This window comes from Vibrio sp. 2-1-2a (assembly GCF_032648565.1).
Lineage (GTDB): Bacteria > Pseudomonadota > Gammaproteobacteria > Enterobacterales > Vibrionaceae > Vibrio > Vibrio diabolicus.
Map to the genome: position 1 here is coordinate 286,561 of NZ_WBOH01000001.1, position 461,373 is coordinate 747,933.

At 44.6% G+C, this 461,373-nt stretch carries 404 protein-coding genes, 4 tRNA genes, 1 other RNA gene, 2 pseudogenes, 2 riboswitches and 1 other annotated feature (2 of these 414 cut by a window edge); of the genes and pseudogenes, 175 read left to right on the forward strand and 236 right to left on the reverse strand.

The features are described 5' to 3' along the window. Together F7Y48_RS01425 and F7Y48_RS01430 are read right to left on the reverse strand one after the other, a co-directional pair. Positions 1-964 carry the 5' portion of a cysteine desulfurase-like protein gene (locus F7Y48_RS01425; RefSeq protein WP_316679908.1) on the reverse strand. Its footprint begins 272 nt before the window's first position, so the window shows 964 of its 1,236 coding nt (coding positions 1-964); the start codon lies at positions 962-964; its stop codon lies beyond the left edge, outside the window. Next, the gene (locus tag F7Y48_RS01430; RefSeq protein WP_005393193.1) at positions 948-1,604 is read right to left on the reverse strand and encodes a 2OG-Fe dioxygenase family protein; all 657 of its coding nucleotides are present in this window, start codon (positions 1,602-1,604) and stop codon (positions 948-950) included. The genes F7Y48_RS01425 and F7Y48_RS01430 overlap by 17 nt, the downstream gene beginning before the upstream one ends. A gap of 359 nt (positions 1,605-1,963) precedes the next feature. Between F7Y48_RS01430 and trxB the strand changes: the two genes are divergently transcribed. From trxB to cydC, 3 genes are all read left to right on the forward strand, one after another. Then, on the forward strand, positions 1,964-2,923 hold the full coding sequence (trxB, locus tag F7Y48_RS01435; protein WP_005393195.1) for a thioredoxin-disulfide reductase: 960 nt from the start codon (positions 1,964-1,966) through the stop codon (positions 2,921-2,923). A 103-nt stretch (positions 2,924-3,026) separates the two neighbouring features. Then, positions 3,027-4,814, forward strand: a complete 1,788-nt coding sequence (cydD, locus tag F7Y48_RS01440; RefSeq protein ID WP_316679911.1) for a heme ABC transporter permease/ATP-binding protein CydD — start codon at positions 3,027-3,029, stop codon at positions 4,812-4,814. Beyond that, positions 4,807-6,528: a heme ABC transporter ATP-binding protein/permease CydC gene (gene cydC / locus F7Y48_RS01445; RefSeq protein WP_316679913.1), complete on the forward strand. Its 1,722-nt coding sequence runs from the start codon at positions 4,807-4,809 to the stop codon at positions 6,526-6,528. Before cydD ends, cydC begins: the two co-directional genes overlap by 8 nt. 97 nt (positions 6,529-6,625) lie before the next feature. Here cydC and F7Y48_RS01450 read toward each other — a convergent pair whose 3' ends face one another. The 3 genes from F7Y48_RS01450 to F7Y48_RS01460 form a co-directional block, all read right to left on the reverse strand. Continuing rightward, entirely contained in the window at positions 6,626-7,957 is a 1,332-nt protein-coding gene (locus F7Y48_RS01450; protein WP_316679915.1) for a D-serine ammonia-lyase, read from the reverse strand. Between the two features lie 83 nt (positions 7,958-8,040). After that, the gene (gene serC / locus F7Y48_RS01455) at positions 8,041-9,135 is read right to left on the reverse strand and encodes a 3-phosphoserine/phosphohydroxythreonine transaminase (RefSeq protein ID WP_316679917.1); all 1,095 of its coding nucleotides are present in this window, start codon (positions 9,133-9,135) and stop codon (positions 8,041-8,043) included. Positions 9,136-9,273: 138 nt separating this feature from the next. Next, the gene (locus F7Y48_RS01460; RefSeq protein WP_005393205.1) at positions 9,274-10,542 is read right to left on the reverse strand and encodes a DUF945 family protein; all 1,269 of its coding nucleotides are present in this window, start codon (positions 10,540-10,542) and stop codon (positions 9,274-9,276) included. A gap of 186 nt (positions 10,543-10,728) precedes the next feature. On the opposite strand from F7Y48_RS01460, the gene F7Y48_RS01465 reads away from it, so the two are divergent. From F7Y48_RS01465 to F7Y48_RS01475, 3 genes are all read left to right on the forward strand, one after another. Beyond that, positions 10,729-12,669 carry an ATP-binding protein gene (locus tag F7Y48_RS01465; protein WP_256964811.1) on the forward strand — a complete coding sequence of 647 codons (1,941 nt, stop codon included), beginning with the start codon at positions 10,729-10,731 and terminating at the stop codon, positions 12,667-12,669. Beyond that, complete coding sequence (locus tag F7Y48_RS01470; protein WP_145532238.1) at positions 12,666-13,163, forward strand: response regulator; 498 nt, start codon at positions 12,666-12,668, stop codon at positions 13,161-13,163. Before F7Y48_RS01465 ends, F7Y48_RS01470 begins: the two co-directional genes overlap by 4 nt. 289 nt (positions 13,164-13,452) lie before the next feature. After that, on the forward strand, positions 13,453-14,001 hold the full coding sequence (locus F7Y48_RS01475; RefSeq protein ID WP_005393208.1) for a hypothetical protein: 549 nt from the start codon (positions 13,453-13,455) through the stop codon (positions 13,999-14,001). 191 nt (positions 14,002-14,192) lie between these two features. Here the strand turns inward: F7Y48_RS01475 and F7Y48_RS01480 are convergent, their stop codons facing one another. Continuing rightward, the gene (locus F7Y48_RS01480; RefSeq protein WP_005393210.1) at positions 14,193-14,780 is read right to left on the reverse strand and encodes a TfoX/Sxy family DNA transformation protein; all 588 of its coding nucleotides are present in this window, start codon (positions 14,778-14,780) and stop codon (positions 14,193-14,195) included. 369 nt (positions 14,781-15,149) lie between these two features. Here F7Y48_RS01480 and F7Y48_RS01485 point away from each other — a divergent pair, with 369 nt between their 5' ends. The 5 genes from F7Y48_RS01485 to F7Y48_RS01505 all read left to right on the forward strand — a co-directional run bounded on the left by F7Y48_RS01485 (position 15,150) and on the right by F7Y48_RS01505 (position 20,859). Then, positions 15,150-16,070, forward strand: coding sequence for an HDOD domain-containing protein (locus tag F7Y48_RS01485; RefSeq protein WP_048626253.1), 921 nt, complete (start codon positions 15,150-15,152; stop codon positions 16,068-16,070). Between the two features lie 152 nt (positions 16,071-16,222). Continuing rightward, on the forward strand, positions 16,223-17,128 hold the full coding sequence (locus F7Y48_RS01490) for a lysine exporter LysO family protein (protein WP_316679926.1): 906 nt from the start codon (positions 16,223-16,225) through the stop codon (positions 17,126-17,128). Between the two features lie 206 nt (positions 17,129-17,334). Further along, positions 17,335-17,847 carry a hypothetical protein gene (locus tag F7Y48_RS01495; protein ID WP_012841922.1) on the forward strand — a complete coding sequence of 171 codons (513 nt, stop codon included), beginning with the start codon at positions 17,335-17,337 and terminating at the stop codon, positions 17,845-17,847. A gap of 199 nt (positions 17,848-18,046) precedes the next feature. Next, a complete protein-coding gene (gene panP, locus F7Y48_RS01500) occupies positions 18,047-19,693 on the forward strand; it encodes a pyridoxal-dependent aspartate 1-decarboxylase PanP (protein WP_237311810.1) in 1,647 nt (548 codons plus the stop codon). A gap of 311 nt (positions 19,694-20,004) precedes the next feature. Continuing rightward, positions 20,005-20,859: a MurR/RpiR family transcriptional regulator gene (locus F7Y48_RS01505; protein ID WP_316679930.1), complete on the forward strand. Its 855-nt coding sequence runs from the start codon at positions 20,005-20,007 to the stop codon at positions 20,857-20,859. Positions 20,860-20,936: 77 nt separating this feature from the next. On the opposite strand, the gene F7Y48_RS01510 is transcribed toward F7Y48_RS01505, so the two are convergent. Further along, positions 20,937-22,181, reverse strand: coding sequence for an iron-containing alcohol dehydrogenase (locus F7Y48_RS01510; protein ID WP_065645318.1), 1,245 nt, complete (start codon positions 22,179-22,181; stop codon positions 20,937-20,939). 377 nt (positions 22,182-22,558) lie between these two features. Between F7Y48_RS01510 and F7Y48_RS01515 the strand changes: the two genes are divergently transcribed. Together F7Y48_RS01515 and F7Y48_RS01520 are read left to right on the forward strand one after the other, a co-directional pair. Further along, positions 22,559-22,825: a GrxA family glutaredoxin gene (locus F7Y48_RS01515; RefSeq protein ID WP_005378026.1), complete on the forward strand. Its 267-nt coding sequence runs from the start codon at positions 22,559-22,561 to the stop codon at positions 22,823-22,825. 174 nt (positions 22,826-22,999) lie between these two features. Beyond that, the gene (locus F7Y48_RS01520; protein ID WP_006742623.1) at positions 23,000-24,682 is read left to right on the forward strand and encodes an aspartate:alanine antiporter; all 1,683 of its coding nucleotides are present in this window, start codon (positions 23,000-23,002) and stop codon (positions 24,680-24,682) included. Positions 24,683-24,758: 76 nt separating this feature from the next. On the opposite strand, the gene fabV is transcribed toward F7Y48_RS01520, so the two are convergent. The 8 genes from fabV to F7Y48_RS01560 form a co-directional block, all read right to left on the reverse strand. Beyond that, positions 24,759-25,961 (reverse strand): enoyl-ACP reductase FabV, encoded by a 1,203-nt coding sequence (fabV, locus tag F7Y48_RS01525; RefSeq protein WP_006742624.1) that lies wholly within the window; start codon positions 25,959-25,961, stop codon positions 24,759-24,761. Between the two features lie 174 nt (positions 25,962-26,135). Then, positions 26,136-28,418 carry an acyl-CoA dehydrogenase gene (locus F7Y48_RS01530; RefSeq protein WP_006742625.1) on the reverse strand — a complete coding sequence of 761 codons (2,283 nt, stop codon included), beginning with the start codon at positions 28,416-28,418 and terminating at the stop codon, positions 26,136-26,138. Positions 28,419-28,480: 62 nt separating this feature from the next. Beyond that, positions 28,481-29,125: a TetR/AcrR family transcriptional regulator gene (locus tag F7Y48_RS01535; protein ID WP_005393225.1), complete on the reverse strand. Its 645-nt coding sequence runs from the start codon at positions 29,123-29,125 to the stop codon at positions 28,481-28,483. Between the two features lie 724 nt (positions 29,126-29,849). After that, the gene (gene nhaA / locus F7Y48_RS01540) at positions 29,850-31,001 is read right to left on the reverse strand and encodes a Na+/H+ antiporter NhaA (RefSeq protein WP_006742626.1); all 1,152 of its coding nucleotides are present in this window, start codon (positions 30,999-31,001) and stop codon (positions 29,850-29,852) included. 329 nt (positions 31,002-31,330) lie between these two features. After that, positions 31,331-32,455, reverse strand: coding sequence for a lipocalin-like domain-containing protein (locus tag F7Y48_RS01545; RefSeq protein ID WP_046874817.1), 1,125 nt, complete (start codon positions 32,453-32,455; stop codon positions 31,331-31,333). Then, positions 32,455-34,908, reverse strand: coding sequence for an ABC transporter permease (locus F7Y48_RS01550; RefSeq protein ID WP_005393229.1), 2,454 nt, complete (start codon positions 34,906-34,908; stop codon positions 32,455-32,457). The genes F7Y48_RS01545 and F7Y48_RS01550 overlap by 1 nt, the downstream gene beginning before the upstream one ends. Next, positions 34,889-35,560: an ABC transporter ATP-binding protein gene (locus F7Y48_RS01555; protein ID WP_005393230.1), complete on the reverse strand. Its 672-nt coding sequence runs from the start codon at positions 35,558-35,560 to the stop codon at positions 34,889-34,891. The genes F7Y48_RS01550 and F7Y48_RS01555 overlap by 20 nt, the downstream gene beginning before the upstream one ends. 187 nt (positions 35,561-35,747) lie before the next feature. Next, positions 35,748-37,124 (reverse strand): MATE family efflux transporter, encoded by a 1,377-nt coding sequence (locus F7Y48_RS01560; protein WP_109168465.1) that lies wholly within the window; start codon positions 37,122-37,124, stop codon positions 35,748-35,750. 95 nt (positions 37,125-37,219) lie between these two features. Between F7Y48_RS01560 and F7Y48_RS01565 the strand changes: the two genes are divergently transcribed. Next, positions 37,220-38,698: a DUF2867 domain-containing protein gene (locus F7Y48_RS01565; protein ID WP_237283792.1), complete on the forward strand. Its 1,479-nt coding sequence runs from the start codon at positions 37,220-37,222 to the stop codon at positions 38,696-38,698. On the opposite strand, the gene F7Y48_RS01570 is transcribed toward F7Y48_RS01565, so the two are convergent. Both F7Y48_RS01570 and F7Y48_RS01575 read right to left on the reverse strand, forming a co-directional pair. Continuing rightward, positions 38,655-39,239, reverse strand: coding sequence for a NapC/NirT family cytochrome c (locus tag F7Y48_RS01570; protein WP_134646837.1), 585 nt, complete (start codon positions 39,237-39,239; stop codon positions 38,655-38,657). The genes F7Y48_RS01565 and F7Y48_RS01570 overlap by 44 nt on opposite strands. 22 nt (positions 39,240-39,261) lie before the next feature. Further along, positions 39,262-39,885 (reverse strand): c-type cytochrome, encoded by a 624-nt coding sequence (locus F7Y48_RS01575; RefSeq protein ID WP_237283791.1) that lies wholly within the window; start codon positions 39,883-39,885, stop codon positions 39,262-39,264. Between the two features lie 451 nt (positions 39,886-40,336). On the opposite strand from F7Y48_RS01575, the gene F7Y48_RS01580 reads away from it, so the two are divergent. The 3 genes from F7Y48_RS01580 to F7Y48_RS01590 are packed head-to-tail and all read left to right on the forward strand — an operon-like array spanning position 40,337 to position 45,627. Beyond that, entirely contained in the window at positions 40,337-42,601 is a 2,265-nt protein-coding gene (locus F7Y48_RS01580; protein ID WP_316679946.1) for an OmcA/MtrC family decaheme c-type cytochrome, read from the forward strand. 53 nt (positions 42,602-42,654) lie between these two features. Then, positions 42,655-43,635: a DmsE family decaheme c-type cytochrome gene (locus tag F7Y48_RS01585; protein WP_025520777.1), complete on the forward strand. Its 981-nt coding sequence runs from the start codon at positions 42,655-42,657 to the stop codon at positions 43,633-43,635. A gap of 9 nt (positions 43,636-43,644) precedes the next feature. Further along, on the forward strand, positions 43,645-45,627 hold the full coding sequence (locus F7Y48_RS01590; protein ID WP_316679952.1) for an MtrB/PioB family decaheme-associated outer membrane protein: 1,983 nt from the start codon (positions 43,645-43,647) through the stop codon (positions 45,625-45,627). An 86-nt stretch (positions 45,628-45,713) separates the two neighbouring features. Here F7Y48_RS01590 and F7Y48_RS01595 read toward each other — a convergent pair whose 3' ends face one another. From F7Y48_RS01595 to rsuA, 3 genes are all read right to left on the reverse strand, one after another. After that, positions 45,714-46,373 carry a DUF2913 family protein gene (locus F7Y48_RS01595; protein WP_046874809.1) on the reverse strand — a complete coding sequence of 220 codons (660 nt, stop codon included), beginning with the start codon at positions 46,371-46,373 and terminating at the stop codon, positions 45,714-45,716. Further along, positions 46,373-47,575, reverse strand: coding sequence for a Bcr/CflA family multidrug efflux MFS transporter (locus F7Y48_RS01600; RefSeq protein ID WP_074191136.1), 1,203 nt, complete (start codon positions 47,573-47,575; stop codon positions 46,373-46,375). The genes F7Y48_RS01595 and F7Y48_RS01600 overlap by 1 nt, the downstream gene beginning before the upstream one ends. A gap of 435 nt (positions 47,576-48,010) precedes the next feature. Further along, positions 48,011-48,712: a 16S rRNA pseudouridine(516) synthase RsuA gene (gene rsuA, locus F7Y48_RS01605; RefSeq protein ID WP_033905117.1), complete on the reverse strand. Its 702-nt coding sequence runs from the start codon at positions 48,710-48,712 to the stop codon at positions 48,011-48,013. Between the two features lie 121 nt (positions 48,713-48,833). On the opposite strand from rsuA, the gene F7Y48_RS01610 reads away from it, so the two are divergent. From F7Y48_RS01610 to rplY, 5 genes are all read left to right on the forward strand, one after another. Then, positions 48,834-50,585, forward strand: coding sequence for a DEAD/DEAH box helicase (locus F7Y48_RS01610; RefSeq protein WP_012841929.1), 1,752 nt, complete (start codon positions 48,834-48,836; stop codon positions 50,583-50,585). 95 nt (positions 50,586-50,680) lie between these two features. Further along, a complete protein-coding gene (locus tag F7Y48_RS01615; RefSeq protein WP_012841930.1) occupies positions 50,681-51,106 on the forward strand; it encodes a PepSY domain-containing protein in 426 nt (141 codons plus the stop codon). Between the two features lie 76 nt (positions 51,107-51,182). Then, positions 51,183-51,842: a response regulator transcription factor gene (locus F7Y48_RS01620; protein ID WP_005378073.1), complete on the forward strand. Its 660-nt coding sequence runs from the start codon at positions 51,183-51,185 to the stop codon at positions 51,840-51,842. Next, complete coding sequence (locus F7Y48_RS01625; RefSeq protein ID WP_031780334.1) at positions 51,832-53,181, forward strand: ATP-binding protein; 1,350 nt, start codon at positions 51,832-51,834, stop codon at positions 53,179-53,181. Before F7Y48_RS01620 ends, F7Y48_RS01625 begins: the two co-directional genes overlap by 11 nt. Before the next feature lie 284 nt (positions 53,182-53,465). Then, a complete protein-coding gene (gene rplY / locus F7Y48_RS01630) occupies positions 53,466-53,744 on the forward strand; it encodes a 50S ribosomal protein L25 (RefSeq protein ID WP_005393245.1) in 279 nt (92 codons plus the stop codon). Between the two features lie 147 nt (positions 53,745-53,891). Here the strand turns inward: rplY and F7Y48_RS01635 are convergent, their stop codons facing one another. Further along, complete coding sequence (locus F7Y48_RS01635) at positions 53,892-54,407, reverse strand: GNAT family N-acetyltransferase (RefSeq protein WP_031780335.1); 516 nt, start codon at positions 54,405-54,407, stop codon at positions 53,892-53,894. A 748-nt stretch (positions 54,408-55,155) separates the two neighbouring features. Here F7Y48_RS01635 and ushA point away from each other — a divergent pair. Both ushA and F7Y48_RS01645 read left to right on the forward strand, forming a co-directional pair. Then, the gene (gene ushA, locus F7Y48_RS01640; protein WP_041852973.1) at positions 55,156-56,844 is read left to right on the forward strand and encodes a bifunctional UDP-sugar hydrolase/5'-nucleotidase UshA; all 1,689 of its coding nucleotides are present in this window, start codon (positions 55,156-55,158) and stop codon (positions 56,842-56,844) included. A 414-nt stretch (positions 56,845-57,258) separates the two neighbouring features. After that, on the forward strand, positions 57,259-57,480 hold the full coding sequence (locus F7Y48_RS01645; RefSeq protein ID WP_005393249.1) for a hypothetical protein: 222 nt from the start codon (positions 57,259-57,261) through the stop codon (positions 57,478-57,480). Between the two features lie 98 nt (positions 57,481-57,578). Here F7Y48_RS01645 and F7Y48_RS01650 read toward each other — a convergent pair whose 3' ends face one another. Continuing rightward, positions 57,579-57,827 (reverse strand): DUF1289 domain-containing protein, encoded by a 249-nt coding sequence (locus tag F7Y48_RS01650; RefSeq protein ID WP_258508012.1) that lies wholly within the window; start codon positions 57,825-57,827, stop codon positions 57,579-57,581. Positions 57,828-58,037: 210 nt separating this feature from the next. Here F7Y48_RS01650 and F7Y48_RS01655 point away from each other — a divergent pair, with 210 nt between their 5' ends. The 9 genes from F7Y48_RS01655 to F7Y48_RS01695 all read left to right on the forward strand — a co-directional run bounded on the left by F7Y48_RS01655 (position 58,038) and on the right by F7Y48_RS01695 (position 68,365). Further along, a complete protein-coding gene (locus F7Y48_RS01655) occupies positions 58,038-58,484 on the forward strand; it encodes an META domain-containing protein (RefSeq protein ID WP_005393252.1) in 447 nt (148 codons plus the stop codon). A 465-nt stretch (positions 58,485-58,949) separates the two neighbouring features. Then, on the forward strand, positions 58,950-60,110 hold the full coding sequence (locus F7Y48_RS01660) for an ABC transporter substrate-binding protein (RefSeq protein WP_316679971.1): 1,161 nt from the start codon (positions 58,950-58,952) through the stop codon (positions 60,108-60,110). Positions 60,111-60,119: 9 nt separating this feature from the next. After that, the gene (locus F7Y48_RS01665) at positions 60,120-61,829 is read left to right on the forward strand and encodes an ABC transporter permease (RefSeq protein WP_316679972.1); all 1,710 of its coding nucleotides are present in this window, start codon (positions 60,120-60,122) and stop codon (positions 61,827-61,829) included. After that, on the forward strand, positions 61,795-62,442 hold the full coding sequence (locus tag F7Y48_RS01670; protein ID WP_243327166.1) for an ATP-binding cassette domain-containing protein: 648 nt from the start codon (positions 61,795-61,797) through the stop codon (positions 62,440-62,442). The genes F7Y48_RS01665 and F7Y48_RS01670 overlap by 35 nt, the downstream gene beginning before the upstream one ends. Further along, complete coding sequence (locus F7Y48_RS01675) at positions 62,435-63,046, forward strand: CDP-alcohol phosphatidyltransferase family protein (protein ID WP_226421800.1); 612 nt, start codon at positions 62,435-62,437, stop codon at positions 63,044-63,046. The genes F7Y48_RS01670 and F7Y48_RS01675 overlap by 8 nt, the downstream gene beginning before the upstream one ends. A gap of 124 nt (positions 63,047-63,170) precedes the next feature. Next, positions 63,171-63,650, forward strand: coding sequence for a glycine zipper 2TM domain-containing protein (locus F7Y48_RS01680; RefSeq protein ID WP_316679975.1), 480 nt, complete (start codon positions 63,171-63,173; stop codon positions 63,648-63,650). Between the two features lie 212 nt (positions 63,651-63,862). Continuing rightward, entirely contained in the window at positions 63,863-65,392 is a 1,530-nt protein-coding gene (gene norR, locus F7Y48_RS01685) for a nitric oxide reductase transcriptional regulator NorR (RefSeq protein WP_256936175.1), read from the forward strand. 174 nt (positions 65,393-65,566) lie between these two features. Continuing rightward, the gene (hcp, locus tag F7Y48_RS01690; protein ID WP_316679978.1) at positions 65,567-67,228 is read left to right on the forward strand and encodes a hydroxylamine reductase; all 1,662 of its coding nucleotides are present in this window, start codon (positions 65,567-65,569) and stop codon (positions 67,226-67,228) included. 81 nt (positions 67,229-67,309) lie between these two features. After that, a complete protein-coding gene (locus tag F7Y48_RS01695; RefSeq protein ID WP_025613148.1) occupies positions 67,310-68,365 on the forward strand; it encodes a hybrid-cluster NAD(P)-dependent oxidoreductase in 1,056 nt (351 codons plus the stop codon). Positions 68,366-68,578: 213 nt separating this feature from the next. On the opposite strand, the gene F7Y48_RS01700 is transcribed toward F7Y48_RS01695, so the two are convergent. The 3 genes from F7Y48_RS01700 to F7Y48_RS01710 form a co-directional block, all read right to left on the reverse strand. After that, positions 68,579-69,520 carry a class I SAM-dependent methyltransferase gene (locus F7Y48_RS01700; protein ID WP_182036712.1) on the reverse strand — a complete coding sequence of 314 codons (942 nt, stop codon included), beginning with the start codon at positions 69,518-69,520 and terminating at the stop codon, positions 68,579-68,581. Positions 69,521-69,551: 31 nt separating this feature from the next. Beyond that, positions 69,552-70,244, reverse strand: coding sequence for a TIGR01621 family pseudouridine synthase (locus tag F7Y48_RS01705; RefSeq protein ID WP_316679986.1), 693 nt, complete (start codon positions 70,242-70,244; stop codon positions 69,552-69,554). Between the two features lie 81 nt (positions 70,245-70,325). After that, positions 70,326-71,696 carry a sodium-dependent transporter gene (locus F7Y48_RS01710; RefSeq protein ID WP_043884644.1) on the reverse strand — a complete coding sequence of 457 codons (1,371 nt, stop codon included), beginning with the start codon at positions 71,694-71,696 and terminating at the stop codon, positions 70,326-70,328. A gap of 430 nt (positions 71,697-72,126) precedes the next feature. On the opposite strand from F7Y48_RS01710, the gene cls reads away from it, so the two are divergent. The 4 genes from cls (at position 72,127) to F7Y48_RS01730 (ending at position 77,055) form a co-directional block, all read left to right on the forward strand. Next, positions 72,127-73,581, forward strand: coding sequence for a cardiolipin synthase (cls, locus tag F7Y48_RS01715; protein WP_316679988.1), 1,455 nt, complete (start codon positions 72,127-72,129; stop codon positions 73,579-73,581). Between the two features lie 241 nt (positions 73,582-73,822). Further along, positions 73,823-75,031, forward strand: coding sequence for a cystathionine beta-lyase (locus tag F7Y48_RS01720; protein WP_085343097.1), 1,209 nt, complete (start codon positions 73,823-73,825; stop codon positions 75,029-75,031). Positions 75,032-75,276: 245 nt separating this feature from the next. Next, positions 75,277-76,182 carry an esterase/lipase family protein gene (locus F7Y48_RS01725; protein ID WP_017634669.1) on the forward strand — a complete coding sequence of 302 codons (906 nt, stop codon included), beginning with the start codon at positions 75,277-75,279 and terminating at the stop codon, positions 76,180-76,182. Positions 76,183-76,194: 12 nt separating this feature from the next. Next, a complete protein-coding gene (locus tag F7Y48_RS01730; RefSeq protein WP_316679990.1) occupies positions 76,195-77,055 on the forward strand; it encodes a lipase secretion chaperone in 861 nt (286 codons plus the stop codon). 25 nt (positions 77,056-77,080) lie between these two features. On the opposite strand, the gene F7Y48_RS01735 is transcribed toward F7Y48_RS01730, so the two are convergent. The 7 genes from F7Y48_RS01735 to pspA all read right to left on the reverse strand — a co-directional run bounded on the left by F7Y48_RS01735 (position 77,081) and on the right by pspA (position 84,421). Continuing rightward, a complete protein-coding gene (locus F7Y48_RS01735; protein ID WP_104971518.1) occupies positions 77,081-77,647 on the reverse strand; it encodes a DNA-3-methyladenine glycosylase I in 567 nt (188 codons plus the stop codon). Positions 77,648-77,719: 72 nt separating this feature from the next. After that, positions 77,720-80,830 (reverse strand): efflux RND transporter permease subunit VmeI, encoded by a 3,111-nt coding sequence (vmeI, locus tag F7Y48_RS01740; RefSeq protein ID WP_316679991.1) that lies wholly within the window; start codon positions 80,828-80,830, stop codon positions 77,720-77,722. Then, positions 80,827-81,924: an efflux RND transporter periplasmic adaptor subunit gene (locus F7Y48_RS01745; RefSeq protein WP_074191125.1), complete on the reverse strand. Its 1,098-nt coding sequence runs from the start codon at positions 81,922-81,924 to the stop codon at positions 80,827-80,829. The genes vmeI and F7Y48_RS01745 overlap by 4 nt, the downstream gene beginning before the upstream one ends. Position 81,925: 1 nt before the next feature. After that, complete coding sequence (locus F7Y48_RS01750; protein WP_253651497.1) at positions 81,926-82,957, reverse strand: efflux RND transporter periplasmic adaptor subunit; 1,032 nt, start codon at positions 82,955-82,957, stop codon at positions 81,926-81,928. Positions 82,958-83,119: 162 nt separating this feature from the next. Then, positions 83,120-83,509, reverse strand: a complete 390-nt coding sequence (gene pspC / locus F7Y48_RS01755; RefSeq protein WP_012841944.1) for an envelope stress response membrane protein PspC — start codon at positions 83,507-83,509, stop codon at positions 83,120-83,122. Next, positions 83,502-83,735 (reverse strand): envelope stress response membrane protein PspB, encoded by a 234-nt coding sequence (gene pspB, locus F7Y48_RS01760; RefSeq protein WP_005393293.1) that lies wholly within the window; start codon positions 83,733-83,735, stop codon positions 83,502-83,504. Before pspB ends, pspC begins: the two co-directional genes overlap by 8 nt. A 14-nt stretch (positions 83,736-83,749) precedes the next feature. Next, positions 83,750-84,421: a phage shock protein PspA gene (gene pspA / locus F7Y48_RS01765; protein WP_005393294.1), complete on the reverse strand. Its 672-nt coding sequence runs from the start codon at positions 84,419-84,421 to the stop codon at positions 83,750-83,752. 232 nt (positions 84,422-84,653) lie between these two features. Here pspA and pspF point away from each other — a divergent pair, with 232 nt between their 5' ends. From pspF to F7Y48_RS01795, 6 genes are all read left to right on the forward strand, one after another. Next, positions 84,654-85,664, forward strand: a complete 1,011-nt coding sequence (pspF, locus tag F7Y48_RS01770) for a phage shock protein operon transcriptional activator (protein ID WP_268979499.1) — start codon at positions 84,654-84,656, stop codon at positions 85,662-85,664. 205 nt (positions 85,665-85,869) lie between these two features. Continuing rightward, positions 85,870-87,489, forward strand: a complete 1,620-nt coding sequence (sapA, locus tag F7Y48_RS01775) for an ABC transporter substrate-binding protein SapA (RefSeq protein ID WP_104974258.1) — start codon at positions 85,870-85,872, stop codon at positions 87,487-87,489. Beyond that, positions 87,489-88,451 (forward strand): ABC transporter permease, encoded by a 963-nt coding sequence (locus F7Y48_RS01780; protein WP_046874787.1) that lies wholly within the window; start codon positions 87,489-87,491, stop codon positions 88,449-88,451. The genes sapA and F7Y48_RS01780 overlap by 1 nt, the downstream gene beginning before the upstream one ends. Next, positions 88,438-89,325 (forward strand): ABC transporter permease subunit, encoded by an 888-nt coding sequence (locus F7Y48_RS01785; protein WP_316680005.1) that lies wholly within the window; start codon positions 88,438-88,440, stop codon positions 89,323-89,325. The genes F7Y48_RS01780 and F7Y48_RS01785 overlap by 14 nt, the downstream gene beginning before the upstream one ends. Then, a complete protein-coding gene (locus tag F7Y48_RS01790; protein ID WP_316680008.1) occupies positions 89,325-90,320 on the forward strand; it encodes an oligopeptide/dipeptide ABC transporter ATP-binding protein in 996 nt (331 codons plus the stop codon). Before F7Y48_RS01785 ends, F7Y48_RS01790 begins: the two co-directional genes overlap by 1 nt. Further along, positions 90,317-91,108 carry an ATP-binding cassette domain-containing protein gene (locus F7Y48_RS01795; protein ID WP_005393308.1) on the forward strand — a complete coding sequence of 264 codons (792 nt, stop codon included), beginning with the start codon at positions 90,317-90,319 and terminating at the stop codon, positions 91,106-91,108. The genes F7Y48_RS01790 and F7Y48_RS01795 overlap by 4 nt, the downstream gene beginning before the upstream one ends. An 82-nt stretch (positions 91,109-91,190) precedes the next feature. On the opposite strand, the gene F7Y48_RS01800 is transcribed toward F7Y48_RS01795, so the two are convergent. Then, a complete protein-coding gene (locus F7Y48_RS01800) occupies positions 91,191-91,580 on the reverse strand; it encodes a DUF2750 domain-containing protein (protein ID WP_012841946.1) in 390 nt (129 codons plus the stop codon). A gap of 68 nt (positions 91,581-91,648) precedes the next feature. Beyond that, on the reverse strand, positions 91,649-92,554 hold the full coding sequence (locus F7Y48_RS01805; protein ID WP_005393312.1) for a manganese-dependent inorganic pyrophosphatase: 906 nt from the start codon (positions 92,552-92,554) through the stop codon (positions 91,649-91,651). A 186-nt stretch (positions 92,555-92,740) separates the two neighbouring features. Here F7Y48_RS01805 and F7Y48_RS01810 point away from each other — a divergent pair, with 186 nt between their 5' ends. Further along, positions 92,741-93,955, forward strand: a complete 1,215-nt coding sequence (locus F7Y48_RS01810; protein ID WP_316680018.1) for a putative manganese transporter — start codon at positions 92,741-92,743, stop codon at positions 93,953-93,955. Positions 93,956-94,032: 77 nt separating this feature from the next. On the opposite strand, the gene F7Y48_RS01815 is transcribed toward F7Y48_RS01810, so the two are convergent. The 4 genes from F7Y48_RS01815 to torE all read right to left on the reverse strand — a co-directional run bounded on the left by F7Y48_RS01815 (position 94,033) and on the right by torE (position 99,874). Continuing rightward, entirely contained in the window at positions 94,033-95,772 is a 1,740-nt protein-coding gene (locus tag F7Y48_RS01815; RefSeq protein ID WP_316680019.1) for a glycoside hydrolase family 36 protein, read from the reverse strand. A gap of 199 nt (positions 95,773-95,971) precedes the next feature. After that, on the reverse strand, positions 95,972-98,434 hold the full coding sequence (gene torA, locus F7Y48_RS01820; protein WP_041156583.1) for a trimethylamine-N-oxide reductase TorA: 2,463 nt from the start codon (positions 98,432-98,434) through the stop codon (positions 95,972-95,974). A 25-nt stretch (positions 98,435-98,459) separates the two neighbouring features. After that, a complete protein-coding gene (gene torC, locus F7Y48_RS01825; RefSeq protein WP_031780338.1) occupies positions 98,460-99,644 on the reverse strand; it encodes a pentaheme c-type cytochrome TorC in 1,185 nt (394 codons plus the stop codon). Positions 99,645-99,694: 50 nt separating this feature from the next. Beyond that, positions 99,695-99,874 (reverse strand): trimethylamine N-oxide reductase system protein TorE, encoded by a 180-nt coding sequence (torE, locus tag F7Y48_RS01830; RefSeq protein ID WP_005378141.1) that lies wholly within the window; start codon positions 99,872-99,874, stop codon positions 99,695-99,697. 462 nt (positions 99,875-100,336) lie between these two features. On the opposite strand from torE, the gene F7Y48_RS01835 reads away from it, so the two are divergent. Together F7Y48_RS01835 and F7Y48_RS01840 are read left to right on the forward strand one after the other, a co-directional pair. Further along, on the forward strand, positions 100,337-101,149 hold the full coding sequence (locus F7Y48_RS01835) for an ABC transporter permease (protein ID WP_316680024.1): 813 nt from the start codon (positions 100,337-100,339) through the stop codon (positions 101,147-101,149). Positions 101,150-101,515: 366 nt separating this feature from the next. Continuing rightward, positions 101,516-101,641: a hypothetical protein gene (locus F7Y48_RS01840; protein ID WP_254903806.1), complete on the forward strand. Its 126-nt coding sequence runs from the start codon at positions 101,516-101,518 to the stop codon at positions 101,639-101,641. Positions 101,642-101,724: 83 nt separating this feature from the next. Here F7Y48_RS01840 and focA read toward each other — a convergent pair whose 3' ends face one another. Next, positions 101,725-102,585: a formate transporter FocA gene (focA, locus tag F7Y48_RS01845; RefSeq protein ID WP_005393324.1), complete on the reverse strand. Its 861-nt coding sequence runs from the start codon at positions 102,583-102,585 to the stop codon at positions 101,725-101,727. Between the two features lie 299 nt (positions 102,586-102,884). Between focA and F7Y48_RS01850 the strand changes: the two genes are divergently transcribed. Next, positions 102,885-103,118 carry a TIGR02647 family protein gene (locus F7Y48_RS01850; RefSeq protein WP_316680027.1) on the forward strand — a complete coding sequence of 78 codons (234 nt, stop codon included), beginning with the start codon at positions 102,885-102,887 and terminating at the stop codon, positions 103,116-103,118. Positions 103,119-103,154: 36 nt separating this feature from the next. On the opposite strand, the gene F7Y48_RS01855 is transcribed toward F7Y48_RS01850, so the two are convergent. After that, on the reverse strand, positions 103,155-103,613 hold the full coding sequence (locus F7Y48_RS01855) for a PACE efflux transporter (protein ID WP_005390910.1): 459 nt from the start codon (positions 103,611-103,613) through the stop codon (positions 103,155-103,157). A gap of 89 nt (positions 103,614-103,702) precedes the next feature. On the opposite strand from F7Y48_RS01855, the gene F7Y48_RS01860 reads away from it, so the two are divergent. Genes F7Y48_RS01860 through F7Y48_RS01870 form a run of 3 tightly spaced genes read left to right on the forward strand, consistent with a single transcriptional unit; the run spans position 103,703 to position 106,066 of the window. Next, complete coding sequence (locus F7Y48_RS01860; protein WP_005390908.1) at positions 103,703-104,581, forward strand: LysR family transcriptional regulator; 879 nt, start codon at positions 103,703-103,705, stop codon at positions 104,579-104,581. A gap of 22 nt (positions 104,582-104,603) precedes the next feature. After that, on the forward strand, positions 104,604-105,431 hold the full coding sequence (locus F7Y48_RS01865; RefSeq protein ID WP_109168487.1) for an NAD-dependent epimerase/dehydratase family protein: 828 nt from the start codon (positions 104,604-104,606) through the stop codon (positions 105,429-105,431). After that, positions 105,428-106,066 carry a YdcF family protein gene (locus tag F7Y48_RS01870; protein ID WP_170902174.1) on the forward strand — a complete coding sequence of 213 codons (639 nt, stop codon included), beginning with the start codon at positions 105,428-105,430 and terminating at the stop codon, positions 106,064-106,066. Before F7Y48_RS01865 ends, F7Y48_RS01870 begins: the two co-directional genes overlap by 4 nt. A gap of 61 nt (positions 106,067-106,127) precedes the next feature. Here the strand turns inward: F7Y48_RS01870 and F7Y48_RS01875 are convergent, their stop codons facing one another. Then, positions 106,128-106,706 (reverse strand): thymidine kinase, encoded by a 579-nt coding sequence (locus F7Y48_RS01875; protein ID WP_005378154.1) that lies wholly within the window; start codon positions 106,704-106,706, stop codon positions 106,128-106,130. An 87-nt stretch (positions 106,707-106,793) separates the two neighbouring features. After that, a complete protein-coding gene (gene cysS / locus F7Y48_RS01880) occupies positions 106,794-108,176 on the reverse strand; it encodes a cysteine--tRNA ligase (protein WP_316680033.1) in 1,383 nt (460 codons plus the stop codon). A gap of 203 nt (positions 108,177-108,379) precedes the next feature. Between cysS and F7Y48_RS01885 the strand changes: the two genes are divergently transcribed. The 4 genes from F7Y48_RS01885 to F7Y48_RS01900 all read left to right on the forward strand — a co-directional run bounded on the left by F7Y48_RS01885 (position 108,380) and on the right by F7Y48_RS01900 (position 111,582). Next, positions 108,380-108,874, forward strand: coding sequence for a peptidylprolyl isomerase (locus F7Y48_RS01885; protein ID WP_005390900.1), 495 nt, complete (start codon positions 108,380-108,382; stop codon positions 108,872-108,874). A 60-nt stretch (positions 108,875-108,934) separates the two neighbouring features. After that, positions 108,935-109,672 carry a UDP-2,3-diacylglucosamine diphosphatase gene (gene lpxH, locus F7Y48_RS01890; protein ID WP_006743038.1) on the forward strand — a complete coding sequence of 246 codons (738 nt, stop codon included), beginning with the start codon at positions 108,935-108,937 and terminating at the stop codon, positions 109,670-109,672. Positions 109,673-109,770: 98 nt separating this feature from the next. Beyond that, complete coding sequence (locus F7Y48_RS01895; protein WP_005378158.1) at positions 109,771-110,985, forward strand: EAL and HDOD domain-containing protein; 1,215 nt, start codon at positions 109,771-109,773, stop codon at positions 110,983-110,985. An 81-nt stretch (positions 110,986-111,066) separates the two neighbouring features. After that, on the forward strand, positions 111,067-111,582 hold the full coding sequence (locus tag F7Y48_RS01900) for a YchJ family protein (RefSeq protein WP_316680038.1): 516 nt from the start codon (positions 111,067-111,069) through the stop codon (positions 111,580-111,582). 283 nt (positions 111,583-111,865) lie between these two features. On the opposite strand, the gene hisIE is transcribed toward F7Y48_RS01900, so the two are convergent. The 8 genes from hisIE to hisG all read right to left on the reverse strand — a co-directional run bounded on the left by hisIE (position 111,866) and on the right by hisG (position 119,036). Then, positions 111,866-112,501 (reverse strand): bifunctional phosphoribosyl-AMP cyclohydrolase/phosphoribosyl-ATP diphosphatase HisIE, encoded by a 636-nt coding sequence (gene hisIE / locus F7Y48_RS01905; RefSeq protein WP_005390893.1) that lies wholly within the window; start codon positions 112,499-112,501, stop codon positions 111,866-111,868. Further along, a complete protein-coding gene (hisF, locus tag F7Y48_RS01910; protein ID WP_004749837.1) occupies positions 112,498-113,271 on the reverse strand; it encodes an imidazole glycerol phosphate synthase subunit HisF in 774 nt (257 codons plus the stop codon). The genes hisIE and hisF overlap by 4 nt, the downstream gene beginning before the upstream one ends. Continuing rightward, complete coding sequence (gene hisA, locus F7Y48_RS01915) at positions 113,253-113,990, reverse strand: 1-(5-phosphoribosyl)-5-[(5-phosphoribosylamino)methylideneamino]imidazole-4-carboxamide isomerase (protein ID WP_256949819.1); 738 nt, start codon at positions 113,988-113,990, stop codon at positions 113,253-113,255. Before hisA ends, hisF begins: the two co-directional genes overlap by 19 nt. 12 nt (positions 113,991-114,002) lie before the next feature. Beyond that, a complete protein-coding gene (hisH, locus tag F7Y48_RS01920; protein WP_047008596.1) occupies positions 114,003-114,617 on the reverse strand; it encodes an imidazole glycerol phosphate synthase subunit HisH in 615 nt (204 codons plus the stop codon). Between the two features lie 26 nt (positions 114,618-114,643). Then, the gene (gene hisB, locus F7Y48_RS01925; protein WP_170966379.1) at positions 114,644-115,717 is read right to left on the reverse strand and encodes a bifunctional histidinol-phosphatase/imidazoleglycerol-phosphate dehydratase HisB; all 1,074 of its coding nucleotides are present in this window, start codon (positions 115,715-115,717) and stop codon (positions 114,644-114,646) included. A gap of 65 nt (positions 115,718-115,782) precedes the next feature. Beyond that, positions 115,783-116,823 (reverse strand): histidinol-phosphate transaminase, encoded by a 1,041-nt coding sequence (hisC, locus tag F7Y48_RS01930; RefSeq protein ID WP_316680057.1) that lies wholly within the window; start codon positions 116,821-116,823, stop codon positions 115,783-115,785. 18 nt (positions 116,824-116,841) lie between these two features. Beyond that, on the reverse strand, positions 116,842-118,134 hold the full coding sequence (hisD, locus tag F7Y48_RS01935; protein ID WP_005390871.1) for a histidinol dehydrogenase: 1,293 nt from the start codon (positions 118,132-118,134) through the stop codon (positions 116,842-116,844). 5 nt (positions 118,135-118,139) lie between these two features. Continuing rightward, entirely contained in the window at positions 118,140-119,036 is an 897-nt protein-coding gene (gene hisG, locus F7Y48_RS01940; RefSeq protein ID WP_005390869.1) for an ATP phosphoribosyltransferase, read from the reverse strand. Positions 119,037-119,089: 53 nt separating this feature from the next. Beyond that, positions 119,090-119,227 (reverse strand) — a sequence feature (His leader region). Between the two features lie 366 nt (positions 119,228-119,593). Between hisG and F7Y48_RS01945 the strand changes: the two genes are divergently transcribed. Then, positions 119,594-120,547, forward strand: a complete 954-nt coding sequence (locus F7Y48_RS01945) for a sigma-54 interaction domain-containing protein (RefSeq protein WP_005390867.1) — start codon at positions 119,594-119,596, stop codon at positions 120,545-120,547. A gap of 326 nt (positions 120,548-120,873) precedes the next feature. On the opposite strand, the gene tet(35) is transcribed toward F7Y48_RS01945, so the two are convergent. After that, positions 120,874-122,475, reverse strand: coding sequence for a tetracycline efflux Na+/H+ antiporter family transporter Tet(35) (tet(35), locus tag F7Y48_RS01950; RefSeq protein WP_005390865.1), 1,602 nt, complete (start codon positions 122,473-122,475; stop codon positions 120,874-120,876). 109 nt (positions 122,476-122,584) lie between these two features. Beyond that, positions 122,585-122,767, reverse strand: a riboswitch (Lysine riboswitch). A gap of 582 nt (positions 122,768-123,349) precedes the next feature. Here tet(35) and F7Y48_RS01955 point away from each other — a divergent pair. Then, positions 123,350-123,757 carry an H-NS family nucleoid-associated regulatory protein gene (locus F7Y48_RS01955; protein ID WP_005390863.1) on the forward strand — a complete coding sequence of 136 codons (408 nt, stop codon included), beginning with the start codon at positions 123,350-123,352 and terminating at the stop codon, positions 123,755-123,757. A 128-nt stretch (positions 123,758-123,885) separates the two neighbouring features. On the opposite strand, the gene F7Y48_RS01960 is transcribed toward F7Y48_RS01955, so the two are convergent. Together F7Y48_RS01960 and F7Y48_RS01965 are read right to left on the reverse strand one after the other, a co-directional pair. Further along, positions 123,886-125,190, reverse strand: coding sequence for an inosine/guanosine kinase (locus F7Y48_RS01960; RefSeq protein ID WP_005390861.1), 1,305 nt, complete (start codon positions 125,188-125,190; stop codon positions 123,886-123,888). Positions 125,191-125,307: 117 nt separating this feature from the next. Beyond that, complete coding sequence (locus F7Y48_RS01965; protein ID WP_005390859.1) at positions 125,308-125,577, reverse strand: hypothetical protein; 270 nt, start codon at positions 125,575-125,577, stop codon at positions 125,308-125,310. Between the two features lie 188 nt (positions 125,578-125,765). On the opposite strand from F7Y48_RS01965, the gene mnmA reads away from it, so the two are divergent. The 3 genes from mnmA (at position 125,766) to purB (ending at position 129,036) form a co-directional block, all read left to right on the forward strand. Next, complete coding sequence (mnmA, locus tag F7Y48_RS01970) at positions 125,766-126,890, forward strand: tRNA 2-thiouridine(34) synthase MnmA (protein WP_005390857.1); 1,125 nt, start codon at positions 125,766-125,768, stop codon at positions 126,888-126,890. A gap of 10 nt (positions 126,891-126,900) precedes the next feature. Beyond that, positions 126,901-127,518 (forward strand): high frequency lysogenization protein HflD, encoded by a 618-nt coding sequence (gene hflD, locus F7Y48_RS01975; protein ID WP_046874772.1) that lies wholly within the window; start codon positions 126,901-126,903, stop codon positions 127,516-127,518. 147 nt (positions 127,519-127,665) lie between these two features. Next, a complete protein-coding gene (purB, locus tag F7Y48_RS01980) occupies positions 127,666-129,036 on the forward strand; it encodes an adenylosuccinate lyase (protein WP_005390853.1) in 1,371 nt (456 codons plus the stop codon). A 116-nt stretch (positions 129,037-129,152) separates the two neighbouring features. Here purB and F7Y48_RS01985 read toward each other — a convergent pair whose 3' ends face one another. From F7Y48_RS01985 to htpX, 9 genes are all read right to left on the reverse strand, one after another. Then, positions 129,153-129,686: a DUF3833 domain-containing protein gene (locus tag F7Y48_RS01985; RefSeq protein WP_374043052.1), complete on the reverse strand. Its 534-nt coding sequence runs from the start codon at positions 129,684-129,686 to the stop codon at positions 129,153-129,155. Continuing rightward, entirely contained in the window at positions 129,686-130,279 is a 594-nt protein-coding gene (locus F7Y48_RS01990; RefSeq protein ID WP_182018974.1) for a hypothetical protein, read from the reverse strand. Before F7Y48_RS01990 ends, F7Y48_RS01985 begins: the two co-directional genes overlap by 1 nt. Continuing rightward, positions 130,239-130,751 (reverse strand): DUF2878 domain-containing protein, encoded by a 513-nt coding sequence (locus F7Y48_RS01995; protein ID WP_139060888.1) that lies wholly within the window; start codon positions 130,749-130,751, stop codon positions 130,239-130,241. The genes F7Y48_RS01990 and F7Y48_RS01995 overlap by 41 nt, the downstream gene beginning before the upstream one ends. Before the next feature lie 6 nt (positions 130,752-130,757). Beyond that, the gene (locus tag F7Y48_RS02000; RefSeq protein ID WP_104969268.1) at positions 130,758-132,014 is read right to left on the reverse strand and encodes an SAM-dependent methyltransferase; all 1,257 of its coding nucleotides are present in this window, start codon (positions 132,012-132,014) and stop codon (positions 130,758-130,760) included. After that, complete coding sequence (locus F7Y48_RS02005) at positions 132,008-132,826, reverse strand: DUF1365 domain-containing protein (RefSeq protein WP_074191109.1); 819 nt, start codon at positions 132,824-132,826, stop codon at positions 132,008-132,010. Before F7Y48_RS02005 ends, F7Y48_RS02000 begins: the two co-directional genes overlap by 7 nt. A 1-nt stretch (position 132,827) precedes the next feature. After that, a complete protein-coding gene (locus F7Y48_RS02010; protein WP_316680066.1) occupies positions 132,828-134,138 on the reverse strand; it encodes an NAD(P)/FAD-dependent oxidoreductase in 1,311 nt (436 codons plus the stop codon). Positions 134,139-134,150: 12 nt separating this feature from the next. Continuing rightward, complete coding sequence (locus F7Y48_RS02015) at positions 134,151-134,876, reverse strand: SDR family oxidoreductase (protein WP_006743053.1); 726 nt, start codon at positions 134,874-134,876, stop codon at positions 134,151-134,153. Further along, positions 134,873-135,292 carry a nuclear transport factor 2 family protein gene (locus tag F7Y48_RS02020; protein ID WP_005390833.1) on the reverse strand — a complete coding sequence of 140 codons (420 nt, stop codon included), beginning with the start codon at positions 135,290-135,292 and terminating at the stop codon, positions 134,873-134,875. The genes F7Y48_RS02015 and F7Y48_RS02020 overlap by 4 nt, the downstream gene beginning before the upstream one ends. A gap of 224 nt (positions 135,293-135,516) precedes the next feature. Further along, entirely contained in the window at positions 135,517-136,386 is an 870-nt protein-coding gene (gene htpX, locus F7Y48_RS02025; protein WP_005390832.1) for a protease HtpX, read from the reverse strand. 472 nt (positions 136,387-136,858) lie between these two features. Here htpX and F7Y48_RS02030 point away from each other — a divergent pair, with 472 nt between their 5' ends. Then, the gene (locus F7Y48_RS02030) at positions 136,859-137,062 is read left to right on the forward strand and encodes a hypothetical protein (RefSeq protein ID WP_162860661.1); all 204 of its coding nucleotides are present in this window, start codon (positions 136,859-136,861) and stop codon (positions 137,060-137,062) included. Positions 137,063-137,137: 75 nt separating this feature from the next. On the opposite strand, the gene bioD is transcribed toward F7Y48_RS02030, so the two are convergent. Genes bioD through bioB form a run of 4 tightly spaced genes read right to left on the reverse strand, consistent with a single transcriptional unit; the run spans position 137,138 to position 140,817 of the window. Next, positions 137,138-137,824, reverse strand: a complete 687-nt coding sequence (bioD, locus tag F7Y48_RS02035) for a dethiobiotin synthase (protein WP_005390831.1) — start codon at positions 137,822-137,824, stop codon at positions 137,138-137,140. Continuing rightward, positions 137,821-138,627 carry a malonyl-ACP O-methyltransferase BioC gene (gene bioC / locus F7Y48_RS02040; RefSeq protein ID WP_316680071.1) on the reverse strand — a complete coding sequence of 269 codons (807 nt, stop codon included), beginning with the start codon at positions 138,625-138,627 and terminating at the stop codon, positions 137,821-137,823. The genes bioD and bioC overlap by 4 nt, the downstream gene beginning before the upstream one ends. Continuing rightward, positions 138,627-139,778, reverse strand: a complete 1,152-nt coding sequence (gene bioF / locus F7Y48_RS02045) for an 8-amino-7-oxononanoate synthase (protein WP_316680073.1) — start codon at positions 139,776-139,778, stop codon at positions 138,627-138,629. Before bioF ends, bioC begins: the two co-directional genes overlap by 1 nt. Further along, positions 139,765-140,817, reverse strand: a complete 1,053-nt coding sequence (gene bioB, locus F7Y48_RS02050; protein ID WP_012841957.1) for a biotin synthase BioB — start codon at positions 140,815-140,817, stop codon at positions 139,765-139,767. The genes bioF and bioB overlap by 14 nt, the downstream gene beginning before the upstream one ends. A gap of 130 nt (positions 140,818-140,947) precedes the next feature. Between bioB and bioA the strand changes: the two genes are divergently transcribed. After that, positions 140,948-142,228, forward strand: a complete 1,281-nt coding sequence (bioA, locus tag F7Y48_RS02055) for an adenosylmethionine--8-amino-7-oxononanoate transaminase (protein ID WP_301567587.1) — start codon at positions 140,948-140,950, stop codon at positions 142,226-142,228. Positions 142,229-142,296: 68 nt separating this feature from the next. Here bioA and F7Y48_RS02060 read toward each other — a convergent pair. The 8 genes and pseudogenes from F7Y48_RS02060 to lrp all read right to left on the reverse strand — a co-directional run bounded on the left by F7Y48_RS02060 (position 142,297) and on the right by lrp (position 151,228). After that, a pseudogene (locus F7Y48_RS02060) lies at positions 142,297-142,563 on the reverse strand (DksA/TraR family C4-type zinc finger protein). A gap of 137 nt (positions 142,564-142,700) precedes the next feature. Beyond that, positions 142,701-143,141: a hypothetical protein gene (locus tag F7Y48_RS02065; protein ID WP_124008701.1), complete on the reverse strand. Its 441-nt coding sequence runs from the start codon at positions 143,139-143,141 to the stop codon at positions 142,701-142,703. Further along, positions 143,135-143,866 (reverse strand): hypothetical protein, encoded by a 732-nt coding sequence (locus F7Y48_RS02070; protein WP_006743059.1) that lies wholly within the window; start codon positions 143,864-143,866, stop codon positions 143,135-143,137. Before F7Y48_RS02070 ends, F7Y48_RS02065 begins: the two co-directional genes overlap by 7 nt. Positions 143,867-144,071: 205 nt before the next feature. Then, complete coding sequence (serS, locus tag F7Y48_RS02075; RefSeq protein ID WP_053807197.1) at positions 144,072-145,379, reverse strand: serine--tRNA ligase; 1,308 nt, start codon at positions 145,377-145,379, stop codon at positions 144,072-144,074. A gap of 91 nt (positions 145,380-145,470) precedes the next feature. Continuing rightward, positions 145,471-146,826, reverse strand: coding sequence for a replication-associated recombination protein A (locus F7Y48_RS02080; RefSeq protein ID WP_316680076.1), 1,356 nt, complete (start codon positions 146,824-146,826; stop codon positions 145,471-145,473). Continuing rightward, a complete protein-coding gene (gene lolA, locus F7Y48_RS02085) occupies positions 146,827-147,453 on the reverse strand; it encodes an outer membrane lipoprotein chaperone LolA (RefSeq protein WP_316680077.1) in 627 nt (208 codons plus the stop codon). It abuts the gene before it with no gap. Between the two features lie 74 nt (positions 147,454-147,527). Further along, on the reverse strand, positions 147,528-150,581 hold the full coding sequence (locus tag F7Y48_RS02090) for a DNA translocase FtsK 4TM domain-containing protein (protein WP_316680078.1): 3,054 nt from the start codon (positions 150,579-150,581) through the stop codon (positions 147,528-147,530). Positions 150,582-150,733: 152 nt separating this feature from the next. After that, the gene (lrp, locus tag F7Y48_RS02095; protein WP_005378234.1) at positions 150,734-151,228 is read right to left on the reverse strand and encodes a leucine-responsive transcriptional regulator Lrp; all 495 of its coding nucleotides are present in this window, start codon (positions 151,226-151,228) and stop codon (positions 150,734-150,736) included. A 156-nt stretch (positions 151,229-151,384) separates the two neighbouring features. Between lrp and ald the strand changes: the two genes are divergently transcribed. After that, positions 151,385-152,509, forward strand: coding sequence for an alanine dehydrogenase (gene ald, locus F7Y48_RS02100; protein ID WP_316680275.1), 1,125 nt, complete (start codon positions 151,385-151,387; stop codon positions 152,507-152,509). 93 nt (positions 152,510-152,602) lie between these two features. Here the strand turns inward: ald and F7Y48_RS02105 are convergent, their stop codons facing one another. Then, positions 152,603-153,799, reverse strand: a complete 1,197-nt coding sequence (locus F7Y48_RS02105) for a methyltransferase (RefSeq protein ID WP_006742884.1) — start codon at positions 153,797-153,799, stop codon at positions 152,603-152,605. Between the two features lie 53 nt (positions 153,800-153,852). After that, the gene (gene cysB / locus F7Y48_RS02110; RefSeq protein ID WP_006742885.1) at positions 153,853-154,827 is read right to left on the reverse strand and encodes an HTH-type transcriptional regulator CysB; all 975 of its coding nucleotides are present in this window, start codon (positions 154,825-154,827) and stop codon (positions 153,853-153,855) included. Positions 154,828-155,140: 313 nt separating this feature from the next. Between cysB and F7Y48_RS02115 the strand changes: the two genes are divergently transcribed. Then, complete coding sequence (locus F7Y48_RS02115) at positions 155,141-155,905, forward strand: hypothetical protein (protein WP_006742886.1); 765 nt, start codon at positions 155,141-155,143, stop codon at positions 155,903-155,905. A gap of 97 nt (positions 155,906-156,002) precedes the next feature. Next, complete coding sequence (miaE, locus tag F7Y48_RS02120; protein WP_316680281.1) at positions 156,003-156,773, forward strand: tRNA isopentenyl-2-thiomethyl-A-37 hydroxylase MiaE; 771 nt, start codon at positions 156,003-156,005, stop codon at positions 156,771-156,773. A 129-nt stretch (positions 156,774-156,902) separates the two neighbouring features. Here miaE and F7Y48_RS02125 read toward each other — a convergent pair whose 3' ends face one another. Together F7Y48_RS02125 and F7Y48_RS02130 are read right to left on the reverse strand one after the other, a co-directional pair. Beyond that, entirely contained in the window at positions 156,903-158,531 is a 1,629-nt protein-coding gene (locus tag F7Y48_RS02125) for a methyl-accepting chemotaxis protein (RefSeq protein WP_316680283.1), read from the reverse strand. A 155-nt stretch (positions 158,532-158,686) separates the two neighbouring features. Continuing rightward, on the reverse strand, positions 158,687-158,953 hold the full coding sequence (locus tag F7Y48_RS02130) for a hypothetical protein (RefSeq protein ID WP_012841963.1): 267 nt from the start codon (positions 158,951-158,953) through the stop codon (positions 158,687-158,689). Between the two features lie 292 nt (positions 158,954-159,245). Between F7Y48_RS02130 and F7Y48_RS02135 the strand changes: the two genes are divergently transcribed. Together F7Y48_RS02135 and F7Y48_RS02140 are read left to right on the forward strand one after the other, a co-directional pair. Then, positions 159,246-160,574, forward strand: coding sequence for a sphingomyelin phosphodiesterase (locus F7Y48_RS02135; RefSeq protein WP_316680285.1), 1,329 nt, complete (start codon positions 159,246-159,248; stop codon positions 160,572-160,574). Then, positions 160,571-161,527: an ATP-dependent dsDNA exonuclease gene (locus F7Y48_RS02140; protein ID WP_316680286.1), complete on the forward strand. Its 957-nt coding sequence runs from the start codon at positions 160,571-160,573 to the stop codon at positions 161,525-161,527. Before F7Y48_RS02135 ends, F7Y48_RS02140 begins: the two co-directional genes overlap by 4 nt. A 90-nt stretch (positions 161,528-161,617) precedes the next feature. Here F7Y48_RS02140 and trpS read toward each other — a convergent pair whose 3' ends face one another. Beyond that, the gene (gene trpS, locus F7Y48_RS02145) at positions 161,618-162,640 is read right to left on the reverse strand and encodes a tryptophan--tRNA ligase (protein WP_316680287.1); all 1,023 of its coding nucleotides are present in this window, start codon (positions 162,638-162,640) and stop codon (positions 161,618-161,620) included. Positions 162,641-163,239: 599 nt separating this feature from the next. Here trpS and F7Y48_RS02150 point away from each other — a divergent pair. Beyond that, positions 163,240-164,196, forward strand: coding sequence for an AEC family transporter (locus tag F7Y48_RS02150; RefSeq protein ID WP_316680289.1), 957 nt, complete (start codon positions 163,240-163,242; stop codon positions 164,194-164,196). Between the two features lie 46 nt (positions 164,197-164,242). On the opposite strand, the gene F7Y48_RS02155 is transcribed toward F7Y48_RS02150, so the two are convergent. From F7Y48_RS02155 to F7Y48_RS02175, 5 genes are all read right to left on the reverse strand, one after another. Next, complete coding sequence (locus tag F7Y48_RS02155) at positions 164,243-164,698, reverse strand: MarR family winged helix-turn-helix transcriptional regulator (RefSeq protein WP_012841967.1); 456 nt, start codon at positions 164,696-164,698, stop codon at positions 164,243-164,245. A 191-nt stretch (positions 164,699-164,889) separates the two neighbouring features. After that, the gene (locus F7Y48_RS02160; protein WP_046874752.1) at positions 164,890-168,051 is read right to left on the reverse strand and encodes an efflux RND transporter permease subunit; all 3,162 of its coding nucleotides are present in this window, start codon (positions 168,049-168,051) and stop codon (positions 164,890-164,892) included. 2 nt (positions 168,052-168,053) lie between these two features. Next, on the reverse strand, positions 168,054-169,193 hold the full coding sequence (locus F7Y48_RS02165) for an efflux RND transporter periplasmic adaptor subunit (RefSeq protein WP_258687430.1): 1,140 nt from the start codon (positions 169,191-169,193) through the stop codon (positions 168,054-168,056). Positions 169,194-169,656: 463 nt separating this feature from the next. Continuing rightward, a complete protein-coding gene (locus F7Y48_RS02170; protein ID WP_253643755.1) occupies positions 169,657-171,294 on the reverse strand; it encodes a methyl-accepting chemotaxis protein in 1,638 nt (545 codons plus the stop codon). Positions 171,295-171,814: 520 nt separating this feature from the next. Beyond that, entirely contained in the window at positions 171,815-173,242 is a 1,428-nt protein-coding gene (locus F7Y48_RS02175; protein ID WP_145532286.1) for a hypothetical protein, read from the reverse strand. A gap of 203 nt (positions 173,243-173,445) precedes the next feature. On the opposite strand from F7Y48_RS02175, the gene F7Y48_RS02180 reads away from it, so the two are divergent. Together F7Y48_RS02180 and F7Y48_RS02185 are read left to right on the forward strand one after the other, a co-directional pair. Further along, the gene (locus F7Y48_RS02180) at positions 173,446-174,006 is read left to right on the forward strand and encodes a recombinase family protein (RefSeq protein ID WP_020840356.1); all 561 of its coding nucleotides are present in this window, start codon (positions 173,446-173,448) and stop codon (positions 174,004-174,006) included. A 178-nt stretch (positions 174,007-174,184) separates the two neighbouring features. Beyond that, positions 174,185-175,099: a hypothetical protein gene (locus tag F7Y48_RS02185; protein WP_029847542.1), complete on the forward strand. Its 915-nt coding sequence runs from the start codon at positions 174,185-174,187 to the stop codon at positions 175,097-175,099. A 256-nt stretch (positions 175,100-175,355) separates the two neighbouring features. Here the strand turns inward: F7Y48_RS02185 and F7Y48_RS02190 are convergent, their stop codons facing one another. From F7Y48_RS02190 to F7Y48_RS02205, 4 genes are all read right to left on the reverse strand, one after another. After that, on the reverse strand, positions 175,356-177,053 hold the full coding sequence (locus F7Y48_RS02190) for a site-specific integrase (protein ID WP_316680306.1): 1,698 nt from the start codon (positions 177,051-177,053) through the stop codon (positions 175,356-175,358). A gap of 93 nt (positions 177,054-177,146) precedes the next feature. Next, positions 177,147-177,234: transfer RNA gene (locus F7Y48_RS02195), tRNA-Ser, on the reverse strand. A 143-nt stretch (positions 177,235-177,377) separates the two neighbouring features. Then, on the reverse strand, positions 177,378-177,827 hold the full coding sequence (locus F7Y48_RS02200) for an L-alanine exporter AlaE (RefSeq protein WP_005390779.1): 450 nt from the start codon (positions 177,825-177,827) through the stop codon (positions 177,378-177,380). 518 nt (positions 177,828-178,345) lie between these two features. Continuing rightward, positions 178,346-180,766, reverse strand: coding sequence for an ATP-binding protein (locus tag F7Y48_RS02205; protein ID WP_316680309.1), 2,421 nt, complete (start codon positions 180,764-180,766; stop codon positions 178,346-178,348). A gap of 53 nt (positions 180,767-180,819) precedes the next feature. Between F7Y48_RS02205 and F7Y48_RS02210 the strand changes: the two genes are divergently transcribed. Continuing rightward, complete coding sequence (locus tag F7Y48_RS02210; RefSeq protein WP_005390772.1) at positions 180,820-181,431, forward strand: YecA family protein; 612 nt, start codon at positions 180,820-180,822, stop codon at positions 181,429-181,431. A gap of 73 nt (positions 181,432-181,504) precedes the next feature. Here the strand turns inward: F7Y48_RS02210 and F7Y48_RS02215 are convergent, their stop codons facing one another. The 21 genes from F7Y48_RS02215 to aspS all read right to left on the reverse strand — a co-directional run bounded on the left by F7Y48_RS02215 (position 181,505) and on the right by aspS (position 200,515). Then, complete coding sequence (locus tag F7Y48_RS02215; RefSeq protein WP_316680312.1) at positions 181,505-182,671, reverse strand: glutathionylspermidine synthase family protein; 1,167 nt, start codon at positions 182,669-182,671, stop codon at positions 181,505-181,507. An 8-nt stretch (positions 182,672-182,679) separates the two neighbouring features. Next, positions 182,680-183,249: a DUF1190 domain-containing protein gene (locus F7Y48_RS02220; RefSeq protein WP_005390768.1), complete on the reverse strand. Its 570-nt coding sequence runs from the start codon at positions 183,247-183,249 to the stop codon at positions 182,680-182,682. An 8-nt stretch (positions 183,250-183,257) separates the two neighbouring features. After that, positions 183,258-183,674 carry a DUF350 domain-containing protein gene (locus F7Y48_RS02225; RefSeq protein WP_152812465.1) on the reverse strand — a complete coding sequence of 139 codons (417 nt, stop codon included), beginning with the start codon at positions 183,672-183,674 and terminating at the stop codon, positions 183,258-183,260. Further along, on the reverse strand, positions 183,674-184,717 hold the full coding sequence (locus F7Y48_RS02230) for a potassium channel protein (RefSeq protein WP_243327128.1): 1,044 nt from the start codon (positions 184,715-184,717) through the stop codon (positions 183,674-183,676). Before F7Y48_RS02230 ends, F7Y48_RS02225 begins: the two co-directional genes overlap by 1 nt. Positions 184,718-184,835: 118 nt before the next feature. Further along, entirely contained in the window at positions 184,836-185,897 is a 1,062-nt protein-coding gene (nadA, locus tag F7Y48_RS02235; RefSeq protein WP_005390762.1) for a quinolinate synthase NadA, read from the reverse strand. A 253-nt stretch (positions 185,898-186,150) separates the two neighbouring features. Continuing rightward, a complete protein-coding gene (gene ybgF, locus F7Y48_RS02240; protein ID WP_006742904.1) occupies positions 186,151-186,903 on the reverse strand; it encodes a tol-pal system protein YbgF in 753 nt (250 codons plus the stop codon). Between the two features lie 15 nt (positions 186,904-186,918). Continuing rightward, positions 186,919-187,443, reverse strand: a complete 525-nt coding sequence (gene pal / locus F7Y48_RS02245) for a peptidoglycan-associated lipoprotein Pal (RefSeq protein ID WP_005378293.1) — start codon at positions 187,441-187,443, stop codon at positions 186,919-186,921. 30 nt (positions 187,444-187,473) lie between these two features. Continuing rightward, positions 187,474-188,826, reverse strand: a complete 1,353-nt coding sequence (tolB, locus tag F7Y48_RS02250) for a Tol-Pal system beta propeller repeat protein TolB (protein WP_005390758.1) — start codon at positions 188,824-188,826, stop codon at positions 187,474-187,476. A 12-nt stretch (positions 188,827-188,838) separates the two neighbouring features. Then, on the reverse strand, positions 188,839-189,906 hold the full coding sequence (tolA, locus tag F7Y48_RS02255) for a cell envelope integrity protein TolA (RefSeq protein ID WP_316680322.1): 1,068 nt from the start codon (positions 189,904-189,906) through the stop codon (positions 188,839-188,841). Positions 189,907-189,919: 13 nt separating this feature from the next. Beyond that, the gene (locus F7Y48_RS02260; protein WP_005378298.1) at positions 189,920-190,363 is read right to left on the reverse strand and encodes an ExbD/TolR family protein; all 444 of its coding nucleotides are present in this window, start codon (positions 190,361-190,363) and stop codon (positions 189,920-189,922) included. A 3-nt stretch (positions 190,364-190,366) separates the two neighbouring features. Continuing rightward, entirely contained in the window at positions 190,367-191,065 is a 699-nt protein-coding gene (tolQ, locus tag F7Y48_RS02265; protein WP_005378301.1) for a protein TolQ, read from the reverse strand. Further along, positions 191,055-191,474, reverse strand: coding sequence for a tol-pal system-associated acyl-CoA thioesterase (gene ybgC, locus F7Y48_RS02270; RefSeq protein WP_012841975.1), 420 nt, complete (start codon positions 191,472-191,474; stop codon positions 191,055-191,057). The genes tolQ and ybgC overlap by 11 nt, the downstream gene beginning before the upstream one ends. 172 nt (positions 191,475-191,646) lie before the next feature. Continuing rightward, on the reverse strand, positions 191,647-191,949 hold the full coding sequence (gene ybgE / locus F7Y48_RS02275) for a cyd operon protein YbgE (RefSeq protein WP_041852976.1): 303 nt from the start codon (positions 191,947-191,949) through the stop codon (positions 191,647-191,649). Then, on the reverse strand, positions 191,942-192,049 hold the full coding sequence (cydX, locus tag F7Y48_RS02280; RefSeq protein ID WP_000270284.1) for a cytochrome bd-I oxidase subunit CydX: 108 nt from the start codon (positions 192,047-192,049) through the stop codon (positions 191,942-191,944). The genes ybgE and cydX overlap by 8 nt, the downstream gene beginning before the upstream one ends. Positions 192,050-192,061: 12 nt before the next feature. Next, the gene (cydB, locus tag F7Y48_RS02285; RefSeq protein WP_006742909.1) at positions 192,062-193,198 is read right to left on the reverse strand and encodes a cytochrome d ubiquinol oxidase subunit II; all 1,137 of its coding nucleotides are present in this window, start codon (positions 193,196-193,198) and stop codon (positions 192,062-192,064) included. A gap of 17 nt (positions 193,199-193,215) precedes the next feature. Continuing rightward, complete coding sequence (gene cydA / locus F7Y48_RS02290) at positions 193,216-194,802, reverse strand: cytochrome ubiquinol oxidase subunit I (protein WP_012841977.1); 1,587 nt, start codon at positions 194,800-194,802, stop codon at positions 193,216-193,218. Between the two features lie 461 nt (positions 194,803-195,263). Then, the gene (gene ruvB / locus F7Y48_RS02295) at positions 195,264-196,268 is read right to left on the reverse strand and encodes a Holliday junction branch migration DNA helicase RuvB (protein ID WP_031780162.1); all 1,005 of its coding nucleotides are present in this window, start codon (positions 196,266-196,268) and stop codon (positions 195,264-195,266) included. Positions 196,269-196,555: 287 nt separating this feature from the next. Then, positions 196,556-197,167, reverse strand: a complete 612-nt coding sequence (ruvA, locus tag F7Y48_RS02300) for a Holliday junction branch migration protein RuvA (RefSeq protein WP_012841979.1) — start codon at positions 197,165-197,167, stop codon at positions 196,556-196,558. A 67-nt stretch (positions 197,168-197,234) separates the two neighbouring features. Continuing rightward, positions 197,235-197,756, reverse strand: coding sequence for a crossover junction endodeoxyribonuclease RuvC (ruvC, locus tag F7Y48_RS02305; RefSeq protein WP_012841980.1), 522 nt, complete (start codon positions 197,754-197,756; stop codon positions 197,235-197,237). Positions 197,757-197,847: 91 nt separating this feature from the next. Further along, entirely contained in the window at positions 197,848-198,594 is a 747-nt protein-coding gene (locus tag F7Y48_RS02310; RefSeq protein ID WP_316680629.1) for a YebC/PmpR family DNA-binding transcriptional regulator, read from the reverse strand. 142 nt (positions 198,595-198,736) lie between these two features. After that, positions 198,737-200,515: an aspartate--tRNA ligase gene (aspS, locus tag F7Y48_RS02315; RefSeq protein WP_316680631.1), complete on the reverse strand. Its 1,779-nt coding sequence runs from the start codon at positions 200,513-200,515 to the stop codon at positions 198,737-198,739. 273 nt (positions 200,516-200,788) lie between these two features. On the opposite strand from aspS, the gene F7Y48_RS02320 reads away from it, so the two are divergent. The 7 genes from F7Y48_RS02320 (at position 200,789) to F7Y48_RS02350 (ending at position 207,428) form a co-directional block, all read left to right on the forward strand. Beyond that, positions 200,789-201,655 carry a DUF72 domain-containing protein gene (locus F7Y48_RS02320; RefSeq protein WP_203342251.1) on the forward strand — a complete coding sequence of 289 codons (867 nt, stop codon included), beginning with the start codon at positions 200,789-200,791 and terminating at the stop codon, positions 201,653-201,655. Between the two features lie 93 nt (positions 201,656-201,748). Then, a complete protein-coding gene (gene cmoA, locus F7Y48_RS02325) occupies positions 201,749-202,486 on the forward strand; it encodes a carboxy-S-adenosyl-L-methionine synthase CmoA (protein ID WP_012841984.1) in 738 nt (245 codons plus the stop codon). Positions 202,487-202,571: 85 nt separating this feature from the next. Continuing rightward, a complete protein-coding gene (gene cmoB, locus F7Y48_RS02330; RefSeq protein WP_109168520.1) occupies positions 202,572-203,543 on the forward strand; it encodes a tRNA 5-methoxyuridine(34)/uridine 5-oxyacetic acid(34) synthase CmoB in 972 nt (323 codons plus the stop codon). Positions 203,544-203,819: 276 nt separating this feature from the next. Further along, entirely contained in the window at positions 203,820-204,566 is a 747-nt protein-coding gene (locus F7Y48_RS02335) for an ATP-dependent zinc protease (protein ID WP_012841986.1), read from the forward strand. 11 nt (positions 204,567-204,577) lie between these two features. Beyond that, complete coding sequence (locus F7Y48_RS02340) at positions 204,578-206,083, forward strand: inactive transglutaminase family protein (protein ID WP_316680637.1); 1,506 nt, start codon at positions 204,578-204,580, stop codon at positions 206,081-206,083. Positions 206,084-206,086: 3 nt separating this feature from the next. Next, complete coding sequence (locus tag F7Y48_RS02345; RefSeq protein ID WP_006742116.1) at positions 206,087-207,055, forward strand: alpha-L-glutamate ligase-like protein; 969 nt, start codon at positions 206,087-206,089, stop codon at positions 207,053-207,055. A 220-nt stretch (positions 207,056-207,275) separates the two neighbouring features. Further along, positions 207,276-207,428, forward strand: coding sequence for a hypothetical protein (locus F7Y48_RS02350; protein WP_005390736.1), 153 nt, complete (start codon positions 207,276-207,278; stop codon positions 207,426-207,428). Positions 207,429-207,570: 142 nt separating this feature from the next. Here F7Y48_RS02350 and mukB read toward each other — a convergent pair whose 3' ends face one another. From mukB to cmoM, 4 genes are read right to left on the reverse strand one after another with little or no spacing between them, the layout of a single operon-like run. Then, positions 207,571-212,034 (reverse strand): chromosome partition protein MukB, encoded by a 4,464-nt coding sequence (gene mukB, locus F7Y48_RS02355; protein WP_316681812.1) that lies wholly within the window; start codon positions 212,032-212,034, stop codon positions 207,571-207,573. 2 nt (positions 212,035-212,036) lie between these two features. Continuing rightward, positions 212,037-212,762 carry a chromosome partition protein MukE gene (mukE, locus tag F7Y48_RS02360; protein WP_316680640.1) on the reverse strand — a complete coding sequence of 242 codons (726 nt, stop codon included), beginning with the start codon at positions 212,760-212,762 and terminating at the stop codon, positions 212,037-212,039. Next, on the reverse strand, positions 212,743-214,080 hold the full coding sequence (gene mukF, locus F7Y48_RS02365) for a chromosome partition protein MukF (protein WP_182032611.1): 1,338 nt from the start codon (positions 214,078-214,080) through the stop codon (positions 212,743-212,745). The genes mukE and mukF overlap by 20 nt, the downstream gene beginning before the upstream one ends. Before the next feature lie 2 nt (positions 214,081-214,082). Further along, positions 214,083-214,874, reverse strand: a complete 792-nt coding sequence (cmoM, locus tag F7Y48_RS02370; RefSeq protein ID WP_031780158.1) for a tRNA uridine 5-oxyacetic acid(34) methyltransferase CmoM — start codon at positions 214,872-214,874, stop codon at positions 214,083-214,085. A gap of 114 nt (positions 214,875-214,988) precedes the next feature. Between cmoM and elyC the strand changes: the two genes are divergently transcribed. Then, positions 214,989-215,774, forward strand: coding sequence for an envelope biogenesis factor ElyC (gene elyC / locus F7Y48_RS02375; RefSeq protein ID WP_006742121.1), 786 nt, complete (start codon positions 214,989-214,991; stop codon positions 215,772-215,774). Between the two features lie 73 nt (positions 215,775-215,847). On the opposite strand, the gene torR is transcribed toward elyC, so the two are convergent. Further along, complete coding sequence (gene torR / locus F7Y48_RS02380) at positions 215,848-216,558, reverse strand: two-component system response regulator TorR (protein WP_005390726.1); 711 nt, start codon at positions 216,556-216,558, stop codon at positions 215,848-215,850. Between the two features lie 266 nt (positions 216,559-216,824). Between torR and torD the strand changes: the two genes are divergently transcribed. The 5 genes from torD (at position 216,825) to F7Y48_RS02405 (ending at position 221,170) form a co-directional block, all read left to right on the forward strand. Then, on the forward strand, positions 216,825-217,472 hold the full coding sequence (torD, locus tag F7Y48_RS02385) for a molecular chaperone TorD (protein ID WP_316680648.1): 648 nt from the start codon (positions 216,825-216,827) through the stop codon (positions 217,470-217,472). Between the two features lie 467 nt (positions 217,473-217,939). Next, the gene (gene purR, locus F7Y48_RS02390; protein ID WP_053807169.1) at positions 217,940-218,944 is read left to right on the forward strand and encodes an HTH-type transcriptional repressor PurR; all 1,005 of its coding nucleotides are present in this window, start codon (positions 217,940-217,942) and stop codon (positions 218,942-218,944) included. A 286-nt stretch (positions 218,945-219,230) separates the two neighbouring features. Next, positions 219,231-219,320: riboswitch (cyclic di-GMP riboswitch) on the forward strand. Positions 219,321-219,436: 116 nt separating this feature from the next. Next, positions 219,437-220,027, forward strand: a complete 591-nt coding sequence (locus F7Y48_RS02395; RefSeq protein ID WP_005390721.1) for a TfoX/Sxy family DNA transformation protein — start codon at positions 219,437-219,439, stop codon at positions 220,025-220,027. A gap of 115 nt (positions 220,028-220,142) precedes the next feature. After that, a complete protein-coding gene (locus F7Y48_RS02400) occupies positions 220,143-220,829 on the forward strand; it encodes a TVP38/TMEM64 family protein (RefSeq protein WP_104971470.1) in 687 nt (228 codons plus the stop codon). A gap of 20 nt (positions 220,830-220,849) precedes the next feature. Then, positions 220,850-221,170 carry a hypothetical protein gene (locus F7Y48_RS02405; protein WP_005390719.1) on the forward strand — a complete coding sequence of 107 codons (321 nt, stop codon included), beginning with the start codon at positions 220,850-220,852 and terminating at the stop codon, positions 221,168-221,170. Positions 221,171-221,206: 36 nt separating this feature from the next. On the opposite strand, the gene F7Y48_RS02410 is transcribed toward F7Y48_RS02405, so the two are convergent. The 4 genes from F7Y48_RS02410 to topA form a co-directional block, all read right to left on the reverse strand. Beyond that, entirely contained in the window at positions 221,207-222,010 is an 804-nt protein-coding gene (locus tag F7Y48_RS02410; protein ID WP_006742124.1) for an alpha/beta fold hydrolase, read from the reverse strand. 110 nt (positions 222,011-222,120) lie between these two features. Then, complete coding sequence (gene glgA, locus F7Y48_RS02415) at positions 222,121-223,578, reverse strand: glycogen synthase GlgA (RefSeq protein WP_074191078.1); 1,458 nt, start codon at positions 223,576-223,578, stop codon at positions 222,121-222,123. Further along, positions 223,568-224,785: a glucose-1-phosphate adenylyltransferase gene (gene glgC, locus F7Y48_RS02420; RefSeq protein ID WP_005390714.1), complete on the reverse strand. Its 1,218-nt coding sequence runs from the start codon at positions 224,783-224,785 to the stop codon at positions 223,568-223,570. The genes glgA and glgC overlap by 11 nt, the downstream gene beginning before the upstream one ends. A 609-nt stretch (positions 224,786-225,394) precedes the next feature. After that, positions 225,395-228,025 carry a type I DNA topoisomerase gene (topA, locus tag F7Y48_RS02425; protein ID WP_316680655.1) on the reverse strand — a complete coding sequence of 877 codons (2,631 nt, stop codon included), beginning with the start codon at positions 228,023-228,025 and terminating at the stop codon, positions 225,395-225,397. 437 nt (positions 228,026-228,462) lie between these two features. On the opposite strand from topA, the gene F7Y48_RS02430 reads away from it, so the two are divergent. Beyond that, positions 228,463-228,711 carry a YciN family protein gene (locus F7Y48_RS02430; RefSeq protein ID WP_005387884.1) on the forward strand — a complete coding sequence of 83 codons (249 nt, stop codon included), beginning with the start codon at positions 228,463-228,465 and terminating at the stop codon, positions 228,709-228,711. Between the two features lie 63 nt (positions 228,712-228,774). Here the strand turns inward: F7Y48_RS02430 and aroA are convergent, their stop codons facing one another. Together aroA and F7Y48_RS02440 are read right to left on the reverse strand one after the other, a co-directional pair. Then, positions 228,775-230,055, reverse strand: coding sequence for a 3-phosphoshikimate 1-carboxyvinyltransferase (gene aroA / locus F7Y48_RS02435; RefSeq protein ID WP_046874732.1), 1,281 nt, complete (start codon positions 230,053-230,055; stop codon positions 228,775-228,777). 290 nt (positions 230,056-230,345) lie between these two features. After that, positions 230,346-230,822 (reverse strand): glycine zipper 2TM domain-containing protein, encoded by a 477-nt coding sequence (locus F7Y48_RS02440; protein WP_046874731.1) that lies wholly within the window; start codon positions 230,820-230,822, stop codon positions 230,346-230,348. A gap of 39 nt (positions 230,823-230,861) precedes the next feature. Here F7Y48_RS02440 and aat point away from each other — a divergent pair, with 39 nt between their 5' ends. The 3 genes from aat (at position 230,862) to infA (ending at position 232,567) form a co-directional block, all read left to right on the forward strand. Next, on the forward strand, positions 230,862-231,569 hold the full coding sequence (aat, locus tag F7Y48_RS02445; protein WP_065645395.1) for a leucyl/phenylalanyl-tRNA--protein transferase: 708 nt from the start codon (positions 230,862-230,864) through the stop codon (positions 231,567-231,569). Further along, complete coding sequence (locus tag F7Y48_RS02450) at positions 231,566-232,267, forward strand: arginyltransferase (protein ID WP_047008548.1); 702 nt, start codon at positions 231,566-231,568, stop codon at positions 232,265-232,267. Before aat ends, F7Y48_RS02450 begins: the two co-directional genes overlap by 4 nt. Before the next feature lie 81 nt (positions 232,268-232,348). After that, positions 232,349-232,567 (forward strand): translation initiation factor IF-1, encoded by a 219-nt coding sequence (gene infA, locus F7Y48_RS02455; RefSeq protein ID WP_001040192.1) that lies wholly within the window; start codon positions 232,349-232,351, stop codon positions 232,565-232,567. A gap of 139 nt (positions 232,568-232,706) precedes the next feature. On the opposite strand, the gene clpA is transcribed toward infA, so the two are convergent. Further along, positions 232,707-234,974, reverse strand: a complete 2,268-nt coding sequence (clpA, locus tag F7Y48_RS02460; protein WP_005390700.1) for an ATP-dependent Clp protease ATP-binding subunit ClpA — start codon at positions 234,972-234,974, stop codon at positions 232,707-232,709. 50 nt (positions 234,975-235,024) lie between these two features. After that, positions 235,025-235,345: an ATP-dependent Clp protease adapter ClpS gene (gene clpS / locus F7Y48_RS02465; protein WP_031780157.1), complete on the reverse strand. Its 321-nt coding sequence runs from the start codon at positions 235,343-235,345 to the stop codon at positions 235,025-235,027. 704 nt (positions 235,346-236,049) lie between these two features. Here clpS and cspD point away from each other — a divergent pair. Next, positions 236,050-236,268, forward strand: coding sequence for a cold shock domain-containing protein CspD (gene cspD, locus F7Y48_RS02470; protein WP_005378407.1), 219 nt, complete (start codon positions 236,050-236,052; stop codon positions 236,266-236,268). Between the two features lie 187 nt (positions 236,269-236,455). Here the strand turns inward: cspD and F7Y48_RS02475 are convergent, their stop codons facing one another. Beyond that, positions 236,456-238,681, reverse strand: a complete 2,226-nt coding sequence (locus F7Y48_RS02475; RefSeq protein ID WP_258693128.1) for an NADP-dependent isocitrate dehydrogenase — start codon at positions 238,679-238,681, stop codon at positions 236,456-236,458. 311 nt (positions 238,682-238,992) lie between these two features. Between F7Y48_RS02475 and F7Y48_RS02480 the strand changes: the two genes are divergently transcribed. Continuing rightward, positions 238,993-239,694 carry a pseudouridine synthase gene (locus F7Y48_RS02480; RefSeq protein WP_053807161.1) on the forward strand — a complete coding sequence of 234 codons (702 nt, stop codon included), beginning with the start codon at positions 238,993-238,995 and terminating at the stop codon, positions 239,692-239,694. Between the two features lie 85 nt (positions 239,695-239,779). Here F7Y48_RS02480 and F7Y48_RS02485 read toward each other — a convergent pair whose 3' ends face one another. After that, positions 239,780-240,457 carry a DUF2057 family protein gene (locus F7Y48_RS02485; protein ID WP_316680664.1) on the reverse strand — a complete coding sequence of 226 codons (678 nt, stop codon included), beginning with the start codon at positions 240,455-240,457 and terminating at the stop codon, positions 239,780-239,782. A 76-nt stretch (positions 240,458-240,533) separates the two neighbouring features. Further along, positions 240,534-241,565: a porin gene (locus F7Y48_RS02490; protein ID WP_006742133.1), complete on the reverse strand. Its 1,032-nt coding sequence runs from the start codon at positions 241,563-241,565 to the stop codon at positions 240,534-240,536. 515 nt (positions 241,566-242,080) lie between these two features. Between F7Y48_RS02490 and dinG the strand changes: the two genes are divergently transcribed. The 5 genes from dinG to xthA all read left to right on the forward strand — a co-directional run bounded on the left by dinG (position 242,081) and on the right by xthA (position 246,563). Next, positions 242,081-244,156, forward strand: a complete 2,076-nt coding sequence (gene dinG, locus F7Y48_RS02495; RefSeq protein ID WP_316680666.1) for an ATP-dependent DNA helicase DinG — start codon at positions 242,081-242,083, stop codon at positions 244,154-244,156. Positions 244,157-244,170: 14 nt separating this feature from the next. Beyond that, the gene (locus F7Y48_RS02500; RefSeq protein WP_316680668.1) at positions 244,171-244,956 is read left to right on the forward strand and encodes a sulfite exporter TauE/SafE family protein; all 786 of its coding nucleotides are present in this window, start codon (positions 244,171-244,173) and stop codon (positions 244,954-244,956) included. Then, complete coding sequence (locus tag F7Y48_RS02505; RefSeq protein ID WP_048626180.1) at positions 244,953-245,498, forward strand: primosomal replication protein; 546 nt, start codon at positions 244,953-244,955, stop codon at positions 245,496-245,498. The genes F7Y48_RS02500 and F7Y48_RS02505 overlap by 4 nt, the downstream gene beginning before the upstream one ends. Next, complete coding sequence (gene rsmS / locus F7Y48_RS02510; protein ID WP_085343556.1) at positions 245,498-245,662, forward strand: pleiotropic regulatory protein RsmS; 165 nt, start codon at positions 245,498-245,500, stop codon at positions 245,660-245,662. Before F7Y48_RS02505 ends, rsmS begins: the two co-directional genes overlap by 1 nt. 94 nt (positions 245,663-245,756) lie before the next feature. After that, entirely contained in the window at positions 245,757-246,563 is an 807-nt protein-coding gene (xthA, locus tag F7Y48_RS02515) for an exodeoxyribonuclease III (protein WP_048626179.1), read from the forward strand. 97 nt (positions 246,564-246,660) lie between these two features. On the opposite strand, the gene F7Y48_RS02520 is transcribed toward xthA, so the two are convergent. From F7Y48_RS02520 to F7Y48_RS02545, 6 genes are all read right to left on the reverse strand, one after another. Continuing rightward, on the reverse strand, positions 246,661-249,381 hold the full coding sequence (locus F7Y48_RS02520) for an ImpA family metalloprotease (protein ID WP_316680670.1): 2,721 nt from the start codon (positions 249,379-249,381) through the stop codon (positions 246,661-246,663). 155 nt (positions 249,382-249,536) lie between these two features. Next, a complete protein-coding gene (locus F7Y48_RS02525) occupies positions 249,537-250,214 on the reverse strand; it encodes an ABC transporter permease (RefSeq protein ID WP_005390676.1) in 678 nt (225 codons plus the stop codon). Between the two features lie 3 nt (positions 250,215-250,217). Further along, a complete protein-coding gene (locus tag F7Y48_RS02530) occupies positions 250,218-250,958 on the reverse strand; it encodes an ABC transporter permease (RefSeq protein WP_006742137.1) in 741 nt (246 codons plus the stop codon). Between the two features lie 81 nt (positions 250,959-251,039). Further along, positions 251,040-251,810 carry an ABC transporter substrate-binding protein gene (locus F7Y48_RS02535; protein WP_012841998.1) on the reverse strand — a complete coding sequence of 257 codons (771 nt, stop codon included), beginning with the start codon at positions 251,808-251,810 and terminating at the stop codon, positions 251,040-251,042. An 82-nt stretch (positions 251,811-251,892) separates the two neighbouring features. After that, positions 251,893-252,663 carry an ABC transporter ATP-binding protein gene (locus tag F7Y48_RS02540; RefSeq protein WP_005378438.1) on the reverse strand — a complete coding sequence of 257 codons (771 nt, stop codon included), beginning with the start codon at positions 252,661-252,663 and terminating at the stop codon, positions 251,893-251,895. Between the two features lie 242 nt (positions 252,664-252,905). Further along, complete coding sequence (locus tag F7Y48_RS02545) at positions 252,906-254,369, reverse strand: 54K polar flagellar sheath protein A (RefSeq protein WP_316680676.1); 1,464 nt, start codon at positions 254,367-254,369, stop codon at positions 252,906-252,908. Between the two features lie 455 nt (positions 254,370-254,824). Here F7Y48_RS02545 and F7Y48_RS02550 point away from each other — a divergent pair, with 455 nt between their 5' ends. From F7Y48_RS02550 to F7Y48_RS02590, 9 genes are all read left to right on the forward strand, one after another. Continuing rightward, a complete protein-coding gene (locus tag F7Y48_RS02550; RefSeq protein WP_258508136.1) occupies positions 254,825-256,372 on the forward strand; it encodes a DUF3360 domain-containing protein in 1,548 nt (515 codons plus the stop codon). A 305-nt stretch (positions 256,373-256,677) separates the two neighbouring features. Further along, complete coding sequence (pflB, locus tag F7Y48_RS02555; RefSeq protein ID WP_005390666.1) at positions 256,678-258,954, forward strand: formate C-acetyltransferase; 2,277 nt, start codon at positions 256,678-256,680, stop codon at positions 258,952-258,954. A 152-nt stretch (positions 258,955-259,106) separates the two neighbouring features. Next, the gene (locus F7Y48_RS02560) at positions 259,107-260,084 is read left to right on the forward strand and encodes a lipid A deacylase LpxR family protein (RefSeq protein WP_182019013.1); all 978 of its coding nucleotides are present in this window, start codon (positions 259,107-259,109) and stop codon (positions 260,082-260,084) included. 210 nt (positions 260,085-260,294) lie between these two features. Then, entirely contained in the window at positions 260,295-261,035 is a 741-nt protein-coding gene (gene pflA / locus F7Y48_RS02565; protein WP_005390663.1) for a pyruvate formate lyase 1-activating protein, read from the forward strand. A gap of 154 nt (positions 261,036-261,189) precedes the next feature. Next, positions 261,190-261,855 carry an energy-coupling factor ABC transporter permease gene (locus F7Y48_RS02570; protein WP_006742143.1) on the forward strand — a complete coding sequence of 222 codons (666 nt, stop codon included), beginning with the start codon at positions 261,190-261,192 and terminating at the stop codon, positions 261,853-261,855. Between the two features lie 136 nt (positions 261,856-261,991). After that, positions 261,992-262,492, forward strand: coding sequence for a YfbU family protein (locus F7Y48_RS02575; protein ID WP_316680678.1), 501 nt, complete (start codon positions 261,992-261,994; stop codon positions 262,490-262,492). 486 nt (positions 262,493-262,978) lie between these two features. Further along, a complete protein-coding gene (locus F7Y48_RS02580; protein WP_005390658.1) occupies positions 262,979-264,913 on the forward strand; it encodes a PrkA family serine protein kinase in 1,935 nt (644 codons plus the stop codon). A 47-nt stretch (positions 264,914-264,960) separates the two neighbouring features. After that, positions 264,961-266,232, forward strand: coding sequence for a YeaH/YhbH family protein (locus F7Y48_RS02585; protein WP_005390656.1), 1,272 nt, complete (start codon positions 264,961-264,963; stop codon positions 266,230-266,232). An 11-nt stretch (positions 266,233-266,243) separates the two neighbouring features. Next, a complete protein-coding gene (locus F7Y48_RS02590; protein ID WP_006742146.1) occupies positions 266,244-267,803 on the forward strand; it encodes a SpoVR family protein in 1,560 nt (519 codons plus the stop codon). 77 nt (positions 267,804-267,880) lie between these two features. Here the strand turns inward: F7Y48_RS02590 and kdsB are convergent, their stop codons facing one another. From kdsB to F7Y48_RS02615, 5 genes are read right to left on the reverse strand one after another with little or no spacing between them, the layout of a single operon-like run. Continuing rightward, a complete protein-coding gene (gene kdsB / locus F7Y48_RS02595; RefSeq protein WP_258508141.1) occupies positions 267,881-268,636 on the reverse strand; it encodes a 3-deoxy-manno-octulosonate cytidylyltransferase in 756 nt (251 codons plus the stop codon). Next, positions 268,636-268,815, reverse strand: coding sequence for a Trm112 family protein (locus F7Y48_RS02600; protein ID WP_005390649.1), 180 nt, complete (start codon positions 268,813-268,815; stop codon positions 268,636-268,638). Before F7Y48_RS02600 ends, kdsB begins: the two co-directional genes overlap by 1 nt. Beyond that, a complete protein-coding gene (gene lpxK, locus F7Y48_RS02605) occupies positions 268,796-269,803 on the reverse strand; it encodes a tetraacyldisaccharide 4'-kinase (RefSeq protein WP_258508143.1) in 1,008 nt (335 codons plus the stop codon). The genes F7Y48_RS02600 and lpxK overlap by 20 nt, the downstream gene beginning before the upstream one ends. Positions 269,804-269,808: 5 nt before the next feature. Further along, entirely contained in the window at positions 269,809-271,557 is a 1,749-nt protein-coding gene (gene msbA, locus F7Y48_RS02610) for a lipid A ABC transporter ATP-binding protein/permease MsbA (protein WP_006742148.1), read from the reverse strand. Positions 271,558-271,588: 31 nt separating this feature from the next. Continuing rightward, a complete protein-coding gene (locus F7Y48_RS02615) occupies positions 271,589-273,847 on the reverse strand; it encodes a DNA internalization-related competence protein ComEC/Rec2 (RefSeq protein WP_237283739.1) in 2,259 nt (752 codons plus the stop codon). Between the two features lie 8 nt (positions 273,848-273,855). Here F7Y48_RS02615 and F7Y48_RS02620 point away from each other — a divergent pair, with 8 nt between their 5' ends. Further along, positions 273,856-274,365: a DUF2062 domain-containing protein gene (locus F7Y48_RS02620; RefSeq protein ID WP_005390643.1), complete on the forward strand. Its 510-nt coding sequence runs from the start codon at positions 273,856-273,858 to the stop codon at positions 274,363-274,365. A 149-nt stretch (positions 274,366-274,514) separates the two neighbouring features. Here the strand turns inward: F7Y48_RS02620 and lolE are convergent, their stop codons facing one another. The 3 genes from lolE to lolC are packed head-to-tail and all read right to left on the reverse strand — an operon-like array spanning position 274,515 to position 277,670. After that, a complete protein-coding gene (gene lolE, locus F7Y48_RS02625) occupies positions 274,515-275,759 on the reverse strand; it encodes a lipoprotein-releasing ABC transporter permease subunit LolE (protein ID WP_258508144.1) in 1,245 nt (414 codons plus the stop codon). 2 nt (positions 275,760-275,761) lie between these two features. Further along, positions 275,762-276,469 carry a lipoprotein-releasing ABC transporter ATP-binding protein LolD gene (lolD, locus tag F7Y48_RS02630; protein WP_046874713.1) on the reverse strand — a complete coding sequence of 236 codons (708 nt, stop codon included), beginning with the start codon at positions 276,467-276,469 and terminating at the stop codon, positions 275,762-275,764. Then, the gene (gene lolC, locus F7Y48_RS02635) at positions 276,462-277,670 is read right to left on the reverse strand and encodes a lipoprotein-releasing ABC transporter permease subunit LolC (RefSeq protein ID WP_316680687.1); all 1,209 of its coding nucleotides are present in this window, start codon (positions 277,668-277,670) and stop codon (positions 276,462-276,464) included. Before lolC ends, lolD begins: the two co-directional genes overlap by 8 nt. A 249-nt stretch (positions 277,671-277,919) precedes the next feature. On the opposite strand from lolC, the gene F7Y48_RS02640 reads away from it, so the two are divergent. The 4 genes from F7Y48_RS02640 to F7Y48_RS02655 all read left to right on the forward strand — a co-directional run bounded on the left by F7Y48_RS02640 (position 277,920) and on the right by F7Y48_RS02655 (position 283,446). Then, on the forward strand, positions 277,920-278,489 hold the full coding sequence (locus F7Y48_RS02640; protein WP_006742154.1) for a hypothetical protein: 570 nt from the start codon (positions 277,920-277,922) through the stop codon (positions 278,487-278,489). A 5-nt stretch (positions 278,490-278,494) separates the two neighbouring features. Then, positions 278,495-281,956 carry a transcription-repair coupling factor gene (mfd, locus tag F7Y48_RS02645; protein ID WP_316680689.1) on the forward strand — a complete coding sequence of 1,154 codons (3,462 nt, stop codon included), beginning with the start codon at positions 278,495-278,497 and terminating at the stop codon, positions 281,954-281,956. 7 nt (positions 281,957-281,963) lie between these two features. Beyond that, positions 281,964-282,734 (forward strand): peptidoglycan binding protein CsiV, encoded by a 771-nt coding sequence (locus tag F7Y48_RS02650; protein ID WP_074191059.1) that lies wholly within the window; start codon positions 281,964-281,966, stop codon positions 282,732-282,734. Positions 282,735-282,897: 163 nt separating this feature from the next. Beyond that, positions 282,898-283,446 (forward strand): GNAT family N-acetyltransferase, encoded by a 549-nt coding sequence (locus tag F7Y48_RS02655; RefSeq protein WP_005390628.1) that lies wholly within the window; start codon positions 282,898-282,900, stop codon positions 283,444-283,446. Positions 283,447-283,530: 84 nt separating this feature from the next. Here the strand turns inward: F7Y48_RS02655 and F7Y48_RS02660 are convergent, their stop codons facing one another. The 7 genes from F7Y48_RS02660 to hinT all read right to left on the reverse strand — a co-directional run bounded on the left by F7Y48_RS02660 (position 283,531) and on the right by hinT (position 289,749). Then, complete coding sequence (locus F7Y48_RS02660; protein WP_006742157.1) at positions 283,531-284,820, reverse strand: NAD(P)/FAD-dependent oxidoreductase; 1,290 nt, start codon at positions 284,818-284,820, stop codon at positions 283,531-283,533. Positions 284,821-285,359: 539 nt separating this feature from the next. After that, the gene (ycfP, locus tag F7Y48_RS02665) at positions 285,360-285,899 is read right to left on the reverse strand and encodes an alpha/beta hydrolase YcfP (RefSeq protein ID WP_012842003.1); all 540 of its coding nucleotides are present in this window, start codon (positions 285,897-285,899) and stop codon (positions 285,360-285,362) included. Between the two features lie 75 nt (positions 285,900-285,974). Then, positions 285,975-286,856 carry a thiamine kinase gene (gene thiK, locus F7Y48_RS02670; RefSeq protein WP_316680692.1) on the reverse strand — a complete coding sequence of 294 codons (882 nt, stop codon included), beginning with the start codon at positions 286,854-286,856 and terminating at the stop codon, positions 285,975-285,977. Positions 286,857-286,880: 24 nt separating this feature from the next. Continuing rightward, positions 286,881-287,471: a penicillin-binding protein activator LpoB gene (lpoB, locus tag F7Y48_RS02675; protein WP_005378467.1), complete on the reverse strand. Its 591-nt coding sequence runs from the start codon at positions 287,469-287,471 to the stop codon at positions 286,881-286,883. Between the two features lie 66 nt (positions 287,472-287,537). Then, positions 287,538-287,930, reverse strand: coding sequence for a YcfL family protein (locus F7Y48_RS02680; RefSeq protein WP_005390620.1), 393 nt, complete (start codon positions 287,928-287,930; stop codon positions 287,538-287,540). Further along, entirely contained in the window at positions 287,930-289,327 is a 1,398-nt protein-coding gene (locus F7Y48_RS02685) for a COG3014 family protein (protein WP_104974316.1), read from the reverse strand. The genes F7Y48_RS02680 and F7Y48_RS02685 overlap by 1 nt, the downstream gene beginning before the upstream one ends. Positions 289,328-289,398: 71 nt before the next feature. Beyond that, positions 289,399-289,749 carry a purine nucleoside phosphoramidase gene (gene hinT, locus F7Y48_RS02690; protein WP_005390611.1) on the reverse strand — a complete coding sequence of 117 codons (351 nt, stop codon included), beginning with the start codon at positions 289,747-289,749 and terminating at the stop codon, positions 289,399-289,401. 268 nt (positions 289,750-290,017) lie between these two features. Here hinT and F7Y48_RS02695 point away from each other — a divergent pair, with 268 nt between their 5' ends. Together F7Y48_RS02695 and F7Y48_RS02700 are read left to right on the forward strand one after the other, a co-directional pair. Further along, positions 290,018-292,009 carry a methyl-accepting chemotaxis protein gene (locus tag F7Y48_RS02695; protein WP_316680698.1) on the forward strand — a complete coding sequence of 664 codons (1,992 nt, stop codon included), beginning with the start codon at positions 290,018-290,020 and terminating at the stop codon, positions 292,007-292,009. A 163-nt stretch (positions 292,010-292,172) separates the two neighbouring features. Continuing rightward, positions 292,173-293,333, forward strand: a complete 1,161-nt coding sequence (locus F7Y48_RS02700; protein ID WP_005390608.1) for a DUF1887 family protein — start codon at positions 292,173-292,175, stop codon at positions 293,331-293,333. Between the two features lie 156 nt (positions 293,334-293,489). Here the strand turns inward: F7Y48_RS02700 and udp are convergent, their stop codons facing one another. From udp to F7Y48_RS02735, 7 genes are all read right to left on the reverse strand, one after another. After that, on the reverse strand, positions 293,490-294,248 hold the full coding sequence (gene udp, locus F7Y48_RS02705) for a uridine phosphorylase (protein ID WP_012842006.1): 759 nt from the start codon (positions 294,246-294,248) through the stop codon (positions 293,490-293,492). 306 nt (positions 294,249-294,554) lie between these two features. Further along, entirely contained in the window at positions 294,555-296,861 is a 2,307-nt protein-coding gene (locus F7Y48_RS02710; RefSeq protein ID WP_316680701.1) for a zinc/cadmium/mercury/lead-transporting ATPase, read from the reverse strand. A 178-nt stretch (positions 296,862-297,039) separates the two neighbouring features. Further along, positions 297,040-297,459, reverse strand: a complete 420-nt coding sequence (locus F7Y48_RS02715) for a CBS domain-containing protein (protein ID WP_005390603.1) — start codon at positions 297,457-297,459, stop codon at positions 297,040-297,042. A gap of 248 nt (positions 297,460-297,707) precedes the next feature. Further along, on the reverse strand, positions 297,708-298,442 hold the full coding sequence (locus F7Y48_RS02720; protein ID WP_258508154.1) for an RNA methyltransferase: 735 nt from the start codon (positions 298,440-298,442) through the stop codon (positions 297,708-297,710). 208 nt (positions 298,443-298,650) lie between these two features. Further along, positions 298,651-298,747: signal recognition particle sRNA small type (ffs, locus tag F7Y48_RS02725), an RNA gene on the reverse strand. A gap of 137 nt (positions 298,748-298,884) precedes the next feature. Next, complete coding sequence (locus tag F7Y48_RS02730) at positions 298,885-300,888, reverse strand: GGDEF domain-containing protein (protein WP_258508155.1); 2,004 nt, start codon at positions 300,886-300,888, stop codon at positions 298,885-298,887. A gap of 152 nt (positions 300,889-301,040) precedes the next feature. Continuing rightward, positions 301,041-301,784 carry a hypothetical protein gene (locus F7Y48_RS02735; RefSeq protein WP_046874702.1) on the reverse strand — a complete coding sequence of 248 codons (744 nt, stop codon included), beginning with the start codon at positions 301,782-301,784 and terminating at the stop codon, positions 301,041-301,043. A gap of 257 nt (positions 301,785-302,041) precedes the next feature. Between F7Y48_RS02735 and F7Y48_RS02740 the strand changes: the two genes are divergently transcribed. After that, positions 302,042-302,344 carry a DNA base-flipping protein gene (locus F7Y48_RS02740; protein WP_046874701.1) on the forward strand — a complete coding sequence of 101 codons (303 nt, stop codon included), beginning with the start codon at positions 302,042-302,044 and terminating at the stop codon, positions 302,342-302,344. 30 nt (positions 302,345-302,374) lie between these two features. Here the strand turns inward: F7Y48_RS02740 and F7Y48_RS02745 are convergent, their stop codons facing one another. Then, a complete protein-coding gene (locus tag F7Y48_RS02745) occupies positions 302,375-302,809 on the reverse strand; it encodes a YbaY family lipoprotein (RefSeq protein WP_012842007.1) in 435 nt (144 codons plus the stop codon). 240 nt (positions 302,810-303,049) lie between these two features. Here F7Y48_RS02745 and tesB point away from each other — a divergent pair, with 240 nt between their 5' ends. Further along, a complete protein-coding gene (tesB, locus tag F7Y48_RS02750) occupies positions 303,050-303,910 on the forward strand; it encodes an acyl-CoA thioesterase II (protein WP_316680706.1) in 861 nt (286 codons plus the stop codon). 64 nt (positions 303,911-303,974) lie between these two features. On the opposite strand, the gene F7Y48_RS02755 is transcribed toward tesB, so the two are convergent. Both F7Y48_RS02755 and F7Y48_RS02760 read right to left on the reverse strand, forming a co-directional pair. Beyond that, positions 303,975-307,055, reverse strand: coding sequence for a cadherin repeat domain-containing protein (locus tag F7Y48_RS02755; RefSeq protein ID WP_258508157.1), 3,081 nt, complete (start codon positions 307,053-307,055; stop codon positions 303,975-303,977). A 460-nt stretch (positions 307,056-307,515) separates the two neighbouring features. Next, positions 307,516-307,980 carry an Lrp/AsnC family transcriptional regulator gene (locus tag F7Y48_RS02760; protein ID WP_005390577.1) on the reverse strand — a complete coding sequence of 155 codons (465 nt, stop codon included), beginning with the start codon at positions 307,978-307,980 and terminating at the stop codon, positions 307,516-307,518. A gap of 138 nt (positions 307,981-308,118) precedes the next feature. On the opposite strand from F7Y48_RS02760, the gene F7Y48_RS02765 reads away from it, so the two are divergent. After that, the gene (locus tag F7Y48_RS02765) at positions 308,119-309,213 is read left to right on the forward strand and encodes a PLP-dependent cysteine synthase family protein (protein WP_258508158.1); all 1,095 of its coding nucleotides are present in this window, start codon (positions 308,119-308,121) and stop codon (positions 309,211-309,213) included. Positions 309,214-309,277: 64 nt separating this feature from the next. Here F7Y48_RS02765 and F7Y48_RS02770 read toward each other — a convergent pair whose 3' ends face one another. Beyond that, positions 309,278-309,595, reverse strand: coding sequence for a DUF1244 domain-containing protein (locus F7Y48_RS02770; protein WP_258508159.1), 318 nt, complete (start codon positions 309,593-309,595; stop codon positions 309,278-309,280). Between the two features lie 213 nt (positions 309,596-309,808). Here F7Y48_RS02770 and F7Y48_RS02775 point away from each other — a divergent pair, with 213 nt between their 5' ends. Continuing rightward, a complete protein-coding gene (locus F7Y48_RS02775; protein ID WP_152815172.1) occupies positions 309,809-310,384 on the forward strand; it encodes a porin family protein in 576 nt (191 codons plus the stop codon). Positions 310,385-310,474: 90 nt separating this feature from the next. Here F7Y48_RS02775 and F7Y48_RS02780 read toward each other — a convergent pair whose 3' ends face one another. From F7Y48_RS02780 to F7Y48_RS02790, 3 genes are all read right to left on the reverse strand, one after another. Then, complete coding sequence (locus tag F7Y48_RS02780) at positions 310,475-310,672, reverse strand: type II secretion system protein (protein WP_005390570.1); 198 nt, start codon at positions 310,670-310,672, stop codon at positions 310,475-310,477. A 222-nt stretch (positions 310,673-310,894) separates the two neighbouring features. Next, positions 310,895-314,008, reverse strand: coding sequence for a multidrug efflux RND transporter permease subunit VmeF (gene vmeF / locus F7Y48_RS02785; protein ID WP_046874696.1), 3,114 nt, complete (start codon positions 314,006-314,008; stop codon positions 310,895-310,897). Continuing rightward, complete coding sequence (locus F7Y48_RS02790; protein WP_258508161.1) at positions 314,008-315,117, reverse strand: efflux RND transporter periplasmic adaptor subunit; 1,110 nt, start codon at positions 315,115-315,117, stop codon at positions 314,008-314,010. Before F7Y48_RS02790 ends, vmeF begins: the two co-directional genes overlap by 1 nt. A gap of 284 nt (positions 315,118-315,401) precedes the next feature. On the opposite strand from F7Y48_RS02790, the gene F7Y48_RS02795 reads away from it, so the two are divergent. Both F7Y48_RS02795 and F7Y48_RS02800 read left to right on the forward strand, forming a co-directional pair. Continuing rightward, positions 315,402-315,486, forward strand: a tRNA-Tyr gene (locus tag F7Y48_RS02795). An 84-nt stretch (positions 315,487-315,570) separates the two neighbouring features. Beyond that, positions 315,571-315,655, forward strand: a tRNA-Tyr gene (locus F7Y48_RS02800). Positions 315,656-316,086: 431 nt separating this feature from the next. Here the strand turns inward: F7Y48_RS02800 and F7Y48_RS02805 are convergent. Then, positions 316,087-316,959 carry a Tim44 domain-containing protein gene (locus F7Y48_RS02805; protein ID WP_316680714.1) on the reverse strand — a complete coding sequence of 291 codons (873 nt, stop codon included), beginning with the start codon at positions 316,957-316,959 and terminating at the stop codon, positions 316,087-316,089. Between the two features lie 378 nt (positions 316,960-317,337). Here F7Y48_RS02805 and F7Y48_RS02810 point away from each other — a divergent pair, with 378 nt between their 5' ends. From F7Y48_RS02810 to F7Y48_RS02820, 3 genes are all read left to right on the forward strand, one after another. Further along, positions 317,338-317,928: a TetR/AcrR family transcriptional regulator gene (locus F7Y48_RS02810; protein ID WP_006743255.1), complete on the forward strand. Its 591-nt coding sequence runs from the start codon at positions 317,338-317,340 to the stop codon at positions 317,926-317,928. Between the two features lie 13 nt (positions 317,929-317,941). Beyond that, the gene (locus F7Y48_RS02815) at positions 317,942-319,816 is read left to right on the forward strand and encodes an MFS transporter (RefSeq protein ID WP_316680720.1); all 1,875 of its coding nucleotides are present in this window, start codon (positions 317,942-317,944) and stop codon (positions 319,814-319,816) included. Between the two features lie 116 nt (positions 319,817-319,932). After that, positions 319,933-320,868 (forward strand): YeiH family protein, encoded by a 936-nt coding sequence (locus F7Y48_RS02820; protein WP_104974325.1) that lies wholly within the window; start codon positions 319,933-319,935, stop codon positions 320,866-320,868. On the opposite strand, the gene F7Y48_RS02825 is transcribed toward F7Y48_RS02820, so the two are convergent. The 7 genes from F7Y48_RS02825 to F7Y48_RS02855 form a co-directional block, all read right to left on the reverse strand. Further along, the gene (locus F7Y48_RS02825) at positions 320,858-321,046 is read right to left on the reverse strand and encodes a hypothetical protein (RefSeq protein ID WP_005390556.1); all 189 of its coding nucleotides are present in this window, start codon (positions 321,044-321,046) and stop codon (positions 320,858-320,860) included. The two genes, F7Y48_RS02820 and F7Y48_RS02825, sit on opposite strands and share 11 nt — an antisense overlap. A 100-nt stretch (positions 321,047-321,146) precedes the next feature. Further along, positions 321,147-322,574, reverse strand: coding sequence for an o-succinylbenzoate--CoA ligase (gene menE, locus F7Y48_RS02830; RefSeq protein WP_258508166.1), 1,428 nt, complete (start codon positions 322,572-322,574; stop codon positions 321,147-321,149). Beyond that, entirely contained in the window at positions 322,559-323,548 is a 990-nt protein-coding gene (gene menC, locus F7Y48_RS02835; RefSeq protein ID WP_258508167.1) for an o-succinylbenzoate synthase, read from the reverse strand. Before menC ends, menE begins: the two co-directional genes overlap by 16 nt. Positions 323,549-323,674: 126 nt before the next feature. Continuing rightward, positions 323,675-324,541, reverse strand: coding sequence for a 1,4-dihydroxy-2-naphthoyl-CoA synthase (gene menB, locus F7Y48_RS02840; protein WP_139059564.1), 867 nt, complete (start codon positions 324,539-324,541; stop codon positions 323,675-323,677). Next, the gene (menH, locus tag F7Y48_RS02845) at positions 324,534-325,361 is read right to left on the reverse strand and encodes a 2-succinyl-6-hydroxy-2,4-cyclohexadiene-1-carboxylate synthase (protein WP_316680727.1); all 828 of its coding nucleotides are present in this window, start codon (positions 325,359-325,361) and stop codon (positions 324,534-324,536) included. Before menH ends, menB begins: the two co-directional genes overlap by 8 nt. Further along, on the reverse strand, positions 325,348-327,066 hold the full coding sequence (gene menD, locus F7Y48_RS02850) for a 2-succinyl-5-enolpyruvyl-6-hydroxy-3-cyclohexene-1-carboxylic-acid synthase (RefSeq protein ID WP_258508172.1): 1,719 nt from the start codon (positions 327,064-327,066) through the stop codon (positions 325,348-325,350). Before menD ends, menH begins: the two co-directional genes overlap by 14 nt. Beyond that, on the reverse strand, positions 327,063-328,370 hold the full coding sequence (locus F7Y48_RS02855) for an isochorismate synthase MenF (RefSeq protein ID WP_006743248.1): 1,308 nt from the start codon (positions 328,368-328,370) through the stop codon (positions 327,063-327,065). The genes menD and F7Y48_RS02855 overlap by 4 nt, the downstream gene beginning before the upstream one ends. A gap of 217 nt (positions 328,371-328,587) precedes the next feature. Here F7Y48_RS02855 and F7Y48_RS02860 point away from each other — a divergent pair, with 217 nt between their 5' ends. The 3 genes from F7Y48_RS02860 to F7Y48_RS02870 all read left to right on the forward strand — a co-directional run bounded on the left by F7Y48_RS02860 (position 328,588) and on the right by F7Y48_RS02870 (position 331,815). After that, the gene (locus F7Y48_RS02860; protein ID WP_005390543.1) at positions 328,588-329,802 is read left to right on the forward strand and encodes a pyridoxal phosphate-dependent aminotransferase; all 1,215 of its coding nucleotides are present in this window, start codon (positions 328,588-328,590) and stop codon (positions 329,800-329,802) included. Between the two features lie 90 nt (positions 329,803-329,892). After that, the gene (gene yfbR / locus F7Y48_RS02865) at positions 329,893-330,477 is read left to right on the forward strand and encodes a 5'-deoxynucleotidase (RefSeq protein WP_062730721.1); all 585 of its coding nucleotides are present in this window, start codon (positions 329,893-329,895) and stop codon (positions 330,475-330,477) included. A gap of 15 nt (positions 330,478-330,492) precedes the next feature. Then, positions 330,493-331,815, forward strand: a complete 1,323-nt coding sequence (locus F7Y48_RS02870) for an anti-phage deoxyguanosine triphosphatase (RefSeq protein ID WP_145474304.1) — start codon at positions 330,493-330,495, stop codon at positions 331,813-331,815. A 6-nt stretch (positions 331,816-331,821) separates the two neighbouring features. Here F7Y48_RS02870 and F7Y48_RS02875 read toward each other — a convergent pair whose 3' ends face one another. Next, positions 331,822-332,436: a tRNA-uridine aminocarboxypropyltransferase gene (locus tag F7Y48_RS02875; RefSeq protein WP_047009479.1), complete on the reverse strand. Its 615-nt coding sequence runs from the start codon at positions 332,434-332,436 to the stop codon at positions 331,822-331,824. Positions 332,437-332,439: 3 nt separating this feature from the next. Here F7Y48_RS02875 and rrtA point away from each other — a divergent pair, with 3 nt between their 5' ends. Then, positions 332,440-332,991, forward strand: a complete 552-nt coding sequence (gene rrtA / locus F7Y48_RS02880; RefSeq protein WP_005390532.1) for a rhombosortase — start codon at positions 332,440-332,442, stop codon at positions 332,989-332,991. A 98-nt stretch (positions 332,992-333,089) separates the two neighbouring features. On the opposite strand, the gene F7Y48_RS02885 is transcribed toward rrtA, so the two are convergent. The 8 genes and pseudogenes from F7Y48_RS02885 to F7Y48_RS02920 form a co-directional block, all read right to left on the reverse strand. Beyond that, positions 333,090-333,374 carry a ComEA family DNA-binding protein gene (locus F7Y48_RS02885; RefSeq protein ID WP_031780151.1) on the reverse strand — a complete coding sequence of 95 codons (285 nt, stop codon included), beginning with the start codon at positions 333,372-333,374 and terminating at the stop codon, positions 333,090-333,092. Between the two features lie 225 nt (positions 333,375-333,599). Further along, on the reverse strand, positions 333,600-335,459 hold the full coding sequence (gene ppiD, locus F7Y48_RS02890) for a peptidylprolyl isomerase (RefSeq protein ID WP_012842021.1): 1,860 nt from the start codon (positions 335,457-335,459) through the stop codon (positions 333,600-333,602). A 201-nt stretch (positions 335,460-335,660) separates the two neighbouring features. Continuing rightward, positions 335,661-335,933 carry an HU family DNA-binding protein gene (locus F7Y48_RS02895; RefSeq protein ID WP_005382341.1) on the reverse strand — a complete coding sequence of 91 codons (273 nt, stop codon included), beginning with the start codon at positions 335,931-335,933 and terminating at the stop codon, positions 335,661-335,663. Positions 335,934-336,124: 191 nt separating this feature from the next. After that, the gene (gene lon, locus F7Y48_RS02900; RefSeq protein WP_005390529.1) at positions 336,125-338,476 is read right to left on the reverse strand and encodes an endopeptidase La; all 2,352 of its coding nucleotides are present in this window, start codon (positions 338,474-338,476) and stop codon (positions 336,125-336,127) included. Between the two features lie 129 nt (positions 338,477-338,605). Next, a complete protein-coding gene (gene clpX / locus F7Y48_RS02905; protein WP_005390528.1) occupies positions 338,606-339,886 on the reverse strand; it encodes an ATP-dependent protease ATP-binding subunit ClpX in 1,281 nt (426 codons plus the stop codon). Positions 339,887-339,956: 70 nt separating this feature from the next. Next, positions 339,957-340,583, reverse strand: a complete 627-nt coding sequence (clpP, locus tag F7Y48_RS02910) for an ATP-dependent Clp endopeptidase proteolytic subunit ClpP (protein WP_005382347.1) — start codon at positions 340,581-340,583, stop codon at positions 339,957-339,959. Positions 340,584-340,688: 105 nt separating this feature from the next. After that, the gene (gene tig / locus F7Y48_RS02915; RefSeq protein ID WP_005390526.1) at positions 340,689-341,996 is read right to left on the reverse strand and encodes a trigger factor; all 1,308 of its coding nucleotides are present in this window, start codon (positions 341,994-341,996) and stop codon (positions 340,689-340,691) included. A 274-nt stretch (positions 341,997-342,270) separates the two neighbouring features. Further along, a pseudogene (locus F7Y48_RS02920) lies at positions 342,271-342,483 on the reverse strand (hypothetical protein). A gap of 40 nt (positions 342,484-342,523) precedes the next feature. Here F7Y48_RS02920 and F7Y48_RS02925 point away from each other — a divergent pair. The 3 genes from F7Y48_RS02925 (at position 342,524) to F7Y48_RS02935 (ending at position 345,932) form a co-directional block, all read left to right on the forward strand. Further along, positions 342,524-344,329 (forward strand): ATP-binding protein, encoded by a 1,806-nt coding sequence (locus F7Y48_RS02925; protein ID WP_316680919.1) that lies wholly within the window; start codon positions 342,524-342,526, stop codon positions 344,327-344,329. 4 nt (positions 344,330-344,333) lie between these two features. Further along, positions 344,334-345,671 carry a sigma-54-dependent transcriptional regulator gene (locus F7Y48_RS02930; RefSeq protein ID WP_005390512.1) on the forward strand — a complete coding sequence of 446 codons (1,338 nt, stop codon included), beginning with the start codon at positions 344,334-344,336 and terminating at the stop codon, positions 345,669-345,671. A gap of 78 nt (positions 345,672-345,749) precedes the next feature. Continuing rightward, positions 345,750-345,932: a hypothetical protein gene (locus F7Y48_RS02935; protein ID WP_041853050.1), complete on the forward strand. Its 183-nt coding sequence runs from the start codon at positions 345,750-345,752 to the stop codon at positions 345,930-345,932. 42 nt (positions 345,933-345,974) lie between these two features. Here F7Y48_RS02935 and F7Y48_RS02940 read toward each other — a convergent pair whose 3' ends face one another. From F7Y48_RS02940 to F7Y48_RS02980, 9 genes are all read right to left on the reverse strand, one after another. Then, positions 345,975-347,336: a TRAP transporter large permease gene (locus F7Y48_RS02940; RefSeq protein WP_005390510.1), complete on the reverse strand. Its 1,362-nt coding sequence runs from the start codon at positions 347,334-347,336 to the stop codon at positions 345,975-345,977. A 3-nt stretch (positions 347,337-347,339) separates the two neighbouring features. Next, a complete protein-coding gene (locus F7Y48_RS02945; protein ID WP_005390505.1) occupies positions 347,340-348,014 on the reverse strand; it encodes a TRAP transporter small permease in 675 nt (224 codons plus the stop codon). 70 nt (positions 348,015-348,084) lie between these two features. Beyond that, positions 348,085-349,083, reverse strand: coding sequence for a TRAP transporter substrate-binding protein (locus F7Y48_RS02950; protein WP_005390503.1), 999 nt, complete (start codon positions 349,081-349,083; stop codon positions 348,085-348,087). Positions 349,084-349,295: 212 nt separating this feature from the next. After that, positions 349,296-350,765 (reverse strand): protein adenylyltransferase SelO, encoded by a 1,470-nt coding sequence (locus F7Y48_RS02955; RefSeq protein ID WP_316680922.1) that lies wholly within the window; start codon positions 350,763-350,765, stop codon positions 349,296-349,298. Positions 350,766-350,941: 176 nt separating this feature from the next. After that, on the reverse strand, positions 350,942-351,754 hold the full coding sequence (locus F7Y48_RS02960) for a sugar transporter (RefSeq protein ID WP_316680923.1): 813 nt from the start codon (positions 351,752-351,754) through the stop codon (positions 350,942-350,944). A gap of 173 nt (positions 351,755-351,927) precedes the next feature. Next, entirely contained in the window at positions 351,928-354,912 is a 2,985-nt protein-coding gene (locus tag F7Y48_RS02965; RefSeq protein ID WP_316680925.1) for a M6 family metalloprotease domain-containing protein, read from the reverse strand. 356 nt (positions 354,913-355,268) lie between these two features. Further along, positions 355,269-356,636, reverse strand: coding sequence for a TrkH family potassium uptake protein (locus tag F7Y48_RS02970; protein ID WP_316680927.1), 1,368 nt, complete (start codon positions 356,634-356,636; stop codon positions 355,269-355,271). After that, positions 356,633-357,295, reverse strand: coding sequence for a potassium channel family protein (locus tag F7Y48_RS02975; protein ID WP_074191034.1), 663 nt, complete (start codon positions 357,293-357,295; stop codon positions 356,633-356,635). The genes F7Y48_RS02970 and F7Y48_RS02975 overlap by 4 nt, the downstream gene beginning before the upstream one ends. Positions 357,296-357,548: 253 nt before the next feature. Further along, positions 357,549-358,757, reverse strand: a complete 1,209-nt coding sequence (locus F7Y48_RS02980) for a DEAD/DEAH box helicase (protein ID WP_316680929.1) — start codon at positions 358,755-358,757, stop codon at positions 357,549-357,551. A gap of 176 nt (positions 358,758-358,933) precedes the next feature. On the opposite strand from F7Y48_RS02980, the gene F7Y48_RS02985 reads away from it, so the two are divergent. Next, positions 358,934-360,238, forward strand: a complete 1,305-nt coding sequence (locus F7Y48_RS02985) for a hemolysin family protein (RefSeq protein ID WP_316680931.1) — start codon at positions 358,934-358,936, stop codon at positions 360,236-360,238. A gap of 9 nt (positions 360,239-360,247) precedes the next feature. On the opposite strand, the gene F7Y48_RS02990 is transcribed toward F7Y48_RS02985, so the two are convergent. The 4 genes from F7Y48_RS02990 to F7Y48_RS03005 form a co-directional block, all read right to left on the reverse strand. Continuing rightward, complete coding sequence (locus F7Y48_RS02990; protein WP_316680933.1) at positions 360,248-360,988, reverse strand: transglycosylase SLT domain-containing protein; 741 nt, start codon at positions 360,986-360,988, stop codon at positions 360,248-360,250. A gap of 220 nt (positions 360,989-361,208) precedes the next feature. Then, a complete protein-coding gene (locus F7Y48_RS02995) occupies positions 361,209-362,453 on the reverse strand; it encodes an NAD(P)/FAD-dependent oxidoreductase (protein ID WP_253643804.1) in 1,245 nt (414 codons plus the stop codon). A 7-nt stretch (positions 362,454-362,460) separates the two neighbouring features. Next, positions 362,461-363,528, reverse strand: coding sequence for a methyltransferase (locus F7Y48_RS03000; RefSeq protein WP_243327091.1), 1,068 nt, complete (start codon positions 363,526-363,528; stop codon positions 362,461-362,463). Between the two features lie 27 nt (positions 363,529-363,555). Continuing rightward, positions 363,556-363,954 (reverse strand): hypothetical protein, encoded by a 399-nt coding sequence (locus tag F7Y48_RS03005; protein ID WP_005390458.1) that lies wholly within the window; start codon positions 363,952-363,954, stop codon positions 363,556-363,558. A gap of 77 nt (positions 363,955-364,031) precedes the next feature. On the opposite strand from F7Y48_RS03005, the gene F7Y48_RS03010 reads away from it, so the two are divergent. Genes F7Y48_RS03010 through F7Y48_RS03090 form a run of 17 tightly spaced genes read left to right on the forward strand, consistent with a single transcriptional unit; the run spans position 364,032 to position 379,246 of the window. Beyond that, a complete protein-coding gene (locus F7Y48_RS03010) occupies positions 364,032-364,760 on the forward strand; it encodes a beta-ketoacyl synthase chain length factor (RefSeq protein WP_182019047.1) in 729 nt (242 codons plus the stop codon). After that, entirely contained in the window at positions 364,757-365,524 is a 768-nt protein-coding gene (locus F7Y48_RS03015; protein ID WP_085343439.1) for a lysophospholipid acyltransferase family protein, read from the forward strand. Before F7Y48_RS03010 ends, F7Y48_RS03015 begins: the two co-directional genes overlap by 4 nt. Positions 365,525-365,537: 13 nt before the next feature. After that, on the forward strand, positions 365,538-365,798 hold the full coding sequence (locus F7Y48_RS03020) for a phosphopantetheine-binding protein (protein ID WP_005382278.1): 261 nt from the start codon (positions 365,538-365,540) through the stop codon (positions 365,796-365,798). Between the two features lie 15 nt (positions 365,799-365,813). After that, the gene (locus tag F7Y48_RS03025) at positions 365,814-366,071 is read left to right on the forward strand and encodes an acyl carrier protein (protein ID WP_005382279.1); all 258 of its coding nucleotides are present in this window, start codon (positions 365,814-365,816) and stop codon (positions 366,069-366,071) included. Beyond that, complete coding sequence (locus F7Y48_RS03030; protein WP_161443470.1) at positions 366,071-366,631, forward strand: hypothetical protein; 561 nt, start codon at positions 366,071-366,073, stop codon at positions 366,629-366,631. The genes F7Y48_RS03025 and F7Y48_RS03030 overlap by 1 nt, the downstream gene beginning before the upstream one ends. Before the next feature lie 4 nt (positions 366,632-366,635). Continuing rightward, entirely contained in the window at positions 366,636-368,036 is a 1,401-nt protein-coding gene (locus F7Y48_RS03035; protein ID WP_316680941.1) for an AMP-binding protein, read from the forward strand. Positions 368,037-368,046: 10 nt separating this feature from the next. Then, entirely contained in the window at positions 368,047-368,415 is a 369-nt protein-coding gene (locus F7Y48_RS03040) for a 3-hydroxyacyl-ACP dehydratase (protein ID WP_316680943.1), read from the forward strand. Continuing rightward, positions 368,408-370,114: a glycosyltransferase family 2 protein gene (locus tag F7Y48_RS03045; RefSeq protein WP_316680945.1), complete on the forward strand. Its 1,707-nt coding sequence runs from the start codon at positions 368,408-368,410 to the stop codon at positions 370,112-370,114. Before F7Y48_RS03040 ends, F7Y48_RS03045 begins: the two co-directional genes overlap by 8 nt. Further along, positions 370,098-371,651, forward strand: a complete 1,554-nt coding sequence (locus tag F7Y48_RS03050; protein WP_316680947.1) for an aromatic amino acid ammonia-lyase — start codon at positions 370,098-370,100, stop codon at positions 371,649-371,651. Before F7Y48_RS03045 ends, F7Y48_RS03050 begins: the two co-directional genes overlap by 17 nt. Next, complete coding sequence (locus F7Y48_RS03055; protein WP_256949286.1) at positions 371,651-372,097, forward strand: acyl-CoA thioesterase; 447 nt, start codon at positions 371,651-371,653, stop codon at positions 372,095-372,097. Before F7Y48_RS03050 ends, F7Y48_RS03055 begins: the two co-directional genes overlap by 1 nt. Next, positions 372,097-372,717, forward strand: a complete 621-nt coding sequence (locus tag F7Y48_RS03060; RefSeq protein ID WP_316680951.1) for an outer membrane lipoprotein carrier protein LolA — start codon at positions 372,097-372,099, stop codon at positions 372,715-372,717. Before F7Y48_RS03055 ends, F7Y48_RS03060 begins: the two co-directional genes overlap by 1 nt. Then, complete coding sequence (locus F7Y48_RS03065; protein ID WP_316680953.1) at positions 372,689-375,031, forward strand: MMPL family transporter; 2,343 nt, start codon at positions 372,689-372,691, stop codon at positions 375,029-375,031. The genes F7Y48_RS03060 and F7Y48_RS03065 overlap by 29 nt, the downstream gene beginning before the upstream one ends. Continuing rightward, the gene (locus F7Y48_RS03070; RefSeq protein WP_316680955.1) at positions 375,028-375,639 is read left to right on the forward strand and encodes a DUF3261 domain-containing protein; all 612 of its coding nucleotides are present in this window, start codon (positions 375,028-375,030) and stop codon (positions 375,637-375,639) included. Before F7Y48_RS03065 ends, F7Y48_RS03070 begins: the two co-directional genes overlap by 4 nt. 20 nt (positions 375,640-375,659) lie before the next feature. Beyond that, a complete protein-coding gene (locus F7Y48_RS03075; RefSeq protein ID WP_316680957.1) occupies positions 375,660-376,847 on the forward strand; it encodes a beta-ketoacyl-[acyl-carrier-protein] synthase family protein in 1,188 nt (395 codons plus the stop codon). Beyond that, on the forward strand, positions 376,840-377,304 hold the full coding sequence (locus F7Y48_RS03080; RefSeq protein WP_316680958.1) for a hotdog family protein: 465 nt from the start codon (positions 376,840-376,842) through the stop codon (positions 377,302-377,304). The genes F7Y48_RS03075 and F7Y48_RS03080 overlap by 8 nt, the downstream gene beginning before the upstream one ends. Further along, complete coding sequence (gene fabG / locus F7Y48_RS03085; RefSeq protein WP_029837311.1) at positions 377,301-378,026, forward strand: 3-oxoacyl-ACP reductase FabG; 726 nt, start codon at positions 377,301-377,303, stop codon at positions 378,024-378,026. The genes F7Y48_RS03080 and fabG overlap by 4 nt, the downstream gene beginning before the upstream one ends. Next, complete coding sequence (locus F7Y48_RS03090; protein WP_316680962.1) at positions 378,023-379,246, forward strand: beta-ketoacyl-ACP synthase; 1,224 nt, start codon at positions 378,023-378,025, stop codon at positions 379,244-379,246. The genes fabG and F7Y48_RS03090 overlap by 4 nt, the downstream gene beginning before the upstream one ends. Positions 379,247-379,291: 45 nt before the next feature. On the opposite strand, the gene F7Y48_RS03095 is transcribed toward F7Y48_RS03090, so the two are convergent. Together F7Y48_RS03095 and F7Y48_RS03100 are read right to left on the reverse strand one after the other, a co-directional pair. Next, entirely contained in the window at positions 379,292-379,882 is a 591-nt protein-coding gene (locus F7Y48_RS03095) for a DUF1471 domain-containing protein (RefSeq protein ID WP_316681818.1), read from the reverse strand. Positions 379,883-379,991: 109 nt separating this feature from the next. Further along, a tRNA-Arg gene (locus tag F7Y48_RS03100) sits at positions 379,992-380,068 on the reverse strand. A 203-nt stretch (positions 380,069-380,271) separates the two neighbouring features. Here F7Y48_RS03100 and folD point away from each other — a divergent pair. After that, complete coding sequence (folD, locus tag F7Y48_RS03105) at positions 380,272-381,132, forward strand: bifunctional methylenetetrahydrofolate dehydrogenase/methenyltetrahydrofolate cyclohydrolase FolD (RefSeq protein WP_005396027.1); 861 nt, start codon at positions 380,272-380,274, stop codon at positions 381,130-381,132. A 67-nt stretch (positions 381,133-381,199) separates the two neighbouring features. On the opposite strand, the gene F7Y48_RS03110 is transcribed toward folD, so the two are convergent. From F7Y48_RS03110 to F7Y48_RS03125, 4 genes are all read right to left on the reverse strand, one after another. After that, positions 381,200-382,399, reverse strand: coding sequence for a NupC/NupG family nucleoside CNT transporter (locus tag F7Y48_RS03110; protein WP_031780514.1), 1,200 nt, complete (start codon positions 382,397-382,399; stop codon positions 381,200-381,202). A 257-nt stretch (positions 382,400-382,656) separates the two neighbouring features. Continuing rightward, on the reverse strand, positions 382,657-383,601 hold the full coding sequence (locus F7Y48_RS03115) for a LysR family transcriptional regulator (RefSeq protein ID WP_170903048.1): 945 nt from the start codon (positions 383,599-383,601) through the stop codon (positions 382,657-382,659). 91 nt (positions 383,602-383,692) lie between these two features. Continuing rightward, positions 383,693-384,664 (reverse strand): lytic transglycosylase domain-containing protein, encoded by a 972-nt coding sequence (locus tag F7Y48_RS03120; RefSeq protein ID WP_047009509.1) that lies wholly within the window; start codon positions 384,662-384,664, stop codon positions 383,693-383,695. A 48-nt stretch (positions 384,665-384,712) separates the two neighbouring features. Next, positions 384,713-384,994 (reverse strand): YcgL domain-containing protein, encoded by a 282-nt coding sequence (locus F7Y48_RS03125; RefSeq protein WP_005382303.1) that lies wholly within the window; start codon positions 384,992-384,994, stop codon positions 384,713-384,715. Positions 384,995-385,191: 197 nt separating this feature from the next. On the opposite strand from F7Y48_RS03125, the gene minC reads away from it, so the two are divergent. Genes minC through minE form a run of 3 tightly spaced genes read left to right on the forward strand, consistent with a single transcriptional unit; the run spans position 385,192 to position 386,950 of the window. After that, entirely contained in the window at positions 385,192-385,854 is a 663-nt protein-coding gene (gene minC, locus F7Y48_RS03130; RefSeq protein ID WP_005382304.1) for a septum site-determining protein MinC, read from the forward strand. A gap of 17 nt (positions 385,855-385,871) precedes the next feature. Continuing rightward, positions 385,872-386,684 (forward strand): septum site-determining protein MinD, encoded by an 813-nt coding sequence (gene minD, locus F7Y48_RS03135; RefSeq protein WP_005388331.1) that lies wholly within the window; start codon positions 385,872-385,874, stop codon positions 386,682-386,684. 2 nt (positions 386,685-386,686) lie between these two features. Continuing rightward, positions 386,687-386,950 carry a cell division topological specificity factor MinE gene (gene minE, locus F7Y48_RS03140; protein ID WP_005396037.1) on the forward strand — a complete coding sequence of 88 codons (264 nt, stop codon included), beginning with the start codon at positions 386,687-386,689 and terminating at the stop codon, positions 386,948-386,950. A gap of 78 nt (positions 386,951-387,028) precedes the next feature. Here the strand turns inward: minE and rnd are convergent, their stop codons facing one another. The 7 genes from rnd to F7Y48_RS03175 all read right to left on the reverse strand — a co-directional run bounded on the left by rnd (position 387,029) and on the right by F7Y48_RS03175 (position 394,522). Next, entirely contained in the window at positions 387,029-388,147 is a 1,119-nt protein-coding gene (gene rnd / locus F7Y48_RS03145) for a ribonuclease D (RefSeq protein ID WP_054867852.1), read from the reverse strand. Positions 388,148-388,226: 79 nt separating this feature from the next. After that, entirely contained in the window at positions 388,227-389,918 is a 1,692-nt protein-coding gene (gene fadD, locus F7Y48_RS03150; protein WP_005396044.1) for a long-chain-fatty-acid--CoA ligase FadD, read from the reverse strand. A gap of 106 nt (positions 389,919-390,024) precedes the next feature. Further along, positions 390,025-390,879: an alpha/beta fold hydrolase gene (locus F7Y48_RS03155; RefSeq protein WP_006743344.1), complete on the reverse strand. Its 855-nt coding sequence runs from the start codon at positions 390,877-390,879 to the stop codon at positions 390,025-390,027. A 6-nt stretch (positions 390,880-390,885) separates the two neighbouring features. Further along, a complete protein-coding gene (locus tag F7Y48_RS03160; RefSeq protein ID WP_048626136.1) occupies positions 390,886-391,443 on the reverse strand; it encodes a Slp family lipoprotein in 558 nt (185 codons plus the stop codon). Between the two features lie 41 nt (positions 391,444-391,484). Further along, positions 391,485-391,790: a hypothetical protein gene (locus F7Y48_RS03165; RefSeq protein ID WP_005396047.1), complete on the reverse strand. Its 306-nt coding sequence runs from the start codon at positions 391,788-391,790 to the stop codon at positions 391,485-391,487. Between the two features lie 60 nt (positions 391,791-391,850). After that, complete coding sequence (tsaB, locus tag F7Y48_RS03170; protein WP_005396049.1) at positions 391,851-392,552, reverse strand: tRNA (adenosine(37)-N6)-threonylcarbamoyltransferase complex dimerization subunit type 1 TsaB; 702 nt, start codon at positions 392,550-392,552, stop codon at positions 391,851-391,853. Positions 392,553-392,581: 29 nt separating this feature from the next. Next, complete coding sequence (locus F7Y48_RS03175; protein ID WP_316680977.1) at positions 392,582-394,522, reverse strand: ATP-dependent DNA helicase; 1,941 nt, start codon at positions 394,520-394,522, stop codon at positions 392,582-392,584. Between the two features lie 218 nt (positions 394,523-394,740). On the opposite strand from F7Y48_RS03175, the gene purU reads away from it, so the two are divergent. Continuing rightward, entirely contained in the window at positions 394,741-395,574 is an 834-nt protein-coding gene (gene purU / locus F7Y48_RS03180; protein WP_005382206.1) for a formyltetrahydrofolate deformylase, read from the forward strand. Positions 395,575-395,648: 74 nt separating this feature from the next. On the opposite strand, the gene F7Y48_RS03185 is transcribed toward purU, so the two are convergent. After that, positions 395,649-396,248 (reverse strand): VOC family protein, encoded by a 600-nt coding sequence (locus F7Y48_RS03185; RefSeq protein ID WP_316680980.1) that lies wholly within the window; start codon positions 396,246-396,248, stop codon positions 395,649-395,651. 220 nt (positions 396,249-396,468) lie between these two features. Here F7Y48_RS03185 and argS point away from each other — a divergent pair, with 220 nt between their 5' ends. Both argS and F7Y48_RS03195 read left to right on the forward strand, forming a co-directional pair. Next, a complete protein-coding gene (argS, locus tag F7Y48_RS03190; RefSeq protein WP_012842044.1) occupies positions 396,469-398,202 on the forward strand; it encodes an arginine--tRNA ligase in 1,734 nt (577 codons plus the stop codon). A 126-nt stretch (positions 398,203-398,328) separates the two neighbouring features. Then, positions 398,329-398,757: an HIT domain-containing protein gene (locus tag F7Y48_RS03195; protein ID WP_316680983.1), complete on the forward strand. Its 429-nt coding sequence runs from the start codon at positions 398,329-398,331 to the stop codon at positions 398,755-398,757. Positions 398,758-398,850: 93 nt separating this feature from the next. Here F7Y48_RS03195 and F7Y48_RS03200 read toward each other — a convergent pair whose 3' ends face one another. The 5 genes from F7Y48_RS03200 to znuA all read right to left on the reverse strand — a co-directional run bounded on the left by F7Y48_RS03200 (position 398,851) and on the right by znuA (position 406,876). Then, complete coding sequence (locus tag F7Y48_RS03200; RefSeq protein ID WP_005396058.1) at positions 398,851-399,081, reverse strand: FeoC-like transcriptional regulator; 231 nt, start codon at positions 399,079-399,081, stop codon at positions 398,851-398,853. Next, positions 399,078-401,354 carry a Fe(2+) transporter permease subunit FeoB gene (gene feoB / locus F7Y48_RS03205; RefSeq protein ID WP_316680987.1) on the reverse strand — a complete coding sequence of 759 codons (2,277 nt, stop codon included), beginning with the start codon at positions 401,352-401,354 and terminating at the stop codon, positions 399,078-399,080. Before feoB ends, F7Y48_RS03200 begins: the two co-directional genes overlap by 4 nt. Continuing rightward, the gene (locus F7Y48_RS03210) at positions 401,354-401,581 is read right to left on the reverse strand and encodes a ferrous iron transport protein A (protein WP_005382190.1); all 228 of its coding nucleotides are present in this window, start codon (positions 401,579-401,581) and stop codon (positions 401,354-401,356) included. Before F7Y48_RS03210 ends, feoB begins: the two co-directional genes overlap by 1 nt. Positions 401,582-402,409: 828 nt before the next feature. After that, a complete protein-coding gene (locus F7Y48_RS03215; RefSeq protein WP_316680994.1) occupies positions 402,410-405,787 on the reverse strand; it encodes an AraC family transcriptional regulator in 3,378 nt (1,125 codons plus the stop codon). A gap of 201 nt (positions 405,788-405,988) precedes the next feature. Next, positions 405,989-406,876, reverse strand: a complete 888-nt coding sequence (znuA, locus tag F7Y48_RS03220) for a zinc ABC transporter substrate-binding protein ZnuA (RefSeq protein WP_006742703.1) — start codon at positions 406,874-406,876, stop codon at positions 405,989-405,991. Positions 406,877-406,954: 78 nt separating this feature from the next. Between znuA and znuC the strand changes: the two genes are divergently transcribed. Then, positions 406,955-407,743, forward strand: a complete 789-nt coding sequence (gene znuC / locus F7Y48_RS03225; protein ID WP_006742704.1) for a zinc ABC transporter ATP-binding protein ZnuC — start codon at positions 406,955-406,957, stop codon at positions 407,741-407,743. Next, positions 407,736-408,521, forward strand: coding sequence for a zinc ABC transporter permease subunit ZnuB (znuB, locus tag F7Y48_RS03230; protein ID WP_046874250.1), 786 nt, complete (start codon positions 407,736-407,738; stop codon positions 408,519-408,521). The genes znuC and znuB overlap by 8 nt, the downstream gene beginning before the upstream one ends. A 71-nt stretch (positions 408,522-408,592) precedes the next feature. On the opposite strand, the gene sucD is transcribed toward znuB, so the two are convergent. The 8 genes from sucD to sdhC all read right to left on the reverse strand — a co-directional run bounded on the left by sucD (position 408,593) and on the right by sdhC (position 418,301). After that, complete coding sequence (gene sucD, locus F7Y48_RS03235) at positions 408,593-409,465, reverse strand: succinate--CoA ligase subunit alpha (protein ID WP_005382181.1); 873 nt, start codon at positions 409,463-409,465, stop codon at positions 408,593-408,595. Continuing rightward, positions 409,465-410,631, reverse strand: coding sequence for an ADP-forming succinate--CoA ligase subunit beta (gene sucC / locus F7Y48_RS03240; RefSeq protein WP_005393009.1), 1,167 nt, complete (start codon positions 410,629-410,631; stop codon positions 409,465-409,467). Before sucC ends, sucD begins: the two co-directional genes overlap by 1 nt. A gap of 213 nt (positions 410,632-410,844) precedes the next feature. Beyond that, positions 410,845-412,053 (reverse strand): 2-oxoglutarate dehydrogenase complex dihydrolipoyllysine-residue succinyltransferase, encoded by a 1,209-nt coding sequence (gene odhB / locus F7Y48_RS03245; protein ID WP_005393012.1) that lies wholly within the window; start codon positions 412,051-412,053, stop codon positions 410,845-410,847. A gap of 28 nt (positions 412,054-412,081) precedes the next feature. After that, entirely contained in the window at positions 412,082-414,907 is a 2,826-nt protein-coding gene (gene sucA / locus F7Y48_RS03250; RefSeq protein ID WP_005393014.1) for a 2-oxoglutarate dehydrogenase E1 component, read from the reverse strand. Between the two features lie 170 nt (positions 414,908-415,077). After that, positions 415,078-415,788 (reverse strand): succinate dehydrogenase iron-sulfur subunit, encoded by a 711-nt coding sequence (locus F7Y48_RS03255; protein ID WP_316680999.1) that lies wholly within the window; start codon positions 415,786-415,788, stop codon positions 415,078-415,080. 15 nt (positions 415,789-415,803) lie between these two features. After that, the gene (gene sdhA, locus F7Y48_RS03260) at positions 415,804-417,570 is read right to left on the reverse strand and encodes a succinate dehydrogenase flavoprotein subunit (protein WP_005393016.1); all 1,767 of its coding nucleotides are present in this window, start codon (positions 417,568-417,570) and stop codon (positions 415,804-415,806) included. Next, positions 417,571-417,915, reverse strand: a complete 345-nt coding sequence (gene sdhD / locus F7Y48_RS03265; protein ID WP_005382169.1) for a succinate dehydrogenase, hydrophobic membrane anchor protein — start codon at positions 417,913-417,915, stop codon at positions 417,571-417,573. It lies immediately after the preceding gene. After that, positions 417,909-418,301, reverse strand: a complete 393-nt coding sequence (sdhC, locus tag F7Y48_RS03270) for a succinate dehydrogenase cytochrome b556 subunit (RefSeq protein ID WP_017634811.1) — start codon at positions 418,299-418,301, stop codon at positions 417,909-417,911. Before sdhC ends, sdhD begins: the two co-directional genes overlap by 7 nt. 396 nt (positions 418,302-418,697) lie before the next feature. Here sdhC and F7Y48_RS03275 point away from each other — a divergent pair, with 396 nt between their 5' ends. Next, positions 418,698-419,987 (forward strand): citrate synthase, encoded by a 1,290-nt coding sequence (locus F7Y48_RS03275; RefSeq protein ID WP_005382163.1) that lies wholly within the window; start codon positions 418,698-418,700, stop codon positions 419,985-419,987. Positions 419,988-420,075: 88 nt separating this feature from the next. On the opposite strand, the gene F7Y48_RS03280 is transcribed toward F7Y48_RS03275, so the two are convergent. Continuing rightward, entirely contained in the window at positions 420,076-420,834 is a 759-nt protein-coding gene (locus F7Y48_RS03280; protein ID WP_006742708.1) for a Nif3-like dinuclear metal center hexameric protein, read from the reverse strand. 232 nt (positions 420,835-421,066) lie between these two features. Here F7Y48_RS03280 and F7Y48_RS03285 point away from each other — a divergent pair, with 232 nt between their 5' ends. Beyond that, entirely contained in the window at positions 421,067-421,840 is a 774-nt protein-coding gene (locus tag F7Y48_RS03285) for a DUF1853 family protein (RefSeq protein WP_316681006.1), read from the forward strand. Between the two features lie 62 nt (positions 421,841-421,902). On the opposite strand, the gene pgm is transcribed toward F7Y48_RS03285, so the two are convergent. Both pgm and seqA read right to left on the reverse strand, forming a co-directional pair. After that, a complete protein-coding gene (gene pgm / locus F7Y48_RS03290; RefSeq protein ID WP_012842047.1) occupies positions 421,903-423,549 on the reverse strand; it encodes a phosphoglucomutase (alpha-D-glucose-1,6-bisphosphate-dependent) in 1,647 nt (548 codons plus the stop codon). A gap of 92 nt (positions 423,550-423,641) precedes the next feature. Continuing rightward, complete coding sequence (gene seqA / locus F7Y48_RS03295) at positions 423,642-424,184, reverse strand: replication initiation negative regulator SeqA (protein WP_005393026.1); 543 nt, start codon at positions 424,182-424,184, stop codon at positions 423,642-423,644. A 92-nt stretch (positions 424,185-424,276) separates the two neighbouring features. Between seqA and F7Y48_RS03300 the strand changes: the two genes are divergently transcribed. From F7Y48_RS03300 to fldA, 3 genes are all read left to right on the forward strand, one after another. Then, on the forward strand, positions 424,277-425,044 hold the full coding sequence (locus F7Y48_RS03300) for an alpha/beta fold hydrolase (protein WP_316681009.1): 768 nt from the start codon (positions 424,277-424,279) through the stop codon (positions 425,042-425,044). 112 nt (positions 425,045-425,156) lie between these two features. Beyond that, positions 425,157-425,378 (forward strand): DUF2788 domain-containing protein, encoded by a 222-nt coding sequence (locus F7Y48_RS03305; protein ID WP_005393038.1) that lies wholly within the window; start codon positions 425,157-425,159, stop codon positions 425,376-425,378. 48 nt (positions 425,379-425,426) lie between these two features. Continuing rightward, positions 425,427-425,960, forward strand: coding sequence for a flavodoxin FldA (gene fldA, locus F7Y48_RS03310; RefSeq protein WP_005393040.1), 534 nt, complete (start codon positions 425,427-425,429; stop codon positions 425,958-425,960). Positions 425,961-426,010: 50 nt separating this feature from the next. On the opposite strand, the gene F7Y48_RS03315 is transcribed toward fldA, so the two are convergent. Beyond that, positions 426,011-426,514 (reverse strand): DUF4442 domain-containing protein, encoded by a 504-nt coding sequence (locus F7Y48_RS03315; protein WP_047009532.1) that lies wholly within the window; start codon positions 426,512-426,514, stop codon positions 426,011-426,013. Between the two features lie 200 nt (positions 426,515-426,714). Here F7Y48_RS03315 and fcrX point away from each other — a divergent pair, with 200 nt between their 5' ends. Continuing rightward, complete coding sequence (gene fcrX, locus F7Y48_RS03320) at positions 426,715-427,164, forward strand: ferric iron uptake transcriptional regulator FcrX (RefSeq protein ID WP_005382141.1); 450 nt, start codon at positions 426,715-426,717, stop codon at positions 427,162-427,164. 289 nt (positions 427,165-427,453) lie between these two features. On the opposite strand, the gene glnS is transcribed toward fcrX, so the two are convergent. Beyond that, the gene (glnS, locus tag F7Y48_RS03325; RefSeq protein WP_005393044.1) at positions 427,454-429,124 is read right to left on the reverse strand and encodes a glutamine--tRNA ligase; all 1,671 of its coding nucleotides are present in this window, start codon (positions 429,122-429,124) and stop codon (positions 427,454-427,456) included. 236 nt (positions 429,125-429,360) lie between these two features. Then, positions 429,361-430,932 carry an N-acetylglucosamine-specific PTS transporter subunit IIBC gene (nagE, locus tag F7Y48_RS03330; RefSeq protein WP_006742711.1) on the reverse strand — a complete coding sequence of 524 codons (1,572 nt, stop codon included), beginning with the start codon at positions 430,930-430,932 and terminating at the stop codon, positions 429,361-429,363. Between the two features lie 489 nt (positions 430,933-431,421). Between nagE and nagA the strand changes: the two genes are divergently transcribed. From nagA to asnB, 4 genes are all read left to right on the forward strand, one after another. Continuing rightward, positions 431,422-432,558: an N-acetylglucosamine-6-phosphate deacetylase gene (nagA, locus tag F7Y48_RS03335; RefSeq protein WP_316681016.1), complete on the forward strand. Its 1,137-nt coding sequence runs from the start codon at positions 431,422-431,424 to the stop codon at positions 432,556-432,558. A 2-nt stretch (positions 432,559-432,560) separates the two neighbouring features. Beyond that, positions 432,561-433,775 (forward strand): ROK family protein, encoded by a 1,215-nt coding sequence (locus F7Y48_RS03340; RefSeq protein ID WP_006742713.1) that lies wholly within the window; start codon positions 432,561-432,563, stop codon positions 433,773-433,775. A gap of 81 nt (positions 433,776-433,856) precedes the next feature. Then, complete coding sequence (locus tag F7Y48_RS03345) at positions 433,857-435,446, forward strand: cation:proton antiporter family protein (RefSeq protein WP_316681018.1); 1,590 nt, start codon at positions 433,857-433,859, stop codon at positions 435,444-435,446. A gap of 230 nt (positions 435,447-435,676) precedes the next feature. Then, positions 435,677-437,341: an asparagine synthase B gene (gene asnB / locus F7Y48_RS03350; RefSeq protein WP_005393054.1), complete on the forward strand. Its 1,665-nt coding sequence runs from the start codon at positions 435,677-435,679 to the stop codon at positions 437,339-437,341. 148 nt (positions 437,342-437,489) lie between these two features. Here the strand turns inward: asnB and rfaH are convergent, their stop codons facing one another. Beyond that, entirely contained in the window at positions 437,490-437,990 is a 501-nt protein-coding gene (gene rfaH, locus F7Y48_RS03355) for a transcription/translation regulatory transformer protein RfaH (RefSeq protein WP_005393056.1), read from the reverse strand. A 334-nt stretch (positions 437,991-438,324) separates the two neighbouring features. Here rfaH and F7Y48_RS03360 point away from each other — a divergent pair, with 334 nt between their 5' ends. Beyond that, positions 438,325-439,713, forward strand: coding sequence for a peptide MFS transporter (locus F7Y48_RS03360; protein WP_005393058.1), 1,389 nt, complete (start codon positions 438,325-438,327; stop codon positions 439,711-439,713). Positions 439,714-439,756: 43 nt separating this feature from the next. Here the strand turns inward: F7Y48_RS03360 and hemH are convergent, their stop codons facing one another. The 3 genes from hemH to htpG all read right to left on the reverse strand — a co-directional run bounded on the left by hemH (position 439,757) and on the right by htpG (position 443,759). Further along, positions 439,757-440,719: a ferrochelatase gene (gene hemH, locus F7Y48_RS03365; RefSeq protein WP_104974378.1), complete on the reverse strand. Its 963-nt coding sequence runs from the start codon at positions 440,717-440,719 to the stop codon at positions 439,757-439,759. A 169-nt stretch (positions 440,720-440,888) separates the two neighbouring features. Continuing rightward, positions 440,889-441,533 (reverse strand): adenylate kinase, encoded by a 645-nt coding sequence (gene adk / locus F7Y48_RS03370; protein ID WP_005393061.1) that lies wholly within the window; start codon positions 441,531-441,533, stop codon positions 440,889-440,891. Positions 441,534-441,854: 321 nt separating this feature from the next. Further along, on the reverse strand, positions 441,855-443,759 hold the full coding sequence (gene htpG / locus F7Y48_RS03375) for a molecular chaperone HtpG (protein WP_005393063.1): 1,905 nt from the start codon (positions 443,757-443,759) through the stop codon (positions 441,855-441,857). 271 nt (positions 443,760-444,030) lie between these two features. Here htpG and F7Y48_RS03380 point away from each other — a divergent pair, with 271 nt between their 5' ends. From F7Y48_RS03380 to F7Y48_RS03395, 4 genes are read left to right on the forward strand one after another with little or no spacing between them, the layout of a single operon-like run. Next, on the forward strand, positions 444,031-444,909 hold the full coding sequence (locus tag F7Y48_RS03380; RefSeq protein WP_005393065.1) for a transcriptional regulator: 879 nt from the start codon (positions 444,031-444,033) through the stop codon (positions 444,907-444,909). Positions 444,910-444,919: 10 nt separating this feature from the next. After that, positions 444,920-445,435 carry a transmembrane regulator ToxS gene (gene toxS, locus F7Y48_RS03385; RefSeq protein ID WP_005393067.1) on the forward strand — a complete coding sequence of 172 codons (516 nt, stop codon included), beginning with the start codon at positions 444,920-444,922 and terminating at the stop codon, positions 445,433-445,435. 46 nt (positions 445,436-445,481) lie between these two features. Beyond that, positions 445,482-446,237 carry a sulfite exporter TauE/SafE family protein gene (locus F7Y48_RS03390; protein WP_005393069.1) on the forward strand — a complete coding sequence of 252 codons (756 nt, stop codon included), beginning with the start codon at positions 445,482-445,484 and terminating at the stop codon, positions 446,235-446,237. Positions 446,238-446,258: 21 nt separating this feature from the next. Next, positions 446,259-446,537 (forward strand): SelT/SelW/SelH family protein, encoded by a 279-nt coding sequence (locus F7Y48_RS03395; RefSeq protein WP_005382088.1) that lies wholly within the window; start codon positions 446,259-446,261, stop codon positions 446,535-446,537. 39 nt (positions 446,538-446,576) lie between these two features. Here F7Y48_RS03395 and yfcE read toward each other — a convergent pair whose 3' ends face one another. From yfcE to F7Y48_RS03425, 6 genes are all read right to left on the reverse strand, one after another. After that, complete coding sequence (gene yfcE / locus F7Y48_RS03400; RefSeq protein WP_301576937.1) at positions 446,577-447,122, reverse strand: phosphodiesterase; 546 nt, start codon at positions 447,120-447,122, stop codon at positions 446,577-446,579. Positions 447,123-447,186: 64 nt separating this feature from the next. After that, entirely contained in the window at positions 447,187-447,396 is a 210-nt protein-coding gene (locus F7Y48_RS03405; RefSeq protein ID WP_005393073.1) for a hypothetical protein, read from the reverse strand. 149 nt (positions 447,397-447,545) lie between these two features. Next, positions 447,546-447,953 carry a CBS domain-containing protein gene (locus F7Y48_RS03410; protein WP_005393075.1) on the reverse strand — a complete coding sequence of 136 codons (408 nt, stop codon included), beginning with the start codon at positions 447,951-447,953 and terminating at the stop codon, positions 447,546-447,548. Further along, the gene (locus tag F7Y48_RS03415) at positions 447,950-448,300 is read right to left on the reverse strand and encodes a P-II family nitrogen regulator (protein ID WP_167426810.1); all 351 of its coding nucleotides are present in this window, start codon (positions 448,298-448,300) and stop codon (positions 447,950-447,952) included. Before F7Y48_RS03415 ends, F7Y48_RS03410 begins: the two co-directional genes overlap by 4 nt. Next, complete coding sequence (locus tag F7Y48_RS03420) at positions 448,290-449,081, reverse strand: DUF1538 domain-containing protein (protein ID WP_047009540.1); 792 nt, start codon at positions 449,079-449,081, stop codon at positions 448,290-448,292. Before F7Y48_RS03420 ends, F7Y48_RS03415 begins: the two co-directional genes overlap by 11 nt. After that, positions 449,078-449,812 (reverse strand): DUF1538 domain-containing protein, encoded by a 735-nt coding sequence (locus tag F7Y48_RS03425; protein ID WP_046874270.1) that lies wholly within the window; start codon positions 449,810-449,812, stop codon positions 449,078-449,080. Before F7Y48_RS03425 ends, F7Y48_RS03420 begins: the two co-directional genes overlap by 4 nt. A 252-nt stretch (positions 449,813-450,064) precedes the next feature. Between F7Y48_RS03425 and F7Y48_RS03430 the strand changes: the two genes are divergently transcribed. The 6 genes from F7Y48_RS03430 (at position 450,065) to F7Y48_RS03455 (ending at position 455,223) form a co-directional block, all read left to right on the forward strand. Continuing rightward, positions 450,065-450,979, forward strand: coding sequence for a TIGR01777 family oxidoreductase (locus F7Y48_RS03430; protein ID WP_258508222.1), 915 nt, complete (start codon positions 450,065-450,067; stop codon positions 450,977-450,979). A gap of 40 nt (positions 450,980-451,019) precedes the next feature. Next, positions 451,020-451,847 carry an SDR family oxidoreductase gene (locus F7Y48_RS03435; RefSeq protein ID WP_182036760.1) on the forward strand — a complete coding sequence of 276 codons (828 nt, stop codon included), beginning with the start codon at positions 451,020-451,022 and terminating at the stop codon, positions 451,845-451,847. Between the two features lie 479 nt (positions 451,848-452,326). Continuing rightward, positions 452,327-453,181, forward strand: a complete 855-nt coding sequence (locus F7Y48_RS03440; protein WP_048626123.1) for a co-chaperone YbbN — start codon at positions 452,327-452,329, stop codon at positions 453,179-453,181. Positions 453,182-453,336: 155 nt separating this feature from the next. Continuing rightward, positions 453,337-454,254: an SPFH domain-containing protein gene (locus tag F7Y48_RS03445; RefSeq protein ID WP_005393087.1), complete on the forward strand. Its 918-nt coding sequence runs from the start codon at positions 453,337-453,339 to the stop codon at positions 454,252-454,254. 3 nt (positions 454,255-454,257) lie between these two features. Beyond that, positions 454,258-454,719 carry an NfeD family protein gene (locus tag F7Y48_RS03450; protein WP_012842052.1) on the forward strand — a complete coding sequence of 154 codons (462 nt, stop codon included), beginning with the start codon at positions 454,258-454,260 and terminating at the stop codon, positions 454,717-454,719. Between the two features lie 324 nt (positions 454,720-455,043). Next, positions 455,044-455,223 (forward strand): hypothetical protein, encoded by a 180-nt coding sequence (locus tag F7Y48_RS03455; protein ID WP_074191004.1) that lies wholly within the window; start codon positions 455,044-455,046, stop codon positions 455,221-455,223. A gap of 338 nt (positions 455,224-455,561) precedes the next feature. Here the strand turns inward: F7Y48_RS03455 and F7Y48_RS03460 are convergent, their stop codons facing one another. From F7Y48_RS03460 to zipA, 3 genes are all read right to left on the reverse strand, one after another. Next, positions 455,562-456,971, reverse strand: coding sequence for a hypothetical protein (locus F7Y48_RS03460; protein WP_006742721.1), 1,410 nt, complete (start codon positions 456,969-456,971; stop codon positions 455,562-455,564). 510 nt (positions 456,972-457,481) lie between these two features. Continuing rightward, positions 457,482-459,494: an NAD-dependent DNA ligase LigA gene (gene ligA, locus F7Y48_RS03465; protein WP_316681034.1), complete on the reverse strand. Its 2,013-nt coding sequence runs from the start codon at positions 459,492-459,494 to the stop codon at positions 457,482-457,484. Positions 459,495-459,584: 90 nt separating this feature from the next. Then, entirely contained in the window at positions 459,585-460,541 is a 957-nt protein-coding gene (gene zipA / locus F7Y48_RS03470; RefSeq protein WP_074191002.1) for a cell division protein ZipA, read from the reverse strand. 251 nt (positions 460,542-460,792) lie between these two features. Here zipA and cysZ point away from each other — a divergent pair, with 251 nt between their 5' ends. Beyond that, positions 460,793-461,373 carry the 5' portion of a sulfate transporter CysZ gene (gene cysZ, locus F7Y48_RS03475; protein ID WP_025998633.1) on the forward strand. 163 nt of this gene lie beyond the right edge of the window, so the window shows 581 of its 744 coding nt (coding positions 1-581); the start codon lies at positions 460,793-460,795; its stop codon lies off the right edge, out of view.

The window sequence follows — 461,373 nt, forward strand, 5'->3', positions numbered from 1 at the left end:
CACCATCTAGTGCACTCAGACGCTGTAAGAAACGCTCACTCAAGCGTTGCTCATGTTGTTCATACAACTGGTAACTTTGTTCCAATCGTTGACGAAGAGGTAAACCGGCTTCACCAAATTGAGCCAGATACTCAACCGCAGCAACGACACCTGCAAGACCTTCAAAACTTTGCGTCCCCGTTTCAAATCGGCCTGGCCCAATATTGGTTGCAGGCTCGACTTTGTACGGACGAATACTGTGCAGCCACTGATCGGCTATGTAAGCAATACCAACGTGCGGGCCGAAAAACTTGTAAGCTGAGCAAGCTAAAAAGTCACAGCCTAACGCTTGAACATCAACCAAATGATGCGGCGCATAATGAACGGCATCCACATAAACTTGTGCCCCAACGTTGTGCGCCATGCTTACTACTCGCTGCACATCCACGATAGAACCTGTCGTATTCGATGCATAGGTCACCGCTACAAGGCGCGTTTTATCAGAAAGAAGGCTGCTTAAATGCTCCAAGTCCAACGTACAATCATCTTCGTTGATACGAACCTGATGAACCGTAACGCCTTTATCTTCTGCCGCTTGCTGCCAGCTGGACACATTCGAATAGTGGTCCAAAGCAGAAACAATGATCTCATCTCCCTCTTGCCAATCTCGGCTAATCGCACGACTAAGCTGAAAGGTTAACGATGTCATGTTCGCACCGAAGACGATATTGCCAGATGACGGCGCGTTAAGCAGAGCTTGCGCTGACTCGCGTGCATTTTGCATCACGTCAACCGTCTTTTGGCTAGAAAAATAATGCCCGCCTAAGTTGGCGTTGAAACGACCTAAATATCCCACCATGCTATCTAGCACTGATTGAGGTACCTGTGACCCGCCTGGACCATCAAAAAACGTCACAGGCTTGTCGTTATGGTATTGAGCGAGTGCCGGAAACTGCTCTCTGATCAGATTAAGATTGAAGTTCATTGCGCTTATCCGTAGCCGTGAGTACAAACACATCCATATGACCCGCTTCATCATCAATGACAGAACGGATTGGGCACGCGTTGTGCCACAGTTTACTGTCTGCCAATATTGCAACCTCACCCGTTTCTAACACCTTACGGAAAAATGGGGCTTGGTTATGACTGCTGTACAGCATGATATCGCCACCAATGATGTTATGGCGTCCTACGCCAACCATTGCAATGTGATCAAAACCGTCTTGGTGCACACCTTCAGGTGCCACTTGAGTTTCTTCTTCTAGCGCTGTGATTCGGATTTGGTGAATTTCTATTTCCTGGCCGTTAGGCAAATGATTCGCATTGACAAACAATTCGCACATTTCTCGGAAACCATCACTGGTGAGAATATCCTTCTCAATCGGCTCAAATTGTCTTACAACATCACCTTGGAATCGGTTGATATCAGACGATTGAACAAAGCTGTTTTTGTTTAAGTCAATGACTTTGCCGTTATCAAAACCAACCACAGAATAACGTCTTAGTCGATACTGACCATCTGCATGCTCGGTACGAGGCAGTTCTTCAAACGATGGGGAAAGCTGCTCAATTGCTGCCATGCTGAGCTGTGTTAAATGCAGAGTATTCTCACGTGAATGTAACATCATTGTCTCCTTTAATGAGGCACATTAATTAACATTTAATTTACACACTAGGTTACGCAAATATTCTGTAATTGCCAGCTTTTAACGTTGATAGCTTCAACAAAATAACAAAAACAACATAACAAACCAATCCAAAGCAAAAATACAGAGCCATGTTTCAGTTTTGCGCTTTGGCGATATTTGAAACTAGACTTCTCTACTACGAATAGAATTTTATGCTAGAAGTCAACGTTCTTTATCAATCTTTAGTGGGTTCTAATCTATAACCAATTATTCGATCACAATCGTTGTTTATGCTTTTAAAGCACTAAGAATTTCCATACAATCGAGGGAAATGTTCAGCCCTTTTTGGAGCCATAATGAGCGACGTAAAACATTGTAAACTATTAATTCTTGGTTCTGGTCCAGCAGGATACACAGCTGCCGTCTACGCAGCGCGTGCCAACCTAAACCCTGTGCTTGTGACGGGAATGCAACAAGGTGGTCAGCTAACCACCACTACTGAAGTTGAAAACTGGCCCGGCGACGCTGAAGGTCTGACAGGTCCTGCATTGATGGATCGCATGAAAGAGCACGCCGAGCGTTTCGAAACTGAGATCGTGTTTGATCACATCAACGAAGTAGAACTATCACAACGCCCATTTCGTTTAAAAGGTGATTCTGGCGAGTACACATGTGACGCATTGATTATTTCTACCGGTGCATCAGCAAAATACCTTGGCCTTGAGTCTGAAGAAGCATTTAAAGGTCGCGGCGTTTCTGCTTGTGCAACCTGTGACGGTTTCTTCTACCGTAATCAGAAAGTTGCAGTGGTGGGCGGTGGTAACACTGCTGTTGAGGAAGCACTTTACCTATCTAACATTGCGTCAGAAGTTCACCTGATCCACCGCCGCGATTCATTCCGTGCAGAGAAGATCCTTGTGAAACGTCTGATGGATAAAGTTGAAAGCGGTAATATCGTTCTTCATACCGATCGAACTCTCGATGAAGTACTTGGCGACGACATGGGCGTAACTGGCGTTCGTATTAAAGACGTCAACACAGGTGCGACTGAAGACCTTGAAGTGATGGGCGCGTTTATTGCGATCGGCCACCAGCCAAACACACAAATCTTTGAAGGCCAAGTAGACATGAAAGATGGCTACATCATCGTTAAGTCTGGCCTAGAAGGCAACGCGACACAAACTAGCATTGAAGGTGTATTTGCAGCAGGCGACGTTATGGACCATAACTACCGTCAAGCTATCACATCAGCAGGTACAGGTTGTATGGCGGCATTAGATGCTGAGCGTTTCTTAGACTCACTTGGTGACAAATAACTTTTCACATTTGTGTCATATCCTTAAAGCCCAGCGGTATTCCCGCTGGGTTTTCTTTTGTATACTACCGCCTCATTAAAACAATTATCATTAAGCCTTCACGATGGATAAGAAAAAGCAAAGCAGCTTGAATAAGTGGCTTAAGCAACAAAGTAAGTTAGCCAAGCGCTGGCTTATGATTGCGATAGGTCTAGGCGTACTTTCAAGCGTGTTTTTATTGGCTCAAGCAGCCCTGCTCGCCTCCATTCTGCACCAGTTAATCATTGACCAAGTCGACAAAGCCGACCTCATTTGGCATTTTGTTGGGCTTGGTGGCACGGTTATCGGTCGAGCTGCTTGTACCTGGGGTCGAGAGCTTGCCGGTTACCGTTGCGGTGAGCAAATTCGAGTTTATATTCGCCAACTCATTTTAGATAAAGTTCATAAACTTGGGCCAGCTTACATCAAAGGCAAACCTGCCGGCAGCTGGGCGACGCTCATCTTAGAGCAGGTAGAAGATATGCAAGATTTCTTCTCTCGCTACTTGCCTCAGATGTCATTATCGGTATTAGTGCCTTTCATTATTTTGGTTGTCGTATTCCCAGTAAACTGGGCGGCAGGCTTGATCTTCCTCGTCACCGCACCACTAGTGCCTATTTTCATGGCACTGGTTGGGATGAAAGCCGCAGAAGCAAACCGTAAAAACTTTAAAGCGATGCAGCGTTTGTCCGGTCACTTTTATGACCGCTTGCAAGCAATGACGACCATTCGCTTATTCGATAGAACAAAATCTGAAACTGAAACTCTGAAAGGTGCTTCGGAAGTCTTTCGTACTCGCACCATGGACGTTCTGAAGATCGCGTTTCTATCTTCTGCGGTTTTAGAGTTTTTCACTTCCATTTCTATCGCAATTACCGCCGTCTACTTTGGCTTTAGTTATATCGGAGAGCTCGATTTCGGCTACTACGGCACAGGTGTTACGCTGTTTGCTGGCTTGTTCATTCTGATTATTGCGCCAGAGTTTTATCAGCCATTACGTGATTTGGGCACGTTCTACCATGCGAAACAGCAAGCGGTTGGCGCAGCAGAAAGTATTGTCGAGTTTCTAGATTTGGAAGTCGATCAAATCAAAGATGGTACCCAAGCGTTAGATAAAAACAGCCCTATCTATATTGAAGCGGACCAGTTAACCATTTTTAGTCCGGAAGGTCAGCAGCTCGCAGGTCCCCTATCCTTCTCTCTTGAAGCCAACAAAAGTACGGCTTTAGTTGGACCAAGTGGCGCAGGTAAAACAAGCTTGGTAAACACCATCCTCGGTTTCATGCCTTATCAAGGTAGCTTGAAGATTAATGGTTGTGAATTGTCACAACTGGATCTAGCCACATGGCGAGAGGCCGTAAGCTGGATTGGTCAAAACCCAATGCTATTACATGGCAGCATTCGAGATAACGTCACGTTAGGCAAACACAACATTCAAGATGCAGACGTTCATTCTGTTTTGAATGACTCTCATGCTGCTGAATTTGTTGAAATGCATGGGTTGGATTACCCGATATCTGACCGCTCTGGTGGTTTATCTGTCGGCCAAGCCCAGCGTTTAGCGTTGGCTCGCGCTATGCTACAAAATGGTCGTTTTTGGTTATTAGATGAACCGACCGCAAGCTTAGATGCTCGTAGTGAAAAACTCGTCATGGAAGGCATTAACAAGTACGCACATGCCACAACGAATTTGATAATTACTCACCAGTTGGCACCTTTACAAAGCGTATCGCAAATTCTTGTTATGCAGGACGGCCAGATTGTTCAATGTGGTGATTACGACACACTGTCGACAGAAGATGGCTTATTTAAAGACATGTTGGAAGCGAACCTCGCACAACGTGAAACAGACAAGGGGAACTTAGATGCGTGATTTACTCCCTTATCTAAAACTCTATAAAAAACACTGGTTTGGTCTTTCTCTAGGTATGCTATTGGCATTTCTGACCTTAGCTGCATCTATTGGCTTATTAACGCTATCGGGTTGGTTTATTTCAGCCGCAGCGGTGGCAGGCTTGACGGTTGCTCGTGAGACCTTCAACTACATGTTACCAGGTGCCGGGGTACGCGGCGCTGCAATGGCTCGAACCGCAGGTCGATGGGGAGAACGTGTCGTCAGCCACAATGCAACGTTCAAGCTGCTTACCGATTTACGTATCTTCTTCTTTAAGAAACTTGCACCACTGATTCCGGGTCGTGTTTCTACGATGCGTGATGCCGATCTGCTCAACCGCCTAGTGGCGGACGTAGATGCGATGGATCACGTTTACCTTCGACTTATCAGCCCTGTCGTGATTGGTATTTTTGGCATATTGAGTTTAACGGCTGTCCTGGCATTCTTTGATTGGCATCTCGCCCTACTGCTTGGCTCGATTCTTACCGTCATGTTGTTTGTATGGCCGGTACTGTTCTATAAACTGGGTAAAAACAATGGCGAGAATCTCACTCATCATAAAGCGCAATTACGAGTGGCGACACTGGACTGGCTTCAAGGCTACAGCGAACTGAGTATCTTTGGAGCAGAAGAGCGTTATCGCAATCTCATTCTAGAGAAGCAAAAGCAGCTGTTGTCTAATCAGTTTGTGAACGCGAATTTAACGGGCATGGCTTCAGGCCTGCTTATGCTTGTGAACGGTCTTACACTGGTTGTGATGCTTTGGTTTGCTGCAGACGGCGTAGGAGGTCGTACTCCTGATCCTTGGATTGCGTTGTTTGCATTTGCAACGATGGCAAGTTTTGAAATTTTGATGCCTATTGCGGGCGCGTTCCAGTACCTGGGTCAAACGTTGACTTCTGCTCGTCGTTTAAATGAAGTAATTTTGGCTGAACCGGACGTTGTCTTCCCTGAGCAATCGAAACATAAAGGCACAACGTTAGACATTGAATTCGACAACATTGACTTCACTTACCCTGACGGTCAACAAAAGGTGCTGAAAGACTTGTCACTCTCACTACCGTTGGGCACTAAAACAGCGATTGTAGGTCAAACAGGTTCAGGTAAATCAACACTGATTCAGCTTCTTTGTCGCTACTGGGATGTAAACCAAGGTGAAGTTCGAGTCGGTGGTACAAAGCTGCAAGATTGGAGCGAGTCTGACCTGCGAGAAGCAATGACAGTGGTAAGTCAACGCGTTGATGTACTGAATGGAACACTGCGTGACAACTTACTTATGGCCGCTCCAGAAGCAAGTGATGAGCGACTGTCTGAGATTCTTCAAAAAGTCGAACTTGGTGGCCTTCTTGAGGCTCCAGGGTTAGATGCTTGGTTAGGCGACGGTGGTCGTCAGTTATCTGGTGGTGAGAAACGCCGAATCGGTATCGCTCGCGCATTGCTACGTGATGCCCCAATCCTACTCTTAGATGAACCGACTGAAGGCCTCGATAAGCGTACGGAACAAAAAGTGATGGCGCTTTTCAATGAACACTTTGCTAATAAGACAGTGGTATTCATTACACACCGACTTATAGAATTAGAAAACATGGATAGTATCTGTTTGATGGAACAAGGTGAGATCATCGAGCAAGGCGATCATCCAACGCTACTCGCTCAGAAAGGTCGTTACTACCAGCTATTACAGTCTCTATAATTCGATATTCTGTGACGAGAAGGGCTCATCAAACGATGGGCCCTTTTGTTATTCCTGTATTGTTAATTGCCTAGTTAAGTACGTATACAGGGCTGATTTACCGACCTGATTTTTTGAGATAAGCCGCCATTTCTTCTTCCGGAACCATGCCTCCACCTGTTGCCCAAACAAGATGCGTTGCGTTTCTGAGTTTTTCTTCGTCAAATTGCATTTGAGACTGATAAGCATGGTTATTCGAGACGTGCACTGCCCCAACCATACCAGCTAATGCAGAAGGCTCTAGGTTAATGCCTTCGAGTTCACTTAACTCACCCAAGTGGTGATACATACGAGCATCATCAATGGTGTAAAAGCCATCAATTAGCCTTTCCATCGCTCTACCGACAAATCCCGACGCACGCCCTACTGCTAATCCATCAGCAGCGGTCATGTTGTCGATACCCAAATCTTGTACCGCAATCTCGTCATGCAAGCCGGTATGCACGCCCAACAACATGCACGGAGAGTGCGTTGGCTCTGCGAAAATACAATGAACATGATCACCAAACGCGACTTTCAAACCAAATGCCACGCCACCAGGCCCACCGCCAACACCACAGGGTAGATAAACAAAGAGCGGATGATGCTCATCAACCACGATTCCCAAGTCATCAAACTGCTGCTTTAGACGCTCACCCGCAACAGAGTAACCTAGAAACAACGTCTGCGAGTTTTCATCATCAATAAAGAAGCAGTTAGGGTCTTGCTCAGCTTCTTTACGACCTTGCTCAACGGCAACACCATAGTCTTGCTGGTACTCCACCACTTTGACGCCATGTGACCGGAGCTTATTTTTCTTCCACTCCCGCGCATCAGAAGACATGTGAACCGAGACTGAAAAACCAAGCTTTGCACTCATGATGCCAATGGACATACCGAGGTTACCCGTTGACCCAACCGCAATACTGTACTGCTTAAAAAACTGCCGAAACTCATTGCTGAACAATTTGCTGTAATCATCGGTTTCGCAGAGTAAGCCAGCTTCAAACGCCAACTTTTCTGCATGGGTGAGCACTTCATAAATGCCACCTCTCGCTTTGATAGAACCAGAAATTGGCAGATGACTGTCTTTTTTGAGCATTAAACGGCCCAATATTGGCGTGTCGTATTGCTGCTCCAAACGCACTTTCATCTTGGGAACATCCACCACAGAAGACTCAATGATGCCATGCGAAGCTTCCGTTTCGGGAAACGCTTTCATCAAATAAGGCGCAAATCGTGCAAGCCGTTCACTCGCAGCTTGAATATCTTTTTCATCTAGCCCCACATAAGGCAAACCTTCTGCTAAAGAGGTTATGTTTGGGTTAAACCAGCAGACCTCCTTAAGATCAATAAGTGGCGCCAAGAGTGGGAACTGCTTGATCAGCGCTTCAATATTCGCCTTGGTCATTTTACCTTCCTGGAGTGATGTGAGTTGAGATAAACAAAAGCGCCGCAATAGCGACGCTTTGGAGAACAACTATCAGTTTGAGTTTACGCGTAGTTTTTCTCAAACTCTTGCATAAAATCGATTAACGCTTGTACACCTTCTAGCGGCATGGCGTTATAAATGGATGCTCGCATACCACCAACGGCTCGGTGACCTTTTAGCGCTTTCAACCCTTTAGAGTCTGCTAGCTCAAGGAAGGTTGCATCCAGTTCAGGTTTCGCAAGTTGGAATGGCACATTCATCAAAGAACGGTTTGCTGAGTGCACGCCATTACGGTAGAAATCAGACTGATCGATATAATCATACAGTAGTGCGGCTTTAGCGCGGTTCACTTGCTCGATCGCTTTTACCCCACCCTGCGCCTTCAACCATTTGAAAACAAGACCAGACAGGTACCATGCAAAGGTTGGTGGCGTGTTGAACATTGATTCTTTCTCAGCCAAAACAGTGTAATCCAAAATACTTGGTAGTACCTGCTTCGCCATACCTAATAAATCATCGCGCACGATAGCAATAGCAATGCCGGAAGGACCAATATTTTTCTGAGCGCCCGCGTAAATCACACCGTATTTCGACACATCAATTTCACGAGAAAGAATTGTCGAAGACATGTCAGCAACGATTGGTTTGTCGGTGACTGGAAGATCGTTAATCTCGATACCGTCAATGGTTTCATTTGGACAGAAATGCACGTAAGCCGCTTCTGGAGCAATTTTCCATTCGTTTGCAGGTAGAACGGCTACTTTTCCGTCGATTTCTGTTTTTGCATCAAATACGTCTGGCTCGCAGTATTTCTTCGCTTCAGCTACCGCACTTTCAGCCCAATAACCGCCGTCGATGTAAGTTGCCGTCTCGGCATCACCAAGTAAGTTTAGAGGAACAGCAGCAAACTGAGCACGAGCACCACCTTGGCAGAACAGCACTTTATAGTTGTCCGGAATATTCAGAAGATCACGTAAATCCTGCTCGGCTTCTTCTGCAACTTTGATGAACTCTTTGCTTCGATGGCTGATTTCCATGACCGAAGTACCAAGGCCTTGCCAATCGATTAGTTCCTGTTGTGCTTGCTGCATAACTGCTTTAGGCAGACCTGCTGGCCCTGCACTGAAGTTAAATACGTTGTCCGTATTTTGTTCCATGATGCTCATTGCTCCTGCTATGTAAATATTACGAAATTAATATCACGTTTTCGCAGCGATAAAAACAAGAAAAGAGGTCTTACGACCTCTTTTTAAAGACTAAGCGTTAAATTGGATTAATTCCGCAACAATACTTGGCTACTGTTGTTGCATCAAGGCGGGCATAAGTAGCGCCACTAATGGGAACTCATGTCCATTTTCGAACTTCAATTTACCTTCACCGATTTCTGCTTTGAGTTGATAACCGCCCTCGACTTTCTCGATCAACTCCATGATGAGCAGCTCATCGATTCCTTCTTGAATAAATGGGTAGTGCGTCACTAATTCGTCAGAGAAGTAAGTACTGAGCTCACCAGTAGTCGCCGTCATCAACTTCATTGGGTCTTGAGTAATGTGGTCAGTACCTTCAGGAATGGATAATTGCCACTCGTTATGGAACTTACCGTCACCAAACGCAAGTGAAAGCTCATTCACGGATAAATCAAAACCTTTGCTAAACAGCGTGTCAACATGCGGCAATAAGCTCGCAATTTCCTGCTCGTCTAACATTGGAGAGCTTTGATAGATAGACATAATTTGGTCAAATGACTGGCTATCCACATCTGCAATTGAGAAATCCAACTTAAAGTTATCGACATCCGTACCATCAGTTAAACGCAGTTTCTTAGCATCTAGGTTCAGCTGACTGTTCAGCTTATCACCAGACTCATTCATCGTAGTGTTGCCACGGTAACTCGCATTCTCAATCAAAAAGACAGGCGTTAAGTTCGAATCAACCACATCCAGCTTCTCTAGAGAAAAAGATTGCTCACCCAGCCAATAGCCTTTTGCTTGCTTACCTTTACCCTGACCTGTCAATGCATTCAGATGAAGCTCTTCACCGTTTTCAAAATCCACTTGAACAGAGGGAACAGAAACTTGGTAATTGAGATCACCCAATACCGTCACATCCCCTGTCACTTTTGCAGGGCTTGTAGAAACAGAAACACCTTGCGCTTCGTTACGATAATGCCAACTGTCTAGGTCAAGGGTGAATGCCGTATTGCCATTTAGTTGAGTCTGACTATGCATCGTGAGAGGCAAAAAGTCATTGTCCACCAATTTTGAATCTGCTGTTAGGCTTGTTAGACCGTGGCTAACATCACTGGTTACGTCAAACGTCGTTGGCATACCATCACGCTCTAGCTGCGTTTTAAGCTCAGGGTCAACAACTGAATAACGAGTCAGCACGACTGAAGACAAATAGCCACGCTGATACTCGACCACTTCGCCTTTAATCATTTCATCATTCATATTGGTAATACCATCTTCAATGATGGACTGACCAATTTGTCCGACAGCCAATGGCCAACACAGCGCTAATGAGATAGCACCACCAATGGCGCCGATTTTTTTAAGATTTTGCATAACGTCACTTATTAGGTATTTTCGGTCAGTCTACCCCAAACCACCTGCGGAGAAAACATTGAGACAAATCAGACTATTGATGCTTATTCTAGTCCATTAATCAGGAATCATACTTGGCTCCCACTCATCATGTCCTTTTATTGTTAAAGTTTGCGTGGCGAAGTTTTAACCGGAGCTAAAACATCTGTGAATCGTTATGCTGTGTTGTGTCTCGACAACAACCCAATCAGTGCTGAACAGTTTCGATTGGAGCTGTCTGCCTTCTCAAGTAAGTTTGATATTTTTTCTGTCGAATCGATAGAAGAGGCTCAAAGCGCTTTAGAGTATCTGGAAGAAAGAGAACAGACTGTTGCTTTAGTCATAGCGAGCCATCACGCTCATTTTAATGGCGTGGATTTTCTTATTGGTTTAGACCGGATGCCGCATACCGAGCAAGCAAGAAAAATTCTTATTAGCTGCTCGTCTGATATAGAGGCAATTCTCACTGCCGTTAATGAGGGCAGGCTCGACCACTGCCTCACTAAACCTTTGCCAGATCACGTCTTATTTAACACAGTGCAAAAAGAGCTGACCCAATTTATATTGCGAAACGGTAAAGAAGACCTGCTAAGTTACAGTCAGATATTGGATCATCACAGCTTGTTGCGAGCACACATCAATAATCAGATGAGCCATTATCAAGCGGGCTTTTTACACGACTACCACTCGATGTCTGATGCTGAGTTAGCCGAGCAAGTGATCTCCGCTCTCCAGCAATTTTTCAAAGATAATGACGAAACAAGAGCGTGCCGCACCTATTCAACTGAACACTTATTAACCGTAGAAGGCGAGCCAAATAGCTTCTTGTGGTTTATCACCGATGGTGAAGTGGCTCTGTACAAGCGCGATGAGCAAGGCATGCAGCGAGAGGTTGTACGCCATAACAAAGGTAATATTGTCGGAGGCATGTCGTTTGTTACTGGAGAATGTTCTTTCTCGACAGCCCTAACGCTGACAAAGACAGAGGTCATCAAACTCGATCGCAACGTATTCAATAAAGTGATGCAAAGCGACTCAAACTTGCTGCCTCTTTTTACAAACTTGCTCTTACGCCACTTCAACCGCCGGTTACAAAGAAGCATCAACACCAAGCTGCAACTTCAAAAAACGCTCGAATCGCTGGAGTCTGCCCACCAGCAACTCATTGAAAGAGAAAAAATGGCGATGCTCGGCCAGTTGGTTGCGGGCGTGGCGCATGAACTAAATAATCCGATAGCAGCGATATTGAGGGGCGTAGAGAATTTAACGCATACGCTAGAAAGATTACTTAACGAAGTACCCAGTTCCGATATACAAACCAAAGGCATTGAGTTGTTGAGCAAAGCTCAAACCGCAAAACCCGCTTCAACCGCTGAGCTCAGATCACGCGTTAAAGCACTTAATCATGCCCTTCCAGACCGAACACTGGCAAAGAAAGTGGTGAACCTTGGGCTAGAGTCAGATCACGAGTTACTCACTCAACTAACGAAAAAACAGCAAGTGTCTTCTCATGTTCTCGATACTCTTGAGCAATACCACAAAGCAGGTTCCACTCTTCGCTCGATTAACGTCTGTGCTGCGCGAATTGCAGATATGGTGAAAAGCCTTAAAGGTTACGCACGCTCAGATGATGAGACCCAGCACTATGCTGATATTCATGAAGGTATTGAAGACACCTTGGTGATCTTCGAAAACAAACTAAAAATGCATCAGGTTTCCACTGATTATGCGGATTTACCTCCTATCCTTTGTCAACCAATCGCACTCCAACAGGTATGGACGAATTTGGTCTCTAACGCCATTGATGCATTTCCGGAAAAAGGCGTTTTAAAAATACAAACACGTCTTGCAGAAAAAGATCATACACATTACGCCGTTATCTCGTTTGAAGATAATGGGTGTGGCATTCCTGAATCGCAAAGAGAAGCCATTTTCGAGCTCAACTTCACGACGAAAAAAGAAGGCAACTTTGGTTTAGGCATTGGGCTGTCCATCTGCCAGCAAATCGTGACAGCACATAAAGGATGGATTGACGTCGAATCAGAGCTCGACAAGTTCACACGAATGACAGTCTGGTTACCAGTCATCGAAAAAGGAGATGAAATATGACCAAGTATTTAATTTTATGTGTCGATGACGAACGAGAAGTCTTGGATAGCGTGCTCCAGGATCTCGCTCCCTTTGAGGAACATTTTATTGTCGAGGGAGCGGAATCAGTCACTGAAGCAAGGCAAGTGATCGAGGAGATGGCGGAAGAGGAAGTTCAGCTTGCGCTCGTTTTATGCGACCACATTATGCCGGAGCAAACTGGGATTAGCTTCTTAATCGAACTCAGTCAAAATGGTGACACAAAAGCAGCCCGCAAAGTCTTACTTACAGGACAAGCCGGCTTAGAAGACACCGTTGAGGCCGTCAATAACGCAAGTCTGGACTATTACATTGCCAAACCATGGAGAGGTGAAGAATTGAGAAAAGCAATCGTGTCTCAGCTTACTGCTTTTATGATTGCAAATGATGATAACTTACTATCTTGGACTCAAGTCCTTGATTCTGAGGCGATCCTCAATGCCATGGCTGAACGCAGAGCAAGCTTCGGGGAGTAATATGCGTGGCTCTAGCGTGAATGTCACCAAAACCAGCTGATCCACGTTATTTCGCGCAATAGCGCGAGTATGGAAAAGCATCACTATTTATCCGATTGATGCTCTTAGACGTTATGTATATGGCGTAGTTTTTGCTTAAACCAACTAACTATTAAGTTAATTGACAAAACATCGACACATTTTTGTTGGTCGTGGACCTTCCTTTTTATTATGATGTCGGACAAATCAGATTACGGTTCAAGTGGTTGCTTGAATCCATGGAAATAATGAACAAGGTTTATCGTTAGTTATGCGTAAAACACTATTAGCCGCTGCCTTACTAGTGGCATCAAGCCATGCCCTAGCCGCAAACGACCGCAATGCGCCAGCAACTATGAGCAACTTTAGCTACGACTATTTCGAAGCACGTATTGGCGCAAGTCCTGTGACATTTGGTGCTGGATTCAGCAAATCAATTCACCCTAACGCACATGTTATTGCTCGTATCGACTCTGAGTTTGAAAGTGATTTTGACTCAGCCGCTGGTTTTGGCTTTCATTCGCCACTAAACAACTGGGCTGACCTTACAGGTGAAATGCTAATGCGCGTTGTACAACCTTCAAGCGATAGCAGCACTGACGTAGGTATGGAACTGAACTTAGGTGTTCGTCAATGGTTAGGTCCTCAATTAGAAGTAGGCGGCAAAGTCGGCTACGTTTCTATTGATAACGATGACGACTGGACCGGTGCAGCATACGCTCGTTTCCACTCAACTGAGCTTTTCTCTCTAGGCGCTGAAGCGCGTATCAACGACTTTTATGGTGATCAGGTAATGTTCACCACGCGTTTTAAGTTTTAAGATTTGTGCTTTAAGAAAAGAGCAAATTAAAAAACAAAAACCGAGGCCCATGCCTCGGTTTTTTTGTCTAATCTAATGACTAACTCAATGAAGTGGTCAAAAACTTCAATGTCCTTTTTCCGCTTTCAACACTTGCCTTTACGACCCGCTAACTCCATCAAAACGAGTCAATCATCGTGCGTTCAGCTTGCTTACTCACACAGCGCCAATAACTGCTTTTTACGCGGCTCTTGAATCAGTTTCCAATGAACACCGTCAGTGGCACCAGCGAATTTCCAAAGCAACTTAACATCAACGTCATTGCCATAAGCCACTTTAACTTTGTTGAAGACTTTTACAGGTCCAAGTTCTAAAAAGGTTTCTACGTCATCAACACCTGCTTTCTTGACCATTCGCTCAAGAGTTAACTGCATATTTGGCAGATCTCTCAAACGTCTACTGGCAGAAGACTTTTGATATTTTCGTTCCTTAATTGAGTATTCAATTGATTTTTGTACCAGTTCATCGAGTCCTGCATATCCGGATTCAAACAAATCTGTTACATCATAATAATTTACGGTTGCCGTCGTCTGTTTTTTGACGTGCTTATATTTTTCGCAATTCAGTTGAGTAAACACTTCGTCCAATCCATTACCACCACGTAAGTAGCAGCAATCATTGCTAACAAGCGCAAACATAGCGTCATCGGTGAATAAACCGATACCACCGAACATAGAACGTTTTTGATACTCACTAAAGTTGCGTACATATTTAAAAAAAGCTTGGTCTGTCATGTCCATTGACCTCTTTAATCTGAATAAATTACCCCGATTAGCGATGTCACCAGATAAACAGCAGCTTATAGCGAATTATAAATGTCGATTTGTTGGCGATATTTTTGTGAGTTGTGCTCACCAACTTGCTTAATCATACTTAACGTTGAAAAATAAGTTAGGACATAGGTCACATATAAAAAAGTATATATTCAGCATACGTGATTAGTTTCACACTTATTATTCATGTGGTGATATTTTTTTGACGCACGACATGCCCAAAACACGCCATCATTATGATCTCGCTGGCAATTACGAGCACGTGATACGCATTTAATTGATAAAGAATACGCTGTAAGGGTACACTGTACGAAAGATCTCAAGTACAGCGTCACAATGGAACATTTATCATTTTTTTGGCTGCCAAATAATAAAGATAAGCTTATAAACGCACTGGAATCCGAGTTTGCTCAGTTGGTAGAACAGTCCATCTCAACGGGTAAGATTTCATTACCCCCTATTCCTGATGTCGTGCTTAAAATTCAGCAGTTATGTGTCGAAGAACACACCACTATTTCAGATGTTGCTAACTGTTTGTTAGAAGATCCCGGCTTGGCGGCGGTCGTTCTGCGAGTAGCAAACTCTGTAATTTTCAATCGCAGAAACATTACCTGCAACGACTTAACCACCGCGGTATCTCGCCTTGGTATACTGCGCGTGCGTGATATTGTTACCGCACAAGCGATTGAACAACTTAAACATTCAGTAAATTTAACCAAAGAATGTAATGCTATCTTGGTGAAAAGTGCAGCGGTATCCCGAGAACTCGGTGCCGTCATGGTGATATTGGTTCAATCGTTTCGTAAACACGAGCCAGGTACTTATGGGCACTTGGAGCAAGAAAAAGCATTGCTGGTTGGTCTGCTAGCCGATATCGGTTTGTTTTGTCTAATTAACGAGTACCACCTGTACTTAGATAGAGGCAATTACCTAGATCCTGAAATTGCGTTGCAAATCTTCCAAACTCGTTGTTCAGCAACAAGCAAACTGGTGCTCGAGCGCTGGGGATTTGACAATGACTTTAGAGAGGTCTCCTCAAACGAGAAGTACGAGCAAACGCGACCGGAAGTAAGTTATTTAGACATTGCAAGAATCGCGCATCACTTATTGATGTTCCGCAATCATGATGAGCGCATTGATGAACACGAAGTTGAATTCAACTTAACAGGTGCAGAGGTCTTGTATGAACTCAGCAATATGAGTGATACTGACTTCAATGACCAAATACGTGCAGTGCTAAGTGCTAGCGGCTTGTAATTTATCGTTTTCTCACACCTAATTCGCGATAAACGATTCGCTCAAGGCTGAGCAGCGTTTGGTATTTGGTGAAATATCTCTCTAATTTCAACCGATAAATAATTTGATTTATGTGTGTTGGTATTATCTCAAAAAAGGAATCATAGAGCTTTATGTTCTCAGGGATGCTATTTATTTTCGCTCCACTTGTTGTGGGGTATCTAATTCCTATATCTCGAGCCTCGTTACTGGAGAAGATCAATCAATCAACGTCCTACCTTATTTACGTCATTTTGTCGTTGATGGGACTTAGCCTAGCAGCGCTCGATAACTTAAGTAGCAACTTACAGAGTATTCTCCTCTATGCGAGTACTTTCTTTTTATGTTTAAGTACCTGTAACCTGTTAGCGCTGCCTATTATCGATAGGATTATTCCTCTCCAGACCAATCAGAATCAAAAGAAGCTGCCACTATCCTCGATGGCTTTAGAATCAGTAAAGCTGATTGTTGTCGTTGGTGGCGGGCTAGTAGTTGGTCTGCTGTTACCCATCGATTTAAGTTGGGTGGATACAGCGAGCGAATGGATACTCTTCCTGCTCCTATTTTTTATTGGTATTCAGCTTCGCAATAGTGGTCTTACTCTTCGCCAAATTTTATTAAATAAACAGGGTATGGCCATTGCGGCAGTTGTGATCGCAACATGTATGCTTGGTGGCGTTATTGCAACGATACTTTTGGACCTTCCTCTCTATCAAGCCCTCGCGATGGCTTCAGGCTTTGGCTGGTATTCACTCGCAGGAATTTTGATGGGAGACGCTTTTGGCCCCGTGTTTGGGGGAGCATCTTTCCTGATCGAATTGATGAGAGAGCTGGTCGCGCTGGTAGCCATTCCTCTCTTTATTCGCAGCTATCCGTGCACAGCAATTGGTTATGCAGGTGCAACAGCAATGGACTTTACCCTACCTGTTATTCAGACTACAGGTGGTGTGCGTTGTGTCCCAGTCGCCATCGTTAGTGGGTTTATTTTGAGTTTACTGGTACCAGTTATGATGCTTTTCTTTGTATCACTTGCTAGCTAGATCTCAGGTTTTCGCTTTAACATCCATTACAATACGGCAAAAATTCAAACACCCAGTTAACGTCAAAGTGATCAAGATTTTGGCAATAATCCGCTTTCTTTTTATCAATTAGCCCAATGATTTATCACGACTAAAGAGAAAGAAGGGTGAAACATCAACTTATGTGCCTTGCGTTAATAAAGGGATAACAACCAGAAGGAAGAAGAATGAAACGCTTTGTCGTTGCAGCGCTCCTCGCTACAAGCTCAACTTTTACGTTTGCCGCAGATCAACAATGTCTTGCAAGCAAATACGACGGCTATGTTGATGCCTCACTACAGTGGTATCAAGATCTTGTTGATTTGACGGTTACCCAGTATCCAGATCTAAAAGAAGTTAGCCAGTGGTTCTTGGACGGCCGTAAACATCACTTTGAATTAAACCGTGAAGCGGTTCACTATTTTCTAGAGAACGATCCTAGCCGTGTTGCAACAGAACAGCCAATCGAAGCATGGCTAAAATTGGAACAACACGACGTTAAGCAGCTAGCAAGCCGAAGTGATAAGTTAGGTGAAGTCGCAAAACAAACGTTTAGTGACCGTCAATCGACTAACCATCCAAAAAACTACGAACTCCGTTCAGCATTCGCCGACCTGCTTAGCCATCCACAACAAATTGATACCGCGCTTAATAAGTACAATCAGTCAATAGAGAAGATTGAAAAGCAGAAGTGTGATTAATTAATCGTTGAGGATGCTCGAAAACGCCGAGTGTTTTAACACATTAAAATCAACGATTTTTTAATGCGAAGATTGTAGCCCTCACCTAAAATTTTCATTTCAGCAACATGGGGTTCAACAATTAAAACGGGACTTTGCGCCCGTTTTAGTTTAGATTGTGCCGCTCGCATTACCAAAATAACTACAAAGATTCTTTGCTATGGTTAAGGAACAAAAAACCGCTGACGTTAGCTTTGAGAGCTTGCTAAAGATCTTCACTGTCCCAGAAGGTCCTGACTCAACGTTAACCAAAATTGACGAGAGCCTCTCGCGAAATCTAAATCAATTTCTTCGTGAACACATCGTGGCAGAAGAAAAGCCTTTACGCGAAATCGAAAAAGACTTTTCTTCTGCTCAGATTCCTGAGCAGCCAGAGTTCGTGTCAGATCATACAGAACACTTACTCGACACTTTGGTGTCGCACTCCGTTCACACTTCTTCACCAAGCTTCATTGGTCATATGACATCGGCGCTGCCTTATTTCTTGATGCCACTGTCAAAGATCATGATCGCCTTAAACCAAAACCTGGTAAAGATAGAGACTTCTAAAGCCTTTACCCCGCTTGAACGTCAAGTTTTGGGCATGCTACATCGCTTGATCTATGGCCAGAGCGATACGTTTTACGATCAGTGGATGCATAGCGCAAACCACTCATTGGGCGCATTTTGCTCCGGCGGTACCATTGCCAATATCACTGCACTTTGGGTAGCACGTAACAAGGCGTTAAGAGCCAATGGTTCATTTAAAGGCGTTGAGAAAGAAGGCCTATTTAAAGCCATGAAGCATTATGGCTACGATGGCTTAGCGGTATTGGTGTCTGAGCGTGGTCACTACTCCCTTAAGAAAGCAGCCGATGTACTAGGTATAGGTCAAGATGGCTTGGTTGCGGTTAAAACAGATGCCAACAACCGTATTATTGTCGACGACCTTAAAGCGAAAATTGTTGAACTAGAGAAACAAAACATCAAGCCTATTGCTGTTATTGGTGTAGCTGGTACAACAGAGACTGGTAATGTCGACCCGCTACCTGAAATCGCAGAAGTCTGCCAAGCTCACGGTTGTCATTTCCATGTGGATGCCGCATGGGGTGGCGCAACACTTATGTCTAATCACCACCGTCACCTTCTTAACGGTGTGGAAATGGCAGACTCAGTAACCATTGATGCGCACAAGCAACTCTACATCCCGATGGGCGCTGGTATGGTTCTGTTCAAAGACCCTGACGCAATGAAATCCATAGAGCATCACGCTCAATATATCTTGCGTAAAGGCTCAAAAGACCTAGGCAGTCATACATTAGAAGGCTCTCGTTCAGGCATGGCAATGTTAGTCTATGCCGCAATGCACATCATCAGCCGCCCTGGCTATGAGCTGCTGATAGACCAAAGCATTGAAAAAGCTCGCTACTTTGCAGATTTAATCAAGCAGCAAGATGATTTCGAATTGGTTTCTGAACCAGAGCTTTGTCTCCTCACGTACCGCTACTTGCCGCCATTCATCCGTGAGGCATTAGCAAAAGCGGAAGGTTCACAAAAAGAACAACTGAATGAACTGATTAATGAATTAACACAGTTTATTCAAAAGCGTCAGCGCGAAACGGGCAAATCGTTTGTTTCACGTACAAGACTGAACCCAGACCAATGGCAGCGCATGAACACGATTGTGTTCCGAGTGGTTTTGGCTAATCCGCTGACGACCAAAGAGATTTTGAGTTCTGTGCTTGATGAACAGCGTGAAATCGCCAAGCAAGCACCAAATTTGATGGAAAGAATTCAGCAGGTGGTCACTGATATCCAATCGTCTTAATGGCCCGAAAGAGTTACATCAATTTGAAATTTTTTTTCGTTTTGATGTAACTCAAACATCATTCTCGTGCGACTGGCGCAACAAAACATCGATTACACATCCAATTCTGTAGTTTTTACAACATTTTGTTTGAGGCCTGTCAAATTCTCACTAAATAGTATCCGTTATTGGTTTAGACTGATTGAAGATCAGGTTTATACTGATTCTATGGCGCTGGTTGTTTTCGTTAACGCCCCACTCTACTCTGGAATCTTCGTGTTTCCTTTCGTTAACAGAGCCAGCGAGTTGTTCTCTATACCCTCGTGAACACTATGAATACATTAGAAAAAATTCAAAAAAACCTGGAGAATTTCAGTAAGTCAGAGCGCAAAGTTGCGGAAGTAATTATGGCGTCTCCACAAACTGCAATTCATTCAAGCATTGCAACGTTGGCTAAAATGGCTGATGTTAGTGAGCCCACTGTAAACCGCTTCTGTCGTCGTCTGGACACCAAGGGCTTTCCAGATTTTAAGCTTCACTTGGCACAGAGCCTAGCCAATGGTACCCCTTACGTTAACCGTAACGTGGAAGAAGACGATGGCCCAGACGCGTACACCCATAAGATTTTCGAATCGACCATGGCGTGTTTAGATGTCGCGAAAAACAGCCTAGATCCAATGCAAGTGAACCGTGCGGTCGATTTGCTAACGCAAGCGAAGCGCATTTCATTCTTTGGCCTTGGTGCATCATCTTCTGTAGCCCGAGACGCACAAAACAAGTTTATTCGCTTTAACATTCCAATTACTTGTTTTGAAGACATTGTCATGCAGCGCATGAGTTGTATTAACTGCAGTGATAATGATGTTGTGGTTCTTATTTCTCACACAGGTCGAACGAAGAGTCAGGTCGAAATAGCAAACCTTGCTCGTGAAAACGGCGCGACGGTCATTGCGATTACAGCAAAGGACTCACCGCTAGAAAAGGTAAGTTCACTCGCTATTACGCTTGATATTCCTGAAGATACCGACGTCTATATGCCAATGGCGAGTCGAGTTGTACAGATGACGGTGATTGATGTACTTGCAACTGGCTTCACACTTCGCCGTGGTACAGGTTTCCGTGAGAACCTAAAACGCGTAAAAGATGCGTTGAAAGACAGTCGCTATGACAAGCTAAGTCAGTACTAAGTCCTGCTGTTTAGTGAAAGATTTAATAAAGGGGAGCTCTACGCTCCCCTTTTTTCAATGTGCTTTAGATCAATACATCAACCCAAGTCGTTCACACTCGATAAGTCCGTTCTTGATTCAAGCACTTCTACAGAGCTCACGTGTTGTGTGCTCTCTGCCACACACTCTCCACTGCAATCACAGACTTGCTGCAATATGTATATCAAACGTTCCTGATTAAGGGGGAGCGGGTTTCCTTTGATCGCCATCGACTTAAGCGCATCGTTCGCCACTTGTTCAAAAGAAGTTTGGCATACTCCGAATTGGCCAAGTAACGGCAACGCTAACTTATCTAACACCATATTTACCCAAAGAACCCCATCGTGCTCATTCGCGTTCGCACGATCGGTAACCAGTTGGGCAAGTTTACGATAACGATTTATCACATCATTCCTACCAGCGAGCTTCGCGGCGTTAATATTTTCCTGCATCACGTGCGGTGCAAGACGCGCCGTGATCACGCTGTGGGGAGCATCTAACTTACCTCCTAACGCCGACGCAAGCCCATGCGCAGCACCTAATTTGGCATTAGTAATGGCCATGCCACCGAGCAACGCAGCGAATGATAAATCCGAGCGAGCCTTATGATTATCTTGCTTACAAGCAGCAATCACTGAACGGCTTAAACGACGAAGTCCCTCTTCGCACACCATATCTGTAAGAGGGTTTGGCTCACCACACACATACGCTTCCATCAAATGAGTGAACGCATCCATCGCGCCACGCCCGGATGTGTATTGATCGGTTCCATAAGTGAGCGTCGGATCCACAATGGCAACGTCTGCCAGCATATCAGGGCTTCGAAGACTCACTTTCACTTTATCTTGTCCAGACTTCAACACCGCATTTCGAGTCACCTCTGAGCCCGTGCTTGCTGTCGTAGGAATTGCAATAAAATGAAGAGGTTTTGCCTTTAATGGTACGTTTCTTCCTACCACTTCGACGTAATCGTAAACATTGCCTTGATTAGGAATAATAGCGGCTAGGGCTTTACCCATATCGATGACACTGCCACCGCCAATAGCAATCACCATATCAGGCTGGAATTTTCTACCGAGTACCGCGGTCTCTTCTACCATTGTGATATAAGGTTCGCCATTGATTGCTACGTGTTGGTAACGCATATTTTGAGCTTTAAGGTAGTTAATGATGGGCGTGGCTCGTTGGGTGTCCTTCCCAGTTACCAGCAAAACACTGTAGCCAAATTGGTTGATAACGGATAATGAAGACTGAAGTGCACCTTCACCAAATATAATCCTTGTTGCAGTCATAAACTGAAACATACACATCCTCCCAAAATAATATACCCAAATAACCTCTTGCCCTTTGATTTAACACTTATGTAAGAGTTGAAGTCATTTGCGTATAGCCAGATTAGATTGCTATGTTTTTGAATAAAAAAAATTGACCAATTCCACCTTGCCATCATTAACCCCTTAAAATGTATGTTTTTTATGCGTCACTTCACATACTTTAGAGCCATAGAATAAGGGAGCGCGTTTAGTTTTTATTCGATAGATTTCACCTATAGAACCAAGAGGTAATTGCCGCTTTATTTCCGTATCTGGATCGGGCATAGTTACTGCAACAAAAGAGAGCGCACTCAGCCGCTATGTTTTGTACGCTTTCAAAAAAGAATAGATTTAGGAGAAATAAGATTATGTTCGTTGTTATCTTTGGTCGCCCTGCATGTCCTTTCTGTGTTCGTGCAAAAGAACACGCAGAAACGCTAAAAGCGAAGCGTGACGACTTCAACTACCGTTACGTTGATATCCATGCTGAAGGCATTTCTAAAGCAGATCTTGAGAAAACAGTTGGTAAACCAGTTGAAACTGTTCCTCAAATCTTTATCGACCAAGAGCACATCGGTGGCTGCGACGAGTTCGAAGCATACGCGAAAGAGCACCTAGGTCTATTTGACGAATAATAAAGACAGTTTTTAAGAAAGCCGCTTCATGCGGCTTTTTTATTATTTTTCAGTTGGTTATTACCTTACGTCAACTAATGGTAAAACCTAAAAAAATTCACTTATCTTTTTGCTATATTTAGTTACAATTCGCAATTCTTAATCTTTTTGGCACACACTTTACCGAGCCACACAGTGAACATAGACGTCGTATACCTTCTTGAGCAAAACCCTATCCTTCTAATCTTCGTCGTATTAGCCATTGGCCTTGCCATCGGAAAAATCCGATTTGGCAAATTACAACTAGGCAACTCCATAGGCGTTCTAATTACCTCGTTGGTAATGGGTCACCTTGGCTTCTCATTCAATGCAGAAGCATTAACCATTGGCTTCATGCTGTTTATCTATTGCGTTGGCATTGAAGCTGGACCAAACTTTTTTGGCATATTCTTCAGAGATGGTAAGCATTACTTTATTTTAAGTATGACCGTTCTCGTGTCCGCAGTCAGCTTAACGTATGGCTTGAGCCACTATTTCGGCCTCGATTTTGGCTTGTCAGCCGGTATGATGGCTGGCGCGTTGACAGCAACACCAGTACTGGTTGGTGCACAAGACGCTCTAAACTCCGGCCTTGCTACTATACCGCGCAATATGGATTTTTCTTTGGTATTAGAAAATCTATCTGTAGGTTACGCGATGGCTTATCTGGTGGGCTTAATTAGCATGATCATGTTCGCGAAGCTATTGCCAAAACTACAGAAGCAGAACCTGTCTGATTCTGCGCAGCAAATTGCTCAGGAACGTGGCCTTGGAAATTCAAGCCAAAGAAAAGTGTACTTACCGATTATTCGTGCTTACCGAGTCGGTCCAGAATTGATTGACTGGACTGACGGCAAGAACTTGCGTGAACTAGGCATTTATCGTCAAACTGGCTGTTACATTGAGCGAATCCGCCGTAACGGTATTCTCGCCCATCCAGATGGTGATGCCATTTTGCAAGAGGGTGATGAAATTGCACTGGTTGGCTTCCCTGATAGCCATGCTCGCTTGGATCCTAGCTTCCGCAACGGAAAAGAAGTATTTGATCGTAACTTGCTTGATTTGCGCATCGTTGAAGAAGAAATTGTCGTAAAAAGTGACGCTATCGCAGGCAAGCGCTTATCGGATTTAAACTTATCTGAGTTTGGCTGTTTCTTAAACCGCGTGGTACGTGCGCAAATAGAAATGCCGATGGACTTAGACATTGTGCTCGCTAAAGGTGACGTCCTTCAGGTGAGCGGCGAGAAAAGCCGAGTACATGGACTCGCGGAAAAAATCGGTTTCATCTCGATCCACAGTCAAATGGCCGATTTACTCGCTTTTTGCAGCTTCTTTATTTTGGGTATTCTGTTTGGCCTCATCACCATGACATTCGGCCAGGTTTCGTTCAGCTTGGGTAACGCGGTAGGTCTTTTGTTATCTGGTATTACACTTGGTTTCTTACGAGCAAATCACCCTACTTTCGGCTATGTCCCGCAGGGGGCGCTGAATATGGTCAAAGATTTGGGTTTGATGTTCTTTATGGTGGGAATAGGTCTAAGTGCAGGCGGAAAGATGTTCGAACACTTGACTCAAGTTGGTCCAAAAGTGATTGGTCTAGCATTCATTGTTAGTGTTGTGCCTGTGGTACTGGCCTATTTAGTGGGCGCACACATACTCAAGATGAACCGTGCCCTGCTCTTCGGTGCCATTATTGGTGCCCGAACTTGTGCCCCAGCTATGGATGTCGTCAACGACTACGCTAAATCCACCATCCCAGCTCTTGGCTATGCGGGTACCTATGCGATTGCCAATATTCTGATGACGTTGGCCGGTACGATCCTGATAATATTAAGTTAATAACTTTGACTGATGAAAGCAAAAAAGGCGCTCAATGAGCGCCTTTTGTATATCAGTTGTCTAATCAGTCATTCGATTAGATTTGGATAAAATCAGCTTCAACCGCTGGATTTACATCCGCTTCGTAATCTACGCCTTCAACACCGAAACCAAATAGTTTCAAGAACTCTTCTTTGTACTCTACGTAGTCAGTCAGTTCTTTTAGGTTCTCAGTCGTAATTTGAGGCCATAGCTCACGGCAGTGCTGCTGAATGTCGTCACGAAGTTCCCAGTCATCCAGACGTAGGCGGTTCATCTCATCCACTTCTGCTGCGCTACCATCTTCTTTGTACAGACGTTGGCTGAACATACGGTAGATTTGTTCCATACAGCCTTCGTGTACGCCTTCTTCGCGCATTTTCTTGAATACCATTGCAATGTACAGTGGCATAACAGGAATTGCGGAACTTGCCTGAGTTACAACAGATTTAAGTACAGCAACATTTGCACTGCCGCCTGTCGCTGCTAACTTGTCGTTTAGCGCTTTCGCAGCACGATCTAGGTCCATTTTCGCTTTACCTAGTGCGCCATCCCAGTAGATTGGCCAAGTTAGCTCAGTACCAATGTAGCTGTACGCGACTGTCTTACAGCCTTCAGCAAGAACACCAGCATCAGACAGTGCATTAATCCAAAGTTCCCAGTCTTCACCGCCCATAACGGTTACTGTGTCTTTGATTTCTTCTTCTGTTGCAGGCTCGACACTTGCTTCGATGATCACATCTTTGTTGGTATCAACAGCAGTTGATGTGTAAGTTTCACCGATAGGCTTAAGCGCTGAACGAACTAGCTCGCCAGTTTCTGGCATTTTACGTACTGGGGAAGCCAGTGAGTAAACCACCATATCGATCTGACCTAAATCTTCTTTGATCAGTTCGATAGTTTTCTGTTTCGCTTCATTTGAGAAAGCGTCGCCGTTTAGGCTTTTTGCGTACAGGCCTTCTTCACGCGCTAGCTTTTCAAAAGCAGCTGCATTGTAGAAACCTGCCGTACCTGGTTTCTTCTCAGTGCCTTCTTTTTCGAAGAAAACACCGATAGTTGATGCACCGCCACCAAATGCCGCAGCGATACGAGAAGATAGACCGTAGCCACTTGATGCACCGACAACAAGAACGCGCTTAGGTGCGTTTTTGATTGGGCCTTGCGCTTTAGTGTACGCAATTTGTTCTTTTACGTTAGCTTCACAACCAACAGGGTGCGTTGTAGTACAGATAAATCCACGAATTCTAGGTTTGATGATCATATTCAACTTCCTTTAAAAAACCTTGTTAGGATAAAAGTTTCGTCGGGATTTCGCATCTAATTTCTGTAAAAATGCTCTGAAAAGGCAAGTGGTTGGAGCACTATCCCAACATCCACTCTGCAAGAACACAAAAAAGCACCTCATTGAGGTGCTTTTCTTAGTATTAACGGTTTACTATGCCGCCGGGTTCAAATGCGACTTTTTTGGGCAATCGGTTCGTACTTCAGAAAAGTCATGACTAAAGTGGTCAACTTGAATCGCCTTGTAACGCAATTTGTCTGCCGCCATGATTTGGTCAATTTCTTGCTCAGTTAACACGCCTGCTTCAAATGCTTGCTGCAGACGGTCGTGTAGCAGACCTTTACGAGCCACTTTCCCATCCTTCGCCGCCTTCATAAGCTTACGCTCTAATGGTTTGATTTCGTACATTGCGAGGAAGGCATTCTCCATTAAGCCTACGCTGTCGTCGTCGGATTTTCCGATGTAGCAAAGATGCGTGAGTCGATCACGTTGTGCTCCTGGCGTCATCATCGCTTCCGCCAGATTCACACACAGTTCATCGCTTGGCTTATTAAAATGATTACCAAGTGGGAACAATAACCCTTTCAGCACACCGCCAACGTATTTCACAGGGAAGTTGGTATAAGCCTCATTTAATGACTTAGATGCGTTATACAAACAATGTTGCACGGCGTAGTGGACAAAATCTAGATCGCCTTGTTGACGTCCTTCATCTTCATACTTTTTCAGTGCGGCAGACGCCATATATAGATAACTTAAGCCATCACCCAGACGTGCGGAAATCATTTCTTTACGCTTCAAATCACCGCCTAGTGTTAACATCGCGAAGTCAGCACTAACGGCAAGCGCTCGGCTTAATCTTGTGATTTCTTTATAGTACTGCTGTGTTGGGCCACTCATGTGCGCTTTTACAAACCGAGAACCAGTTAGCGCCGCGCCAAATGCACCAAATGTATTGCCTACCGCATGTTTGATGTGTTTAAAGAGCAAGTTGTCAAATTCTTTCGCCCCTTGTTCAGAATCTGGATTCGCCGCGGCTTCCATTTCTTTCAGTACATATGGGTGACAACGAGTCGCACCTTGACCAAATATCATCAGGTTACGAGTCAGAATATTCGCGCCTTCAACAGTGATCGCAACTGGGATACCGAGATAGTGTTTAGCAAGATAGTTCATTGGGCCATCTTGAATCGCACGACCTGCATGAATATCAAACGAATCATTTAGAATAGTACGCGCAATTTCCGTCATGTGGTACTTGGCAATCGCGGTTACAATCCCAGGTTTTTCTTTCATATCGAGAGAAGTCGTCGTCAGCGTACGTGTTGCTTCTAGTAGATAAGTAAGGCCACCAATACGCCCCATAGCTTCTGCGACACCCTCAAACTTACCGATCGACATACCAAACTGTTTACGTACGTAAGCATAAGCACCGGTTGTACGTGTAGTAAGGTGGCCAATCGCTGTACCAAGCGCTGGGAGAGAGATACCACGACCAGCAGAAAGACACTCAACCAGCATACGCCAACCTTTGCCTGCGTAATCAGCGCCACCGATCAACCAGTCCATAGGGATGAAGACATCTTCACCACGAGTCGGACCATTCATAAATGCAGAACCCAGAGGATCATGGCGCTCGCCTATCTCGACACCTTCATGGTCAGCGGGGATCAGCGCACATGTGATTCCAACCTCTTTCTTATCACCAAGTAGCCCTTCTGGATCCTGTAGCTTAAATGCTAATCCGAGCACTGTCGCCACTGGCGCAAGTGTGATGTAGCGTTTATTCCAGCTAACTCGCACGCCAAGCACTTCTTTGCCTTCGTGAGTGCCATAACAAACTACGCCTTGATCTGGTATACCACCGGCGTCAGATCCCGCTTCGGGCCCTGTTAATGCAAAACAAGGAATGTCGGTACCATCAGCTAAACGAGGCAACCAGTAATCTTTTTGCTCCTGTGTACCGTAGTGCGATAAAAGCTCACCTGGACCAAGAGAGTTCGGTACCATTACCGATACCGCGGTACTGATACTTCGAGTCGCAATACGAGAAACAATGGTTGAGTTCGCTAAAGCGGAAAATTCACGACCACCATACGCTTTTGAAATGATCAGTGAGAAAAATCGCTCTTTACGTAAGTACTCCCATACTTCAGGCGGTAAATCCCTATCTTCTTTGACAATTTTCTGGTCATCAAGCATTTCTAGCAGGGTTTCAAGCTCATTATCCATAAATGACTGCTCTTCTGCTGTCAGTGTAGGCGTTGGATAATGATGCAATGTTGTGAAGTTTGGCTTGCCTGAAAATAGTTCGGCATCCCACCACACACTACCCGCTTCCATCGCCTCTTTCTCAGTACTAGAGAGAGGTGGCAATACTTTTTTGAACACTTTAAAAGCTGGGTCACTAATCCATTTTCTTCGTAGAGAGCTCATAGTTCAGATCCTTTTGTTCACGTAACCGCTCTGGGCATAATTTTATTATTGGTTTAACTTTCTTATTTGTCTTGTGCCAACTGCTTCGCTGACATTCCTGCTGACAAATAAGGAATCAGCAAGTCGACGACAGATTTCACATCCACTTCCTTTTCAAATTTACTTTCAGCAAGCTCCGAAAGAGCCTGGCTTGAAGCCATCGTAAATACGCAGGTACCTAGCGTGAAGTGCAGTCGCCAAAACAGCTGCTCCTCACATAGTTCCGGGTTTGCCTTCATTATCGAGAAGGTGAAGAGGTTAAGTACCTCTTCATATCGAGTGGTGATGAACCAACGCAGATGACCTTGTACGTCTGTGTAACCACGGCCAATTAACAACATGAATAATGCAGTACCATTGGGACGCACATCATTTAATGTACGCAAAGGTAAACGCAATGACTCAAAGACGTCGTCCATGTCGTAGCTATCACGCGTATTTAACTCAATTAGTGAGGTTTTAATGCTCGGCATGAGCGCTTCTAGGTATCTATCTAAAACCGCTCTAACTAGCGTTTTTTTATCGCCAAAGTGATAATTTACCGATGCTAAGTTGACGTTCGCTTTACCTGTTATCGTTCTTAGCGAAGTATCATTAAAACCATGTTCAGCAAAGAGTCCTTCTGCGACATCGAGTATTTTTTCTTTTGTTGATGTTCTCGGGGCCATTTTAATCACTCGTATTAAACAACTGTTTGAAAATATACTCCTGAAACTTTAGATTAACAAATGATTAACATCACACTTTCACCAATTGGTCTGACCAGAACTTAGAAGGTGTGATCTAATCTTTTGAATTTAAGTCTAATAAGCAAATGATGCTCGCCTGAAGAAAATGACCAAGTTTCGCAAACCATCGTATTTGAAACGCTAGCAATGTCGTTAGGCGGTCGGAGCAGGAGGTGCGGGTTTGAAATGCAATTTAAGTTTATAGCTACTATAGAAAAGAGGGCTATCGAGTTTCAAACCGCCATTAAGTTGGTTACGCTGTTCGCCTCTTCTCTTACTTCTTTACGATACAAGCGGGCAGAAAGAATTAAATCGAATTTTTTTTGAAAAAAAAATGGAACTGTTTGGAAAAGGCTCGGTCTGAATAAATGTAACAACTAGGGCATTTTAAGTTTCACTGGCCGTCAAACTTGTTTCCATCTAATTGTTACGTTGCTGCTTTTTTCTTATTAACTCCTATGTTTGTATCCGCCCAGTCAAATTTTCGGCTGGGCTTTTTTTCGCCCGCAGATCTACCACCTAACTTTTCGATGATTCCGTTCATCTCCATGGTCTAGACATCCGCTCAATACGAAAGTGTCGCTATTAAGTCGCTGATGTACTGAACTATGGGTATAAAAAAGCCTCCCGATTGGGAGGCTTTACAAAATAGCGCATTTTTATCTTACGCTTGCGCTTTCTTAGGCAAAGAAAAGTGCAGTAAGGCATAGCCAAGTAATGCTGCTGTCGTCGAACCCATTAAGATACCGAGTCGAGCATAGGTATCAAATTCAGGACTTACATTTCCGAACGCTAAAGAGGAAATGAAGATAGACATTGTAAAGCCAATACCACACAACACAGATACCGCAAAGATATGCTTGAAGTTAACGCCTTCAGGTAACTTAGCAACGCCCATTTTTACCGCTGCCCAGCTAAAGGTAAAGATACCTAGAGGCTTACCAACCAGTAGACCCAAAGCAATACCGAGTGGCAGCATTGAAGTTAGACCTGACATCGATACGCCTTCTAACGAAATCCCCGCATTGGCAAATGCGAATAGAGGCAGAATACCAAATGCCACGTATGGGTGAAGCGCGTGCTCCATATGTTTAAGTGGAGAATGTTCGCCCTGCTTTCCCTTTAGTGGGATAGCAAAACCAATCACTACACCTGCCAATGTTGCGTGAACACCAGATTTAAGCACCGCGAACCATAAGATCGCACCGACGATCATATATGGCGTAAGTTTTGTTACTTCCTTCGCATTCAACATGAATAGGACACCAGTCATGATGAAGCCAACAAGCAACGCCATGGTCGACAGGTCACCGGTGTAAAATAGCGCGATAATAACAACCACACCTAAATCATCAATGATAGCAAGCGCCAGCAAGAACACTTTTAGGCTTACTGGTACACGCTTACCTAATAACGCCATGATACCTAAAGCAAAAGCGATATCTGTCGCCGCTGGAATTGCCCAACCAGAAATCGCCTCAGGATCGTTGGCATTAAAAGCTACGTAAATAAGAGCAGGAGCTAACATACCGCCAACCGCTGCAATCGCAGGGAAAATTGCGGTTTCTTTTGATTTTAACGCACCTTCAAGCAGCTCTCGCTTAACTTCAAGGCCAATGAGTAAGAAGAAAACAGCCATTAGGCCGTCATTAATCCAGTGAGAAACTGACATACCAAATACATAAGTATGCAGTACAGATTGATAAGTTTCGCCCAGCGGTGAGTTAGCAATGGTCATCGCAATTGCCGCGGCAATCACGAGAAGAATACCACCAGCTGATTCCATTTTGAAAAAGTCACGAATGACATCGTTCATGGTTTCGTCCTTATATTTATTATCTTAATAAACGATTAACAAAGAATGATAAGAGTGTATAGCGGTCGAAAACTTTAGAATAATCGCTTCTTCAGAGTATAAACTTCGATTTTTCCGATATGAAGTTTACTATACATCGTATTTTCCAACATAACACTCAATTTTGATCACAGCGTGTACTTGTTGCTATCGCGCCAAATGTTTATCAAGATTATGAGAAAATCAGCATAACATGGCATGTACTGTCATGATAACCCCATACTTTTGAGAAAAATTCAGGAAGTTTCATCCACTAAAAAACCACCCATTGGGGTGGTTTTTATCAGAATTTAATAACCAGTGAGCTGCATAAAGCCCCAAGCCTCGTTGGAGCCAGAAGCTAAGGTAGGGCCTTCCCAATACGGTATAACAAAAGGAAGCCACATATCTGATTTGATAATACGAGTGGTCAAGTTAATTTGATGCTTTGGAATATTAATAATCCACTGCAAAGGCAGCCTTCTTCCATTTGATAAACTGGTCACTTGCATTGGTTTAATACTGATATCATCATCTGAGAGATTAATGACTTTACCTGAGCGTGTGGACAAGGTGCCAAATACATGCGGTGTTTGTCCATGGTGGCGATAGCGGCTGACAGTCAGTGCTCGACCATCATCTAAATTGAATACAAACCAATCCCAACCCTGTTGCCCTTCACCAATTAAGCCACTGCCCCACTCTTTCTGAGCCCAAGCAGAGCCAGCAACAGAGAAGCGTTTGCCATTAATGTTCAAACTCCCTTTCACCTTTAAAAATGGCGCACTAAAACTGAAAGAGGCAACAGATTGCAACGCATGTTTAACCTGAAAACCTTTGTCTCCATTCACGACAAAGGGGCCATTTGTCATAGTATTGAGATCTAAACCAAACGTATCGGTAGTCACATTCAAGTTACCAGGGAAAGGCGTTGCACCAAGTGAACGCCACGTCCAATTATCAATCCATAACCTGAAAGGACGATTAGTCATGCCAGCTTGGCCTATCCCGCCTCTCGCTACACGTTGCTCTTTCCAGACGTGCGAACCATGGCTAACGACAACATGTGAAATGTACAGTTGAGGGTTTTGCCATCCGCTGGTTTCTCGCTCGTCTGTCGCGACCCTGAAGTAACTCCATTGAACATTGTATATTTTCCCTTGTTCATCTTTCAGTTTCGCAAAGTAGTGCCACCATTCATGTTGGTACTCAGGATGAAAACGAAAGTCTGACGGTAAAGAGACATGCTCGTCAGGTAATACAGGTTCGAAAATCGTTTGATTTTCACGCGTTAGAATAGAATTAAGCTCGCTTTCTTGTGTCGCTGTCGCTTCCAACCAAAAAGTTGAGTAAAAAGCAGCCCCAGTCAAAAAGGCAAACGTAATAACAATGATCGTTGAAACTAACAAGCGTTTTTTAGAGCCCACTTTTTTCATTACAACGCGTCCCTTAATGACTTCATTGGCGTACTCTTAATCATTCTAATAACTGGCAATGCGCCGGCAATCATGATGGCAAGCATCGCCCAAGCAATAGTTTGAGCGTATTCCCAAGGGATCGTTTGAAGCTCCAGAGACCAACCGAATGATTGCTTAATGATAATATCAACGATCAAGTGTGCAAGTGCCAGACCAAGTGGCACCGCAATAATCGCGGAAATGGCCCCGAAGACAAACAACTGCAAACCACCCAATGCGACAAGTTCCTTTCCGGATACACCCATACATCTCAGCAAAGAGAAGTGCCGCTGCCGCGACAGTTCGCCCGCCAATGTCGCGAAGAATAAACCAAACACAGCAATAATCAGCGTGATGTTGCCCAAGGTTCCTGCAATAGCGAAGGTATGATCAAATACCCTCATTGCCTGACTATAGATATTACCATTATCAAACACACGGTCTTGCGGGAGGCGGAATACATTTTCTAAGCGATTTTTCAGCCCCTCCCCATTAACGCTATCTTTTAACACCACACCAAGGCCAACATTGCCCGTCCCTGCAAATGCATACAGCCAATTCCGGTGCGACATCATCACCTGGTTATACGGGTTTCCATAATCGTAATAAACACCAACGACTTGCCAGTCTCCACCTAGTGGTTCCTGCAAGTTAATGAAGTCTCCTGGACGAATATCCAACTTCAAGGCCATCGATTCACTCACCATCAAGCTCTTGGTCGCGTGCAGTTGATACCAGTAATTCGGGACACCTAGCTTTACCGTCAGTGCATCTAGCTCACCTTCAGAAGAGCCTGTGCTCACCACTTGCAAAGCACCATGCTCGGTTGGCATATCTTTTTCCCAACGCCACCAAACCGAGTTGACTTCTGGTTGGTTTTGCAGCCATGCACTCATCCGAGCTGCTGAGTTATTTGTCGGATAGATATAAATATCCGCTGCTAATCGCTGGCTCAGCCATTTATCGGTCGTATCCCTAAAGCTGCCTACCATCGTTTCTACGCCGATATTTGCCGCCAGTGCCAACATAAACGCCATTGTTGCCACACCGCGATAACTCATGCTCGCAGCCGCATCGGCAAAAAACCAACGTACACGTACCCAACGCATGGTGTAAGAAAAGCTCTGGAACATATGCCACATAATAAATGGCATGAACAAGGCCACACTAACCAACATCAGCGCAATAATGGCAAAGCCAGTTTCTTGTGTTTTCGGTGCTTGATACACTGCGATTGCCGCGACACAAAACGCACACGCAGCAAGAGCCTGCCAAGAGAACTCTCGCCCTGCAAATCGCATTAATGACAGTCGAGAAGATAGACGAATTGGCTGTGACTTCAACAAACGAATCAATGGCCACAAACACGATATTAATGCGCCCATCGCTGCCATGATCAGACTATATAAGCTGGACTGCCAAGACCATCCTATCGTTAAGCCTACGTTGGCATCGTACAAATCGCTCAGGCTCGATGAGACTGCAGGGATCAGTTCATTTGCCAAGATCAAACCAAAAAAGTTACCACACGCCCACGCAATAAAGACGAGCAACGACAACTCTAACAACAATGCTTGAGCCAACTGCGTTCCGTTGACCCCCGTCTGTCTCAAAATACCCACCAAACGTTGTCGCTGAATGAATGACAAAGACATCGCTTGATAAAAAATAAACAACCCGACCAAAAATGACAGCATCCCCATCGCGGTGAGGTTCATGTGGAATGCATTAGTTAACGACTCAAGCTCCGTGCGCGTATTCCTAACGAGCGTCATGCCATTGGGAAGCATGTTTTTCAGTGCTATTAGTTTTTCCTCTGGCATTTCACCACAAGAAATCGCAGACAAACCTGAGCTCCGCTTGAGCATACGCAGTAATGAGATGTCGGTAACCAGCCGAGTCCCAGAGAGCATTTTGTTTTTATCGACTTGAATCGGTCCGAGACGACTTCCGTCATTCATCTCAATAAAGTCCCCATCCTGCCAACTCATGTAAGCGGCCAAATCTTGACTGACTAGAATGGGATAAGGAGGTTTCATTAATGATAGAACAGGCATCTCACCCAAAGATTTGCCTTGCTGCAATGGAATCATCGCGACAGGATCAATCCCCACCAGCATCAAGCTCATGTCGGTTTTAGCATCTAGATGCAGCACGTCAAACGGCGCACATTGGTTAAACCCAGCTCGGCGCAACTGGATATAGAAACCTTGAGGAATTTTATTGGCAGAGTGTTTAGTTCGGATTCGGTATGGCAAAGGATTGGAGAAAAGCTTTTCTCCTGTCGCATAACTTTGTTTTGCATGCTGATTGATAGAAGTAACACCAACAAGAAGGGACACGCCTAAGGTTAACCCTAGCCAGACAAGAATAATTTGTAGTGGGTAACGACGGTAATGACCGAGTAGTGCCTTAACTACGGGCCATAACATGCAGTTGCCCTCCTTGAAGTCGAATCTTACCTTCCATATGGGCCGCCACTTTTTCACTGTGCGTCACTAACAGCAAAGTACACTCCAGTTGGCGAGCGAGACTCGTCAATAAGCGCATTACCGCTTCTGCGTTTCGCTCGTCTAGGCTACCAGTTGGCTCATCAGCGAGTAGGATTTTAGGTTCCATATAGAGTGCGCGAGCAATAGCAGCACGTTGTTGCTGACCACCAGATGCTTCTTCCGGGTAACGGCCTAGCAGAGGCATTAAATCCAGAGCAGAAAGAATTTGACGCCACAACTCTTTATCTTCTGGCAAACCTTTTAACTGACGACAAAAACGAATATTGTCGGCAATATTGAGCGTAGGAAGCAGGTTGAACTGTTGGAAGATATTACCAATATTGTTGCGGCGGTAAAGGGTTCTCAAATGCTCTGGCGCATCATGCATGGCAAAATTTGGAAACTGAACTTCACCAGAGTCTGCAGTATCCAGTCCGGCAATTAAGTTCAGCAAAGTACTTTTACCCGAACCACTTTCTCCCATCAGAGCGACTTGGTCACCTTGCTGTAATGTTAATTCTGCCCCTTGTAATACAGGGTGAAATTCTCCCCCGTCTACATAGCCTTTACATAGGTCTGACAGTTTTAACATTGATTATGCCGCTCGGATGGTATTTAAAAATTGGGATCAGAATCTACACTAAAATCCTGTTAGTAGAAAGTATTTTGAATGCTTGATCACACTATGAGAGTACAAATGCAACTCGATTCACTTTCTGTTCCTAATTTTGTTGACGTATTGAGCAGATTTTTGCAGCTGCAGAAAGCTCTGTTTACCTCTATTGACCGATAAGGTTTTTCATCCATTTTCGGCTCACCATTCTTGGCAGACAAATCGTCCACTTCACAACTTCCTCGGTCAAAAAGAGTAAGTAAACCCATTGCGGCTCCCAACCGAGCTGAATCGCTGCAAATGCCGCGAGTGGAATCCCAATCACCCACTGCGCAAGAATGTCTTGATACAAACAAAACTTAACGTCGCCACCCGCACGTAATACCCCAACAATGACCATCATCGGCACCGAGCGTAATACGACACCTAAAGCAAGAATCACCATAAATTGTTCAGCTAACTGGCGAGTATCCGCTGTCAGTGCACTAAACGCATTAAGGATCCATTGATTGGACACTATCAATACAACTGCGACCACAAATGCGATAAACACATTCAAAATGACCGTAGCCCAAGCTTGGTAATACACAGGTTCAAAGTTTTTCGCGCCGAGTTGGTTACCCACTAAAACCGCAGCTGCATTCGATAGGCCAATCATCATAGCGAGAGAGATTGACTCAACGGGCGTCATCACCGACAACGCTGCCAAACCTTGCACACCCGCTTGTCCCATGATGGCATGGTAAGCGAACAATCCACCAGCCCATGCCAAAAAGTTAAATGTAGTCGGTAAGGAAAGGCTCAAGAAACGCGTTATTTTGTCTAAAACCAAACCTGCGCGTATATCATCCCAACCAAATGCAATTATGTGTTTCTTCAGCCATAAATAGCCAAATAGACAACCGACTTCAATAGCGCCACTGATAACCGTTGCAATGGCTGCCCCTGTAATCCCTAAAGCAGGAAAACCTAAGTGACCAAAAATTAACACCCAGTTGAGGAAAACATTAGACAGAATGCCTATGCCACTAAAAAATGTGCTCAGCCCCGGTTGGTGCATCGCTCTCAAGCCCACCGACATACTAGCGACACACGCAACAGCAAACATGCTAACGGATGAAATAATTAGATAGCTGGCCCCTAACTCAATCACTTCTTGTGAGTCTGTCGTCAGTTTCATGACTGGCTGTGGGAAAATAACAAACAAAGCAACGGCAATGGCGGCAAACACCATGGCTATCATCCATGTTAAAGCGGTACTGCGACGTACCCCGACTTTATCGCCTGCCCCCCAATATTGTGCGGTCAGTAATGCACCACCCGTCGTCACCCCAACTAACATGATGGTAGTAACAAACGTCGCGCGCGCCGCTACCCCAACAGCGGCTATTTCAGCCTCACCAAGTTGGCCGAGCATAAGCACATCGACGAGGCTTCGGCTAGAAAACATCATGCTTTGCAGTGTAATTGGTAGCGCGATCGCAAATAAGCGACGTAAGAATGCTTTATCTGCATGTATTGAGAGTTGAGAGAGAAAAGTCACAAGCGCTCCAACGACAACTTATTGATAGAATGGGGAAAGTGTCTCATGATTATACTCTGTGGTGTTTATTCCACCAACGATTAAAAGGACAGATAATGAAAAAGGTGTTGGTGCTAGGCGCCTCGGGTTACATTGGTTCTCAACTTCTTCCGTTACTCTTAGAACAAGGTTACGCCGTCACGGCCGCAGCGCGACATATCGATTATTTGGAGTCAAGGACTCGGCCCCATCCTAATTTAACGTTGCGGTATTTAGACCTAGCCGACGCAGAAGCCACGCTCGCTGTGGTGAACGATTTTGACTTGGTATTTTTCCTAGTGCACGGAATGGCACAAGGCGATGACTTTGTTGAGTACGAGCTAAACCTTGCTTTGAACTTTAAATACGCATTGGAGCAAAGCCGTGTCAAACATGTCATTTATTTAAGTGCCATCCAACCGCAAACCGGAAACTCGCGCCATTTAGCCGCACGCAAAGCAACGGGCAAAATTATCCGACAGTCTGGCGTTCCAGTAACTGAATTGCGTGCAGGCGTCATCATTGGCCCCGGCTCCGCGGCTTTCGAGATCATGCGAGATTTTGTCTACAACTTACCTATTTTGATCGCGCCTAAATGGGTCGACTCAAAAGCCAACCCTATTGCCCTACCCAACCTCAATCACTATTTATTGCAGCTGGCCGAAGCATCACCCCCAGAAGAAAACCAAATTTATGAAGTTGGTGGGCCAGATACACTCAGCTACCGCGAGCAGTTTAAAGTCATATGCCGAATCACCAACAAGCCTTATCGGCTGTGGTCGACACCGTTGCTTACCCCAAAAATGGCATCTTACTGGCTCGGCTTGGTCACCTCTGTACCAGCAAACATCGGCAAAGCATTACTCGCGGGGTTAGAGCATGACTACATTGCCGATTCCAAAGCGATTGAAGCACGATTTCCGCAAACGCTGATCAGCTACGAGCAAGCGGTATCCGATACCATTCAAGATGAAGGCACGTTTGTGCGCAGCAATGTTTGGGGCTTTGAGCCTGCGGCACTTCGTCGATGGCAACCGGGGTATGGCTACTACCCTAAACAAGCCGGTGCGAGCATAAAAACTCAAGCCTCCGCTGCGGCATTATGGAAAGTGGCTCAAAAAATCGGGAGTCGTGAAAAAGGCTATTACTTTGCCAACATTTTGTGGCGCACACGTGAATGGCTCGACATCTTTTTTGGTGGCGGGAAACCGATTCGCGTTTCTCCTCCGGGGCCGGAGCTCAAAGTCGGCGATTATATTGACTCTTGGAAAGTGATTCGCTGCGAGGAAGATCAGTTCCTCTCCCTGTTTTTTGGGATGAAAGGCCCAGGGCTTGGACGTTTAGAAATTACCATCAAAGACCATGGTGATGAACGAGAACTGGATATCACCGCTTGGTGGCACCCACAGGGGTTTCTCGGGCTGCTTTACTGGTTTGCCATGATGCCAGCCCATCTATTCATATTCAAAGGCATGGTCAAAGCCATCGCGAAAGAAGCCGAAAGTATCAGTATTACTCCTCAGGTGGGACAGTCTCTGGAGAATCTAGAGAAATAGGCAGGTGATGAGCAATCCCCGCATGGCAATCAATGCACGATTGCTCTCGACTTTCCATCATTTGATGTCGACGCGCAACGGTTCGTCCTTGCGCTTCGAAATCCATCTTGTCAACGGAATGGCAATATCGACACTGTTTTGATTTATTCTCGATAAACTGCTGTGTGACTTCAGCAGCCAACCTCGGACGATGCTCCGCCTCGAAGTTCTCTAACGTAATTTCTCCAGTCAGTTTGTGATAGATGTCGGCTGTAGCGCCGATTTTCAATGCGATTTTAGCAAAAAACTCCCTAGGGACATGGCAATCACTGCACGTAGCGGCAACCACACCCTGAGCATTTTTGAAGTGTGGGGATGCTTGGTACTCCTCAACTATCGTATCCATCCCAATATGGCAACTGTAACAAAACTCGTTGCGATTGGTGTAATCCATACCAAAGTGAAAAACACTGAATACCGCCCCACCAAGGATAAACGCCAATAAGCCACCAATTGGTATACCGAGCATCCATTTTCTGTTTGGTTTACGCCATAAACTCATTGGTGTTCATCCCAAAGCAGCGCTAGCGATAACTCGCATAGTATTCTACGAGCGCGTTTAAATCATCGGCACTAAGCCCTTTGAACGCCTCATCCATTTTTTTATCAACGGAGCGTTTGCCTTGCTTAAACTGTTGCAACGTAGTGGCAAGATAGCCCTTCTGCTGACCAGCTAAAATCGAAGCTTCATCCAGAGCGTTACTGCCACCATCCGAATGACAGTTCTCGCAACTTTTCGCGTGGATAGCCTTACCTTTCATCGCTAACGCTTGATCAAAAGACTGCTTAGCTGGCACAAACTCGAGCCCAGCATAATGTTTTGCTAACTCTTCAATCTGCGCCTCAGATAAAGATTTAACTATCGACACCATGTCGCCTTTTTTGCTCGTGTCTCCGTATACGTGATTAACCGAAGCTGAGGGTCTGCCTTCAAGGTAACGCAACATCTGGTCAAAAAAGTTGAACTCGGGAATCCCTGCGATGGTAGGAATATTCGTGTCGGAACTAACACCGTCTGGCCCATGACAGGCTTCACATTCGTATTGTGAAATTAGCTCACTTGGTGATGCTAAACTGTGGGAAACCAAAGCAGAACTGATGGCTAACACTGAGGAAATTTTTAGTGAGAATTTAATTATCTGGTGCATATTAGACTGACTCCGTAGTAATTATCTTTATTAATCAAAACCAGACAGCGAATAAACGATAAGAAAATCAATTTATAAACGCGACTTAAAACCAACGATATCCAAGATAAAAATATTAAGCCGTCAACTATTTAAAGTAGCGTAGTTCAATACCCTTACTTTTTCTGCGCCGACCTCTTAAATCGCAGAAAATCCAACCCAAACAATTGATTTAAAATCATAATAAATTCAACCCCAAAATTCACACACAAAAATAGCGGTTTATTTTAATAATATTTCATATTGCGTCTATACTCTTACAAGCCATGTATTTCGATTTATTCAAGCGATGTAAATATGGATATTTTTCTTTTGTCTTGAATATAAAATTAATATTTCAATCAATCGTTTATTGGAATATTCAACCATTCCCATGCATTCCCACTTACTTTAGGACGAATCGAGAGGGACTATGAACGGTTTAAAGTCGATCGCTACATTAATATTGTTTATTTTACTGCTCACCGGATGTGGTCCAGACAGCAAAAACGATCAGAATACACCACCACCTGCACTTGGTGATTTCGAGATCAGTGTTTCCAAGCCATCATTGGTCACTCAAGAAACCGGAGAAACCAAACTGGTGGTCAATTTTACCGTCAAAGACGGCAGTGGCAGACCTCATGAGCTAGACGAAACGAGAGATTTTCGCATCGCACTTCTCAAAGCAATGCCCTCTCGTGTCGATACACAAAACTCGAACGATCCAGCCTTTGCCTTCAATGGGCGCCATGGCAACACTTATTGGAAGAGTTTCCATCACTCAAGTAATACCGCAAATAACCGTGCCAGCATGGAGAGTGTTTGGGATGGAACACTAGTAAAAACAGACGAGGGATATCGCTACACGTTTGCCATTCCTGACGTTTTGAAAGTGTCCGATCCTTATACTGCCGACTCTTCTAGCAACAATGGTTTTATCGCTTGGGATACGGATAAACTCCACCGAATCGTCATGGCGTATGGCGAGCAAGGCAACGGTTTTACCTACGTGTTTGAATGGGTGCCGCAAGAAAGTTCAGATGCGGCTGTCTCTCGCAATGTAATAGAAAAAGGCACCTGCGAAAACTGTCATATGGGCGAACCGCTTCATCATGGACCGGGCTATCGCTCAATTGATAACAACATTGCCGTTTGTACCGCTTGCCACAATGACAGTAACCCTGGCGCTGCGCCAGCCAGACGCCCTCTCGCTGCCGTTGTTCATCAATACCACGGTAATGTTTTCAAATTAGGTAGCGACAGAAATAATACCGACACTTACAAACAGCCTGTCGACGAGAATGACGTGCTCGTTACCGACATCAATGGTTTAGTCATTGAAGGCAACCTTTTCCCCCAAGATGCCCGCAACTGTACAACCTGCCATTCAACCGATGTCGCGAAAGCATCAGACGCCAACAATTGGTTTGAACACCCAAGCCAAGTTGCCTGTGAGACCTGTCACTTGTACCGAGACAGAGGTGCGCATGATAACCAAATCGGTACGGCTTGGATAAGAAACGGCGAGCCACAAAACTCCTGCTCTGGCTGTCACCGACCTTATGACCGAGACGACAATGGCGATCCAATCATCGGCCAAGACGCGAGCCGAAGTGCTAAAACTGTTCACGTAATGCGTTTAGATAATCTTGCAAAAGCGCGTGATTCGCTTGAAATCAACGTTGAAAGCGCGCGATTTATTGATGACCAGTTTGAGGTTGAACTAAGAGTGTCGAAAGCGGGCACAGGTATTGGATCCATCAACGAACTGACCCCTTTCATTAATGAACATGGGCACCTCAATTTGTTGCTGAACTGGGATAGCGGCCAAGGCCCGATAGTCGCAAACAACAGTCTCAACGTCGCCGATGATGGCGCACTTGGTGACGGCTGTGAGGCTCAAGGAGAAGGCCTATTCTTGTGTCATAAAGACTTCACTGACGCTGCGATTAAGCCAATCTCCAACTCTACGTTGACGGTTAACATCGCCGACATGCCACTTTGCGCCAACCGTAGAGATGGCGAGCTCGCCGAATGCGTCACGTTTGAAGGCATCGATCTTATCAAATCGCCTTTCGTCATTGCCGCCAATAACGCATCTGGCTCGTTTGATGTGTCTGGTATCAACAAGCAACACAAACTGCCAGTGGGCGCGGACATTTCATCGTGTAACGATTGTCACAAAGAGCTGACTATCCATAAGCTCGGTGAGCATCCACATGCTGCCACCGACTTCCAACAATGTAAAAATTGCCATAACTCCGAACGTTCTGCGTTTTATCCTGGAATGGCGGCTGATCTAAAGTACCACGTGCACTCATTCCACGCCTTTGGCTCCGCTCATAGCGGTGAAGCGTCTTTCCCTGGCGTAGTCAACAACTGTGAGTCCTGCCATACCAATGCTCAATACAACTTACCTAGCCAACAAAATACGCGCCCTTCTCTGGCGAGTGGTAAATATTTTAGTCCTGCATTAGTCACCTGTGGCGCGTGTCACTTAGAGTCATCTTTAGCTAATGCTGACCCGGATACCGTGGCAGGAGATGCGCCTCTGAACCATATGCTGAATCACGGCGCGGTATTTGGAGCAGACACAGCAGCACAAGCAACGGGCTCCGAACAATGTGCGACTTGCCATGCTATTGGTCAGTCACAAGGGGTGGATAAGGTTCACAAGGTATACGACTACCGTTGAATTCGTCATTGAACACAATGCTTTGACAACTAAGGATAAGAAAAGGAAGAGCTATGAAAGCAATGTTTCTGCGGTGGTTGGTAGCTGGGATACTTGGGTTAGGCGTCATCTTCACCGTCAGTTCGGAAGATGTCGCCAAGCCAGAACCCGAAGCGGCGACGTTAACTCAAGAAGAAATGGAAACCATATTAGACACCAAGTTTTCCGAGGGAAAATATTCACGCCGCGGACCAGATGGCTGCCTTCGTTGCCATGACGATACATCAGACAAACCTGCTACGGGTATTTTCGACAACATTCATGGCAAGTCCGCAAACCTGCATGGGCCAATGAATGATAAACAGTGTGAAGCATGCCATGGCCCAGCGAACAATCACGAACGCAATCCACGAAAAGGACAAGTTCGTGAACCGATGATCACTTTTGGGCCAAACTCCCCTGTTCCGGCCGAAAAGCAAAACAGCGTGTGTTTATCTTGTCACCAAGATGCGAAACGCTCGACTTGGCATAGTAGCGAGCACGCTTTTGAAGGGCTGTCTTGTGCAAGCTGTCACCAACTGCATCAAAAAGACGATCCGATGATGGTTGACGAAATGCAAGCAGACAAATGCACCGATTGTCACTCCCGCACCAAATCAGATATCCACAAACGCAGTCGTCACCCTATTATCGACGGCGTCATGACTTGTTCTAGCTGCCACAATCCACATCAGACATTAAATGAAGCGAGCCTGAACTGGTCAACCGTCAATAACGCTTGTTACGAGTGTCATGCGGAAAAACGCGGCCCATTTTTATGGGAGCATGAGCCAGTAACTGAAGATTGCACATCCTGCCACACACCTCATGGTTCAGTGAACAAAGCCTTGCTCAATAAACGGCTGCCAATGCTATGTCAGGAATGTCACCGTGTGCCACATGCAAACGTAGCCATTCCTGAAAACGACTTGAGAGTGCGCGGCGGAAGTTGTTTAAACTGCCACAATCAAGTGCATGGCTCTAACCACCCACGTGGTCAAACATTAAGTTATTAGGAGGGAGGCATGAAACTATCTCAACTGTGCATCGCTATTTCCCTTGCTTTTGCTGTGCAAGCGCACGCCAACGATTATTCGTTACAACGTTCTCAACCAGCCGACACTAGCCGCTGGCAGTGCAGTGAATGCAGCAGCGACAGCACGTGGAGTGGAGAAGTCAGCGCCGGCGTCGGTTACCTTAACAACGATGGTTCCTCGCGATTCTATAATTGGAATCCACCCGTTTACGGTACAAACTCCGACAACAAGCACTTTAACGTAAGTCTGAACACTGACATTGAACAATATGAAGACGACGGATTCTACAATCGCTTTGTAGTCGAAGATCTTGGTTTGCAACGCTTCTTACTGCAGTGGGAAATGGGCCAGTACGACGGATTACGTGTCCTCGGCAGTTATAGTGAAACGCCGTATTTCTGGAATCAGTCCTCACTCAGTGCGTATCATCCAAGAGAGGATGCACTCGTCAGTGGTGACCTATCGAAATATGAAAACTCAGTGACGCGAGAGACGTTTAAGTTAGAACTCAAGTACACACCACATACGCCATGGAAGCCATATGCATCCATGAAGCACGAACGTAAAGAAGGCACAACTTCGCTTTATTCATCGACCATTCCGGGTTACGCCAACGCGCCGGGATCCATACCCAAAAACGTCGACCATGAAACCTTAAATACTCAAGTAGGAGTAAGCTACATGGAAGATTTGTGGCTGGTGGATATTGCGTATCGCGGCTCGTTTTTTAGAAATGACAAGTCCGCACTTTATTACGGCAGCACTACGAATCCTTACGCTAACCACCTCGCGTATGAGCCTGACAACGACTTTCACCAGTTTGCTGTCACGGGGAATTATCGGTTGAATCAACAAACGTTCAGTGGCCGCTTACTTTGGTCACAGACGTCTTCTGAAGGCGGGTTAAATCCATTCCCGCAGTCCCCCGTTAACTCCAATACATTCCATGGCGAAACTAACACTTGGCAAATGAGCGCGGATTACCACAACAAACTTTCGCGAGACACGGCTTTCGCCATTTCTGCGGACTATTCAGATAAAGACGATAACTCCGATAGAAACACCATCATCGGATCGACGAGAGAAAAATACGACCACACCAAAACCAAACTGGAAGCAACACTCAAGCATCGTGTTACTTCTAATGTAAAAGTGAATACGGGTTACCATTTTAGACAAGATGAGCGAAGTTATGCTGATAGGAAACATACCGATGAACAACGCGTTTTTGTTGGAGCCCAGTACCGACCAAGTAGACCGTGGCAATTAGGCGGTAAAGTCTCCTACTCTTTTCGCGATGGCTCTGATTGGCAGGACGACAGCAGCGACTCGCCTAATTTGCGCCAATACTATTTAGCCGACAAAGAGAGGATTGAGCTCCGTGGCCACGGCAGTTATGACATGACCGACGATGTCCAATTGCTTGCAGAGCTTTGGTACGGCAACGACGACTATGTTAAACCCGATATAGGTTTAAGCGAAGGAGAAGATTACGGCTACGATATCAGCGTCAACTTCAATTTACTCGACGGACTAAACGGGCATGTTTTTTACAATCAACAGGTCATCCGCTCCGAGCAACAACAAGCAAACTCTGACGTTGTCGGTTGGAATCGCTACACCACCAAACTCAAAGATGACATCACAACCATTGGCTTTGGTGTGAGTAAAGAGCAGCTACTAGACGACAAACTTTCTATCTCGTTTGATTACAGCTACAGCCAAGCTGATGGAAAATCTTCAACCACATCTGGTGGCTACCAATATCCTGATAACGAGGCGAACTCGTACCGATTTGAAGTCATCGCTGACTATGAAGTATCTGAAAATCAAAACGTGCAGCTCAACCTCCGTTATGAAGACTACTCAGAAGAGGATTACTTGTTTAATAACGAAACCGAAACGATGGGCGACGTTTTGCAAAGCTATGAAGGTTTATATGGTGGCGTCTATTGGAAATATCGCTTTTAAATACAGAGTGACGTGACAAAAAAAGCATCAGACGTTTCAAACGCCTGATGCTTTCGTATTTCAACTCTACTGCTGTGAGAAGTTGATTAAGCTTGGAAGCTCAACGGAATCTCAGCCAATTGGTTACCTTCGTTTGCAGGAAAGATAAGGTACTCGCCGTGGTATTTCACCATCGATTTGTAATCCGTCACTTTATGCACCATAAAGCCCGCTTGCGCTGCTTTCTCAACAAACTCAGCATGGTTGCCACGCACAAACCAGCTCATTGGTTTGACGAGCAGCTCGCCGTCGAAGCAGCTTTCGCATTGATCTGCGCATAGCGCCAAAGAGTTTTGACCTTCCGTGAAGATTTGGATTTTGCCACAACCAACAAGTTGCTCAGACGTTGATACTTCCCAGCCAGCTTGCTCCATCAAATCAAGAAATGATTCAATATCGGAGTCTTTTATCACTTTGGACTCTTCACCTTCAGGAAAAAACTGAGCGTAAAAAGCGGAAATACGCTTGAAGATAAACAACAAACCAGCGTCATTACCCTTTGAACGACCCGCTTTTTGCCAACGTGTTAAGTCATCGCCTACGGCTCGACCGAAACGCTGAGATTTAAGTGCTTTGGTAACCCAGCGCACTAAATAATGGTTATTCGCAACAGGGGCATTGGCTAACTTACCTGAGCGATGCTCTTGATCTAACTCTTCAAGTGCTGAGTTAACTAAGTTTTGAATTTCTTTGGTGTAATTCGACATTACGCCTTTCTTCCTAAAGTCCAATAAAACAGTGCTGAAAGCACAGAACAAGCAAACATCACAATGATCATCGGCCAAGCAACATTACCGGGTAGTGATGCCACCAGCGCGCCAACCAATGAGCCGATACCGAATCTTAACGTCCCCGCCAGAGACGAAGCTGTACCCGCCATTGATGGGTAGCCACTTAAAAGCAGCGCCATCGCGTTACTACCTATCGTCGACAATGTACCGATAAACAGCACAACAAAAGGTACGATGCCCCATAATCCGAAGTCCATTAACCAACTTACGAATAAACCAATCCCCGCCAAAAGTTGCACTAACAACCCAAAACGAAGCATGGCATGAGAGCCAACTTTCTTCACCAAGCGACCATTAATACTGGTCATGATGATCATCGCAACAATGTTCAAACCAAATAAATAACCAAAGTGGTCTGGTCGAACACCATATAAATCAATGTAAACAAACGAACCCGCGGTCAGAAATGCAAACATTCCGGAAAATGAAAACGCTCCAGAAAGCATCAAACCTATCGCTTCAGGGTTGGAGCATAATTTGGCGTAGTTTCTCATCGTAGTGCGAAAACGAAGTGGCTGACGATTTTCTGGTTTCAGCGTCTCTGGAATTTTCCAAAGTACCAGTAGAATTACCACCACAGCGAAAATAGCTAACACCCAAAAGATCGAACGCCAGCCAAACCAGATCGCTAGGTGACCACCTATCATAGGCGCGACCAAGGGTGCCATGGTGATCACTAAGGTGACGAAAGACATTGCACGGGCAAAGTCTTCACGGTCAAACATATCACGCACGACAGCTTGGATAATGACCGCCGCTGCCGCGCCAGCAAAACCTTGTGCTGTTCGCACATAAGTCAATGCATCGATGCCGTTTGTGGTCGCACTCACTACCGCCGCTAATCCAAAGAAAAGCACACCCAAAATCAGTACAGGTCTACGGCCAAAACTATCGGCAAGCGGCCCATGAATTAACTGGCCAATCGCAAAACCTGCCGTATAAGCCGTCAACGTAATCTGAACCGCGCCAGGCGCAACACCCAAATCTTTCGCGATGGTTGGCATTGCAGGCAGATACATGTCGATCGCCAAAGGCGTCAAAGCACCAATCGCTCCTAATACAAGAAACAATAGAAAACTGATTTGGGATTGCGGAGCGCTTTGAGCTTTTTCTGTCATTCTTTTACCTCTTGTTGGAGCCCTTTCGTCAATACTTTCAGAGCAAAGTGAACGTAACGGACGGTTCTCATATCGCTGAATCTAGAAGCCAAAGGCCTGTTCTATCAACGTTCGAGAATCATAAGGGCAAATATGTACCAAGGTGTGACCTTGACGAACTCGACATAGAAAAGCGTGTGAAAGCGAAGTGTGTTTATGGGAAATAAACACAATGCAGTAAAAATGATGGAATTGATTCCACCATTTACTCACCACTGCCGAAGGCTTTGCAATAAGAGTATGCATGGCTCAGCTAAATGCAAAGGCATATCACTGAGATGAGTAAGCACACCGGAATTGTCTAGGCACTAATTTTGGTAGGAAAATTAATTTTGAGCCAATTCCTACCAAAAAACTAGTTCCAATTGGGAACTAAAGAATTTCCCATGCCGATAATTAATTCCAAATAGAATCAATTTCTTCCTGCGTGAGGTAGCGATAATCACCAGGTTCTAGTGCCTCATCGAGTTCAATCGAACCAATACGCTCACGATGTAAGTACTCAACTTTATTTCCTAACGCCGCAAACATGCGTTTCACTTGGTGATACTTACCTTCCACAATAGTTAACAATACTTCATTCTCTGCCTCGTTCACGATCTCCAAACGAGCAGGCAATGTTGCTTCTGATTCATTGCGTAAAATGATGCCTTGTTCGAGCTTTTCCGCGTAATCTGGCTGAATCGCATCGACAAGCCAAACACGGTACGTTTTCTCACACTTATGCTTCGGTGAGGTAATACGGTGAGACCACTTACCATCATCCGTAATCAACACCAAGCCAGTTGTGTCGACATCTAATCGGCCCGCAAAGTGAAGGTTTTCAATTTTAGGCTCATCAAGCAATGCGAATGCAGTTTGGTTGTAGCCATCTTCATGTGAACAAACAAAGTCAGCAGGCTTATACAACATAATGTAACGAGGACCAGGAGCACCAATAACACGGTCTTCCCACATTACTTCTGCACCTTCAGGTACTTTAAATGCACCACTTTTTTGAACCTCACCGTCAACGGTGATGTCTCCACTTTTGATGATCTTTGTTGCCTGTTTGCGTGTTGCACCCAGAGCGTCACACAAATATTTATCTAAACGCATGAATACCTCATTGAATTATACCCAAGTAACCTCCAAATCTTGGTTTAAAGGTCACTTGGGTATAAAAGTCAGGTATTATAGCGTTCCTCGTTCGAATAGTTGAGCAATTTCACATATTTTCATGTACACACTTCGCCCTTATCAAGCCGACTCGGTTAAAGCAGTCATTCACTACTTTCGTAAACACTCGACACCAGCAGTGATCGTACTGCCTACTGGTGCCGGAAAAAGCTTGGTGATCGCAGAGCTTGCTCGCCTTGCGAAAGGACGAGTGTTAGTCCTTGCCCACGTTAAAGAGCTGGTCGAGCAAAACCACGCGAAGTATGAAGGTTATGGTTTAAAAGGTTCCATCTTCTCAGCGGGATTAGGACGAAAAGAAACTGATCAGCAAGTCGTGTTTGCTTCAGTTCAATCGGTCGTACGTAACTTAGATTCGTTCAAAAACCAGTTTTCTCTGCTCGTTATTGATGAGTGCCATCGTGTGCCGGATGACAAAAACAGCAGCTACCAAAAAGTTATTACTCACTTACGAGAACTGAACCCAGGCATTAAGGTGCTGGGACTAACTGCAACGCCTTATCGTTTAGGAATGGGCTGGATTTATCAGTATCACACCCGAGGTCAAGTACGCACCGAAGAGCCGCGATTCTTCCGCGATTGTATTTTCGAACTGCCGATCCGTTACTTGCTCGACGAAAACTTCCTCACTCCGGCCCGCATGATGGACGCGCCCGTTTTGTCTTACGACTTCTCGCAACTGAAACCCGCAAACACCGGACGCTACAAAGAAGCAGAAATGGACATGGTGATCGATAAAGCCAAGCGCGCCACTCCGCAAATTGTTGAGCAAATCATGCAATATGCGAGAGAACGTCAAGGTGTCATGATCTTCGCCGCGACTGTCCGACACGCACAAGAGATCCACAGTTTACTGCCAGAAGGCGAAACTGAAATCGTCATTGGTGATACACCTACGCCGGAACGTGACGCGATCATCCAAGCGTTCAAGAATCGTCAAATAAAATATTTGGTCAATGTTTCGGTACTGACTACCGGGTTTGATGCGCCGCATGTCGATTTAATCGCGATTTTGCGACCAACAGAGTCAGTCAGTCTATACCAGCAGATTGTAGGGCGAGGATTACGCTTATCAGACGGAAAATCAGAATGTTTAGTGCTTGATTACGCAGGCAACAGCTACGATTTATACCAACCTGAAGTCGGTGATCCCAAACCAGACTCTGATAGTGAAATTATCACGATTCCCTGCCCGGCTTGCGGATTCAATAACAACTTCTGGGGTAAGTTGGATAGTAACGGTTTCTTGGTTGAACACTTTGGCAGACGTTGCCAGGGTTACTTTGAAGATGAAGACACAGGCGAGCGTGAACACTGTGGCTACCGTTTTCGTGCCAAATACTGTGGTGAATGTGGTGCCGACAACGATATTGCTGCGCGCATTTGTCATGAGTGTGACGCAACGCTTGTTGATCCAGATAAAAAATTAAAAGAAGCCCTTAATCTGAAGGATGCATTAATCTTTGAATGCACAGAAATGGACCTGTCAGTATTCAAGTCCAGTGATGGTAAATCTCAACTCAAGGTGACATATTCTGGCGAACCATACCAAGGCGAAGGCAATGCGTTAGTTCATGAGTTTTGGTCATTGAGTACCAAAAAACAAAAACAAACGTTTAAAGACCAATTTGTGCGCCCTCACTTGGCAGACAAGCATCGCCCTTTTGAAGAGGCTTCACCGACACGTGTTGTTGCCAATCAACATCGTTTCCGTTTACCTCAGTTTGTTATTGCAAGGAAATCCGGTCGCTTTTGGAAATTGCGAGACAAAATTTTTGAAGACGAGTTGAAATAACGTCTGCAACATATAGTAAAACTGAACTCGATGATTCACTCTCTGTTCATCTATATCCGATATACTGCGGCTAACGTTCTAGAAAAGGTTTGACTATGTATAAAGCAACGACTTCTCAACATTCTGCGTTACTTTTCGGCCTTATCACGACATTGATGTGTGCACCAAGTTTCGCCAAGCATGACGACTACTATGCATCACAAAATGGTCACGCCATCGTGCAAGATGTCGAAAAGCCTGGAACACGTATTGAATTCGATGAAGATCAAGATGAGGTCTATCGCGCGGTTCAACAAGGATATATACGACCATTTTCGGACCTTTACGCCGCAGTAGAAAACGACCTATACGGCCGCATCATCAAGGTCGAGCTTGAAGAAGATGATGATGCTTGGGTGTATGAATTGAAAATCCTGTACAACAATAGCGTCCTGAAAGTTGAGTATGACGCCGCCACGCTGGAAATGCTTGAGATCAAAGGTCGCAGCTTTAACAAAGCGTTAAAGCCACAAAACAACTAAACTGGTCTAATGCGTAATCCCGACTCAATGCGTAGCTTACGTCGATAACACTCCAAACATAATAAGAATCACCAATATGAAAATACTTGTCGTTGAAGATGACCCTCGTTTAGGCGAGCAAATCATCGAAACATTAGAAAGTACCGGCTGGGTACCAGAATTATCTCAAGATGGCATAGACGCTCTGTATCGCGCGACATCGGAAGAATGGGACGCTATTGTTCTTGATCTAGGACTGCCGAAATTGGATGGCCTCACCGTGCTAAAAGGCATTCGTGATGAAAACATCAATACCCCTGTCGTTATCCTGAGTGCTCGCGATACCCTAACGCAGAGAGTTGAAGGTCTAAACGCAGGTGCAGACGATTACCTAACTAAGCCGTTTGAAATGGTTGAGCTTATCGCTCGTATTCGCGCACAACTACGAAGAGCATCAGGTAACGCCTCTCCTGTGATGCAAATTGGCGACTTGAGCTTGGATACGCGCACTTCTAAAGTAATGTGGCAAGGGCAAGCAGTAAGCTTAACGGCACTGGAGTATAAAGTGGTCGCTTACTTTATGCATAACCCAGAAAAAGTAATTTCTCGCACCGAACTCGTCGAGCACATTTACAAACAAGACTTTGATCGTGACTCCAACACAATCGAAGTTTTTATCGGCCGAATTCGCAAAAAAATCGCGCCAAAGATCATCAAAACTGTCCGAGGGTTGGGATACCAATTAAATGCCGAATAAGAACAGGCTACCGTTGAACGCAATAAAACGACTGAGTATCAAAAGTCGCCTCGTTTTAGCGGCGATCGTTTGGTTGACGGCAATGATCCTCGCAGCTGGTGTGACGATACCGACCCAAGTGTACAACTATATGGTTGACGACACTCGCTCACAGCTGAGCATTTTTATGGATGAAATCGCCGCTCAGTTAGAAGTCGATGAGACTGGGCACCTCTCACTCGCTGCTCTGCTCTCAGATCCTCGATTTAACCGACCTTACAGTGGTTTATATTGGAGTGCCTCCACTGAGACGAGTCTCGAGCGTTCTCGTTCTTTGTGGGACAAAAAAATCGAATACAAAGGTCTGGATAACGATGCTTACGGCGCGAGAGGCGAAAGGCTGATTACCATCGAAAAAGCTCTGTACTTACCAGATTACGATGGGCCTATCCATATCATTATTGGTATTGACGAAGAGCCTATCAAAAGCACCCTGCAAACGCTAATCGGGCAACTCTGGCTTATTTTAGGCTTATTATTCGCAGGGGTTCTTGCCGTCATTTTGCTGCAAATTGCATGGTCATTGAGTCCGCTTACGAAGTTACAAAAAGAGTTGGCCGAGCTGAAGTCTGGTAACAAAAAGAGTCTAGAAGAAACCTATCCGAAAGAGATTTCTCCTCTTATCTTCGACCTCAACGCTCTGCTTTTCCATTATCAGGAGTTGTTAGAACGAGCTAGGAATCATGCAGGCAATCTCTCACATGCGCTAAAAACCCCACTTTCTGTCCTAAAAAATGAAGTACAGACGTTAGAACCTGATACGCAATCCCGTCTGCGTACTCCGATCAATCAAATACAAGATCATATCGATTACCATCTGGGCCGTGCCCGCATGGCGGGGTCTATGAATATTTTATCAGTGAAATCGAACCCAGCAGAGCGTGTGGATGCTATCTCAATGGCGTTTGATAAAGTGTATGCGAGCCGAGATATCTCCTTAATTAATGAACTTGATTCAGAGCTGAATGTAGCGGTAGAGCAGACCGATCTCGACGAAATGCTGGGCAACTTGCTTGAAAATGCCTATAAGTGGGCCAACAACATGATTCGTGTGCACTCCTCTCAGGATAAAGACAACATACACATCATCATTGAAGATGACGGACCAGGCATCCCTAAAGAGAAACTGAGTCAAGTAATCAAGAGAGGCGTTAGATTGGATGAAGCAACCCCTGGTTCAGGTCTTGGTCTAAATATAGTCAGTGAAATGGCACACAGTTACCGAGGTCAATTAACACTGGAAGCGAGCGCTTTAGGTGGCTTAAAAGCATCTTTAGTCTTACATCTCAGCCGAACATAAAGCATATAACGCATAAACTTTGTTCTTCGGACCATGATTAGTAAACCGATGAAAATGAAGCCGATGTGAACAAAATCCAAGCAAAGCGTTAAAAGGGATAGCCTTACACCTAGCCAAATCATACCTTTTTGTTGATTTGGATACGATTTGGGTTGCCCATTTATAAGTGGAATGATAGTATCCGCGCTCGCTTGAACAGTTCCTGTTTCAAGCTTTACCACGAACAACAAGGTCGCATTGTTGATTGTGAACATTTGATTTTTACTAATTTGAGAGTAAATACTATGAAATTCGAAGCAGTAGTACGTACTGAACTAGGTAAAGGTGCGAGCCGCCGCCTACGTCACGCTGGCAAATTCCCTGCAGTTGTATACGGCGGTGAAGAAGCAGCAGTAGCTATCGTTCTTAACCACGACGACATCGTAAACCAAATGGACAAGCCTGAATTCTACGAAGGCCTAGTTCTAGTTATCGATGGCAAAGAAGTTAAAGTTAAGCCACAAGACGTTCAACGTCACGCGTTCAAGCCAAAAGTTGAACACATGGACTTCATCCGTATCTAATTCCCTACCAAGGAATTAATCGGATTAAATCCAAACCTTTTGCATTAAAGATAATCGGACTTACCAACCGAGACATCTAAAAAATTTCAAAACCCCGGAGTCTTACCACCTCCGGGGTTTTACTATATGTGGCATATAACAATTGATTTACGAACGGGCAATGTACTTCACTAAAGTGAGATCCGTCAGCGTCATACGGTCAATGATTTCCGCCTCCTCCTCTCCAGTACGCACAAAACCACACTTCTTGTAAAAGTTAAGCCCCTGTTTATTGGTATCCAGTGCTTTCAAGCTTATCTGCATAACGGGCGTAGAGAGTAGACGCGTTTCTAGTTCATCTAACAATGCACTCCCTGCCCCTTGCCCATAATGCAAAGGAGAGACATAGCAACATGTTACCCACGCCGTTTTATCTTCACAGGTGTGGTTAGGTAGTTCGTAACTTAAAAAGCCGACGATTTCCCCTTGTCTCTCAACGACGATCAATTGGGCCAGTTGCTCAGTCATGACTCGCGTCCACATCCTTTCTCGGCGCTCAATCGTAAACTGATCGATGTAGCTCTGTGGCATTAACCCTTTGTATGCTACCTGCCACGAATCAACATGTATCTTGGCGATTTGAGTTGCTTCCTCTCTGACTGCGTTCCTTACTGTGTATCTCATTACTATCCTTTCTTAAAATTCGCCACTTACAAATTCTTTCAACCTTACTCTTTGAATCGAAGCTCAAAGCGAGCAGCCACAGATGCAACGCTTTACATTACTCCATTTCATTTTCATTAATTCAATGATAGTGCACATCGTAATATTCGAGAAAACGCCACGTTATTTACGTTTCACTTTCGCTCATTAGATTGAATCTATTTGTTTTAACATCCGGGTATCGAAAGCGGGATAAACACGGTAAGGTATCGAATAAGAATAAATAAACGATATCTAAGGCATAAGATTTCTAAACGGTCGCAATTATAGTAAAGAGAGAAATACCATTTCTGGTTGTATTAAACAGAGTAAGCCAAGATCAAACGAGTTTGGGTTTTACAGTGATCATTTTATATACAAAACATTTCCCTCATCATCAGAGCGAAAATTTATAACGATTTGTGTCATAGCTGCTAAGAAAAACATGAACTTGGCAAAATAATCACCAAAATCAGCGCTATACTTCGCAAAAATGCGCATTGATTCACACAAACCACATTCATTCAATTGTCCACTTCACAAAATAACCTCCTCCCTCTAATTTCAATATACTAAAAACTATTTCTGTTTAATTGGAGACGTAGTTTGCAGGCTTATTAATTCATGTCTCCGATAGAAGTATAAATAAGAGATAGATCACTAAAGTTTCACATTAATTCCGTATATTTCACGCCGTAACAATAACAAAATCACAAAGAAAGGATCCCTTATGAAGTTTTCCAAATCTCTTTTGGTAATGGCAGTGGGCGCTGCGCTAGCAGGATGCGGCTCAGACAGCGATAATTCTCCAGTAACCTGCGAGACAGCAGATTCTTGTACTAAGTTCACCGTTCTCCACACTAACGATAACCACGGTCGCTTTTGGCATAACAGCGACGGCGAATATGGCATGGCTGCGCGTCACACTTTAATCGAATCTATTCGCGCAGAAGTCGAAGCAAAAGGCGGTGAAACCATTCTGCTATCTGGCGGTGATATTAATACCGGCGTACCAGAATCAGACATGCAAGATGCGGTTCCAGACTTCGTAGGGATGAACCTACTTGGTTACGATGCAATGGCTGTCGGTAACCACGAGTTTGATAACTCACTAGATATTCTCGACATGCAAGCTGAGCTAGCTGACTTCCCTATGCTGGCTGCGAATATCTATAAGAAAGATACCAATGAGCGTTACTTCGACCCTTACAAAGTATTTACTATCAACGGCCTTAAGATCGCTGTCATTGGTCTAACCACCCAGGACACGGCGAAGCTAGTCAATCCAGACAACGTATCAAACATCCACTTCGAAGACCCTCAAGTTGAAATCAAAAAAGTACTTAAGGAAATCGAAGAAAACGAAAAAGTAGACCTAGTATTTGCAACGACGCACATGGGTCACTACCAAGATGGTAATAATGGTAGTGAAGCACCAGGGGACGTGAAGCTCGCTCGCTCTCTTGAAGAGGGACAACTAGACGCTATCATCGGTGGTCACTCACAAAACCCAGTATGTATGGAGCCAGGTACCAATGAGTATGCTGATTTCAAACCTGGTGATGATTGCGCGCCAGACCAACAAAAGGGCACTTGGATTATGCAAGCGCATGAGTGGGGTAAATATGTGGGTCGTGCGGACTTCGAATATTACGACGGCAAGCTTCACTTAGCGAACTACGCACTGATTCCTGTAAACCTTTTGGACGACAACGATGAAGTGATCGGTGAACGCATTCAACAAGATGCGACGGTAAAAGCGTTACTACTGCCATACCAACAGCAAGGTCAAGAGTTATTAGATGAGAAGATTTCTAATACAACGGGTAAGTTAGAAGGTGATCGTAACGTAGTTCGCTCTCAACAAACTAACCTAGGTCATCTACTGGGCGAGGCATACCGTACTTACAAAACGGTAGGTGCTGACTTTGGTGTGATGAACTCTGGCGGTGTGCGTGATTCAATCCAAGATGGTGATATCACTTACCGTGATGTACTAACCGTTCAGCCATTTGGTAACTTCGTGACTAAAGCAACTATGACAGGTAAAGAAGTTAAAGAATACCTAGATGTGGTTGCGACGAAATCTGCAGGCTCTGGTGCTTACGCTCAACTAGATAACATCACTTTAGATGTAAATTGTGATGCTGGCTCAGTAACCATTACCGACATTAACAATAAAGGCTTCGATCTAGACGCAACGTACACATTCTCTGTAATCAGCTTCAGTGCTGCTGGTGGCGATAACTATCCAATCATAGATGTTCAATCTACCCAGCTAACCGATGCATACGTTTTACGTGAGTTCTTCGTAAATAACCCACAGATCTCTGCGGATAGCTACAACAAGAACTTAGAAAACATCAAGTACTTCAGTAACGGTCAAGCTGTGAAAGGTTGCCCGGCAACTAATAGCTAAAAACACCTTACACTCTGACGTGAAGAGCTTTTAGAAGTTGTTCCGTCAGAGCCTCCCTAAAAACCGAAGCGTGACGCTTCGGTTTTTTTATTTTCGTTAAAGTGCTGAAAATTATCGCCCTTCATAAAGTGTTCAAATATTATTCATTTGTGTTGTTGACGCCCATGTGCTGGGCTTCTATGTTTGATAAGGTCTTTCGAAAATACAGATTCATCAACTAACTTTTCGCTATGAAGTTTCGTAGCTTAGTGGATGATTCTAGGAAAGATGTGAATGGCGTTACAAACACTGCTCTCAAACAATTTGTCTTTTTGACCTAAAACGAAGGTGATTCGCCGCCAAGCGTTCACCAATGAGCAGCGATCTGGACGTCAATATGTTCAAACTGCTGCCATCGAGTTCTGGAGGTCAAAAATGAAACGAGCCAGCAATAGCTACAGACTTCAAATGATCAAAGAAGTGGTTACCCGTAGAGAGCGCGAAGCTTGCACGGACCCTATGGCGAGATACATTCATCAACTGATGGATGAACGCCCTACTAGTAAATTAGATGTTGAATTCAATCATCGATTTTCAGGAAGCCACTTTGACGAACATGCTGGGGGATGGGTCAGTGACCGTTGGTCAATGAAGTAGCGCTAACTTAACGAGTTTGCCTTACACGCACCGCATAGTAAGAGCTAATAAAGTCCCGGCTCATCATTGATTATTGCCGAGCCGGGATAATTCGAAATTTAAAAGAGATCTTGCTGTGGTGATAATTCTTCTTGAGACTCTTCTGCCTTTCCCTTCCCTGCAAATACCTTTCTTCTATAGCGCTGACGGCATAGCTTAATTACATGCAACTGTTGAGCAGGGGTATAAGTGAGCCAGTTAAATCGCTCTTCTCTTTTACGCATACATCCTTTGCAATACCCTTTCTCGTCAACACTACAAATACCAACGCAAGGGTTTGGGACGGTAAAAAACTCTAGTTGCTCCATGCTCTAACCGTTTTTTGCTCGCTGTGCTGTAATGATATTATAACGACTTCAATATACGCTCCCAACAGTGCTATACATCTTGCACCTTGAAGCCGTTTGAGTATATAAACTGGACTCTGTCACAGTAATACGAAACTATTACCTTATGCTGACAAAAACAGTGTTTTATTACCTATACTTACCACGTTTTCTAAAAACGGAGTCTATAAAATGAAGCTTAGCCTAAAAACGTTAGTTACAGCAATCTCTCTTCCTGTTCTTATGACTGCATGTGCTAGCAACGGTGACAATGTGAAAGAAATTACGGCTCAAGATTTACAGCACCATAATTGGGAGCTGGTTCAGATTGATGGTAAAAACATCGAACTAAAAGAACGTCAGCAAGCGCCTCGCTTAGAAATCGGAGAAAATCTGACTGCAAATGGTAACGCGGGGTGTAACAACTTCTTTGGTCAAGCTGAACTAAAAAACAATCAACTACGCATCGAAAAAATGGGAATGACCATGAAGATGTGTATGGATGACCAAATGAAAATTGAGCAAGCGATGTCTGAAACTCTTACTGAATGGAGTGATATAACGCTAACCAAAGAAGGGCTAATGCTTAAAAATGACGATCACGAACTAACGTTTCAGTTGCGTGATTGGGTAAACTAAGTCCCATTTCATATTCTAAGAGCAGCCATAAAATGGCTGCTTTTTTATGCCTCCTAATCCATATCAAAGCAGGCAGAATGTCTGTTTCGCACGCTTCGGTTAGCAAAATCGTTTAAAACGACAAACTCTTTCCCTCTTTACGCCCTCAACGCGACGTCTACGACGCGGGTTCAGTCTTCCAAATCAACATATCGAAGTTGCTTGAGGACAATAATTTTCAATTACTTGAAAGAATATCGTCAAACAAGCGGTCCGCTCTTGTATACCTAAAACGACACCAGAATTGTCCTTTCTTCGTTTTGCTTCACATTGAGAATAATTCTTTGAATCAATGAGTGATTCCGTTTGGGATTGGCATTGATAATAGAGAGAGATGGATTACTATCCTTGTAACAAAGCGGAGCGACTTGTTTAGACGTCAATAACGCCGGAAACGAGAATAAAAAGACATAACACGGAATAGATATGAAAAAGCTACTCAGTACCGTCGGCATTTTAGCCACCACTTTCGCGACATCTTCTTTTGCCAACTCATCGGTTGCTAGTGAATGGCAAAAAATCGAACAACAAGCCGACGGACAATCCGTCTACTTTCATGCTTGGGGCGGAAGCCAAGAAATTAATCGCTACATCCAGTGGGCGAGTAGAGAGCTAAAATCGCGTTATAACGTGATGCTAAACCACGTTAAAGTCACCGATATTTCTGAGACCACCACTCGACTTATCGCAGAAAAAGCCGCAGGTAAAAACAGCGGTGGCAGTGTTGATATGGTTTGGATCAATGGCGAAAACTTCAAATCAATGAAGGATAACCAATTGCTGTTTGGTCCTTTTGTTGAAGGTTTGCCAAGCTGGCAATACGTCGATAAATCATTGCCAATTGATGTGGATTTTTCAGAGCCGACTGAAGGTCTGGAAGCACCTTGGGGTGTGGGGCAATTAGTGTTTATCCATGATGAGCAAACCCTGCATAACCCTCCTCGATCATTTGCTGAAATGCTGAGTTACGCAAAGGCGTTTCCAAATCGCCTAACTTACCCTCGCCCACCAGAGTTTCATGGCACAAGCTTTATTAAAGCATTACTCATTGAACTGTCTAACAACGCCCCTGCTCTGCAACAACCAGTTACCGATGACACGTTTGAACAAGTTACTCAACCGCTATGGGCTTATCTAGATGAGTTCCATAAAGTCGCTTGGCGCGGTGGTAAACAGTTTCCAGGCGGTACAGCAGAAACCCTTCAACTACTGGATGATGGTCAGACTGACCTGGCAATTACCTTTAACCCGAACGCGGTTTTCTCTGCGCAGTCGAGCGGTAATCTTGCAGACAGCACCAAAGCGTATGCGATGGACGCAGGTGCACTCTCAAACATTCACTTCTTAGCGATTCCTTGGAACGCAAATGCCAGTGCCGGTGCGCAAGTTGCGATAAACTTTTTATTGAGCCCTGAAGCACAATCTCGCAAAGGTAACCTTAACATCTGGGGCGATCCTTCAGTGCTAAGCAGCCAATACCTAACAGGTTCGGCTAAAAATACTCAACAATTCAAATCTATCGCTGAGCCGCATCCAAGCTGGCAATCTGCCTTAGAAAAAGAATGGTTGAAACGCTACGGAAATTAGTAAGAGCCCATGTTAAGAGCGCTATATTTAGTCATTATCGCAGTTTGTATTTTGCCTACCATTCCGGGACTACTCGGAGTGGTGGTCTCTGCGCTCGGCTATGTGCCTCCTATCGGCTTGCACCACTTTTCTTTAGATGGCTTTAACGCTGTTTTTGATTGGGAGGGTGTTTGGACATCCATCGGGCTTACTTTCTACTCCGCCATTTTCAGTAGCTACTTGGCTTGCTTGATCACATTTGCGATTTTGCAAGCATCGTGGGGCAGCAAGTTTTGGCGAAAAATTGAAGTAAGCCTCTCGCCACTTCTTGCCATGCCGCACGTAGCGTTTGCGATTGGCTTTGCGTTCTTGTTTGCCCCAACTGGTATGGGCGTTCGTGTTCTCAACCAACTGTTTGGTTACGATCCCAATGCGCAAACGGTGAATGACTTAGCATTGCTGATTAAAGATCCGCATGCACTCGGTTTGATCATCATGCTTGCGATTAAAGAAGTGCCGTTTTTATTGTTGATGAGTATTCCAATTCTTCAGCAATTGAAAGTCGATAAGATTGAAAAAGTCAGTCACTCAATGGGCTACAGTTCGGCGCAAGCGTGGTGGAAATGCGTGTTCCCACAGTGGATAGCAAAACTGCGCTTTCCAATGCTGGCGGTATTGGCTTACAGCTTGTCGGTTGTCGATGTTGCATTGATTATTGGCCCTACCAACCCACCAACGTTTGCGGTTTTGGTATGGCAGTGGTTTAACGACCCAGATTTATCACTTCTACCAAGAGCTGCCGCAGGCGCGGTAGTGTTGTTTGCGATCGCTAGCCTTTTGATTGGATTTGCACGCTTGATGGAATGGTGTATTACCAAAGGCTTCAAACGCTGGCAGTACTCTGGTCGAAACGGGTTTCGTTTACCCGGTAAGACCCTGTTTTCACTGATTGCGCTACTCGCACTTCTAATGATTCCACTCATGGTGGTATGGAGCTTTGCTCAACGATGGCGCTTTCCAGATTTAATACCGAGCCGCTATAGCCTGCGTTTTTGGGAATACGAATGGCACAGCATTCTTGGCACGCTGGAGCAGAGCATGCTGATTGCCGTTATCAGCGCGACCGTCGCTCTAGCTCTTGCCTTGTTCGCACATGAGTATCGCCTTCGTTATCGCTGGCAGGTGCCAGGTTACATCATCGCCATCCCAATGCTGATTCCTCAGCTATCGGTGCTATTCGGTATGCAAGTAGTGACGCTGTACTTAAACAGTAACGCGTATTTCTTTTGGGTATGCTGGGCGCATGTATTCTTCGCATTCCCATTTATTTACCTCTCGCTAGACGGACCGTGGCGCAGCTTCGATAACGGCTTAACTCGCGTCGCACTCAGCTTGGGTAAAACACCGATGCAAGCTTGGTTAAAAGTGAAACTGCCAATCCTCCTACCTGCGATTGCATTCGCATGGGCGGTTGGGATTAGCGTAAGTCTGGCGCAATACCTGCCGACATTGGTGCTAGGGGCGGGGCGCATTAGCACCATCACAACCGAAGCCGTTGCGCTATCCAGTGGTTTTGACCGACGTGTCACCGCGATTTACGCCATTTGGCAAGCTCTGCTGCCATTCTTGTTCTTCTCTTTTGCGATACTACTAAGCCGCTTACACGTGAAGTATCGCCGCTTGTCTATAAAAGGTTTACTACTGAATGAGTCTTTGTCTCGAAAACCTCGCCATCCGTAAAACCAATGGCGACACGCTTTTCTCAGCGTTCAACATGACCGTAGAGAAAGGTGAAATTGTTACTCTGATGGGACCAAGCGGTTGTGGTAAATCCACTTTGTTGGATGCCATTGCTGGACACCTCTCCGCCGAGTTCAACTACTCTGGCTCCATTACGCTTGATAACGAACAGTTGGATGCCCTCCCTGCACATAAGCGTCAGGTTGGTATTCTGTTCCAAGAAGATTTGCTCTTCCCTCACTTAACGGTGTGGGAGAATCTTGCATTCGCGCTACCAAACTCAATCAAAGGTGAGGAGCGTAAAGCACACGCCATGCAAGCACTGAAGAACATTGCATTGACCAAACTTGCCGAATCCTTCCCAGATCAAATCTCCGGAGGACAACGCGCCCGTATCTCATTGACTCGTATGCTGCTGGCAAAGCCGAAAGTTGCGCTACTTGATGAACCCTATAGCAAGTTGGATAAAGACCTGCGTGTACAATTTCGCAATTGGGTGGTCGAACAATTACAGCAAGCGAACATCCCTACTTTGATGGTAACGCACGATGAAGACGATATTCCCAATGGCAGCCGTTGTCTAAACTGGCCGTGGGAGACAAATCATGCTTGATAGCCTAAGTATAAAGCTCATCCGCAAACCGCTGGCACTCAGTGCGACATACCTCGACAAATGTGGTATCACCGCAAATCAAACGACAGTATTTGGCTTTGTGCTTGGCTGTTTTACCCTGCCGGCTTTGATCGCCGAACAATACTTGTTGGCGTTGCTGTTTATTTTGCTGAATAGAATCTGTGATGGATTAGACGGTGCACTGGCGAGGATTCAAGGCATTACTGATGCGGGCGGTTTTCTCGATATCAGCTTAGATTTTCTGTTCTATTCCCTGATTCCTTTTGGTTTTGTGTTAGCAAACCCAGAACAAAATGCCATTGCAGGGGCATTTTTGATTTTTTCCTTTGTCGGAACGGGAAGCAGCTTTTTGGCTTTTGCCATCATGGCAGGCAAACAAGGCATCGATAATCCAGTGTATAAACACAAATCTCTCTACTACATGAGCGGTTTAACCGAAGGTACTGAAACCATTGGTTGTTTGGTGCTATTTTGTTTGTTACCGCAACACTTTGCCGTCATTGCTTATATCTTTGGTGCAGCATGTTGGTTTACCACATTCACACGTATTTACTCTGGGTTTCATACGCTTAAAGGCCATTAAACCACTTAGAAGTTCACGTTTTCTTGAGAGAACAGCCGCTAAGTACCTGTTTTATATAACACTAAAGCATATATTAAATTGGGGTATATACTCTTTGGATGGAGAGAAATCATTCGGAGGCTATATGAAAAAATACGTCAAGCTAGGTATGCTGCTCATCATGTCTTGTATTGTTATGCTTAGCGGCTGTACATCACCTAACCCGTACGGAGATGCATACGGCTCTTCAGACACACGCAAAGTTCAGCAGGTTTACTACGGAACGATTGAAAAAGTTGAACCAGTAACCATTGATGCCTCTACCCAATCCAACGCCATAGGTACAATCGCTGGTGCCGCCGTGGGTGGTATATTAGGCTCAAAAGTCGGGGGCGGCTCTGGCTCGGATATCGCAGCTATTGGTGGTGGTCTGCTGGGTGGTTATGCCGGCAGTAAAGCCGCTGAAGCAACCGCGAAACGAAATGGTGTGAATCTGACTATTCGCTTAGAGGATGGACAAATAATCTCTGTCGTTCAAGAAGCAAACCCCAACATGATTTTTCAGCCAGGCCAAGCCGTTCAAATCAACATGTCTGGCAATGACGCAAGGGTTGTTCCTCGCTAATTTGAACGCGGTAACTCCTTTCCATTGGTCTGCTGTTTTAGTTCAAAGAGTTTAATCCGCGCAAGCGTACGTTGCTTACTCATCGGCTTGCGCGATTCTATTTGTGTCAAGTTTGATCGTCGTCAATGGAACATCAATCTCCCACACCTTTCGATGTTCAAATGACATCAAGTTGCTAGCATGAGCCCATTCCAGATAACTTTGGGCTTGTTATGACTCCGACTGTTGACCACGTACTCCTTAATATCGCGCTAAACCTCAGCTCTAATCGCTCTCACGAGCAGCAATATCAAAACCTCATTGATGGGGTCGCGCAAGTATTCCCATGTGATGCTAGTTGCCTGTTTATCTTCGATGAGGATGGGTTTCTGACTCCTGTCGCGGTAAAAGGCTTATCCAGCTCGGTCTTAGGTCGTCGCTATTTCCCCAAAGCACATCCACGCTTAGATGCCATTATTCATAGCCGCGCACCTGTGCGTTTCGATGCCGATTGTTCACTGCCGGATCCTTTTGACGGCACACTATTAACCGAAGACCAGTGCATTGATGTTCACGATTGCATGGGCTTTAGCTTGCATGTGGAAGGCCAACTTGTTGGCGCACTAACTATGGATGCCCTAACGGTGGGCGCGTTTGATGACATTGACCCTGTCGCTATCGAAACCTTGGCGGCTTTGACCGCTGCGACATTGCGTAACATTGCTCAATTAAAAGCGCTCAAAGCACAAAACCAAAAGCAGAAAAGCGTCACTCAAACCCTTATCCAACAAGCCCGTTCCCAACATGGCGAAATGGTAGGCTTGAGCCCGCAGATCAACCAGTTACGAAACAACATTGCGACCGTTGCTCAATCGGATTACGCGGTACTTATCACAGGAGAGACCGGTACTGGTAAAGAACTGGTCGCGCACTCGGTGCACGCGCAATCTCATCGTAGCGATAAGCCGATGATTTACGTCAACTGTGCGGCTTTACCAGAAGGTCTGGCAGAGAGTGAACTGTTTGGCCATGTCAAAGGCGCATTCACTGGAGCCAATAGCCACCGCGCCGGTAAGTTTGAACTGGCAGACGGCGGAACTATCTTCCTTGATGAAGTGGGCGAACTGCCTTTGATTTTACAGGCAAAATTACTGCGTGTGATTCAACAAGGCGAGCTGCAACGAGTAGGTAGCGATCAGCATTTGATGGTCAATGTGCGCATCATCGCCGCGACCAATCGACAGCTGGAAAAAGAAGTCGAAGCTGGCGCATTTCGAGCAGACCTTTTCCACCGTTTAAACGTATTCCCAATCCAAGTTCCCCCACTTCGTGCCCGTGACGGTGATATTCCCGTTTTAGCCGGATATCTGTTAGAAAAGGTACGCCAACAATTTAATGCGCCCAATCTGCACGTTCACCCTAAAGTGTTGACTCAACTGGAGTCTTTACCTTGGTACGGAAACGTACGCGAGCTCGAACACACTTTAACTCGCGCGGCTTTACACGCCATTCAACAAGGTGCGAGCACAATCATGCTTAACCATTTCGACACCTCACTGGCTCTCGACGATGTAAAAAACACATCGCATTATCTGCCTAAAGAAAGCCAGCCAATGCGAGAGCTAATAGAAAGCTATCAGCGTGATTTAATTGAACATGCTTTGAGCCAAACTGGTGGCGTTTGGGCAAAAGCAGCGGAGTTTTTACAAATGGATCGCGGGAACTTATATCGGATGGGTAAAAAGCTCGGGATCAATAAATAACCAACCACAAGAAGCCGATGTAATTAAGACATCAACTGCGTTGTCTTAATTACATCAACCACTCATTTAAAAACGATAAAATTAAATATAAATCAATAAGATAACAATTGGCACGCATTCTGCTCTCTAGTAGTCAACATCACGACTATTAAAACAATCACTGGAGAACCCAATATGTTCTGTATTCAATGTGAACAGACAATTCAAACCCCTGCTGTTAAAGGTTGTTCTTTTGCACAAGGCATGTGTGGCAAAACTTCTGAAGTATCAGACCTACAAGACGTGTTGGTTTACACACTGCAAGGGGTTTCTTTTTGGGCATCAAAAGCACTTGAATTCAATATCATTAACGATGAAATCAACCAATGGGCACCAAAAGCATTTTTCTCTACATTGACGAACGTAAACTTCGACCCTGAACGTGTCCTAGAGCTGACTTCTCAAGCTGCAACGTATAAAGCATTGCTAAAAGAGCAAGTGATGTCTGCAGCCACGCTCGCCGATACCGAAGTCGCTGACATTCCTGCTGTTGCTCACTTTGAGCTACCAAACAGCGCAGAAGCAATGTTAGCTTTTGCTCCTCAAGTTGCCGTTAACCGTGGTAAAGACCAAGTACATGAAGATGTTATTGGCCTGCGCCTACTTTGCCTATACGGCCTTAAAGGTGCAGCCGCGTACATGGAGCACGCACGTGTTCTTGAGCAAACCAACAACGATATCTATGCCGAATATCATGAAATCATGGCGTGGTTGGGCACAGACCCTGAAGATCTCGGCGAACTACTTGATTGCTCAATGCGCATTGGCCTGATGAACTATAGAGTGATGGAAATGCTCGACCAAGGTGAAACAACGACCTTCGGTCATCCAGAGCCAACAACGGTGAACGTCAAACCAGTAAAAGGCAAATGCATTCTTGTTTCTGGCCATGACTTGCATGACCTAGAAAAAATCCTGCAACAGACTGAAGGCAAAGGCATCAACGTTTACACCAACGGTGAAATGCTGCCTGCACACGGCTACCCTGAGCTGAAGAAATACCCTCATCTCGTCGGTAACTACGGCAGCGCATGGCAAAACCAGCAGAAAGAATTCGCAAACTTCCCTGGCGCAATCGTAATGACGTCAAACTGCTTGTTGAATCCAAATGTAGGCCAATACGCAGACCGTTTATTCACCCGTAGTATTGTTGGCTGGCCTGGTGTGGCTCACATCGAAGGCGATGATTTTAGCCAAGTGATTGAATGTGCTCTAGCGCAAAACGGTTTCCAACACGATGAAATCGAACACCACATCACGGTTGGTTTTGGTCGCAATGCACTGATGAACGCCGCCCCTGCGGTTATCGATCAAGTGAAGCAAGGCAACATCAAACACTTCTTCCTAGTCGGCGGTTGTGATGGTGATAAAGCGGAACGCAGCTACTACACCGATTTTACGGCTGAAGCGCCAGAAGATACGCTAATCCTGACCTTGGCGTGTGGTAAGTTCCGTTTCAACAAGAATACGTTCGGCGATATCAACGGCATTCCTCGCCTATTGGATGTGGGCCAATGTAACGATGCTTACTCTGCAATCCAGCTTGCACTTGCACTAGCGAAAGAGTTTGACTGTGACATCAATGAACTGCCACTCACGCTTGTGCTTTCTTGGTTCGAGCAAAAAGCGATCGTTATCTTGCTAACGCTATTTGCATTGGGCGTGAAAGGCATTTACACAGGCCCTACTGCACCAGCATTCCTAACGCCAAACCTAATCGCCATCATACAAGAGAAGTTCGATATGCGCAGTATTGGCAATGTTCAGGATGATCTAAAAGCCATCCTAGCAGCCTAATAAACTTGCTTGTTACGCGCCTCCTTACGCGGAGGCGCTATCTATTTCGAACCAAAAATAGCCACAACCAAAGAGATTGTTATGTTTTTTGAATGGCAAGGTAACCAACCCGTCACACTCCGTTGCATCGACAAATACTTCGAAACACACGACACCGTCAGCATAAAATTGGCCGAACTAACCGAATCACTTCTGTTTCAGTTTAAGCCTGGCCAGTTTATTAACTTGGGCGTCGAAATTGATGGAAAAATGGAGTTTCGTGCCTATTCAATCAGCTCTATCAATGAAGACGATCACCTTCAACTCACCATCAAACGAGTATCTGGCGGTAAAGTATCGAACTACATCGTTGACTCGCTGCTGCTCGGTGATACCGTTCAAGCATTACCACCAGCGGGCGAATTTAACTGCATTGACCACCCACCCGTTTTACGTGATGGCGAAACAAAAGCCTTGCTTATCAGTGCAGGTTGCGGCGTCACGCCCGTATTTTCGATGGCAAAACACTGGTTGAGTAATCAAGATGAAAACGACAACGATGTGGACATCGCATTTCTTCATATCGCACGCAGCCCAGAAGAGACGATTTACTACGATCAGCTAGAAACGTTCGACGCTGTGTATCCTAACTTCCATTTAAAGCTGTTGCTGAAAAACCGCGAAGGAACGTCACACCCACAAGGTCGTTTGAATGCCGACTGGCTTAAAGAGCTTGTTCCTGATTTCAAGCAACGCACCGTTTACCTGTGTGGTCCAAGCCAGTTTATGCAAGATGTTCACGGCTATTTGAATGACCTTGGTTTTGACATGACGAACTTCTACCAAGAGAGTTTTACGCCTGCGACTGGCGCAGAAACATCGGTCTCCGATGAAGTTGTTCGTGTTTCTGTTCCCGACTTTGCTCAAACCATCGATGCGCAAAAAGGTCAGGTACTGGCCGATGTGCTTGAAGGCGCAGGTTTACCATTAATCGTCGCTTGTCGTAGCGGCATTTGTGGCTCGTGCAAATGCAAGGTTCGTCAAGGCAACGTCTCTTCTACCAGCCTAGAAACACTAACGCCAGAAGAAATTGAACAAGGCTATGTGCTCGCCTGCTCATCAACCATCGAAGCGGATCTTGAAGTGCAGATCGGTTAATGCTGCTGGTATCGATCTTTTATTGTTTCCCGTCATTCCGACGAGCCTAGGCGAGATCAGGAATCTAATATCAGTTTGTTGGGAATAACTCACTCTGAGAATAGACTCTGAATCACACTCGTGTCTCGCTATTCAGATTGACGGGGTATCGCGGAAATGCCAGCCGTACTCAAACGGCTGGTATTATAGATAGGTACAACTTTCGTTTCGTCGTCATTGCTTCTCGCTAAATAACAACACTTTCAATGCAGCTTCGCTGTCTACGTCCATAAACTCTGGTGGGTTATCCAGACGCTCACGGAATGTCAACTCTGGCGCTTCTTCTTTCATGCTTTCAATCAAGAAGTCGCTTGTCACAGATGGCGAGTTCACACATGCCATCACTTGACCGCCGTCTGCCAACAAATCCGGCAATCGACGTAGAATCTTTTTGTAATCTTTCGTCAGCGCAAAGCTGCCTTTCTGGAATGAAGGCGGATCGATGATAATCAAGTCATACAGACCAGATTTCTTAATCTTACCCCACGATTTAAAGATATCGTGCCCCATAAAGCTTACCTGGTTGATGTTATGACCATTTAGCTTGTGGTTCTCACGACCTTTAGACAGCGACGCTTTTGCCATGTCGACGTTAACCACTTTATCTGCGCCACCCGCAATGGCAGCGACAGAAAAGCCACACGTGTAAGCAAACAAGTTGAGCACGTTTTTATGCTTCGCATTTTCCCGTACCCAATCACGACCGTAGCGCATGTCCAAAAACAGACCGAAGTTTTGGTTGCGGCCAATATCCAATTGGTATTTCAAACCGCTTTCTTCAACGACAGGGCGAGCGTCTAATTCACCGACAAGCACTTCTGAAGGCGCACCATCGGCATAACGATGCTGAAGAACCATAGTGCGACCTTGCTTATCTGCCCACAGTTGTGATTGTGCCACCGCATTGAGGCCGCTTTTCAGCTCAGCGAGAAACACGTCATCAACTTCTTTAAACAAGTTGATAATCAACTGACCTTGTAACCAATCACAGGTGATTTGCTCTAAACCCTCAAAACGACGGCCACGACCATGAAACAGTCGACGAATTTCATTCGGAGCTTGCGCGAGCTCGGTTTCTAGATGCTGAAAAAACAGCGGAAGTTGTGATGCTTGCATCGAGTTCTCTTATTAGTTTTCTTTGTGACGGTTATTTGATCGTAGGCCAGTTCAGTTCCCAAGGGGAAAGCCAAGTATCCAAACCCTGGGAGACGGTCTCACTGTGCCATTTTTTACCAAGCATTTTGTGTTCTCGTGGGTCGCAAACAAAGCGGTATTGCTCATCTCGGTATTGGAAGCAAAGTGAAAATGCATGCAGATAACCGCGATCAGCCTCATTGCCTGCATTGTAAATCGGGTCACCAACAATACCTGAGCCAACCGATTTTAATGCCACACGGATTTGATGCGTTTTACCAGTGTGCGGCTTACATAAAAATAGGCGTTCTCCGGGCTCTGCCGCAAGAGAGAAAAACTGGGTAACGGCTGGGTTATTTTTGTTGTTGACCAGCTTCCATGATGAACGGCGCGAACGCTCCATGTCACCAACGACCAAACCTTGTTTCTTTTTCGGCTTTTTAGAGCCAATCGCCAGATAGAACTTTTCCACTTGGCGGTCAGCGAAGGCTTGCGATAACGCACTGGCCGCTTTGGCATTGCGTCCGAGGAGCAGAATACCCGATGTCATTTTATCCAAGCGATGGATAAGATAAAGCTGCTCATCACCACTCTGCTTAGCCACTTCTTGCAGCAGCATTGTGTCGCCATCGTCTTTATGAACAGAGACGTTGGGATGCTTATTGATGATCAGAAAATCGGGATGGGTGTGTAGAATATCGAACATAAAAAACTGGCTCCACGTTTGGAGCCAGCAGTATACATAAGTTATCGGACAAAGCTATCGAGGCTTGCCCCAAGGCCTGAGCTAGAGCTTTCTAGAGAAAATACCAGCAAGACCAATGATTGCGATACCCAGCAGCATGATTTCACCTTTGCCACTGTCAAAGCCAGACTTAATCCCCATGAAGGCAACAATAGCGATCGCAACAGGAATCAAGTATTTAACTAGGTTGTACCACAATCCAAATAGCGGGAAGGATACTTCGCCGTCATTAGTGATCTCTTTTTCTAGCTCAGCACGGCTTAGGCGCCATCCAGCAAAGATACAAACCAACATACCACCAACCGCTAGGAAGATTTTGTCCGTTAGCAAGTCGAAGATATCAAAGGCACCTGTACCAAACAGCGTTGGCCCCATTCCACCTAACGATAGTGACGCAAAAATACATAATGCCGCCATAACTGCACTTGCAGACAGAACCGCGTTAGAGCGCTTCATGCCTTTCTCATCGATTAGGTAAGACACGACAACTTCCAATAGTGATACTGAAGAAGTTAATGCCGCCACCGTCAAGCCGATGAAAAATAGCAACGCGAATAGCAACCCAATCACACCGCCCATTTCAGCAAATAGTTGAGGAACGACAACGAATACAAGACCTGGGCCTGCCGCAGGCTCCATGCCAAAGGCAAACATAGCAGGGAACATAGCAACACCAGCAAGAATCGCGACACCTGTATCCATCGCAGTAACCATACCGGTTGTTTGAACTAGGTTCTCTTTCTTCTTCAGGTAAGAACCGTACGTCATCATACAGCCCATACCTAAGCTAAGTGAGAAGAACGCCTGCCCTAGTGCAGCAAGAACCACATTGCTATCGACTTTAGAAAAGTCCGGCATGAATAAGAACTCAAGGCCAGCCATTGCACCTGGCAGCATCAAGCCTTTAACAGAAACAACGATTAGGATTAAGAACAGAAGCGGCATCAGAACCTTACCGGCTTTCTCAATACCACCCGAAATCCCTTTCATCACAATCATGACGTTAAGGAACAGGTAAACACCCATCCACATTAAAGGTTGAATCGGATCTGAGATGAAACCGCCAAAGCTGTCGCCAATTGCTTCTGGCGCGCTGAGTAGACCACCGCCCACTTTAAAGATGTAGGCCAATGCCCAACCACCAACCACTGGGTAGAAGCCCATGATCAAAAGACCACTGAAGACTCCCATAACGCCAGTGAACGTCCAGCGTCGGTCAGTTGTTTTGAATGCACCTACGGCAGAAAGACCTGTCTTACGACCAATAGCGAACTCTGTCAGCATCACGCTAAAGCCGATAAAAATAACAAAGATAAGGTAGATAGCAACGAATGCACCGCCGCCACTCTCACCCGCTGTGTAAGGGAATTTCCATATATTGCCTAAACCGACAGCGGAACCCGCTGCTGCCATTACGAAGCCTAGTTTAGACCCCCACGTATCACGTGGTGCTGCTGTATTAGTTGTAGCCACGCTTTTTCTCCAAAATTAGTTTGTTGTGTATGCATAGAGATAGGCGCCTAAAAAGTTTATGTAAAAATTATTGTACACTTATAAAATAAGCGTTCGACGCACTATGTCTAGAAAGTAAAGCAGCTCCCCTTTAAAATTGGAACCCCAAAAAAGTACATTTATCGCACAAGTGTCGAGTTACGCAGGTTAAATGCTGCTTTTTTGTTCAAAAGTTAAAGAATGGCCTTATTTTTCACATTAAGATAACAGAATCAGCTGTTATGAAATTCGTTCCTCATATAAGGTCAATCCCACGTCTAAATGGGAAATCTATTCCCCCAACCCACTTTTATGCTTAATATCCTAGAAGGGCATATTACTCTGAGCGTATATGGACAAGTTTTATCACTTTCTTACTTTAGCTGGCATCGGGCTATATTGGTTACTGGTCGCAGGTGTGACCATTCGTGTCGTTTTAAAGCGCCGTGCAGTGAGCGTGTCTTTAGCTTGGCTAATGATCATTTATATCCTTCCCGTTCTGGGTGTCGCGTGTTATTTCCTCTTCGGTGAACTGAACTTAGGCAGAAAACGGGCCGAACGCGCAAAAGAGATGTTTACACCATTCGAGAAGTGGTTCAGTCAGTTGAACGACTGTAACGCGCACAACCCAGAAACGATGGGAAGGCACATCTACCGAATTGATGAACTTTGTAACAACCGCCTCGGGTTACCAGCACTCAGCGGTAACACGCTCTCATTACAGCAAAAGCCTGACGAAATTTTGCACTCGATTATCGAAGATATCGAAAATGCGCAAACCAGTATTCGAATGGTATTCTACATTTGGCATCCAGGTGGTTTGGCTGACTCTGTCGCTTCTGCACTTATCCAAGCGGCTAAACGCGGCGTAGATGTCAAACTATTGCTCGATTCAGCAGGTAGTCCACGTTTTTTCAGAAGTCCTTGGTATCGAATGATGCAGGATGCTGGAATTGAAGTTATTCAAGCGCTAGAAGTGAAGATGTGGCGTATTTTCTTACGTCGTCTTGATCTTCGCCAACATCGCAAGATCATCGTAATTGATGATGAAATTGCTTATACAGGTTCAATGAACTTGGTTGACCCGGCTTACTTCAAGCAAAACAGTGGCGTCGGGCATTGGGTGGACATCATGGTTCGCATTACGGGACCAACGGTAAACGTATTGAGTGCTATCCACTGTTGGGATTGGGAAGTCGAAACTGGCGAACGTCATTTACCGAGACTACCTGAATGTAAGATCGATGAGAGTGAGTTCCAACATCCTATTCAGGTTGTGCCTTCTGGCCCTGGTATGCCGGAATATCTGATCTATCAAGTATTAACATTGGCAATCAACCAAGCCAATCGCTCAGTACGAATCACAACGCCATATTTCGTGCCCAATGCTGATTTACTTGAAACGTTAAAGATGACAGCACAACGAGGCATTGATGTTGAACTGATCATTCCACATAAAAATGACTCAATGATGGTGCAATGGGCATCACGCGCTTTTTATAGTGAGCTTTTGTGTGCAGGAGTCAAAATCTATGAGTTTTATGGTGGTTTGCTGCATACGAAATCCGTCGTAATTGACGACCAATTCTGTTTAGTTGGCACCGTAAACATGGATATGCGCAGCTTGTGGCTGAACTTCGAAGTTACCCTCGCCGTTGACGACGAAGAATTCACGAAGCAAATGTCTTGGTTACAAGATAGCTATATTAAGCAATCTCACACTGTTGTATTGGAAGAATGGGAGAAAAGAAGCCTATTTTCTCGATTCTTAGAGCGAGTGTTCTATCTCTTCAATCCACTCCTCTAATACCTCAAATACACCGACTAAAAAAACCTCCAGCGCTTCAAACATCTTGCTGGAGGTTTGTTCTACTTACGTTTTCCACCTTAGCGATACACTCTAAGACTACAACTCAACCTTTCAGCTTTGACGCCTTCACTCGATAATCTCGGCTATTATTGGGTGATAGTTGACTTTTCCCTTGCAAACGTTATGTCGTCCATGTTTTAAATAATCAAAATCGTAATATTTAAGACAGGGAACTTTTATGTCAGAGGGCAAAAAAACCAAGCTCATTACCGCTGGCCGCGATAAAAAGTGGACAAACGGTGTTGTAAACCCACCCGTTCAACGCGCTTCAACCGTGGTATTCAACACGGTTGCAGAGAAGAACCAAGCCACCATGAACCGCACCAATAAAACATTATTTTATGGTCGCCGTGGCACCAACACGCACTTCGCTTTTCAAGATGCAATGGTTGAGATTGAAGGTGGCTCAGGTTGTGCTCTCTACCCTTGTGGCACGGCAGCAATTTCAAATGCGATTCTTTCTTTCGTCGAAACTGGCGATCACATTCTGATGGTGGACACTTGTTACGAACCAACTCGTGATTTTTGTAATACCATCATGAAGAAAATGGGCATCGAAACTACCTATTATGATCCGATGATCGGCGAAGGTATTCGTGATTTGATTCAACCAAATACCAAAGTCCTTTTCCTAGAATCTCCGGGGTCAGTCACAATGGAGGTGCAGGACGTACCAACATTGGCGCGCATTGCTCACGAGCACGATATTATTGTGATGCTTGATAACACATGGGGAGCTGGCGTGAACTTCTCACCATTTGAACATGGTGTCGATATTTCCATTCAAGCCGCCACCAAATACATAGTTGGTCACTCTGATGTAATGTTAGGTACAGCCGTAGCTTCCGAAAAATACTGGCCCCAACTGCGCGAACAAAGCTACTTGATGGGTCAGTGCGTTTCTCCTGACGACGCATACCTAGGCCTTCGTGGTATTCGCACGCTGGATGTTCGCCTAAGACAACACGCAGAAAGTAGCTTGAAAGTCGCGAAGTGGCTAGCTTCTCGTCCGGAAGTTGATCATGTCCGCCACCCAGCATTGGAATCGTGCCCTGGCCATGAGTTTTTCAAACGTGACTTCACTGGTGGAAACGGCTTGTTTTCATTTGTTCTCAAAACGTCTTATCCAAAAGCGACGACGGCTCTGCTTGACGGTATGAAACACTTCAGTATGGGTTATTCTTGGGGCGGGTATGAAAGCCTCATTCTTGCTAACGAACCAAAGAGCTTTAACAGCTTGAGAACCGTAGCGCACCCACACTTTGAGGGCACTTTAGTTCGAATTCATATTGGCTTAGAAGACGTGGATGACTTGATCGCCGATCTAGAGGCTGGTTTTGCGCGCTATAACGCGTTAATTTTAGAAAAAGAAGTCTCTCTAAAATAGTAATTGAATCGCCCCGCTTCGCGGGGCGTCTCTATAACTCGCTGACTTAATTAGAATTACCTAACATTCCCACCACCCATTCGTTAATGTTAATCATTTGTGTTGTTTTTCAATTGAGCAGTCACAGAATGAAATAATGTGCCACAAATAGGCTTTCCAAATTTAGAGTTTCTCTCCTACTTTTTATCATTCATAAGAGGTCATACCACAAGGAGATAGTTTTGAAACTTAAACTCATAACGCTAATGCTTTTTACCTTAATTACCGTCCCAATAACCTCCGTACACGCCGCAACGGGTTATACCCAAACCAAGTATCCGATTGTTCTGGTTCATGGATTATTTGGTTTTGATACCCTCGCAGGCGTAGATTACTTTTTCGGAATACCACATTCCTTAACGAAAGACGGCGCTAAAGTTTATGTAGCGCAGGTATCCGCGACCAACAGCAGCGAAGTTCGAGGGGAGCAGCTGCTTGCTCAAGTAGAAACCTTACTAGCAGCAACAGGCGCAGAGAAAGTCAATCTCATTGGTCACAGTCATGGTGGTCCCACAACGCGCTATGTTGCCTCTGTCCGTCCTGACCTAGTCGCATCAGTTACGAGTATCGGTGGCGTTAATAAAGGGTCTAAAGTGGCAGATTTAGTTCGTGGCACCGTATCTGAGGGTTCTGGTAGTGAGCAGCTCGCGGTAAAACTGGCGCAAGGCTTAACCACTCTTATTAATCTTCTATCAGGCGGTTCTGATCTCGACCAAGACCCTTTAGCCTCATTAGCAGCCTTGACCACGGAAGGCTCATTGGCGTTTAACCAGCACTACCCAGAGGGAGTGCCTACTAGCGAATGTGGTAATGGCGACTTGCTAGCTTCAAATGGCGTTTATTACTACTCATGGACCGGATCATCCACTTTTACAAACGTTTTCGATCCGACTGACGCTGCCATGATGGTACTTGGCTTAGCCTTTGATGGGCCGAATGATGGCTTAGTTGGTGCGTGCAGCACACATTTAGGCAAAGTCATACGTGATGATTATCAAATGAACCATTTGGATGAAATTAACGGTCTACTCGGTATTCATCATCTTTTTGAAACCGATCCAGTCACGCTTTATCGCCAACATGCAAATCGTCTCAAACTTCAAGGTTTATAAGAGGTCATCACAATGAAGAAAGTCGCTCTCACCACTTTTATCCTGCTCTCAATATTTGGCGTGGGAGCGCTTTCTCTATTGCAAAGCGACAAACAACAAGAGATAACCTCTAGCCATTCGCAATCTCAGCAAGACATAGCCGCCGATGTCTCTTCCCCAAAAGACTTCTTCGAATATTCTCTTAGCCGGCTGGGCGAAGAAGATCTCGATACGATCAAAGCGGAAGTCAATGATGACACTTTAGCAAAACAAACACTGAATATTGATGCCAAACTCTTCCAGACCTACCTTTCCTACAAGCAAGCGCTCTCTGCATTAGAGCCTTTTGAGCATAACCAACTAACGATTGAACAGCTAACCATGCTGAATGAAGCGATACTGAATTTACAACTTCAATACTTTAGCGAGGTCCAGATAGCTCAATTGTTTGACGAAGAAAACCGACTTCGCCAACTTGCATTGGAAAAGCTGACGATTAAAAAACAGGCATCGGATATCGAGAGTCAAACACACCTTCTCAATCAAGCGTTATCAGAACAACCAGATTATATCCGAGAAAGTGAACGCAATAACGCATTAGCGGAGCAACTCGAGCAAGCTTCTCAGCTTGATTCACAAGATAAGTACATCGCCCGTGTTGCACTGGTGGGAGACGCTGGAGCGCAAAGGCTACAAAAGCTTGATGAGCAAAGAGCATCATTTGAGACTCAACTCGCCACTTACTTAAAACAGCGTCAAGAGATTCTGAATAGGGATTTTCTAGGGCAAGACGAAAAACAGGCAGAAATCATTGCTTTAAGAAAGCAAAGCTTCGATGCCACTCAATGGCGTCGAATCGAAGCTTTGGAACGTATTCATGATAGCCAGAACTAACAACATAAACTTAATAAGCCAAACGTTACTTATTCTGCTTTTTAGGACATCCAACGATATGGTCATCCACCATGCCGACGGCTTGCATGAAAGCATAACAGATGGTTTCACCGACAAACTTGAAGCCTTTCTTTTTAAGGAATTTACTCATGGCTTTGGATTGCTCTGTCGAAGCTGGTACGTCACTCATATGCTGCCATTGATTGACGATTGGTTCGCCGTCCACGAACTGCCACAACGCGTCTGATAAACTCCCGTATTCAGCAATTAACGCTTTGGCCGCTTTGGCATTACTGAAAACCGAGTTAATCTTTCCGCGATGCCTTACAACATCGAAGTTTTCCACGATGTATTCAGCGCGTTCTTCATTTCTTTGTTCCAACGCATCTAGGTCGTAGTTCTCGAACGCTTCTCTATACCCTTCGCGCTTTTTAAGAATGGTAATCCAACTAAGCCCAGCTTGCGCACCTTCCAACGTAATAAATTCAAACAGGGTTTGGTCGTCATATACTGGCACGCCCCATTCGGAATCATGATATTCGCGCTCTAATGGGTGATTCATCGCCCACGCACACGTTTTTTGTTCTGTCATTATTCTTCCTTAAAAAGCGCCTCTAACTGATGAGCTAGAGGCGCGATACTTTTCATCGTTATATCAGTAGCACTAAGCCTGTTTCGGTACTGCCACTTTATGGAATAAACGATACAACACTGGCACGACAATCAGTGTCAGGACTGTCGCAAAGCCCAAACCAAACATAATCGTAACCGCCATTGGTTTGAAGAAAATATCTGGTAATAGTGGGATCATACCAAGGATCGTCGTGATAGCTGCCATACACACAGGACGAACACGGCTTACCGCAGCATCAACGACCGCATCATAAGCCTCTTTACCCGATTTCATTTCTATTTCAATTTGGTCCAGTAATACGATGCCATTTTTGAGCACCATTCCCGATAAGCTTAAGAAGCCGAGCAAAGCCATAAAACCAAACGGCGTGTTGAGTGCCAACAAACCGGTGGTGACACCAATTAACGCCAGCGGCACGGTAAGCCAAACAATGAGTGGCTCTTTGATAGAGTTAAATAGGAATACAGTGATCAAGAACATGAACAAGTACCCCATTGGCATAGTAGTAAACAGCGACTCTTGAGCATCACCAGAAGATTCGTATTCACCACCCCACTCTAGTGAATAGCCAGGGGGCATTTGAATCGCTTCGATTTGGGGCTGTAAACGTTTTTGCAACGTCGATGCGGTTTCTTCACCTAGAATATCAGGGTCTGCCATCACAGTGAGCATGCGCTTACGGTTCTTACGCACGATGATAGGATCCTCCCAGCGCATGTCGTAACCCATTGTAACTTGTTGAAGTGGGATAAACTCACTCTGTGCTGGACTCCATATTTTCATGCCTTCGATGTTACGAATATCAATGCGTTCATCTTCAGGTAAGCGAGCCACGATAGGCATGAGCGTCGTGCCGTCTCGGTATAAACCTATCGTCATTCCAGAGAATGACATGGACAAGAAGTCATCGACGTCCGATTTGGTAATGCCATAGCGACGTGCCTGACTCTCGTTAAACTGAGGTTCAAGAACTTGGGTTCGTTCACGCCAATCATGCCTGATATTTGTTGCCTGAGGATCGGCGTACATGATGTCCTTGACCTGAGCGGCTATCGTACGAAGGACGGTTGGATCAGAGCCAATAATGCGCGCTTCAATTTTTGCACCACCACCAGGGCCTAACTCAATCTGTTTGAGCTTGTAATTGATTTCTGGGTAGTTGGCTTTTAAATACTCTCGAAACTTCGCCATTAATGGTTTTAACGCTTCGTAATTTTCCATACGAGTGGTTATCTCACCATAAGCCGCATAACTTTTCTCTGGCGCGTACGTTAACATGAAGCGCTGTAAGCCTTTACCCGCGGTCGTCGTGATATGGTCGACATGCTCTTGCTTGGCTAACCAACTTTCTAGCTCTTTAAGCGTTGTGTTGGTGGCACGAATATCAGTTCCTTCCGGCATCCATACATCTAACTGAAAAATAGGCGTTGTCGACGATGGGAAAAACGCTTGCTTCACAAAGGTGAACCCATAAATACTTGCCGCTAATCCCGCAATCAGCACCACAACGGTAAACCAAGCACGGCGCATACAGAACTGGAGAAACTTTTTATAAATAACGAAAATAACCCCGTTATATGGATCATTTTCTTCCCCTTCACCTTGTTTAATCTTCTGGCCTTTAAAGAAGATGTCAGCGAAGAACGGTGTCAACGAGATGGCGGTAAACCAACTCAACATCAATGAGATAAGAAGAACCGTAAACAAAGTGCCACAGTATTCACCCGTCGAATCCTCAGACAGTCCAATGGGAGCAAATGCGGTTACCGCAATCACAGTTGCTCCAAGTAATGGCCACTTGGTTTGGGTAACGATATCAGTCGCCGCTTGGAGTCGAGTTCGTCCTTTTTGGGTACCAATCAAAATCCCTTCAACCACGACAATCGCATTATCCACCAACATACCTAACGCGATAACCAAGGCACCTAATGAAATCCGCTGCAAATCTATCGCGAGATACTTCATGAAAATGAACGTACCCAACACCGTCAGCAGTAAAATCAAACCGATAAGCAGACCTGAACGTAGCCCCATAAAGAACAGAAGTACGATAATGACGATACCGACGGCTTGAGCCAAGCTGACAACAAAACCGCTAACCGATTTATCCACCTCTTTAGGCTGACTGTAAATTTCGGAAATTTCGATACCGACAGGTTGTTGGTACTTTAGCTCGGCAAGGCGATGATCAAATGCTTTTCCGACTTCAACGACGTTGACACCTTCAGCAAAAGAAACACCCACGTTCAGTGCGAGGCTGCCGTTAAAATTAATAATATTACTCGGTACTTCTACATACCCACGTTTTATTTCCGCCACATCTTTCAAGAAGATGAGCCCCTGAGCTCCCGACTCAGTAATCAACAAATCGCCTAGCTCATCCACACTCTGGAATTCGCCAGTCGGCTGAATTCTGATGTACTCGTCACCAATTCTGATCGCCCCTGCGTCAGAAACCACGTTTTGCGTCGAGAGAAGATTAAAGACCGTATCGGGAGAAAGTCCTATACTGCTCAGCTTTTTCATCGATACTTCGATGAAAACTTGCTCTTGCTGCTGCCCGGATACCGAAACTTTGCTCACTCCATCAACCAGTTCGAGCTCTCGGCGTAAGTAATCGACGTAATCCAGTAGCTCCTTATAGCTATAACCGTCGCCAGTCACCGCTAACAAAATCCCGTAAACATCACCAAAATCATCGATCACTTGAGGTTCATTCACACCCGGAGGCAACGTCCCTTTAAGGTCATTCACTTTACGGCGTAACTCATCCCAGATTTGTGGCAGATCATCAGGGCCATAATTGTTCTTCATCGTGACCGTGATTTGCGATAATCCTCGGCTAGAAATCGAATTCACTTCATCAACATAAGTAAGCTGCTGAATCGCTTTTTCGATCGGATAAGTCACTTCTTCTTCGACTTGTTGCGGCGTCGCACCAGGATAAGAGGTCACCACCATGGCATCTTTGATGGTAAAAGCAGGGTCTTCAAGACGCCCTAACCCAAAGAATGCAGCGATACCACCAATCAAAAAGATCAGTGCGACCATCCAACTGATGACACGATTTCGGATGAAGTACGCAGCAATACCGGTCACATCATCATCACTTTGAGGCACTGATTTATTAAGATCGCTCATAGACCGGCCTCCTGCGTAGCCATTTCCTGTATCACTTCCACTTTCATGCCATCCCTTAACCGAGAAACACCGGCAATCACAACTTTGTCTTTGAGCATGAGACCATCAAGGATTTGAATGGACGTTTTAGATGCTTTACCTGCTCGCACCTGCCTGCGCGATACCGTGTTGTCATCATTCAGTACCCAAACAAATTTATTTTCGCGCCCCAGCTCGTCACCGTCCGCATTAAAAATGGCTTCAATGGGAACATTAATTCCTAAATTGAGATCCAAGCCAACGTTCTTATCTTTGGAGGTCACCTCAACGGCCATCCCATCTAGGATGTATTCTTCTTCCGGCATAGGAAGCGATAATGTGACGGTAAACGTACCTGTTGTTGGGTCTGGCTCAGTCGTAAATTCTTTCACGGTCGCGTTGTACTCGTTACCACTAGGCACGCGCACCAATGCCTTTATCGCGGTAAGCCTTTCTTCCGTTGGCGGTTGGTTAACATAGAGCCGGTCTGGAAGTTGAATCAGCACCTCTACTCGCTCCAAACTATGAATATTGACGATATGCTGTCCGACTTGGACATTTTCGAATTGCTCGATATTAACTCGCGAAATGATCCCATCCACAGGCGCTTTTAAGGTAGTAAATGATAAACGGAGTTTCGCTAACTTAAGCTCAGCCAGAGCGATTTGTCGTTGTGCTGCAATTTCATCAAACTGAGACTTAGCTAATAGACCTTTGTCAACTAAAGGACGTGAACGGCGATACTGACTGTCAACAACAGAAAAACGCGCACTCGCATTATCTACATCCAACTCATAGTCAGTAGGATCCAACGTTGCGATAACATCACCCTTCGTGACTTTATCGCCCTCTTTTACCATGATGCGGCTGACTTCTCCTGCCACTCGGAAACTCAAATGAGAGCGATCCGCTGCATTCGCAACCGCAGGGAAATATAAGTTGTCATCCACCCGATTTCCCGCTAATGAGGTAACTCTTACACGCGGTGTCTCAAGAGCTTTTTCTGGTGCCTTATCGCCACAACCAACAAGAAGAAACGTTGAAAATAATGCCGCTAGAGAGATGATTCCTTTCATATTACAACCCTCTTTCCTTAATCCAGGCTCTTACCTTAATTCCGGGTTCAATTACACTAACACCAGAGATAATGATTTGATCGCCATCGTTAAGCCCAGCTAACACTTGGTTTTTGTCATTCATTTCAATAGCGGCTTTGGACACAATACCTTGCTCATCGACACGCCAAACGTATGTTTTGCCGTTCTCTTCTAGCAGCGCGGAATTAGGAATTTTTGTTGCACCAGCATTTTTAGATAGGAGGTAAGCATTACCAGACATGCCCGGTAAAAGGCCTATTTCTGCTGGTCGCTCCATCACCATAGTGACTTTGTAACTACCGGTTTTAGGATCGGCTTCTGTATCGATTTCTTGAAAGGTCAAGTCAAATGACTGCTCGGGGAAAGCGTCAAAGACCATTCTGGCAGAGACATCGCTACCCTGAGTGTAACGATTTAGCAGATAGTCAGGGACTTGGAATATCACCTTAAGCAGTTGGTTGGATTGAATATTCATCACGCCTTCTTTTGCGGCAACATACTCATGGTTTTCTGCTGGAATATATGAAATCGTACCATCATATGGCGCGACAAGTTTGGTATACCTTAAATTTGCCTTTGCTTGATTCCACTGAGCTTTGGCTGAGTTGTGATTCGCTTTTGCCTCATCAAAGTCTTGTTCGGACACCACTTGGTCTTTACGTAACTTTTGGTATCGCTTGTACTGCACGTCTGCGAGCGCGAAATTTGCCCGAGCTTGCTGTTCAAGCAGAGCATATTCATCAGGGTTTAATGAAGCCAATACATCGCCTTTGCTGACGACTTGACCTTCATTCACCTCAATCGTTTGAAGAAGTCCAGGAACTCGAAACGTCAGTACCGCTTTATCACCAGCTTCCGTCGTGGCAGGAAAGTGTCGTTCAAATTGGGCATTGCCAACAGATACTGTAAATAGCTTTGCGGGGCGGGATTCAGGTTCTGGAACAGGGGGAAGTTCTTTACCACACCCCGACAACACAGCCGAGATGGCGACAGGAATGAGCAATCTTCTCATTACATTCATCCATAAAAAATTAAGGGATTATTTTTAAAGTAGATGAATTCTGGGCGAACTTCCAGAGTTGAAAAGATTAATAGTGCTTTAAAATTAGTAATTTGTGACAAAAAAGCAGGCTTTGCGCCTGCTTCGTTTAAATCTTCTTTGGATACGGAGTGTTTAGAGCTTGCTGAACTCCCGATTCACCCTATATGTATCAGACGTAACATACGCTTCCATGTTACGGATTTTGCCATCAAGACGGTCAAAATCGCGTTCCAACACACTGAGCAATTGGTCCGGACTTTGTCCTTTCTGCCAAGGCTTACTTTTAAGTGTGTGTTCTTGTTGCGCTCGGATATTTTCAGAATACGTCACTGGTTGCTTTTCTAACATAAACGCCATCGCGACGTATGCTAACAACACCAAAAACGTACCGCCCAACAGCGCTGCAGAAATCACTACAATACGAATCAACCAAACCTCTGCACCAAAGTAGTTGGCAATTCCGGCGCAAACACCGGAGATTTTGCCATTTACTGGGTCACGATACAGCTCTCGATTAGTCATACTTGCGTCTCCATGTTGGTGACTCAGCATCCAAGATGCGCTCCAATGTATCAACTCGGGACTGCATCGCTTCCGCTTTTTCAGATAGTACCTGAAGGCGCTCTAAATCTTGGCTCGACAGTGCACTATCTGTTTTGCGTTTGCTGCGATAGTGTAAGAAGAGCCATAGTGGAGCGACAAAGATTAAAAAGACAATCACTGGTCCTGCTATAAAAAATGCCGACATAAATGGCTCCTTTGTTATTTATCTTTCGATGACATCTGTTCTTTCAGTTTTGCCAACTCTTTTTCGATTTCGTCTTGAGCTTGAAGCTCTGCAAACTCTTGCTCTAGCGATTTTGCATTACCAGTTTGTGCGTACAAATCTGCTTCCGCTTCCATTTCATCCACTTTACGCGAGTACTGCTCAAACTTTGCCATCGCTTCATTAGTACGGCTAGTGTGCAGGTGTTTTTGCACATCACGACGGTTAGAGGCTGTTTGGTTACGAATTGCTAGTGCTTGCTGTTTTGCACGCGTTTCTGCAATTTTGCTTTCTAACTTACCGATCTCGCCTGTAAGCTTGTCGATCGTTTCTTCTACTAACGTCTGCTCAGTGTGAAGACCTTTTATCACTTGCTCAAGCTTTTGCTTTTCAATTAACGCTGCACGAGCCAAATCTTCACGCTGTTTTACCAACGCTAGGCTCGCTTTTTGGCTCCATTCGCCAATTTGCTCTTCTAACGTTTCAACTTTACGAGCCAACTCTTTTTTGTCTGCAATCGCTTTAGCCGAGTTAGTACGCACTTCAACAAGTGTGTCTTCCATTTCTTGAATGATAAGACGGATCATTTTTTCAGGATCTTCCGCCTTGTCCAGCAATGCACTGATGTTTGAGTTAACGATATCTGCAAATCGAGAAAAAATACCCATAACGGAACTCCTCTTTTTTCCTATTAAAACTCGACAAGGTGGTGATTGACCTTGCGTCTCCCTGAATACATTACAAGTAGCATGCCAACTTAAAATTACATTTAAAATCAGCAGTTTATGCATTTTGTTGTCGTTATGCACTATTATGCTATGATGTTTTTCACCAACTGTTGGTGAAATTCACCAACTCCATATGTAAATCATGGCTCGGCTGTTAAATAAGAAGGACTTTATGAAGCAAAACCTGATTGGTGAATCACCTGCTTTTCTCGCCGTACTAGATAAAGTATCACAACTTGCGCCTATTGAGCGTCCAGTCCTCATTATCGGTGAACGAGGAACGGGTAAAGAACTCATCGCTCAGCGTTTGCATTATTTATCAAGACGTTGGGATAAGCCACTACTATCACTCAACTGTGCGACCTTAAGCGAAGGACTAATAGATTCAGAGCTATTTGGTCATGAATCCGGTTCTTTTACAGGTTCTAAGGGCAAGCATAAAGGACGTTTCGAACGCGCCGAAGGCGGCACTTTGTTTCTTGACGAACTGGCCACCGCACCACTTTTAGTTCAAGAAAAGCTGTTGCGTGTCATCGAATATGGTGAATATGAACGAGTTGGCGGTCATACCGCTCTCAATGCGGATGTTCGACTTGTTTGTGCAACCAATGCGGACTTACCAAAATTGGCGGAACAAGGCGATTTCCGTGCCGACTTACTCGATCGTTTAGCGTTTGATGTCATCATGCTGCCTCCTCTTCGTGAACGAAAAGAAGACATCCTGTCTTTAGCAGAGCACTACGCGATGAAGATGTGTCGCGAACTTCAACTGGAATATTTTGTCGGTTTTACCTCAAAAGCACAGCATTCGCTTCTTGAATATGAATGGCCAGGTAATGTCCGTGAACTAAAAAACGTGATTGAACGTGCTATTTACCAACATGGTCTCAATGCCGATCCAATTGATGAACTGATTTTCAATCCTTTTGAAACAGTTTGGAATAACACGCTTGGTCATAATGCCGAGCAAGGCGAACAGCAGCAAGAAGAGGAAGCACCAAGCAGCGCAGTTCAATTCCCTCTAGACTATAAACAGTGGCAAGAAGAGCAAGACATCCACTTACTCAATCGCGCATTGGAAGAAGCCAAGTTTAATCAACGACAAGCAGCCGAGCTACTTGGTTTGAGCTACCACCAATTACGAGGGATGGTTAGAAAATATGGTTTAGTCGGGCAAAGCTAGCTAGGTCGAAGGTGCTTGATCGGTTAGCGAGCGAGTGACAGCGCTCTAATTTGTATGTCTTTCAAGCATAACACCTTACAGTGTATGGATTTTATGTTTGGAGCGAGTTCACAAAGGTGATAAATTAGCGAGATCATTTTCGCTTGTTAGCTCTGAAAGAGTAAGATCAAATGAAACAAGCAAGATCCAATGAACATTTCATATTATGAATGCTTTTATAAGATTATCGCTGAGCCTTATTGGGATTAGCCTACTGACCGCTTGTGGTGATGAAATTGACCACAATGACATTCGCAAAGCTGGCTTTGTGTTTTGCGGACAAGGTAAGCCAACTACGTTTAACCCTCAGCTTATTGATAGCGGTATTACCGCAGAGGCACTGAGCCCGCAGTTGTACGATACGCTGCTCACGCTCGATCCTAAATCACATCAGCCAGTAGCAAATATCGCTGAGAGTTGGTCTGTGAATGAGTCAGGAACGGAATACACGTTTAAGCTTAAACGTAATGTTCAATTCCAAACCACGTCCTGGTTCACTCCCACTCGCCCATTGAATGCAAAGGATGTGGTATTTAGCTTCAAGCGAATCATTGATGTAGACCATCCTTTTCACCAAGTAGGTGGTGGTTTTTATCCATGGTTTGCAGGGTTAGATTTTCAAAACCTGCTGCAAAACGTGACTGCGATTGACGAGCATACGGTAAGGTTTACCTTATCTCAGCCAAATTTTTCCTTCTTGGCAAATATTGCCACCAGCCATGCTGTCATATTGTCTGCGGAGTACGGACAGCAACTGGCAGCAAAAGATCATAAAGAAGAAATCGACCAACTTCCTATCGGTACCGGCCCATATCAGCTAAAAGAATACCAAGTGAACGACTTGATTCGTTTGGAACGTCACTCTAACTACTGGAAGTCACCCGCGAAAATGGAACAAGTGGTGTTCGATATCTCTCATCGAGGCACTGGTACCTTGGCGAAACTTTTAAGAAACGAGTGCGATGTGCTCTCTTCGCCTATTTCGAGCCAAATACCCGTTATTCAAGAAAATGACAATCTTGAGCTAACTGCTACGCCAGCCAACAACGTTTCCTTTATTGCGATCAACACTGAAACGACCGCACTGAGTGATGCTCGCGTCCGCCAAGCACTTAACTTAGCGATTAACCGTCAGAACATTTTAGATTCGGTTTACTACGGAACTGGCTCGCAAGCTTATACATTGCTACCGCCTAATTCATGGGCCTATCAAAAGGACAGCGTAAAAATTCGTTATGACCGTAACTATGCATTAGCACTACTCCGTGATGCTGGCTATGAAGACGGTCTAGAGCTGACCATGTGGGTACCACTTGAACCACGCGCCTTTAACCCAAGTCCTCGCAAGACCGCGGAGCTAATCCAAGCGAATTTTGCCGATATTGGGGTTGAGTTAACGTTGCTAACCGATGATAGATTCGAACGTGTGGATTTAGAGAACATCAATGACATCGATTTACTTTTAACTGGTTGGATTGGTGATACCGGGGACCCTGACAACTTTTTCCGCCCGTTATTATCTTGTGAGTCTGATCGCGTTGGCCTCAACGTATCGATGTGGTGTAACGATGATTTCGATTTCTTGCTCGATTTGGCATTGGAAACCCAAGAACCGCGTTACCGTCTGAACTTATATCGCCAAGCGCAGAACATTTTAAATCAAGAATTCCCGGTAATTCCTCTGGCGCATGGTGTGCAATTCCGTGTTCACGACAAATCACTGACAGGCTTCAAATCAAGCCCTTTCAATGCCCAACCGTTTGATAGAGTTGAGAGAATTCACTGATGTTTTGGTATACCGTTCGACGCTTTAACCTATTTTTCATCACTTTGATGATCCTCACATTAGTGGGCTTTTCTCTGCTGCGCCTTGACCCTCTCTCGCACTGGGCAAACGTTGATTTTTGGTCTGGTTGGCAAACTTACTTAATCAACCTTTCTCAGCTTGATTTTGGCATAAGTAAAAACGGCAACGCGATTTATGACGAGCTCGCCGTCGTATTCCCGGCCACTTTGGAACTGTGCTTTTTTGCCTTTTTGGTGTCCCTTTTGATCGGTATTCCGCTTGGAACCGTTGCTGGGATGAAGCAAGGTAAATGGCTCGACACCAGCATTTCATTCATGTCGATGTCTGGTTATTCCGCTCCAATTTTTTGGGTGGCTCTGCTACTTATCATGGTTTTTTCATTGGAATACCAACTCTTTCCCGTGGCAGGACGATATGACCTGCTTTACGAAATTGATCATGTAACCGGATTTGCCATTATCGACGCATTCATGGCGAAAGGTGAATACCGCGCTCACGCACTGCAAAGCGTCATTGAGCATATGGTGCTGCCATGTTTGGTGCTCGCTTTGGCTCCAACCACGCAGGTTGTCGGACTAATGCGTTCTTCGGTGGCGGAAGTGATGAGCCAAAACTACATTCGTGCAGCGAGAATCAAAGGTCTCTCTAACCGCGAGATCGTTACTCAACATGTCTTGCGTAATGCGATACCGCCTATCATCCCCAAAGTCGGTGTTCAACTTTCCAGTATGATTACCTTGGCTATCATCACTGAATCTATTTTTAACTGGCCAGGTATTGGTCGTTGGTTGTTAGATGCATTGGCAAACCAAGATTATGCATCAATCCAAGCTGGCGTGATGGTACTTGCGACTTTGGTTCTCACCGCTAATATTCTCTCTGACTTAATTGGCGCGATGATTAACCCTCTAGTTCGAAAGGAATGGTATGCTAACAAATAACGTTTATCAGGAAGAGCGCATTCCAACTCAGTTTGAGCGATTTTGGCGAAGCTACCGCGCCAACGGGCTAGCCATGTTTGGCCTATGGTGCTTGGTATTTATCGTCCTAATTACCATTTTTGCGCCACTGCTTGCGCCGTTTGATGCCCAAGCACAGTCAGGCGAATTGCTTGTGCCGCCATCATGGGCCCCAGCTGGAACGGTTGATTACTTTTTGGGAACCGATGACTTAGGCCGAGACATTCTGTCACGCTTGATCATGGGCTCTCAACTTACATTTGGTGCAGCCGTTGCCATCACTGCGATTGCCGTGGTCGTAGGTTGTTTGATTGGCGTATTAGCAGGCATGACGAAAGGCTTACTGTCGAGTACTCTCAATCACTTGCTCGATACCGTCATGTCGATCCCGTCGCTCTTATTAGCAATCATTTTTGTGGCATTTCTCGGCTTTGGTGGGTTCAATATTTTACTCGCAATCTGCTTGGCTTTGATTCCGCGTTTTATTCGTTCTGTTTATATCGCAGTCCACACCGAAGTTGAAAAAGACTACATTATGGCGGCACGTCTTGATGGCGCGAACGATTTCTACTTGTTGTGGAGTTCAATTCTTCCCAACATATTGACGGTCATTGCTGCTGAAATCACGCTCGCGCTCTCTGCTGCGATTTTAGATATTACTGCGCTGGGTTTTCTTGGCTTAGGCGCACAAGCACCAAGTACTGAGTGGGGAGCGATATTAGGTGACTCTGTCGAGTTGATTTATATTGCACCTTGGACCGTAACCCTACCCGGCCTAACCATCATGTTTACCGTTATTACCCTAAACTTAGTAGGTGAAGGTGTACGTCAAGCGCTTAATGCGGGGATCGAATAATGCCGTTGTTAGATATTCGACATTTGACTATTGAGATTGAAACCCCTCAAGGGTTAGTCAAAGCCGTGGACCGAATGAGCCTAACTTTGAATGAAGGCGAAATTCGTGGTCTTGTAGGTGAGTCTGGTTCAGGAAAAAGCTTAGTTGCAAAAGCGATTGTCGGGGTAAGTAAAGATAACTGGCGCATTACCGCGGACCGTATGCGTCTTGGCAATATTGACTTGCTTCAGCTTACGCCAAAAGAGCGTCGACGCGTCATTGCCCGTGATATTGCGATGATTTTCCAAGAGCCTTCAACTTGTCTTGACCCTTCAGAAGAAGTAGGACGTCAATTGATCGAGTCCATCCCATCTCACGCATTTGAAGGAAAATGGTGGGAGCGATTTAAATGGCGTAAAAAACAGGCCATTGCGCTTTTGCACAAAGTGGGGATTAAAGACCATAAACGCTTAATGGGTAGCTATCCTTATGAACTGACCGATGGTGAGTGTCAAAAAGTCATGATTGCCATGGCGATTGCGACCAAACCTAGATTGCTGATCGCAGATGAACCAACTAACGACTTAGACCCGATTACCCAGTCGCAAATATTGCGTTTATTGAGCCGTATGAACCAGCTCAATAACACGACCATTCTGCTTATCGGTCACGACTTAGCGACCATCACACAATGGGCGGGCCGCATTACGGTAATGTATTGTGGTCAGTCGGTAGAGTCTGCCGATACCAGTAAAATCATTGCGGCACCCAAGCACCCGTATACAGATGCCTTGCTTAAAGCGATGCCAGACTTTAATGATTGGGTACCACACAAGCAAAAACTCCAATCCCTACCGGGATCGATTCCGCCATTGCAGCATCTGCCCATCGGTTGTCGACTCGGTCCACGTTGCCCGTATGCGCAGAAACAATGTGTTGAAATTCCACACACCAGACGAATTAAGAATCATAAATTTAACTGCCACTTTCCATTGAACACGGAGAAAAAGTCATGAGTGCGTTACTTGAAGTCGATAATTTATCGAAGCAGTTTGTTACGCGCTCCCGACTATTCAAACGTCAGGTTAATGAGGCTGTCAAACCGGTGAGCTTTACGTTGGAGCCGGGGCAAACTATCGGTTTTATTGGCCAAAACGGTTCAGGAAAATCCACTCTTGCCCGTATGCTTGCAGGCGTTGTAGAGCCAAGCTCCGGAGAGATCCGTGTGAATGGCGAACGGTTGGAGCACAAAGATTACGCGACACGCTGTAAGCTCATTCGCATGATTTTCCAAGATCCAAACACATCGCTCAACCCGCGTATCCAGATTGGCCGTATTTTGGAAGGCCCATTAAAGCGAAACACCAACATGCCGCCAGATGCACGCATGCAGCGTGTGAAGAACACCCTACTCCGCGTCGGATTGTTGCCTGAACACGCCTATTTTTACCCACAAATGCTAGCGGCAGGTCAAAAACAGCGTGTGTGTTTAGCTCGTGCGCTTATTCTTCAACCTTCCATCATTGTCGCTGACGAGGCGTTAAACGGTTTGGATATGGCTATGCGCTCACAGATCATTAACTTATTCCTCGAGTTACAAGAAGAGATGGGATTGTCATTTGTGTATGTATCTCAACACATTGGCATTGTTAAGCACATTACTGACAAAGTGATGGTGATGCATGAAGGTGAGGTGGTCGAGTTTGGCGAAACCAACCAGGTATTGACTCATCCCGAGCATCCCATTACTCAACGCCTAGTCGAAAGCCACTTCTATAAGGCGCCAAGCCACCAAACAAAATAGCCTATTAAAGATGTCATCGTTCAAATGTAAAGAAGCCTGCGTTAAAGCAGGCTTCTTTATTAAATGGACACGAATCGAAAAATTAGCGGCGGCTCGCTTGTTTGCGCAGTTCAAAATCAAACTCGTCAGGAAACAATACGACCCCTTCTTCATTTTGATTTGGGAATACAACAACAGATAATTCGTCATCTTCCAGACCAGATGTCCAACGACTGTGCCACTTGTTTAGAGAGATCGCTTCTGGCTCGCAATCTTCCCAATCACCATTCGCCCATTGCAAAGCAAACTCTTCGTTTGGCCATACTGGTACACAATCATCATCTTCTGTATTTAACATGACACAGCCATGTTCATCTTTCAGAATCCAAACTTTACGATTCGCCACAATCTCTTTTACGCAGTACTTTAAACGTTGCTCTTCGTTGTAGCGATTAATGGTATCCATCTGCTCTTGGGTCAGTTGCTCAGACATATTCGTCTCCTATTTCCCATAGAAAAATGCCCGCAGCTAGGCGGGCATTTAAAGTATATGCTAGAAAATTAAGCTAGCTCAGTTTGAAGCCAAGGCCAACCTTGCTTCTTACGGCTTAGCGTGTTTTCCATCATTAGCATGCCGTCTTTTTCGTGCTTAACAAGCTTCTCAGCCCACTCACCTTTGTATAGAAGACGAGTTTGAGCAGTCGTGATGTCTGTTAGCATTACAGCAGCAAATGCAAGGTTGTCTTTTTCGCAACGCGCTTCTAGATCCGCTTCTAGTGCTTCGATCATACCGTCAACTTGCTCTAGTGTTGCAAGCTCAACCTGACCTACTACTACGTCACGACCGTTGAATGGGTAACCTTTAAGGTCTTTCTCAACAAGCTCAGCAGCAGATAGACCTTCGATGTTTGTCTTAGCAATTAGAAGATCTTTAGTGAATGCGTCAACATCTTGTACGTCTGCGATTACCGCTAGCTCAGCAACGGCATCTTTGTCTTTTTGTGTACAAGTTGGAGAAGCGAAGCCTACTGTGTCAGATAGAATTGCTGACATCATTAGCTTAGCGATTTGTGGAGTAATCGCGTGACCTTCAATCTTGAACATGTTGAATAGAACAGTGTTGGTACAACCAACAGGCCAGATCCATGCTTCCATTGGGTTTACTGTCATCACGTCACCTAGGCGGTGGTGGTCAACAATACCCGCAATTTCAGCTTCTGCGATATCGTCTGGTGCTTGTGCTAGATCTGAGTAATCTACTAGCCAAACGGTCTCACCCGCAACTGATGTGCGAAGCTCAGGAACTTCAGCGCCAGCAACTTCTAGGATATGCTGAGTTTCACGGTTGATTTCGCCTTGGCGAATTGGCATAGCTTCAACGCCACGCGCTTTTAGAAGTTCAGTTGCAACGAGTGCACTACAAATACTGTCACTGTCTGGGTTCTTATGACCTACAACTAGAATCATGTTTCTTCCTATTCAAGTCAATTTTATACGCCGCCTAATACAGTTAATTAGGGCGTGTTTGCTCACAAAGGCCGATACTTTACCTGATTTAAGAGAGTTTGACACGAAGAAAAGTTCACAATGCTATTGCGAATAAATCTCATTTACATATAATGATAATTATTCCTATTTGCATTTGAGTAAACGATGAACGCGACCCAATTTTTACACTCTGCACAACAGTTGTTTCAGCCTACTCAGTTTCGTTTAGCTTATAAGCGATTGCTGATCCCTATCGTCATGCTCATTTTGCTAGGCAATGAAAATACACGTGACGTTGCCGTACAGACGCTATCCGACTCATTCTGGGCGGTGTCATGCTATGTTGCCGCCACCTTGGCAATTTATCATTATCTTTCAAACTTTATGTCGAAAACCAATCGAATTACCGAGCTCTACCATCGCTCGCGTAATCATCAGGTTTTCTTTGCTTCTTTATTGGGTGCTTTGCCTGGCTGTGGTGGCGCTATTGTTGTGACAACGCAATTTATTAGTGGCCGAGTGGGATTTGGTGCGATTGTCGCGGTACTTACTTCAACAATGGGTGACGCTGCCTTTTTACTTCTTGCCGCCAAACCAAGTGTTGGATTAGGCGTGGTTGGATTAGGCATAATCGTGGGTACTCTTTCAGGGCTGGTCGTTAATGCTTTTCATGCTGATAACTTTCTGCGCCCAGAGCCAAAAGAAGCACTTCAGACACATGCTTGTTGCCAACACCAGACAGACCGACACACGCCTCTTGAACAACGTGCAATCAATCTACAAGGCGCGTTTTGGAAATGGCTTATTGTGCCTGCCAGCGTCGTTGCTGTGTTAATGTCTTTCCAAATCGATATTAATCAGCTGTTGTCTTTGCAGGCCAATACCATTGAATGGCTGGGCGCTATCTTCGCGGTGATCACAATGTCGTTGTGGGCGATGACAAAAGAGCTCGGCGATTATCAGTCAACGGTCTCTGAAGATGAAAAAATTGTGGACTCGCACCCAATTCAAAAAGCGGCTCAAGACACAAACTTCGTCAGTGCTTGGGTGATCGTCGCTTTTCTGGCTTTTGAACTGACGACCTATTTTTCTGGAATCGACCTCGTAGAAACCTTTTCTCACTGGGGGGTATGGATGCCATTAGCTGGCTTAGCCATTGGTATGCTACCTGGTTGTGGTCCGCAAATTTTAGTCACTAGCCTGTACATCTCTGGTGCAGCGCCACTTTCGGCGCAGCTGGCAAATGCCATTTCCAATGATGGTGACGCCCTATTCCCCGCCATTGCTATGGCACCGAAAGCCGCTTTGGTCGCGACTATTTATTCGTCCATTCCTGCTTTTATCGTTGGATACGGGTATTACTTTTTATTCGAGTTCTAACGCTCAGGACGTCAAAACGAAAAAGGAGCCACAGTAGGCTCCTTTCTTGTTTTTATAATCGAACGATTTGCTTCACGTTATGCCGTGACGATCGCTTTCGCATTTAGCCCTTTATCCACGCCCACCATTAATAACTGACAAGGTTCTTGGTTTAGCTTTTCTCCTGTCCAGTAATCATACCAATCCATCGGTTGATCAGACGTCAGCGTAAATTCCATCGCCCCGTAGCTGGCATAGTTAAACAAGCAATGAAGGTCATTCTTCGTCGTTAGTTTTAAAAACGCATGATTTAAACTCAAAGCCGTGAACTTTGCTGACTCTTGGTTACGTTGTTGACGTAGCATGAGCTTAGCCAATGTCTTCTTTGCAAATGGCGTAATCTCAGGGAGCGGATCGCCAGACAGCAGCAAACCACCACACGCCAATAACACCGTGCGATGAAATTCATACTCTTCTCTGGATGCGGCTTGATTAGCTAATGACGTGAATGTCGCGCAATCCGGATCAATTTGCCACAGTTTTCGATGCTGCCAACTACGATAAAAGGTTTCTTTGGCTATCTGCTCGAAACGACGACTATGGCGTTCTACGTCATCAGAAACACGCATTGCATCCACAAGCCCTAGAGATGGCCACATTGGCGCGTTGCAACCTAAAAGCCACGCATCACCAGCGCCTTTAGCAATCGCTTCCATTCCTAAGCGATACGCCTCAACGCCTGTAATACCAGATTGTTTACGCACACCTTTCAAGGTGCCCCAATAGTTCGCGTCTAGCTTGAACAATTCAACGCCCCACTCTTGTCTCATGACAGAGACTACATTCGTCAGATGGTCTTGCACTTCTGGGTTTGAGGTATCGAGTATGTACCAAGGCGTGCAGCGCCAACCACCGTATGTGACATCTTCTGCTTTAAGTAAGCTTCCATCTTTGTGACGAACAAACCACTCTGGGTGTTGTTTGAAGATCTCCGACTCAGGTTGAGCAATAAAGGGTGCCATCCAAATCGCCGGCTTTTTGCCTTTTGCACGGATACTATGAATGAGCTCTTTCACACCACCAGAAAACTTATCCGATGGGATTAACCAATCGCCCATAAAGGCTTGATAGCCATCATCCAGAAGTACCCACTCTAGGTCTTCAAGCTTATCTTGCATGCAATCAACGTTCTGCATGATGTTTTGCTCTGTCACGTCTGCGTAGTAGGCATACCACGAACACCAACCGACAGGCGCATCTTGTGTCACACCTTGGCGAACAGGATGATGCTCTGCAATCATCTCGCCATAGATTTGATATAGCTCAGACAGAGATTGGCCACAGAGTACCGCCACGGACTCAAGTTGATTACTTTCCCAATCCGCCACTTGAGTAAGCTCACCATCAATCGCGGCAGATAAAACCCAATGTCCATCACGCAGTACAACATCAAAATAGCCCGCAAAACGGTGACATGAAGTAAAGCCAAACAAGGTATAGCCAGCCGAGCCTTCCACCACTAAATAGTTGTAGTAACGCTTAGGGGCATCTTTGGGATAGATTCGATAAGAAGGGTTGTTGTCTGGACAGCGACCAATATCAAAGGGATGGCTAACCGTTCCCGCTGTTTGCGCTAGCATTTGGAAGCCATCACCAATCACGTTGGCCTCGTGCTCGTATAAAAACGGCATCTCGAACAACACTTCACGGTCGGTAAACGTTTTATTGTGAAGCCCAGCAAAAGAAAAGTGTAATTGATTACCCTCAACTTCAACTTGGAGGTCGTTGTTATTCACAGTGATCTCAATGTGATTTGCCAATTGAATGCTCTGAGCCATAAAGAGTCTACTCACTTAATTATTATTGTTTAGCTTGGTTCATTATCCCCTGCTTGTCCCACCCAATTCGTTATCGACGTCACGAATCCTACTGTCGTTTAGCATCACAAATTTATTATTGAGATAACGCTCACTGAAATTTTGGTTAAAAAAATACCAGCCCGAAGGCTGGTATTTCGATTGATGTGAATTGCATTAATTAAGCAACTTCGATTGGACCACCGAATGAAGTCACTGGCGGTACTTTGCCGGTGAACTTCTCGAAGTCTACGATACATGTGTTCGCAGAAGTCGCCTGCGCAAGTTCAGAAGAGCCAATGTCTTGCGTTAGCGTGTTAGGGTCACCGTAAGTACAGATTGCGCCCTCTTTCTCGTTTAGAGGACCGTACCATGCACCTTCTTCGATACGAATAACGCCACGTGGGTAGCTGTCAGTAAGAACAGCACCAGCTAATAGCTGACCACGACCGTTGAATACGCGCACTAAGTCACCGTCTTTGATGCCTTTCGCTTTCGCATCCGCTGGGTTGATGTAAACAGGCTCACGACCTTGCACCGCGTAAGTTGCACGGAACTCTTCAGATTCACACATTTGAGAGTGCAGACGCTTGTCTGGGTGACAAGACTGCAACCAGAATGGGTATTTATCTGAACCAGGGCCACCGTGTGAACGCTCTGATTTTTCGAACCACATTGGGTGTTCTTGACAGTGTTCGTAGCCGTAACGGCCGATCTTACGAGACGTGATCTCGATGAAACCAGACGGCGTACCTAGTGGGTTAAGCTCAGGGTCTTTACGGAAGTCCGCATGACGAACCCAAGGTTTACCTTCACCGAAGTCTAGTACGCTCTTCTCCCAGAACTCGTTGAATTCTGGCATTTCAAACTTACCTTCGTTCGCTTTTTTACAATCGTTGTAAAGGCTTTCGATCCATTCCATCTCGCTCATACCACGAGTGTATTCTTCGCGGCGACCAAAACGCTGAGTTAGTTCACTCATGATTTGGAAGTCAGGCTTAGATTGGAACAATGGATCGACGAGACGATGCATTGCAATCAGACCTTTGTTCGAGTATGAACCGTATACGTCGATGTCGTTACGTTCCCATTGCGTACACGCAGGTAGAACGATATCCGAGAAACGACATGTTGCAGTCCAAGCAAACTCGATCGTTACAACCGTTTGAAGTTTGCGGAACGCTTTCTTCATGCGGTTACGATCTTGATGGTGGTGCCATGGGTTACAACCCGAGATAACCATCATCTTGAAGTCTGGTAGTTTCACTTTACCGCCGTTGTAGTTGATCTCTTTGCCTGGCTCAAGCAGACAGTCGATCCAACGTGCAACTGGGATAGTACGGCTGTAACCGTTAAAGTCGTTGTTGTCCCACTTCGGCTTCATACCTTGGTCAAGGTTACGAGGGAAACCACCAGGGCCCGCGAAACCAGTAGAAGGCACACCGATACTTGAGTAGTGGTGACCGTAAGAGATGCCACCGCCAGGTAGACCGATTTGACCAACCATTGCAGCAACCACAGCCGCCGCCCAGTATGGTTGCTCACCGTGCTCTTGACGCTGGATACACCAACCCATCAGGATCTGTGTACGGCCACTTACTAGCATACGCGCGAATTCGCGAATCTTGTCCGCTTTCACGCCACAGATAGCCGCAGCCCACTCTGGTGTTTTCTCTACTTTGTCTTTTGTCTTACCTTGAACGTATTGAATAAACTCTTCAAAGCCTAGACAGTAAGTATCAATGAACTTCTTATCGTACAAGTCTTCGTTGTACAGCACGTGCGCCACAGCAAGCATGAACGCTACGTCTGTCAGCGGGTTAATGTACAAGTGATCGTTCTCTAAGTAGCGCTGAGTCTTGTTCTTCACTGGATCTACAGATAGAACGTTGATCTCACCTTTCGCTACTTTTTCTTTTAGTTGTGCTAGGTACTTGAACGACTCATGCGTTTCACAGTTCCAACCTACTTGAAGGTTTTTCACTGGGTCGTTAGCCCAAAGAACGATGTTGTCAGAGTTCTCTAGGATTTCAGACCAAGACGTACCTTGTGCGTAAACTTCGGTTGAACCAAGTACGTAAGGCATGATGGTTTGACCTGCACCCGTCGAGTAGTCACCTACTTTCGTGATGAAGTTGCCGTGCATACCCACTGCACGTTGCATGTGCGCGGTACAGTTGTTGAATGAACCTGTTTGGTTCCAACCCGTTTGACCTGCGTGTAGCGCCCATGGACCGTAGTCTTTTTGAATACGTTCTAGTTCACGGTAGAACAAATCTAGCGCTTCATCCCAAGTCACGCGGATGAAACGGTTGTTACCGCGAGTATCCGCGCTATATTTGTGTTTCTTCAACCAATCTAGACGAACCATTGGGTAACGCACACGTGAAGGGCTGTAAATAATGCCCTTGATGCCGTTTAGCATTTCAGTTGGGTTTTTGTCTAGCTCTAGCGGTTTGATCTCTTGAACTTTACCCGCGTAGATGTGGGCGCGGAACGCGCCCCAGTGAGAACCTGTTACTTTCCAAGTACCTGTCGTCTCAACAGCATTGGCAGAGGCTGACGCCAATAAGCTAGGACCAATAACTGACGCTGCACTTGTGGTTGCTACACCTTTAAGAAAACTTCTTCGTGTAATAGCCATTTAAATTACTCCAATCCGACGCTTATTAGTGGTGACCTTCAGCATAATCTGAAGAGTGTTTCTGTAGATACTTCAAGATCAGGGCTTCACTGTCTGTATCTAGGTTAACGAACGCCAACATACCGTCGAACATACCTGGCCAGGTGTTCGCGTCGAAGTGCGCTTCCGCAGGTTGCGTGTGACATACTGAACAGTTGGTTTTGTACGCTTCACGAGATTTTTCCCAAACAGGATTGATGTCGTTCAGCATAGACTCTTTCTTAAGCCATACTTTCGCTGCCACTTTTTCCCATGGAAGACCCGTTAGCTCATCCACTTTTTTCTCACCAGTCGTCACAATGTTGCTATCTGTCGCTGCTTCTTTCATCAGAGACGCAGTCGCAATGTTCTTACCGAAGTCTTCTTGAATTACGCGACCAAAACCTTTCGCTTTACGCCAGCCATCGATTTCGATTTCAACAAACTCGCCTTTGTCTTCAAGAACTTTAACGGTCGATGCTGGGTTAAGAAGACCGGCTTCTTTAGTGCCTTGTGCATCAAAGTAAATAGGTAGGTGACGAACACTCACTAGTTGCTGACCTACAGAGTAATCTGTATTTGAAGTCATACCTTCTAGGTCACCCACGATACCGCCGATGCTGTCCATACCTGCTGGCAGGTTATGCGCGATACCTTTATGACAGTCAACACAGCTTTGATCTTTCTCTGCTGCTTGCTTCATTTGGATACGAGCGGTTGGAGACATTTGCTCGAAATCCATCGATTCGTAGTTGTGACAGTTCTTACACTCTAAAGATTTGTTTGCCGAGAAACGATCCCATTCGTGTTTCGCAAGTTCGATACGACGCTCTTCGAACACACCAGGTTCATCGTAGTTGCCAAATACCTGTGCAAATACCTCTTTAGATGCCTGCATTTTACGAGCAATTTTGTCTGTCCAGTTATGAGGAACGTGACAGTCAGGGCAAGTAGCACGAACGCCTGAATGGTTTTTCCAGTGAACCGTTTCTTGCAGCTCAACGTACACGTTGTCACGCATTGTGTGACAACTAATACAGAATTCTTCTGTGTTGGTTGCTTCTAGAGCGGTGTTAAAGCCACCCCAAAAGATAACACCAGCAATGAAGCCGCCCATAGTCAGCACACCTAGGCTGATATGTACAGCTGGGCGCGTCATGGTACGCCACAGTTTAATGATTAATGATTTCATTATTTGCTCTCTTAAAATCTTTTCAAAAGTGTGGTTATGAGCTCACAGGCTTACATGCCGTGCGCGCCTGGAGGTCCAAAGAAGAACACTTGCAACATCCAAACGATGAACCCGTAACCGCCGACAAAAGCCACACTCAGAATTGGGAAGAGAACAACTGCAATGAAGAGGAACGACTTCCACTCCAGGGAGCGTTTTTCACCACTCTCAATTTTATTAACATCACTCATACATTTGCCTATTTTGTATCTAGTGTTATTGAAAAGCCCGCGTAACCAAGCTTAAGTTTTTTACAATCTCTAATGGAAAATGTTAGACCATACTAATAGTAAGGTTCAATCAAATAAGAGCTCTCAGGCCTTGTAATTCAACACTTTTTTGAGCTCATCCAGAGATGTGATTGATTGATGTTATTTATTAAAAAACATGAACAGATGTGACAAAATAAGTCTTTTAACTAATTGTTAAAAAGACAACATTTACCAAACATAAGTTACATTTGGATAGTAATTAACGGGTCATAAATTGGCTTAAAAACCCGTCAAAAGATAATCAATTGTGAATAAAATGATGCGAAATAATGACAAGAATAGCGCTAAAGGTTTACGTTGAGAACATCAAAAAATGCACATTGATGTTCATATAAAGGAGGAGCTTAGTTACAATTATTCGCGGATTTTCGAGGAGCGATTATGGATAGCGTGGTGGATATAAGTTGGACCAAACTGGCATTGTTTGGTCTGATTTTGTTGGTTCCCTCCTTTATTAATGCCCGCTACAAATTAGGGATTGCGAAAGACACGATAATCAGTGTTATTCGTATGACACTTCAGCTCATATTGATTGGCGTGTATTTAGAATATCTTTTTCAATTAAACAGCTTACTTATCAATATACTTTGGCTTGCCATCATGCTACTGATTGGTGCAAGCTCAATTGCAGGAAAAGCTCGTCTACCTAAAAAGCCACTCATGCTTCCTCTGCTTACAGGCTTAACCTGTGGTCTAATTCCACTTCTTATAGCGATTACCGCAGGCCTAGTACAGCCATCCCCTATTTACAACGCCCAGTACATGATCCCACTTGCGGGCATGCTATTGGGTAACAGCTTAAGTAGTAACATCATCGCACTGCAGAATTTATTTACGGCTTTTGAACAGAGACAATCAGAATACGAGGCTGCTATCTCACTTGGTGCCTCTCCTCGTTATGCATCATTCCCCTTCATTCAAGAGGCCCTTAGAAAGTCACTTGCTCCAACTTTAGCCTCTATGGCCACTACAGGGCTGGTTACCTTGCCAGGCATGATGACTGGTCAAATTCTAGGTGGCGCAAGCCCGATGGTCGCAATTAAATATCAGTTGGTGATTATGCTGGCTATTTTCGTCATGTTGAGTACCTCCGTCGCTATTACGCTGGAGATGACACTGAGCTGGGTACAAACGAAAGAAGGCCGGATCAAAATAAAAATCCAACAATCAGAACCTACCAAAACTCATAGATAGTTTAAGCGTGTGAACAAAGCCAGTGAAAGGGCTTGTATTATCAAGTCAAACGCACTTTTAACTGAATCACTCATCCATTCTTTAAACATTCATCAAGATGCTTTCTGGAGAAAAGTCAGACAGAATTCTCTCGAGTATAAGCCTCTAATTTTATGAAATTTTCTTTGCAAGTTTAGATACGCACGGCCTTTGAGACAGGTTATCCACAGAAAATGTGGATAAACACCCTAAACCCATACGCAACCAGAAACATAGCTGCATAAGTGATCAATCTAATCGTCATGCTTTGATCACTTGTCTGACATATTCTAATTTTAGAGTAAAGATAGTGACCACAAACTTGGAGAGACGTACATGGATGTCTTAATGATCAAAGAAAATTACGATGAACTCCTATCCGATGCACCTCTGGACTGGCTCGTTCAAGAACCAAAGGAAGTGACTTCTCATTGGCTCCCAACCGATTTTGGCATCAATGAAGAGCTGATTTAACTCGCTCGATTTGTGTGAAACTTATCGACATGAATAAAAGAAAGGCGAACCATTTGGCTCGCCTTTCTTTTATTCTTTTAGATTTATCGTAAATGCTTGTCTTCATCACGTAGATAAATCATCCAATACCACATACCAACGAATACACCGCCACCAATGATGTTCCCTATCGTTACAGGGATAAGGTTATTTACGATGAACCCCATCATGTTTAAGTCCGCATAGTTTGCAATATCCGCCCCTGTCATTTGCCAAAATGCTTCCGGTGCAAAATATTTGATTCCAATCGCCATGGGTACTTGGAACATGTTCGCAATACAGTGCTCGAAACCTGCCGACACGAACATAGCTACTGGCAGAATCATGACCGCTATTTTGTCAGTTAATGTACGTCCACTAAACGTCATCCAAACAGCAATACACACCAGCACGTTACACATGATACCAAGCGCAACTGCAGCAAAGAAACCATGGTGCAATTTATGTTGAGAGATAGCCATCGCGTTGAGGCCAACTTGGCCGTGATCAAACATATACTGCTTGGTGACCAACATGCATGCTACCAACAAAAGAGCGCCAACCATGTTGCCGAAATAAACCACAAACCAGTTTTTGATTAGCGCTTGCCACGAGATCTTTCCACTCGCTCGCGCTACCAATGTTAATACTGAGCTAGTGAAAAGCTCACCACCTGTAACGACAACAAGAATCAAACCAAGACTGAAGGCTAGGCCACCGATTAGCCTGGTAATACCCCATGGAAGGTCGCCTGCACCTGTGGTCACCGTGGTGTAAAAGATGAACGCAATACCAATATGAAGTCCGGCAGAAATTGCCAATAAAAAAGATTTGATCGGTGCTTTAGTTGCTTTACCTACCCCCACTTCAGCCGCGCGTTCCGCAGCCTGAGGCGGTAATAGTGAGTCAAACTGATTGAAGTTCATTGTGGTGTAACATTTAGAAACAATTAAAGAGGCGCGGATAATCGCTCCATTTCCCTACTTTTTCAAGCGCTATTTAACATGTTTACTAAAAATGTTGTTATCGAGAGATCAACCAATAAAGGTCAACTATCATTCGCAATCGTAACTATCATTGATACTTAACAAGTATTCTGCCTTTCGAACAAAGATCCTGCGTTATATCAGCCTGATAGCGCCATACTTAACACTTCTTATCGTTTAATGTTGCTCAACTCTTCTTTTCAGACTAGCTTGGTAAAAAAAGCGTAAAGGAATCATTTATGAAATATTCAGCTGAACATATCGCCGAATTGAACCTACTTCTTCAGTTCGACTTAAGTAGTGCTGCAACTGGTATTAAAGTTCATACAGACGCGTCAGAAGAAATGCAGGCAGCCGTTGCTCGTCTATACGAGATGCAACTTTGTACACAGCCTGATGGTGGTTATTTAACAGATGAAGGTATTGAAGTCGCAGAGCATGCGGATAAGATTTTAAGAGTCCTTTCTGTGTAATTTGAACAAAAACGCCACCGAATTCGGTGGCGTTTTTTATTGGTCCCTGCATTTTGTTCCTGCCGAAACCTGCGGTGCTAATCGTTTTTTCATTTTACTAAATGGCTGAACCTTGTCGTACAACCAATTAAAGCCTGTGGCATAAAATAGGAAGAACACTAGGAAGCCAGCTTCCAACACCAGAGCTTGGAGAAGCGTAATTTCTAAGAACCAAGCAATGACGGGTATAGAGATAAAGATCAACCCTCCCTCGAATCCAATTGTATGCCCAAAACGCATCGCTAAACTTCGCTCAGTTCGATTGCTGCCAAACCACTTATCAAAGTACAAATTGTAGATGTAATTCCACACGACGGTATACATGCTCAACCCAATCCCAACTAACGCGAGATCACTCGATCCCTTTCCGGTGATCAATGAAGCCGCTGGCACAATGATCGCGAGTGCAATTAACTCAAAAAGTACTGCATGAAAAATTCGTTCGTTACGAGTCATATTTCTCTGTCCAAATAGTTCTACTCAATGCTTAGAATTTTATCTATTATTCAGATAACAAAAAGTTAGATACCATCGGCAAAAGCGATATGTTTACCATCGAACAACTGCAAGCTTTCATTGCTACATCAGAAACCGGGTCATTTTCAGGCGCGGCAAGAAAACTGGGGCGAGCTCAATCCGTAGTCAGCCAACACATCATAAATATGGAGGTCGACTGTGGTGTTGATCTATTTGATCGCTCTGGTCGATATCCGAAATTAACCGAGAGTGGCCTCGCGCTCATACCTTATGCACAAGCGGCAATCAGCCAACTCGACCGATTGAACAACAGAGCATCACAGCTTTTTTCAACACCAACTAATAAATTGGTTTTAGCCATTGATGAAGGGATTCCTCTGACTCGCTTGCCCGACGTGCTAAAAAATTTAGAGCAACGCTTTCCACATTTGCAAGTTGAATGCTTGACTGCTTCAAGTCCGGATATTATTGAATTGGTCAAATCGGAGCGCGCCACTACTGGGATTATTTTGAGTGACTTACAAATGCCGAGACATATCGATTTCACTAATCTTGGTAACATTGCGTTCGATGTCTATGTCTCTTCAACGCACGCTCTAGCACAGCAACGCGTCACTCACATTGATCAACTCAAACAACATCGTCAACTGGTCATACGCTCCAAAAACGCAGAGCCATGTGGTCTCAATCAAGCATTCAGCCCGGATATCTGGTACGCTGATAACTACTATATTTTGTTGGAATTAGCGAATAAAGGGTTTGGTTGGTGCTTTCTTCCAGAGCATTTAGTCGCGTATTCACCGAACACACTGAAAAGAGTTGGGGATGATTTCACAAAGCTGGCTTGGCAAGTCAATGTTGACCTTATTCAACATCAGAAATGGCATTCAGATCCCCTCCATCAACAAGCCAAAGCAGAGCTGCTCAATCTATTCGAGCAGACATAAATAAGTAAGTAGGAAGACCCAAATGGCAAATACATTGATCGTAGGTGCAGGCTGGCTCGGAACTCCGCTAGCAGAAACTTTGATGAAAGACGGACACCACGTTGTCGTTACTCGTCGTAACCAAGCTCGGTTAAACGAGTTACCCGCTTCATTAACTCACTCCGCATTATTCGATTTTAATCAACTTAACGCGGCGAAACGGCTAGATGAGTTGCTTAAGCAACATCAAATTACTCACGTTGTCGGTGCTTTTCCCCCTGGTTTTCGTAAAGGACGCGGACAAGAATACGCCCAACAATGGCAAATGCTCGCAAACGCAGCAAAGCAAAACAACGTTGAAAAGCTCGTTATGATTAGCTCTACAACGGTGTATCCCAACCTAGCTTCTGATATGGAAGAAGCAGATGCGTCACTCTCTTTAGCAGCCGACAGCCCTTATTTCTCTGACAATGCACGTATTATGCTGCAAGCCGAGCAGCATGTTATCGACTCTAATATTAGCTTCGTCATTATGCGTTGTAGCGGGCTAATGGGGCCAGACAGGCACCCTTCTCGCTTTGCAATGAGACTAAAACAAGTCAGTCGTAAAGCGCCTGCTAATATGCTTCATCAAGACGATGCAGTATCGGCGGTCAAATTTGCTTTAGATAATTTAAGCAACCAAGTTATTAACGTGACCACACCGCATACCGTCAGCAAGGCGGAGTTCTACCAAGCCGCTATAAATAAGAGCGAAAGTGAGATACCTCTTCCACCAGTCACAGAACAAACAGATAAACGCATTCTCGCAGACAAACTACTCTCACTTGGCTATCAATTTCATTTCAACTCAACTTTGGACGCGCTATGAAACTCTATCGACACATAGAAACACTTTGGGATTACATGCAACTCAAACATGAGCTGAAACCCGCAGACTGTTTATTTGTGATGTGCAGTAACGATGTGCGTGTAGCAGAGCATGCAGCAAATCTGTACCACCAAAAGTTAGCGCCTTTGATTGTATTTTCAGGGGGAGAAGGTCGTTTTACCGATGGACTGTTTGAAAAAAGCGAAGCGGAAACTTTTGCCGAGATTGCCAAGATGTCAGGTGTGCCAAGTGAAGCAATTTTGCTCGAAACTGAATCCACCAACAGTGGCGAAAACGTTCGCTTTACTGAGCAACGATTGAAAGAAGAAGGAAAACATTGCTCATCGTTTATTCTGGTACAAAAACCATTTATGGAACGCAGAGCTATAGCGACATTTGAAAAACAGTGGCAGTCACCCTACTCCCAGATCCAAGTAAGCTCTACGGCTCATCCGTTTTTTGAATATATTAATGAAGACATGCCATTAATGATGGTGCTAGAAGCACTAATGGAAGATTTCTCTCGCGTAAAAAGCTATCCAGAGAAAGGATTTCAAACCGAGCAGAACATCCCTCCGCAGGTAGAATCATCTTATCAGGTTTTGCTAGAGAAATTTGGTTTTGACTTAGTCTAAGCCCTTTCTAGCAGACAACAAAAAGCCACCGATTACGGTGGCTTTTCTGTATTAATACGGATTATTTACCGAGTGCTTCTTTGTAATGCTGACGGCACACGGAGACATATTTGTCGTTACCGCCGATCGCAACTTGATCGCCCTCTTTAATCGCCACGCCATGTTCATCGGTACGAATAACCATATTCGCTTTGCGACCGCAGTGGCAGATCGTTTTGAGCTCAACCAACTTGTCTGCCCAAGATAACAGGTACTTACTGCCTTCAAAAAGTTCGCCTAGAAAATCGGTGCGAAGGCCGTAACACAATACTGGAATATGCAGTTTATCAACAACTTCAGTAAGTTGGTAAACCTGCTCTTTCGACAAGAACTGACACTCATCAACAAGAATACAGTGACGTTTCTCAACCTCATTCAGAGCTGCGATCTCTTGATATAAATTGGTATCCTGACGAAACAAATGTGCGTCAGATTGAAGACCAATACGAGAGCTCACTTTACCGACACCAAAGCGATCATCTAGTGCAGCCGTAAAAATAACTGGCGTCATGCCGCGTTCTTGATAGTTGAAAGAGGATTGAAGAAGCGTTGTTGATTTACCCGCATTCATTGCTGAGTAATAGAAATACATCTGAGCCACAGAGCATTACCTAAAGTTAAAGTTTTAATTTATGGAAATGGAAAATAAAAGGGCTGAATTATCAGCCCTTTAAAATTGAAAATTCAATTACTTACGACGCCACGTTGTGCCTTCTGGACCATCTTCCAGAACAATGCCCATTTCGGTTAGCTTGTCACGAGCCATATCTGCATTCGCCCAATCTTTCGCAGCGCGAGAGTCGTTACGCAGCTTGATAAGAGCTTCGATTTCAGCCACTTCATCATCGTTACCTGCATCACCTTTTAGGAAGGCTTCTGGATCTTGGTGAAGAATACCGATCACATCTGCTAGTTCACGTATTAGCGCACCTAGCTCGCTCGCTTTCTCTAGGTTTTCTGTTTTCAGACGGTTAACTTCGCGCGCCATGTCGAACAGAACTGAGTACGCTTCTGGCGTATTGAAGTCATCGTTCATCGCTGCTGTAAAGCGAGATACATACTCTTCACCACCAGCAGGAGCAGCATTTAGATCCAAACCACGTAGAGAAGTGTATAGACGCTCAAGCGAAGCGCGTGCTTGGTTTAGGTTCTCTTCGCTGTAGTTTAACTGGCTACGGTAGTGACCTGACATAAGGAAGTAACGAACCGTTTCTGCATCGTAGTGACCAAGTACGTCACGGATAGTAAAGAAGTTGCCTAGAGACTTAGACATCTTCTCGCGATCTACCATCACCATGCCACTGTGCATCCAAGTATTTACGTACTTAGTGTCGTGTGCACAGCATGATTGCGCGATTTCGTTTTCGTGGTGTGGGAACTGAAGATCAGAGCCGCCACCGTGAATATCAAAGTGATCGCCTAGGATTGAAGAGTTCATAGCAGAACATTCAATGTGCCAGCCTGGACGACCAGGGCCCCATGGTGATTCCCACGTAGGTTCACCTGGTTTAGACATCTTCCAAAGAACGAAGTCTAGTGGGCTGCGTTTGGCTGTTTCGACATCAACGCGCGCGCCCGCTTGCAGCTGATCCAAATCTTGTTTAGACAGTTTGCCGTATTCGTCAAACTTGCGAACCTCAAACATTACATCGCCATTATCCGCAACGTAAGCAAAACCACGTTCAATCAGTTTTTGAACAAGTTCGATGATTTCTGGAATAAACTGGGTTGCACGAGGCTCAATATCTGGGCGCTTCATGTTTAATGCGTCGAAGTCTGCGTGCATTTCACCGATCAAGCGCTCGGTCAATGAGTCACAAGACTCGCCATTTTCAGCCGCACGTTTAATGATCTTATCATCGATGTCTGTGATGTTGCGTACAAACGTTAGATCGTAACCTAGGTAACGAAGGTAACGTGATACCACATCAAAGGAGACAAAAGTGCGACCGTGACCGATGTGACAGAGATCGTAGATGGTAACTCCACAGACATACATGCCGACTTTGCCAGCTGTAATTGGTTTGAATTCCTCTTTCTGTCTTGTGAGTGTGTTATATATCTTTAACATGATCTCTATCTATGATTGTGAATGAATAAAAGAAGGTCGAGTATATCAACTCCGACCTGGTTAGGTAATAGCAATTAACCGATAAAACGATAATCGGCTAAACTTCAAGCACAAAACGAAGAATTTCCTCTTCCTGAGTTTTTAAAGCACTAGAACTTAGGCTAGAATCTCGGGCTCAACACAACACAGTAAAGGAAAGTAGCATGATCACCCTTCACACTAATTTTGGTGACATCAAGATTCAACTAAACGAAGAGAAAGCGCCAGAGACTAGCGCAAACTTCCTTCAGTACTGCCGCGATGGCTTTTACGACAACACTCTTTTCCACCGTGTTATTGACGGTTTCATGATCCAAGGTGGTGGCATGGAACCTGGTCTACGTGAAAAAGCATCACGTGCACCTATCAAGAACGAAGCAAACAACGGCCTAAGTAACAAAGTGGGTACACTTGCTATGGCGCGTACTATGGAGCCGCATTCAGCAAGCTCTCAGTTCTTTATCAACGTAAACAACAACACATTCCTAGATTTCCGTAGCGAAAGCCTAGATGGTTGGGGTTACTGTGTATTCGGTGAAGTTGTAGAAGGCATGGACATCGTAAATAAGATCAAAGGCGTTAGCACTGGTTCTTACGGCATGCACCAAGACGTACCTCTAGAGGACGTAGTAATCACTGGTACAACAATTGAAGAATAATTCGTAAGAATTATTTCTAAGAGATAAGTTAATGGGGAGGCATCGCTTCCCCTTATTTCTATGACAACATTATTTATTTCCGATCTTCACCTCACCCCATCGCGTCCGGATATTACGGAATGTTTTGTGACGTTCATGCGAACAGAAGCAACGAAAGCCGATGCACTTTATGTATTAGGCGATCTGTTCGAGTTTTGGGTTGGAGACGATGACAAAACTCCTTTTGCCAATCAAATCCGTACAGAGTTCCAGCAACTAACAAAGACTGGCGTTCCTGTTTATTTCATTCAGGGCAATCGCGACTTCCTATTGGGAAAACGCTTCTGTAAAGAGACAGGCATTACATTATTGGATGAAGTTAGCCTCATAGACCTTTATGGTACTAAAGCAGTTATTCTCCACGGTGACACCCTGTGTACTGACGACATTGATTATCAAAAATTCCGTAAGACTGTTCATCAACCTTGGTTGCAATGGCTGTTTAATCACATTCCTTGGTTTATTAAGAAGAAAATTGTCTCAAAAGTTCAATCCGATATTCGTGATGATAAAATGAGCAAGCCTTTAGACATCATGGACGTCAATCAAAATGAAGTCGAGAAAGTGATGTCTCAGAATTGCGTCAACTTAATGATTCATGGTCACACTCATCGCCCGAATACACATTTTTTTGACGTCGATGGCGTTAAAAAGACCCGGATAGTTTTAGGGGATTGGTATACGCAAGGCTCAGTTTTACAAGTAAATTCTGATGGCTTTGACCTACAAACGAGACCATTCATACAGAATTTGCGTTAAGCATGTAGAGCGTGTAGAAGATTCACGCTCAAGTCGTAGATATTTTGTAAAAAATCGCTATTATCATAATACTAAGTTAAACAGAACGAAGTACCTAATTGAAGTATTCTTACGTAGCTCGCCAACCGATTCTGGATAGAGAAAAACGAACCATAGGTTACGAACTTCTCTTTCGAGACGGTCCTAAAAATACCTTCCCTGAAGTAGAACCAGAGCTGGCTACTAGTCGACTGCTATCCGATCATTTTTTGTCGACGCATTACAACACATTAGGGAACAAACTTGGCTTTGTTAACTTTCCGCATCAAAGCTTGGTGAATCTAGTCCCAACTCTGTTTCCCAAAGAGTCTCTCGTCATTGAAGTCCTTGAAGATTGTGAACCGACAGAAGAGCTGCTAGAAGCCATCAAGCACCTTCATGAGTGCGGATACAAAATTGCTTTAGATGATTTTGTGCCGACGAAGGCTTGGAAACGTTTTCTTCCATACGTTTCCATGATCAAGTTTGACATTCGACTCGTACCGATCAAGAAAGCCGCTATTTTTATTCAGGCATTAAGCCCATTTAAAATCGACTTTCTTGCTGAAAAAGTTGAGACCTATGAAGAATTTGAGCAAGCTTTAGAAGCCGGCTTTAACTATTTTCAAGGATATTTTTTCAGCAAGCCTGAGATGATCCAGAAAAAACGGTTGAACCCCGCATTTCTGACAGTCATCCAGCTGTGTAAAGAGATTGCAGATAAGCCCATCGACTTCAATGAGGTTGAACGTCTGTTTTCGATTGATGTGACGCTGTCATACAAGCTGCTTACTTACGTAAATTCAGGATATACATTAACGACTAAGATTAAGTCGTTCAGACAAGCGCTTATTTATCTGGGTGAAGAGCGACTACGACGCTTTATTTCCTTAGTTGCCATTGCGTCCGTTCAAGAAGATAAACCAGATTCTCTTTACTCCTTGGCGATTCAGCGTGCAAGAATGTGTGAACTGTTACTTAGTCAAATGAACACTAGGTATGACCCTGGGCAGGCTTTTTTGACAGGCATGTTTTCTTTACTCGGATCTTTGCTCGATCAACCGCTCTCGGATGTCATTGAAGATATCCCCGTTGACGAAGATATAAAACTCGCATTAACCAGTCGAAAAGGCGTACTTGGCCACTTACTTTCAATGACGATCGCCTACGAACAAGCAGACTGGGAATTAGCTGAGCGGTATTGCACCGTTCTTAAATTAACCGAGCCTCAATTAGCAGACGCTTTTAATCAATCTACCGAGTGGGCTCAAGAACTGCTGTCTCAAACGCCCTAAATCGCTATAATGCCTCACCTCCAGCCTCGCAATTGTGAGGGTTGTTTGTTTTTACCGCTTAATTAATCGAGATTTCATTTTATGGCTTCTTCTTGTCCTTGCGGCTCTAACCGCACCTACCAACAGTGTTGTGAAATTTCCCACAATAACCATGCTGACGTTACCACTCCGGAGCAGTTAATGCGCTCTCGTTACAGTGCGCATGTGTTAGGTCTAGTAGATTACGTTGTGAACACCTACCACCCAAGCTGTAATGCAGAAGAACAACGAGAAGGCATTGCCCAATCTATCGACAGTGATTGGTGCAAACTTGAAATATTAAAAACAGAAGCTGGCAGTAATGACAATGAAGGCTTTGTCGAGTTTAGCGCTTATTTTGATGAAGACGGCAAACGCTACTGTATGACAGAGCGTTCTCGCTTCGTAAAAGAAAATGGGCTTTGGTACTACATTGACGGCACATTTCCTGAAGAAGAGCCAGAAGAAGAACCAGAACAGGATCCACGATTAAGCCAGCCAGTTAGTAGCCTAAAGCTAGGTCGTAACGATCCATGTATCTGCGGAAGCGGTAAGAAGTTTAAGAAGTGTTGTGGGTAAAGGCATCCACGCTTAGCTTATTGAGCTCGCTTTAATGAGATTCCTGATCTCACCTAAGCTCGTCGGAATAACTTGAATATGTACTTTCGTTTGAAATAGATAACGCGACTTCAAATACCGTTAGAAAATATATCGTCATTCTCAACAACGAAGAACAAGCGTGATTCAGAATATAATCACCGTAGGCTCTGCTTTCAGATTTCCCCACCGAATCAACAATATTACATTAAAAAAAAGCCCCTAGACTCACGGAAATAGAGGCTTTCATTTATCTATGACAGGCTTATTTATGACGCTCTTTCAACTTGTTCACTACGTCATTCATCGATAAGCCTTGGTCTTGAAGCAATACCATTAAGTGGTAAATCAAGTCTGCTGATTCACACACTAACTCCGCCTTATCGCCCGACGTCGCCGCAAGCGCGACTTCAACGCCTTCTTCGCCAACTTTTTGCGAAATACGCTTGGTGCCACGGGCATAAAGACTGGCAGTATAAGAGGAATCTGGGTCGGCACTCTTGCGGGCAGCCAGTAGCTGCTCAAGTTGATGAAGCCACACCATTTGTGACTCCTCTTGAGGGTCCACATCCCAGCAAGTTGTATTACCCAAGTGGCACGTAGGACCAATGGGATTCACCTTAACCAGTAGCGTATCGTTGTCGCAATCGAGCTGCATGTTCACTAGTTGCAATACGTTGCCAGAGGTTTCACCTTTCGTCCAAAGACGCTGCTTGGTACGAGAGAAAAACGTCACTTGACCTGTTTCGCCCGTTTTTGCCAACGCATCTTGGTTCATGTAACCCATCATCAGCACTTGGCTTGATTGGAAATCTTGTACTATGGCAGGTACCAGACCATCCACCTTTTCCCAGTTGATTCGCTCAGCTAGCGAACTTACTTCGGCGGTTTTTACACTCATAGTCGTACCTCAATGCCTTGTTGTTTCAAATACTGCTTTAGTTCACCAATGTTGATGACTTGTTTGTGGAATACCGATGCAGCAAGCGCTCCATCCACATTGGCTTTTTGGTAGGCTTCAGCGAAGTGCTCCATAGCACCCGCGCCACCCGATGCAATCAGCGGTACATTACATACTTCGCGCACCATATTCAGTTGTTCGATGTCGTAGCCATTACGCACACCATCTTGGTTCATCATGTTAAGTACGATTTCACCGGCGCCGCGTTTTTGTACTTCTTGCACCCAATCACGGGTTTCCCATTGGGTCGCTTTGGTGCGTTCTTCATCACCAGTAAACTGGTAAACCTGATACTTACCTGTCTCTTTGTCGTAGTATGAATCGATACCAACGACGATACATTGCACACCAAACTTATCAGCAAGGTCAGTAATCAGTTGCGGGTTCGCCAATGCAGGTGAGTTGATAGACACCTTATCTGCACCAAACTCAAGAATGCGCGCTGCGTCTTCTGCTGATTTAATACCACCAGCCACACAGAAAGGAATATCAATCACTTCAGCAACGCGAGCGACCCAACTTTTATCAACGACACGCCCATCACTTGAAGCGGTAATATCGTAGAACACAAGCTCGTCAGCGCCTTCTTCAGCATAACGCTGCGCCAGAGGAACGATGTCACCAATGATTTCGTGGTTGCGGAACTGGACGCCCTTCACCACTTGTCCATCACGAACATCAAGACATGGAATTATTCGCTTTGCCAGCATGCAAACGCCTCCTCTGCTGTGAACTTACCATCTAACAATGCGCGACCAACAATCACACCAGCAACACCGCTGCCTTTTAGTGCTTCGATATCCGCTAATGAGCCAATGCCGCCTGAAGATTGGAACTGCACTTGTGGGTACTGTTTACATAAGTCGACGTAAAGCTCAACGTTTGAGCCTTCTAGCGTACCGTCACGAGAAATGTCCGTACAAAGCACGTGCTGTAGACCTACCGTTAAGTAATCGTTGATAAGCGATTCGATGGTCACGCCTGAATCTTCTTGCCAACCAGAGATCGCCACTTTACGTGTGCCGTCTTGGTCGATGTTAATGTCTAGCGCGAGAACGATTTTCTCTGCGCCGTATTTTTCCATCCAACCTTTTACAAGCTCTGGTTGTTTTACTGCTGTAGAACCAACCACAACACGTTGAGCACCGGCTTCTAACAGATCAATCACGTCTTGCTCTGTACGCACACCACCACCGATTTGGATGTTCGCTGGCGTGCTTGCGAGTAGCTTTGCAATCAAATCAAGTTGGCGCGCTGTTGTGTCTTTCGCACCTGTTAAATCCACCAAATGCAGCCAGTTAGCGCCCGCTTGGTGGTACAAGTTAAACTGCTCTGCTGGGTCAACTTTATATTCGGTTACTTGGCCGTAATCACCTTGATAAAGGCGAACCACCTGTCCTTCAATTAAATCAAGAGCTGGAATAATCACACTAAATCCCTTTTATAATTCTAAGAAGTTTTGAATAAGCTTCGCGCCCGCTTTTGAAGAACGCTCTGGGTGGAATTGCACACCATAATAGTTACCGCTTTGAACCGCAGCAGTGAATGGATTTCCGTAATCACATTCGGCAATGGTGTAGTCTCCAACTGGCATCGCAAAGCTGTGCACAAAATAGAAGTACTCACCCTCTTCAATACCTTTGAATAACGGATTGCCTGCTTTTGCAGAAACGGTATTCCACCCCATGTGCGGCAGTGGCAAATCGCCGGTTTGAAGCAGCTTCACTTCGCCATCACAAAGTCCAAGACACTCAACTAACTCGTCTGCTTTCTGGCCTTTTTCTTGAGACACTTTGCCCAACAATTGCATGCCTAAACAGATACCTAGTAGCGGCTTCTCTACCTGTTTCACCAAGCTGATAAGATCGCGCTCTTCTAGGTTCTTCATCGCTTCACTGGCAGTTCCCACGCCCGGTAGAAAGAGCTTGTCAGCCGCCAATACAACTTGTGGATCTTTTGAAATCGTTACGTCATAGCCTAGGCGTTCAATGGCAAACTTCACCGAAGAAACGTTGGCACAGCCAGTATCGATAATGACAACTTTCTGTTCTGTCACTGTTTTTCTCCTTGCTAACGTTAGCCTTAAAGTACGCCTTTACTACTCGGTAGCTCAGTGCCTTCTACTTTGATTGCTTGGCGCAGAGTACGACCAAACGCTTTAAATAGGCTCTCAATGATGTGGTGATCATTGTTGCCCGCAGAAGAAAGGTGCAGTGTACACGCTAGTGTGTCAGTTAAAGAACGGAAGAAGTGAACCACCATCTCTGTTGAAAGGTCCCCCACTTGCTCACGACTAAACTGCGCGTCGAACTTAAGGTAAGGACGACCAGATAGATCTAGTGCACATTGTGCCAAGCACTCATCCATTGGCAGGCTAAAGCCAAAGCGACCAATACCACGTTTGTCACCCAGTGCTTCTTTCAATGCTTGACCCAACGCAAGAGCGGTATCTTCGACCGTGTGGTGATCATCAATGTGTAGATCACCTTCTACTTTGCACACCATCTGGAATCCACCGTGCGTCGCAATTTGATCCAACATGTGGTCAAAGAAACCAAGACCTGTTGAGATGTCATTGCCGCCTTGCTCATCAAGATTAACCGCAACTTTGATGTCCGTTTCTTTCGTGGTGCGAACCACTTCAGCTACGCGCGCCTTCACCGTCAGATCTTTTAGGATCTGTTTCCAACCCATGGTTTCTGGGTTGTATTGAATGCCACGAATTGCCATGTTTTCTGCAAGTTGAAGATCGGTTTGACGATCGCCAATCACGACAGAGTTTTGGAAATCAACTTTGCCACCTTGAAGGTACTCTTTCACCATGCCTAGCTTAGGCTTACGGCAAGAGCAGTTATCTTCTTCAAAGTGAGGACAAATCAACACGTCATCGAACTTCACACCTTGAGACTCGAAGATCTCCATCATCATGTTGTGCGGTGCATCAAAATCAGCTTGTGGGTAGCTGTCAGTACCCAAACCATCTTGGTTAGTGACCATCACTAGACGGTATCCAGCATCCTGCAACGACAACAGGCTTGGGATAACAAATGGCTCTAGTTTTAACTTATCCAAGCGGTCAACTTGGAAATCAATCGGTGGCTCAACAATCAGCGTGCCATCTCGGTCGATAAATAGGATTTTTTGTTGCTTGCTCACTCGAACTTCCTTATTACTAATCTTGTTTCGTTCTCGGCATAAACCGAGAACGTTGAGAATTCTATTTATGAATAGTAGTTTCTAATGAAACCCAGTGTCTTTTCACACTCGTCGCGGTTACCAACACTGATACGCACGCAGTTCTCAATTGGTGAGTTACGTAGAATGATTCCGGTATCCCACGCCGCTTTAAACAGCGCATCACCATCTGGGAATTTAACCAATAGGTAATTGCCCCACCCTTCGAAAACTTGCAATCCTGGAATCATCGACAAACCAACTTGTAAGTAAGCTCGGTTCGCGTTCAAATCGAGAACTTGGAACTTCGCTCGCGCTAATCCTGCTTCTGAGAGCGCTTGAGTAGCAATTTCTGCCACTGGAACTGGGACTGGGTAAGGTGCGATAACTTTAAGAAGTACATTAATCAGCTCTTCGTTCGCAAGCGTAAATCCACAACGCAGACCTGCAAGCGCGAAAGCTTTCGACAGAGTACGCAGAATCGCTAGATTTGGATATTCTGCCAGTAAATCTACTGTTGACGCTTCTGGACAAAAATCAATGTACGCTTCGTCCATGACCACGATTGCGCGGTCTTTTGTCATCTCAAGCAGAGAGACAATATCGTCACGCTTAACTAAGTTACCCGTTGGGTTGTTTGGCGAGCATACGAAAACCAGTTTCACGTTATCTAGATTCGCTTCGATGCCTGCAAGGTCTAGTTGCCAATCTGACGTTAGCGGCACCGTTTTGCGCTCTACACCGATGGTTTCTGCACTGATGGCGTACATACCGTAAGTCGGTGGGCAGTATAAAATCGCGTCTTCACCCGGTTCACAGAAAGCACGAATCAATAACTCAATACCTTCATCTGCACCGCGAGAAGTCAGCGTTTGTTCTGGCTTCACTCCAGCATACGCGGCGTAAGCAGAAATCAGTTCTTTCGGCTGGCATTCGCTGTAACGATTAAGACGAGCAAAGTCTGTTTTGTATTCATTGTTGAATGGCGATTCGTTGGCGTTCAGCCATACGTCACCTGTTCCACCAATTCGGCGAGCCGAAAGATAAGGTGTTAGTTGTTGGACTTGTTTACGCGCTAGCTTTTCCATCTCTTTACTCTCTTATTCTTACTTACTTGCTAATTTTTCTACACGGATAGTAACAGCACGTTTGTGGGCGTCCAGACCTTCTGCTTCAGCCATGGTGACAACCGTTGGCGCAAGATTTTTAAGACCGTCAGCTGAAAGCTCTTGAACCGTCATTCGTTTAGAAAAATCAGCCAAACCTAAGCTTGAATATGTCCGTGTGTAACCATAAGTAGGAAGAACGTGGTTAGTGCCCGATGCGTAATCACCTGCAGATTCAGGCGACCAATCACCAAGGAAGATCGAACCTGCGTTGTCTAATAGAGGCAGAAGCTCGCGTGGGTTCTTAGTCTGAACAATTAAGTGTTCAGGGCCATAATAATTAGAAATAGAGATCGCTTGGGTGATCGATTCAGCAATAATGATTAAACTCGATGCGAGCGCTTTTTCTGCAATCTCTGAACGAGACAACTCTTTCAATTGACGACGAACGGCATCTGTCACCTGATCTGCAATAATGGCTGATGGCGTCACAAGTACAACTTGAGAGTCAGGTCCATGCTCTGCCTGACTTAGAAGGTCCGCCGCAATAAAATCTGGGTCCGCTGTTTCATCCGCAATCACAAGAACTTCCGAAGGACCCGCTGGCATATCAATCGCTGCGCCACGGAAATCATTGCTCACCTGACGCTTTGCTTCCGTCACGTAAGCGTTACCCGGGCCAAAAATCTTATCAACTTTTGATACGGTCTCTGTACCATATGCCATTGCAGCAACAGCTTGACCACCACCGACGTTGTACACTTCATCAATGCCACACAATTTTGCTACGTAAAGGATCTCGTCAGCGATTGGAGGCGGAGAGCAAAGCACAACTTTACGACAGCCAGCAATTTTCGCAGGCACGCCCAGCATCAAAACCGTCGATGGCAATGGCGCGCTACCACCAGGAATGTACAAACCCACTTTTTGAATTGGACGTGTTACCTGTTCACAAAGCACACCCGGTTGAGTTTCGACTTTAATTGGCTGTGGCTTTTGCGCTTTGTGGAATTTAGAAATATTGGCATAAGCTTGCTCTAATGCGTTTTTCATTGATTCAGACAAGCGCTCTGAAGCGGCTTTAATTTCCTGAGAAGAAACACGAATGGACTCAGGTTTAACGCGATCAAACTTTTCTGTCAGCTCGTTGAGAGCAGAGTCGCCTTCATTTCTAACTTTAGCGATAACCTCAGACACTGCTGCAGTGATATTTGCACCTTCTGCAATAGCAGGACGTTCTAAGATCGAATCTTGCTGCTCTTCACTTAAAGATTGCCAAACGACTGTTCTCATGATGTTTACTCCATCATTTTTTCAATTGGTAGCACTAGGATTGAGCTAGCACCTAACTCTTTTAGCTGTTCCATGGTTTCCCAGAACAGGTTTTCAGAACTCACTAAGTGAACAGCCATTTTCTGCTTATCTGCAGAAAGAGGAAGAACCGTAGGATCCTCAGCACCAGGAAGTAGTGCTTTGATTTGATCGAGCTTTTCAGCTGGCGCGTGAAGCATGATGTACTTAGACTCTTTCGCTTGTTGTACGCCTTGCATGCGAGTCAGTAGTTTTTCAATCAGTGCTGTTTTGTCTGCATCAAACTCACCGATACGTTGAATCAGCGTCGCTTTAGATTTAAAGATCACTTCCGCTTCTTTTAAGCCATTCGCTTCTAACGTTGCGCCAGTCGATACCAAATCAGCAATAGCGTCAGCTAGACCTGCGCGAGGTGCAACTTCTACAGAGCCAGTTAGCATACATGTGGAGAATGGAACGCCTGCTTCATCCATGTAAGCTTTTAGGAGTTGAGGGTAAGTTGTGGCAATACGCTTACCAGCTAAGTCTTGTGGACCGTTGTACTCTTCATCCTTGTCGATAGCGATAGACAAACGACAACCGCCAAAGTCAAGTCGACGAAGTTGTACAAACTCACATGGTTCACCCAGAGCTTTACGATCTAGACGAACTTCTTCCAATTCATTTTCACCAATGAAACCTAAGTCAACAACACCATCCATAATCAGACCAGGGATGTCATCGTCACGAACCAAAAGCAAATCAATTGGCATGTTCTCCGAGTGAACCACTAAACGCTCACCCATTACATTAAATTTTACGCCGCACTGTTTTAGCAGAGCTTGGCTCTCTTTGCTAAGGCGACCTTTTTTCTGAATTGCGATTCTTAAGCGTTGTGTTTGCATTGCTTTTTCCCTGTGCAAGATTTTGATATCTAAGTAATTTTTGAATTAATAAAACTAAAAAACCCTCGAGAGATTGGAGTCTCCCGAGGGTTTAAAATCTGCTTTTACTTTGATTTCACCTCCGGGAGTTTCCTGCCTCCCGGGTATGCGTACATCGCCCGAAAGACTAGATTGGGTGATGATGGTGATGAATGTTCATTACAAAATTACGCATACTTATTTAAGGCTCTATTGAGTTGCTTCGTTAGTAACCACACTAACCAAGGATTCTATATTTTTCAATACTGAATTTAACATTTTCTGGCTGTTTTTTATAAAACCTTGATTTTAAAGGATTTAAATTTAATTTCAGTTGAGTATCTTGGGTAGAAATTAGGTTTCTATTCAACCCTATTCTTAAAGAAAAAGAAGAATAGTATGAATTTTCATCAAAACAACTATTTAGATCTCAACGCCCTTAGTAATTGACATCATTCTCAATAAAGAGACATCCACTCACGTTTGAGACGACTCATTCAAAACTATTATTTTAGTGGGGCAAAAAATAGTGATTAACCATGAAACTGCGTAACGGTAGTAACAAACAAGCTGTGGATTTCAGCGATACAACACTATACCCATTAATCGGCAATAGTGCATGTATCCAAGAACTTCGTACGGCAATCCAAAAGTACGCTCAATGTGATGCTGAAGTACTCATTCAGGGTGAAACAGGGGTGGGCAAAGGTCTCTGTGCTCGTCTTATTCATCAGTTGTCGAACAGACACTCGGCACCTTTTGTTGAAGTTAACTGCGGCGCAATTCCAAGTGGTCTTATTGCGTCCGAACTTTTCGGTCACGAAAAAGGAGCATTTACAGGAGCGATTTCAGATCGTATCGGTTTTATTCAAAAAGCGCATAAAGGTACCCTATTCCTAGATGAGATTGGTGATATGCCGCCGGATCTACAAATCCACCTTCTGCACTTTTTAGAGAGTAAGCAAATCCATAAAGTCGGCGCTGATAAATTCATTGACGTCGACTGTAGAGTCATTGCTGCGAGCCACGTGGATTTGAAAAATGAGGTTGTACAAGGTGGATTCCGTGAAGATTTATTCTATCGGCTTAATATCTTGCCATTAACTATTCCTCCACTGAGAAAGCGTGGGAAAGATATCCTTATGTTATCAGAACACTTCTTAACAGATTTGTCTCATGGTCAGGTACAAAAAATGTCGGATAAAGTGAAAGCCAAGCTCCTCAAGCATCGTTGGCCAGGTAACGTAAGAGAACTGCGAAATGTAATTCAACGAGCGATTGTCATGTGTGAAGATCACACGCTTCTCGTCGCTGACTTGGGCCTTGATAATAATGAAAGGCAATTACTCCCTTCAGTGGACCAAATTGATCTCGACTACCTACTGCAAGCTATCGAAGAAAATAAGCACAATATGAGTGCGGCTGCACGTCATCTTGGTATTTCAAGAACAACGCTTTATCGTCTAATAAAGAAATACAACTTAAATGTTTAGTTGCTGTACAGGTGTAACGTGACACTGTGTAACAGACAACTCATCATATATCATTTACTTAGCCCCTCATCATAAACCTCTTGATATTACCGCCTTTAAAATCAACAACTTAAACTAGGCATAGTCTTTGCTTAGAGCTAAGAAGAAGTCGGTTGATAGATTTTCTATCACAGCACAGAAAGGAGTGCTCAGAACACAAATAGCTCGCTTTTAACACGAAACGATTATCCCCAAAAACGCGATTGCCCCCCTCACCTAAATCGCGTTAAAAAAAAGCTCCGCTAAATTTAGCGGAGCTTCCTCTTTATTAAAAATACTGAGCTGTACTAGACATTTTGGCACGATGCCATTTTAGACTTCGACAACCAAGAAAGTGCTCCACATACAATAATAAATGTGATTGATGCAGCGATGAATGAGAATGCAATTGACGCAGTCATCCCCAAAGTAATGAAGCCAACACAGGAAACTAGCGCCACGGACAATGCATAAGGCAACTGGGTCGATACATGATCAATATGATTACAACGTGCACCAGTCGACGACAGAATAGTGGTATCGGAGATAGGTGAACAATGGTCACCAAAAACGGCACCGGCTAAAACTGCACTTAGCATTGGGAGCATTAGCGCAAGATCGGTTGCACCAGCCATATCACCCGCGATTGGAAGCATAATGCCGAACGTACCCCAAGAAGTACCTGTTGAAAATGCCATTAGACCAGACAACAAGAATAGGATAACCGGTAGCCAATGTGGATTGATATTGCCCTGAGCCATTGTAGAAAGGTAAGAACCCGTCTTCATATCACCGATAACCGAACCGATAGTCCAGGCAAATACTAGGATTAGAATCGCGCCAAACATAGACTTAGCACCAATCCATAGTGTGCGTGCAATTTCACCCATTGGAAGACCTTGCTTCACAACAGTAAATAATGCGACAGCTAAGCCAAGCAAGCTACCGTAGATTAGTGATGTGCCTACATCTGTATTTTCAAACGCACCTAGAAGCGCAAACTCTTTGCCGTCAGCAGCCAATGCTTGGCCACCCGTGTAAAGCATAGAAGCGATAGTCGCAATAATCAGCGTCACGATAGGAAGTACCAAGTCTGACACTTTACCCTTTTCGCTTTCACGGATATCTAGCTCTTCGTTTAGATCATGCGCTTCTTGCGAGTCGTTTTCTTTGTCTTTATCAAAGCCGCGGCCTTGAGATGCAGAGATTTCATGCTCACGCATCTTACCGATATCGAGGCCAAACCACGCCACAGCAAACACCATAAGCAGTGCAAAAACTGCGTAGAAGTTCATTGGAATAAGACGAACGTACGCGCCAAGAGCCGAATACTCAGTGATCCCATGTGAGACTAAGATACCGCCGATAATCGTAATAATGTAAGCACCCCAGCTAGAAGCAGGCATGATCACACACATTGGTGCAGCAGTTGAGTCTAGAATGTATGCAAGCTTCGCGCGAGACACATAAAAACGATCGGTTACTGGACGAGAAATGGCACCAACAGCAAGACTGTTAAAGTAATCGTCGACAAAAATGAATACGCCTAAAAAGGCAGCAAGAAGTTTGGAGCCGCGTTTACTCTTCACTCGAGATTGTGCCCATTCGGCAAATGCACGAGTACCACCAGATAGCGTTAATAATGCAGTTGTCATACCTAATAAGATTAGGAAACCAACAATGCTCATGTTCCAAGTGTTAATTCCGCCATCTTCAATAAAGACAGAAGAAACTTGAGAACTCACGTAACTAACGGTATCACCGATAGACCAGCTATTAAGTAGAACCGCACCCAGCACGATACCTACACCTAAGGAAACTAATACACGTCGAGTCAGAATCGCCAAAGTCAAAGCGACAATAGGTGGCAATAATGAAACAGGAGAACTAGAAAAATCTATTAAATTCATGATCTTCAAAAACCAAAGTTTGGCTAGAGATCTACTGCAGACAAGTCACGTAGCATACGATACGTGCTCATGTTGAACTTAGCGACAGGGAAGCGAACACTCCACCCAACCCTACAGTAGCGCTCCATAGTTTAATGTGAATATATACTATGGCAGTGTTGTTCCTTTCAGATACAACCCCAGCAAGTAACTTTGATGAGTTACTTACTTCGGCAATCTTCGCCTTCCACTATTATTCATTGGCATCACCCCAATAATAGCTACTCTTCGAGACCGCGCCTCTACGGCAACAACAAACAATTAACCACTAACTGTACAAATTAACAACAAATTGTCTGCAATATTGCATCAGGTAGCAGCCATTGTACTTATGATGAGAGTCAATGCAACACATCAAACTAAATTAAACAAATAAATAATGACTGAGATAATTTATAAACCTTGTCTACTTCAAGTTAGTTTTGTGCAACTGAAATCACATCAATTTTGTTATTTATGAAACATTATTACTACCTTAAAAATATCATGGTTTATCTTGTATCAATAAATTAAGGATATATGACACTCCATCAAAGATGGACGCTTCATATTTTTAAGTAATAACTCAACTTTTTTTATAAAAACCAAGCTGGCTCTATCTCTATACAATAACGAGTGTTGATTTCAATTCTCATCTAATAAGATTTATTTCGAGTGTAATAATATTTATTGCTTTAAAAAAATAGCTAAATTTAAACAAAATCTTGATTTAGTATTTGCACATAAGGAAAAGATAAAGTTAAATATAAGGACTCTTTGTTTATTTATAGATTGGCATTATTTAATCGTAACGATAAAAAGTGCCCAACACATTAACCTTTTAATAGGAATCGTTATGTCAGAGCTGACTAAAACCCTTCTAAATATCCGTAGCCTTCGTGCATTTTCTCGTGAGCTGACTCTAGAACAATTGGAAGAAGCTCTAGATAAACTAACTACTGTCGTAGAAGAGCGTCGTGAAGCAGAAGAAGCAGAACGTGCAGCACAAGCTGAGCAAGAAGCTAAGCTAGCAGAGATCGCAGAGAAAATTGCTCAAGATGGTATTGACGTAGAAGCGCTTATTACTGCGCTATCTGGCGAAACTAAGACTAAAGGCAAAGCGAAGCGTGCACCTCGTCCAGCTAAATACAAATACACAGACTCAAACGGTAATGAGAAGACTTGGACAGGCCAAGGTCGTACACCTTCTGCAATTCAAGAGCAACTTGATGCAGGTAAATCTCTGGATGATTTCCTGATCTAAATTCGCGCTATTTTTTAAAAGGCTCCTATTGGGAGCCTTTTTTATTTGTAATGATCCAAATAAAAAAGGCGCATTTTTTAATGCGCCTTTTACTTTAGTTATAGAATGGTTAATTAAACTACTGTGTATTAACGTTCCCAGTATGCTTCTTCTAGGCTATCTTCTCGCTCAGGAAGCCCACGTGACAAACGTGGAGAATGTTGCACGAGAACTTCGTAGCTCGCACGGTTTGCGTATTTACATACTTGAGAAAAAGAAGAGTAAGTTAAATATTCGTTACTGTGCTTGCTTGAATTAGGCACATTTTCTTTATGGTATTTGTTTGCCGCCATATCATGAAGAACAGCAGATAACGCAGCATCACCTGCACCATTGGTATTCTTGATTTTTTCTGGACCACCCATATATGGCGAGATATGTGAGTACACTTTTATTGGTGTTTCACATGTATCTTTTTTCGCCGGACGACTAAATTCATAGCGATTAAATTCAGCGATTGACCCCGGAAGTAATGGCAAAGAAGTTTCGCGCTTCGCGCTATCTTCCGTATAACCCGCCATAAATAGGCCTACAGGCCCCGCGGTGCACAATACTAGATCTGCCCACTCCAGTGTTTTATCAGATGCAGCAAGTGGGTCTGACTCACCCGTCAGAGCTTCTGCTTCATCTTCATTCATCGCAACGACTGAAACGTTATCTCGAATGAATTCTTGCCAATATTTCGGGTCATCTTGAATAACGAACTTCGTCCCAAGAGTCAGAACAACAGGTACATCATTCTTTTTCGCGTACTCAATCGCTTTCATTGTTGCTTCAGGCATTGGGTCGCCTTCTTTACAACGTACTAAATATGACGTTAGTACAAGCGCCGATGCATTTTTAAAGATTTTTTCTGGAATGCTATCAGGATGCAGTTGGTTCATTTGCCCTTCACTGATCGCAAAAGTACGTTCACCATCTTCTGTAATAAGAGCGAAACAACGACCGATAGCGCCATCAACACCTTGTAGGTAGTTCAAGTCCATGCGGCTTGATGTATTACAAAGGTAACGGTAGCCATAGCTGCCAATTTTGATATCCTGGCTCATCACTCCAAGCAGCGTAGAGCGATCATCTGCTAGCACAGAGTAGTTGTGTAGCGTGTTACCAATTGTGCCACCCGCATACTCATTGGTAATTAAGTTCTCTTCTTTAAGTTGCTGGTACAACTCTTCTGCTCTTTCGTCATCAATAACCAAAGAGTGACCTTTACTCAGACCGTACTTTTCAATCACATCCGTTGTAACTTTAGCTTCAATATCAACCAAAGTTTGGTCAATACCAATGATGTGAGTGCGCGTCATCTTCTTGCTTTCTTGTGCTTGGCTCACCAGCGGGTCACGAGCATGAACAGGAAAATAGTGCTTCGATTTGCGTTGTCCAGGAAATTTCATATTGTCAGTCTGAGTAAGGGGATGAAAAGGAGAACGGATTCTATACCGCTAATAATAAAGCGGCAATAAAAGCAATTATAGCAAACGTTTGCTAGCCACTTTTTTCTTCTAGACTCCTTATTCACCTTCCATAAAACTTAGATCTGGCAGTTGCTCAAGGTGCTCGCAGTAACGCTTTAGGTTGAACTCACCTTCATTTTTCATCACATCGAAAATTTCAATCGACATGGCACATGCCATCATTGCAACCGCTTCTTCTCTAGGTGTCCCTGTCATCATTAAGCGCATTAGCGTCTCTTTAACTTTTAATGGATTGCCGTCCTCAAGTTGGTTTTCAACAATTTCAATCAACTCGGCTTCTTGCATAAACTGGTTTTCTTCGGTCATTTGGACTTTCCTCTTGGATTTTTGCCAACTATGCCATATATACCTCTTCTATACTTGCGAAATTGCCCGTTCGAATTTCTGTTGAAGAAAAATGCAGCGAAACGAATTGTGATTTCGATCTCGGATCTGTCACCGGTCTGTGGATTCTGATAGAATCTGCATCCCGTTTATTTAAGTGGTGTTTAGTAATGTCTGATAACAGCCAAAAGAAAGTCATCGTCGGTATGTCCGGCGGCGTTGATTCATCTGTTTCTGCGTATCTTCTCAAGCAACAAGGCTACCAAGTAGAAGGCCTGTTCATGAAGAACTGGGAAGAAGATGACAACGAAGAATATTGTACAGCAGCAGAAGATCTTGCTGATGCTCAGGCAGTATGTGACAAGCTAGGCATTCATCTACACACCATCAACTTTGCTGCCGAATACTGGGATAACGTATTTGAGTACTTCCTTGCTGAATACAAAGCGGGTCGTACACCGAACCCTGACATTCTTTGTAACAAAGAAATCAAGTTCAAAGCATTCCTAGAATTCGCTGATGAAGTGCTTGATGCTGACTACATTGCAATGGGTCACTACGTACGTCGCTCTTTCCCGGATAACGGTGAGAAACCAGCGATGTTGCGTGGCCTAGATGGCAACAAAGACCAGAGCTACTTTCTATATACACTAAGCCACGAACAAATTGGCCGTAGCCTCTTCCCTGTTGGTGATTTAGAGAAACCTGAAGTACGCCGTATTGCGGAAGAGCAAGGTTTAGTAACAGCGAAGAAGAAAGACTCGACAGGTATTTGTTTCATCGGTGAGCGTAAATTTACCGACTTTCTAGGTCGTTACCTTCCTGCTCAGCCTGGTAATATCGAAACGCCAGAAGGCGAAGTGATCGGTCAACACCAAGGTTTGATGTACCACACACTAGGTCAGCGTAAAGGTCTACACATCGGTGGCCGTAAAGGCGGCGGTGGTAATGAAGAGCCGTGGTTTGTTGGTGAAAAAGACCTAGAGCGTAACGTGCTAATCGCAGTCCAAGGTAAAGACCACCCGATGCTAAAATCAGAAGGTCTACTTGCGTCACAACTTCACTGGGTAGATCGTGAGCCAATTCGCGATGTTATGAAGTGCACAGTGAAAACTCGTTACCGTCAGGAAGATATTCCTTGTACAATCATCCCGATCGATGATGAAAACATTAAAGTGATCTTTGATGAACCACAAATTGCAGTGACGCCTGGTCAATCAGCAGTGTTTTATAAAGATGACGTATGTCTAGGTGGCGGCATCATCGAGCAACGCATTAAATATTCTCAAGCTTAGGAGTCGTTACGTGGCGAATACACTTTATGACCGTACTATCGCTTTCGCTGGTATTTGCCAAGCTGTCGCTTTGGTTCAACAAGTTGCGAGAAACGGGCATTGTGATCAAGATGCTTTTGAAACATCAATCAACGCTATTTTGAACACAAACCCTGCTAACACCGTTGGCGTATTCGGTCGCGAAGCCGATCTAAAGCTCGGTCTGGAGTGTCTGGTTAAAGGGATTGATAGCACCCCATCAGGCAGTGAGATCACTCGTTACATCATTAGCTTAATGGCGCTAGAGCGTAAGTTAAGCGCTCGCAACGATGCCATGTCCCAGCTTGGTGACCGTATCCAGATGGCCAAGCGCCAGTCAGAGCATTTTGAACTGCTAGATGATCAAATGATCAGCAATTTAGCAAGCATCTACTTGGATGTTGTTAGCCCTATAGGACCACGCATTCAAGTAACAGGCACGCCTTCTGTACTGCAACAAACGGCCAGCCAACACAAAGTCCGTGCTCTACTGCTATCTGGCATTCGTAGTGCTGTTCTGTGGCGCCAAGTAGGCGGTAAACGTCGTCATCTAATTTTTGGCCGAAAGAAAATGGTCGAACAGGCTCAAATCCTGTTAGCCAGAATGTAGAATACTCTGCTAGCTCGCGTTTATCGCGAGCTACTTTTTTTCGAATAAAACAAATCCCGCGCAAACGTTTGCGCAATATTCGTGACAATTGCCACAGTTATTGGTATAACGCTCACGAAATTTAGAAACCCAATTCAGGAGAACATCATGGAACTGTCAGCATTGACTGCTGTTTCACCAGTAGACGGCCGTTACGGAAGTAAGACGATTGCGTTACGCGAAATTTTCAGCGAGTACGGTCTACTAAAATACCGTACTATCGTAGAAATTCGTTGGCTACAGAAGCTAGCTGCTACTGCTGAAATTGCAGAAGTGCCAGCATTCAGCGCAGAAGCTAACCAATTCCTAGACGACCTTGCTGCTAACTTCTCTGAAGAAGATGCACGCCGTATTAAAGAAATCGAGCGTACAACTAACCACGACGTTAAAGCGGTTGAGTACTTCTTAAAAGAGAAAGTAGCAGACGTTCCTGAACTGCACGCTGTTAATGAGTTCTTCCACTTTGCATGTACTTCTGAAGACATCAATAACACCTCTCATGCGTTAATGCTAAAAGAAGCACGTGAGCAAGTGATTCTTCCAGAAATCCGTAACCTAATTGACGCTATCAAAGCACTCGCAGTTGAATACCGCGACATTCCTCTTCTATCTCGTACACACGGCCAGCCTGCTTCTCCATCTACAATGGGTAAAGAAATGGCAAACGTGGCGTACCGTATGGAGCGTCAATTCAAGCAAATCGAAAACGTTGAGATCCTAGCGAAAATCAACGGTGCAGTAGGTAACTACAACGCACACCTTTCTGCTTACCCTGAGCTAGATTGGCACAAGTTCTCTGAAGAATTCATTACAGAGTCTCTAGGCGTAACTTGGAACCCTTACACAACACAAATCGAGCCGCATGATTACATCGCTGAGCTGTTCGACGCTATCGCTCGTTTCAACACTATCCTGATTGACTTCGATCGTGACGTTTGGGGTTACATTGCATTAGGCCACTTTAAGCAAAAAACCATTGCTGGTGAGATCGGTTCTTCAACAATGCCGCACAAAGTTAACCCAATCGACTTTGAAAACTCTGAAGGTAACCTAGGTCTTGCGAACGCAGTATTCGGCCACCTAGCACAAAAACTGCCTATCTCTCGTTGGCAACGTGACCTAACTGATTCAACGGTTCTACGTAACCTTGGTGTTGGTGTTGGCTACGCAATCATCGCTTACACTTCTACGCTAAAAGGTATCAGCAAGCTAGAAGTAAACCGTGAAGCGCTTCTTGCTGAACTAGATAAAAACTGGGAAGTACTCGCTGAGCCAGTACAAACAGTAATGCGTCGCTACGGTATCGAAAAGCCATACGAGAAGCTAAAAGAGCTAACTCGTGGTAAGCGTGTAGACGGCGAAGCAATGCGCAACTTCATTGACGGTCTTGAGCTCCCTGAGCACGAGAAAGCACGTCTGAAAGAGATGACGCCAGCGAACTACATTGGTCAAGCGGTTGAGCTGACAGATAAGCTGTAATCACACCTTGATTATCTGCAATTGAAAAGGTTGACGTGAAAGCGTCAACCTTTTTAGTTAGGAAGAAATAATTTCGGTTATTTGGTAGTAATGCAAGAGGATAAATCCCTCAACTATTATGGCTGTTTTTGGAAGAATAAGGTTATTGTCCCGACCTCTATACCAAACTTTTTAATTTTGGTGAGGTTGAAAACATGCTTCTCGTCCTGACGATAAAGCCAATCATCAAAAGCGACCGTTACTGTTGAGTCATCCATTTGCAACTCAAAGTCATACCGCCACTGCAACGCATTGCCTTGCTCAGCCCCTGTTGCTACACCAATAATATCCTCTGCTTTACCTTCATAGCGTCCATCTTCTAATTTGGTAATAACCCAAATTCGCTGGTCAACCTCTCCATCATCAAACACAAAGTCTTCCACCAGCGTCAACGTGTTACCTTCCACAGTACCCACTATGTCGACTTCAAAACGACGAGTTTGTTGTTCAGTGTAATCTTGGACCATCCCCCACGCCTTTGTATCGCCCTCAAAATAGCCGAATAAATCAAAAGTCGGTGTAGAAGATTGATAATTATCGATATCTGCTGAGCATGCTGAAAGTAAGGCCGCAGCGGCCAAGGCGACTGATTTTAAAATTAGTTTAAGCACTATCTAACCTGCCCTATTAATTGTTTTCGAAGTTTCGGGAACTCTGTATTAGGTGACAACCATATAGACAAAAACGCATCGTTCATTCGCTCATCTTGAACGAAGCCGACTGTCTTGATTTGTGCAATGCCAGCTTGTCGGTAAAGAAGCTGACCAGTTTTACCATCGGTTAAGTAAGTAAGCTCATCGCCTTTTTTTATATCAGGGAACATACGGTTTAGTTCACTGATCCAACTTTTTCGATATGGTTCAGTAAAACCAAGTTTTGCCCATTGCTCATCAGTTACATCAAGCAACTGCTGCTTGCTGATGTCTCTTTGATAGTTAATCTCCAATGCCAGAGGGTGTGGTGAAACATCGCCATTTACAATGAACTTTCCATCAGGTGCGCTTAGTCGAGACTGATATATATCGAAGATGAACCATGTGAGTTGTGCCTCACCGACGGTTTTCCACCCCTTCCAACTCGACATCTTATCTGCGTTTTCACTGTTTCCAACTGGCTGAGCTTGTAGAGCAAAGGAGCCCATAACTACTAGAGAAGCAACTACCTTAATCAGCCTCTGGGTTAAATCTCTCTTCAAGCTTTTCATATCCGTATACCTTGAGTATCAAAAGTGTCATGGCAAACCATTCAGCAAATAGAATGATCAACGTAACGCTGGTATTAAATCCATATTCAACGACTTGGAGCTTGTAACCGGCGTAGTAACTGACGGTTCCTCCAACGCCACCTACAATTGATACGTAGATTTTTGGGAAACGGTACAAAACAGGCTTGAGCTGATAGGCATACCAAGAGAACAAAATCCAAAGGCACAACAACCAAATGGGTAGCCATTGTGTTGGAAAGACAAAAACAGAAAACTGTTGATTGAGCGTATCGAGCACTACACCCGCCAAAACGATACTCGCGATGTGCTTCAAGGCAGAAGCGTCCGTCCTCCAACAATAGACAAGAGTAAGAAATGTTAAGATCAGTGTTAGCCACTGCCATTGATAGGTCCCAAGCACTGCAGAGAACCAACAGAGCTGGAACCATGTAGAGGCAATCAGCAACTTCATAACGGTTTAAGGTCGCTGGAATGTCATGTGAACGGCACTGATACTTCGAGCTAAAAAGCCACCTTCACAATAGCTCAGGTAATAGCGCCACATGCGGACAAAGCGGTCGTCATAACCGAGAGAGCGTACGTGCTCTTCAGCTTGATTAAATCTAGAGTGCCACTCGCTCAAGGTTTTCGCATAGTCCAGACCAATATCAAATAAGTCTCTCACCACCAAGTCACTGTGTTTGGTCGCAGCTTGAGTTAAAGATGTAACCGAAGGTAAAAAACCACCTGGAAAGATGTATTTCTGGATAAAGTCAACGTTGTTACTGTAGTAATCATAACGCTGGTCAGCTATGGTGATGGCTTGAATTGCCATTAAACCACCCGGCTTGAGTAATGATTGGCATTGCTTGATGTAGGAAGGCAAAAATTGTTTTCCAACCGCTTCGATCATTTCTATCGAGACTAACTTATCGTAGTGACCCGAAAGGTCTCGATAGTCTTGTTTTAATAGAGTGATCTTGTCACCCAAATTTCGCTCTCTAATTTTTTGTTCAGCGTAGGCATGCTGCTCTTCAGAAATCGTCGTTGTCGTTACATGACAACCATATTGCTCTGCCATGTAAATGGCCATAGCCCCCCACCCTGTACCTATCTCAATCACTCGATCGGATGGTTGAAGCTCAAGTTGCTGGCACAAACGATCCATCTTGTTGATTTGCGCTTGTTCCAAAGTATCGTTGTCTTGCACATATAATGCCGATGAGTACAGCATGTTGTCGTCTAAAAATGACTCGTACAAATTGTTGCCCAAGTCGTAATGCGCATGAATGTTTTTACGAGAGTTCTCTTGAGAATTGCGGTTGGTCCAATGACTGAACTTGTACAGTATTTTAGTCAGCCAACTTCCTTTCTCTTCAAGTTTATCTAGCGCGCGCATATTGAGAGCCATAAGTTTCATTAACGAGGTTAGATCTGGGCTGTCCCACCAACCATCCATATAAGCCTCACCCGCTGCAATGCTGCCACCTTGCAAGATTCGCGAGTAAAAGCCAGGATGCTTTACCTCAATCGTCGCCACAACAGGCTGACCGCTGTATTCACCGTTGGGCGCATTAAAGCGCTCGCTTCTTTCTGTCGTTTCCGTCTTAAAGCTTTCAATAACAGTTAAGCAGCCGATTTCCATTTTTTGCAGACATTGAAAAATAACTCCGCGAGCCGCCTTTTGTGTTGTCGTCAATTTGCGCGGCAATGTCATAGAACTGGTATTTAACATGCAGAATTCTCCTTGTGCTTTTTATTTTTTTTGTCTGTTTTTTTAGTGTCGGCTTCTATTTCGTCGTGTGTTGAATATTTAGGATGAGAATAAAAAGGCGCGCCTTTCACCCAAAGTTTTAATGCGTGCCAATAAATACCAACCATTACTTTTACCGTCTGTATTGGCGTAACGATCAAACACTTCAATAAGCTTTTGCTCGAAAACACTTGAGCTTTCATTGTCATCGTCGCATCAAAGTGCTTTTCGCTTTTGTGGCATTCAAGATGAATCCTTAACTTGTCCGTCAGTGGTTTAATCTTCCAGTGATACTGTTGGTCAATTGGATTAAACGGAGAAACATGAAAGGCTTTCTCTTGTTCCCATCCAAAGTTTTCATCGTTTTGCTCAGCAGCGACTGCGTAGTAATGACGCTCGTTCCAAGGTGTATTGCTGACTTCAGCTAAGAGGTATTTCCATTCCCCTTCTTTGTTATAAACGTAGTAGAAATTCACCGGACTAAAATAAAGTCCTAAATAGCGCAAATGACAAACAGCGATGACTTTGCCGGTACAACGAACACCTGTTAACTCTTCAATTTTGTCGTGTACGGCCACCTTTAAACAGCCCTCACCAACATAGTCACTGCGTTTAAAGCGTGCCCAATGCCACCAACGAGAGCCAAATCCCCAAACTTTTTCCTCTAGTTTTTTTAGCTCATCGACGTCAATAGCTGGCATAAACAATGAGTAGTTCAATTCATGTTTTATCGGCGTGAACCTGCGATGTCGAACGTTGCCAACAAACAACTGGCTGTTCATTTGGCTATCCATATCACGCTGCACCTTTTTCTAAGTTGGCAGCAGTTTGAACGCGATATTTCTCTTCAAGCCCTTTCACTACGTCCAATGCGCTGCGAACGCCATCCTCGTGGAAACCGTTGTACCAGTAAGCGCCGCAGAACCAAGTATTGTTCAGCCCTTGCACCTCTTCTTTACGTTGCTGTGCAGCGATAGAATCGGAGGAAAATACTGGATGGTGATAGGTAAACGTCCGTAATACTTTGCTCGGTTCGATCTGCTCAGTGCTATTTAGCGTGACACAGAATGTGTGCTCAGATTGAACATGTTGGAGAATATTCATGTTGTAAGTGAGCGAAGGGAGATGTTGCTGTTCGTCTTCACTGCCCTCCAGTAGGTAGTTCCACGAAGCCCACGCCGCTTTACGCTTTGGAAGTAAACTCGTATCAGTGTGAAGCACCACTTCATTCGCTTGATAAGCTATATTACCCAGCACCTCTTGCTCGACTGGGCTAATGTCACCTAACATGTTCATCGCTTGATCACTGTGACAAGCAAAGATGACATCATCAAACCAGTGCATTTCACCGTTAACTTTTAAACCCACACCATTCTCACTACGGAGCACTTTTTCTACCGGACTATTGAGTCGAATTTTATCGATAAAACCTTGAGTCAAAGGTGGAATGTACTCACGAGAGCCACCTTTAATTACATACCATTGCGGCCTGTTAGTGACATCAAGCAATCCGTGATTTAAGAAAAAGCGAAGGAAAAACATCAGCGGAAATGCGCGCATGTCCGCTAAAGTCGAAGACCAAATTGCAGCGCCCATCGGCAAAATGTAGTTATCTGAAAAGAAAGTACTGAAGTTGTGCTCATCAAGAAACTCACCTAGCGTCTGAGAATGACTCGATTGTTTGCTAGCGACGCTTTTGGCAAGTTTGTTGAAACGAAGGATCTCGAAGATAAAACGATAGAACTTAGGATTTACCCAATTGCGCTTTTGAGCAAATAATGTCGACACGGTATGACCATTATATTCCAAGCCATTGCCGTCGTTTCTTACGCTAAAGCTCATCTGGGTTGGCAATCCTTCTACACCAATCTCGTTCATCATTTTGATGAAATTAGGGTAAGTGCGATCGTTGTAAACGATAAAGCCCGTATCAATCGCATATTCTTTACCATCGAGTTTTACATCCACCGTCGCGGTGTGCCCGCCAATGTAATCGTTAGCTTCAAATACGGTGACATCGTGCTCTTTATATAGATAGTAACCACACGTAAGGCCAGAAATTCCGGTCCCCACAATCGCTATCTTCTTTCTTCCTGCTGTTTTCATTTTTATTCCTTCTTATGACACGAGTTTAGCAGTTAGGCGAGCTTGCCAACTGTATGGAAGTAACGAGATAAAACGTAAAATACTGGTAAACCTCGCGGGGAAATAGATGTGAGTCTTGTTGGCAGCCAACTGTTTTCTGATAGAGTTCGAGGCTTGCCGCGTAGAAATAATCATCGGCATTTCGAAGTCATTTTTGTCAGTTAACGGGGTTTCCACAAAGCCTGGGAACACGGTCACCACTTGAATGCCCTTCTTCTTCAAATCAACAGCTAATGTGCGAGCAAAGTAGCTCACAGCGGCCTTAGAAGCGCCGTAGGCTTCAGCCCTTGGTAACGCGACTTCTGAAGCAATAGAACCCACGATAACGATGCGATGCCCTTTATCTAAGTGTGGTTGGCAACCTTCTACGCAGTTGGCAACACCAACGACGTTTACATTCATCACACGCGCCATGAGTTTCGCGTCAACCACACCGTTGTCCATATACTCACAATCCCCTGCATTAAAAACCCAGGTACTCGGCGTGAAAGGCAAACTGGACAGCGCCTGCTGAGTTTGTTCATGGTTTGTCACGTCAAACTGCAATGTATGGATATTAGAAGAAGCAGCCCCCAATTCAGCAAGAACGTCTTTGTTTCGCCCACAAGCAATAACGCTCCAATCAGAGTTCGCGTAATCTAAAGCCAATTGCTTTCCTATTCCGGAGGTAGCGCCAGTGATTAAGATAGTATTGTTCATTGTCCTAACCTCTGCTTGATGGTTTTTACGACTGAGCCAAGTAAAGGTAAGTTTTCGTAAAGCATTTCTCCGAGATCAAAGTAATCTCGGTGATAAATAACTTGGCCTTCGCTGAACTTAAGATGCGACACACCATTAACGAGAATAGGTGCACCTTTTTGAAGTTTGGGATGCTGAAGATCCATAGTCCACGTTAGGAAGCCAGTATCTCCGACTTGTTGATGTTCGTGGATAACAAAGTCACAGCTTATGACGTTGGCATATAATGATGTGAAGTAATCTGAAAGTGCAGGCCACCCCTCTAAACGATGAGCAGCATCTTCAAAGACGACATCTTGGTGATATACGTCTTTAAGCAGATGTAAGTTCGCTTTATTCAGCTTTTGATAGATATTGCCAACAGACTGTATGTCCATGTGTTTACTCCTACATGCCCATCAAGTTGTACAAAATTATTATATGTACAAGATAGTTCATTCTTTAAAAGTTGTACAAAAATAATTTTGTATAACTTTGTTTCTGTAGGTAGATACGTGATGGATCTCGCAAGCGATCAATCGATCCAAAAAAAGGCTTGGTCAAAACCAAGCCTTTTCAGGAAATTAACGATTACTTTCGCGTGCGCTGTCAGTTTTTACAACTAGTATTGCTGACTACGTAACGCTGCAATACGTTTATCTAGCGGAGGGTGGCTCATCAGTAGCTCAGTCAATGACTGCTTGCCATTAATACCGAATGCCATCATTGTGCCATCAAGTTGAGATTCGTGACTCATCTTCAAACGTTCCAATGCCGCGATCATTTTCTCTTTACCAACTAAGTGAGCAGCACCTGCGTCGGCATGGAATTCGCGATGACGGCTGTACCACATGGTAATAAAGCTTGCTAAGAAACCAAACACTAGCTCAAGCACCATAGATACACCGAAGTAAACCATCATGTTTGTACCTTGACCTTCTTCATCATCGTTCGATGCCACAATATTGGCGATAAAACGGGATAGGAAGATAACAAACGTGTTCACAACGCCTTGCATCAATGTCATCGTGACCATGTCACCATTTGCAATATGGCTCACTTCGTGGGCCAGTACCGCTTCTGCTTCATCACGAGTCATATTGTGTAAAAGGCCAGTGGAAACCGCGACAAGAGAGTCATCTCGCTTTGCACCCGTCGCGAATGCATTGATATCTGGTGAGTCATAAATAGCCACCGTTGGCATACCAATACCCGCTTGCTGAGCTTGACGACCCACAGTTTCGACTAACCAATGCTCAGTTTCGTTACGCGGACTTTCAATGACCATACCGCCAACCGAGCGCAGTGCCATGCCCTTTGACATCATCAACGAAATAAGTGCACCACCAAAACCAAATATGGCGGCCATAACTAGCAAACCAGAAAGACTGCCAGGTTGCATTCCAGTGGTAGCGTAAACAATATTCAGAACAACACTAAGCACTAGCACGACAGCTAGGTTAGTTGCTAGGAATAACATAATTCGCTTCATTACTTTTCTCCGAGGAAGCTTATCGTTTTTTTAAAACGGATTGTTATAAGGAACAGGTGGTAATCGCTGTAAAAGCCAATTCCGCTAAGTTTCATGCTCCGTGCGTTATAGATATAGTCTATCCGCGATAAAAACAAGGTTAAGCAATAAATTGCAACATTTGTTTTCGAGACTGAAAGATTATGTTCAAGCGATTTCTAGGCACGTGCTGATAAAAGCCATTACCTCCATTCATATTCATTCATTTCCGTAATGAAAAGTACTTTGAATCGCACCTCATCTATCAATGGATGACCTTGATGTTAAATCTATCACCTCTAGGCAGCTTAGCTAGAAATATTTTACTAGACCAAAAACAGTATGTTAGCCCCGCTATAGACTTTGGTCTTATTGTGCGGCGACATGGACATGCTAGATTCAAGTGAGATGAACAAAACAGAGCCACTCTAAGTACATTAAAAAGGTACATTAGGTGAGTTCAAAACTTCCATGTATTGAGGGAAAAACCATGGTAGAAACTAACGACTATCAAATGGCTATTGATTTACTACGTTGTCATCTAGGCATCTCAGAGGATGAGGCGAAGCAACAACTTGGTATTTCAACCGATCATCATATGTCTCAGCGTGTTGCAGAAACACAGCAAGCATTGATGGGGCTTAGCCAAGATAAGTAATCTGATGTTATAGATTACACCAATAAAAAAGGGCTGCATTACGCAGCCCTTTGGTTTTTAGTATTTTAAACACAATCAGTCAGTATTTAGCAAAGGCTCGACATTAATGTACTTGCCTAGCTCTTTGCGCTTAGCACTTGGAATGTATGGGATTTCGCCAAGCTTAGGCGCACCGATACGCGCTTCAAGCATCTCGATAATATCAGCATAGTGCTCGGTGCCAGGGTTAACTCGGTTTGCCACCCAACCAACAAGATTCAAGCCATCCGCTTTAATACTCTCAGCCGTGAGTAAAGCATGGCTCAAACAACCTAATTTAATACCAACCACCAAGACTACGGGTAACTGCTCTGCTTGTACCCAAGTAGATAAACAGTCGGTATCTGACACAGGCACACGCCAACCACCAGCGCCCTCAACGAGAACGACATCAGCTTGCTGCTTGTGTTGAGCCAGCTTTTCACTGAGGAGTTCGTATTTTATTTCGACATGTTCATGTTTTGCCGCGATGTGAGGAGAAGCAGGCAATTCTAAAGCGTATGGATTCACATCATCATAAGCGACATCGAGTGTCGCGGCCGCTTGTAAATGTAAGGCGTCAGAATTACGCCATCCAGCTTCAGTCTTATCACTCCCTGCTGCCACTGGTTTATAACCAATAGTGTTTAGTCCTTTTGCTGCCAACGCTTGCAAAATGGCTTTAGACGCTACCGTTTTTCCTACATCAGTATCCGTACCAGCAATAAAAAAAGCATCAATCATAGATGTATTACTCCAAAACAAACCTGATAACTTGCAGGTAGAAGACCTTGATCATTTTTAAACGCTTGGTACTCATGCTCAACTTGCAACAAAGTCTCTCGACTGGTTAAACCATGTGAGCGCCCGCTTACGTGATTTGCACCTATACCTTTGAGGTCACGCATAACTGAAAATGCTGAGTCGTACCAAACTGTGATGGTGGTCAAGTCTAGTTGATGGTTGTCACATCGAGATTGCGCTAACGCAATTTTTACCTGATTGAGCGATAGAAAGTTATTGACGTGTTGATATGCATCAATTTTTTTCCATGATGCACGCAACTCGCACAGTGACCCTTCAGCTAGGGTAGAAAAAGCCGCCTTCCCATTAGCTTTTAGTACACGACGAACTTCTCTCAGGGGGTAACTTAAATCGGCACACCATTGCAAAGCCAAGCTAGAGAATACGTAGTCGAAGATTGTATCTTCGAAAGGCAAGTTTTCTGCGTCGGCTAGCACATAATTCATTCGTTCATGGCCACAGCGCACCATAGCTTTGCTTAACATCTCTTGAGAGATGTCCACACAAAACACTTCAGCGCCAAGCTCTTGAAGACGTTGAGAAAAATAGCCAGTACCACATCCTAAGTCCAAAACACGTTTATGAGTTAAGTCATTCGGAAGTTTGTCTAGTAAGCGATGGCCGACATCACGCTGGAAAGCGGCATGTTTGTCGTACGTGTTAGCTGCTTTACTAAAGGAAGCGGCGATCGCTTGTTTATTAGGCAGTAAGCAATCCAACTTCATTTGCTCTGCATTATCCATTACTGCGTTCCTAATGCTTGCTTCAATGCCATTGAAAGCGTTTTAACTTGTTCGTTAGTGTGATTAGCAGTGAGTGTGATTCGCAGACGAGACGTCCCTTTCGGAACTGTTGGAGGACGAATAGCAGTAACCCAAATACCGTTTTGGCGACAAGCACCTGCTACTCGCAAAGCCAAATCAGATTCACCAATCACAAACGGCTTAATCGAAGTTTGAGTCTCAACAAAGCCCTCAACGTCGCTGAGGCTATCTCGATACACTTCACTTAACTCTGTGAGCTTTTCACGTCGCCAAGACTGTTCTTGAATCATCGAGACAGCATGCGTGAGCGCATAGGCTTGTGCCGGAGGCATCGCCGTGGAATACACATGGTGACGAGCAAACTGAGTTAAAAAGTCCCCCGTTGCGTGGTCACATAAAATAGCCGCGCCAGACATACCAAACGCTTTGCCGAAAGTAACGATCAGTATCTCAGGCTTAACCGCCGCTAATTCACATGAGCCACCGCCAGATTCCCCTAGAACACCGATACCATGAGCGTCGTCTAAAGCAAGCCATGCATCATGATTACCGGTGACGTCAGCGATATCAGCAAGTGGGGCACAATCCCCGTCCATGCTGAATACCCCTTCAGTCACAACTAGATGGTTGTCTTCGCTATTAATCAGCGACTTTAGGTGTTCGATGTCATTGTGCTTGAAGCGCTTCATCTTAGCTGGTGACAACGCCCCCGCTTCCATCAAAGAGGCATGGTTCAAACGGTCTTGGATGAGTACGTCTGATTTTTCTAGCAAGGTGAATAACAAAGCTTGGTTAGCGCTGAATCCAGAGCCAAACAGGACTGCCCTTTCGTAACCCAGCCATTCGGTTAGTGCCGCTTCTAAATTGCTGTGCGCGGCACTAAAACCAGTCACCATCGGTGATGCTCCACTGCCACTACCGTATACGCTTAAACCTTGCAGCCAAGCCCGAACAAGCGCTTGGTCATTGGCCAAGCCTAAATAATCATTACTTGAGAAGTTGATGTAGCGTCTGCCTTCGTATTCCAAAATCGATTGGTTGCCGGAAAACACCACATTCATCGAACGATTCAGCCCCTGCGCTTTACGATCGGCAAGGGCGGACTCGATACGAGATTTAAACGCTGGCATCGTAGAAAAGGTCGTCTTTTGTTGGACGAGCAGCCACGCGCTCTACAACGCGGTCCAGCAACTCGTTTTCTTCAATTTCATCAGGTTTTTGAGACACCTCTTGACTGTTAATGCCGAGCTTGTCGAACAGCATCATGTCTTTGTCTTCAGAAGGGTTTGGCGTGGTCAGAAGTTTGCAACCATAGAAGACGGAGTTTGCACCCGCCATAAAACACAGCGCTTGCATTTGTTCGTTCATGTTTTCACGGCCAGCGGATAAACGAACGGCTGATTGAGGCATCATGATTCGTGCTATTGCAATCAGACGAATAAAGTCGAACGGCTCAACATCATCCACTTCTTCCAATGGTGTGCCCTTTACCTTCACGAGCATGTTGATTGGCACACTTTCAGGATGTACTGGCAAATTAGCCAGTTCAACCAACAAACCAGCTCGGTCATTGGCACTTTCCCCCATGCCGATGATGCCTCCGGAACAAATCTTCATACCAGCATCACGAACGTGAGAAAGCGTATCTAAACGGTCTTGGTAAGTACGAGTGGTAATGATGTTGCCGTAGAACTCAGGTGAGGTATCGAGGTTATGGTTGTAGTAGTCCAGACCTGCTGTTGCCAATTGCTTTGCTTGATCTGGCGTCAACATGCCCAATGTCATACACGTTTCTAAACCCATGCCCTTCACGCCTTTGATCATGTCGGTCAAATGCGGCATGTCACGCTCTTTCGGGTTTTTCCATGCTGCACCCATACAGAATCGAGTAGAACCAGCATTTTTGGCTTTTTGCGCAGCATCGAGTACGCGTTCTACTTCCATCAGACGCTCTTTCTCGATGTCTGTGGTGTAACGAGCACTCTGAGGACAGTACTTACAATCTTCTGGACAAGCACCTGTCTTAATCGACAGAAGCGTGCTTACTTGAACATGGTTGGTTTGTTGATATTGACGATGTACAAGTTGCGCTTCGAATAGGAGATCCATGAATGGTTTTTCCATGAGATCGCGCACTTCAGCATGCGTCCAGTTATGACGAACTTCCACGTGTATTCCTTTAGTCACTTTTGTTGTTGTGTTGACAGTCTACTGAGTCTCGATAAACTGTCAACACAACACAAAAGAACAAAGTTTACATCTGTTTATTTTTTAATCTCAATTATTATTGGAATCGCACATGGATCTCGCCTTCGACCGCCAGCATATCTGGCATCCTTACACTTCAACATTGACACCTCTGACCTGCTACCCAGTGGCATCGGCAAATGGTGTTCACATTAAACTGGAAGACGGTACTGAGCTTGTCGATGGCATGTCTTCTTGGTGGTCGACGATCCACGGCTATAACCATCCGCACTTAAATCAAGCGGCTCACCAGCAAATCGATCAAGTCTCTCACGTGATGTTTGGCGGGATTACCCACCAGCCAGCAATCAGTTTGTGTAAGAAGTTGCTATCCCTAGCGCCAAGTAATCTTGAACATGTATTCCTTGCCGATTCAGGCTCCGTTGCCGTAGAAGTCAGCTTAAAAATGGCACTGCAATATTGGCATGCAAAAGGTGAACGCCGACCGAAGTTTCTTACTTTACGACACGGTTATCACGGTGACACCTTTGCGGCCATGTCGGTAACCGATCCTGATAACTCCATGCACTCTCTCTACAAAGGCTTTCTGCCTGAGCATATCTTTGCGGAGTCGCCAACTTGTGGCTTTTGGGATGAGTGGAAATCTGAAGATCTTGCTGACTTTGAGCACAAGATTGAAACACATCATCAAGAACTCGCTGCGGTGATCCTAGAGCCTATCGTTCAAGGCGCAGGCGGCATGCGCATCTACCATCCAGAGTTTCTCAAAGGTGTGCGTAGGCTTTGTGATAAACACGGTTTGTTATTGATTGCAGATGAAATCGCAACCGGTTTTGGACGCACAGGCAAATTGTTTGCCTGCGAACATGCAGATATTCAACCAGACATTCTGTGTGTCGGGAAAGCACTCACTGGCGGCTACATGACCCTCTCTGCGACCCTCGCGAGCAAACACGTAGCAGACACTGTTTGTGGTGGTGATGCTGGTTGTTTTATGCACGGTCCAACCTTTATGGGGAATCCACTCGCTTGTGCTGTAGCTACTGCAAGTTTGGAATTGATCGAGCAAGGTGATTGGAAGCAACAAACCCAACAAATTGAAACGCTGTTTTCTGAGTTACTACCAAAACTTGAAGAATACGACTTGGTGAAAAACACCCGTTGGTTGGGTGCTATTGGCGTAGTGGAGACGCATCGCCCTGTGAATATGGAAACCATCCAAGCCTTGTTTGTTGAACACGGAGTTTGGATTCGCCCATTTGGCAAACTGATTTATATGATGCCGCCGTTCATCAGCAAGCCGGAAGATATTGAAAAGTTAGTGAATGCGATTGATGCTGCGTTACAACGCAAAGACTGCTTCGCTTCATAGTTCAATTCAAAATGAAAACGGTTGAGTATGAGACTCAAACCGTTTCGTTATTTATTAGAGCAGTAAAGCTATCGAAGTTGACTGTCTTTACTCGCTCGTCGATTAAATAATACTTGGCGTTGAGAGACCAATTCGATAGTTGACTGACATGCGATACACAAACGAACGCCTTTCATTGCAAGACGACGCGCTTCCGGAATCTCATCACCACATTCATCGCAGTAATGGGCGCTCTAACCCTTTGTGATACTGCCACGAACACGGGAAATTTCGTCGTCTATTGTGTTTTGAATTTGTTGGCTGACGCTATCGTCGTTTGCCCACCCTACGGCCATAAGCCCTCCTCGTTACTTGAATGAGAAAATCTACTTACCGTGATAAGGTGGATAATTATATCGATTACAAATAACAAGATACTTAGGGTAAATTCGAAAACACTATTACGCTTTGGTAATAATTACTCTGCAATCGATTATTCGGCACTCTCATGGAAAAGCAATGCAAGGTTACTCATACTCCCTTCCTCACATTCAAAGTACTGCGTTTGCTCAGGCTCTCTCAAAGTAACACTGAGTATCTTCTCTACCTCACCTAACTCCTCGCTAAAGTACTCACTGACTAATATGACGCGCTCACCAATACTAAATTCCAGTGACTTCTCATCTACCAACGCTCGATGATAATGTTCAACACGATAATCTTGAGGTTTTATCCGCTGTAAAACAGAGCTTTGATTCTCAATGGACTCATTAAAGATAATCCCACCTTTGCCTTGCTCTATAAAAATACTAAAGTTCATAGTTTGGTTCACTGAGCATTCAAAGACTTTTCTGGGCGAGGTGTTAGCAACAGCAAACGTGCTCATCATCGCAACACTTAAACCCAAAGTGACCGCCAATCGTTTCATTACCATTCAGCCAACACTGTAAATAGCGCTTGTTCAGACATACGGGTTAATACATATCCGTGTGAAGATGAATACGAGCCACTGAGTACACTATTCTCTTTCTCAATAACGATATCCTCGATGCCGTCAGCGTTGTAATCACCTTTTGCGGTAACGGTAATAACCTGAAAGCCATCAGTCGAATCGTAATACTCTGCTCTGACTTCACTGATGACCTGAGTTCTTTGGATATGGTCTGCTTCATCCCACGTTGAGAGTGTCTTTGCTTTCTCTGCACTTTCGTCAGAAATAACAAAAGCAAGTGCACTTGGAGCGAAATTAGGAAAGGTATCGTCTAACTTAAAGTCTGATATAAATGAGCGCTTAGAGGCAGCTAACTTTGCCATCTCACTCCATGTTTGGCACTGAGTTAAATATGCTTTAAACGCGCCGTATTCATAGGCTTTTGCCGCAGTAAAGCCCGTAGAGTTTGCCGTAGCTAAGTCTTGGCAATTAGATACTAGTTTTTCTTCATCAGATGCACGTTTCAATTCAAGTTCATAGCCCCAATCGAGTGAGTTACGAAGTTGCATATTTTCTTTGGAAGGTTGCGCTATTTCGCGCGCGAAAAAGCGATCGGTTCGCTCACTATCTAAGTATTGAGGCTGAATAAGTTCACTTGCGATAACACACTTACTAACGAGCAAAGTAAGCGCAAAAATAACAAGCAATGAAAGATGATTTACTGGCATAACGTTTAACAACAAGGGCAAATGATGCCATTAGCTTGTCACGTGAAAAACCGTTTAGAAAAATATCATTTGTCTCGTACTGCCAGATTCTGGGCGAGCTCTTCACTATTGCGTGTGCTAATTACATAACAACGTATTTTCACTCGACGCAAATAACAAAAAACCCAGCACTACGGCTGGGTTTGGTGTTCTAGTGGCTAATGCGTTAACCGATGTGCGTTGCGCCGCCCATGTACTTCTGAAGTACTGCAGGGATTGCAATGCGACCGTCTGCTTCTTGGTTGTTTTCTAGGATAGCAACCATTGTACGACCTACTGCTAGACCAGAACCGTTTAGCGTGTGTACAAGCTCAGGTTTCTTCTCGCCTTTACGACGGAAACGCGCTTGCATACGACGAGCTTGGAAGTCCCACATGTTAGAACATGAAGAGATTTCACGGTAAGTTTCTTGAGCTGGAACCCAAACTTCTAGGTCGTAAGTTTTACGAGCGCCGAAGCCCATATCACCTGTACAAAGAACCACTTTACGGTAAGGAAGCTCTAGAAGTTGTAGAACTTTCTCAGCGTGACCTGTTAGCTCTTCTAGCGCATTCATTGAATCTTCTGGCTTAGTGATTTGTACTAGCTCAACTTTGTCGAACTGGTGCATACGAATCAGACCACGAGTATCACGACCATATGAACCCGCTTCTGAACGGAAACACGGCGTGTGAGCTGTCATCTTGATTGGTAGATCCGCTTCGTCAGAAATCGTGTCACGAACTAGGTTCGTTACAGGTACTTCTGCCGTAGGGATTAGAGACAGTTTACGTGGCTCTTCGTCGTTTACTTTTTCCGCTAGAGGCTCTGTGTGGAAAAGGTCTTTACCGAACTTAGGAAGCTGGCCAGTACCGAATAGGCTGTCAGAGTTTACTAGGTAAGGTACGTACATTTCTGTGTAGCCGTGTTCTTCTGTGTGAAGATCTAGCATGAACTGAGCGATTGCACGGTGTAGACGAGCAAATTGGCCTTTCATCACGATGAAACGTGCGCCAGTGATCTTAACTGCACTTGCGAAGTCTAGACCGCCACCCATTTCACCTAGGTCAACATGGTCTTTTAGTTCGAAGTCGTAAGTCTTAGGCTCACCCCAACGAGAGATTTCGACGTTGTCGTTTTCATCTTTACCATCTGGCACTTCATCAGCAGGGATGTTTGGTACAGAAAGCGTGAATTCGTCTAGTTGAGCCATTACTTGCTCAAGTTCAACTTTCTTCGCATCAAGATCGCTACCTAGAGTACCGATTTGTTTTTTGATCTCTTCTGCGCCTTCTTTGTCGCCAGCCGCCATTTTTTGGCCGATTTGCTTGGAGATGGAGTTACGCGTGGATTGTAAATTTTCTACTTCTACTTGAATGGACTTACGTTGTTCTTCAAGTTTACGAATAGTCTCTACGTCTAGCTTAAAGCCACGACGCGCCAGTTTAGCAGCTGTTTCATCCAGCTCTGTACGAAGTAATTTAGAATCCAGCATTGTTAATCCTATGCTTTTTGTTGTGAAATCACGCGCACTTTCCAAGCGTACGCGTTAAAAAAATTTACTGAACAAATGTATCCAAAAATGCCTACTTTTCATAGCGCTTTTGTTGGCTATTTGCGTCTAATTTAGCCAAGTAATCTAACTTTTCGCCGATTTTGGTTTCTAGACCGCGATTTGTCGGCTGATAGTACTTACGATCTGCCATTTCTGGTGGCAAATATTGCTCACCCGCTGCATAAGCACCCGGCTCGTCGTGAGCATAACGATACTCTGCTCCATAGCCCATGTCTTTCATCAGACTGGTGGGTGCATTACGCAAGTGATGCGGCACTTCATATTCAGGCAAGTTATGTGCGTCAGTGAGCGCTTGTTTCCAAGCAACATAAACGGCATTACTCTTTGGAGCGCACGCGAGATAAACAATTGCTTGAGCAATCGCACGCTCACCTTCTGCTGGACCAACGCGTGTAAAACAGTCCCACGCGGAGAGTGCAACTTGCATGGCTCTAGGGTCCGCATTGCCGACATCTTCCGATGCTATCGCAAGTAATCGACGGGCAATGTAAAGTGGATCACAACCTGCAGCTATCATACGAGCAGCCCAATACAAAGCGGCATCTGGGTTTGATCCACGAATAGATTTGTGAACCGCAGAGATTAAGTCGTACCAGATATCACCTTTGTTATCAAAGCGAGAGACCTTTTCTCCCGCCACTTCCGCAAGCAACTTAAGCGTGATTTCTTTTTCACCTTGCGCATTGTCTTCTGCCATATCGTATAGCAGCTCAAGGTAGTTAAGAGACATGCGAGCATCACCGTTCACTAGCTCTGCTAGGCGATCTAGTACGTTGTCGGCGAAATTTGCTGGTGTATTACCCAAGCCGCGCTCTTTGTCGTTAATCGCTTGATCAAGCGCCAGCGATATTTCGCTCTGGTCAAGAGAAGTCAACTTGTAAACGCGAGCACGCGAGAGTAATGCGTTGTTTAACTCAAACGAAGGGTTCTCTGTGGTCGCACCGATAAACGTAACCGTACCGTCTTCAATATGCGGTAAAAACGCATCTTGCTGCGATTTGTTAAAGCGATGCACCTCATCCACGAATAAGATAGTGCGGCGACCTGCCATTTTGTTCTCACGCGCTTTGTCGATCGCAGCCCGGATCTCTTTAACGCCAGACGTCACCGCAGATACACGCTCAACTTCGGCGTTGGCATAGTTTGCTGCCACTTCCGCTAATGTCGTTTTACCTGTGCCAGGTGGTCCCCACAAAATCATCGAGTGAATGTGTCCAGCCTCTAGCGCTCGGCGTAGGGGTTTACCCGGACCTAAAATATGCTGCTGTCCAATATACTGTTCGATAGTTTGTGGTCTCATACGAGCAGCAAGGGGACGAAAATCTTCGTCCCCTAAGAAATCTAACGTGTAATTACTCACTACCAATTAATTCCTTTGGTCATCCACTTCCACGCCATCTGGAATTGTGAATGTAAATCTGTCTACCTTTGGTTTACCAAGCTTAACATTACTAAAAGTAAACAGCCCTTTCTGACCATCTTGCTCAATGACGTTAAAGCCTTTCACTACGCCTTTTGCATCAATATTAATTTGGAATTGGCCTTGAGTAGAGTCAATTGCCGTAGGAATGAGCGTAAACTCATTACCTTTCTGAGAAATCTTATAGTTATCCCAGTCGCTTGCTCTATTGCGAGTTAACAGCACAAATGGTGTTTGCTCGGTCGCTTGCTCTTGCCAGTAAATGCTTACTTGTTCAATGAATGGGCTGTAATACCACAACGTCTTACCGTCAGATACTAAAAGGTTTTCATCAGGAAAAGTCGTACTCCAACGGAACAAGCTTGGACGAGCGATTTCAACCGAGCCCTCACCTTCCATTACCGTTTCACCTTCAGGGCTGATCACTTGCTGGGAGAAATCGGCACTGAAACCCTCGTTCATTGCGAGACGTTTATTGAGTTCATCTTTTGGAGATGCTGCATTCGCAGCTGAGAAGAAAGAAACGCTTAAAACTAGCGCTGAGAAAAGTTTCGCTGAAAATCGTTTTTTCATTCAGATACCTATCAGAGGGTCAAAGACCTAAAGTTACTCACCTCAGTTGGACTGAAGTGAGTAAAACAAGTTCATTAATCTTTTGGCGGCGCAGGAGCTAAAACTTCGCGGTTACCGTTGTGACCCGGTGCACTCACGATACCTTGCGCTTCGAGTTGCTCAACAATACGGGCGGCACGGTTGTAACCGATCTTAAATCGACGCTGTACGCCAGAAACAGAGCCTCGACGTGACTGAACTACGTGCTCAACGACTTGATCGAAGAGTGGATCCACATCTTCATCCGCTTCCATTTGCTCACCTGGCAATAAGCTTTCTGGACTTTGATCTCCGCTGATGATCTCTTCAATGTAGTTCGGTTTACCACGCGCTTTCCAGTTGTTTACAACCGCATGAACATCGTCATCTGATGCAAACGCACCATGAACACGGGTCGTATGGCTAGAGCCTGGTGGTAAGTACAACATGTCACCCATACCAAGCAGTGATTCTGCACCGCCTTGATCTAGGATTGTACGAGAGTCCGTTTTAGTCGATACCGTAAACGCAACACGAGTTGGAATATTCGCTTTAATCAGACCCGTGATAACATCCACCGATGGACGTTGAGTCGCAAGAATTAGATGAATACCTGCCGCACGCGCCTTTTGTGCCAAGCGTGCAATCAGTTCTTCTACCTTCTTACCCACCACCATCATCAGGTCAGCAAATTCATCGACAACAACAACGATATACGGCAGTTTTTCTAGCAATGGCGGTTCCGTATCCATACTGTCGCCTTCTTGCCAGAATGGGTCATGAATTGGGTGGCCTGCTTCTGCTGCCATCTTCAACTTCTCGTTAAAGCCTTTCACATTACGAACGCCCAATGCCGACATCAACTTATAACGACGTTCCATCTCACCCACACACCAACGTAGAGCGTTTGATGCGTCTTTCATATCAGTCACAACTTCAGAAAGAAGATGAGGGATACCTTCGTAAATAGAAAGCTCTAGCATTTTCGGGTCAATCATGATGAAGCGTACATCTTCTGGGCCAGCTTTATACAGCATGCTCAAAATCATCACGTTCACACCCACCGACTTACCAGAACCAGTTGTACCTGCTACTAGCACGTGAGGCATCTTCGCAAGATCGGCCACAACAGCTTCGCCCGCAATGTCTTGACCTAACACAACCGTTGTGGGTGACGTTGCTTGCTCAAACTGAGGACTACTGATTACATCAGATAAATAGACCGTCTGACGGCTCATGTTTGGCAGTTCCAAACCGATGTAAGGCTTGCCAGGGATTACTTCTACAACACGTACAGCCATTGCAGACAATGCACGCGCTAAGTCAGTTGAAAGACCAGAAATACGGCTTACTTTTACCCCCGGCGCCAAATCAAGCTCAAAACGAGTGATCACTGGACCAGGATAAATCCCCACCACGTCGGCTTTAATTTTGTAGTCCGCTAGCTTGCTCTCAACCAATCGAGCGACCTGCTCTAGCGCATCACGGTCGATAAAGTTTTCGCGTTTTTCTGGATGGTAAAGCAACTCGAGCGTTGGAAGTGGTTCTTCCGGAACAGGCAAGTTTTCTTCTTTCTGTACCAAAAATGGGTTCTGTGTCGCTGCTACTTTGGCTTGCGCACTAGAAACCATGTCTTGGAATGCCGCTACATCTTCGTCGCCGTCTTGAACCTCTTCAACCTCCGCTTTTTGAAGTGCAGGTTCAAATGTTGTTGAAGGTGTTGCCACTTGCTGATGAGGTGTTGCTGGAGCTGGCTGTAGTTGTTGTACAGACTGTGACTCCACTTCGTCTTCATCGTCTAACACGTCAAAATCAGAGATCGTAGGTTCAATGTGTTGACTCGATTCTGTTTGCTCCGTGATGCTATCTAGCGCAGCGGAATCAATTACAGGCTCTTCATGCACAGGATGCTCAATACTTGGCTGCTGTACTTGCTCTGCTTCAAATTGTTCGTACTCCGCATAATCTGGTTCAACACTGTTCGGTTCTTCTGTAGCTGTATGTTGCTCTACATAGGAAGAGTAAGTGTCTGCAAATGATGGGGCTACCTGTTCTTCAGTTCCCCAGTCATCTGCTTGTTGCGCTGCAGCTTCAAGCTCTTCTATCGTGACATTCAGCTGCTTGGTACGCTCCAGAAGCGGATCAACGTTATCAGTATTCACCGCATGGACAGGTTGCGTTTGGTGCTCAGGTTGAGCATAAACTGGCGCAGCATTAACCGTAGCCTTGTGTTGTGGTGGCGTCGGTTCCACCATCATTTGTTCCGCTAGTTTCTCAGGTTTAGCTTGCGGCATATAAATAGGATACTCATGCGCAGGCGCCGATTCTTTCGGCTCATCGACATCGAACGCCGTTAAATGAGGAAGCGGTTCATCATCAATGTCATGGTCTACGTTATGTCTAGGCGTAGAGACTTTATCTTCCACGAACTCATCTAACTGAGGTTCTAAAACTTCTTGCTCAGAGCCTCTTATCTTATTTGCAAGCGCCGCAATTAGCGCTAATGCACGATCACCAAGCCACTCCACAATATTAAGCCATGAGATGCCAGTAAAGAGAGTAAAACCCGCTCCCCATAAGAACAGCAGTACCAATGTCGTGCCAAGTACATTCAATGTAGGTAAAGCTAGGCTAGACAACACGTCCCCGACGACACCACCGGACGAGAAATACCAAATATCATCAAAATTAATATCGGCTAGACCACAGCTAGTCATTATAAGGACGACAAGGCCGAGTAACCTCGTACCCCATAACATGAAATCAATTGGCTCATCTTCTCCTCGTTTACGGCAAATCACCCATGCAGCCGCAGCTAGCAAGAAAGGGATGGGATAAGCGAGAGAGCCAAATGTGAAGAATAGTGTGTCCGCAAGCCAGGCGCCGAAAAGGCCACCAGCATTGTCGATCTCCCCTCCCCATGCGGTTTGGGACCAGGAAGGATCGGCCGGACTGAAGGTAAATAGTGCAACCGCAAGCAATACCGAGCTAAGAACGCCAACGATAAAGCAGCACTCTTTTAAGCGTTGGAAGCCATTTAAGCGTGAAGACTGGGGCTCTTCACTGGTTTTGATAATGGTTTCGACTTTCTTTGCGTTCTCTTTGAACATAAATCAACTTGAATATGGAAATGAAATAGGAAATTGCAAAACATTCCGAGCGGCATCAAGCCGCTCGGTAAATTGATTTAACCATATCAAAGAGAAAAACCCAATTACTCTCTGGCGAAAGCGGAAGCATATACCGCTTTCTTTGCAAGAAATTAACGAGTTTTGATCACAAGCTGGTTAGATTGTTTCACTTCTTCCATTACAACGTATGTGCGAGTGTCATTTACGCCAGGTAGGCGTAGTAACGTATCGCCCAATAGTCGGCGGTAAGCACCCATATCTGATACACGGGTTTTAAGAAGATAGTCAAAGTCACCTGATACAAGATGACACTCTTGTATGTCGTCTAGCTTTTGAACAGCTGAGTTAAACTGCTCAAATACATCCGGCGCACCACGGTTTAGTGTAATCTCAACGAATACTAATAGTGACGCATCCAGGAACTGCGGATTCAATAATGCAGTGTATCCTGTGATGTAACCCTGACGCTCTAAGCGACGTACACGCTCCAAACATGGCGTTGGAGAAAGTCCCACACGTTTTGAAAGCTCAACGTTTGAAATACGACCGTCTTTCTGCAGTTCATTAAGAATGTTGCGGTCGATACGGTCTAGTTCCTTGGACGGCTTTTTATAGTTGTCTGCCATTTTTTATTCCACCTTATTACTTCCTTGCAAAAAAATATACTACAACTTTTTAATATTTGGTGCCAAATTTTACAAATCTATAACTATACTAGTTATTAATTCGACAATAACACCCTACAAACAGTTAATACAACCATTATAGAAAGAGGATACAGGATGATCATTGGCGTACCTAAGGAAATCAAGAACCACGAATATCGTGTTGGTATGATCCCAGCAAGCGTGAGAGAACTCATCTCACATGGTCACCAAGTTTTAGTTGAGACCAATGCAGGTGCCGGCATTGGTTTTTCAGACGATGATTACATCGCTGTCGGCGCATCCATTCTCCCTCATGCTGCAGACGTATTCGCGCAAGCAGACATGATTGTAAAAGTAAAAGAACCCCAAGCAGTAGAGAGAGCAATGCTCCGCGAAGGGCAAATTTTATTTACTTATTTACACCTAGCACCAGATTTTCCACAAACTGATGAGCTAATCAAGAGCAAAGCTGTCTGTATAGCCTATGAGACTGTAACAGATAATATGGGTCGTTTGCCACTGTTAGCACCAATGTCAGAAGTGGCAGGTCGGATGTCTATCCAAGCTGGCGCGCAAACATTGGAAAAATCACACGGCGGTCGTGGTCTGCTACTAGGTGGCGTACCTGGTGTTGAGCCAGCGAAAGTCGTCATCGTTGGTGGTGGTGTTGTTGGTGCAAACGCAGCTCGTATGGCTGTTGGTCTTCGCGCTGACGTAACCATTCTAGACCGTAACGTAGATACACTTCGTAAGCTTGACGAAGAATTCCAAGGTCGCGCTAAAGTGGTTTATTCTACTGAAGACGCTATCGAGAAGCATGTTCTAGAAGCTGACCTTGTTATCGGTGCCGTTCTAATTCCTGGAGCAGCAGCGCCTAAGCTGGTAACAAAAGAGCACATTACTAAGATGAAACCTGGTGCGGCAGTGGTTGACGTGGCTATTGACCAAGGTGGCTGTTTCGAGACATCTCACGCAACAACCCACGCAGATCCAACTTACATCGTTGATGAAGTGGTTCACTACTGCGTAGCAAATATGCCTGGTGCGGTTGCACGTACTTCAACTTTCGCATTGAACAATGCAACACTCCCTTACATTGTGAAACTCGCAAACAAAGGCTACCGTGAGGCACTTCTAGAAGACAAAGGCTTCCTTGAAGGTCTAAACGTTATTCACGGGAAAGTAACATGTAAAGAAGTAGCAGAAAGCTTTGACTTGGAATACGTTGAACCAACTCAAGCTATCGCTATGTTCAATTAATGACAAAATAAAACACAATTTGTCACGTTTTGTTTACAAAAGCCCACGCATAAGTGGGCTTTTTCATATAGAGCGTTTAGCTATAAAAAATAACTAATTCTTATATGCGCAAATTAAAATATTTCTAGGTGTAACTGATTTAGGGCAAAACTCTGACAATCTAACACGATAACCACGTTCTTCAAGATAAAGTGCTTTGTCCAATGCGAGCCAGATCTCCAATGGACGTTGAAAAACCAGTTGCACTAAGCTCATTCTCTCCATTTGCCAGAAGCGTTGTTCGCTTAACTTTTCAAAATGATCGAAATCGATTTCTTGAGAAAGAACGATACCTTTCTGCTCCGCCGCCCAGCGACACAAAGATTCAAAGCCTTCACTTAATTGCGACTTACGAATACTGGGGACAGGTTGATATTCTGCCATGCCTAACGCTCGTCGAGTAATCAAATCGAAGCCAAGACGAAACACCATTTCCTGCTGACGATGGCGACGTACACGCTCCCCCCCTGTCACCGTTTGCTGTAACGGGATACGCAGTTCTTGCTTAGACAATGAGAGAGAAGAAACCCTCCCCGGTTTCGACATCGGCTGGTATTGTTCCGACTGAATCAAGTGATAACAACAAGGTGAGATGGTCATCGCAGCAATCCCATTCTCACTGCCGTACTGCATTAGACGAACATGGAGGTCACCACACGCATGCAGTGCCACCGCGTGTTGCGTTGGCTTGAATACCGCTTTTGCTTTGCTATCAAACGCGTCACCTTGAATAAACGTCATTTTCCAATGGTGTTCATTCGCAGCTTGTTGCCCTGAATCACACAGTGCTTGTTGATATTCGAAACTGGTCACAGGCTGATCGGTTTGTGTTGCTAGGATTCGTCCTAAATAACCTTTCCCTGAACACCACTCTAACCATTCTTCGCCACAGTGTTGTTGAATTGCAGCTTCACCCATCGAGCTGATTTGCTCCAGCTTACGTCCGGGAATGCCGTTGTCTAAACCACGAGCGAGTGCCAAACCATTTAAGGTTAAAGACTCTAAACGCGTGTGATAAGCGAGTTGTTCGAGTTGAGGCACGAACGCGCTTATCGCTTTTAAGGCGAGTTCAGGTTCCGCTTTATACTCTTCGATTTGAGAGGGAGAAAGAGACACTAACCACTGGCACAACTGAGGGTGTTGCTCTTGCCAAGGTAATGAGGTGTGAATGCTACTTTTAAATGGTTCAAACCGCCATAGCGATTCGTTTTCCAATAAGCAGTCATTAATAAATTGAAATTGCGTTTTCATAACTCCCCCTACAACGAGCGCATTGTAGAGGGAATCGAAACATCAATGAAGTGTTATCTCACCGGGAGCTCGATGTCTTTAAACATCTCTTCGATTTCTGCATTAGATTTCAACGAAATCGCCTGCTCTACCACTGGGCGAGTTAAATGAGGAGCAAAGCGTTCCATAAAATCGAACATGTATGAGCGCAGGAATGTGCCGCGACGGAAGCCAATACTTGTCGTACTAGCCCCGAATAAATGGCTCGCATCTATTGCGACTAAATCGCTGTCCTGCTCTTCATCCACAGCCATGCTAGCAATTACGCCGACACCAATACCCATGCGAACATACGTTTTAATAACGTCCGCATCAGTTGCAGTGAACACCACTCTCGGGGTTAAACCTTCACGATTAAATGCGGTATCTAACTCTGAACGGCCCGTAAAACCAAACACATAAGTGACCAATGGATAAGCGGCAAGATCGCTGATCGTTACTTTGTCTTTCTTCGCTAATGGATGATCTTTAGGCACGACAATTGAACGGTTCCAGTGATAACAAGGCAGCATGATGGCATCTTGATATAAATGAAGTGCTTCTGTCGCAATCGCAAAGTTCGCCGTACCTTTAGCAATCGCCTCAGACATTTGTGACGGCGTACCTTGATGCATGTGTAATGACACTTTTGGATAGCGAGAAGTGAAACCTTTGATGACATCCGGCAAAGCATAACGCGCTTGCGTATGTGTCGTGGTGATATTCAGCGTCCCCATTTCTGGGTGGGTGTGCTCCCCTGCTACAGCTTTGATACTTTCTACGCGAGCCAGAATCTCTTGGGAAATACGTACAATTTCTTCACCAGCAGGTGTCACCTGTGTTAAGTGCTTACCGCTACGTTCAAAAATCTGAATGCCTAACTCATCTTCCAGCAACCGAACCTGTTTACTGATACCTGGCTGAGAGGTATACAAGCTTTCTGCCGTCGCGGATACATTCAGATTATGGTTTACAACCTCAACAATATACTTCAGCTGCTGCAGTTTCATCGTAATCCCTTACTTGTTCATGAGATAATTTATTGGCCACTCGGACGAGCGATATAATAATTAGTTATAACGCGTTCAAATCGAAATGAACAGTAATTTCTAACTTATACCTCAATCACATACTGATAATCCTCAACATAGAAACAATATGCACAAAGTTGAGCCAATAAATGACTGAATTTCTATGATGTGACTTCTATCAGTAGCTAAAACGTGGGAGAGACAAAATAATCAAACAAATAGGGTGCCGAGTAAGATAAGATTCATGTATTCTTTAACGCTAGCCGTAGAAAAGTAAAGCAGACGCAAAGATATGAATATTGGTTTAATAATCGCTTTGGTAGCCATCCTACTGGTGTTGATCCTAGGCTATAACATTATGTTGCAGTATAAGGTCAAGGTAGAGACTGCGAAAAGACAGGAGTCCGCACGCTATGTTGCCTTGATTGATGGCACTGAAGAGTTGATTGGTCATGCGCACCATATCCCTTTTAGCAAGGAGCTGTTGCTGTGTCTAAACAATCGTATTCTTGACGCGCTAGAAAGCATGCATGAGCTTGACCCGAAGAATAAGCAACTTGCTCAACGTATCGAAAACATGAAGCAACAGATTGAGCAACTGAAAGAGAATGGTCCCACTGGCGAGAGTACCACGTTCAAAATGCCGAGCAGTGATAAACAAGCCATCGTCATGCTTAAGTTGGTGAAGCGCCTTCGCGATACTATCCGTAACGAACACAATAAAGGCCGTATCGACACCCAGACTTATGTCGCTGAAAATGCGCGTTTAGAAACGATGCAGATTCGTATCAACATCGAAAACGTCATTAAAAGAGCAAATGACTCAATCGCTCGAGGTCAACCTGGCACAGCACTTCAACTGCTACGCAAAGGTATCGATGCATTGAGTACAAAGAGCGATCCCTACTCGATTCAAGCGAAACAGAAGCTTGAAGACATGTTGGGCGACCTAGATAAAAAACGCCAAGATAAAAGTGATGCTGAAATGCAGCAGATCGCCGATAAAGAGCGCGACAATGACATGGAAGCACTCTTCGGCGAGAAGAAAAAGTGGTAACATTCACTTAAGGTCAATAAAGGCTGCAATCGCAGCCTTTTTTCTATCCGTAAGATAGCGGATATGCCCAATTAGAATGTGAAGTACTAAAACTAAAATGATGAATCTAGACGCCTATCAAGATCTTCTTGCTCCCATTAACCAATTTCTGCAATGCAGCACACCTGATGAATGGGTAGAGGAAGCAAAGAAACCAGAAAACCTTCAAACCATTTTATTAGACCACCTACTGTGTGAGCTAAAAGCTGGCCAATCTGCGATGTTTTTAATTCGTAAGTATGCCGTTGACCAATCCAGTTCACATGCTCTGCTTGACTGGTTTAAACCCTATGAAGATTTTGCTTATCGCAATGTAGGCTCACTAGAAACTTTAAAAGGTAAGAGCAATATTTCCAAAGCGATCATGGCTAAGTCAAACTCACCATACAGCCAAGATTTGATCGATAAAATGGTGCTTTTGATTAAAGAGGAGTTACACCACTTTTATCAAGTTTTAGATATCATGGAAAGTCGTGGAATTGAGTATAAAAATATTCCAGCAAGTCGCTATGCTAAAGGGCTCATTTCGCATATGAAGACTCATGAACCGGAAACGCTGATCGATAAGCTAATCATTGGTGCGTACATCGAAGCCCGATCTTGTGAGCGTTTTGCCAAACTAGCACCACATATGGATGACGATATCGCAAAATTCTACGTTTCTTTACTGCGCTCAGAAGCACGCCACTATCAAGATTATCTAGTATTGGCAGAGCAAATCGCGGGCAAAGACATCAGCGAACGCATAACCTATTTTGGCCGAGTTGAGGCGGATTTAATTTCTACGCCAGATACAGATTTTAAGTTCCATAGTGGTATTCCAGCCTAGCGAGCATATTCTCCCAAGATTGAGCATGCTCTGAACTTATTTATATAGACAGAGAATAAATAAGCCGGACATTTCGTCCGGCTTATTTTTTGTAGCAATGAGGTTAGGAATAAAGCTGAAACAAAATAACTAGAGCTGGAATGAACCCATTCGAGTTTTCAAGTTGTGCGCTAGGCTACTGATCTGCTGGCAAGCTACAGCCGTTTGCGAAGCTCCCTCAGCCATCTCTGTTGAAGCACTATTAATATGCTCCACACTTCGATTCAGTTCTTCGGATACAGAATTCTGCTCGCTGCACGCCGTTGCGATTTGTGTGCTCATTTGCGCTATGTTATCGACAGAATGTTCAATTTCTTTTATCTGGTTATCAGCGTCATTGACTTGCTCAACACACTGAGAAATACCCTCCTGACAATCACGGCTTGAATGCCCTATTTTGCTGCTGCTCTCTTGTAGTTGATTAACAATTTCCACAATTTGTGAAGTGGAGTCTTGAGTGCGTTGCGCCAGAGAACGAACCTCATCTGCCACAACAGCAAACCCACGTCCTTGTTCACCGGCCCGAGCAGCTTCAATTGCGGCGTTCAGTGCTAACAAGTTTGTTTGCTCCGCAATCCCGCGGATCACATCTACGACCACATTGATATTGTTTGAGCTAGATTCAAGCTCACGTGCCAGTTCATCTGACTCTTGGATCGTATGTGATACACGCTCAATTACTGCGATAGTTTGTTGTAACGTCGCCGTTCCTTGCTTTGCCACTTCCGTTGCCGAGTAAGCGGAGGTCGCGCCAACTTCGGTATTTTGTGCCACTTCACTTACAGCAGCTTGCATTTCTGTCATCGCAGAAGCCACCGAACTAAGTTCAATTTGTTGATTTTGCATACCAGAAGCGGTCTGAGAAGAAATAGCACTTACTTCCTCTACTGCAGCCGTTAGCTGAATCGTTGAGTCATTAATCTCAGAAACCAGCGAATGTAAGTTTGTTTGCATACCGACAAGCTCTTTGAGCAACGTTCCTAACTCGTCTTTGCTCAATTCACTTTCGTCGATTTGATTATTCAATTGACCCTTGGCGATTTTGGAAGCGAATTCCAATGCTCGATCAACAGGCCCGCAAATAACTCGAGAAAGCAACATGGCAGACATTACCATGACCAATGCGACGACAAGCGCACCAACAGCAGCGCTGTATTGTGTAAATGCCGCTTCATTTTGTACTTCTTCGCCAATCAAATTCACCAACTCATCGTTCAACGCGAGGGTATCATCCAAGCTGCTCAACGCTTTTGAGTAGGTATCGAAACTCGATAAAATCACATCATTTGCACTTTCAGCATCACCTTGGCTTAGCAGTGCGTTGTAAGTCTTCGTTTCCTTGATGTATTGATTCCAGGTTTCTTTAAAAACGTTAAAAGACTGCGTTTCACGCTGATTAAGGTCGAGCTTTTCGTATTCTGAAATACCAGCCTGCACATCAAAACGCCATTGGTCGAGGCCTTTTAACCACTCACCAATTTTGGGGTGATTTGCGTTTGGCAATAAAGAGAACTCATCTTTGCGCACTTTAGTAATATCAACTTGGATACCTTTCAAAATCGCAACAGAAGGTAAGCTTTTATCCGTTAGCACTGAGATGTCTTTATTCAGTGTTAACAAACCTTGTACCAACATTACTGACACTAAACCAAACACGGCAAAAACGGTTAAATAACTAACCGATATTTTCTTTACGACACTTAAGTCTTTAATACGCATGCACTTTCTCCCTGCAGCCTTTCCAAACCTCTCACTTAAGTGAAAGCTTAACCTCTAAAACACACTGTTTTTTGCGCTCGATATCATTGAGCGCTCTTATATACATCGGCCTGAAAGATCAAATCTTGACCAGTAATTGATATTTTTATCACGTGCTATTTTAGAGATAGGCTCGCATGCTCCGTATTGTGTCTACATTTTTTTATGAGCGCTTCCCGGCGCAACTCTAAGATCTCATCGATGAGTTTTTCTTTAGCGTTGATGCCAAAGTGCTGGGCATAATTTTTGACTTTTTCAATCTCATTAGGCTGTAAGCGGTATACCTCTTTCTTTAAACGAGCTTCTGCTTCGCTTCTAATCAAACCTTGGTCTTGTAGTAATTTAATGATGGTTTCATCGATTGGATTTACTGCTCTAGCCATGGTGCTCCATCTATCAATTTAAGTTCTAGCCATGTGGCTGGATGAATGACGCCGCACAACTTATAGAGCGAAGATGACAACTTGATTGCAGTGAGTACGATTCGTTAACCATCGCTATTATTTACAGCCGCTTAGGCAGCCATTAACTCTCTACCCCGACTCCTCACCATTGAATAAAGATCACATTCTGATAACAATTTTCAGTACTGGCTTCGATGTCATCCATATTTAACGTGCAAGTAATATTTATAAACAAGAATGATTGCTCTAGTTCAAATGATGGAAAAATAAGATGACATTATCGCAGTGGGGTCTTTTATTAAGTGGCTTGGTGGCATTACCAAGCATTGCAGATACAGATGTTTATCTAACCAATAATTCTGATCAGCCTTTAACTATTCAAGTAAAGCACGAAGGCAGTGATTTACTTCAATACGGAGAAGAGTGGCAGCAACATGTACAAGTACTTGGTCCGTGGGAAACCAAACCTGTATTGAGCTTCAATCGTTGGGAAGGCGTGAAATCAAACCAAACTTACCGTTTTGAAACTGTGGTTTCTAGCCCTAAAGGTGAAAGCATAACACTCAATCAGGTCATGGAAGGTCATTGGTATAATTCAACCATTGAATATGGCTTATCGGCGTCCGATGTCGATTTATCTCTTAAAGATGATCGTAATATTCATCGTGCCAACACTAACGCTTTTGGCATCCGAGAAACCGAACTGGCATTTAAGTCAGACAGTACCGCTCGATACGACGATCTTTATTACACCATCACACCAAGCAAAGTAAATGAATCTGTCGATAACGAAGAACAAAACCTTAAGTTGATGACTTACAACATCTGGGCTCTTACGGCTATTGCATCGCACATCGGTGATCGTTACGAACTGATTCCTCAATACGTCAAAGGTTATGATGTATTAGCGCTGCAAGAAGTGTTTGCAAGCGGTCGTGAAGCATTCCTACGTGAGTTAGCTAAGGAATATCCGTACCAAACTAAAATGTTAGATAAAGAAGGCGTTAATATTCATGATGGTGGGGTGATCATTGTCAGTCGCTATCCTATCGTGAATGAAGCGCAATATGTCTTCCCCGACTGCTCTGGCACAGACTGCTTTGCCGACAAAGGCGTGAATTATGCGGAAATTATTAAAGGTGGTCAGGCTTACCATGTGTTTGCTACCCATACCGCATCTTTCGATACAGACACCGCTCGCGAGTATCGTCAGCGCCAGTTCAAACAAATCCGCGCACTCGCTAAATCTCTCAACATTCCTTCAAGCGAAACTGTGGTATACAGCGGCGACTTTAACGTAAACAAAAGAAAGTTCCCTGGTGACTACCAACAAATGATCGCTAACTTAAGCGCCATAGAGCCTCAGTATTCTGGATACACGGAGTCAACCTTTGATCCCCGTATCAATAACTTCGCAGGTGAAGCGTTATCAGGCGGCGAAAACGTGGAATACCTTGACTATGTCATGGTGAGTAGCGAATACGGTGTGAAATCATTCAATGACAACCGTGTGGACGTGCCGCGTACAACTTCAGAAAGTTTATGGAAACACTACAACCTTTCTGACCATTTCCCAGTTAGCGCAACAATCAAGCCATGAAGAAAATCGCGTTGATAATCATGTCCGCCATTATGGCGGGCATGATATTTTTAACTTTCAGTCAAGATGGGCAGCAAGAAGCAGCCGTGTCCGCTTCTGCTCCAAAGACAAAAAATAAGAACGTCCCCAGTACATCACTAAAAACAAGCAATATCGCTCCCAGTGCAGATGCTTCACCACAGACCGCAGAGCTCCCTTCTGCGACTCAAATAACGACTGAGAGACTAACTCTGCTCAAAGGGAGAGAACTCGTCGCAGAGCTTGAATCATTTTGGCATGAGTGCATGTCGAACCGCGACTGTGAGGAACAGTTAGCCTTGCTCGAGCCTTATTTATCTTCAGCACGATTTCAACTTTTGGCGAGCTACCATCAACTCAACAGTCAATGGCAAGAAAGTGTGGGTAATTTGTTGTTTGATGAGCAACAACCACTAGCCTCACGTATTGCACAACTTAAAGCCGAGGCAAGAGGCATTTGGGGCGAGTTGACTGATGTTATTTTCGCGGATGAGTTCGCCCTATACGATTTCAATTTAGAGGCCCAACAGCTCAACACGCAAAGTCCAGAAAGCTTTTTGCAAGCTTTCGAGCAACTCATCATAGACTGGCAAGAAAATGCAGAGGCTATCGGGCTTACAAACGACCAAGCAAAATATGAGCGTGCAGTCGCCCTGATACCCAATAGCATGAGCTTTCCAGATCGCCAAACCATCATCGCAGAGCTGCAAAAAACTTACTTAACGAAGGACGAAAGCGAAGAGATTCACGATCGTCAGCAACAAATTGCCGAGCAAAAAGAGCAAGTCAGAGATTACCAACAAGCATTACAACAACTTGAGTCCAGACTCAGAAAAGAGAGAGCCACCAGCCATGCTGGTTTATCAGATCCGGAATGGCAAAGCTATTACCAACAAGAAGTAGCGGATTTTCGTCGCGAGTTCTTTTCTTCTTAAACGTCAGCTTTCATTGATGGGAATTGAAAGTCCAAAAGGCACGTTACGAATAAACAGCCGTGCCTTTTATTCAGAACCCTGCTTTTTAATTCAGAACAAATTCAAACCAAATACATCTTTCACATCAAATAGCACTTGTTCAGTTTTCTCACGAGAACGCTGACTGCCTTGTTTTAAAATATCAATCAGCTGTGCTTTATCATTCAAATACATAGTGCGCTTTTCTCGAATAGGTCGAAGCATCTCTTGTAGGCATTCTTCTAACACTTTCTTGGTCAAACCATCACCTAACCCACCGCGTCGATAATGCTCTTTTAGCTGTTCGACGTAATCTTTATCAGGGTGAAAGGCATCGAGGTAGGTAAATACGATATTACCTTCGACTTGGCCAGGGTCCTCAATTTTCAGGTGATTGGGGTCGGTATACATAGATTTCACCGCCGCAGAAATCTCCTTTTCAGACGCCCCTAGGTTGATTGCATTCCCCATGCTTTTAGACATCTTATTTTTGCCATCAGTACTCGGCAAACGAGGTGCATCACTAAGTAAAGGACGGCACTCTTTAAGAACATCTTTTCCACCCAGGTGGTTTATTTTTCTTACGATTTCATTAGTTTGCTCCAACATCGGCAGTTGGTCATCACCTACCGGAACCAACGTCGCGTGGAACCCCGTAATATCGGCAGCTTGAGAAATTGGATACGTTAAAAAGCCAGCAGGAATAGAGCGTTCAAAGCCTTTACTCTGTATCTCATTTTTAACCGTGGGATTACGCTCTAAACGCGCAATAGAGACAAGATTGCTGTAATACATCGTTAACTCTGCTAACGCTGGTACTTGAGATTGCAACGTGATCGTGGTTTGTGTGGGGTCGATACCAACGGCCAAATAATCCGCAACGACATTGAGAATATTGGAGGATACCTTTGATGGATTGTGGGCGTTATCCGTCAAACCTTGCATGTCCGCGACCAAGATCGTTTGCTCATGCTCCGTTTGCAATTTGACTCGTTGTTGCAATGAACCGACATAGTGCCCGAGGTGTAACGGACCTGTCGCTCGATCGCCGGTCAGGATAATTTCACGCTGTGGTGTACTTTGAATGGTGTTCATATTTATCTCCAAGTATTTAATAGATCGCTACTGGAGATAAAAAGATCAAACACTCTTAGCTACCATCCAGCAGCTTAAGAATGTGAGTATTCCGTGCCGCTCTATTTAGAGCGCCACCAAAAGAAGGTTGTTGATGAAGGGCTAACGTGTATTTTCATGTTTTCAAACTAACAGTACATCAAGCTGAACTCAATCTGTTTTTGTATTGAATTAGCGTAAGTATTCAAAGAGCCTACAGAAACGATTACATTGGTAAAGACATCGCAATGACTAAAGCTGCACCAAACACCGAACCTGAGACAAATGCACAAAGTACGGTTTTGTTGTGTTTCCTTTTCATCGATGAACTCCTATCCATAACCACAATGACCAACCCTTTTATTTAATACGCATGTGGATGCATCACGATAAGTAGTAAACCAACATATCGCGCATAGAACCAGTGCAGCTTTGTTAAACTGGGACCTCGTCCATAACTTGGAATGCAAATGGTTCTGGAAACAACAAAAGAGGAAAATTTCATCACTTTTCTATCCTGTCTCCCAGAGTTTATGGCTTAATAGACAGCAGGAATATTTTCTTTTGCTGCGGGTACTTACATGGAAGCTGTTCTACATCAGTTGCAATTCTCTTTGTCGATAACCGGCCCTATCTGCTTAATGTTAATACTTGGCGTGGTGTTCAAACGCATTGGACTGATCAACGATAATTTTATCGAAGTGGGCTCAAAACTGGTGTTTCAAGTTACGCTACCTGCGATGTTATTTGTCAGTATTGTGGCTTCAGAACACGATTTTTCAGCGGCAAGTAGCTTTGTCAATTTCGGCGTTATCGCTAGTGTTTCTTTTTTTATTTTCACCTACCTTTCGGTCAAGCTTCTGTTCAAAGCATCACCTGACCAAGGTGTTCTTATCCAAGGTGGGTTTCGAGCAAACACAGGTATTATTGGCATCGCTTACGTTGCCAATGCGTATGGTTCTCAAGGTGTGGCGTTAGCAGCGCTTTATGTCGCGGTCACCACGTTTCTTTATAACGTCCAAGCGGTTATTTGCTTATCTCCCAAGGGCGCAACTTCTGTCCCACAAGCCTCAAAAATGATGGGCCGAACACTAACGAGGAATCCACTGATAATCTCAATCGTCCTAGGGATGGCTTTCTATTTGCTCTCTATTCCAGTACCGAATGTTGTTATTGATGCAGGGGACTACTTGTCCAAAATGACATTACCTTTAGCGCTGTTGTGTACGGGCGGCTCACTCGATTTTAGCTTGATGAGAAAAGAGAAAGGTCCATCTTGGTTTGCAAGCAGTTACAAGCTGATCGTGGCACCCGTAATGATCACTATTGGTGCTTACTTAGTAGGTTTTCGAGGAATTGAGTTAGGTATTCTTTTCTTTATGAACGCTTCCCCAGTGGCAGCAGCCAGTTATGTCATGGCACGTTCGATGGGAGGCAATGCCACATTAGCCGCAAATATCATCGCACTCACTACGGTACTTTCTACCGTCACGTGTACTTTGGGCATTCTATTTCTTAAGTTTTACGACTTAATATAATTGATCACCGATACAGTAAAGGCGCGCTAGATAGCATTAAGATAAGCTACTGGTCGTGATTTGCAAAAGTAAGCTTTCTTACCAAACGAAAAAACTCACTCGCTTCTGATTCAGACAAACAAGCAAAAAATTCTTTCTGTAAGTTCGTCATGATTTGATGCACTTGCTTTAAAGCGTTTGCCCCCTCTTTTGTCATGCTGAGCATTTTGAGACGCTGATTCGATTTACTTTTAGAAACTTGAACAAACCCTCGCTTTTCCAAATTATCCACCATTCGCTTTGCTACACTTCGCTCAGTTCGAACCGCGTCAGCCAGCGCTTGCTGACTCATGGGTTGAAACTCTTCCAAAGCAGCCAGTGCACTTGCCATCTCGAGTGTCATTAAATTTTGCCGAGAGAGCTCAGCTTGAGCACGGTTGCGATACATTCGCTGCATCACACCGCAGACAAACATAGGGCTTTGATCCAACACGGAAATTGGGGAGATTTTCTGATCTTTCATCGTCGTTTGTTCTTCTTAGGCTTTCATTCGGTCGGAAGGAGTAAGCAGATTCTGCATCAGGCAAAACGCTCCCCCTTCAAGTTTGCGTCAAAGACGATAACCACCAAGTGAAAACATAAAATAAAGAGCGCCGAAGCGCCCTTTTATCGTGTTTATTATCACCAGTATAACTCAGTTACAGCAACCAAGTCTTACTCGCTTTGCTGAGCCGGTTTAGGATTAGTCTCAGACAACTCTGCCTCCGATTCTTTTCTCGCACGTCGATCAAACAATCGCTCAACCACCACAAAGAAGATTGGCACAAAGAATATACCTAAGATTGTCGCACTGATCATGCCACCAAGTACACCAGTACCTACCGCATTTTGACCTGCTGAGCCCACGCCAGAGCTGATAGCAAGCGGTACGACACCTAGACCAAAGGCAAGCGATGTCATAATAATAGGGCGCAGACGAACACGAACGGCATGCAGGGTAGCTTCGATAAGGCCAGCGCCTTTCTCGTAGTAATCTTTCGCAAACTCAACAATCAGAATGGCGTTTTTAGTTGCCAAGCCGACCGTCGTTAATAAGCTCACCTGGAAGAATACATCGTTGTCCATACTTCGCGTCATTACCGCGAGCACAGCACCAAGCACACCAAGAGGCACAACTAACACCACGGCGAAAGGTACTGACCAACTTTCATACAAAGCGGCGAGAACTAAGAATACGACGAGGATAGACAGCGCATATAACATTGGCGCTTGGTTTCCGGAAAGGCGCTCTTCATACGAAATACCATTCCAGTTCACCGTAAAGCCTTCTGGTAATTTTTCTACCATTGCTTCAATTTCTGCCATGGCTTCACCAGTACTGACGCCAGGAGCTGCGCCGCCTTGGATATTCATCGCTGGCAAACCATCAAAACGCTGCAAAAGAGGTGAACCATACGTCCACTCTCCGCTCGCAAAGGCAGAGAAAGGTACCATCTCACCTTTTGAGTTGCGCACGTACCACGAATCGAAGTCTTTTGGCTGCATACGGTATTCCGCATCACTTTGCATCATGACTTTTTTCACTCGACCGCGATCAATATAGTCGTTAATGTACGCTCCGCCCCATGCCGCTGACAGGATTTGGTTGACGTCATTAATGCTAACATCCAGAGCACGCAGTTTAACGTGGTCAATGTTCACTTTGTACATTGGCGCATCTGCTTGGCCGTTCGGACGAACACCGACAAGTTTCGGGTTTTGTGCAGCCATGCCAAGCAGTTGACCTTGCGCAGCGACCAATGCGTCGTGACCTTTGTTCAACGAATCTTGAAGATAGAAATCAAAGCCTGTCGAGTTACCCAATTCTTGAATCGCAGGAGGTGCAAATGCAAACACCAGTGCTTCTTTGATGGTTGAGAAGTAACCCATCGCTCGACCAGTAATGGAAGCTGCATCAGCACCCGGCGCTTCACGCTCTGACCAATCTTTCAGACCGATAAATGCCATCCCCATGTTTTGGCCTTGGCCTGCAAAACTAAAGCCCGCAACGGAGAAGACGGATTTCACGTTGTCTTTCTCATCCACAAGGTAAAAGTCGCGCATTTTCTCAAGTGTTTTTTCCGTCTGCTCTTGCGTTGAGTTAGGCGGCAAAATGGCCATTGAGAATACCGTGCCTTGGTCTTCATCCGGCAAGAATGACGTCGGAAGGTTCATAAACAGCCAGCCCGCACCTGCACTCATTGCCAAGAATACAACCAACATACGACCTGTGCGCTTGAGGAGTTTAGCAACGCCGGTTTCATAGCCAGCTGTCATCGCATCAAACTTGCGGTTAAACCAGCCAAAGAAGCCTTTCTTTTCTAGAAGCTCAGCATCGCCTTTTTTCAGCAACGTAGCACACAATGCCGGAGTCAGAATTATCGCTACCAAAACTGAAAGTGTCATCGCCGCCACAATCGTTATCGAGAACTGACGGTAAATAACCCCTGTAGAACCAGACATAAACGCCATTGGGACGAATACCGCAGAAAGCGTCAGACCCACACCAATCAGAGCACCAGTGATCTGCCCCATCGATTTTTTGGTTGCTTCTTTGGGCTCTAACCCATCCTCATGCATCACACGCTCGACGTTTTCCACCACAACGATGGCATCGTCCACCAGCAAACCGATAGCCAGAACCATCGCGAACATGGTTAACGTGTTTACGCTAAATCCAGTCGCGTACAAAATAGCGAAGGTGCCGAGCAGTACGACAGGCACTGCGATCGTTGGAATGATCGTCGCACGGAAGTTCTGCAAGAACAGGTACATGATTAAGAACACAAGAAGAATGGCTTCTAATAGCGTTTTAACCACTTCTTGAATCGAGGCTTTGACGAATGGCGTTGTTTCAAATGGGTAAGCAATCTGCAACCCTTCTGGGAACGTTGCACTCAGTTGGTCTAAGCGCTCTTTTACTGCATTTGCGGTCTCAAGCGCGTTTGCGCCAGTACCTAATGAAATACCTAACCCCGATGCTGGGAAGCCATTATATTGACCTCGAATATCGTAACTTTCTGCACCACGTTCAACACGAGCAACATCTTTCAAATAAACATTAGAACCACTGGCGTCAGACTTAAGAATGATGTCTTGGAACTCTTCCACACTGCTCAAACGACTTGCAGACGAAATCGTTGCATTCAACAGCTGGCCTTCCTGCGCAGGTGCTGCACCAAGTTGACCTGAAGAAACTTGCGCGTTCTGTTCACTGATCGCATTTGCTACGTCGATTGCGGTCAAGTTGAACTGCGTAAGCTTAAATGGGTCCAGCCAGACTCGCATCGCATACTGCGCACCAAACGCCTGCACTTGTCCTACGCCAGTTACACGACTTATCGGGTCTTGAATATTCGTTACAACAAAGTCACCGATATCGTTTTCTGTAAAGTCAGGATCTTCAGAATAAACCGCGACAACCATGAGAAATGCCGTATTGGATTTATTCACGACGATACCTTGGTTTTGTACTTCCATCGGCAATGACGTCAAGGCCAATTGCAGCTTGTTCTGCACCTGTACTTGCGCGATATCAGGATCAGCTTCGCTATCAAACGTCAGGGTAATTGTCGCATTACCGAATGCATCACTGCTCGATGATAGGTAGCGAAGATAATCTAATCCCGTCATATTTTGCTCGATAACCTGCGTTACCGAGTCTTCAACGGTTTTCGCTGATGCACCTGGATAACGTGCACTGATGGTGATCGTTGTCGGTGAAATCGTTGGGTATTGCGAGACGGGTAAATTGAATAATGACATTACCCCCGCCAACATCGTTAGAATCGCGAGAACCCAAGCAAATACCGGACGATCGATAAAAAATCGTGCCATGATTACTCCTGTTCACCGTTTTGGATAGTTACAGGACTACCTGGACCTACCTTTTGTAACCCAGCAGTAATGACTTTATCGCCCGCTTTCAAACCATCAATAATACGCCATTGATTATTGATCGCTTCGGCTGTCTTCACTGGTCTCGCTTCCACTTTGTTCTCACCATTCACCATCATCACTGTCGCTTTGCCTGTCGCATCGCGAGAAACGGTATTTTGTGGTATCAGAATCGCGTCAGGGTCAACACCAGTAATAACCGTCGCACGAACAAACATTCCTGGTAGCAACAAACCGTCAGGGTTTGGGAATTCAGCACGAAGCGTCACGCTACCCGTGCTTTCGTTCACATTGACCTCGGTAAATTTCATCGTGCCTTTATGTTCGTACGTGCTGCCATCTTCAAGCATCAATGTAACTTGCGCAGAATCATCTTCTTGCATATGACCTTGGGAAAGAGCCGCTTTTAAACGCAGCAGTTGCGCGGATGATTGCACAATATCAACGTTGATAGGATCAAGCTGCTGAATGGTCGCTAATTTGGCTGCTTGGTTAGCCGTAACCAACGCACCCGCCGTCACACTCGATTTACCGATCACACCGCTAATCGGAGCTTTCACTTGCGTGTAATCTAAATTGATTTTTGCCGTATTGATCTTCGCTTTTGCGACTAGGACCTGTGCTTGCGCTTCCTTGTATGCTGCTTCTGCTTCATCCAAATCTTGTTGGCTGATGGACTTTTTGGTGATCAAGGTTCTGTAACGCTTCACTGTGGCATGGGTCGATTCTGCCGCTGCTTGAGCTCGGATTAATTCCGCTTCAGCGCTCAGCAAATCCGCTTGAAATGATGAATCATCAATTTGATATAGGGACTGTCCTTGTTCAACAAGGCCCCCTTCAACAAAATTTCGCTCTGAAATAATGCCTGTAACTTGCGGACGAACTTCCGCTTCTTTGAATGCACGGCTACGACCTGGCAACTCGACAGTTAACGCTTGGCGAGTTGGTTCCACCGTTAACACTTCAACTTCGGTTGCGGGCGCAGGACCACTACCTTGGCTCGCTCCTTCTTCGCTAGGTTGACATCCAACCACAAAAAGGCTCGACGCAATCAGCAGAGATAGCGTGGTTTTACGTCTCATGAATTTTTCTCTCTTTTACCTACAAGCCTTCAAGATTCCTTGCTAAAAACTTCTAGAATGACTTAATGATGACTAACGGATGTATATCCAGAACAAATTAATTAGGATGATAATTACCCAGTGTTGTACATACAACAAAATTTACAGTTCTATACGCTTACGAAAAACGTTTATGGTAAAGGTGTAATGAAGTTCTCAAATTTGAAGATTTTGGGTTGGAAATCACACTTTCCTGTGAGCAATTGCAATGGTTAAAAAGCAGCAAAAGTGATGATAAAAGCATCATCACGCTGTACAGAGTTTGTCACCGCTGTCTAGGATTATTTGCACCTCTGGTATACAAAGTTAAGTAAAAGAGGAATGTAAATATAGTCGAGCCTTCACAAGCCAGGTTCGACCCTTATCTAAAAAATAACCCACTAAGAAGCGGGTTATTTCGTCAGTGAGACTGCAGTTCTCAAGCTTATACTTTGAACTGACTAACCTGATGATCTAAGCGCTGGGTTTGCTCTGATAACATGGCTAAAGATGCTTGCGCTTGGTTGACGACTTCCACAATAGATGTACTGCTATCTGCAATGCCTTGTACGTTGCTATTTACTTCGTCACTTACCGTACTTTGCTGGCTCGCAGCCGTTGCAATGTGTGTGTTCATCTCGTTCATACGTGAAATCGCGTTCAAGATTTCAGAAAGGGATTGACTCGCTCTCCCTGCCGATTGAATTGTTTCATCACTGCTATTTTGGCTACCACGCATCACTTCTACGGCTTGTCCCGCACCAGATTGTAGCTTTTCAATCATGGTTTGGATTTCACCCGTGCTCTGTTGTGTGCGACTGGCTAACGAGCGGACCTCATCGGCTACAACAGCAAAGCCTCGCCCTTGCTCTCCTGCACGAGCCGCTTCAATCGCTGCGTTAAGCGCCAATAAGTTCGTTTGCTCTGCGATACCACGAATGACATCCAATACAGAAGCAATGTTACTCACATCATGATCCAATGTGTTAATGACGTGGCTTGCACTTTCGATTTCACTTGCGAGGCTACGAATTGAGCTAACGGTTTGATCCAAAATAACATTGGTATTGGTAAGTTCATCATTCGCTGTTTGGCTCGCAACCGCAGCTTCGTTAGCGCTATCGCTGACATTTCTGCTGGTGACTTGCATTTCATGCACTGCCGCCGCTACCGCCTCGCTGTCTTTTTGCTGTGAAACGGTCGAATTCGCGATGGTCGTGGTCAACGAGCTAAGATTTTCCATCTCATTACGCAAGGTATTCGAACTTTCAATTACTTGAGAAACTGTCGCTTGGATTTTAGACACAAACTGATTAAACGCGTTCGCTAAATTGCCAATTTCGTCTTGTGTTTTCACATCGATTCGCTGGCTTAAATCACCTTCACCAGAAGCAATTTCTGTCATCGCATTTTTGATATCGTTGATAGGCTTCACGACGGTTTGCAACAACAAAAACGCCATCGCAATAGCGGCCAGAATAACAATCACAATGCCCGCTTCAAGAATTAACTCTGCTCGTGTTGCGGCTGCTGAGATTTCATCTTTCAATAGGCTTTGTTTTTCTTCTATCGCATCTTTCACAACATTCAGTTGCGCTCTTACCTCGATAAACTGATTTTCAAAGGTGTGTTTGTGTTCGTTGTAGTAACCAAGCCATTGTGATTGAGGTAAACGCAACATCGCTTCATAACTCGCCAACCATTTTTCACCTAGGGAGACAAGCTTTCTCACTTCATTACCGTGCGAAGAAGGCATCACGCCAGCTTGCGATAGCTCAATCATTTTCTCCATACGAGGCAGCGCCTTGTATGCGTTGTCTTTGTATTCACCGATGTGGTGGTCAATATCGGTTTGAGTATCAGAAAGAGCAACACCTTGGATTGCAGATGTAGCTTGGTAAAGATCGCGGTAAGCATCCTCAATCGTTAATAAGTTCGGCACTATCTGCTCGTTAAGTGTTTCACTCAACTCAGATTGTTTCCAACTTGTCATAACGTTTAATACAGAGCTCACAATAAACAATCCAATAATCAGTGACAGCGGAATCACTATCTTCTGCTTGATCGTTAAGTTCTGGAACATGAATAGACTCTCTTTAATTATGGTATACAAACTGCCAGAAATTATATCAAACAAATAGAGTATCCCATTAGGTAAAAGACTCTATTAAACATGATATCTGATGACTTTTTGACAAGCGTTCTAATTTCAACAATTAATTGATTTTATGGAAAATTCAATAAGGAACGCTCATCACAACATGCGAATAAAAACGCACTACCTGTACGGAAAATGTGTAACAAAAGATGAATAAAAAAGGAGGCTTTTTGAAGGGCTTGCCGACTCAATGAGTAATTGAGAATCAATACGATATACAGCTCTGGGATTGAACTTGTCGCGTAATACGAAAAAGCCCCAGCATTTCTGCTAGGGCTCAAATGTGGCGGTGAGTGAGAGATTCGAACTCTCGATTGCTAGCTACCAAGTTTAAAATAATTTAAATCAACAACTTAACAATACACTGCTTTAAGAATTTGTACCAGTTTTTTGTACCTCTTCTAAAACCTAAGGAGCAGAATTAACAAGTGTGAGACCTAAACTTCTAACCATCGTTTACTGCCGATTTAGTTTTCCCAAGCTTCTTACCTGAAACCTCAAGGTTGCCCCCAGCGAACGGGACGTTAATTTTGTCAGCGCTGCGCACCAAAGCTGAAGCTAATTGTTCCGCCGGATGCAGTATTTCTTTAGGTGTAGAGTCTGTTGATTGGAACAAATTATCAGTTAAAGATTGTAATAACCTATCTGGAATAGCCCCATCTTTCTTTTCATTCCACTCTAGAGACATTTCTATAGCAAGGTGAGCTCGGTTTAGATCCCTAACAAACAACTGGTTATCTAGCTCCTGCTGAGCAAGCCGATCTGCCCAAGAGTTAAACCACTTGATAAGGTAAATTATGGAAGACACAAGTAAAGCTGAACTAAAGAAAATCTTGATGTAAAGGAACCACATAAACTGCTGTGAGTCATTTACTTGCTTTGATAACGCAGCCTTAACCTCCTCCTGCATGATCTCAGTGTTTTCTACGGATAACGCTTCAGCAATGGTTCCAGAGAGAGAACTATTATTTTGGATAGAACTATAAAGTTGGTTTGTTGCTGTAAAAGCGTTAAATGCACCTATAAAGCCAAGTAATATAGCAAAACAACAAGCTAGCCAAGATCGGCGTGTGACCGCTACCGAGAAGTCAAAGCGCCTAGCCTTAGCCTGTACTTCATCAAGGATGCTCGTTGTTGTCTTTCGTCTAGCCGTAGTGTTGTCAGCATCCTCTATCTCCTTTTCCCTTTCATCTAACTCTGTATTTCTTGCTTGGTAACTTTCCTCCAAGTCCGTAAGCTTGTCTTTATGGTCAGACTCTAATTTCGTGACTTTCTTTGAAAACTCTTCTAACTGGTCATCAATGAACGCTTTCTTTTCTTCATCTAACCTTTTTATTTGTTCATTCTGCTTCTCAATAAGATTAAGACTTAAACCTTCAAGCCTTGTAAGAACGTCATGGTGCACAGATGCCATATCAAATTCTGAGTTTTGTAGATAACCACTCAAGGGACTATCTGTAAGTAACCCATTTATGTGTCCTATGACTTTTATACTGGCACTATTTAACTTCTGACTTAGTGTTTTAATTGTATCAACGAGACCATTTGGCGAACGGCAGTATTCAACATGCAAACTAGCATGTATACCTCTATCTTGAAGAAATATCTGAGTGATTTGGCTACTGCTATTTTCTTTCCTTAAAGAATTAATAAAAGGATGCTCAAGCTCTCCGTCCTTCACATAACAATTAAACTCATCATCTATTCCTGAACCAGACATAAGAACATTAAATGCAGTATTCTGAATTACAATCACTACCTTTGCTTGATTGGTTAGTCCTAACTCTTCAACGTTCAGTAAAGTTTTATCAAGAAATATTCTAAGTAAGTTTGAATCACTTACTCTAGGTGTTCCAGTTTCAGTGTGTGACATAGCCAGCCTTGTAAGTTTCCATTTTTAGATAGATATAGAAGTATGCCATAAGTTGCTTTTCTTTGATTTAGTGTAACCTGTATTCTTTAGGTATACCCAAACGACTACGGTCAAACCTTGATAAAACAGTACCCAATAGGGTTGAATTTGAATTGTGACCACAATAAAATTTCTATCATCTAAGAGTTAAACGGGTACACCTAATGGCACACATAGCTTATCTACGTGTTTCGACCACAGACCAAAATACAGACCGTCAACTTACAGATTCTGGTATCACCTTTGATAAGAGCTTCACAGATAAATGCAGTGGTGGTTCAACCAAACGACCAGCATTAGAAGCTCTTAAAGACTACGTTCGAGAAGGAGATACAATCCATGTTCATAGCATCGACCGCCTAGCGCGTAATTTGGTTGATTTAAAGCAGCTAATAAACGACTGGACTAACCAAGGTGTTAGCGTGAGATTCCACAAGGAAAACTTAAGCTTTAATGCTGGTGGAAGTGATCATATGTCTGAGCTCATGCTGAACATGCTAGGAGCTGTAGCTCAATTCGAGTTAGCAATGATTCAGGAAAGACGTCAGGAAGGTATTGAGAAAGCTAAAGCAGCAGGGAGATATAAAGGTAGACCAACGAACAAAACAAACCATCAACGTATCTCAGAGTTACGCTCTCAAGGAGTATCTTTACGGAAGATAGCCGCCCAAGTAGGCGTATCTCTTTCAACGGTACAAAGAGCACTATCAACGAGCGCCATGTAAGTAAAAATCAAAAAATCCAATCACACATGGTTTTTAAGAATAACTAGGCAGTGCAATCGAAGAACAAACTATTTACCCCTAACCCTCCCCCCTACCCAGATTACTTAGGCGGTAGCGTGGTTGTGAGGTTAATTCATACCAACTAATAATCAAGATAGAGTTCCACCAGCAGTATAAGATGATGAAACATTATACTTTAGAGCAAATTGACCCTAGACAGCTTGTTCTCGATGAAAGGTTTCAAAGCAGACAAACACAGTTGATCGGTAACAAAGCAGACAGAGCAGCTTCAATAAACAGCAGACAAAGACAACTCAAAAATATTCTTACCAGTATAGAAAATGGCAATGGCATCAGAGAACCAATAGAAGCCTATGAGATTTATGGTGAGTTGTATGTGGTTAGTGGTTTCCATCGCACTGAAGCATGCCATGTGTTCCTTAAAGATAACCCAAGCAAAGTCCTTTCAGTACCAGTAAAGGTCTATCGAGGTTATACAGAAGCTGAAGCCTATCTGGATTCTCTCACTAAGAACATAGAACACGGTACAGCCTTAGATCAGTCTGAAATGTGGCAAAACAAGTTTAAGCAATCTTTGATGCAGGGGGAGAACCTAAAGATTCTTTCGAAGAGAGAAACCGCTAAGTTATTTGATTGTAGCCACTCTCAAGGATTACACATTGTGAACGCTCAGAAAGCCTGCGCTGAAGTTGGTTTGCCTAGTTTTAAAGAGTGGTTTAGTGATTATCAAAAAGCCGCAGAAAAACTCAGAAGAAGATTAATGAAGAGGTTTGAGGTAACGCTTTGTGACTTTGATAAAGATGGGTTTCCAATCATTAGTAGGTTAGCAAAAGCTTATAAGGGTAATAAGTTTGAGGATGATTTATCTGAAGAAGAGATAGAACAAATAGAAATATTTCGTCAACAAAGCACCCTTATTGAGTTAATCAAAAGAAACCCTATAGCTTTCAGGAAAGCCTTAAATAGCCTAGACAAGAAATCACTAGGGATAGTAGTCAAACGTAAGTGGGATGAAGACAAAGTTGTCCTTAAATACTGTGAAGACAATTCTACTGACGACGATATGTTCTAACGAGTCATAGTGAACACCTAGCGGCCACAGCAGAACCCCACAGAGAGGTCTCAGCGGTAGCCGCAAGGTAATGCGGATCTTTGGAAAGACGCTAGGGTGGTCACTTGTGACCGCCAAGATCTCTAGGTGGTCACTATAGGGATATTTAAAATAAATCAATAAAAGTTAATACTTAAAAAAACAATAACTTAAATTAAAACACCTCGTGAAGAACGTTTTAACAATAGCACCTGTAAACCGTAACTAAGTGATACTCTTATAGCCTACTTAAAGCTAAACGAGGGAGACGGTCGATAGCTTCTTTCTTCGTCTCTAACTCAACCGTACCATATGAACCGCCTACACCCGCTGGAGTATGACCAGTAATAGCGTCACTAACAGTATCAGCAATACCCAATCTGCGCAGAGCCGTCTTGAAAGTATGCCTAAAGGCATGAGCTGGTTGGGTTGTGTGTACACCTAGAGACCTGACTGTTTGACCCCACCACTTACTGAGTGCCGCTGATTTCTTACCGTATTTGTTCTCTTTAAGCTCAGGGAACAAGAAGCCAACTGACTCCGCAACATAATCTAAGAAACCTAGTTCTATCAGATGAGCAGGGATAGGTACGTGTCTCAGTGAAGAGTTATTCTTAACGCTTTGCCCCTCACCTCTACGGATGTTGAGGTAATGTATGCCTGAATCTGATTGGGATACATCTGACTTATGTAGTTGAGACATTTCCTCTAGGCGTGCACCTGTATATCTGCACAACAAAGGAACCCAATAACAAGCCATACCATAAGGTTTACGAGCATTAGCATCATTAAATACGTCAGCTTGGAACAGTCGACGCATTTCTGAGTCAGTGTAGCCTTTTCCCTCGCTTGCTTCAGTCTTCTTCTCCGCCGTGGCAACACGCACACCTACGTGTGGATTAGAGTCGATGATGCCTAGTTCAATGGCATAGCTAAACACAACAGAGGTCTTGCGTAGACAGTTCTTCACCGTAGTAGCACTTAAAGTCTCTAGACCTTGTATCTTTACAAGTTCAATTTGTTCTAGAAGAGGTCTATTCCTGATACTTGCAATTTTAGACTTAGGTAACTGAAGCAATGTATCTCGAAACTCAACGATATGCGCACGAGTTACCTCAGTAACATCCAGATCTCCGATAACTTCGATTAGACGCTCAATCTGAAGGCCAGCCTCGTACAATGCTTTAGCGTCTTTGTCTTTAAGAATCTCAGACTGGTGATACCTCTTAAACACATTAGATATGGAGTATTGAGATGCCTTTTTGCGTTTAGGCTGATGTTTATTGGCTAAAGGGTTAACTGATAGAGGTTTATCTGCAATAGGATTAGATATTGCTTCGTAGCCATAGTCACGGTTGTAACGCGCTCTACATAGCGCTTCGATGCGATGAATGTAGTGATAGAAAGCTACTGCTAATTGACGGAAAGACTCACTGTGAGAAGAGACAACTAAACCCTCTCTATCTAGTTGAGTAACAATAAACTCTTTTAGTTCATCTGCTAGCTCTTGAAGCTGGTCAGGGGTAGCAGTATCAACCTCGTTGCCACATATGGACAAAGTATCAGACAAGCCAAATTCACGGACTGTGCCTTCCGCATCTAAAACCCTTTTTAGGAAAAAATCGTAGTTACCAGAGGTGTCAACTTCATTCTTTACGTACTCATACCAACGCTCTGCGATGATTGCGCAGTCTCTAACATTGAGTTCGACATTGGATGAATTAGATAGCTTTAACTGAGCAACGGCGATCTGCTTCTGTGCATCGGATAGACACTCAGTAAATCGTGGTTTAGCTTCAGAAAGATTTTTAGTTTGAAGAGATTTTTTGAAGACTGTCTTACCGATTATAGGAACCAGCTTTTTTGGGACAGCCATTCTAAAGTAGTAAACACCAGTTTGAGGATGCTTATAAGGACTTGCCATGATGTTCGACATTGTACCTACTCTTTGTACCAGTAGGCAGCTTACATTAAAACACCAAACCCCTGTATTATAAGAAGTTCTTACACTACAAGGGCTTATAGAATGTGGCGGTGAGTGAGAGATTCGAACTCTCGATACGTTGCCGTATACACACTTTCCAGGCGTGCTCCTTCAGCCACTCGGACAACTCACCGAATCAATTTTTGTTAGCATCATTGGCTAACGAGGCGCTAATTTAATGATTATGTGCCTGATGGTCAAGGCTAAACATAAAAAAAAGCGCCCTTTTCCACTCGATTGCTCACTAAGTAACTAAATTGAGCAAAACTGGGTCATTTAGATACTTTGAGAATAACCGGGAACACGGAACCAACGGCGGCACATGTCCAAGAAGTACCCATACAACACACCCATACCGCAAGAAATAATGGCGTTACTTGTCACCGCGGTCACTATTTGGTCTGTAGACGCACCAACTGCGAATAAAATTCCTGCATAAACTGGAGACTGAAAAAGCACATAAGCGACCAGATCAGATACGTTTTTCATAAATGAAGACGGCGATACCTTGTTGCCCTGACGTAGCACCCAATCACGAAAAACGCCATACGGCCAAGCAATAGCAATATTCACTGGAATAGATAGTGTACGTGATGCTAAAGATTGCTCAAACGTCATCCCTGAAATCAAAATCTCGACAATCATCCCTGTGATAAAGCAAAAAACAACCATAGCAAAGGTATCCGCTGCGGCGTGACGAATACAAAATGGTCCGCGAGACTTCATTAATCAACCCCTAAAATTAAATACCACCAACAATAAACAAAATAAAACTATCAACCATCAAACAAATAAATGACCAGTTAATAAGGCAATTAAATCACATAAAAAGCAGCGTATGGCACTGTATTTGAAATCAAGTTGTAAATTTATAACCATTTTTTAAAATGAAAGTAGTTTTTTTCACCACCAACAACTAAAAACGCCTAAAATGACGTAAAAATGGTAGAAAAATACGGATTTAACTTACACAAAAAGTGGGATAAGTGATTGTTTGGATGGAGGGTTAGGATAAAGTTCGGGGAATAAACGATCATTCTAATAACTTATGCTACTGAGTTGTAAAAATTCAGAGTATTCCCGATGTGAGCGCAACTGAGAGCCGCACCGTTTCTCTTATGACAGAATCCAACAGCAGCGCTAAGCTCATTGAAAGTAAGGAAAAAACAGACGATTCAGCTAAGGTTAGGTATGAAGAGTAAAGACAATTCATGATTGCGTTGAATCGCGCTATATGGATTAAGCTATGATGATGCGAGCAAGAGCGTTAATGTGTCGATATCATCTTGGTTTGGAGACTGCTGACGCTTTAAGTTACGCCTTATTCGCTCGGCAACTAAAGAAACGTCTTTATTAGCATCAGGGGTGACTTGAGCAATAATCGCTGAAATAGCCTCTAGCGCTTCGTTGAGATGACCATTATCTAGAGCAACATAGAAGTTTAGTAGCCACTTTTCCGCATCAAGGATATCCGTTGTATTATCACCAAAGTCCGACTGGTATTGGTATAAACGTGCTGCATGGAGATACAACGCATCATTTAATTCAGACTCCACAATTGGTTTCGCAATTATGTGGTCGGCTCCTACATTTATCATGCGCTCTTGTGTTTCTTTGAATACATCCGCTGTGCAGCCAAAGATCAGTACCGACTTTACAGGCGACCTCATCGCTCGAATGGCTGATATCGCCCCAACACCATCAAGAACAGGCATATGATTGTCCATTAATATCAAATCAAATGACTGAACGGCCACCTCATCGACGGCAAGCTGACCATTTTCAACACTTGTGCACTCAAAGCCTTTGGCTCTTAGGAAAGTTTCCATAATGATTGCATTTGTTCGGTTGTCTTCGACAATGAGCGCTTTCAAACCTTTGCAATTCAGCTTATGTGCATTGACTGCTTCCACTTTCCCAGGCTCACAAGGCGTAAGCACGATCTCGACGGTAAAGGTTGTCCCGACATTCTCTTGACTCTGCACAATCACATGCCCTCCCATATGCTCGGCAATTTCTTTTACTATCGCTAAACCAAGCCCTGTACCACCAAACCGCCTAGTCGTCGAGGACTCCGCTTGTTCAAAAGGACGGAAAATGCGTTTTTGCGCTTCTTGAGAAATACCGATACCCGTATCTTTCACCGCGAGAATAAGCTTGGTACCTGCCTTGCTCGATTTCTCGGTCAGCTCTACCTCTACGATGCCTCGGTCGGTGAACTTGACAGCGTTGTTTAGTAGGTTAAACAATACTTGGCGCAGACGGGCTTTGTCATTGTTGTACCAGCGCCCTGTTGGCAAATGAGACACTACTCTAAAGCGAAGGCCTTTTTCTGCACATAGTGTTTGATAAACACTTTTTATGCTGCCGATGATCGACTCAATTGGGAAAGGCGTATTTTCGAATTCAACATGTCCTTGCTCAATTTTTGAGTAATCTAAAATCTCATTAAGTAACGTCATCATATGATCACCTGAGTCATAAAGTGTTCTCAGGTGCTTACGTTGATCATCGGTGAGTGGCGTTTTTAACAATATCTGAGCGGTTCCTAATACACCGTTCATTGGCGTACGAATCTCATGGGATAATGTGGCTAAAAATGCCGTTTTAGCGTTCGTCGAAGCCTGGGCTTTTATTCTCTCTTGCTCTAGATAGATGGTTTTTTCATTGAACTTCTCGATGAGCTGTCCAATTTCATCTTCGCTATCGTAATCAATGTCTATGATCCCGCCAGTTTTCGAGTCATCAATCTTAGCCGCAATACGGACAATCGGTTCGACAATGTAACGATTCAGCAAGTAATACCCGACCAGTACACACAAGAGTAAGAATGGAATGATCCTCCCCTCAACACTCATGACTTGTTCAAACACTTGATCGGCTACTTTAGCTTTCGCGTTGACAACTTCCATGCGCCAATCGAACTCTCCAAAATCAAGCTCACTGACATAAATTTCGTCTGTTAGTTGGAAGTTGTGCTCAATAATCACGTTCGAGTCAGCATCGCGAACCACCACACCTAAAGAGTGCAGGTTCGTGTGCTCTCGAATAAACTGAAAAAGTGCATCAAGCGATAAGTCTACCGTTACAACGCCAGCGAATTGACCGTTTTGATAATATGGGGAAGACGCAGTAATCATCTGAACCTGAGTAAAAGTGTCGATATAAACCGTAGACCAACTCACAGAACCAACTGGCGCGTCAGCTGCTGCCTTATACCATGGTTCATTGTCATAACCGCCAGATTCAGGATTATTGTAGGAGTGAATTTGGTCAATACCGCCATCACTGTTTTTATTGAAGAATAGGCTTTTATATCGCCATTGTTCAGCTTTGAGTTCTGGTTTAGGCCATACGCCACCACTGACGAGCATCTCATCACTCAATTGGAGAATATGCGGAATTGTTGTGTTGAGAGATTGAATATTTTCAGTCCCCTGGGCGAGTCCTGCAAGGCTACTCAATACACCGGTAGAGCTAAGGAGAGGCTCTTTAATCTCTAGAGCAAGGAGTTGGGTGCGTAACTCTAGGTTTTGCTCTAGCTTTTGCCTAACCGGAGGCTCGACAACCAAATAGGCAACAGAACCAATCGTTGCGATAAAGAAACACAGGTACAGTGTCAGGGCGAGAATGCTTTTTTTTCTAAGTGATGAGCGAATTTCCATAGATGTCTGTGAATCATTCCCTAATATCGATTTATCACAAATTGATTGGTAAGATGAGCGCAATCAACCAGCCCATTAACAAATGGTATTCTATTTTGAAACTACAAGACATCCTTTCTCTCCCAGAACTTGACGGTAAACTACTAAACCTAGCAAAAACTCAAGGCTTTGTAACAGCTATGGCTGCTGCGCCAAACGTATTAATGCCTCAAGAGTGGTTGCCATTCTTGTGGGGTGGTGAAGAAACTGCGCCATTTACTGACGGTGAGCAATTAGAGCAATACATTGATGAGATTGTACAAATGTGGAACCAAACTCGTCCTGCTCTTCTAGAAGGATCTTGGCAGTGGCCTGAAGGATGCGCGTTAGATGAACAAGATATTGTAACAAGCCAGACCCGTGATTTCTGTGAAGGTGTATTACAAGGTTGGCAACTTGCTCGTGATGACTGGGAAACGCTAATGCCAGAGGACAGCGAAGATAATGCTCTGCTCGGCGGTGTTTTGCTTTCTCTTACGATGCTTTACGATCCAGAAACGACCATTGAAACGTTGGCAGAACAAGGCATGGAAGGCTTAGAACAGTTTGAAGAGATCTTCAATGCCATGCCAGTGATGCTATGTGGTCTTACTCAGCGCGGTGTTGCATTAGCTGAAGAACAATAAGACACAACGCTGTCGACCATCAAGATTGAACCGCTGAATAGACAAAAGCTCTCTGGATGGAGAGCTTTTTTGATCATGTTAAAATCACATGTGGAATATATCGCGCCATATCTTGCGTGACTAAGCTAGTGTCTTCCCGAATCGAAATCCCAGCGGCTCTATCGTTGACTAACCAGCTGCCAATTAACGTATGGCTTTGCCCAAACTTGGGTAACGGATGATACTGCTGGACGATATTGGATTTAGATTCATAAGGCCCTGCCGTTTTGAGTACGCGTTTCCCACCTTTGACGATCTCAATATTTGCGCCTTCTCGAGAGAATAGTGGTTTGATTACATAGTCTTTCAAACCGTTCGCTTTTGAATCGTTAGCAAAATAGGCAGGTAAAAGGTTAGGATGATTCGGAAAGCGCTCCCACAATAACGGTAAAAGTGCTTTGTTGGATAGAATCGACTTCCACATGGGTTCTAACCAATTCACTTTCGCGGTCGCTAAGTATTTCGCATATTCCTCTTCAAACATAAACTCCCACGGATAAAGCTTGAACATCCAACGAATCGCTCTGTCATCTGCATCCACGAACTGACCATCTTCCGTCGCACCAATATCTTCGACATAAACAAACGCCGTCGCTAACCCAGCTTCGCGCGCGCAATCTTCTAAATACTGGACAGTCCCTTTATCTTCTTCAGTGTACTTGCAGCAGCTAAAGTGAAGGGTTTGCCCGGGTTGATATTTGGCTATCTCGGAAAAACGTTCAATCAAAAAGTCTTGAAGAATGTTGAATTGATCCGCACTCTGGTGAATTAGACCTTTATTTACAACATCCTCTAACCACACCCACTGCCAAAAACCCGTTTCAAACAAGCTGGTCGGCGTATCCGCATTGTTCTCCAGTAACTTAGCTGGCGAAGTTCCGTTGTATGCAAAATCCAGACGCGAATAGAGTGAGGGTTCATTTCGGTGCCACGAAGAAGCAACCTGCTCCCACATAAATTCAGGGATCGCACATTGCGTCAGCAACCGCTCACTCCGAACTACTTCATCCACAATAGCCAGACACATCTGATGCAGCTCTTCAGTGGGTGCTTCAATATCGTTCTCTATTTGCTCAAGCGTGAATTGATAGTAAGCACTCTCATCCCAATACGGTTGGTCATACATGGAATGGAAGCCAAAACCAAACTGGCGTGCTAACTCACGCCAGTTTTCTCGTTCTTGTATTTCTCGTCGAAACATAGTGCTTATTAACCGCCTCGGCTGACCGATACCGCTTTACCAAACCCGCCTCGAGACATCGCTCTACCAATAGTTCCGCCACCACGTTTATTTAGGTTACTGGTCGCAACCTTCGTCGGCTGATTACGATAGGAACCAAAAAATTGTCCCGCACCATTATAGAATTTGGATTTATAGCGATACATTGGTTCAGAGTAATAGCTCTTGTTGTAACCTTTCAAACCGCTCAGTGCTCGACTGTAAAAGAAGCCCCCAAAGTGAGGCACATAAGCTCGGGAACTGGAACTGTAGTAACAATCGTCTTCGTAAAAATCATTTTCACATTCGAACTCATTGTTGTAGCGAGGGGCATTTCGTTCGGCGCGAGCCAAAGCTTCTTGATAAGCAATGTCACACTGCTCACTGAACTCTGGCGAGTTTGATTTGCATTCATCAGCGTCAGAAAAAATGTAGCCTTCGGTTTTCGATTCTTGTGTCGCAAAGAAGAAAATACCGCCAAAAGCAGCAAAGGGAATAATTTTCCCAAGCTTTAAACTTTTGTCCATGGAAGAACGTTTAACGTTAGAACTCCGCTTCATCGTTCCTCCTAGTACGTCATACAAGCGGCATTTAATACACCGACCGATATAGAAACAGCCGCTAATACAATACCGGCAGGCAGCTCATCTTTTTCGATACGCTCAGTCACTTTTGGAAGTAAAACAAAACGTACAATCGCAAATGCAATGATCTGCGCCAGCATTGCAACAACGCCCCATACCATAAAATCGACAATGTTGACTGAGTTTTTTGCCGCCCCCGAAATCGCAATACAATAACCAAGAAATGCGCCACTCAGTGCAATCGCTGCCGCTGTATTTTGCTTTTCTTTGATCAGGTGCCATTCATCGTAAGGCGTAAACTTGACGTAGATGAACTTAAACGCCAAAACGAAAATAATAGAAACAGAAAAATAGAGTAAAAAGTTGGGAAAACCTGCTAACAGGTCAGCAATCATGTGCATTATTGTTCCTTGTTCATTTCTTTCCATGCAAAATCTTCAATACGTTCATCTGCAATGTAAAACAGCTTGGTACTCGGTGGTACTTCTGCATCTAAATCTGGGTTGAGTTGGATACCATGGCCAATGTCAAAAGCAATTAGCGTGGCATGATGACGTCTTTTGAGAAAAACAAAGAGACTCTCAACAGTAGTTACTGGCAGCCTTTCAGGATAAATAACCGAGTATTGAGTCATGCCTCGTGTTGAAGCTAATAGCTCTTGGTGAAGTGCACTTGAGCCTGGATCTACCGCCGCTTTTGCCAACATTTCTGCGCCAACAGCAGGTATGCATTCCGCTTTAGGACAGTGTTGACTTAAAAGACGGCCTAACGCCTCATCTTTAAAGTAAGCGACCAAATGTGCGGAAGGATTCACAGAAGCACAGTACAGCGCGGCTGACAGCGTGATATCGTCCGAGAGGTTATCAACAATAACGCAAGCTGCTTCAGCAATATTGGCGTTTTTCATCTCTTGCGAATCCGTGTAGCTGGTCACTTTGATAAAACTGATCTCGCCTGGCAACGGGTTTTCTATTTCTGAACGGCTGCACAAAACAATCGGACGCTTCCCCTCTTCTTCATGTTGTAACATGCGAATAAGGTGCATCGTTCTCGATCCATTCCAACCCAACAATACAATATGGTTTTCCACTCTTACTCTCCGTTTTCCTAAAATACCCGCTCGCCAGTAATCCATCGCTGCTCCAGCGACACGTCCCAATAATGCAGCGAATAGGCTCAAGCCGCCTGGGATCACAAACAGTACAACAACCCATTTACCCAAATCTGTCACTGGAGAATAATCGCCATAGCCAACCGTACTCGCCGTAACCATAAGGTAATAGATAAAGTTAGAGAAGCTGTCTGTTAATGCGGTTTCACCAGCGAGAATGAGCAACCCCCAAGAAACGCTCACATATAAGCCACTAAAGATGAGAAGACTTCGGTTGCTCAATTTAAAAAGGTGTGAACTAAGCCACTTTTTAACTACTAACCACACCGCCATAAATTTATAACCTCGACATTCATTGATTGCATCAATAGTAACTCATTGATAGTAAGACACAAAAAAACCAGCCATATTCGGCTGGTTTTTGAGATTTACTTTCAGTTACGCCTACTTTTTAAGCATTACCTTTCACTTGCATATTTAGCTGCTCAGCAAAGTCCAACATACGATTTAACGGAATGAGCGATTTAACACGCAATTCTTCATCAACAAAGATCTCGTGTTCTTCACCGCCTTCACTAAGCGCTTTCTCTATCGCTTTCAAACCGTTCATTGCCATCCAAGGGCAGTGTGCGCAGCTACGGCATGTTGCGCCAGCACCTGCGGTTGGCGCTTCGATAAGTTCTTTCTCTGGCACTAGTTGCTGCATTTTAAAGAAAATGCCTTTGTCTGTCGCAACGATCATTTGTTTGTGAGGAAGCGCTTTCGCTGCTTTGATCAGCTGACTCGTTGATCCAACGGCATCGGCAAGTTCTACAACGCTTGCTGGTGACTCAGGGTGAACCAAAATAGCCGCATCTGGATACACGCTCTTCATTTTTCGTAGCGCATCAGCAGAGAACTCATCATGAACCACACACTCACCTTGCCATAGCAGCATATCTGCACCAGTTTTGTTAGCGATGTACGATCCTAGGTGACGGTCTGGTCCCCAGATGATTGGCTTATCTTCAGCGTCTAAATGTTCTACGATTTCAAGCGCAATACTTGATGTAACGACCCAATCGGCACGAGCCTTAACAGCGGCAGACGTATTTGCATAAACCACAACCGTGTGATCAGGGTGAGCATCACAGAACTCACTGAACTTATCCGCTGGACAGCCAAGATCGAGCGAACATTCCGCTTCCAACGTTGGCATTAGAATTCGCTTTTCTGGTGTTAAGATTTTGGCCGACTCGCCCATAAAGCGAACACCGCCAATGATCAGTGTGCTTGCAGGATGACGATTACCAAACTTCGCCATTTCCAACGAGTCACCAACAAAACCACCCGTTTCTTCCGCTAGGGCTTGAATCTCAGGATCGGTATAATAGTGTGCGATAAGTACCGCATCCTTTTCTTTTAGCAGCTTTTTAATGCGCTCAATGTAAGACGCTTTTTCTTCTTCGCTTAATGGAACTGGCTTCGGTGGGAATGGGTAAACAGTGTCGATTTTATCTAATATATGGCTCATTGCTCTTGCTCTACGCAACTTCCTTTAATCCGAGTATTGTAACCTCGTTAATTTTCAAAAACCAACTTGTCGCGGGGATTTCTAGCTATCTAGCCGTATATCTTTGTTACAGGTAGCATTTCTGATTGAAAGGATCCGTTGCAAGATGGGGATAAAAGGCTCGATGCCATTCCTCTCGATTTATTCGATCACCACCGATAAAGAAACGGAAAAGAAAAAGGAAGCCGAAGCTTCCTTTTTAAAACATAACGTCTTACAGCTTAGAGCTGGCAAGTTTTGCAGATGCACTACCTGGGTATTCATCAACCACTTGTTGGTAGTACTTTTTCGCTTGAGCTGCATTGTTATTACGCTCAGCGATTTCACCTAACTTGAGCAAAGCATCGGCTCGCTTATTGGAGTCTTTATAAGACACCACCGCAGCAAAGCTCTTTACAGCATCTTTGTCCTGCTTCTTAGCGAAGTACAATTGGCCTAGCCAATAGTGAGAATTCGCTGAGTATGTGGAGTCAGGATAATCTTTCTGGAACTGCTGGAACGCTGCAATTGCGCCAGTGTAATCACGCTTTTTGAGAATGAGGTCGACTGCATTTTGGTATGCCGTTTGCTCATCAACATTTGGTGTGTACTGACCACCTGTTTTAGCCGGTTTCGCTTCTTGCGCTGGCGCGGACTTAATTTCTCCACGCACACGATCTAGCTCGACAAACAACTCTCGTTGACGTTGCAACATTTGCTTCATTTCGTAGCTATTTCGCTCTAATTGACCACGTAATTCACTGATCTCTTGTGACATTTGGTCAATTTGCTGTTGCATTTGGAGCTGAACGCGATTGCGGTTTTGTAGCAAGCGCTCTAGACGCTCTACTTCCGTTTCAGATGAACGGCTCTTAGAGACGGATGATGTGCTGTTGAGATCGGATACTGGAGCTGGTGCAGCGAACGCAAAGTTCGCTGCACTTGCCAGTAACGTAAGCGCAACAGCGCGCTTAGTGTTACTGAACATGAGGATTACCTCGAATTAGTATACTAGAACCGCGCGACGGTTCTTAGCGTAAACTTCATCTGATTGACCTAGAAGAAGTGGCTTCTCTTCACCGTAGCTAACGATTGAGATTTGGTCAGCTTGAACACCTAGTGCTTGCAGGTAGTTCGCTACTGCTTGTGCACGACGCTCACCAAGAGCGATGTTGTACTCAGGAGTACCACGCTCATCAGCGTGACCTTCGATAGTCACGTTAAGAGCTGGGTTCTTGCTTAGGTAAGAAGCATGAGCTGCAAGCATCTCTTCGTAATCTGCTGCAATTGTTGAGTTATCAAAAGCAAAGTAGATTGTTTGAGTTTCACGTAGCGCTTGCTCTTTTAGCTCTTGCTCTGTTAGCTGACCGCTTTGATCAATTGGCGTAGCTACTGTTGTTTCAACTGCGCCATTGTTGTTTGTTGCTGCACCAGTGTTAGAAGCAGCGTCGTCGCTTGAACTACACGCTGTAACAGCCATTACAGGAAGCGCGATTAGTAGCCCTTTTAGAACCTTGTTCAGTTGCATCTTATTTTCCTTTATTAATCAAACTTATTACTACAAAAACGGTGACCATGCAGGCGCTCTAACACGCCCATTTGTTGCCGGTAATCTAGCTTTGAATCGACCATCAATTGACACCATCGATAGTACGTTTTTCTTGTTGTAAATCGAGCTATACACAACCATGCCACCGTTTGGGGCAATACTAGGAGACTCATCAAGCAAGGTCTTAGTTAAGACTTGAAGAGCACCAGTTTCCAAATCTTGTTTCGCCAAGTTAAATCCTGCGTTACTGCGGTTCACCATTACTAGGAATCGCCCATCAGGAGTAATCTGGCCACCCAAATTTTGGCTGCCTTGCCAAGTCAAACGGTCAATAGAACCGCTGCCCAAATTTACTTGATAAATCTGTGGTTTACCACCCCTATCCGATGTGAAAATCAACGATTTTCCATCTGGATGCCAGAACGGTTCAGTATTATTTGATCTGCCACGCGTAATTTGCGTCAGCTTGCGAGTGTTAAGATCGAACGTATAAACATGAAGCGAGCCTGTCTTAGAGAGAACAATCGCTAACTTGTTGCCATCAGGCGAAAATCTTGGGGCACCATTATGACGTGGGTATGAAGTAATCTTCTCACGCTCACCGGTGTAGATGTTCATGATGAAGATTTCTGCTTGACCATTTTGGAAGCTAACATACGCAAGCTTTTTACCATCTGGCGACCATGCTGGTGACATTAATGGTTGTTTAGAACGTAAAACCAAGCGCTCGTTGTAGCCATCGTAATCAGCCACACGAAGTTGGTAAGGGAAACGGTCTTTATCATTCACCACCACGTATGCGATTCGTGTCATGAAGGCACCACGGTCACCCGTTAACTGCTCATACACCAAATCAGAGATACGGTGAGCGTACTCACGCATGCGAGGGCCTTGAACGGTCGCGACCTTATTGAACAGCACATGATCTTTTGACAGTACTAATTCGCCATCGCTACCAAGCGCTTTACTTTTCCCGCCCGTTAGCTGGCCACGCACAATATCAACAAGTTGGTAGTTGATAACGTAATCACCTTGAGCATTTTGTTTGATTGAGCCAGTCAGCAGAGCATCTACACCTAAATTAGTCCAGGCATCAAAATTGACTTCTGATTCACTGAACGGAGTTTGTGGCATCTTGCTCGTTGGAACGGGGCTGAACTTACCACTGCGTTGCAAATCCGAGGCAATAACAGCAGAAATATCCGTTGGAAGCGCTTGAGTGCCCTCCCACTTAAACGGAACAACAGCAATTGGTCGTGCTGAATCAATACCATCGGTAATGACCAACTCTAATGCGGCATTCGCCACATTTGTCATACTGCTAAACAGTACAAACATTCCTAGTAAAAGGCGTCTAATCACGTCTTATTCCTTTTAGTCCAAAGCAACAGTTATGTTGATGTCTTGTAGTCTTTCGTTTACCGCAGCTTCTGAAGATTTAGGGAACGTCCCTACCTGAGCTATCGCTCGCTTCGCCGCTGCACATACTCGAGTATCGCCACTCAAAACGGTAACACCAGAGACCATCATATCAGTTCCTGTCGGAATCAATTTGATGTTTACCCTACACTCCTTTCCCAGCAAGTAGTCATCCTTAATCAACTTTTGCTGAATATTTTGAGTATAGATGGATGACATTCGAGAAAGTTCGTCGTCAATAAATTGATTTCGAGCAGCACTATTTTTACTAACCTCATCCTCAAGGCCTGCAAAAATATCATCTAGCGCGGCTTCTTGCGCTTTACGCTCGCGCTCTGCACGTTCCGCAGCTTCTCTCGCTTTGCGCTCTCGCTCTGCCGCCTCTTTTGCCGCTTTCTCTTTTGCAATGCGCTCTTGTTCTGCTTTTTCAGCGGCTTCACGCTCACGACGTGCTTTTTGTTCCGCTTCTTTTGCTGCTTTTTCACGAGCTAAACGTTCTTGCTCTGCTTTTGCAATAGCGGCTTCTTTTGCTAAACGCTCCTGCTCAGCTTTACGCACAGCTTCTTCTTTTGCCTTTCGCTCTTTTTCTAGCTTAGCAGCTCGCTCTTTTTCTTTGCGAACGCGTTCTTCTTCCTGCTTGCGCTCTTGTTCTTTTTTCTTACGTGCAGCTTCTGCTTCTCGTGCCGCTTGAGCATCTTTCGCTTGCTGTTCTTTCAACTTGCGAATTTGCTCTTCTTCAGCTTTACGGTTTTTTTCTAGCTGCTCTGCTTCGCGTCTCAGTTTATCAAGACGCTCTTGTTCTTTTTTTGCTGCCTTTTCGCGTTGCTGGCGAATTTCTTTCGCTTGTTGCTGCACAAGTTTTGGATCGATGACAACAGCTTGAACCATTTGCCCTGTAGGCTCTGGTTTAGACATGTTGAAGTCCGTCCCCCAAAGCAGGGCTGCAACTAGAATTGCATGCAAACCAACCGATATTGCTATAGGTTTGGTGTATTGGTTGGGTTTCTTCTTGTGATCTTTCATAGATAATTGATGTCTATTCCCTGATATCGGTCATTAGACCTACCTTAGGGATACCAGCTCGACTTAGTTCATCTAGCAATAGAACAACATCGGCATATGGTGTTGCCGCGTCGCCACCTACCGCAACTGGTGAATCCGGCTTAACCTCTCGCTCCGCTTTCACTCGCACAATAACATCTTGCAACGACAAACCTCGCTGAACTTCTTCATCATTTACGCTTAGGCCTAAATTACCCTCACTATCAATTTCGATGATAATAAAGCTACTGTCAGTCTCGCCAGCAAGGTCTTGCATAGATTCTGCGGTCGATGTTTTCGGAAGATCAACATCGACGCCTTGAGTCACAAATGGAGCGGTCGCCATAAAAATGATCAACAGTACGAGCATTACGTCGATATACGGAACAACGTTGATCTCCGCTGTCATTTTTCGCTTTTTAGGTTGATAACCCGCCATGCTTTATTCCTTATCCGCGCTGTCTCGGCCAGCCATCGCTTGACGATGAAGGATGCTGTGGAATTCTTCAGAAAATGTTGCGTAAGTGTGCTCTAGTTTGCTCACTTTATTGCTTAGGCGGTTGTAGGCCATTACAGCCGGAATAGCCGCAAATAGACCCATCGCTGTCGCGATCAATGCCTCGGCGATACCCGGTGCAACCATAGACAACGTAGCTTGTTTTACTTCACCCAACGCAATAAAAGCGTGCATGATGCCCCAAACGGTACCAAATAGGCCGATGTAAGGACTGATAGAACCGACTGTCGCTAAGAACGGTAAGCTTGTTTCTAGTTCATCAACTTCACGAGAGACAGCAACGCGCATTGCGCGGCCAGTGCCTTCCATGATGTACGCTGGTGAGTTTGCGTTGCTCTTACGTAGACGAGCAAACTCCGTGAAACCTGCGTAAAAAATTTCTTCTGTGCCTTCAATTTCGTCTTTACGCGCTTTTACTTTTTGGTAAAGCTGAGAAAGATCAGTACCCGACCAGAATTTGTCTTCAAACTGCTCTGCATTCTTTGACGCTTGAGAAAGCACTTTGCTGCGCTTGATGATCATTGCCCATGACACAATTGACATACCAAGCAACGTCAGCATCACAAGCTTTACCAACAGACTAGCCTGAAGAAAGAGATCTAAAATGGAAATATCAGCAGTCACTATTTGTTAGCTCCGAATTTATAAAGGTTGGAATAGCTATTGGTTTCATTTTCTTATTATCGATACATGCTACCTTAACAGAGGCCTTGCACAATATCTTGCCTTGATCATTGACCAACTCTTGACAGAATTGCAGGGAAGCACGTTTTATTTCTGACACTCGGGTTAATACTGTCAAATGCTCGTCCAGCCTTGCCCCTTGGTTGAAATCAATATCCATGTGTCGGACAACAAAGCCGATATTTTGTTCCAGTAACACATGTTGAGAAATGCCTTTGGCACGTAACATTTCTGTCCGCGCGCGCTCAAAGAATTTTAGATAATTAGAATGATATACAACGCCGCCCGCATCGGTGTCTTCATAGTACACGGTGATCGGCCAGCGAAAGAGATTTGATGTGCCTTGCAAGGGAGTCCCAATATATTCAATTCTTTAAAGTAATTACTATAACTGAAGCGACAGCAATTGGTACCGAGCTAAGGGAATATTTTTGAAATTTGTAGAAAAAATAAAAGCTAGGCGAAATACCTAGCTTTTATTCGATGATTTAGTAACCGACTTTATTACAGCGTATTTCAGCCTAAAAGAAATAAAGTGCCGTTAAATAAATTAAGATAGCTAACGAAAAGTAGGGACTAAACAAAGCTTGCCAGTACCAGTTTCTCGGTTTGAAGCCCACACCGTAAACCATGCTTGAGCATACAGACCAAATCAGTGCTGGTGCGATGATTGAGTTAAAACCACCAATTGCTTGATGGTAAGCTTCAGGATCCCACATCACCAATCCTACATGCATAAAGCCAAGGATGAGAGATAAGACTCTTAACAGAGTCTTATCCATCGGAGCGTGAAGTTGCGCTACCTTATCAGCGAGATTACTCACTGTCTTTGTCCATCATTTCTGAGTGCTCTAACCAAAGAGCGTTGATGATACCGAATGCACAAGCAAGTAGTACACCTAGAATCCATGCGAAATACCACATAGTAAATGCTCCTTAGTAAAGTGAGTTTTTGTTGTCTTCAATGTACTGATCATCAAGGCGACCAAACATCTTGTAGTAAGTCCAAGACGTGTAACCAAGGATGATTGGTACCATAACAAACGCAACGCCTGTCATTAGATTCAGAGTCAGTTCAGATGACGTTGCATCCCACATTGTTAAGCTGTGGCTTGGCATTAAGTCTGAAGGCATGATGAATGGGAACATCGCAAAACCTGCAGTAAAGATAACGCCAGCAACACCCAAGCTTGAAGTAATGAACGAAATCGCACATTTTTCAAGACGAGATGCCAATACGGCAAGAAGCGGCATTGCGACACCTAGTACAGGAGCAGCCCATAGTAGTGGGTAGTTTTCAAAATTCTTCATCCACGCACCAGCTTCACGGATTACCTCTTTGTTTAGAGGGTTAGAAGCTGCATTAGTGTCGATACCGCCAACAATGACGTAACCATCAATATTTTGGATCCAGAAACCAGCAGCTACAAACGCTGCAACCGTCAGTAAACCAGCCAACTGAGCAACGTTGCGAGCACGCACATGCACTTCGCCCGTTGTTTTCATTTGTAGCCAAGTCGAACCTTGCATCAAAATCATGAACAAACTAACTAAGCCACACAGCAGTGCAAATGGGTTTAGAAGACCAAAGAATGAGCCATGGTATGTTGGCATCAAGAACTCACTCAATTGGAATGGTACACCCTGTAGTAGGTTGCCAAACGCTACACCAAAGATGATTGGTGGAACAAAACCACTGATTGAGATACAGATATCCCAGGTATTACGCCACTTTGGATCTTCGATTTTAGAGCGGTAGTCTAGGCCCAGAGGACGAAGCCATAGCGCTGCTAGTGTCAAAATCATCGCTAAGTAGAAGCCTGAAAATGACGTTGCATAAACCAAAGGCCAAGCTGCAAACAATGCACCACCAGCAGTGATAAGCCAAACTTGGTTACCATCCCAGTGAGGGGCTATTGAGTTAATCATGACGCGACGTTGCGTGTCGTTTTTACCGATAATAGGTACAAGCGCGCCTACACCCATATCGAAACCGTCTGTTACTGCAAAACCAACTAGTAGAACACCGATTAGTACCCACCAGATGAGTCGCAAGATTTCGTAATCAAACATCTTGTTATCTCCTTACCTTACGCTTCTACTTGGCGACTAACTTTGTCTTCAACAGAGTCAGCATTTTGCTCGAAGTGGTAGCGACCCGTTTTCAGGCTACTTGGGCCTTTACGAGCGAATTTCAACATTAGGTAAACTTCTGCAACCAGGAATACCGTGTATAGCGCCAGAATTGCGAATAGTGAAGTCCAGATTTCGCCAGCAGTTAATGCAGAAGCTGCAACGTGCACTGGTAAAATTTCACCAACAGCCCATGGCTGACGACCGTACTCAGCGACGAACCAACCCGCTTCAATCGCAATCCACGGTAGTGGGATGCTGAATAGTGCAGCTTTAAGAATCCATTGTTTCTGTTCGATCTTCTGACGACACGTTTGAATAAATGCCGCACCGAAAACGAATAGCATGATGAAACCACAAGCAACCATGATACGGAATGACCAGAATAGCGGCCATACTGTTGGGATTGAGTCATCCGCAGCAGCTTGGATTTGCTCTTCTGTCGCATCAACAACATTGTCTGTGTAGCGTTTTAGAAGTAGACCGTAACCTAGGTCACCCTTCACTTCATCAAACGCAGTCATGTTTTCTTCTGACTTGTCGCCCGCACGAAGCTTCTCGAGAAGTTCATAAGCGTACATACCGTCACGAATACGATCGACGTGCTCATCACGTAGGTCACGAAGACCTGTTACTTGCTCATCAAAAGAACGTGTCGCGATGATACCCATTACGTAAGGGATCTTGATTGCGTAATCGGTGTGCATGGTTTCTTGGTTAGGAACACCAAACAACGTAAACGCTGCTGGAGCTGGTTCTGTGTGCCACTCTGCTTCAATTGCAGCAAGCTTCACTTTTTGAACTTCACCAAGCTCGTAGCCAGATTCATCGCCAAGAACGATGGTAGATAAGATAGCCGCAATACCGAAAGAAGCAGCGATAGCAAATGAACGACGAGCAAACGCAATGTCACGACCTTTTAATAGGTAGTATGAACTGATGCCTAGAATAAACATTGCGCCACAAGTGTAGCCAGAAGCAACCGTATGCACGAACTTAACCTGAGCAACTGGGTTTAGTACAACTTCAGAGAAGCTTACCATTTCCATTCGCATGGTTTCGAAGTTGAAGTCCGCGCCTACTGGGTTTTGCATCCAGCCGTTTGCGATAAGAATCCAAAGTGCAGAGAAGTTAGAGCCCAGCGCCACAAGCCAAGTAACCGCTAAGTGTTGACGTTTAGATAGACGATCCCACCCGAAGAAGAATAGACCAACAAAAGTTGACTCCAGGAAGAATGCGACAAGGGCTTCGATCGCTAGCGGCGCACCGAAGATGTCACCTACATAGTGGGAGTAGTAAGACCAGTTCGTACCAAACTGGAATTCCATGGTAAGGCCTGTCGCCACACCAAGTGCAAAGTTAATACCGAATAGCTTACCCCAGAACTTGGTCATGTCCTTGTAGATTTGCTTGTTCGTCATTACGTACATCGATTCCATAATGGCCAGAAGGAAGGCCATACCAAGGGTCAATGGTACGAATAGGAAGTGATACATCGCTGTCAGTGCAAACTGCAACCGCGATAGATCAACTACGTCAATCATGGTAACTCCTATGTGTCGGCTGAATGACACTCTCTACATATTGCAATCCATATTCAAGTGTTATTTACACTTGAAAAATGTTGAATTATCACAACTCATTGTTGCAAAAATGTGCTTCATTGGTTAGTTAATTGTTAAGCATCAGCTAATATAGCTAGGGCTAATATTACTTGTAAAAACAGATTGTTTCAAAAGGTTTATAGCCGGAATGCGCTTTGATATACATCAATGTTTATGCGCGGAATTTGCACAAAAATCCATCACATTGATCCAGATCAACCAGTATTAGATACGGATGTTAAGAGAGAGTAATCAGGAGAGAAATTAACCAGTTGCGAGCAAACATAGAGTTAACAATCAATGCTTTTTACTTACTAAACTGGTATGAGAAGAAATTCAAAAAATGTGAGTTTGGTCAACTTTAATGAAGCGCTGGGCAGCAAAGGCCCAGCGCGGGAATCTTATTTTTCAATTCCGAAATGCAAATACGCACGATCTGTCGCGATTCTTCCACGTGGAGTGCGTTGTAAATAACCTTGTTGAATAAGATAAGGCTCAAGAACGTCTTCGATAGTATCCTTTTCTTCACCTATCGCTGCCGCCATGTTATCGAGTCCGACCGGACCACCACCAAATTTCTCCATAATTGCGAGTAGTAGTTTGCGGTCCATATAATCGAAACCTTCGGCGTCCACATCAAGCATATTCAGCGCTTTGTCGGCAACCTCTGCACAAATGTGACCATTTCCTTTCACTTCCGCATAATCGCGAACACGACGTAGTAGGCGGTTAGCAATACGTGGTGTGCCACGTGCACGTCTTGCCACTTCCAATGCACCTTCAGGTTCCATTGACAAACCTAAACAATCCGCGCTGCGCTGCACAATATCTTGGAGGTCTTTTATCTTATAAAACTCAAGACGCTGAGTAATACCAAAACGGTCGCGTAATGGTGACGTTAAAGAGCCTGCTCGGGTCGTTGCACCAATCAAAGTAAACGGCGGCAAATCGATCTTAATAGAACGAGCGGCCGGACCTTCACCGATCATAATATCCAGTTGATAATCTTCCATCGCCGGATACAGAACCTCTTCAACCATCGGGCTTAAGCGGTGAATTTCGTCAATAAATAGAACGTCATTTTCTTCTAGGTTGGTTAGTAACGCGGCTAAATCGCCTGCTTTTTCAAGAACTGGCCCTGAAGTAGTACGGATGTTTACTTCCATCTCGTTGGCGACAATATTTGCTAGCGTGGTTTTACCCAAACCCGGAGGGCCAAAAATTAACAGGTGATCAAGAGCTTCACTACGTAACTGAGCAGCTTTGATGAAGATCTCCATTTGGTCACGAACGTGGTCCTGACCTTGGTAATCCGCCAACTTCTTTGGTCGAATAGCACGATCAATGACATCTTCATCACGAAAGGCTGGGTTTTCTGGAGCGATTAAACGATCGGCTTCAATCATCTTTTTACCTTGAAAAATGGTTACCTGAGAGAATAATGCCGCTCGTTTAACAGCAAGTGGCATATTTCTGTATCTCGTCATCCTGTACAGCGACGAAGGAGCGTGATACAGGATCTTCTATCCGAGCACTTTATGGTCAAAATTGTTTCATTAACCGCTCAGCATGCTGCTATTAGATTCCCAGTCTCGCTAGGCTCGCTGGAATGACACAAAAAACATCGTTAAGCGATTGGCATTAACCTTAGAGAATGAGTTATCTTGAACAAATGCTCACTGTGAAACCAGCGTTACACCATTGATTTTAGAGCTTCACGGATCATTTGCTCACTGCTCATGTCCGGTTTAGCGATCTGAGACACCACTTTCGACGCTTGAGTCGGCTTGTAACCCAAAGCTAGAAGCGCGCTAATTGCCTCTTCTTCCGCGTTGTTGGATGTCGCACCAGAATCCGCAGGAGCAGCATCCGTAAATGGTGTAAATAGATCGCCAGCGCCCCACCCTTTCAAGCGGTCTTTCATTTCAACAACCAATCGCTCTGCGGTTTTCTTGCCAACGCCTGGAAGCTTAACCAGCGTAGAAACGTCTTCATGTTCCACACAAGTAACAAATTGCGTTGCTGTCATACCAGAGAGAATACCAAGACCGAGTTTAGGACCAACGCCATTGGCTTTGATCACTTCACGGAAAAGTGCGCGTTCTTTTACTGTGTTGAAACCGTATAGCAATTGTGCATCTTCACGGACGACAAAGTGAGTATAAATAATGGCTTCTTCGCCAACATTTGGCAGCTCGTAAAAACAGCTCATTGGCATCTGGACTTCATAACCAATGCCATTAACTTCAATTAATACTTCAGGTGGTTGTTTTTCAATCAGTGTGCCACGAAGACGTCCAATCACTATAAATACTCTTTGGAAATGAATTTGCGACAGGATAATAAAGAACTGGATAGACATCCAGTTAATTTTATCGGTAGCGCCCTTTTCTGGCACTGGTTGCTTTGCCCGCTAAGGCAACAAGGGTTTTGTTCGTATTGGCATGACAAATCGCCACACCTAAAGCATCGGCTGCATCTGCTTGAGGCTTGGCGGGCAGTTTAAGCATCTGCTGAACCATATGCTGAACTTGTGCTTTGTCCGCACCACCAGTACCGACTACAGCTTGCTTAATAAGACGCGCGGCGTATTCGTATACCGGCAACTCTGCATTCACCGCAGCAACAATTGCGCTGCCACGAGCCTGGCCAAGCTTTAATGCTGAATCCGCATTTTTAGCCATAAACACTTGTTCAATCGCAAATACGTCCGGTTGAAACTGAGTAATGATTTCCGTGACGCCAGCGTAAATCTGCTTAAGACGGCCCGGAAGTTCTTTTTCTGAAGTACGAATACAGCCACTACCAAGGTATTGCAAATGGCGTCCATTTTGACGAATGACCCCATAACCGGTAATGCGTGAACCTGGGTCAATGCCCAAAATAATTGACATGAATGTTCCTAAAAATGAGGCCGAATGCGGCCTCAATTTCTTATTATTACTTTCTAATTTCGGAGCGAATACCGCTCACTGCACATTGAGTTTACTGTAGAGAGGCTGCAACGTCGTCAGAGATGTCACCGTTGTGATAAACCTCCTGAACATCGTCCAGATCTTCTAAAGCGTCAATCAAACGAAGCAGTTTTGGCGCAGTGCCCACATCCAGTTCTGCTTTCGTTGAAGGGATAAGCGACACTTCGGCGTTCTCCGCCTCAAAACCTGCAGCATCAAGGGCATCTTTTACGAGTCCAAAATCGCTTGGCGCGGTGTAAACATCAATCGAGCCATCTTCTGATGTTTCGATGTCATCAGCGCCACTTTCTAACGCCACTTCCATCACCGCATCTTCATCTAAACCTGGGGCGTATGAGATCACGCCTTTCTTGTCGAAAAGATAGTTTACACTACCATCCGTACCCAGATTGCCTCCTGACTTCGAGAACGCATGGCGTACGCCAGATACTGTGCGATTTCGGTTATCCGTCATACATTCGACCATGACCGCAGTGCCACCCGGGCCATAACCTTCATAGATTACGGTTTCCATATTGTCATCGCCTTCACCACCAGCACCTCGGCTGACAGCGCGGTTGACAGTGTCACGCGTCATGTTGTTAGACAACGCTTTATCAATTGCAGCTCGCAAACGTGGGTTATTTTCTGGCTCACCGCCTCCCTCTTTTGCCGCAACAACGATTTCACGGATTAATTTGGTAAAGATTTTGCCGCGCTTCGCATCTTGCGCTGCTTTACGGTGACGAATATTCGCCCATTTACTATGACCTGCCATAATTCACCTTTTAATGTATTTTGACGCTTAATAGCAAACATGAGCTAAAAAGCGTTGCTTGGGAAATTGCTTTGGAAGTTTCTTGGGTTTATTTAAACAAAAACTCCCGCAGTTGCGGGAGTTTTCTTCAAATGTTGTGCGCTTATTCTGCGTCTTTTTCTTTCGCTGCAGTCACTGCGATTGCTAGCTCTTCTAGCGCTGCTGGGTTCGCAATGCTTGGTGCGTCTGTTAGTAGACACGCCGCTGCTGTTGTTTTCGGGAATGCAATAACATCACGGATGTTCTCAGTACCACATAGCAGCATCACTAGACGGTCAAGACCGAATGCAAGACCAGCGTGTGGAGGCGTACCGAATTTCAGTGCATCAAGCAGGAAGCCGAACTTAAGCTGTTGCTCTTCAGGTGTGATGCCTAGAATATCAAATACGGCTTCTTGCATATCTGCGTTGTGGATACGAACAGAACCGCCGCCAACTTCGTAACCATTTAGAACCATATCATAAGCGTTAGAGTTTGCCGCAGCTGGGTTCGCTTTTAACTCTTCCGCAGTCACACCTAGAGGTGACGTGAATGGGTGGTGCATCGCGTGTAGGTTGCCTTCGTCATCTTCTTCGAACATTGGGAAGTCAACAACCCATAGTGGAGCCCATGCTGATTCGTCAGTTAGCTCTAGATCTTTACCTAGCTTCAGACGCAGTGCGCCCATAGCTTCTGCAACGATGCCCGCTTTATCAGCGCCAAATAGGATGATATCGCCAGATTCCGCTTGAGTGCGATCTAGGATGCCGTTGATCACGTCTTCGTTTAGGAATTTAGCTACTGGAGATTGGATACCTTCCATGCCTGCAGCACGGTCGTTAACCTTCATCCAAGCTAGACCTTTCGCACCGTAGATACCAACGAATTCACCGTAGCCATCAATTTGCTTACGAGTCAAAGATGCACCACCTGGAACGCGAATAACGGCAACGCGGCCTTTCTCGTCGTTTGCTGGGCCAGAGAATACTTTGAACTCAACGTCTTTCACTAGGTCAGCAACGTCTACTAGCTCTAGTGGGTTACGTAGGTCTGGCTTGTCAGAACCGAAACGGCGAATCGCTTCGCTGAATGGCATTACTGGGAACTGACCTAGGTCTACGTTTAGTAGCTCTTGCCACATATCGCGAACCATGTTTTCTGTCACTTCACGTACTTGCTCAGCCGTCATGAATGACGTTTCGATATCGATTTGAGTGAATTCTGGTTGACGGTCAGCGCGTAAGTCTTCATCACGGAAACACTTAACTATTTGGTAGTAACGGTCAAAACCAGACATCATTAGAAGCTGTTTGAATAGCTGTGGAGACTGAGGAAGCGCGTAAAAGCTGCCTTTGTGAACACGGCTAGGTACTAGGTAGTCACGCGCGCCTTCTGGTGTCGCTTTCGTCAGTACTGGTGTTTCGATATCTAGGAAGCCGTTGTCATCTAGGAAACGACGAACAAAGCTAGATGCTTTAGCACGTAGCTTGATGCGGTCACTCATTTCTGGACGACGAAGGTCTAAGTAACGGTACTTCAAACGTTGCTCTTCAGAGTTCTTTTGGTTGAAGTCTAGAGGCAAAACGTCACTGCGGTTGATGATTTCAAGACCTGTCGCAAGGATCTCAACTTCACCTGTTGCCATGTCTTTGTTTGCTTGGCTTTCTGGACGAACGCGTACTTCACCCGTTAGTTTGATACAGAATTCATTACGAAGTGTGTTAGCCACTTCATACGCTTCCGCCATATCTGGATCAACAACTACCTGAACGATACCTTCGCGATCTCGCATATCAATAAAAATAAGACCGCCTAAATCACGACGACGGTTAACCCAGCCGCAAAGTTCTACAGTTTGTCCTGCAAGGGACTTGTTCAGGTGACCACAGTAATGGGTACGCATAATGAAATTCCCAATCTCTCAAATGTTGTTAACTACGCTCTGTCAGCCTCATTGCCAAGCAGAGTAAAGATTCAGTTATACGCTGAATGTCCACGAAAATCGACTACTCAACATACAATTAAGTGTGTTTTATCATTCACTGGTGCTTTTTAGTACAACAAATGTTCAAAAGCGCACCAAAGCGAAAAAATTGGTGGGGATTATAGCGTGAAATTACCTATTTCAGCAAAACTCTCGTAAAGTATTCACACGAGTAGCAAGCAGTAAAGAATAATGGATAACTTACCTCTTCGACTTGGATTGACGATGTGGTCGCACAATCAATGGCAACAAAGTTTTTACGGCAGCGGGACAAAGCCCGCTGAACGTTTAGAAAGGTATGCGCAAGTGTTTCATACCGTGGAAGGCAACACGACATTTTATGCCACACCGACGCTCAATACAGTGCAAAACTGGAGAGCCGCAACCCACGATGATTTTCGCTTTACTTTCAAACTTCCTAAAGCCATCACTCATGAGCAAATGCTAAGAGGTTGCAGCGAACAACTGAGAGACTTCATGAAAGTCATGGAGCCGTTGCATGACCGTGTGGGGCAATGGACAATTCAATTGCCAGCCGCATTTGGTCCTGAGCACCTTGATCGACTGAAAAAATTCTGTGCGAGCTTTCCACCTAACTTCCCTCTTGGTGTTGAGGTTCGTCATATGGCATTTTTCTCCAAAGGTGAAGAAGAGCGAGCGCTTAACCAATGGTTAGTAGAAAATAACATTGACCGCATTATTATGGATAGCCGCCCTGTCTTTGCCGCTAAGCCAGACAATGAAGCGATCATTGATGCGCAAATGAAAAAACCAAGAGTACCAGTCCACGCCATTGCTACCGCTTCACACCCTTTGATTCGCTTTATTGGTCATCCAGAAGAACAGCAAAATTACGAGTTTTTTACACCATGGCTCAGCAAGTTGCCGCAATGGATTGCAGAAGGTAAACAGCCGTATGTCATGATCCATACTGCGGACAATATAATTGCGCCGGAGTTGGCAGCCAATCTGTATAAAGACATACAAAAGCGTATAACACTTCCTGACTTGGCATCTTTCCCGGCTAACGATGGCAACTCGCAGTTGCAGATGTTCTAACGCAACACATGACAGAGGCGTGAAATTCCCATAAAATACGCGCCTTTTTTGGTGCCTGACGTTTTCAGGCAGCTTGTATGCAGAGACTTGGTTATGAACCCTAAGAGCAATCCAGATACTATTTTTTCGGCTCCAATCGATAAAATTGGGGATTTCACGTTCGATGAACGCGTAGCGGAAGTATTTCCTGACATGATTCAACGATCGGTACCGGGTTACAGCAATATTATTTCTGCAATCGGTATGCTGGCAGAGCGTTTTGTAAAGCCCCACTCAAACATCTATGACCTTGGCTGTTCTTTGGGTGCTGCAACATTGTCTATGCGTCGCCATATCAAACAAGAAGGTTGCCAAATCATCGCAGTGGACAACTCTCCTGCGATGGTTGAGCGTTGTAAACTTCACGTCAACGCGTACCGAAGCGATACTCCTGTAGATGTGGTTGAAGCGGATATTCGTAATATCGATATTGAAAACGCATCAGTTGTCGTACTGAACTTTACTCTGCAATTTCTTTCTCCAGACGATCGTTACGCCCTGCTTGAACGAATCTACGCAGGTCTACGTCCAGGCGGAATTTTGATTTTGTCGGAGAAATTCGTCTTCGAAGATGAAGTGTCAAACGAGCTATTAATTGACCTTCACCACGACTTTAAACGTGCAAATGGTTATAGCGAACTAGAAATCAGCCAAAAGCGCAGCGCGATAGAAAACGTAATGCGCCCAGATTCAAAGAAAGAGCATAAAGAGCGTTTCGCTAAAATTGGCTTTTCTAGCTACGATGTTTGGTTCCAATGCTTTAACTTTGGCTCTATGTTCGCAATTAAATAAACCGTGCATACAAAGGCCCTGAATCACGCCACTTTAGGCTGTTATTTAATAATTTTAATACCATCAACTCAGCGATTAACTAACTATGTTTAACTTTGCAAACTTCTACCAATTGATTGCCCAAGACACACGTCTTCAACCTTGGCTCAATGTGCTACCACAACAGCTAACGGATTGGCAAAATGCAGAGCACGGTGACTTTGGTCGCTGGTTGAAAGCACTGAACAAGATTCCAGAAGGCTCACCGGATCAAATTGACATCAAGAATTCAGTGACCATCAGCAACGACACTCCTTTCCATGAAGGTGAGCTGAAGAAATTAGAGAACTTACTTCGTACATTCCACCCATGGCGCAAAGGGCCATACCACGTACACGGCATTCATATTGATACTGAGTGGCGCAGTGACTGGAAATGGGACCGTGTGCTTCCGCATATTTCTCCATTAAAGAACCGCAGCGTACTCGATGTTGGTTGTGGTAACGGCTACCACATGTGGCGCATGCTGGGTGAAGGTGCACGCTTAACCGTCGGTATCGATCCATCTCACCTGTTCCTAATTCAGTTCGAAGCAATTCGTAAACTAATGGGCGATGACCAACGTGCGCACCTACTGCCGTTGGGTATTGAACAACTACCTAAGTTAGAAGCGTTCGACACGGTATTCAGCATGGGCGTACTTTACCACCGTCGCTCTCCACTGGATCACTTGGTGCAGCTAAAAGATCAATTAGTGTCTGGTGGTGAACTAGTATTGGAAACACTCGTGATTGAAGGTGATGAGAATGCAGTGTTGGTTCCAACTTCTCGTTACGCACAAATGCGTAATGTCTATTTCTTCCCTTCAGCAAAAGCGCTGAAAGTGTGGTTAGAGTTGGTAGGATTTGAAGATGTGCGCATCGTTGATGAAAACGTCACTTCAGTTGATGAACAACGTACCACAGATTGGATGACGCATAACTCTCTACCAGACTATCTAGATCCGAACAACCCAAGCAAGACTGTAGAAGGTTACCCTGCCCCTCGCCGCGCGGTTCTTGTCGCTCGCAAACCATAATTCGCTGAGATTCCTGACATTGTCTTAACTCATTTTACGAGTTAAGACATTACCCTCTTTCCTCGTACTGAGCGTGTTTGTTTTTCGAGTCCATTTGTTACATCAAAACATAAGCACGCTCTAAATAAGGATGCGCTTTTATGTCCTTGATTTTTAGCTTTTCATCACTATTCCTCAAACAATAAGTAATAGAGAAACATTCTTACTTGTGAGGCTTTATCGATATGAGCTAAACTCCTAAAAAATAAACAACTTAATCCAATCCCAAGGTTTTCAATGTTATTACGATTGACCCCGATTGTTGCCATCGCCTTACTATCTGGATGCTCACTAACCAAAGGCGAACAGTACCACCAAGAAACGTTAGCGGCTATTCAAACTTCAGAAGCGAATGTCAATAATCGCATTACTAACTTAGAGCTTCAGCTCAGCAACCAATCGGACTATATCGACAGCCTTGAAGAACAAGTCGATAAACTACAGGTTGAACTTCTGACATTTCGCGATGAAGCAATGGCAGAAGTGAAAAAGCCAAAAGAGCCGATTATTGTCCAATCTCCTGCTCCTGTGGAACCAACACCAACTCATGATATTGTCCTTGGCTCAATTGAAAAGGTCACTATCGACTCCATTAAGCAGACTTTTGATGCACGTGTCGACACCGGTGCCGCAACCTCATCTTTAAATGCAGTTGATATTGAAGAGTTCGAAAGAAACGGCAAAAACTGGGTTCGATTCCACCTGGCAGATACCAGTAAATCTGAAGAAGAAAAAAATACTTGGATCGAAGCGCCAGTCATTCGTTACGTAAAAATTCGCCAAGTTACCAGTGAAGAACTAGAACGTCGCGCTGTAGTCGAACTTTGGGTGCGCGTTGGAAAAATTCATGAAAAAGCGCAATTTACGTTGGCAGATCGCTCGCATATGAACCATCCTATTTTACTGGGTAGAGAATTTATGCGCGACATCGCACTTGTCGATGTAAGTCGTACCTATATCCAAACGGACGAAGATAAAAAATAATAAGGTAGATTATGACGTCAAAAATACCGTTTTACCTTTCAATCATCTTATTGGTGATTGCGGGCATTGCTTTGAGTGTTTTCAGACATGAAAACTACGGCGTGCCTTGGACACCAGGCGAAACTCGTCAGGTATGGGATGTAGAAGCACGTATTGAGTTCAATGCTAACGGCAATGAAGTCAAAGCTTCACTCGCAGCACCTCATACACAAAGTGGTTATACGCTTATCGGTGAATCCGCTTCCTCTTCTGGTTATGGCGTTTCCTACATTAATTCTGATTCTGGACGTCGTGCCGAGTGGTCAATTCGTCAGGCCAAAGGTCCTCAAACCATTTACTACAAAGCGCAGTTCTTAGTGGACCCTCAAGCTAAAGTTACGCCTCTACCACCAACTGAAGACATTACGCCACCAACTCTATCAGCGCCACAAGCTGCGGCGGCAAATGCCCTTGTTGAGCGTGCGATGAGTCGTTCTGCCGACAATGTGACCTTTACTCGTGAGCTCATCAAAGCGCTTAATGACCCAGACAGTCAAAACTCATCGCTACTACTGAATGACTTCAGCCGTACTGATGCACTACATAATATTTTGCTTACCGCAGGTATACAGAGCAAAACCGTCGGTGTTATCGAACTAGAAGATGGCCGTCGACGCCAAACCATTCAACCAATGGTTCAGGTTTGGTCAGGTAAAGATTGGGTACTGTTCTCACCAAATTCCGAACAGAAAGCCGTGAAACCAAACTTATTAGTTTGGGATGAGTCGAATGTATCCCTGCTTGATCTTGTTGGTGGTAAAAATAGCCAAGTTCATTTCTCAATGATCAAGCAAGACATGACTCCACAGCAAGCGACGAACAACAAGATAGAAGCTGATGGGCTGCTGAATATTTCAATTCATAGCTTGCCTCTTGAAGAACAAGCGATGTTTAAGACCATCATGCTGATCCCTATCGGTGCCCTGATCGTGGTGTTCTTGCGTGTGATTATCGGTCTGAAAACATCCGGCACTTTCATGCCAGTACTGATTGCTGTTGCGTTTGTTCAAACCCAGCTATTAACGGGTATTGTCGGTTTCTTACTGATCGTTGGCACAGGCTTGATTATTAGAAGTTACTTATCGAGGTTGAACTTACTACTTGTAGCACGGATATCAGCGGTCATTATTACCGTTATTATGATCATTTCGGTGTTCACAGTAGTCGCATTTAAGATGGGCTTAACGGAAGGCTTAACAATTACGTTCTTCCCGATGATCATCTTGTCTTGGACAATTGAACGTATGTCTATCCTATGGGAAGAAGAAGGCGCGAAAGAAGTCGCTCTGCAAGGTGGGGGCTCACTGCTCACCGCAGTATTGGTTTACTTAGCGATGACGAACTCATACATTCAGCACCTAACCTTTAATTTCATTGGTCTACAGTTGATTGTTCTGGCCGGTATTCTATTGCTAGGTACTTACACAGGTTACCGTCTAACTGAGTTACGTCGTTTCAAACCACTAGCGGAGGACTAAACGATGTTCGAAAGTTTTACTTCGCCAGCTAAGCTTCGCCATAAAGGCATTATGGGAATGAACAAACGTAACCACAGTTATATCGGCCGTTACAATGATCGTTCTAAATACCCATTAGTTGATGACAAGCTCAAAACTAAAATTATTGCGCAGGCAGCAGGGGCGACCGTCCCTGCCCTGATCGGCGTTATTCATAACCAAGCAGAAGTAAAGACCATCCATAGAATGGTGCAAGATTGGCCTGGTTTTGTTATCAAGCCCGCTCAAGGTAGTGGTGGTAAGGGTATTTTGGTTATTACCTCGCATAAAGATGGGGTCTATACCAAACCTTCCGGCTCTACAATTGGTAAGGACGAAGTTGAACGTCATATCAGTAATGCGCTTGCTGGCCTTTTCTCTCTTGGTGGTAAAAACGACGTCGCAGTCGTTGAGAACCTGATTAAGTTTGATGATTGTTTCGATGGCTTCAGTTATGAAGGCGTGCCTGATGTTCGAATCATCGTATTTAAAGGCTACCCTGTTATGGCAATGATGCGCTGTTCTACGGCGGCGTCGGACGGTAAAGCAAACCTCCACCAAGGCGCTGTGGGCGTGGGCATTGATATCGCCACAGGTAAAGCAATCCGAGCGGTGCAATTCGACCATCCAGTCACCCACCATCCGGATACCGGCAAAGACCTTTCTACCCTCCAAGTCCCGCACTGGGAGCGCTTGCTTGAGCTTGCGTCTAGTGCGTGGGAGATGACAGGGTTGGGATACATGGGCACTGATATGGTGTTAGATAAAGAGGAAGGGCCTATGGTTTTAGAGCTCAACGCTCGTCCTGGCTTAGCAATCCAAATCGCTAATGGTGCAGGCTTGCTTCCTCGTTTGAAACACATAGAGAGCCTCGGCACACCTGCCGAGTATCCAAAGCCGATTGAACGTGTCGCCTACGCAGCAGAGCAGTTTGGGGTAAAACCGCAGTTCTAATCGCCAATCACAATATCATTCGCCAGTAATTGTTCGGATTGCTGGCGTTTTTTGTTTCCGTTTCCAAAACCGTCTACCTACTCATCTTATTAAACAAACCTATCTCACCTATAACTTGAATCAATGATCGAGCTAACAGAATCAACATAGATCGTTTCTTTTCTCCTTTAACTTTTGAGTATGATGAGGTCTCCCCTTACTCAACTTGAGAGGTTGAGAAATGCTAACAAAAGAAACAGATAACGATGAACCAGAGCTTGAAGAACAAGAGAGCTTAGACCAGCATTTACAACGCTTGTCTGAGCTTTCTGTCCAAGCACTTGAAGAGCTTGCTGAAATGATCGATATCAGAGACGATATTTCAGAGGAATAAAACTTAGCCTCCCCGCTAAGTTCTATTAATAAGCCGAGACTGTCGTCCTACAGTCTCGGCTTATTTTATACGCTTTGAAGCCTCCCGCTAACAAATACAAAAACGCCCGTAATAAATGCGGGCGTTTTGCTAGATTCGGAGTTTACGATTCAAACTCTTCGATCATCTCTTGCGCTTCGGTCTTAGGCTTATCCGTTTGACCAAAACCACGTAGACCAACTACGTGTACGTGCTCATGGTCTTTAAACACCTTACGCACCAACTTGTAGGTAGTCCCTTTCTCTGGGCTGATGTTTTCTGGTGCCGCAATAAGAAGTTGCATATCCAGACGGTCACACAATTCGAACAATGTCGCGATCGATTTAGCATCCAGACGCGCTGCTTCATCCAAGAAGAGCAAACGACAAGGCACAATGTCTTTGCTGCGCAGACGACGAGACTCTTCTTCCCAGCTTTGCACTACCATCAGTAGGATTGACTGACCAGTACCGATCGCTTCACCTGTTGATAGCGCGCCAGACTCGGCCTGTAGCCAACCATCTGTACCACGGTTCACTTCTACACTTAGCTCTAGGTAGTTACGGTAATCCAGTAGCTCTTCACCTAGAACTTGCGGTGAACGTTGACCCATATCGATGTGTGGGTTCACGCGTTGGAACAGTTTCGCCATTGCTTCAGAGAAGGTAAAGCGAGTCGATTCAAACAGATCTTTATGCAGCTCTTGCTGTGTCGCTAGACCGTTTAGTAACACTTCGTGACTTTCACGAATTTTCACGTTTAGACGTACGCCCTTGACCTGACCGAACGAGATGTTCGACAAGCCTTGGTTCAGCATACGAATACGGTTTTGCTCACGCTGAATCGTTTTCTTGATGATGCTCGCTACCGACTCAGAGCTGATCGCTAGGCGGTTTTCACGTTGCGTTAGCTCTTCCGTTAGACGCGCTAGCTCTACTTCCATCTCTTCGATTGCTTCGACTGGGTCATCAGTACGGATGATGTCCTGACGAATACGCTCACGAAGGTGTTGGTAAACAGCAATGTAGAACAGAACTTTACGCTCTGGGCGAGCGTTGTCTTCAGACAAACGGAGTGCATCACGCAAGTCATCATTGTTTGCAACAGCAAGACGCAGCGCACCCAATGATTTATCCGACATGGAACGCAATTCATCTGCCGACATATACGCCAGTTCACGTTTGTGTAGACGACGTTCAACATCGTTCTCACGCGCCAGACGAAGTACTGAACACCAGCCAGCTTTCGCAGCAACCACGAACGTACGCAGCTCAACGTATTCTTTCTGAACTTTCTTCAGACGTTTTGCCAAGCCTTTCATCTCTAGTTCAGTAGAGGTAATCGTACGCTCGTATTCGCTCTTACGACTGCGAGACGTGTGTAGACGCTCGTGCAGTTCGTCACGACGACGCATTGCACGTTCTTCCGCACCTTCGTCCGCATTAACACCAAACTCTTGAAGTTCTTGTTTGAACTCTTGAACGGTTTCTTGCTTAGCTTGATGCGAACTCTTCAAAGACGCCAATACTTGGTTGTATTGGTTCATTTGTCCTTGTGCTTGCTTCAACTCTTCACGAGAACGAGTACGAGTCTGTTCAGCTTGAACCAACTTCGCTTTTAGCTGCTCACTCAGTTCGCTACTTTTGTTCAGAAGATCAACCGAGTCTGAGTAAGCGAAGTAGTGACGACGTTCAACCAGATCCGAGAGTGCAAAGATTTGCTTCTTAAGATCTTGTAACTGTTCATCTGCTGCTTTGTATTCTGCTTCTAGTGCATCGAATTGCTCTGGGTCAGCATCAAGCGCAGACGCAATATTTTCTAGTTGCGCGACGGCTTTTGCATGGTTGTTTAAGAAGTTTTTCGCCTCTGCAAGCTGAGCGATTTTCTCTTCTAGCTCATCAAAACGCGCTTGCAATGATTCATCTTCAACAAGCACCATGTGTGATGATAACTTGTCCAGAGAAGACAGTGCTTGCTTACTAGTTTGAAGCTGAGAGCGTTGCTGCTGCTCTTTTGCATCCAGATCCGCCAGCACGCGAGCGATTTGGTTACGCTTATCACGAATGGTTGCGAGCGCTTGTTCTGGATCAGCGTCAAAAGCTACTTGAATGTGGTTAGACACAAATTGGTTAAATGCTTGGTACAAACGCTGCATTTTCTGAGAGTCAAACGCCGCTTTTGCGTGCTTCTCTACCACTTCTTCTCGTTCGTTACGCAGCAACTCTAAACGCTGCTCACGTGCCGCACGACCAAACAATGGGATCTCAGGCAAGCGAGAGTAACGCATTTGGCGATCGTTCATGCGAACACAAACCGCGCCCTCTAACTCTTCTGCATCGAACGAGCTGTCATCAAAGGCATCGATGTCACCTTCAATGATGTACAAGTCTTCTGGACAGTCGTCTAGCTCTACCAGTTTCTCTTCGATACCTGACAGGTCAGAAACAACGATAGCGTGACGAGCCGGACCGTACATCGCACTGAAGTAAGGCGCATCATCAATCGTGATGTCATCGTAGATCTCAGACAGTAATACACCGCCTAAAGTATCAGCCAAACCTTTCAGGCGAGGGTCGTTTGAACCACCAGGAGAAGCAAGACGTTCAATCTCAGCGTCTAGCTGGCTACGGCGCTCAGCAAGCTTATCTTTAGCTAAGGACAGCGCCCTTTCTTGCTCAAGAACAACCTGCATGTGGTTCATTACCGCATGACGATCTTCAAGGTCTGTCCCGCTCTGCTCACGTAATTTCTCTAGTGCATCGTTCGCCGCAATCCAAGCTGGCGCTATCGCTTCAAGCTTACTGATTTCTGCCGTCGCGTTTTGCTCTAGACGGCGCTGTTCACCACGCTGATCACGAACTTCTTCTTGAGCTATCTCTAGTGATTCGATTTGCATCGCATGACGTTCACGTTCTTGTTCAAACGTAACTTCATCGGTTAGCTCGACGTGATATTGCTTTTTGTATTCAGCAACCAGTTCACGCGCTTGACGTTGCTGATTGAGGCTACGCTCAAGATCGCGATGCTGCGCTCGCCATTGCTGTTCGTTTTGTGCAATTTGCTGTAATTCTCGAGCTTTAGCGATTGCCAATTTTGCGCGCTTAGAGGCTTCTTTGCGCTCAACAGGGCCAACGATGCTCTGTACAAGCTTCAATGCAGTATCAAACTGCTCTGCCGCAGCTGATGACATATCGAGCTTATGTTTCACAGACAACAACGTATTGGTATTTTCTGTCTCTTTGTTTTTCAGCTCCGCCACTAACGCTTGTGCTGATTCCGCCGTTAGGCTGTCATCGCCAAGTAGCTGCTTCGCTTTCTCCAGCGCTTGAACGGCTTGTTGGTATTGAAGCGCACGAGTTTGCTGAACGTCAAGAGCTTGCTGGTAATCAGCAAGTTGCGTCTTAAGGCTGTCCACCTCTTCTTCTGCAACGGTCGCTTGCTCTTCAGCCATCATCACGCGTTCTTGCGCTTCTTCCACTACCATCATTTGTTCTTCAAGACGCTCGCTCAGCTCTTCAAGATCTTCTTGGTAGCGTTCGATCTTCTCTTGCTGACGCAGCGCGTTTTGCACCAGTTGCAAGTGATCCGAAGCCGCTTGGTAGTCTTGCTCTAAAGAAGATTCTGATTCGATCAGCAGTTCCAGCTCTTCTTGAACGCGGTTAAGCAGATTGTTTTGCTCAATCAAGGTCTCGCGAGAACCAAATAACTCTGAACGCAAAGACAATGTCTGTTCTAGTTTTTTACGACGCTCGTTGGCATGGCGCATATAGTCCGCCGCCACGTAGTTAGTCGACTCTGTAATCAAGTGTTTGAACAAGTCACGGTCTGCTTGCGTGGTTTTGATCGCTTCTAGCGTCATGCGGTTTTCACGCAGCGCCGATTCCATATCTTGGAACGCTTTCTTCACGCCGCCGTTTTGTGGCAGAAGGTAGTCACGTAGCGAGCGCGTAATCGCACTTGAAATACCACCGTAAAGCGATGCTTCGATCAGGCGGTAGAATTTAGAGCGGTCACCAGAGTTACGCAGTTTCTTCGGAATCACACCGAATTCAAACATTTGTGCGTGGTAATCCACGATAGAAGAGAACGCTTTGAACTGAACGCCTTCAAATTCCGCGATCGATTCTTTTACTTCGTTGATTTGACGTACACGAGCTTGAGTCGCAGATACGCTTTCAACCAAGATATCCGTTGGTTTCACATGGCTTGGAAGACCTTGGATCACAAACGGTTTGATGTCTACTTTCTTATCACGACCCGCAACTTGCTGCAGTTTTACTGCAAACAGTAGGCGTTGGTTACGTGAGTTCACCACGTCTAGCGCTGCATAACACGCCCCCGGTTGTAGCTTACCGTATAGACCTTTATCGCGAGACGATTGGCTGCTGCCTGCTTCTGTCGTGTTACGGAAGTGCAGCAGCGTTTGGTCAGGAATCAATGCGGTGATGAACGCCGCCATTGTGGTTGATTTACCTGCACCGTTACCACCTGATAGCGTGGTGACCAGACCATCGATGTCAAACGTACGGGCAAAGAAGCCGTTCCAGTTGACCATGGTCAGCGATTGGTATTTACCGCGTTCAATCATGCTCATGCTTCACCCTCATCTGTTGTTTCTTCTTGGGCTTGGTCGTCTTGTTCTTCTTCAGACAATAGGCTGCCTTGGCTTGGCTCTTTGGTGTGCACTACCGCTTCACCATCACGGATCAGACGTAGCTGCGCTTCACGCATATCATCGCCAATACGTACATCGGCACCAAAGCGGAATACAGCTTCACTGATGCTGAATTTACCAGTCTCACCGATGTTGATGATCATGCCTAGCCGACGTAGACGACGAAGTGACGTACGTACTTTTTCAAACAGCTTTTCTTTATCAAGGTCAGAACCGGTAGCACGGTTCGTCACTAGCTTCATCAGCTTGTTTTCATCAGCCAGAGCAAGTAGCTCGTCGTACAACTCTTGGTTAGTGAAGATGCCTTCGTGCGCAAGACGCTCTGGGCTTAGGTAAAGGAAACACAGTACCTTACCCACCAGCATATCCAGCTCAGAAAGCACACTGCGGCCAATCAAAGAAGTAGAACGAGGACGAAGGTAGAAGAAACCTTCTGGCGCTTTCACCAATTCGGTATTGTAGCGCTGGTAGAAAGAAGAAAGCTCAAGTTCGAAATCCGACAACAACGCGTGGTTATCCAGATCTTCACTTGAGATATGACGCCCTGCTCGTAGCATGCTGTCTAGCGCTGGGAACAGAGGGTTAGAGATTGCTTTTGCCAGATTCTCTGACATGTATTCATTAGTATCGGTCGATGACATTCGCTTGTACCTTTGCCCCAAATTCGTTGATCGCTTTCCAGTCCGGTTGAATCGCTTGGTAATCCGATTCTGAATACCCCAGACGTACGGCTTGATCAACGATAATGCGAGCTAAATCAAAATGATGAGTGTAAGGGTGCAGTGCAAGGTAATCTCGCAGTACCACGCTCAAGTCGATTGGTGTGCCTTGATCTTTATGCGCTTTTAGCATGTCACCAATTCGTTCAGACAACTCATCATTGACTTGTTGAAACTCTTCGTATTCTACTTCCATCGGAACTTGACCCGTTACCTCGTCATCACGCAGGACTAGGGCCTCATCACGAAGGTCAGAAAGCCTTTCCGCATCTGCATAAGTCAGATACCAAGGCGCATCGAAGTAATCTTTGACGGATTGACGTAGACGCGAGCTAAACGCACGGTTCTTATCCATATCAATTGCAGTACGGATGAACTTGTGCACATGTCGGTCGTAACCAATCCAAAGGTCGATCGCTTGCTGGCCCCAGCTTGTGATTCGATCCAGCTTCATTTGCAGACCAAACAACGCTTCTTCGATGAACTCTAGCTCAGGATCGCCGTACACAATTTCTTGAATATCTAGGATCTGAGTTTGCAGTTCATCACTGGCGGCTTGCAGCGTATCTTGAAGTTCACGCAACGTGCTTGATGTTTCTGATAGGAGCGCTTCACAGTTGTTGATCGCTTCGCGCCAGTCTTTATTTAGCAGATCGGCAATTTGTTGTTTTACAGATTGCTGCTGCTCATCCATCACACGTTGGTTAAGATCGATTTGATCGAAGATTTCGCCTACAGAATATTTTAAAACTCCGTATACGTTTTTCTTCCAGTGGCCCGGTGTGCCACCTTTTTGTGCTGCCTCAATCGCTTTCGCCATTTCATCTGCCACCATAGACAGTTGAATAGAAAGGCGCAGTTTCGAGAACTCACGATGACGCACGTAGTAATCGGTAATTCCTATCGCTAAAGGCGACAAGCGGTAAATGCTCGCTCCATCAGTAATCTCACTGACAAAACGGCTAATAAGGCGCTGCTTTACCATCTCGTTGATGGCGTTGTTAGCACGAAAAGCGGATGCTTCGCCAGTCTCATCAAATAATCGAGTGACGATGGCAAACGCATCATGCAATTCACCTTCACCCAATTCTTCATCGAACCTTTCATTACTCAGTACGGCAATGGCTATTAAGAATGCCAATCGCTCTGTGGTCAGGTTCAACGAGAAATCGTGCTGCTTAACCCAGCCAACCAACTCATCGATTGGTTGCTCTGCAGCATTGAGAGTCATCTCACTCATTGTTATTCCTGTTTATCGTTCTTTTTAGCCCACACATGAATGTAGCGGCCTAATGAGAGGTATGGCTCTTGTCGACAAAGTTGTTTTTCTAGCGCCAACACATCTTCAAACTCGTAATCGCCCATGTATTGCATATTACCTATGTAATCACTAAATGAGCGGATACCAGATTTGCCACAAATACTAAAGCCTGAATCTTCTATCCATTGGTAGACTTCTTCAGGTTTTAAGCCTTTTTGCGGCTGTAGTTTAAATCTTTTTCGGTGGGGCATGCCGTCTAATATATGAGGAATGTTGCCACAAACCACGTTTTTATAGACTAAACCATGGTGGTTATAGAACATCACTGATGCAATGCCTCCCGGTTTTACTTGTTCTAGTACCGTTTCAAGTGCGGCCTTAGGATCGACCAACCACTCCATGACGGCGTGAAACATAACAAGATCCACCTGTTCACCCATATGCTCACCAATGGATTGGACAGGCGAATGAATCAGGCGATACTGCTCAAGCAAACCGTTTTTTTCAATATCCTGCTTAGCCAACTGCAGCATTTCCGAAGATAGATCACATAAAGCGATTCGATGTCCGAGCTTAGCAAGCTTTTGCGACATTTGTGCCAAACCACCACCAGCATCCAACACCTCCAGGGGTTGCTGGTCAGCATCTAATTCACTTAGAATCTGTAGAAAATCTTCCCACACAATGATTTGGCGGATCTCCCCTTTGTCGGAGCCGTAAATATTTTTTGCAAATTTGTGGGCGATATCGTCGAAATTGCGGTCTTCTGTCACTTCTGCTGAGTTATTATAACGGATTGTGCCGCTATTCTGGCACAAGGAAAGCAGGAATAAAGAGGGGTACCCTCATTTTTATTATCAATTGATGTTTTTTCGGACTATTTATGTATGTTTGAGCTGAAAAAAGTAGTGTCAGCCTTGCTTATGCCACTTCCGGCATTGCTGCTGATAGGCTTGTTGGGTCTTGCTCTCATTAGTTTTACCACAAAACGTAAAACTGGCTGCTTCGTTGTTCTATTCTCTTTTGTTGGCATTTTTCTTGTTGCCTTCCAACCTGTTTCAACCAAGCTTCTTATGCCATTAGAGCGAGAGCATAAAGCCTTTTTGCCAGTTTCTGGCACCATCGACTACGTGATGGTTTTAGGGAATGGTCATGTTATTGATGACGAAATTCCACCCACCTCGCAGTTAAGCCGTGCAGCATTAATGCGCTTAACTGAAGGCATTCGTATTTTAAGAATGTATCCAGGTGCTAAATTAATTTTGTCTGGCTATGCTGGCGGTTCTGAAATTAGCCATGCGAGAATGATGGCGAACGTTGCCCTTGCGTTGGGAGTCGCGAAATCCGATATCATTTTATTAGAAGATGCGAAAGATACGTGGGAAGAGGCCCGTCAAGCAGCTGCATTCGTTCAACAAAAGGAGATTGTGTTAGTCACTTCTGCGAGCCATATGAGTCGTGCATTGTATGAATTCAACGCAGCAGGCATTAAACCAATCCCAGCCCCGACCAACTTCTTAGCTATTAGCGAAATCAGTCAACCTTGGGATAAATACTCACCTAAAGCGCGTTACTTAGAACAAACAGAGCTTTATTGGCATGAGTACTTGGGCAGCATTTGGCAAAGATTGCGTGATACTGTCGGCCAAACACCAATGGTTGAAGCAAAGTAGTACTATCTTGAAACCAAAAAAAAAGGAGAGCCGAAGCTCTCCTTTTTCTTTTTAAGACTTAGGTTTGTTCAGTTTAATCACCAGCAAACATATAGCCTTCGCCGTGCACCGTCACAAAAATTTGCGGGTTCTTTGGATCAAACTCCATTTTTGCGCGCATACGTCGAATAAGAACATCAATAGTACGATCATTGGGAGCATCAACTCGGTGGCTGATCATATTCAAAATACGTTCGCGACTTAACACCTGGTTAGGGTAAGACGATAATGCAACCAAAAGTTCGTATTCAGCTTTGGTCAATTTTACGGGTTCGCCGTTACGGCTCAGCGCACGACGTTGAATGTCGAATGTCCACTCTCCAAAACGTACAATATGTTCTTCACTGGTTTCGTTCGCTTTCGCGCTACCGCTACGCGCTGCAGAAATACGCCACAGCAAGTTTTTAACGCGAACCAACAATTCCCTCAGTTCAAAAGGTTTTGTCACATAATCGTCAGCGCCCATTTCTAGGCCTACGATTTTATCAATGCTATCCGTGCGTCCTGTTACTAATATGATACCAATATCCGATTGGCTACGTAATTCACGAGTAAGCATCAGGCCGTCTTCACCCGGCAGGTTGATATCCAGCATGATTAGGTCTACATCACCCGCTTGCAGGACCTCACGCATTTCTGCGCCACTCTCTGCTTCGCTGACTTGGTAACCCTCATTTTGGAAATATCCCGCAAGCTTACTACGAGTTACAACATCATCTTCTACGACTAATACGTGATAGCTCATTTACACCACTTTTCTGTCTTCTTATTATCCAAGACGTATTCTATTCATAACTAGTAACATTTCTAGTCATAGATACATTAAAAAGCAAGATTTAGCGTTTTTATTGATTCAAAACAAGCTTACCCATCGCTATTAATAAACGTTAATTTTTGACCATAAAACATAATAATTATAGTTACTGCTATTCATTTTAATTGATTACACTTAGGGGATATCCCTAATTGACTTTGTGATGCACAACTTGAAGCATCATTCAGGAGCCCAAAATGCAAGAAGTGAAAGCTTTTAATGAAAAACGCGCTGAAATTTACTGGTGGTTTTCGAGCTTGTTCGCAAAAGAGCTAACAGAGAAAGAGCTGGAAGCCTACCACAGTGTTGAAATTCGTAGTTTTCTAGCAGGTTTAGGTGAAAATGAGTCGCTGAAACCAGCCGTTGATAGCCTCGTTGATGCACTAAACCGATTGCAAGATCGTGAAGACGCTCAATTGGAGCTTGCTGCTGACTTTTGTGAACTGTTTTTGAAGACAGAAAAATACGGCGCTCTTCCTTACGCATCTATGTACATCGGTGAATCAGGTTTGCTGAATGACAAGCCAGCCGAGGAAATGGAAAAGTTGATGGCAGAATTTGGCGTTCAAGTAGATGAAAATCTAAAAGAGCCTGCGGACCACTTATCCGTTGAACTCGACTTTCTCGGCAACATGATTATCCGCTCAAACGAACTTGAGCAAGAAAAACACATGGAAGAAGCCTTCGTTAAACAAAACGACTTTATCCAGCAACAGTTGATGTCTTGGCTACCTCAGTTTGCAGACAAATGTAAACAATTCGACGAATTTGGGTTCTACTCGAGCGTCGCGAAACTATTAGTTGCATTTTGTAAACTAGACAGCGCTTACCTTCTTGGGGAATAATTGCCGCCTATTTTTTTAAGGAGCCCGCCTATCGGGCTTCCTGTATACCTGAAATAACTGAATGTAAGTAAGTTGGGTATATTATTCGTTTGCCTTAACTTAGCTCAAAGACGCTTGGTTATTTAGCAGTCAAAATGTGACTTCAAATACACAAATCTCTTGCTGAAAACATTGCTAGTCAGTCCACATAGGGCTAAAATGTGAGCGCAAACGATTAAATATGATTTATATGTAAACCGCTGAAATATAGCGGTTTTTGTGTTTTTTAACAGGTTGATGGCAATTTCTCATCAGATAGAAAAAAGATAAAATTCATCGACCGATGCTGCTACGTACCCTTTTGTCGTGCTTGGACCAACCGCTGCCGAAACACTTAGCGCCAACCTTAGATTGCTGGGTGTAAACCATTAGAGCATCAGGTACATCCAACACGACATATTTCAGTAGCTCGATACAGGACACCATTTATGGCCACTATAAAAGACGTTGCTCGCTTAGCCGGCGTTTCCACTACGACAGTTTCGCACGTTATCAATAAAACGCGTTTCGTTGCAGAAGCAACGCAAGAAAAAGTAATGAAAGCCGTGGACGAGTTGAATTACGCGCCAAGTGCTGTTGCACGCAGCCTAAAGTGCAACTCAACTCGTACGATTGGCATGTTAGTAACGCAGTCAACCAACCTATTCTTCTCAGAAGTGATTGACGGGGTTGAGAGCTACTGTTACCGCCAAGGCTACACTCTGATTCTGTGTAATACGGGTGGGATTTACGAAAAACAACGCGATTACATCCGTATGCTGGCTGAAAAACGTGTTGATGGCATCCTAGTGATGTGTTCTGACTTAACCGAAGAGCTTAAAGAGATGCTTGACCGTCATGCCGACATTCCTAAAGTGGTCATGGATTGGGGTCCAGAAAGCTCACAAGCGGACAAGATCATGGATAACTCAGAAGAAGGTGGCTACATCGCAACCAAACATCTGATCGACAATGGCCATACTGATATTGCTTGTCTAAGCGGTCATTTTGAAAAACTTGCTTGCCAAGAGCGCATTGCAGGTTTCCGTCGCGCGATGAGCGAAGCAAACCTAGCTGTAAATGAAGATTGGATCCTTGAAGGTAACTTTGAATGTGATACGGCCGTCTTAGTCGCAGATAAAATTACAGCAATGGACAAACGTCCGACAGCGGTATTCTGTTTTAACGACACAATGGCTCTGGGCCTAATGAGCCGCCTACAACAAAATGGTATCAAAGTTCCTGATGATATTTCAGTGATCGGCTACGACAACATCGAGCTTGCGGAATACTTCTCTCCACCGTTAACAACTATCCACCAACCTAAACGTCGTGTGGGTAAAAATGCGTTCGAGATCCTACTTGAGCGAATCAAAGATAAAGAACACGAAAAGCGAATTTTCGAAATGCAACCTGAGCTTGTAATTCGAAACACCGTGAAGAAAATGAACTAAAATTCGCCAAATATAACGATGTCAAATAAGCGCTCTAAAAGGGCGCTTATTTTTTATCTCTAAATAACTTTTCCCTGACTTAGGTTTGTTAGACAAAAAATCCCGAATCTCTAAGTCTCTGTTTTATATGTAGGTAAATCACACTCCCTCACAACCTCGAGATCATCCCGCCTTATTCTCAAATATGCACAAACATGCGCTTGTCGACACTTTTTTATTGAACCAAAATCACACTTCTACGGGTAAAGCGTGATGTTAATTCAATATACGAAGTATGCTCATTCTGTCACGCACAGGGCAAACCATTCGAAAGGGTGGGACGCAAAGCCTCCGGCCTGAACCATAGTACTATATGGAAGGTAGCGGGGTTACCGATGGCAAGTGTGCAAGCGATGACTTTACCCTGTAATGACATTGCTTTTGCGCATGTTTGCTACTCTCTCGGACCTGACTTTTGGTGGCGTAATATTAATTACACCGAGATAACAAAACATGGATAAACCGATACTCAAAGACTCTATGAAGCTATTTGAGGCACTTGGTAATATCAAGTCGCGCTCAATGTTTGGTGGCTTCGGACTATTCGCTGATGAAACAATGTTTGCACTAGTTGTAAATAATCAGCTTCATATAAGAGCAGACCAACAAACTTCATCTGACTTCGAGAAACAAGGGCTAAAGCCTTACGTTTATAAAAAACGTGGCTTCCCAGTCGTTACTAAGTACTACGCAATTTCCAACGATTTATGGGAGTCTAGCGAACGCTTAATCGAAGTAGCTAACCAATCGTTGAAAAAGGCAAAGCTTGAAAAAGAACAGCAAGCAACTACAAAGCCTAATCGCTTAAAAGATTTGCCTAACTTACGACTGGCTACTGAACGCATGCTAAAAAAAGCAGGCATTGAGTCAGTAGAAAAACTGGAAGAGGAAGGTGCACTTAACGCTTATAAAGCGATAAGAGATACGCACTCTGCAACCGTCAACATTGAACTGTTATGGGCACTAGAAGGTGCTATTAACGGTACTCATTGGAGCGTTGTACCTCAAGCTCGCCGAGATGAGTTGATGAACGGCCTCCAATAAAAGTCGGCCTTAAAAACTATCTTGTAAAACCGCAGTCTAATCTGCGGTTTTTTTGTGAAATTTTTTCGACTTTCCTTCTGTCTTATTATATATATCCCAAATTGGAATCATAAATATGAATAAGAAACTGATATTAGGCCTAATCCTGGTCGCGATCATTATCTTTTTAGGCGTTAACTTTAGTCAGTATTTAACGTTGGAAAATGCAAAAGCACAACAAGAAGCGCTGACCACATACATCGATCAGAACTTTGTTTTTTCGGCAGCTATTTACTTTTTTGCCTACATTGCAATTACCGCTTTTTCTATTCCTGGGGCAGCTGTGGTTACATTACTTGGTGCGGCTCTATTTGGTTTTTGGACGAGCTTATTACTGGTTTCTTTCGCCAGTACTATGGGTGCAACACTAGCATTTTTAAGCAGCCGATATTTGCTGCGTGACTGGGTACAAAACAAGTTTGGCAATAAGTTAATCGCAATTAACCAAGGCGTCGAGAAAGACGGAGCATTTTATCTATTTTCCTTACGTCTCATTCCGGTATTTCCTTTCTTTCTTATCAACTTGTTGATGGGCTTAACGCCAATGTCTGTAGGTCGATTTTATCTTACTAGCCAAGTAGGTATGTTGCCAGGCACTGCAGTTTACTTAAACGCCGGTACTCAGTTAGCCACAATTGAAAGCCTGTCAGGCATTGTTTCACCTGCGGTATTGGCCTCTTTTGCATTACTGGGGCTGTTTCCAATCATCACTAAATGGGTTATGAATAAAGTAAGGCCAACACCGAGTCAGCAAAACTCATAATTAGTAAGTGGACGTGTTTAATGAAAATATTCATTGCTAAAAACCCAGCAGAAGCGCATATCGTGTGCGAATTATTGAAAACCGAGCAAGTCTACTGTGAAGTCCGCGGAGAAGGTATTTTCGGTTTAAAAGGAGAGCTGCCGTTTAGTGATGATACCGATCCTTATGTCTGGCTTTTTGACGCCAAACAACAAGTAAAAGCAGAAGGAATAGTACAAGCCTACCGCAAACAATCCGATGGAAATGAGTATCAAGATTGGCAGTGCCCGAAGTGCCATGAGGTAAACGAGGGGCAGTTTGGTGCTTGTTGGCAATGTGGACATCAAATAGGGGAGCCTTAAAACTCCCCTACTCCTATTCAATCGATTTATTAAGCGCTAAGCAGAAACCGTTTGCTGCTTAATAAATTCGATGGAATGTTGATTGAAATCTTCAGGGCGCTCAACATTACAAACATGACCACAGTTGGGGATCTCTCGTAAAACACTAAGCTTATGCGCCGCAACCATTTCTTTAACAGGCTTAATAAACATGTAATCTCTGTCGCCCATTAAATAGAGTGTGGGAATGGGTAACTCTCGATCTTTAAAATACTTCATTAAAGGATTTACATCAGCAGCAAGAATAAACCAACGTTTAAATTCTTTTTGGCAAAGCTTCTTGGCCTCACGAATAAAAAGATGGCGAGACTCTCGCTGGCTTCTCTGTGGCATAACAATGTACGCAAAAAGTTTGTAGAGCCACATGTACGGCAGAATGTGCTTACAAAAATTACCTAATTTAACCAATATTTGAGAACGAGTATTGAGCCTTGTGACAGCACCACCGAGTACCATTGAACGCACGCGCTCTGCTGATAATTCAGCAAGGTTTCGAACAATAATGGTACCAAGTGACATACCGACAAAATGAGCGGATTGGATCTTTAAATGGTCCAATACTTTCAAAATATCTTGGGTAACTTCCGTAAAGGTATAACGGCTGGCAATGAGCTCTTTAAGTAACTGATTTGACTTTCCATGACCTCTTAAATCGATCAGCAATAAGTTAAAATGTTGCTTGTAAGCTTTGATTTGCTTGAACCAGATAGAAGAGCTACCGCCAGCACCATGCACAAATACAACCCACTCATGACTAGTAGGGTGCAAATAGGTTTTATGAAAAAGTAGCGGCTGGGTCATATTCAAGTATCAAAAAGGTCGTGCTATTGAGTAAAAAGCCATCCTACCACACTCCCCTTACTCAAGATAATAAAGGCACCTCATTCGGTGCCTTTCGTTACAATTTTAAGTCAATTTAACGCCGAATTGTAAAGTTGCAAATAAGCTTCTGCGGCCTTTTGCCAACAAAAATCTTGTTGCATCGCGTGCAACTGTACTTTATTCACTTCAGGTTCGTTTTGAGCATAGAGCAACAGTGCCCTTAGCATCGTTAACAACAATGCCTGCGGTGTCGGTTCGAAAAAAACAAACCCCGTCGCTTCAGAAGGGTTCACATCATAATCGTTGACGCTGTCTTTTAGACCACCGACACCACGTACTATCGGCAATGTACCGTAAGCCATACTATAGATTTGATTCAAACCACACGGCTCAAACTCAGAAGGCATCAGAAAGAAATCAGAACCCGCTTCAACGATATGAGCAAGTTCATTATCATAAGCTTCTACGAAGACAAATTTACTAGAAAACTGTGCAGCAACCTCTTCTAGCTGAGCGGCTAGTACAGGGTCTCCGGTCCCAACGACAACTAGTTGAACATCGTGCTTCAAAAAATCGGCCAAAGCAGGCAACAAGTAATGCACACCTTTTTGCTGGGTCAACCGACAAACCATACCGAACATGGCTACATCTTTTTCAGGCAAATTTAGCCGCAGTTGTAATGCTTGTTTACACGCTTTCTTGCCTTGCGTCATACTTTGTTGGTCAGCACAGTAATTAACTGGCAAGTAAGTATCCGTTTCCGGGTTCCAAGCACTGTAATCACAACCGTTCAAAATACCAACTAAGTCCTGCGCGCGTTGCTGAAACTCCCAAGCCATTCCATGACTGCCAAGCTCTGTTTTGAGTTCCTCTGCATACGTAGGGCTGACCGCGTTTATCTTATCGGCATTCATTACACCAGCTTTGAGCATAGTAATATGCGTTGCACTCACCGCAGCATCGGGAACGTTTCGACAATGAAACTCTGGCAAGCACTGCACGTCTTCATAACTAAATACGCCTTTAAAGACCGCATTGTGAATTGAAATGACGCTTTTAGTATGAGCAAAAAACGGATCATTGCCATACCTGTGCTTGAGCAAAAATGGAACAAGACCAGTGTGCCAATCGTTCGCGTGTATGATATCCGGCTGAAAAGCAAGCTTTGGCAACATGTCTAAACATGCCGCACTAAAAAACGCAAAGCGCTCACCGTTATCGGTATACGCTTGGTTGTTCTCCGCATACATCGATGGTCGATTGAAATACGGCTGACAATCAATCAGATAAACAGGATTTTGACCTAACATGAGCCGCAGAACTCGATATTCCGTATGCGGCCATGATGTTAGTTCTGTTTCTAATACAACTTCTGCGTCAGCGAGTTTATCAATACTGCTGTACGCGGGGATGGTAATTCTTACGTCTTGCTGTAGGTTTTGAAGGGCTTCCGGTAGTGCCTTGGCAACGTCTGCCAAGCCACCACTTTTAATGAGACCTTCAACCTCAGAAGCTACAAACAGAATAGATAAGTTGTTAGTAGCCAACTCGAGCTCCTTTCGGAATAACAACAATGCCCTCCTCAGACACGTGGAAGTGTTTTTTATCTTCTTGAAGATTCACACCAATCTGAGTACCAGGAGCAATATCGGCATCCTTATCGACAATCACACGACGTAAAACACAGCCTTCGCCAATTTTCACGTCACCAAGAAGGATACATTCGCTGATATCGCAAGCAGATGCAATATTACTGCGGAACCCAAGCACCGACTTTTCTATTCTTGAGCCTCTGACGTAACTGCCATTACATACCAAACTGTCGATGATCTGAACACGGCCATTATCAGAGTCTGTAAATGTTGCTGGCGGCAATGGAGGATAATAAGTATGCAGCGGCCATTTACGGTTATATAGTGAAAACGGTGCGTCTTTTTCTAGCAGATCCATGTGCGCTTCCCAGTACGCATCAATGGTTCCCACGTCACGCCAGTACACCTCTTCTCTTTCACCGCTGATTTTGTTAGTACTGAAGTCATACACGAACACGTCACCTCGAGGGAACATCTTAGGAATAATGTCCTTCCCAAAATCATGTGATGAAGCTTCATTATCCGCATCTTCAACCAACTCAGAGAATAACACCTGAGCCTCAAAAACGTAGTTACCCATTGAAACTAAAGCGTAATCAGGATCGCCAGGAATTGACTTCGGGTTTGCTGGTTTCTCTTCAAAGCCTATCATGCGACCTTCACTGTCCACTTCGATAACCCCAAATTGCGACGCCTCTTTTAGTGGCATACGCAATGCCGATACCGTCAGAGAAGCCTGCTTTTCTGAATGGAAGTTCAGCATTTGTTTGATATCCATCTTATAGATATGGTCAGAGCCAAAAATACAAACTTGCTCTGGTTCCTCTAATTCCATAAAACGGAGATTTTGATAGATCGCGTCTGCCGTTCCTTCGTACCAACGCTTACCAGTGCGCATTTGAGCAGGAATAGGATCGATAAAGCGGTCAGTGATGCCATTAATGTTCCAGCCCTTTTTTAAATGATGGAACAAAGATTGAGATTTAAATTGGGTGAGGACGTAAATGCGCATTAAATCCGCATTTACAAAATTGTTTAGAGCAAAATCGATCAATCGATAGCTACCACCAAACGGTACCGAAGGTTTACTACGAGATTCTGTTAAAGGTCTCAAACGAGAGCCTTCACCGCCAGCAAGAATCATTCCCAAAACACCAGCCATTTGTTGTTCTCCATATCGTTATAGCTTGGATTTGGTACTCGCTTGAATGAGTCATACTCGGGGAGTCAAGCGAATACATTTAGTAACCGTATCAGGAGTTTCTTTGAACTCTTACAACACGATAAAAAAGCTACGGCACTTCCAGTATGCAACGTCCACTCTTTTCTTATTTTTCGACGCAAAATGCACACAGTTGCACTAATTTTTGTAATAAATTATCTAAGCAGGTTCTAAATTACAATTTTTAATACGCCATTCTGTGTTCCATACAGTTCTTGCTTACTCAAGACGATATCTAGATCACACATGCAAAAGCAAACGATTACATTATGAAAACAATTTACGAACGGATTCACTACACGACCGACTTTTTGAGCTTAATATATAACAAATATATGAACGCAAAATGAAAGTTACGACGAATGTTTTTTACATAAAAATACGTTCGCTACTAATAAATCGTGACTCTGGTGTTTTCTAGCGACAATGGTGCTTGTTAAAGTGAGGAAAGGTCGATTAGAGGAAGAATGCGCAGGAGAAAACTGTCGGCCCCTACGCAAAAAAGGCAGCGATATCGCTGCCTTTTTACATTACCTTAATGGTGCATTTTTATGCTTTCGCTTTTTTACGCTTATCTGTGACTTCCCACTTACCTTCAACAAAGAGCGCTGTCCAACCAGATGGTTTGCCGTTCTCTTCCGAACGAACGTAGTTCTCTTTTGTTTTGCGACTAAAGCGTACAACTGCAGGACGACCATCAGGATCTTCTTGCGGTGCGGTCGCTAGGTATTTGAACTTCTCAGGTAAACGCTCTTCAAAACGTGCCAGTTCAGCAACCAAAGGAGCACGTGTCTCGCGCGATTTCGGGAAGTTGCTTGCCGCCATAAATAGACCTGAAGCACCATCACGAAGTACGAAATACGCATCTGAGTTTTCACATGGCAACTCGGGAAAATGAACAGGCTCTTCTTTCGGTGGCGCGACTTCACCATTCTTCAGAATCTTACGAGTGTTCTTACACGTTTCACTCGTACAGTCCATGTATTTACCAAAGCGACCGTTTTTAAGAACCATATCAGAGCCACATTTGTCACATTCAACAACTGGACCATCATAGCCTTTGACTTTGAACTCGCCGTATTCAACAAGGTAGCCCTCACAGTTCGGGTTATTACCACAAACATGCATCTTACGCTTGTCATCAATCAGGTACGCATCCATCGCCGTTTCACAGATCGGACAACGCTTTTTAGCACGAAGCGCGGCCGTTTCAACGTCTTCTTCTAAAACGTTAATAATACCTTCTTCGTCACCCAAGTTGATGGTTGTCTTACAACGCTCTTTTGGTGGTAACGCGTAACCAGAACAGCCTAAGAACACACCTGTCGAAGCAGTACGGATACCCATTGGACGGCTACACGTCGGACATTCGATATCCGTCATGACGATATGGTTTAGCTTCATACCGCCTTCTGACTCATCCAATTCCGCTTTTTCAAGATCGCCAGTGAAATCAGCAAAGAAGTTATCTAGCACTGCTTTCCAGTTCACTTCACCTTCAGCGATTTGGTCCAGTTTCTGTTCCATGCGGGCGGTGAAGTCGTAGTTCATTAAATCGTTAAAGCTGTCATCAAGGCGGTCGGTAACAATTTCGCCCATTTTTTCGGCGTAGAAACGACGCTGATCAACTTTTACGTAACCACGATCTTGAATCGTAGAAATGATCGATGCATAAGTCGAAGGACGACCAATACCTCGTTTTTCCAGCTCTTTAACCAGTGCTGCTTCAGTGTAGCGCGCAGGTGGCTTTGTAAAGTGCTGTTTAGGGTCAAGTGACTCTAAGCTTAGCTTATCGCCAAGTTGTACCGCAGGAAGGATTGTATCCTCGTTTTTGCCCATTGGACGTTGTACACGAGTCCAGCCGTCAAATTTAAGGATACGGCCTTTCGCTTTAAGCGTGTATTCTGCTGCTTTTACGCTGATGGTTGTTGAATCGTATTCTGCTGGTGTCATTTGACACGCGACAAACTGATTCCAAATCAAAGCGTAAAGTTTGTGCGCATCAGCATCGACACCTTGCAGGTCTTCCGCTTTAACACCCACATTTGAAGGACGGATCGCTTCGTGCGCTTCCTGTGCCCCTTCTTTACTGCCATACGTCAGCGGTTTCGCTGGTAAATACTTATCACCAAACTCAGAACCAATAAAATCACGTACAGCGTCCACAGCCTCGGCACTTAGGTTAGTCGAGTCCGTACGCATATAAGTGATATAACCGGCCTCATAGAGGCGCTGAGCTAGCATCATGGTCTTTTTCACGCCGTAGCCAAGACGTGTACTCGCTGCCTGTTGAAGCGTAGAGGTGATGTAAGGTGCTGAAGGCTTGCTCTTCGTCGGGCGATCTTCACGCTTACATACTTCGTAACTTGCATTCTCAAGCACAGACATCGCTGCTTTGGTTTCTGCCTCATTAACTGGCTTAAACGCAGAACCATCTTTCTGAGCAACAAGTAGTTTAAAGTCCGCTTTGTCTTTCGTTTTCGTATTCGCATGAATATCCCAGAATTCTTCTGGTACAAACGCGTTAATCTCACGCTCACGCTCAACTAATAGTTTCACCGCAACAGACTGCACGCGACCAGCAGATAAACCACGAGCCACTTTCTTCCAAAGTAAAGGTGAAACCATAAAACCAACGACACGGTCCATGAAGCGACGCGCTTGTTGGGCATTAACACCATCCATGTTCAGCTCTCCAGGTGTCTGGAAAGCTTGTTGGATCGCGTTTTTCGTAATTTCGTTAAAAACTACACGTTTGTATCGCTCTTCATCGCCACCGATGATCTCACGAAGGTGCCATGCGATTGCTTCCCCTTCGCGGTCCAAGTCGGTTGCGAGATAAACGCAATCTGCGTCTTTGGCGAGTTTTTGTAGTTCGTTGACAACTTTTTCTTTGCCTGGAAGGATTTGGTAATTCGCTTCCCAGTCATGATATGGGTTAATCCCCATTTTTTTGATCAACGCTTTGCGGTCTTTCTCTTTTTTAACGCGCGCTTTCTCTTCCGGACTCATCCCTTTTGTTGAGATGGCTGCGGCTTTTTTCTCACCAGTGCTTTGACCGGCCGTAGGCAGATCACGCACATGACCAACACTAGACTTAACAATAAAGTCTTTACCAAGATACTTATTTATCGTCTTTGCCTTGGCTGGTGACTCCACTATAACGAGTGATTTACCCATAACTGACTCTAACGTCCTTCATAATAATGCGGGTAGAAACCCTCTTTAAAGGCCACCCGCATAATGTTCTATTTCATTGCTTCTTTTTTTACTATTGTGCGAGATGAAAAGAAGATCAACTGCTTTTTTGAAATTCAGATCCGATTGGTTGACAATTCATCGTCTTTATACTTCAAAGAGACAGGGTTCTGAAAGGTATTGAGCGGCATATCTAAACAGGCAAACTTAGCATCCGCTAATCCAATGCAATAAATTTTGTTACGCATCACAAAATAGTTTCGTTCAGTGGCTCTGCCATATCCTCCAACTAATCATACTTACACTCTAAAAATTGATCTGTTTAGGCTAAGTGAACGATTGACTGAATTAATCATGCAAACCCATTTTAGTTGTAGGTATACTCAGCGTTCTCAACTGAAATGAATGGTAGAAAAAGTATGTCTGATAGAACGTTTATCGAAGAGTTCGACCTTCTTTTGATCGCTAACCAAATCATCCAAGAACACGATGATTACATCGAAGGGATGCGAGCAACAAGCGTAGAAGAAAAAGAAGGTGTTTTAGTTTTTAAAGGTGAATACTTCCTTGATGACAAAGGTTTACCAACTTCAAATACGACTGCAGTATTCAATATGTTCAAATACTTAGCGCATCACCTTTCCAAGGAATTTACGCTGGTTAAATAGTAGCGGAAAACAAAAAAGCCAGAGTGTTATTCACTCTGGCTTTCCTGTTTCAGGTCAGAATATTTAGCAGCTTAAAGCCTTAAGTTTGTCGAAGTAGTCAGGGAACGTTTTCGACGTACACTTTGGATCGTTAATCGTCACAGGCGTATCACTAAGTGCCACCAGCGAAAAACACATCGCCATTCGATGATCATCGTAAGTATCAATCGCAGCATGCTTTAACTGAGAGACAGGTTTGACAATGATGTAGTCTTCCCCTTCTTCCACTTCCGCACCCACTTTACGTAATTCCGTCGCCATAGCTGACAAACGGTCTGTTTCTTTTACACGCCAGTTATAAACGTTACGAATAGCAGTAGTGCCTTCGGCAAATAGCGCTGTTGTCGCGATGGTCATTGCAGCATCAGGGATATGGTTGTAATCCATATCGATGCCTTTCAATTGACCAACACGTGAAATTACGTAGTCATCACCCCATTCAATTTCTGCACCCATTTTTTCAAGCGCATCAGCAAATTGAATATCACCTTGAATGCTGTTTTTACCGATACCCGTGACTTTAACTTCTCCGCCTTTGATGGCTGCCGCCGCCAAGAAGTAAGAAGCAGAAGACGCGTCACCTTCAACCAAGAAATCACCTGGAGCGATGTATTGCTGACCGGCAGGAATCACAAACTCTTGATAGTCGTTGTTGATCACATCGACCCCAAACTGCTTCATGATATGCAGGGTGATATCGATATAAGGCTTAGAAACCAACTCGCCTTCGATGTTGATGCGAATTTCACCTTCAGCCAATGGCGCAGACATTAAGAAAGCGGTCAAGAACTGACTTGAAATGGATCCATCGATAGAAACTGTACCTGCTTTTAGGCCAGTACCGACTATTTTGAGAGGCGGAAAGTTCTCGTTTTCCATGTACTCAACGTTCGCACCAGCATCTTTCAGTGCCGTGACAAGGTGACCAATTGGACGCTCTTTCATACGAGGTTCGCCCGTCAGTACATACTCCCCTTCTCCAAGACAAAGAGCCGCAGCTAATGGTCGCATCGCAGTGCCAGCATTACCGAGAAATAACTCTACCGGTTCTGAGACAGAAAACGGACGCCCAAGGCCTTCAACGAGACATTCTGTTTTATCTTCGGAAAGTTGGTATTGAACGCCGAGTTTAGTCAGCGCATTCAGCATATGACGGATATCATCACTGTCGAGGAGGTTAGTAAGGCGAGTTCTGCCTTTAGCAAGAGCAGCAAGTAAAAGAGCTCGATTAGAAACGCTTTTAGAGCCAGGAAGATTCACTTCCCCTTGAATTTTATTGATAGGTTGTAACGTTAGGCTTTCCATTAAAAGTTGATAATCCTTTGTGCCCTCAACATACGATTTTTTATGAGAGCTAAACAATTCTTCGTGAATTCAGACTACCCAAAAAAACACGACAAAACCAGAGCAAATCGGCGCTAATTTATGAATATACTCAAGTAGCCTAAAGATGCAGAATTAAAGGCATTGCCAGCGATGTAAATAAGAGCGAAAGAGGCGCGACGAAACAGCAAGCTATTTCGACTTTATTTGACGATAAGCCAGCCCTACTGTGCATGCCTGGTTAGGCTACCTTAGGTTAAAATAACGTAGGATTAATAAGCGATATCAACCCTGACTCCATCATCAAAATATAAGATACGAACTTCATCCCCTCGACTAAATAGCATATTTTTATCAACATCTTGGATAACATTAATCAGCTTGTCGCCCTTCACTTTGATGAGTAGCTCAACTAACTTATATTCAACCGTGTATTGGTAATTACTTTGATTTTGTGCAACCGCTGCACCTGCAAGTGCACCCACGGCCGTCGCAACTTCTCGTCCCGTACCACCACCAAATTGATTGCCGACTAAACCGCCTATTGTGGCACCAAGTAGCGTTTTCCAACCATTACTTTTCGATTGAACAACCTCTTGCTGAGTAATATAACGGACAGAGTCAATCTTCCCATACACCACTTCATTTACCGGCTTGGCAACATTTCTTTCATATGCTGCGTTGGCGGCAAGTGGGAAAAACAGTATGATCCAAAGCCATACTTTCACAATATTTCTTGACCAGGTCATCATAAACTCCTCTGACTCTAATGTTGGTAACGACTTCTTATGGCTATTTATTTAACTGAACTCGATGATACGTTCAACTTTCCCTCACCGTATAAAGCACTCAGCGATCCCAATGGTTTGCTTGCTTTTGGCGGTGACTTAGATCCCATGAGAATCCTCAATGGTTACTATCAAGGCATTTTCCCTTGGTATGGTCCTGGAGAACCTATTCTATGGTGGAGCCCTTCCCCACGCGCTGTTTTTGATCCCTTAGAATTTAAACCGTCTAAAAGTCTCAAAAAATTTCAGCGTAAACATAACTATAAAGTAACGCTCAATTTCGCGACAGAAGAAGTGATTAGACTATGTTCATCAACACGTCCTGCAGAGGAAACTTGGCTCAACGAGGAAATGCAAGCGTCTTATATTGAGTTAGCTAAACTTGGTCACTGTCACTCTGTAGAAGTATGGCATGACAACGAGCTCATTGGGGGACTATATGGCATCTGCGTTGGTCAACTTTTTTGCGGAGAGTCGATGTTTAGCCTAAAAGATAACGCATCTAAAATTGCATTGTGGTACTTATGCAACCATTTGGCGTCAAAGCAAGGTCAATTAATCGATTGTCAGGTTATGAACTCGCACTTGGCATCACTTGGCGCATTTGAACTAGAGCGTAACGAGTTTATGCAAAAACTACTATCTTTAAGAGAAAAACAAACACTATTTGATACCTATAAGCCCCAAGTTTTGCAGGATTCAGTATGAGTACGGATATACAACATATTCGAATTGGATTAACGAATAATCACCCTTGCAGTTACTTGCCTGAACGGCAAGAGCGTGTGGCGGTGGCACTTGATGCAGGGCTGCATACTGAAGAAAACTATCAACTGCTGATGGCCAACGGCTTTCGTCGTAGCGGAGATACCATATATAAACCGCACTGTGAGCATTGTAATGCTTGCCAGCCAATTCGAGTCTCGATTCCGGATGTGACGCTATCAAAAAGCCAGAAGAGGCTGCTCAGTAAAGCACAGCCTTTACGTTGGGAAATGAAACCCGAAATGGATGAGGAATGGTTTGCGCTTTACAGTCGTTACATTGCCAAACGACACAAAAACGGCACTATGTACCCACCAAAGCGTGATGAATTTTCTCGGTTTGCCCAAACCAGCTGGCTGACTACTTTGTTTTTACATATTTACGATGAGTCAAATCAATTACTTGCCATTGCAGTAACAGACGTAATGACTCAATGTTCGAGTGCGTTTTATACTTTTTTTGACCCTGACTACCCGTTATCTCTTGGCACTTTGGCAGTGCTCTATCAAATAAAATACTGCCAAGAAAACAAACAACAGTGGCTTTATTTGGGTTATCAGATTGATGAGTGCCCAGCAATGAGCTACAAAACACGCTTTCAACGCCACCAAAGGCTAGTAAATCAGCGTTGGCGAGGGTAGAATACGCCTCAACTTTACATAATTACTATTTAGCGGCAGAATATAGCCCGCTAATATTGCCTAATTTCTAAAGAGGATTAAATGGCTAAAGAAGACGTAATCGAGATGCAAGGCACAGTCCTTGACACTCTACCAAACACTATGTTCCGTGTTGAACTTGAAAACGGTCACGTTGTGACTGCTCACATCTCTGGCAAGATGCGTAAGAACTACATCCGTATCCTAACGGGTGACAAAGTAACTGTAGAGATGACTCCATACGACCTGTCAAAAGGCCGCATCGTCTTCCGCGCTCGTTAATCTCTGATTTTCGGATGCAATAAAAAACGGAGCAAACTGCTCCGTTTTTTATTGCATGATTTTTATTTCCGAGTAGGTTCAGGCAAACAAAAAGCGCACGATAAAATCGTGCGCTTTTACTTCCCTTACGGGGCAGCGATTAATGCATCGCTGCCTCTTTCTCACTCAAATATTCAAATTTAAGTGTGTCGTTCACTAGCGTTACTTTCACAGTACCGCCGTCGACTAGAGAGCCAAACAACAATTCATTAGCCAAAGGTTTCTTAAGTTGCTCTTGGATAACGCGTCCCATTGGGCGAGCACCCATCGCCTTATCATAACCTTTATTCGCTAACCAATGGCGTGCATCTTGCGATACCTCCATTGATACGCCACGAGCATCAAGTTGCACTTGCAGTTCAACAATAAACTTATCAACAACTTGATGGATAACGCTTTCATCAAGGCTGTTAAACCAGATGATGTTATCAAGACGGTTACGGAACTCAGGAGTGAATACCTTCTTAATTTCCGCCATCGCATCGTGACTGTTGTCTTGCTGAATCAAACCAATTGATTTCTTCTCAGTTTCAGCCACACCCGCGTTGGTTGTCATAACGAGGATGACATTACGGAAGTCTGCTTTACGACCGTTGTTGTCCGTTAGCGTACCATTATCCATCACTTGCAATAGCAAATTAAAGATATCTGGATGCGCTTTCTCAATCTCATCAAGCAACACGACTGAATGTGGGTGCTTGATAACAGCGTCTGTCAGCAAACCACCTTGGTCGTAACCAACATAACCAGGAGGTGCACCAATTAAGCGACTCACGGAGTGACGCTCACCATATTCCGACATATCAAAACGAAGTAGCTCGATCCCTAGAAGCTTAGATAGCTGCACCGTCACCTCTGTTTTACCCACCCCAGTAGGGCCAGCAAACAAGAATGAACCAACTGGTTTGTTATCCACGCCCAAACCTGCACGTGTCAGCTTGATCGCTTCGGATAATGCATCAATCGCATTATCTTGACCAAATACCAACATCTTCATCTTGCTATCTAGGTTCTTCAAGATGTCTTTATCTGAAGAAGAAACCGACTTCTCTGGGATTCGTGCCATCTTGGCAACCATCGCTTCGATATCGGCAACACCAACCGTTTTCTTACGGCGGCTTGCAGGAGCAAGACGACTGCGAGCGCCAGCTTCATCAATGACATCAATGGCTTTATCTGGTAAATGACGTTCATTGATGTATTTCGCCGAAAGTTCTACCGCGGCACGCAGTGCTTTATTGGTGTAACGTACTTCATGGTGTGCTTCGTACTTCGGCTTCAAGCCCATCAAGATTTTAGTTGTGTCATCCAGAGAAGGCTCTACAACGTCTATCTTTTGGAAACGACGGGACAACGCACGCTCTTTCTCGAAAATGTTGCTGTATTCTTGGTATGTAGTCGAGCCGATACAACGCAACTTACCGCTACTTAGTAGAGGTTTGATAAGGTTTGCGGCATCAACTTGACCACCAGAAGCCGCACCCGCACCGATGATTGTGTGTATCTCATCGATGAACAAAATTGCATCTTCTTCTTTTTCAAGCTGTTTCAAAATCGCCTTGAAGCGTTTTTCAAAATCACCACGGTACTTAGTACCAGCCAATAGAGAACCAATATCCAATGAGTAAATCACGCTGTTTTGAATAACTTCCGGGACCTGCCCTTCTACAATTCGCCAAGCAAGACCTTCTGCGATGGCTGTTTTACCTACCCCGGCTTCACCCACTAGTAATGGGTTATTCTTGCGGCGGCGGCAAAGTACTTGAATAGTGCGCTCTAGCTCTTTATCGCGACCAATCAGTGGATCGATATTGCCATCTTTAGCGACCTGATTAAGGTTAGTCGCAAAGCTTTCTAAACGTTCTTCAGAATTCGGCTCTTCGACACTCTCTGAACTGAACGAATCTGATGATGGGTCTTCGCTTGCACCTGACGCTTTAGTAATACCATGGGAGATAAAGTTAACAATATCTAATCGGGAGATGTCGTTTTTCTTCAGTAAGTAGGCGGCATGCGACTCTTGCTCACTGAAGATCGCCACAAGCACGTTTGCACCTGTTACTTCGTTGCGGCCAGACGACTGTACATGAAAGACGGCGCGTTGTAGCACACGTTGAAAACTCAAAGTCGGCTGGGTTTCACGCGTCTCATCACTGTCTGGGATAAGAGGCGTAGTTTGATCGATGAATATATCGAGTTCGTTACGTAAAGCGTCAAGATCCGCTTTACAAGCTAAAAGGGCTTCCTTAGCTGCATCATTTTCCAATAATGCAAGTAGGAGGTGTTCGACAGTCATAAACTCGTGGCGTTTATCTCGCGCCCGAGCAAATGCACCGTTAAGGCTTGACTCTAGTTCTTTATTTAGCATAAGTACCTCCCGAAAAAACAACTTGGGTTGTTCGAGCAAGTCTTCTTTGTTTACGCTTGCTCCATAGTGCAAAGTAGCGGATGTTCATTTTCCCTTGCGTACATCGTAACTTGCGCTACTTTTGTTTCGGCAATTTCTGCACTGTATGTGCCACAGATTGCCTTTCCTTCATAGTGAATCTTGAGCATGATCTGAGTCGCTTTATCAATGTCATGTGAAAAGAATCGCTCAAGTACCTCTATGACGAAATCCATAGGTGTATAGTCATCATTATTTAGTACAACATTGTACAGCTTAGGTGGCTGAACTTTCGTACTTTCTCGCTCCAGAAGATCAGAGTCCGGAGTGACCCATTCAAAATTTTTACTCATGGCAATTCAAAGATATCGTATCAAAGGGTTGATGTTTTCGACCTATAAAAACAATCTACCACAAGCGTGCAGCGCGGTGTAGTGAGATATGGCACCGAATTCGATCTTTGATCGATAAAAGTTGCTACCTAATATAGAGACTAATGCAGGTCTTGAGGGGGCGCAAATAAAAGATGCTTGTCGATAAGTTACACATTTTTACTTATAAAATAACTTTCTTTTTACCCCCTCCGAGCTATTGCGAAACATCTCTCAGTCTTCTACCGAGATCACACTTCCTAACTGAGAATGGGGTAATTATCACGAAAACTTCATTTTTTATTCAGTTAGAGGATTCATCTATCATAAGCAACACGAACAGTATGGTTTTTCCAGTGAATACTACTTTGCAGGCTAATTGACCAAACTTCCGCGTATATACGAAAAACTGTTTGCAAATTTGTTAATCTCAAAAGTGATTTGTTTTCAATTATGTTTCTGTTTGTTGCTTAATGCTATTGACTGTCGGGATTCATTGACTACAGTGGAAAGTGTTGATGCATAAATCGTCATTTTGAATCCATTTGTTTTTAAGCAGCTTGGTGAATGTGATTTCTCATTGACTAGATGTTTGTTAGCGTTCGCTGACAATAGTAGTACCAGGTTAAAGGTATAACTTGGTTGTTGTAACAACTCAGTAAAAAATGCATGAGGGATGTAAAAGCATGGCTACAGGTACAGTAAAGTGGTTTAACAATGCCAAAGGATTTGGGTTTATTTGTTCAGATGAAGAAGAGGGAGATATCTTTGCCCACTACTCAACTATCCAGATGGACGGTTATCGTACACTGAAAGCAGGCCAACAAGTCTCATACGAGATTGAAAAAGGTCCCAAAGGCTGTCACGCGAGTAGCGTCGTGCCTCTTGAAGGTCAAGCCAAATAATTAGAGCGCTGTCGAAAAATAAAAATATTGCTCTCGAAACATCATTTTGATGTTCTGAAGAGAAAAATAAACCCGCCAAGATAGCGGGTTTCTTACTATTTGTAGCTTATGAAATGCAGATAGACCACATACAAAGTATTGATAAAATAAGAAACACGTCGAAAGCGACGTGCTCTTCTCATCTATTTTACTTGTTAATGATCGCGTTAAAGGTTTCGCTTGGGCGCATCAACTTAGAAACCAATGCATCGTCTAGCAGATAGTAACCGCCCAGTTCTCCTTTCACACCCTGTGCGTTGTTTAGCTCAGCGACGATTTTTTCTTCATGCTCTGACAACGCTTTCGCAATCGGTGCAAACTCAGCAGCGAGATCAGCATCGTCTGTTTGCTCGGCAAGTGCTTTCGCCCAGTAAAGTGCGAGGTAGAAATGACTACCGCGGTTATCTAATTCGCCCACTTTACGTGATGGAGACTTGTTGGTATCTAAAAACTCACCAGTCGCTTTGTCTAGCGTATCCGCCAAAACTTGTGCTTTCGGGTTGTTTGCCACCACACTTAGATGTTCTAGGGATGCAGCTAGTGCTAAGAACTCACCTAAAGAATCCCAACGAAGGTGATTCTCTTTTTCTACTTGTTGAACATGCTTAGGAGCAGAACCACCAGCACCAGTTTCAAATAGACCACCGCCATTCATCAATGGAACGATAGATAGCATCTTAGCTGACGTGCCTAACTCTAAAATTGGGAACAAGTCTGTTAGGTAGTCACGAAGAACGTTACCCGTTACAGAAATAGTATCTAGACCCGCTTTCATACGCTCTAGCGAGTACTTACAAGCATCAACAGGAGATAGGATCTTAATCTCTAGACCGTCAGTATCGTGCTCTGGTAAGTACGTATTTACTTTCTTAATGAGTTCAGCATCGTGCGCACGGTTTTCGTCTAGCCAGAATACGGCTGGAACACCTGTTGCACGTGCGCGAGTCACTGCTAGTTTAACCCAATCTTGGATTGGTGCGTCCTTCACCTGACACATACGGAAGATATCGCCTTCTTCAACCGCTTGCTCTAACAATACGTTACCCGCAGTATCAACAACGCGAACAGTACCCGCTGCGTCTAGAATGAATGTCTTGTCGTGAGAACCATACTCTTCTGCTTTTTGAGCCATTAAGCCAACGTTAGGTACGCTACCCATAGTGGTTGGGTCAAATGCGCCATGCTCTTTACAGAAATCAATAACCGCTTGGTAAATACCTGCGTAGCTACGATCTGGAATCATCGCTTTGGTGTCTTTTTGTTTACCATCTGGTCCCCACATTTGACCAGAAGAGCGAAGCATTGCTGGCATAGAAGCATCTACAATAATGTCGCTTGGTACATGTAAGTTTGTGATACCACGATCAGAATCAACCATCGCAAGTTCTGGTTGAGTTTGGTAAACCACTTGAATGGCCGCTTCAATTTCTGCTTTTTGCGCTTCAGGTAGAGACTCAATTTTTGAGTAAACATCACCGATGCCATTGTTTACATCAACGCCTAGCTCTTCAAACAGCTTGCCGTACTTATCGAAAACGTCTTTGTAGTAAACTTTTACTGCATGGCCGAAAATGACAGGGTCAGAAACTTTCATCATTGTCGCTTTCATATGAAGAGACAGCAGCACGTCTTGTGCTTTCGCTTCAGCAATCTCTTTCTCGAAAAATTCAACCAGCGCCTTCTTCTTCATCACTGAAGTGTCAATGACTTCTTTATCTAGTAATGGGAACGCAGACTTGAGCTCTTTAACTGTACCGTCATTACCAACAAACTCGATTTTTACCTCTGTTGCACCAGAGATAGTCGTGGACTTTTCGCTACCAAAGAAGTCATTGTCTGACATGCTCGCAACATGAGACTTAGACTCTGATGACCACGCACCCATTGAATGTGGATTTTTCTTCGCGTAGTTCTTAACCGAAGTTGGAGCACGACGGTCTGAGTTACCTTCACGAAGTACTGGGTTAACCGCACTACCTTTGATTTTGTCGTAAGCCGCTTTAATCGCTTTCTCTTCGTACGTGCTCGGTTCTTCTGGGTAGTTTGGTAAATCGTAACCTTTCGCCTGAAGCTCTTTAATCGCCGCTTTAAGCTGAGGAACTGAAGCTGAAATGTTAGGCAGCTTGATGATATTTGCTTCTGGAGTTTGAGCCAGTTCACCAAGCTCAGTCAACGCATCGCCAATGCGCTGTTCTTCTTTTAGATGCTCTGGGAAGTTAGCGATAATTCGACCTGCTAGTGAAATATCACGAGTATCTACATTGATGCCAGACGATGCTGTGAATGATTGAATGATTGGTAGTAATGAATAAGTTGCTAGCGCCGGCGCTTCATCAGTGATGGTGTAGATAATTGTAGGTTTTTCTGTAGGCATGAAATTTCCCTATTTTTTAATCAACTTGTTGGCTGATCAACTCAGCGTCTGAGTTGGTTTAATTGACGCATTGCTGCACGTTAGCAGTACATGTCTCCTCACTAACGCCACATGCGGTTCGCACTCTTTGTTGTAGTTTGAAGCTCTAAGCTCTGAATCCATGAGTGCACTGATATAATTAAACAAATAACACGAATTAGTCTATCATTCTGTGCGCGTTTGTTAGTTTTAGGCGCGCAAATCATATCCGATCATGAGAAAACTTAAAACTTTCAAACACAGTTCATTTACATTTTTGCAGGGTAGTTAACATGTCATCTCGTACAGGTCAGGAAAAAGGTCGCAGTCGTAACCAGTCTAAAACGGGCCATTTTAAACACTCAGGAGCTCGCAATGGCTCGAAGACTCGTACTCAGCAAGACCGTCGCCCTAATCGCCCAACAAAAAGCCAAAAGCCAAAAGTGGCCCCCAAAGATCGTAAAGTCATTATTTTCAATAAGCCTTACGATACGCTCAGTCAATTTACCGATGGCGATGGTCGCAAAACGTTAGCGGACTATATCCCAATCAAAGATGTCTATGCGGCTGGCCGATTGGACCGAGACAGCGAAGGTTTGATGGTACTCACTAACGATGGCATCTTGCAGGCGAAGCTAACGCAGCCAAAGTCAAAATCCCCGAAGACTTATTGGGTTCAAGTCGATGGCGCTCCTCAGGAGCAAGATCTTGAAAAATTGAGAAAGGGAGTAGAGCTAAAAGATGGTATGACTCTACCAGCCGAAGTTGAAGTGATTCCAGAACCACAAGTCTGGGATAGAACCCCTCCTGTTCGTTTTCGCGCAAATATCCCTACCACTTGGTTAGCCATTACCATTATTGAAGGAAGAAATCGTCAGGTGCGTCGCATGACTGCGCACATTGGCTTCCCTACTTTGCGCCTCATTCGTCATTCGATGGGTGATATCGTCCTTAAAGACCTAATGCCTGGTGAATGGAGAGAAATCTCTCTCTAATAGGCAGAAAAGATAAAAGCAGGCTTAAAGCCTGCTTTTTAGATTCGTACTTTTTCAGTTAAGCCCTATCTAATGAACTAAGGGATTACTGCTCAGCAAGCCAGTTTTTAAATGCCTCTTTTTCCGCCGGAGACGCTTTCTGGTACATCGTCTTTAATACATCAACCATTGGGCTGTCGTTCGATGCGACTGTTGAACGGGTATCACTACTCTCAACTCGAGGCTCGATATCACTTACTGATTGTTGATGCTGATTCACAGTTACATAACTAACGGCAACACTCGCGATACCGCCAGCAATATTGTAGTTACGAGATTCTTGAGGGTAATTACGACCAATTTGAACACCATCTGACTCTAATACATCTTCGACCAAAGTAATAGGTTGACCTTTGGTGTCCAGCAGTTGCCAATCTAAAGGTGAGATGTTGTTTTGCGCTTGACGAAGAGTTTTAAACTCTGGTAGTTCAAACTTTAGTTTTTCATTTTCAACATCAAACTTAGCGATGATCACGTCACTGTAAACTGTCTTAAGGTTTTCGTTTGTTTCAAAAGCAGGTTGATATTTGAAGACAATTTGGTTAGTTCCGTCGGGGATCTCAATTGTCTTCTCACTAGAGAAAAGTCCCCCCTCAAGTTTTGGCTTCTCCATATTGACGGCCAGTAACTTCACGTCTTCTGGAACCACTAAAGTCGTTGCAGCATAAAGGTTTGTACTGGCAAGAATAGACAACGCCATTGCCACTTTTAATGATAACTGCATAGAGTTTTTCATCCTTATCTTCATAGTAAAAGACCCAGCATATAGCTGGGTCTTACAATATCAAACTGGGTATTGATTACCAGTAGAAACGTGCACCAACACCGAAGTCAGTTTTAGAATCAGTTTCTGCAGTTGTTTTACCAGCTTCTAGCTTATCACCATCAAAATTGTAACCCGCTTCTGCGAATACGCGAGCCCATTTAGAGAACTTGTATTCAACGCCAGCGTAAAACTTAGATTGGTCGCCATCTTTCTTGCCAGATTTGTCAGAAGATGACATTACTAGCTCGTAGCCAGAGTAAAGTGTTGTTTTAGGAGCTACAGCGAACATGCCTGCTAGAGAGATACCATGAGAATCGATAGTCTCGTTAGCTGCTTTGTCTTCATTTTCGTTGTAGTAGTACGTAGCACCTAGAGTGTGCTCATCTAGAGCGTATTCAGCAGTTACTTCGAAAGATAGGTTTTCAGTGTTGTTACCTTTAGAAGCAATCTTGTTCTCAGAAGAAAGAACGCCAGCGTGTACAGATAGGTCATTGAAAGACTTACCTACGAATACTTCGCGGATTTCTTCGTTTTGATCTTTCTCACCTAGCGCGTAACCAGCTTTTAGCCAGAATGCGTCATTTTCGTAAGCGTATTTAATTTGAGAAGAGTTGTTCCACGCGTGTCCGTAAAGAAGTGCAGAACCACCGAAGAAGTATGAGTAATCAGCTCCGTAGATGTCATCAGCCCAAGTACCTTCTTTACCAAAACGAAGTGTACCCATATCGCCCATGTCGAAGCCAAAGATGTGACGGCGTACGTATACTGAGTCATCAGTACGCTCGCTTGAATCAGCACCTGCACCGTAGTTGTCACCTAGAGCAACACCGATTTCAACTTCACCTAGAACTTTTAGGTTGTCGTTTACAACGTAAACACCATTTACACCCATACGAGAAGAGCTAGTGTTTAGCTCTGCAGTGTGGTCTGTGCTGTCTAGGAATAGAAGAGTTGGACGTAGCTGACCGTAGAAATCTACAGAACCTTCTTCAGATTTGAATACTTCAGCTGCGTTCACTGAAGTTGCAGACGCAACTACAGCTAGTGCTAATAGAGTTTTTTTCATAATTAATCCACTGCCTTTTCTTAGTTCGGGATATCCTTGTCCGGTTCCCTTTTTTTATATGTTTGAGATAGAGCGTTAACAAAACGTTATACAGCGCCTTCTCAAAATCTGGAGCTAAGAGTGCAAAAGATTATTCTGACTGTCAAATTTTCTAAATACCAATGTAAAAAAACAAAAATAATATTTAAAAACAACAACTTGAAAAGTTTATCTTTATTTATTCGACGAACATCTAATCAATCCTCTTGATTTTTCATAATTTATAAAACCATTAACAATGAGATTTTAAACCCAAAACAAATACTAAAAAACACAATATATAGAATAAAAAACCATACAAATATCATATTTGGAGTTTTATATTTTTCATATAATGAAATTAATTTCATTTAGATAAGGTTCAATATTTTTTTGTGAAGAAGATCTACATTCCTCATAAAAGCATTCCGTTTTGTGAACTACTGTACAACTAGTGATGTGTGCTACTATTCGCCTCCAACGCATTTGAGGCCCGTATGCTGACCAGTAACATTCAAAAATCGATTCGTAATAGCTATCAAAACCTGCAAGATCAACTTGATAACTTTGTACCTAGAAGAGCACAAAACTACCTTGTTGCAGAGATTGCAAAAACGCTGTGCGGTCAGTACCACAAATCTAACCGAATACTGGTTGCAGAAGCAGGGACTGGAATTGGTAAGTCGCTCTCCTATCTAATGGCTGCCATCCCCGTGGCTGTACATAACAATAGAAAAGTGGTTATCTCAACGGCGACCGTAGCTCTGCAAGAGCAGCTCATAAATAAAGACCTCCCTCTTTTTCGTCGGATTACCGACCGAGAGTTTTCTTTTATTTTGGCAAAAGGCCGTCAACGCTATTGTTGTGCAGAAAAACTTGCTTCAGCTTGTGGTGATGATGGTGGTCAGTTAGCCATGTTCGAAACCAAGCCTAAGCAAAAAGATATAGAGCTGTTGGAAACAATGCATCGCTCTCTTGCGCAAGGTAAATGGGACGGTGACCGTGATTCTTGGCCTAAAACCATCGATGATAAGCTTTGGCAACTGATTGTTAGTGATAAACACAGTTGTAATAACAGCTTACCCGGCCATCGCGGATGCCCATTTCAAAAAGCGCGCTCGGAGCTGGATAAGAATGATGTCATCATTGCGAACCACTCTCTCGTCATGGCAGACGCAGACTTGGGGGGCGGAGTAATCTTACCTGAGCCAGAAAACACGATATACGTCTTTGACGAGGCACATCACTTGCCTCATGTCGCCCGCGATCATGCTTCAGCATCTGCGAGCTTAAAAGGTGCGGCAGCATGGCTTGAGAAGTTAAATCAGTCGATTAGCAAGTTTTCGTCGCTCGCAGACGAGAAACGCGTAGCTCGATTTCGCAACGACCTTCAAGACGCGGTTCAGAACTTGATACCAGCACTGGCTCAACTGCCTAAACAGTTCGATCCAGCTCAATTTGAAGAGAGTATCTACCGCTTTGAGCACGGTGAACTACCAGAATGGCTAGAGAACCAATCCAAAGAGTTAAAGCAGTTCAGTAAAAAAGCAAATCAAAGTGTGGCAAAAATTGCCGACCTTATTGCGGAAAGAGTAAAAGATGGGGAGCTTACGACAAGATTGGCTGAACCAGCGCTTGCAGAACTCGGCTTCTACATTCAAAGGTTAGAAAACCTAGCGCAAGTCTGGCACTTGATGGCTGAGCCAACTCGTGAAAAAGGTGCGCCTTTGGCTCGCTGGTTAGAAACCCACCCCGATCGCGAGGGTGATTTCATTGTGAGTGTTTCTCCGCTTGAAATTGGATGGCAACTCGACCAACAAATTTGGAGCAGGTGCATTGGCGCCATTTTAGTTTCCGCAACGATGCGTGCATTAAACTCCTTCCATTACTTTTGCCATCAGGTTGGTATTGATGGAAAACCAGAATCAGGCACACAGTTTTTAGCGCTTGCGTCACCATTCGATTACCAAAACCAGGCAGAATTGCTCATCCCTGCGATGAAATATGAACCACCAGCGCCTCAATTTACTGAATATCTTATTGAGATATTGCCTAAGTACTTGGAAGACAAGAAAGCCAACTTAGTATTATTCTCATCCTATTGGCAGATGAACCAAGTTGCGAAGGCGCTGTCTTCGGAGTTCATAAAAAAAGGCTGGGCGTTGCAAGTTCAAGGTGAAAGCTCACGTCAAGAAATTCTAAAAAAACATAAAAAGCTAATAGAATCAAATAAAACCAGCATCTTATTTGGTACTGGCAGTTTCTCTGAGGGGCTAGATTTACCTGGCGCATTACTTGAAAACTTGGTGATTACAAAAATTCCATTTGGTGTTCCAACCTCCCCTGTCGAACAGGCTCACTCCGAATATATCGAGAAAAAAGGAGGGAACCCGTTTATGCAAATAACTGTACCTGACGCAAGCAAAAAGCTGATCCAGAGCGTAGGTCGCTTACTGCGTAAAGAGAGAGATTCTGGTAGAGTAACGATTCTTGATCGACGCCTAGTCACTAAGCGATACGGACAAGCCTTAATCGACTCACTACCTCCATTTAAACGTAAAATAGAATATTAGAAGAATCACCATTTATGGAAATGATTGAGCCAACTATGCTGTTGGTGTTGGCGCTTGTCGCTTTTGTCGCTGGATTTATTGATGCAGTTGCCGGTGGTGGTGGCATGCTAACCGTACCTGCCCTACTATCGTTGGGCTTGCCGCCTCATATTGCACTAGGCACCAATAAACTTGCGGCTACCTTTGCCTCTTCTACTGCGGCATTTACGTACTACAAGAAACGTTTATTCAAGCCTCAATGCTGGGGAAGAGCATTTGTAGCGACGCTTGTCGGAGCAACATTAGGTACCCTACTTGTGGACGCGATTAGCACGGATTGGCTAGAAAAAGGGTTACCTCTTGTTATTTTAACGGCGGCGTTATACACCGTCTTCCATAAAACACCGCACTCTCCTCATCAAAGTCCAATTCCCGAGCCTTGCCCAAAACTTCATAGAAAACAGTACATGCAAGGATTATCCATAGGGTTCTATGACGGGCTCGCAGGGCCTGGAACTGGGGCTTTTTGGACGGTCAGTTCAATGGCTCTGTATCGGCTGAATATCTTGCTCGCCTCTGGCTTAGCAAAAGCAATGAACTTTACCAGCAACTTTACCTCTTTGATTACGTTTGCAGTCCTCGGTCATATCAACTGGGTGCTAGGCTTAACAATGGGGGTATGTTTAATGGCTGGCGCTTTTGTTGGCGCGCATTCCGCCATTCGGTTTGGTTCTAAATTCATTCGCCCTGTATTTGTTACTGTCGTCAGTATACTGGCCATAAAATTGGCTTATGACGCATGGTTTGTAGGTTTGTCATGAACATTTCTCAACTCCAGGAAAACCTAGAACAAATGGCGAAGCAAGCCGCTGTTCTTGACCGTCAAAGAGGCGAACACCATGTTCCGCTTTTTGATGAGCGCTTATTTGGTTGTCGCTCTCGCTTACTTACTCCTTGCGTAAAAGAAGCAAAAGCCACGCTGGATGCGATTGTGCGTGAGCAAAATGAAGGTAAGCTCACCGCTTTGCGTGCTGAGTACCTCACTGAACGGTTAGTAGCGCAAATAGGTGCGATTCAACGCGAGATTTCTACCACCAAAATTCGCAAGAATGAGATCAAACATAGCAGCCATTTCCGCAAGCCTATTAACGTGCTTTATCAGGAACTCGCTCAACACCAAGAGTGGGCAAGACGCCTGCGCGAAATGGTGTTAGAAAAAGAACGTGCTGTCGAAAGCGCTCCGAGTTTTATGCGTGCCGAAGCTCAGAAAGTGTTACTAGCGACCGAGCAACGTTTGGCTCGTTGTGAGGCAGCGCTTCTGAAACTAGAGAACCAAATTACACATAGGGAAAAACACCAATAATGGCCGAACAACCAACCTCGCCTTTAGATGACGCACCTGAAGAGATCAAATTGGCTGTCGATTTGATCTATTTACTTGAGAGCAATGAGATAGACCCAGAAGTTGCGCTTAACGCTTTGAAGATCGTGCAAAGCGACTTAGAAAACAAATTAAAAACAAAGTAGCCCAACGTTTCGCTCCTTTCACCGAGACTCGTTTTCAGTGCTCTTGCACAATGATACTATTCATAAAAAAGTACGCCCTCAAAAAGGATAAACAATGAAAGTAATCAGCTTTAACATCAATGGACTACGTGCGCGACTGCACCAACTCCAAGCGCTAATCGACAAACACCAACCAGATGTGATTGGCCTTCAGGAAATTAAAGTTCACGATGAAGCATTCCCGATTGAAGCTGTCGAAGCCATGGGCTACAAAGTGTATTTCCATGGTCAAAAAGCGCACTACGGTGTCGCAATGCTTTGTAAGCAAGAACCTCTACACGTACAAAAAGGGTTCCCGACGGATAACGAAGAGCACCAAAAGCGCATGATCATGGCAACGTTTTTAAATGAAAACGGCGAAAAGGTCACGGTGCTAAACGGCTACTTCCCTCAAGGGGATAACATCAGCCACGAAACAAAATTCCCATACAAACGTCAGTTTTATAAAGATCTGATGACCTACCTAAACGATCATCACAATAGTGACGAGCAATTGATTGTTATGGGTGACATCAACATTAGCCCTATTGATGCAGATATCGGTATCGGCGAACCAAACCGTAAGCGTTGGCTAAAAACAGGTAAATGTTCATTCCAACCGGAAGAACGCGAATGGCTGAAAACCTTGCTAGATTGGGGCTTTGAGGACACCTTCCGCAAGCTATATCCAGAAGTGAACGATCAATTCTCGTGGTTTGATTATCGCTCTCGCGGATTTGATGATAACCGAGGTCTACGAATTGATGTCATTTTGGCGACCCCTTCTCTCGCGCAAAAATGTATTGAGTCGGGTATCGATTATGAATTGCGCGGTATTGAAAAACCTTCAGACCACGCTCCAATTTGGTCGACGTTCAAGTAATACATAACTGAGCAATAAGCGGGACTCAACGCTAAGCTTAACCCATGAAAAAGGGAGACTCTGTCTCCCTTTTTCATGCAAGTTACTTTCTACTCAGCTAGTTCAGCGGCCAAACCGTTTGACCATCAACACTGACTGGCGTTTGAGCAAATTCGTTCAGACAGTAGCCGGTATTGCTGCTTGCAAAGTAAGTGAGAGGCATCGGTGGTAGATTCAGCGCCACAACCTGCTGTTTCGCTTTTTCTGTGAACGAGAAGCCCCACATATCTAAATAGCTCGTCATGTCTCGCTGAGAGATGTAGCTCAGAGCAATAAGCAACCAGTCGTTGTTTGAGATGCTATTTGCCTCTTCACGAGAGTAGTTGGCGAAACCAATACTCAATCGTCTCTCATTCCAAAGCGCATCATCCGATTTTAAGCGGTTAAACTCACGTTCAATCAGGTGCAATCGCGCCAATAAATGCCAACCATTTTGCAGTACACCTTCATGCTGCGTCGCCATCATCATTTGAATGTAAACGCGAGCTCCCCAACTCCAACCAGTTTGATTTTGCGCTGCCATGTAAGCGTTTGGATCCGCTTGAGTTCGGCTTGCTTGCAATAATTCAAACTGGCCTTTGAAATCCAAGCTTTGGCAAGTTGAAACTTTCCCCGTATTCTGGAAGAAACGAGACTTACTGTAATACGAGTAGTAATTGGTCGTTGAATGCCCTTCCCAGCCTGCAAATCGGAATCGACCTTTTTCCAAGCCATGACCAAGCTCATGTAAATCACCGTGACCGAGTGGGCTGAATGACCAGTAAGCATCGTATGGGTTACCAGAACAGCCGTAACCACACGTCGCTTGGTCAGCGTTCATATGCTTCACCATATCAATATTGGCGATTTCCCAACCTTGATTTTTGGCATACTGGATAATTTCCGGAACCTGATCGATACCCGGCCCTTGGAAACCAGCCAAGACATGTGGGTAGTTATGAACATACTCTTCTGTCGCTAGCGCCATTTCAGCTGGTGTCGACCACATCTCATCGTTGACAGATTCAAGCATTTTGTCACGTTTAGAGTGTACCTCAAATCCAGGCGTGATCAGTTCAGCCCAATCGAACAAATTCGCTTCAAGCTCCTGAATAAACGCATCGTTATCCTTTTCACTTCTCCATACAGGGTGTTGCGCTACATGGCTAAATGTTAGAGCTACTGGTACATCATTATTGGTAAAGTGAACCTGGATAGGCCCGCCATAAGGTGAAGTCAGCGTGATGGTTTCACCCGGCTTCACCTCATAGGCGAAAGAAGTCAGCATTTTTGGTCGCGTGTATCCATCTTTGCTGAACTCATGAGTTGCGCCACTTCTTAAACTGTTGATGACAATTTTAGTCGTCACTTCATTACTGTCATTGCGCGTGACCGTAAAGGTCTCCCCAGGAAGCGCATACACACCAGCAGAGCGGAAGTTACGCTTTGATTCCATATTAATCGTTGCGCTGATTCTCTTTACTTCAGGGCTAAACCCACTACGGCTGAAGTTCCCCATATTTGGTTGTTTTGGGTTTACGCTTCGGCTGTTGTATTGCACGTAATCGGCAAAGTACGACTTTAGGAATTCGGTCGTTTGGGTTGACTGTTTGTCCATTGGGAAGACAACCGTTTGACGATAATGATCAGCCAGCAATACCATGAGTTTTTCGTATTGGTAGCCGTCTTGATTAAACAAATCTACTTTTTGTTCATCAAGCTTTTGCAACCGATGGCGAATACTGTTTGCCCCTGCATAAAATTGACTTTCCATATTCGCAGTGTCAGGACAAGATTTGTCATCACACTGTGACAAGTCAACATTGAAGTTTTGAGATTCAAAACGAGACAACAGCGCTTGTTGCGTAGCAACAGAGTCTGGCACGAAGTTCATGAGTGATGAAGGCGCCCAATCAACCAAGCCTAACTTACGCCAATAGTTATCTCCCACATAATCAACATGGAATTTTTCCAAAATGTCTCGGCCAAGTTCAGTTAGTCCTCCATCCCAATGCAGGTATAGAACAGGAATTTGGGCTTGCTCAGCGTATGCCAGAGCATCGAGTACTTGTTGGTTGGTGTCGCCAGATTGCAGATGCTGTGACAAGATCAATAAGTTTGGAGTATTGGTTTGCAAGCAGCTAAGTAGCTTCGAACCATCGCATAGGTTGGCCTCGTTAAACGCCAACTCTTGTGAAACATTGTCTTTCAGCCAATTCCGAGTCGCTTGCTCATCAGGGAAGTAATAAGACTGATCCATTTGCGCGATGACAACGTTTGAAGTAGTTCCGCCTGACAACCAAGTGACCAGGTTGCTTAGCCATTGAGTCATCGCTGCATTCGAAGACTCGGGAAAGCGTTGTGCCGTTCTAAATGGGTTACTACCTAATAGTGCATAACGTTGACCATTAGCTTTTTCTCCAGCAACGCCAATTGACAACGCCTGATCTTTATAACCGTTGGCCATGGCCTTGTTGGTCATCAAGATGGTGTCGTTGAACCCATACTGAGGTGCCAAGATCGCTGCATCATGGGTTGGATCCCAATAAAGGCCAGAAAGGTTTTTCGCAATTGCAGATTTGATCGTATTCGACTGTTTCTTGTGCCCTTCCACAACTTGCCGACTTTCTCGGATGAAATCGTTCGGGTCAGAAACGAGCAGTGCATTACCAGTTTCCAGAGCTTGTTGAACTGGAGCTGGCGTTGGTTTTACTTGAGCATTAGATTGTGACTCTCCCTCTCCCCCACCACATCCAGTGGCAACGGCGGCAAGGCCCAACGATAGAATTGTTTTTTTCATTTTTACTTACTAAACAATGGGTTTATCAAATATTAATGTAAGTACATGAATAAAAAGAAATAGTCTTTTGTATCGGTAGGAAAAATAGGAATGAAGATAACAAAATCATCAAAAAGCAATGGTACCCATTTCGATACCATTGCTGACATTAATTATTAACTTAAAGGACGTAGGTATGCCAAGAAGCGCTTCTCTGCCACTTTAAAGCACCACAAGATCATAAACGTCAGTGCCATGTAGAACAGCCCCGCCGTTAGGAAAGATTCAAATGGCGCATAGTAACGTGAGTTAACTAAACGCGCAGCGCCAGTTAGATCCATAATGGTAACGATACCCGCGACCGCACTACCGTGCAGCATGAAAATCACTTCGTTTGAATAAGCTGGTAATGCTCGACGCAGTGCACTAGGCAAGATGATACGTCTGTATGTCATAAACTTACTCATCCCATACGCTTTGGCAGCTTCTACTTCACCTTTGGGCAAGCCATTAATCGCACCACGAATAATTTCTGCTGTATAAGCCGACGTATTAAGAATAAAAGCGACTAAAGCACAAAACCAGGCGTTTTCCCACAAGGTATCTTTCACAGGAAAGAACTGATCCATACCGTAGTAAATCAAATACAACTGGACCAACAACGGCGTTCCACGGAAAAAGTAAATGAATCCCCAAGAAGGTAAGCTAAAGGCATAATTCGTACTATTACGTGCCACGGCTAATGGAATCGAGACACACAAACCGATAACCAACGCTAATCCTACCAGCCAAACTGTCGTCCAAAGTCCCTGAAGATAAGTTGGGAAACTTTCAATAATCAAAGAAAAATCCATAACTTACCTCGCATGAATACTGAACTTACGCTCAACAAGCTTGAGTAGCCCGGTCGAAACGCTGGTAAAAAACAGAAAGATGAGCGCGACAGCCATGTAAAAGGTAAACGGCATTTTCGTCGTACCCGCCGCCAACGAGCTCATTCTCACCATGTCATCCAGGCCGATGATGGAAACTAACGCAGTGGTCTTGAGTAACACTAACCAGTTATTACCAAATCCAGGTAATGCATGACGAATCATCTGAGGCAGTAAGATTCTTCTAAACGATAAGGCTGAGCTCATACCATAAGCTTTCGCCGCTTCTAGTTCACCTTTGTCCACCGCCATGATCGCTCCGCGAAAAGTCTCCGCCATGTAGGCACCAAAGATAAAACCAATCGTGAGTACACCTGCAATAAATGGGCTGACATCAATATAGTCGGGTAAGTAAGACGTCCATTCATGGTTTGGATCACTCGAAGCAAACCACTCATTGAGCGTTTCGTTAATGGAGTACAGGCTATTGTTTAAAAGTATTTGTCCACCAAAGAAAATCAGCATCATCAGAACCAAATCAGGAATGCCGCGAATGACGGTGGTGTAAAGAGTGGCAATCGCCCTTGCCCATTTGTAAGGCGCTAACTTAGCTAATGCGCCAAGCATACCTAAGATCACGGCAAGAAGGAGTGAAAGCACTGCAACTTCTATCGTTACTAAAGCCCCTTTTAAAATCGAAGCTTCGTATCCTTGTAAATCTAGCATAGGTGAGTTCCTAATCCCTAAACTCAAAAAATCGACCGTTGACTACTTCTAGGAACAAGCCAACGGTCGCTTAATTACGGTTTATTCACCGTACACATCGTAGTTAAAGTATTTACCAGCAATTTCTTGATAAACACCTTTCTCACGTAGTGAAATTATCGCCGCGTCCAATTTCTTCGTTAGATCTTTATCTTGTTTACGCACGGCAATACCAAAACCTTCACCGAACCACTTAGGATCGGTCAATGACGGACCAACAAACTCGTACGCGTCGCCGCCCGCTTTATTAAGCACACCTTCTTCTAGAGCAGAGGCGTCGCCCAATACAGCGGCAACACGACCATTGGCTAAATCTAGGTAAGCCTCATCAAAAGAACCGTAACGAACAATTTCTACTTTATCGCCATAGTTATCTGTCAGATATTTGTCGTGTGTTGTTGCACGTTGAACGGCGATTTTCTTGCCGTCTAGGTTGTCAAAATCCAGATTCGCGCCCTTCTTGGCAATAAATTTGTTTGGAATCAGTGCGTATTTGCCAGTGAAATCGACTTTCTTCTTACGCTCTTCAGTAATAGACATCGCAGCGATGATTGCGTCGTACTTACGCGCTAATAGAGAAGGAATGATGCCATCCCAATCTTGCGCGACAATCTTACATTTCACTTGCATTTCTTCACAAAGCGCGTTGGCCATGTCTACGTCGAAGCCTTTCAGAGAACCATCAGTTTCTGTCCAGCTAAACGGAGGGTAAGCACCCTCAATGCCGAAGCGAACTGTTTTCCATTCTTTCGCTTGAGCGACACCAGATACTGCCGTTGCAGCGATCGTTGCTGCTAATAACCACTTTTTCATTTCCATACTCCTGTGATTGCTATTTTATTTCGTTTTGTTTGTTGTGCTGGCTTAGGAGGCAATAGTCTGCCGCCTAAAAATATTAGTAAATGGATGAGATAAACTGCTGTAATCGTTCTGAATCCGGGTTTGTAAATAGCTTAGCTGGATTTCCCTGTTCTTCCACTAAGCCTTGATGCAAGAACATCACATGGTTTGATACGTCTCGCGCAAATGCCATCTCGTGCGTGACCACCAGCATGGTTCGTCCTTCATCTGCCAAATCTCTCATTACCCCTAATACTTCCCCAACAAGTTCTGGGTCAAGCGCAGAGGTTGGCTCGTCAAACAACATCACTTCAGGGTCAACTGCTAGCGCACGGGCAATAGCGGCACGTTGCTGCTGACCGCCAGATAAGTGCCCAGGATAATAGTCTTTACGCTCATATAGGCCTACTTTCTTAAGCAAGACTTCTGCGTTTTCAATCGCTTGGGCTTTTGGTACGCCTAGAACATGAACAGGGGCTTCAATCACGTTTTCTAGTACTGTCAGGTGTGACCATAAGTTGAAACCTTGGAACACCATCGCTAGACGTGAGCGAATACGTTGCACTTGCTTTTCATTAGCAGGAACGGATTCCCCTGCTCGGTTGTTCTTCATTTGGATTAATTCACCATTCACCCAAATTTCGCCTGCGGTAGGCGTTTCTAGCAAGTTGATACATCTAAGAAAGGTACTCTTACCAGAACCGGAAGAGCCAATGATGGAGATGACATCTCCTTTGTGCGCGGCAAGAGAAATTCCCTTGAGAACTTCATTTTGTCCAAATGTTTTGTGCAGGTCTTTTATATCTAGCGCTGGTACATCATTCATGCGCTCTACTCCCTGTGTTTTTTGTCACTGCAATTAAGGGACTCCGCCCTCTCTAATTCGGAACAAATTAGCACCACACCCTGAAACTTGCAACAAATTATTAACCTAAATAATTCGAATAGAAAGATACGATAGCCAAATTAATATGCAATATATAGCAACTTATTCTTCAAAAGCTGAATATTAAATATAAAAAAGCCCCTTTAGAAGGGGCTTAATAAATTTACAAAAGTGTTAAGACGCTACTTAACCAATACCATAAAATCAGATTTCTGAGCATTCGTATTGACCTTCTCAGAATCAACTTCACTGATCACAAGACCATCGTGATCCACTTTAAGATCGGTCACATCACCATGAGAGAAAAGAGAAACAAAGTCATAGCTATTTAGGTTTGCTTCAGCAGACTCCACGACAATAGATTGTGAGTAATCACTTGTAGAAGAAACTTTCAAATCTTGTTTCACACTGTCATCGAATGTGTAGTAGAACAACTCCGGAACAACGACATCACTCTCTAAAGTTGTAAATATCTTGTGTGTTACTCGGTGTAGTGTTCCAGAGTTAGACTCTGCACGATATGCAAGGCGGCTAAAGCCTTTATCTTGGTCAGTGAAAGCAAAACCAGTATCAATAGTTGAACCTCTCACCACATGCGACGCAGGCAGAGCATTTAGGTTGTAGTAAGCGCTTGGATCAATTGAGATATCCCAATTTGCGTCCTGATACATCTTTTGGTTCAGCGCTACCGTCCAACCATTGATAGGTTTTTCAGCTGCAACACTGTAAGTCCAAGTTTCCGTTTTTGGCTCAAGCGGGTGGTAGAACTTTGTCGTTGACATAGGTAGCTCTGCAACTTCGTAGTTGTAATCACCAACAAGTACACTGATGTCTAAAGTGTCATATTTGAAAGATGTTGGGTTCAAGATTGGAGAAGAACCATTCATGCCAACCAATGGCAATGGTGATTCACTCGACCAATCGCGAATACCATACTGGTGCAGTTCTGTTTTCGCTGCGTCTGCATATTGCAGCACGACTGTCGACTCCATCTTCGAACCAATTGATCTTACATCTAAAGAATCAATAGAATAGGTAGGCTTAGACTCTTTCGCAATTTGAGATATGAAGTTGTACTCTAAGCCACCAGCCTCCGTTGCTTCATACTTAAGGTCAGTTCGGGTAGCCTTACGGAAGTTGCCATTTTTATTACAAGCAGACACCGCCTCTCGATTCATAGAGAACGTTGAGTTTCTAAGGTTATTGTCCTTTAAAAAGTCTCGACTGAAGCTGTTTGCCGTAAATACGGTTCCAGAAGCATCAAGCAACTGATAAGTAAAATAGCCGTCCTCAGGAATGTCTTCTAGAACAAATTTCAAAGTAGTGCCTGATGGGTAGATAAAGTCGCCTTGACGGACACCATTCTTGTCTGAATAGAAACCGACAACCTTACCTCCTGTTAGCTGTGCACTTACGGCTGGTTGATAGGTCATTACCTGCTCGATGCCATTGCCATCTACTCTACGGTCGTAAATAGTACAGCTGTCTTTTTGTGCATTTGTTTCACTAATGACATTTGGAGCTGCAAAAGTAAAAGTGAATGTAGTTCTTGGTGTGGAACTACCACCGCCACCGCCACCGCCGCCACAACCGACCATTAACCCTGAGATAATTGCCACTAGTGGCAGTACTTTAAGCTGTTTCATGTCTTTTTCCTAAACTGAGCGGCAATGATTAGCCAAAAAATCGTCTTTGCCCTGTAGAAAGCAAGAATAAAGCCAGCTTTATATAATCATCATGAATATTGATATTTACCCCGCATCCCCGAACGATAAGAGCAACAAATTCTAATTTTATGCAACTTGTGTAATGAAATTACACAAGATTTCACCATCTCATTCGCATGCCAGAAACTTTCTGTAGTTTTATTTCACAACCATTCTTAAAGTGATCTAAATCAATCACCCTAAATGGCTATCTTGCTAGACTCCTGCCAAAAGATGAGGATTTTTTTGTGCCTCAACACAATAAGTTATTAGCTATGCTTAGGCACAATGTCGACGTGTAACAAATCTAATAATAGCTAGCATAAGCGTGCCGCAGGATGCGGATTAACACAATTGAATGAAGAATTCATAACTTTTAAATATATGAGGAATCTATGTCAGACGCAGTTAACAAAACGCACTCTGATTCAGATATCGAGACCAAGAGCTACCGTGAGCTTCATCGTCCAGCATCTGAGTTCGCAAGCCGTTCAGACTACCTAGACCACGAACTAAAAATTATGAAGCCGCGTCGTTTCGGCTTAAACTTGCCAGGTCGTGACTTCCGTTTTGAACTTGAAGATCTTGTTCCAGCACTTGCCGGTACGATTGGTATTATCGCGATGTACTCTGCGGTAATGATGTCTTGGGCTGAAGGCCTAACTGCCGCATGGGACCATGTTAACCTGGGCAAAGATTTCGCCATCGAAGTTGCCCGTGTAGAGATGCTCATCCCTGCACTTCTTTTCTGTGTACTTGCTTCTGGCTTTATTAACCCTAAAGCCAACCTAGCAGGTAACCACGGCCCAATGATCCCTCTTATTGGTACCATCGCGCTTGCTGGTGCTCACCCTCTTGCATTGGCAATTCTCATTGGTGTGTTTGGTTTAATTCTGAGCCTGTTAAAAGGTGGTTCAAAACTGGTTAACCTCACATCTGAAGGTACGGCTGGTGGCCTTCTCATCTTCTTGGGTTTAACCGGAACGATGAGCCAAATTAATTCCATTCAAGCTTGGGCTGTTGGTTTGCAATCCGACACAGTTGCCGCAGGTAGCATGGGTTACATCGGTCTAATCGTTCTTGCGGTTACTATTGGCCTATACGCGTTCCTTGCTAAAGTGAACAAACGCTGGCTAGCAATCCCTGTTTGTGCCTTCACTGGCCTTGCAATCGCACTTGTTCTTGGCGCAGGCTTCGATATTAAATTCGTAACCGAGACGGGTCTTCCAAACCTAAACCCAATCTACTGGTGGGGTTCAACAGAAGAAGGTTGGATGCTTGGTCTTCCTAATATGGAACACTTCATTGCTTCTCTACCATTCGCAATTCTTGCTGTAGCAATGTGGTCTCCTGACTTCTTGGGTCACCGCATCTTCCAAGAAATGAACTACCCACGTAAGAGTGAAAAAGTACTGATGGACGTTGATGACACAATGACAATGTGTTCTGTGCGCCAAATGGTCGGTACCGCTGTCGGTGGTGGTAACATCACATCATCTTGGGGGACTTACATGATCCCTGCAGCAATCGCGAAGCGCCCTATTCCTGGCGGTGCAATCTTACTAGGTTCTCTATGTATTATTGTTGCAATCCTTGGTTTCCCTATGGATGTTGCAGTATGGCCACCAGTTATGCGCGTTGCTCTTCTCGTTGGTGTCTCTCTACCACTACTTGAAGCAGGCATGCAGATGGTGAAAGACTCAAAAGATTCACAAGCAGCAGGCATCTGTATCTTTGGTTCAGCAGTCGTTAACCCTGTTCTAGCTTGGGCACTAACTATGCTTTTAGATAACAACGGCTTAATTGGTGATAAAGAGCGCGCGTCTCGCTTGTCGTTTGTAGACAAGATTGTGATCCCAGTAAGCGTACTTATTATCTGTTTAGTTGCTATGCTTGCAGTTGGTATGCTTGAAGGCCAATATGGCATCCAAGCTTGGCTGTAAAGCTGACAGTTCAGAAAATGTGTGGGTAGCGCTAGTCGCTACCCCATTTTTATCGAGATTTTTGAGGATTTATTGATTTAGTTTAAGGTTTGCAAAAAAATTTTAGTTTAACCTCTAACTGTTGCTTAAAAAGAGAAACGTTAAAACTAGTGACAATATTTATAGTTTTGTAACTCGAACATTTAAATTTAAGACTATAAATATTGTTATTCATAAGAGTGTACTGTTCCCCTCTTTAACTTGGGGATAGCTGGCTCAACGGCGAAGCAGTACGTATTTTTTTCTACTAAAAAGGTAGGTATGTCATGGCAGAGCAATTTGCTAAAGCTTGGGAAGGTTTTGCTGCAGGCGACTGGCAAAACGAAGTAAACGTTCGTGATTTCATTCAGAAGAACTACACTCCGTACGAAGGCGACGAATCTTTCCTAGTTTCTGAAGGTACTGAAGCGACTAACAAGCTTTGGGCTAAGGTAATGGAAGGCATCAAACAAGAGAACGCGACTCACGCTCCTGTTGATTTTGATACTTCAGTTATCTCTACCATCACTGCTCACGATGCAGGCTACATCGAAAAAGACCTAGAAACTATCGTAGGTCTTCAAACTGACGCTCCTCTAAAACGTGCGATCATCCCTAACGGTGGTATCCGTATGGTTGAAGGTTCATGCAAAGCCTACAACCGCGAGCTTGACCCACAAGTTAAGAAAATCTACACAGAATACCGTAAAACTCACAACCAAGGCGTTTTCGACATCTACACTCCACAAATCATGGCGTGTCGTAAGTCTGGCGTATTGACTGGTCTTCCTGATGCATACGGTCGTGGTCGTATCATCGGTGACTACCGTCGTGTTGCTCTATACGGTATTGATTTCCTAATGAAGGATAAATTCGCACAGTTCTCTTCTCTACAAGAGCGTTTCGAGAACGGCGAAGACCTACAAATGACAATGCAGCTTCGTGAAGAGATCGCAGAGCAACACCGTGCTCTAGGTCAAATCAAAGAAATGGCTGCAAAATACGGTTGTGACATTTCTCGTCCTGCTGAAACTGCACAAGAAGCTATCCAGTGGACTTACTTCGGTTACCTAGCTGCTGTTAAATCTCAAAACGGCGCGGCAATGTCTCTAGGCCGTACTTCTACGTTCCTAGACATCTTCATCGAGCGCGATATCGCTGCTGGCCGCATCACAGAAGAACAAGCTCAGGAAATGATCGACCACTTCGTAATGAAACTACGTATGGTTCGTTTCCTACGTACTCCTGAGTACGATGATCTATTCTCTGGCGACCCTATCTGGGCAACTGAGTCTATGGGTGGTATGGGTCTTGACGGTCGTACGCTAGTTACTCGTACAAACTTCCGTTTCCTAAACTCACTATACACAATGGGTCCTTCTCCAGAGCCAAACATCACTGTTCTTTGGTCTGAGCAACTACCTGAAGGCTTCAAGAAGTTCTGTGCGAAAGTGTCTATCGATACTTCTTCAATCCAGTACGAAAACGACGACCTAATGCGTCCAGACATGAACTCTGACGACTACGCAATCGCATGTTGTGTATCTCCAATGGTTGTTGGTAAGCAAATGCAGTTCTTTGGTGCTCGTGCTAACCTTGCGAAAACTATGCTTTACACCATCAACGGTGGTGTGGATGAGAAGCTAAAAATCCAAGTTGGCCCACAAATGCCGAAGATCGAAGGCGATGTACTGAACTACGATGAGTTGTGGGAGAAAATGGACCACTTCATGGATTGGCTAGCGAAGCAGTACGTGACTGCACTAAACGCAATCCACTTCATGCACGACAAGTACAGCTACGAAGCGGCACTAATGGCTCTACATGACCGTGACGTTAAACGAACTATGGCTTGTGGTATTGCTGGTCTATCTGTTGCGGCTGACTCTCTGTCTGCAATCAAATACGCAAAAGTTAAGCCAATCCGTGACGAAGACGGTCTAGCAATCGACTTCGAAATCGAAGGTGATTACCCTAAATTTGGTAACAACGACCCACGCGTTGATGATATCGCATGTGAACTTGTTTCTGTATTTATGGGCAAAATCCGTAAGCTTAAGACTTACCGTGATGCAATCCCTACTCAGTCAATTCTTACTATCACTTCAAACGTGGTTTACGGTAAGAAAACTGGTAACACACCTGACGGTCGTCGTGCTGGTGCTCCATTTGCTCCAGGTGCTAACCCAATGCACGGTCGCGATGAGAAAGGTGCCGTAGCATCACTAACTTCAGTTGCAAAACTGCCGTTTGCTGACGCACAAGATGGTATCTCTTACACATTCTCTATCGTACCTAATGCACTAGGTAAAGATGAGGGTTCACAACGCGCTAACCTAGCTGGCCTGATGGATGGTTACTTCCACCACGAAGCGGGTATCGAAGGTGGTCAACACCTAAACGTGAACGTTCTTAACCGCGAAACTCTAGAAGACGCCGTTAAGCACCCAGAGAAATACCCTCAGCTAACAATCCGTGTATCTGGTTACGCTGTTCGCTTTAACTCTCTAACTGCAGAGCAACAAGCTGACGTAATCGCACGTACATTCACAGAGTCTCTATAAGACTTTAGTGAAATAACGTTTTAGTGATACAACAAAGGCTGATGCTTCTAAGCATCAGCCTTTTTTTATTTCTTGAATGAAAGTTGTGATATTACGAAAGATTTTGCCCACATTCTTACGTATGATGCGAAAAAAGTTAGTAAATAAAGTATATGAAACTCAGTAAATTAATTGTTCTTACTCTTCTTTCTCCAGTTGCGATGGCATCCACTAAGTCTACGGTCTCTTTTACACTCGACAATGATGGTATTTTCGGCGTCGACCAAGACTACACAAATGGTATTTTTCTTTCCTACGCAACAGGCCAACTGAAACAAGAAAGCCAATGGAAATGGCTGAGTCTGGCTGACTCAGAACACGCCAATATCGATAAAATAGAGTTGGTTCTTGGCCACAAAATGTGGACTCCGAGCGACATTGAAGCGGATTATCCACTGGTCAATGATCGCCCATATGCGGGTTATCTACATACTGAGATCAACTATCTTTCTTTGACTGATGATAAGGCCGTCCGCTACAACTTCACCATCGGTGCAACAGGTGAAAGTTCGCTTTCAGAAAAAGCGCAAGAAATCGTTCACGGCATAACAGGCTCGACTGACCCACAAGGTTGGGATTACCAGATCGACGATAAAGTGGCGTTTAGCCTTGGCTACCGCGTATTTAATAAATTGATGCGCAGCGAAGGACAAAAAACGCAATGGGAAATCACCAACATTAACGACATCAATGCGGGTAACTTCCGTAGTGATGTCTCTCAAGGCGTCATGTTTCGTTGGGGTACAAACCTAGCAAGCAGCATCGGAGCCGCCAATATTAGTGTAGAGAGCCCATTCTCAGCGAGTATGCTCGCACAGGATACTTCAAGCTGGTTCTTATTTACGGGGTTTGAAGGTCGTTACCGTTTCAATGACATGACCATCGAAGGCGATCGCCCTGGTATTCCTGAGCCATCAGCGCCATACGACGTCACACTGCAAAATTGGCAAGCAAGCGCCGTAGCAGGTGCAACTTGGTATAACCAAAATTACGGCGCAAGCCTAACCTTTACGATAAAAACGCCAGATTATGAAGAATCCCAAACTGATGTTTATGGGACAGGCTCCTTCTCTGTGTTCGCCTTTTTTTAAAGCTGACTTATCCCTGTATCCACACCAATCTAAATACAAGGCAAGTTCTCTCGTTTGGTATTAACCAACCCTGTGATCAAGCATTTATTTAGATTGGTCTATCTATTTTCTTTCTTCACATAACCTTGCCTTTAGTACCGACAAAGCTGTTTTAACCCTGCTTTTTGTAATAAAATAACAGCTAGAATTTACTAGTAATGAGAGCAAAAGATGTCAACAACTGGTCGTATTCACTCATTTGAGTCATGTGGTACCGTAGACGGACCTGGTATTCGTTTTATCGTCTTCTTGCAAGGTTGTTTGATGCGCTGTAAGTATTGCCACAATCGCGATACATGGGATACGCATGATGGCAAAGAAGTTACGGTTGAAGAGATCATTTCCGAAGCGAAAAGTTACCGCCACTTCATGAATGCATCAGGTGGTGGCGTTACTTGTTCTGGCGGCGAAGCGATGCTTCAACCTGAATTTGTACGGGACTTTTTCCGCGCAGCTAAAGCAGAAGGTATTCATACGTGTCTAGATACGAACGGTTATGTTCGTAAACACACTGATGTTATTGATGAAGTACTGGATGCAACAGACTTAGTAATGCTTGATATCAAGCACATGAAAGATGAAGTGCACCAAGATCTCATCGGCGTATCGAACCGACGTACATTGGACTTTGCTCGTTACTTGCAAAAAATCGGAAAGAAAACTTGGATTCGCTATGTAGTCGTGCCTGGTTACACGGATGACCCTGAAGCAGCACACATGCTTGGTGAGTTTATTAAAGATATGGATAACATCGAAAAGGTCGAGTTACTTCCTTATCACAAATTGGGTGCCCATAAATGGGAAGCATTGGGCTTAGAATACCCACTCGAAGGGGTAAACCCTCCACCGAAAGAAACCATGGACGAGATTCAATCTATTCTTGCGCAGTACAACGATAACGTAAAATACTAAGTGAACAGCAAGACTAACCTCTTTAAAATACCAGCATATTGCTGGTATTTTTTTAACTATACCTAAGTACCTTCAATGAATCTCTATGAGGTGATTTAGGTATAAAAAGAACAAGAGAAATGATTGCGTCATGATCGCATAGGAAGGAAGTAACATGGATTGGTTTAACTTGGGCTCTCTGGTTGTCATACTTTGGATAGTGCTCGCCTACTGTCTACCAGATTGGAAAAAAGTTGTTTGGCCCAAGCTTGAAAAGGAAAAAGCATTTCAGCACCTAGTTTTCGCAACACTCTTTTTTTTCAGCATCTTATGGGCAACCCAAGCTGGCGTAAAAGAAGGACTACAGATTCATTTTCTCGCGCTAACAACGCTGACGATGATGTATGGTTGGCGTATGGCCTTTCTAATCAGTATCCCCGCAATGCTGGTCAACCACCTGCTACATGATGTGTCGTTGTTGCAGTTACCCACGTCTTTAGTATTGTCTGCCCTGCTTCCTATCTTCATTAGTTACCTCGTCTTTCTTTTGAGTTATCACTACTTGCCAAGAAACATTTTTGTATTCATCTTCGTTGCAGGTTTTTTCAACGGCGCGATAACAGGAAGCCTGCATCTGCTGATTAACTCCTTTTACCATTTATCGGTTGGTCATTACGATTGGGAAACCATTCAACATAACTACTTTATTTTTGTACCGTTGCTTGCCTTCCCTGAGGGCCTATTAAATGGTATGTCACTGGCGGTTTTAACCGTATTCAAGCCAGAGTGGCTAAGAGTATTTTCAGACCGAGACTACATATACAATCATTACCATAAATAAGTGTTTTTAAACTGGTCAAAAGTGACAGTTCTTGCCATTTTTTAGTATTAAATATGTGTTGAGATCATGTTTCACTCATGTCTTAAGCGTTAACCTAAGCACATTAAAAATGTATTAGATATCTAGTGAGGTCATCATGGAAATGTCAAACGCTCAACGTTTGATTCTATCAAACCAATACAACCTTATGTCTCAACTTGATCCAAGTAATGCGGACAAATACAAACGCTTACAAACGATCGTTGAACGTGGCTATGAGCTACAAATGCGTGAGTTGAATAAAGATTTCGGCTGTCTCTCAGAAGCGGAGTGTCGTGAGATCATCGACGTTATGGAGATGTATCACGCGATGCAAGAATCTTACAACATGCTCGATACCGAAGATCGTAACAAAGTGGATCAGCGCCGCTTGCAGTTCCTTGGGTTTGATATTGCTTCAGAGGCCCAACAAGTCCATTACGTACGCTTCCTTATTGATTCTGAAGGTCTGTACCCTCAATTTGATAAAGCAGACCATCACTTTAACAGCCAAATGCCAATGCTGGATAAATACCGTCGTATGCTACAAACTTGGCGCAACTGCCCTCGTCAGTACCATTTATGCGAAAACGAGCTTGCACAAATCTTCAGCGCATAAACTATTCGTCTACGAAAAGGAAAGCACTCGCTTTCCTTTTTTATTTGCCCTGTCACAACCTTACCGCTGCTTTTCTGTCTTCTTACGCTTACCTTATGCGATGTAGAGCAATGAATCACTGAGACTCTTCTGTCTTTGCCAAATATTTGATTTCTATTGCACCTATTCACGACATAAATTCATCTTCAGTGAAAGAGTGATTCAAATGTCACTTTTGCAATAAATTCATAATTGTTAAGCAAAATTGCAAATCCCCGACTAGGCTTAAGTAGAGAAAGGCTGTGATTGAAAGATTCATACCCACCGCTCACCGTTGTAATGAAAAAACTGTCCATAAAGCAAAGTCTTTGGTGTCGCCAATCTTACATTCTGTACGAACCAAATGTGATAACAGGACGTATATTCAAACAACAAGGAGCATAACAATAGGTGGGAAAGCCTGAATCAACGTTCGTCGGTAGACTGACTATTAAAGGGGAAAGCGACATGAGTATTTTCGACCACTATCAATCAAGATATGAAGCTGCAAAAGATGAAGAGATGTCGTTACAGGAGTTTCTAGCCCTGTGTAAGGATGACAAAAGCGCTTATGCTAATGCAGCAGAACGCCTACTGATGGCGATCGGTGAACCAGAGATAATCGATACGGCAAAAGACCCGAGATTGAGCCGCATCTTCTCGAATCGTGTTATCTCTCGTTATGAAACCTTTAAAGATTTTTATGGTATGGAAGATGCCATAGAGCAAATTGTGTCTTACCTAAAACACGCGGCACAAGGTTTAGAGGAACGTAAGCAGATCCTATACCTACTCGGTCCTGTCGGCGGTGGTAAGTCCTCACTTGCTGAAAAACTTAAGGCTTTGATGGAACAGATGCCTATCTATGTTCTTACTGCTAATGGCGAACGTAGCCCAGTGAATGACCATCCATTCTGTCTATTCAAAGCCACGGAAGACGGCGATATTTTGAAAAAAGAATATGGTATCGAGCAACGTTATCTTCGCTCGATTATGTCGCCATGGGCCGCTAAACGCCTTCATGAATTTGGCGGTGATATCACTAAATTTAAAGTAGTGAAAGTTCGCCCTTCAATTCTCGATCAGATCGGTATTGCTAAAACAGAACCAGGGGATGAAAACAACCAAGATATCTCATCACTGGTTGGTAAAGTCGATATCCGTAAACTCGAACATTATTCGCAAGACGACCCAGATGCCTACAGCTACTCCGGGGCGCTGTGTAAAGCAAACCAAGGTTTAATGGAATTCGTTGAGATGTTCAAAGCGCCGATCAAAGTACTTCACCCACTATTGACGGCAACGCAAGAAGGTAACTTCAACGGTACTGAAGGTCTATCTGCTATTCCATTCGACGGTATGATTCTGGCTCACTCGAACGAATCTGAGTGGCAGACTTTCCGTAACAACAAAAATAACGAAGCCTTCCTCGACCGTGTGTACATTGTAAAAGTACCTTACTGTCTCCGCGTATCCGAAGAAGTGAAAATCTACCAAAAACTGCTTGAAAACAGTGAGCTGTCTCAGGCCCCTTGCTCTCCAAGCACGCTCGAAACTCTAGCGCAATTCAGTATTCTTTCACGCCTGAAAGAACCTGAAAACTCATCCATTTTCTCAAAAATGCGCGTCTACGATGGTGAAACGCTAAAAGACACCGATCCGAAAGCGAAAAGCTATCAAGAGTATCGTGATTATGCGGGTGTCGATGAAGGCATGAATGGTCTCTCTACACGTTTCGCCTTTAAGATTTTGTCGCGCGTATTTAACTTCGACCAAACCGAGGTGGCAGCCAACCCTGTACACCTGTTCTATGTGATTGAACAACAGGTTGAACGTGAACAGTTCCCTGCTGAAACGGCAGAGAAATATCTCGAGTTCTTGAAAGGCTACCTAGTGCCTCGCTACGTTGAATTTATTGGTAAAGAGATTCAGACCGCTTATCTCGAGTCTTACTCTGAATACGGTCAGAACATCTTCGACCGCTATGTCACCTACGCAGACTTCTGGATTCAAGACCAAGAGTACCGAGATCCAGAAACTGGTCAGCTATTTGATCGCTCTTCACTGAATGCTGAACTAGAGAAGATCGAAAAAACAGCTGGCATTTCTAACCCGAAAGATTTCCGAAACGAAATCGTTAACTTTGTGCTTCGTGCGAAAGCGAATAACAATGGTCAAAACCCGGTTTGGACCAGCTACGAAAAACTGCGCACAGTAATCGAGAAGAAAATGTTCTCCAATACCGAAGAGCTACTTCCGGTTATCTCATTTAATGCGAAAACCTCTTCTGAAGATCAGAAGAAGCATGACGACTTTGTCGCTCGCATGATGGAAAAAGGCTATACCGAGAAACAGGTTCGCCTACTTTCTGAGTGGTACCTACGAGTACGTAAGTCATCCTAACCCAGTATTGAGTTAGGTCGCTTGTGAAACATGAAGAGGGCTATTTCATGGCGCAATTTATAGACCGAAGGCTCAATGGCAAGAACAAGAGCGCTGTTAATCGACAGCGCTTCTTGAAGCGCCACAAAGAGCAAATAAAAGAGTCGGTAGCAGACGCAGTGAATCGACGCTCGATTACGAATACGGAAACGGGCGAAGACGTCTCTATCCCTCACAAAGACATCAATGAGCCGATCTTTCATCAAGGCAAAGGTGGTGTTCGCGAACGAGTTCATCCCGGCAATGACCAGTTCATTACTGGTGATAAAATTGAGCGTCCTAAAGGTGGCGGTCAAGGTAGTGGCTCGGGAGAAGGCAATGCCAGTCCAGATGGAGAAGGCCAAGACGAATTTGTATTCCAAATATCAAAAGATGAGTACCTAGATATTTTGTTCGAAGATCTCGAGCTGCCTAATCTAGAAAAAAACCAAATTGCCAAAATTACTGAATGGAAAACGCACCGCGCAGGCTTTCAAACTGCTGGTATCCCTTCAAACATTGCGGTAGTACGTTCGCTACAACAATCTCTTGCACGACGTACGGCAATGACCGCAGGTAAGAAACGTCTTCTCAAAGAGCTAGAAGATGAACTTGCTCGTATCAAAAACATTGAACCCGCTCAGCAGTTTGAAGAGAACCGCTTGAAGGCTGAAATTGAAGAGCTGCGTAAGAAAATTGAGGGGGTTCCATTTATTGACACCTTCGACTTACGCTTTAAAAACTATGAAAAACGCCCTGTACCATCTAGTCAAGCTGTGATGTTTTGTTTGATGGACGTATCGGGCTCGATGGATCAAGCAACAAAAGACATCGCAAAACGTTTTTACGTTCTGTTATACCTGTTCTTAACTCGTACTTACGAGAATGTAGACGTTGTCTTCATTCGCCACCACACCCAAGCGAAAGAAGTGGACGAACACGAGTTCTTCTACTCGCAAGAGACCGGGGGCACTATTGTATCCAGCGCATTGAAACTGATGGACGAAATCGTAAAAGAGCGCTATCCAATTGGACAATGGAACATTTATGCTGCGCAAGCATCCGATGGCGATAACTGGGCAGATGACTCGCCAAGATGCCGCGATCTATTAGTGAACAAACTACTGCCAAACTGTCAGTACTACTCCTACATAGAAATTACGCGACGCTCGCACCAAACTCTATGGCATGAGTACGAAAAGCTTACCGATGAATTTCCGAACTTCGCAATGAAAAACATTCGCTCTGTGGAGGATATTTTCCCAGTCTTCCGTGAACTATTCCAAAAAGAAACGGCGTAAGGAGGCTAGCGATGAGTACCGCAACGAAAAACCTCTCAGGAGAGGCGCCTAAGAAGCGTAATAGTAAAATGCTGCCAGATGGACCGGATTGGACATTTGAGCTGTTGGAACGCTACCACAAAGAGATTAAGCGTGTCGCACAACACTATCGCCTAGACACTTACCCTAACCAGATAGAAGTGATTACTTCCGAGCAAATGATGGATGCCTACTCAAGTATTGGTATGCCCATCAATTACAACCACTGGTCGTTTGGTAAGAAGTTCATCCAAACGGAGCAGAACTATAAGCATGGTCAAATGGGGTTAGCCTACGAGATTGTCATTAACTCCAATCCGTGTATCGCTTATTTGATGGAAGAAAATACCGTGACAATGCAAGCGCTGGTGATTGCTCACGCTTGTTACGGGCACAACTCTTTCTTCAAAGGTAATTATCTGTTCCAAACCTGGACGGACGCTAGCTCCATCATCGATTATTTGCTGTTTGCCAAAAAGTATTTAGCTGAATGTGAGGAGCGATATGGAGTACAGGAAGTGGAAAAACTGCTCGACTCCTGCCACGCCTTAATGAACTTTGGTGTGGATCGTTACAAGCGACCAGAGAAAATCTCCATTACCGAAGAGAAAGCGCGACAAGAAGAACGCGAGGCATACTTACAGTCTCAAGTGAATGAATTGTGGCGCACAGTACCAAGAGCCAAAACCAAAGAGGAAGATCTTAAAGAGCGATTCCCAAGCGAGCCTCAGGAAAACTTGCTCTACTTTTTCGAAAAGCATGCCCCGCTACTAGAGCCGTGGCAACGTGAAGTCGTGCGGATTGTACGCAAAATCAGTCAGTATTTTTATCCGCAAAAACAAACGCAGGTCATGAACGAAGGCTGGGCAACATTCTGGCATTACACCATTCTCAACCATCTTTACGATGAGGGTTTGGTATCCGAAAAGTTCATTCTAGAGTTCTTACATAGCCATACCAGTGTAGTAGCTCAACCGCCTTATAACAGTCCTTACTTTAATGGTATTAATCCATACGCCTTGGGCTTTGCTATGTTCCGAGATATTAAACGTATCTGTGAAGAACCCACTGATGAGGACAAGGAGTGGTTTCCGGACTTGGCAGGAACCGATTGGTTAGATGCAGTACATTTCGCGATGCATAATTTCAAAGATGAAAGCTTCATTAGCCAATACCTTTCTCCGAAATTAATGCGTGATTTCAAGCTGTTTGCGATCAACGATGATGACCACAAAAACTTTATTGAAGTCGCCGCGATACACGATGAGATGGGTTATAAACGCATTAGAGAAACCTTAGCCGCTCAGTACAACTTATCTAATCTTGAGCCAAACATTCAGGTATTTAATGTCGATGTTCGTGGGGACCGCTCACTCACGTTGCAATACGTACCTCATAACCGAATCCCGCTTGATGACAGTTATGAAGAAGTTCTTAAACACGTATACCGATTGTGGGGATTTGATGTCATTCTGCAAGAAGTAAAAGACACAGGTCACCGAGAAGTCTTAGCGACCTGCCCTAAACGAAACCAATATGACACAAACATCTAACTAATACTTGGATATAAGCAACAAAAAGGCTCCTAATTCAGGAGCCTTTCTCGTTCTTAATTCAATGTGACCTTTGGTTATGCTTGCTTCGCCACAATAGCGCGCACCGCCTCTAGATCTTCTGGCGTATCAACGCCGGCTGCTGGCGCTTCTTTCGCTACCGCTACATGAATTTTTTCAGCGTACCAAAGCACTCGTAGTTGCTCAAGGCACTCGATCTGCTCCAATGCGCTCGGAGCCCAGTTTACATACGTATTAATGAAACCAGCTCGATAAGCATAAATACCAATATGACGCATTAATGGGTTGGCAATGATTTTGTCTTGTTTGGCAAAGTTATCGCGATCCCAAGGGATAGTTGCTCGGCTAAAGTACATCGCATAGCCTTGCTCATTAGCCACAACTTTAACTGCATTCGGATTGAACACTTCTTCTTCCGAGTCTATTTCTACGGCTAATGTCGCCATCGGAGCGTCACACCCCGATAAGTTATCAGCAACCTGACGAATGATAGACGGTGGAATCAAAGGCTCGTCCCCTTGCACATTAACAATAATGTGGTCTGCTGGAATAGCCATCTTTTCAACAACTTCAGCAAGGCGTTCAGTACCTGATTCGTGGTTAGGAGAGGTCATACAGACTTTACCACCAAACGACGAGACAGCATCAGCAACACGCTCGTCATCAGTTGCCACGATAACATCTTCCGCACCCGCTTGTAGCGCTTGCTCGTAAACCCACTGAACCATTGGCTTACCGCCAATATCCGCCAACGGTTTACCAGGCAAACGGCTCGATGCGTAACGCGAAGGAATGACAACCGTAAAAGACATTAGCGTCCCTCATCCATACTCATAGTACGAGCCTCAGGCTCGAGCAGAACGGGAATACCCTCTTTGATCGGGTAAGCGAGGCGATCCAATTTGCAGATCAACTCTTGATTCTCTTTATCGTACGTCAGCTTACCTTTGCAAACAGGGCAAGCTACAATCTCAAGCAGACGGTGATCCATAAGCCGCTTTAACCTCTTTTATTCTATTTAAAATTTGCTCTGCATCGTTTGGTTCAAACTGGGCAGATACAGGCAGATACCACCAATTATCTTGCGCATAATGGCTGCACTTGACAGCATCTTTCTCGGTCATAATCACATTGGCCCCTTGTTGAGCCAATGCTTCTAATTCTTGTTGGTTAAAGTCTTGATGGTCAGCAAAACCTTTTGTGACTTTAACATCTGCGTTCATCGATTTTAGTGTATGAAAAAATCGTGGTGGATGCCCAATCCCTGCAAATGCCACTAGCTCTTTTAACTCAGAAACTTCCACAAGTTGCTTAGTCTTGAGGTTAATGGCTTTAGATGGCGCTAAAGTCATTGCGATTTCGCCCGTATGTGCTTGACCGCCATTGGTGATGATAAAGTCGACTTCAGCAAGACGCTCGACCCCTTCACGAAGTGGGCCAAGCGGAATGAGGCTTTCATTCCCAAATCGGCGATTCCCATCCACAATCACTAACTCAATATCACGGCCTAACGCATAATGTTGTAACCCATCGTCCGTAATAATGATATCCACACCTGACTCTAACAGTGCTTTCACAGCATTTGAACGCACCGGGTCTACCGCAACAGGCGCTCCTGTGCGGCGATGAATCAACTTAGGCTCATCACCACAATGTTTCGCAGGCGTATCTTCTTTTAGCACTAACGGATAGGCCGGAGCTTTTGCTCCATAGCCACGAGAAACGACCCCTGGCTTAAGCCCAAGCTGTTGCAGTTGCTCAACAAGCCAAACCACAACTGGCGTTTTGCCATTACCACCAGCTGTGATATTGCCGACAACAATAACAGGGATAGGCGCGTTGTAGGCTTGCTTACGGCCTGTTTGATATTGCTTTCGCTTAGACTTACTTATTGATCCAAATAATACACTCAGTGGCCACAAAAGCGGCCACAAGAGGTATTTTATTGGATGGTTTTCAAACCAGATTTTTTCAACCACCGCGTCTATTCACCAAACTGAATACGGTGCAATTGTGCATACGCACCATTTTTTGCAATAAGATCGGCATGGTTGCCACGCTCAATGATGGCGCCATCATCAACTACAAGAATCTCATCAGCTTTCTCGATAGTTGACAAGCGGTGCGCAATCACGAGTACCGTTTTGTCTTTCTGCAGCTCATCTAATGCAGCTTGGATAGCGCGTTCGGATTCTGTATCCAAAGCAGAGGTCGCCTCATCAAGAATCAATACCGGTGCATCACGCAATAGAGCACGTGCAATAGCGACACGTTGACGTTGACCGCCAGATAGACTCGCGCCATTTTCACCAATCATGGTATCAAGCCCATCATCCATTTTGCTGATGAATTCCATAGCATGCGCGAGTTTTGCCGCTTTCTCGATATCACTGCGCTCGTATTTTCCATCCGTTGCGTAAGCAATATTGTTTGCAATCGTGTCATTAAATAAATGAACATTTTGTGATACTAGCGCAAACTGCTGACGCAAGTTCTTTAACTCGTATTCACGAATATCATGTCCGTCTAATGTGATGGAGCCACTATCAACATCATAGAAACGATTGAACAAGTTCGCGATGGTACTTTTACCGGAACCGGAACGACCAACCAGCGCAACGGTCTTCCCTCTTGGAATATCGAAGCTGACATTTTCCAATGCTGGCTTTTCTGCGCCAGTATAAGTAAAGCTTACGTTTTTAACTGAAACATCGCCATTTGCGCGTTCAACTGTCAACTTACCTTCGTTTTTCTCAGGCTCAAGATCAATCAACGCAAAGAGCGTTTGGCTCGCGGCCATACCACGTTGGAACTGAGAGGTAACGTTAGTAAGCGCTTTAAGCGGACGCATCAAACCAAACATCGCAGAGAAGACAACGGTAAATGTACCTGGAGTCAGTTGCTCTTTAATCGAGTCAATACTTGCTAAGTAAAGAACGGCAACAATAGCAAGTGACGCGATCATTTGGATGATAGGGTTAGCCGCCGCTTGAGCTGTCACCAACTTCATGCTTTGTTGACGCATTTGGTTGCTGACCTTCTCAAATCGTTGACGCTCGATATCCTGGCCGCCGTAGCTCAGCACGACTTTATGGCCTTTAAGCATCTGCTCTGCTGACGCAGTCACGTTGCCCATCATTGTCTGCATATTTTTGGATATTTTTCTAAAACGTTTAGAAACGACACCAATACCCCACGCGACAACGGGAGCAACAGCAAACAGCACTAACGACAACTGCCAGCTGTTGTAAAACATCAGGACTAACAGGCCAATGATACTTGCACCTTCACGAACGATGCTCACTAACGCTTGGCTGGTTGCCGCAGATACTTGCTCTGAATCGTAGGTAATACGTGACAATAAATTGCCCGTCTTTTCCTTATCGAAGTAAGACACAGGCATATGCATAAAGTGATTGAATACCATACGGCGGACTTGCATAACCACATTGCCGGATACCCAGCTCAAACAGTATGTGGAGACAAATCCACTTATGCCACGGACAAACATCATGGCAAAAATAATCAATGGAAGCGTGCGTAGAAAATCAGATTCAGCGTTCCCAAAACCTTCATCTAGTAATGGTTTTAATAGGGAAATCATATAGGTATCTGATATAGCATTAATAACTAATGCAATGACTGCAACGACAAGACCTGACTTGTAAAGGCGAATAAATTGCCATAGACGCTTAAACGTCTGCCAAGTCGTTTCATCAGTATTTATCGACATAGAAGTGCTTTATTTTCTTACATTAAGACTCTCATTCTACTCCCTTACGCAGCATCTGCCTATACCAAGGCTCAAATGTATCGCTACGTTTGGTTTCTGAGCGCCAATTATCACGGTGAATAGAGAAGCTTACCTGACCATATTCCCCAGTATCAAGCCAAGTAATGTCAAGCTTGCGATATGCTGTAACAACATGTTCTGCCGGCATTCCCCATTGATTATTTTTTGCCAAAGAAGCAACGGCCACACTCGGGTTTACCGCTTCAATAAAGCGAGGATTCGACGAACTTTTACTACCATGATGAGGGACCAACATCACATCACTTTTTAACTTTTCAGGCTCCCTGAGCAAGATCCACTCGCTAATGGTCTCAATATCACCAGTAAAAAGCATACTGAACGTAGAAATAGGGTCGGTAAGACGTAGCACACAGGAGTGCGGATTATATGCACGTTGAACAAGAGCAGGAGGCCAAAGTACTTCTATATTTAACCCTTGCCATTTCCAATGATCGCCGCGAGTACAAGACTCATATCCGATAAAGTTTTGGCTACTGAGTTTGCGCTGTGGCGAAAAGGCATCTTCAATGAACAAGCGCCCTCCTGCATGGTCATTGTCGGAATGGCTGAGGATCATCGTATCGATGCTTTCATAACCTCGTTGATGCAAGACCGGAGTGACGACCTGCTCCGCAATACTGCCATTTTGCCATGCTTTACCTGTGTCATAGAGCAACACTTTATCGCCTTTTTCTACAATCACCGCAAGGCCATGGCCCACATCTAGTACATCAATGCGCCAATGTTGCTGACCATATTCCGATGTGAGCTTAATACTAATTACAATGCCAAGTAACAAACACCACGCGTACTGAAACATGAATCGTTGAAACACCAAGCAAGCAATTCCCGTCAGAATCAACCCTGTCATTTCTATACTAATGGGTTGCCAGGAGCCTATCGCGTACTGTATTGACGTGCTCAATGGCTGCAATGACCAGTCCACCAACTGCCACAGAGGCTTTGCTATCATTTCAAGAAATAAAGATGAGAACAGGGCCAGAAACATCAAAGGCACAACGATAAATCCGAACCAAGGAATAAACGCCAAGTTGTATGCAATTGATGACAAACTGAAACCAGAAAAGTAATAGCCACTAATAGGCACGATTAACACACTCAACATCAATTGAGTAAGCAATAACACTTTTAACTTCGCCTTCCAGCCCCCGTTTTGATGCCGAATCAAATTGATTGCGAACAACACTGCGCAAACTGACAAATACGATAACCAAAAACTCATGCTATACGATGCAAAAGGTTGAACAAGCAGTTGTAGCGCTACCGCGAGCAAAAGTACCCGCCAGGAAGCCCAGTGCACTAAGGTATATTTGAGAACGACGTAAATAACACATACCGACACCGCGCGGGTAGTAGGTAATGAGAAGTCCGCTAACCAAGCATAGGCAACGGCAAACATCAGCCCACATAAGCTAGGCAATAGCTGGTATTGAGGTAACGCATAACGAATGGCACCGCCCACCACTAGCCCAAAAGTGAACGCCATACCAATATGTAAGCCCGAAATCGAGACCAAGTGCAGTAAACCACTGTCTCTGAGTGCTTGCCAATCCTCCTTAGATAACCAAGAGCGATCGGCAAAAACTAACGCATTTATTAACGAGAAATGATGAAGGGAGGACACATCCTCCGAAACATCAGCGATAATGGCTTGGCGCAAAGATGTAGTAGAACGAATAATCCAGGTAACATCCTTGTTAACAACACCGCGTGCGATAATACTTTTACCCATTGCGTGCTTTTCGGCGTCAAAACCAGCTTCGTTGCGTAGGCCTGTAATCGGCTTTAACGAGACGGATGTCGTAAACTCACTGTTAACATCGAGTGGAAAAGGCGTAATAAGACGGATTTTAGGTTTAAGAAAAGGTAACAGAGTTTGAGAATTTACCTTTTTTAGAGCCACAATGCCTTCATATCCGTGACTTATTTGCGTAAAAGGGCTGTCAACTTTACCAATTATGGTAATATTCTCCCCTGCTTGAAAAAGGGCTTGTCTCTGAGACTCCAATACATTGCCGTGGACGATGACAACCATAAAGCCCGCAATTGCGCCTATGCTAATTAAGCCACGACGTAATTTGATTATTGAGCCAGTGGTTATTATTCCCAGCAGCAGCCAACGCCAATCTGGTATTGTCGGCCACCAAGCTGACGAAATTACGCTCGCTACAAATAACGCCAAGGTCCAACTTTTTTCTGAGAGAGTCATGCTGTCCTATGCCTAGAAAGCTGATAAAACGCTTCATGCCAGATCATGAATTGATCAAACGCCAAAAAGCATTGAAGGTCTTCGGCAATGTGTTGTACAACCCGAACTTGTGGTGTTTAAATCGTCGCTCTGCGTCCGGGGCTTTTGCTGTCGGGTTATTTATGGCATTTGTTCCGCTACCAAGCCAAATGATCATGGCTGCAGGTTTGGCAATCATGCTTGGCGTCAATTTACCTCTCTCCGTCGCTTTGGTATGGATAAGCAACCCTATCACCATGCCTGTGTTATTTTATTTTGCGTATAAGCTTGGCGCTTTAGTGATGCATGTTCCTCCGCAACCTTTCCACTTTGAACTTTCATGGGAATTCATCATGCAACAGATGAGCACTATTGGCCCTCCATTCTTATTAGGCTGTGCTATCTGTGGTGTCGTATCCGCGATTATTGGCTACTTCGGCATTAGAGGGCTTTGGCGCTACTCAGTGGTTCGGAGCTGGCAGAAACGCAAAATAAGATAAGACGTTACTGCATAAAAATCAGCATTTGCGCTATCAGTTGAGGGCCACCTAACAGTTAGAATGAAACACGATGTCGCTCAAGTTGGATAAATACAAAAAAGGACCGAGTTCGGTCCTTTTTTGCTTTTCTCGTATTGTAAAACGGTTGGTTATTTAGAACTCAGCACCGCTGCTGGATTTAACTTCGCGGCGCGAGAAGCGGGATACCACGTTGCAAGCAAACTCAAAACTATCGCCGTCACCGACACCAATGCTACGTCTGGCCAGTGTAACTGTGATGGTAAGAAGTCGACGAAGTAAATATCACCCGATAAAAACTGATGACCAATTAAACTTTCTAGCCCTTTTATTAACGGGGTTAGATTTAATGCCACTAATACACCGATAACACTGCCGACGAGACTGCCAAATACACCAGAGAAGACTCCTTGCCAAACAAAGATACGTTTGATTAGGCTATCTTTTGCTCCCATAGTTCGCAAAATTGCAATTTCTGCGGCTCGATCTTTCACTGCCATCATCAGCGTAGACACAATGTTAAAACACGCCACGCCAATCACCAGTACCATCACCAAGTACATAATAGTGCGCACGAGTTGTATATCGCGATACAAAAAACCAAACTTTTGCTGCCAGCTTTTCAAATACACGTAAACATCCACCATGCTACCTACCTCACGAACAATAGAAGGCGCATTGAGAACATCATCCGTTTTTAGTGAAATACCAGTGACCCCTTCCCCTAACCTTGCGTACTGCTGAGCATCCGCTAATGGCACTAACGCTAAAGAGTGGTCTATTTGGCCATTCAACGTTAAGAACCCTGACACCTTCACGCGCACACGCTTGGGAGCCTGCACTTTGTTTGCGCCGCCGGTTTGCGGAATCATCAACGTAATGTAATCCCCCACGTCGACATTTAGCTCGTTTGCGACACCTCGGCCTAAGATCACTTGCTGCTGACCGGCATAAAAGTTTTGCCAAGCTTCTTGGTCAATAAAATTCGATAAGCTCGACACCGCTTGCTCGAAAGTAGGCTCTACGCCACGAACTTCTATCGCTTTTAGCTTACTGCCTTTTTCTGCTAACCCCGTAAAACGAACGTACGGCGCTGCCGCAACAACATCTTCATGGTTTAGGGCTTGATTCATCGTTTGGGTGTAGTTATGAAGCGGGCCATTAACGCCTTCCAACTCACCGTGTGGAATAACTGACAACACACGCGATTGCAGCTCGCGCTCAAAGCCATTCATTGCAGAAAGACCGATAATGATCACGGCTACACCAACCGCAATGCCAATCGTTGAAGAAAGCGAAATGAAAGACACCATCTTGTTGCGCTTTTTCGCTCGACTGAAGCGACCACCAATCATCAATGCTAAAGATGAAAACAAAATTAGCCCTCCGCAGATGCTGTATCAGTCACAAAACGATCTACGAGCAAACCATCTTGCATGTGCATTTGACGATCCATTTTCGCCGCCAGCTCTTTATCATGCGTGACAACCAAAAATGCAATGTTTGACTCTTTATTGAGCTCGCGCATCAAATCATAGATAGACAGTGCCGTATTATGATCTAAGTTCCCCGTAGGTTCATCGGCCAAAACAAGATCAGGCTTATTCACCAATGCACGCGCAATCGCAACACGCTGACGCTCACCGCCCGATAACTCAGAGGGTCTGTGTTGCATCCGATGACTCAAACCCACTTTATCTAACAGCGCTTTAGCCGCCTGTTTTGCATCCGTTACTTTAGCGCCGCCAATCATCAGTGGCATCGCCACGTTTTCAAGCGCAGTAAAATCAGCTAACAAATGATGAAACTGATATACAAAACCAAGGTGCTTGTTGCGTAAAGCCGCCTGTTTATTCGAACTTAAAGCCGATAAGTTTTGCCCTAGAAAATCAACTTCACCATGAGTTGCGTCATCTAACGCCCCTAGAATATGCAATAAGGTACTTTTTCCGGAACCAGAAGAGCCAACAATAGAAACCAGCTCCCCTTTATCGATATCGAAACTTACGCCTTTCAACACTTCCGTATCTAACGACCCCTCTCGGTAGACTTTACGAATATCACGACATTCTAATAGCTTATTCATAGCGAAGTGCCTCAGCAGGTTTAACAGAAGATGCTCGATAAGAAGGATAAAGCGTAGCAGCGAGGCTAAGAGCAATCGCCAACACCACCACTAAAAGAATTTGCAGTGAATCAATCAAAATAGGTAGATGACCACCGAAACTGAATAGCGCCACACCGGCAGATTCAAGAATCGCATTCAGGTTAAGTGACAAGATCACGCCCGCAGCGCCACCGACAATCGCGCCAATTACACCACTGCTTGCCCCTTGTACCATGAAAATGGTCATCACTTGAGATTGAGTCATGCCTTGAGTTTTCAATATTGCGACTTCTGATTGTTTCTCCATCACCACCATGATTAAGGCGGAGATAATATTGAATGCAGCAACGCCCACAATTAGACCTAGCATAAGTCCCATCATGTTCTTTTCCATTTTCACCGCTTGGAAAAGCTCACCACGCTGTTCGCGCCAATCACTCCATTGCCACCCGTCAGGCATGGGTTGATCAGCAAAATCCGTCACCATAAATGGATCAGAGAAAAAGACACGCCAACCAGAAACCGTGTCTTTCGGAAAACGCATCAACTTAGATGCATCCGTCATGTTAACAATCATTAATTGACCATCAACGTCCGATCCCGTATTGAAAATACCAGCGACAGTAAAATTGCGCTGGCTAGGAATACGGCCAAGTGGGGTAAACTGCGTCGCGTTGGTCACCATTAAGCGCACTTTATCCCCCATTGATACCTTTAGAGAGCGCGCCAAACTATGACCTAAAAAGACCTGGTAATCGCCCGCTTGAAGTGACGATAATCGCCCAGCAATCAAATGGTTGCTAATCGGGTCGCCTTTCTTTGGTTCAATGCCAATGAGGTAACCTGCCGTCAGTTGCGCAGAACTCTGAATTACAGCCTCTCCACGAACGATAGGCTCCGGTTCAGATTCACTCGACATCGCTTGAACAAATGAAGGGGCAGACTCAGTCAACGGCGTTTTTCCATCGTGTTGTGAAACAACAGCGTGAGGCAGCACACCTAAAATGCGCTCTTTTAACTGCGATTCGAACCCATTCATCACAGAAAGAACCGTCACCAACGCCATTACACCGATCGTAATACCCGCCGTCGACATATAAGAAACAAATCGGCTGAACCTATCCCCAGAGCGTCCCCGAAGATATCTCAAACCAATAAATAATGAGATAGGATGATACATATAAGACAAACCAACTGGTTGTTTTGATATAAAGCTTTAGCAGATTATCTTACCTTACTCTTCTCATTAAGAAGACAAGAGAATCGCTAAATTTGTCAACGACATGCAATAAGTCTGTATTTAGGGCAAAAAGTTCAAGGACAAATCAGGTAAACTTGATAACTTCATTCAGTTAGCGATAATCAGTGCCCTACTTCTCTTTGTTTGTTGAGTGAACAGGGAGCGCTCGCTGGTAAAAGGACCGACTATATGACAGAGCAAGAATACTTTACCGTCCATCATAATCTCACTATCAACGTCGAAACGTTGAGTGCGGATTTTGCTTTGCCCGATGAAGAAACCTTTGTCTCCGAAATTCCAGCACCGTTTATTGTTGCCAGCGAATTTAGCCATCTAGATATGTTGGCAGACAATGCACGTCTAGAGCTAAAAAACAAAGATTTAAAACATGTGATTAACTTGCTTGATACGCAAAACGCGAAACTTAACCTCTTGTTGAGCTTTATGCTTTCACAACAAGATGACGCCTCCATTCGATACCAAACCACGAAGTTTGGCGCCAGCCAACTCAGTTACCGTTCAGATACAGCTCTATCTGCCCAACAACTCGTTCGTGTTAAACTGTTTCTCGATCATCCTGCTGCAGCGATTTACGGTTACGCTCAAGTAGAAGAATGTGATGCTTCAGAGCAAGATTTCATTATCACTCTTAGATATAAGATGCTACGTGAATCTGACCAAGATTTGCTGATAAAGGCGGCACTATATCAACAACAAAAACTTTTACGTCAGCGCTCGATGGAGCGAGATAAAAAATAACTCCTATGACAAAAGCAACGATTCTTTCCGTCACCAATCCTTCTGAGCGTGGCGACAAAAAACAGCTAGGTAATTTACCGGGCGCGGCTCTACCTCTCGCTATTGCTGAAATAGCCAAGCAGCATTCGAGTCACTCGCTACTCGTCGTGCCTGACCCGCAAATCGCTTTAAAGCTTCAAGCGGAGATTGAACAATTCACCGACCAAACAGTAAGCCTGTTCCCTGATTGGGAAACGCTGCCTTACGATAACTTTTCTCCGCATCAAGAAATTATCTCTGAGCGTATCGCGCGCCTATACCAACTGCCAAACCAACGTAATGGCATTACCATCGTGCCAGTCAGTACGGTGCTGCAGCGACAGTCGCCACGTGATTTTCTATTGCAACATACCTTAATGGTGAAAACCGGCGATCAACTCTCGCTTGAGAAACTACGTGTACAACTTGAAAATTCGGGCTACCGCCACGTAGACCAAGTATTTGGGCCAGGTGAATACGCGAGCCGTGGGTCGATTCTGGATCTCTTTCCTATGGGCAGCGATGACCCGTATCGCATCGACTTCTTTGATGATGAGATAGATACCATTCGCACGTTTGATCCAGAGAACCAACGCTCTATCGACGATATTCAGAAAATCCAATTGCTGCCTGCACATGAATTCCCAACCACTAAAGAAGCGATTGAGGATTTTCGTACACGTTGGCGCACCCAATTTGAAGCACGCCGAGAGCCAGAATCGATCTACATGCAAGTGACCAAAGGCACTTGGCCCGCTGGTATTGAGTATTGGCAACCGCTGTTTTTTGACCATACCGAGACTTTATTTGAATATTTGCCAGAAGACTCTCAAGTCATCACATATGGTGATATTGAATCTGCGGTCGATACTTTTTTAACCGATGTCGAATATCGGTACGACCAGAAAAAAGTGGATCCACTACGTCCTCTTTTGACTCCTGAACAACTTTGGCTGAAAAAAGACGAACTCTTCAGCCAACTAAAACAGCTCCCTATGGCTCAATTGAGCCTAGAGAAAGTGGTGAAGCGTGCTGGTCGTCAAAACCTGCCAGTACAATCGTTAGCCGAGCTTGGCGTTCAGCAACAAAATAAAGAACCGCTTTCGCGTCTTCGTCAATTCAGTGAGCAATTCAGCGGCAAAATTGTTTTCTCGGTAGAGTCAGAAGGTCGTCGCGAAGCACTAACGGAACTGTTGCAAGGCATCAAAGTTCGCCCAGTCGTACATGGCTCACTTTACCAAGCTCTAGATTCGGGTGATCGCTTCAGTTTGATCTTAGGCGCTGCAGAGCATGGTTTCATTCACGAAGAGCTGAACTTCGCTCTGATCTGTGAAAGTGATCTACTTGGTGACCGCGTTATCCAGCGACGCCGCAAAGATAAAAAAGCAGTCAACAGTGACACCGTTATTCGCCACCTTGCGGAACTAAAACCCGGTCAACCAGTGGTTCATATTGATCACGGTATTGGCCGCTACATCGGTTTACAAACACTTGAAGCCGGTGGCATGAAAACGGAATACGTCACCCTTGAGTATCAAAACGATGCCAAGCTCTACGTACCAGTTTCATCACTAAACCTTATTAGCCGTTATTCAGGCGGTGCTGAAGAAAGTGCACCACTGCATAAATTGGGTGGCGAGGCTTGGGCAAAAGCACGTCGTAAAGCGGCAGAAAAAGTGCGTGATGTCGCGGCTGAGTTGCTGGATGTTTACGCTAAACGAGAATTAAAACCGGGCTTCAAATTTGAGCTAGATCGTGGGCAATACGCAACGTTTAAAGCAACGTTCCCATTTGAAGAAACGGATGACCAAGCGATGGCCATCAATGCCGTCTTGTCAGACATGTGCCAAGCAAAAGCGATGGATCGCCTAGTGTGTGGTGACGTGGGCTTTGGCAAAACGGAAGTCGCTATGCGTGCAGCATTTGTCGCAACGGATAACAGTAAACAGGTCGCCGTACTCGTACCGACAACTCTGCTTGCTCAGCAGCATTTCGAAAACTTCCGTGACCGTTTTGCTAACTTACCAATCCGAGTTGAAGTACTGTCTCGCTTTAAGTCTGCCAAAGAACAAAAAGTCATTTTGCAAGACGTTGCAGATGGTAAAGTCGATATTGTCGTCGGTACGCATAAGCTGCTTTCAAGCGACATTAAATTCAAAGATTTAGGTTTGTTGATCGTTGACGAGGAACACCGCTTCGGAGTTCGTCAAAAAGAAAAAGTCAAAGCAATGCGTGCGGATGTGGATATTCTTACCCTCACCGCAACACCAATTCCACGTACTCTTAATATGGCCATGAGTGGCATGCGCGATCTGTCGATCATCGCGACACCTCCAGCGCGTCGTTTAGCCATCAAAACCTTTGTTCGTCAAAGAGAAGAATCTGTGGTCCGTGAGGCGGTACTGCGTGAAATCATGCGTGGTGGTCAGGTTTACTTCCTGCACAATCAGGTAGAGACTATCGAGAAAACCGCGGAAGACTTGCAAAAGCTGATTCCTGAAGCACGAATTACCGTGGCACATGGTCAAATGCGTGAGCGCGAACTGGAGCGCATCATGAATGATTTCTACCATCAGCGCTTTAATGTGTTGGTGTGTACAACTATTATCGAGACCGGTATCGACGTACCAACGGCGAATACCATTATTATGGATCGTGCAGACAACCTTGGTTTAGCGCAACTGCACCAATTGCGTGGCCGTGTTGGACGCTCTCATCATCAAGCCTATGCTTACTTATTAACGCCACATCCAAAAGCCATGACCAAAGATGCTATCAAGCGTCTTGATGCGATTGCTTCACTGGAAGACTTAGGCGCAGGCTTTACTCTAGCAACTCACGACTTGGAAATCCGTGGGGCTGGTGAACTGCTTGGTGACGAGCAAAGTGGGCAAATTCAATCGGTTGGTTTTACACTGTACATGGAAATGCTGGAACAAGCAGTCCAAGCATTGAAAGAAGGTAAAGAACCTTCTTTGGACGAGCTGCTTCGTGAACAAACTGAAGTTGAAATGCGAATCCCAGCGCTCTTGCCAGACGATTACATCCCGGATGTGAATACACGACTGTCGATGTACAAACGTATTGCGAGCGTTACGAGTGGTGAAGAACTCTCAGAGCTCAAAGTGGAACTTATCGATCGATTTGGACTGCTTCCAGACGCGACGAAGAACTTACTTGCTGTCTCAGAATTGAAAATTTCGGCTGGTAGCCTAAAAGCGAAAAAGATAGAAGCCCATGATAAAGGCGGATTTATCGAGTTTTACCCTGATGCTGACATAAATCCAGCGTATTTGGTTAAACTGCTGCAATCACAGCCGCAAAAATTTGCAATGGAAGGTCCAACTAAGTTCAAGTTTAGCGTACCATTGGCGGACCGACGTAAACGCATTCAGTTTGTTCAAGACTTACTGAATGATTTTAAACAGAATTTATTACCAACGAGCTAATAGTCGAATGAGAATACTGATCCCGTTATTGCTTCTATGTGTCTCAATGCCTTCTTGGGCACAGCGTCAATTTGATATTGAAGTGATCATTTTCAAGCGAGCAGTCGACGCTGAAAGCACCACTGAATCTTGGCCGAATCAACTGCCAAAAATCGATATGGAAAATGTCGGCAGCTTAGAGAGTGAATCATACCGTCGCTCTAAAGGTGTAACACTACTGCCACGCTCATCTTTCCGCCTGAATGCGCAAGAAGCAGCATTAAACAACCACGCAGGGTTTAAAGTGCTTAAACACGTAGCATGGCGTCAAGGTGACCGAGGCAAATCTAGCGCCCCAATTTTCCGTATTGTTGGTGGACGAGATTTCTCTGATTCTTATCACGCAGATGGTAGTCCAATCAATGGCAGTACTCAGACATTTTCCACTGACGGTTACAGTGAAGAGACAGTCAACGGTCCTTTGTATGAACTAGATGGCCGATTCCAAATTTACGTGCAGCATTATCTATTCGCTGAAACGACACTAGACCTGCGCGAGCCAAGTGTTAGAGAAGTGCGTTTTGAACCAACTTCAACTGAGCAACTGGCGGATGATTTAGGTGAGGTCGATGGTAATGTTCAAGTGGGTAACTTGGCGGAAATCTCCCCTACAATAACAGAAGAAAAGTTCCTCAAGAGCTATCGAATGGATCAAAAACGCCGTATGCGTAGTAGTGAGACTCATTACCTAGACAACCCATTGATGGGTATGATCATTCAAGTTCGTCGCGTTCGATAAGCACGAGTGATTCAACAAAGCGCAGCATTTGCTGCGCTTTGTTTTTATCTGTTATGTCCTCAGTTATTCCTAACCAACGCAGAGCAAGGAAAATAACTGCGTTACAGTATGAAATAGACAGTTTTCAAATTACTTACACTCAACATGGAAGTCGTATCAGTTCATGAGTCCAGACTTTGAAATCATTGCGCCCCGCTTAGCGCTCAAGCTCATCCCTTCTGAAGAAGCTCACTTACTACAACGTTTGCTTGCAGAATCCCCTTCCCTACACCAGTGGCTAGATTGGTGTAATCAAAACATTACGTTGAAAGATGCACAGGACTTCCTGTTGGCAACCCGACTTAACTGGGTAAAAACAGAAGCTTTCGGTTTCGGTATCTATGAACGACAAAGTAACACTTTAGTAGGAATGGCCGCCGTAAACGAGTTATATCACACGTTTAATATGGCAAGTATTGGCTACTGGGTTGCTGACCGCTATCAACGACAGGGCTATGCTCAAGAAGCCGTTAGAGCCTTGGCTGAATTCTGCTTTGCAAAGCTGAGTTTAACTCGACTGGAAATTGTCTGTGACCCCGACAACGAAGCAAGCCAAACCTTAATTGAGTCAGTCGGTGCACAAAAAGAAACCATCGCCAGAAACCGGTTTATTTTTCATGGTAAGCCTAAGGATGGCGTTGTGTACTCACTTTTACCGGCAGATCTAACATAAATAAAAAGCCACCGACTTGCGGTGGCTTTTTATATTTAGAAGCTACAGCATCCGCGCAATCCGCGTAGATGTGAATTTGGCGTCTTAGTGAAGCTTAAGGTTTGGACGCAGTACTCGGTTGATACGGCCCACGAGCATCATCAGTCCGGTTTTAAATACGCCGTGCAACGCCATCAGGTGCATTCGATATAACGAGATATAAACGACACGTGCAATACGGCCTTCTACCATCATCGACCCTTTGGTTAGGTTGCCCATCAAGCTACCAACGGTAGAGAAACGGCTTAGAGACACCAATGAGCCGTGATCTTTATACACATAGTCTTTCAGCTCGCGTCCGTTGATCTTCGCAACGATGTTGCTGAATGCTTGGCTTGCCATTTGGTGCGCAGCTTGCGCACGTGGTGGAACAAACGAACCATCAGCCTGAGTACATTGTGCTAAGTCACCAATAACGAAAATGTCATCATCACGCGTCGTTTGTAGTGTATTTTTCACTACCAGCTGGTTGATACGGTTCGTTTCTAAACCAGCGATATCTTTAATAAAATCTGGTGCTTTAATACCCGCAGCCCAAACCATGATTTGTGCCGGGATCTTCTCACCATCTTTCGTGGTGAGGCCATCTTTTTCAGCTTTAGTCACCATGGTTGCCGTGCGTACATTTACGCCCAACTTCACCAGCTCCTGATGAGCAGCAGCCGAAATACGTGGAGGAAGCGCAGGTAGAATACGCTCACCCGCTTCAATCAGGTTGACGTTCAGCTTGCTAGAGTCAAGATCGCCAAAGCCGTAAGTACGCAGCTCTTTAACGGCATTGTGTAGTTCTGCAGATAGCTCAACGCCAGTTGCACCAGCACCAACAATCGCGATATCCACCGTACCATTACCGTTTTTCGCGTGCAGTTTTAGGAACTCATTGTTCATTTCTGTGCGGAAACGGTGCGCTTGTTCTGGACTGTCTAGGAAAATACAGTTCTCACGAACGCCAGGAGTGTTGAAGTCGTTTGATGTTGAACCAATCGCCATGACCAGAATGTCGTATTCTAGCTCGCGGCTTGGCATCAGAAGCTCACCATGCTCATCTTTAAGCTCACTTAAGATGATCACTTTACGTTCGCGGTCGATGTCTTGAAGGCTACCCATTTGGAAGTCGAAGCTGTGGTTTTTTGCATGAGCTCGATAACTCAGAGCATCCACCCCTTCGTCCAAAGAGCCAGTTGCAACTTCATGCAATAATGGCTTCCACAAGTGGCTCGCTTTACGATCTACTAGCGTAATTTGCGCACGGTTCTTGCGACCTAGAGTTCGGCCAAGCTTAGTTGCCAACTCAAGACCACCAGCACCGCCGCCTACAACGATAATGCGTGTCACAATGATTTTCCTCTACAAAAATGAATATATGGGGTTCAGCTCGACACATGGTTCACAGACATGCTGTGCCATACATCCAACCGATGAATTCTTGGTTCTTAGAGGTGTCTCAATTTATTTGGATTAAAAACTGCTGCCTAATTTTATTCTTTATCTATCAATAACTTGTTAGGAATCAGCATATTTGTCTGGTACGCATACGACGCCAGAGATTTTTGGGCAAGTTTATTACTCGCTCTCAATTTTTTTTGATATTTATCAAATTATTTTAGTCTGGTTCATTATATAGAGACGTACTTTGAAGGCAACCAAAATCCGTGTGACGAGTACGGATTGACTACTTTTCGACTACTCTACAACAAGGTATTCGTGCCACATAGGATGGAAGTAAGAAAACGGTAAGGAGAACACAATATTCTAAGCGCTAAACCAAGAAAATGAGGTCTTTAAAGAGAAAGGGACTCGGCATACTCACAAGAGGGGGGCGCAGCAAAGCAGCCGATAAAAAATGCCGCTTTACTGTTCACACTCAAACACTCTTAAGTATTTTTAAATGCCTTCATCGCTTGTAAATGGTGAGAGATCTTTTTGAACTTGTGGGACTGCGTTTCGTCCCAAATGATTTGATAGTATTTTTCTAACTCAGCTGCAGTTTTCGCATTGTCATGCACTTCATCATCTTTGGATAAAATCACTAAGCAGTGCGCCTGATTTTTCGCTCGGAACTGATCAACACATTTTGTTGCGATATCTTCGTACTCTTCTGGGCGATCGATTCGACCAGCCATCGTTTTTTCTGGGTGCAAGTTCGGGTTAAACATCACTTGTTTGATACCGCATAGAAAACCAATTCGTTCAGACCAATAACCACCTAAACCAACCCCACAGATTAACGGGTTTGGATCATCAGATTGATCGATAACTTTAGACACCTCTTTTAACAAGTGTTGCATGTCGTGCTTTGGGTGAAGAGTGCTGTAATTAATAAAACGAACGTCGTCGTCGATGAATTGCAGTTGAAGAACTTTTTCGTGGTTACCCGGGCTTGTACTGTCAAAACCGTGTAAGTAAATAATCATGTGTACCTCTCCCTGTGTGTATCTGGTACTTTTATTAAAACTACCACTATTTCCTTACTGTTAAAGGGGAAAATATCACGAGTTCTCAAAACAGTGATCTTCCATACACAATGAGCCTTTCAACTCATACGCACTGTTTAAGTATTGCTCATCTCCCCACAATTTATAGGCCAGTAAATACCAAAGCATAGCCATCACTAGGGTTCTTGGCTGCCACGCCTGTACACCACTTAACCAAAGAGACGCATCTTCGATACCTCGAATTTGGCAATACTGTTTCACCACCTCTTCCACCGGCGCATCCGCGACTTGAATAGTCAAGGTCAAATCAAGCCTAGGGTCAGCAATACCAGCATACTCCCAATCAATGACTTTCACCCCACTCTCTCCCCGAACGAGGTTGTAACACCCCAGGTCAAAGTGACAAAGAGCTAGTGGAAACGGCGCTAAACTCGGTTCCGTGCGCCACTTCATGTATAGAGCCTCAAATTCCGTATCCGCATACTGACCATCAAGCTCAAGCCAGTAATGATCGATGCGAGAAATATAAGAAAATGGAACCAAAGGGAGCGCACTGATCGGGTGCTGATGAATGGTCGCCGCAATGGATAATAAATCTCTTACTGGTAGCCCTACATCCGAAAGTGCTTGCCCTTCGATCCATTCCACCAGTAAACCTTGCTCGTGGATAAACACTGGCTTAGGACCAATTTCTAATGAAGAGATAGCATTCAGAACTTGATATTCATTGTGGCGAGAAATTGAAAAAGCCTTGCAAACATTACTGGTCGGTCGCCAGATGTATACAAGGCCTTGAGAGGATTCCAACCGCCAACAACGGTTGGTTAGCCCCCCGGTAACGGTTTGAACTTTTACCGGAGGCTCAGTAAAGAAGCCATCGAGAGCATTAAGACTCGGATCTAACTGTTTTGCTTGTTGCCAAGAAAACCATGCCATTGATGACTTCTCCATCAGTATCGATTAAAGACCGAATAAGCTCTTCGATTGCGCTTTACGAATTTCCGTTTCATCCGCCCACTCAATCAAACCTGTTTCTAGGTCCATTAGGCGCATGGTCATCTTGTAGTATACATCTTTATCGCTACCTGCATTTTTGACGATGCTAGATAGGTTACCGTAAAGCATGTATTGCGCACCCACCATTTTACCAAATTGGATCGCTGTGCTTTGGTTAACCAGCTCATCCGTGTTTTGGAAGTTAAGCTGTTCACGCACAGACTCAACACGGTCCATATCAACAAAGCGGAACTTACCAGAGTTCAGCATCTTAGTAGAAATAGTGTCGGTAATGGATTCAGTGTCAATGTGTTCACTGGTCTTGTTCTTAATTCGCTCAACAAAAACGATAGGACGTTGATCACGAGTAATTGCTGCTACAGAACCCGACATCATCATGCTATCCACCATTTCAGCCGCGATTTTTTGTAAATCTGTTGAGCCAAAATCGATAGTTGTGGTTTCTGTTGCTTGCGCATCGCCGTAAGAGACTTTGTTAGAACAGCCACCCAAAATGACGGCAAGACCTAAAAGAGCAATAATACTTTTTTTCATGAGAGTTCCTTAGTTTTTCAATACCAGCGCATCGTTAGCGCGGCAGCTTCGGCAAAGCCGTTAAGATTAATTGTCTTGTGCTTCTCTAATTTGAACACGGAATTTGGTGCCATTTGGATTCACAGTAACTTCAGATAACGTGACTTGCTCAAACCCTCGCACAATCATTTTGCGCCATGGGCCAGGCTTGGTATTCACTTCTAAACCATTATTGTCATACCAATAGAAGCGGTAAAGAATGTGCTGGTCACCTTTATAGTTACTGCTTAGTTGCACCACTCCACGTGGACGATCATCAACGTAAGTGGTGGTGATGTTGTCAACTAATAAGCGACTACCCAAAACGTTATCATTAAAAAATACTTTTTGCGTTTGACCATCAATTCGAATACCAGCCGTGTTTTCGGCGCATCCAACTAAACCAATAGCCATTGCTAAACAAATAAGCCATGCTTTCATTACAGTCTCCCTAGCTGTTTATGCCACACGGTTGAGTGTGTTCCCTGACGAGATACCCATACCAATGTAGTCTGCTGTGCAGGCACTTCAAACTGATAGGTTTGATCACCCAAGTTTAAACTTTGTGTTCCCGGTTTCACGACTTTTGATGCCGTTTTCACTTGCGCTGGTAATGTTTGCCAACTTCTCGTATCCGGCTGCTCGGTCAATGTGTTCCATACATTGAAAAGTATGTTACCCACATCATCGCCTTTTTTCGCCGCCTCTTTTCGGATTCGATCTTTTGCCCAAACGCGAAGAGCTTGACGGATCACCATTGTAGTCAGACGTTCATTAAGATCGTTTTGTGCCATCGCATTAACATCAGTCAGCGTGCTAGAAGGCAATACCTGACCATTTAAAACCACATCGCTAAAACGTTGAGCACCCCGATTCGGATAATAAGGAAGCGCCAACGAATAAATGGCCCCATTATCGCGACTGTCGTAAATCGGTAGATCAATACGCCAACCTTTCAAAGCCTCCACAACGCCTTGTTCATCAATAACGATGACTCGACCTTGAGACTGAGTTAACCCAGAAGGTGCTTTACCATACCGTTTCTCTAGCATGCGTAAGTCTTCACGCATGCCTAGTTTCTTAGCGGCGTACAACGTGCTTTCAACAACTTGTTTGTTGTCTGGCATCACAGCGAGTGCTCGTCGGTAATCAACATAAGCACTGTTTAAATCTCGTGACGCTTCATATAACAAGCCAGAAAGATAGAACAAATAGCCGTTTTGTACTGCGCTTAGTTTTTTACCAGCATCAGGGTAGCTCGCCAACACACTGCCTAAATTGGCAGACATGCCTTGCTTTTTCAGGTCTTTTTCTGCTGCTTTTAGTTCTTTTTCACGCGCCTTTCTTGCCGCTTCCTGAACTTGATTGGCTCGACGCACTTCAACAAGCGCCCCTTCCAAATCGTTTTTCTGTAAATAGTTTAGCCCGAGATAAAGGTGCAGAAAGCCAAGTTCATAATCGGCGGGATGATAATCTTGGAGATTGTCGTTCACTGCGAGGGAGCCGACGCTCGTTGCCGTCTCTGACACAGAAATAGTCGCGCGATCTTGCTGAACACGAACGGCACGCTCACCATTTTCCAGTGCTTTCAAACTTGTCGGGTAATCTTCAGCAAGAAAAGAAATACGGCCCTTTTCAAAGTTGCCAAGTATCTCGCCACCCACTTCGCTCGATTGAAGTTGTTTCGCTTTCGCATATTCCCCTGCAACAACGGCTTGATAAACTTCTTGATTCTGGTTGCTGTAGTGACTAAACAGATTGCCCGCAGACAAATTCGCGCAGCCAGAGGCCATTAAAGCCCAGCTCATCAGCCCTAACAGCTTTACACCTAGTTTCACATTTATCTCCACAAATGTGTCATTCGACAGGAAAAAGAAGTGGGTGAACTGCGCCACCCACTTTTTAAAGCTTAGCTCAATACCATTGGACCTAGAGGACGACCGCCTAATAGGTGCATGTGAATATGGTAAACCTCTTGGCCACCGTGCGGGTTACAATTAACGATCAGGCGATAGCCGTCTTCCGCAATGCCTTCCTCTTTCGCCAGTTTTTTAGCAACAGTGAACAAACGCCCCATCATTGCTTCATCTTCAGCTTCAACATCATTCGTTGTTGGGATCAATTTATTCGGAATAATGAGAATATGGCTCGGTGTGCGCGGGTTAATATCGCGAAACGCAGTCACCAACTCATCTTGATAAAGAATATCGGCAGGGATTTCCTTACGAATAATTTTACTAAAGATCGTTTCTTCCGCCATGAGGACTCCATTTTATAAAGGTAATTAGACCCCAATTAGTATGCGCCAACCAAAAGCGGAGCTCAATAAAAACAGTGTTCACTTAACATTATTAATCAAACGCTAATTAACGAAGCTTTTTTTGTCGTGTGCGTCATAAAATGCGCGTCACAAACTCAATACAATCCAATGAATTTTGTTACTTTTTTAAGACAATTATTATTTTTATACCCAAGTAAGCTCAAAATTCTTGGGTAGCTTGTCTATTTTTGGGAGAGGAAGCTCACTTATGCGAGGTTCAGTTATTAAAAGGATGTATGCGGGCTTTGCTCTGATCATCATCCTATTTGCCGTCACAATTGCCATTATGATGGGAGGAATGAGTGATATTCACGGGAAGTTTGGCACCGTGTCTAAATCATCCCTGCCACTGGTATCGTTATCTAACCAAACCAGTGTTGAACTGCTTTCTGCCGACAAATCGTTTAAAGATTTTCTGACGACAGAGAATAAACAACGCATGGATGAAATGCGTCAGGAATTTGCTAGATCTCAACAACGTTTCGAATCCACTTTGGGTCAACTGGAAACTGCGAGCCAAATCTATCCTTCTCTTGCCGAACCGTTTTCACAGTTAAAAACGTTAGAGCAGAGCTATTTTACTGAAGCTCTTGAAGCCATGGACAACTACGAAGCGATGTTCGCTGCGCAAGAAAAAGTGCAAAAATCGTCACGTCGCTTCCAAAAGCTGAATACCGAGTTGTCGGTCGGCCTTAAAGAATATGTGGCAGATCAAACCAGCATTTCTGTCAAAGTCATGGCGAAGAGTTACTTCATTAAGCTAAAAGATGCGGAAGTTATAACCTCTGATGCCCTCGCCAGCTCTGATCCTGAGTTTGTTACGCAAGCCGTGACCAAAAACCGCAAAGCAGTGACTCATTTGAACTATGCTTTCCGTGGTTTAGTTACTCAATTACCTGAACTAAAAACAGCGTTTGGTGAGTCGGTAGAACAATTCACACGCGACGTGGGAATGCGTGGAGGTGTCTTAGACCAGCACAATAATTACCTCAATGCTCGTGCAGCGCTATACAACAACATCGCCAACCTAGCGAATAAAGTTGATTCAACCATGGCGATTCTTGAGAAATTTACGACAACCGCAACGGATAAACTTAATGAATCTTTAGCAGACGCCGGTGACATTTATTCTGCGGGTGTGACGAAAGCCATCATCATTGGCGTTGTTGTCGTGCTACTTGCCACAGCGATTGGCTACCACATCGCGCACAGCGTTCGCGAGCCATTGACTCGTATTCTAAAAGTGCTTGAAAGCCTGACTGAAGGTGACATGACGCAACGTATCGATATTCGCTATAACAACGAGTTCAGCCGAGTGAGTGGACACATTAACTCACTCGCCGACAGTCTTCACGAGATCTTAGTGAAACTCAACGAAGCGTCAGAGAACCTATCGTCAACCGCAGCAACAAACGAAAGCACGTCTTCGCAAGCGCAAAGCAAATTAAGCTCACAACGCGAGCAAACAGCAAACGTTGCGACCGCAATGACGGAAATGTCTCACTCAGTGCAAGAAGTCGCTCAAAGTGCACAAGGTTCACTAGAAATGGTGCAGCGTGTCGAATCTGCCTCTGAAGAAGGCAGAAATGTCATGAGCAGCAATATCTCGACCATAAATCAACTGGAAACGCGTTTGAACGAATCCGTTTCCGCTGTCTCTGAACTTCAAAAAATGAGTGGTCAAATTGGTTCTATCCTCGATGTGATTCGCAACATTGCTGAACAAACTAACCTACTGGCATTGAATGCAGCCATTGAAGCGGCTCGCGCTGGCGAACAAGGTCGCGGCTTTGCGGTAGTGGCCGATGAGGTGCGTGTGCTTGCATCCAGAACCACTCAGTCCACCACTGAAATTGAATCGATGATCAGTAATCTGCAATCCAGCTCTCAGTCAGCAAATCAAGTGATACAAAGCTGCATGAGCGATATGGAGATGTCTGTTGAGCAAGCATCAAAAGCGAACAGCTCAATGGAAGAGATTCAAGCGCTAATCATCGAAATCAGCCAAATGAGTACGCATATTTCGCAAGCGGCAGCAGAGCAAAGTGAAACCTCAGCAGACATTGCACGCAGTATTGAAGATATCAATAGTATCGCCGATGAAAGCTTCCAAGCTATGTCGAGCATCGCACAGACCAGTGAATCCCTGACTCACTTGGCTCATCAGCAGAATGAATTGGTTCACCGCTTTAAGTTATAAATAATTTATAAATTTGAGCATTAATTAGTGCAATCAACTGTATAAGGGCGACTTTTTGTTAAGTCGCCCTTGTTTTTTATCGGCCATGTCTACATATGATTAATATGGCCAGCTCATCCCCTTGCACATCTCTTTTCGAGCGGCCTCATAAAAAGGAAAATCTATGGCTGTTCATGTTGGTATTATCGACCAAGACCCAGTGAGATTGGTCACTCCTCTATTAGATAATCGTACGCTAAGCACACATATCGTCTTCATCGGAGACAAGAGCCAGTTAGATATATTTGACCGACTGAGTGCCGTTTTAGAGCAACGAGACATTACTTCCGAATTTTTTGAAATCCCATCCGCCGTCAATACTTCGCTGATCAAACAAGCGATTCAAAAACTGGCAAAAGATCTCCATGAACGCGGCGAAGATGTGAAATTGAACGCCAGTTGCGGTCTTCGTCATCGCTTATTGTCTGTGTACGAGGTTTTCCGTACCTATCGCTGGCCAATTTTTGTGGTTGAGCCAAGTAGCGATAAGCTTTGCTGGTTATACCCAGATGGCAAAGAAGATACTCAAGTCGAAGACCACATTACGATTGCTGACTACCTCACCATCTTCGGCGCACGCGGCGAGTTCCACCATGTTGATTTACCTCCTCTTCTTGATAAAAAACTGTATGAACTTGGTGAACGCTGGGCCTCAAATGCGCTTGAGCTTGGTCCAGGCTTAGCGACTCTTAACTACCTTGCAACCACATGCCGCAAAGAGCAAAAACTTGATGTGGAGCTTTCTGAAAAGCAACAAGGCTACCGTGAGCTCAACATGCTGCTTTCGGACTTAGTGGAAGCGCAAATCGCCACTTATGAGAATGGCGTTCTAACGTTTGCAGATGAAGATGCACGCCGCTTTTCAAACGGTGAATGGTTAGAGACTCTGGTACACAGCACGGTCAAGCAAATTCAAGATACAATGCCGACGATTCAAGATCGCTCTTTGAATGTTCAGGTTTATCGCAAACTTGGTGAAAGTGAAGTACGCAATGAGTTGGATGTTGCAACGGTGGTAAACAACAAGCTCCACATCATTGAGTGTAAAACCAAAGGCATGCGAGATGACGGCGATGACACCTTGTACAAGCTAGAATCCCTCAGAGATCTGCTAGGTGGTTTACAAGCACGTGCAATGCTGGTGAGCTTCCGACCGCTTCGTCACAATGACATTACTCGTGCAGAAGATTTGGGGCTAGCTCTGATTGGCCCTGATGAGCTTAAAGACTTAAGAACGCACCTAACGGCTTGGTTTAAAGACGCAGGTGGCTCGGACGAGATCTAACATCAGCGATAAAAGCTAGAATTCAAAATGATCAAAAGCAGCGTTACAGGCTGCTTTTTTTATACCTAATTTTTAAGTGTGGGTTTAGATAGGTAGAAAAAAACCAGAGGCGTGCCTCTGGTTTTTCCGTTTGTTTAAAATGCCAATTATCGCGGCTTACAGCATTTTACGCGCTGCTTCTACTACCACCTTAATTGAACGAGCTTCCGTCTCTTTCAGAGTTGAATGATCTGGAATCTCTTTTTGTGTACGGTTGATGATTACACCCGCTACACAACCTGCTTTTAGACCAGAGCTCGCACACATTGTTAGCAATGTTGCAGACTCCATCTCAAAGTTAAGTACGCCCATGTCTTGCCATTCTTGCATAGAACCTTGGAAACGCTTAACAACGCGACCAGAGAACGTGTCGTAGCGCTCTTGACCTGGGTAGAAAGTATCACTTGAAGCCGTCACACCCATGTGAACCGCAGCGCCAGACTCTTCTACTGCCGCTTTCATTGCAGTTGCCACTTCAAAGTCAGCAACTGCTGGGAATTCCATTGGCGCAAAGTGCAGGCTCGCACCGTCAAGGCGAACTGACCCCGTCGTTACGATCATGTCACCTACGTTTACATGCGGTTGAATTGCGCCAGTTGTACCAACACGTAGGAAAGTACGAACACCAAGCTGCGCGAGTTCCTCAACTGCGATAGAGGTAGAAGGGCCACCAATACCTGTAGAACAAACCACAACAGGTTTACCGTCTAATTCGGCACGGTATAGCGTGTATTCACGGTGACTTGCTAGAAATACTGGGTTTTCCATTTGTTCTGCGATTTTTTGAACGCGCGCTGGATCACCAGGAATGATGGCTAGAGTCGCACCATTAAGATCAGCTTCAGTAACACCTAAATGAAATACAGCTTGAGACATAAGTCGCTCCTTATTGTGGCTTATTTTATGAACAATAAGCTCATTAATCAGTTATTGGGTACAAATGCACTGTAGCGAACCTTTCACCAACATAGAGTGATCACAATCACAATGAGAAAATGTAATGAAACTATAATTTCACCCAAAACAAGCAATGATCACAATTTTGGGGGGTTTGGCTCATTTTGTTGCATAGCGATGCGTGATTTCAAAAACAAACTAAAACATATTATTAGATTTCGTCGATACGGTTAAAAAAGCCCGAGACACGAATGCCTCGGGCTTTTTATTAACTAGTTAGGTAGGTCACTTGGCCTGCTTGGACTCAAAACGGAGCAATCTCAACGCATTTAACGTAACCAGTGCAGTTGCGCCGCTGTCGGCTAATACTGCCACCCATAGACCCGTGATGCCCAGTAAACTTGTCACCAAGAAAACGCCTTTCAAACCAAGCGCTAACGCAACATTCTGACGAATATTACTTAACGTCGCACGCGATAGTTCTATCATGGCAGGTAACTCAATCAGACGATTGTGCGTTAATGCCGCGTCGGCCGTTTCCAGCGCAACATCCGTACCGCCTCCCATCGCAATACCAATACTCGAAGCTTTCATCGCTGGCGCATCATTAATACCATCTCCCACCATTGCAACGGTGTGTTGCTGTGATAGTTTCTCGACGTAATGCACTTTATCTGCTGGTAATAAGCTTGCTTTATAATCCAAGCCTATTCTGGTCGCCATTGCTTCAGCACTTCTCGGGTTGTCACCGGTTAGCATCACCGACGTTATCCCAAGATCCTTCAACGTAGCGATAGCTTCTTGGGCATCTGGGCGCAATGTATCTTGCCATGCAATCACGCCAATGACCTCGTAATCATAACGCACAATGACAACCGTTTTACCTTGTTGTTCCAACGTCACCACTCGCTCTTCGGTTTCTTGAGAAAGTGGGAAATCGGCCTTAGAAGGCGTGACTACTTGGACTATTTTCCCATCGACGTAACCAGTGACACCAGAGCCCACTTGCGCGGTTTTATCTAGCGCTTCAGGAATAGGAAGCCCCTGCTTTTGCACTTTATTAACTAAAGAAACCGCTAGAGGGTGGCTTGAGCCAACTTCGATTGAGGCTGTCAGACTAAGTAACTTGTCTTCATCTACACCGAAAGCAAAGACGTCGGTCACCTGTGGTTTACCTTGCGTCAATGTACCGGTTTTATCAAATGCGACGGACTCAACCTTACCAAGCAACTCAAGCGCCGCACCACCTTTGATTAATGCCCCCCGCTTCGCCGCAGCCGCCAAGCCAGAAGTAATCGCTGCAGGCGTTGAAATAACCAACGCACACGGACAGGCGATCAGTAACAGGGCAAGTCCTCGATAAATCCACGTTTCCCATGGTTGAGCAAACAACAGTGGTGGCGTGACGATAACCATCAAGGACACCAACATCATCAGCGGCGTATACCAACGGCTGAATTTATCCAGAAAACGTTCTAATGGTGCCTTACGAGATTCTGCGTCTTCAATCAAATGGAGAATTCGGTCAATAGCATTCTCGCCTTGACGAGAAGTCACCTGTAAACGAACGACTTTATCGACAACCACAGCCCCGGCCATCACTTTGCCACCCGTTTGGTGCTCAACGGGAACGGATTCTCCCGTTAACGCGCTTTCGTCAAAACTTGCAAGCGCATCTTGCAACACACCATCCGCTGGCAAACGACCACCGGGTGCAACTTCTATAATATACCCCGGCTTAAGCTGAGCTGCAGGCACCTCTTTACGCTCACCATCAACAATTAAAATTGAATTTTCTGGGACTAAGTCCATTAGCGCTTGGACATCACTTCGAGCTCGGGATGATGCATATGCTTCTAACTTTTCACCAATAAGGAAAAGCAATAACACCATTGCCGCTTCAGCGGTTTCACCTAAATATAAAGCGCCGAGCGCTGCCACACTCATTAACGTTTCAATCGCAAAAGGCGTACCGCTACGCGCCAACTTGAACGCTTTAAGCGCAATTGGGTATAAACCCAGTAAACAGGTCAACGTGAATAACCAAGTACTTATTTGAGGGTCGATCTTAGAAATTATTGCCGCGACAACCATCGCACTAGCAATAGAGAGAATTTGAATGTTGTCTTTTACTACCCCACGCCAGCCCTTCGTTGCAGTATTTGGTTTTGGAGCATCGAGTGAAGAAAGCGGAAAACCTGTTTGTTGGGCTGTATGCTCTATCGTAGAGGTCAGCTCGCGATCGTCAAAATCGACAACCAGTTTTTCTGTTGCAAATAAGACTTTTGCTTGGTTAACACCTTCCAAAGACGTAATGGCCTTCTCTAGCTTTTGCGCACATGAAGGACAATCCATACCTGACACAAGCCACGAGTTTCGAATTGAGGAATCACTCTCCCTTGAGGGCTCTTCCTCCTCACCAGGGTCGGCGCTACAACTCCCTCCGCTGCAACATGAACTTTCGGACACTTCTACGCCAGCTTGAGAAATGTTGAGTGAAGATTTTACTGGTGCGCAGCACGACTCGCTCGCGCCAAGCGGCACCGCAGTTTTGATTTTGCTAGATTGGCAACCTTGATGTTTCGTACACATAATTTATTTTCCTTATTGGTGTAGGCTCTTTGCCTATGACTAAGGATAAACCTTAGAGCTAGCTCCAAGGTCAAGGTGATTTTTTAAAAACTCGTCGATTGAAATACAAAAAGACGCCGAAGCGTCTTTCCAAATGACTTATTTAAAATCAAGCACCTATGATATTTGTTCAGAAAGGTTAAACTGGATGCTTAAAACACTCATTTAAAGTCATCCCGATGGCGCGCAGCACATCTCGCCTAGTGATAACGCCAACCAATTTACCTTTGCCGTCAACCACTGGATACATTTTTGGCTTACCAATCTTCATCATGTCAGCCAACTCAATCACTGACATGTCTGGAGACACAGATAAAACATCGTCATGCATACACTCTTGAACGGTATGCGTATCTTGGCAGTGATAACTCGCTTTCACCAATTTATCTAACAAGTCTTGCTCTGATAAGAATCCAACTACCTTTTCATTCTCATCAATGACGGGGCCACCTAATGTGACGCTTTGCATGACTTTATTCAAAGCAGCCGAAAGTGACATATCTTTAGTGAAGGTCACCGCTTGCAACGTCATGTAATCTTTTACTTTTAATGAATGCATTCTTATCTCCTTAAGGGCATTTTATTGCGGCCTTTAGATAAGTGTCGCCTAATTTCCTGAATTTACTAAATGGAAATGAGTAATTTTATTTATAGGTGCAGCCTATTGATCTGAATCAAAATTAAGTCATCATCGGCATTCACTGTTGTTTAATTGAGTACAACTTGCAAATGGGCTCATTTTTAATAGGTGGTAAATACAACAAAGCCAGTCAAATTGACTGGCTTCATTATTGGCGCATAGTTACATTAACAATGATGTCGACGCATATTGTCTAAAATAATACCGGTTGCCATTGCGACATTCAGCGACTCAGCACCACCAAATGCCGGAATCGTGATCTTATTTGTCACGAGCTTCGCAGCTTCTTCACGTACGCCGTGGGACTCGCTGCCCATCAACAAAATACCTTCAGCAGCGAATTCCGTTTTATGAGCGCTCTCCCCTTCCAGAAACGCGCCATAAACTGGCAAATTGGCTTCTTCTAAGTAACTTGGCAAATCAACCAGACTCACTTGTACGCGGCCAAAACTGCCCATGGTCGCGCTGATCGTCTTAGGGTTATACGGATCAGCACAATCTGTACTCGCAATAATGTGCTTGATGCCATACCAGTCTGCGACACGAATAATCGTTCCTAGATTACCTGGGTCAGATACACCATCTAGCGCAATCATCAAGCCTTTTGCTTGAGGCACTTTTACACTCGGGATTTCAACCACTGCAATGGCCGCGTTATTGCTCACGAGAGTGCTCGCTTTGGTCAGGTCGTCAAGCGATGCTTCAATGCAATCAAAACCACTTAGCGCACTAGCGTTTTGTTCGAGAAATGCCTCGGTTGCGAAGACATGCTTCACCTTTAATGAACTGCTTGCCAGCTCTAAAACGTTCTTTTCACCCTGAACTAGGAATAAGCCATGCGCTTTACGCTGTTTCTTTTGACCTAAAGCACGAAGCAGTTTTAATTGGTTTTTTGAAATCATTAAAGTATCCCAGGTGAAAATGGTTATTCGGCGAATGTACTCGAAACAATCTTCACGACAGTTCGGTATCAAGCGCGTGAGATTATAAATTATACCTAAATAACCTCAAGAAACTTGATTCATCAGAAGACTTTGAAGAGCAAACGCAGTAAAAGAGGGTTCAAAAACGAAAAAAGCCCTGCGATATACGCAGGGCTTTTAAAGGGTGGGACCCCAGCCACATCCCGGCACACAAGTCACCCGCTGCGGCTGCTTCCTTCCGGACCTGACCGAGTTCACGAGCTATTGTTGCGAGAGGACCAGAGCCCCATAATTCTTTTCGAGAGGACTTGCCTCAATCGATGGGGCGATTATTCAGTATCAGCCCTCATAATGCAAGAGCAAAAACCTTGAATTTCGTCATTTCATTACCGTTTGGACAAAACTCGATCAATTCATTCCTCTATGATTGAGCCACGTAACGATGAGAAGAAGAATAGCGGCGTGTTGACTGCTTACTTGAATACATATCTTCATCAGCTAAATGCATGGCTTGCTCTAAGCTCATGTGCTGTTCTCTTTTTGCAGAGACACCGATAGAGATACCCACAGACTCTAACTCACTACACAGTTTGCCTTTTACATCAATTCTGCTGAGCTCTTTCATTGCCCTATTTAATTCTGCTTGAGTCGGGTAGCCCAACAAGATGAACTCATCTCCCCCTATCCGGTAACTTTTCCCTGACCATACATAATGAATTTTTAGCGCTAATAATTGCAACACCTCATCACCAGCACGGTGACCGTACGTATCATTGATTCGTTTGAAGTGGTTAATATCTAAGTAAAGTATGGATAGCTCTTTGTTTACGCCTTTTCGATGTTTTACTTGCAACGCGCGGCGATTTCTTAACCCCGTTAAATTATCGGTATTCGATTGACGGTAAAGATAGAGCGAAACGCAAATCGCAAACAACAATACAAAGACAAACACAGCCTGTGTTTGCGTTGCCAGCCGAACCTCATATTCAAGCGCGGTACGCCAATCTGGGCGCAGGTCGTACTGGGCAATGATCTTATCAACTTCCAACATCGCTATCGCTCGACTGAAAAAAGGAGCAAGCATGGCACCTTTCTCGTTCGCCACCAATCCAACAGAAAGTTGTGACTGGTAAAACTCGCCAATCGCCGTGTCCTGCTCTATCGGAACCAACTCGCTCAGACGTAAAAAGTGGTTGAGCATCGCGGTATCCATCGGAATGTAATCGACCTCTTCATTCAATAAACCCTGAATGAGTTCTTGTTGGGTACGATAACGTTTCAGCTCTTTTAGCGGTAAAAGTTGCGTCATCATTTGATCGAAAAAGTCGTCCTCAACCACACCAATCCGCTCAGAGATCAACTGTGACACATGAGAGTAAGTGTTCGGCTTGTAACCTAAACGCTTGACCATAACGGATGCTGGTGAGTAATGGGGCTTGGGAAAGTAACTAAATTCATGCCGCTCGCGACTGACCGTTAACGGCGCTAAAATTTCAAAATTCCCCTGCATAAACTCATGATACATGGAACCCCAACTTTCATTTGGCTCACTAATGATCACGCAGTTTAATGCCAAGATCTCACAGCTTCTCAGGACGACATCTGCCGTCATCCCTTCGATACTGCCGTCTTCGTTGTAAACAACATATGGAAAGATAGATTCGAGCTTGATCCGTATAGGCTCACTAAAATCGAGAGGTAATAAGCGAATAGATTCTCGCAATGCCGCTCGCCTGAGTTCAAATTGATACTGGGAGATCTCTTCACGAAGTTGCTTTTGCACTCCTTCCCCATGAATAAACGTAGCGAACGTATCCAACTCTTCGAGATGATGATCTTTTTTACTGATGATCGATACTGGCTTTATCGAAATCTGATCATTTAACATCTTAGCGTCAAAGCCCTCCAGCAGCATCGGCTTAAGCTGATTGATGGCATCGACTACGCCTTCAACAACGCCTGATCTCAGTAACGTTACCGCTTGCTCATGACCTTGATAAGAGACCTGTTTTAGCTCCGGGTAGTATTGTTTAAGTAATTCAGCGTAAACCGTATCTTTAGGGACGCCAACTCGTGAAATGTCACTCAACGTCGAGTCTTTTAATCCAAAAAGGTAGGTATATTCGATATTAGTTGGACGGGAGTAACTAAAGCGTTGAGCACGCTCTTCTGTGTAAGTGATATTCGCAGCAAAGTCCGCTTCCCCATTCGCGACGGAATTTAGAATGGCATCAAAGCTGGAATAGTTCACATATTGAACGGTAAAGCCGAACTCTTTCGATGCAGCATTAAAAAGAACACGGGTGACGACATCATCCGCTTCTGTCGCAACTTTATAATGAGCAATTAAAGGTGATTCAGCTTTTACATTCAAACTCAGTAGGCAACAAGTAAAAAGCAACAGTGTTCGAGCAAAGGTAGTCATGACAAACTTATCTTAAATCAACCACTTATAATGTGGTTATTATTATTGGAAGTTTAGTAAATATGAAATGAAGAACATATACTAATCTTCATTTTGTTCCACAACCAATTCGATAGTCTGCCGCACGTGTCACTTTTTACCTGACGAAATACTCATAATTCTGCCTGTTCATCGCTGCTACGTAAGATATAGTCCGTCATCCAAGCCGTTCCTAACAAACAGATCCAAACAACAAAAACAGGGTTTGGTACATCTGTAGTCGGACTCACCACTAAGGCAGCAAAGCCAACGGTCGGTAACGTCCAGCACAATAGTTTACTCCAACGAATGGAGTGTTTAAGCTTCGCGAGGGTTTCCATTGAAGCCAGCATTCCTGTCACGCTCAATGCCACAAGAACGGCATATGGCAAGCCAGCAATCCATAATGGGAACAACAACAGCATCGGCCACCAGCTGTGCTTATTGGATGGGGTCCAATGTACAGCAGACCACCACATCGCCATGACCGCGACAGTTTGAACCACTGTAACCCAAGCGGATCCATCTAGCTTCCCACCTTGTTGCGTGACCATAATACCGACTTGTAGAGTAAGTACGATTAGGCCTGCGGTGAGCAGAACGCCCAACGAACTTCTACGAGAGAACACTACCATTAAAAGTGGGAAAAGGATCAAAATACCAATCGATAGCGCGATTGGCTGCATTGAGAGCGTAGCGCCAAAAGCCATCATTGCGCCCAGCAACACCAAACCTGCAAACCCGCCTTGTGGCAAGATCCACAACGCCGGGATCATGAGTGCAAGAACAGGAATATCTCCCTCGCTCAAACTCATCGCTCGAACGCACACCACTGCGAGTAAAGTCGTAATGAAAAATTGAAGTGTCGATAAAATCATAGCGCCTCCTGGCTTCCCCACCTACTTGGTAACTCAACGGCAAAAACTGGGATTAAAAGTCGTTGAGAGGGTCTAGATTCAAGCTTAGCTTGTGTTTGTTTTATGCTTTTTAACGCTCATTAACATACGGCACGACTGAAGAGAAAATGTGATCAACAAAAGTCAATCGCGGGCAATATAAACGTTAAGAACCGTTAGCAATATACAAGTCCGATGGTTTACCATTCCTTAGTAATCCACAATAGACACTTTTGAGTATGGACCAATTTTTAGCGCAAATCTTTGCTGTAATTCACCAAATTCCAAAAGGAAAAGTCTCCACCTACGGGGAAATCGCAAAAATGGCAGGTTACCCGGGCTACGCAAGACATGTTGGTAAGGCGCTTGGTAATTTGCCAGAGGACAGCAAACTCCCGTGGTTTAGAGTGATAAATAGTCAAGGAAAAATATCCTTAAAAGGCAGTAATTTAGAACGACAAAAACAGAAATTAGAAGCCGAAGGAATTGAAGTATCTGAGATTGGAAAAATTTCGCTAAGAAAATACAAATGGCAGCCTTAGGCTGCCATTTTTTGTTCGCTGTGTTTGAGATTAACGCGTACCAACTAGACGAATATCCAACTGGTGAGTTTGTGCTTCATCTGTGATTACACCGTTATGTGTATCGCTGATAAAACGCAATTTACCATCCACTTCAATACGCGCACGGACGCTGTAACGATGGTTTGGTTTGATTTCATTGTTATCGTAGTTCAGCTCAAAAGAAAGAGGAACTTGTTTACCTTCCGTTTCGAATGTCTGCTTTGCTAGTACTTTTGCTGGCGCATCAGCCAAAGACACATCTTCTAACGCGACGGTAACCACTGCGTTTGGCGGCAGAGCAATACGCTCGCGGTAAGCCACTGTACCTGTAATCGTCTTCATTGACGCCTCTGCAGATTCCATTTCTGTATTTTGAGAAGTTTGGCAACCCACTAACGCAGCCCCAAAGAGTAAAGAAGTAACAAGCAGTAGTGTTTTTTTCATATCTTCCTCGAAAAGAGTATTAAACCGGAGCAATTATAGGTGTGGAATATAAAACTGTCTGCTTCCTGTCAGTTTATTTGACAATAGTTTGACTGAGTTAGAATTTATCAAACAATTGATTTTGTTTCATAATCGGAACAATACTATTTCTAAGTTACTCAATAGTTCTTAACTATGGCACTTCACAAGAGTGAGACTGTTGAGGTAAGTTGGAGTGAAAGACAACGGTGAGGAGACACAATGAGTAAACCATTACGAGAATTGCTCAGCCTACTACAACTCGAAAAATTAGAAGAAGGCTTGTTTCGTGGCCAAAGTGAAAACCTAGGTTTGCCTCAAGTGTATGGTGGCCAAGTGATTGGGCAAGCGCTTTCTGCTGCGCGCTACACCGTTGAAGAAACACGCACGGTGCACTCCTTCCATAGCTATTTTTTGTACCCAGGTGATCCAGAAAAGCCCATCATTTATGATGTAGAAAACCTAAGGGATGGCCGCAGCTTCAGCACCAGACGCGTTAAGGCGATTCAAAATGGACGCCCTATTTTCTACCTAACGGCGTCTTACCATGGCGATCAACCTGGGTTTGATCATCAAAAGGAAATGCCAGACATTCCTGGCCCAGAAAACTTCGCCTCTGAGAGTGAGCTTGCTAGCCATATAGCCGAATTTCTGCCAGAGCGACTACGCAAAACATTTTGTGGTGAAAAGCCAATTGAAACTCGTCCTGTTACGGTCATCAACCCCCTAAAACCCAAAAAAGCAGAGCCTAAACAGTATCTTTGGATTCGTGCCAATGGTGAAATGCCAGATAACCTGCTTATTCATCAGTACCTGTTGGCCTACGCATCAGATTGGGGATTCCTCGTGACAGCAATGCACCCACATGAAGTGTCATTAATGACGCCAAACTTCCAAGTTGCCACCATTGACCATTCAATCTGGTTCCACCGTCCGTTCAAAATGGATGAATGGTTGTTGTACGCGATAGAAAGCCCAACAGCGAGTAATACTCGTGGGTTAGTGCGTGGCGAAATCTATAACCAGCAAGGTCATTTAGTGGCAACCGCAGTGCAAGAAGGTGTAATGCGCTACACGAAGTAACCCGCGCGCATTAGACGCAAAAAGGAGTGCTCAGCACTCCTTTTTAGTAGGTATCAAACGATGATTAATTCGGTTGATACTTCATGTTAACAACCGACCATTCATACAATGTTCTCGGCTCTCCAAATTCGTTTCCTTTAGTAATCGTACCGGGTTCTGGATAAAAGCCACCAGCCTTACTCTCTAAATACGAGCCTATATCACTTGGTTGAAACTCGCGTTGACCACGACGATAGTAAATAAGTGGGTCTACGAGTTCATATTCCACATCTTCTAATTGCGAATCATCTATTATCAAGAAGCGAGTAATACGGATCGTAAAACCAGTTTCACAAAATCCTAAATCATCATAATCAAGCGCTTGAACTGGCGTCAAATCATCTTTAGCCAAATCACTTTCACATCCGTCAAAACGACCAATATGCATCCACACTGCCTTAAATTGGGTTTCGTCATCGCTACCTAGTGGCTTTAATCGAAGAAACGCAACTCGACCCTTTCCGTAATTTTTTAGCTCATCATCAGTTGGTTCTCGCACAAGACGAGCTCCCATTAAGCCAAACTCGCTTTCTTCCAAGTTAGCAAACTGCGGCGCATTTAATGTACTGAAAACAGGGGCTTGTTTAGAATTCAATAAGAGATAGCGATCCGCCTCACCTTCATCAGCAAGAGTTAGATTAATTTTAACTTCTTTATCTATCATCGCTTTGTGATCTCGAGACTCGCTTTCTGATACAGCCAAGGTAATTAAACGAGAACCACTGTCAATTCTAGGAAGATCGAGTAAAGTCAATTCTCCTAAATTGGCATCTAATGCAACAAAATCTTTATTTTTGCTGAGGAGAGTGTCAGATAATGCAAAAGTGCGATTACCTAACGTTGCGCCAAAATCAAGCTTAACCTTTTTAAATGGTTTAAACTCCACATCCATTATAGAAATAGACAAACCAGGATGTTCTGCTTTATTGATCGTACCATTTACCATGATTGTTTTAGCTTTGTAGTTGCGCCCGGTGAGGGTTACCTCTAATTGGTACGTGCCTGCGTGTAAAACCTTCAAACGCCCCGTCTCAGAAGAAACTAACTCAACCACAGGATCTTTTTGGTTAATAAGACGATAGCTGGCTTTCGCCTCTCCTCCACTCATCACTGGTGAGATAATAGTACCCGCTGAAAAGTCTACGGTTGGATAAGCAATCGATACAGGGTTTGCGCCAGGTTTAATCGTGACCAAGAAACTGCTTTCACCCGGATTAACTTTATCGTCCCCCGCATCCGAAACAATAATTTTTGTGCTACCCGCGTTGAGAATTTGCATGGTACCCGTTTGGTTGTTTAAGGAAACAACATCCGTTGCTGCGTTGTCTTCAAATCGAAAAGTAAGCTCGCCGACCACACCAGAGATTTCCGGCCAAGGAAATGTTTGGCCAGCATTCCAAATCTCTTCCACATTGGATTGAACTTCAATTCGACTCGGCGCACTCAGAATTGTCACGTAGACTTTTTGATCAGGACCAACGGTATAATTCGCGCTCTCTTTTCTGCGCACAGTTAACGTCGCTTTACCCGCTTTATACACATGGAGACGTCCTTCACTAAATCCACCGACAACATCTGGTGCGGTGTTATCTACAATCTCAATTTGCTCGTCAGCACTCAAACCAAAATCACGATGAAGATCAAAACTGTATTTATTACTGTATACAACATCATAATCGTGCGTTGCCATCGGTTGGCCTTCAGCCTTTGCAACTTTGATGACAACATTAAATTGAATAGGTTGGTAGAACTCCCCACCATCGTCTTCAAACTTAAGACGATATTCTCCAGCCGTCTCTACTTCTAACTTGCCATCGGTCATTCTTAAACCGTCCGGTAAACTACCGACTAGGCTTACGTTGCCTTTTTGTCCTGAAAATGCCAAAGGAATTGAGAGGCTAGGCTGATAAATAAGCGACATTTCAATGTCGTTCATCACTGGATGAGGCGCGCGATTAACTTCAAGATCAAAGCGAGTTTTGCTTGCAGGATAATTACGCATATCATGCTCGTAAATTTCCACTTCAGAAGCACCAACGCCTTTGATCAGTAATGCTTCACCATTTTCAGTTTTAGCAACAACGTCTTCACCACGAATAATTTTCAGCTCATAGCCACCGTAGGCATTAGTCACTTTAGGGAAAATTCGTCCACCTTCCTCATAAGTGGTGACGATATCCGCTGCGCTGATTGCTTCGCGTTGACCTTGTTTTACATCCACAACAAATTGCGCCGTTTGCTGTTTATCTAGAAACGCGTCGCTGTAAGTTGCTGTCGCTTCAACGGTTAACTGCCCGACATTATGAACAAGGAGCAGACCTGACTCCGAGTTGAGTAACTCGGCAACGTTGTTGTCTGGCTCGCTGCGAATGATTTTGTATGTGATGCTTTGCGTTTGAGCTTTATCTAAACGTGCAGGTTCTAACGTCAGCCCTTCTCTATATTCGTCTTCCAGCAAGGCGAATTGAAGTTGCCCGGATGCTACTCCATGAAGCTTCACCGTTGCGCGAACTTGCTTCGGCAGATAAAGCTCGTTACCTGAATCTGTAATCAGTACCGACGCCTGACCAATTGAGCCTAATGAATATACCGAACCGTTCTCATCAACCCGAATCAAGTTATGACCACTTTCTACTTCATAACTCAGTTCACCTTTTTGGCCACGAACGGTCAGCGCTTTCCCTTCAGACTCGATTGCATTGAAGTTTAGATCACTAACCGAAAGGTCTGTGTTAATACCTCGTTCCACAGTGATAGAAAATCGTGCTTCAGAGGATTCATAAGCAGAACTGCTATCCGTAGCCAGAATTGTTGCCGTTCCTGGACGCAAAATTTGTAGCACTCCAGAGTCATTAATTTTCACAACATTTAGCGGATTAGAGTCAATGACTTGATAAGACACCGAACCATGTACATTGCTCAATTTTGCCGCAGTAACGGTTCCCACGCCCTCAAACTTCAATACCGTGTCTTCAGCTTTTAACTGTGGGCGGCTCTGCTTTGTTATCGTAGTTGGTGTCTTTGTATTGTTCGTTTTAGAGTCACCTCCACCACCACAACCAGCGAGTAACGCCGCGAGAAAAAGCAAATAATATTTTCTGTTCATTTTTAGAAACACTTTGTCACAAATAAGTGCTAGCGATAATAATACGATGTTTTATTAATCACTAGCTTCATTTTTGAGTACTTTATTACTTAAGTATTTACTACTGTATTACGCATAAGAATAAATGCTCAGAAGTGGTGACTAAAATACACAAAACAACACAAAGCAAACGTTTAAATTAAACTAATTAATTAATTTAGTAAAAATGAATATTCAATAAAAATAAAACACGACAAATAAAGAGGAGAAATTGCGTTATTTTTTCATGCGTTTTGCTGTACGAGCGCTTGATGAAGAATAAAAACAAACAGTTAATGCGGAAATAGAAGAGAGAATAAATATCGTTTATATTTATTCCAATCCAGTAAAAAGTAACGTAGTTAGAATAACCCTGCTACCTGTTAACACTTAAAATGCTAACAGGTAGAGTAACCATTAAATAAAATTCGTATAAAGCTATTTAGTTGAGAAGTGGTAACTCAGTCGTATATTTAATGGATTCCATAGCAAATGTTGAAGTCACATTAGACAATCCCTTTACACTATTAACTAAGCGCTTATAAAACTCGTCAAAACACTTCATATCTTTCACCAGCACTTTCATCATGTAGTCATACTCGCCGGCCATACGATAAAACTCCATTACCTCGGGGAAATCACTCACTGTTGTGACAAAATGGTGATACCAATCTTCGGAGTGATCGATGGTTTTTAGCTGAACAAAAGCGATAAAAGACAGGTCGAGTTTTTCTGCACTCAGTAACGCCACGCGCTTTTCGATGTAGCCTTCTTCTTCCAACCTTTTCAAACGCTTCCAACATGGCGTCGTTGTCAGATTAACCTGCTCTGCTAACTCATTTAATGACAAGGTGCTGTCGGTTTGTAACAACGCAAGCAACTGCTTATCGACTCGATCCAAACTCATCCTATAAAACCCACAAAGTGTAGAAAATTTTTCTATCAAAATAGTAATTACTGGCAATTATAGCAAAGTTTTTCTCTCGTATTATAGGTAAATTATTCCCATCCAATGCTTATCTATCGATTTCCAAGGAGAGACGCCATGTGTACTGACCACAACTGGATCAACAATGCAGTGCGTAAAATTGAAGCAGACTTTCAACGTTCTGCTGATACTCATTTATTTAAACTCGAACTGCCTTCTCTTGATGGTATCGATATCTACCTAAAAGATGAGAGCACGCACCCAACAGGCTCTCTGAAACACCGATTGGCACGCTCATTGTTTCTTTATGCGATTTGTAACGGATGGATTGGTCCTGAAACCACAGTGATTGAAGCGTCCTCAGGCAGCACTGCCGTTTCAGAAGCGTATTTTGCTCGCTTGCTTGGCTTACCGTTCATTGCTGTTATGCCGAAAACCACCGCACGTAAAAAGATTGAACAAATTGAGTTTTACGGTGGTAAAGCGCATCTTGTAGAGCGCTCAGATCAGATTTATGACGAGTCTCGACGCTTGGCTCAAGAGTTAAATGGTCACTACATGGATCAGTTTACTTATGCTGAACGTGCGACTGACTGGCGCGGCAACAACAACATTGCGAACTCTATCTTTAGCCAAATGGAACTAGAAGATCACCCAATTCCTAATTGGGTAGTAATGAGCCCAGGAACTGGTGGCACGTCTGCAACCATTGGCCGTTTTATTCGTTACCAAAAATACGACACCAAACTTTGTGTCGTAGACCCTGAAAACTCGGTGTTTTACGACGCTTTCCAGTCAGGTAATCACTCATTAAAAGGTGAAGCCGGCAGCAAAATTGAAGGCATCGGTCGACCACGTGTCGAGCCAAGCTTTATTGCAGGTGTTATTGACGAGATGCGCAAAATTCCAGACGCTGCCAGTGTGGCAACTGCACATTGGGTTTCTCAGCTGATTGGGCGTAAAGTAGGCGCATCAACGGGGACGAACCTCTACGGTGTGCTTCAACTGGCCTGCGAAATGAAACAACGCGGTGAAACAGGCTCTATCGTGACACTTCTATGTGACTCTGGTGAGCGTTACTTAGATACGTATTACGACTTAGCATGGGTAAAAGAGAACATCGGAGATATTCAACCTTACCTCGCGCAACTTGAAGTCATTCAAGCGAAAGGCTGTGTTGAGCCGACATGTTGCGGTCCAATTACCGCTTAATATGTAAATTCGAATGTAAAAAAACAGCCCGCTGATGTGCGGGCTGTTTTTTTGGAAATGAGTATTACTTTTTCTGACGCGCTTCAAACGCCGCCAATTGTTCTGGCGTTGCCGCAGGTTGATGACTTTGCTTCCATTCATCGTAAGTCATGCCATATACACGTTCGCGAGCGTCATCAATATCTAAATCCACACCAAGATTTTCCGCTTCGGCTTTGTACCATTTGCTAAAGCAGTTGCGACAGAAGCCCGCAAGGATCATGAGGTCGATGTTCTGTACGTCTTTATTCGCGTCTAAATGCGCCAATAAACGACGAAATGTCGCCGCGTCTAACTTATCTTGTTCTTCTTGAGTAAGATTTTTATATTTGAATTCAGCCACTTTACTTTCCTTCTCTCTTATTTGATTGACGTTAGTCACCATACTGAATAGTAAGTTTTCCAGCCAAGGAAGTCTGCTTTAGCGCAACAATTCTCAGTCTAAATGACTACCTTTGCGTAAAAACTGATATGATAAACGCCATCTATCTTATTGATTAAATTAATATTAACACAACTCATTACAACGGTCTTTTACAAAGGTTATCGTCAAGTTATGAAAAACGCCATTCTATTATTGTCTGCCTTGACCATCAGTGTGCCGACTTTTGCTGCTCAAGAACAAACTCATCAATCTTATTTTTATCTGGGTACTGGTAACGTCGGTTTTGATACGCCCTATTTTGGCTCAGACAGAGACAATGAGTGGTCCACACCACATATCACTGTTGGTTGGGGCTATCATGTCAATCAATACCTTGCGTTTGAAGGTGTGCTTCGCTATTCCCAAAACGAACTTAAAAACGACACACTGAAAACAGATTTGGATTTGCACTATTACCAAGCGGGTATGTCAGCAGTATTGACCAGCGATAACCTTGGCGATACGCCACTTTCTTTGTTCGGCCGCGTGACCGCGTTAGGGACTCAGGCAGAAATGTACGTTCCAAACCAACAAAAAGTCACAGATGATTCAGGAGCACTATTCAATATCGGTGCTGGTGTCCATTGGGATATGAGCAAAGACATCTGGTTGCGCGCAGAGTACATCTATAATGTCGCAGATATGGGCTTTGAAGATTTTTACGACAGCTACGAAGGTGTGCAAATTAGCTTAGGGAAACGCTTCTAACATTAGGTAGCACCAAGTTACCAGAATTGAAATACAAACAAGCCGAGGTTTTTACCTCGGCTTGTTTTACAATCTACGGTGTGTCATCAGTTACTGAGCGGAAAACTTTTCTGTTGTCTCTTGATTCACATGGCTACTTGGTTGACCGGCATCGAGAGAGTGTAAAATGCCATCTTGACGATCTTTTAGTGCATTCGTTAACGTCGGAAGTGCAGTGGTCGCTAACAACGCCATAACACCCGCAACTAAAACCATTTCTACCATGTAACTACCACGTACTTTTTTCAAGAGAACACCTCAAATAATAATAGGTATATGCTGCTTTCCCGGCATGACACCTAACAAGACCCGACATTCAGTCAATACGATGAGCGAGTCCTGTGCCCCTCGAAGAAGTGGCGAAATAATAAACAAAAATAATCATTAGATCTATAAGTAATCACTCTCAATATAAAAAAACACCGAACAAAAGTTGTTCGGTGTTTTCAATCAAAGCTTTACGTACAGCGGCTAAGGATGAGCAATACGGCCTTTTGTATCGTGGCTGAGTGCTTTGTTCAATTCTGCTTCTACATGACCTGGCGCCTGTGTTTTCGCCGAAATCAATCGGTACATAGCCGGGATGACAAATAAGGTCACCAATGTTGCAAATCCCATCCCGAAAAAGATCACGGTACCCACAGCAATACGACTCTCATAACCTGCCCCTGTCGATACAATCAACGGGATGGCACCAGCAAGCGTGGTAAATGCTGTCATCAAGATCGGGCGTAGACGTCGCGCAGCTGCATCAATAACCGCTTTTTCGAATTCAACACCACGGTCACGTAACTGGTTGGCAAATTCGACAATCAAAATGCCGTTTTTCGTCACCATGCCGATCAACATGATCATGCCAATCTGGCTGTAAATGTTCATGCCTTGCCCCATCACAACCAAGCCAAGGAAGCCACCAAATACGCCCATCGGCACCGTAAACATCACCACTAACGGGTTCACGAAGCTTTCAAACTGAGCCGCCAACACGAGATACGCCACAAGCAATGCCAACGCAAACACGACAGCAACACTCGCTTGGTTCTCTTTAAAGTCTTTTGACTCGCCAGAATAACTCACCGAGATGTCACCTGGTAAGTTGTCTATCGCTTGTTGATCAAGGTAATTCAGCGCGTCTCCTAATGTGTAGCCTTCTGACAGATTAGCCGTAATAGTGATGGATTTCTGTTTGTTGTAGTGAGATAGACGAATAGAAGCTGCCACTTCTTCAATTTTAGTGACCGCGTCTAACGTCACTAACTGCCCACTATTAGTTCGCAGATAAATCTGGCTTAAATCCGCTGCATTATTAAAGCTGTTTTCATCACCACGAAGATACACATCATACTCTTCGCCACGCTCAACATAAGTCGTTTCACTTTTACCACCAAGCATGATTTCTAGCGTATCAGAAATGTCTTTGACACTGACCCCTAGTTCTGCGGCACGCTGTCTGTCGACCGTAACCAATAGCTCTGGCGTTTTCTCTGAGTAATCGATCTCAGCGCCTTCCATCATTGGCGATTCTTCTGCTTTGTTTTTCAACATTTCAGCCCAGACGAGAAGTTCATCGTAATCAGAGCCACCTAATACAAACTGAACAGGCTCACTCGAACCACCTTGGAAACCAGGCATGAATGGGAACACTCGAACATCAGGTATGCCAGCCAGTGCGCCACGCACTTTGTTAAGCGCTTCCTGAGCTGTTACATCTCGCTCATTCCAGTCTTCTAGAATCATGATAACAAAGCCGGTTTGGTCGCCTGCCTGTCCACCAAATGCAGGCGTTTGGATACTAAACGACTTCAGATACCCTTGTCCGAGTAATGGCATCAATCGGTCTTCAACAATGTCCATATTGGCTGACATACGATTGTATGACGTGGCATCAGCCCCGCGTACAAACGCAAACATCACGCCGCGATCTTCTTGAGGGGTCAACTGGGCTGGCACTTGGTTCATCAAGAAGTAACTGCCGCCCAAACACGCCAAAATCACCAGCGGTGCAGCCCAACGCATTTTCAATGCGCCTTTCAATAATGAGCGGTAACCACTCTCAAGTTTACTAAATAGGCGATCGACCACTTGATTAAATCGATTTGGTTTTACGTTCGCCTTCAAAATCTGACTACCCAATACAGGAGTTAATGTTAGGGCGATCAAAGACGAGAAAATCACAGACATCGCCAACAAGACAGAAAACTCAGTAAATAGCAGACCTACCATGCCATCCATAAAAGAAATCGGCAGGAATACCATCACCAGCACTAGCGTTGTCGCGATAACGGCAAAGCCTACTTCCCGCGTGCCTTTATAGGCCGCAAGCAAAGGCGATTCACCACGTTCTATATGGTGGAAGATGTTTTCAACAACCACAATCGCGTCATCCACTACCAAGCCGATAGACAGGATCAACGCCATCAAGGTGATTAAGTTGATAGAAAAGCCAAAGTAATAAGCGGCAATGAACGAAGAAATCAGCGATACCGGAACCGTAACAGCTGGGATCAAGGTTGCACGAGCTTGACCAATGAAGATGTACAACACCAAAATGACCAAACCGCCCGTAATAAATAGCGTGCTATACACCTCTTCTATCGAGCGCTCGATAAACACCGTCGCATCGTAGTCGATAGCAAGCCGCGTTCCTTCCGGCAAGAACTTCTGGATGTTATCAACTTCAGCTCGAACTAATTTTGCTACTTCTAACGGGTTCGCATCAGACTGAGGAACAACCCCCAAACTAACATTGACGACGCCATCGCTTTTAAAGGTCGAGTTTTCGTTTTCTGCACCGATAAAAACATCAGCGACATCTTTCAAATAGATAGGCGTGTTGTCGCTCGCCCTTTTAATCACGAGGTACTGAAAATCTTCCGGCGTGTTATAACTACGCGCTGTCCGTACCGACATGACTGTCGAGTCGTTACGAACTTCACCACCCGGACTTTCTAAGTTTTCACTTCGCAGTGCCGATGTAATGTCCGAAGCCGTGACTGAGCGCCCCGCCATCAGCTCTGGCTTAAGCTTCACGTACATCACCTTGTACAAACCACCAGAGAGATCAATGGAGCTCACCCCAGAGATCAAGCTAAAGCGATCCATCAATACACGTTCGGCATAATCCGTCAATTGAGTGCGGTCCATCTCTGCAGAGCTGAGGTTTATATAGAGGGAGGCCTGACCTGAACCGTTATTCTTGTAGACAATTGGATCGTCCGCTTCATCAGGTAGCGAACGTTGAGCGCGAGCCACCGCGTCGCGAACATCACTAACACCCGTATTGAGATCGTAACCGAGCTCAAAAGTGATCGTAATACGCGAACTGCTGTTTCGCGTCGTCGAACTGATCTCATCGATTCCGCTGATGCCTGAAAGCTGATCTTCTAATACAGACGTAATTTGACTCTCGATGATCGTCGCGGAAGCGCCCTCGTAACGCGTACTAATGGAAACGACCGGACTTTCAATGTCCGGCATTTCTCGCACCGCTAGTTTCGTAAAGGATACAAAGCCAAATACACACAGCAGCATACTCAATACCAACGCTGCGACTGGGCGTTTTACAGAAACGTCAGAAAGTAACATTAGTTTGCTTCCTTAGCCGCTTCGTCTTGCTTGCTTTGAACACCTTGATTACCAGTTGCGTTAGCTGTTTTTGACTTTCCTGGTGCGACAATTTCCTTAACTTCAACACCATCTCGCATATTAACGATGCCCTGTACAACAATTTTGTCGCCAACTTCAACGCCTGATTCAATAACGACTTCGTTATCGACACGAGCACCGAGAATGACTTCTTGTCGAGTCGCTTTATTGTTGCCATCGATGACGTATACGTAACGCTTGGTGCCAGAGTATTCTAGTGCTTGAACCGGGATAATTGGCGCTTCAATCGCAGGGAAGGCCAATGATGCATTCATTAACATGCCCGGCTTTAAGAGGTTTTCAGGGTTCTCAAACTCAATACGTACACGCAGGTTCAGCGTTTCTGAGCTAATCCGCGTATCAATGCCTGTGACTTGACCAGTAAACGTCTGTTCACCCCATGCACTGGTTTTGGCAATGACTTCCATACCAATAGAAAGCATCGATAAATAGCGCTCCGGTACTTGTAAATCCAGCTCCATGACGGAAAGGTCATCCAAGGTCAACAGCTCTGTACCCGCGCTAACCATTTTACCGCGACTAAAATCGATGAAACCAACAGTGCCAGAGAACGGCGCAGTAATATGAAGATCGGCCAAATTTGCTTGAGCGGCGTCCAGCCTTGCTTGTGCAATTTCAACGCTTGCTTTTTGTGCGTCGATCTCAGTTTGGGTGATAGCATTTCGCTTAACCAAACGTTGAAACTCTTTTAGCTTACGTTGTTCATCTTTAAGGTACGCCTTTGCCTCAATCAAAGCAGCTTGAGCCTTATCATCATCCAACTTGATTAACAGTTGACCTTGTTTGACATTTTGATTCGCTTTAACAGCGATTTGATTCACTTTGCCGGCGACTTCCGATGCAACAACCACAGACTCCGCCGCTTCTAATTTACCGATAAGCGATAAGGATTGATTGATCTCGTGCGTTTCTACTTGCTCAGTTACGACGGTAACTGCTGAGCCTCGCATAGCTGCGAAAGCTGATGGAGAACTCATTAATATAGAAAGCGTTAAAACAGATAACGATAACGTGGCTTTCATGCTCATGATATTGACTTCTAAACGAATAAACTTATGTCATTAAACTGCTTACATTTTATCAGTAGATACGTGGTTTAACGTCAAGTAGTGTAAATTCAAGTAAAAAGAGCGTTTCTCTTCTGTTCAAAGGACACACAAAACGCTGACTTTCTACCATCTTTGCCCAAAAAGACAGCATTCAACGTAAAAACGCAAGAAAAACGCTTTACAGCCTGAGCGAGTTTGCTATGATTCGCTCCGCACTTGGGAGATGAGTTGGGAAAACATCTTGCTAAGTATAAAAATCCTCTGGAGGGGTTCCCGAGTGGCCAAAGGGAGCAGACTGTAAATCTGCCGGCACTGCCTTCGATGGTTCGAATCCGTCCCCCTCCACCATATTCTTTCTTGTGTTTTTCCTTTAAACATAAGAACAACTTGGAAGCTAGGTTGGGAAACTATCATTCAAGTATAAAACACCCTGGAGGGGTTCCCGAGTGGCCAAAGGGAGCAGACTGTAAATCTGCCGGCACTGCCTTCGATGGTTCGAATCCGTCCCCCTCCACCATATTGAAAAAGCCAGCTCATTGAGCTGGCTTTTTTCGTTTCGGACTCTTGATAAAGTAAAGTACCAAGCCCTTCCTTATTTAACCCAACTTCTTCGCTATTCTACCTCTGTTTGGATCCTACTTTAACAACTGGGCCGAAGCGAATCTCCGATGGCCAAAGTTCGGATCTGGTCGTTGTAATACAAACAATGAACTAGCACTTTATCCTTGTTTTATCGCAATGACCATAATGTGAATGCTAAAAACATTCAGTAAAACACTTGAGGACTGACTAGCAAAAAGATATTCGGCAGAGTTAAGCGCGAGCCATGATGAAGTCTCCATCTGGCAGGTTTTATAAAAACACCTTTCGTAAATACAAACGACAGATACAAAAAATCCCGCAGGGGGCGCGGGATTTTTATTAGTGACTAAATTGGTTTAAAGGTGACTAGCCTTGAATACCAACGATTAACCATGGTGCATTAGGCACAGTCAGGTCACGCTCTAGGTGCCAGATATCTTCGATTTCTTCTTCAACACCTTCTACTGTGTCACGGTAACGACCGCTAAACTGCAGGCTAAGCTGTGCTTTATTTACATCGTAATCGGCACGGACGATCTCTGCATCAACGTACATTACATCAGTATGCTGCTCACCGTCGAGCTTCGCGCGCTCTGCTTTCAGATCTTCAAACAAGCTTGGAGAAACATATTCTTCAATGGTTTCCAGTTGATTGTGATTCCACGCACCTTGCAGGATTCGGTAGTGTTCACGAGAGCCGTTAATAAACGCTGCTTGGTCAAAGCCCGGTGGGTAGTTATGTGGTACGTCCGTTTGAGCGCCGAAACCACCAAAGCCACCATTATTTGTGTTTGGCTGTTGCTCAAAGTTTTGCATGTTTGGTTGCTCAAACTTAGATGCGTTACCACCAAATGCAGGTTGCTGACGATGCTGGTTCATACTGCCCTGCTTCGCACCTAGCATACCGCGCATTAATTTAAAGATGACAAAGGCAATCAAACCAATAATTAGGATATCCATAAATTGGATACCTTCAAAAGCACCGCCAAAGAATGCAGCAAGTAGACCACCAGCAAGAAGTCCGCCTAGCAGACCGCCCATTAAGCCTTTTTTACTTGAAGACTTCGCCGTCTGATCTTTGCCTACCGTATTGGTGTTTTGTTGCTGTTGTTTTGGTGCTGGCGCTGTTTTGTAGCTCTTACCGAAAGACTTACTGCCACCAAACTTCTTCGCTTCCGCGATAGGCGTTACAGCAACGGTAAACATCAACAGAGCAACAATAGAAAATAAACGTTTCATCGTTATCCTTAAAGTTAGCTATCTAAGATTGTGCTCTATCAGACGAAACAACGATTGTTTCAAACAGTAGCACGCCAAAGATGATTGTTGCGTCATCATACTCTGTATGCCTGTTGATGAAAACAGCTTACAGAAGCTGACATGTATCAGAATATTGCCAAAGGTACTGACTGCTCTCGGTTAACTTCGAGATACTTGGTTCGTTTAGAAATGCTGAGAATGAACTCGCTACTACTCGGGGATGTTTTACTTGAATTAGAATCAGTGACACAGCTCAGAATCCTGGACCTTGACGTCACTTGAGTATATTGCCTTGTTGACGGTTAATAGGTAGCTGACTATCATATTGAACGATGTTCAATAAAGCAGTTTGAGAGTATGGCGCGCAGAAACGATCACACCAGAGAAGAGTTAGTGAATTTGACTTTAACAACAGTCAAAAACTTTTTAGATGAGAATTCTTACCACGAACTCAGTCTTCGTAAAATAGCTAACATGATTGGTTACGTGCCAAGCACATTAGTCAACATTTTTGGCAACTATAACCTGTTACTTTTACACGTAGTCGCGCAAACTTTAGACGAACTCTCCCAAGAAGCATTGAAGGCGACCAATAGTAGTAAAGACGCTCATCAAGCTCTATTTGAACTGGCTTATTGCTACCACGATTTCGCTCAAAAGCACCCTTACCGTTGGCAGTTAGTCTTCGAGCACAACATGAATGGTGCAGAGCTTCCAGAATGGCATGCCAAACGTATCGACGGGATGACAGGAATGCTGGAGTCACTATTGGCTCAAATCGCACCACATCGTACCGAGTCCGAAGTAATTCAAGCGAGTCGAGTGCTTTGGTCTGGCGTACACGGTATTACTTTACTCAGTGTTGATGATAAATTTTTCTCTAGTGAACCCATTGATGGTAAAGAATTAATCAGTAACCTGCTTTCTAACTACCTCACAAACTGGTAACAAAGGATTATCCATGTCGTCCGACAGACAGCCGTCCTTACTTACACAAAGAAAGTTCCTACCCTATTTCATTACTCAGTTTTTTGGCGCTTTCAACGACAATATTTTTAAAAACGTTTTGCTGCTGTTTGTCGCCTTCGCGGGATCCAGCGCACTACCTATTTCGAGCAACTTGTTCATCAATTTAGCGGCTGGCTTGTTCATTCTACCGTTCTTTCTATTCTCCGCTTCAGCTGGCGTATTAGCCGATAAATATGAAAAATCATGGTTTATTCGCAAGGTAAAGCTGTTTGAAATCGCCATCATGCTTTTGGGCGCCATTGGTTTTATAACCGAAAGTTATGGTGTGCTTTTGCTGCTACTGTTCTTAATGGGCACACAGTCAGCATTCTTTGGACCGGTTAAATATGCCCTTTTGCCCCAAAAATTAAACGCGAAAGAGTTAGTGCCAGGCAACGCCCTTGTTGAAGCTGGTACCTTTATCGCCATCCTTATTGGTACCCTAGGTGCTGGAATTATCGCCTCAGCAGACAACGCAAAATACCTTGCCGCATTTTGTGTCGTACTCTTTGCATTGTTGGGATATTTGTCGAGCCGATCAATACCCTTTGCAGCCGCCAGCGCACCTAATCTTTCTTTTCGTTGGCAACCGTACAAACAAACTAAACACACGCTATCCATCGCAAAATCAGATCGTGTTGTTTTTCAATGTATTATGGCGATAAGCTGGTTCTGGTTTTTAGGCGCCGCCTATCTAACCCAGTTTCCGAATTTCACTAAGATTTACTTAAATGGCACCGAGAGTGCGGTGTCTTTCTTGCTTGCTCTGTTTTCCATTGGTATCGCGCTAGGGTCGCTACTTTGCAATTGGATCTCGAATCATCGTATCGAAGTCGGTATTGTGCCTATTGGCGCACTTGGCATTACGGTATTTGGGTACTTGATGGCAACCTCCATTCCAAGTGACCTACCTATCTTCCATAGCTTTGTAGACTTCTTTAGATATGAGCCTTTTTGGCCATTATTTTTCTATCTATTGATGATTGGTGCCTCTGGCGGACTGTTTATCGTACCGCTTTACGCATTAATGCAACATAGAGCAAAGGAAACCGAACGTGCACAAGTCATCGCAGGGCTCAACATCTTTAACTCTCTGTTTATGGTCGGCAGCGCTGTCTTAGGTATTGTGTGCCTAAGTGTCATCAAGATGACAATTCCTCAGTTGTTTGCATTGTTAGCCATTTTGAATTTCTTGGTCGCCGCTTACATTTTTTTGCAAATACCGATATTCGTTGTCCGTTTTGTGGTTTGGATGCTAACTCACACTATTTATCGAGTGAAACATAAAAACCTACATAACTTGCCAGAACAAGGCGGTGCGTTGATCGTATGTAATCACGTGAGCTATATGGACGCCTTGCTACTTAGCGCAGTATGCCCAAGGTTGATTCGTTTTGTGATGGAGGAAGATTACGCCAACCTACCGCCACTAAGACGCTTTTTACGCAGAACCGGGGTAATTCCGATTTCAGCGAGTAACAGAAACTCCATCAGGCGTGCATTTAATGATGTAGAAACCGCATTAAGCGAAGGACATATCGTCTGTATTTTCCCTGAAGGAAAATTAACTTCGGACGGTGAAATGAATGAATTCATGCGTGGCATTGATATTATTCTGCGTCGCAGCCCAGTACCTGTCATACCCGTGGCACTCAAAGGCTTATGGGGAAGCTATTTCAGCCGCGCGAAAGGCCGCGCATGTTGTGGCTTACCGACTCGATTTTGGTCAAAGCTAGAAATTGAAGCCGGACAGCCGGTTCCACCAAATGAAGCAACGGCAAAAACGATGTTCGATAGAGTGCATCAACTTAGAGGCGACTGGCGATAAAAATACATTTGAACACATGTTTAGAATAACTGAACATGTGTTCAAATCATTAAGACAAACTGACCACACTCAGTGCGATATACTCGCGCTTTCATTCACAACAGCGAATAAAAACCTTGAATAGAAACTACCTCTTGTTTGGATTGGCGTTACTCTTTTGCTTAACCCCTTTTGTCTCCTCTCCTATTGCCCTAGTTATTGGTTTTCTACTCGCAAGTTTTGGTTTTGTGCCTTCAGAACTGCCCATTGCTTCTTTTACTAAAAAGCTGTTGTCCTACTCGATTATTGGTTTAGGCTTTGGCATCAACTTTGAGCAAGCACTCTCCGTTACATCGGATGGTATCGGTCTGATTATTGCCACGATTGCGGGCACACTGATCATAGGCACTATCATTGCCAGAATAATTAAGTTGGAGCGAGTAACCGCATACTTAATCTCGTCAGGTACAGCAATTTGTGGTGGTAGTGCAATTGCCGCGGTGGCACCAGCGATTAAAGCAAAAGACGAACAGATTGGATTAGCACTGGCAACGGTATTCGTCCTAAACTCCATCGCACTATTCGTGTTTCCTGTGGTTGGGCATGCTTTAGGGCTAGATCAACACACATTTGGTACATGGGCCGCGATTGCTATTCATGACACTTCTTCTGTTGTTGGGGCAGCCTCAGCCTACGGTGAAGAAGCACTAACTACAGCAACAACGTTAAAACTCGCACGAGCTTTGTGGATCATCCCTGTCGCACTGATCAGTGCCGTGATCTTTTCGAGAGACCAGAAAGAGAATGGAACGAAAAAGTTAGTTATTCCTTATTTCATTTTTTGGTACTGCGCAGCCATCGCGTTTAGCGACTTCTTCCCTCAATTTGAAATGGTCTATCACGGTATTTTCGTTGGAGCGAAACAAGCTTTGGTGGTGTGCCTGTTCCTGATTGGTTGCAGTATTTCAATTTCGAAGCTGAGGTCTGCTGGAGCTAAGCCACTGTTGTTTGGTGTAACTCTGTGGGTGTTAATTTCAACCACTTCTCTAAGTTGGTTATTGTTTAGATATTAGTGGTCTTCTCATCGTGTTGAGATGACGACGGCTCAAGTTTGCTGTTTTTGTATGTAACAACCAATGCGATAGCGATCAAAAAGGCCGTCAACTCTGCAAGAGAGCGGGCGAGCCCTTCACTGCTTATTGCAATACCAATTTGTAGTGCTACCGCCGCAATTAATACTAGCTTTACCATCCTGAACCTTATGCCTTTTCTCTCTTCGAAGAAGCATAATTATGATTCAGAGTTATAAGGATACGAAATTCCCTTTCTGACTAATACATAGCAAAATTGACTAATGCTGAATTGATGGCAATAGCCACTCCTTCACTGCCTTCCGAGAAACTTTGATCCCACTTTCTAGTAGCACTTGTGGCATTAAATGGTATTCCACTGGCCATTTAAACTTTTCTAATTTGGATTGCAAATGCAGGTCATATTCCGCTTTGCTGCGCAAATCATTGGTCTGAATCACAGCAACAGGGCGATGACCAAATTCCGCATCTTCGACTGGAACCACTATGCTCTGCACCACGCCATCAATTTGGTTCAATGCTGCCTCAATCTCTTCACAATGAATGTTCTCACCACCAGAGATAAATTGATTGTCGGCACGGCCGATGATCTTTAACTCGTCACCTTGCCACTCACCGAGATCCTTGCTATCGAACCAGCCTTTCTCATCCAGAAACGGAGTAACATGACCTTGATGAAAATACCCTGCCGCTAATGTTTTACCACCGACAAAAATGCGTTGGTCAACCAACTTTATCTTACGATGATTCAATACGTGTCCAGCATTACTGGTACTGTCAATTCTCTTTGCGGTAACGGTAGAGGCTGCTTCCGTCATCCCATAACCTAACCACGCCTCAATCCCTCGTCCTGTTGCTCGCAACGCCAACTCGTGAGCAACGTGGCTGCCGCCCAATAGCACATGCGTCAATGACAAGTGAGCATCATCATCCAATAGCCGTTTGAGCTGCGTTGCAACCAAAGATGCGTGTGACACGCCCTGAATATCTTTGATAAGTTTTCCTGTACCGATTTTCAATGTCGCTCCGACATATAGCCAACGATATACAATCGCCAATCCAGAGACGTGATAAAGCGGAAGCGACAATAGCCAAGAATCTTGCTGAGTGAAAATGAACTCTTGCAACAAGCCTTCTGCTGAAGCAAGGTGTTGTCGATGTGTATGAACCACAGCTTTAGGCTCCCCTGTCGAGCCAGAGGTAAATACCACTGAAGCGAGCCTGTCATGGTGATAGGCATCTTCAATCACCGCATCACGCTCTTGTTGTGAAACTAAGGGCGGTGAAAGCAATGTTGCCTTGAGTTTTTGTATATCATGTTCAGAAAAGGTCGAAGCGCACTCCTGAGCAAACCAGATAAACCGAGTTTGTTCAGGTTTATAAAGGGTCGCAAGTTTACTCTGTAGCGTATCGAGTGGTTGTACCATGGTCAGCGCGGCAAGTGCGCCTAACTGCTTGGAAGCAAGATAAAACAGCAGAGTTTCGACTTGGTTTTTACCTACCAAAGTCAGCACATCTCCCCGCGTTACGCCCAAGTCATTCAAATAGTGAGCGTATTGGTCAATACGTACTGAGAGTTGTTGCCAGTTTAATGTTTCTGTTGGTGTCTTGAGCGCAATAGAAAAAGGGCTCGTTTGAGCCCAATATTTCCACGGTGCCTTCGCAACATTATCTATGCAGAATGCCACACAATCTCCTGATCTTTCAGAGGAAGAACGGGAAGTTCACACTTAGGCCAGCTTTGCTCTAACTGAGCTTTGAATAGGCCAATCGTATCCAAACCTGGAACTTCATCAGGCAGCTGCCATTGGGCAAAGCGCGCTAATTGCGTTAAACCGAGACTGGATTCAATGCTCGAGCTAATAACCGCTTTCATCCCCAGTGACTTCGCCTTCTCTATCAGTGTAATACAAAAATCCACCGAACCAATGAGTGTGGGTTTGATGATGATCGTTTTCACACCAGTTAGATCTTCAAGACGGAAATCCTCTCGACGAACCGCATCTTGCAACGTTTCATCCCAAGCAATCGCAATACCAGTATTGATAGCAAAAGAGAGACTATCGCCAGGAGAGCGGCACGGCTCTTCCAAAAAGGTAATGCGCTGACGCAGAGACGGAGTAATGTATTTAGCAAACTGCTGCGCTTTTTCTGGTGTCCAAGCGCGGTTTGCATCAAGTCGAAGCGTTAATTGAGGGATAGATTCAAGAAAAAGGTTCACAAGCATGCCATCGCGAATTGGCTCATAAAGCCCGACTTTTACTTTCGCGACTTTCTCGCCTTCCATTTCGTTCAGCTTTGGAATGAGCTCGTCTGGGTCACCAGTACACAGCGGCGCTGTTTGATACTTACCTTGTTGGGGTAAGCCACCAGCTAACTCTAACTGTGCCATCGATAAACCAAACGCGACCGATGGATACATGTTGGCGTAATCCACATCCAATCCAGCAACCCAACGCTCCGCTTGTTCCTGTAGCTGAATACCAGCATCTTCAGTGCTCTCTAAACTAAAACCAGGAAGAGGAGCGACTTCTCCAAGCCCTATTTGGTCACCTTCAGAAAGCGCAACAACATAACCAACACGTTCAGTTAGCTTATTGTCTCGCAGGATGACACCACTATCCATGGGCAAGATATAACGATAAATTTTCGCTTCACGCATAATTCGAGTCCTATGTAATGCCGTATATTTGAGCGTTCTGGCGAGCAATCCCACCAGCCTCCCAGAGGGCGAGGCGCTCAGGAAAAATGGAACAGAGGAGCTAAAACACTCCTCTTTTTATACGGATTATGGGTTACGAGGGAATTTGTCGAAGTCTGGGCGACGTTTCTCGTTGAATGCGTTACGACCTTCTTGGCCTTCATCGGTCATGTAGAACATCATCGTTGCGTTACCCGCAAGCTCTTGAAGACCTGCTTGACCATCACAGTCCGCATTCAATGCAGCTTTCAGGCAGCGTAGCGCCATTGGACTATGCTGAAGAACTTCACGACACCAACGAACAGTTTCTTTCTCTAGCTCTTCTAGCGGCACAACCGTGTTGACCAAGCCCATGTCTAACGCTTCTTGCGCGTTATAGAAACGACATAGGAACCAGATTTCGCGAGCTTTCTTCTGGCCTACGATACGAGCCATGTAAGACGCGCCCCAACCACCATCAAATGAACCTACTTTAGGGCCCGTTTGACCAAACTGTGCGTTGTCCGCTGCAATTGTTAGGTCACACATCATGTGCAGTACATGACCGCCGCCAACAGCCCAGCCGGCAACTGATGCGATCACAGGTTTTGGACAAGTTCGAATATCGCGTTGGAAGTCCAATACGTTTAGGTGGTGTGTACCTTGCTCATCTTTATAGCCGCCGTAGTCGCCACGAATCTTCTGGTCGCCGCCAGAACAGAATGCGTCTTCACCTAGACCTGTCAGAATGATCACGCCAACACCAGAGTCGTAACGCGCATCTGCTAACGCATCAATCATCTCTTTTACCGTTTGAGGGCGGAATGCATTACGCACTTGTGGGCGTGCAATGGTAATTTTCGCGATACCATCTTCAGATTTATGGTAGTGAATATCCTCGTATTTCTCGCCGCAATCTTTCCATTGAACCGGAGCGTAAAGTTCTTCTTCAGAAATGCCTACTGTTTTAGCCATGGTGATTCCCATTGTTCTCGTTACTCTCACCAAAGTGAGATTGAATTATTTGCTTAATATGCATCGCAAATTGTTGGGGCTGCTCTTGATGAACGTTATGTCCTGCGCCTTCAACTTGTCGATACGCCAACCCGCTACGTTGTGCCAGTTGGCTAAATTTTTGGTCTTTCGCGCCACACAAGTAATACATCGGTATATTCTGCTTTTTCAGTGTGGGCAACAAATACGCCTGCTTGGCTAACGATGTTGCCATCAGCATGCTCGCGACCGCCGAGCCAAGATTATCACTTCGCTTCGCAATTAATGTTTGTCTTTGCTCATGGTTTAGTGAAGAAAACACCGCTTGCTGATACCAATCGTTCAAAACACGTTCAAGTGGTTCTGTTTTGAAACGCTTTGCCCAGCGAGCATCATTCTCCAATCTCACCTGTTTCTCTGACCCAGTTTGAAGCCCGAAGTTTCCCCCTTCAACAATTGCGCCCACAATATTGAGATCTGAGAAGCATTGATTGGCAATACCATGCATCGCAATACGGCCGCCCATCGAGTAACCAATCAAAATAAGTGGTTGTTGCGGAGGAAATAATAAAGATAGTGTGGAATTAAGAAGTTTGCAGCAATCATCGAGATCGTTGCACTTTGTAAACTGGCTACGACCATGACCAGGAAGGTCTATAACAATTCGTTCAAACCGAGTCAGCTCATCCAAACAAGCTTGCCAATCAGCACCACTTCCTAAAAAGCCATGCAAAAACACCAGAGTGGGAAGATCACCACTTTGGTGTTTTTCAGTTGAAGAGAGACGCTCAGAGTGAAGCATGCTGGCTCTTATTAAATGCCTTTATCAACTCTGCGGCTTGACTTGGTGGGGTTTGAACTTCCACCAGCAGTGTGCCTTGACCGCTCGACAGGTGCTCGGCCACCATTGCTTGATACATTTCTAACGTAGTTGGCTTCTCATACTTTAAACCAAACTGTTTGGCTGCATGTTCAAACTGATAACCGTGGGGCATTTGGTAGTACGCAGTGCGATGCTCCTGAGGCACCGGTAACATATCGAAAATTGCGCCACCATCATTGTTTGTGACCACAAGTACCGTCGGCAATTTATTGTGAGAAAACAGCGCTAGTGAATTGAGATCATACAGTGCTGATGTGTCACCAATATACATCAGTAACGGATTACCTCTTGCTCGCTGCACACCTGATGCGGTAGCAAACAAACCGTCAATTCCTGACGCGCCTCGGTTAGTGAACACTTCTACATCATCAAGTTTGCCGTACATATCGACAAGTCGAACAAACAAACTGTTACCCAAAAAGACATCAGCGTTTTTAGTGCGCTCGTTGATGTCTGCTGCCAACGCAATTTCGTCAATGGCAGACGCTGAATCAGATAGGAAAGCTTCTTCGATACGTTGATGAACTCGCTTAACTCCATTCGCTAACCTACCAGCCCACCCAGCAAATATTGGCTTCTCAAAGCTAATGCGAGAAATCCAAGTTTGAGGAAGCTCAACCCAGTGCATTTGCGCCAGATGATTTTGGTTATTACGGTCCATACGCGGCGAGATATACCAGTATTGAACGTCTTTATCTTGTTGACTCTGCGAAACTTGTTTATCAATCCACTGGTTCAAACGTTTGGAGATGATTCGGCTACCAAATTGGATAATAAGTTCACAAGATTCAAGCTCGTTTGCGAGCTCGGGAAGTTGAAGCCATACATCGTAATGCGCCCAATCCGAACTGAGACCACTTTGCGGGTCTGCAAGTACCGGCCATCCCATCTTTTGTGCAAATTCCTGCGCCGACTTCGCTTGTTCAAGCGGTAAGCTGCCAATCACAACCAAGCCTTTTTTATCCGCACAAGACGGGATTTTCGCCTGTGACAAGTGGCTAAAACGCTGGGTATAACTACCACTTCCTTTTCGCCATCCGGCTACCGAGTCTAAGTAGGTGTGATAATCCGCTTTTGCGCCGCTGGAATACAAAGGCTCTGGAAATGCACAGTTAATATGAACAGCACTGCCTTGCAGTTGCTGAGTAAACATCACTTCGTCAACAGAGGTCAGCAACCAATTAAGCGATGTTGTTAAAGTTGGGCTTGGTAAATTCAAGCTGGCCGAGACATGATGTGAAAAAATACCCAACTGGTTAATCGCTTGGTTTGCGCCACAGCCAACGAGCTCCACCGGACGATCCGCAGTGAGCAGCACCAGCTTTTCACCAGTAAGCCTAGCCTCCGCAACGGCTGGTAATAAATTCGCCACTGCCGTACCAGAAGTAACGATGATTGCCACTGGCTCCTGGGTAGCTTTCGCTAAACCAAGAGCCATAAAGCCGAGACCACGCTCATCAAAGTGAGTATGAATAGAAAAATTGGACTGTTCTGCCGCCTCCAAAGTTAAAGGAGTAGAACGAGAGCCAGGAGCGATACAAACATGCTTAACGCCAAATCGCTGAAGCTCAATCAATATGGTTTCTGACCAAATTCGATTGAGCACCGCTTGGTCATGATTCATGATGCGACTCCCAACGGAGGGTGATCAGAAATCAGCGTAAGTAACGTCGACATTTTCTTATCAAGTTCCGCCCACTCATGCTCTGCTACAGAGCCTGGCACAATACCTGCGCCCGCAAACAGTTGTACTTGGTCACCGAGCACAAGCGCACTTCTGATCGCGACACAAAACTCTGCTCGTTCATGGCTTATGTACCCCATTGACCCCGCGTACCAGCCGCGTGCAAAGGGCTCATTATCAAGAATAAACTGCATGGATTCTTGTCGAGGTAACCCAGCAACCGCCGCCGTTGGCTGAAGCGCCGATAACAACTGAACACCGTTTATGCCCGTCTTTAGGCTCGCGTGAATATTTCGCTTGAGGTGTTGCACTTTTCGTAGCCTAACCAAACTAGCCTCGGCCTCCACTTCAACCGCTTCGGAATGCGGTGATAGGCGATCAATAATGTCATCAACTACATATTGGTTTTCATTGAGGTTCTTTTCATCTTGGGATAACCAATTCGCCAACTCCATATCGTGAGTGGCGTTGTCCCCTCGACCAATCGTGCCTGCTAACGCTTCGGTATGAAGTTCGTGCCCTACGCGAGAATACAAACGTTCTGGCGTAGAACCCATAAAGCTGTGTTTGCTGTCTAAGCTCAGCATGAAATGGAAACTATGATGGTTATTTAAGTAACTCGCTTTCAGCAACTGTGCAGCACTTAATGTGTTATCAAGCTGCACGGTAGAGCGACGCGCCAATACCACTTTCTTAAAATCATCATTCTTTATACCAGTCAGAACTTTATGAACTAACTCATTCCATTGAGGCTGACTTGGCGTATGAACAATAGAGCGGATGTGAGAAGAAATCGGAGCTAAGGTCGCGACCTCACAAACCAGTTTATGCAGTCCTGCTAGGGTTCGCGCTTTGTCTTCTGAAATATTAACTGCGAGAGACCATTGTTGGTCAAAACGAATTAACTCAATTTGAGGCAAAAAGAAGAAAGAAGGCATACAGCGACGATTCTTCTCATGCTGGCCGTCAAAAGAGCGTCCGCCCCAGACTCGTTGCCCTTCACCTAGAATGGTATAAGCAGGGCCTGGCTCAACAAAAGCGTGTAATTGCCCTAGTGCAACGACCTCTTCACGAGTATCGCGGGACTGCCAGTAGAATTTAGGGAAAAGTGGTTGTGCATCAAGCCAATCAATAAATGAGAAATTAGGTTTCTCGCTCAGGGGCTCGACCAGACGTGTTTGATTGCCTTCCGCTTGCTGAACTCGCTCGATAATTCTCTTTACGGCTTGATGGAACTGTGACAAATCAACCTCGTAGTATGTGAGGATAAATGGTAACTGACGGCTACTCTAAGTTTAGACCCAAAGCAAATCAAGGTCGTATGCGATCTTTTGCAAAATCCTGTGATAGCAAACGAGCAAAACTTAACCAGCAAACAGATAATTTACAGATATATATTCTAATAAAAAACAAATTATTGTATTTTAATAAAGAAATTAACGAACTTTTAGGAATTATACAATGCAAAATATCGGGATGTCGTCAAAACTCGATAATGTCTGCTACGACATTAGGGGTCCTGTACTCAAACATGCTAAGCGCATGGAGGAAGAAGGGCATAAAATCCTAAAGCTAAACATTGGTAACCCTGCCCCATTTGGTTTTGACGCCCCTGATGAGATTTTAGTCGACGTGATTCGTAATCTGCCGACTTCTCAAGGCTATTGTGATTCCAAAGGCATTTACTCTGCTCGTAAAGCCGTGGTCCAACACTATCAACGTAAAGGTATCCGCTCGCTAGATGTCGAAGATGTGTATGTGGGTAACGGCGTGTCTGAGCTGATCGTGATGGCCATGCAAGCGCTGTTAAATAATGGCGACGAAATGCTAATCCCAGCACCTGATTACCCGTTGTGGACAGCTTCAGTTGCACTATCAGGCGGTAAGCCGGTTCATTACCTATGTGATGAAGGTGCAGACTGGTACCCAGATCTTGAAGACATCAAAAAGAAAATCACACCAAAGACACGTGGCATTGTTCTGATCAACCCAAACAACCCGACAGGTGCGGTATACAGCCGTGACTTCCTACTTGAAGTGATTGAAATCGCGCGCCAGCACAAACTGATCATTTTCGCAGATGAGATCTACGACAAAGTGTTGTACGACGGTGCAACACATACCTCAGTCGCAACACTCACTGAAGACGTGCTAGTCATGACATTCAATGGCCTTTCAAAAGCCTACCGTGTTTGTGGTTTCCGTGGTGGCTGGATGTTCCTAACGGGGCCTAAACATCTGGCTCAAGGGTACGTGAATGGCTTGGAGCTGCTTTCATCGATGCGTTTATGTGCAAACGTACCAATGCAACATGCGATTCAAACCGCGTTAGGTGGATACCAAAGTATTAATGAACTGATTTTACCTGGCGGACGCTTATTAGAGCAGCGCAACCGAGCGTATGAACTGATCAATCAGATTCCTGGTGTTTCTTGTGTCAAACCTAAGGGTGCGATGTACCTCTTCCCGAAAATCGACACAAAAATGTACAACATCAAGAACGATCAGCAGATGGTTTTAGATTTCTTAAAACAAGAGAAGGTCTTACTGGTGCAAGGTTCCGGTTTCAACTGGCCAAAACCAGACCATTTCCGCATCGTGACACTGCCACACGTTGAAGATCTAGAAATCGCCATTGGACGTTTTGAGCGATTCCTATCAACCTACAGCCAGTAATGAATCACTGGTAGTAATTAGTGCTGATCTCTCATATGCTTAGAGGAACTCCTAGTGAGTTCCTTTTTTACACCAGAAACGGAGAAAGCCATGAAAGAAAGCCATTTTTTCGCCCACCTGGCTCGAATGAAGCTGATCCAACGCTGGCCTTTAATGCGGTCCGTCTCACCAGAAAACGTTTCAGAGCATAGCTTACAAGTTGCTTTTGTCGCTCATGCCCTTGCCCTAATTAAAAACAAAAAGTTCGGCGGCAACCTTAACCCAGAACGCATCGCTATTCTTGCCATGTACCATGACTCCAGTGAAGTATTAACGGGTGATCTTCCGACTCCAGTGAAGTATTACAACCCTGAAATTGCCAAAGAATATAAGAAGATAGAATCGGCAGCGGAGCAAAAATTACTCTCAATGTTACCGGAAGAGTTCCAAGATGACTTTGCTCCCTATCTTCTTTCTCACTCTGCACACGAAGAGGACGCAAAAATCGTTAAGCAAGCCGATTCCATCTGTGCCTATTTAAAATGTCTCGAAGAACTAAGCGCAGGCAATCATGAGTTCGCTCTGGCAAAAAAACGCTTAGACGTCACTTTGCAAGAACGCAAAACGCCTGAAATGGATTACTTTCTCAATACCTTTGCCCCAAGTTTCGAATTATCGTTAGATGAAATCAGTTAGCTTACGGAGATAATCGTGTCGTTTGAATTACACCCGCAATGGCAAGAGCGCCATGATGATGAGCATAAAATCCGTCGAGACGACCATCGGAGCCCGTACCAAAGAGACCGAGCGCGCATTCTTCACTCGGCTGCATTTCGACGCTTACAAGCAAAAACCCAAGTGCACGGAAATAGCTTGGAAGACTTTCACCGCAGCCGGTTAACACACTCCTTAGAAGCGTCGCAACTCGGGACCGGTATCGTCGCCCAGTTAAAGAAAAAACAACCAGAGTTCCGTGATCTATTACCATCAGACAGCTTAATTGATTCATTATGTTTGGCGCACGACATCGGGCATCCTCCATACGGTCATGGAGGAGAAGTCGCTCTAAACTACGTAATGCGCGAACATGGCGGTTTCGAGGGGAACGCCCAAACCTTTCGTATCGTCACTAAGTTAGAGCCTTATACTGAGCATTTCGGAATGAATTTATCACGCCGCACACTGCTTGGTTTGATTAAGTACCCCGCCCTCATTAGTCAAACACGCTCCGTCAAGTTGCCTCAACCAGCTGAGCATCAACGTAAACTAAAAGCCAAAGATTGGAGCCCAGCTAAGGGCATTTATGATTGTGATAAAGACTTATTTGATTGGGTAATTGCACCGCTTTCTGACAACGACAAGGCATTGCTTAGCCTAATGCGCTCAAAACCAGAATCGGAGTTTGAGCACAGTAAAACGCGCTTTAAATCACTCGATTGCTCAATCATGGAGCTAGCGGACGATATCGCCTACGGCGTTCATGATTTAGAAGATGCAATCGTACTTGGTATGGTGACACGTCAGCAATGGCAAGAAGGCGCAGCAAGTCAATTAGCGGACTGTGGCGACCCGTGGTTTGAAGCACATATCGATTCCATCGGACAGATGCTATTTAGCGGTAAGCATCATGAGCGGAAAGATGCCATCGGTGGTATGGTTAACGCCCTGCTGACCAGCATTTCAATTAAGGCGGTGGATGAGTCTTTCAGTAATCCATTACTGTCTTGGAATGCGTGTTTAGAGCCACACATGGCACGTGCACTTGACGTACTCAAGCACTTTGTCAGCACCTTCGTTATCCAAGTCCCGCAGGTCCAGATCGTTGAATATAAGGGTCAGCAAATTATTATGGACATTTTTGAAGCGTTAACAGCGGACCCAGAGCGCTTGCTGCCTGTTCATACAAAAGAACTGTGGTGCCAAGCGAAAAGCGAGAGCAATAAGATGAGAGTCATCGCCGATTACATTTCTGCTATGACCGATGGACACGCGCAAAAGCTTCACCGTCAGCTATTCTCTTCCATCGTTCTTTAGTCACACTCAACCTTTCAAGTAATTCTTTTCAAATACGCCCGGCGGCATCTGGGCGATTTGGAATTCGATCATCTTTTCAAAGGCATGCATAAGCGGTGTAAAGTCTCTCTCGGGTTCAAGCAAACGAAGCGAATGATAACCCGCCTCGACTGTCGATAAGCTATTCTCAGAGGGCGCCTTACGAATGGTGTAATGCCCTTGCAATTGCTTCGGTAATTGCACGGTTGGGAGTGGATGTAAATTGCTAGAAAGCTGCCACATTTTGTACGCTTTTTTCCACGTCCCATCGAGCAAAACCAAACGTATTTTCTTAGATACACTACGGCTCACTTGATTGATTTCAGAGATGCATCGTGACTGTTCCGATGGGTAAAGAACAAAATGTTGATATGATTCATCCGCCAACAAGTGATTTAAGACATCATCACCAGAAAAGTCCTCTCCTATCAGACAAATACAGTTATCTAAACTCAAATTGAGAATCCGTGCCGTACCAAGCGGACGATGTTCTTCACTCGTGTGCTGAAGAATGATAAGTTCTACCTCGCTTGCCAACGGTACAATCCATTGGCAAATACACGCTTTTTGCGATTTTCCACAACGAGAACAATAACGAGACATAGAGTGAACCTTTATACCTTGCTGAGTATTATCAGCGTGATCTGTTTGATACTTCAATTCGAACCAATGGCAAGCCTAACCGAGTGGCACAGCTACAATATACGACATGGCGAATGGTGGCGAATCGTAACAGGAAATCTCACACATACCAACTTTGCGCACTTAGGGATGAACCTGGCAGGATTGTGGATCATTACTTTTATTTTTCGTCCAAGCACTCGCAACTTCCTTATCGTTTTCTCACTCTTGTGCGCATTTGTTGGCGCAATGAATTTGTTTACCAACATGTCGGTGTACGTGGGATTATCTGGCGTACTACACGGACTATTTGGATTCTGGGCACTCAGAGAAGTCTTTGAAAGCAGAAGAAGCAGCTTGTTGTTGGTCGGCGGGCTTATTGCCAAAGTAGCATGGGAGCAGATCTATGGTCCATCAAGCAGCACTGCTGCGCTTATCGGCGCAAACGTTGCTATTGATGCTCATTTATTTGGCGCACTCGGTGGGTTAACAATGGCTCTAATGGAAAAAGGCTTTCGCCGTCGTTTATTCGGTTAAAAAATCCCGAACCACGAAAGAGGGGTTGGTTCGGGAAAGCAGTAATAGGGAAACAGATATTGTTCTGAATTCAGGCTCAATATCTGCAATACATCAAGCTACAGTAAAATGCGGTCTTCGTTTTTCTTGACTGTCGCTTCACCAATGCCTTTTACGCTCTTCAAATCTGCTGCCGTTTTAAAAGGGCCATGCTCCTCGCGGTAGTCTACGATACTCTGCGCTTTCTTCTCACCAATACCTTTCAACATGGTCGCTATTTCTTCAGCAGAGGCCGTGTTGATATTTACGGTAATTTCAATTCCTTCATATTTGTCAGTGGCTGAATCCGCAGCCATGCTAAAAGGCGCAAAAACAAATAAGCACAATGTCAAAATCCATTTCATATTGAACATACAATCTCCAAAATAGTGGGCTAAAACCAGTCACCAGTAGCAAGTCACTATCCAGTTAACAAACCTAGATGACCCGATATTCGCAATGACTGGTATCACTTAAACGCGCACTAATTTAAGTAATGCTTATTGATGATTGAAGTTAATAAAGACAAAAATAAAACGGACCGCTTATGCGGTCCGTTTTAGTTAACATGCAAATTACACTAATTGTGCTTAGTTGCTCACAATAAAGTACTCAATGTCAGTGTTTGCGCGCAGTACAGCTAGCACAGATGATAGGTCTTGCTGAGAAGATGCTCGCTGCATTTGCATCGCAACTTGCTCTTCTAAATCACTATCTAGCTCAGCATTTACAGCATCAAGCTCGATGATAACAATGTTACCTTCAAGATCTTTAGACTGACCATATACTGGCTTACCATCGACTGGTTTTGCCATCGCGAATACCGTTGTTGCCAACGGAGAACGGCGATCTACTGTCTCTTGTTCACCAAATGCAAGGTTGTTTTCAGTAAGCACATCTGTCTTACCTTCTTTCAATGCAGCAACAACCTGTGTACCAAGTTCCATCGCATCTTGCTCACCCTTAACGCGAGATAGCTCTGCAATAACCTGATCTTTCACTTCTTCTAGTGGAAGAACCGTCTCATCACGTGCGTCTTCAACACGAACAACAATAATATGTTCAGGTGCAACTTCGATAGCTTCAGAGTTTAAGCCATCTTCTTTTACTTCTGGGCTAAGGATAGCTTGCATTACCGCAGGGTTACGAAGCACTTCAGGTGCGTCAACTTGAGAAATAAAGTCCGTTGTCTTCACTTCTTGGTTAACTGCTTGAGAAGCGTCATACAATGAGTCTGGGTATTCAAACGCTACGCGCTCAAGCTCGCTTTGTAGCTCGTAGAATTGATCAACTGCTTGTTGGTCAACCATTTCTTGTTTGATTTCAGCGGCAACTTCTTCAAATGGCTTTGCCACAGAGTCTTTTAGCTCTTCAAGCTTGATTATATGGTAACCAAAGTCCGACTTTACTAGACCTGACGTATCGCCTGGATTCTTCAACGCAAATGCCGCTTCTTCAAAAGCAGGGTCCATCACATCACGCTCAATCCAACCTAAATCACCGCCGTTTTCAGCACTGCCAAAATCGTCAGATTTCTCTTGAGCAAGCGTCGCAAAATCTGCTCCCGCATTTAGCTCATCTAGGATAGCCTGCGCTTTTGCTTCATCGTCCCCTTCTACAAGAATATGAGCTACACGACGCTGCTCTTCTGAAGAGTATTTGTTTAAGTGCTCATCGTAGTACTTTTTCACCTCGGCATCAGAAACATTAACTTGCTCCTTTAGCGCTTCAGCAGACAGTTCGATATAAGCGACTTTAACCTGCTCTGGGCGAGTAAAGTTGTCAGGGTTTGCTTTGTAGTACTGTTGAATTTCTTCGTCAGTCAATTCAATGTTTTTCGCAAACTCTGCTAAGTCGATTTTAATCGTGCGAATATCACGAGTTTGAGTAAACAGCTTACCTTCTGCCTGTACTTCACCTGGCAGAATAAATTCACTGTTTTGTAGTGCATTCAGCAGTTGTTCACGAACCAATTCACGACGCATGTACTCAGCAAAAGAGTCTGGCGAAAAGCCTGCACGACGCAGAGAAGCTTGATAGATCTCTTGATCGAACTGACCATTAGATTGGAATTGAGGCATGTCTAGAATCATGCTGCGAACTTGGGTGTCGCTGATTCGCAGACCTAAAGCTTCTGCTTGTTGGTCAAGCAACACGTCATTGATCATTCGATCTAAAACGGATTTGCGGAAAGATTCAACATATGCAGGGTCAGCCAGCATTTGAGAGAAGTAGTCACCCAACTGAGCTTGCATACGGTTACGCTCATTTTGGTATGCCATCTCGAACTCACCACGAGGAATCTCAGTGTTACCGACTTTCGCTGCAGAGTTGTTGTTACCACTAACGATGTAGCTACCCACACCTGCAAATACGAAAGACAGGATGATAAGCCCAAGGATAATTTTGACCGCGATGCTATTCACGCCTTCGCGTAGTCGATCCATCATAATTTAACTGCTCTCCACAATTGAAGCCTACTGCTTCTATCTAATAGAAATAATGGCGCAATAATATCAGAAAAAGAAATGCGCATCAGTATGATGCGCATAATTTAAGAAAGTTCGGCTCGAAGTTTGTAAATTTTTGTTCGAAACTTATTGTTTGAGCAAAAGTTAAGCAAATGGCCGGTTACAGAATTAACGCTGTGATTAGTTACAAGCGTCTTTCAGTGCTTTACCAGCTTTAAAAGCTGGTACTTTTGCTTCTGCGATTTGGATTTCTTCACCAGTTTTTGGGTTACGACCAGTACGTGCAGCACGAGTACGAACGCTGAATGTACCAAAGCCAACTAGAGCAACTTGATCACCAGACTGAAGAGTGCCGCTTACTGCTTCGATGAATGCATCTAGAGCACGACCCGCTGACGCTTTAGAAATGTCCGCATTTTCTGCGATTTGTTCTACTAACTGAGTTTTATTCACTGTAATTTCCCCTTTGTGTCATCTGTGATTATTTTTGTGATGACTTTCGTTCCATTGTTAAGAAAATATGCTCCATCCCTTATTCGTCAAGGGCTGGCAGCTATCGAAACTAACTTAGCGCCCAAAAAAAACGCTGACAAGCCTTTTTAGACTTATCAGCGTAAACTTTTACTTATTTTTGCTGCACATCACTATTTTTGAGACTCAAACTCAACGCCCGTCGGGTCTCGCTCTAGTGCGACTTTCAGTACTTCATCAATCCACTGTACAGGGATGACTTCCAGATCAGCGATAACATTATCAGGAATCTCTTCCAAATCACGCTCGTTGTCTTTTGGAATTAGCACAGTCTTAATGCCGCCACGGTGTGCCGCAAGTAACTTCTCTTTTAGGCCACCGATAGGTAGGACTTCACCACGCAGTGTGATTTCACCCGTCATCGCTACCTCTGCTTTCACAGGATTACCTGTCAGAGCAGAAACCAAGGCAGTACACATTGCAGTACCCGCACTTGGGCCATCTTTTGGCGTCGCGCCTTCAGGTACGTGCACGTGAATATCTTTCTTCTCGTAGAAGTCAGTATTGATACCCAGTTTTTCTGCACGAGAGCGAACTACTGTCATTGCGGCTTGGATAGACTCTTGCATCACGTCACCAAGAGAGCCCGTTTGCGTCAGCTTACCTTTACCTGGCATGGATTGAGTTTCAATCGTTAGCAGGTCGCCACCCACTTCTGTCCAAGCAAGACCTGTCACTTGACCAATTCGGTTACTTTCATCCGCTTTACCGTAATCGAAACGTTGAACACCCAAGTACTCTTTTAGGTTGTCCATCGTTACCGTGACTGACTTGATGTCTTTATCCAGCAAGATGTTCTTCACGGCTTTACGGCAGATCTTAGAGATCTCACGTTCTAAGTTACGTACACCCGCTTCACGAGTGTAATAACGGATGATGCCAATAATTGCAGAGTCTTCAATGATGATCTCATCCGGTTTTAGACCATTGCGCTTAACTTGCTTATCAACAAGGTGACGTTTTGCAATGTTCAGCTTCTCGTCTTCGGTGTAACCAGATAAACGAATAACTTCCATACGGTCTAACAATGGACCTGGAATGTTCATTGAGTTCGAGGTTGCAACGAACATAACGTCAGAAAGGTCGTAATCCACTTCTAAGTAGTGATCGTTGAACGAGTTATTCTGTTCAGGATCAAGTACTTCTAATAGCGCTGATGCCGGATCGCCGCGCATATCTGAAGACATTTTGTCGATTTCGTCCAATAAGAACAATGGGTTCTTCACGCCAACTTTCGACATCTTCTGGATTAATTTACCTGGCAATGAGCCAATGTAAGTACGGCGGTGACCGCGGATTTCTGCTTCATCACGTACACCACCCAGCGCCATACGAACGTACTTACGACCTGTAGCGGAAGCAATTGAACGACCAAGAGACGTTTTACCCACACCTGGAGGACCAACAAGACAAAGGATTGGACCTTTTAACTTATTGATTCGGTTTTGAACCGCCAAGTATTCAAGAATACGCTCTTTTACGCGCTCTAGACCGTAGTGGTCTTCATTAAGAATCTCTTCTGCTTTCGCTAAATTTTTCTTAACTTTTGAGCGTTTAGCCCAAGGCACGCTGACCATCCAATCGATGTAGCTACGAACCACTGTTGCTTCGGCAGACATTGGAGACATCATCTTAAGCTTTTGAAGCTCTTGCTCAGTCTTTTCACGTGCCTCTTGAGGCATTTTTGATTCGTCAATCTTCTTCTGCAGCGTTTCGAACTCGTCTGGTGCGTCTTCCATCTCACCAAGTTCTTTCTGAATCGCTTTCATTTGCTCATTCAGATAGTACTCACGCTGAGATTTTTCCATTTGCTTTTTAACGCGACCACGAATGCGTTTTTCAACTTGCAGCAAGTCGATCTCTGATTCCATCTGACCCATTAGGAATTCCAGACGCTCAGTGACATCAACAATTTCAAGTACTTGCTGCTTATCCACCAGCTTCAACGGCATATGAGCTGCAATGGTATCCGCTAAGCGTGCTGCTTCGTCGATGCCGTTGAGTGAGGTTAGAACTTCTGGTGGAATCTTCTTGTTTAGCTTAATGAAGCCTTCAAACTGATTAATCGCACTGCGAACAATCACTTCTTGCTCACGCTCATCCAATTCTGGCGTAACCACAAATTCCGCTTCCGCTAGGAAGAAGTCACTCTCTTTAAAGTGATTAATTTTCGCACGTTGCTGGCCTTCAACCAGTACTTTTACTGTGCCATCCGGAAGCTTCAGTAGCTGGAGAATGGTGGCTACCGTACCTACTTCAAATAGGTCGTCAACCGTAGGCTCGTCAGTATCAGCTTGCTTTTGTGCCACAAGAAGAACTTGTTTGTTGGTTTCCATCGCCGTTTCTAAACAGCTAATCGATTTCTCACGACCAACAAACAATGGAATAACCATGTGCGGGTAGACCACTACGTCACGTAGAGGTAGTACCGGGATCTCGATACGCTCGGAACGTTCCAAGTTCATATAATTCTCTCTTCCGCTTTCACGTTTACGTATTACTTATCGATTTATATGGGGGCTAATTGTTTGGATTCAATAAGAGAAATAAAAAAAGGAGGTAATTACTTACCTCCTTTTTCATTACGGCTGAATTTATTCTGCTCCAGCGGCCTGATTGTCTGAGTTGCTATAAATAAGCAATGGCTCTGACTCACCATTGATGACGGACTCATCAATCACGACCTTACTTACGTCTGTCGCAGATGGCAGTTCGTACATGGTTTCCAGTAATACGCCTTCAAGAATCGAGCGTAAACCACGAGCACCTGTTTTACGCTCCATTGCTTTCTTAGCGATAGCACGCAGCGCATCTTCTCGGAACTCAAGTTCGGCGTTTTCAAGCTCAAACAATGCTGCGTATTGCTTGGTTAATGCGTTCTTCGGTTCACATAGGATCTGAATCAACGCTTCTTCATCAAGCTCAGTCAGTGTTGTTGTCACAGGAAGACGACCAATGAATTCTGGAATGAGTCCGTACTTCACTAAATCCTCAGGCTCAACCTGAGTAAATAGCTCACCCACGGTCTTAGATTCGTTTTTAGAACGAACTTCAGCACCGAAGCCAATACCTGTACCTGTTGCAACACGCTGCTCAATCACCTTATCTAGGCCAGCAAATGCACCACCACAGATGAACAGGATCTTCGACGTGTCCACTTGTAGGAATTCTTGCTGAGGGTGCTTACGACCACCTTGAGGTGGAACCGATGCAACCGTGCCTTCGATAAGTTTTAGTAGCGCCTGCTGAACACCTTCACCAGATACGTCACGCGTAATAGATGGGTTTTCAGCTTTGCGTGAAATTTTATCAATTTCATCAATGTAAACGATGCCGCGTTCAGCTTTAGCTACATCGTAATCACATTTTTGCAGAAGCTTTTGGATGATGTTTTCAACGTCTTCACCCACATAACCAGCCTCGGTTAGTGTGGTTGCGTCTGCCATTGTAAATGGCACATCCAAGAATCGAGCTAATGTCTCAGCAAGTAGTGTTTTACCGCTACCTGTTGGGCCAATTAGAAGGATGTTACTTTTACCAAGCTCCACACCTTCACTCGTTGTATCACCATTGCGTAAACGCTTGTAGTGGTTATATACCGCAACTGCGAGCACTTTTTTCGCGTAATCTTGCCCGATCACATAGTCATCAAGGTGTTCACGGATCTGTTTTGGCGTTGGTAACGCTTCAGATTCTTTCTTAGGGAGAACATCCTTGATTTCTTCGCGAATAATATCGTTACATAAGTCGACACACTCGTCGCAAATGTACACTGACGGACCTGCGATTAGCTTGCGAACTTCGTGCTGACTTTTGCCGCAGAAAGAACAGTACAGCAATTTACCGCTGCCACTTTCTTTGCTTTTATCTGTCATTCGCTAACCTCTTAGCCTTTACTCTTCATGAATGAGTGTATATCAATTTTTGCCAAAATGCGCTGGCTAATTACTCGCCGCGGTGGCTTAACACTGCATCCACGATACCGTATTCCACAGCCTGCTCTGATGACATGAAGTTATCACGATCAGTATCGCGCTCAATGACTTCAAGAGGTTGGCCAGTATGTTCTGCTAACAACTTGTTTAGCTTCTGCTTAATGGTCAGAATTTCCTGAGCATGGATTTGGATATCAGAAGCTTGACCCTGGAAACCACCCAATGGTTGGTGGATCATTACACGAGAGTTAGGCAGTACGTAACGCTTACCTGGCGCACCACCCGCTAACAGGAAGGCACCCATTGAACATGCTTGACCCATACATACAGTGCTAACATTTGGCTTAATAAACTGCATGGTATCGTAGATAGACATACCAGCTGTTACGCTACCGCCTGGCGAGTTGATGTATAGGAAAATATCTTTATCTGGATTTTCAGATTCTAGGAAAAGTAGCTGAGCCACGACAAGGTTTGCCATGTGGTCTTCCACTTGACCCGTTAAAAAAATCACGCGCTCTTTCAGCAGACGTGAGTAGATGTCGTAAGAGCGTTCGCCGCGGGAAGTTTGTTCAACCACCATTGGTACTAGCGCGTCCATAATTGGCGACATTGCATTTTTTTCTTGGTAGCTCATATTCTTATGTCCCTAAAATAAATGGCCCGGATGATGACTATCATACGGACCATTGTTAGCAGAATAGTTAACGTTAAGTCAACCTTCTACGCAAGATATTGCTTATTAAGCAGCAGGTTGTTGTTGGTTAAGTAGCTCGTTGAAGCCTACTTCTTTCTCAGAAACCTGTGCTTTAGCGATGATCGCGTCGATTGCTTGCTCTTCTAGAGCTACATTGCGCATGTTGTTCATCATTTCTTCGTTTTGCTCGTAGTAAGCAATAACTTCTGATGGATCTTCGTATGCAGTAGCCATTTCTTCAATCAGAGCTTTAACTTTCTCGTCGTCCGCTTTTAGCTCTTCAGACTTGATTACTTCACCTAGTAGAAGACCAACTACTACGCGACGTTTAGCTTGCTCTTCGAACAGCTCACGTGGAAGCTGAGCAGCAGCTTCTGGGTTACCACCGAAGCGTTGTGCAGCTTGTTGACGTAGAACTTGGATTTCTTGCTCGATAAGCGCTGATGGTACGTTGATGTCGTTTTGCTCAACTAGACCGTCAATCGCTTGCTCTTTGATGCGGTTCTTAACAGCTTGCTTAAGCTCGCGTTCCATGTTTTTACGAACTTCAGCTTTAAGTGCTTCAACACCGCCTTCAACAACACCGAACTTAGCAACGAACTCGTCGTTTAGTTCTGGTAGTTCACGAGCTTCAACTTTGTTCACTTTGATTGCGAACTTAGCTGCTTTACCTTTTAGGTTTTCAGCGTGGTAATCTTCTGGGAAAGTCACGTCGATGTCGAATTCCATACCAGCAGTTTTACCTGCGATACCGTCTTCGAAACCAGGAATCATGCGACCAGCGCCCATTTCTAGTGGGAAGTTCTCAGCTTTACCGCCTTCGAATTCTTCACCGTCGATAGAACCAACGAAGTCAATGCTTACGCGTTTGCCATCTTCTGCTGCTTCTTCAACTTCAACCCAAGTAGCTTGTTGCTTACGTAGAGTATCGATCATCTCTTCTACGTCTGCGTCTTTAACTTCAGTTAGCGGTTTTTCAACAGTGATGTTTTCTAGGCCTTTAAGCTCAACTTCTGGGTAAACTTCAAAAGTTGCAGTGAAAACTAGGTCTGAACCTTCTTTGTTTTCTACAGGAGCGAAAGTTGGAGCGCCAGCTGGGTTGATTTTCTCTTTAACGATAGCTTCGATGAAGTGGCGTTGCATAACTTCACCAAGAACGTCTTGACGTACTGCTTTGCCGTACATCTTAGCAACCATTTTTAGAGGCACTTTACCCTTACGGAAACCATCGAAACGACGGTTTTTAGCGATGTTGCGTAGTTCAGCTGTTACAGCGTCTTCGATGTTTGCAGCTGGAACAGTAATGTTTAGACGGCGCTCTAGGCCCTCTAGCGTTTCAACAGTAACTTGCATTATATATAAACCTCTAAAGTGGCTCGGTTTTCCGAGCGTATGAGCGAAACTCAGCGGAGCTTACGCTTCATCCTTGTGTAGTGTTCTGTCCGAACACCTAATTTAAATCGAGTATCGATACTGTTTGTCAGTACCGGACTAATCAGTGATATCTTCGATAAAAATTACCAAAGGTATCTCCTATTAGCCTCAGGACAGAATTTTTAGACGCGACATTCTAGCGATCTGTCGCAACCCTGTCGAGCCAATAGCCACTATGTGGACATTGTCTGCGCTAAATTCTCGAATGCTGACCCATTTTTTCTTCAAAAATGCGATTCAAACACCGTCTAAGTATCGTCAGCATATCTAGAATGGGGACAATAGCGACTTTTTCAAGAGAATAGACCGGTTTTTTTATCGAAAAGCCTAAAAAGAGATCTTGCTCTTGTTTTACTCCACAGAGTTGAAAACTAAATCCCTAATCCTCCCTACAAACTATTAACATTTTCTTACGTGACCAAAGGAAAGGTTTAAGGAGTGTAAGGATGTCGCAAAAAAACCGGATTCTGCTGACTTTTTTTGCCCTCTATTTCCTTTGCGCAATCATAGGTGGTCATTGGGTTTGGCAGACTAGTTATCAATCATTGCTTGATAAACACCAGTCCCAACTTGAGCAATTTTCTAGTCATATTAAAAACAAACTCGATAAATACGCCCATATCCCTAACCTTCTGGCTAAAGATGACCCTCTCCATCAAGCGTTACTGCATCCAAATAACAGTGCCCAACTGGAACTCACCAATCGGTATTTAGAATCCGTTAATGACGTGATTGAAGCGGCAGATACCTATTTAATCGATCAATGGGGTACGACGGTCGCGGCCAGCAACTGGCGTAAAGAGCGATCTTTTATTGGACGAAATTTTGCGTTCCGCCCTTATTTCAAACAAGCAATCGTTGGGGAACGAAGCCAATACTACGCGCTGGGTTCGACTTCGGGTAAGCGTGGCTACTACTATTCTTATCCGATCATATACGCGGGCGGCGTCCTTGGTGTGGTCGTGGTTAAGATGGACTTGAGTAAGATAGAAGACAACTGGCAGCAGCCAAATAGTGTGTTCGTCGCGAGCGATCCGCACGGGATTGTTTTCATGAGCAGCCGAAGTGATTGGCTACTCAAAAGCTTACAACCACTGACTGAGAATGAAAGAAAACAAGTTTGGGCAAGCCGACAATACCTTGATGAGCCAATTGAAACTCTAGGATTGGTGGGCAATGTGGAGGAAACGCATTCTGAGCTAAAACAAGGTTACCCATATAACAAAGGGACCTTGGTGGTCTCTTCGTTGCCCCTACCAGAGCTCAAGCTGACCATCCGTGTACTATCTCCTAAGCAGTCTATCGTCTGGCTCACTATGGGTTACATTTTTGTACTTACTCTTGCATTCACAGTGTTGTTTTTAATTGGCCAGCTCATCTATCACCGTCAACAACGCCACTTACAACTTGAGAGAATTCAACAAGAGGCCAATCAAAAACTTGAATATCAAGTCATGGCTCGCACCGCAGAATTGCAAGCAGAAATCGCCCAGAGAATTGAAACCGAACAAACACTTCTCCTAACGCAAGACGAACTCGTTCAAGCTGCGAAACTAGCAGTATTGGGGCAAATGTCAGCCAGTATCAGTCATGAACTGAATAATCCACTTGCGGCCATTCGCAGCTTTGCTGAAAACGGCAAGCTGTTCCTCCAAAAAGAAAAATATGAGCGAGTGGAAGATAATCTAACTCGCATCTCAGCCCTCACTGATCGTATGGCAAACATCAGTCAGCAGCTTCGTTCTTTCGCTAAAAAAACCAGTGGAAACGAGCTGGCTCAATCTCGTTTGTTTCCAGTAATTGCCTCAGTCAAAGAGCTGATGAAACCCGCACTTAAATCTGCACGTGTCACGCTAGAAACGCAGGTACCAGAGCACGATGTTGAAGTTCAGATCAATATCATTCAACTTGAACAAGTATTGGTTAATTTGCTGACCAATGCGATAGAGGCTCTCAAAGAGCAACAAGACAAACAAGTACAGTTATCCGTAGAGCAAGACGAACATGCCGGTTTGGTTTGGATTCATGTAGATGACAATGGTCCAGGGCTTGGAGATTTCTCACTTTCGGACTTATGTGAGCCTTTCCTAACTACCAAACAAAATGGGTTAGGTTTAGGGCTCTCCATCTCGCAACAAATCTTAGCCAGTATGAACGGAAGATTATGTGCCCAAAATCGAGAACAAGGCGGAGCTCGATTTTCGTTGTGTTTACCTATCGCTCCTAACAACACAGAACAATCAAAAGGATGAGATCATGTGTCAGGTGTTTTTTATTGATGATGAAGCCGATCTTAGACTGGCAATAGAACAAACGTTTGAATTGGCAGATATCGATGCCACATTCTTTCCAGACGCTGAATCTGCCTTACTCGCCATTAAGCAGGGAGCCGAGCCAGGTGTGGTGATTACCGATATTTGCTTACCCGGTATTTCAGGGATGGATTTACTGAATACCCTTGTACGAAAAGACACCCATCTTCCCGTGATTATGATTACTGGTCATGGCGATATCTCCATGGCGGTTAATGCGTTACACCAAGGAGCGTATGATTTTATCGAAAAGCCATTCCCACCAGAGCACCTAGTTGAAACCGTCAAGCGCGCCATTGAGAAGCGCCAATTAACGGTTGAAAACGAGAAGTTACGCCTGTCTCTCAAGGCAAGTAAAACGCTCGGACCTCGTGTTATCGGAGAAACGTCTAGCATTCAAATGTTACGCGAAACCATTGCTCACATCGCCGATACTGATGCAGATATCTTATTGTTTGGCGAGACTGGTACAGGTAAAGAGTTAATCGCCCGCTCTTTGCATGAGCAAAGCTCTCGACGGAACCAAAACTTTGTCGCAGTAAATTGTGGTGCAGTACCAGAGAATTTGATTGAGAGCGAACTCTACGGGCATGAAAAAGGCGCATTTACTGGCGCAGAAAGCCGCCGTATCGGTAAGTTTGAATTTGCTCAAGGCGGTACACTTTTCTTGGATGAAATCGAGTCAATGCCAATCCAAGCCCAAATCCGTTTACTGAGAGTACTGCAAGAGCGTGTGATTGAGCGTGTCGGCTCGAATGAACTCTTGCCCTTAGATATTCGAGTAATTGCCGCAACCAAAGTCGATTTGAAACGCGCTGCTGAAGAGGGAACCTTTCGCCAAGATCTTTACTATCGACTGAATGTGGTTACCTTAGACCTCCCGCCACTGCGTGAACGGAAAGAAGACATCCCTGCCCTCTTCCATCATTTCCTATTGGTAGCGGCTTCACGTTACGGTAAAAGCTCTCCTAGCTTGTCATCCCACGACCTCGCCCAACTGATGAACCATGACTGGCCAGGCAATGTTCGCGAGCTAAGAAATGCAGCAGAGCGTTTCGTGCTATTGGGTAAATTAATTCAGTTAGGAGAATCGACTCCAGTTGCCAAGCCTTCTTCAAGTCTTGCAGAACAAGTAGCAGAGTTCGAGAGAGCAGCCATTGAAGGCGCATTACTGGAAAATAACGGCAGCATTAAACAGACAATGGCGCAATTGAATGTGCCTCGAAAAACTCTGTATGACAAAATGCAACGCTATCAAATAGATAAAGAGCTCTATAAATAAAACGATTCTCAAGGATTGGTATTATATCCAACTTGAATCATAATTTTTAATAACTGATTCATCATGGTTGTTACGGATATGAACGAGAAAGTGAGAATACCGATCATTACAGATACCGTGATGGTAGACGGGCAATATCAAGAAGAGAGACGTTCAGGCGAGGAGCGGCGCAAGAATAAAAAGAAGTGGCGAAGCTACGAGCGGCGAGTCCACCCAGACCCTCGTAGGCCAAGCTACAAACCCATAGACGAAGAGGTGTGAATCATCACACCTCTTTTGTTTTTCTTCAAATATCTGGAGCCATTATTTAGTGATGATTTCTGGCCCCATCAAGGTGGTTGGTAACCAAGTCGATACCCATGGCACGTATGTTACAATAATGAGGAATAGGAACATCACCGCCACCCATGGCAGTGCGGCTTTTACTACATTCATCATCGACATTTTGGCGACACCTGCAGTAACAAACAAGTTGAGCCCAACAGGTGGTGTTATCATACCTATCTCCATATTCACCACCATCATAATACCTAAGTGAATTGGGTCGATCCCCAGTGCTATCGCAATTGGGAACACCAGTGGTGCAACAATGATCAATAAGCCTGATGGCTCCATAAACTGGCCACCAATCAACAGCAATACGTTCACCACAATCAAGAAGGTGATTGGTCCTAAACCAGCTGACATCATTGACTCTGTGATCATTTGCGGGATGCGTTCTTCCGTGAGAACGTGCTTCAAAATTAACGCATTGGCAATAATGAAAAGCAGCATGATGGTGAGTTTACCCGCTTCATACAGCGTGTGTTTGGTGTCTTTATGAACGAAGGTGTGAAAAATTTTGACTAATGCAGGCTTAGTATTTTGCTTATCAGCAAATGGCCCCATGTCTTTGTATACAAAGTTGGCAATAAAGAACGAGTACACAGCAGCAACTGCAGCGGCTTCTGTTGGGGTGAAAATACCGCCATAAATACCACCGAGAATGATCACCACCAGCAACAAGCCCCAGCTTGCATCCTTAGCTGCATCAAACGTCTCTTTCCAACCGACAAATGGTTGTTTTGGCAGGTTCTTAATACGGGCAGCAATATAGATCGCTATCATCAGCATGACGCCAGCCAACAAACCCGGTATCACACCACCGAGGAACATACGTCCAACTGATACATCAGTCGCGGCAGCGTAAACTACCATAACGATAGACGGCGGAATCAAAATCCCTAGCGTACCTGCGTTACAAATTACGCCGGCCGCAAACTCTTTTGAGTAACCGTTTTTGATCATACCTGCGATAACGATGCTACCTATGGCAACAACCGTTGCTGGAGATGAACCTGATAGCGCGGCAAACATCATACACGCGACAACCGAAGCCATCGCTAAACCACCACGGAACCAGCCTACAATAGCAATCGCGAAACGAATGATCCGTTTTGCTACACCACCTGTCGACATAAAGCTTGAAGCTAAAATGAAGAATGGAATTGCTAATAGAGTGTAGTGTCCAGCAAATGCATTAAACAACGTTTGAGCAACAGACGCCAAAGACGCATCCGAATGAATCAAAAGGAAAAGAATACTGGAAAGACCCAGAGAAACTGCGATTGGCACGCCGACGAGCATGAAGCCAATCACCATCAAAAATAGAAATAAGATATCCATGGCTTATTGCTCCTTGCTCTTAGAATTGTCTGAGGCCTTTGGAGCCATAAGATCACCGGCATCACTCATCTCTTCTTGAAGCGCCTCTAGCTCTTCTTCCGCTTCATGCCCTGCAATCAGTCGGTCGAGCTTTCCGGTAGCAATTTGCCATGTTGCCTGAGCAAATCTCAGCGTTAGCAACGCCATACCAAGCGGTAAAGCGAAATAAGGAATAAAACGTGGCAGCTTTTCGTAACGCTCTCCCTCGTTTAACCAATCCGCCATAAACTGAAGCATTTCCGGCATTGGAATATCATCCGTTTCATACCACGCTCGGTCTGTGGCGAACGGATACCAGTAGTTCCAAGAGCCAATTAAAAGCAAAATAGAGAAGGCTAAACAGCATATTGCAGCGAATAACGCCAAGGCTTTTCGTTTGCCCTCTGGCACTATGTTGATAATCACATCAACACCAATATGAAAGTGTTTTTTCACACCGTAAGAAGCGCCGACCAACACCATCCATGCGAACATAAAGACGGTGAGCTCAAGCGCCCAAAGAATATTGTCGTTAAAGACATAACGAAAGATGACATTGGCAAAGGTTAACAAGGTCATGGCACCTAAGAAGAAAGCAATCAAAGTCTCTTCAATGGCATCGGTGATTCGTCCAGCCTTGGCAAAAAAAGTCTGTTCCATAATTACATCACGTCGTCTGTAGGGGAAAAGAGCCCCCTCTAATCGAGAGGGCTAAGCGTGCTAGGCGTTATTATTTTTGGTTAGAAGCCAAAGCGGCTTCAATTAGGTCAGAACCAATGTCTTTTTCAAACTTCTTCCATACTGGCTGAAGTGCAGTGACCCATTCTTGGCGCTGTTCTGGCGTTAACGTGCGAACCACACCACCAGCTTCGATGATGTTGTTTTTGTTCGCCAGGTTCACTTTGGTCGACTCAGCATTACGCTGCGCTGTCACCTCTTGGATGATTGTGTTTAGCTGCTCGCGCTGATCGTCTGGTAAGTTTTTCCAGAAGTCGTTTGACGTCACCACTAGGTAATCCAGAATCCCGTGGTTCGTTTCCGTAATGCCATCTTGAACTTCGAAGAACTTTTTGCCGTAGATGTTTGACCAAGTATTTTCTTGACCATCAATAACCTTAGTTTGCAGGCCACCGTACACTTCTTTGAATGACATTTTTTGCGGGTTTGCGCCTAGCTGTTCAAACTGAGCAACGAGAACGTCCGAAGCTTGAACACGGAACTTAAGCCCTTCAGCATCGGCTGGAGAAATGAGCGGCTTGTTGGCTGACATTTGCTTCATGCCATTATGCCAAAACGCAATACCTTGTAGGCCACGTCGTTTCATTGAGTTTTTCAGCTTTTCACCGGCTTCAGAGTTTTGGAAGCGGTCAACAGCGTCGACATCGTCGAATAAGAAAGGCAGATCGAAAAGGCGGTACTTTTTGGTGAATTTCTCAAACTTAGAAAGAGAAGGTGCAGCGAGTTGAACATCACCATTTAGTAGTGCTTCCAACACCTTATCATCATCGTAAAGCGTTGAGTTCGGAAACACCTGCATACAGACTTTACCGTTCATCTCTTCGTTAACGCGTTTTTCAAGTAACGAAGCCGCAATACCTTTTGGGTGTTTGTCCGCGTTCGTTACATGGCTGAACTTGATGACCGTTTCACCTGGGTCACAATTCGCGGCAGCGTTAAAGCTCGTTACAGCAAGCGCAGAGACAGATAGTAGAGTTAGAGGCTTAAACATTATTATTCTCCTTGTTGAATCACATCCCATCCCGTCCATGAATAACTAGGTATTAGGCGATGGGTACGGATGTTCAACAAAGAGCAATTAATGGACCATGTTAAAATTCATATATATTTCAATAATTTAACAAAGCCCATCAACATGAACACAGAGTATAACGAGTGAATTCCACCCAAGAAAAAGATTCAAATGGGTGGGAAATGACCCATTTATGAAGAACAGCTTATCTCCATTTTCTTCCCCCATTCTGGTGGCAATTTCGCGTAATCATCAAACTCGGGTTGCTCATCAAATGGGCGCTTTAACAGTTCGGCCAATCGGTGTAATTCGCTAAAGTCCCCTTCTTCCGCTTTATCAATCGCCAACTGAGCCAAGTAGTTACGCAAGATGTATTTGGGATTGGCTTGACGCATCTTTTCGCAACGCTGTTCGGCTGAAATCAGGCCCCCTAGTTCATCAACCTCTAGCTCACATCGAGCTAAGTACAGATCAAGCCAAGCTCGCGCAGCTTCTCGGTCGAGAAACAAGTCGATTACGGCTTGAGAAGAATCAGTATCAAGATTTGAAAGCGTTCTAAAGAAGCGAGTGTAATCCGTTTTATTTTGGTGAAGGAGCTCAAACATTGCTTCAAATAAACGTCCATCTTCCGCGATCTTGGTTTTTAAACCCAACTTCTCACGCATTAGGCGGCTGAACTGCTGACTCAACCGGACTTCAAATTGACTCAACGACGCTTCTGAATCTTCTCGCTCAACGAGTGGCGATAGCGCATGCGCGAGTGCTGATAGGTTCCAAAGCGCAATTCTTGGCTGTTGGTCAAATGCATAACGGCCTTGGTAGTCGGAATGATTACAAATATATCCCGGCTCATAATCATCAAGAAAACCAAACGGGCCGTAATCAAACGTTTGACCAAGGATCGACATGTTGTCGGTGTTCATTACCCCATGAGCAAACCCATACGCTTGCCAATAAGCAATCATGTCCGCTGTTTTCTGAACAATTTCACCAAACATTGCAGCGTATGGCTTCTCTGCCGATGCACAATCAGCAAAGTGCCACTCGATCACTTTGTCCGCCAGTAACTTCTGCTCTGCCAATTGATTGGTATAGAAAAAATGCTCGAAATGGCCAAAACGCACGTGGGTCTCCGCCATACGAATCAACATTGCGCCGAATTCTGTTTTCTCGCGATAAACCGGCGTGTCACTGACCATCATGCCAAGAGCACGGGTCGTCGGGATCCCAAGCCCTGCCATGGCTTCACTACATAGATACTCACGAACGGTTGAGCGCAACACCGCCCTGCCGTCCCCCGTTCGCGAGTAGGGGGTTAGCCCCGCGCCTTTAAGGTGAATATCAAACCAAGTGCCATCTTGATGCTCAATTTCCGCCAACAGCAATCCACGTCCATCGCCCAAGTCTGGGTTGTAAACGCCAAACTGATGTCCTGCGTATTTCATCGCCAGAGGGCGAAACGGTTCGAATTCGCTTTGCCCAGAAAAAACCGCCAATAGCTCATCGCTTTGCTCTGCTGGTAAACCAAACTGCTGCGCAAACTCACCATTCCAAGCTACCCAACGAGTGTTATCCAAGGGTTGCGGCTCGACCAAAGTATAGAAAGCTGACGGTAATTGACTAAAGCGATGGGTGAAACTGACCCGTTGCCAAATGGACATGTGGGGTTCCTTAATAAAAAGAAGTACTGCTGTCAGTATACGTGTGAACGTCACTGTCATTCAGCCATGAAATGGGCATGGGTATTTTGCGTGAATAACGCGAAGGCGGTAGGAAGGTATTAACCCGCTGCATACCACCTCACAAACGGAAGTGGCATGTAAAAGCGATCAAATGATTAAGCGGAAAACTCTTCACCCGTTTTTGGTGGCTCTGATGGTGTATCAAAACGAGCGCGTTCAATATCCACGACCGTTTTATAGCTCAACGATAACAAAGCCAACTGGTACGCACCGAAAATACCATAAGCAACACCCACAAGACTCAGCATGAAGAGGTTAGTAAAGTGACTAAAGATAAGCTGACTGAGCAATCCCGCGCCCAATGGAATTAAGCCCATCAAAATGAATACTTGTTTGTTGTATGGTCTGCTTTGGTTCCACGAACGACGCAAGCTGCGCGGCTGATGATCCATTGCGGTCGCTGGCAACACGAACGACCAGCGCGCCATCACCCAATAGCCCGGAATGCTTGCAACCGTTGTGATAAACGCCATGGCGACAAAATCAGGTTCACCACTTTCTGCAATATAGAGAAACGACAACACAAAGATTGGGATACCAATGACGAGCATCATCATCAACCCAAATAATATCCACCAGCCAATGAAACGGAATTCTCTGGCTGACAAGCGAAATACATCCAACGCTGAGTGCATGTAATCGCCAACCAAATAAACTCGGTGTACACGCACAGCCGCCATCGCGGCAACAAGTGGGTATAAAATGATTGTGACGAAATAAAATCCCGCGATGTTTCCTTCTTGAGCGTTCGCTTGATCTTGCCCCGTCATTTCAGGATACATAAACACAAAAATTGAGTGCACGATGATCAATGGAATACAAGCAATGACAATTGCGAGTAGGTTCCTTCTGACCATCACTGCTGCTTCTCGGCATATTGCCGAAACAGAAAAGTCCTCGGTTGACATACAACATCCTTAATTTATAAAAATCTGCCCATAGGGTAACCGCTGAATAGAAAAATCGCTTTAAAAATAATGAGAAACACATCTCATAAGATAATGAGAGGTACTAGGAAGCAAAACGGGTACAAAAATAAGCCACTCAATGTGAGTGGCTTATAACGTAATTCGATATCGTTTTAGACGCGGCGTCGCCAGCCCAATGCAACAAGTAACATCAGAGCCCAATAAGAAACACTGCCACTACCTTCAGAGTTCTTGAATGTCGTTGTTTTCAAGGAAGCGACAACCGTAACGGTCACTTCACCTATTGCGGTAGCACCGTTGCCATCTGAAACCGTGTATTGCAGCTTGATGTTATCAACCGCACTATCCGGAGCTTGAAAACGAATTTTACCATTCTCTACACTCGCACTTCCCACGCCCGTTAGGTTCTGTACGCTTTCTACAACCAGTTTATCGCCATTCACATCCGAATCATTGCCAGCAGCATCAATCACAATGCTTTCACCAACGGCAACGGTCGCCGTATCTGCTAACGTGACTGGCGCTGCGTTTTGCATGGTTAAATTGACGGTAGCACTGGAGGTTTCATTACTTGGATCAGTAACAGTTAGACGGAATGTCAGAACCTCACCCGCTTTTATACCTTGAGGCACTGTAAAGCTTGCCGTAGCACTGGTCGAATTTCCGATAGAAACTGAAGTACCAGCCAATTGCTCCCATCGGTAGTTCAACACATCGCCATCCGCATCTGTGCTGTTTGCCGCCGACAATGTTACTTTCTGTCCAGCAGTAATCTTTTGGCTATCCACATCGATGAGCGCTTTTGGTGCTTCATTACTACCAAGTACTTCGACCTGCACGCTCACAACCGAAGACGAATACACGCCGTCCGTAGACAGCAAACGATATTGGAAGCTGTCCAAACCAACGAAGTTAGCTTCAGGTTGGTATTGGTTGCCAGAAATGGTGCCGTGCTCAGGCTTCTGCACAATGTCCACATTGAACTGATATCCTATGGCCATGAAATCATTGTCCATCAGGTTCAGATCGATTGGCGTATTCTTATCGGTTTGCAGTGAATCAGCTTTCGCTTCAACAATGTTGTTCGCCTCCACATTCAAGAGTGCTGCGAACGGAACATAAGAGAATCCGGCTTGCTCTAAACCAAACGTACCTATCTCGTTGTAATTACCAGTCCACATTACAGGCAGGGATGATTTTTCAGTTTTTAGTAAGCGGCCAAAGTCAAAGTTCGATTCAAATTCACCGCCTTCTAATTCCACTACTAACAGGTGCTGACCCGCACTTAATTGGCTTGGTTGAGGGAATAAAATTCGGGATGGCTTTTGGAAGCTACCTTGCTGTAAAAGTTCAGCATTGTTCTGATCCAATATTAATCGGTAGCCCACGTTACCTGAGAATGGGAATCGCCATACTCGATAAGTCATGTCACTTTGAGCGCTATCGCTTTGCGCGTAAAGTTGAAGACCATCGAGCTTTGTCTCAGCATTCAAATCCAATGATACCGCCAGAGTGTTACTGCCACTTGCGTACACATAACCTTGGTGAAGAGAGTTCAACCATGCCGATTTATTTGGCTCGTTTATATGCTCAAGAGAAAAACTGCCGCCGTTGGTATTGCTGGCAATGTTGGAAATACGAACCCCAGTATCAAACCCGGCGATCGCTCTCAGACCTGGGGTCGATGTATCTGAAATGACATTGCCACCATTAGGATACAAATCGCCGGCATCACTGCTTCCATCATGTTCTAACTCATTCAGACCATCGGCCTGCATGATTTGAACCTGCATCGCGCCAACATCGTTAAAGCGATTCTGGACATTAACCGACGTCGCTAGTATGCCTTCTGCCGCCAATGCTCGGTCGTAACCGCTAAAGGTACGGTTTTCCAAATAAACGCGTGGGCCAAACTCTTTCAAGTATGGGTCGAGATACACCAGTTTGACATCGTCGTTGTTCACGGAAATAGGCATCGGGCTTTCATGAGTGATCGTTGGTACTACGAAACCAGCGGCGTGTTTGCTCCACGCACTCATGTTCACTGGCGTGTCTCCTGCGTATGAGTCTCCCGGTTTCTGTGCCCATGAACCACCGCCCATCACGCCCCAAGAACCGATCGAGGCATCACTGTTCCTTGCGTACAAATCCGGCAAGCCAAGCATTAAATGGCCAAGCTCATGTACGATCACGCCTAACGTCGCTTGATGATCAACTTGGTAGTCAGCAAACACACAATAATCGGCAATTTTTTTGCCATCTAGTGTCACATAGTCGTGAGAGAATTTATGAGGCCAAATAGAAGGACGATCAAGGAATCCGGTTGAACGGTCGCCACCCGCAAAAATAAACATAACTGAGAGTTCTGACGGTTCTACGGTACCATTTTGATTGCTGTCGTAAGCCGAAAGATTAAAGTACGGATCCAGTTTTTGATACGCTTCGGTGAAGACCGCATTCAACTTGGCAGTACAAGTCTTGTCAGTTGAGCTAGAGTGGCAATTTGGGTGGCTTTGCGCCACGGTCACATTGATCACACCATCATTCGCGGTACCATAACTCTCAATCGCAGGGACAACTTTGAATTTCCCTTGAGAGTTTTTATCAAAATAATCGATAACGCTTTGGCCATCGGTATTAAACACACGTTGTTCGAAGTCATGCACCATCGCTTGATCATCAAAGGAGACTTGCACAACCAACAGTGGTTGCTGCTTCACCGATGAGCTACTCATCGCCTGATAACCTTGCGCCGAACGCAATAGATTTTGGCGCGCCATCGGTTCAATGGTTTTTAGAGAAGATAACTGCGGCTTAACTTGTAGATCCGGGCGAAACTTCGCCGATTCAGGCGCATCACTCGATTGAGTTTTAGCAACACCCGTCGAGCGTAACGTTGGGATGTCTGACTCGCGCTGAATCTGTGCAAAAAACCAAATGCCATCTTCATGAACCAAGGCATTACCTTGTTTATCTTCAAACCAGTGGAAATCGGCAGTGCCGCGTAAAATTGCCTCACTAGAGGTACCATCGCTCAACGCAATAGTATGCCAAACTGGTGATGGCGGAGTAGTTGCCATGCTCTTACCTGCAAGAAGCGCAGTTAGCATAGTCAAGGCGAGTGTGTTGAATTTCAAAGTACGGCTCCATCTTTTCGATTCGTTTAATACCAAGCACAGCCAGTACACAGTAACCCATAAACATAGAATGAGGTTGAGTGGCTAACGACTAAGGCTGGTATCAATTCGCTCAGATAACACAATATTATTTAACATCACGTTACAAAAGCGTCGGATGCCCAAATACTTTTGTAAGTGTGGCTTCCGAGGGTATAAATTGAGTGAATGAATAGTATCGAAACAAAAGGAAGAAGAAATAAACTTCTGAGACTTTGTAGATAAAATTGGGCAACGTCCCACATATTTTATAAATGTACGAGCACTGCTATTAATCAGTGCTCGTTATGGTCGGTGGGGTGCAGATAAACGCTACTTTAACCTGTAAGAACGGCGTCTTCTGGGTATTTGATTAAGGTAGGCTCAGGGCGGGCCAACATGTAGGCAAGCGTGAGAGGCCCGATACGACCAATGATCATCACCACGATCATAATGTACTTGCCAGGTTCAGAAAGCTCTGCCGTCAAACCAGCGGTAAGTCCTACCGTCGCAAATGCGGAAATGGTTTCAAACATGACCTTATCAAAGCTTGCCTTCTCTGTGAGCATCAATAAAAACATCGCGCTTGTCAGAATGGCGCCGCTCACAACGATAATGGCGAGTGACTTAGTCACGGTTTGCCAGTTTACGGTTCGTTTAAACATAACCACATGTTTCTTTTGGCGCAAAAAGGTCCACGTAGCCATGAACGCAACGGCAAATGTGGAAACCTTAATGCCGCCCCCCGTTGAGGTGGACCCAGCACCAATCAACATCAGAACAATCATGATCAATAAAGCTGGCTGGGTAAACTGCGCCAAGTCGACACTGTTGAACCCGGCCGTCCGAGCACTAGCGGATTGGAAGAATGCCGCCAACCATTGACCAGCCAAAGGTAACGATTCCATTGTATTTGGATTACTCCGCTCGAGTAACCAAAACATCACCGTCCCAACAAAGAGCAATATCGGTGTCGCGATAAGCATGATTTTGGTATGAAGATGCAAAAAGTGGAAACCTTTACGCCAGTTCAGCCAGATGTCTCCGACAACAGTAAAACCAAGCCCACCAAAAATGAATAACCCGGCCAGGGTAAAGATGACCAGCTGGTCATTCACAAAGCTCATCATACTGTCTGAAAACAGAGCAAACCCTGCGTTGTTAAACGCAGAAATCGCATGAAATAACGCGTAAAACATGCCAGTTTGCCAGCCCATTTCAGGAACCCAACGAACGGAAAGGAAAATAAACCCAATAGATTCTGCGACAAGCGCAAAAATCACAATCCGCTTCACCAGTCGGTTTAAATTGACCTGTCGGTCTTGCCCTAGCGCTTCTTTCGCTAACGCCTGCTGGCGTAAGCTTAAACGCACACCAAACATATAGAGTAAAACCGCCGACAACGTCATCTGCCCCAATCCACCGATTTGCATTAAAAACATCAGCAAGATTTTCCCGGCTAACGTAAAGTGTTGCCCGGTATCGACAACACCAAGCCCTGTCACACTGATGGCGGATGTTGCGGTAAACAAAGCGTCCGTTATCGAAAGGCCTGTAACAGAAAAAACTGGCAAGGTTAACAGCACGGCAGAAGGCAGCAACACACCGAGAAAACTCAGCAATATAATCCGCGGCTCGTTACCCTTTGCTTTTTCTCGTTTACCATCTGGCGCGTAAAAAACGCCTTTTTGATGAAACTGCGTCATAGTGATTTTAATTTATTTGCCAGCGCATCTTGCGGGCCAACCACAATAATGAGATCGCCAATTTCCAGCTTGGTATTAAGGTCTGGCGCCTTGGTAATTTCTGGGCCCCGTTTAAACCCGAGTACTTGCACACCGTCGACTTTGCACAGTGCTAGGTCACTTAATGTCTTACTCATCCAACGAGATCCAATCACAAACTCCGTCATGGCTAAGCCACTACCTAAAGGGTGGAACTCAAGAACCCGTTTATCGAGCATTTTACGCGCGACACGTATCCCCATGTCACGTTCAGGCATGATAATGTGGTCCGCACCAATCTTTTGCAGGACACGCGCTTGAAATCGATCGTTGGCTTTAACCCATACTGACTTCACTCCCGCTTCTTTGGCGATCAGTGTGGCGAGAATACTAGCGTTAACGTCCGCTCCGATAGCAATCATCACCATATCGTAATCATCAAGCTTAAGCTCAGCAACCGTCTCTTCGTGAGTACAATTAGCCACAATTGCCTGACTAACAAAACTGGCAGCTTCTTTAACTCTGTCTTCGTTGATATCAACCGCTAAAACTTGAGCTCCTGAATCTTGTAGCTCTTTACATACTGCCAAACCAAATCGGCCAAGACCAATAACGGCGAATTGCTTATCACCTGTTTTCATTTATGCCTCATCTTATGCATTCACTAGCAAGCAAAAAAGTCTGCGCCCATTCCTAACCTTGTGCAAACCTGAGGACAGAGAATTGACAAAAGCTTTACGAAAGCTGACTCACTTTGAGTGTTAAGCGTATGACATAAATTAACTTTTTTCCTCATTACGGCATAAAAGCCAACACTGTCAACCCATGAGTGAATCTCCCTAAAACGCAAAAAGCCGCAACAATGCGGCTTTTGGATCGTAGAGATAAAACAGACTATTTTGATTCGCGCTTATCGTGCGGTTTACGCTTGTTCTTAGGTACGTAATTTAAAATAGAAATCGGCACTGGCTTTCTTGGTGCAAAGCCGTCAATTTCCACTCGCTCTAGCAAGTGCCCTAAACGGCTCTCGATCATACAAAGGTTTTTAAAGTCATCTTTTGAGACTAATGAGATCGCTTCACCTTGTGCGCCAGCACGACCAGTACGACCAATACGGTGTACATATTCATCTGCTGGATACGGTAAGTCGTAGTTAATAACAACGGGCAAGTTATCGATATCAATACCGCGCGCTGCAACACCAGTTGCGACTAGGTACTGTATTTTACCGGCTTTGAACTTTTCTATTAATTCCTGGCGAACACGCTGATTACGGCCACTGTGAAACGCTTCAGCCACAATGCCGCGCTTTTCAAGTTGGCTAACAAGCTTGGCAGCACCGTGTTTGGTTTCAATAAATACCAGTACTTGTGACCAGTCGTTTTCTTTGAGCATGTGACTTAACAGCGACGACTTCATGTCCTTATCGACGGTGGTGATCCACTGCTTGATGTTCGACTTAGATGCACTGTGCTTTGCAATCGTGATCTCTTCAGGATCAATAATCGCGTTTTTCGCCAAATCACGAACAGGGTTAGATAGCGTTGCCGAGAACAGCAGACTTTGAACATGTTCTGGCATGCAATCGACGATCTTATCGATCGCATCGATGAATCCCATGTCCAACATTTTGTCCGCTTCATCAAGCACTAGCATTTCCACTTCATCAAAGTGAATAGCGCGTTGACCGTACAGGTCAATCAAACGTCCCGGCGTACTTACCACAATATCGACACCCTCGATCAAGGCTTGTTTTTGTGGCGCATAATCCACACCACCAAACATCGCCATTGAGCGCAGCGGTAAGTTTTTACCATAAGCTTCAATGCTTTGATGAACCTGAAGCGCAAGTTCGCGTGTGGGCGTAAGAATAATAGCGCGAGCACGTTTTTTACGTTGCGTTTCGCCTTGGCTAAGCTTTTCTAAGATTGGTAGAACAAAACTGGCCGTTTTACCTGTCCCCGTTTGTGCTGCGGCAATTAAGTTGCTACCACGCAGTACGATTGGAATGGCTTTTTGCTGGATAGAGGTCGGTTTTTCATAACCTAGCGCTTTTACTGCATCAGTAATCGATGCGCTTAAACCAAGCTTAGAAAATGGCATAGAAACGTCTCAACAGAGGAAATGGGCGCGTAGTGTATCAGAATCCCAGTGAAGTAACAGAAGGATTCATGCGCGTAGAGCCCGATAATAGAGCGCTGCATGATTTACTCGCAACATCACATTTCTTGCGCGTGAATCTAGTTATGCTGCTAACGTGTACATTACTGGGAAACGTTATGGACGTATTACTGCTGGTTGGATTAATCGCACTCAATGGCGCGTTTGCGATGTCAGAGATCGCTCTAGTCGCAGCCAAAAGCGGAAGGCTAAAATTAATTGCAGAACACAACGCCTCTGCCGCTTTAGCGCTCGAACTTAAAAACAATCCGACTCAGTTTCTTTCCACGATCCAAATAGGCATTACCGTCATCGGGCTATTAAGTGGTATTTTTGGTGAAGCAACGCTTTCAGTACCATTCGAAAATTGGTTAGTAACCCAAGGGCTAGAAAGAGAGATAGCAACGGTACTTTCAACGACGAGCGTCGTGCTCATGATCACCTACTTCGCGATTGTGGTGGGAGAACTCGTTCCCAAGCGCTTTGCACAAAACAACGCAGAAACCATCGCTATTATCGTAGCTTATCCGATCCACTGGCTCGCCAAGCTCACCACTCCTTTTGTCTTCTTATTGACATTTTCAACCGATACTTTTCTCCGATTATTGCGCCAAAACGACAGCAACGGTGAGATTGTTACCGAGGAGGATATTTTTGCTATTGTTAGCGAAGGCTCTGAGTCCGGTGCGATTGAGCCACAAGAGCAATTGATGATTCGCAACTTACTCCACCTTAACGATCGTTTAGCATTATCGCTAATGACACCACGGTGCGATATCCATTACCTAGATGCCAACCAACCTATTGATGTCATCCTTACTGACCTTCGCCAAACCCAACACTCCGTATGGCCAGTCTGTAAGGGTAGTTTGGACAATATTATTGGCACCATTTCATCCAAAGTCCTGCTCGATGAATATGACGAATTGTCTATCAGTAAACTGGCTAAACAGCTCAAGCGTCCGCGTTTTGTACCCGAGTCCATGAAAGGGTTACCTCTCCTTAACTACATGCAACAAACCAGTGCGGAAATGGTCTTTATTGTCGATGAGTATGGTGATGTACAAGGCCTAGTAACCCTTTACGACTTGTTAAAGTCAATTGCTGGAGAACTGGGCATGGCGCCACAGCAAGTGTGGGCCAAACAACAAAAAGATGGCAGTTGGTTGATGGACGCGTTGATCCCGCTCAATGAGCTCAAGAATAAACTCGAACTGAGCAGCATAGAAGGCGAAGAGCGAGAAGGCTTTCAAACATTAAATGGGCTTTTGACATGGCTTTATGGTCGAGTCCCAAATGTTGGGGAGCACATTCACTACCAAGGTTGGCGATTTGACATACTCCTCGTTAAAAAACATCGCATTATGCAAGTCAGAGTCACCAAAGACACCGATACATCAACCAACAATAGCGAAGTGGAATAAAGCACGGCCCTATCCCATCAAATTGGGCTGTAAACCTTTCTCTAGTTTTTTCCGTACTTTATAGGAAACATCATTAAGCGTGATTTTTCCTGTATTGTGACGATCGATACCCGCATTTTGTCGGTATGCAATCGAGCCTTGCTTGAACAAAACGAAAGAAGACGGTTTGCCAATCGCAGCAGGATAGAGAATTGCCATATACGTATCTTCCAGACTATTAATTTTATGGCGATATGGCCAGTAATAGGCTTTTACATAGTCAAGTTGCTCGACCGCGCTCATCCTCGCAAGAGTTTTCGTACTCACTCCTAATGACTCAGCGGTAGAGGGCATAAATTGAATTAACCCTGTCGCCCCACTTCCTGAACCATTTTTGATGCTTGGACTGAAGGTTTCAGCGGTTTCAAATGCCATGCAGGCCATCAGATGATTAGGGTTGATCTCCAGCTCTTCACTAATACGGATGACTTTGCATTTGAACTCTGGAGAAACTTTGCCTCCCCACGCCACCGCATTCTCGGGATCAACAACCGAAGAGATCGTTGACGCGTCGTGTTCTTTGACAATTCGAGAAAGTAAAGGAAGTGTTTGGCGCAGTCGATGGTTCGAACTCACCAAGCGAATTGATTTGGCAAGAAACTTATCTTTTTTTTGGTGCAGTTTTTGGAACTTTACTAATTTATACAGTTGCTTATAAACCGTTTTCACAACGAAGCCGGATTTAGGGAACACTCCCAAAATGTAATCCATTTCCTACACGTTTAATATAAATATCAGCAACAATGAGTATGTATGTGATCACAATCACTATAAATTTTCTCAAATTCGATACACCTCGAAACAAGTGGTCAAGATGTCTCCAGTAAGCTCGAAGTACAAATAAAAAGGTATTGTCGAGAATAAAAAAGGTCTTACCAATTTCTCGGTAAGACCTAGGTTTACGCATCCTCAGCTAAGAGAATTTATACTCTTACAGTTCCGCTTCTCGAACCAGCTCAGCGAGCGTCGACAAACGTTGTTCGCTTTGTTTTACGTAAGGGTTGTTTGTATCCCAAGCGTACCCAGCCAAAATCGCGCTAATCATCTGCTTAATACGTGGATTCGGGTTTTGGTAGAAAATCACATCTTGCAATGTGCCGTTGTACCACCCCTCCACATAAGTACGGAATGTGTTCACCCCCACCATCAAGCGTTCCGAATACTCTTCTTGCCAGTCAACCACTTCACCATTTAATTGACGAGCTACGCAATCGGCCGCAAATTCCGCTGACTTCATGGCAATAGTAACGCCAGATGAAAACACAGGATCAAGAAACTCCCCGGCATTACCAAGCAGTGCGTAGTTTTCTGTCGCTAAACGTTTGACGTTCGCTGAATAGCCACCCAACTCTCCTGTTGGATTTGGGTAATTCGCATTTCGCAACAAAGAAGCCAACCCCGGCTCTTCATTCGCCAACTGCTGCAAAGCTGCAAGCTTATCTTCTGGGTATTGCTCGAAAAACTCAGGCTCACCCACCACACCAAACGAACATGTACCATTCGAGAATGGAATTAGCCAGTACCATACATCGTGATTTTCAGGATGCACGGAAATCAGAATTTTATTACGATCGTACTCTGGCTCTTGTGGAGAGATACGATCTTCAATGTGAGTAAATATCGCTTTTCTTGGAGGAAGACAAGAAGGCTCTTCAAGATCCAACAAGCGTGGCAAAACACGGCCAAAACCACTCGCATCCAAAACAAAATCAGCTTCGATTTGATAGGTCTGTTTATTCGGCCCAACAACTTCTAAGCGCGATTTTTTGCCTTCAAACGCCAAGCTAACTAGCTCATGTTGATAACGAATATCGACGCCCTGCTCTGCGGCACTGTCGGCGAGCACTTTATCAAAACTGGCACGTTGCACCTGAAACGTCGTACCCGGCCCTGGGGTATATTTGTCCGTAAAATCGAACTGGGTGTAAACACCATTGCGACGAAATGCAGCGCCATCTTTATATTGGAAGCCAAACTGCTTTACCGCATTGGTCATTCCGGCTTGCTCGACAACTTCCATACATGCAGGAAGCAGGCTTTCTCCGATAGAGAAACGTGGAAAGGTGGCTTTTTCTATGACAACGACATCTATGCCACGCGATTTTAATAACGCAGAAACGGTGGAGCCAGATGGGCCCGCTCCTACGACGACAACTTGCTTGAGCTCTGTTTTCATTCTGAATTTAGTTTGCTTGTAATTTTAATAAGGTGTGACCAAGGCCAATGTTGTCGGTTCTTTCGACGACAGATAAACCTGCCGCTTCGACAATTTCTAAGAAATCATCACTGCGATAAAAACGACTATTGCCGTTGGCTAAACAGGTAAAGTAGAGAGAGGTTGCATTAAGACTATAGGAAGCACCCGCGTATTTTTGGGCATCCCAAAATAGCTCTAATACGTAAATAGTATCTCCCTTCGTTAACTGGGCTTTGACTTTTTTAAGGATATTTAGGATCTCAATTGGTGAAAAGCAATCCAAGAACTGGCTCATCCACCATACGTCAGCATGCTCAGGCAATGTTTGTGCTTTATCAAGCATGTTGGCAGGGTATGGACGTACACGCTCGGCGAACTGGTTTTCTGATACATTTGACATCGCCACTTCTAATTGCTGCGGCAAATCGACAATGGTAACTTCAACATCAGGATCATGCTTACAACACTGAATAGCCCATTTCCCGGTATTTCCGCCAATATCTACGAGGTGCTTTGGCTTGCTTGCAAACACTTCTTTAAGCAGTAATGGAAACGAGCGATCCGAATAGAAGTGATCGAACTTAAACCAACTCTGCTTAGCTTGGTCTGGCAGCGTCGACAGACCTTGATAAATCGTCTCCCAATTGCCCAACTCTTTCAAACCTGAAGGCTTACCTTCTTGAATCGCTTCCGTCAGATGCATCATCGCGGCGTAACAGACATCAGCCGTAAAATCCATGTTTGCGTTCGTCATACCATCGTGAAGAAGGTAAAAACCAAGGTTCGCAAGCGAATAGTTAGGTCTTTCCCATAAAACAATATGTGCGCTAATCGCCATATCCAACAATACTTTGACACCATATTCTGACACGCCCGTTTTCTTGGCAATGTCCGTGGCACTCATGCCTTGTGAACCGGCGCTGTCTAGCGCGGCTAAAATACCTAAATCTCGGAGCGTTCTGGCGGTCTGGAACACGATTGGTGCAAAAGATAACTTCTGAGCTTCTGTTTTTGCTTCAAAAGCATTAAAAGGGTCATTATTTTGATTTAACACGGAAAAACCTAACTGCAATTAATATTTTTATTGTTTAGACTGAGAGCCTAACAATGCAATAGCTCGTTGAATATCAACATTCAAGTTGTTTATCCAACGATTGTAATTGCGATGGATTTTGCCATCACTGGCTTTTAGATTTACTGAGTTGAGATAAATAATTGAGTAATATTTGTTGTTATATGGAATTTTTACTTCTGCAAAGTGTTTACGAACGTGAATTTTTGCAATAAGAACGCCTGGGCTTACTTCTTCAATCGTCCAACCTCGGTTGGTTGCCGATTGCACAATGGCCATTTTTACTTGTTTATTTTGAAGATCATAAGCAACTGGAGTATCCTCCACATTCATTACAGGTTGTACTCGTCCACAACCGACAAGAAGCAAAGTTAATAATAACGAGACATACAGCTTAAAACGCGACATGATAATTTCCTTTTTTATTATGACTTTGGGTAAAGCCCAATTTGTATCGAGCTGTAAAATAAACAATTTAACCCAATATGCCAAACTCGAAGATCAACATTTCGTTCAATATTGATGCGTGGACAGCGAATTCATTCGGTTTATCCGAATCCAATGAATGGAAACAATGGGCAACAGAGATAACATGGCCAGAAGATGGCAAAATCAATGTTGCAGATATTCCTGCGATGATGCGCAGAAGAATGAGTCCACTTAGCAAACTGGCAGTGCAAACGGCAATCGAATTGCTTAATCAACATCAGGTTGATTACCTCGTATTTTCGAGTCGTCATGGCGAATTGCATCGCAGTGTCGCGTTAGTTAAAGATATTATTAACGGTGAAGAAGCGTCTCCGATGGCTTTTTCTCAGTCAGTGCATAATACCGCCGCAGGGCTTGCCACTATTGCAACCAAACAGCCCATCCCCCTAACTTCGATCGCTGCGGCAGAAAACACATTCCAAAGTGCAATATTAGAAGCATGGCTGTTTTTGTCCGACAATCCTGACAAAAAAGTCCTGCTTGTTGATTTTGATGAGCCTATGCCTGACTCTTATTTAGAATATGAAAACCAACAATACCAAGGGTTTGGACTCGGCTTGATACTTTCTCATGGAGATGGCTTCACGGTGCAAAGCGGCATCAGTGCAAAATGCTCAAACCACCCGTTGCCACAAGGCTTAGCGTTTTTGCAACACTACTTGTCAGATGAAAATCAGTGGACTATTCACGCTCCGCAACAAATTTGGGAATGGCAAAAGCAATGAGTCGCTTAAATCAGTATTGGCGTGTGCTAGCAACCGGCTTCTGTTTTTCAGTATTTGGGTTAGGTGGTTTAGCACTAAGCTTCATTGTTATTCCGACCATTCGTATTTTCGTTTCGGATCAAACCGAACGTGAATATAAAGTTCAAGGTGCCATTCGATATTCATTCAACACCTTTTGTAAATTGATGAAGTTAAGTGGAGCAATCGATTACGAAATTATTGGTGCCGATATTCTTCAACAAGATCGTAATTGTTTAATTGTTGCCAACCATCCTAGTTTAATCGATTACGTTCTCATTGCTTCACAATTAAATCGCTGCGACTGTTTAGTAAAATCGGCAATATGGTCGAATCCTTTTATGAAGCACATCGTAAAAGCAGCCGGATATATTCCCAATGAAGCGCCGGATGATTTATTAGCACTTTGTGATAAACGATTTAACAAAGGCAACGTGTTGCTTATATTTCCTGAAGGGACAAGAACAACACCTGGTGTAGAACCAAAATTACAACGCGGCGCAGCACAAATTGCGGTAAGAACAGAGCGAGATTTAAGGGTTGTCCATATTACAGTAACGCCAAGTTTCCTCACAAAAGAGAAAAAATGGTATCAAGTACCGGCAACAAAGCCTTTTTTCAGGGTTGAAGTTAAGGATAAAGTTGAGATTGACCCTTTTATAAAGCAAACTACGTCGCCGACAATAGCGGCGCGACGCTTACAACAGCACCTAGCTGAAAACATTTTTCCAGAAAACTTTTATTAATAAGCAGGTCCCAGTGGAACAGTTACACAACGACATTAAGCAACTTATTATTGATGCTTTAAACCTTGAAGATTTAACCGTAGATGATATTGAAACGGATGCACCACTTTTTGGTGATGGACTTGGCTTAGATTCTATCGATGCACTTGAGCTTGGACTCGCAATTAAAAAACAATACAACATCGTTATTGATGCCGACGACTCAAACACGCGCGAACACTTTGCTTCTGTAGCAAACCTAGCGAAATACGTTTCTTCTCAAACTAATGAATAAGTTGTAGGTATATTCATGACTGATGTAAATAAAGATCAAGTATTTGAACAAGTTAAAGATGCGCTTGTTGAGCTGTTCGAAATTGACGCAGCCGACATTCAGTCAGATGCGCACTTATACCAAGATCTCGACCTTGATAGCATTGACGCCGTTGATTTGGTCGTACACCTACAGAATGTCACTGGCAAAAAAATCAAGCCAGCAGAGTTTAGTGCTGTAAGAACCGTTGACGATGTGGTTAACGCCGTCACTGAGTTATTGAAGGAAAGTTAATGCGCCAATTGCTGACTGGTCTGTCTGCAATTGTACTGTTTGCCTACCCCTTCGCCGTCTATTTCGGTATAGATAAATTTGGCTTGAACTTAGTCGGGGGCTTGTTAATTGCTGCGTTACTTTTGCGTGTTTTCATCGCAAATAAGACCCCACTAAAAGAGTTTAAATTCTTGGCGCTCGCTACGGGCGCTGTTGGCATTGTTCTAATTACACTTGGCATGGTGTTTAAACAACACGGGTGGCTTCAGTTTTACCCTGTGGTTGTCAATGTATGTATGCTGTGTGTCTTTGGACTGAGCTTAAAACAGCCGCAATCAATCATTGAAAGGCTTGCTCGCTTGCAAGAGCCTGACCTTCCGGCTAGTGGCGTGGCTTACACACGCAAAGTCACGATGGTTTGGTGCGTTTTTTTTACGCTCAACGCTGCCGTTGCACTCTATACCTGTTTCCTACCAGTAAAAATATGGACGCTTTATAACGGCCTCATCAGCTACTTACTTGCTGGTGGCTTGTTCGCTGGAGAATGGATCGTGCGTCAATTTGTTCGAAAGGAACACTAATCGTATGAATACAACGTATTCGAGCTTTACCTCCCTAGAGACCTTGTTCGTCGCAGAGAGGCCTGAGCAATCCCCTGTCTCTTACGATCGCGACACAGTTATCACTTGGGGTGATTTCCAGCAGCACGTCGCAACGCTTGCTCAGCAGTTAGAAACCCAACCAACGCAAAACATTGCGTTGTGTTTTGGCAACAGCTACCTGTTTGCCGTTGGCTTTTTCGCTTGTTGTTATGCAGGAAAATCCATTGTATTACCTGGTAATTACCAACCAGAAGCACTCAAAGAGCTCAGTGATCACTACGATTTGTTGCTGCATGATGCCGATGTCTCGGTTCCAGAACTGGTGAGCTCGCTTTTGATCGAAGCTCAATCATTGCTAGAAATCACTGTGATTAACGAGCCAAAAGCCAAACAAACTTATGTTTGGCGTGAATTAAACCTGGCGGAAATACCGGTAACGCTATTCACTTCTGGTTCAAGCGGCAAACCAAAAGCCATTGCAAAAACGCTGAAACAGCTCGATATCGAAGTGTCTATTCTAGACAACCTATGGGGCGACACGGTTGCCAACACACGCGTTGAAAGCACCGTCTCTCATCAACACATTTACGGCTTGCTGTTCCGCGTATTGTGGCCTTTGTGCTCTGCACGTCCATTTTCAGCACACAACCTTGAGTTCCCAGAGCAAATTGTCCATCACGCCGATGCTGACACCGCGCTAGTAAGTAGCCCTGCGTTACTTAAACGACTCAGTGAGGAGCATAATCCGGTTGCAATTCGGTGCGTATTCTCTTCTGGAGGCCCCTTGCCAAACCAAGCCGCGCAACACAGCCAGCTGTTGTTTGGGTCACTTCCTATTGAAGTTTTTGGCAGCACAGAAACCGGCGGCATCGCTTACCGTCAGCAGCACTTAGCCAGCACTCCTTGGACGTTATTCCCAGGTGTTGAAGCAAAGCTTAACCATGAAAATTGTTTAAAGCTCCGCTCGCCACACATTGATGAAAACACTTGGTACCAAACAGCGGATGAATGCTATTTCCATGATAGTATTTCTTTTGAATTGCGTGGACGCACTGACCGAATCGTCAAAGTCGAAGAAAAGCGTATTTCCCTTGTCGAAGTGGAAAAACGTTTAGAGCAACTGCCGTGGGTTCAAGAAAGCGTGGTGATCCCAATGGAAGAATCAGGTCGCCTCACGTTAGTCTCGATCATCGTACTTAACGATAAAGGCAGCGATGTGCTTGATGAACTTGGTAAAGGCAAGTTCTGGCTTGAGCTTCGCAAGGCACTGCGCAATTGGTTAGAACCGATCGCTATACCGAGAAAATTCCGAGTGGTCGACGAAATTCCATTGAACAGCCAAGGCAAACGCCAAGTTGCTGAAATTGAAAAATTATTCCAATAAAGCTAGTAACATGGAAAAAAGAAAACCAACTATTCAGAATATTGAAGTGAGCGACCACACCGCGGAGCTGTCGCTGCGTGTGGATGCTGACATCTTAGATTTCCAAGGTCATTTCAGTCACTTCCCTCTTTTACCCGGCGTCACTCAAATTGATTGGGCGTTGTTCTACGCCGTTCAATATTTGAATACTCCCAAGATATTTAAAGGAATGGAAGTCATCAAATTTCAAGAGCCGATTCTGCCAAACACCGACGTTTGTCTCTCACTCTCTTGGGACAATGATCGCGAGAAATTGACCTTTAAGTACACATCGAAAAACGGTGAAACCTTGGTGACTCACTCTTCAGGCAAAATGAAACTGGGTGAGTCACGTGAGTGATTACCGTCCCTGCTTTTTAATTCCTTGCTACAACCACGGCAGCACAATTGCAGACGTGGTTGCGTCGTTATCCTCTTTCGCTTTGCCAGTGCTGGTCGTGGACGACGGCAGCAATGAAGACACCAAACAAGCGCTTTCAGCTTTGAGTGAGCAAGGACTGATAAAACTGATTAGTTTGAGCGAAAACCAAGGTAAAGGTGGCGCGGTAATGGCTGGCCTACATCAAGCTCACCAGCTTGGTTTTACGCACACCATTCAAATCGACGCAGACGGTCAACACGACCTAGAAGCACTACCCAAATTGCTCAGCGCCAGCGAAACAAAACCAGATAACCTGATTTCTGGCCAACCGATATACGACGAGAGCGTACCTAAAGCCCGTCTGTATGGTCGCTACGCTACGCACATTTGGGTGTGGATAGAAACCTTGTCACTGTCTATCAAAGACAGCATGTGCGGCTTCCGCGCCTACCCAGTGGCGAAAACGGTCGCCGTGTTGAACAAGTACAACATCGGCAAACGCATGGATTTTGATATCGAAATTCTGGTGCGAATGTACTGGGAAGGCGTCGATATTGATTTTGTTCCAACGCGCGTGATCTACCCTGAAGGTGGCATTTCCCACTTCGACGCATTGTGGGATAACGTCAAGATAAGCTGGATGCACACTCGCCTATTTTTTGGCATGTTGCCGCGCATCCCTTCGCTACTCGCCAGAAAGCGCCGTCACACAGATGACAGCAATGCCCACTGGTCGAAACGAAAAGAACAAGGCACAATTTTAGGCATCAAAACCTTACTCGCGGTATACCGCTTGTTCGGCAGAAAAGCGTTCGACCTGATTTTGAAGTTAGTCATGCGCTACTACCACTTCACGGGTAAATCTGCCCGCGAAGCGTCTGAGATTTACCTGAACAACTTACAGCACTACGCAGCGCAGCAGAACATCGCACTGCCAAAACAGTTGGACAGCTATCATCATCTGCTTTCTTTTGGGCGTACCATGCTCGACAAACTGGCAGCATGGCAAGGTGACTTTAACATCGATAACCTAACCATTCACGGCCAGCATCATTTCGAAGAGATGGCGCAGAAAAAACAAGGCGTGCTCATTTTAGGCTCGCACCTTGGCAATATCGAACTCTGCCGCGCGCTTGGTCGTCGACACTCTCATGTCAAAATCAATGCCTTGGTATTTACCCAACACGCTGAACAATTTAATGCGGTAATGAAGGCGGTAAACCCAAATTCGGAACTGAATCTGATTCAAGTCAGCTCAATGGGACCAGACACCGCGATTCTGCTTCAACAAAAAATCGAGCAAGGCGAATGGGTAGTGATCGTTGGCGATCGCACTTCCACCAGCAAAGAAAATCGTGTCGTTTGGGCAGATTTTCTTGGTAAACCCGCACCATTCCCGCAAGGCCCATTCATGCTGGCCTCGGTATTAAAAGCGCCGGTTTACCTACTCTTCGGCCTACGCGACGACGAAGCAAACACTCCGCATTTTAATGTGTACTTTGAACACTTTAGTGACCAAATCACGCTACCACGTAAGGAGCGTCAGCAGGCACTAGAACGCGTTGTTCAACAGTACGCACAAAGATTAGAACACCACACACTGCAAGCGCCGTTACAGTGGTACAACTTTTTTAACTTCTGGACTTTAAGTAATCAGCCACATGACAAACAACAATAATCACAACATCACTTTTGGTACCCAATCTTTAACCATCGAAGATGTCGTTGCCATTGCTCAAGGTGCAAAGGCAAACATGAACACCTCGCCAGAATTTATCGCGAAAATTGATCGTGGCGTGGCGTTTCTGGAACGATTACTTAAAGAAGAAGGCGTTATTTACGGCGTGACCACGGGTTACGGCGATTCATGTACTGTGGCGATTCCACCCGCGCTTGTGGATGAACTTCCGTTGCACCTTACACGCTTCCATGGTTGTGGCTTAGGTCAAATCCTTTCTCATGAGCAAGCTCGTGCGGTGTTGGCAACACGTTTATGTTCATTGTCGCAAGGCGTATCTGGCGTGTCTCACGATCTTTTGACCCAAATCGTTACGCTTATCAACCACGACATTGCGCCGCGTATTCCACAAGAAGGCTCGGTGGGCGCAAGCGGCGATTTGACTCCTCTGTCTTACCTAGCGGCGACCTTAATTGGCGAACGTGAAGTGCTTTACAAAGGTGATGTGCGACCAACACAAGAAGTGTTTGCAGAGCTGGGCATAGAGCCAATCCGCCTAAAACCAAAAGAAGGTTTGGCGTTAATGAACGGCACATCTGTGATGACTGCCCTCGCCTGTCTTGCCTACAAACGCGCAGAATACCTAGCGCAGCTTTGCACCAAGATTACCGCGATGGTCTCTGTGGGTATGCAAGGTAATGACTTCCACTTTGATGAAGCGTTGTTTGCGGTAAAACCTCACCCTGGTCAACAGCAAGTTGCAACTTGGCTGCGTGATGATCTCAATGCTGAGCGTCCGCCACGCAATAGCGACCGACTGCAAGATCGTTATTCGCTGCGTTGTGCGCCACACGTGATTGGCATGGTGCAAGACTCACTGCCTTGGCTACGTCAATTAATTGAGAATGAACTAAATAGTGCCAACGACAATCCAATCATCGATGGCGACAACGAGCGCGTTCTGCACGGCGGTCACTTCTACGGTGGTCATATCGCAATGGCGATGGATACGTTGAAAGTGAACATTGCCAACTTAGCTGATTTGCTGGACCGTCAGATGGCGCAACTGATGGATTACAAGTTCAATAACGGCTTGCCGTTTAACTTAACCGGTGCAGAAGGTGAGCGTAAACCGATCAACCACGGCTTTAAAGCGGTTCAGATTGGTATCTCAGCTTGGACGGCAGAAGCGTTGAAAAACACCATGCCAGCGAGCGTTTTTTCTCGCTCAACCGAATGTCACAACCAAGACAAAGTGAGCATGGGCACCATTGCGGCTCGTGATTGTTTACGCGTACTTGAGTTAACAGAGCAAGTTGCTGCGGCTTCACTGCTGGCAAGCGTTCAAGCGGTTGAGATTCGTCGCCGTCATAACGAATTGGACGAACACCACATGAGTCAGAGTTTGCGAGTAATTCGTGACGCCGTACTGAGCGAGTTTGAATGTGTGATTGAAGATCGCCCGTTAGAACAAGATTTGCGTCATTTCATTGAACGCATTCAGCAACGTCATTGGCCACTCTACGCGGAGGTATAATGCAAGAGCAGGTTCTCTACCCATTAGAAGCGGAGGTGACTATGATCACCTCATTCCAAGATGCTGACCCGATGGGCGTGATTTATCACGGCAACTTCTTTCGGTATTTTGAAGAAGCGCGTCGTGTGCTGATGGAGAAGATCCAATACAGCTATCGCGATATGCAAGACTCTGGGTACATGTGGCCGATCATCGACACGCGCGTTAAATACGTGAAGGCGATTCCGTTTAATCACACCATTCGTATTACCGCGCAACTCACTGAGTGGGAAAACCGCTTACGTGTGGATTACGTGATTTACGACGCCGAAACGAATCAACGTATGTGCAAAGCGCACACGACTCAAGTCGCCGTATCCATTGAAAAGCAAGAGATGTGCTTTGTTTCTCCAGCAATCTTTTTAGATAAAGTAGAGCAATGGCATCACCATGGGAGCCTGAACTAATGCAAAAGTGGTTACTCTCTTTTTTGCTGATATTGTCTGTTTCAGCACTGGCAATACCGACAGCAAACGTAACGGATTTGGCATCGCTTCAGCAGCAGTTGTCTCAGCATGAAATCGTACGCGGAGATTTTACGCAGCAGCGTCATCTGGAAATGTTCAGTCAACCTTTAACCTCTAAAGGTCAGTTCACACTGAGCAAAACACATGGCCTGTTGTGGCAACAAACAGAACCTTTCGCAGTCAATTTGGTATTGACGGAAAACAAACTTCGTCAGACTTTTGCCGACCAAGCACCGAAAACGATCTCTGCACAAGAAAACCCAATGGCGTTCTACTTTAGCCACGTGTTTTTATCCGTGTTCCACGGGGATACTTCTGCACTGCAAGAACAATTCACACTCGATTTTTCAGTTGAGAACAATCAGTGGCAGCTCGTTTTAGTGCCAAAACAGTCGCCATTAAATGCGGTGTTTCAATCCATCACTCTTTCCGGTAAAACGCACATAGATCGCCTAACCCTACAAGAGCTGCGTGGCGATAAGACCGAAATCACGTTTACGAACCAGACCTCTCTACCTCAGGAACTCACGGATGCCGAAGACGCTCAATTCCGTTTCTAAACTCAGTCTCGGCACTCACACCTTTGCTCTGGTTTGGCTCAATCTCGTTGTTTTAGCGGGCGCGTTGCTACTCAAACAATGGGTTTGGAGTGCAGAATCTCCGATTGAGACCAACATTTTAAAACTGCTGCCGAAGAACCAACAAAACCCGGTGGCTGAGCAAGCCTTTGAGTCGGTCTCGGCAAGTATGAGCGACAAAGTCATTTTCGTGATCACAGCGCCGGACAAAAATGCCCTTTTTGCAGCGGCCGCTGAATTTGATAAGGGGTTACGCCAAAGTAATCATTTTCGCGATGTGGTAGGAAAAATCTCACCTCAAGAACAGCAAGCTTGGGCGAGTTACTACTTTAAGCACCGCTTCCAATTGCTGACGCCTGAACAACGAGAGCGTTTAAGCCAAAATCCAGAACAGCAAGTGCAGCATGTAATTCAGTCTCTGTACAACCCGTTTTCTGGAGTGACCGGGCAAGAGTTACAAAATGACCCTTTCTTGTTATTTCGTGATTATTTAAGCCAAGTTACCCAGCAATCGTCCTCTTTCCGGTTGGATAACGGCTATCTATCCGTCGAAAAAGACGGTGCTCAATACTTACTTATTACTGCTGAGCTAAAAGACTCGCCTTATAGCCTAACTGGGCAGCTTGCCGTCCCTGATATTCAAGCACTAGAACAAAGCGTCGCTCAGAAATATGGCGCTGAAGTCGCACATACTGGCGTTCTATTTTACGCCGACTTTGGTACGCAAAGTGCAAAATCGGAGATCAGCACCATCGGTGTATTCTCTCTACTCGGTATCATTGCATTGTTCGTATTGGTCTTTCGTAGTGTGATGCCACTGTCTCTGGCACTGCTTTCCATCACCATTGGTTTGCTCGTTGCGTTGTCCGTTACGACGTGGATTTTTGGAAAAGTCCATCTGTTCAGCTTAGTGTTTGGCGCAAGTTTAATCGGCGTGTCTATCGACTACGCATTCCACTACCTAACCGAACGTCTTGCGGCGGGAAATGAATGGGATAGCGAGCAAGGGTTAAAGCATATTTTCATAGCTATCACACTTGGCTTAATCACCAGTTTGATCGGCTATTTGGGCATGTTAGTGGCACCGTTTCCTGGTTTGCAGCAGCTTGCGCTGTTTTCATCCATTGGTCTGATTGCCGCATACATCACCGTGGTGGCTTGGTATCCGATACTGGCTCGTAACCCATCGCGATCCATTTCGAACTTACCAGGACAATCATTGTTGGCGAAATGGCTAACGCTTTGGAATCAACCTCGAATTAAAGTCGGATTGCCGATGTTATGTGTGGTTGTGAGTGGCTTTTTCTTGCTGCAATTGAACTACGATGACGACATTCGTCTGCTGCAAACGATGCCGAAAGATCTCAAGCAGCAAGAAACCTTGATTACGACGCTCAGTGGCATGCAATCTTCACAGCAAATGCTGGTCGTTACCGCCGACGATGACGAAAACCTAATGAAAAAGCTGGAGTCTTTGACGCCAACATTAGAAGCGTGGAAAGCGGACAGCACCATCGAAAGCTACCAGAGTCTGAGTCGCTACTTGAGTTCAGTGGAACGTCAGCAACAAGACTATCAATTGATTCGCGATCTTTACGCGACACAATCCAGCCAACTTGCATCCGGACTGCGCTTAAATAAAAAGCCCAAAATGGACGCCGACTTTATCCCCGTTACGGTTGAACAGTACTTGCAAAACCCGGTATCGGCACCTGTCCGTTTTCTTCATTTGGGTAAAATCAAAGGAAAATCGGCAACGGTTGTGGTGTTAAACCAATTGCAAGACTCCGCTGTTGTTAAGGCATTTGCCAAATCACAGTCTGATGTTGTTTACCTAAACAAAGCTGAGGAAATATCCGCCCTATTTGGTGAATACCGAATCAAAATCATGGAGCTATTGGCAGCCGCCAGTGCTGTGATCTTTCTGGTATTAATCAAGCGGTACGGTCTGCAACACAGTTGGCGAATTTTACTGCCATCATTGATTGCTTGCGCCTGCGGTCTGGCAACGGCAGTCGCGATGGGAACAACATTAAACCTGTTCAACTTGCTTGGCTTGGTACTCATTCTTGGTATCGGAATCGATTACACTCTGTTCTTTGCCGAGAAAGCCCGCAGCGTGAGCACACTATTGGCGATCACCCTTTCGGCAATAACCACTGTGCTGTCATTTGGGTTGCTGTCACTAAGCCAAACTCACGCGATTCACAGTTTCGGCATTACGGTGTTAAGTGGTATTTTTGTCGCTTGGCTGCTCTCTCCGATTGCGATTAAAACAGAGGAAACGACGTCATGATTTTTAACCATGCTTTTCGCTGCGCGGCGTTAATCGCACTGAGTCTGTTTTTAAGTGCATGCAGCTTGGTACCTCACCAATCGACGCCTCAGGTCGATATTGCCGAGCACACCCAAGTTAGCTTGCCCACTCCCGCAAGCTTGGGCTATCAGTTGTCTGCCAGTCAGTTGATTACGGCTTCTTGGGCAATAAATGGTAAAACCACATCTGAGCAACTTCCGGTACAACTGCAAGTAACCAACAACGAAGTGGTGCTGGCAGGCTTCTCATCCTGGGGGACAAGAGTACTGTCATTGTCTTACGATGGAGAACAAATCCAAACCGAAGTACTCAACGGTTTACAAGGTTCGCTACCGCAGCCAGAACAGGTATTATTTAACCTGATGATCACGCTCTGGCCGAGTTCCGCTTGGGAAGGATCGTTAAATGAGGTAAGGTGGCGAATTATTGATAAAAATAATTCTCGCGCCATCTTTGATAGCGACGGTGAAAAGATCATTGAGATTCAATACAGCTCTTCTAACAAGTTAGAGGGTAAGATTGATTTTCATCACCTCAAACATCAGTTTTCAATTTCTATTCAAACACTGCAACATCAGATTAATTAAGAACAATTTAGAATAACAATATGCCTATTCGCTCTTCTCAACCTTTGTATATTCAGGCCTGTGGCTTTCACTCTGCCATGGGACAAGATGACGCGCTCATCCACCAGTGTTTATCGGGAGCGAAGCCATCCAACATGGTGGTTGACCAAGATATTTTAAATTCAGGCCGCCAAACAGTAATCGGTCGAATTGCACAGACGTTACCGCAATTACCGACCGCACTCAGCCAGTTTGATACGAGAAATAACCGCCTCGCACTTTCGGCTTTGCAGCAAATCGAAAGCGACGTGCATAACGCCATTGCTGAATATGGCCGTGACCGTATCGCGGTCGTGATCGGCACCAGCACATCTGGCATTTCAGATGGCGAAATCGCGTTTGGAGAGAAGCTGGCAAACGGCGAGTTTCCTGCCGACTACCATTACACCAAACAAGAGCTTGGCAACTGCAGCGATTTTATTGCCGCCTACTTTGATTTGAGCGGCCCACATTACTCAGTTTCAACCGCCTGTTCTTCTAGTGGTCGTGTCTTTTTAACCGCGCAACGCCTGATTCGCTCTGGTATTGTTGATGCGGTCATTGTGGGTGGCGTGGATACCATTTGTCGCCTAACGCTAAACGGTTTTAACGGTTTAGAAGCCCTATCCGATACTCTTTGCAAACCATTTGACCAACATCGCAACGGCATTAATATCGGTGAAGCCGCAGCATTAATGTTGCTAAGCAAAACACCCGCGCCTGTTGCCCTTCTCGGAGTTGGCGATAGCTCAGACGCACACCACATTTCCGCACCACACCCAGAAGGGTTAGGCGCAGAAGAAGCGATGAAAAAAGCATTGACCAATGCAGGACTAACACCACAAGACATTGGTTACATCAACGCGCATGGCACAGCAACACCGTTAAATGATGCGATGGAAAGCAAAGCCATCCACCGCTGCTTTGGTGACTCCGTTCCTGTTAGCTCGACAAAGCCACTTACCGGACACACATTAGGCGCAGCAAGTGCAACGGAAGCCGCGATCGCTTGGCATATTCTCAAGTACAACCTTGACTTGCCAATGCAACACTGCGAAACCAAAGCAGACGATATCCATATATCGTTAGTTGAGACGCCAACCAAACTGGGTAACAAAGCGATTCTCAGCAACTCTTTTGCTTTTGGTGGCAATAATATTAGTCTTATTTTTGGTTACGCTCATGACTAAACTTCCTCCCATCGAACAACTTTTGCCACACGACAAACCAATGATCTTGGTCGATCGTGCTTTGGATGTTCAACAAGATACGATTCACTGCCAGGTTGATATCGCAGAACACAACCCATTCTTCGAATCGACCTCTCAAACCGTGCCAGCTTACGTTGGCATTGAGTTTATGGCGCAATCTGTCGCGGCGTGGTCTGGTTACCACGCATTAATGAAAGAACAAGCGCCACCGATTGGCTTTTTACTTGGTAGCCGTCGATACACGTCTGAATGCGATACGTTTTCTCGCGGACAGGTGCTCGATGTGTATGCTGAAAAAGTTATGGAAGATAACGGTATGGCGGTTTTTTCAGCCCGTATTGAGCTACAAGGAACTGTTGTAGCGACTTGCCAATTGAACGTTTACGTTCCATCAGAAGAAAAATTACAAGAAATGAAAATCAGGAGTCAACAATGACCCGACAAGTCCTCGTTACAGGTGCCAGCAAAGGCATCGGTAAAGCCATTGCCGTTCAATTAGCCAAAGATGGTTTCCAAATCATTGTCCATTACATGGGAGATCAACAAGGCGCGCAAGACACCCTAAACACCATCGAACAGCATGGTGGTAGCGGTCGCCTTATCCAATTCGACATCAGTGACCGTGCAGATTGTCGTGAGAAGCTCGAAGCCGATATCGCCGAACACGGCGCTTACTATGGCGTCGTAAACAACGCTGGCATCACAAAAGATACCGCTTTCCCTGCGATGACCGAAGAAGAATGGGATGGCGTGATTCATACCAACCTAGATAGCTTTTACAATGTTCTTCACCCTTGTGTTATGCCAATGGTGCAAAAACGCAAAGGCGGCCGAATTGTTACCCTTGCATCAGTCTCTGGCCTAATGGGTAACCGCGGTCAAACTAACTACAGCGCAGCGAAAGCGGGCGTAATTGGTGCAACAAAATCACTCGCACTTGAACTGGCAAAACGCAAAATCACCGTCAACTGTGTTGCTCCGGGGCTTATCGACACAGGCATGGTAGACGAACACGTAAAAGAACACGCGATGCCGCAAATTCCTTTGCGCCGCATGGGAGAGCCAGAAGAAGTCGCTGGTTTAGTCAGTTACCTTATGTCTGACATCGCAGGCTATGTAACTCGCCAAGTCATTTCGGTAAACGGAGGCCTAGTATGAACCGTCGAGTCGTTGTAACCGGAATGTCGGGCGTGACTGCGTTTGGTAACGATTGGCAGTCTGTCGAACCAAAACTGCGTGACTGCCAGAACGCGACGCAATACATGCCTTCTTACGAACAGTATGATGGTTTGAACACCAAGCTCTCGGCACCAATTTTAGATTTTGAACTGCCAAAGCACTACAAGCGCAAGCAAGTACGCGGCATGGGGCGTGTTTCCAAATTGGCGACCGTCGCAACAGAAAACGCACTAAACCAAGCAGGTTTGATTGGTAACGACGTACTCACCAATGGTCAAACGGGTATCGCATACGGCTCATCAACAGGCAGTACTGACGCAATCGGCGCATTTGGTGTCATGCTGAATGAGAAAACCACGAAAGCGATCACTGCAACGACTTACGTGCAAATGATGCCGCATACGACGGCAGTGAACGTTGGTCTATTTTTCGGTTTGAAAGGCCGAGTGATCCCAACCAGCAGTGCATGTACCTCCGGCAGCCAAGCAATCGGCTATGCCTACGAAGCGATCAAACACGGCTACCAAACGGTCATGGTTGCTGGTGGCGCTGAAGAATTGTGCCCAACGGAATCCGCGGTCTTCGATACCCTTTTTGCCACCAGTCTGAAGAATGAAGACCCGAAAAGCACACCAAGACCTTATGACTCCGATCGCGATGGTTTGGTGATTGGCGAAGGTGCGGGAACGCTAGTTCTGGAAGAGTACGAACACGCCGTCGCTCGTGGCGCGAAAATCTATGCAGAAATCATCGGTTTTGCCAGCAACTGTGATGCCGCACACGTCACTCAACCTCAGATGGAAACCATGCAAATCTGTATGGAAATGGCTTTGCAAAACGCGGGTATCCCTGCTGAGAAGATCGACTATGTATCTGCTCACGGCACTGCCACCGACCGCGGCGATATTGCGGAAAGCAACGCAACAGCGAATGCTCTGGGCAAAGTGCCAATCAGTTCACTCAAGAGCTACTTTGGCCACACACTAGGCGCCTGTGGCGCGATTGAAGCGTGGCTAGGTTTAGAAATGATGCACACAGGTTGGTTCAACCCAACGCTCAACCTAGAAAACCTCGACGAGCAATGTGGCGATTTAGACTACATCTCCGGACAAGGCCGAGAGCTGGACGTGAAATATTTGATGAGTAACAACTTCGCCTTTGGCGGCATCAACACCTCCATCATCTTTAAAAAGATGTAATGCCCTTAGTAAATGCAAAAGCGCTGGTTAACCAGCGCTTTTTTATTAGTTGAAGGCAACTGAACGGTGCTTGCAACGATAGATATCAGCAGAAACAGATGTTGGAGTTTGTCCTTCAGACTCAATAATATTAGTCACATGATATCGATTACCACCCGCCATGTAGACTTGGTTAGACAACTCATCAAAAAGAGAGCCTTTCTGGCTTTCTGATACAACTTTGTTTCCAATCACTTTGCACTCATTGTTTTCGACTTCTGCAAACGAGATGGGTTGAACTTCATTTGCACCAGGTAGTAATTTAACTTTCTCAGCTTCTAAACTGATTTTGGCAACCTGGCAGTCATAAAGCTCCGCAACAACACTAGATGGGCGTCCACGGCTAGTATCTAGAACAGTTGCGATATGGTATCGGTTTCCACCAGATGCGTAAGTTTGATTCTTAAGTATACGATCTACATTGTTTGGATGAACATCCTCGATCGTGTAAGAGTCAACCATTCTGCAATTAAGGTTTTTAATTGCAATATCAGTCATTGGGGTAATATTTATAGCTTGGGGTAAAACACGAACTTTGCGTGTGACACACCCACTTAAAAGACTAACAATCAATGCAGTCAAAATTATTTTTTTCATGAGTTTAAGCATCAAAATAAAGCTCATGTAACAGAGCTAAGTTAATACATTTGAGACAAGATCGACAAAGCCCCGACAACTCAAAGAGTTATCGGGGCTTTTGAATAAATGGCACGCCCTATTGGATTCGAACCAATGACCACATCCTTAGAAGGGACGTGCTCTATCCAGCTGAGCTAAGGGCGCGCTACAGGGACAGGATTATACGAGTTCAAACGGGTAAATCAACGGGTTTTCATAACATTCTGATCTGAATGCCTAAAAAAAGTCCATCAAAACGCTTAATGTTCAAAAACACCACAAAGCAAACGTTTGCGTATGGATGTTAATAAGAAATTCTGCGACAATGCGCCGCAGATAATTTGCCTTCTTAATTTATAAGGAAAGTCATGACTGCTCAAAATATAGACGGAACTCTCATTTCCCAAACTGTTCGCTCCGAAGTGGCTGCACGTGTTAAAGCGCGTGTTGAAGCAGGGCTACGTGCTCCTGGTTTAGCAGTGGTTCTAGTTGGTGAAGATCCTGCTTCTCAGGTTTATGTCGGCAGCAAACGCCGCGCATGTGAAGAAGTTGGGTTTGTTTCTAAGTCTTTTGACCTTCCTGCGTCTAGCTCAGAAGAAGAGTTACTAGCGCTGATTGATGAATTAAACAACGATGATGAAATTGACGGCATTCTAGTGCAATTACCCCTTCCTGCGGGCATCGACACAACACATGTTTTAGAGCGCATTCACCCAGAGAAAGACGTGGATGGCTTCCACCCTTACAACGTTGGTCGTCTTGCACAACGTATTCCAAAGCTTCGCTCTTGCACGCCAAAGGGCATCATTACCCTACTAGACCGTTACAACATAGAGCTTCGTGGCAAACATGCTGTTGTGGTTGGTGCATCAAACATTGTTGGTCGTCCTATGACACTTGAGCTGCTGCTTGCGGGCTGTACAACGACAACATGTCACCGTTTTACCAAAGACCTAGAGAGTCATGTGCGTCAAGCTGACGTTGTCGTAGTTGCGGTTGGTAAGCCAAACTTCATCCCTGGAGAGTGGATTAAGAAAGGTGCAGTGGTTATCGATGTCGGCATTAACCGTCTTGATTCAGGCAAGCTAGTTGGCGACGTGGAATACGATAAAGCACGTGAAAGTGCGAGCTTTATTACTCCTGTCCCTGGTGGTGTTGGCCCAATGACCGTCGCAAGCTTAATTGAGAACACGATGCTCGCTTGCGAGCAGTTCCACACAGACAAATAACGTAAACTTCAGATACGAAAAAGGCTCCGCAAGGAGCCTTTTTGCTAATTTTAGGTATCTCTTTCAATTACAGGCTTAAAATCACGCCCGCAATCGAAGCGCTCATTAAGTTCGCCATGACACCAGCGATAATCGCACGGAAACCATGTTTAGAAACAAATGCACGCTTTTCAGGTACCAATGAGCCCAACCCGCCAATCAACATCGCCATGCTTGAGATGTTTGCAAAGCCACACAAAGCAAACGTCACGATTGCTTGTGAGTGTTCACTAAGTTGAGATTTCACTTCTGCAAGCTGGATGAAAGCGACGAACTCATTCACCACAATCTTGTTACCAATCAGCGAGCCTGCTGTGGTTGCTTCTTGCCATGGTACACCTAATAACCAAGCAACAGGTGCGAATACATACCCTAGGATCAACTCGAAGCTTAGTGGCGTCCCAACAAGATCACCAATCCAACCTAGCATGCCGTTTAACATTGCAATGACACTGATGAAAGCCAATAGCGTACCACCTACCGATACAGCAATGCGTACACCCGCCATGGCACCATCGGCTAATGCTTCTACTACGTTGGTTGCACGTGGAATTTCAACTTGGCTAATGTCGATATCTGCTGCTTTATCCGTATCTTCTGGCATTAAGATTTTTGCCATTAACAAGCCCGCAGGTGCCGACATAAATGCGGCAGCGATCAGGTAGTTAAGGTCAACGCCCAGTGACGCGTAACCGACCAACGTTCCACCAGCAACAGAAGCCAAACCACCTGTCATCACCGCAAAGAACTGCGAGTCGGTCATGTGCTTTAGGTATGGCTTTACCATCAATGGCGCTTCAATGGTGCCAACAAAAATATTCGCCGTTGCAGACAAAGACTCCGCGCGACCGATACCCAGCAGCTTTTGAATACCGCCACCGATAAAGTTGATGATTTTTGGCATCACACCAATGTGATAAAGACCGGAGATAAGAGAGGAGAAGAAAACGATGATACCCAGAACATTGATCGCAAAGGTGAAGCCCCCTGTCGCCAAATTACCGAATAAAAACGCAATGCCCTCTTGACCATAGTTGATCAAATTCGACACTACGCTGCTCACTGAATTCAGCGCATCTCGTCCTGCTGGTACATATAAAACCAACAACGCAAACAGTACCTGCAAAGCAAACGCAAACGACACTGTTCTCAGCTTTATATTTTTTCTATTTGTAGAAAGTAGCCATGCTACGAATAGTATGGCTACGATACCAATAATTGAGTTCATAAAATGAATCCGACAGAAGGGGGATATGGAAGGCACCGGATTGTATAGTGGACTCAAAATGCTGCAAGTTGAGGATGTTAACAGTGTGAAAAGTTTAAGCGCCCAATAATTAACCTTAATTATAAGGCATTGAATTATATAAATATAAACGTTTGCTTATTTTTATTATTTCTATATGGAAAAGATGTTTCTAGTTCTGGAAAAATTTTTGTGAAGTGAATCACCTTATGTGCCGTTCAATAACGTCATTGATCCTGTTACTTAGGAATAGAGATGTAAGGCGCTAGACGTTGATCCCAATGACACGGGTTACCGATCTTCTGTTTGATGAAGTTAATCACTGCGGATATTTTTTTGGGCATATGTTGGCGGCTTGGATACACCGCATAAAACGGCATCGACTGGCTTGCTTTCCAGTCCGGTAACAACTGTATTAACTTACCCGTTCTAAACTCATCACCCAGTAAGTAAGTGGCAAGGTAGGCAATGCCCCAACCTGCAATAGCGGCATCCCGAACGGCTTCTGCCAGATCCACTGAATAGTTGCCCGTAACTTTTACGTTCAACTCCTGCTGATCTTTAGTAAACGCCCACCCCGTATAGTCACGCTCCCAGCTTCTGTATATAAGACAGTTGTGAGAAGACAAGTCATCCGGCTCTGTTGGCGTATCATGTTTCAATAAGTAATCTGGTGATGCCGCTACAACAAACTGGCAATCCGTCAAACGCTGCGCAATGTAACCTTCAGGTAAATGCTCGTTGTTGGTTACCCATAAATCGAGCCCTTCGGCTAACATATCGACCTTATAGTCAAACAGATGTACTTCCACTTGAAGTTGAGGATACAGTTCGCGCAACTCTTGAATCGCTGGGATAATGTGCAAGGTACCGAATGATTGCGACAAACCAAGACGCACTAAGCCTGCCACTTCATCCCGCTGGGTTTCCATCTCTAATGTGGCGCTGCTCACCGCTTGTACCACTTGCTCACAGTGATGAAAAAAGGTTTTTCCTGCCTCAGTCGGCGTAAAGCTTCGCGTAGTGCGTTGAACAAGCTTGATACCAAGAGACGCTTCTAGCTGACTCAACTGCTTACTCACATGAGACACCGACACGCCTAAGCTCTTTGCAGCAGCCGTGAAACTTTTATGTTTAAGAAGAGCGGAGAAGATCACCATTTGTGCAGCACGTTCAGATAACACGCTTTACCTCGATTTGATTATAGGAAAAACAAAGGACTCCGAAGAGCCCTCATATTGAATACTGGATGCCAAGTGATTATTTGATAACAGCTCAGTATTTGATTCGGTCAGCCAAGTGACTCACGGCGAGTGCGAAGTAGTAAGAGCGGTTCCACTTCATCAGTACGTTGTAGTTATTGTAAACCAGATACGTACGACCATTTTCGTCGTCCGGCATGATCAACCATGCTTTGATGTCTTCATCCAGTTTTGGCAACGGACTACCATCGTATTTTGTGATGCCAAGTTTGCTCCACTCCTGAAGGTATTTACCTTTTTCAGCCGTGCGCCCTTCTAAGCTACGATCAATGCCTTTAGGGACTTTCACTTGGCGACCCCAAGTGTATTTGTCATCCCAGCCGGACTTGCTCAAATAGTTAGCCGTTGATGCAAACACGTCGGCTTCAGATTGCCAAATGTCTTTTTTACCATCCCCGTTGCCGTCAGCGGCAAAACGAAGAAAAGAGCTTGGCATAAACTGACATTGCCCCATCGCACCAGCCCATGAACCCTTAAAGTTTTCCAGTTCAATATGGCCTTGATCGAGGATCTGCAATGCCGACATGGTCTCTTTACGGAAAAACTCTTCACGACGACCTTCAAATGCCATTGTCGATAGCGCGTCAATCACTTTGAAGTTACCCGTAAATTTACCAAAGTTACTTTCTACACCCCACAGCGCCACGATAAAGCGAGGCTGCACACCGTACTCATCGCCTATACGCTTTAGCTCGGTGTAATGCTCTTTATAGAGCTGTCTGGCTTGCTTCACCTTCCATTCGGGCACCGCGCGAGGAATGTATTCATCCAACGTCAGTTTCTTCTCTGGTTGGTTTCGGTCCGCTTTTACTGCTCGAGGCTTGTACTCAACATTCGCAAAAGCAGCACTAATGACCTGCTCTGAGATACCTTTATCACGCGCTTCAGCACGCAGCTTATTCAAGTATTCATCGAAACCCTCGCTACTTGCAAAAGCCGAGGTACACACACCAACGCTAAGCATGGTAGCCAGTATTTTTTTCATATTGCCCTCCTTGAGCAAGGCAGAAATCCCAGATGAAAAACGATGACGTTATTCGCCTTTCTGCTGGGCTTTTTGTTCTTTGTACTTTTCTAGTAGGTTCTCCGGCGGAGGCGGAACCTGCAAAAAGAAGCCATCATTTTGCAATGAAGCCTTCACTTTTTCGATATCAACTTGTGCCAATTTACGGCCATCAAGTTTAATCGTCATAACAGCGATAGGCTTACCGAACATCTGCATTAAGGTGTCAGGAACCTGTGAAAAATCATCCTTTTTCGGAATATAGAGATAAGTACCTTCTTTTTTCGAGCTTTTATAAATAGAACAAAGCATGACACGCCTTTTATGCTGATTTAGCCGCGTTGAGTGCGGATTAGGTTGAAAACGTCAAATTCTCGCAAACTTAATAGCAAATTTGAGATTAATTCACCTATTTGCCCACTAGAGAACTTGCTGCGTCAAAGGATGAAATATAACATGACAGACCTAGTTTAAGGCAACGCTCTTTCAATAAAGGCAAGAAGTCCACGATGACCCATTCACCAGACCTTAAAGGTAGCAGTTTTACATTGTCAGTTTTACACCTTTCTGACAATGAGATCGCAAAGACTGTCGAATTTTTGCAAGAAAAAGTTTCTCAAGCACCTTCTTTTTTTGCATCCGCGCCTTTGGTAATCAATATAGCAAAAGTACAAGGCGACATTGATTTCCCTAAGCTTAAACAAGGCATCTCAGATGCTGGTTTTATTCCGGTCGGTGTAACGGGCTGTAAAGACAAGCGTGTACAAAATCTTGCTTCCGAAGCTGGCTTCGCCATTATGTCGGCAAGCAAATCACCAAGCCAGGCGCCAGCCAAAATGGCACCAACGAAAGTAGTTCGCACGCCTGTTCGATCAGGACAACAGATCTACGCGAAAGATGGTGATTTGGTGGTGTTAGCGCACGTAAGTGCTGGTGCTGAAGTCATCGCTGACGGCTCTATTCATATCCATGGCACACTTCGAGGCCGTGCGATTGCAGGCGCAAGTGGTCAGCAGGAAGCGCGTATTATTTGCCACGATTTACAAGCAGAACTGGTATCCATTGCGGGTGACTACTGGTTAAGCGATCAAATTGAAAGCGAGTACTGGCAAAAGAAAGTAATGATCAGTAAAGCCGATGAATCATTGCATTTAGAAGTTCTCGCGATTTAATCTAAAAAGGAAAAAAAATGGCACGCATTATTGTAGTAACGTCTGGTAAAGGTGGCGTTGGTAAAACCACTTCAAGCGCAGCCATCGCCTCTGGTCTAGCTCTGAAGGGAAAAAAGACCGCGGTGATCGATTTTGATATCGGTTTGCGTAACCTCGACCTAATCATGGGCTGTGAGCGCCGTGTCGTGTATGACTTTGTAAACGTCATTAACGGCGAAGCGACATTAAACCAAGCGCTGATCAAAGATAAGCGCACGGACAACCTATTCATTCTTCCTGCTTCTCAAACTCGTGATAAAGACGCACTGACAAAAGATGGTGTTCAGCGCGTATTCGGCGAACTTGATGAAATGGGCTTTGATTTCATTATTTGTGATTCACCAGCAGGTATCGAGCAAGGCGCATTAATGGCCTTGTACTACGCCGATGAAGCCATTGTCACAACGAATCCAGAAGTCTCTTCTGTGCGTGACTCTGACCGCATTCTCGGTATTTTAGATTCTAAGTCCCTGCGTGCAGAACAAGGGCTAGAGCCAGTAAAACAGCACCTGCTACTGACTCGCTACAACCCATCTCGCGTCACTCAAGGCGAAATGCTAAGCGTTGAAGACGTAGAGGAGATCTTACATATTCCACTACTGGGCGTGATTCCAGAAAGCCAAGCCGTACTTAACGCGTCAAACAAAGGTGTTCCAGTCACTTTTGACGATAACACCGATGCAGGTATGGCTTATTCTGACACCGTTGATCGCTTATTAGGCAATCAGGTTGAATTTCGTTTCCTTACTGAGGAGAAGAAAGGACTCTTTAAACGACTCTTTGGAGGCTAGACATGTCATTATTAGAATTTTTCCGCCCACAGAAGAAAACTTCTGCGAATCTAGCTAAAGAGCGTTTGCAAATCATTGTTGCTGAGCGCCGCAGCCAAAATGATCCTGCGCCTTCTTACTTGCCTCAATTGAAAGAGGACATCTTGAAGGTGATCAGTAAGTACGTGGCAATTGATCCAAATATGGTTGACTTAACATTTGAGCACAAAGACGACGATATCTCAGTTCTTGAGCTCAATGTGAAGCTACCAGACGACGAGAAATAAACCACTTTTCCTCACGAGATTGAATGCTCAGATTAGAATGAAAAAGGTTGGCACCGAGGCCAACCTTTTAATCTTTTATTACTTTAATGCTTTGTTCATCTTGTCGCCGAGCAGATCCAAACGCCATCCCTGCATCAAGTCAGGCAACACTTCTGGATCGCGATCTTTTTTCCACACCCAACTGATCAGCTGATTAATCTGCTTTTTAGAAGCAAGGAACTCCGTCGCTAAGCCAGACTTCTGCGACGCCGATTTCACTATGTCTTTCATATTTTTGAAGACTTGTTTGTAACCTGGATAATCCATTAAGCGTTCAATTTTCGCTGGATACTCTTCAGAAGGTGTTTGCTTCGCTTGTTTAACAATAGCGGCAATCTTCGCGCCATGGCGGTTAATCGCTCGGATATCAATATCTTCCGCTTCCATCTTCTTAAAGTTAGTTAAGCCAAGACGAGCGACTGTTAACAGGTCACCTTCTTTGAAGATAAAGTTCAGCGCTAAATCTCGTTTGATTGCTTCACGGTAACGCCACGTCGCTAGAGGCTTTAAAATCGCCAGCTCAGAAGGTTTTAACTGCCAAGCACCTTTAATATCAAGGTAGGCATTCTCTTCATTAGTGACGCGAATGCGTTTTGAAACCAACAAATCACTTTCTTGTTGTACGGCTTCCCACCAACCTGCTTGCGTCACCTTATCGAAAAGCTTTTCGTATAACGGTAGCAAGTAATGCACGTCTGCAGCAGCATAGTCTAATTGCTTTTGTGTCAGTGGACGAGCCATCCAGTCAGTACGTGACTCACTTTTGTCGAGCTCAACACCTAAATATTCTTCCACCAGCGTTGCAAAGCCTGTTGATAGACCGTGGCCAAGAAAGGCCGCCATCAACTGAGTATCTACCATAGGGAACGGCGTACAACCAAATGCATTTTGGAAAACTTCTAAATCTTCACCGCAGGCATGCAGCACTTTTAACACGGAAGTATCTTTTAATAGCGCTACGAACGGCGTCATATCCGTTAATTCGGTCGGATCAATCAGCGAGAGGCGATTACCATCGAAAAGCTGAATCAGACCTAACTGCGGGTAGAAAGTGCGAATACGGACGAATTCGGTATCCAGCATCACTACATCTGCCTCTCGGGCGTGAATGCAAACTTCTTCTAGGTCTTTGTTTTTGGTAATAATTTGATAATTCACATACTTCTCGCTATAAAAAATGCCAGCAAAACGCTGGCATTCTATCATTTTTTAAATCTCTCGACTCGACGAAATCGGCTTATGCGCTTTTCTTCGCGAGTTCAGCGTCGTTCTCTTCACGCAGAACACGACGCAAGATCTTACCGACATTGGTTTTAGGGAGGTCTTCACGGAACTCAACCAACTTAGGTACTTTGTAGCCAGTTAAGTGCTGACGACAATGCGTAATCACTTCATCTTTGGTCAAGCTCGGGTCGCGCTTCACGACGTAGATCTTCACTAATTCACCAGAGACTTCGTGCGGTTGACCAATAGCAGCCACTTCAAGGACTTTGCCGTGCAGTGCTACAACGTCTTCGATTTCGTTCGGGTAAACATTAAAGCCTGATACCAAGATCATGTCTTTCTTACGGTCAACGATGTGCAGGAAGCCTTCGTCATCGAACTTAACAATGTCGCCCGTTGATAACCAACCGTCTTCGTTGATCGTATCTTTCGTTGCTTCAGGTCGTTGCCAGTAGCCTTGCATAACCTGAGGACCACGAACTTGAAGTTCACCAGTTTCAGTATTCGCAAGAGCGTTGCCTTCTTCGTCCACAATACGAACTTCTGTTGATGGCACAGGCAGACCAATCGATCCATTGTATTCAACAAGGTCATGCGGGTATGCCGCAACCAATGGAGAACACTCGGTCAGGCCGTAGCCTTCTAGTAGGTAACAACCCGTGGTCTTCTGCCATCTTTCTGCCACTGAGCGCTGCACTGCCATGCCGCCGCCAACGGCTAAACGTAGGTTACTGAAATCCAACTCGTGGAAGTCTTCGTTGTTGATCAAAGCATTAAATAAGGTGTTCACGCCCGTGATCGCAGTAAACGGATGCTTTTGTAGCTCTTTCACGAACCCTGGAATATCTCTAGGGTTGGTAATAAGTAGGTTACGGCCACCCATTTCGACAAACAGCAGACAGTTTACGGTAAGAGCAAATACGTGATACAGCGGTAGCGCTGTCACGACCAATTCACGGCCTGGAGATAAAACCGGTCCGTACGCGCCTTTTGCCTGTAGAACGTTCGCAATCATGTTGCGGTGAGTCAGAATGGCACCTTTCGCGACGCCTGTCGTCCCCCCCGTATATTGCAGGAATGCAATGTCATCCCCAGACATAAACGGTTTAACGTATTGTAGACGACGACCTTTACGTAGAGCCTGACGCATTGAGATCGCACCAGGTAAATCGTACTTAGGCACCATGCCCTTAACGTACTTCACAACAAAATCGACAATCGTACCTTTCGCTCGTGGCAGCATTTGACCAAGGCTGGTTAACACCACGTGTTTAACTGGTGTTTTATCGACGATTTGTTCTAGCGTGTTCGCAAAGTTAGATACAATCACAATCGTCGTCGCACCTGAGTCATTCAATTGGTGTTCAAGTTCACGAGGAGTGTAAAGTGGGTTAACGTTTACGGCGATACAACCTGCACGCAAAATACCAAACAACGCCACTGGGTATTGCAGTAGGTTTGGCATCATCAGAGCAACACGGTCACCCTTTTGCAGTTTTAACTCGTTTTGCAGATACGCTGCGAATGCGCGACTACGCTCTTCCAATTTACGGAAGGTCATAACCGAGCCCATGTTCATGAATGCCGGTTGGTCTGCATATTTTTGTACAGACTGCTCAAACATTTCTACCAAAGACTCATATTGCTCTGGATTAATGGTTTCAGGTACGTCACTTGGATAACGTGAAAGCCATGGTTTATCCACGATGTTACTCCTCGTTTATAACTGGCTAAAAAATAGCGTCCTTTTTATTTTGAAAGCTATTACAGCACAGCGAACGTGCTTGAGCACGCAACTCTCAAACACTTGTTTAAATTTTGTTAACTACACCAAGAATTCGCGTTGCGACCTCGAGTATTTGCTCTAAATGACAGTGATGACCACCCTTGACAGAAACCACTTGCGGCGGGTTCTCTCCCCAATCAGCTTGGTTAGATGGTAAATTCTGAAATCCTTGATCGCCTAATACGATCAAATGAGGACAACGTATTTGGCTGGTAATCGAGTTAGCATGCGCTTGCGCCATTCGGTAAAGCGACGCACATTTTAACTTGGCGTCATGCCGCCAATACCATTTATCTCCTCGCTGCTCCGTTCCTCGCTCGACTATCGGCAGAAGCTGCTCAGCGGTTAATTGGTTGGCTTGCACGCGTAATTTTAACGCCAGATCGAAGGAGGCAATGGCTCGCTCTGGCTTGTTTTGCTGTCTTATTCGACTTAAAACGCCATCGCGAAGACGAGGCAAACTGTTAGTAGGATCTTCAGTAAGAGGTCCTGCTCCCTCAATTTGCACAAGAGCTTCGACCTGCTCTGGAAACGCAGCACTATAGCAACTTGCGATTAAAGCACCAAGTGAATGCCCTACTAATATCAGTCTGTTTGGCGATAATTCGTCCAACAACTGATATAAATCGGCAATATAGTCGTGAAAGGGGTAATAGTTATCGTGAGATTTATGACTCGATAAACCGTGACCAAAATGATCGATGGCGAGGAGGTGTAAGTGAGGATTAAGTTGGTTCAACTGCTCCATGAGCGCTTTAAAGCTGCCCGCATTATCTAACCACCCATGAAGAAAAACGACTGACAAGTCAGCCGTTTTCTCGTTCCCTATCTCAAGGGCTGCCATTTTGCCGGCAGGAAGCTCGAATTGACGCTCATGCATCGCAGATTATTTGACCTGTTTTATCACTTTACCGTCTTGTGGGAAATCATTACGCCACATGCGGCAGTTAATCGAGTAACATGGGTAAAAGTAGGTTGGCGAGTCATACATGCGTACACGTTCTTCAATTTTCCACAAACGGTAGCCTTGCCCCTTAATGATCGGGAATACGTATTCGTGCTCACCAATCTTTCCTTCTTCTTCTCCGGCGCCTTTACCTACAACCGTCAACAAGCGGCCTTCACTAAAGGCGACGGGCTCTAAATAGCCATCAAAATAGGCGACAAAACGTCCCGTTGGCTCTTCATCAATATCCGGTTTACCAGATTTACTGATTGGTAGGTTTACGATTTCTAGACGGGTTTTATCTTTGAAGTTATCCACTTTAGCGATGATTCCACCAAGACGAACATCTTCACTCACTTGCCCCTGAGACTCAGCGAAAGCTTTATAATCAGTAACGACTTGTTCTGTGCTGGCATTTAACTCCTCTGGCAACGAGCTACACGCAGACAAACCAACCGTAGCAAATAATGCGAGAAAAAACCGTCCAAAAACCTTCATAAACCACCTTTCAATATTAGTAACCCCAAGCTGGGGAGATCTCACACGTAAATATCGACACCAAGTAATTGAGCCAGTTCCTCTTTTTTAGTTCGATTCATGACATCCATGTACTGCTCCATTGCTTTACGTGCGCTCCCTTCAGGAAGGTCATATTGCACTTGAGCTCGGTGAATTTGGGACTCATCCACGTGTTTTATGGAGTGCGCCACAGCGTTAGCAACCTTTGAAGGCTGACCTACAGGCTGCTTTGTTTGTGATTTATCTACCTGCTTCTTTTTGCTGACTTTATTAGTGCGATTTGCACCGGGAATCAAAGAAGGAGGCAAGCCATTAATCGACGCCATAGCACTCCATAAAAATACAGGGCAAACGCCCTGCTTTTTGTCAGGTTAATGAAAAACGGACTATTCGCGACCAGGAAGTTTTTTCCATGTCACATTATCGCGTAGATAAACTGGGCTAGAATCTTCTACCGGCACAGTATTACCCTTTTTAAATTCTTGTTCAGCAAGAATCACGATGTCTTGTGAATCAGGGTACAGAACCTCGCCATGCGTCAAATTAAATGGTAGGTCTGCTAATACTTCTTGGTATGCATCCCAACCAGTACCTGCTGTCGTCCACATTTTGTCGTCTGCCTGTGCTTCTTCAGTTAGACGTGCTGGTGGAATAACACACTCTTCATCAATACCAACCCATTCACCATTGTCTTGACGAGAATAGCGCGCCCAATAAACTTCACTCATACGTGCATCAATGGCAACAGCGACATTGGTCACACCATGTAAACGATGGCTACCTTGAGCCATCGCAGCCAGCGTTGAAACGCCGATCATAGGCAAGTCAGCGCCGAACGCCAAACCTTGTGCGATACCAATACCGATACGAACGCCAGTAAAGCTACCTGGACCACGTCCAAACGCTAACGCATCTAGCTCTTGTAGAGTCAGGCCAGCTTCTTTTAGTACTTCATCAACCATTGGCAGTACTTTTTTGGTGTGATCGCGTGGTGCAACCGCGCTACGTGAAATCACTTGATCATTAGCCAACAACGCAACTGAACAGTTTTCAGTCGCTGTATCGATAGCAAGAATTTTTGCGCTCATTTAACTCTCTACAACTCTCATTTATTGGGTTATGCCTCAGCACTTGCGTCTGTGACAGATTGTTCTGTTTTCAGGAATGCTTTGATTCCATCTAAATCTCGCGTTCTTGGGATAAGTGGTAGGCTTCCGAGGAAAATACCACCGTAGTCTCGCGTGACAAGGCGATTATCACAAATGATCAACGCACCGTGATCCTTCTGATCTCGAATTAATCGCCCTACTCCCTGCTTTAACGTAATCACTGCATCCGGGATTTGTACTTCAGCAAATGGTTCACCGCCACGTAATCGACAATCCTCGATACGGGCTTTGAGTAATGGATCGTCAGGGGCGGTAAACGGTAATTTGTCGATAATAACACAGCTCAGCGCATCACCTCTAACATCAATCCCTTCCCAGAATGCACCTGTCGCCACGAGTAAAGCGTTACCCAGCTCCATAAACTCTGCCAAGGTTTTCTGCTTACTCATCTCCCCTTGCATTAACACAGGCAGCTCAAGTACTTCTCGGAACTTCTCGCCTAGTTCACGCATCATGCTGTGCGAGGTACATAAAAAGAAACAGCGGCCATCGTTTTCTTCAATCACCGGAGCAAGCATTCGGACTAACTTATCCGCTAAGCCGTTACTGTTTGGCTCTGGCAAATACCTTGGCACACAAAGGCGCGCTTGTTTTTGATAATCAAAGGGGGACGGCAGAGAAAATTGCTTTGTAGGCTTGAGGCCAAGGCGCTCAGTAAAGTGCTTGAAGTCGCCCGATACGGCTAGGGTTGCTGACGTGAAAATCCACGCGCCTTGTTTAATCTCTATTTGCTCATGGAACTTGTCCGCGACAGAAAGAGGCGTAATGTGCAGAGCGAAATGACGAGGCGAGGTATCGTACCAGTATGAGTAGCCGGTAATATCGACATCACATACCCGGTCGATGCGGCCTTTGATCAAATTGGCTCGTTCAAAGGCGGTATCCAGTAATTGACTGCGCCCTAAGGCTATTTTGAGTACATCAATCGCCAATTCGAGGCTATCAGTTAAGCGCAATAATTCTCGCTTAATAGAGCCTGATTGCAACGCCTCACGCCAGTTGCCACGAAAGCCAGGCTCACCCAGTACAATCCGCATGTCCATTGCGCTTTGCATTAGTTTGTCACCCACTTTTTGCAATTGGCGCATATCTTTTGCTTCGGTGCGATAGGCTATTTCAATGTCTTTGGCAAGATCGTGAATTTGGCGACTTGATACTGACTGGCCGAAATATTCGCTCGCAATATCTGGCAACTGATGAGCTTCATCAAAAATAAACACATCGGCTTCTGGAATCAGTTCACCAAATCCTGTTTCTTTGATCGCTAAATCAGCAAGAAACAAGTGATGGTTCACTACAACAATGTCGGAATCCATGGCTCGCTTACGCGCTTTCAATACAAAGCAATCGGTGTAGCTCGGACACTCTTTACCTAAACAGTTATCATTGGTTGAGGTGATGGTCGGAATGATCATGCTGTCTTCTGGCAGATCATCACAATCCCCAAGGTCACCTGTTTTGGTTTCTGATGACCAAGCACGCACTTTAACCAGTTGAGTTAATAACGTCGGGTCAGATTCATTAGTGTGGCTTTCGACCATTTGGCGGCTCAAACGATCCAAACACAGATAATTAGAACGCCCTTTTAATAACGCCACTTGGCCATAAAAACCAAGCGCATTGACCATAAGCGGTAAGTCCCGATGGTACAACTGCTCTTGCAAGTTTTTCGAGCCTGTACTGATGATCACTTTTTTACCACTCAACAGTGCAGGGACTAGGTATGCGAAGGTCTTACCGGTTCCAGTTCCTGCCTCTACCACTAACTGGGTTTGATCTTTGATCGCACTGCTGACGGCTTCCGCCATATCGATTTGTGGCTGACGAGCTTGAAAGCCCGGAATGGCCTTACCTAACGCGCCATCAGAGGAAAAAGTTTTTGCGATCATGCTTGGTATTGAGTTTGAAAAATTATCGAGAGTATATCAGAGGAATAGGAGTGACATCAGCCCACAATCTGGCCAGCTTGCGGCGACGCACGGATATTTTGTTGAAACCAACGTAAGAATAGATTATTTATGGTGAAACATGGCAGTACAGTTACACCCGCCTGGGAATAATAACAAATTCGTACGCTAAAATATTAATGCATGGAAGTACCTGATTTATGGAAAAGAAAACACTGTTGACCCACTGTTCTGACGCCCCGGGTCTCATCTCGAAAATCACTAACATCTGTTACAAGCACCAACTCAACATCGTTCACAATAACGAATTTGTTGATAATACCAGTGGCCACTTTTTCATGAGAACGGAGCTGGAGGGATACTTCAACGATCAAACGTTTCTTGCCGACTTGGACCAAGCCCTCCCACAAGGTGCTAAGCGTAAATTGGTTGGCTCTCGCCGTAAGCGCATCGTCATTCTCGTCACAAAAGAAGCGCATTGTTTAGGCGATATTCTGATGAAAACCTACGATGGAAGCCTAGATGTTGAGATCGCCGCTGTGGTGGGGAATTACGACAAACTTCAAACTCTCACCGAGCGCTTCGACATTCCTTACCACCACGTGACCCATGAAAACCTTAGCCGTGAAGAACACGAGCAGAAGATGCTAGAAGTGATCGACCAATACGATGCTGATTTTTTGGTGTTAGCTAAATACATGCGCGTATTGACGCCTACATTTGTTGAGAAATACCACCACAAAATCATTAATATTCATCACAGCTTCTTACCTGCTTTTATTGGCGCGAAGCCATATCAACAAGCTTACGATCGCGGTGTGAAAATCATCGGTGCAACGGCACACTTCGTGACCAATGATTTAGATGAAGGGCCGATCATCAAGCAAGACGTAATTCCTGTCGACCATACATTCAATGCCCAAGATATGGCACAAGCGGGACGCGATGTAGAAAAGAACGTGTTGAGCAAAGCGTTGAATAAAGTGATCAATGACCACGTATTTGTTTACGGCAATAAGACGGTTATCCTTTAAGTTCATCGCATTTGAAAAAAGAAAGGGTTGCTCATTTGGCAACCCTTTCTTCTTAATAGTTGTTCAGAGCTCACTTATTCAGCCTGCTCAGACTCCACAATACGCTTAAGTGAATGCGGGTGCAGCTTGATACAAATGCCTTGGTACTTAAACGCCACGGTTGGGTTGTTCAAGCGTTCGCCTTCCCCTTTCGGGCTCGACAATTTGATCTTCACACCCAGCTCTTTTAACTCATCAAAACGCGCGCCAAACGCTGGGTAAGTGTGTTTCAAATCAGCAAGAAACTCATCTGTGGTTTCGGCATGAGACGGAATCACAAACTCCACATGTTCCCAGCTTTCATTTGGGTAGATTTTGCCTTCCGCAGGGTATGGCAGCTCCAGACACTCAATCTTCCAGCCACGGCTTTCCAACGCTTTGTCGAATTCGATAACGATGATTGGGCGACCGTTTATTTTCGCTTGTGAAATCACCTTACCGTATTGATTCCATGCTTCATGCGCGGCTTTCGCTGTTTCAGTATCATTAATACGCAGCGCAATATGGTCAGCTTGAGCAAAGCTCAGATCCAGTTTTAACAGGGTTGCAAGCTCTTCAATCTTCGCCATAAATGCGTCCAGATCTTGGATCATCAATTCAGGCGTTAGGCGCTTTTCAACTAGTTGAGTCGTCATTGTGGGTCTCTTATGGGGCGATTTATCTCATTACTTTGAGCGCAATAGTAAACGCAAACTAAGCCACATTTCCATTCAATCGAAAAAGTAAAAATTTCGCCTATTCATCTCTGTATGAAAAGCAATAAAGTTGTTATGATTAGCCCCATTTTTGTGAACTCTAACAGAGCTCGGCGTACATATTGCCGAGTTCTTTGTCCTTGAATTGAAGGAAACGCGTGTGAATATCCAAGCACTTATTAATGACAAAGTATCTCAGGCTCTAGAAGCCGCTGGCGCACCTGCAGGCAGTCCTGCAGCCGTTCGCCAATCAGCAAAGCCACAATTTGGTGATTACCAAGCAAACGGCGTAATGGGCGTTGCTAAAAAACTGGGTACTAACCCACGAGAATTTGCACAGAAAGTACTGGATGTTCTAGACCTAGATGGTATTGCGAGCAAAACAGAAATCGCTGGCCCTGGTTTCATCAACATTTTCCTAAGCGAAGAGTTCCTTGCGAAACAAGCCGACGCGGCGCTAGCAGACGAACGTCTTGGCGTAGCTAAAGAAGAAGCGCAAACCATCGTTGCCGACTACTCTGCACCAAACGTAGCAAAAGAAATGCACGTAGGTCACCTGCGTTCAACCATCATCGGTGATGCAGTGGTACGTACGCTTGAGTTCTTAGGTCACAAAGTGATCCGCGCGAACCACATCGGCGACTGGGGTACTCAGTTCGGAATGCTTATCGCAAACCTTGAGCGTGTACAACAAGAGTCTGGCGAAGTTTCTATGGAACTTGCGGACCTTGAAGGCTTCTACCGTGAGTCTAAAAAGCTGTACGATGAAGATGAAGAGTTCGCAGTAAAGGCGCGAAACTACGTGGTAAAACTGCAAAGCGGTGACGAGTACTGTGCAGAAATGTGGAAAAAACTCGTTGATGTAACCATGATCCAAAACCAGCGCAACTACGACCGTCTAAACGTGTCACTGACTCGTGACGACGTAATGGGCGAAAGCATGTACAACGACATGCTTCCTAAGATCGTTGCAGACCTAAAAGAACAAGGTCTTGCCGTTGAAGATGATGGCGCGCAAGTTGTATTCCTAGATGAATACAAGAACAAAGATGGCGAACCAATGGGCGTTATCGTTCAAAAACGCGATGGCGGTTTCCTATACACAACAACAGATATCGCATGTGCAAAATATCGTTATGAAGAGCTAAGCGCAGACCGTGTGCTTTACTTCATCGACTCACGTCAACACCAGCACCTAATGCAAGCTTGGACGATTGTTCGTAAAGCGGGCTATGTGCCTGAGTCTGTATCTCTTGAGCACCACGCGTTCGGCATGATGCTGGGTAAAGACGGAAAGCCATTCAAGACTCGTGCGGGTGGTACCGTTCGTTTGGCAGATCTTCTGGATGAAGCAGAAGTTCGCGCAGCACAGCTGATCGAATCTAAAAACCCTGAACTAGATGCGGAAGAAAAAGAGAAGATCTCTAAAACAGTTGCAATGGCAGCGGTTAAATACTCTGACTTATCTAAACACCGTACGACTGACTACGTGTTCGATTGGGACAACATGTTAGCGTTTGAAGGCAACACAGCACCATACATGCAATATGCATACACTCGTGTAGCTTCAATTTTCGCTAAAGCTGGTGTTGCTATGGATGCTCTCCAAGGTGACATCAAAATCACTGATGAGAAAGAGAAAGCACTTATTGCTAAACTTATGCAGTTCGAAGAAGCGGTGCAATCTGTTGCTCGCGAAGGCCAACCACACATCATGTGTAGCTACCTATTCGAACTAGCAGGTCAGTTCTCTAGCTTCTACGAAGCGTGCCCTATCCTAGTTGCTGAAGACGAAGCAGTGAAACAAAGCCGTCTGAAACTAGCTGCGCTAACAGCGAAGACCATCAAGCAAGGTCTGTCTCTACTGGGTATCGATACTCTAGAGCGTATGTAATCCGCTTTTACGTAGTTAGCTTAAGTAGCACAAGCTAAATGATGACGAAGGTTGACGTGAAAGCGTCAACCTTTTGTTTTATCTGTCGTATACTAATTCAAACTAAAAATTAATCGGACAGCAATAATGAGTTTTGAACTTCATCCTCAATTGGCAAAAGACACTTCGGTGATTGGTCACTTCCCACTTTGCGTCGCGCTTCTTCATAAAGATAATGCTGTGCCATGGGTTATCTTGGTGCCTAAACGCGAAAATTTGAAAGAGCTACACCACTTGCCAATGCAAGAGCAACAACAGTTTTTGCTCGAATCTCAAGCGGTAAGCCAAGCACTCGAAGCGACATTCCGCCCAGACAAGTTAAACCTTGGCGCCCTAGGTAACATGGTGCCACAGCTGCACATTCACCATATTGCGCGCTATAAAGACGATATGGCATGGCCAGGACCAGTTTGGGGGAATACAAAAGGAGAGTTTCGTACTGACGAAGAACAAGAAGAGATTCTTAACCGAATTCGTAATGTGTTGTCGTTAAGCTCTATCTTCCGTAAAGCGTAACCGTTATATAACTTTTAATTCAGGTAGAAAGTAAAAAGCCGCATCATTGCTGATGCGGCTTTGTTGTTTGTGCGCGATGGTTCATTGCTCCTACTACATGGTCACGGTAAGTGACAAACCATCGTGCTTTGTGACTGCATAGCGTATTCGCGTTATATGATGAGCTTTATTTGTATCTACCAAGCGAGAAATGCGACCTTTGTTAATCCATACACTTAACATGGCGTCTGCACCGTCTTCACTCATTCCGAACTGTTTTGCTAGCTCAGATTGGGAAACCGTTCCTTTTTCGGCAATATATTGATAAAGCTCTTTTAAAATCATACGACTTGCGCCTCAAACTCGCCTTGATGTTTCTTGCCTACGCGCTTGAAAACGCGGTACGTGCCAAAGAAAATCGCAATAATTGCGGCAATCCAAACGCCGCTGGTGATAGGGCTATCAGCGAAATGCATAAGCTGATGATAGAAAGTCGCACTCAAGTACGCGAGCCCCATTGTCCATACCGCTATAAAGCGCGCAAAGTTATTGCCGAATTCTCGAACATAGGCACCCATCGCAGCCACACAAGGAGTGTAAAGTAAGATAAAAACTAGGTACGCAAAAGCAGCATGACCAGAAACAAATTTCTCTTTTATGTTACCAAAGATCGATTCATCAATTTCTTGCTCCTCTGCGACTGCATGAGAATCTGCTAAATCACCGACGTCAATCCCCAGAGGATCAGAATAGCTCAGCCCTGCTAGGTTTTCAGGAATGCTCATCACCGCTTCTTCTAGGCTACCCATAAGATCAAATTCTGCATCCTCTCCATCGGTTGGCGTAGTATATAAGCTGTTCAATGTGCCCACGACTGCCTCTTTCGCGAAGATACCAGTAATAATACCAACCGTTGCTGGCCAGTTATCCTCTTGAATACCAATTGGTGCAAACACTGGCGTCACAACCTGAGCGGCTTTTGATAGAACCGATTTATCACTGTCTTCATTACCGAATGTACCGTCAGTTCCTAGCGAGTTGAGGAAGCTCAAGATAGCAACAACCACTACGATGGTTTTACCTGCACCCAATACAAACCGCTTAAGTTTTTGCCAAGTTTTGATCACGACGTTCTGCAATGTCGGAAGCTCATAGTCAGGCATTTCCATCACCAAGCTATCACTGCTGCCAGGATACAGCGTGTGCTTGAGGAACAAACCGGTAAACACCGCGGCGACAATACCAAGTAGGTAAAGTGCAAACACAATGTTTTGACCAGAGCCTGGGAAGAAAGCGGCAGCAAATAAAGCGTACACAGGTAAGCGAGCACCACATGACATAAACGGTGCCATCGACGCAGCCAACTTGCGCTCACGCTCTTGGTCTAGCGTGCGCGTTGCCATGATTGACGGAACGTTACAGCCAAAACCAAGAACCAAAGGGACAAACGCTTTACCCGGCAAGCCGATTTTCTGCATCACTTTATCAAGCACAAACGCAGCGCGTGCCATGTAACCCGAGCTCTCAAGCACAGCAAGGAATAAGTACAAACACGCTATGACCGGGATAAAGGTCGCAACTGTTTGAATACCGCCGCCTAAACCATCAGCAATCACCGTAACTAGCCATACGGGGAGGTGACCATCTAATAAGTGATGTCCACCATCAACCAGCAATGCGCCTACACCAATGTCAAAAAAGTCGATAAATGCACTACCGATGTTAATCGAGAACATAAACATCAAGTACATAACCACAAAGAAGAATGGGATCCCAATCCACTTGTTCAAAATAAACTGGTCGAGTTTTTCAGTCACGCTACGGCTTAATTTGCCTTCGCTTCGGCGAACTTTTTTACACTGTTCATGCAGGTATGTGTACTTGGTATCCGCGACATGCAAATCGATATCCAAGTCTAAAGTCGCAATGACTTCCAATACTTTGCTTCTATCAATATCGGAAAGGCTATTGAGAACCATCGTGTCTTTTTCAAGCGCACGAATCGCTAATGCACGATGGGCGACGGTTTGATCGTTAAAAAGTGCGGAAACAGTTTGAATCGCCGACTCCATCTTTTCACCGTAATGCAAAGATAGCTCTTTAAGCGCGACCCCTTGAACGATGGACTTATGAAGTTTTTCTTTAAACTCTGCAACTTGAGTTTTATTGGTTGCAGATAAACTTACTACAGGACAACCTAACGTTTTCTCAAGCTCTGAAACGTTAATCATTTGACGTTCACGTTTTAGCGCATCCATTTTGTTGAGAACAACAATCATAGGACGGCCAAGTTCGCGAAGTTGCAACGTCATATATAAGCTGCGCTCTAAACTCGTGGCATCAACCACGTTGATAATGAGATCAGCAGGATGAGTTAGAACCGCACGCGATGCAATGGATTCGTCAATACTATTGCTATCATTACCACTGTCTAACGAGTAAATGCCAGGGAGGTCAGTGAGCAAAAACTCGTCACCCGCATGTTTGAATTGTCCCGTTTTCTTTTCAACGGTGACGCCTGCCCAGTTACCAACTTGCTGTTTTGCGCCAGTCAAACCATTAAATAGCGTCGTTTTACCACTATTAGGATTACCTACGGTAAGCACTTGATATTGCATTACACTCGCTCCACTTCAATTTTCTGAGCAATGGTTTCTCGCAATGCGACAGACACACCACGGACTTCGACTTGTAAAGGATCGCCCATTGGAGCACGTCGAATCACTTTAACTTCTGTATTGGGAAGCAGCCCCATGACCATGAGTTTCTTTCTGATATCTGATGAAAGACCATCTAACAACCGAATCGTCACCGTATCGCCAGGATTAATCTCTGATAACTTCATAGTGGCCCTTAAGAGTATTGCTAATGAGAAATATTATTATTTAATAAGTTTAGGCTGCCAATATTACTCTCCTATAACCCTTCAATCCTTGTGTGAAATCAAAGATTTCATAAATGTTTTCATGCTTTCAAACGTCAACTCCGTAAATTTCCTCTCGTTATTTACGTCAAAATTAACAATTAAAAATCACGACCAATGAAATAAAAATGTCACAAACAAATGGTAAAGATAAAAATTTCCATATAAAACAACAGGTTAGATGAAATTTAAAACTTTGTCGTTTTTCTCATATCAACATGGCGTTATTTTTATAAGAAAAATAAGTAACCTCTCGTATAGTTACTCCATCGAGAGGGCAACCTCTCAAATGAATTCCAGAGGTGGCATGGCAACATGTCACTCCGGCAGCAAGCGAAGGTGTCATTGACACCCGTGGTATAGTCCCCCCGGCTATACCACGATATTTTTTTTCATCTCTCTCTAAACTCTTTATCTTATCCACCTTTTCAGCACAGTTCTGTTTTCACGAATTTCGCATCCCCCCACTACTCAAATGAACCAACGCACTCTAGATACAAAAATACAACCATTCATATATTTGTCGCCGTAGGTAAATCCGTCCTCTTAAGCCATGTATGGTTATAGCTAAGAACAGCGCTACTAACAGATAGAGCGTGACCGTGCTTACGTATTGAGAATGGATTTGTAGGCTAGATGTGATGAAGAAGCAATGAGAATCACTGCATTGGTAGCTCTAGCAATAGTAGAGCACTATAAGCAGCTCCCCAGTCTTTTGAATATTCACTAGGGAGTGTGTAATGAGGTTTTTTAGTTGGTTTCTTGGCTTTCTTGAGTCAAAGCAAACTTGGAAGGAGGCAAACCAAAATGCAATTTAAACTTTTGGCTAAAGTAAGAAGGATCATTAAAGCCGCAGTTAAACGCTACTTCGCTGATTTTCTCGCCCGCTAATAACTGCTCACACGCCGTTTCTAAACGAACTTCGGTTACATAATCTTTTAACGTTCTTGACGAGGCTGATTTAAAGCGCCTCTGTAAAGAGCGTTCTGACATGAACAGCATTTTAGCCGCTAAAGCAGTACCAAACTCAGGGTCATGGTAGTGCTCAGCCACCAGCTGATAGACTTTTTGCAACCATTCTTTCTCTGGGGTCACTTTATCTTCGACGATAGGTTCAGACTCAAATTCTTGCAAAGATTCATCCACATAACTCATCTCTTTCGCAGTTGGCCATGTAATTTCGATTTTATTTTGAGCGTCGGAAGTAAACACCGCCAAGTATCCTCCACTCGTTGTCACTAACTGGGCAAGATGATCAATACTCAATTCAGAGTGGTTCATATTAGATGGACGCCCGGTCGTGACTTTATTAGGCAGTTGCGTCCCATAATCAAGAAAACTCAATGAAACAATATCATTGCCCTCTTCTAGCATGATTCTCACCGTTTGGCCTCGGAAAGAACGCTTGATGATATTGGCAAAAATGCTGTTGAAGATAACATCAAGGTTAAAGCTTTCCAGAGCAATTCGACTTGTTTTTCTCTCATCTTCAAGCTCCACCATAATCCCAGCCTTCGCAAAATCATCTTGCCATACATCAACCACCGATTGAGTTATCTGACTCAAATTGTAATTGTGACTGCCGCCGCTAGCTTCGCCAGGAACACTTTTTAACTCATTTAATTGCCATGTCGTTTTCGCCAGATGATCTTCCGTAGCTGCATCCAAAGGTATGGGTAATTTTGCCGCTATAAAATCGACACTGGACTTAATAGATTGCGCCACGTGATCAACCAACAGGTTTCTGACTTGAATCTGTTTACGTAGCTGTTGGTTACTCGTCAACAACACTCGGCTTTGATGCCTCAACTGGTTAGTTTTGAGTGTCACTTGCGCAGCTAAATCACGGTTAGCCTGTACAACATAGCGAGAACGCCAGTACATAAGTAGTGCAACCATGGCAATACTCGCTACCACAAAACCTAAAATTGCGAGTTGCGATAAATACCAAGGATTAAGCACAATAAAATACGACTCGAGCCCAACCAATCCAGCAGCGACTTGAGACTCATTACTTACCTGTAGATGGTATTCACCGGAATTGAGATGCTCTAGAGTCAGTTGGCCTCCCTCTAGCGTTTGCCAAGGGTCATCGTTATTCAATCGATAATACAAGTTTTGACTGTCTGGTTTTGGCATCACGCCAAATAAGAAACTTAGAGAGGAGCCATACGGTAATTTTATTCCATTCAAATCGGCGCTACCAACTTGTAGAACCTCGTTTTCAAGCACAACTTGGCTCACGATAAACTTCGACTCTGGAGGGTTGGACACAAGCAGCTTGGATGCTTCAGCTTTTACCAACCCGTATTTCGATCCTAGGACGAGCTCTCGCTCACCATCTTCTGTGTACTGTATAACACTGCAAATTCCTGGTAGAAACTCGTTGTTCATTAAGCCAGACGCCGATGAATAATGTTTCACTAATTCACCCGAAAGGTGGTAATAGCTTAACCCGACAGAAGAGGCTAACCACACACCTTGCCTGTCTCTGATCAAGCAAGCAGGTCGCGCGTTGGGCATACTCATTTCAACAACACGTTTCTCGTCACGTCCTTTAATCGTTTTAAAAACGCCGTAGGATGACGCAAACCACTGACTGCCATCAACCGCCGTGACCATGTCTAATGATTCACCAAATTTTTCGGAATAGCGGATGAACTGGATGTTTTCATTGCTGTATTGATAAACCCCATGATCGGTCCCTATCAATAGAGAGTCTTCAGTGTCGTATAAACGCGTAACCTTAGCTGGTAAGTACTGACTTACTAGCCACTCACTTCCAAAGTTTCTTACGCTTTGCTTGGTTATATCAACATTGTAAAGATGGTATCCGCTTGATACCCAGAGACGATCATTACCATCTACAGTCACGTGCTCCACTGCGTGTCCAGCCATAACCTGTAAATAAGGAAATGTCACTTTGTTAAGACCATTCAACTCGAATATTTCGAGCCCTTTAGAGGTCGCAAGCCAAAGCATCCCACCTTGAAATGCAAATTCATTGATCTGCGAATCAAGCTCCAAGACTTTGATGTTGCCACTCTCACCTGTCCGATAAAGCTTTCGGTCATCCGCGAACCAAAGTGCATCATCAGGTCCTGTGGCGGTTTGTCGAATTCGCCCTGATAAAGTTTGCGAGTCATAACTACTGAAGGTTACTCGTTCAAACTTTTTACTAAACAAGGAGTAATAACGAATGCCTTGGTTAGTCGCGATCCACATCCCTCCCATGTTGTCACTCAGTAGCGAATAGATCTTTGTATTATCCAGCTCCAGTTCAAGAAAGCTTGCAGGCTCGACTTCTGTCACTTCGCCTGACAAGAATGAGTATAAATACAGACCATGCTCAGTCCCCACCCAGTACTCTTGATTTGTCTCAGCGAAAGTCAATACATGAGAACCGCCAATCTTAATCACCTCTTTATCAGGTTGATAAATATTGAAAATTAATGCCCCACGCAACGTTCCTACCAGAATTTCTCTGCGCGTGTGTGAGTAGTAGATCTTTTCAATGTAGTTCTGACCTGAAGCGACTACATGGTCAAACTTATCTCCTTCTGAAAGATAAAAGCCAGAAGTTGTAGCAAGTGCCCACTTCTCTTCGAGCAGAACTGCATCGTTAATATAAACATAGCTATTGTTGCTATGTTGATAAAGCTGCAACAAAGAAAAGGACTTTAACTCGCTAGTATCGATGTTGTAAGTATAGAAATGTGCGCCATCACTAACCCAAATATAATCTTCAGAAGAACCGATTTTTCTTATTTGCGACCCGGGGTTTAAGCTAAAGACTAAACGTCTTTCTTGATTTGGATAAGTTTGATACACCTCATTCTCAACAAAGGTCCAGAACGAGCCTTCATGATAAGCCAGTTGCTTGGCAGACGTTTGTAAAAAACTGCCTGATTTAGGTAGGATATTTTGGCCATCATAAAACAACACCCGCCCATGCACGTCGTGAATCCACAAGCCCCCTTGCTCACCCAAGAACAATTTTTTAGCCGCAATAAAAGTACCCTTAACCTGAGTCGGCAAAGGGTAAAAGATGGCATTCGCATTATGAAGAGCAAATGCTTGGAAAGATAGGAAAAAGCCCAACAAGACAAGGGCTAATTGGCGTAGCAAGACGAAAACCTTTTATATCAATTTGTGCTCGGCGCTCACCGTCCATATCTTCTACAGCATGGACTTATACGGTTATTTTGAGCTGCTAATTATTGATAATGATATCTCAATTACTGTTTGAGAAAAGGCTCGCCTTGCCAAAGGTTGTAATTCTTACTACTGGATCACGTTAAAAGGACTATTCCTACACAACAACACTACTTAATCCGTCTTTTGGCTCAAGCACTGCTCAAAATTATTCGCCATATTGTTGAGAAAAGTAAAGTAACTGCCCGGTTTTGCTTCAATTGTGCTCCCTAATGGGTCAAGTTCACCTTTGGCAACTTTGCTACCTCGCATCACGCTCTGAACGACAGCTGGAGTAAACTGAGGTTCAGAAAACACGCAGGCTACATCTCCTGAACTTAACTTTTGACGAATTTGGATTAAGGTTTTTGCTCCCGGCTTACGATCCGGGCTCACGGTGAAGTGCCCCATTTGATTTAACTCATAACGCTCTTCGAAATAACCATAAGCATCGTGAAACACAAAGTAACCTTTGTCTTTCACTGGCGATAATTTCTTCTTGATCTCTAGGTCCGTCTGGCTGAGCTCAGTTTCAAATTTTTTAAGGTTTTCTTGGTACTGTGCTGCATTTTCCGGATCAAGTGATCCTAGTTGATTTACGACAGCCTTGGCAACTTGTTGTGCTTGACTTACACCTAACCAAAAGTGCGGATCATGTGAACCATGATCGTGGCCATCATGGTCATGGTTGTGCTCACTATCAAACTCACGCAAATCTAGATCTGGAATTTGACTAATAGTCAGAGTATTCGATCTGTCTGACACGACTTTTTCCAGAAACGGTTCGAGATCATGTCCGTACCAAATAACTAAATCAGCAGAAGCGATTTTCTTAACATCCGATGGGCGTAAAGCGTAATCATGGGGTGAAGTGTTGGACTGCAGTAATACATCTGGCGAAGTCACACCTTGAGTAAGCTCTGTCACTAATAACTGAATCGGTTTGATACTCGTTAGTACCGTTACTGCGTGTGCTGGCAACGTTAGCATCGCTGACGCAGCAAGAATTAATGCTCTTTTCATAGTTTTACTTGGGATATGGTGTAGAAAGTGTGATAATGTTACATTATAACATTATTGATTTGCAAATGAGTTTCATTCATGTCTTCCTTAGTCCATCTTGAGCACTTATGCGTCGAGTTCGATGGCCGCAGAGTTCTCGATAACATTAGTATGGAATTACAAAAGGGCAAAATAACAACCCTAATTGGTCCCAATGGAGCGGGAAAATCAACGTTAGTCAAAGTCATTTTAGGCCTTCAAAAACCGACTAGCGGCAAATTAAACCGACAAAGAAAACTAAAAATTGGTTATGTTCCTCAAAAATTGAAGCTCAATGACTCTCTTCCATTGAATGTCACCCGTTTTCTAAATTTAGCAGGAAAATACAGTAAACAAGAATGTATTGATGCATTAAGGCTTGTTGGCGCTGAGCATTTAATTAGTAGTAACATGCATCGCTTGTCAGGTGGTGAAAACCAACGCGTATTACTTGCGCGTGCTTTGCTTCAACGCCCAGAGCTGTTAGTGCTAGATGAGCCTGCGCAGGGTGTGGATATTCAAGGTCAAATCGATCTCTACGATCTAATTGAAAGCATTCGTCACCGATTCGATTGCGGTGTATTTATGGTGTCACACGACTTACATTTAGTAATGGCCAAAACAGATGATGTCATTTGTCTGCATCACCATGTTTGCTGCTCTGGTTCACCTGCCACGATTACTCAGCACCCTTCTTACATCGCGCTATTTGGCAATGCAGCGAGAGAATCGCTCGCGTTTTATCATCACGACCACGAGCATCATCATCACGATTTATCCGGAACGCCAGTAACTGGCGATGCGACATCATGCTCCAACCATAAACACGGACATCATCACCATGATTGAGTTTCTTCTACCTTCTATTCTTGCTGGTATTGGCATCGCGATCATTGCAGGTCCTCTTGGGTCATTCGTCGTTTGGCGCAAAATGGCTTACTTCGGTGATACCCTGGCACATGCTTCATTGATGGGTTTGGCATTAGGCTTTCTGCTCAACGTGAACCTTTATCTTGCACTACTCGTTTGCTGTTTAGCACTCGCCGTATTGCTCGTGACATTGCAGAAACAACAACTGGTCGCAACCGATACGCTTCTGGGTATACTCGCCCATAGCGCATTATCTGTTGGTCTAGTTTCTGTTAGTTTCTTGGATAATGTCCGTGTAGATCTGATGAGTTACTTGTTCGGTGACTTACTCGCAGTATCTCCGCAAGATCTGATGTTCATTTACGCAGGTGTCGCTGCTGTTAGTGTGTGTCTTTACGTTTTTTGGCGACCTTTATTGTCGAGCACAGTTAGTGAAGAGCTTGCTGCCGTCGAGGGCGTCAATACAGACTTGGTTAGATTGGTGTTAATGCTTATGGTAGGTGTTGTGATTGCCGTAGGAATGAAGTTTGTTGGGGCACTTATCATGACTTCTTTGCTGATCATCCCAGCAGCAACAGCACGTAAGGTCTCTTCATCACCAGAGCAAATGGCACTGTTCGCATCTATTATTGGCTCTGTGGCAGTACTAATGGGGCTTAGCCTATCATGGCACTTCGATACGCCGGCTGGCCCATCAGTAGTAATCAGCGCAACATCTCTGTTTATGCTTAGCCAATTTATTCGCCAAAAATCGTAAAAAGTACCTTGATACAAAAAAGCCTAGCAATAATTGCTAGGCTTTTTTAGCTTTAAGCTTCGAGTTGGAAATTACCAGCCCGTTACTTCACGTAGACCTTGGCCGATCTCTGCTAGAGATTTCACAGTCTTAACGCCCGCCGCTTCTAGTGCTGCAAATTTGTCTTCAGCAGTACCTTTACCGCCAGAGATAATCGCACCAGCGTGGCCCATACGTTTACCAGGAGGAGCAGTTACACCAGCAATGTAGGAAACCACTGGCTTCGTTACGTTTTCTTTAATGTATGCTGCTGCTTCTTCTTCTGCTGTACCACCGATTTCACCGATCATAACAATCGCTTCAGTTTCAGGGTCTTCTTGGAACAGTTTTAGGATATCAATGAAGTTTGAACCTGGGATTGGGTCACCACCAATACCAACACAAGTAGACTGGCCGAAACCTTCGTCTGTTGTTTGCTTAACTGCTTCGTAAGTTAGAGTACCGCTGCGAGATACGATACCTACTTTACCTTTCTTGTGGATGTGACCAGGCATGATACCGATCTTACACTCGTCAGGAGTGATAACACCCGGACAGTTAGGACCGATCATGCGAACGCCAGTTTCTTCTAGCTTCACTTTCACGTCGATCATATCTGTTGTAGGGATGCCTTCCGTGATTGTTACGATTAGCTCGATGCCGGCATCAATCGCTTCTAGAATTGCATCTTTACAGAAAGGTGCTGGAACGTAGATTACTGTCGCTGTTGCGCCAGTTGCTTCTACTGCTTCGCGAACTGTGTTGAATACAGGTAGACCTAGGTGAGTTTGGCCACCTTTACCTGGAGACACACCACCAACCATCTGAGTGCCGTATGCGATAGCTTGCTCTGAGTGGAACGTACCTTGACCACCAGTGAAACCCTGACAGATTACTTTAGTGTCTTTGTTAATTAATACAGACATTATTTAGCCTCCGCAGCAGCAACAACTTTCTGAGCAGCATCCGTTAGCGACTCAGCAGCAATGATATCAACATCAGAATTAGCAAGAACTTCGCGACCTAGGTCAGCGTTAGTACCTTCTAGACGAACAACAACAGGTACGCTTACACCTACTTCTTTAACCGCACCGATAATACCTTCTGCGATCATGTCACAACGTACGATACCACCGAAGATGTTAACAAGTACCGCTTTCACGTTGTCATCAGATAGGATGATCTTGAATGCTTCAGCAACACGCTCTTTCGTCGCGCCGCCACCTACATCTAAGAAGTTAGCTGGCTTGCCGCCGTGTAGGTTTACGATATCCATCGTACCCATTGCTAGGCCAGCACCGTTAACCATACAGCCAACGTTACCGTCTAGTGCTACGTAGTTCAGTTCCCACTGAGCTGCGTGCGCTTCACGCTCATCTTCTTGTGATGGATCATGCATTTCACGAAGCTTAGGCTGACGGTAAAGAGCGTTTGAATCGATGTTGATCTTACCATCAAGACATAGCAGGTTACCTTCACCAGTAACCACAAGCGGGTTGATCTCAAGTAGAGCAAGATCGTACTGGGCGAACATAGTGCCAAGACCCATAAAGATCTTAACGAATTGTTTGATTTGGTCACCTTCAAGACCAAGTTTGAACGCAAGCTCGCGACCTTGGTAAGCTTGTGGGCCTACTAGTGGATCGATTGCAGCTTTGTGGATAAGCTCCGGCGTTTCTTCCGCAACTTTTTCGATTTCAACACCACCTTCTGTGGAAGCCATGAAAACGATCTTACGGCTTGCACGGTCAACAACCGCACCTAGGTATAATTCGTTTGCAATGTTTGAAGCTTCTTCAACAAGGATTTTTGTAACTGGCTGACCGTTAGCGTCAGTTTGGTAAGTCACTAGGTTTTTACCTAACCACTTTTGTGCAAACTCTTTAACGCCTTCTTTTGTATCGTGCAGCTCTACACCGCCCGCTTTACCACGGCCACCAGCGTGAACCTGACATTTAACTACTTTCTTTTCTGTACTGATACGGCCTGCAGCTTCAAAAGCTTCTTGTGGTGTATCACACGCGTAGCCTTCTGGCACAGGCAAACCGAATTCTGCAAACAGCTGTTTGGCTTGGTATTCATGCAAATTCATTTCGATATTCCGTTTGTTTTTCCCTTAAGGGATTTATTATTTCCATAACGCTGCAGTCTTGGCTGCTTGTACGTCTGTAGGGTCTTCTCAAATCAATCCCTCATCACGAGTATTCATGGTGTGGGATTCAAATGAAGGCCAGACGTTGAGCTAGTCTAGCCATTGAAATTTTTAACGTCTAGCTACCTACGATAACTAGACGTTTTAGCGATATTAAACGTCTAATAGGAGACGTGCTGGATCTTCTAGCAACTCTTTAATCGTCACTAGGAAGCCAACAGACTCGCGACCATCAATTAGGCGGTGATCGTAAGACAGCGCTAGGTACATCATCGGCAAGATTTCAACTTTGCCATCCACTGCCATCGGACGCTCTTGGATCTTATGCATACCAAGAATCGCTGATTGAGGTGGGTTGATGATTGGTGTAGACATTAGTGAACCGAACACACCACCGTTTGTGATAGTGAAGTTACCGCCCATTAGCTCGTCTACCGTTAGCTTGCCATCACGACCTTTGATAGCCAGTTCTTTGATGCCTTTTTCAACATCAGCGAAACCAAGCTTGTCACAGTCTTTTAGGACAGGTGTAACTAGACCACGTGGCGTTGATACCGCCATGCTAATGTCGAAGTAGTTGTGGTAAACAATGTCATCGCCATCAATCGAAGCATTTACTTCTGGGTAACGCTTAAGCGCTTCTGTTACAGCTTTCACGTAGAAAGACATGAAGCCTAAACGAATACCGTGACGCTCTTCGAACTGATCTTTGTACTGCTTACGAAGGTCCATGATTGGTTTCATGTTCACTTCGTTAAACGTCGTTAGCATTGCCGTGTTGTTCTTCGCCTCTAGCAGACGGTTAGCGACTGTTTTACGCAGGCGAGTCATTGGAACACGTTTTTGGCTACGAGCCGCTGCCGGCACGTCAACCACTGCTGGTGCTTCTTCTTTTGGCGCAGCTTTAGCGTTCGCAAGATGCGCTTCAATATCTTCGCGCGTAATACGACCACCAACGCCAGTGCCTTTCACTTGGCTTGCTTCTAAGCCATGCTCAGCCAATAAACGACGTACTGCTGGGCTTAGTGCATCATTGCTTTCTTCGCTAAGCGCAGCTTTATGACGTTTATCAGGAGATGCTTCCGTACCTTCTGTTTTGTCTGCGGTAGGCTCACCTGCAACTGCACCTGGCTTCAATTTAGCAATGATTTGTTTGGAAAGTACTGTCGCACCTTCTTCTTCAACGATAGCTTCCAAAACGCCTGCTTCCGGAGCTGGCACTTCTAGCACGACTTTGTCCGTCTCGATGTCAACCAAAACCTCGTCACGCTCTACTGCGTCGCCTGGTTGTTTGTGCCATGTCGCTACGGTTGCATCAGCAACTGATTCAGGTAAATCTGGAACCAGAATTTCAATTGTCATATCTGTTTCTTCCTTTAACTTCTAGTTCTTAATTCGAAGTTTTTGAGTTCACGTTCAGAGCGTCTTCAACCAACGCTTTTTGTTGTTTCAAGTGCACCGACATGTAGCCAACTGCTGGCGAAGCAGAAGCTGGGCGACCTGCGTATTTAAGATCTGCACCTGCAGGAATAGCGGCACGGAAGTTGTGTTGGCTACAGTACCAAGCACCTTGGTTCTGAGGCTCTTCCTGACACCACACGAAGTCTTCAACGTTAGTGTATTGAGCAATCGCTGCTTGTACTTCTTCCATCGGGAATGGATAAAGCTGCTCGATACGCACGATAGCGACATCGTCTTGCTCGTTGTTACGGCGCTGCTCCAGTAGGTCAAAATAAACCTTACCTGAACAGAACACGACGCGTTTTACTTTGCTTGGGTCTAAATCATCTACTTCTGGAATTGCAGATTGGAATGTACCGTCCGCTAAGTCTTCAATTGTCGAAGTACATAGAGGATGGCGCAGCAAAGATTTTGGCGACATAACAATCAGAGGTCGACGCATTGGGCGTACAACTTGACGACGAATCATGTGGTATACCTGAGCCGGTGTTGAAGGAACTACAACCTGCATATTTTGCTCAGCACACAACTGAAGGTAACGCTCTAGACGTGCAGAGGAGTGCTCAGGGCCTTGACCTTCGTAACCGTGAGGTAGAAGCATTGTGAGACCACACAAGCGTGCCCATTTCTGCTCACCTGACGAGATGAATTGGTCAATCACAACCTGCGCGCCGTTGGCAAAGTCACCAAACTGCGCTTCCCAAATAGTCAAACCACCTGGCTCTGCTGTTGCGTAACCGTATTCAAATGCCAATACCGCTTCTTCTGACAGTACTGAGTCAAACACTTGGAATGGACCCTGATTGTCATGAATATTCGCTAATGGAATGTACGTACTTGCATCTGTTTGGTTATGAAGAACCGAGTGACGGTGGAAGAAAGTACCACGACCCGAATCCTGACCAGAAAGCCGAATACGCTTACCATCATCAACTAATGTTGCATACGCCAATGTTTCGGCCATACCCCAGTCGATTGCTTTTTCACCGGTCATCATTGCTAGGCGATCGTTGTAAAGCTTATTAACACGGCTTTGCAGTTTATGGCTTTCTGGATACTGACAAAGACGATTACCCAACTCGATAAGACGCGTCTTGTCATATTTTGAATCCCACTCCATATCCCATTCATGCCCTAAGTAAGGGGACCAGTCTACAGAGTGCAACGCCATTGGACGCCATTCTTTAACCACCACTTCACCGCGGTCTAATGCGTCGCGGTACTCATTGACTAACTGAGTCGCTGTCTCGATATCTGATTCGTTTTTATCGATCAGAATATCCGCATACAATTTGCGTGGTGTAGGGTGTTTTTTGATTTTTTGGTACATCAAAGGCTGAGTCGCGTTTGGCTCATCGGCCTCGTTGTGACCGTGGCGACGGTAACACACCAAATCAATCACGACATCGCGCTTGAACTCGTTGCGGTAATCCAAAGCAATACGAGTAACAAAAGCAACTGCTTCTGGGTCATCGGCATTCACATGGAAGATTGGCGCCTGAACCATCTTAGCGATATCTGTACAGTACATCGTTGAACGCGTGTCACGAGGGTTAGACGTCGTAAAGCCAACTTGGTTGTTAATAACGATACGCACCGTACCACCGACTTGGAAACCACGAGCCAGTGACATGTTGAACGTTTCGGCAACCACACCCTGACCAGCGATTGCAGAGTCACCGTGGATAGTGATAGGAAGCACTTTGCTACCTTGATTATCACCCAAGCGATCTTGACGTGCTCGCACCGACCCCATGACTACTGGGTTGACGATTTCTAGATGCGATGGGTTAAATGCAAGAGCTAAGTGAACATCACCACCTGGGGTAGCAAAGTCGGCAGAGAAACCTTGGTGATATTTCACATCACCCGTGCCCCAAGTTTCGTCGTGTTTACCGGCAAACTCATCGAACAGATCTTGAGGCTTCTTACCAAGCACGTTCACCAGCATGTTCAAACGACCACGGTGAGCCATACCGATAACCACTTCACGCATCCCACTTGTTCCCGCGTGACGGATCAACTCTTTCGTCATCGGAATCAGTGCGTCACCACCTTCTAGAGAGAAACGTTTTGCACCTGGGAATTTCGCCCCGAGGTAACGCTCCAAACCTTCAGCGGCTGTTAGCTCTTCTAGGAATGTGCGCTTCTCATCTTTGTTGAATGATGGCTGGCCTACGACAGACTCAAGACGTTGTTGGATCCAACGTTTTTGCTCTGTGTCAGTCATGTGCATGTATTCAGCACCGATGGAACCGCAGTAAGTTTTGTTGAGGGCTTCATAGATGTCTTTCAACTTCATGGTTTCTTGCCCAACAGCAAAAGAACCTACGTTGAAAGTTTCTTCGAAGTCATCTTCGGTAAGATTATGAAAAGCAGGGTCTAACTCCGCCACGGTTGGGCGTTGCCATAGACCTAGTGGGTCTAATTCTGCAGCTTCATGTCCGCGGAAACGGTATGCGTTGATTAGCTGTAGAACTTTTACTTGTTTTGCATCGACATCTGGGTCACTAACTTGGACATTGTAATGCTTTGTTTCTCTAGCGAGTCGACGGAAGTAGTCACGGACACGTGAATGTGGTTGTTCTGCCACTTCTTCTGACGGCTTAGGTAAGCCTTCAAAAACACGTTTCCACTCCTCACTTACCAGATCGGGATCACTTAGATACAGTTCGTAGAGGTCCTCTACATACGTTGCATTGGCGCCAGCCAAGTGTGAAGACTCGAGCCATGCCTTCATCACGCCGTTGTGCATATTTTCCCTTAACCAGTAGTTTTCACGTTTGCTTCGGTCTTTGCCGAGCTATAAGAGCCGACCAGAACTAGTCGGCAATTTTTGTATTCTTTACTCGAAATATTCTTGAAGCAGTGAAGCGGTCATATCGGGTGATCCGCAACACTGCGACATTCCTAAGAGCGAGTAAATTAAACCGAGCGATTAACCAGCATCGACTTAATATGGCCGATGGCTTTCGTCGGATTTAATCCCTTAGGACAAACACTTACACAATTCATGATGCCATGGCAACGAAAAACGCTAAATGCATCATCAAGATCAGACAAACGTTCATCTGTTGCCGTATCACGGCTATCAATTAGCCAGCGGTACGCCGCAAGAAGACCTGCTGGACCGATGAATTTGTCAGGGTTCCACCAGAATGATGGGCAAGACGTTGTACAACATGCACACATAATACATTCGTACAATCCATCTAAATGCGCACGATCATCAGGCGATTGTAGGTTCTCGCGTGATGGTGGTAATGCATCATCATCAATCAAGAATGGTTTAACTTTCGCATAGTTATCATAGAACTGCGTCATGTCAACGATAAGATCGCGCACGACAGGTAACCCTGGCAATGGACGAATAACTATCTTTTCGCCTTGTAGAGCAGATAACGGTGTGATACACGCTAGACCATTTTTACCATTCATGTTCAAACCATCAGAACCACATACCCCTTCACGGCATGAGCGACGGAACGCGATGCTTGGATCTTGCTCTTTTAGCAGAATCAATGCATCAAGCACCATCATGTCTGAGCCTTCGTCTACCTCAAGGGTATACTCTTTCATGTAAGGCTTGGTATCCACATCCGGATTGTAACGGTATAAAGAGAAGTTCAATTTCATAGTCGTATCCTCCCTTTAGTATGTACGTACTTTCGGCGGGAAAGCTTCACGATGCGTTGGCGTCATGTTCACATCACGCTTAGTCATCGCTTCTGTTTCCGGGTTGTAGATAGAGTGGCATAGCCAGTTCTCATCATCACGCTCAGGGAAATCGAAACGAGCATGTGCACCACGGCTTTCAGTACGGTAGTTCGCCGCTACGGCTGTAGAGAATGCTGTTTCCATCAAGTTGTCTAACTCTAGACACTCAATACGTTGCGTGTTGAATTCAGAAGACTTGTCCGCTAGATGCGCATCTTTCAGACGTTCGCGAATTACTTTCAACTCTTCTAGACCCGTTGCCATTGCATCGCCTTCACGGAATACCGAGAAGCTGTTTTGCATGCAAGCTTGTAGGTCTTTACGGATTTGAACTGGATCTTCACCGCCAGTACTATTTTCCCAACGCATGGTACGCGCTAAAGATGCTTCAATATCAGATTCAGTTGCAGGGCGTGCCTCAGCTTGCGCTGCGAGCGTTTCGCCAAGGTGCAAGCCAGTCGCGCGACCAAACACGACCAAGTCTAGTAATGAGTTGCCGCCTAGACGGTTTGCTCCGTGTACTGATACAGAAGCTATCTCACCACATGCATATAGACCTTGTACTTCCATCTCGCTGCCGTCAGCCTTTTGCTTGATTGCTTGGCCAGACACTTGAGTCGGTACACCACCCATCATGTAGTGACAGGTTGGAATTACTGGAATTGGCTCTTTCACTGGATCAACGTGCGCGAAAGTACGAGACAGCTCACAAATACCAGGCAGACGTGACTCAAGCACTTCTTTACCAAGGTGATCCAACTTCAGCTTAATGTGTGGACCCCAAGGACCATCACAACCACGGCCTTCACGAATTTCGATCATCATTGAACGTGCAACTACGTCACGACCAGCAAGGTCTTTCGCGTTAGGAGCATAGCGCTCCATGAAGCGTTCGCCATCTTTATTTAGAAGGTAACCACCTTCACCACGACAACCTTCTGTTACAAGAACACCTGCACCAGCGATACCCGTTGGGTGGAACTGCCACATTTCCATGTCTTGCATAGGTACACCCGCACGCAATGCCATACCTACACCGTCACCAGTGTTGATGTGTGCGTTAGTGGTCGACGCGTAAATACGACCTGCGCCACCTGTTGCTAGAATCGTTGCTTTTGATTTGAAGTAACAGATTTCGCCTGTTTCCATACAAATCGCAGTACAGCCCATTACGGCGCCGTCTTGGTTTTTCACCAAGTCTAGTGCATACCATTCCGAGAAAATGGTGGTTTTGTGTTTCACATTTTGTTGGTAAAGCGTATGAAGAAGCGCGTGACCTGTACGGTCCGCTGCTGCTGCTGTACGTGCAGCTTGCTCACCACCAAATTCTTTTGACTGACCACCGAATGGACGTTGGTAGATAGTACCATTATCAAAACGAGAGAATGGAAGACCCATTTTTTCTAGTTCGATAACGGACTCAGGGCCATTCTTACACATGTATTCAATCGCATTTTGGTCACCGATGTAATCGGAACCTTTAACGGTATCGTACATGTGCCATTGCCAATCGTCTTTGTGCGAGTTACCCAGAGCAACGGTAATACCGCCCTGTGCAGACACAGTATGAGAACGTGTTGGAAATACTTTTGACAACAAAGCACATGATAGGCCTTGTTCTGAAATTTGTAGTGCAGCGCGCATACCTGCACCACCAGCGCCGATTACTACGGCGTCAAACTCACGAACTGGAATAGACACTTACGCACCCCACAGAATAAATAGACCAGAGAAGACATAGCCGAATAGCACGGCAATAACACCAAGTTGCAGTGCGCCACGCAGTTTCGCGCACTTAATGTAATCCGTTAATACCTGCCACAAACCGACCCATGCGTGGATCAGGATCGAGACAAGTGCCAACATGGTGAATACTTTAGTGAAGGTACCACCAAAGAATTGGGTCCAAGATGCGTAAGAGATATCTGAAAATGCACAGAAGCTAATCAGATAAATCGTGTATAGCGTCATAATGATTGCAGTTGCACGAATCAGTAGGAAATCGTGTACACCATTACGACCAAATGAAGATACGTGTTTTACCATACCAAGATCCCCGCCAATAATGATAATACTGCTGTTGCACCAAACGCGACTTTAGCGCTCATCGTGCCAGAATCTAGCTCTTCAAAGTGACCTAGATCCATCAACAAGTGACGGATACCACCTGCAATGTGGTAGGCAAGTGCAGTAAGAATTCCCCACAGGATGAATTTTACGAAGAAGCTATCGACGATGTCAGCGGCTTCCATAAAACCCATTGGGGATGACAGAGAAATGGACAGTAACCACAGTAGTATACCCACCGCAACAAACGTAATTACCCCAGACACACGGTGTAGGATGGATGCGATTGCTGTGATAGGAAAGTGGATGGTCTGTAAATCTAAATTAACAGGTCTTGACTTTCTTTCTTTCACGGGCTTGCTCACTCAGCTCCATTGAGCATTTATTGTTATAACCAATTTCAGCTTCCAAACGTACAAAAGTTAACATCTATTTAACAAATATCGCGAGTAACCACCCAGATAATTGTAAACAACTTGTTAACAACCGGAGTCCAGCAACAAACCTCACTCTTTGTTTCTAGCCCCGAATTTATAAGGATTTAACTAAAATTTTCTTAGCCAATATACGGCGAGCAACATTCTAATACAATTGGTGTAACAAATTATGCTACATAGAACAGATTTTTAACGATTTTCATGAGAAAAATCATAACAAGTGCACACAAAGATGGAGAAAAATTGACTTTAAGCTTTAACAACAGTACAAAAATGGCACATAAACATCCTGGACGGATTAAATAATAAACAAAGGAGATTGTTATGGCGGATAAGAAAGCGACCCTTCATGTTGAAGGTCAAGCGCCAATCGAACTGCCGATTATGGACGGTACGCTAGGTACACCTGTAATTGACGTTCGTAAGCTGGGAGCCAATGGTTACTTTACTTTTGACCCAGGTTTTCTTGCCACTGCATCTTGTGAATCATCAATCACGTACATCGATGGCGGCAAAGGTATTCTTTTGCACCGCGGTTTCCCGATTGATCAATTAGCCAATAACGCAGATTACTTAGAAGTATGTTACATCCTTCTTTATGGTGAAGCCCCTACCCGAGAACAATACGAGCAATTCAAGACGACCGTAACGCGTCATACTATGGTCCACGAGCAAATCGCAAGCTTTTTCCATGGCTTCCGACGTGATGCTCACCCGATGGCAGTAATGTGTGGTGTAGTCGGTGCACTTGCAGCCTTCTACCACGACTCTCTTGACATCAACAACGACGAGCACCGTGAGATCGCGGCGTACCGTCTGCTATCGAAGATGCCGACACTGGCTGCAATGTGTTACAAATACTCTATCGGTCAGCCATTTATCTACCCACGTAACGATTTGAGCTACGCAGAAAACTTCCTACACATGATGTTCGCAAACCCTTGCGAAGAGTATGAAGTAAATCCTGTCGTTGCGCGTGCGATGGATAAAATCTTCACGCTACACGCGGATCACGAACAGAATGCGTCGACGTCAACTGTACGTCTAGCTGGCTCTTCTGGTGCTAACCCATTTGCATGTATTGCCGCTGGTATTGCATCACTTTGGGGACCAGCTCACGGTGGTGCAAACGAAGCGTGCTTGAGAATGCTAGAAGAGATTGGCAGCGTCGATAACATCCCTGAGTATGTAGACCGCGCGAAAGACAAAGATGACCCATTCCGCTTAATGGGCTTTGGTCACCGCGTTTATAAAAACTACGATCCACGTGCGACAGTAATGCGCGAAACGTGTCATGAAGTTCTCAAAGAGCTAAACATTCAAGACCCTCTACTAGATGTAGCAATGGAACTTGAGCGCATTGCGCTTTCTGATGAGTACTTCGTTTCTAAGAAGCTGTACCCGAACGTAGACTTCTACTCAGGTATCATTCTTAAAGCGATTGGTATTCCAGTTTCTATGTTTACGGTTATCTTCGCGATTTCTCGTACCATCGGCTGGATTGCTCACTGGAACGAAATGCACAGCGATCCACTGAACCGCATCGGTCGTCCTCGTCAGCTATACACTGGTGAGACACAGCGTGAGTTTTCTCCACTTCACGAACGTGAATGATCTTTTTAGTTAGAAGATAAACAAAAGGGTTGAGATTTTGTCTCAACCCTTTTTTCTTTTCAGCGTCTCACGTTATGAATAGCGAACACTAAACCGGATTATCAATATCGATAAACTCCACATGTAGGCCGTATTCATCCGCTAGCCATTTTCCTAAAGCCTGAACACCATAACGCTCAGTAGCATGATGACCTGCAGCAAAGTAATGAATGTCCATTTCTCGCGCAGTATAGGTTGTACGCTCAGAAATTTCGCCAGAGATAAACGCATCTAATCCGTGTTGTACAGCAAGCTCAATAAAATCCTGCCCTCCACCAGTGCACCAACCGACCGTCTCAATCATCTTATCGGTATTCTCTGGAGCAATATGCAGTGGTTGTCTATCAAGAACTTGATTGATCTTGCTCGCAAACTCAGCACCAGACATCGGTTTTTTCAAGCGTCCAAACATGGCTACTGATTGAGGATGTCCTTCAAGCCCACCTTCTACTTCGATTTCAAGTAAGCGAGCTAATTCGGCGTTGTTGCCTAGCTCTGGGTGAATATCCAGAGGAAGGTGATAACCATATAAGTTGATATCGTTTTTGATCAGACTACGAATTCGTTTACCTTTCATACCACGAATTGGCTCAGGTTCACCTTTCCAAAAATAACCGTGATGAACGAGTAATGCGTCTGCATTAAGCTCAATCGCTTTATCGATTAAGGCTTGAGAGGCAGTTACGCCAGTGATAATACGCTTTACGGCTGGCGTCCCTTCTACCTGTAACCCATTTGGTGCGTAATCTTTAATTAACTGCGGTGACAGTTTGTCATTAAGAATCTGTTCTAGCTTTAAGTTATTCATTATTACTTCCAATTTCTAGCGCATGTAAACCTAAATAACCTCTCGATGAAATCAGACCGAGAGTGTGCAACCTAGTTGATACAACAACGTTTTGACATCTGGCACCTTGATATCATTTAGGTACTTAAAGTGTATCTCGAACCCTAATATCGATGCTAGCCACCCTACCCTCAAAAGCAAATTTAGTTACAATAACAAAGCTTGTCGCCTCACCATACATATAGGGATACGGATGAACCAACTGCAACGCTTTTACCAATGGATCGCCACTTCACCTCCTCTTTTCAAGTTACGCCCTCCGTTTACAACCTTAGAGGATCTTTCGGTAACGCCTTTAAATAACGCTGAGCAATACAATGGTAATCCAAGATTGGGCTTTTTATATCAGCACTTATGCACTGCAGTTCTCTCTAGTTCAGAACGATATCAGGTTATCGCGGAAGAGGTTCAGTTAAACGACATCGAAGGTAAGACTATTGGTGCTATCGACTTGGTGTTGCGGAATACAGAATCAAATCAAATAGAGCACTGGGAAGTAGCGATTAAGTTTTATCTTCTTTATAACGGCGTTTGGTATGGTCCGAATGCTCACGACCAGCTGCATACAAAACTGAATAGAATGCTTACTCATCAGTTGAAAATGAGCGATCGCCCGGAATTTCAAAAAATAATTCCGTTAAACGACTCTCCACAAGAACGTCTATTGATGCAAGGACGACTCTATATTAATCCGTTTACTCCAGAGCCAACTCCTAGCGAGTGCTTGGGTTATGAACTAAATCCAAGTCAGATTAGTGGTTACTGGTGCTACCAGAGCCAATGGGAGTTAATCGGTAAGCCACTTTATCATTTACACAAACCATGCTGGGCGATTGGTACGGACGATTTCTCTCAACCCATTGAAAAGCCTTCAGACCGATTTGTACATGCACAAACGGAGGACGGTCAATTCTGGTTTGTGGTACCGGATTCCTGGCCCGGAAACAACTCAGTTCAGGAATCTTAAAACGCAAAAGGGTTGATGCTTGCACATCAACCCTTTGTTTTCTAAATCGACTATTGGATGGTTTACAGGCCGGCAGCTGCAAACACTTGATTAACGATCTCTTGTGCTTCTGCTTCGATTTGTTTTAGGTGCTCTTCACCTTTGAAGCTTTCACAGTAAATCTTGTAGATGTCCTCTGTGCCTGATGGACGAGCAGCAAACCAGCCGTTGGCAGTCGTTACTTTTAGACCACCGATTGCAGCACCATTACCAGGCGCATGCGTGAGACGAGCCGTAATTGGATCACCCGCTAGTGTTTCAGCCGCGACCATTTCTGGTGACAACTTCTTCAGTACGTCTTTTTGAGGGCCATTCGCTACAGCTTGAATACGGTTATATTTCGACTCACCGTGTTTCGCCGCTAGCTCTTCATAGTAGTCTTGTGGGTTCTTACCCGTTACCGCAGTGATCTCTGCCGCTAGAAGACATAACAAGATGCCGTCTTTGTCTGTTGACCAAGGCGTACCATCTTTACGAAGAAAAGATGCCCCGGCACTTTCTTCGCCACCGAAGCCGAATTTACCAGTGTACAGACCATCAACAAACCATTTAAAGCCTACTGGTACTTCACATAGCTCACGACCTAGATCCGCAACAACACGGTCAATCAGTGCACTTGATACTAGTGTTTTACCAACAGCGACATCTTTACCCCATGCGTCACGATGGCGGTATAGGTAGTCGATACAAACGGCTAAGAAGTGGTTCGGGTTCATCAAACCTTTTGGCGTAACGATACCGTGACGGTCGTAGTCAGGATCGTTACCAAATGCTAAATCGTATTCGTCTTTCAGTGCCAATAGACCCGCCATTGCGTAAGGAGAAGAACAGTCCATACGTACAACGCCGTCTTTATCGAGAGACATGAATTGGAAAGAAGGATCAATCGCTTCACTTACTAGCGTTAGATCTAGGTTGTATGCCTGACCAATTTGACGCCAGTAATCGATGCCGCTGCCACCCAATGGATCTACACCAATCTTCAGATTTGCTTTTTGGATTGCTTCCATATCGATAACGTTCACCAGATCATCGATATAGGGTTTAACCAAGTCCATCTCCACAAACAGATCCGATGCTTTTGCTTCTGCTAGTGGTAAGCGTTTAACACCTTGTAAACCTTCGGCAATCAGTGCGTTCGCACGATCTTCGATAGCTTGAGTCAACTCAGCTTCTGCTGGACCACCGTGAGTCGGATTGTATTTGATACCGCCGTCTTGTGGTGGGTTATGAGATGGTGTAATCACAATACCGTCTGCTTTTTCATCGTGCTTGATGTTGTAAGTCAGAATTGCGTGCGAGATACCTGGTGTTGGCGTGTAGCCGTTATCCTGCTGTACGATGACTTTTACGCCATTCGCAATCAAAACTTCAATCACGCTAGAAAATGCAGGTTCAGACAAAGCATGCGTGTCTTTACCGACAAACAAAGGACCTGTGGTCCCTTGCTGGGCACGAACTTCTGCAACCGCTTGAGCAATAGCCAAAATGTGGTTTTCGTTAAATGTATGCTTATCAGCGGTACCACGGTGACCTGATGTGCCGAATTGAACCTTGTGATCGGGGTTCTTAGCATCAGGTTGAAGCAAGAAGTAATTGGCAACAAGTGCCGGAATATTATGAAGATCTTCCTGCTGCGCTTTTTGCCCAGCACGAGGGTGCATAGCCATGTTTGACATCCTTTCTTTAAATACAAATAAAATTAAAAAAGCCTCATAATATCCGCTAACTGCGACACATTATGAGGCTTCTATCAGGTTTCTTAGATTGAACCTGTTACTTTTTCTATTAAGTCAGGTTGGTACCCCATGTGTGTCATCACTTGTTCAACCATCTGTCTTTTACGACTGGTATTGTTGTTCGTGATAACCCAAAACGGTGTGCCAGGAATGGCTTTTGGCTTGGTCGTGTTGCCATTTGCCAACAAGGTTTCTTCATTATCTGCAAAGTACACGCGTTTGCGTCCCTTTACATTCGTAGCCTGCGCGAAACCTTCTGGATTTAATTTATGTAAGGTCGATAGTACTAACATAAAGCGATCAATCGCTTTTTTTAGACCGGCAAACTCATCAGAAATAAGCAGCGAACGCATTTCTTTCACTACATCAACAGATTCCGTTTTACCCGCATCTTTACTTACTACAATCCCTTGTGGCTTCTCTACTACAGGCGCGGCTTCAGCTTCCTGCAACTGACCATCAAGGTTTAAAAGGCGTCGCAAAATATCCGAGGCGCTTTCACCGATATGCTTAGTTTGGCTAGCAATGTAACGGTATAGATCCTCATCAACCTCAATTGTTTTCATTCGCTTTTCACATTCTCAATGTTTAAACTCTGGGGGATTATAACGAGATCCTCTCGGATACTCCACGTTAAACCCATCACGAATAAGATAAAATGTCAGCATTACTCAACTATAAGCAGGAAGGCCAAGGCCAAACAGTTGTTTTGATTCACGGATTGTTTGGTAGTTTAGGTAATCTGGGTCTACTAGCCCGCGATCTTATTAAAGATCACACGGTGATCAGTATTGATCTGAGAAATCACGGCCTCTCTTTTCACTCAAACATTCATAATTACGCCGACATGGCAAAAGATGTGGCACAACTCCTACAACACTTAAATGTTGATCCATCTATTATTATTGGGCATTCAATGGGTGGAAAGGTCGCGATGACACTGGTGGACATTGCTCCAGAGCTCGTCAAACAGTTGGTTGTGCTCGACATGGCACCTGTCGCCTACACAGCAAACCGTCACGACAATGTGTTTAATGGTTTACACGCCGTAATTAACGAAAAGCCAGCAAGCCGTCAACAAGCGATGGATATCCTAGCTCAACATGTTGAGATCGACGGTGTAAGACAATTTCTCTCTAAGTCACTATACAAAAATGGCGATAAAATGGACTGGCGGTTTAACGTACCGAGCCTTTTTGAGAATTACGCACAAATTATCGGCTGGCAGGAAATTGCCCCAACAGACGTACCCACTCTGTTTGTTAAAGGTGGTGATTCCGATTACTTAATGCCAGAGCACCAACCTGCGGTGCAAAAACAGTTCAAACAAGCAAAAGCACATATTATCGCTAATACTGGCCACTGGCTTCACGCCGAAAAACCGGCTGAAGTAATGAGAGTCATTCGGAAATACATTTCGAGTTAACAAATTCGAAAAGCAACAATAGATTATTGAAATAACCCTTCTTGTAGTGCATTAACTTTACCGTTTAACAGTGGTATAGTGCGCCCAAGATTTTTCGGCATGAAGGGCTAAAATGCTTTACGACTATATGGATATGCTCGAGTCTATTGGGCTCGATCTTCTTTTTGCTGCTATCTTCTTTTTCATCGGGATGGCGATAAAAGATGTGCTAAAGCAAGGCAATGTACCTGTTTTTGGTCGTCGTATTGTGTGGTTAGTCCTTTTCCTAGGCTGTGCTGGCTTTATTGCAAAAGGTGTAATTCAGCTAACTTGGGAAGGCTCTGGGTTAGGTTAAACCCTTAGTACCATCGCCAATAACAAACAATGTAAAGGTATAGACTCTATGGCAAGTGTAGGTATCTTCTTCGGTAGCGACACAGGTAATACTGAAGCCGTTGCAAAGATGATTCAAAAGCAACTAGGTAAGCATCTAGTTCACGTTCAAGACATCGCGAAAAGCAGCAAAGAAGACATTGATAACTTCGATCTTCTTCTTCTAGGTATCCCAACTTGGTACTACGGCGAAGCACAATGTGATTGGGATGATTTCTTCCCTGAACTTGAGCAAATCGACTTCTCTACTAAGCTAGTGGCTATCTTTGGCTGTGGCGACCAAGAGGACTACGCAGAGTACTTCTGTGACGCGATGGGCACAGTACGTGATATCGTTGAGTCTAAAGGTGGCACAATTCTTGGCCATACTTCAACAGAAGGCTACGAATTTGAAGCGTCTAAAGCACTTGTTGAAGGCGACGACAGCCAATTCGTAGGTCTATGTATCGATGAAGACCGTCAACCGGAACTGACTGACGAACGTGTTGAGAACTGGGTTAAACAGATTTACGAAGAAATGTGTTTAGCTGAGCTTGAAGGCTAAATAAATCGAATTATACAAAGACCTCCGATTGGAGGTCTTTTTGTATATTGTCACAAAGCATCGGTGAGCACTTCCTCTTCGCGATACTGAGGTTTCTTTCTTACATAAAGCTTGCGTTGAACCTCTGAAACCACATTCCCCTGCTTATCTTTTACATGGGTAATAAATTCAGGAAAACACTTTTCTCCATTCCGTGTCATTTGATAAATGTTTTCTAGCATCCCTTCAGTAACTTCGAATTCTGCATATAAATCACTTTGCCCTGGCTTAATAAAGTTAATACTCGCCTCTTTATCCCACACGTAATACTCCTCGCGTAGAATCCCCATCAGCATCAACGAGTAAATGGGATCAGTTAAAGAGAAAATACTGCCACCATACTGAGTACGATTGGCGTTTTTATTCCACCAGCGAAGCTTCAAACGCACCTTCACGGTACGAAAGTCTTCAGAAATATGTAAGATTTTAATACCAGCGCCCCAAAAAGGTGGCCAAATATTGAGTGCGAATTTTACAATTCCTGGTTTGTATATCTTCGCAAGTCGCTTATTCATCGCAGTCCGTGCCCTCTCCAAGCTCAATGTTACATAATTGTAACTGGTCAGATCTGTAATATAATCGACCTGTTTCTAATTTACAAAAAGATTCTATTAACCCTTTGAAGTTCGTGGTTTAATGTTCTGAGCGCTTATCCTATAATGGTAGGAAGATTGAATTCTGTTAAATCGCTGCAGATGATCCAACGGGAAAGTATATGTCAGATAATAATCAGGCGCTGAAGGATGCGGGTTTAAAAGTAACCCTTCCAAGGCTAAAAATTCTAGAAGTACTTCAGCAGCCAGACTGCCAGCACATCAGTGCTGAAGATTTGTACAAAAAGTTGATTGATCTAGGTGAAGAGATTGGCCTAGCAACTGTTTACCGAGTTCTAAACCAGTTCGATGATGCTGGTATTGTAACTCGTCACCACTTTGAAGGTGGTAAGTCAGTCTTCGAATTATCGACTCAACATCACCACGACCATCTAGTGTGCCTAGACTGTGGTGAGGTAATTGAATTTTCTGACGATCTTATTGAAGAACGTCAAAAAGAGATTGCAGCTAAGTACAATGTCACGCTAACAAACCACAGCTTATACTTGTACGGCAAGTGCAGTGATGGTGGTTGTAAAGACAATCCAGATGCACACAAACCAAAAAAATAACGGTTTGTTGATTTAAAATAAACGTCAGCTCATGCTGGCGTTTTTTGTTTCTGAGGGCGATATCTTTCAATAGCTGAATTGCCGTACCAACTTTTGTAAAGCGTCGATTAGACTTACCAATTCAAACCTTAATAAACATCATTGTTTTGCTTCCAAACCGAACATTTATCAAACGTCCCTCGTTCTTAAGCAACTCCCTACACTACCTATAACCGCCGCATTACGATAATGAGAATAAAAAAATGCCAGCATTTGCTGGCATTTTTATCGATTTTTGCATTAATCGAGATTATTGGTTCTCAATTTTTGCCCAAGTATCACGTAGGCCAACCGTGCGGTTGAATACTAGTTTATCTGCTGAAGAATCTTTCGAGTCTGCGCAGAAGTAACCCATACGCTCAAACTGGTAGCCTTTTTCTGCTTCTGCTGACGCTAAGCTAGGCTCTACAAAACCATTGATCACAACTAATGATTCAGGGTTGATTGTAGAAGCAAAGTCTTCTGCTGCACCCGGGTTTGGAACCGTAAATAGACGATCGTACAGACGGATTTCCGCTGGTAATGCTTTATCAGCTGATACCCAATGAATCACACCTTTTACTTTACGGCCATCAGCCGGGTTCTTACCTAGTGTGTCTGCATCGTAAGAACAGAAGATAGTCGTGATGTTGCCTTCGGCATCTTTTTCAACGCGCTCTGCTTTGATCACGTAAGCACCACGTAAGCGAACTTCTTTACCTAGCACTAAACGCTTGTACTTTTTGTTCGCCTCTTCACGGAAGTCTTCACGCTCAATCCACAACTCTCGAGTGAATGGTACTTCACGCACACCCATCTCTGGTTTGTTTGGGTGATTAGCAACCGTCAAGTTTTCTACTGCACCTTCTTCAAAGTTTTCGATAACAACTTTAACAGGATCCAGCACAGCCATTGCACGCGGAGCGTTCTCGTTTAGGTCATCACGAATACAAGATTCTAGTGAGCTAAACTCGATCATATTTTCTTGCTTCGTTACACCAATACGCTTACAGAACTCACGGATAGATGCTGGCGTGAAGCCACGACGACGCAGACCTGAGACTGTTGGCATACGTGGGTCATCCCAACCGTTAACCAGTTTTTCAGTGACGAGTTGATTAAGCTTACGCTTAGACATCACTGTGTACTCAAGGTTTAAGCGACTGAACTCGTATTGATGCGGACGGCTTTCGATCGTGATGTTGTCCAGAACCCAGTCGTACAGACGACGGTTATCCATAAACTCAAGCGTACAGATAGAGTGTGTAATGCCTTCTAATGCATCAGAGATACAGTGCGTGAAGTCGTACATTGGGTAAATGCACCACTTATCACCAGTTTGGTGGTGCGTAGCAAAACGCACACGGTATAAAACTGGATCGCGCATAACCATGAATGAAGAACCCATGTCAATCTTGGCACGAAGACACGCTTTACCTTCTTCAAATTCACCAGCGCGCATTTTTTCAAATAACGCTAAGTTCTCTTCAACAGAACGGTCACGGTATGGGCTTGGTTTACCTGGCGCCTTTAGCGTGCCACGGTATTCACGAATCTGCTCTGGACTTAGCTCATCTACGTACGCTAAGCCTTTGTTAATCAATTCAATTGCATATTCGTAAAGCTTATCGAAGTAGTTTGATGAGTAACATACTTCACCACTCCACTCAAAGCCCAACCAGTTTACATCTTTCTTGATAGACTCAACGTATTCGATGTCTTCTTTTTCAGGGTTCGTATCGTCGAAACGTAGATTACATTGACCCTGGTAGTCCTGAGCAATACCGAAGTTCAAACAGATAGACTTAGCATGACCGATATGCAGGTAGCCATTTGGCTCCGGCGGGAATCGAGTATGCACGCTAGTGTGTTTACCATCCGCTAGGTCTTTATCAATGATCTGGCGAATAAAGTTTGATGGACGAGCATCAGCTTCACTCATCTATAGCACCTCAAAAATATTAGTATTGTCAGAGAAAACGGAACTCTGCATCCAAGTATGGTTTTGCAGAGTACATTGTTTCTAATGATCCACAATTCTAAGCAATTAGACAACAAGAACTCGCGCTAAAACGACAATATTTATCGAGTTAGTGCGAAAGCACAGCAGATTCAAAGTGCCAAAACAAAAAAAGACCTCCCAAGGGAGGTCTTTAGTCAGATATCAGTTCGATGTAATTAAGGCAATTTTACATTCGATAGGTCTTCATTAGCACCGATTGCTTTCATTTCGCCAGCAACGATTTCAGCTAGAGGGCCAAGGATAACTTGAAGGTTGTTTTCACCAAGTTTAACCACACCTTTCGCACCCAGTTTCTTCAGTACTTCCTCATCAGCGACTGAACGATCTTTTAGCGTCAAGCGTAGTCGAGTGATACATGCGTCGATTGAAGTTAGGTTGTCATGACCGCCAAGTGCTTTTAAGTATTGGCGAGCTAGGTCACCACTTTTCTTCTCACCAGCAGGCGCTGCTGCTTCGCTGTCGTCATCTTCACGACCAGGCGATTTCAAGTTGAATGCGCGGATTGCGAAGCTGAATGTGAAGAAGTATAGAGCACCAAAGCCAAGACCAACTGCACCAAGTAGTAGCGGTTTAGTTGCTAGACCGTAGTTCAACAAGTAGTCAATTAGACCAGCTGAGAATGTGAAGCCGTGTAGCGTACCAAGCATGTTAGCAACAACAAGCGACAGACCAGTGAACACTGCGTGAATCGCGTATAGTGCAGGCGCTAGGAATACGAACATGAACTCTAGAGGCTCTGTGATACCAGTTAGGAATGAACAGAATGCAACAGAGAACAATGCACCACCAACTTGGCTACGTTTCTCAGCAGGAGCCGCTAGGTACATTGCAAGCGCCGCACCAGGTAGGCCGAACATCATTACTGGGAAGAAACCGTTCATGAACACACCAGCGCTCTTATCGCCGCCGAAGAAACGGTGTAGGTCACCAGATTTAACTGTTTCAGTTACTTCCTTCACTGTTGCAGTGATTTCAGGAGTGACAGAGTTAGCGAATTCAAATGTATGAGTTTGACCAGCCACAAGCGTTTTCGCTAGCGCAGGATCCACACACAGTTGTTGTAGAGCAGGAAGCGCTTGACCCGCAGCATTTGCACCAGTTACTAGCACTTCTTGACAAGACCCCATACCAAACCAGAAGAATGAGTTAAGTACGTGGTGTAGACCTACAGGAATAAGGGCTCGGTTCAGTGTACCGTAGATAAACTGACCAATAGCGCCAGAAGTTGAGATGCCATGAGCAAGCGCATCTAGACCACCTTGAATTGTTGGCCATACAATGCCACCAACTGCACCAGCAACTAAAGCGAATAGACCTGCCATAATCGGCACTAAACGTTTACCAGAGAAGAAAGCAAGCCACTCAGGAAGACGTGTAGCATGGAAAGCGTTGTAAGAGTGGCCAGCAATAATACCTGCGATGATACCACCAAAGAACGACATGTTTACTGATGCATCAATTGTTGACGCTGTCGCTGTCAGTACAAAGTACGCAACTGCACCAGCAAGGCCAGCTGCACCTTGACCATCTTTAGATAGACCGATCGCAATACCAAGGCCAAATAACAATGGAAGGTTAGAAAAGATTGAGTTACCTGCTTGTGCCATAAATGCGATGTCAAAAACATCCGGCTGGCCCAAGCGCAGTAACAAGCCTGCGATTGGCAAAGTCGCAATAGGAAGCATAAGAGCTTTACCTAACTTCTGCGCGTATCCGAGAATATTCACCTTAAGTTCCCCCTATAGGATTAGATGTTATGTTGAATGACTTATTTCAGTCGTCCAATTTAGTCATCCTCAGTTTATGACATTAATTTTGCTCCGCAAATTAAAAGCTCACCGTTTGTGATCATAATCACCACAATTTGCCCTTTCGGAAGGTTTTTGCTAGCGAGATCATAAAACTTATTTTATTATACGAAAAAATGGCGTTTTAAAGATAATATTCTCGCACTTTATGCAAGGCAGAATCAGTGTTATTTTGGTATCTAGGCGGGTAAATCACTGTAACTTTGCTCTGAAAAAGAATCATAAAAAACCATACAATTATTACTTTTCAGTTAGTTACTATGACAATAACATCGATAAAACGCGACTTGCTGTATGTGACTCGTTATCTAATTCAGTGATACAAACTAAGTACCCATATGACTAAAGCAGTCTCCACTTAGGTAACGATATAGAAATTGAATTCTCATCTATAAGGACTAGCTGACTATGTACGCGCTCAGTAACTGTAAAATTTATACCGGTAGTGATGTTCTTACCGATCATGCGGTCATCATCGAAAACGACCTTATTCAATCTATTGTGCCGGTTGCAGAGCTACCTCAGGGCATCAAAGTGAAAGACCTCGCAGGCGCAAACCTAAGTCCGGGCTTTATCGACCTGCAACTGAATGGCTGTGGCGGTGTAATGCTAAACGATGCAATCACACCGGAAACCATGCAAATCATGCACGAAGCAAACCTCAAGTCCGGCTGTACTAGCTTCTTACCAACGCTCATTACTTCATCAGACGAAGATATGCGAACTGCAATTTCTGCCGCTCGTGAATATCATAACCAATATCAAAACCAATCACTTGGTCTACACCTAGAAGGCCCTTATCTTAACGTCGCGAAAAAAGGTATCCACAACGTCGATTTTATTCGCCCGTCAGATGAAAGCATGATTGATCTGATCTGCGCAAACGCCGATATCATCGCTAAAGTAACGCTTGCACCAGAGCAAAACGATCCAGAGCATATTGCACGATTAAAAGCAGCCGGCATAGTAGTTTCTATTGGTCATACAAATGCGACCTACGCCGAAGCGCGTAAAGGCTTTGAAGCAGGTATTACTTTTGCCACACACCTATTTAATGCGATGACACCAATGGTTGGTCGTGAACCTGGAGTTGTTGGTGCAATTTACGATACGCCTGACGTTTATGCTGGCATTATTGCTGATGGTTTCCACGTAGACTACGCAAACATCCGAATTGCTCATAAAATCAAAGGTGACAAGCTTGTTTTGGTGACGGATGCCACAGCTCCAGCAGGTGCTAACATTGATCACTTTATTTTTGTCGGTAAGAAAGTATATTACCGAGATGGTAAGTGTGTTGATGAAAACGGCACACTAGGCGGCTCAGCTTTGACAATGATAGAAGCAGTTCAGAATTCAGTTGAGCACGCGGGGATCGCTTTAGACGAAGCTCTACGAATGGCCACGTTATACCCAGCAACTGCAATTGGTGTTGAGGATCGCCTTGGCCGAGTTCGAAAAGGGATGGTTGCAAACCTAACCATTTTCGATCGTGACTTCAAAGTAAAAGCGACGGTTGTTAACGGACAATACGAGCAAAATTAAGCATGAATGGCGGACAGATTGGTAATGTAGATTTAGTAAAACAGCTTAACAGCGCTGCGGTATATAGGCTGATTGATCAGCAAGGTCCTATCTCCCGTATTCAAGTCGCAGATGTGAGCCAGCTCGCACCTGCTAGTGTTACCAAAATAACCCGCCAACTTTTAGAGCGCGGCCTTATTAAAGAGGTCGCCCAGCAAGCTTCAACTGGTGGTCGTCGTGCAATCTCTCTGACCACCGAAGTCAAACCCTTCCACTCTATTGCGGTTCGTTTAGGTCGAGATTACGTACAATTTTGTTTGTACGATTTAGGTGGCACCGCACTTGCGGAAGATCAGCACGAACTGCATTACACCAACCAAGCTGACTTGATCGCTGGGCTTATCGATTTACTTAAAGACTTCGTAAACCGTTGCGAAGACAAAATTGATCAGCTCATCGCAATTGGTATTACGCTACCGGGCCTTGTTAACCCAACAACAGGCGTAGTTGAGTACATGCCGAATACCGATATCGATAATCTGGCGCTGGGTGAAATTGTTGGAGAGAAGTTTAATACCGCATGCTTTGTTGGGAATGACGTACGTGGCATGGCGTTAGCGGAGCACTACTTTGGGGCAAGCCAAGACTGTCAGGACTCCATTTTAGTTAGCGTTCACCGCGGTACTGGCGCAGGTATTATCGTTAACGGCCAGGTTTTTCTTGGCTTTAACCGCAACGTCGGTGAAATTGGTCATATCCAAATCGATCCGCTTGGTGAACAGTGCCAATGTGGGAACTTTGGTTGCTTAGAAACCGTAGCAGCGAACCCAGCTATTATCCAACGAGTAAAACAACTGATTGCTCAAGGCTATGAGTCAAGCTTGACTGACCTTGAAAACATCACGATTGAAGCTGTGTGTCAGCATGCAATGGATGGTGACGAACTTGCAAAGCAGAGTTTAGTGCGAGTGGGTAACCAGTTAGGTAAAGCGATTGCAATTACCGTTAACTTGTTTAACCCTCAGAAAATTGTCATTGCGGGCGACATTACTGCCGCACAAGACATAGTCTTCCCTGCAATTCAACGTAATGTCGAAAATCAATCTCTCAAAACTTTCCATAACGACCTTCCTATCGTGGCTTCACACATTGATAAGCAGCCAACGATGGGCGCATTTGCGATGATTAAACGCGCAATGCTAAACGGAGTTTTGTTACAAAAGTTACTTGAAGACTAAGTTTATACAACTAATTGAGTTACAATCTCGGGCTGTGTTTTCACAGCCCGTTTTTGTATATCAGGAATACAGCTCAACAGTATGGAAATTATTCTAATTACAACAGCTTTTTTAGCTGGCTTTATTGCGCTTAAATGTAGCCTCCCTCCCCTCGTTGGTTTTCTACTGGCAGGATTTGGTTTGCATGCATTTGGCTATCAAAGCAATGACGTTATCGTCACTCTTGCAGATCTTGGTGTCACTCTTCTTCTATTCACGATCGGACTCAAGCTTGATGTCAAAACGCTACTGTCCAAAGAAATATGGGGAGGAGCGACCGCCCACAACATACTGTCTACCGCTTTTTTTGCACTAGCGCTATCAGGTTTAAAACTACTGGGCTTAACTTCGCTCGCCAGTATGGATAGCGGTCAAATCCTACTTTTAGCTTTTGCACTATCGTTCTCCAGTACCGTTTTTGCCGTAAAAGCATTGCAAGAAAAAGGGGAAATGAACGCCACCTACGGCACACTCGCGATCGGTATCTTGGTTATGCAAGATATTTTTGCCGTGGTATTCCTGACTGCTTCAACCGGAAAAGTCCCAGAATGGTATGCCATTGGTTTGTTCGCATTGCCTTTCCTTCGTCCACTATTCTATAAACTGTTAGATAAAGTTGGCCACGGCGAAATGCTGGTGCTGTTCGGTATTTTCTTCGCGCTTGTTGTTGGGGCAGGGCTATTCGAACTGGTCGGAATGAAACCAGATTTGGGCGCGCTGATTTTAGGCATGTTACTCGCAGGCCACCCTAAAGCTTCAGAGCTATCCAAATCGCTATTCAATATGAAGGAGCTGTTCTTAGTCTGCTTCTTTTTAAACATTGGCTTGTCCGCTTCATTGAGCGTCAATGGCGTCGTACTCGCCCTACTATTTATCTTACTGCTGCCAATAAAAGGGCTCTTGTACTTCGTCACGATTAATCACTTTAAGTTTCGAGTACGTACCTCTTTGCTCGCCTCTTTATCGCTGTTCAACTACAGTGAGTTTGGCCTTATAGTCGCAGGGTTGGCCTATAAAATGGGCTGGATGCCAAGCGATATGCTCGCTGCGATTGCGGTTGCGGTGTCCGTGTCCTTTATTATTTCTGCGCCACTTAACCGCCTTAGCCACAAAATTTATCAACACTCCGGCAAGTGGCTGCAAGAGACAGCCACAGAAAAGCTTAACCAGCGTGACCAACTCATTAACCCTGGGCATGCCCAGGTATTGATCTTAGGCATGGGGCGCATCGGGACTGGGGCCTATGATGAATTACGTGCGCGCTATGGCAAAATTTCACTAGGCATAGAAATTCGTGAAGATGCAGCACATCAGCACCGTTCAGAGGGAAGAAACGTGATCGCTGGCGATGCCACAGACCCAGATTTTTGGGAACGAATTTTAGATACAGGTCATGTCAAACTGGTGCTGCTTGCCATGCCTCATCATCAAGGTAACCAAACCGCACTTGAGCAGCTTAAACGCAGAAAATATAAAGGGCAAATAGCAGCTATCGCCGAGTACCCAGATCAGTTGGAAGGTTTGCTGGAAAGCGGAGTTGACGCCGCATTCAATATATACAGTGAAGCAGGTAGCGGTTTTGCTCGACATGTGTGTAAACAACTTGAACCTCAGTTCACACCAATAAAATAAGCAACCATACTAATATTTTTTAAAAGCCTTTCTATCAATAGAAAGGCTTTTTTGTATGGTTTTCATACCAAACCTTGATTCCATTCACCAAAACAGCTATTAAATTAAATAATATTTACACAACAAGGCTTTTTATCATTTTTATAATCACAAAACGTTGCTTTTTTTACTGGTAATGGCAAATTGAAGCCATACCGATTAGAAATTATTTAGTTTAGTAAGGATGTAGTATGTGTTCAGTATTTGGCATTTTAGACATTAAAAGCGATGCAGCCGCATTGCGCCCTATCGCATTAGAAATGTCGAAAAAACTTCGTCATCGTGGCCCTGACTGGTCTGGAATTTACTCTTCAGAGCGCGCTATTTTAGCGCATGAGCGCTTGGCGATTGTTGGTCTAAATAGTGGTGCACAACCGCTATACAGCCCTGATAAAAAGCTCATTCTTGCAGTCAATGGTGAAATCTACAACCATAAAGAAATTCGTGCTCGTTACGAAGGAAAATACGAGTTTCAAACCGATTCAGACTGTGAAGTCATTCTTGCACTGTACCAAGATATGGGTGCAGATCTCCTTGAAGAACTAAACGGTATTTTCGCTTTTGTTCTGTACGATGAAGAAAAAGACGAATACTTAGTCGGTCGCGACCACATTGGCATTATCCCTCTTTATCAAGGTCATGATGAGCATGGCAACTACTATGTTGCATCAGAGATGAAGGCACTTGTTCCAGTATGTAAAACAGTGAGCGAGTTCCCTCCTGGTAGCTACTACAGCTCAAAAGATGCCGAGCCAACGCGTTACTATGTTCGTGACTGGAACGAATACGCTGCCGTTCAAGGTAACACCACCAGCAAAGAAGAACTGACTGAAGCACTAGAAGCGGCTGTTAAACGCCAACTAATGACTGACGTGCCTTACGGTGTTTTACTATCAGGTGGTTTAGATTCATCCATCACCTCTGCTGTGGCTAAACGTTTTGCTGCAATGCGAATTGAAGACGATGAAAAGTCAGAAGCTTGGTGGCCACAACTGCACTCTTTTGCTGTGGGTCTAGAAGGCGCGCCTGACCTGAAAGCCGCTCGCGAAGTTGCCGACCAAATCGGTACCGTTCACCATGAAATGACTTATACAATTCAAGAAGGTCTCGACGCGATTCGCGACGTGATTTACCACATCGAAACGTACGATGTGACCACCATCCGCGCATCCACACCTATGTTCTTAATGGGTCGTAAGATCAAAGCGATGGGTATCAAGATGGTATTGTCTGGTGAGGGCGCTGACGAAATCTTTGGTGGTTACCTATATTTCCACAAAGCACCAAACGCGAAAGAGTTCCACGAAGAAACAGTACGTAAGCTGCTTGCTCTGAACATGTTTGACTGCGCGCGCGCAAACAAATCGCTAGCGGCATGGGGGGTTGAAGGCCGAGTACCGTTCCTTGATAAAGAGTTTATTGATGTTGCAATGCGCCTAAACCCAGCAGATAAGATGTGTGGCAACGGCAAAATGGAAAAACACATTCTACGCGAGTGTTTTGAGCATTACTTGCCAGAGTCGATCGCATGGCGTCAAAAAGAGCAGTTCTCTGATGGCGTAGGTTACAGCTGGATTGATACGTTGAAAGAAGTCGCAGAGCAAAAAGTGACGGATCAGCAGATGGAAACGGCTCAATACCGCTTCCCATACAACACGCCAACCACAAAAGAAGGTTACGTGTACCGAGAAATCTTTGAAGAGCTATTCCCACTACCTTCAGCGGCTGAGTGTGTGCCAGGTGGTCCTTCAGTAGCTTGTTCATCAGCGAAAGCGATTGAATGGGATGAGTCATTCCAAAACTGTGTAGACCCGTCAGGTCGTGCGGTGCAAACCGTCCATAACGACGCTTACTAAGCGACTAAGTAGGGTGTCATGCCCTACTCCTAATCGGTAACCATCGTTGTTTTGCTAAGCTCGCTAAACAGCGTCCCACTGCTGGTGATTACCAGCAAGATTAAAAAAGAGGTGCCAAAGCACCTCTTTTTTTGTTTGTACACATTAGCTATTTCAAGTCTAAATCGCTGTTATCAATACTGACAGGCACTCGTTTAGTGATCATCTGCACTAACATGATTGAGCGTTTCTCACCATCTTGCTCTTGGAAGATAGCATCTATACCTGCAAACTGACCGCTCTTAACTCGGATTTGATCACCTGGTTTTGGCATACACTCAGAAGCGGTATTTTCATTACAGCATTTTTCTAGCTGCATCAATTCAAAGACTAAGTCACCTTGGACTTCTTTCGGTTGAGCACCAAAACGCACAAAATCAACAACCCCTCGAGTGGAGCGGACTGAGGTGAAGTTAGGTCCCTGTTCATAATCAAAGTACGCAAACACATAACAAGGAAACAGCGGCTCTTCGACTTTTTGTCTTTTCCCGCGCAAAATCTTCTCAACTTCTACAGTTGGATAAAAGCACTCTACACCTTGGTTTTCAAGGTGCTGTTTCGCCCTAACCTGCTCCCCACGTTTACAATAAAGTAGATACCAACGTTTCATCTTTTTTACTAGCCAATTCTATTTTGTTTTTATCCTAGCATTAAGCCAAAGTTGAGTCATTGACATTCAGTTTATCTATAAAAGTATGATTATACATCGCTCGCATTAACGGTATTTTTTCAAGAACTTACGAGAAGAAGTCCATAGACAAAAATGGAAATTAAGTTTGTAACACAGCCAACACACCATCATATCATCTGCAAATACACTCAAAAACAGTCACTTAACAAACAACTTTAGTCGTAATGCAAAATTTTATTGTTTGTCACTCATTAAATTGCAATGTATACGTAGAAGTCGTTAAAAAATGTAATAACTATTATTAGAAGAGCTTATGTCAAACCAACATCAATATTTCGGCCATCCTCGTGGCTTGTTCTTATTGTTCGGTACTGAACTGTGGGAACGCTTTTCTTACTACGCAATGCGCGCCATTCTAGTACTTTACCTTACAGATACAACGATGAATGGCGGCCTTGGCTGGTCAACCAAAGACGCACTAGACCTATACGGTATTTATACTGGTCTTGTGTATATCACACCTCTTATCGGTGGTTACTTAGCGGATAACTATTTAGGTCAACGCCGTTCAATTTTGCTTGGTGGCGCGTTAATGGCTATCGGCCAGTTTACACTCGCACTTCCTGCTGACGCTCTGGGTATTGGTTCGCTACACAGTTTCTATTTAGGTCTTGGTCTGCTTATCACTGGTAACGGCCTCTTTAAGCCGAATATCTCAACCATGGTTGGCGATTTATATAAAGAAGGTGACAACCGTCGTGACGGCGCATTCACTATCTTTTATATGGGTATCAACTTAGGTGCGTTACTTGCCGGCGTCGTTTCTGGCTCTGTGACAACCTCTTACGGTTGGAAAGCCGGTTTTGTGGCCGCAGGTGTAGGTATGATTATTAGCTTAGTGATGCAAATGGTGCTAGCTCAGTCTTGGCTTGGTGACATCGGTCGCGAGCCCGCAGCAAAACGAGATCTAAGCAACAAAAACTCCACCACGAAGCAACCCCTAACGAAAGAAGAAGTAAACCGACTAAAAGTAATTTTGGTCATGAGCTTATTCACTATCGTCTTCTGGGCTGGCTTTGAGCAGGCCGGTGGCCTAATGAACATCTACACTCAACAATATACTGATCGTATGATTGGTGGTTTTGAAGTACCTGCTGCGTGGTTCCAATCGCTAAACCCATTTTTCATTATTACCCTAGCACCAGTTCTGGCGGTCCTTTGGGTAAAACTGGGGAAACGCGAACCTACGTCACCAGTGAAATTTGCGATGGCACTATTTTTCTTGGCAATTGGCTTCCTATGTATGGTTGGCGCTGTGCTAGAACAAGGTGGAGACACAACGGTAAAAACATCAATGTTGTGGCTGGTGGGTGCTTTCTTCTTCCACACCTTGGGCGAGCTGTGTTTATCTCCAATTGGTCTTTCACTGGTAACCAAGTTAGCACCGCTTCGCTTAGCTTCACTCATGATGGGTGCATGGTTTGGCTGTAATGCGATTGCAAACTACGTTGCGGGCTATGTGGGGTCTCACGTAGGAGAATTGGGCGCAATGGCTATCTTTAGTGGCATTGCCGTCAGCGCTACCGTGAGTGGTGTAATCCTACTTCTATTCTCGAATACGCTCGTTCGCTGGATGCATGGTGCAGAGAATACTCACAGCACAGCAGAACAAGTCGAAGAGCAGCAAGTACAAGTCGCTTAATCGCTCTACAAAAAAGGGTCGCTTTTGCGACCCTTTTTTGTACCTAAAGCTTAGAGTGAACTAACTCAGCCATCATTTCTATATGAAGCTCACTATCGTTCAAACAAGGAATGTAGGTAAAGTTTTCACCACCTGCTTCAAGGAAAATCTCTTTACACTCTTCCGAGATCTCTTCCAACGTTTCTAAACAATCCGAAGAGAATGCTGGTGTCACTACATTGATATTTTTTACCCCTTTTGCAGGAAGTGCCTCTAGGGTTTTATCGGTATAGGGCTGTAACCACTCTTCTCGGCCAAATCGAGACTGATACGTCATACCTATCTGTTGCTCGTTTAACCCTAACGCTTCAGCGAGTAAGCGAGTCGTCTCTTCACAGTGCTGAGGGTAAACATCTCCATTATCAGCGTAACGTTTTGGAATACCGTGATAAGAACATAGCAAGTAGTCTCCCTTACCATACTCTTGCCAATGTTCACGAACTGAATGCGCTAACGCTTCAATGTATTTCGGGTGATTGTAGTAATCCCGAATAAAGCTAAAGCCCGGCATCACGGGCAGGTTTTTAAACGCTTTAGTTATTCCGTCAGAAACCGCTGCCGTTGTTGTGCCCGAGTATTGCGGATACAAAGGTAAAACGATGACTTCCTCTACCCCTTTAGCCAACAGCGCTTCAAAACCTGATTGCAAACTTGGATTTCCATAAGTCATGCCAAGTTCGACTGGCATATCAAGCTTTTGAGCCAACTTTTCTGTTTGACGCTTAGAGTACACCATCAGTGGCGAGCCCTCTTCCATCCAAACTGATTGGTAGAGTTTAGCAACCTTGGGAGCTCGGATTGGAAGGATAACGCCGTGCAATAGCGGACACCAAAGCCATCGAGTCATGTCTACCACTCGGTGATCATGAAGAAACTGACTTAAAAAGCGCTTTACGGCAGGAGCGGTTGGTGCGTCAGGAGTACCCAGGTTCACTAGGAGTACACCCTGTTTATTATTCTCTTTCATAACATCCTATTCATGGTAAACGGCTTGGTTCATATACTTAAATAGCCTCACGGCGCTGCATCGCTGACACTTGAAGTCATTTAGATATATGTTTACGAGTAAACTAAAAAAAGCGACCACTTGGGTCGCTTTCAATATATCAAAATATTAATTTTTTGACTTCAGCAAATTACGAGAGTGCTTTCTCGATATCTGCACTAACTTCAGCTACTTGCTTAGTACCATCAAACTTAAGGTACTTAGTGTTGCCTGCTTCAGCTTCTTTACCGTAGTAGTTGATTAGTGGTGCAGTTTGCTCGTGGTAAACACCTAGACGTGCACGTACTGTTTCTTCTTTGTCGTCATCACGAACAACAAGATCTTCACCAGTTACGTCATCTTTACCTTCCACTTTAGGTGGGTTGTAAACAACGTGGTAAGTACGACCAGAAGGAAGGTGAGCACGACGACCTGCCATACGCTCAACAATCACATCATCTGCAACGTCAAATTCGATAACGTAGTCTACATCAACGCCCATTTCTTTTAGGCCGTCAGCTTGAGGAATAGTACGTGGGAAACCATCCAGTAGGAAACCGTTCGCACAGTCTTCTTGAGCGATACGCTCTTTGATAAGTCCAAGGATGATTTCATCAGAAACTAGCTGACCAGCGTCGATAACAGCTTTAGCTTGTTTACCAAGCTCTGTACCTGCTTTGATAGCAGCACGAAGCATATCACCAGTAGAGATTTGTGGAATACCGTATTTTTCCATGATGAAGTTTGCTTGTGTGCCTTTACCTGCACCTGGAGCACCTAGAAGAATGATGCGCATGATTTATCCTCTTTAATATTTAAGATTTATACCGAAGCTCACAATAGCTGGGCTTCTTAGACATCAAACCCGAGAAGCACTCGCAACGATAAGTTTCGGTATAACGTATATAGGCGAGCAAAAATACACGCCTTATTACTCACATTCAAGTCGCAGATTCTATCACAGGTTCGCCGCGCAAAGAGTGTATTAAGACTAAAGAATGTTAACGATACCCTCTTTCACGCCCTATTGATTATTAACTCAACACCTGAGATGCAAAATTTTGCGACAACAAACAAAAAGCTCGCGAAATGCGAGCTTTTTGATGTACTGAGGTTATTACACCTTAGTCAAAAGTTTATTAACAGCTCCTAAGAACTCCGTTGGGTCCTCAATTGAGCCTCGCTCTGCAAGCATTGCTTGACCAAGCAGGACTTCTACCCAACGACCAAATGCCTCTTCATCCGCTTCGTCAGCCATGCGCTTAACCAGCTCGTGCTCAGGGTTTAGCTCAAAGATGTACTTCACTTCTGGCACTGCCTGACCCGCCGCTGCAAGAAGCTTCGCCATTTGAGTGCCCATTTCGTAATCGTCCGTTACCACAACAGCAGGTGTAGACGCGAGTTTAAAGGTCGTACGAACTTCTTTCACACGATCACCTAGGTAAGACTTCGTGCGTTCTACAACCGACTTAAACTCTTCTTCAGTTTCTTTCTGCTTCTCTTTTTCTGCTTCATCTTCAAACTGACTTAGATCGAGCCCAGCTTTTGTGATTGACTGGAACTGCTTGCCGTCAAACTCAGTTAAGTAGTTCATCAGCCACTCATCAATGCGGTCGTACATCAAGATAACTTCAATGCCTTTCGCTTTGAACTGCTCTAAGTGAGGGCTGTTTTTCGCAGCTGCATAGCTGTCTGCCGTCAAGTAGTAGATCTTATCTTGACCTTCTTTCATGCGCTCAACGTAAGCAGCTAGACCCACGGTTTGCTCCGCAGAATCCACTTCAGTTGAAGCAAAGCGCAATAAGCCTGCAACTTTCTCTTTGTTTGCGAAGTCTTCTGCCGGACCCTCTTTCATCACAAGACCAAACTCTTTCCAGAATGATTGGTATTTCTCTTCATCATTCTTAGCCATGCGCTCTAACATCGTTAGCACACGCTTAGTACAAGCATTACGTAGAGACTGAGTCACTTTGTTATCTTGTAAGATCTCACGCGATACGTTGAGTGGCAAATCATTGGAGTCTATCAAACCACGTACAAAACGTAGGTAAGACGGCATGAACTGCTCTGCATCGTCCATAATGAACACGCGTTGTACGTATAGTTTCAAACCTGATTTGTGGTCGCGGTTCATCATATCCCATGGCGCTTTAGATGGGATGTAAAGCAAGCTCGTGTAATCGTTTTTACCTTCTACACGGTTATGGCTCCAAACCAATGGATCGGCAAAGTCATGTGATACGTGCTTGTAGAACTCTTGATACTCTTCATCTGAGATATCCGATTTATTACGCGTCCACAGAGCTTGAGCTTTGTTGATTTGCTCCCACTTCTTCTCATCCGTTTCTTTGCCTTCGTCATCGCGAACAACCGTTTGGATGGAAACTGGGATGCCAATGTGATCCGAGTACTTGCTGATCACATCACGTAGACGCCATTCATTTAGGAACTCTTTACCTTCTTCACGCATATGAAGAATGATGTCAGTACCACGCGATTCTTTAGTGATGTTTTCGATGGTGTACTCACCTTCACCGGCTGAGTGCCATTGTACTGCTTCATCAGCGGCTAGGCCCGCAGCACGAGTACGTACGGTGACGGCATCAGCAACGATAAACGCCGAGTAGAAACCAACACCAAACTGACCAATAAGCTGAGAGTCTTTGCTCTGCTCTTCAGACAGTTTCGAGAAAAACTCTGCGGTCCCGGATTTTGCAATCGTACCTAGGTGCTCGATCACATCATCGCGGCTCATACCGATACCGTTATCAGAAATGGTTAAGGTATTTGCGCTTTCATCAAACGACAGTTTCACGCAAAGATCTGCATTACCTTCATATAAGTCTGGGTTAGATAGCGCTTGGAAGCGCAGCTTGTCCGATGCATCTGATGCGTTAGAAATCAGCTCGCGCAAAAAGATCTCTTTATTTGAATAAAGAGAATGGATCATTAAATGCAGTAGTTGTTTTACTTCTGATTGAAAACCACGAGTTTCTTTGTTTTGAGATACGGTTTCGCTCATGTGTGCTCCATAACATCTAAACTAATTGGTTTTTTCATGGAGATAAGTTTGTGACTTTCCCCTTGAAATTACCTTACTGAGATGTCATTTAACATGTGGCTGACAAATGTAAATTCAAGGTCAATATTGCTAAAAACGGTGTTTTTTTAGAAAAATTTAATTATCCTACCAGCCTAAAAGCATCTAAAATGTCGTGCGCACTCCATGCGCTTCGGTAATTTTGTGACATAAATCACTATAATTACAACATCATCCATCTAAGAAGAACTAAATGACTAACATCGGCACCAAATTTCTACTTGCTCAAAGGTTCACCTTTGATCCAAATAGTAATTCGCTCGCTGACCAACAAAACGGCAACGACGTTGTACGATTAGGAAGCAACGAAAGCCGTATACTTCTGATGTTGGCAGAGAGACCAAACGAAGTTTTAACCCGTAACGAGCTTCACGAGTTTGTTTGGCGTGAGCAAGGTTTTGAGGTGGATGACTCAAGCCTGACTCAAGCGATCTCTACTCTGCGTAAGATGTTGAAGGACTCAACAAAATCTCCAGAGTTTGTTAAAACGGTTCCTAAACGCGGTTATCAACTCATTTGTTCAGTGGAACGCTTAAGCCCATTATCTGCTGACTCTAATACTGACGTTGAAGAAGCCACTTCTGAAAATGAAGCGCACGCTGCGGAAATAGAAACAAGTGACGCGCCGTCAACAGAAGCGGCGGCAGACACCACGACTGAAGTAGAGCCTCAAGTAGAACTACCTAAGGCACAGCCAAAACCAGCAGCTAACACTAATAACTGGCTGCCGCGTATGATCGTTCTTTTGTCTCTACTGCTTCCTATTTGTGTATTGCTATTCACCAATCCTGCAGAATCCCAATTCCGTCAGATTGGTGAGTATCAAAATGTACCTGTGATGACGCCAGTGAACCACCCGCAAATCAATAGTTGGTTGCCGTCCATTGAGCAGTGCATTGAACGCTACGTAAAATACCATGCAGAAGATTCAATGCCGGTAGAAGTGATTGCTACAGGTGGCCAGAACAATCAGCTGATTCTGAACTACATTCATGACAGTCAACATTCATATGAGAACGTGACATTGCGTATTTTCGCTGGTCAAAATGACCCAACCGATATCTGTAAATAAGGAGGCCAGAATGAAGATAAAATTAGCATCTGCGGTTTTGGCCGTATCCGTTCTTTTCAGTGGTTGGTTATATTGGGGTAGCGACCTAAAAGTGGAACAGGTCCTCACTGCCAATGAGTGGCAGTCAACCATGGTGACGGTCATTACAGACAGCTTGCCTGACGATCCTGTCGGCCCACTGCGTCGTGTTAATGTTGAATCAAATGTGAAATATCTCCCTAATGGAGACTATATTCGCGTAGCAAATATCAAACTATTCGCTCAAGGTTCAACGGCAGAATCCACGATTAATATCTCGGAAAAAGGGCGCTGGGAAGTAAGTGACAACTATTTGTTGGTTTCGCCTTCTGAGTTTAAAGATATTTCATCTTCTCAATCAAAAGACTTCTCCGAAGCACAGCTACGTTTGATCACTCAAATCTTTAAGCTTGATGCTGAGCAAAGTCGCCGTATTGATGTCGTGAACGAAAAAACGCTATTGCTCACTAGCTTGAACCACGGTTCTTCGGTGCTGTTTAAAAACTAACTTTGATTTGATGATAAGGGGGCAAGACGCCCCCTTTATTTTGCTTATGGATTGGCTAGATACCCTCACCCTCTTTTTCGGCTCACTTATCGCCAATACTCTGGCTTCGCTTTCTGGCGGCGGTGCAGGCTTACTTCAATTCCCTTTGCTCATCTTTCTCGGCTTGCCATTCTCAGTTGCACTGGGGACACATAAAGTGGCCTCCGTCGCTTTAGGCTTAGGGGCAGCAAGCACACACTTAAAAGCAGGCACAATTAAATGGAAGATAGCGCTCTACCTTATAGTCTCTGGCAGCATTGGCGTAGTCTTAGGGGCGAACCTAATTGTCCAAATACCTGATGGTATGGCGGAAAAAATGCTAGGGAGCATGATTCTCGCGCTCGGCATCTATTCACGGTTTAAGAAATCGTTAGGCCAAGAAGAAATAATACGTAACCGTCACCCAATCGGTTGGGTCATCGGCGGTGTCGGACTAATGCTCATCGGTATCATCAACGGGTCGCTGACCGCAGGTTCTGGTCTGCTCGTGACATTATTTTTAGTTCGCTGGTTTGGGTATAACTATAAACAAGCCGTTGCTTACACCATGATTTGTGTCGGCCTGTTTTGGAATGGCATTGGAGGCATTGCCGTCGTCCAAGCTGGCGCTCCGATACATTGGGCTTGGTTGCCTGTTTTATTGTTAAGCTCATTTCTAGGCGGCAGTTTAGGCGCATGGGCCGCGACTCGATACAGCAACCGAGTGATTAAAATTGCATTCGAAATTCTCACGTTTGCCGTGGGCATCAAGTTGCTAGTTTAAACCGATTAAAAGGAAAGTTTCATGGATAAAGCAATCATTGATATTTATTACTGCCGCCAATGCAACTGGATGTTGCGTTCAACTTGGCTATCGCAAGAACTACTGCATACTTTTAGCGAAGAAATAGAAACGATCAGCTTACACCCAGATACGGGTGGTCGCTTCGAAATTTTCTGTAATGGCCAGCAAATTTGGGAACGGAAAAAAGACAGCGGCTTTCCTGAAGCAAAGGTGCTAAAACAGCGCGTAAGAGACATTATCGACCCAGAACGCGATTTAGGACATTCAGACACAAAATAGGGAGCAATTCGCTCCCTATTTTTTTACTCAGTAAAACCGTTAAATCATGGTTTGTGCTAAGACTTCGCCTTCTGGCGTTTTTACCGTTAGCGTATTGTCTTCTAAAGTACCAAAGCTTCTTGGTAAACCATTACGTGGAAATGTCATCGAGCCTGGGTTAAATATAATGGCTCCATCTTGCATCTCTGCGACAGGAACATGCGTATGACCGTGGGCGATGATATCACCTTTACGCAGTGGCGGCCGTTTTTCAGAGTTGTACAAGTGACCATGAGTCAAAAAGATTCTCTTGCCAGATTCAAGTAGCACCCACGAGTAATCCATCATCATTGGAAACTTCAATAGCATTTGGTCCACTTCACTATCGCAGTTACCACGCACAGATATAATTTGATCACTGTATTGGTTCAATAGCTCCGCCACCTGCGGTGGGTTGTAACCTTCTGGAATCGGGTTTCTTGGCCCGTGGTTTAGCGTATCCCCCAACAAAATCAGGTGCTCCGCACCAGAGGCTAAAAATAGCTCAATAGTTTCTTTAGTTGCTGGCAAAGAGCCATGCAGATCTGAGGCAAAAAATAGTTTCACGACATCGTCTCCTCACAAAGTACGAGGTCATTCTACGGCATTTTTATGACAGCTCAACCAACGACTACTGATAGCGCAATGATTCAATGACCATAGGCAAAATATAGAACCATGCGGCATACGCAGTTCCAACCAACACCAGTATCCAAAACACCATCGACATAAATTTTGACTTAGCTAGGTGGTGCAGCGGGTCTGGCTCTCCGCATCCTGGACATGCGTGAGCGCGCTTTGAGATTTGTTTCTCACACACAGGGCAAGAGACTAAAGGCATGATACAAATTCCTCGACAATAGACTTAGGGCGCAAAGAATAATGGTGAATTAACACATATGCAACCTAACATATATTAAATATTTTAGTTCTTTGTAACAGTCGCTGACTTGAGAAAAAATGCGTTGATTTTTCATTTATATCAACCTATTACACTTCTTCTCGCACCATGCCATTAATGACAATATTGTTATAACTCACCATGCCAATGACCTCCCCATCTTCAATGACAGGAGCTCGGCTAATGCCAAATCGTTCAAATAGGCGCGCACAATATTTCACATTCATATCAGGGTCGACACACAAAGCGGGCTTGGTCATGATCTCATAAATATTCGTGCGCTGTGGAGAGCGATTATTCGCCAGCACCTTTTTGGCGATATCATTCATCAAGACGATGCCATATTCATCGTTGTCATCTCGCTTTTTCACCACCAGCGCTTTGACTTGGTATTTTTTAGCCAACGTTATGCCTTCATAAACTGTCATTAGCCCATCAACCATGACATAAGTAGCCGCCATTACATCTCGAACTCTAATTATCGTTTGACTGCTCATAACTCATCCTCGACCACTTTGGTCAACGTCTCTACTTGATGCGCGACACCGACTGCATCCTCAATATCGATCTGAATAGCAATGCCCTGCCCCGACTCTCGGTCGAACTCACCAACTTCATTGATGGTTTCTAATATGTGTCGAGAAAGGTGCTCCTCAACGACAAACAGCAGCACATCTTTTTGTACTTCCAGCGTTAAGCCAAAAAACGTTCGCTTTTGATTTAAACCTTGTCCACGAGCGTTATTAATCACCGTCGCACCAGTCGCGCCAGATTCGCGAGCAGCGTCCAGTACCTTGTCTGTTTTGCTGTCTTCAACAAACGCAAGTATCAATTTAAAGCGCATTTTCTTCGTCCTCCGAGACATCTTTATTCAGCCATTGGGTTATTTGCGCATAGCCCATCACAGAGATCATAGGAAACAGACTGGCAAAAGCGATCAAGCCAAAGCCATCAATCATTGGGTTTCTTCCTGGGACGGTAGAAGCAAGCCCCAGTCCTAGTGCGGTTACAAGCGGAACAGTGACAGTAGAAGTCGTGACGCCTCCAGAATCGTAGGCGAGTGGAACAATAAGCTTTGGCGCATAAAACGTTTGAATCACAACCACGATGTAACCCGCAATGATGTAATAGTGAATAGGGTCACCGACAACAATCCGATAGCTCCCTAGCGCGATGCCAATGGCTACCCCAAATGCAACGGCCACGCGTAAGCCGTTAATACTGATGCTGCCACCAGAAACTTGGTTTGCTTTTATCGCTACGGCTATGAGAGAAGGCTCAGCAATCGTGGTACTAAAACCGATAAAAAAGGCGAAGGTATACACCCAATAGTAGTCGACCCACACTAAGGCTTTTCCCACAGAGACTTTAAACTCTTGTAAAAATTCCGGCGCCGTCAGTTGCACGGCCATGGTCTCTCCAAGCGGAAACAGAGCCATTTCTAATCCGAGCAAAAAAAGAGCGAGCCCAAGAATCACATAAAAAAAGCCAAGCAAAACCTTCTTAAGGTTGTTAACTGGACGCCTTAACACCGCTAACTGAAAACCAAAAATAATGCTGGCGATGGGAATGACATCTCGAACGGTCGATAATAAAGTGTCTAGGAAATGTTCAATTGAAATCATGTTACGACCATTCCGTAAACCATCACAAACATCATCGGTAGCAGCGAGGCAAAAGCGATCAAACCAAAACCATCCACCATGGGGTTGCGCCCTTTAATCGCCGATGCTAAACCAACCCCTAGTGCAGTGACCAAAGGCACGGTGATAGTCGACGTCGTCACACCTCCAGAATCATAAGCAACGCCAATAATGGCTTCAGGTGCAAACCACGTCAGGACTACAACGCCGACGTAGCCGCCGATGATCATGTAATGAATTGGCCACCCTTTTAAGATGCGCAGAACGCCAATAACGATGGCGATCCCCACAGAAAGTGCCACCGTTACTCGTAGCCCTTGTCCATAATCCTGCATGGATTGCTCTGAGTTTGTGATCATCCCGCCTTCTGCCGCAACTTCTGATGCTTCTTCTGCTACGGCCGTTAATGCAGGCTCGGCGATCGTGGTGCCAAAGCCTAAACAAAACGCAAAAACTAACAACCAGAACACGCTGCCTTTTTTTGCAAAGGCTTGAGCCATACTCTCTCCGATAGGAAAAAGACCAAGCTCTAGACCAAAAATAAAAAACGTTAACCCTAAAACCACAAGCAATAAGCCAAAAAGAATGGAGATGAGATTAGGAAGTGGCTCTTGCAAAACAACTAATTGAAAAAAAGTGATAACAACAACGATGGGTAGCAGATCACGAGCACTATTAAGGAGCGCTCGAAAAAGAGCAACAAATGCTTCCATACCTATCCTCCTTGATGGTGCAAACTGATTACGCTTGTTCCGGTAGCGATGTTTCTAGTCTGGCATAGATTTAGTTCTCCTACCGTGAACGAATTAGCGCCATGCATAACATTTAGTTACATTTTTTCAATATGTGAAGTCAGTAGCCTCGCTACAGGCTTGCCACTATCCTAGAAATAATAGTGTTGAGATGATCAAGCTCAGCACAAAACGACTATAATGTTCTAATACGTGTACATTCAAAGAGATAACATGAAGATATTACTCACAGGTGGCACCGGGTTTATTGGTTCGGAGTTGCTCAAGCTGCTATCCACTCACCAAGTTCTGCTACTTACACGCTCTCCGGAGCAAGCAAAACAACGCCTCCAACACGCTGATTTGGGTAATATCGAATACCTTGACTCGCTTGAGTCATTCGCCGACCTCAATCACATTGATGCCATAATTAATCTTGCGGGTGAGCCTATCGCAGATAAAAGATGGACCAGCGAGCAGAAAGAAAAAATCTGTAAAAGTCGCTGGAAAATTACCGAACAAATCGTTGAGCTGATCCACGCCAGCACAGAACCTCCCGCTGTTTTTATTAGTGGCTCGGCCGTTGGTTACTATGGCGATCAACAAGACCATCCGTTTGATGAGTGCCTGCATGTTAACAGTGAAGACTTTCCTCACGAGGTTTGTGCCAAGTGGGAGCAAATAGCCAAACGCGCAGAGTCTGAACAAACACGTGTTTGTCTATTGCGAACTGGCGTAGTACTCGGCCTTAATGGCGGGGCTTTGGCGAAAATGCTCTTACCTTACAAACTTGGCGTAGGCGGCCCGCTCGGGAACGGTAACCAGTACATGCCTTGGATTCACATTCTGGATATGGTCCGCGCCATCATGTACTTGCTTGAAACACCACATGCCCACGGTGCGTTCAATATGTGCGCACCTCACCCTGTGACTAACCGTATCTTTAGCGGCACGTTGGCAAAAACGCTCAAACGACCACATATCTTGTTCACGCCTAAATGGGCAATGGAACTCCTAATGGGTGAATCTTCCTGCTTATTGTTCGATAGCATGAGAGCAAAACCCAAAAAGCTCACCGAACTTGGCTTCAAATTTAGCTACTCCAGAATAGAGCCAGCACTCAAGCACTTGCTTCATGACCGGAGCTGATGAATGATGACCTCATTCAATGTTTCTTGAGGCTTAATTTATGAAAAAGTCGATTCTTATTACGGGTTGCTCAACCGGTATCGGTTACGTGTGCGCTCACGCCCTGCAAAACGAGGGATTTCATGTCATAGCATCTTGTAGGAAAGAGCAAGATGTCCAACGTCTAATTAATGAAGGGCTAACCTGCATCAAGCTAGACCTAAACAGCCCTGAAAGTATTTCTTCGGGCGTGAAGCAAGCATTAGAGCTAGCAGAGGGTAAGCTTTATGCCGTGTTCAATAATGGTGCCTATGGCCAGCCCGGTGCATTGGAAGACTTGCCCACCGAGGCTCTTCAAGCTCAATTTCAGACCAACTTTTTTGGTTGGCACCAGTTAGTCAGAGAAGTGCTTCCTCACATGCGCATACAAGGCGAAGGACGCATAATACAAAACAGTTCTGTTCTTGGCTTTGCTGCAATGAAGTACCGCGGCGCCTACAATGCGTCAAAGTTTGCCCTAGAAGGCTGGACTGACACACTACGGCTAGAGCTTGCGGATACGAATATCAAAGTGGCATTGATAGAACCTGGGCCTATCGAAACTCAATTTAGAAATAATGCATTAAAAGCCTTCGAGAAGTGGATTGATATTGAATCCAGCCCTCACCGCCTCGCCTATGAAGGACAAAGAGAGCGACTCAACAAAGACAAATCTAATAATCGATTTGTTTTACCTGCAGAGTCCTGCGTCGCACCTGTTCTTCATGCATTAACTAGCGCTTCACCTAAAATTCGCTATCGAATTACTACGCCGACTAAATTATTCGCAGTCTTGAAAAGGTTATTACCAACCCGTGTGCTTGATAAAATTTTGCGACAAGCTGCATAAAAAAGTTTTGTCACAATGTAATTTCATCGTAACAATGTGATGTCATTATGAGCATGTAGGTTAAAAAAACCTCGAGCAAACGAATCAATTTCTACGCAATTCAGCGGGGATTCTTTCGCCTAAAGTGATTGAGTTGCTTAGATTTGGTATCGCCACCCATTACGTTTTGTAGCAATGTTTTTACTACTGCGAGGCAACAATGACATTAAATCAGCTTAACTGGCTTAGTGTGGGTGTAGTGTTGACCATGTTCATCCTATTTTGATACCGCACTAACAAATAGCATTAGAACTGCGCTGCTTCGGCAGCGTTTTCTTTTTGCCTTACACCTATTCAGCAGTAACACTATTCTCTTACCGCATCCTTTCACAAAATAGAATGATTCATTATTGATGACGATTAGCAACCATCGCTTGAATTTCCCTTAAATCAACTCCATATCTATTATCAACGACAAGACACAAAGCAAGGATACTCTGATGCAATCCCCATTTATCGTTGAGATAACAGAACAGAACTTTCGCGAAACTCTTGAAGGATCAATGAACACGCCCGTTCTGATCCACTTTTGGGCCAATGCTCAACCAGAAAGCGCACAGATACTCCCTGAGTTGCAATCTCTTGCTCAACAGTACAACGGTGCATTTACGCTTGCTTTATTAAATTGTGAAGATCAGCCGGCTCTAGCGTCTCAATTTGGTGTGCAAGTATTGCCAACTATCGCGCTGTTTATAAATGGTCAAGCCGTCGATGGATTGGGTGGCCCTCAGCCAATTGATGCCATTGCAACCATGCTACAAAAGCATTTGCCAAGCCCAGATGAACAGCTATTAAAGCAAGTCAGTGAACTTCTTCAGCAAGGTGAACATGCTCAGGCTTTAAGCATCATCCACACTTTGCCGCCAGAACTGCAAGAGCGTGGCGATGTGAAACTCGCGATGGCTGATTGTTTATTAGAAACCAAACAATTTGATGTAGCCCAAGAGCTACTGAACGCTATCCCTCTTGAGTATCAAGATAACTACTACAAGAGTCTAATAGCCAAGCTCGAGCTGCATTTGCAGGCTGCAGATAGCCCTGAGTTACAACGACTAGAACAAGCATACGCAGCAGACATGGCAAACTTCGAACTTGCTTGTGAATTGGCGGTACAGTACAACCAAGTGGGTCGTGATGAAGAAGCGCTGGAACTGCTGTGGAATATTCTTAAAAAAGACTTGGGCGCCCAAGACGGTGAAGTGAAGAAGACTTTTATGGATATTCTCAGCGCGCTAGGTCAAGGCAACGCATTAGCAAGCAAATATCGCCGTCAGCTGTATTCGATTCTGTACTAACTCGCTGAAAAGCGAAACTTCAACTAAAGGCCGGATATTCCGGCCTTTGTTATATAAAAAACCAATAACCTCTTAAGGTTCTCAGAACTTCAATTGTCTATTGTCTATAAATAGGTAAAAATGAATCGGACATTATGCACTTAAGGGAATAACTCATGCCAATTGATTCACTGATTACCATCGGTATTTTCGTCGTTCTTGCTGTAGTTATCTTATCTTCAGCCATTAAGACGGTGCCGCAAGGAAATAACTGGACAGTCGAACGCTTCGGACGCTACACCCATACGCTAAAACCCGGCTTAAACTTGATCATCCCATTTGTTGATAAGATAGGGCAAAAAGTCAACATGATGGAGCGCGTTCTTGATATTCCAGCGCAAGAAGTTATTTCAAAAGACAACGCTAACGTGGTTATTGATGCCGTCGGATTTGTTCAAGTCATCGATGCTGCCAAAGCGGCTTATGAAGTCAACGATTTGGAACATGCCATTAGAAATTTAACTCTCACCAATATCCGCACCGTTTTAGGCTCAATGGAGCTGGACGAAATGCTGAGTCAGCGTGACATGATCAACTCCAAGCTGCTGGCAATTGTTGACCAAGCCACCAACCCATGGGGTGTAAAAGTCACACGAATTGAAATAAAAGATGTCCAGCCACCATCCGATCTAACGGCGGCGATGAATGCTCAAATGAAAGCCGAGCGAAATAAACGTGCGGAGATTCTCGAAGCAGAAGGGGTACGCCAAGCTGAAATTTTAAAGGCTGAAGGTCATAAGCAATCGGAGATATTAAAAGCTGAGGGCGAAAAGCAGTCTGCTATTCTCCATGCTGAAGCTCGTGAACGCGCCGCACAAGCAGAAGCAAAAGCGACTTATATGGTTTCTGAAGCTATTGCCAAAGGCGATATGCAAGCCGTCAATTACTTCATTGCTCAGGGCTATACCGAAGCGATCAAAAGCATTGGTCAAGCCGAAAACGGCAAAATCATTATGCTTCCATTAGAAGCGACCGGACTAATGGGCTCGGTTGCTGGGATAGCAGAGATGTTTAAACAACAAGATAAAGAATAACTTATGGACTTTTTCAGTTTGCTGGAAGGCGTCTCTTTCTGGCATTGGCTAGCCTTCGGTTTTGCACTTCTAGCGGTAGAGCTACTTGGGACGGCGGGATATTTTCTCTGGCTCGGAGTTTCTGCACTTATCGTTGGGGCACTAATGACCGTTTTGCCAATGAGCTGGCAATTACAATGGCTTTGCTTTGCAAGTTTCAGCTTAATCACCACTTGGTTATGGTGGCGACGACAATGGTCTAAAGACAAGAAAGAAGACCAAGAAAGAGATCTGAACCAAAAGTATAAGCAGTTAATCGGACGCACACTTACCATTGAAGAGGACTTTTCTGTTGGGCTCAATCGTATCAAGGTTGCCGATACCACGTGGTCGGCACAGTCGGATCAAGCACTTCCAGCAGGAACGCGCGTTAAAATAAAAGATATCGATGGTATTATTTTAATCATTGAGCCTGATTCTAAGTAATTTATGCCAAAGTAATGGGGCAAACTATGCTCCATTACTTTAATCTAAACAACCGCTTTCATTTCATTGATTTAATTAAAATCGAACAAAAAATAAGTAGCAGCAATATTATTAATATCCTACCCTCTTCTTCCAATTATTTAATTCTTCATCATACGATAATCAATAAGATAGAAATATATCGATATAAATTATCTTTCTAAATTTATTTTAAAAAATAAAACTTTATTGAATTATTTTTTGATCTTTCCCCCCCCCCATACATACTTAACGCATAAGCATTTAAGTTGAATGCTTTTTATTTGGTAAGTAAGAGGATGTACTATGAAGAAACTTCTCTTTTTAATGTTATGCGGTATCTTTTCTTTTTCTTCCTTTGCCTACACCAACGGAAATGGTGGTACAACTAATTTAGGACCGATAGTCGAATGTAAATTGCCAAGTGGTGATGTCACTAACATTCCAAGTGAAATGTGTCGATTTAGAGGCGGAGAATGGAACTAATATAGAAGTCAGTAGTTAGTTCGATATAAGTAAACTATTGATACCTTACTTTTCAGTAAAGTCATTATTTACCCAAGCAAGTAGATATTCAATGTCTACATTAAGGTGATGATTATGAGATTTTTAGCTGGTCTATTGTTAGCATGTTTTGCCCTAGCTCCATTAACTACTCATGCCAATGGTGCTTCAGGTGGACGTACGCTAGCCCCAGAGATAAAGTGTGAGTTACCAAACGGTAACGTGCATATGTTACCGCCGTTATATTGCAAAATATATGATGGTCGAGAAGTAAAATAAAAAAGGAGCCTAGCGGCTCCTTTTTATCATCTCACTAAGTATTAGTGGAAGCTGTAAGGGATAAGAACTTGTAGACGTAGGTCTGTTTCATCCGCATCACCAGCACCAGCGTACTCATCGCGCTCTAGGATTGTACCGTGTAGACGGATCGTAGAACCTTTCAGTGCGCCACTCTGTAGAGAGTAAGATACTGTCGCGTTAACTGCGTATTCACTTTCGTAATCCCAGTCACCTGATGCACCGCTTGCTGCAGAATCAGCACCAGTACCGTAACCAAAGCCTAGGTAGTAGTTCCAGCCGTTACCTTGGTTGTACGATAGACGGTTGTACCACGCTAGCTCACCCGCTTTGTTCCAGTCAGACAGTGCATCCCACCACTGAGACCAAGTACCGTTGTTCATACCGTAAGTATGAATTGTACGTGGAACGAAGTCAGCACGGTTGTCTGTGTCTGTGTAGCGTAGCTCAGACATCCAAGCTAGCTTGCCGAAAGATTGATTCAAAGATAGACCAGTGTGGAAACCTAGACCATCGTATTTCACATCATCGTCAACACCGTAGAAATCAAATGCTAGAGTTGTACGGTCACTCACAGTGTACTTCAAGTAAGCCTTGTAAGAAGTGTTGTCAGTTTCGTTGTGGTAGCTAGTTACTTGACCTGCACCCCAGTCGATACCATTTGCATATTGAACGCCAGTAGCTTGACCCAAACCAAGTTGCATAAACAAGCTGTCAGTTAGGTTACCGTTTAGGCCTAGAGAGTGTAGGTAGCTCCATGAAGTATCAGACCAAAGCGCTGGCGCGTAGTCATCTTCGTGAAGTAGCCAAGGTGCTGTAAATTGGTCTGCACCAAAGTAGCTTAGGTTGAAATCACCTAGTTTAGCGTTCAGTTCGAAACCACGGTAAGTACCAGGTACGAAACTCCAAACGTTACCAATAGTACCGTTACCACCCGCTTGTAGCATACCAAAGCGCGCGTTGAAGCTTTCGTTTGCTTTGAACTTCAGTGCTGCTTTGTAAACTTTAAGCTGTTGACCATCACCTGCACCCCAGTCTAGGTTGTTACAAGTTGAAATTTCGTTACATAGGTAGCCTTCGTTTGAATTGTAAAGGCTATCGTTGTAAAGGTCGCCAGAATAGTAAGCCGCAACATCTGCACCAACCCAACCATCATGGTAGCCAGAAGTAAAGTCTAAAATTGCGTTGTAAGAAGAGTAGTTTAGACGACTCCAACGGTCACCGTTTTCACCGCCAGGCTTACCTGTTGTACGAGTACGAGAACGAGTATCAACTAGAAATAATGCATTAAGACTAGAGTCTTGCATAAATTCGTTCACTTTCTCTACGTACTCGCCACCTGCTGCACTTTCAGTAGACGCTGTAGCTGGAGCAACAGCAACAACACCAAACATTGCTGCGGTTAACGCTGAAACCTTAAAAAATTTGTCCATGGAAAAACTCCTAAAAATGGATATAGCTGTATTTTTCTATCTCACCTTTAGTTGGCCGCCGAAGGAGAGAAGTAAATTCCTGATCAAACCTCATTATTTCTAATTTGGCTTTTTTTAGTTCCTGCATACACACCGTGTATCCACGTGATTAAGACTAACTTCGCAGCTAAAAACATCCAAACGGAACTTATTTTTTTTCTAAAAAAATATGAGCCAGTCCAAAGTTCCATATAAGTTGTTGATCCAGATCTTACTTTTAACAACACCAACACAAAAAGACAGTTAAACATTAAATATCAATAATTTAAATCACACCCTAGAACTCCAACTTGAAGTCACTCGCAGACTAAAGAAGTAAAAAACCTTAATAATTCAATGGGAGATCTTGATCACTGAAAAGATAAAAAGCATAAAAAACTCAATAAAAAAGCTCTTAATTATGGGCAAAAAAAAGCCCGACATGCTTACCATGTCGGGCCTTTAGTTATTTTTTAGCTTTTTTGATGAGACTTAATTCATCAACTCGAGTAAGTCTTGTTCTGTTTTGATCTCGATACCCAGTTCTTGTGCCTTTGCCAACTTCGAGCCTGCATTTTCACCAGCAAACAAAATATCCGTTTTCTTAGAAACACTACCTGTCACTTTTGCACCTAGGGATTGGAGGGCTTCTTTAGCCTCTGTGCGACCTAATTGAGAAAGTGTTCCTGTCAATACGACCGTCTTACCTTCTAACGGTAGCTCCCCTACCTGCTCAGTAGTATTAATCTCTGGCCAGTGGATGCCTTGTTCAAGCAAATCTTTAACCACTGCTTGGTTCTGCTCTTCACTGAAGAAAGTCGTAATATGTTGAGCAACCACAGCACCGATGTCTTGCACTTCAATTAACTGCTCTTCGTTAGCATTTTGGATGGCTTCCAACGTTTTAAAGTGCATTGCTAGGTTTGCGGCGGTTGCCTCGCCAACTTCACGAATCCCAAGCGAATACAAAAAGCGAGGTAACGTTGTCTCTTTTGATTTTTCTAACGCATTCACAATGTTCTGCGCAGACTTTGGCCCCATGCGATCTAATACCGTTAAAATCCCCGCAGATAACTTAAATAAGTCAGCAGGAGTTTTCACCATCTCACGGTCAACAAGTTGCTCGATCACTTTATCGCCTAGACCGTCAACGTCTAACGCTTTACGAGACACAAAGTGTTTTAGCGCTTGTTTACGTTGGGCTTGGCAAACTAAGCCACCCGTACAACGTGTTACCGCCTCTCCTTCGATCCGTTCAACATGCGAACCACAAACAGGACACTGAGTTGGAAAAATAATATCTCGCGCTGTTTCTGGTCGACGCTCTTTGATGACAGAAACGACTTGAGGAATAACATCACCCGCTCGACGAATCACAACGTGATCACCGATCTTAACTTGCAGACGTTCTATCTCATCTGCGTTATGAAGCGTCGCATTACTTACCGTTACCCCGCCAACAAATACAGGCTCTAGTTTAGCAACAGGTGTAATCGCACCAGTACGACCGACTTGGAATTCCACCTCATTCAACGTCGTCATTTCTTCCTGAGCCGGGAATTTGTAGGCAATCGCCCAACGTGGAGCGCGAGCAACAAATCCAAGACGCTCTTGCACGGCAATATCGTCAATTTTAATGACGACACCATCGATCTCATAAGGAAGGGCATCACGACGCTGCAAGATATCTTGGTAGTAAGTTTTTACATCTGCCAAGCTTTCAACTCGCTTGGTCTCCGGGCACATTGGTAATCCCCAAGATTTAATTTGCAAGAAGCGTTCGTAGTGACTTGCCGCCAATTCAGCGCCTTGCACCACGCCCACACTGTATGCATAGAAGCTAAGCGGACGAGAAGCCGTAATGCGTGAATCCAATTGTCGTAAGCTACCAGCCGCAGCGTTACGTGGGTTGACAAAGATTTTTTCGCCTTTCTTCCTTGCTAATTCATTGAGCTTTTCAAACCCAGCTTTCGGCATAAAGACTTCACCACGAACTTCAAGACGATTTGGCCAGTCATTACCTCTGAGTTTTAAAGGAATGGCTTTAATCGTGCGAACATTCTCTGTGATGTTCTCGCCGGTAGTGCCATCACCTCGTGTTGCCGCCTGTACTAACACTCCGTTCTCATACAGTAAACTAACTGCGAGTCCATCCAATTTCGGCTCACAACAGTATTCTTTCACACTCTGACTGCTCACCCGCTCTTGTGCTCGCTTATGGAAACTATCAAGTTCGCTGTCATCAAACGCATTATCAAGCGAAAGCATCGGTACTTCATGTGTCACTTGGCTAAACGCAGAGAGAGGTTGTCCACCGACACGTTGACTTGGTGAATCTACGGTAATTAAATCAGGGTTCTCAGCTTCAATATCCAGGAGCTCTCGCATTAAACGGTCGTACTCGGCATCAGGGATCTCTGGGTTATCTTCCACGTAGTAACGCACAGCGTGGTAATGCAACGACTCTTTTAGTTCTTCTAATCGCTGAAGTACTGATTCAGACATAGTAAAGCCCCGTGTATTTTCAATCGGTGAGGTTGGGAAATCCAAGAAAAAGGGCTCCATCCGGAGCCCTATTATTATTTGCTGTTAAGATTATGCGTTAGCGGCATTAAACTCAACTATTTGACGTCGATAAGACGCTAAACGGTCTGGCGTCATTAAGTTACGCTGGTCATCAAGAACGTTGCCACCTAAATCATCAGCAATTTGCTGCGCAGTTCGGAGCATTAAGTTGAAGTTCTGTTCAGCCTCGCCATAACAAGGCAATGTCATGAAGAATGAAATACCCTTCGTTGTAAACTCAGCAGGATCAGCATGCTCAAACGTACCAGGGTGCATCATATTAGCGACGCTAAACAACACTTTGCCGTTACCGGACAAGTCGACATGACGGTGGAAAATATCCATCTCGCCATAAATTAAGCCGTTTTGTTGCATACTTTCAAATAAAGCAGTACCAACAAATGGCTCTTCACCCGCACAGTGCACATTCAATACAATCACTTGCATTTCAGGTTCTGGCTTTGGCTCTTCCTTAGGCTCTGCAACGACAGGCTCACTAACCGTTTCGACTTGCTGTTCTTTCTCAGTAATATCAAACGCGGCGGGAATAGCTTCTTCTTCCACAGCAAGCTGGAATGGCTCTTCAGCTACTGGTGCTTGAACAACAGGCTCAACGTCCTCTTCTTTATCTTTTTCTGCAACAAATGAAGGGATGTCATCTGGCTCCTGCTGCGTCTGTTTTACTTCAGAAGGACCACCGAATAACGGGTCAGATTCAAACTTGTTGTCGAAAGAACTCGCCATCCCAAAATCTGGCTCTTTGCGATCTTTACGAATGATCTCAAAGTCATCTTCAGGAGCGGGAGCGAAGTCTCGTTCTTTCTCGACAAGATCATTTTTGTCCCCTTGGTCAACATCCAGCTTACCAAGCGGCTTGTTACCAAACTTTGCTTTGCCTTCTTTTTTACTGCTCCACAAACCATGAAACAGCAATGCCGCGATGGCTAATGCGCCAACAACAATGAGTACGAATCGCAATTCCTGCATTATTTACTCTCAATATACTTGTTTTTACTACTCGCAGTTCCTTGAGCAGCAACCCAAGTGCAATAAATCTGAATGATACGTTTACTTTACCAAAACTATATGTAGATTTAGAACAACTTAATGCAAGAAGTTCCGTTTTTTGTTGTGATTCTTGCCACGATTCCACTTAACAAGACGTCATTTGTCAGGGCATTGAAAGAAAAGTCCTCACAGGTACAATGAGTTTTCATTTACACGAAGCCAAAATAGACATGAAGCAAAACAATCAGCAGAGAACCGGGTTCGGTTATTTTCTATACGGGATACAATTGGCACTTGCCCCTAAAATCAGGCGCTTTGTCATCTTACCTCTACTTGCAAATATCTTGCTTGTAGGTGGTGCCATCTTCTATCTATTTTCAAACCTTAATATATGGATAGAAGGTTGGATTGGGCAGCTGCCTGAGTTTTTATCCTGGTTAACTTACATTCTTTGGCCTTTACTCGCTCTGACGATACTCGCTACCTTCTCCTATTTTTTCAGCACGCTCGCGAACTTTATCGCCGCGCCATTCAATGGCCTCTTAGCTGAAAAAGTGGAAGAGTACTTAACGGGACAAAAAGTAAATGATGATGGATTCACTGCCGTTCTGAAAGATGTTCCTCGCGTTTTAGCTCGTGAATGGAGAAAGCTGCTTTACATCTTACCTAAAGCAATAGGCCTATTCCTATTATTGCTCATCCCTGCCCTTGGGCAAACAGTAGGCCCATTTTTATGGTTTATTTTTACCGCTTGGATGCTCGCGATTCAATATTGTGACTACCCGTTTGATAACCATAAAATCCCATTTAA

Excerpts from the sequence above, each read along its gene's own strand:
- znuA (WP_006742703.1), bottom strand. The coding sequence starts at position 406,876 with ATGAAAAGAGCATTAATTCTTGCTGCGTCAGCGATGCTAACGTTGCCA.
- F7Y48_RS03120 (WP_047009509.1), bottom strand. The coding sequence starts at position 384,664 with ATGAAAAAAATACTGGCTACCATGCTTAGCGTTGGTGTGTGTACCTCG.
- glgC (WP_005390714.1), bottom strand. The coding sequence starts at position 224,785 with ATGGCTGGTGTTTTGGGAATGATTCTTGCTGGCGGTGAAGGCTCTCGT.
- ald (WP_316680275.1), top strand. The coding sequence starts at position 151,385 with ATGATCATTGGCGTACCTAAGGAAATCAAGAACCACGAATATCGTGTT.
- mfd (WP_316680689.1), top strand. The coding sequence starts at position 278,495 with ATGACAAAAGCAACGATTCTTTCCGTCACCAATCCTTCTGAGCGTGGC.
- F7Y48_RS02230 (WP_243327128.1), bottom strand. The coding sequence starts at position 184,717 with ATGGCGGTGTGGTTAGTAGTTAAAAAGTGGCTTAGTTCACACCTTTTT.
- F7Y48_RS02775 (WP_152815172.1), top strand. The coding sequence starts at position 309,809 with ATGAAAAACGCCATTCTATTATTGTCTGCCTTGACCATCAGTGTGCCG.
- dinG (WP_316680666.1), top strand. The coding sequence starts at position 242,081 with ATGCTGACCAGTAACATTCAAAAATCGATTCGTAATAGCTATCAAAAC.
- F7Y48_RS02940 (WP_005390510.1), bottom strand. The coding sequence starts at position 347,336 with ATGGATATCTTATTTCTATTTTTGATGGTGATTGGCTTCATGCTCGTC.
- vmeI (WP_316679991.1), bottom strand. The coding sequence starts at position 80,830 with ATGAGCGATCTTAATAAATCAGTGCCTCAAAGTGATGATGATGTGACC.
- F7Y48_RS01650 (WP_258508012.1), bottom strand. The coding sequence starts at position 57,827 with ATGGAGCAACTAGAGTTTTTTACCGTCCCAAACCCTTGCGTTGGTATT.
- F7Y48_RS02200 (WP_005390779.1), bottom strand. The coding sequence starts at position 177,827 with ATGAAGTCTCGCGGACCATTTTGTATTCGTCACGCCGCAGCGGATACC.
- F7Y48_RS03185 (WP_316680980.1), bottom strand. The coding sequence starts at position 396,248 with ATGACGACTCAACTAGTTGAAAAGCGCCTAACGCCTGAATTGATGATC.
- F7Y48_RS01670 (WP_243327166.1), top strand. The coding sequence starts at position 61,795 with ATGAGTCTTTGTCTCGAAAACCTCGCCATCCGTAAAACCAATGGCGAC.
- udp (WP_012842006.1), bottom strand. The coding sequence starts at position 294,248 with ATGTCTCAAGCTGTATTTCATTTAGGTGTTACTGAAGCTGATCTTAAT.
- F7Y48_RS02945 (WP_005390505.1), bottom strand. The coding sequence starts at position 348,014 with ATGGAACAGACTTTTTTTGCCAAGGCTGGACGAATCACCGATGCCATT.
- F7Y48_RS01790 (WP_316680008.1), top strand. The coding sequence starts at position 89,325 with ATGCCGTTGTTAGATATTCGACATTTGACTATTGAGATTGAAACCCCT.
- focA (WP_005393324.1), bottom strand. The coding sequence starts at position 102,585 with ATGAACTTCAATCAGTTTGACTCACTATTACCGCCTCAGGCTGCGGAA.
- F7Y48_RS02580 (WP_005390658.1), top strand. The coding sequence starts at position 262,979 with ATGAGTATTTTCGACCACTATCAATCAAGATATGAAGCTGCAAAAGAT.
- F7Y48_RS02010 (WP_316680066.1), bottom strand. The coding sequence starts at position 134,138 with ATGAAAACAGCAGGAAGAAAGAAGATAGCGATTGTGGGGACCGGAATT.
- F7Y48_RS02335 (WP_012841986.1), top strand. The coding sequence starts at position 203,820 with ATGTTATTACGATTGACCCCGATTGTTGCCATCGCCTTACTATCTGGA.
- F7Y48_RS02700 (WP_005390608.1), top strand. The coding sequence starts at position 292,173 with ATGGCTGTTCATGTTGGTATTATCGACCAAGACCCAGTGAGATTGGTC.
- F7Y48_RS03010 (WP_182019047.1), top strand. The coding sequence starts at position 364,032 with ATGCCAAACTCGAAGATCAACATTTCGTTCAATATTGATGCGTGGACA.
- F7Y48_RS01780 (WP_046874787.1), top strand. The coding sequence starts at position 87,489 with ATGTTTTGGTATACCGTTCGACGCTTTAACCTATTTTTCATCACTTTG.
- infA (WP_001040192.1), top strand. The coding sequence starts at position 232,349 with ATGGCTAAAGAAGACGTAATCGAGATGCAAGGCACAGTCCTTGACACT.
- cysB (WP_006742885.1), bottom strand. The coding sequence starts at position 154,827 with ATGAAACTGCAGCAGCTGAAGTATATTGTTGAGGTTGTAAACCATAAT.
- F7Y48_RS01545 (WP_046874817.1), bottom strand. The coding sequence starts at position 32,455 with ATGAAAAAAGTGGGCTCTAAAAAACGCTTGTTAGTTTCAACGATCATT.
- F7Y48_RS01575 (WP_237283791.1), bottom strand. The coding sequence starts at position 39,885 with ATGCACCAGATAATTAAATTCTCACTAAAAATTTCCTCAGTGTTAGCC.
- F7Y48_RS02875 (WP_047009479.1), bottom strand. The coding sequence starts at position 332,436 with ATGTCTCGTTATTGTTCTCGTTGTGGAAAATCGCAAAAAGCGTGTATT.
- F7Y48_RS03035 (WP_316680941.1), top strand. The coding sequence starts at position 366,636 with ATGAATACAACGTATTCGAGCTTTACCTCCCTAGAGACCTTGTTCGTC.
- F7Y48_RS02960 (WP_316680923.1), bottom strand. The coding sequence starts at position 351,754 with ATGTCAACCGAGGACTTTTCTGTTTCGGCAATATGCCGAGAAGCAGCA.
- F7Y48_RS02410 (WP_006742124.1), bottom strand. The coding sequence starts at position 222,010 with ATGACCCAGCCGCTACTTTTTCATAAAACCTATTTGCACCCTACTAGT.
- F7Y48_RS02210 (WP_005390772.1), top strand. The coding sequence starts at position 180,820 with ATGAGCGCAATCAACCAGCCCATTAACAAATGGTATTCTATTTTGAAA.
- cls (WP_316679988.1), top strand. The coding sequence starts at position 72,127 with ATGGACAAGTTTTATCACTTTCTTACTTTAGCTGGCATCGGGCTATAT.
- F7Y48_RS02995 (WP_253643804.1), bottom strand. The coding sequence starts at position 362,453 with ATGAAAACAGAGCTCAAGCAAGTTGTCGTCGTAGGAGCGGGCCCATCT.
- thiK (WP_316680692.1), bottom strand. The coding sequence starts at position 286,856 with ATGGCATGGTTTTCTTGGCAACAAGCAAAACAGTTAGATCCGAGTCTT.
- F7Y48_RS01535 (WP_005393225.1), bottom strand. The coding sequence starts at position 29,125 with ATGGCCCCGAGAACATCAACAAAAGAAAAAATACTCGATGTCGCAGAA.
- purR (WP_053807169.1), top strand. The coding sequence starts at position 217,940 with ATGGCCACTATAAAAGACGTTGCTCGCTTAGCCGGCGTTTCCACTACG.
- F7Y48_RS02860 (WP_005390543.1), top strand. The coding sequence starts at position 328,588 with ATGCAAAATATCGGGATGTCGTCAAAACTCGATAATGTCTGCTACGAC.
- F7Y48_RS02925 (WP_316680919.1), top strand. The coding sequence starts at position 342,524 with ATGTCGCAAAAAAACCGGATTCTGCTGACTTTTTTTGCCCTCTATTTC.
- lolA (WP_316680077.1), bottom strand. The coding sequence starts at position 147,453 with ATGAAAAAACGATTTTCAGCGAAACTTTTCTCAGCGCTAGTTTTAAGC.
- yfbR (WP_062730721.1), top strand. The coding sequence starts at position 329,893 with ATGAAAGAAAGCCATTTTTTCGCCCACCTGGCTCGAATGAAGCTGATC.
- F7Y48_RS02220 (WP_005390768.1), bottom strand. The coding sequence starts at position 183,249 with ATGAAGCGGAGTTCTAACGTTAAACGTTCTTCCATGGACAAAAGTTTA.
- mnmA (WP_005390857.1), top strand. The coding sequence starts at position 125,766 with ATGTCTGATAACAGCCAAAAGAAAGTCATCGTCGGTATGTCCGGCGGC.
- F7Y48_RS01655 (WP_005393252.1), top strand. The coding sequence starts at position 58,038 with ATGAAGCTTAGCCTAAAAACGTTAGTTACAGCAATCTCTCTTCCTGTT.
- F7Y48_RS02885 (WP_031780151.1), bottom strand. The coding sequence starts at position 333,374 with ATGAAATGGATTTTGACATTGTGCTTATTTGTTTTTGCGCCTTTTAGC.
- menH (WP_316680727.1), bottom strand. The coding sequence starts at position 325,361 with ATGCTTCACTCTGAGCGTCTCTCTTCAACTGAAAAACACCAAAGTGGT.
- F7Y48_RS02130 (WP_012841963.1), bottom strand. The coding sequence starts at position 158,953 with ATGGCTAGAGCAGTAAATCCAATCGATGAAACCATCATTAAATTACTA.
- F7Y48_RS02005 (WP_074191109.1), bottom strand. The coding sequence starts at position 132,826 with ATGGATAGCCAAATGAACAGCCAGTTGTTTGTTGGCAACGTTCGACAT.
- F7Y48_RS01615 (WP_012841930.1), top strand. The coding sequence starts at position 50,681 with ATGTATAAAGCAACGACTTCTCAACATTCTGCGTTACTTTTCGGCCTT.
- pflB (WP_005390666.1), top strand. The coding sequence starts at position 256,678 with ATGGCAGAGCAATTTGCTAAAGCTTGGGAAGGTTTTGCTGCAGGCGAC.
- F7Y48_RS02765 (WP_258508158.1), top strand. The coding sequence starts at position 308,119 with ATGTGTACTGACCACAACTGGATCAACAATGCAGTGCGTAAAATTGAA.
- F7Y48_RS03200 (WP_005396058.1), bottom strand. The coding sequence starts at position 399,081 with ATGATTTTAAAAGAGCTTTATCAATATATTGCCGAAAAAGGAACGGTT.
- F7Y48_RS03160 (WP_048626136.1), bottom strand. The coding sequence starts at position 391,443 with ATGAAGGTTTTTGGACGGTTTTTTCTCGCATTATTTGCTACGGTTGGT.
- F7Y48_RS03040 (WP_316680943.1), top strand. The coding sequence starts at position 368,047 with ATGGAAAAAAGAAAACCAACTATTCAGAATATTGAAGTGAGCGACCAC.
- F7Y48_RS01610 (WP_012841929.1), top strand. The coding sequence starts at position 48,834 with ATGTACACACTTCGCCCTTATCAAGCCGACTCGGTTAAAGCAGTCATT.
- F7Y48_RS02620 (WP_005390643.1), top strand. The coding sequence starts at position 273,856 with ATGCCTAGAAAGCTGATAAAACGCTTCATGCCAGATCATGAATTGATC.
- F7Y48_RS02090 (WP_316680078.1), bottom strand. The coding sequence starts at position 150,581 with ATGTTCAAAGAGAACGCAAAGAAAGTCGAAACCATTATCAAAACCAGT.
- F7Y48_RS02805 (WP_316680714.1), bottom strand. The coding sequence starts at position 316,959 with ATGAAACGTTTATTTTCTATTGTTGCTCTGTTGATGTTTACCGTTGCT.
- rfaH (WP_005393056.1), bottom strand. The coding sequence starts at position 437,990 with ATGAAACGTTGGTATCTACTTTATTGTAAACGTGGGGAGCAGGTTAGG.
- msbA (WP_006742148.1), bottom strand. The coding sequence starts at position 271,557 with ATGTCGATAAATACTGATGAAACGACTTGGCAGACGTTTAAGCGTCTA.
- F7Y48_RS03125 (WP_005382303.1), bottom strand. The coding sequence starts at position 384,994 with ATGCTTTGTTCTATTTATAAAAGCTCGAAAAAAGAAGGTACTTATCTC.
- F7Y48_RS02930 (WP_005390512.1), top strand. The coding sequence starts at position 344,334 with ATGTGTCAGGTGTTTTTTATTGATGATGAAGCCGATCTTAGACTGGCA.
- F7Y48_RS02810 (WP_006743255.1), top strand. The coding sequence starts at position 317,338 with ATGGCGCGCAGAAACGATCACACCAGAGAAGAGTTAGTGAATTTGACT.
- ruvB (WP_031780162.1), bottom strand. The coding sequence starts at position 196,268 with ATGATTGAAGCCGATCGTTTAATCGCTCCAGAAAACCCAGCCTTTCGT.
- F7Y48_RS01600 (WP_074191136.1), bottom strand. The coding sequence starts at position 47,575 with ATGACAGAAAAAGCTCAAAGCGCTCCGCAATCCCAAATCAGTTTTCTA.
- F7Y48_RS01730 (WP_316679990.1), top strand. The coding sequence starts at position 76,195 with ATGAAGAAAGTCGCTCTCACCACTTTTATCCTGCTCTCAATATTTGGC.
- F7Y48_RS02395 (WP_005390721.1), top strand. The coding sequence starts at position 219,437 with ATGGATAAACCGATACTCAAAGACTCTATGAAGCTATTTGAGGCACTT.
- vmeF (WP_046874696.1), bottom strand. The coding sequence starts at position 314,008 with ATGTTACTTTCTGACGTTTCTGTAAAACGCCCAGTCGCAGCGTTGGTA.
- F7Y48_RS01645 (WP_005393249.1), top strand. The coding sequence starts at position 57,259 with ATGAAACGAGCCAGCAATAGCTACAGACTTCAAATGATCAAAGAAGTG.
- rsuA (WP_033905117.1), bottom strand. The coding sequence starts at position 48,712 with ATGCGTTTAGATAAATATTTGTGTGACGCTCTGGGTGCAACACGCAAA.
- F7Y48_RS02815 (WP_316680720.1), top strand. The coding sequence starts at position 317,942 with ATGTCGTCCGACAGACAGCCGTCCTTACTTACACAAAGAAAGTTCCTA.
- F7Y48_RS03450 (WP_012842052.1), top strand. The coding sequence starts at position 454,258 with ATGGACTTTTTCAGTTTGCTGGAAGGCGTCTCTTTCTGGCATTGGCTA.
- F7Y48_RS02980 (WP_316680929.1), bottom strand. The coding sequence starts at position 358,757 with ATGCCATTTTCTAAGCTTGGTTTAAGCGCATCGATTACTGATGCAGTA.
- F7Y48_RS01900 (WP_316680038.1), top strand. The coding sequence starts at position 111,067 with ATGGCTTCTTCTTGTCCTTGCGGCTCTAACCGCACCTACCAACAGTGT.
- F7Y48_RS03415 (WP_167426810.1), bottom strand. The coding sequence starts at position 448,300 with ATGCGCTTTAAATTGATACTTGCGTTTGTTGAAGACAGCAAAACAGAC.
- hisF (WP_004749837.1), bottom strand. The coding sequence starts at position 113,271 with ATGCTGGCAAAGCGAATAATTCCATGTCTTGATGTTCGTGATGGACAA.
- F7Y48_RS01665 (WP_316679972.1), top strand. The coding sequence starts at position 60,120 with ATGTTAAGAGCGCTATATTTAGTCATTATCGCAGTTTGTATTTTGCCT.
- F7Y48_RS02475 (WP_258693128.1), bottom strand. The coding sequence starts at position 238,681 with ATGCCTACAGAAAAACCTACAATTATCTACACCATCACTGATGAAGCG.
- F7Y48_RS01735 (WP_104971518.1), bottom strand. The coding sequence starts at position 77,647 with ATGACAGAACAAAAAACGTGTGCGTGGGCGATGAATCACCCATTAGAG.
- F7Y48_RS01485 (WP_048626253.1), top strand. The coding sequence starts at position 15,150 with ATGGAACATTTATCATTTTTTTGGCTGCCAAATAATAAAGATAAGCTT.
- lrp (WP_005378234.1), bottom strand. The coding sequence starts at position 151,228 with ATGGCAGACAACTATAAAAAGCCGTCCAAGGAACTAGACCGTATCGAC.
- F7Y48_RS02790 (WP_258508161.1), bottom strand. The coding sequence starts at position 315,117 with ATGAGCATGAAAGCCACGTTATCGTTATCTGTTTTAACGCTTTCTATA.
- F7Y48_RS02170 (WP_253643755.1), bottom strand. The coding sequence starts at position 171,294 with ATGTTCCAGAACTTAACGATCAAGCAGAAGATAGTGATTCCGCTGTCA.
- F7Y48_RS02825 (WP_005390556.1), bottom strand. The coding sequence starts at position 321,046 with ATGGTAAAGCTAGTATTAATTGCGGCGGTAGCACTACAAATTGGTATT.
- F7Y48_RS03405 (WP_005393073.1), bottom strand. The coding sequence starts at position 447,396 with ATGCCTTTAGTCTCTTGCCCTGTGTGTGAGAAACAAATCTCAAAGCGC.
- F7Y48_RS01595 (WP_046874809.1), bottom strand. The coding sequence starts at position 46,373 with ATGTCGAATTACACCAAAGAAATTCAAAACTTAGTTAACTCAGCACTT.
- F7Y48_RS03300 (WP_316681009.1), top strand. The coding sequence starts at position 424,277 with ATGTCAGCATTACTCAACTATAAGCAGGAAGGCCAAGGCCAAACAGTT.
- F7Y48_RS02400 (WP_104971470.1), top strand. The coding sequence starts at position 220,143 with ATGAATAAGAAACTGATATTAGGCCTAATCCTGGTCGCGATCATTATC.
- ybgF (WP_006742904.1), bottom strand. The coding sequence starts at position 186,903 with ATGTTCAGTAACACTAAGCGCGCTGTTGCGCTTACGTTACTGGCAAGT.
- lpoB (WP_005378467.1), bottom strand. The coding sequence starts at position 287,471 with ATGAAAAAAAGTATTATTGCTCTTTTAGGTCTTGCCGTCATTTTGGGT.
- hinT (WP_005390611.1), bottom strand. The coding sequence starts at position 289,749 with ATGGCGGAAGAAACGATCTTTAGTAAAATTATTCGTAAGGAAATCCCT.
- clpP (WP_005382347.1), bottom strand. The coding sequence starts at position 340,583 with ATGAGCTACCAAGAAAAAAATGCAATGTCGCCAATTATGGACGCGCTA.
- F7Y48_RS03080 (WP_316680958.1), top strand. The coding sequence starts at position 376,840 with ATGACTAAACTTCCTCCCATCGAACAACTTTTGCCACACGACAAACCA.
- ppiD (WP_012842021.1), bottom strand. The coding sequence starts at position 335,459 with ATGATGGATCGACTACGCGAAGGCGTGAATAGCATCGCGGTCAAAATT.
- F7Y48_RS02615 (WP_237283739.1), bottom strand. The coding sequence starts at position 273,847 with ATGACTCTCTCAGAAAAAAGTTGGACCTTGGCGTTATTTGTAGCGAGC.
- lolC (WP_316680687.1), bottom strand. The coding sequence starts at position 277,670 with ATGTATCATCCTATCTCATTATTTATTGGTTTGAGATATCTTCGGGGA.
- F7Y48_RS03015 (WP_085343439.1), top strand. The coding sequence starts at position 364,757 with ATGAGTCGCTTAAATCAGTATTGGCGTGTGCTAGCAACCGGCTTCTGT.
- fabG (WP_029837311.1), top strand. The coding sequence starts at position 377,301 with ATGACCCGACAAGTCCTCGTTACAGGTGCCAGCAAAGGCATCGGTAAA.
- odhB (WP_005393012.1), bottom strand. The coding sequence starts at position 412,053 with ATGACAATTGAAATTCTGGTTCCAGATTTACCTGAATCAGTTGCTGAT.
- F7Y48_RS01450 (WP_316679915.1), bottom strand. The coding sequence starts at position 7,957 with ATGACCAAGGCGAATATTGAAGCGCTGATCAAGCAGTTCCCACTCTTG.
- F7Y48_RS03305 (WP_005393038.1), top strand. The coding sequence starts at position 425,157 with ATGCTTTACGACTATATGGATATGCTCGAGTCTATTGGGCTCGATCTT.
- lpxH (WP_006743038.1), top strand. The coding sequence starts at position 108,935 with ATGACAACATTATTTATTTCCGATCTTCACCTCACCCCATCGCGTCCG.
- F7Y48_RS02950 (WP_005390503.1), bottom strand. The coding sequence starts at position 349,083 with ATGTTTAAGCCTCTAACTCTACTATCTGTCTCTGCGCTTGCTGTAACG.
- F7Y48_RS02320 (WP_203342251.1), top strand. The coding sequence starts at position 200,789 with ATGGATAACTTACCTCTTCGACTTGGATTGACGATGTGGTCGCACAAT.
- F7Y48_RS02985 (WP_316680931.1), top strand. The coding sequence starts at position 358,934 with ATGGACGTATTACTGCTGGTTGGATTAATCGCACTCAATGGCGCGTTT.
- F7Y48_RS02480 (WP_053807161.1), top strand. The coding sequence starts at position 238,993 with ATGTCATCTCGTACAGGTCAGGAAAAAGGTCGCAGTCGTAACCAGTCT.
- F7Y48_RS01850 (WP_316680027.1), top strand. The coding sequence starts at position 102,885 with ATGAAATATTCAGCTGAACATATCGCCGAATTGAACCTACTTCTTCAG.
- F7Y48_RS01720 (WP_085343097.1), top strand. The coding sequence starts at position 73,823 with ATGTCAGAGGGCAAAAAAACCAAGCTCATTACCGCTGGCCGCGATAAA.
- elyC (WP_006742121.1), top strand. The coding sequence starts at position 214,989 with ATGTTTGAGCTGAAAAAAGTAGTGTCAGCCTTGCTTATGCCACTTCCG.
- F7Y48_RS02520 (WP_316680670.1), bottom strand. The coding sequence starts at position 249,381 with ATGAAAAAAACAATTCTATCGTTGGGCCTTGCCGCCGTTGCCACTGGA.
- torR (WP_005390726.1), bottom strand. The coding sequence starts at position 216,558 with ATGAGCTATCACGTATTAGTCGTAGAAGATGATGTTGTAACTCGTAGT.
- F7Y48_RS03285 (WP_316681006.1), top strand. The coding sequence starts at position 421,067 with ATGAACCAACTGCAACGCTTTTACCAATGGATCGCCACTTCACCTCCT.
- F7Y48_RS01840 (WP_254903806.1), top strand. The coding sequence starts at position 101,516 with ATGATCAAAGAAAATTACGATGAACTCCTATCCGATGCACCTCTGGAC.
- F7Y48_RS02190 (WP_316680306.1), bottom strand. The coding sequence starts at position 177,053 with ATGTCGAACATCATGGCAAGTCCTTATAAGCATCCTCAAACTGGTGTT.
- purU (WP_005382206.1), top strand. The coding sequence starts at position 394,741 with ATGGAAAAGAAAACACTGTTGACCCACTGTTCTGACGCCCCGGGTCTC.
- aspS (WP_316680631.1), bottom strand. The coding sequence starts at position 200,515 with ATGCGTACCCATTACTGTGGTCACCTGAACAAGTCCCTTGCAGGACAA.
- F7Y48_RS02490 (WP_006742133.1), bottom strand. The coding sequence starts at position 241,565 with ATGAAAAAAACTCTATTAGCACTAGCTGTAGTTGCGTCTGCAACTTCA.
- lon (WP_005390529.1), bottom strand. The coding sequence starts at position 338,476 with ATGAACTTGGAACGTTCCGAGCGTATCGAGATCCCGGTACTACCTCTA.
- rplY (WP_005393245.1), top strand. The coding sequence starts at position 53,466 with ATGAAATTCGAAGCAGTAGTACGTACTGAACTAGGTAAAGGTGCGAGC.
- adk (WP_005393061.1), bottom strand. The coding sequence starts at position 441,533 with ATGCGCATCATTCTTCTAGGTGCTCCAGGTGCAGGTAAAGGCACACAA.
- pal (WP_005378293.1), bottom strand. The coding sequence starts at position 187,443 with ATGCAACTGAACAAGGTTCTAAAAGGGCTACTAATCGCGCTTCCTGTA.
- F7Y48_RS01995 (WP_139060888.1), bottom strand. The coding sequence starts at position 130,751 with ATGAAGTTGCTGATTGCCTCTACATGGTTCCAGCTCTGTTGGTTCTCT.
- F7Y48_RS03255 (WP_316680999.1), bottom strand. The coding sequence starts at position 415,788 with ATGAAATTGAACTTCTCTTTATACCGTTACAATCCGGATGTGGATACC.
- pspF (WP_268979499.1), top strand. The coding sequence starts at position 84,654 with ATGAAGCAAAACCTGATTGGTGAATCACCTGCTTTTCTCGCCGTACTA.
- minC (WP_005382304.1), top strand. The coding sequence starts at position 385,192 with ATGACCCATTCACCAGACCTTAAAGGTAGCAGTTTTACATTGTCAGTT.
- F7Y48_RS02540 (WP_005378438.1), bottom strand. The coding sequence starts at position 252,663 with ATGAATGATGTACCAGCGCTAGATATAAAAGACCTGCACAAAACATTT.
- F7Y48_RS01800 (WP_012841946.1), bottom strand. The coding sequence starts at position 91,580 with ATGTCTGAGCAACTGACCCAAGAGCAGATGGATACCATTAATCGCTAC.
- F7Y48_RS03340 (WP_006742713.1), top strand. The coding sequence starts at position 432,561 with ATGAATGGCGGACAGATTGGTAATGTAGATTTAGTAAAACAGCTTAAC.
- F7Y48_RS02345 (WP_006742116.1), top strand. The coding sequence starts at position 206,087 with ATGTTCGAAAGTTTTACTTCGCCAGCTAAGCTTCGCCATAAAGGCATT.
- cydB (WP_006742909.1), bottom strand. The coding sequence starts at position 193,198 with ATGTTTGATTACGAAATCTTGCGACTCATCTGGTGGGTACTAATCGGT.
- htpX (WP_005390832.1), bottom strand. The coding sequence starts at position 136,386 with ATGAAGCGAATTATGTTATTCCTAGCAACTAACCTAGCTGTCGTGCTA.
- feoB (WP_316680987.1), bottom strand. The coding sequence starts at position 401,354 with ATGCAATATCAAGTGCTTACCGTAGGTAATCCTAATAGTGGTAAAACG.
- F7Y48_RS02260 (WP_005378298.1), bottom strand. The coding sequence starts at position 190,363 with ATGGCGGGTTATCAACCTAAAAAGCGAAAAATGACAGCGGAGATCAAC.
- F7Y48_RS02485 (WP_316680664.1), bottom strand. The coding sequence starts at position 240,457 with ATGCAGTTATCATTAAAAGTGGCAATGGCGTTGTCTATTCTTGCCAGT.
- nhaA (WP_006742626.1), bottom strand. The coding sequence starts at position 31,001 with ATGAACGATGTCATTCGTGACTTTTTCAAAATGGAATCAGCTGGTGGT.
- pflA (WP_005390663.1), top strand. The coding sequence starts at position 260,295 with ATGTCAACAACTGGTCGTATTCACTCATTTGAGTCATGTGGTACCGTA.
- purB (WP_005390853.1), top strand. The coding sequence starts at position 127,666 with ATGGAACTGTCAGCATTGACTGCTGTTTCACCAGTAGACGGCCGTTAC.
- F7Y48_RS03275 (WP_005382163.1), top strand. The coding sequence starts at position 418,698 with ATGGCGGATAAGAAAGCGACCCTTCATGTTGAAGGTCAAGCGCCAATC.
- tsaB (WP_005396049.1), bottom strand. The coding sequence starts at position 392,552 with ATGAGCGCAAAAATTCTTGCTATCGATACAGCGACTGAAAACTGTTCA.
- F7Y48_RS03005 (WP_005390458.1), bottom strand. The coding sequence starts at position 363,954 with ATGTCGCGTTTTAAGCTGTATGTCTCGTTATTATTAACTTTGCTTCTT.
- F7Y48_RS02575 (WP_316680678.1), top strand. The coding sequence starts at position 261,992 with ATGGAAATGTCAAACGCTCAACGTTTGATTCTATCAAACCAATACAAC.
- nadA (WP_005390762.1), bottom strand. The coding sequence starts at position 185,897 with ATGAGCCATATATTAGATAAAATCGACACTGTTTACCCATTCCCACCG.
- F7Y48_RS02015 (WP_006743053.1), bottom strand. The coding sequence starts at position 134,876 with ATGAACAATACTATCTTAATCACTGGCGCTACCTCCGGAATAGGAAAG.
- F7Y48_RS01785 (WP_316680005.1), top strand. The coding sequence starts at position 88,438 with ATGCTAACAAATAACGTTTATCAGGAAGAGCGCATTCCAACTCAGTTT.
- sucA (WP_005393014.1), bottom strand. The coding sequence starts at position 414,907 with ATGCACAACGGCGTGATGAAGGCATGGCTCGAGTCTTCACACTTGGCT.
- F7Y48_RS01710 (WP_043884644.1), bottom strand. The coding sequence starts at position 71,696 with ATGGCAGCAGCGGGTTCCGCTGTCGGTTTAGGCAATATATGGAAATTC.
- mukF (WP_182032611.1), bottom strand. The coding sequence starts at position 214,080 with ATGAGTGAGATGACTCTCAATGCTGCAGAGCAACCAATCGATGAGTTG.
- pspA (WP_005393294.1), bottom strand. The coding sequence starts at position 84,421 with ATGGGTATTTTTTCTCGATTTGCAGATATCGTTAACTCAAACATCAGT.
- F7Y48_RS01955 (WP_005390863.1), top strand. The coding sequence starts at position 123,350 with ATGTCAGAGCTGACTAAAACCCTTCTAAATATCCGTAGCCTTCGTGCA.
- sdhD (WP_005382169.1), bottom strand. The coding sequence starts at position 417,915 with ATGGTAAAACACGTATCTTCATTTGGTCGTAATGGTGTACACGATTTC.
- F7Y48_RS01855 (WP_005390910.1), bottom strand. The coding sequence starts at position 103,613 with ATGACTCGTAACGAACGAATTTTTCATGCAGTACTTTTTGAGTTAATT.
- F7Y48_RS02440 (WP_046874731.1), bottom strand. The coding sequence starts at position 230,822 with ATGACCTGGTCAAGAAATATTGTGAAAGTATGGCTTTGGATCATACTG.
- cmoA (WP_012841984.1), top strand. The coding sequence starts at position 201,749 with ATGAACCCTAAGAGCAATCCAGATACTATTTTTTCGGCTCCAATCGAT.
- fcrX (WP_005382141.1), top strand. The coding sequence starts at position 426,715 with ATGTCAGATAATAATCAGGCGCTGAAGGATGCGGGTTTAAAAGTAACC.
- F7Y48_RS02505 (WP_048626180.1), top strand. The coding sequence starts at position 244,953 with ATGAACATTTCTCAACTCCAGGAAAACCTAGAACAAATGGCGAAGCAA.
- F7Y48_RS02975 (WP_074191034.1), bottom strand. The coding sequence starts at position 357,295 with ATGAAAACAGGTGATAAGCAATTCGCCGTTATTGGTCTTGGCCGATTT.
- F7Y48_RS03390 (WP_005393069.1), top strand. The coding sequence starts at position 445,482 with ATGGATTGGCTAGATACCCTCACCCTCTTTTTCGGCTCACTTATCGCC.
- F7Y48_RS01585 (WP_025520777.1), top strand. The coding sequence starts at position 42,655 with ATGAAAGCAATGTTTCTGCGGTGGTTGGTAGCTGGGATACTTGGGTTA.
- F7Y48_RS03030 (WP_161443470.1), top strand. The coding sequence starts at position 366,071 with ATGCGCCAATTGCTGACTGGTCTGTCTGCAATTGTACTGTTTGCCTAC.
- F7Y48_RS01990 (WP_182018974.1), bottom strand. The coding sequence starts at position 130,279 with ATGAAAAGCTTGAAGAGAGATTTAACCCAGAGGCTGATTAAGGTAGTT.
- mukE (WP_316680640.1), bottom strand. The coding sequence starts at position 212,762 with ATGTCATCGACCGATACTAATGAATACATGTCAGAGAATCTGGCAAAA.
- F7Y48_RS02730 (WP_258508155.1), bottom strand. The coding sequence starts at position 300,888 with ATGACTACCTTTGCTCGAACACTGTTGCTTTTTACTTGTTGCCTACTG.
- bioA (WP_301567587.1), top strand. The coding sequence starts at position 140,948 with ATGGATCTCGCCTTCGACCGCCAGCATATCTGGCATCCTTACACTTCA.
- F7Y48_RS02570 (WP_006742143.1), top strand. The coding sequence starts at position 261,190 with ATGGATTGGTTTAACTTGGGCTCTCTGGTTGTCATACTTTGGATAGTG.
- norR (WP_256936175.1), top strand. The coding sequence starts at position 63,863 with ATGACTCCGACTGTTGACCACGTACTCCTTAATATCGCGCTAAACCTC.
- pspB (WP_005393293.1), bottom strand. The coding sequence starts at position 83,735 with ATGTCGGCATTTTTTATAGCAGGACCAGTGATTGTCTTTTTAATCTTT.
- F7Y48_RS02550 (WP_258508136.1), top strand. The coding sequence starts at position 254,825 with ATGTCAGACGCAGTTAACAAAACGCACTCTGATTCAGATATCGAGACC.
- htpG (WP_005393063.1), bottom strand. The coding sequence starts at position 443,759 with ATGAGCGAAACCGTATCTCAAAACAAAGAAACTCGTGGTTTTCAATCA.
- bioD (WP_005390831.1), bottom strand. The coding sequence starts at position 137,824 with ATGATTGATGCTTTTTTTATTGCTGGTACGGATACTGATGTAGGAAAA.
- miaE (WP_316680281.1), top strand. The coding sequence starts at position 156,003 with ATGATGAATCTAGACGCCTATCAAGATCTTCTTGCTCCCATTAACCAA.
- F7Y48_RS02225 (WP_152812465.1), bottom strand. The coding sequence starts at position 183,674 with ATGCACATGATTGCTGACCTGTTAGCAGGTTTTCCCAACTTTTTACTC.
- F7Y48_RS03280 (WP_006742708.1), bottom strand. The coding sequence starts at position 420,834 with ATGAATAACTTAAAGCTAGAACAGATTCTTAATGACAAACTGTCACCG.
- F7Y48_RS03445 (WP_005393087.1), top strand. The coding sequence starts at position 453,337 with ATGCCAATTGATTCACTGATTACCATCGGTATTTTCGTCGTTCTTGCT.
- F7Y48_RS03420 (WP_047009540.1), bottom strand. The coding sequence starts at position 449,081 with ATGATTTCAATTGAACATTTCCTAGACACTTTATTATCGACCGTTCGA.
- clpX (WP_005390528.1), bottom strand. The coding sequence starts at position 339,886 with ATGACAGATAAAAGCAAAGAAAGTGGCAGCGGTAAATTGCTGTACTGT.
- F7Y48_RS01625 (WP_031780334.1), top strand. The coding sequence starts at position 51,832 with ATGCCGAATAAGAACAGGCTACCGTTGAACGCAATAAAACGACTGAGT.
- F7Y48_RS02500 (WP_316680668.1), top strand. The coding sequence starts at position 244,171 with ATGGAAATGATTGAGCCAACTATGCTGTTGGTGTTGGCGCTTGTCGCT.
- F7Y48_RS01565 (WP_237283792.1), top strand. The coding sequence starts at position 37,220 with ATGAAAAAGGTGTTGGTGCTAGGCGCCTCGGGTTACATTGGTTCTCAA.
- F7Y48_RS01580 (WP_316679946.1), top strand. The coding sequence starts at position 40,337 with ATGAACGGTTTAAAGTCGATCGCTACATTAATATTGTTTATTTTACTG.
- F7Y48_RS02720 (WP_258508154.1), bottom strand. The coding sequence starts at position 298,442 with ATGATTTCAAAAAACCAATTAAAACTGCTTCGTGCTTTAGGTCAAAAG.
- F7Y48_RS02745 (WP_012842007.1), bottom strand. The coding sequence starts at position 302,809 with ATGAAAAAAACACTACTGCTTGTTACTTCTTTACTCTTTGGGGCTGCG.
- F7Y48_RS01480 (WP_005393210.1), bottom strand. The coding sequence starts at position 14,780 with ATGGACATGACAGACCAAGCTTTTTTTAAATATGTACGCAACTTTAGT.
- cysS (WP_316680033.1), bottom strand. The coding sequence starts at position 108,176 with ATGTTAAAGATATATAACACACTCACAAGACAGAAAGAGGAATTCAAA.
- cmoB (WP_109168520.1), top strand. The coding sequence starts at position 202,572 with ATGTTTAACTTTGCAAACTTCTACCAATTGATTGCCCAAGACACACGT.
- topA (WP_316680655.1), bottom strand. The coding sequence starts at position 228,025 with ATGGGTAAATCACTCGTTATAGTGGAGTCACCAGCCAAGGCAAAGACG.
- F7Y48_RS01860 (WP_005390908.1), top strand. The coding sequence starts at position 103,703 with ATGTTTACCATCGAACAACTGCAAGCTTTCATTGCTACATCAGAAACC.
- F7Y48_RS01635 (WP_031780335.1), bottom strand. The coding sequence starts at position 54,407 with ATGAGATACACAGTAAGGAACGCAGTCAGAGAGGAAGCAACTCAAATC.
- F7Y48_RS02650 (WP_074191059.1), top strand. The coding sequence starts at position 281,964 with ATGAGAATACTGATCCCGTTATTGCTTCTATGTGTCTCAATGCCTTCT.
- F7Y48_RS02165 (WP_258687430.1), bottom strand. The coding sequence starts at position 169,193 with ATGAGACGTAAAACCACGCTATCTCTGCTGATTGCGTCGAGCCTTTTT.
- F7Y48_RS02760 (WP_005390577.1), bottom strand. The coding sequence starts at position 307,980 with ATGAGTTTGGATCGAGTCGATAAGCAGTTGCTTGCGTTGTTACAAACC.
- F7Y48_RS01490 (WP_316679926.1), top strand. The coding sequence starts at position 16,223 with ATGTTCTCAGGGATGCTATTTATTTTCGCTCCACTTGTTGTGGGGTAT.
- F7Y48_RS02585 (WP_005390656.1), top strand. The coding sequence starts at position 264,961 with ATGGCGCAATTTATAGACCGAAGGCTCAATGGCAAGAACAAGAGCGCT.
- toxS (WP_005393067.1), top strand. The coding sequence starts at position 444,920 with ATGAAGATAAAATTAGCATCTGCGGTTTTGGCCGTATCCGTTCTTTTC.
- F7Y48_RS03380 (WP_005393065.1), top strand. The coding sequence starts at position 444,031 with ATGACTAACATCGGCACCAAATTTCTACTTGCTCAAAGGTTCACCTTT.
- menB (WP_139059564.1), bottom strand. The coding sequence starts at position 324,541 with ATGGCTAAAACAGTAGGCATTTCTGAAGAAGAACTTTACGCTCCGGTT.
- F7Y48_RS01870 (WP_170902174.1), top strand. The coding sequence starts at position 105,428 with ATGAAACTCTATCGACACATAGAAACACTTTGGGATTACATGCAACTC.
- F7Y48_RS01660 (WP_316679971.1), top strand. The coding sequence starts at position 58,950 with ATGAAAAAGCTACTCAGTACCGTCGGCATTTTAGCCACCACTTTCGCG.
- clpA (WP_005390700.1), bottom strand. The coding sequence starts at position 234,974 with ATGCTAAATAAAGAACTAGAGTCAAGCCTTAACGGTGCATTTGCTCGG.
- clpS (WP_031780157.1), bottom strand. The coding sequence starts at position 235,345 with ATGAGTAAAAATTTTGAATGGGTCACTCCGGACTCTGATCTTCTGGAG.
- F7Y48_RS01745 (WP_074191125.1), bottom strand. The coding sequence starts at position 81,924 with ATGAAAGGAATCATCTCTCTAGCGGCATTATTTTCAACGTTTCTTCTT.
- trxB (WP_005393195.1), top strand. The coding sequence starts at position 1,964 with ATGAGCGACGTAAAACATTGTAAACTATTAATTCTTGGTTCTGGTCCA.
- sucD (WP_005382181.1), bottom strand. The coding sequence starts at position 409,465 with ATGTCTGTATTAATTAACAAAGACACTAAAGTAATCTGTCAGGGTTTC.
- F7Y48_RS01965 (WP_005390859.1), bottom strand. The coding sequence starts at position 125,577 with ATGACCGAAGAAAACCAGTTTATGCAAGAAGCCGAGTTGATTGAAATT.
- F7Y48_RS02535 (WP_012841998.1), bottom strand. The coding sequence starts at position 251,810 with ATGAAAAAGTGGTTATTAGCAGCAACGATCGCTGCAACGGCAGTATCT.
- F7Y48_RS02970 (WP_316680927.1), bottom strand. The coding sequence starts at position 356,636 with ATGACGCAGTTTCATCAAAAAGGCGTTTTTTACGCGCCAGATGGTAAA.
- minD (WP_005388331.1), top strand. The coding sequence starts at position 385,872 with ATGGCACGCATTATTGTAGTAACGTCTGGTAAAGGTGGCGTTGGTAAA.
- F7Y48_RS02020 (WP_005390833.1), bottom strand. The coding sequence starts at position 135,292 with ATGGACATACAGTCTGTTGGCAATATCTATCAAAAGCTGAATAAAGCG.
- mukB (WP_316681812.1), bottom strand. The coding sequence starts at position 212,034 with ATGATTGAACGCGGTAAATACCAATCGCTGACCATGGTCAACTGGAAC.
- F7Y48_RS01620 (WP_005378073.1), top strand. The coding sequence starts at position 51,183 with ATGAAAATACTTGTCGTTGAAGATGACCCTCGTTTAGGCGAGCAAATC.
- F7Y48_RS02175 (WP_145532286.1), bottom strand. The coding sequence starts at position 173,242 with ATGTCACACACTGAAACTGGAACACCTAGAGTAAGTGATTCAAACTTA.
- F7Y48_RS02655 (WP_005390628.1), top strand. The coding sequence starts at position 282,898 with ATGAGTCCAGACTTTGAAATCATTGCGCCCCGCTTAGCGCTCAAGCTC.
- menD (WP_258508172.1), bottom strand. The coding sequence starts at position 327,066 with ATGAATCATGACCAAGCGGTGCTCAATCGAATTTGGTCAGAAACCATA.
- glnS (WP_005393044.1), bottom strand. The coding sequence starts at position 429,124 with ATGAGTGAAGCTGATGCTCGTCCATCAAACTTTATTCGCCAGATCATT.
- F7Y48_RS03060 (WP_316680951.1), top strand. The coding sequence starts at position 372,097 with ATGCAAAAGTGGTTACTCTCTTTTTTGCTGATATTGTCTGTTTCAGCA.
- ligA (WP_316681034.1), bottom strand. The coding sequence starts at position 459,494 with ATGTCTGAATCAGTACTTCAGCGATTAGAAGAACTAAAAGAGTCGTTG.
- cydC (WP_316679913.1), top strand. The coding sequence starts at position 4,807 with ATGCGTGATTTACTCCCTTATCTAAAACTCTATAAAAAACACTGGTTT.
- aat (WP_065645395.1), top strand. The coding sequence starts at position 230,862 with ATGGCTATTTATTTAACTGAACTCGATGATACGTTCAACTTTCCCTCA.
- folD (WP_005396027.1), top strand. The coding sequence starts at position 380,272 with ATGACTGCTCAAAATATAGACGGAACTCTCATTTCCCAAACTGTTCGC.
- torD (WP_316680648.1), top strand. The coding sequence starts at position 216,825 with ATGCAAGAAGTGAAAGCTTTTAATGAAAAACGCGCTGAAATTTACTGG.
- hcp (WP_316679978.1), top strand. The coding sequence starts at position 65,567 with ATGTTCTGTATTCAATGTGAACAGACAATTCAAACCCCTGCTGTTAAA.
- F7Y48_RS03095 (WP_316681818.1), bottom strand. The coding sequence starts at position 379,882 with ATGAAAAAAATAATTTTGACTGCATTGATTGTTAGTCTTTTAAGTGGG.
- hisIE (WP_005390893.1), bottom strand. The coding sequence starts at position 112,501 with ATGAGTGTAAAAACCGCCGAAGTAAGTTCGCTAGCTGAGCGAATCAAC.
- panP (WP_237311810.1), top strand. The coding sequence starts at position 18,047 with ATGGTTAAGGAACAAAAAACCGCTGACGTTAGCTTTGAGAGCTTGCTA.
- F7Y48_RS02530 (WP_006742137.1), bottom strand. The coding sequence starts at position 250,958 with ATGCTAGATTTACAAGGATACGAAGCTTCGATTTTAAAAGGGGCTTTA.
- F7Y48_RS01810 (WP_316680018.1), top strand. The coding sequence starts at position 92,741 with ATGAACGCGACCCAATTTTTACACTCTGCACAACAGTTGTTTCAGCCT.
- nagA (WP_316681016.1), top strand. The coding sequence starts at position 431,422 with ATGTACGCGCTCAGTAACTGTAAAATTTATACCGGTAGTGATGTTCTT.
- kdsB (WP_258508141.1), bottom strand. The coding sequence starts at position 268,636 with ATGTCTTTTACGGTTGTCATTCCTTCGCGTTACGCATCGAGCCGTTTG.
- F7Y48_RS03430 (WP_258508222.1), top strand. The coding sequence starts at position 450,065 with ATGAAGATATTACTCACAGGTGGCACCGGGTTTATTGGTTCGGAGTTG.
- F7Y48_RS02205 (WP_316680309.1), bottom strand. The coding sequence starts at position 180,766 with ATGGAAATTCGCTCATCACTTAGAAAAAAAAGCATTCTCGCCCTGACA.
- F7Y48_RS02340 (WP_316680637.1), top strand. The coding sequence starts at position 204,578 with ATGACGTCAAAAATACCGTTTTACCTTTCAATCATCTTATTGGTGATT.
- rsmS (WP_085343556.1), top strand. The coding sequence starts at position 245,498 with ATGGCCGAACAACCAACCTCGCCTTTAGATGACGCACCTGAAGAGATC.
- F7Y48_RS02740 (WP_046874701.1), top strand. The coding sequence starts at position 302,042 with ATGGACCAATTTTTAGCGCAAATCTTTGCTGTAATTCACCAAATTCCA.
- cydA (WP_012841977.1), bottom strand. The coding sequence starts at position 194,802 with ATGATTGACGTAGTTGATCTATCGCGGTTGCAGTTTGCACTGACAGCG.
- F7Y48_RS02215 (WP_316680312.1), bottom strand. The coding sequence starts at position 182,671 with ATGTTTCGACGAGAAATACAAGAACGAGAAAACTGGCGTGAGTTAGCA.
- F7Y48_RS02525 (WP_005390676.1), bottom strand. The coding sequence starts at position 250,214 with ATGGATTTTTCTTTGATTATTGAAAGTTTCCCAACTTATCTTCAGGGA.
- ruvC (WP_012841980.1), bottom strand. The coding sequence starts at position 197,756 with ATGTCAATTATTTTGGGCATTGACCCAGGTTCACGCATTACCGGTTAT.
- hemH (WP_104974378.1), bottom strand. The coding sequence starts at position 440,719 with ATGAAAGAGAATAATAAACAGGGTGTACTCCTAGTGAACCTGGGTACT.
- F7Y48_RS01960 (WP_005390861.1), bottom strand. The coding sequence starts at position 125,190 with ATGAAATTTCCTGGACAACGCAAATCGAAGCACTATTTTCCTGTTCAT.
- F7Y48_RS02150 (WP_316680289.1), top strand. The coding sequence starts at position 163,240 with ATGGAAGCTGTTCTACATCAGTTGCAATTCTCTTTGTCGATAACCGGC.
- F7Y48_RS01725 (WP_017634669.1), top strand. The coding sequence starts at position 75,277 with ATGCTTTTTACCTTAATTACCGTCCCAATAACCTCCGTACACGCCGCA.
- F7Y48_RS02545 (WP_316680676.1), bottom strand. The coding sequence starts at position 254,369 with ATGAAACAGCTTAAAGTACTGCCACTAGTGGCAATTATCTCAGGGTTA.
- F7Y48_RS03090 (WP_316680962.1), top strand. The coding sequence starts at position 378,023 with ATGAACCGTCGAGTCGTTGTAACCGGAATGTCGGGCGTGACTGCGTTT.
- F7Y48_RS03065 (WP_316680953.1), top strand. The coding sequence starts at position 372,689 with ATGCCGAAGACGCTCAATTCCGTTTCTAAACTCAGTCTCGGCACTCAC.
- torA (WP_041156583.1), bottom strand. The coding sequence starts at position 98,434 with ATGGCTATTACACGAAGAAGTTTTCTTAAAGGTGTAGCAACCACAAGT.
- serC (WP_316679917.1), bottom strand. The coding sequence starts at position 9,135 with ATGGAACAAAATACGGACAACGTATTTAACTTCAGTGCAGGGCCAGCA.
- F7Y48_RS01885 (WP_005390900.1), top strand. The coding sequence starts at position 108,380 with ATGATCACCCTTCACACTAATTTTGGTGACATCAAGATTCAACTAAAC.
- F7Y48_RS02155 (WP_012841967.1), bottom strand. The coding sequence starts at position 164,698 with ATGAAAGATCAGAAAATCTCCCCAATTTCCGTGTTGGATCAAAGCCCT.
- F7Y48_RS02430 (WP_005387884.1), top strand. The coding sequence starts at position 228,463 with ATGTCTGATAGAACGTTTATCGAAGAGTTCGACCTTCTTTTGATCGCT.
- F7Y48_RS01495 (WP_012841922.1), top strand. The coding sequence starts at position 17,335 with ATGAAACGCTTTGTCGTTGCAGCGCTCCTCGCTACAAGCTCAACTTTT.
- F7Y48_RS02755 (WP_258508157.1), bottom strand. The coding sequence starts at position 307,055 with ATGAACAGAAAATATTATTTGCTTTTTCTCGCGGCGTTACTCGCTGGT.
- F7Y48_RS03110 (WP_031780514.1), bottom strand. The coding sequence starts at position 382,399 with ATGAACTCAATTATTGGTATCGTAGCCATACTATTCGTAGCATGGCTA.
- ushA (WP_041852973.1), top strand. The coding sequence starts at position 55,156 with ATGAAGTTTTCCAAATCTCTTTTGGTAATGGCAGTGGGCGCTGCGCTA.
- cydX (WP_000270284.1), bottom strand. The coding sequence starts at position 192,049 with ATGTGGTATTTCGCATGGATTCTAGGTGTACTACTTGCTTGTGCATTC.
- F7Y48_RS02955 (WP_316680922.1), bottom strand. The coding sequence starts at position 350,765 with ATGTCCATTTGGCAACGGGTCAGTTTCACCCATCGCTTTAGTCAATTA.
- F7Y48_RS03155 (WP_006743344.1), bottom strand. The coding sequence starts at position 390,879 with ATGCATGAGCGTCAATTCGAGCTTCCTGCCGGCAAAATGGCAGCCCTT.
- F7Y48_RS02935 (WP_041853050.1), top strand. The coding sequence starts at position 345,750 with ATGAACGAGAAAGTGAGAATACCGATCATTACAGATACCGTGATGGTA.
- F7Y48_RS02135 (WP_316680285.1), top strand. The coding sequence starts at position 159,246 with ATGACATTATCGCAGTGGGGTCTTTTATTAAGTGGCTTGGTGGCATTA.
- F7Y48_RS03025 (WP_005382279.1), top strand. The coding sequence starts at position 365,814 with ATGACTGATGTAAATAAAGATCAAGTATTTGAACAAGTTAAAGATGCG.
- tig (WP_005390526.1), bottom strand. The coding sequence starts at position 341,996 with ATGCAAGTTACTGTTGAAACGCTAGAGGGCCTAGAGCGCCGTCTAAAC.
- znuC (WP_006742704.1), top strand. The coding sequence starts at position 406,955 with ATGTCTTCCTTAGTCCATCTTGAGCACTTATGCGTCGAGTTCGATGGC.
- trpS (WP_316680287.1), bottom strand. The coding sequence starts at position 162,640 with ATGAACACCATTCAAAGTACACCACAGCGTGAAATTATCCTGACCGGC.
- F7Y48_RS01865 (WP_109168487.1), top strand. The coding sequence starts at position 104,604 with ATGGCAAATACATTGATCGTAGGTGCAGGCTGGCTCGGAACTCCGCTA.
- sapA (WP_104974258.1), top strand. The coding sequence starts at position 85,870 with ATGAATGCTTTTATAAGATTATCGCTGAGCCTTATTGGGATTAGCCTA.
- torE (WP_005378141.1), bottom strand. The coding sequence starts at position 99,874 with ATGAGTGATGTTAATAAAATTGAGAGTGGTGAAAAACGCTCCCTGGAG.
- ycfP (WP_012842003.1), bottom strand. The coding sequence starts at position 285,899 with ATGATTATTTACTTACACGGTTTTGACAGTACAAGCCCGGGTAACCAC.
- F7Y48_RS02140 (WP_316680286.1), top strand. The coding sequence starts at position 160,571 with ATGAAGAAAATCGCGTTGATAATCATGTCCGCCATTATGGCGGGCATG.
- F7Y48_RS03315 (WP_047009532.1), bottom strand. The coding sequence starts at position 426,514 with ATGAATAAGCGACTTGCGAAGATATACAAACCAGGAATTGTAAAATTC.
- minE (WP_005396037.1), top strand. The coding sequence starts at position 386,687 with ATGTCATTATTAGAATTTTTCCGCCCACAGAAGAAAACTTCTGCGAAT.
- F7Y48_RS01680 (WP_316679975.1), top strand. The coding sequence starts at position 63,171 with ATGAAAAAATACGTCAAGCTAGGTATGCTGCTCATCATGTCTTGTATT.
- znuB (WP_046874250.1), top strand. The coding sequence starts at position 407,736 with ATGATTGAGTTTCTTCTACCTTCTATTCTTGCTGGTATTGGCATCGCG.
- F7Y48_RS02065 (WP_124008701.1), bottom strand. The coding sequence starts at position 143,141 with ATGGTAATGAAACGATTGGCGGTCACTTTGGGTTTAAGTGTTGCGATG.
- F7Y48_RS02560 (WP_182019013.1), top strand. The coding sequence starts at position 259,107 with ATGAAACTCAGTAAATTAATTGTTCTTACTCTTCTTTCTCCAGTTGCG.
- F7Y48_RS01515 (WP_005378026.1), top strand. The coding sequence starts at position 22,559 with ATGTTCGTTGTTATCTTTGGTCGCCCTGCATGTCCTTTCTGTGTTCGT.
- F7Y48_RS02695 (WP_316680698.1), top strand. The coding sequence starts at position 290,018 with ATGCGAGGTTCAGTTATTAAAAGGATGTATGCGGGCTTTGCTCTGATC.
- bioF (WP_316680073.1), bottom strand. The coding sequence starts at position 139,778 with ATGCCAGCGTTTAAATCTCGTATCGAGTCCGCCCTTGCCGATCGTAAA.
- F7Y48_RS03195 (WP_316680983.1), top strand. The coding sequence starts at position 398,329 with ATGAGTTTTGAACTTCATCCTCAATTGGCAAAAGACACTTCGGTGATT.
- F7Y48_RS01475 (WP_005393208.1), top strand. The coding sequence starts at position 13,453 with ATGCGTAAAACACTATTAGCCGCTGCCTTACTAGTGGCATCAAGCCAT.
- F7Y48_RS01700 (WP_182036712.1), bottom strand. The coding sequence starts at position 69,520 with ATGCAAGCATCACAACTTCCGCTGTTTTTTCAGCATCTAGAAACCGAG.
- F7Y48_RS02450 (WP_047008548.1), top strand. The coding sequence starts at position 231,566 with ATGAGTACGGATATACAACATATTCGAATTGGATTAACGAATAATCAC.
- F7Y48_RS01750 (WP_253651497.1), bottom strand. The coding sequence starts at position 82,957 with ATGAGAAGATTGCTCATTCCTGTCGCCATCTCGGCTGTGTTGTCGGGG.
- F7Y48_RS03050 (WP_316680947.1), top strand. The coding sequence starts at position 370,098 with ATGACAAACAACAATAATCACAACATCACTTTTGGTACCCAATCTTTA.
- F7Y48_RS01505 (WP_316679930.1), top strand. The coding sequence starts at position 20,005 with ATGAATACATTAGAAAAAATTCAAAAAAACCTGGAGAATTTCAGTAAG.
- cydD (WP_316679911.1), top strand. The coding sequence starts at position 3,027 with ATGGATAAGAAAAAGCAAAGCAGCTTGAATAAGTGGCTTAAGCAACAA.
- F7Y48_RS01835 (WP_316680024.1), top strand. The coding sequence starts at position 100,337 with ATGGATAGCGTGGTGGATATAAGTTGGACCAAACTGGCATTGTTTGGT.
- F7Y48_RS02715 (WP_005390603.1), bottom strand. The coding sequence starts at position 297,459 with ATGCATTCATTAAAAGTAAAAGATTACATGACGTTGCAAGCGGTGACC.
- F7Y48_RS01550 (WP_005393229.1), bottom strand. The coding sequence starts at position 34,908 with ATGTTATGGCCCGTAGTTAAGGCACTACTCGGTCATTACCGTCGTTAC.
- sucC (WP_005393009.1), bottom strand. The coding sequence starts at position 410,631 with ATGAATTTGCATGAATACCAAGCCAAACAGCTGTTTGCAGAATTCGGT.
- F7Y48_RS02070 (WP_006743059.1), bottom strand. The coding sequence starts at position 143,866 with ATGCCAGTAAATCATCTTTCATTGCTTGTTATTTTTGCGCTTACTTTG.
- fldA (WP_005393040.1), top strand. The coding sequence starts at position 425,427 with ATGGCAAGTGTAGGTATCTTCTTCGGTAGCGACACAGGTAATACTGAA.
- zipA (WP_074191002.1), bottom strand. The coding sequence starts at position 460,541 with ATGCAGGAATTGCGATTCGTACTCATTGTTGTTGGCGCATTAGCCATC.
- F7Y48_RS02710 (WP_316680701.1), bottom strand. The coding sequence starts at position 296,861 with ATGTGTACGAAACATCAAGGTTGCCAATCTAGCAAAATCAAAACTGCG.
- F7Y48_RS03055 (WP_256949286.1), top strand. The coding sequence starts at position 371,651 with ATGCAAGAGCAGGTTCTCTACCCATTAGAAGCGGAGGTGACTATGATC.
- F7Y48_RS03455 (WP_074191004.1), top strand. The coding sequence starts at position 455,044 with ATGAAGAAACTTCTCTTTTTAATGTTATGCGGTATCTTTTCTTTTTCT.
- F7Y48_RS03165 (WP_005396047.1), bottom strand. The coding sequence starts at position 391,790 with ATGGCGTCGATTAATGGCTTGCCTCCTTCTTTGATTCCCGGTGCAAAT.
- hisD (WP_005390871.1), bottom strand. The coding sequence starts at position 118,134 with ATGAGAACAGTCGTTTGGCAATCTTTAAGTGAAGAGCAGCAAGATTCG.
- F7Y48_RS02000 (WP_104969268.1), bottom strand. The coding sequence starts at position 132,014 with ATGTTAAATACCAGTTCTATGACATTGCCGCGCAAATTGACGACAACA.
- xthA (WP_048626179.1), top strand. The coding sequence starts at position 245,757 with ATGAAAGTAATCAGCTTTAACATCAATGGACTACGTGCGCGACTGCAC.
- F7Y48_RS03395 (WP_005382088.1), top strand. The coding sequence starts at position 446,259 with ATGGATAAAGCAATCATTGATATTTATTACTGCCGCCAATGCAACTGG.
- asnB (WP_005393054.1), top strand. The coding sequence starts at position 435,677 with ATGTGTTCAGTATTTGGCATTTTAGACATTAAAAGCGATGCAGCCGCA.
- F7Y48_RS02735 (WP_046874702.1), bottom strand. The coding sequence starts at position 301,784 with ATGATTTTATCGACACTTCAATTTTTCATTACGACTTTACTCGCAGTG.
- F7Y48_RS02590 (WP_006742146.1), top strand. The coding sequence starts at position 266,244 with ATGAGTACCGCAACGAAAAACCTCTCAGGAGAGGCGCCTAAGAAGCGT.
- F7Y48_RS03075 (WP_316680957.1), top strand. The coding sequence starts at position 375,660 with ATGCCTATTCGCTCTTCTCAACCTTTGTATATTCAGGCCTGTGGCTTT.
- F7Y48_RS02115 (WP_006742886.1), top strand. The coding sequence starts at position 155,141 with ATGAATATTGGTTTAATAATCGCTTTGGTAGCCATCCTACTGGTGTTG.
- F7Y48_RS03360 (WP_005393058.1), top strand. The coding sequence starts at position 438,325 with ATGTCAAACCAACATCAATATTTCGGCCATCCTCGTGGCTTGTTCTTA.
- F7Y48_RS02180 (WP_020840356.1), top strand. The coding sequence starts at position 173,446 with ATGGCACACATAGCTTATCTACGTGTTTCGACCACAGACCAAAATACA.
- F7Y48_RS03345 (WP_316681018.1), top strand. The coding sequence starts at position 433,857 with ATGGAAATTATTCTAATTACAACAGCTTTTTTAGCTGGCTTTATTGCG.
- F7Y48_RS01815 (WP_316680019.1), bottom strand. The coding sequence starts at position 95,772 with ATGGCTCAGAGCATTCAATTGGCAAATCACATTGAGATCACTGTGAAT.
- F7Y48_RS01555 (WP_005393230.1), bottom strand. The coding sequence starts at position 35,560 with ATGTTAAAACTGTCAGACCTATGTAAAGGCTATGTAGACGGGGGAGAA.
- F7Y48_RS02990 (WP_316680933.1), bottom strand. The coding sequence starts at position 360,988 with ATGGATTACATTTTGGGAGTGTTCCCTAAATCCGGCTTCGTTGTGAAA.
- F7Y48_RS02125 (WP_316680283.1), bottom strand. The coding sequence starts at position 158,531 with ATGCGTATTAAAGACTTAAGTGTCGTAAAGAAAATATCGGTTAGTTAT.
- tesB (WP_316680706.1), top strand. The coding sequence starts at position 303,050 with ATGAGTAAACCATTACGAGAATTGCTCAGCCTACTACAACTCGAAAAA.
- F7Y48_RS03070 (WP_316680955.1), top strand. The coding sequence starts at position 375,028 with ATGATTTTTAACCATGCTTTTCGCTGCGCGGCGTTAATCGCACTGAGT.
- F7Y48_RS02405 (WP_005390719.1), top strand. The coding sequence starts at position 220,850 with ATGAAAATATTCATTGCTAAAAACCCAGCAGAAGCGCATATCGTGTGC.
- tolA (WP_316680322.1), bottom strand. The coding sequence starts at position 189,906 with ATGAAAGATCACAAGAAGAAACCCAACCAATACACCAAACCTATAGCA.
- F7Y48_RS02160 (WP_046874752.1), bottom strand. The coding sequence starts at position 168,051 with ATGGCACGATTTTTTATCGATCGTCCGGTATTTGCTTGGGTTCTCGCG.
- F7Y48_RS01795 (WP_005393308.1), top strand. The coding sequence starts at position 90,317 with ATGAGTGCGTTACTTGAAGTCGATAATTTATCGAAGCAGTTTGTTACG.
- F7Y48_RS01590 (WP_316679952.1), top strand. The coding sequence starts at position 43,645 with ATGAAACTATCTCAACTGTGCATCGCTATTTCCCTTGCTTTTGCTGTG.
- F7Y48_RS03460 (WP_006742721.1), bottom strand. The coding sequence starts at position 456,971 with ATGGACAAATTTTTTAAGGTTTCAGCGTTAACCGCAGCAATGTTTGGT.
- F7Y48_RS02310 (WP_316680629.1), bottom strand. The coding sequence starts at position 198,594 with ATGGCAGGTCATAGTAAATGGGCGAATATTCGTCACCGTAAAGCAGCG.
- F7Y48_RS03440 (WP_048626123.1), top strand. The coding sequence starts at position 452,327 with ATGCAATCCCCATTTATCGTTGAGATAACAGAACAGAACTTTCGCGAA.
- F7Y48_RS02680 (WP_005390620.1), bottom strand. The coding sequence starts at position 287,930 with ATGAAAGCATGGCTTATTTGTTTAGCAATGGCTATTGGTTTAGTTGGA.
- F7Y48_RS01675 (WP_226421800.1), top strand. The coding sequence starts at position 62,435 with ATGCTTGATAGCCTAAGTATAAAGCTCATCCGCAAACCGCTGGCACTC.
- fabV (WP_006742624.1), bottom strand. The coding sequence starts at position 25,961 with ATGATCATCAAACCTAGAATTCGTGGATTTATCTGTACTACAACGCAC.
- F7Y48_RS01805 (WP_005393312.1), bottom strand. The coding sequence starts at position 92,554 with ATGATTCTAGTTGTAGGTCATAAGAACCCAGACAGTGACAGTATTTGT.
- hisC (WP_316680057.1), bottom strand. The coding sequence starts at position 116,823 with ATGGAAAAGCTAGCGCGTAAACAAGTCCAACAACTAACACCTTATCTT.
- F7Y48_RS03425 (WP_046874270.1), bottom strand. The coding sequence starts at position 449,812 with ATGGAAGCATTTGTTGCTCTTTTTCGAGCGCTCCTTAATAGTGCTCGT.
- F7Y48_RS01470 (WP_145532238.1), top strand. The coding sequence starts at position 12,666 with ATGACCAAGTATTTAATTTTATGTGTCGATGACGAACGAGAAGTCTTG.
- F7Y48_RS01945 (WP_005390867.1), top strand. The coding sequence starts at position 119,594 with ATGAAACTGCGTAACGGTAGTAACAAACAAGCTGTGGATTTCAGCGAT.
- F7Y48_RS01695 (WP_025613148.1), top strand. The coding sequence starts at position 67,310 with ATGTTTTTTGAATGGCAAGGTAACCAACCCGTCACACTCCGTTGCATC.
- aroA (WP_046874732.1), bottom strand. The coding sequence starts at position 230,055 with ATGGAAAGCCTAACGTTACAACCTATCAATAAAATTCAAGGGGAAGTG.
- F7Y48_RS02640 (WP_006742154.1), top strand. The coding sequence starts at position 277,920 with ATGACAGAGCAAGAATACTTTACCGTCCATCATAATCTCACTATCAAC.
- F7Y48_RS02185 (WP_029847542.1), top strand. The coding sequence starts at position 174,185 with ATGATGAAACATTATACTTTAGAGCAAATTGACCCTAGACAGCTTGTT.
- seqA (WP_005393026.1), bottom strand. The coding sequence starts at position 424,184 with ATGAAAACAATTGAGGTTGATGAGGATCTATACCGTTACATTGCTAGC.
- F7Y48_RS03175 (WP_316680977.1), bottom strand. The coding sequence starts at position 394,522 with ATGATCGCAAAAACTTTTTCCTCTGATGGCGCGTTAGGTAAGGCCATT.
- F7Y48_RS02600 (WP_005390649.1), bottom strand. The coding sequence starts at position 268,815 with ATGGATCACCGTCTGCTTGAGATTGTAGCTTGCCCTGTTTGCAAAGGT.
- F7Y48_RS02350 (WP_005390736.1), top strand. The coding sequence starts at position 207,276 with ATGCTAACAAAAGAAACAGATAACGATGAACCAGAGCTTGAAGAACAA.
- lolD (WP_046874713.1), bottom strand. The coding sequence starts at position 276,469 with ATGAATAAGCTATTAGAATGTCGTGATATTCGTAAAGTCTACCGAGAG.
- pspC (WP_012841944.1), bottom strand. The coding sequence starts at position 83,509 with ATGACTAATCGAGAGCTGTATCGTGACCCAGTAAATGGCAAAATCTCC.
- F7Y48_RS03210 (WP_005382190.1), bottom strand. The coding sequence starts at position 401,581 with ATGAAGTTATCAGAGATTAATCCTGGCGATACGGTGACGATTCGGTTG.
- F7Y48_RS01570 (WP_134646837.1), bottom strand. The coding sequence starts at position 39,239 with ATGAGTTTATGGCGTAAACCAAACAGAAAATGGATGCTCGGTATACCA.
- F7Y48_RS03435 (WP_182036760.1), top strand. The coding sequence starts at position 451,020 with ATGAAAAAGTCGATTCTTATTACGGGTTGCTCAACCGGTATCGGTTAC.
- hisG (WP_005390869.1), bottom strand. The coding sequence starts at position 119,036 with ATGCAAACACAACGCTTAAGAATCGCAATTCAGAAAAAAGGTCGCCTT.
- cspD (WP_005378407.1), top strand. The coding sequence starts at position 236,050 with ATGGCTACAGGTACAGTAAAGTGGTTTAACAATGCCAAAGGATTTGGG.
- F7Y48_RS01510 (WP_065645318.1), bottom strand. The coding sequence starts at position 22,181 with ATGTTTCAGTTTATGACTGCAACAAGGATTATATTTGGTGAAGGTGCA.
- serS (WP_053807197.1), bottom strand. The coding sequence starts at position 145,379 with ATGCTGGATTCTAAATTACTTCGTACAGAGCTGGATGAAACAGCTGCT.
- F7Y48_RS02105 (WP_006742884.1), bottom strand. The coding sequence starts at position 153,799 with ATGAAAACGCAATTTCAATTTATTAATGACTGCTTATTGGAAAACGAA.
- F7Y48_RS01705 (WP_316679986.1), bottom strand. The coding sequence starts at position 70,244 with ATGTTCGATATTCTACACACCCATCCCGATTTTCTGATCATCAATAAG.
- F7Y48_RS01530 (WP_006742625.1), bottom strand. The coding sequence starts at position 28,418 with ATGAGCTCTCTACGAAGAAAATGGATTAGTGACCCAGCTTTTAAAGTG.
- menC (WP_258508167.1), bottom strand. The coding sequence starts at position 323,548 with ATGCGTGAAGCGAAAATTTATCGTTATATCTTGCCCATGGATAGTGGT.
- torC (WP_031780338.1), bottom strand. The coding sequence starts at position 99,644 with ATGAAATCATTAATCATTAAACTGTGGCGTACCATGACGCGCCCAGCT.
- F7Y48_RS03410 (WP_005393075.1), bottom strand. The coding sequence starts at position 447,953 with ATGAGCAGTCAAACGATAATTAGAGTTCGAGATGTAATGGCGGCTACT.
- pgm (WP_012842047.1), bottom strand. The coding sequence starts at position 423,549 with ATGGCTATGCACCCTCGTGCTGGGCAAAAAGCGCAGCAGGAAGATCTT.
- F7Y48_RS01430 (WP_005393193.1), bottom strand. The coding sequence starts at position 1,604 with ATGTTACATTCACGTGAGAATACTCTGCATTTAACACAGCTCAGCATG.
- bioC (WP_316680071.1), bottom strand. The coding sequence starts at position 138,627 with ATGGATAATGCAGAGCAAATGAAGTTGGATTGCTTACTGCCTAATAAA.
- F7Y48_RS01460 (WP_005393205.1), bottom strand. The coding sequence starts at position 10,542 with ATGCAAAATCTTAAAAAAATCGGCGCCATTGGTGGTGCTATCTCATTA.